This window comes from Dysgonomonas sp. GY75 (assembly GCF_015234155.1).
Lineage (GTDB): Bacteria > Bacteroidota > Bacteroidia > Bacteroidales > Dysgonomonadaceae > Dysgonomonas > Dysgonomonas gadei.
The window spans coordinates 108,188-569,560 of record NZ_JADCLQ010000003.1 but is presented as its reverse complement, the minus strand read 5'-3'; the positions used below and the strand labels follow the sequence as shown (position 1 = coordinate 569,560).

Here is a 461,373-nt window from a genome sequence, read left to right as displayed (position 1 = left end):
ATGAGAAAGGCAGTGTATGGATGTACACAAGTTCTATCGAAGCTGTGAATGCAATCCTGCATGGGCTGAAAGCTCATAAGGAAAAAGGCAAAGCAGAGCTTTATGACAAGCACTTTAGCCGTTACACAGCCCTGTTAGCCAAATTGTATGATAATATTGCATATTATAGGGGCACGTTTCGTCTTACATCGTATACTCAAACGAAAGATTGGTCCGTATATGGAGTAGATAGGGGAAATGCCAAAGGTACAGCATTGGTAGAAGGTATACATAATGTATATGACGACCAGCAATGGCTGATCAGAGAACTTATCGAAGCCTATAAACTGACAGGTAGCAATACCTATCTGACCGAAGCGGAATATCTGGCGGATTATGTGTTGGATGGATGGGATTGTGTACTCGATGCCAATGGAAAAGAATACGGAGGTATTCCATGGGGACCGGGCTATGTGACAAAGCATTCATGTAGCAACGGGCCTGTAGTAAGTCCACTGGTATGGTTACACGAACTGTATAAAGGTAAGAATGACGAAATTTCTTATAAATATATAGCAACTGATGGTAGCCGCAAAACCGCTACGCTAAAGAAAAGCGACTATTACCTAAAATTTGCAAAGGCTGTTTATGCTTGGCAAAAGACGAATTTGTTACGCGAGGATGGAGTATATCACGACATGATGGGAGGCTGTGATCCTGACTGCAATGTAGCGTATGAAACCGTTAACGGCGTAACATACCGCAAGCACACCAATCTGCGTGACCGTGTGGGTACTGCCTATTCTTACAATTGTGGCTCTATGCTTTCCGGTGCGGCTGACCTGTATCGTGCAACGGGAGAGAATACATATGTGGAAGATGCCAAAAAATTGTCGGATGCCAGTTTCAAATATTTTGCTAAACTGGGAGTAAACAAGCCCGGGTATTATACATATGATATAATAGGCTTCAACAACTGGTTTAACGGAGTGCTGATGCGCGCATATGTCGATGTATATCCTTCATACAATAATGCGTCTGCATATGTCGATAGTTTCCAGAAGAATCTTGATTACGGGTATGAAAACTTTTTCTACAGAGGATTTCTTCCTCCCAATTTATTAGTAGGTTGGAGTCGTGAAAATGGCAATAACAGAGTGGAAGGTATGTTCACTTTTGCCTTTGCTGCCGAATACGCTACTCTGGCGCGATACGAATTGGAAAAACAATAACTAACTTAAATTTATATCGTTATGATAAAAACACATTGTGCAAAAAAGATGCGATCCTTGCATTCTTGCATGTTAATGATGCTCTTTGTTGTTTTGATGCCTATGTCTTTATGGGCGCAAAACAAGACCATTACCGGAATAGTTGCGGACGAAACCAATGAACCGGTAGCCGGAGCAAGTGTCGTGATTAAAAATACCACTGTTGGTACTATTACAGATATCGACGGTAAATATACTATTCAGGCACCGGACAATGCTACCCTGGTATTTACATTTTTGGGATATAGTCCTAAAGAAGAAAAAGTAAGCGGACGCAGCCAGATCAATGTTTCACTGACTTTAGATGAGACTACGCTCGATGATGTGGTAGTTGTCGGATATGGTGTACAGAAAAAAGTAACACTAACCGGGGCTGTAGCCGGAGTTAAGGGATCGGAAATGATAAAGACCAAGAATGAGAATCCGCAGAATATGCTTACCGGTAAAATTGCAGGTGTGCGTGTATGGCAAAAAAGTGCAGAACCAGGTACATTTAATAATAATTTCGATATTCGTGGTTTGGGCGCTCCGTTGGTAGTTATCGATGGTATTCCCCGTACTACAGCCGATTTTCAACGTTTGAACGCAAATGATATCGATGATATTTCTGTATTGAAGGATGCATCAGCTGCCATATACGGTGTGCGAGCTGCTAACGGGGTTGTACTCGTAACTACTAAGAAAGGATCGAAAGACGGGAAAACCTCAGTTTCTTATAATGGTACATATACATTCCAGAAACCTTCGGGTATGCCTGTCCTTGCCGATCCGTATCAGACAATGACATTGTACAACGAACAGGCGATGAATAATATAAGTGGGGGAAGCATCATATATAAAGAATCTGATTTTGAAGCTTTCCGCAACGGTACCCGTCGCACTACAGATTGGACAAATCTGGTATTTTCAGATTATGCTCCGCAAACCCAGCATGATTTAAGTATTACGGGAGGAAACGATAAGACCCAGTATTACATAGGTATGGGATACTTCTATCAGGAAGGTTTTTTCAAATCGGGAGACCTTAATTATGATAAATATAATCTGCGTGCCAATATAACTACTAAAATTGTAAACGGATTAACATTTGATATTAATCTGAGCGGCGTAGCTGACGAGCGCAACAATCCGTACACAAGTGCGGTTGACATTATACGCACATATTGGAGACAAGGTGTATTATATCCCGCATATGCCGATCCGGATAATACAATGCTCAATTATCAGGGACTTGAATTACAGGAAAATGCAGTGGCTCAGATGAGTTCTGATGTATCCGGATACAGGAAATATCAGCAAAAATATTTTCAGTCATCGGCATCTCTTAATTACGATCTGGGTGTAATAACACCGGTATTAAAAGGTTTATCGGCAAAAGCTCTGGTTAGTTATGACTACCGCACCGATAATAATACAGCTTATCGTAAAGAGTATTATCAATATGCTTATAATGAACTGACCGATTCTTACGATCAGGCATTATTCAATACGAGTTCACCAAGCAGACTGCGCCGTGAAACATATAATAAACAGCAAATCCTGAGCCAGTTATTACTCAATTATAATCGTAGTTTCGGTGAGCATACTGTTAGTGGAGTTGTTGGTCTGGAAACTCAGAAGCGGACAGGAGATAACTTCTATGCACAGCGTGAGCTTGCTTTTTCTACAGATTATCTCTTTGCAGGTGTTGATGAAAATCAACTGGGAAGCATGAATATAGGAAATAATGACCTTTATGAAGAAGCTAACTCTGCAATGATAGGCAGGGTAAATTATGCTTATGCAAATCGTTACCTGCTTGAAACTCAATTCCGTTACGACGGATCATCAAAGTTTGCAAAAGGGCATCAGTGGGGTTTCTTCCCATCTGTATCGGCAGGTTGGCGTGTATCCGAAGAGCCTTTCTTTAAATCTGTTTCAGCCCTTTCTTTTGTCGACCAGCTAAAACTGCGTGCCAGCTATGGGGTATTGGGAGATGATTTGGCAAACGACTGGAATTATGAATGGGCAAACGGCTATAACTATCCAGCGACAAATTCAAACGGGGGAAGCGGATATTATAATCAATATGCACCGGGATTTATCTTCGGAGATAAGTATGTTTCTGCTGCTGCTACCAAGCCACTGCCTAACATTGCAATTTCGTGGTACGAATCACGTACGCTTGACCTTGGGGTAGATTTTGAGGGATGGAATGGATTGTTCGGTTTTTCTTTAGACTATTTTGATCGCCGTCGTACAGGTATGTTTGCCCGCCGCAAAGGAGACCTTCCTACTGTAGTAGGTGCTGAGGCTCCTAACGAAAATCTGGATAGCGACCGTCACTTCGGTATGGACCTTGAACTTACGCATCGTAATAAAATAAATGATTTTTCTTATAGGATAAAGGCAATCGGTACAATTACGCGTCAGAAACATATGGTTGCTTCGGAAAAAGGACCATGGGGCAACTCTTACGACAGATGGCGTAATGATAACCTTACCGACCGTTATCAAGGAGTACAATTCGGATATACTGGTGCCGGACGTTATCAAAGCTGGAAAGATATATGGTCGTACCCGATTTATAAAGACCGTGGAATTTTGCCGGGGGATTATAAATATGAAGACTGGAACGGCGACGGTGAAATTAACGGACAGGATATGCATCCTTATGCTTTTGACCAGACTCCATGGTTGAATTATAGTATAAATTTTGACTTCGCATATAAGAATTTCGACCTGAACATACTATTGCAAGGATCGGCTCTCGGCTCAATGAAATATGAAGAACCGTTATATGCAATTTGGGGAAGTAACGGTGGAGGTACGCTGGTACAATTCCTGGACCGCTGGCATCCGGTAGATCCTACAGCAGATCCTTACGATCCTGCTACAGAATGGGTGAGTGGTTATTATGGCTATACAGGACATTATCCTGATGCAAATTCATCTTTCAACCGTGTGAGTACGGCTTATCTCCGTCTCAAAAGTATAGAACTTGGCTATACACTGCCTCGGATAAAGGCCTTATCGTCTATGAACCTGCGTGTATTTGCCAATGCGTATAATATGTTTACTATAACAGGAGTGAAATTCGTGGATCCGGAACATCCGGATAGCGATAATGGAAGGTTATATCCACTTAATAAAACTTACACCATAGGTATGTCTCTTACATTCTAATAATTAGTGTCAGTTACGAAATAATAAATATGAAAAATATGAAAAAAATAATAATACTGTCCTTGCTAAGCATTTTTCTTTTCTCTGCTTGCAACGATCTGGATATTGCACCTAAGAATCTGATTACTGATGAGGATATTCTGACTAACGAGTCCGGTATGGAAATTTACATGGCAACAATGTACAGTAATATGCCATTTGAAGATTTCAAATATATGGGCGAATGGGGTGTCGAGTTTAACGCATGGTTGGGTTCGATGGGTATAGAAGGTACAGGGGAAGCTCTGAACCGTGATGGCATTTGTAAGACTTTTACAGGTGAGAGAACCGCATATTGGGGAAATGCCTTTTCACTGTTGCGTAAAGCAAACTATTTACTAGAAACGTTGCCGCAATACCAGGGTTCTTTTCAGGAACAAAGCTATAACCATTATTTAGGAGAAGCTTACTTCGTACGCGCTTTTGTATTTTATGCCATGGCCCGACGTTTTGGAGGAGTACCGTTGGTGACCAAAGTCATTCAATATCCTAACGATAAAGAAGCGCTGGAAGTACCGCGTGCCAGTGAAGAGGAAACATGGAATCAGGTACTTGCTGATTTTGATAAAGCAGCCAGTCTGTTGAGCCCGACCAGTCCTAAATCGGGTTATTCTAATAAATATGTAGCTTTGTCATTTAAAGCAGAAGCCATGTTATATGCCGGAAGTGTGGCTAAATATAATGAGACAGTGACAGGTCGCCTGACAGGATTGGGACAAAAGACAGGAATACGGGTAATTGGCTTTGGTGCAGAATCTTGGCAGGCTGCATCCAAGAAGTATTTCACCGAAGCATATAAAGCTGCGCGTGAAGTGATGGAAAGCGGGAAGTATTCACTCTATAAGAAAAAGTGGTCGGCAACAGACCGTGATGCACAATATCAGAATATGGTAGATATGTTCAGTGATTTGAGCAGTCCCGAGAATATTTATGTGAGGCAATATGTATATCCTACGCTGACACACGGCTATGATGCATATAGTGCACCATTTATTTTCCGCGCGCCGTTATCTTCAGGGACATGTCCTACCCTTGATTTTCTCGAACTTTTCGATGGTTTCGACCGCTATGCGGATGGAACCGTGAAAGTTACAAGCGGGATGTCGAATACCACAGGAGATTATTTGCTGTATGACAAGCCGATGGATTTCTTCAAGAACGCCGAACCGCGTTTACGCGCTTATGTGATTTTCCCCGGAGATATGTTTAAAGGTAAAGAGATTGAGATACGTGCCGGTGTATATACCGGATCAACACCAGTCAAGCCATTCTTTAAGGACTATTCCTATGCTAATGCCGAAACATATTACCAACATTTGGATGCTTATACCCAAAAACCAAAAACATTGTATCTGAGCCCGAAATCAGAAAATGTGGAAACAGTTGATTACAACGGACAAAAGATGAATGCGTCCGGAGCAAACGGTCCGTTCTATGATCAGGGAGAATCAGCAATGGCAGGATTTTATGGACGGAAATGGCTTAATTCAAATCCGGCATTTGTTGCGGCAGAAGGAAAATCTGAGCAGCCATTCATCCTGATGCGTTACGCTGATGTATTGCTTAATGCAGCAGAGGCAGCTGTAGAATTATCTTTGGCCGGAGTGGCTTCTCCTGATGGAGCCGACCTGTTGCAGGTAGCTACGGATGCAGTGAACGAAATCCGTGAACGTGCAGGGGCAACGCAACTTACAAGTAAAATTGCATCGACAGAAACAGGGCGTAATATTGTACGTAAAGAACGTCGTAAAGAGCTTGCTTTTGAACATAAGACAAAATGGGATTTGAGACGCTGGCGTGTTCAACATTATGACGGACGTGACGGATTCTGGGGTGAAGCACGTAATAAAGATGCATTTAGTAATAATTCGCGCTACCGTTTCCGCGGCTTATATCCGTTCTTTTCTACTACTACAGGAAAATATTTCTTCGATGCTCATTTCCAAATGGTAGGCCTCAAGACTTTTGAATATAATCCGATTGATTATTATTTTGAAATTCCCGGCGGTGAAGTATCTAAGAGCCTGGTAATCGACCAACAACCAAATAGATAATGAATAATAATAAAACACAGAATATGAAAAAAATAGTATTTTATTCTTTAATGTGTGCGTTGCTTTCTTTCAGCTCCTGCGATTTGTTTAAAGTAGATAACTATGAAGAACCGGAAGAAACATTGGAAGGAGCAGTAGTGGATGTCGCTACAGGAGAACCTGTACTCACAGATCAGGGAAGTGAAGGTATTCGAGTACGTCTGACAGAACTTAGCTGGGGCGAAAATGTTACACATAACCCAGATTTTTATTGTATGCCTGACGGTACATTCAAAAATACCAAGTTATTTAAAGGTAATTATAATATCCGTATCGATGGGCCATTCATTCCACTTGTTCGCGAAGCAGATGGTATGCTTCTTGCCGATGATACCCAAACAATGGATATTAAAGGGACGACTAAGGTTAAGTTCGAAGTACAACCTTTCCTTAAAGTGGAATGGATAGGAGAACCGACGGTTTCTAATGGTAAAGTGAAAGCCCAGGTGCGGGTTACACGTGCTGTGTCTGAAGATGATTTCCGCAATAAAATAGAGCCAATGGGCGGTTATAATAGTAGTTTTCTGAATATGACAGATATACAGTTGTTTGTCAGCTATTCATCTACAGTGGGTTACCGTGCCCGTGACGAAAGGTGGTCGAATGAGATTCAATATACAGGTTCGGCGTTCAACTCTTTGTTTGGACAAACAATCACCATCGAATCTAAAGGAACCATTCCTGCCGGACGTACGGTGTTTATCCGTGCTGCTGCGCGTATAAACTACGATACTCCGAAAGGTAGTGGTACCCGCAGGTGGAATTATAACGAGGCTATGGAAGTAATGGTTCCATAATATTGATAATAAAATAGTTTTTAAGGTTTAGAGCTATTACCTTGCTGTTTTAGCTTTAAACCTTAATTTTTATTTTAATGCTTTGTCATTAGTAAAAATGCAATTAAATTTAAGGAGAAAACCGGATCGGCAGTACATTAAGGACAAATTGTGTCTGTCATACCATGAATGAAGAAGAGTCTTTAATGTATAAAAGACATTCATCATCTGTGATATTTTTGTATTGATCCGGAACGACTAAGAATAAAATAGGATATAGTTATGAAAAAAAGTGTATTAATCTTATTCCTTTGCGGGCTTACTCTTCTGCCAAAAGCCCAGGTCAAAGACAATGTTAAAACTACATTCCAGACTTCACGTGAGTGGAGGCCGACAATAGATAACAGGGCAGATGCTGTTATGGTATATGGAGTAGGTGGAAATCCTTCCGACAAATCAAAAAGAATACCCTTCGAAGAACGTGTACAGTCTTGGCGCGACAGAGGCTATACAGTCCATTTCATGACAGGAATAGCATGGGGTGAATATCAGGAATACTTTACCGGTCAGTGGGATGGAAAAATGCATCTGGACGAAGGGCAAGTACAACAAAACGGTGATACAATATGGCACGGACATATGGTGCCTTATATTGTTCCCACTGAAAATTACCTGAAATACATAAAAGAAAAACATGTGAAACGGGTGATTGATGCCGGTATAGATGCCATCTTTATGGAAGAACCGGAGTTCTGGGCCCGTGCAGGTTATAGTGAGGCCTTTAAACGGGAATGGAAAAGTTACTATGGCTTTGACTGGAGGCCACAGCATGAGTCTCCCGAAAATACCTATTTGTCCAGTAAACTGAAATACCAACTATATTATAATGCTTTGAAAGAAGTATTTACATATGCCAAAGAATACGGTAAGAGCAAAGGAATGGATGTGAAGTGTTATGTGCCTACACATTCTCTTGTAAACTATTCGCAATGGATGATTGTTAGTCCCGAAGCCAGTTTAGCGTCTCTGTCGTGTGTCGATGGATATATAGCGCAGGTGTGGACAGGTACGTCGCGCGAACCAAACTACTATAATGGTAAGGCAAAAGAAAGGGTTTTCGAAACAGCTTTTCTGGAATATGGATCAATGGAATCCATGACAGCTCCCACAGGTCGTAAAATGTTTTTCCTGACCGATCCCATTGAAGACTGGCCAAGAGACTGGGCTGACTACAAAAAGAACTATCAGGCAACCTTTACGGCACAATTATTATATCCCAATATAGCCGATTATGAAATAATGCCCTGGCCCGAACGCATTTATGAAGGACTTTACAGGACCAGCCCGGATAGTGACAAGAGGGAAAAGATACCGAGACATTATTCTACCCAGATGCAGGTAATGATAAACTCTCTGAATCATATGCCTTTGTCAGACAATAAGGTAACGGGTTCAGCAGGGATAAGTGTGTTGATGGCTAATTCGCTCATGTTTCAACGGTTTCCTACACATGTAGGGTACGAAGATCCTCAATTGTCGAACTTCTACGGACAGGCTCTGCCTTTCCTGAAACGGGGAGTACCTGTAAAAACAGTTCATATTGAAAATTTAGGCTATAAAGAGGCTTTGGCCGATACCAAGGTATTACTTATGACTTATTCCAATATGAAACCATTGTCGCCGGAAGCTCATACGCACATCGCCCAATGGGTAAAAGATGGTGGTATACTGGTGTATAGCGGACTCGACAGTGATCCGTTCCAGACTGTACTGGAGTGGTGGAACACGGGCGGTAACAACTATGCAGCACCTTCCGACCATTTGTTTAAGCAGATGAACATTGCAGCATCCTCTAAAGAAGGAGAATATAGCTACGGGAAGGGTACTGTATATATTATCAGGACTGACCCGAAGAATTTTGTGCTGGAAAATGATAATGACAAGCAACTGATTGAAGTTGTGAGAAAAATGTATGAACAGAAGGCGAAAGCGGGTAAGTTGCTCTTCAAGAATAATTTTTATCTTCAAAGAGGAGTTTATGATCTGGTTGCTGTTCTGGACGAGAGTGTAGGTAATGAGTCATATCTGATAAAAGGTACCCTTATAGATCTCTTTGATCCTAAGTTACCGGTATACAAGTCTAAAATGATACAGCCCGGTGAACAGGCATTTTTCTTAAATGTAGACAGGGTTCCTGATAAACAAAAACCGCAGGTTCTTGCCGCGGCATCCCGGGTTTATGAAGAAAAAACGGAAAAGGATTCTTATTCGTTTGCAGCAAAGAGTCCGGTCAATACCACAAATATATCGAGGATTTTACTTCCGCGTAAACCGGTGAGTGTGCAGGTTGATGGTAAAGAAGAACTGGTTTCCGGATCTTGGGATCAGCAGTCCAAAACTTATTTGCTGGAATTTGAGAATAATCCCGAAGGTGTATCGGTAAATATAAAATGGTAACTTATATAGAATACACAGAGAAAATTAAATAAGGTACGTTACTCTATATGAAATAAGGAAAGATAGACAGAACAAATAATAGTGAGCAGAATATATTTTACTTTGTCGTCCGTGAGCTAAGGAGGCAGACTGAAGTATGTTCTGCTCTATGTTTTTATACGGAATAGGGTCATATTTCATACTCACCGGAGATTTGAAGAAATATAACTATAGCTCGATCCAATGCACCAAAAGAGAAAATATAATAGTAAACCAGATTAATAAAAGGAATAGTTCTACTGATAAGACACGAAAATTAGCAGTTGTAATTGTTGGTCTAATTTGCATATATTGACTAAGTTTAGTTAAAACCTGACACTTCTTACAGAATTTTCATTGTTTTCATCTCTCAATTTTTACACTAATTAACTATGTGTGATTAAAAGGTAACAAAGGTAACAGTCTTTACAGTAAACAGTAATACAATTTTCTCAACTTAGTACTTATTACTCAAAACTCATTACTTGTTAAAAGGTAACAAACGTAACACGGAAAACAATTAAGAATTAAGAATGAATAATTAATAATTAGCTTGCTGAGTAGAGCGAAGACTCTCACCAGTGAACAGTCGTCAGTTAGCAACTTGTATCTCGTGTCTTGTTTACTCGTATCTCATATAACTTTCAACTTAGTACCTAAAACTTACTACTTATCCCAATACTTCAAAGAACTACAAGCTAACAGCTAAAGGCTATCCGCTATATATAGATAAATTTTTTCAGAAAATAAATTACAATAAGTTTAAATTCTTATTTTTGCATGCAAACAATTTCAGATTTAGAATATTATAGAAGAAGCGACAGTTAAGAGAAACGGTAAGCCGTAACAAAATATTCTGGATGAGATTGTAGAACCTGATTGCTAATGGTCCAATTTTTTTTGGTGTTGTTCACCTTTGCCTATGTATTTGCGGCAAAAAGATTGTTTGTTTAACAGAGAATACATGATATTCTGTAGATATTTACTCACCATATCTTTATTCCTATTTGTTGTTTCCAACGATTGTTACCAATAGCAAGATATATACGAGTTCAACAGACTCGAAGTTGAATGTAAGAACTATTTTCATTTTTAATGAGAGACCCTATTGATAATTTTGTAGATGATTCTTCCTTATGGAAAAGCTTTCTGGCCGGAAATGATATCGCATTTACGCATATTTATAAAAAATATGTCCAGACTTTGTTTCACTATGGTATGCAATTTTCATCAGATAGGGAGCTTGTAAAAGATTGCATTCAGGATATCTTCATTAGTTTGTATGATAATAAAGAAAAGATAGGTTTTACCGATAACATAAAATTTTATCTTTTCAGAATTTTGAAAAACCATCTGATAAATACTCTAAAACGTCATCAAACTCATATAGCGTTTATTGATTCTCAGGAAAAGCAGGTAGAAACCTATACGGAAGACACAGCCGAGACATTGTTGATAGATATGGAAGTGGATATGTCTGTTAAAGCAACTGTAGACAACGTGATGTCCCTGCTCACCACCAGGCAGAGGGAGATTATATATTATCGTTTTGTAGAGAACATGAGTATTGATGAAATCAGTATTCTTACGGAAATGAATTATCAGTCTGTAGCGAATGTTATACAACGGTCATTAAAAAAAATAAGAAGTTTTTATAAAAAATCAGAATAAAACTGAGTATAAAAAGAAGGTACGTTTGTTTATTTACTAAATGAACGAAAAAAGTATGCCTGAGAATACTCAAAAATCAGATTATTTAAACTATTCATTTGAAGATTTCCTTCAAGACGATTTCTTTATTTCTTCAGTCAAAGAACCATCCGAAGAATCTGAAATTTTTTGGACTGATTTTCAAAACAGGAAGCCTGATAATATTCAAGAGTATATACAGGCAAAACAATATCTCCAGTCTATAGCTGTTCAGGCCGACCCTCTGTCTGATGATGAGATATCGCATATGTGGAACAATATTTCTTCACATAGAGAGGAGAATAAGAAACATAAGAGAGGAAAGTTGCTGTTTATTACCATCGGAGTGGCAGCAAGCATAGCTGTACTTGCTATCTCATTCCCTTTTCTTTCGATTATATTTTCCGATAAAAATACATCAGATATAGTTGCTTACGCGGATAAAAATAAAGTGGAAGTACCCGATAATTCCGAAATACAACTCGTTATATCCGATAATAAGACTATACTTTTTGAAGAAAAAGAAGCGACGATCACTTACGAACAAAATGAGATAAAAACAGAAAAAGGAGTTCTGGAAAAAGAAGAGTCTGTAACTATACATCAATTGATTATACCAAAAGGCAAACGCTCCGTACTTACCTTGTCCGATGGCTCTAAGCTATGGGCTAATGCCGGTTCGAGGGTTGTTTATCCAAGCGAATTCGGTAAAGATAAAAGAGAGATATATGTCGATGGCGAGATATTTGTAGAAGTTGCTAAGGATGCGAGTAAGCCTTTTTTTGTCAGGACAAAAGATATGAGTGTGCAGGCCCTGGGTACAAGTTTCAATGTAATGGCTTATGAGTCTGATGCGTTGAAAAGGGTTGTTTTAGTTTCAGGTATAGTAAAAGTAGAAACTAAGGAATCGAAAGGTGCGATATTGAATCCCAATACAATGTTCCAGTTTCAGGGAGGCGATGAGAAAATAATTCCAGTCGAAGCGGATACGTATATCTCATGGATAAAAGGACTTTATTTGTTCCGGAATGAGAGATTGGGAGTCGTATTCGAACGGTTGTCCCGATATTATGGAATGCAAATAGAATGCAGTCCGGAAGCTGCGATGATAAGATGTTCCGGGAAACTCGATTTGAAAGATAACATCGAGGAAATAATGAAAGGATTGTCTTTCGACGGGAAAATCATTTATTCGAAGGAAGGAAATGTATATAAAATAAATAAAAACCAGTGAAAAAGTACCATTTAAAATAAATATTAACCTTAAATCAGTAAAACGCCTATGTAAAGAAACTTACAAAAAAATTGGATGGTAGTACCAGTACCATCCAATAGAATTTAAACTGTTAAAACTGTACGAAGTCTAACCTTTAAATCATAACAAATGTATGATAAAAAAACGTTTTTTTAGCATAAAAGATGCTAATATTAGAAAAACATTGCGGATTATGAGACTGATTATATGTTTCCTGCTACTAGGAATAAATCTGTCATATGCCGTGGAAAGTTATTCTCAGACAACAAGAATCTCCGTTAATTTAAAGAATACACCCCTAAAAGAAATTTTCTCGGAAATAGAAAAGAACACTGAATATGTTTTTTTCTACTATGATGAATCTGTGGATTTGAATAAAAGTATGACCATAGACATGAAAGGTCAGACTATCGACAAAGTATTGAAAGAGCTTTTTAAATCCACTGATTATATTTACACAGTATCCGACAGGCAGGTATTTGTGTCCAGAAAGCCGGCATCTGCTACCACCCAGCAAAATCAGAATAAAATTACTATCAGGGGGAATGTAACGGATATGAAAGGTGAGCCTTTGATCGGGGTTTCTATCATTGTCAAGAGTAATCCAAGTACAGGCACAGTAACAGATACCGACGGAAATTATTCGATAAATGTACCCGATAAATATACCGTGCTACAATACAAATACATAGGCTTTCTACCTAAAGACGAAACCGTAGGTGAGCGCAAAATAATAAATGTAATAATGCAGGAAGATGTCGGGCAGCTGGACGAGGTCGTAGTTGTCGGGTACAGTACGCAGAAAAAAGAATCTGTAGTAGGTTCCATCTCTACTATCGAGCCCGGAAAACTAGCCGCCGGAACCACCCGCTCGATGAGTAATAACCTTGCAGGACAATTGGCCGGGGTTATTGGCGTGCAACGCTCGGGAGAGCCCGGTTATGACAATTCCAACTTCTGGATACGTGGTATCAGTACATTCCAGGGCAATCGTACACCATTAGTGCTTATCGATGGTATTGAACGTTCATTGAATAATATCGACCCTGAAGAGATCGAATCTTTTTCTGTGTTGAAAGATGCGTCTGCCAGTGCCGTATATGGGGTGAGAGGCGCAAATGGAGTAATACTTATCAATACAAAGCGCGGGCGTGTGGGTAAGCCAACTGTTTCTTTCAAGATGGAGCAGGCAATCACACAACCGACTAAGATTCCTGAATTTGTCGGTGCCGCCGATTACCTCGAAGTAATGAACAGTATACGTCATGAGAGTGGGAAAGAGCCGATGTATAGCCAGCAGCATATCGATAATATAAGGAATGGGGTAGACCCTGATCTATATCCGAGTGTGGACTGGATGGATGCGATACTTAGAGACTATGGCACTAATACCAGAGCTTCTATCGATATTAACGGGGGATCGGAGGTATTACGCTATTCTTTTGTCGGAGCCTTTTATCACGAAGGGGGAATTCTTGAAAGAGATAAAAATCAGGGATGGAATTCTTCTCTCAGGCTGAACAGGTATAACATGCGCTCTAATGTGGATATAAACCTGACACCTACTACTTTGGTAAGGTTCAATATCGGAGGTTATATGCAGGAACGTACATCTCCGCCGCAGAGTATTGATAACCTTTTTGCAATGGCTTATCAGACACCTCCATACCAGCATCCTACGCGCTATTCCACAGGTGAGATTCCGCAAGTACCACAACGGGTAAATCCCTGGGCATTACTTACACAAACCGGCTATGAGCGGATTGTACAGAGTAAGATTGAATCTCTGTTTGTTGTGGAACAGGATTTGAAAATGTTCCTTCCCGGATTGAAAATCAAAGGAACATTCTCCTTTGATAATTATTCCGACAATAGTGTGAAAAGAGGTAAGAGTCCCGATTATTATAATCCTGCTACAGGGAGAGACCCCGAAACAGGCCAATTGGAGCTTGTTGTATCTTCATACGGGCAGGAATTCCTGGATCATTCTGTAGGAGCTAATTTTGGTAATAAAAATACCTATCTGGAAGGTACGCTTACATATGACAATACATTCGGCGACCATACCGTAAATGCTTTATTCCTCTATAATCAACGAAACTACGATGACGGAGGCAAATTACCGTTCCGTTTTCAGGGAATAGCGGGTCGCTTGTCGTACACGATGAAAGGAAGGTATATAGGTGAGTTTAATTTTGGTTATAATGGTTCCGAAAACTTTGCTAAAGGCAAGCGTTATGGTTTCTTCCCTTCGGTTGCTGCCGGATGGATTTTATCGGAAGAACCCTTTATGCAAGGAGTAAGAAATACCCTGTCTAAAGTAAAATTCAGAGGATCGTGGGGGCTTGTAGGAAATGACCGTTTTAAGATAGGTGATACAGAATACCGATTCCCGTATATTTCTACCATAAACAATACAGATGGTTATGTATGGGGGTATAACAGGGATGAATTCGGGAGAGCCGGACGCTGGGAAGGAAATATTGCGAATACAGGCTTGAAGTGGGAAACTGTAGCCAAGACAAACCTGGGTTTAGAACTAGGCCTGTTCAATGCAATCGAATTACAGGTGGATTACTTTATGGAAAAACGAAGGGATATTTTCATGCGTCGTACCACGATGCCTGCTTCTGCCGGATTTGTCGATATGCCTTTTGCCAACTTCGGTAAAGTAGACAATAAAGGTGTGGATATGGTGCTGGATGTCAATAAACAAATCAATAAAGATTGGTTTGTATCGGCAAGAGGTACATTCACATATGCAAAAAATAAGATTATAGAACAGGATGAATCATTAGGAATAATCGGTACAAACCGTTCGTCTACAGGGCTTCCGGTAGGACAGATATTCGGATTGGTAGCCGAAAGGTTATTCACTGATGATGATTTTGCGGATGTGGAAAACGGTATTCTCAAAGACGATATACCGACGCCAACTTTCACTTCGTCCGTTCGTCCGGGAGATATCAAATATGTTGATGTTAACGGCGATAACAGAATCGATGCCTTGGACAGGACAAATCTCGGTGGAACTGTCGATCCTCAGATTGTATACGGATTTGGAGCTAACCTCAGATATAAAAATATCGATTTCGGCTTTTTCTTCCAAGGGAATGGGCATACTTACCGTATGATTGGACGTGAAGCATATTTTATTCCCGGATCTGGTCTGGGTGGAGTAGGTAACTTCTTTACAAATGTCGGAGACAGGTGGACTATCGAAAATCCAAGACAGGATGTTTTCTACCCGAGACTTTATGAGGGGCTGAACGAAAACAACTATCAAGAGTCTACATGGTGGATGAAGAATATGAAAATGCTGCGCCTGAAAAATATCGAACTCGGCTATAATTTCCCTGTAAAGATGGTTCGTAAATTCGGATCATCTGGAGCAAGGATATTCTGTCGAGGGACTAATATACTGACTATGTCCGACTTTAAGTTATGGGATCCTGAAATCGATTCTGACAGGGGGAGTAAATACCCGCTGGTGAAATCATATTCTATCGGTCTAAATATCAGTTTCTGAAACATCAAAATCGAAAATTATGAAAAAAACAATATATAGATTTCTTTATCTTTCGCTTATCCTCCTTTTAGCAGGAGGTATGAGCTCCTGCTCAGACTTTTTGGATAAAGAGCCTGACGACCAGTTGACTCTGGATATGATATTCAAAGACAAGACCAGAACAGAAGACTGGCTGGCCGGGGTATATTCCAATATCCCTGATACATACTGGACATATGCCAGAGGAATGGATCCTTTGGGAGACGACCTGGCTCCATCTACGGGATGGCTTCAGTTTGGATGGAATATTATCGGGAAGCAACAGGGAAACTGGAATCCTACTTCTGACTGGGTGCCGAATTACTTCAATCAGCTTCCGAAAAGAATCCGTGCCGCTTATATTTTTATCGATAATGTAAGGGCTAATGAAGCTCAGTTGGTAACTGAACAGGAAGTACAATATATGAAAGCTGAAGCACGCTTCCTCATAGCATATTATTATTATCTGTTGTTGAATTATTATGGAGCTATACCTTTGCAACTAGGCCTGGTGGATGTAAATGCACCTGCTTCGGAACTGATGATACCTCAGAAGCCTTTCGATGAAGTAGTTGACTGGATAGATCAGGAACTGGTTGCGGTGTCAAAAATTTTGCCACCATACTACAATGAATCAAAAAAATACGGAAGGGTCACATCTATTGCATGTCTGGCGGTAAGAGCGCGGATGCTGTTATTTGCAGCAAGTCCTTTAGTAAATGGAAACTCCGACTATGCCAATTATACAAACAGTGAAGGCACTCCTATATTTAATTCTACCCCTGATGCTTCTAAATGGGCAAAAGCGGTAAAAGCAAACATGGATCTGATAGAACTGGCAGAGAAAAACGGACATGCTCTGTATTACGAATATCTGAATAATGGCGAAATCGATCCATTCCTTTCGTATCAAAATATGTTGTTCCGCAAATTCAACGAAGGTAATAAAGAGATCTTATTTGCCAGAAATCCAGCGGAAACATGGGAATATGACAGGCACGCACAGCCTCGTGGAACCGGTGGTAATGGCGGAATGGGTGTAACTCAGTCTTTGGTCGATGCTTTCTTTATGAAAAATGGTTTACCGGCTATAACTGGATACAATGCAAACGGATCTCCAATTATAAATACGGCATCGGGTTATACTGAAACAGGCTTTTCAACGGCAGAAGAAAAACGGAATACAAAATGGATCGAAGTAAAAGGAAATCGTGATTCGGATTCTAATCCAGTTACTCTTGCTGACACTTATAATATGTATTGTAACCGTGAGCCACGGTTCTATATATCGGTGCTTTATAATGAATGTTGGTTCAGACGAGAGAACAGGACTACCCGTTTTTATAGCGGGGCATGGGATGGCGGACCTACGCACGATGCACCTCAGAACGGATACCTTGTAAGAAAGAAAGTACATCCTGACCACGACCCGCGTAATAATGTGAATCCATACCGTCCGGGTATTTTATTCAGGTTGGGAGAATTTTATCTTAATTATGCAGAGGCATTAAATGAATCAGAACCGTCTAAGACTACGGAAATCTTATTTTACCTGAATAAGATAAGAGAAAGGGCAGGTATACCAATGTATGGTGCTGGTGAAGGACAAATTGCAGTGCCAAGCGGACAGGATGCAATGCGTGAAGCTATTCGCCGCGAGCGCAGGGTAGAGCTCAATTGCGAAAATGGAACCAGATGGGATGATATCAGGAGATGGAAACTAGGGGAGAAGTTACTAAATGGTGATTTCTGGGGAATGAATTTCTCCGGTACGGACAAGAGTGACGATAAGAATAACGATAAAGCTTTCTTTGTAAGAAAAGTCTATCAGAAGCGTGTGTTTACCAAGAAAAATTATTGGGTTCCGATACCACAAGACCAGATAGACAAGAATCCGAATCTGCGTCAATTACCATTTTGGGAAACATCAGAATAATTCTAACCCGTGAAAATGATATAACTATGCAAAAGCAATTATTATATATATCGATAATATTTTTAGCTGTACTTTGTTTTGCAGCTTGTAGTGATGATGATAAGGACAATAATGGGGATGCTTTATCGCTGAAGGCATCAAGTGAGTCTATCGTATTAGACGAAGCCAAGGGCAATGATGTGGTAGTTTCCTTTACATGGAATAAGGGAAAAGATCAGGGGCCGGAGAATACATTGGTATATTTTTTCAGGCTTGATATTTGGGGTGCCGATTTCAAAACTTCCACCGATCCGGTAGAATTTGCTCCGGATGAAGAGTTTAAGGTTGAATATACCAATAAAGAACTGAATGATTTGATTCTGAATAAATGGGGGCAAATACCGGGCTCTGATGTGAAGATACAAGCCAGAGTAGTTGCAAAGGTTATTGGGCCTAAGTTTGTATATCCTGAAATCTCTATCATTACTCTCGAAGTAAAGAGCTATGTGCCAACGCCTGAGACCTTGTTTCTTACAGGGAATGCCTCTCCTGCAGGGACAGACCTCACAAAGGCTGTTAAAATGACAGAGGTCGAAGCCGGTAATATTTATCAATGGCAGGGCGTTCTGAAACCGGGAAATTTTAAATTCATAAGCATATTGGGTGAATCTTTACCTTCACTGAATAAAGGTGCAGGAGATAATGTATTGGTCAACAGAGCTCTGGATAGCGAACCTGACAATATGTTTGAAATCAGTATTGAGAGCATCTATAATATAGAGGTGAGAAAGGATAATATGACGCTGAAATGTGAAATAAATGTTCCATATCCGAATCTCTATCTTGTAGGTAATGCCGGTACCGGATGGGGAATTCCGCAGGACCTCCATAAGTTTATGATGAAAGCTGATAATCATAATTTATTCGAACTGGATATAAATCTTAATCCTGTTGAATTTAAGATACTTAGTGCTGAAAATTATGACGATTACACCCTCAGGCCGATGATAGCAAGTGCTCCTGTCACCGATGACAGGATGCAGGCTAATAAAGGAGGGGAAGACATTAAATGGGTAATAAAAGAGGGAGAAAGCGGACATTATAAAATAACACTGGATGTATATAAAATGAAGATAAAGTTCGAAAAACAATAGTTAATCCATTTTTCTGATCATACATTACAGAAATGCCGACAGACCGTATTATATATAATGATAATATGGTCTGTCTTTTTTTATTATTTGTAAAAAGTTTTGATTTAGAGCTGCTCTGACCTTTTATTTTTCATATAAGATGCCCAAACTTTCATCTGTTGCATCTTTTCTAAATGTTATATCTATAAATATGAAAGATGTATCGATAGTTTATATCTGTATATGAAAAGGGAAAAGGTGAAGGATAAATAGAATCGCAAAGATTTGGCTAATTAAAAAAAAGAAACTACTTTTGAATCCGAAAAGAAGAGCAGGTTGTCAGAGGACACTTATGGAATAATTTTAGACGTAAAAAGTGCTGACCGATGGTTAGTCTTTATATTTATTTTTGAAAAAATGTATTCTCAAAGATACAGTGAATAAAAGTCTAAAGTTCTGTCTTTCGCTCGAATGTGACAAAGGTCACATTTTTTGTTTAAAGTAATTATACACACGTGGTGGAATTGGTAGACATGCTACTTTGAGGGGGTAGTGTCCGCAAGGACGTGTGAGTTCGAATCTCATCGTGTGTACGTGTAAGGGTTGGCTATAACGGCCAGCCTTTTTTTGTTTAATTTCTGCTATTTCGCTTTTCTGGTAAAAAAAAATGTCAATTATTTTGAAATAAGAATCAAAGCTTTGATTTATTCTGAAAAAATGTATTAATTTTGCATCACCAATTGCGAAAGTAGCTCAGTTGGTAGAGCACAACCTTCCCAAGGTTGGGGTCGCGGGTTCGAGCCCCGTTTTTCGCTCGAATAAATGCGCATGTGGCGTAATTGGTAGCCGCGCTGTCTTCAGGTGGCAGTGACCTACGGTCGTGGGGGTTCGAGTCCCTTCATGCGCACGAATCAATTTTAAAACCCTCTGATTTTCAGTAGATTTTCGGAGGGTTTTTGTTTTGATAGGAACGTTTGTCTTATTCCTCATTATTCATCAATACATTACTAGCCTCAAAATTTGATAAAGTAATCTCTTGTTTCAAAAATAGAGTCTCTTGCAGTTGTTTGTGCAAATAAACTTTTATCTTATTATTTTGTATACTATTTTTCGATAGAGTATATGTAATGTATTTATATCGTTTAAATCTAGTGTTTTATGTGTTGTTGTATGAAGTTGAGATAAATATCACTTTCATATGCAGCTTTCCATAAATAAATCTCATCATATAATATATAAAGCAATATTAACCCTAGACTTTTTTATTATGAGAAAACCTAATTTGTATTTTAAGTTATGCCTTGTTTTTGTATTTCTATTCATGGTTGCATGTTCTGATGAAAATAGTATGCATAATTTTCCAGGAGGAACTTCGGCCAGATTGTTACCTGTTAAAGTCTCAGGAGAAAAGAATGGAGGACAGACTATATTGATTTATGATAATTATAATCGTCTTGTAAACTGTAGTTATTATCTGAAGTCGGGAGGAGGATTGTCCAAATATAGCGAACTTAAAATAGAATACGATACAGATGGTTGTATTAAAAAAGCCGTTGAGCAGATTTCAGTAGGAGAAGATAATGCCTATTTGTTTACCTACGAGGGAGCTAAGATCATAATACAAGATAAATATTATACACGGTATATTGATGCCGACGCACAGGGCAGAATATTGGAAATGAAACAATTTTATAACAATGACCGGAACACATCGGTTGTATATAATTATAGTTACGACCAAAAAGGTAATATAGCAAAGTATGATTTGAACAATAATTATTATTCTTATGTATATGATAATTATAACGGTATATATAGTTATGTAAATACACCTCAATGGTTTTTAGTAATCATGCTGGATAAATCCAATTTTGTTTATAATAATTGTACCGAAATATATACATATTCTTTAGATGAAAACGGTAAGGAGTTCGCTCCTGTAACTTTTAAGATAACCCTCATTTACAACGATAATGGCTATCCGGTTAAATATCATATTCCTAATATGACATTTTGTGGAACACCTCCTTTGCCTGAGAGTGACTTTAAGATAGAATATCAGGAGGCTAAAAATATTAAATAGAATATTACTAATTATAATTTGTTATTTATTATATAAGGACAACCTTGGTTGTCCTTATATTTGTTATTGATAATATCTGTATCCGATATTGATAAGCTGTGTGTAAAGAGTAAAAAGATACATTAATTTACTTCAAACTCCCGACCATATCTTCCGGGCGAACCCATTTGTCGAACTCTTCGGCGGTAAGGAATCCCGATTTAATTGCTTCTTCTCTTAATGTTGTTCCGTTTTTATGTGCAGCTTTTGCTATAGCAGCAGCTTTTTCATAACCAATATGAGTATTAAGTGCGGTCACAAGCATAAGAGAATTATTCACCAATTCCTTTATCCGTTTGAGGTTAGGCTCTATGCCTGCAACGCAGTGGTCATTAAACGATTTGCTCGCATCGCCTAATAGCTGTGCTGATTGCAGGATATTAGCCGCGATAACGGGCTTGAAAACATTGAGCTCATAGTTACCCTGTGAGCCTGCTAGCGAAATTGTTGTATTATTTCCCATAACCTGCACGCAAACCATTGTGATGGCTTCGTTTTGAGTAGGATTTATCTTTCCCGGCATAATTGACGATCCTGGTTCATTTTCGGGTAATATCAATTCTCCAATCCCTGAACGTGGACCTGAACCCAGTAACCGGATATCCTGTGCTATTTTGAATAGTGCCACTGCCATTTGATTCAAAGCCCCATGTGTGCCGACAATGGCATCGTGTGAGGCAAGTGCTTCAAACTTATTAGGCGCGGTAACAAAAGGCAGACCTGTAAATTTAGCAATGTATTCGGCTACCTTCACATCATATCCGTCAGGTGTATTCAGGCCTGTTCCCACAGCTGTACCCCCCAGTGCTAGTTGAGATAAATGCTTCAATGTTGCTTTAGTAGCCTCGATGGCATATTGTAATTGGACTGCATAACCGGAAAACTCCTGGCCTAAGGTTAGTGGTGTTGCATCTTGCAGATGTGTCCGGCCTATTTTGACTATATCTTTAAAGTCATAGGCCTTACTGCTTAAGCTCTCTTGTAGTGCACGGACTTTAGGAATCGTTTGTTCTACTATTTTTTTATATGCGGCAATATGTAATGCGGTAGGGAAAGTATCATTTGAAGACTGTGATTTATTTACGTCATCATTCGGATGGATAGGGCTTTTCTCTCCAAGCTTACCCCCGCTTAATACCAATGCCCGGTTGGATATAACTTCGTTTACATTCATGTTTGATTGTGTACCCGATCCGGTTTGCCATATTACGAGCGGAAACTGGTCGTCGAGTTTACCTCCCAATATTTCATCACATACCTTGGCTATCAGGTCCCTTTTCGATGCCTCCAATACTCCCAGATCGGTATTGGCATATGCCGCTGCCTTTTTCAGATACGCAAATGCATAAATAATCTCTTTAGGCATAGATGCTTCCGGCCCTATTTTGAAGTTGTTTCTTGAGCGTTCTGTCTGCGCTCCCCAGTATTTGTCAGCAGGGACTTTTACTTCCCCCATTGTATCTTTTTCTATGCGATATTCCATTTTGTATATTTAATTTATTGGTATGAAGTTCGGAATAATTATGATAAAAGTCAAAATCTATTGTACTAAATTTAGATACAAAGGATTATCGTGAGGTAGAGATAATAGGTATGATAGCTTTATATGACTATAATTGTGGTAATACCACCCAATATTGCAATTACTCCCAGAATATTCTGATATTGGAAAAACTTTTTATCTGAATCAGCATACTTTCTTATTTTTAGATATCTGTAAATAAACAATAAACCAATCAGTATTTCTATTACACTACCGCAAATGAGAAAGAACCAATAGACCGCATTATCCTGAATAACACTGTATCGTATTGTACTTAATATTACGATGCCTGCAACACCCCAAATGATAATTAGCGGTGCAATACAGGCGAACCGTAAAGCCGTTTTTTTTATAATAGGGTACTGATTGAATAATAAAGATATTAATCCGAAGATTATCAAAATAATAGCATATATCATGTTGGATTTATTTAAAGTGAACTCAAATATATCTATACTTTTTCTGATTATCTATATTTATCTATGAAGAAAGGTGTTGTATCAAAATAATCTATCTGTTATAGACGGTTTTTAACAGGATATCGATAAAATATTTCACTATATAATTCTTCGTCACATTCCTTCTTTAATTCATACTTTTTTAATTAAAAGATACGGACTCAATCAATAATTGAAGAAATATGCTTGAGTTCTTTTTAACGAAACTATGTAACCCGAAGTAAAAAGTGTTATTTTGGCATTTTTTTATTCAATTTAGTTTGTTTATTCATTAATACTTTTTTCCTTTGTTTATGATTTAATATACTATCTGTTATTTATAGAATTAGTAATGCAAAACACAGTAAAAATTAAGGACGTAAAGGACATAGTCATACGTTTTTCAGGTGATTCGGGGGATGGCATGCAGTTAACCGGAACCATCTTCTCAAACCTTTCAGCAATCTTTGGGAATCAAATCTCCACCTTCCCTGATTATCCGGCAGAAATCAGAGCTCCTCAAGGTACTCTTTCCGGTGTTTCCGGATTTCAGGTACATTTAGGAAACCAGATTTACAATTCCGGAGATAAGGCGGATGTATTAGTAGCGATGAATCCGGCAGCATTGAAAGTAAATGCCAATTTTCTGAAAAAAGATTCTGTTATTGTTATCGATACGGACTCTTTCTCGAAAAGAGATATGGAGAAGGCACTGTTTTCCACAGAAGATCCTTTTGTAGAGCTGGGACTTACCACTCAACAAATAATCTCAGTTCCTATTACTTCATTGACTAAAAGTAGTTTGGAAGGAATGGAAATGGATATGAAATCGCGTATCCGTAGTAAAAATATGTTTGCTCTGGGTTTGGTTTGCTGGTTATTTAACCGGCCTCTCGATGTTGCTAACCATATGCTATCAGCTAAATTCGCCAAGAAACCCGTATTGGTGGAAGCGAATCTGAAAGTATTGGCCGATGGTTTTAATTATGGACAGAATACCGACACTACCATATCATCATATCGTGTAGAAACTGTAAATGTGGATAAAGGTTATTATCTGGATGTAAATGGTAATACAGCTACTGCTTACGGGCTGATTGCCGCTTCAGAAAATTCAGGCAAGCCACTTTTCTTAGGTTCATATCCGATTACACCTGCCACCGACATATTGCATGAACTCGTTAAATTTAAACAGTTAGGTGTAAAGGCCATTCAGGTCGAAGATGAAATAGCAGGAGTGTGTACAGCTATCGGTGCCAGTTTTGCAGGAAGCCTTGCCGCTACCTCAACTTCCGGGCCTGGTCTGGCTCTGAAGGGAGAAGCTATAGGCCTTGCCGTAATGGCAGAATTACCCCTTGTTGTTGTGGATGTTCAGCGCGGAGGGCCGTCGACAGGTCTGCCGACCAAGACAGAGCAAACCGATCTTCGGCAGGCTTTGTACGGACGTAATGGCGAAAGCCCAATTGTCGTAATGGCGGCTGCGAGTCCCACAGACTGTTTTGATATGGCATACTGGGCATCTAAAGTTGCACTAGAACATATAACTCCGGTTATATTACTTACCGACGGTTATATTGCGAACGGTTCTTCGGCATGGCGTATACCTGATTTGGATAAATATCCGTCTATAGTGCCGCACGATGTAAGCCAATATAAAGGAAACGAATGGCGCAGCGCATTGCGTGATGATGAAACGATGGTACGTTATTGGGCCGAGGCAGGTCTCGAAGGCTATACGCACCGTATAGGAGGACTCGAAAAAGATTATACCACGGGAGCTATATCTACAGATGCGGCTAATCACCAGAAAATGGTGAATGTGCGTCAGGCTAAAGTTGATAAGATTGCTGATTTTATCCCGCAGTTGGAATTGGTAGGAGGAGAAGATGCCGACTTGCTCGTTGTGGGCTGGGGCGGTACATATGGACACCTGCGTGAAGCTGTGGAAAAAATGGATGATGCCGGACAGAAAGTAGCTTTGGCTCATTTCCGTTTTATTAGCCCGTTGCCAAAAAATACAGCGGCAGTACTGAAGAAATTTAAGAAGATTATAGTCGCAGAACAAAATAATGGCCAGTTTGCCGGCTATCTGCAGGAAAAAATAGAGGGATTACAAATATCCCGTTACAATAAGGTTGAAGGGCAGCCTTTTGCTGTATCCGACCTGATAGAAGCATTCACCAAGAAATTAGGAGAGTAAAACTATGGATGTAAATGTAAAGATGGCCTCATCTCATCAGGCCAAAGATTATAAAAGCGATCAGTATGTACGCTGGTGTCCGGGATGTGGAGACCACGCTCTTCTCAACTGTTTATATAAAGCAATGGCCGAACTGGATATACTGCCGCATATGACGGCTGTGGTATCTGGTATCGGTTGTTCTTCGCGTCTGCCTTATTATATGAATACATATGGTTTCCATACTATTCATGGTCGTGGGGCTGCTGTGGCTACAGGAGTGAAGACTGCAAAACCTGAATTATCGGTATGGTTGGCTACAGGTGACGGCGATTGTCTGGCGATCGGTGGTAACCACTTTATTCATGCGGTTCGCCGTAATGTGGATATAAATATCCTCTTACTGAACAATAAAATATACGGGTTAACGAAAGGGCAATTTTCCCCGACATCCGACAGGGGATTTGTTTCAAAGTCTTCTCCGTATGGTACAGTCGAAGATCCGTTCCATCCTGTTGAACTGGCTTTAGGCGCTCGCGGGACCTTCTTTGCCCGTTGTATCGACGTCGATCTGGCAAATACTACCGAGATCTTGACGCATGCGGCACGGCATAAAGGTACGTCTGTTGTGGAAATCCTCCAGAATTGTGTGATATTTAATGATGCTATCCACGACAATATTGTAGATAAAGCATGGAGAGCCGAGCGTACGATATTACTTAAGCATGGAGAAAAAATGCTGTTCGGAGCGAATAAAGACAAAGGTCTAGTTATGGACGGATGGCAGATTAAAGATGTGATTATCGGACAAAACGGATTTACAATAGATGATGTCCTTGTTCACGACGCTACTATGCAGGATGATACTTTGCATATGAAGTTAGGACTGATGTCTCCTGAAAACGGCCTGCCTTTGGCTCTAGGTGTTATCCGCGATGTGGAAGGGCCTACATATGATCAGGGTGTGGCAGATCAGATTAAAGATGTGCAGGCGAAGAACCCTGTGCGCAAGTTAAGGGATTACCTGATGACCAAGGATGTGTGGGAGGTGAAATAAGTCTGAGATTATTCGAAAATAAATTAAAAGCCCGGAGTATTTTCTCCGGGCTTTTTATATTGACGAAAAAAAACTGTGAGTAAATAAAGTATAAAAAAAATATCAGTAGGATTTTTCCTACTGATATTCCTAAATTTCAAAAATCTGTTATACTTATTTGATCAACATATTTTTCACATCAGAGTTGGTAAGGAATTTTGCAAACTCGATGTCGTTAAGAACTTCAGAAGTTGAAAATCCTTTGTCTAATGCAGAACGTAAGTTGCCAACAACACCCGATGTATTATTCGTTCTGGCAGCTACTATAGCTGACAGATAATATGTTGTAGCATCTTTCTTAGCTACGGCATCCAATGTTTGTTGAGCTTTGTTATAGTTTTTGGTCAATACCTGAGCCAGAGCGGCATTGTTTGTCTTAGCATCGCCAAATGACTGTACAGCTCTGTTGTAATCACCTTTCTGTAAATATAATAAACCAAGAGCTTCACCCAGAGTATTAGCGCCGGAAGCGCTACCCAACAGTTGCTCAGCTTTAGCTGTATTGCCGTCAGCAAGAGAAAGCAAAGCCTGATTCATATTAGCCTCAGGAGCTTTTGCTGATACTTGAGCCGCTTTGTTGAATGCCTGCACAGCTTTACTGTCCTGACCGGTTGTATAGTAATAAGCACCTAAGTTATTCCATCCACGGTAGTCGTTAGGGAATTTTTGAGTGACATAAGTATATATTTTCTCTTTAGAAGTTCCATCCAGATTAGCAGCATAAAGAAGCTCTTCCACAGTAAGGCTGGTAAGGTCCGAATTAGCAGCGTTCTTCAATTCTTCGTCAGTCTTACCGATAACTTCAATATTGGCAATCAGACGTGAACGACGAAGTTTAGGAAGGATTGTTTCAGCTAATCCTGAATATACAGCAGAGATATTTTTGATTTCTTTTTCTCTTGTTTCAGTATCAGGATACATAGAAAGAACTCTCAACACGATATCTTTATCCTGAAGACTTGAAGCCTGAACCAATTTTTGGAAACCTTCCCAGTCCTGAGCGGTATATTTTGCATTGATTTCAGTATCGATGTCTTTTTTCTTAAATTCTTTTGATAGATAATCTGTTGTGTTTTTCTCGCGTTTCTCAGCTAGTTTTTCGTTCAACTCATACCCTCCGTCAGGTGATGCATAGGCAGATATTTCTACATTTACATTCTTACGGTCATTAGAGTCAGCCTCTTTTACCAAGTCTTTCCATGCGGCAAGATTTGTAGAATTCAATTCGCTTGAACGCAATTCAGCTTGTTGTATAAGGAACATGATATCTGCATCATACGCCTCTTTGATAATACGCTGGAAAGCATCAGGAGCTACAGCCGGAGTAGTTGTTGCAGCACTGGCAAGAGCCTGAGTAGAAACTACGCCATCAGCAATTTTTACGTCAGGGAAGCCTGCTACAGTTTTGCCGTTTCTGGTGAAATCGAATCTTAAGAATAATTCTGATTTCTTCATTGCAGGTGTGTAGTCAAATTCTGATCGTAGTGTTATAGCGCTACCGCTTTCGAAATTAACAACAGTACCGTTTCCTGCGACCTTTTCGCCTTGATAAGTGTAAGAAGTGCCCAGAGCTTCACCTCCGCTGTATTTCAATACAGGGGTAACAACTACAGAAGTACTTTTTTCGAACCATTTGGCAGGAAAACGACCGTTTATTGTCACCGGTACTTTTGTGCCCACTAATTCGAGAGGAGAAGGGTTAGTTGTGAATAAAGAATTTGCTAACGGGGTCATCGTTTTTTTGCTACAAGATGTTCCTAATATAGCAACCAGAGCAATTAATGAAAATAATAGCTTTAATTTCTGCCTTTTCATAGCTGTTTAAAAATTATTGATTTATTATATAATATATAGACATTTCTTACCTGATACAAAACTACCTCTTTTCTTCTTGAATAGAAAATGTCTATATGCTATTTATAGATATAAAGAGGAGTTTTAATATTTTTTAATCTTTGATCATTTTGATGCTTGTAACAGCCGGTCCGTAAATGCTATTTTCACGGAATGCGGCATACACTTTTTCGTTCAGGTCTACATTTACAGAAGCGTAATCTCTGCTATCCACCCATACCCGGATCGTAACGTCTATCGTTCCATTATTTAGCATTGTAACTCCAATAAACGGAGCAGGAGTATTCTTAACCAAAGGGTTATTTTTGATAACAGACTGGAGGATAGATTTTACCTCATCTACATCTGCTCCATAGCCCAGAGTAAACGTAATATCTATACGCCGTTCTTTTTGAGTCGAGTAGTTGGTTATAGTTCCTGTGGACAAAGGGCCATTGGGTATGTAAATAGTGCGGTTATCCCCGGTCAGAAGTATCGTGTAGAGAATGCCTATGGCTTGTACCGCACCGTCCATCCCTTGGGCAACAATTCGGTCTCCCAGTTTGAAGGGCTTGTTTATCAGAAGCATGACTCCTCCTGCAAAGTTAGACAGGTTGTCTTTCATGGCCATACCCACAGCTAAACCTACTGCGGCAAGAATAGCAGCAAAGGATGTCATCGAAAGCCCCAGTATATTTACTATCAACAAGAACAGGATAAGTTGTAGTGTAATATTAGCAAGACTGTCGAGGAAGCTTTTTACAGTGGCTTCAATCTGACGCCTTTCCAGAAAACGGTCAATGAATTTTCTCAGCCATTTAATCACCCATCGTCCGATGATAAACACAATTGCAGCGGCAATAAGTTTCAAGCCTAAAGTTACGGCATGATCGAAGATTTTGTCTAGGAAATTGTCTATCGCAGATACCGATAATTCTGTTTTTTGGAGCGTATCTCCGGGAATAATGTCTAGTAGCATGTCTCTTTTATTTTTGGTTCAAAATTAATTATTATTGGATGAATGAGCAGCTTTTTTGAGCGATTATTTTAACTGTATAAGGAGGTAAATTGTTATTTTATTTTATTGTGTATGTGAATCGGCATTTGAATACGATTATTGTCGTATAAAATTGTTCGTTTTTTTCAGCTACACGCGACCGAAGATTGTTGGTGTTTCTTTTGCCTGAAGCCACAAAAGAAACCAAAAATACTTTGACGCCCGCTTGAAAGGCTGGCGCATATTTGATTGAAGGGCTTTGTCCTACTATGGCGTCAGCCCCTGCGCATTAGTGACGCAGGCGGGGCACCCAATCCGTAAAGCGGAGGTGTAGAGCAAAATACGGTAGCTGCTATACTGGGCTGATAATCCGGTTAAAGATGATTCTGTATTATTTTGCTCCACCGAAGCTACGGTGTTGGGTCGCCGAGGAACGGAGCGCTAGCCTTTTGGTTCGTTTTGGGCAATGCCAAAATGAACATTCAGACGGAACGAAGTGTAGTCAAAAAAACGAACACAAGCAATCTCTGATTGCGCGTAGTAGATAAGAATTGAACAATAATCGTATTCAAATACTGACCGGCATTATTTTCAAAAATATGCGATATTTCTGAAAAAACGTATCTTTGCACTCTTGATTTTAACAGAACGAATAAGTGGAGGATATACATATACTTGATTTAAAAGAATTCCTGGATAAAAAGGTTGTGCAATACAATACTCCGGAATTTATAGCTAACGATCCTATTTGCATTCCTCATAGTTTTACATCAAAACAAGATAGGGAGATTATGGGATTTTTTGCATCCATATTTGCCTGGGGGCAACGCAAGACAATTATTAATAAATGCAGGGAACTCGTCCAACGAATGGATAACAGCCCCTATGAGTTTATTATGCAACATAAAGACTCCGATCTGAAAAAAGTATTGGAGTTTAAGCACCGCACATTCAATGATACTGACTTATTATATTGTATTCATTTTATGAAGCGGCACTATGCTGAATATAATAGCTTTGAGGACGCATTCTTTCCGGACGGGAATATGACCGTTGAAGGCGCACTCAACCATTTCGAATCCTATTTTTTCTCTCATCCCGATGCCCCTCAGCGTACACGTAAGCACATACCTTCACCTGCCCGTCGGTCGGCATGTAAGCGTCTCAATATGTATCTGCGCTGGATGGTGCGTAGCGATAATAATGGAGTAGACTTCGGGTTATGGAAAAAAGTTAAGCCCAAAGATTTGATTTGTCCGCTCGATCTGCATGTGGAACGTACAGCCCGCAAGCTCGGTTTGCTGCATCGCGATAAGCCGGATTGGCAGGCAGCATTGGAGCTGACCGGTAATCTCAGATTGCTGGACGCTGCCGATCCCGTGAAATATGATTTTGCCCTTTTTGGTATTTCCATTGAGGAAAAATGTATTATCGACAGAATATAACAAATGCACATAATTTACGTTTTATATATGGTGGGTTATTTTTTTCGTATATTTGCAACGTGTAAGTTTGCATAGAAAGAAAGGAAATGGGAAAGTTATACATCATACCTACGCCCGTAGGAAACCTGGAGGATATGACGTTCAGAGCCGTGCGACTACTGAAGGACGCTGCGCTTATACTGGCTGAAGATACACGTACTACAGGTATCCTCTTAAAGCATTTCGATATACAGAACAAGATGCAATCTTATCATAAATTCAACGAACATAAAGCAGTATCACATATCGTAGACAGACTCAATGCAGGAGAAGATATTGCATTGGTATCCGATGCAGGTACACCCGGTATATCCGATCCGGGTTTTCTGGTTGTGAGAGAATGTGTGAAAGCCGGCATAGATGTGGAATGTTTGCCGGGTGCTACAGCTTTTGTTCCTGCACTGGTATCGTCGGGTATCCCGTGCGACAGATTTTGTTTCGAGGGATTTCTGCCTCAGAAAAAAGGCCGTATGACCCGATTAAAAATTCTGGCAGAAGAAACCCGTACTATTGTATTTTACGAGTCTCCCCACAGAGTATTAAAAACGCTGACCCAATTGGCGGAATATATGGGGGAGGACAGGTATGCCGCTACTTGCCGTGAGATATCGAAAGTATATGAGCAGACATGCCGGGGAACATTGACAGAATTAATATCTCACTTTTCGGTGAACGAACCACGTGGTGAGTTTGTTATAGTCCTGTCCGGTAAAAATTGAACGTTTTAATTAGCGAGGGCAAAACAAAGTTTATTTTTTGTTATGCTTAGTCACAAAAAACGCCTGATGAAATCGAATGAATAAATTAGATAATAAAACTAACAAGTTAAATATTTGTATATGAAAAAATTATTAGTAGGATGCTTTTGCTTATTAGCTTTAGCTTCATGTAACGTAAAAAATTCGGATGAATATAAGGCTTTACAAGCCCAACGGGACTCCTTGTTGCAGGTTAGTGCTCAGGGAAACACTGAACTGGCTGAAATGAACAGCCTGATAAACGATGTAGAGGAAAATTTCAGACAGATAAGGGAAGCCGAGAAATATCTGACTATAGAATCCAAATCGAAAGGTGAAATGTCGAATGACACTAAAACCCGTGTCAGAGACAATTTTGAAATGATAAATGAAATTCTGAAAAAGAATAAAGCGGATATAGATAAGTTGAATCAACGTCTGAAAGGTAATTCGGGACAGATGTCAGGTCTGAAATCAACTATCGAACGTCTGAATGCGGAGTTGACCGAAAGAGCAAATACAATATCTGAGTTGCAGTCGTCTCTTGCTACACGCGATGCTCAGATTGCGTCATTGCAGACAGATGTGAAGTCGTTGACTGAAAATGTGGATAACTTATCTACTCAGACAGCTGAACAGGCATCTAAAATCAAGGAACAAGATAAGGAGCTGAATACTGCTTATTATATGTTCGGTACTTCAAAAGAACTGAAAGAGGCTAAAGTTGTAACAGGAGGCTTCCTTGCATCAAACAAAATCCTGAACGAAGGTATTGAAAAAAGCAAGTTTATAAAGGTTGATATACGTGATACTAAAAGTATACCTGTATATGACAAGAAAGCTAAACTTTTGTCAGACCATCCGAAAGACAGCTATACACTGGATAAAGATGCAAGCGGTAAAGTGGTTATAAAAGTAACTGACTATAAGAGATTCTGGAGCCTGACTAAATTCTTGGTTGTTGAGGTAGGTTAATATCAGAATTCAATAAATAAACATTGAGTCGGTACTTTAGTTAGTATCGGCTTTTTGTTTTTTAGGGGGATATATTTATCTATATAATTAGAGCCGATAGCCGTTAGCTTATAGTTCTTTGAAAGAATTAATTAGAAAATTAACATGTTAGCAAATGAGAAAAAAGTGTAACTTTTGTTATCTTTTAACAAGTAATGAGTTTTGGGTAATAAGTACTAAGTTGAGGAAATTGTATTACTGTTTACTGTAAAGACTGTTACCTTTGTTACCTTTTAATTATACATAGTTAATTAGTGTGAAAATCGCGAAATAAAAACAATGAAAATTCTGTAAGAAGTGTCAGGTTTTAACTAAACGTAGTTAATAAACGTAAATAAGGTGATAAGTGATGAGTTAGACTTTGCATCTTTGCGAGAGAAACTTTTTAGGAAGAGATGCTTCGTTCCGCTCAACATGACAGAATATGAAGGTTCTCAAAAAGCTAACGGCTAAAAGCTATCAGCTAATAGCTAAAAAACTGTTACTTATGTTACTTTTTAACTATATATAGTTAAAGAAGGTGAAAAATATGAGTGTGATAAATAATGAAATTCTTCATTTTTCATTTTTAATTCTTAATTGCTTTTTGTGTTACCTTTGCTTTATGAAAACGATTCTCACAACTTTTAACGCTAAGTATATCCATACTTCATTAGCTCTTCGTTGGCTTTATGTAGCTAATAAAGACCGCTTTGATATTTCATTCAAAGAATATACCATTAAAGAGCAAGTGGGAAAGGTTGCGAGAGAACTATTAGATAGCGACAGTGATGTGATAGGTATAAGTGTATATATTTGGAATGTGGAGCAGACGAGAGAATTGATTTCGTTATTGAAAGCAGAAAAGCCGGAGCTAATTATTATTCTGGGAGGGCCGGAAGTGATGTACGAACCGGACTTTTTCCTTCACAACTGGAATATCGACTATGTGATAGGAGGTGAGGGAGAATTTGTTCTGGGTGAATTATTAACTGCTATCGAGGCGGGGGATGCAGATGAAATAAAGGGGGTGTCATCACGTGGCCATATCAGCAAAGTAATTGTGCAGGCCGATCTGGAAAAACTTGCGTCTTTGCCTTCGCCATACATGCTGGAAGAAGACAGGGAAGATATGAAAAACAGGATGGTGTATTTCGAAACATCGCGTGGATGCCCTTATCAGTGCCAGTATTGCCTATCGTCGCTTGAAAAAGGTGTACGCTATTATCCTAAAGAATATATATTGGAGAATCTGGGGTATATGATAGATAACGGCGCTAAACAAATCAAGTTTCTCGACCGTACTTTCAATCTGAATAAGGAACATACACATACTGTGTTCGATTTTCTGATTAAGAATTATCGTCCGAAACTTAGTTGCCAGTTTGAGGTATATGCCGATTTACTAAAAGATGAAACGATTGATTATCTGAATACTAATCTGTCAAAAAAATTCTTCCGTTTCGAAATCGGTATTCAGTCCACATATGAGCCTACGAATATTGCTGTAAGGCGCAGACAGGACTTTCCCCTATTGGCACGTAATGTAAAGAAAATAATGGATGGAGGTAAAATAGATCTGCATCTCGACCTGATAGCCGGACTGCCTTATGAAACATTGGAGCGTTTTATAAAGTCGTTCAATGATGTATTTTCATTGGGGGCGAAGGAGGTACAACTCGGCTTTCTGAAAATGCTGCGGGGAACAAATCTGAGAAAGCAGGCTGCTCAATATGGCTATAAGTATGATGAGCAGGCTCCTTACGAAATAGAGTGCAACGCGGATATCTCCAGCCAGGAACTGGATCGTATACATGAAGCGGAGCACGCCTTGGAGAAGTTCTGGAATAGCGGAAGGTTTCCCCGTACGATGAATGAGTTGTTCGGGATTTATTATCAGGGTCGTTACTTTGAATTATTCGACGAAATAGGACAATATTACAAGGCGCAGAATCTTCCCCATCGTGGCTATCAGTTGGAGGAATTGTTCCGTTATCTGCACAATTTTTTGTTATCGAAAGATATCGACTTGTTTGAATGTTTGCGGACAGATTACTACAATAATTTCACCCGCAGGCCTCAGGGCTTTTGGGCGGATGTGATGGATAAGAAGCAGCGGAAGCAATTGTTGTATCAGATAGGGCAGGATAGGGGATTCCTGTCGAAGTACAGGCTGAACCGTAAGGTTATAGAAAAGCAGACGGCGGTTGACTATGTATCCGGTAATGAGTACAGGCTTACTGTATTTATTGATGATAAGCGTTTGTCGATACCTTATTGTGTGCAAGCCGAGTAATAAAAAAGTAACCCCTCCGGGAAATTGAATTATGTTTGTAATGAGTATGTTTATAGCGTTTTATATATGGTGGCGGTATTTGAACTAAAAGATAAGATGTAACTGAGGCTGTTTATCAAATATTTACTAATTTGGTAGATAATTAGATCAGGTAGTTGCATTAACTATTAAGAATAAAGCACTTTATATACATATTAATCTTATTATTTATGACTGGATGCACAAGTGTACCCTCAGAAAAAGAGAATGTTAACGATGTAATTATAGCTTTGGAAAAACATGCTTTAGAACTGTGGAATAATGGAGACCCTGATGGGTTTATTGAGTTATCTTCTGATGATGTAGTTTATTTCGACCCTGCTTTTACAAATAAATTTGAGGGCAAGAAGGCTCTCGAAGAATATTATAATACCATCAGGGGAAAAATTAAAATAGACGTGTATGAAATGATCGATCCGACTGTACAGGTATCGGTAGATACTGCCGTCTTGACATATGATTATGAAGCGCATAGAGATGGTCAGGTATTCAGGATGCATTGCACGGAAGTCTATAAGTCAGATTCGTCTGATCAGTGGAAAATTATACATACTCATTGGTCTTTTGCTCAGCCCTTGTAAGTAGCGGATCAGCCCTCTTTCAATATCCTGTAATATGCAGGCCAATTATTATAGAGTGCCTCCATCGAAGGCAATACAATGTCAGCTCCTGCGTCAGCCAATACTTTGTCGGGCATTGGGCCAGTATTGACGGCAATCGTGAAAATTCCCGCAGCTACAGCAGCTTCTACGCCGCGGGGTGCATTTTCAATGACTACGGCCTGGTTCGGATTTAGTGCGCCGCCTTTTTTCAATCCCATCAGGTAGGGTTCAGGGTGCGGCTTACCGTGCTTAACGTCGAAGGCAGTAACCATCTTGTCTTTAGCAAATAGTCCGGGAAAGTTGTGTTCCAGTTTATTGATAAGCGTAGGCTGTCCCGATCCGGTGACAAGGACAGGTGTAAGTCCCTCTTCATTTACTTCCTTTACAAAGTCGTAGGCAAAAGGAATTAGCGCCCCGTCATTGTATTTAGTGAAGAGTTCAGTTTTACGTTTATATATGGTCTCTGTTTCTTGTTTGGTAGCGTCTCTTCCTTTTTCCCTGTTCATCAGGTGATTGATGGTTTTGCTGCCTACCATGCCTTCATACAGGTAAAACTCTTCGGGAGTACTGAGGATATCGAATTCGTCCATGGTCTCCTTCCACGATTTGGCATGCCATTTCATGGAGTCGTAAAGAACGCCGTCCATGTCGAATAGAACGGCTTTAAAATCGAAACGCGTATAATTATGTTTGTTGAGATAGTCTTTAAATGGAGTAATCATTATGAAATATAGAATTAATTATCTATACAAAGATAAGACAATATTTTTGATAGTACCGTAATGTATAAATGTCACAAAATATCAAAAAAGGAATCTTTTTATTTGTATTTCCGAAAAAATGGAATAACTTTGTCAATCGAAAAATGAAACTTATGTCGATGCATAGTAATATTATTATTAGTTCACTCATTATCCTCTGGAGAAATTTAGGGTGAGCATTGCTATGTAGAAAATAATATAAAGAAAAAACAGGGCCTTTCTCACTCTTCAGTAGATGAGAAAGGCTTTTTTTATGTAAAACAAACAGTATACTAAATCAATTAGAAAAGTTATGGACAAGTTATTTATTTTTGATACCACATTGAGAGATGGAGAGCAAGTACCGGGTTGCCAGTTGAATACTATCGAGAAAATCGAAGTAGCCAGAGCCCTCGAATCGCTCGGTGTTGATGTTATCGAAGCTGGATTTCCCGTATCCAGCCCAGGTGATTTCAATTCGGTAGTGGAAATATCTAAAGCCGTAACCTGGCCTACTATATGTGCTCTGACACGTGCCGTGGAAAAGGATATTGAAGTAGCAGCCGAAGCATTGAAGTATGCTAAGAAAAAACGAATACATACAGGTATCGGTACATCAGAATACCATATTAAATATAAATTTAATTCTACTCAGGATGAGATACTTCAACGTGCAGCGGCATGTGTGAAATATGCAAAACGTTTTGTAGAAGACGTGGAGTTTTATGCTGAAGATGCGGGACGTACCGATAATGCTTATTTGGCAAGAGTAGTGCAGGCGGTGGTGAATGCAGGAGCTACAGTTGTCAATATACCAGATACAACGGGTTACTGTCTGCCTACTGAATATGGGGCAAAAATCAAATACCTGATAGATCATGTGGATATGAAAAATGCAATCCTGTCTACACATTGCCATCAGGATTTAGGCATGGCTACTGCCAATTCCATCATGGGGGTGCTTAATGGAGCGCGTCAGGTAGAGGTGACAATCAATGGTATCGGAGAACGTGCCGGAAATACTTCACTTGAAGAAGTAGTGATGGCTATCAGAAGCCATAAGGAATTGAATATTGAGACGAATATCAATACTCAGAAGATATACCCTATAAGCCGTCTTGTTTCCAATCTGATGAATATGCCGGTACAGCCTAATAAGGCTATCGTGGGCAGAAATGCTTTCGCCCATTCATCGGGTATACATCAGGATGGAGTATTGAAAAATCTCTCTACATATGAAATTATTGATCCTAAAGATGTAGGTATCGATGATAATGCGATCGTACTTACTGCCCGCAGCGGACGTGCAGCATTGAAAAATAGACTGAATTTGCTGGGTATAGAAGTCGATGACGATCAATTGGCAGAAATGTATCAACGCTTTTTGGACTTAGCTGACCGGAAAAAAGATATAACAGATGAAGACGTACTGATCTTGGCAGGGAAAGAAACGGATAAAATGCGACGCATCAAACTGGATTACCTGCAAGTATTATCTGGTCTTGGAGTGCGTAACGTAGCCAATGTAGGTTTGGATATCGCAGGAGAAAAATTTGAAGCATCTGCTTCAGGTAACGGGCCTGTAGATGCAGCGATCAAGGCTATTAAGCAAATAATCCGCCGTCAGACTGTAATTGAGGAATTCCTTATACAGGCCATAAACCGTGGAAGTGATGATATCGGTAAAGTACATATGCAGGTGGAACACGAAGGTGTGAACTATTATGGTTTCTCGGCAAATACTGATATTGTGGCAGCTTCGGCAGAAGCCTTTATCAATGCTGTAAATAAATTTGTAAAATAAGCAATGCAGGTAGAGACCAAGAAATACCAATATATAGACAGCCTGAGGGGGATAGCCATATTATTGGTTATACTTGTGCATGTACAGTTTATAGAAGGTATTACTCCGTCTATCTCTTATTTTTCACCGATGGCTTTCCAGTTTATGGCGAACGGACATCTGGGGGTAAATTTGTTTTTTGTCGTAAGCGCATTCACATTGATGATGTCTCATCAGAGACGGCAATATGAAGAACATACAAACCGGAATTTTTTCATACGCAGATTCTTTCGTATAGCTCCCATGTATTATTTGGCGATAGTCTATTTTACTTTTGCGTATTTTATAGGTTTTGATTTTGCAAATATAGATTGGGGCGATATACCCAAAAAAGAATTGATACTAAACCTGTTGTTTATAAATGGCTTTTTTCCGGAATATATTCATCACTATGTACCGGGAGGATGGTCGATAACTGTGGAATTTACTTTTTATGCAATATTTCCATTTTTGTTTGCCAAACTCAAGAACATTAATCAGTTTGTAATATTCACATTGGTAACTTTGTTGATTTCTACGATTGCAAACTTTTTATTACGAGGTACGAGTGCAGATATAAATAATTTTCTGGGGTATTATATTATAGCGCAATTACCTGTATTCTCATTAGGAATGTTGGCATACCAGCTGATTGCAGATAAGGAAGCGATAATGAAAATAAAGCTATCGTCTTTATCTTTACTGGCTGTAACAATATTGATATATTGCTATACGTCCATATCTTATGATTTTTTGTATAGCATTGTGTTCTTTCTATTACTGATTATATTATCTGTAAAGGCGTATAAATTATTTTCGAATAAGATACTGGCGAGTATAGGGAAAGTGAGTTTTAGTCTTTATTTGGTGCATTTTGCTATGATGACAGTCTTTAATATGTTTGGCTGTTTCAAATGGGTGGAAGGAAGAATAACAGATAGCTTATCAGCTTGTCTTTATTTTATTTTAGGCTATATATGCCTGTTTGCTGTGAGTTTTATAATATCCAATATTACATATAGATTAATCGAAGTTCCGGGGCAAAATCTGGGACGAAAACTAATTAAAAAATTAGATCAACAAAAATAGAATTTTAAGCATGAAAACTTTATTCGACAAAATCTGGGATGCGCATGTCGTATCTTCTGTAGAAAACGGGCCAACACAGCTGTATATCGACCGTCACTTCTGTCACGAAGTGACAAGTCCTCAAGCTTTCAATGGATTGCGTGCGAGAGGATTATCTGTGTTTCGTCCTGACAAAACAACTATAACAGCCGACCATAATACGCCGACTATCGATCAGGATAAGCCTGTAAAAGATCCTATATCTAAGAATCAGCTGGATACACTTTCTAAAAATGCAAAGGAATTCGGTATAGATATGTACTACCCTTTGGGACACCAGAAAAATGGTGTTGTACACATTATTGGTCCTGAAAACGGATTTACTCAACCGGGTATGACCATAGTTTGCGGAGATAGCCATACATCTACTCACGGCGCTTTCGGTGCTATCGCTTTCGGTATAGGAACCAGTGAAGTGGAAATGGTATTGGCCTCACAATGCGTATTGCAATCGCGCCCTAAAACAATGCGTATCACGTTCAACGGTAAACTTGGAGAAGGTGTTACTGCAAAAGACTTAGCTCTTTATATGATTTCGAAACTTACAACTGGTGGCGCCACCGGATATTTTGTAGAATATGCAGGAGAGGCCATTCGTAATATGTCGATGGAAGAGCGTATGACGCTGTGTAACCTGAGTATAGAAATGGGGGCGCGTGGCGGACTTGTTGCTCCGGATGAAACTACATTTGCCTATGTGGAAGGCCGTGAATTTGCTCCTAAGGGCGAAGAATGGAACAAAGCACTTGCTTATTGGAAAACATTGAAGACCGATGAAGGTGCAAAATTTGATAAAGAACTGACTTACGATGCTGCCGATATCAAACCGATGATTACATATGGCACAAATCCGGGTATGGGTATGGGAATAAATGAAACAATCCCTACATTGGATGATATAGATGAAGCAGGTCGTATATCTTTCCAGAAATCGATGGATTATATGGGATTCAAACCGGGAGAGAAGGTTGAAGGTAAAACTATTGATTATGTATTTCTCGGTAGTTGTACAAATGGACGTATCGAAGACTTCCGTGCATTTGCCAACTTTGTAAAAGGTAAGAAAAAAGCAGATAATGTTATCGCATGGCTTGTTCCGGGTAGTCATAAAGTTGCCGATCAGATTAAAGCTGAAGGATTGGATACGATACTTACAGATGCTGGTTTCCAACTTCGTCAACCGGGTTGCTCTGCATGTCTTGCTATGAATGATGATAAAGTTCCGGCGGGTAAATATGCAGTATCTACATCGAACCGTAACTTTGAGGGTCGTCAGGGACCGGGTGCGCGTACTATTTTGGCAGGGCCACTCGTAGCTGCAGCAGCGGCTATTACCGGTAAAATTACTGATCCACGTTCAATCTGATTTTACGCTTTTTTGTCATACTGAGAGTAACGAAGCATTTCTTGTTTATAAAAAGAGATTCTTCACTTCGTTCAGAATGACAAGGAGGAAAAAGCTTTATATAACATTCACTTGAATAAAAAGAAAAATGGAAAAATTTCAAACACTTACATCAACATACGTTCCACTACCGATCGAAAATGTGGACACAGACCAGATTATACCTGCACGCTTCCTGAAAGCGACAGACAAGGAGGGATTTGGTAATAACCTGTTTGCAGACTGGCGTTATAACAAAGACGGAAGTCCGAAAGCTGATTTTGTTCTAAACAATCCTACTTATAGCGGACAAATCCTTGTTGCCGGAAAGAATTTTGGTAGTGGATCCAGCCGTGAACATGCGGCATGGGCAGTAGCAGGATATGGTTTCAGAGCGGTAGTATCGAGCTTCTTTGCCGATATTTTCAGAAATAATTCATTGAATAACGGTGTGCTTCCGGTAGTGGTTACACCTGAGTTTCTGGCAGAAATATTCGCAAGTGTAAGTGCAGACCCGAAAGCCACTTTGACGATTGATCTGGAAAATCAAACAATAACAAATAATGCAACCGGAAAATTGGAGAGTTTTGAGATCAATCCTTACAAAAAGGAATGTTTGCTCAAAGGGCTGGATGATATAGACTATTTGCTCTCTAAAAAAGAGATGACTGAGGAATATGAGGTCAATTCGAAAATTTGAAAATTAGCAAATTAGCATATGCCTTTATTTGCTAATTTGCTAATTTGCTAATTCGCAAATTAATTATGATAGAAATAATGGATACTACCCTGAGAGACGGGGAACAGACGTCTACCGTCTCGTTTTCGGCTCAGGAAAAGATGAGTATAGCACATTTGCTTCTTGTCGATCTGGGGGTTAATCGTATTGAAGTGGCCTCAGCACGGGTTTCGAATGGAGAATTTGAAACAGTGAAGAAGATTGCTTCATGGGCAAGAGCAACCGGGCATATAGATAAAATTGAAATATTAGGTTTTATAGATAAAGGTGCATCTCTCAACTGGATAAAAGACACGGGCTGCCGTACTATAAATCTTTTGACAAAGGGGTCGTACAAGCATGTAACCGAGCAATTGAGAAAAACTCCGGAACAACATCTGGAAGATATCAGATACGAAGTCGAGCTTGCTGAGAAGATGGGTATAACCGTTAATGTTTATCTGGAAGACTGGTCGAACGGGATAATGAATTCCGAAGATTACGTATATTTTATGATGGACGGAATGAAAGATTTACCGATCAGGCGTTTTATGCTACCCGATACCTTAGGTGTTCTTAATCCGCATAGCGTATGGCGTTGTTGCCGCCGGATGATAAACCGTTATCCGAATCTGCATTTCGATTTTCATGCTCATAATGACTATGATTTAGCTGTAGCTAATACAATGGTGGCGGCCGAGGTAGGAGTAAAAGGAGTGCATGTGACGATGAACGGATTGGGTGAACGTGCCGGAAATGCATCTTTATCCAGTGTGATCGCTGTATTCCATGACCAGTTGAAATTGGAAACTTCTATAAAAGAGGATAAGCTGAATAAGGTAAGCCGTGTAGTGGAAAGTTATTCAGGAATAAATATCGCTGCCAATCAGCCGATTGTAGGCGACAATGTGTTCACACAGTGTGCCGGAATACACGCTGATGGCGATAATAAGAATAACCTTTATTATAATGATCTGTTCCCGGAACGTTTCGGTCGTGTACGGGAATATGCATTAGGTAAATTGTCAGGAAAATCCAATATTCGTAAAAATATCGAGGCTCTCGGTATAGAACTCGATGAGGAGGATATGATGAAGGTTACCAACCGTGTTATCGAACTGGGGGATAAGAAAGAGATCATTACTCAGGACGACCTCCCATATATTATTTCCGATGTATTGAAAAATAATGAGAAAGAAAAACGGATAAAAATACTTTCCTTTGCATTTCTTCTCACCAAAGGTTTGCGTCCTACGGCTACAGTGCGTATAGAAATCGACGGACAGGAGCATGAATGGACTGCACCCGGAGACGGTCAGTATCATGCGTTCTCAAAGGCCTTGTGGAAGATATATTCACGCCTGAATAAGCCTACTCCTACGCTGACTAACTATGCAGTATATATTCCGCCGGGTGGACGTACCGATGCATTGGTGCAAACAGTAATTACCTGGGAATTTAATGGAAAGAGCTTTAAGACCAGGGGGCTCGATGCCGACCAGACCGAGGCGGCAGTTAAGGCTACCGAGAAGATGCTGAATATGATAGAGGAGATGTAAAGAAAGTCTATTGTAGCAGATATCTTTGAATAAAATAAGGATTGAATTATTAAGATGTTGAACAGGATAAAAGGTAAATTGAATAATCAATTGATAGGGGCTTTTGCTTATCTCCTATCTGTCCATATCCTGTTTCTTATTATTTTCAGTTTGTTCAGGTTTCTCTCTTTTTTGCAGGATAAGGTATATTTGGAAAGTGTCGATGACTCTTTGAGGACAACATATACTGTGGCTATATTTACTAAAGGGCTACGTTTCGATAATGTGATAACGTGCTACATAATGGTTGTGCCTTTAATTATACTTTCCGTACTCGCATTATTCAATAAATTTAATAAAAGTGTACTCAGGGTCGCAAATGTATACTTTATTATTTTCGGAATTATTGTCTTTGCCATTTCTGCCGCAGATATTCCATATCTTCAATATTTTAACAAGCATATTGGATTTTCTGTTTTTAATTGGCTGGGATATTCGGTCGAAACTTATGGAATGATTGTAGAAGATAATTCTTTATTCGCTTATTTATTGATTTATCTGTTTGTAGTTGGACTCTTTACCTTTTTTGTTGTTAAGATAGGACAATGTATGCTGAGACGGTTTAGAACGAATATGGATAAACGGGAATTTAAGATTTGGATACCTATTCTATTTTGCATTTTATCAGTTTGTCTTCTTGGCGCAAGGGGATTAATACATAAACGATTGGTTTTGGCCGATTCATACTTTTGCAATCAGCTTATGCTTTGTCAGATGGTTGTAAATCCTGTATTTTATTTATTGAATACTCCGGTGTCAGCACAGTCGATGAGCCTGGAGGATGAATATGTTTCTTTAGAGTTGATAAATGAAGAGTTGGGATTTAAAGCTGTTGACAAAAACTATTATAAGAAGGATATTATGACTTGCGATACAGTAACACATCCCAATGTTGTGATAGTATTAGTCGAATCATTTTCGTCTGATTATCTGAATGATTCTGTTGGAGGTAAACTTTTAATGCCGTATCTGAATGATCTTAAAGATAAATCCTATTATTTCGAAAATATTTATTCTCAGGGGACTCATACCAATCAGGGTATAATTTCTACATTGTACGGATTCCCTGCTATATTTGATGTTGTGATGTCTATGAAAGCACCTATCGAACTAAATCATGTAAGTTACGACGATGAAAGGTATAAGAATACGAGAAGAGCAGTTCCGGTTTATCACGGTTTACCAAATGACTTGAAGAAGTCTGGTTATAAAAATCTGTTTTTTGTAACAAATAGTCTGGCTTTTGATAATCTGGATTATTTTCTTCCTTTAAATGGATTCGATGAATGTTTTGGTGTGAAAGATTATCCGCCATTGGCACAAGTAGGTATATGGGGAGTTTCTGATAAATACCTGTTTGATTATTCGTTGTCTAAAATGGATTCTGTGTATAAAGAAGGAATACCTTTTTATGCTAATGTGTTGACTATAAGTAATCATCCTCCTTACGCATTGCCGGAAGAATTTCTGAAAAATGAGGCGTCAGAAGATGAGGCCGCCATGGCTTATACAGATTATTGTATAGAATGGTTTATTACAGAGGCTTCGGATAAAGATTGGTATGATAATACTATCTTTGTATTTCTGGGTGACCATGGACGCGTGAGAGAGCCGGAATATGATATACCGTTATCATTAATTCATATCCCATTGATTATTTACTCACCGCTATTTGAAAACGAGGCGAAAATTGTGTCGGATTTGGGAGGACAAATTGATGTTTATGCCACTCTGATGGGATTAATGCATAAAGAACCGGCATATAATACCTTCGGAATTGATCTCTTAAAAGACAAACGCCCTTATATATACTTTACGTCGGATGATAAACTGGGCTGTTTGGGGAATGATTATTATTATATAAATGATTTATCTTCGGACAGGGAGTTATTATATGAACTTTCAGATAAATCCATAAGCAATAAAATAGAACATAATAAAGCTCTTGCCGACAGTATGAAAAGATACTCGGGTTCGATGATAGAAGGAGCAAAGCATATATTTAAAAATTACCTAAAGTAAAACATATGAAAACGAGTATGAATTGTAAAATTGGCAGAGCCAATAACAATGCACAAAAGACAATGATAATTTTGTCATGCGAGTTTCCATACATCCTTAAAAACAAAATTATCGTATGAAATTAAACATTGCAGTACTTCCCGGCGACGGGATCGGACCCGAAATTATCGGGCAGGCTTTGAGAGTGACAGAAGCCATTTGTGAAAAATTCGGACATGAGCTTAGTTATGAATATGGCGTTGTTGGAGCAACTGCTATTGACCAGGTTGGCAACCCTTATCCGGATGGAACACATGAGTTGTGTATGTCGTCCGATGCTGTACTCTTCGGAGCTATAGGCGACCCTAAATATGACAATAACCCTTCAGCTAAAGTACGTCCCGAACAAGGCTTACTGGCTATGCGCAAGAAACTGGGATTATATGCAAATATTCGTCCTGTATCTACTTTTCCTTCTTTGATACACAAATCCCCATTACGTGCCGACCTGGTAGACGGAGCCGATTTTATGTGTATCCGTGAACTTACAGGAGGTCTTTATTTTGGTCGTCCGCAAGGCCGTAGCGAGGATGGGGATACTGCATACGATACTTGTGTATATACACGCGAGGAAGTAGAACGCATACTGCACCTTTCTTACAAATACGCTCGTATGCGCCGCAAGAAAGTGACTGTAGTAGACAAGGCGAATGTACTTTGTACTTCCCGCTTGTGGAGACAGGTTGCGCAGGAAATAGAAAAGCAATATCCGGATGTGGAAACCGAGTATATGTTTGTAGACAATGCAGCTATGCAGATAATTCAATGGCCAAAACGCTTCGATGTACTTGTAACCGAAAACCTTTTCGGGGATATCCTTACCGATGAGGCTTCTGTTATTACAGGCTCGTTGGGGATGTTGCCATCGGCTTCTATCGGTATTCATACATCTGTATTCGAGCCTATACATGGGTCGTATCCGCAGGCAGCAGGTAAAAATATCGCCAATCCATTGGCTACAATATTATCGGCAGCGCTGATGTTTGAATATGCTTTCGATTTGCATGAAGAAGGCGCACTTATCCGTCAGGCTGTGGCTGCTTCGATGGATGCGGGTGTTGTTACTGAGGATATAGCTTCTAAAGACGGAGTAAAACATTCTACATCAGAAGTTGGTGACTGGATTGTAGATTATGTGAAGAAGTAAATCCTATATCAGGTTATATGAAGAAGGCACCGGGATACCGATGCCTTCTTTGTTATGTTATGCTTTACGACACAGAGGCACAGGTTTAAGCCATGTCAGAATTCTCCATATCCATTCTACCGGACCATAGTAGAAACGTTTTATCCACCAGTTGCTATAAAATATCTGGAATGCACAGACAGCTAATCCGGCAAGAGCGCATTGAAGGAAACTGCATGATACAGCCATATTCAGTCCGAAACCGTAGAATATGAAGACTCCCATGAGTGATTGCATCATATAATTGGTAACGCTCATACGTCCGACAGGCGCTAATCTTTCCAGTGCATTTTTACCCGCAACAGTCTTATAATAGAGCAAAGTAAAGCCACAGATATAAATTGTCATCATACCCAGGTTGGCATAGGTTGTGAACAACCCCTTTCCTACGGATAACGCATAATCCTTGACTCCAAAAAATGGAAGAAGTAATACAATAGCATAAAAGAACGCAAACCACAGAAGGGCATACGGCAATACCTTCTTGCTATACTTCATCATCTTTTCTTCACTTTTATGTATTCCGTAACGCCCAATCAACATGCCGACAATAAATAGCCCTGCAAGTTGCAGATAACGGTACACATCTATAAACCACATCATTTTTGCTGTTTGTCCTTCCACAGCGTTGAACCGTATCATATCCCAGAACGAGCCATTGATAAACATGTCTGCGCTTTTTTCGAATAGTTCGTTCATGCGGATATTGAATGCATCGGGGGTATTGGGTACATTGTTACTCATCAGGGAAACGAATTGTATAACCTGCGGTATCTGCAAAAATAAAAGGATAGCGATGCCCGCCAGCCATTTTGTTGGTACTTTGTATAGAGGGATGAGTATTAGCCCTAAAGTGGCATATATGATGAAAAATTCGCCCATATATATCAACCCGTTGATATATCCCAGTGCAAATAGTATCAGTAGTCGCCATACAAATCTTAGCCGGAAGTCATTGCCTTTCTCTGCCTGAGAATCCATTTGCATAAAGAAGCTCAAACCGAACAAAAGGGAAAATATAGCATAAGATTTTCCCTGAAACAAAAAGTGGATGATGTCGTCTACAGCTGTATCTATCCATTGCCAGAATGGAGAATCAAGTACAGATGTATATGTGAGGTCGAAATGCTCCATACTGTGCAGTAGCATTATGCCCATCAGGGCGAAACCTCTCAAGGCGTCAATGGAACTGATACGCTTCTTAGGTGTGATCGCAATGTCTTGTTTCATGGTATACTAGTTTATGTTGCAAATATAGAGTTAGAGTATTTCAATACCCTGTATATTTTGAGCATAAAAGGCAAAAATTCGGTCATTCTTACTTTAGAGTACATTCTGTAAGTATCCTAAAAGCAGGAATACAGCTAAATGCGAACCTAAAAAAGGACGATTCTTAACTGAATAAATATTTATTAGTCTAACTTATTTTTTATACTTTTGGGATTCAATGATTGAAAAATGAAATTTGATAAAATATACAATAACCTCCTTGTCTGGAAAGCCAAGAATGTCAAGGAAAAACAATTGGTCATTTTCGTAAGTTTCCTTATTGGGATATTTACGGCATTGGCGGCATATATACTGAAAAGCCTCATACACCTGATACAACATGTTCTTACATCTCAATTTGTGACTGAAGGAGCTAATTATATATATCTGATAACTCCTGCTGTAGGTATCCTCATCGCCGGCTTATTTGTGAAATACGTTGTACGGGATGATATCAGCCACGGGGTAACAAAAATATTGTATGCTATCTCGCAACGCAAAAGTTTTATCAAACTTCATAATGTTTATACTTCCATTATAGCCAGTTCCATTACTATCGGATTCGGAGGGTCGGTAGGAGCGGAGGCACCTATTGTGCTTACCGGGTCAGCTATCGGGTCCAATCTCGGGCGGTTGTTTAAGGTAGAACAAAGATACCTGATGCTACTTATCGGTTGTGGTGCGGCAGGTGCCATTGCGGGTATTTTCAAGGCTCCTATTGCCGGACTGGTATTTGTGGTGGAAGTACTATTGCTCGACCTTACTACTTTTACCGTATTGCCGCTTCTGGTAACGTCTGTGACTGCTGCTACACTATCATATCTGACAATGGGAACCAAGGCTATGTTCAGCTATGCGCATACCGATGTGTTTATTCTGGAACGTATACCCATGGTTATCCTGCTTGGTATATTCTGTGGTGTGGTATCACTCTATTTTACCCGTGCGATGAACTGGATAGAAGATATATTCCGGAAACTTAGCTATTGGCAAAAATACGGACTCGGTGCAACTGTGCTGAGTATACTTATATTCCTTATGCCTCCGCTTTATGGAGAAGGTTATGATACGATAAATGCATTGATCAGTGGCAACAGGGAATATGGAGCATTACTCGACAACAGTTTGTTCTTCCAGTTTAAAGATTTTCGCTGGACAATAATTCTTTTTCTAGGTGGGGTCTTATTAATGAAAGTGTTTGCTTCCAGCTCTACAAACGGTGCCGGAGGTACGGGGGGGATATTTGCTCCGTCGCTGTTTCTCGGTTGTATCGCCGGATTTATATTTGCGTACGCAGCGAATCATTCTGAGTTTAGCCAATATCTGCCCTTATTACCGGAAGAAAATTTTGCTCTGATGGGGATGGCTGGAGTAATGGCCGGAGTGATGCATGCGCCATTGACAGGAACATTTTTGATTGCAGAATTGACAGGTGGATATGAGCTGCTCTTACCTCTAATGATAGTCTCAATCTGTTCTTATGCTTTTATCAAGATATTTGAACCACACAGTATTTATTCGATGCGTCTGGCCAAAAAGGGAGAATTACTCACCCACCATAAAGATAAAGCCGTATTGACTCTGATGAATATCAATCGCCTGATAGAAACTAACTTTCAAACTGTACACCCGGATATGACATTGGGTGAGATGGTAAAAGTGATATCCAGTTCGTCACGTAATGTATTTCCTGTGGTGGACGACAGAAACCGTTTTTTAGGGATTGTACTGATAGACAATATAAGGAACATAATGTTCCGTCCCGAATTATATAACCGCTTCAAAATTTCGCGTGTTATGACTTCTCCTCCTGCTATTATTGTAGTAGGTATGACAATGGAACGTATAATGAAGCTATTTGATGAAACTAAGGCGTGGAACCTGCCTGTGGTAGATGAAAATGATGTCTATCTCGGATTTATTTCCAAATCGAATATACTGGACGTTTACAGGGAGGTGCTGGTAGATAACTTTGCTGAAGATTAAGAACCTGTTTCAATTTTACCAAAATATTTTATTATAGTTCTTTTTTGTTCATTTTACTTGCTTTTTAATCAAAATTATGAAAAGATAAAAAATATGTGTTCCATACTTTTTTATCTTTGCGAAATAATAAACCAATTAACAGTAAGTATTTATGAAAATCTTTATCGGTATATTATCTGCTGTTATAATTCTTACGGGAGCCACCCTTACCGTATTGGCCCTGTGGGATATCCAGCCTATTTCGCTAAGTATAATTCTACGTTCGGGGGCAACTATTGCTATTGTGTGTGTTACTTTTTTTGTACTATGGCTTATACGTGTCCTGTTTTTCAAGAAAGATTTATTTAACAGTAATAAAGGGAAATAAGATTGCGAACCCATCTATCACTTTGGATGGTAGAAGTGGATTGATAAGTTATGCCCAATAATATATCATAAAAATCCTATCTGTTATTTTAAATCCTGTCCGGTAAATCAAGGATAAAAGAATATAATATTATTCCCGCTAAGATACTAAGCGTAAAGGTTAACTTTGTGTTTCCGTGCCTTTGCGGGAGATTTGTTTTTTAGCTACTTTTGTTGAGAAGAAATCAAAATCACAAATGAATAAAAAAGACTTACGAATCGTTTTCATGGGTACTCCCGATTTTGCTGTGGAAAGCCTGCGGGTTCTTGTCGAAAACGGATATAATGTAGTGGGTGTAATCACTATGCCCGATAAGCCCGGAGGACGGGGACACAAGATACAATATTCGGCGGTAAAGAGATATGCCCTTGAGCATGATTTGCCTTTACTTCAACCCGAAAAGCTGAAAGATGAAGTTTTTCTGAACGATCTGAAGGCTTGGAATGCCGATCTGCAAATTGTGGTGGCTTTCCGTATGCTTCCCGAAGTGGTCTGGGATATGCCGCGTATGGGTACTTTCAACTTGCATGGTTCGCTACTTCCGCAATACCGGGGTGCTGCACCTATCAACTGGGCGATTATCAACGGCGAAAAGGAAACCGGAGTAACTACCTTCTTTCTCACACACGAAATAGATACAGGTAAGATAATCCTTAGCCAAAAGCTGAAAATAGGGGAGGAGGATAATGCAGGTAAAATCCATGATGAGTTGATGCAGATTGGAGCACAACTGGTTCGCCGTACTGTAGACCTGATATTGGAAGATAAAGTAGATGCAGTGGCACAAGAGCAGTTATTTGTAGACGAAAAGGAACTTAAAGCAGCCCCGAAGATATTCAAAGAAACTTGCCGGATAGACTGGAATAAACCTGTGAATGAAATATATAACCTTATACGCGGATTGTCGCCTTATCCTGCCGCATGGACGGAGTTGCACGAGGAAGGAAAAGAAGTGCAGGCGGTAAAAATATATGCAGCGGACAAGATATATAAGGGGAAGGCCCATCCAATAGGCTATATCCATATAGATATGATAGAGAATGAAGATATTGATTTCGAAAAAGGATATATGTATGTAGGTTGTGTCGATGGCTATATCAAAATCAAAGAATTACAGTGGCCGGGAAGGAAAGCAATGACAACTGACGAATTTTTAAGAGGATATAAAGATAAATTGGGGAAAAGTCCTCGTTTTGTATAATATCTTTATCTATACTGAGAGTTGAAAATAGAGAAGTGAAGAATGGGAAAGTTTTGAACTCTTGAAATATTCGTAATTAGGGATAAGCTAATTGATAACTGAAAAATGTGTAACTTTTGTTACCTTTTAACAATATAAAAACAATGCAGAAAGTTATAAAATCAAACAACCTCAATAAAGATTTATCACATATCCTTAGCCAACTGGCTTTTGATAAGTTGTTTATCCTGACAGACGAAAACACGGAAAGGTTATGCTATCCGCTGGTGAAGGATAATGAGCAGATGACACGGGCAGGTAAGATAATAATAAAGGCAGGAGACAATAATAAGAATATAGAGTCCCTGTCGTCGATATGGAAATATCTTTCAGAGAACGGAGCAACACGTCATTCCCTGCTTATCAATCTGGGAGGAGGTATGCTCACCGACATAGGCGGATTTGCAGCGGCAAGTTTCAAACGCGGCATAAAGTGCATTAATATACCTACCACCTTGCTCGGAGCTGTGGATGCAGCAGTAGGAGGAAAGACCGGAATCAACTTCAATGGGTTGAAAAACGAAATAGGAGCTTTTGCTCCCGCCGAGACGGTTTTAATCGACTCTGTGTTTTTCCGTAGCCTCGACCATCAGAATTTCTTGTCGGGCTATGCCGAAATGGTTAAACACGGGCTTATTGACAGTGATAAGGAATGGAAAGCGACTTTGTCTTTCGATACCGAAGAAATAGATTATGAAAAACTGAAACAGTTGGTTGTTGATTCGGTTGCAGTAAAGGAACGTATTGTTGAAGTAGACCCTTTCGAAAAAGGCATCCGTAAGGCGCTGAATCTGGGGCATACCATCGGCCATGCATTTGAGAGTCTTTCTTATGAAATCGGCAGGCCTGTGCAGCACGGCTACGCTGTCGCGTGGGGTATTGTCTGTGAATTATATTTATCGCAGAAACAGTGTGGTTTTCCTAAAGATAAGTTGTATAAGACCGTCTATTTTATAAAGGATAACTATGAGGGGTTCTTTTTCGACTGTGATCATTACGAGCAATTATACGAATATATGAAGCATGACAAGAAGAACGAATCGGATACTGTGAATTTCACCTTCCTGTCGGATGTGGGTAAAATAGAAATCAACCGGACCGCAACTAAAGAAGATATATTCGATTCGATTGATTTCTTAAGGGAAAGCGTGGGGCTTTGATTATCAAAGGATGACAGGTAATACTTCGATCCAGTAATCATCCGGGTCGTTGATGAAGTACAGCCCCATATTATGATTTTCGTAGCAGACGCATCCCATTTCGCGATGGAATTCCCGCACCTGGTCGTAATCTCCTTCTACACGAATGCATAGGTGACTTTCGTTGTCTCCCAGTTCGTATGGTTGAGGATGGTCTCTAAGCCATGTCAGTTCGAGCGAGAACGAGTTGAAGTTGTCGCCCAGATATACAAGTATGAATGAACCGTCACCGGCCTCCTTACGTTTTATTTCCTTTAGTCCGAGAGCTTTATGGTAAAAAGCTATACTCTTGTCGAGGTCGGTTACATTGATGTTGAAATGGTCAAATCTTCCTTTTATTTCCATAATGGTCTTGTTTTGATGATGAACTACAAAAATAAGCAATAGATAGAATTTAATGACATATTATCGGATTATAACTTATTTTTGCTGTTTCTTGCCCAAATAATAGACAGGTATGCGACCTTAGCTCTATTAGTTATACTTTTTATGGATAATTCCTATCCTTGTTTACATTTGATGCTTTAGCTTATTTCTTGCTGCACTCTCTAAGGCTTGCTCTCACTTTTAGTATTGCCTAAAAGTAAGCAAAAAGCTATCGCCTCATATCTTTATAGACAAGGTACCTGTCAGAAGGGCTAGAGTAAAAGGTGAAAACATATTCGATCATATAAACCCTTGTCCCTTGCCCTTGTAGGGAAGATACAAAGAGGGTACTAGTTCGTAAATTAAACTAATAGCTAACAGCGTTTTTCACTATAGATAAATGAGTTGGAGTTGGAAACCGATAACAATAAAGATTAAGATATATGGATTTACTTAATAGCAGTAATCAAAATTGTGAAAATCAGAAAAGAATGTATCTTTGTTAACAATAATAATTAACCCATCACAAAACCATGGAAGCAGAAATGTTGTTGAGAGATCCGGATATTTTCCCGTCCGAAAAAGTGCTGCAGAACGCGTTGGGAGAAAGTGTGCACAATGTGCTGGCTTCTTTTCTTGAAACGATTACAAATGAAGAATATGCGCTGTCTATTGAATGGCGGTACTATAATGATGGGAAAGCATGGCTAGGCAAAGTGCTTTATAAGAAGAAAACGGTACTGTGGCTTTCGGTCTGGGATGGACTATTCAAAACATCTTTCTTTTTTACGGAGAAGCACCTCGAAAAGATTGCCGCTCTGGACATCGCCAAGACTATTAAAGATGAATTTGCAGGGGCTAAACCGGTAGGTCGCCTGCTCCCAATGATTTTTGATGTAAGTAATCAGGAACAAGTAAAAGATCTGCTAACAGTCGTTCGTTTTAAAAAGAGCTTGGTCTGATCTCGTATCAAAACACTTCTCACTTTTCACTTTTAGTTTTTAACTTTATCTTACCTGATTGCATTTCAAGAACTCCCCTATCCGTCATAAAACGGATGGCTCCGGTTACATCCTGCAACCGGTAATCAGGCAATGCATCTGTTACATCATCTACGGATCGCTCCCCGTCCTTGAGCAACGCTTTTATATCCAATGATATCTTATTGAACTTTGCATTCGTCATTCCCGAATCGTTCTTTGCCAGGCAAACATCACATTGCCCGCAATCACTGATATCTTTCTCATTGAAGTAAGACAACAAAATACGGCTGCGACACATCTCTTCCTGCTCTGCATAGTGGCTCATAGCCAGTATCCGCTTTTCGAAACGATCCTTACGGTCTTCGTTTACAAGACGTGGTATAATAAGGTATTTCTTATCCACCCGCTGACGGGTGTATGCTATCAGAGGCGTCTTTTTATGCGGGATATAATCGATGACATTGCGCTTATCCAGCATTTTCAGCATTTCATAGACAGCTTTCCGGCTTTTGTCTGTCTTCAGGCCTATTTCGGCCTCGTTAATGGTTACATAATTGGTAAATAAGCCTGTGTAAAGGCGGAGGATAGTATTTATGAGTTGCTCATATTCCCGCTCGAAATCGTAATGATACAGATCATCCCTGTAAACTGTAAACATCAGCCGCGAACGGTTATCTATCTCGTCGGTATACTCGATATAGCCTGCCAGATCCAATATCCTGAGTGCATTATGAGTAGGCAGAAGAGGATATTTGTAAGTAGCGCAGAACTGCTGTATATTAAAATCATATACCATACCCACCCCGAAGCCTTCAGCCACCTGAAAAAAGTAAGCGAGCGAATCATATACCTGAGAGATAAATTCCCGTTCGGGAAACTCATCCCTTATACGCTTTTTCAATTTAACACTATCATTCTTATGGTATAAGATGACTGCAAAAGCCTTTTCCCCGTCGCGTCCCGCACGCCCTGCTTCCTGAAAGTATTCTTCCACCGAATTGGGCAGGTCGGTATGCACTACCAGCCGCACATCCGGCTTATCTATTCCCATACCGAATGCATTGGTACAAACAATAATGCGCTTTTCGTTATTCTTCCAGCAGCCCTGCTTCCGTGATTTATCCTCACTGCTCAGTCCGGCATGATAAAAATCGGCGGAAAAACCTTGTTGTATAAGAAAATCCGACATTTCCTTCGTCTTCTGACGGCTGCGCACATAGATGATAGTGGAACCCTTTATTTTCTCAAGCAAGTGGACAAGTTCCTCCGGCTTATTTTCCGTATTACGCACTATATAGGCCAGATTCTTACGCTCAAAGCTTTTCCTGAAGACATTCTTTGCACGGAAGTGCAATTGTTCCTGGATATCATCTATCACCTCCGGGGTAGCTGTCGCGGTGAGAGCCAGAACAGGCACATCGGACAGATGTTCGCGAATAGATGCTATCTTGAGATAGGACGGACGGAAATCATAGCCCCACTGGGATATGCAATGCGATTCGTCAACAACCAGCAGACAAACATTCATATCGCGAAGTTTACTCAGGAATAGTTGAGTAGCCAGTCGTTCGGGTGATACATAGAGGAATTTATAATCACCGAAGATGGCGTTTTCAAGCGTAGTGATAATCTCCTGCCGGGTCATCCCCGAATATACGGCCAATGATTTTATATTCCTCTGACGCAGGTTATCCACCTGATCTTTCATCAGAGCGATAAGCGGAGTGACAACAAGACAAAGACCTTCCATTGCCATCGCAGGCACCTGAAAGGTCAGTGATTTTCCTCCGCCTGTGGGCATCAGCCCCAGCGTATCTTTTCCCTGGCTGACGGAATGAATAATATCTTCCTGTAAAGGGCGAAACTCGCCGTAACCCCAATACTGTTTGAGTATTTTGTGATAGATATCCATTCTCAATTAGCAAATTAGCAGATTAGCAAATTCGGAAATGAATTGATATTTGCTAATTTGCTAATTTTCAAATTTACTAATTAATTTTTCATCGGACGTACTTCTATCTTAATATCGGTACCATCCAAGGCTTTACCTATTTTCTCCTGATCGAATTCCGACATATGATACGGATAGAGCACTTTCGGCATCACCTTTTTAGCTGCATCCACAAACATGTCGTCTGTCATTGTATATGGCAGGTTCTTAGGCATGAAAGCAATATCGATGGTACCTTTCAGTTTATCCATCTCCGGAATATTTTCGGTATCCCCGGCAACATATACTTTTTTATCGCCAAATGTAAAAATATAACCATTGCCCCGTCCTTTAGGATGGTATGCTTCTCCGTCAGGTTTCTTATTTACAGCATTATAAGCCGGAACGACATCGATCATTATTCCGCTCCATTCGGTCTTATCACCATTATTTACCACATTGCCATATCCGAGTATACCGTTGCATACCTTCGATACTATATAGTGCGTATCAGCCTTTTTAACTGCGTTGATGGCCGCTGTATCGAGATGATCGCCATGCTCGTGCGTCAGGATAATCAGATCGGCCTTAGGTAATCTGGAATAATCTGCAACTTGAGAATAAGGGTCTACCTGAATAACTTTTCCTACAAATTCAAACATAACCGAGCCATGACCTACCAGTGTTACTTTCAGCGGGCCTTTGCTCGTTTCGTAGCTGTCAGCTTTTATATATTCCGCCTGTTCCATACTCAATGTATCCGTGGCTTTATCTCCGGCATTTGACGTAGTGGCCTTGTTACCGCAGGCAACGAAGGAAAATAAAGCGATTGTTAATGATAATACTAAAGATTTCTTCATATTCTTGTCATTTAGTGTGAATCCGAAAGCTGTCCTGTATCTATATCCTTGACATAGAGCTGAATATTCGTCTTGCCGTTGTGCGTATTTTCCTCCAGTGTATAGCAGATATCAAATGGCCTGCCATTTTTTACCATCTCACTATTGGCACTTTGCCGGAAAGCGATGCCATTCACCGGAATTGTAGTCGTTTTATCTATCATTTCCAGTTTCAGGTGTACATTATCTTTTCCCACGGGTTTACTTGTACCATAATCCTGTACATCCCATGTGACGAATATAGGGTTCAGGTTTTCCGGTCCAAAAGGCGCAAAACCGGCCAGGTCACTTATAAATTTCGGCGTAATCTCTTTAAATGAAAGTTCCGCATCTATACAAATCTGGGGACGCATCATTTCAGGCGCTATCATTTCAAGCGATAAAGCCTCAAAACGGCGCTGGAATTCAGCCAGATTCTCTTCTTTCAGCGATAAACCCGCGGCATAAGTATGTCCTCCGAAATTTTCCAGGATATCTTTACAGGCTTCTATGGCCTTGTATACATCGAAGCCCATTACCGAACGGGCAGACCCGGTGATCAGTCCCTGGGATTTGGTCAGCACCACCGCAGGGCGCAAATACTTCTCGGTAAGGCGCGACGCTACAATACCGATAACGCCTTTATGCCAAGTTTCATCATAGATCACCAGACTTTTCTTTTTCGACATATCTACCGTTCCGTCAATAAACTGTATCGCTTCGTCTGTTATCCGCTTATCCAGCTCGCGACGGTCGTCGTTATAATGGTCTATATTGGCGCTCTTCTCCCGTGCATCTTCTATCGTATTGGCCAGCAGCAAGTCTACGGCCTCTTTACCTTTCATCATCCGCCCCGAAGCATTGATACGGGGTCCTATCTTGAAAATAATATCATTCACGGTAATACCCTTGTAGGTAAGCCCGCAAATTTCGATTATTCCTTTCAAACCCAGGCTGGGGTTGGAATTAATCTGCTTTAAACCGAAATATGTCAACACCCGGTTTTCACCTGTGATGGGAACAATATCCGAAGCTACACTGACTGCAACTAAGTCGAGCAAATCTGTCAGCTCCGAAAAATCTATCTTATTATTCTGAGCGAGTGCCTGCACCAACTTAAAACCTACCCCGCATCCTGAAAGATGCTCGTATGGATATGTCGAGTCTATACGTTTGGCGTCAATAACAGCAACCGCGTCGGGAAGTATCTCGTCGGGCATATGGTGATCACCGATTATAAAATCAATCCCTTTGCTTTTGGCATAGGCGACTTTCTCAATGGCTTTAATGCCGCAATCAAGAGCGATAATAAGTTTTACACCCGTCTCTTCGGCGTAATCTATCCCTTGTTCCGATATTCCGTACCCTTCATCGTAGCGGTCGGGGATATAATAATCAAGGTTAGTTGTGAATTTCCGCAGAAATTTATACACAAGCGCGACGGCGGTTGTTCCGTCCACATCATAGTCACCGTATATCAATATACGCTGCTTTTGTCCCAACGCTTTCTCAATTCTCTTGATAGCTTTGTCCATATCGGGCAAAAGGAAAGGATCGTGTAAATCTTTCAGATTTGGATGAAAGAATTTATATGCATCTTCGGAAGATGATATTCCTCTCTGTATCAAGAGCTGACAAAGAACAGGGCTAATGCCTAATTTCTTAGCAAGATCATCTCTCTGCTCTTTTTGCTGGGTTGTTAGGGCTTCGTAATTCCATTTGTAAATCATTTTATATCGTTTTTTCTTTCTTCTGTCTCAGTGAGGCTAATTAACATATCTCAAACATGCGCAAATGTTAATATGCTCTGAATATCAGCCTCGTATAGCGCCATTACAAGCAGTAAGGGTAGTTTGCTATCAATTTGTAAAGATAATATATATATGTGAAAACGCTGTTAGTGATTCTTATTTTTATTTTTTATTTTATTATAATAATCTATAATGAGGATATGTTTATAGTCCGGTTCTATTACTTTTATAATAGATTTTTGATAAATAAAAAAGTCCTGTTTCCAGGACCTTAATGTGTATTGTGACCAACAAGTAGATTAATTTGTTCAGAATTCAATATCCTCGCCCCGTTGTTGCCACTGGACAGCCTTACTTCCCTTTGCTGCAGCGTAAGGGGCAAAAGCTGAGGCCTTGTCATACGCTTCGCCGAAATGCATAGGAGCTATACTGTTTATTTGTATTGCATCTATAAATTGTTCAGCTCCCTTCATATAGTCTTTACCCAAGCGTGGGTCGATAGGGAACATCGCTATATCAATATGCTTTACATTGGCGGCAAGCAGGTTCAGTTCATCTTGATAGAAGGCTTCGGCCTCCCGTATTTCGTCTTCAGTGGACTCTTCATTCCAGTGCCAGTTGTTAAGGTCTCCGGCATGGAATATGGTCTTGTCCTTAATATGAATAAGATACGACACACCTAAGTCGGTAGAGCCGAATGCACGGATAATGACATTCTGGTCTTTATACACTTCCAGTTTGTCAAGGTATATGGCGTCATCTTCTTTGGCCATTTGATTGTCCAGGATGTCTTTCGAGAAGATGTATGTGATATCCTTCTTTATAGCTTTCCATTTCAGTATGTCGGGGTTGAAATGGTCGGCATGCGAATGAGTGGATAGCACATAGAGCTTTCCTTTATTTTTCAGGAACTTTTTATGTACGATGCCTTCACGGAGATTGTCTTCAGAGTCTTTATAATAGTCTATAATGATCGTAAAGTCTTTTTCCTCAATAGCATATCCGCTATGGTAAATGTATGTAAGTTTCATTTTCTTTCTAATATATAATTGGTGCCTGCTGTTTTAACAATATACTCGTCATTTAGTTCTAACAGCCAACTTGAAGTTTTGATAAGGTTATCTTCTACCTGCATATTTCCGGCGGGGACGGTTGCTTGTCTCCAGTTATTAGCTAAGAGGCATGCACCCTTGGTAACGGTTAGTTTACCCCATTTGTCTATAAGCCTGAAGCCATCCGAATATACAGTACCCTGTTCGCCCAATGATAATACATTGTTTGGATTGAAGCCTATATTGGGTTGTGATAGTGGAAGTATAAGAATAGGTCTTTGAGTGAACATCTCCATATACAGAGATAGTAATTGGTCTTTTTCTTCTTTTCGCTTTACCTCAAATTCAAGAATGGCTTCATAGTCATACTCTTTCCTGATCTTTTCCTGTGTATTATTTATATCATCAGGAAGTTCTGTCTGATAAGCGGTTTGAAGTAACTTACCTAAGTCGCCATTGTATTTAATGCTTTTCCTCCATTCCATATTGGTCTTATCAAGCAGGTAACCGTAAATAAGACCTGAGGGATAGGCAAATGACCGAACATATGAAGGATTGTTCGAAATCCTTTCTTTCGAGAGCAGAACCTGCTGCTTCAGTGCATCCTCAGATGGAGCACACAGCGTGTGGGCTGTATACTCAGACAGCCCTTCATGCAATTCGAACAAGTTTTCATTGACGGCAGAGTTATCATACAGGGAACGGCGATATGCTCTGAATATAAGTGCATCGTTTATGTATCTCCTGCAAAGAGCGGTGTCATTGCCTTTAATGGCTTTTTCCAGTGCATTCCATTCCAACTTGAAGTATATCCTTGCCTGCATATCATCTGCATGGCTATTGTTGTAGCCTACGCCTTCCGGCAGGGATAGACCTAATTCCGGTTGACGGTAATGGAACATTTCGTGAATAATCAGTACCTTCCTGCTATATTCTTCATCGGTAAGAGGATATATAACCATTGTGAACTCTTTTCCGCCGAAGAGTGTCGTTGAATTGGCAATAATCTTATTTGCCGGGAATTTCCCCCTGTATATTTCTTCATCTTTCCGTAATAAGCCTTCGTTATCCATTTCATTCGATACTAACTCCAGTGTCTGAGGATTTATAAACAGGGTGGGAGCATAGATTGGTATCCCCCATAATTTGCTACTGTCTCTGTCAGAGATGGCTTTCGCTTCTTTATAATATTGGCTTGCTTTGTCTCCCGGAATACTGTTTTGACTGATAATCAAACTAATGTTAATAAGGTTCAATAGCACAATTGTTGCTATAAGTTTCATAGAGATTCAATTTAATAAAGGTAGATAATAAACTTTACTAACTCAAATGTAAGGTATATGAAACCGGATACAAAGAGAGATAACGCTGCGTAACACTTTGTAACACAATATGCTTATTTCTTATTCAACTTGCTATGTTTTATTCCGTAAGCAAAGTAGATAACAAAACCGATCAACATCCATATTATTAACCTTAACCATGTGTCTAAAGGCAAAGCGACCATTTGAGACAGGCAAATCAAAGCGCCCAGTATTGGAACTAAGGGTACCCATGGTGTTTTGAACGGGCGGTTAACATCAGGGCGGGTCTTGCGTAGTATCACAATAGAAATACATACAAGTGTAAATGCCATCAACGTTCCGATAGAGACAAGTTCTCCTAGTATATTGATAGGCAATAACCCTGCAATAAGACCTACAGCTATACTTGTTACAATGGTCGAATTATGAGGTGTATTGAATCTTGTATGTACTTTAGAGAAGAACTTCGGTAGTAGTCCGTCCCTCGATATTGTATAAAAGATACGCGATTGGGCCAGCATCATTACTAATATTACCGAACTTAAGCCGGCAATTGCTCCTATTTTGATAGGCATTCGTAACCAATGTAATCCTTCTCCTCCTTTATCTATTGCCAATGCAATAGGGGCGGGAACACTTAGCTCGGAATAATGTGTTATTCCTGTTAAAACGGCCGTTACCGCAATATACAGGATTGTACAAACAAGGAGGGAGATAAGTATACCTTTCGGCATATCCTTTTGTGGATCTTTTGCTTCCTGTGCTGTCGTAGATACGGCATCGAATCCGATATATGCAAAAAATATGACGGCTGCTCCGCGAAAAATACCGCTCCAGCCGAAATGTCCAAATTCACCTGTGTTTTGAGGAATGTATGGTGACCAGTTGCTTGTGTCTATATATGATAATCCGAAGCCGATGAAAAGTAGGATGACAACTACCTTTACCACAACTATGATATTATTTAATGTTGCCGATTGGCTTATACCTCTTATGAGTAATACCGACATAATGGCAACGATAAACATTGCAGGGAAGTTAATTATACTACCCGTTGTAAACCATCCATCGGCACTGGTGTGGTCGAAAGGCGCCATGCGCAGATTCTGGGGTATGTGTATCCCGAAGTCGTCAAGGAAACTTACAAAATATCCCGACCAGCCCACGGCCACAGTCCCAGCGGTGAACAGATATTCCAGAATCAAGTCCCAACCTATAAACCATGCGAAAAACTCGCCCAATGTAGAATAACTGTATGAATATGCGCTGCCGGCAACAGGAATCATAGAGGCGAATTCAGCATAGCAGAGTCCGGCCATAGCACAACCCAAAGCAGAAATAATAAAAGATATGGTAAGAGCAGGCCCTGCATAATTAGCGGCAGCTGTTCCCGTGAGAACAAAAATACCTGTACCTATAATTGCTCCTATACCTAATGCTACAAGGTGTCCGGTGGTCAGGGTTCTTTTCAACCCACCTTTCTCTTGAAGAGAATCCTGTAATAAGGTTGTTATATCTTTTTTTCGGAATAACTGATGTTTCATAGTTTTCATTATATATTTTATTTTCAAAAATAATACTTTTTGAAATATAAATCATTTATATAGTATCAAAATGATTTTATATGTTTTGTATTGTTGATAAAAATATTTTTTTTTAATCTTTTAAAGATATATTGTTTTGGAATATACCGGGTTTGTAGAATGTAAAATATGTTGTAAAACATATTCTGATTCAAGGTTATTTGTTTATATGGTTAATTTGTTTTTATTCAGATTTTTATGTGAGTTTTAGTAGGGTGTATGTTCGCACACATATTTTGAAGTTAGGTTATATATTAGTTATTTTGTTAAAGTTTTATCAAAGAACCTATTTAATTTAAGAAATTCGATATCTCATTCACCCGGATAATGTTCATTCTATTCACACAGAAATAAATATAAGAGATATGGAGCAGTTAAGCTATATCTCAGGATAACAGGTGTATATGTCCAGATAACAGATGATGCGATTTTAACTCTAATTTAAACTCAAAATACTAAATCATGGTAACACGCAGAAATTTTTTGAAAAGAGCCGCAGTAGCCTCAGCCGGGCTGGCTGTCGGTGGCATTGGTACAATGAATGCCGAGAGCTACAACCGGATTGTAGGGGCAAACAGGAAGGTTAATATCGCCTATATTGGTATTGGTAACAGGGGCGAACAGATTATTGGGGATTTTGAAAAAACGGGACTTGTCAATGTTGTTGCTCTTTGTGATGTGGATATGGGAGCAAAACAAACACAGAAAGTAATCGCTAAATATCCGAAGGCCAAACAATTTAAGGATTTCAGGGTAATGTTCGATAAAATAGGCAACGAGTTTGAAGCTGTTGCTATAGCTATACCCGATTTTGCACATTTTCCGGTAACGATGATGGCTATGGCGCATGGAAAGCATGTATATGTGGAAAAACCTATGGCACGCACATTCCTTGAGGCCGAACTGATGATGCAGGCAGCCCGTAAATACCCGAATGTAGTGACACAAGTGGGTAATCAGGGGCATTCCGAAGCTAATTATTTCCAGTTCAAAGCCTGGCAGGATGCAGGGATTATCAAAGATGTAACCTCCGTAGTTGCCCATATGAATAATCCTCGCAGATGGCATGGATGGGATGTAAATATATATAAGTATCCCGAAGCACAACCTATACCCAGTACATTGGACTGGATGACATGGCATTGTGCTGTTCCATATCATGAATACAGTGATAAATATCATAACGGAGAGTGGCGTTCATGGTACGATTTCGGGATGGGGGCACTGGGAGACTGGGGCGCACACATTCTCGATACGGTACATGAGTTTCTCGATTTAGGTTTACCTTACGAGATCAATCCAATAAAACTGACAGGACATAATGACTATTTCTTCCCTACAGACTCTACGATTCAGTTTAAATTTGGTCCGAGAGGAGAAATGCCGCCTTGCGACATTATGTGGTATGATGGAGTAAATAATCTTCCTCCAATACCGGAGGGATACGGAGAGTCGGCTCTAGATCCTAATATTCCGGCTTCCGGAGCAGGTGAAATCAAGAAAACAACGATTAATCCGGGTAAGATTATTTACAGTAAGGAATTAACCTTTAAAGGAGCATCTCACGGTAGTACGCTTTCTATTATTCCTGAGTCCAAGGCTAAGGATATGGCATCGAAACTTCCGGAAGTTCCAAAAAGCCCTTCAAATCATTTTGCTAACTTCTTGCTGGCTTGTACTGGAGTTGAGAAGACCCGTTCTCCTTTCGAGATACACGGCCCTCTCAGTCAGGTATTCTCTCTAGGTGTGATGGCACAGCGTTTAAATACAAAGTTCCATTTCGACAGCCGTACCAAGCAGATAACAAATAATGCTTTCGCTAACGCGATGCTTACCGGTATTCCTCCACGTAAGGGTTGGGAAGATTTTTATAAAATATAAATTATGAATTATAAGTTATGGGTTTCAGAAAATAGACTTATTTGAGCTCATAACTTGTTGATTATATTAAATTAAGATGAACAAAAATATATTATTAGCCATTTTCCTTTTGTTTACAGCAGCAATATCCGCACAGGAGAAATGGGAACCATTATTTAATGGGAAGAATCTGAAAGGCTGGAAAAAGCTCAACGGGAAAGCTGAATATAAAGTTGTGGATGGTACTATTGTCGGTATCTCGAAGATGAATACCCCCAATACTTTTTTAGCTACAGAGAAGAACTATGGAGATTTTATCCTTGAGTTTGACTTCAAAGTAGATGACGGATTAAACTCCGGCGTGCAATTTCGTAGCCTGAGCCTTAAAGATTATCAGAATGGACGGGTACATGGCTACCAATTCGAAATAGATCCTGCCGCGCGTGCGTGGACAGGAGGTATTTATGATGAAGCGCGTCGCAACTGGCTTTATCCTATGACTGTAAACCCGCCGGCGCGGACAGCCTTTAAGAACGGTCAATGGAATAAAGCGAGAATAGAGGCTATCGGCAGTTCTATCCGCACATGGGTAAACGGTATTGCTTGCGCTAATATCTGGGACGATATGACGCTTGAGGGATTCATAGCATTACAGGTTCATGCTATAGGAGATAAAGCTCAGGAAGGAAAAACCGTGAGTTGGAAAGATATCCGCATTTGTACTACGGATGTAGAAAAATACAAGACTTCGGATGCTAATGATGCCCCTCAGGTCAATTGTATCGTAAATACAATTTCGCCTAAAGAAGCAAAAGAGGGCTGGGCTCTCTTATGGGACGGAAAAACCACGAACGGCTGGCGTGGAGCTAAAATCAGTAATTTCCCGGAAAAAGGCTGGGTTGTTGATAATGGTATATTGAAAGTATTGAAAAGTGGAGGTGGAGAATCCACTAATGGTGGAGATATCGTTACCACACGTAAATATAAAAACTTTATACTAAGTGTTGATTTTAAAATTACAGAAGGTGCTAATAGCGGTATTAAATACTTTGTGAATCCGGATCTGAATAAAGGTGAGGGATCTGCTATCGGTTGCGAATTTCAGATTCTAGATGATGACAAGCATCCTGATGCTAAATTGGGTGTAAGAGGAAACCGCAAACTGGGTTCTCTTTACGACCTCATTCCGGCGCCGGAGAATAAGCCTTTCAATAAGAAGGAATTCAATACAGCCGTTGTTGTGGTAAAGGGTAATAAAGTGGAGCACTGGCTGAATGGCGTGAAGATACTGGAGTATGAGCGTAATAACGATATGTGGAAGGCTTTGGTTAATTACAGTAAATACCGTGATTGGCCAAACTTTGGAAATACTGCCGAAGGTAACATTCTTTTACAGGATCATGGTGATGAAGTGTGGTTCAAGAATGTGAAGATCAAAGAATTGAAGTAATTTTGTTTTGAATAATAGAAAAGCCCGGATAGATTATATGTCTGGGCTTTTTGATTTATGTGTAATTACTTTATATTGCTTGCTTTTAATCCTTTAATGACAGCCGAAGTAAAGCCCGCGTGCTCCATTTCGTTCAATCCTTTTATTGTGATTCCTCCGGCTGTAGTAACTTTGTCTATCTCCGCTTCGGGATGATTCCCATTAGCTTCTAGCAAGTCGATTGCCCCACGAAGTGTTTGCAAAACGGCATCTTTGGCCTGATCCGGATATACCCCCATTTCAATACCTCCTTCCATAGCTGCCCTGATATACCTGAATGCAAAGGCTATACCACACGATGTAAGCGAAGTTATAGCCGGAATAAGTTTCTCTTCCACAAATTCAACTTTACCAAGTTGAGAAAAGATGCGGAACACTTGTTCGCGTTGTTCCTTATCCGCATTCTGTGATGCAATATATGTCATGCTTTGGCGCACGGCTATAGCGGTGTTAGGTACAACACGGAATACAGGTTGACGCGGACTGGTCCATTCCTGTAGTTGAGCCAATGTAACAACAGCCGCAACAGATACGATTAACTGCTTAGGATTTTCCAATAAGGCCTTATGTGTTTTCAGTACTTCTTCTACCATCCACGGCTTAACAGCAATAATAAGAATATCTGCCGTAAGCAGTGAGGAGTAATCAGCTACTACAACATTTATATCTTCACTTACCTCCCTCAGCCGGGGTACATTCTTCCCTTTATGGTCGATAACGGTTATATCTTGAGGCTGTAGGCCTCCACTTACTGCTAAGCCACAGGCTATGGCTCCTCCCATGTTTCCGGCTCCGAGAATAGTTATTTTCATATGATCATTCTGTTTTAAAGGATGTATGGAAATTTGCATGACAAAACAATCCTGTATTTTGGTGAATTACAATCCATGCTCATTTTCATATTAATCACTGTTTTGATAAAAACAAAGGTAGCAAAATTTACATTTTTCCGAGTACTTTCTCCAAATACGCTTTCAATATATTTGCATGATTATAGACCGGCTCTCGGGACGCGTATAACAGCGTAACAATATTGTGCGATTCTATTTTTTTAATAAAATCCTTTACTTCATCCGCCCGATCCAATTCTTTTTGGTACATAGTCACAAAATCATCCCACCTGTTTTTTATATCTTCATGAAACCATTTACGTAAATTAGGAGACGGGGTAATATCTTTTGCCCATAAGTCGTATTTCAGATGATCTTTTCTCATACCTCTGGGCCACAGGCGATCAACCAGTACACGGAAACCATCATCATTTTCAGGATCTTCGTAAACTCTTTTCAATTTTATTTCTATCATATGCTGTGAAGTTCTAATATTATAACCTATTAATTTTAGAACAATAGAATATCTTTTTTGTTTGATAAGGATCATCCAGATGCAATCCTAGTACTTAATTTATCTCAAAAAATTTCTTTTTTTTCTAATAAATAAACAGATGGTAGATAATTATTACATTTTACTTACTTTTGTGCAAACTTTAGTTTATGATAGAACGGCTTTTCAAGAAAAAAGATATATCGGCAATACTTAGTGAACCTACAGAAACTAAGGGAGGGCTAAAAAGAAGCCTTTCGGCAACAAATCTCGTAACTCTGGGGATTGGTGCAATAGTAGGAACCGGGATTTTCGTTATCACCGGACAAGCTGCAGCCATGTACGCCGGACCTGCATTGACGATCTCATTTGTTATTTCGGCCCTCGGTTGCATTATGGCAGGCCTGTGTTATGCGGAATTTGCCGCCATGATACCCGTATCGGGCGGAGTATATTCATACAGCTATACGACAATGGGTGAAATTTTGGCCTGGTTTGTAGGCTGGATATTGATTCTTGAGTATCTTTTCGCCTGCTCAAGTGTCGCTGTAGGATGGTCGGGCTATATGCTAAGTTTACTCGACGGATGGGGTATCGATTTCCCTGACCAGATCGCCGGTGCCACATTCGACCATCTGAAAGACGGGAGCTGGGTATGGACAGGGCGTATCATCAATTTTCCTGCGGCATTTATCGTAGCCATAGTATCCGCTTTTCTGATCGGAGGTATCAAACAGTCAGCATTCGTTAATAACATCATCGTTGTTATCAAAGTTAGCGTAATCCTTCTGTTTATCGGGTTTGGCCTTTCGTATATAGACACAAGCAACTGGACACCATATATACCTGAAAATACGGGAGATTATGGAAATTTCGGATGGACGGGTATTCTCAGGGGTGCAGCAGTGGTGTTCTATGCATATCTGGGATTCGATGCTCTGTCTACCGCCGCAGGAGAGGCAAAAAATCCTCAGAAGGATATGCCAAAGGGCATCTTGTTCTCACTACTTATATGCGCGTTACTATACATAGCCGTAACTACAGTGTTGACAGGAATAGTCAATTATAAAGACTTGAATGTAGACGCACCAATAGCACTTGCTATAGACCGTACCGGCGAAAGCTTAGCCTGGTTAAGCCCCCTTATCAAACTCGGAGCGATCGCAGGGCTTAGTTCGGTAATCCTGGTTATGATGCTAGGACAATCGCGGATATACTATTCTATTTCTAAAGACGGGCTGTTGCCGAAGGTGTTTTCGAAAGTAAACGATAAACATGGAGTTCCTCATAATGCAACTATTTTTGCCAGTATCGTTACAGCGTTGATAGCCGGACTCTTTCCACTCCATGTTCTCAGTGAGCTTGTATCCATAGGTACCCTGATGGCCTTTACTATTGTCTGTATTTCTATTGTTATACTGCGTAAAACGCAACCCGACCTCAAGCGTCCGTTCAAAACGCCTCTTGTGCCATTCATTCCTTTGGCCGGAGCTGCGATCTGTATTGTACAAATGCTGTCTCTGCCATGGAGTACCTGGGAACGGCTTATCGGCTGGACCGTGATAGGGTTTGTCATTTATTTTACATATGGGATAAAGCATAGTAAACTGAATGGTATTAATAAGAAATAATTAATTGTTCAACTACATTAGGCGTTTTTCGTGACTCGGCATAACCAAAATAAATTTTGCTTCTGCTCTCGCTACTTAAAACGTCCGTTTTTTATTGACTACACTTCGTTTCGTCTGAATGTTCATTTTGGCATTGCCCAAAACGAACCAAAAGGCTAGCGCTTCGTTCCTCGGCGACCCAACACCGCAGCTTCGGTGGAGCAAAATAATACAGAATCATCTTTAGCCGGATTATCAGCCCAGTATAGCAGCTACCGTATTTTGCTCTACACCTCCACTTTACGGATTGGGTGCCCGCTTGCGTCACTAATGCGCAGGGGCGGACGCCATAGTGAGGACAAAGCCCTTAAATCAAATATGCGTCGGCCTTGTCGTGCGTCTAAGCATTTTTGATTACTTCTTTTGCTTAGAAAAAAAGTAATACAAGTAATCTTTGATTGCGCATAGCTGAAAAAAACGAACATTAAAACATAACTACAGATTTGAATTTATAACTGATTTCTGTAACTTTCCTTGCTTCTTAACGATATATGGTTAAGAAATATGAAGTGCTCTATTTAATATTTATTTATATTTTCACCGTTGTTTAATTCGTTTTTTGTTAAACGAATACACAATTATATTATCTTTGCACTATTATCATTCATATTAGAATATGGACATTTTCATATCAATTTTAATTACTCTTTTATTCGTATTTCTTAATGGTTTTTTTGTTGCGGCAGAATTCGCAATAGTAAAAGTTCGGTCTTCCCAACTTGAATTGAAAGCTCAGGCAGGCAGTCGTGCCGCCGCCCTTTCAAAAAAAATAGTCACACATCTCGATTCCTATCTGGCTGCTACCCAGTTTGGTATTACCATTGCCAGCCTTGCTTTAGGTTGGATCGGTGAGCCTGTGGTATCCAAGATAATCAAAGAAATAATCGGACTGTTCAATATTGAACTTGCCCCGTCTGTACTCTCTACAGTATCGCTGATTACCGCGTTCATTATAATCACTATATTGCATATCGTACTAGGAGAATTAGCTCCTAAATCATTAGCTATCCAGCGTTCGGAACAGACAACACTTGCCGTCGCGTATCCTCTGCATGGTTTCTATTGGATTTGCCGTCCGTTTATTTGGTTACTGAATGGTATTGCCAATCTTGTACTCAAGATGGTTGGACTGCATACTGTTTCGGAACAAGAAGTATATAGCAGCGACGAGTTGCGATATCTGGTAGATCAGGCAAAGGAAAGCGGGAAGGTAGACAGTACCGAATTTGATATTATCCAGAACGCATTTGACTTCTCGGAACGTACGGCGCGCCAGATAATGGTTCCGCGTACGCAGGTGGTATCTATAGACGTGAACGATTACGATGAAAAGACATTGGAATTTGTAATAGAGGAAGGATATTCCCGTATCCCGTGTTACGAGGATAATATAGACAATACCATTGGGGTAGTCCATCTGAAAGATATATTGAAAAAGATGCGCATTAGTAGCGGAAATGTGAATATCCGTTCTATTATAAGGCCGGTTTCATTTACACCCGAGACAAAACGTATTGGTCAGCTATTGAAAGAGTTTCAGGTAAAACATCAGCAAATAGCGATGGTGCTGAACGAATATGGCGGAGTAGAGGGCGTTATCACTATGGAGGATATACTCGAAGAACTTGTCGGGGAAATACAGGATGAGTATGATAATGAAATCCCGTTTGTAGAGCAAACAGGGGAAAATACATATTCGGTAATAGCCACGGCTGCCATATCCGATATTAATGATGAACTTCCGCATCCGATAGATAAAGATAAGCAATACGATACACTTGCCGGATATCTTATTGATAAATTTGGGCGTATTCCTAATACACATGATAAGCTGGAAGCAGAAGATTACCAGTTTACGGTAATAAAGAAAAATAAAACATCGATTGTTGTGGTTCAGCTAAAAGACTTGGTAGCAGAAGAGGAAGCAGATGATGCTGAACAATCAAAGACCACTCAAATCTGATCAGAACGGAATAATGGATTTTAAACTTCAATATACTGACGGGCAAACCAAAGCCAGAGCAGGACTTATAACAACCGATCACGGACAGATAGAGACACCTATTTTTATGCCGGTGGGTACTCAGGGGGCGGTGAAAGCCGTACATATGACCGAATTGAAAAATGATATCGAAGCGCAGATAATTCTGGGGAATACGTATCATCTGTATCTGCGTCCGGGATTGGAAATACTTAAACAGGCAGGTGGTTTGCATAAGTTTAACAGCTGGGACAAACCTATACTGACCGACAGCGGAGGGTTTCAGGTATTCTCTTTAGCCGAAAACCGGAAACTGACAGAAGAAGGCGCCATATTCCGGTCTCATATCGATGGTTCGAAACATTTTTTTACACCCGAATCCGTTATGGATATTCAGAGAGTAATAGGGGCGGACATTATTATGGCTTTCGATGAATGTACGCCGGGAGATGCCGATTATGCATATGCAAAAAAGTCTCTTGACTTGACAGAACGGTGGCTCGACCGCTGCTTTACCCGGTTTAACGGCACTGAATGTGAATACGGGTATAAGCAGGCCTTATTTCCTATTGTGCAGGGATGTGTCTATCCTGACTTACGCCGAAGAGCCGCAGAAAATGTAGCCTCGAAAGGTGCGGACGGGAATGCGATCGGAGGATTGGCTGTGGGCGAACCTACCGAAAAAATGTACGAGATGATTGAGGTGGTAAACGAAATACTTCCGGCCGGTAAACCCCGTTATCTGATGGGAGTGGGTACTCCGGCAAATATACTGGAAGCCATTGAGCGGGGTGTGGATATGTTCGATTGTATTATGCCTACCCGTAATGGTCGCAACGGGCAACTGTTTACCCGTAACGGTATAATGAATATGCGTAACAAGAAGTGGGCAAACGATTTTTCTCCGATCGAAGAAAATGGAGCGTCATTTGTTGATACTTTATATACAAAAGCATATCTTCGTCATCTGTTTATTACCAATGAAATATTGGGATTACAGATAGCTTCTATACATAATCTGGCTTTTTATCTGCAACTGGTCAAAGATGCACGTGAGCATATTATTGCAGGAGATTTCTCCGGTTGGAAGAGAGAAATGGTAGAGAATGTTTCAAGAAGGATATAAATAATTAATTAAGAATTAAGAATTAAGAATTAAGAATTAAGAATTAAGAATTAAGGATAACTTGTCTACTTGTAACCGCCCATAGGGCAAAGTGATTGAAAATGAAAATACTTTCGATACTCGACAGATATATTATTAAGAAGTTTCTGGGGACTTATATATTCTCCATTATTCTTATTATATCTATTGCTGTCGTATTCGATATAAATGAAAAGCTGGATAAGTTTCTGGATAAAAAGGCTCCGCTGACAGCGATAATATTTGATTATTACGTCAACTTTGTGCCCTATTATACAAACCTGTTTAGTGCTTTGTTTGTATTTATAGCCGTTATATTTTTTACATCGAAACTGGCAGATAATTCTGAGATTATCGCCATGTTATCGAATGGGATGAGCTTTAAACGGCTGATGAAGCCATATATGATATCGGCGGGAATAATTGCGGTCTTTTCATTTGTTCTCAGTAGTTTTATAATCCCTCCTGCCAATGTGACCCGTATCAAGTTTCAGAACAAGTATGTCAGGGACAAGAGCGTGGAATATGCTTCAGGTATTCAGCTTCAAGTGGATAAAGGTGTTATTTTATATATAGAGCGATTCGATAATAAGACGAAGGAAGGATATAACCTGTCTCTCGATAAAATTGAAGATAAGGAACTTAAATCGCGTTTGACAGCTCAACGTATAAAATACGACAGTGCATATCACTGGGAACTGTATAACTATAAGATACGTGAATTGCAGGGAATGAGAGAGGTTATCAGCAACGGAGATAAAATAGATACGACATTGAATGTTGTGCCCAGCGATTTCCTCATATCTGTAAACGATTTTGAGCAAATGACCACCCCTGTATTATATAAATATATACAGAGGCAAAGAGATAAAGGTATTGCAACTGTGGGCGATGTGAGTATTACTCAATTCGAGATTGAATTTCACAAACGCTTCGCTTCTGTATTCTCTGCGTTTATCCTCACTATTATAGGAGCTTCTTTGTCGGCCCGTAAAGTAAAAGGTGGTATGGGGCTGAATATAGGTATAGGATTAGGACTTAGTGTATCATACATTATGTTCCAAACGGTTAGTTCCTCATTTGCTGTATCGGGGACTATGCCGGCATGGCTTGCTGTGTGGATTCCGAATCTGGTATTTATGGCAATAGCCGCGTATCTATACTCCAGGGCTCCGAATTAAGAGTTAAAATTTATACATATGAGTACTGTAAATTATGACCTTAGTAAGATTAAGGCATTTATATTTGATGTAGACGGGGTTTTGTCCCCCGATTCTATTCCTTTGTCTTCTGAGGGAGAGCCGATGCGTATGGTGAATATAAAAGACGGGTATGCTATAAACCTTGCTGTTAAACATGGATATGGTGTAGCAATCATTACAGGAGGCGATACGGAGGCTGTAAGACTGCGTTTCTCTCGCTTGGGGATAAAAGATATCTATATGAAGTCGAAGATTAAAATACACGACTTTAACGACTATATTCAGAGGACAGGATATAAGCCGGAAGAGATTATGTATGCCGGTGACGATATACCTGATTATCATGTAATGCAATCGGTAGGATTGCCTGTTGCCCCAGCTGATGCAGCACATGAAATAAGAAACATAGCCCGGTATATTTCACATTGCAAAGGTGGGCATGGAGTCGCCCGTGATATAATAGAGCAGGTAATGAAAGTACATGGTAAATGGATGAGTGAGGAAGCTTTCGGCTGGTAGTAGTATATTTACCGATTAGCTCATTCTGTGAATATTTTCGCTTATCAGCTTATATATTTCCTTTATCTTCTCGTCTTCTATCATTTCCATATGCTTGTCAATGATGTTCTTGTCGTAACGGATGGCGGGGCCGGTTTGTGCTTCACCGGGAGTTAATGAATGTACCTTCGATGCGGTTTCATCTATAAGAGGTAAGGCTACCTCAAAGGGAAGATTCGCTTTCTTCAGGAATAGTTCGGACAGAGCGTACATATGATTGGTGAAGTTGCACGCAAATACCCCGGTCAGGTGTATATATTTCCTGTCTTTGGAGGATAGTTCAGATACTTTACCCGATAGTTGGCTGGCGATAGCGTGTAATATATTCAGACTTTTTGTATCGGATGCTTCTACAAAAACAGGAATATCAGCCCATTCTATAATTCTGTCTTTACTGAATGTCTGAAATGGATAGATTACTCCATAGCTACCTGCGTATTTACTGAATATATCTAAAGGTACGCTTCCCGCGGTATGAATCCATATGCCATCGTTTTTGGGTAATTGAGAAGCTATACTGTCCAGTACAGAATCTTTTACCGAAAAGATATACAAATCGGCATCATTGATTACCGAAGCGATGTCTGTAGTAGGGACAGCATGTACCTGTTCAGCTAAGACGGATGCAGCCTCCAAAGTACGACTGTATATCTGTATGATATCAAAGGATCTTCTATACAGTTCCCTAGCCAGATGGGTAGCCACATTTCCGGCACCTATGAATACAATTCTCATCAGTTTTTCTTTGCGGTCAGTACCATTGCTACACCTGCTATAATCAGGCCTAATGGGACTATCAGATTGGAATAATTACTCAGCCAGCCGAAGAACAAGTCGGCATTAAGTATGATGCCTATTCCCAGAAATATCCAGCCAAGCATCTTTTTTGGTTGTGTAATAAGAAAGACGATTCCTCCTATAAGGAAGAATACACCGACGCTGATAAGTTTTTGTCCGTAAGGTATCTGCCTGAGAAACCCTAGCTTGTCTAATAAGAATAATACACCGAAGATAAGGATGGTTATTCCGTAAGATAGACGGTCGTTGGATGCTTTATTCGAACTTGTTGCCATAATTTTATTCGGTTAATTGGTCTATATTAAATTTACCGATATGTATCTTCTCCCACTGCAGCTTCTCTTCATCGAAAGGCGGACGTTCCTGAGCTTTGTGTCCTATTGCTATTACAGATAAGACCTGGAGTTGCATCGGGATGTCGAATAGTTCCCTGATATATTCATCAGATGGAGTATCACTCATCGTATATCGTTCGCGTACCTGTACCCAGCAGCTGCCCAGGCCTAAGTCTTCAGCTTGTAACTGTACCATGATGGATGCTATAGAAGAGTCTTCTATCCATACATCGCTGGTCAGAGGGTCGGCTAGTACGACAATGGCCAAAGCACATCCGGCAATTAATCTGCTACTCGATTTTTTGCAATACGACAGCTTATCCAGCATTTCCTTATCTTCTATCAAAAGGAATTGCCACGGATTGGCACTTTTAGAAGAAGGAGACATCAATGCAGCCTTCATTATCGTTTCCACCTGTTCCGGGCTAAGCGGCTCATCCGTAAATTTACGAGTGCTGCGCCGGCTTATTATTAATTGTTGAAAATCAGTCATAAGAGAATATGTATTTAGCGTCTGGTAAGATGTTCTATCTCATCACCGAGTTCTTCTACACTTTTAACTCCTTCCGTACTATTGCTACGGAGTAATATATTCAGTGTCTGCATGATTAACTTTATGTCGAGAGCCAGAGAATAACCATTGATATACAATAAGTCATATTTTAATTTGTCTCTTACGGAAGTATTATATTTTCCCTGAACCTGAGCCAACCCTGTCAGTCCGGCCTTTACTCTGTGGCGGAGCTTATATTCAGGCATTTCTTCACAAAACTGTTCAACGAAAAACGGACGTTCGGGACGTGGGCCAACAATACTCATATCCCCGATAAGGATGTTAAATATCTGAGGAATTTCGTCCAGGCGTGTCGCTCTCAGTATATGACCCAGTCTGGTAATGCGTTTATCTACTTCCTGAGCTAATACAGGACCGGAAATGGCTTCGGCATTCTCAACCATTGTCCTGAATTTGTATATTTTGAATACCTTATTGTCACGGGTAATCCTTTCCTGTACATAAAAAGCCGTACCTCCTCCTATTTTCAGAGCCAGATAAACAAATACAAACGGGATGAAGAATATAACGAGTGCCATACTTCCTAAAAGAACATCGATGATCCTTTTAGTTGTTTCACTTCCTTGCGAAAGACCGAATTCTCTGACATCTAATACAGGAGAATCGTCTATTTGAAGGAAATTGGCGTTAAATTGGAGAATCTCCAGATTTTTTGGCTGATAGAGAACCGTATGGTTATTTTCAACACAGTAAAGTATTATTTCCTGCTTCAATGATTCTTCTACGTCTTCTGTAATGAATGTAATATCACATTCGTCAATCAGTTCATACACTTTAGGATATGCCGGCGAACAGACATGCTTGATCTGAGACCACATTCCTCTCGATTCCAGTAGTTTATAGGCGAGTGCCTGAGACTTTTCATAACCAATGACGAGTACCGATTTTCCCTTGTTTACCCGGAAATACATACGGCTGGCAAATAGATGCCAGAAGGTTATGACTACAAGCTGAAAGATGGTACCAGCCAAAAGTATACTTCGGGGAAATGCAAATTCCCGGATAAAGAAGCTGATAGCCATTGTTGTAAATAAAAGCGATCCTACTGCCAATACAACAGTGTAGCCAACTCCAAAAAGAGTAAAGTCTTTTGGCTTGTCAAGTTCGAATATGTGGCTTAGAATAAGATAGCTAATGATAATGAAAGGTATACTCGCCTTAAAAGCATTGTAGTTGAGCGTAAAATTATCCAAAGCATCTTTGAACAGATAAAAGGCTAAGATGTATGAGCCGTAAATCACAGCCAAATCTATCAGGGGGATTATAATCCTATATCCCCTATACCCGAATATCTTTTCTAAGATCTTATTCATTCAATGTATTTTAATAATCTTAAGAACAAACAGGGTTATTACCGCTTATTTCTTTTTCGCTTTTCCTTTGGTCTTGGCAGATTTTTCTTCAGTAGAGTTTACGATCTTCATTGATGCTTCAAAGTTCAGGCTCTCAGGTGCTGTACCTTTCGGTATCTTGAAATTGCTTTTCTTATATGCTATATAAGGGCCATAACGACCATTCAGTATTTGCAGGTCGGTATCTTCTGTAAAGGTCTTAATAACCTTTTCTGCATCCTTTTTCCGTTTGTCGGTAATCAGGGGAATTGCCATATCAATATCTACTTCGAAAGGATCATAACCTTTAGGCAGCGATATAAACTTGCCATCATGCTTGATATATGGGCCGAACCGGCCTGTACCGACACTAACGTCTTTACCTTCGAATTCACCTATTGAACGGGGAAGTTCGAATAATCTCAAGGCTTCTTCGAGCGTAATAGAGGCTATCGACTGAGTCTTTTGCAATCCTGCAAAAAGAGGTTTGTCTGTGTCTTCCTGCACACCGATCTGTGCCATAGGCCCAAACCGGCCTATCTTTACAGAAACCTGACGGCCCGATTTAGGATCGATACCCAGTATGCGCTCTCCAATTTTATGATCGGTTTGCATATTGGTTGCCGATTCTACGACCGGATGAAATACCTTGTAGAACTTATCTATCAGCTTAGTCCAGTTTTCTTCTCCTTCAGCCACCTGGTCAAACTCTTTTTCCACATTGGCAGTAAAATTATAATCCAGTATGTCAGGAAAGTATTCTGTAAGGAAGTCATTGACAACCATACCTGTATCGGTTGGAATCAACTTTCCTTTGTCTGTTCCTGTTATTTCGATTTTTTGGGAATCTGCTATTTTGTCTTTTTTCAGTGTCAATATGTTGTATTGACGTTCGGTACCTTCTATATTTGATTTTTCTACATATTCACGGTTCTGGATTGTCGAGATAGTCGGCGCATATGTAGATGGGCGTCCGATACCAAGTTCTTCCAATTTACGAACCAATGAGGCCTCGCTGTAACGGCTGGGACGCTGTGTGAAACGTTCTGTGGCAATACTCTCCTTCATATCCATTGCTTCCTGAGGTTTTACAGGAGGCAACAGGCTACTTTCGCTATCAATATTTTCATCATCTGTTCCCTCAAGGTATACATGCAGGAATCCGTCGAATTTGATGACTTCGCCGACAGCCGTGAATTTAAGCTCTTTATTATTGGATATGCCTATTGTAATAGTTGTTTTCTCCAATTCTGCATCTGCCATCTGGGATGCGATAGTCCGTTTCCAAATGAGGTCGTATAGTTTCTTTTCCTGTGCTGTGCCGGATACTGTATGTTCCGACATATATGTCGGGCGAATGGCCTCGTGGGCCTCTTGGGCTCCTTTACTCTTAGTAGAGAACTGACGTACTTTGGAATACTGTTTTCCGTAAACGGATTCTATTTCGTTTTTTGTTGTATTTATAGCCAGCCCTGATAGGTTTACCGAGTCGGTACGCATATAGGTGATCTTTCCAGATTCGTATAGCTTCTGTGCAACCATCATCGTTAGTGATACCGGAAAACCCAGTTTGCGGGATGCTTCCTGCTGCAAAGTTGATGTAGTAAACGGTGCTGCCGGTGATTTCTTCATCGGCTTTGTTTCCACGTCTTCTACTTTAAAGCTGGCTTCTTTTAATTTCTCAAGAAAGTCAAGCGCTTCTTTTTTTGTTTTCAGCCGTTTGCTTAATTCTGTCTTTATTTCTGTATCAACCCCGTTTTCTTTTTTTACGAAAACAGCCGTAACACGATAAGATGCTTCACTTTGGAAAGCCTGTATCTCACGTTCCCGTTCTACGATAAGTCTTACAGCGACAGATTGTACCCGTCCTGCCGATAAAGCAGGTTTTACTTTGCGCCAGAGTACAGGGGACAATTCGAAACCTACAATGCGGTCGAGCACCCGGCGCGCTTGTTGCGCGTCTACAAGATTTATATCTATCTGTCGGGGATTTTCTATGGCATGTAGGATTGCATCCTTGGTTATTTCGTGGAATGCGATTCTTTTTGTTTTCTTTTCATCAAGCTTCAATGTTTTGAACAAATGCCAGGATATAGCTTCTCCTTCCCGGTCTTCATCGGAAGCCAGCCATACTATATCGGCTTCTTTGGCAGCCTTTTTTAGTTCATCTACCACCTTCTTCTTGTCACCCGGAACTTCGTATAGAGGTGTATAGCCGTTCTCCAAGTCTATCCCCAAGTCTTTCTTCTTCAGGTCTCTGATATGTCCATAACTGGACATAACTTTAAAATCTTTGCCCAGAAACTTTTCTATGGTTTTGGCTTTAGCAGGAGACTCAACAATTACTAAATTTTTTTGCATATATTAAGGCTTATCTTGTATTATCAGGATGAATTAAATTATACCTATTCAGAAAGTTATTTTTTCTAATTGAACCGCAAAAGTAATGATTTTGTTTTAAAAAGCAGAATAAAAAATTTTGAACGCTGATAAAGGTCTGAATATTTAAGTTGTGAAGGCTTATTTTAACTAAAAGATAACAATCTCTAACTATTCCTGTTTTCTTATCCTGTAACAGCTATTCTCTATTTTTAGTATATAGATAATTCTTTTTAAGAAAAATGCTCCGGGAATAAATTCCATAGAGCATTTTTTTTTAGTCAATTAAATATAAGCGGTTTAGCTTCGGCCGTAAAATCAGAAAATCCGGTTTCTTCAAGTTTATAGCCGGATAATATTTCTCTCACTATAGGGATGAAGGCTTCATAATCGTATATAATGAAATCAATATATGAAAAATGAAAACCTGTAGCACCTCCCAGACTATTGGCTAAACCATAAGGATTAGTAGCAGCAGTGATTTTATCTTCTATCTCACCTCTGAAATTAACAACATTTTCCCGGGGGATGTTAATGTTCTCGAAGAAAAGGAAACCGAAGACAACCCCGTTTTCTTTAGCTTCATCAGATCGTTTGTTTTCTCCGTTGTAATAATCATTTAATAACGGAGTGCATGAGGTATAACCCGAGAATACATCCTCACGCAACTTCCAGTTCTCATTTTCGGTAGGCTCCATCCTGTAACCGCTGTATATTTCACAAGGATTATCGAATTTTGGCCAGCCATGATCTTTAATAGCTTTATCTATGAATGGTTTGAGATCAGATATTGTCGATGATCTTTTATTTTGTTTTTCTTCCACAAAGTCAATATACCCGATGTACTCCATTGTGTACAATTCTCCAATAAATTGATCGAGGTAGATGAAGAACATTGAATAGCGTTTGTTCTCATCCAATGCCATCAACTTGGGACTATACAATTCTATGTTTACCTTGCTTTTGTCATTATCCATTTCAGGGTAGATGATTATATCGCTTTCTCCAATTCTGATGTCGAACATATCTATTATTGCCCCCGGTTTGCCATGAGCTGGTTTTGTTGAATAAAAGTTCCAATGTTTCAGCAAATGCTGTGGTGCATATTGGAGCCAGTAATGCAACAGCATTAGCCGGGTACGATCTCCTTCAGGCGTTAAAATGAGTTCATACTTGCCTTCATTGTTTACTCCCATTTCGAAATAAACTTTATTAAAAGCAATTTGTAAAATACTATCCACAAAATTGAGAAGAATCTCTCCCTCAACTTTATTATCCATCATTTCCCTAATTTGGTATTCTTCTTCTGAAAAGGATTTCCAGAATTTAGTTACCCTGTTTTTAAAAGAATCTTGCATATTTGTGTCTATATAATGTTCTGAACCAATGGTCAAAGATAGGGATTATAATTGAATGTTAAAATATTTGTTAATTTTTTTTATTTGTAATACAGATAACACTTGGTAACACTAAATAGCATAAAGGAAGCATTGAGTATATACACTTGCCTTTACATTTGTATCATCAGAAGTTAAAATGAGTATATGAAACAATTATTGTGGGTTTTGCTGTTCTTTATCTCTTCATTGGGATTTTCTCAAAGTTATTCATTGAGGGGTGTTGTGATGAATGAATCCAATCTGCCGGTGGAGGCTGTAGTTTGTGTTTTGCAAAAAGCAGACGATAGCCTTTTGTTAAAAACGGTGATTTCCAATCCTCTTGGTGAATTTGAATTTAATGGCATACCGGGAGGGGATTATATTTTAGTTTTACAACATATGGCCTATAAAAAAGAAAGCCATTCTGTCTCTGTAAATAACAGTGTCGAGTTAGCTCCTTTTGTTTTACTGTCTTTAAGTAAGCTCCTGAATGAAGTGGTTGTAAGTGGAGAGCGTCCTGTGGTAAAAGCTATAGATGGTAAACTGGTATATGATATACCTCAACTGGTAAAGGATAAAGCAGTATCGAATGCCTTTGAAACTTTGCAGAATGTACCCAGTGTCACCGGAGTGGGAGATGAGTTGCAATTGATTGGAAGTTCCGGATATACGATACTTATAAACGGGCAGCAGACGAGTATGAGTAAAGATCAAATCGTAAATTTACTGAAGTCTATTCCTTCATCGCGGGTGTCTGATATAGAAATTATGTATAGTGCTCCGCCTCAGTATAATATAAGGGGAGCGGCTATAAATATAATACTAAAAGGCCAGACTGCCGGAACACCAACGATACAGGGTGAGGGAAATGCAGAATACAAACAGGCTTTTTATGCAGGATATGGATTAAGGGGAAATCTGTTGTTTACAAAACCTTCCTTGAATGCGGATCTGACTATTGGGGTAGGGCAGTCGAAGGGTTGGGGGCTGAATGACATGTATGCAATGCATCACTTTGACGGTCATACTTATGATATTACACAACAAAACAGGTTTCAATCCGATAGAAAAGCTTTGAACCTGAGGTTGGGATTGGGGTATACATTTACCAATAAAGACAAATTTAGGCTTGTTTATACTACAGCTATAGATGATACGGATTCTAAGCCGGCGGCTAAAACAGTCTTTCTGAAAGATAAGAACCCTTTTTCTGATATTACTTCCCTGAGTAACAAGGATGGGAACAGCTACCTTCATAATATGAAAATAGAGTATAACTCACACAAAAACCTGAATATGGGAGTTGATTATACAATCTATCGGGACCCTGCAACTGAAAAGTATTCGGACTATTCCAACGGAGATGTTTTGCAGACAGTGTTTAAGACGAAGACCAACCAAAAGGTGGATAAAGTAGTTGCCTTTATCAATCATAGTATAAGTCTAAAGAATGAATGGAGACTGGATTACGGAGGAAATACCTCTTCGTCGAAGAATAACAATCTGTATGACTATTACCGGAACCCGGAAGGGCAGGCTGTAGATTCTATAAACAATAGTATGCAGAAAGAATATTCGGCATCTGTTTTTGCCGGATTCTCAAAGTCCTTCGGGGATAAACTTTCGGCTCAGGCTTCTTTGTCTGCAAACTATTTCAGGGCTACAATTGATATTATGGGAGAAAAGAAAACTCTTTGGAACGATTTTCAGCCCTTTGTCAATGCAAATTTGACCTATACATATAACCCTCGGCGGATTTTGCAGCTATCATTCTCTTCTGATATTAGCTACCCTCCCTATTGGGCATTAAGTAATGATGTGGTCAGGATAAATGCTTATTCGATGGTGCAAGGTAATCCTGAACTTAAGTTTTCTAGGAATTACAAGACTCAGCTCAACTTTATAATGAATCAGAAATATATGATAGGCGGGTATTACGAATATAAGCCCGACCGTTATATTCAGTTGCCATACCAATCGCAGGAAGCTCTTCAGAACGTTTTCCAAATGGTAAATTTGAATTATGAAAAGCAGTTCGGTGTATTCTTTGTCGTACCTCTAAAGATTGATAAAATTTGGGATACAAGAGCGACTGTCAATCTTATCAGACAGGAAGAAAAAGATGATGATTTTTACAATGTGCCATACACCCGGTCAAAGAACTCATTTGTGGTACAGTTGAGAAATACGATTAATATCTCATCCAGGCCTGATGTAAAACTGGATGTGTCGGGCTTTTATATGCACGGGGCATTGCAGGGCATATACGATATAGGGCGGATGTGGAACGTTGCTTCCGGTGCCAAATGGACATTCCTTGATAGTAGGGCCGAATTGATGTTCCGTGTAGAAGATGTATTCAAAAGCGGTAAGCAGACTACAAAGATCGATTGTATGAATCAATACAGTACGATGAATATAAAGCCCAATGCCCCGGTTTTTAAGCTATCCTTTACTTATCGTTTTGGAAATTACAAGAAACCGAAGGTAGAGGATCTAGATACGTCCCGGTTTGGACGATAACAACTCTATTCAATATATTACACACTACATTTCATGGCTCTCTGATGAGGATTCCTCGGAGAGTCTTTGTTTTGCCTAAAAGATCATTTTATATCCTATTCCCCTGATGTTAATAATCTGAATGTGGGCATCTAACGATAATTTCTTTCGCAGCTTCACGATGAATACATGCAGACTGCGTGTATTGAAAAAACTGTCATCGCCCCACAATTCCAGTAATACGGCTTTATTTTCCACTATATTGTTCTGATTTGCACATAAGCGTTCCAGTATGGATGCTTCACGATGCGATAATACTTCTACCTTTTGCGGATGGAAAAGCCTTTGCTGTACAGGGTCGAATGTATATTCTCCAATCTGGTATATCTTTTCTTTTCGCACTTCGTTTTGTACACGGTTGAGTAAGGATTTTATGCGAACAATCAGTTCTTCCATGCCGAATGGCTTTTTCAGATAATCGTTGCCGCCAATTTCAAAACCCTGTACTACATCGTCTGTTTTCGATTTGGCACTAAGAAACAGGAGCGGAATATGCTTGTCGGTCTGACGAATCAGTTGAGTCATACTGAACCCATCTAATTTTGGCATCATTATATCGGCTACAATAATATCGGGATGTAATTTATGAAACATTTCCAGCCCTTCATTTCCGTTTGCCGCGCAATCGACCGTAAACTCCCTTTTTTCGAGGGCATCTTTTATAATCATGGCCAGAGCCGGTTCATCTTCGACTAGCAATACCTTTATCTTCATATGATCGTAATTTTAAAACAGGTACCTTTCCCTTCCTCACTTTCTACGCTTATCTCCCAGCAATGCTTTTCCACAATCGTTTTCACATAGGACAAGCCCAGTCCATATCCTTTCACATTATGTATGTTTCCGGTAGAAACCCGGTAGAACTTGTCGAAAATCTTATCTAAAGCATTACCGGGAATTCCGATCCCGTTATCAGTAACCGAAATGATTGTTTTATTATCTTTCCTGTACGCGGATAATTTTATATGTACACTTTTATCCGAGTATTTGATGGCATTTTCTATCAGGTTACTTATAATGTTGCCAAAGTGCAGCCTGTCTGCTACTATGATAAGATATTCGGGGTTTACATCAATGTCGATAAAAACCGGCTTTGTGTTATTGAGGTAGAATTTATTCTTTTGATTTTCAAATTCTTCAGTCAGGGAGATATTCTCAGTCGATAATTTCAGGTTTTTCCTTTCTTCGACCGACATGGTAAGAATTTGTTCCACAAGGCTATTCAGGTACATCAATTGCTCCCGGGATATTGTCAGGTATTCGTCCCGTTTTTTTGGGTCATCCGCCATCCCGAAGTTTTGCAATGAGTCTACAGCCGCATAAGTTATGGCTATAGGTGTTTTAAGCTCATGTGTCATATTATTAATAAAGTCACTCTTTATTTCGTCTATTGTTTTTTGCCTCAGTATTATTTTCAATAAATAAATGTAAGACACAATTAATAAAGCAATCATTAGTATGGATACACAGATCAGTCCGATCATATCTCTGAATATATACCATTGAGGCTCTTTCATATATACGATATATGCTTCCTTATTATCATCGCTGAATGTAAATACATATTTCTTATACTTACTCTTATCTATATCTTTTGCATATGGCGATAGGGTGCTGTCATTTATATTAGTAGTATATTCAAGATAATAAGGTATATGGATTTCCAACTGATTGAGTTCAGTTCGTAGAAGGCTGTCGTATCTGGCTATATCTATGGATTTTAAGGAGTCTATAGTTAAATGAAATCCTTGCTGGATAGATACATTCATTTTTTTTGCATCGCTCCATATTACGGTTCCGTCTTTTTTGCTGCTGTTAATTCTGACTACTACATCTGGCATTTTTTCCTGTTTTCTGGCCATAATCCCATTCAGATTTTGTCTGGGTATAGAGTCCCCGTCGTTTTGCAGGTCGTTGATCCTTATAGCTATTTCTTTAAAGTCCGCATTGTTCATTGCATTCTTTATGGCTGCTTCCATTTTCCTGTATTGTTCGTTATGAAAATTAACAAGCCAGTATACCTGATATCCGCAAACCAATATGAGCAGGCCGAGGATGACGATAGCTGTGAATTTGAACCGGAATTTCATGTTATGGAATAATTCTTTTATAACAAAAATAGTGAATCAACGGCTAACATAAAATAGCGATAACACTATATAACATTGCATGGACGTTTCAGGCATTGTTAAAAGTTGACAAACCTGACACTTTTACACAATTTTTTATTGTCACTTTTTCTTCTAAAAACTCCGTGCTACTCCTTCTACTCCGTGGTTAAAAATAAAAAAGTAACAAAGGTTACACATATTTCAGCTATTAGCTGACAGCCGTTAGTTTTGGTTATCGCACAAGTGACTTTACAGTAAACAGAAATACGGTTTTTGTCTCCGTCTATTTACGCTTCGCTACAATTCAACTTAGTACTTAAAACTCATAATTCATCAACTTATTTATATTTATTAACTGTATTTGGTTAAAATCTGACATATCTGACAGTTTTTTCATTGTTTTTACCTTGATAATTTTGCATTTGTTAACTATGTGTGGTTGAAAAGTAACAGAAGTAACGGATTTTATGGCTTTTGTAGGGGCGAATAAACATTCGCCCACAATGACTAACGGGCGAAAGATGTTTCGCCCCTACGGTTTTCCCAAAAGGTAACACATGTTTCAGTAAATAGTATTTTCACGTTCGTGCGAAGATGCAGAGGCTAACCCATAACTTATACTCATCACTTACTTATCCCAATCTTTCAAAGAACTATAAGCTAACAGCAAAAGGCTACCAGCTATCCATATAGATAAACTTTCTGCATAAAAACATATATTTCGTGTGGGTGCTTTAGTTACACATAATTTATAATTTATAACTCATAACTTTTTATTATCTTTGCCCTCAATTTTTTTAATGCATGTTTTATACACACTATGAGTAAGCAGTTTTCAGAATACAATCGGTTTAACTTGTCTGATATCAATAAAGAGATATTAGAAAAGTGGGATAAGGAGAACATATTCCAACAAAGTCTGGATGTACGCACTGGAGCCCCATCGTTTGTTTTTTACGAAGGACCTCCGTCGGCAAACGGAATGCCCGGTATTCACCATGTAATGGCACGTGCAGTAAAAGATATCTTCTGCAGGTATAAGACAATGAAAGGTTTTCTGGTCAACCGCAAGGCCGGATGGGATACTCATGGACTACCGGTGGAACTTTCTGTTGAGAAAAAATTAGGTATAACCAAAGAAGATATCGGTAAAAAAATATCGGTAGAAGAATATAACAACGCTTGCCGCAAGGAAGTAATGAAATATACCGGAGAATGGGAAAACCTGACCCGCATCATGGGGTACTGGGTAGACATGAACGATCCTTATGTAACGTACGATAGCCGTTATATAGAAACGCTTTGGTACTTGCTGAACGAATTATATAAGAAAGGATACCTTTATAAAGGATATACTATACAGCCTTATTCTCCTGCCGCAGGTACAGGACTCAGCACACACGAATTGAACCAGCCCGGAGCATATCGTGATGTAAAAGATACCACTTGTGTAGCTCAGTTTAAGATCAAATCGCCTAAAGCAGAGATGTCTCAGTTTGGCGATGCTTATTTCCTTGCATGGACCACTACTCCGTGGACATTGCCTTCGAATACAGCTTTGGCTGTAGGAGCGGATATCACATATGTTGCCGTTCAGAGCTACAACCCGTATACAGGAAATAAAATGACTGCTGTACTTGCAAAATGGCTTATGTTCAGCATGTTCAATGAAAAGGCAAAAGATGTAGCACTGGAAGATTATAAGCAGGGAGATAAACTGATACCGTATAAAGTAGTAGGAGAGTGGAAAGGTTCTGATCTTGTGGGTATGGAGTATGAGCAACTGATACCGTGGATGAACCCGGGTGAGGGTGCATTCCGTGTACTGGGAGGAGACTTCGTAACTACCGATGATGGTACGGGTATCGTGCATATAGCGCCTACTTTTGGAGCGGACGACGCCAAGGTTGCCAAAGAAAATGGAGTGCCGGCTTTGTTGCTTTTGGATAAAGATGGTAATCAACGTCCGATGGTAGACCTTACCGGTAAATACTTCCGCCTCGAAGACATCGATCCGGAATATTTGAAAACAAATGTAAATGTAGATTTATATAAGGAATACGCAGGCCGTTATGTGAAAAATGAATATGACGATACATTGCCTGCCGATGCCAATACACTCGATATAGACCTTAGCGTAATGCTCAAGTTGGCTAATCAGGCCTTTAAGATAGAGCGTCAGGTGCATAATTATCCGCACTGCTGGCGTACGGACAAACCTGTGTTGTACTATCCGCTCGATAGCTGGTTTATACGCACAACAGCCAGTCGCGAACGCTTAATGGAGCTGAACGAAACTATCAATTGGAAGCCTCAGTCTACAGGTACAGGCCGCTTTGGTAAATGGCTGGAGAATCTTCAGGACTGGAACCTCAGCCGTAGCCGCTATTGGGGCACACCATTGCCTATATGGAGGACTGAGGACGGCAAAGAGGAAAAATGTATAGGTTCCATAAAGGAACTCTATGCAGAAATGCAAAAGGCTGTCGACGCAGGATTTATGAAAGAAATACCTTGGAAAGGTTTTGAAATAGGAAATCTGGATAAGGCTAACTATGAGAAAATAGACCTGCACCGCCCATATGTGGATAATATAGTATTGGTCTCGGAGTCGGGCAAACCGATGAAACGTGAGGCTGACCTTATAGACGTATGGTTCGATTCCGGTGCTATGCCGTTTGCACAGGTGTTTTATCCGAATATAAGCGAGGAGGAGTTCTCAAAAGTTTATCCTGCCGACTTTATAGCAGAAGGAGTTGACCAGACCCGTGGATGGTTTTTCACACTGCATGCCATATCTACGATGGTGAAGGATAGTATATCTTTCAAGAATGTCGTATCCAATGGTCTTGTACTGGATAAGAACGGCAATAAAATGTCTAAAAGCCGTGGAAACGGAGTAGATCCATTTTCTACGATCGAAAAATATGGCTCTGATCCGTTGCGCTGGTATATGATCACCAACGCTTCGCCTTGGGATAACCTGAAATTCGATATTGAAGGCGTAGAAGAGGTTCGCCGAAAATTTTTCGGAACATTATACAATACTTATTCGTTCTTTGCATTATATGCCAACGTAGATGGTTTCACTTTTAGCGAAAAGTTGATACCTGTAAGCGAAAGACCGGAAATAGACCGCTGGATAATATCTCTGCTGAATACACTTGTAAAAGATGTGGATGAGTATTACGAAACGTATGAGCCTACAAAGGCCGGACGTGCTATCTCTGATTTTGTGAACGACAATCTGAGTAACTGGTATGTCCGTCTGAACAGAAAACGTTTCTGGGGTGGAGAAATGACAAAAGATAAATTGTCTGCTTATCAGACATTATATACATGTCTTGAAACAGTTGCAAAACTGATGGCTCCTATCTCTCCGTTTTACTCCGATAAGTTGTTCTATGATCTGGTTTCAGTGACAGAAAAAGAAAAAGCACCATCGGTACATCTGTCTGATTATCCGGCTTATGATGCTTCTGTTGTGGATAAAACGCTGGAAGAACGTATGCAGATTGCACAAGATATATCATCGGCAGTCTTGGCGCTTCGCCGCAAAGAGAGTGTGAAAGTACGCCAGCCGCTTATGCAGATAATGATACCTATCCTCAACGATAAGCAGGAACAGGATATAGAAGCCGTACGCGACCTGATATTGAATGAGGTGAATGTGAAAGAGCTTAAATATGTCGGTGGTTCGGAAGGTATCTTTGTGAAGAAAGTAAAACCGGATTTCAAGAAGCTGGGACCTCGTTATGGTAAGATAATGAAGCAACTGGCTGTTGAAGTGCAGAATATGCCGCAAGATGCAATTGCCGCCTTCGAAAAAGACGGTAGCTATACTTTCGATGTGGAAGGACAGGCAGCTACAATAGAACTGGCTGATGCAGAAATAATATCGGAAGATATACCCGGCTGGTTGGTCGCTAATGCAGGCAAGCTGACAGTAGCATTGGATGTAACCATAACCGAAGATTTGCGAAAGGAAGGTATTGCCCGCGAATTGGTGAACCGTATACAAAATATCCGTAAATCGAGCGGTTTTGATATAACAGACCGGATAAATATAAAAATATCTGATCAGGAGCAGATAAGAAGTACAGTATCAGAATATAAGACATATATAGCATCACAGGTGCTAGCGGATAATATAGAGCTTGGAAATGTAGAAAACGGTCAGGAAATAGACATGGATGATTATATTTTGCAGGTGTCTGTAGATAAAGTCAGATAAAAGGATTATCTTTAATAAAATTAAAACAGGATGTTTAACTTTTAAAACGTAAAGTTATGGCAGAAAAAACAAGATACACAGACGAGGAATTGAACGAATTCCGTGATATTATCCTCGAAAAGCTAAATAAGGCTAAGAAAGAATACGAAGAATTGAGAGCGGCTATAACAAATGCCGATGGCAATGATGTTACCGATACTTCCCCTACATTTAAAGTATTGGAAGAAGGAGCGTCAACTCTATCGAAAGAAGAAGCCGGCCGTTTGGCTCAACGCCAGATGAAGTTTATACAAAACCTCCAATCGGCACTTATCCGTATCGAAAATAAGACATACGGTATTTGTCGGGAAACAGGTAAGTTGATACCAAAAGAACGTTTACGTGCTGTTCCTCACGCTACTTTAAGCATCGAGGCTAAGAATAGCGGAGTAAAATAATAAGGAAGAAACAGTAGATGAAAAGGAAGAAAAAATAGATGTAATGATATTTCTGTTTTTTCTTCGTTTTCTTTACGGAACTAGTATATCAATTGTATGGATAATAAAAATCGGGGGCTGATCGCAATATTAGTTATTGCATTAATTATAATTATAGACCAGGCATCCAAAATCTGGGTAAAAACTCATATGTCTCTTTACGAGTCTATTGAGATTACCAGTTGGTTCAAGATTTATTTTGTGGAAAATCCCGGTATGGCTTTTGGCTGGAAACTGGGAGGTAAATTGTTCCTCTCGTTATTCCGTATTGTGGCCATTTTCTTTATAGGCTATTATCTATACAGATTAGTAAAACAGGGTTATAAGAGCGGTTACATAGCATGTATTGCGCTTATCCTGGCAGGAGCATTCGGTAATATTATCGACAGTGTATTCTATGGGGAGATATTTTCCGCCAGTTATCAGGGGCATGTAGCATCGTTCGTTTCGTTGGGAGAAGGCTATTCGAGCTGGCTTCACGGCAATGTCGTGGATATGCTTTACTTCCCGCTTATAAATGGAACATTCCCGTCATGGTTCCCTGTATGGGGTGGTGAGGATTTTATCTTTTTCAGCCCTATATTTAATATTGCAGATTCTGCTATTACGGTCGGTATTTTTATACTTCTTATTTTCTATCGCAAGACATTATCGGTATCTTTGGAGAAAAAAGATAAAGCCTGATTATGCAACAACGTACAGTCATTTATTTCATTCTGGCTATAGTGGTACTTCTCAGCTCGTGCGGGAGGAGGCCTCGTTATGTCATGCATGAGGATAAAATGACAGATGTTCTTTATGATATACAACTGGCTCAGGCCATATATCGGAGCGGTTCGGATTTCAGCAATGATGAGAAGAAAGATGCTTTATTGAACGGAATACTTCAAAAACATAATATTACACAGGCAGAGCTCGATTCCTCTTTGCTATGGTATTCGGATAATATAGAAATATATAATACGATTAACGACTCAGTTGCTTCGCGTTTGAGGGCGGCAAGCAATGTAATGACATCGGCCCGGTCGAATGCTTTGGGCCGTAGTTATTCTAACTATCTGGTACCTCCTCTTTCTTATCTGAATGAGCAAACGCCTACAATGTCATTCGATATAGATTCGAATAAGATAAAAACAATTGATTTGCCTAAGTTCTCTTTAAGATTTGATGTGCAGGGTGTGAGTTCATTGCAAAGTGCAGAAGCAGCCGTTTTCTTTACATATAAAGATACGTTGGTGAAAACAATCATACCTATAGCAGAGAACAGACGTTATATATTTGCTAAACCGCAATTGGCTGATAGCCTGTTGAAAAATATATCCGGTTATGTACATGTGAAGAATAAGATAAAAGGTATATCGTCCGATGTTATATTATACAACATTTCATATATAGATTCAATAGCTGATATTAAGCCTGCATCGGAAGAAACATCGAATACCACTCCTTTAGCCCAGCCTGTGGATAAGCCGGAAATCACTACGGCTACAGATACTCAAATAAAACCTGACCTATCGAATGATAAAATGGTGACACCGCCGCCTGTAACCAATTCTCGGAATAATGACAGGAAAATAGATAATTTACCTGTTGTATCGAGAGATAAGGTGAACCGAACTCCGTCAGTAAATAGAGGAAGAGACCTCAACTCTTCGAAAAAAGAAGAGAGAATTAAATGAAACGTTATTTTTCCCACTACACATTCATCTATCCGGATATTTATCTTCGAAATCATATTGTAGAGGTCAGTGACGATATGAAGCAGATCAGCTTTTTTCCTTTCGACAGGGAAATAGAAAGAACTGAATTTTACTCAGGATTACTCATTTTTATTCCGGAAAATACCTCTTATAGAACAGATAGCATTATCTCAGACGCAAAATCTGTTATAATAACTGCTGTAAACTATTCGGGCAAAACTAATACCCATTCGGATGCACCCTATAACTTATACCACGAAGAAGATGTGTGATGGTTTTTAGGAGAGACTGAGTCTTACATGACCGGGAAAATATTCGTATTATTTACTACCTTTACAGTTCAATTCAAATAACATTTAATGAAAAGGATTTTATACTTCATGCCTATTCTGTCATTGGAACAGAATGCCGGAAACATGACACGGATTTTATCTATGCTAAAATACTTCAAGCACCGTGGTATGAAAGTCGATTATTGCGGTTTGAAAGGATTTGTTCCGTGGGAAGATCCCGATGACAAGAAAATAATGCAGAAAGGCTTGGTTGAACGAGTTTTTATATTGAATAGAAAGCCATTACGCAAGCATTTTGTGCGTAGAATTTTGTACAAAATACCTAATTATTTAGCCAATAAGTTTCATGGAATAGATAATGTTGCATTGAGAAATTTTTCTTCACATTACTTGTGTAAACAGTTCAACAAAATATTGAAAGAGAATAAGTATGATTATATATTGATAAATTATTCGTGGTGGGCGGAATTTATCAGGCAGAAGGATTTATTGAAAGGTGCATATACTATCGTAGATACCCATGATTTGGTGGCAATGCAGGAATATAACATACAGAAAAAAAGGCTTGGCCGTATTTTTGAAGAAGAAATGAAGCGGTTGAATAGGTTCGATGAGGTTTGGTCCGTGTCCGTAGATGAATTATATGTATATAATCATCTTCTGAACAATAAAGTCCGACTAGTACCCAACATGCCCTTATCTAATATCGATACATTTGATCTAACTAAGGGAATGGAAAAGAATAATGATATTATCTATGTAGCCAGCGATAACGATTGGAATAAGATGTCGGTTAAATGGTTTTTGTCTGAAGTATATCCCCTATTGCCCAAAAGTTTGAAAATATCTATAATAGGTAAAATAAACGATCTTATACCCGAAAACTATCCGAATATAACCAAAATACCATTTGTAGAGAATCTGGCCGAGGCTTATGCCAATTCGAAAATCGCTATCTGTCCCATGCTTGGAGGTACAGGCATAAAGCTAAAAGTAATAGAAGCCATGTCATTTGCCTTGCCCGTCGTATGTACTTTGAGGGGAATAGACGGTTTACCAAACAAGATAAACAATGGGTGCCTGGTGAGTGATGATGCAAATCAGTTTGCATCGAACATAGTTGAGTTATTAGAAAATCACGAATTGTACGATAAAAAGAGCGAACAGGGATACGATTTATATAAGGCTTATTTCAATCCCGAAGTTCGTTATAAACAATTGGATGAAATATTCGGGATAAATATTAACTAATTGAAAAAGTAGTATATGAAACTTCGGATTAACATTGTTATTCCTTATTTTGGATCGCGTGCGGGTGGTGGCTTGAAAGTGATGTATGAATATGCTAAACGACTATCTGTCCGTGGACATGATATTGTTATATATAATAGTATAAAAACAAACTATGGGAAAGACTATGATAAATCAAGATTTTCATTAAAATATAAGTGTTTTGTAAAAAGCCTGAAAGGCCGGGAGCGTCCCAGATGGTTCGATTTGCCGGATAATATAGAATGTAAGATGATCCCTTATGTCTCTGATGATTATATCCGTGATGCAGATATTTGTATTTCTACTTGGTGGGCAACAGCGCATCATATATCTGAATTGAATCAGTCTAAAGGGGTTAAATTTAATTTTATTCAGGGATATGAAACAATAATGACTTCCGAACCAGAAGATTTTGTTCATGATTCATACAAATTGCCGTTGATTCAAATTGTTATTTCACCATATTTGTTTGATATTGTCTCTCCTTATGCCAAATATCAGGTTGAGATCATTCCTAACGCCTTAGACCTGAGTATCTACGAATTAACCAATCCTATTGAAAACAGGAATAGTAAAACTATTATAATGAGATATCTAAGCCTGAAGTATAAGGCGTGCCAATATGGGGTGGCTGCATTCGTAGAGCTGAATAAAAAGTATCCGGATTTGAAAGTTATCATGTTCAGCTCTGAAAAGAAGCCGGAGTATATCCCCGATTGGGTGACATATTATTATGATAGAAAAGATATTATCCCTTTATATAATGAAGCTGCCATATATGTAGCGACAAGTATAACCGAAGGATGGCATTTGCCTCCTATGGAGGCAATGGCATGTGGCTGCGCATGCGTATGTACTGATATTCCGGCTCATCTTACATATATGGTTGACGGTGAAAATGCATTGTTGGTAAAACCCGAAGATGTAGATGCCCTTGTGGATAAAATAAGCTATTTGATAGATAATCCAAAGGAGAGAATTCAATTGGCAAAGCGAGCATACCAATCGATTAAAAAATATGATTGGGAGTGTTCTGTAGATCAAATGGAAGCCCTTTTTATAAATACGATGAACCTCAAATAAAATATTAATGGAGGGTGGTAAACCTATAGTCAGCGTCATCATTCCGGGATATAATCATGGAAAATATATCCGGCAACGGATAGAAAGTGTCCTGAATCAGACTTACCGGGATTTTGAACTGATTATACTCGATGATTGTTCTACCGACAATAGTCGTAGTATCATTGATGAGTATATAGCTAACGATAAGGTATCTCATACTGTATATAATAAGATAAACACAGGCTCTACCTTTGCTCAATGGCAGAAAGGTTTCTCTTTGGCTCGTGGGAAATATATCTGGATAGCGGAAAGTGATGATTATTCCGAACTTACCTTTTTGGAGAAGATGGTTCCTTTATTGGAGTCTAACTCTGATTGTAATGTTGCTTTTTGTTGCTCCTATGCAGTGGATGAGAACGGCAATATATTATCTGACGATTGGGACAGGAATAAAGAAGAAAGATATACTGTAAATAAATTTGAAGGAAGAGCCTTCGTTGAAGGGCGGATGCTATTTAATAACAGTATTTACAATGCCAGTATGACACTTTTCAGAAAGTCTGTCTTGGATAAGATTGGAAATCAGTATGCAGAGTACAGGTATTGTGGCGACTGGTTTTTCTGGAATCGTGTATGTCTTCAAGGTGAAGTAATCAGGTACTGTGATAAACTTAATTATTTCAGACAACACTCTAATAAGGCCACACCGAGAGCCAAATCGGAGGGATTGATTTTTACTGAAGGCAAATATATTGTTGAAGATCTCTCACATAATTTACACCTAAGCCCTCTGCAAAGTTCTATCATCAAAGGGCGGTTTTTAAAACGCATTATCGCATCGAAGGACTTTAAAACAGTAGAAGTAAAAAAAGCAGTGGTGAAAGAAGTTGAAAACTATCTCAATTGTGGAAGATTTTCTATTTTTCTTTACGGACTGGATAAGTTATTAAATTTTTCATCATTGAATATAAGAAGAAACAGGTATCTATGAAGAATAATAAACCAAAAGTATCTCTTATAATTGCCACATATAATTGGCCTGATGCCTTAGATCTGTGTTTGTCCAGTATTGCTTCGCAGACCATTTTACCGGATGAAGTAGTAATTGCTGATGATGGTTCTAAAGAAGATACAGCAACTTATATACAAGTGAAAAGGAATAATTTCCCTTGTCCTGTTGTTCATGTCTGGCACGAAGATATCGGTTTCAGGCTTACTGTTATACGGAATAAGGCAATTGTAAAAGCAACAGGAGATTATATTATTCAGATTGATGGCGATGTGATATTGAATAAGCATTTTATCGAAGATCACCTGACAATGGCACAGGAAAGATGCTTTGCCACAGGTAGCCGCATTATGATGACGCGGGAATTAAGTGTGGATTTGTTGCACGGGAAATCTGTTGCGATCAGTCCTTTTACCAAAGGTCTGAGAAATAGACTAAATGCCTGCCGGTCTTCTCTGTTGGCAAACTATTTCCGTTTCAGATATAAAAAAGACAGTCCTCATTATATGAAAGGATGTAATATGGCATTCTGGAAGAAAGATCTACTGGCTGTGAATGGTTATAATGAAGATATGACAGGATGGGGGTATGAAGATAATGAAATCGCTGCCCGGCTTATAAATTCCGGAATAAGGAAACAGTACCTCAAATTTTACGGAATTGTTTATCATATCTATCATCCTCTTAGCAGTCATGACCGGGAAACGATAAACGCCGATATTTTCAGGGATGCTGTGAAAGAAGGAAGTACTTATTGTAAAAACGGATTGGACAAGTATATTTTAATTAAGAATTAAGAATGAATAATTAAGCAAGCGACTTATAATCCTTCATTAATTCCTCTGATTGCTTTCGAGAATTTGTCGAGTATGCTATTCCATTCGTAGTTAGCCTCTACATATGAAATACCATTGTTAGCCATTATTTCTTTTTCCTTATCTGTCAGATTTAATAATCTATCCAGTGCCGTGGCAAATTCTTCTTTGTTATAATAGACATAACCGGCATGACTGAGTTCGATATGTTTTTTTAGTACATCACAATCACCGTTAGCTAATACGGGTTTACCCATAATCATAGCTTCCAGAGTCACCATGGAAAGGCTTTCATACGGAGATGGGATAATAAGTCCCGTACTGTTTTTCAGATAGGATGATTTCTCCTGCTCGCTGATGAAACCTGTATATATGATATCTTCTGATGTCTCTATCTCGTCCATAAAGTTTTTACCAATAAGAATGAGCCTTACATCATTACTATACTTCTGTTTGAAATGGTTGAAATATTCTATTAGTGTTTTACATCCCTTGGTCTCATGTATTCGTCCGATATATACAAAATAAGGATAATCGCTGCCAGGTTGTTCTTCGCGAGTTAAGGATCCAGGCTCGGGCTTATCCCGTCCTACACCTGCAATATCTGATTTTATTTTCTTTGCAAGAGGATGTGCGGCTTCTACCCAATCTTTTTCTGATACGGAATTGTACATAATGAACGCCGGAGAGGAGAATGTTTTGTCAAAGCCTCTTAAATGGAGATAGGTATCATCATGTGCGATCGGAATAAGAATACTCTTTTTCGTGACGTTTCCGATTCCGGCATAGGTCGTATATTGGTAATAGAGGAAAAAGATGAAAACATCGTACCTATCTTTATTTTCCGCTATATAATCTACTAAGACCGGGCTGTAAGCCCCTTGTAGTCCGACCCAATTATCAAATATCTTATCAATATCCTTATCTCTGTACTTGATCTTCTTTATAGTGAGTTTGAGAAAATTGGACAATGTGAATCTGGCTTTTTTGTAGATACTGTTTTTATCCAGATAACGAAGCCATTTATTTTCATTCGTTCTGTCTCTCGGTTCAGATTCAAACCTTGAAATTTTTGTTCCATTGATTATATCCTCACCTTTAGGGTAATAGGTGTTGTTTCTTCGGCTGTCATCGTTTTCGCAGGATGTGAGTACCGTTACGTCAAATCTCTCATTCAAGTGCTCTGCGAGATAGCGGGCATGTAATTCGGCTCCACCATTTATTTCTTTACCGTACCGGGAGATTACAATAGCAACTTTTAACTTTCTTGTTTCCATTCCGGTTATCTGCTTTATTAAATCTGGGTGTATAGACTTTGGTAAACCTTCATCAATGCGGTAGTACAATTCTTATCAGAGAATCTTTTCACATATTCCAATCCATCTGTTACCATTTGTTTACATGCATCCTCATCATTGAGTAATCTTTTGATCTGATATGCAAGCTCATTCTCATTACAAGGATCTACATATACCGAATGTGGGCCACCGGACTCTTCAAGGCATGAGCCGGTCGCTCCAATTACAGGTACACCTGAACTTTGAGCTTCTATAATTGGTATTCCAAATCCTTCGTATAAAGACGGATATATAAATATACGGGCAGATTGCAATATTGCCGGCAGGTCAGTCAATGGTACATTGCTGATAAGGTGTACACGGTCCGATACCCCATGCTCCGCCGCATAGTTTAATACGGTTTGAGCGTATTCTTTTTGCTTACCTATAGCTATAAAATGAATATCGGGTATCTCTTTCAGCGCCTTTACTATCAGCAGGATATTTTTGCGTTCCTCTATACTGCCGATGGACAGAAGAAACTCAGGGGGAAGATTATATTTAACTTTTACCTCTTTTTTCTTCATATCATCTGCCTGTTCTCTGAAGACAGGGAAGCAACCCTGATAAACTACTTCTATTTTTGAAGGCTCTATATCATAGAATTTGATAATATCTCTTTTAGTGCATTCGCTGACAGCTATGACCTTATCTGCCACCTTACATGCATATTTAGCTTTGACATTGTAAATTGTCCTGTCGACCAAAGAATAGAATTCGGGGTATCTCAGAAATATAAGATCATGTATTGTAACAATGCTTTTTACTCCGGTTCTGTTTATTCTGAACGGCAACTCATTACTTAGGCCATGATATATATCAATATGTTCTCTCTTAATATCTTTAACAATTCCCATCGTACGCCAGAATGGTTTATGGGTATGTTTTAATGAATAAACAGTTTCATCTTGATGTGTATCATTAATCTTACTCTCATCATGGAGTTTGGGGATGAAAAGTTTATAAATATTGTTGGGGTAATATTCCATCAGATTGGAGATTACAAATCTGCTGTAATTCCCTAATCCGGTAAAATTAGAAACTGCTCGTTTGGCATCAAATCCAATTCTCATAATATCAGGCATTTATTATTAACCAAGGTATGGTATTGTCTCGGGATGCTGTCTGGTATAGGTATCCCAAAATTTTTTACGATATTCAAATGTTTTCCTTAAGCAGGTTGCTTCATCAAAGTTCCGGGCTTTGGCGTATTCTTTTACTATGAAGCTTATCATTTCATCACTTCCCCATAGGCGTCTGAAATTAAAGCAGGCGGTATCGAGATTTATTGGTTTATCAAATTTCATTCTGTTCAGGTCCACTAAATAGAAAGTATAGGCATTTCCATCTCTTTTATAGAGGATATTTCCGGAAGAATAATCTAAATGTAATACCTGCTTTTCATGTAAACGGGCTGTATATAAAGCAAATTGAGTCAATAATTCTTCTCTTCCTTTTATTTGTCCATGTTGCAATTCACGCATCATTCCATCAAACTCTTCGTGTACTGATATATATAAACTGTATTTTAGCAGATTATATTGTTTGAGTTCCATATAAGATATCGGGTCGGGTGTGTGAAAACCTCTTTTTTTTAGCATAAATGCGTATAAGTATGAGCGCTTTGCCTTCGATTGCCTGATAGTCGAATATGCTATCTGATTTATAAACAACGGCTTTTTGAAAGACTTTACATTCAGTTTCACCCCTTCTACATCAAAGGTCTTGATTATATTACGACCCGAATAAATAACTTCTCCGGATTGCAGGAATGCAAGAGGAAGGCCTTCTATGAAGTCTTCTAATTGCCTGTACTCTGCATTTATAACCATTTTTATTTTTGTCATATCTTTTAAATAAAAGAAAGTGAGGTTGCATATCCGTTTATTCTTAAAATTCCGATGTGAAATGGAATTTGATGTCCTTAAAGTCTTGCTGAGCCATCATTAGCACATAGTTAGAGTCGGCCAGGAATACGTCCCGTCCTTCTTTATCTACAGCCATGTATTGCGCTTTGCGTTTTTTAAAATCATCTAATTGCTGCTTGTTTTCACTTTCTATCCAACATGCTTTATATAAATTGAGGGATTCCCAGCGACACTGGGCTCCGTATTCATGCAACAGGCGGTATTGAATAACTTCAAACTGAAGTTGCCCTACTGTACCTATAATCTTACGCCCGTTAAACTGGTTAGTAAATAACTGGGCAACACCTTCGTCCATTAACTGGTCTATACCTTTTTGCAATTGTTTCGACTTCATTGGATCGGCATTCTCAATGTACTTAAACATTTCAGGGGAGAAGCTTGGCAATCCTTTGAAATGCAGGTCTTCGCCTGAGGTGAGAGTGTCGCCGATTTTGAAATTACCGGTATCGGGAAGTCCTATAATATCACCTGCATATGCTTCGTCTACAGTTTCTTTTTTCTGAGCCATGAAGGCGGTAGGAGAGGAGAATTTCAGTTGCCTGTTCAGCCGGATATGCTTATAGTTTACATTCCGTTCAAATTTGCCGGAGCAGATTTTTACGAATGCAATACACGACCGGTGATTAGGGTCCATGTTTGCATGTATCTTAAATATGAATCCGCTGAAAGAATTCTCTTCGGGGTTTACTTCACGCTCAATGGCTTCTACCGGGCGTGGAGACGGTGCTATTTTTACAAAGCAATCCAGTAATTCTTTTACTCCGAAATTATTCAAAGCCGAACCAAAGAATACGGGAGCTATCTGACCTTTCAGGTATGTATTTATATCCAGCTCCGGGTATACCCCGTCTATTAGTTCTATATCTTCTCTCAGCTTAGCGGCAAGCGGGCCTCCGATATGCTTTTCCAGATCAGGGCTGTTTATGTCTTTGAACCCGATCGATTCGGTCACTGTTTGCTTGCTGGGTGTATACAGGTCTAATTTTTCCTGATAGATATTGTAAACACCTTTGAATCGTTGCCCACTGTCTATTGGCCAGCTTAGGGGGCGTACTCCGATTTTTAGTTCCTCTTCCAGCTCATCGAGCAGTTCGAAAGGGTCGCGTCCTTCGCGGTCCATCTTGTTTACAAATATCATCACCGGAGTATGGCGCATCCGGCAGACTTCCATCAGCTTGCGGGTCTGTGCTTCCACACCTTTGGCGGAGTCTACTACAATAATAACACTGTCAACCGCAGTGAGTGTACGATAAGTATCTTCTGCAAAATCCTGGTGGCCGGGAGTATCCAGGATGTTTATTTTATAACCGTCGTATTCGAATCCCATAACGGATGTAGCAACAGAAATACCACGCTGTTTCTCTATTTCCATCCAGTCCGAAGTGGCGGTTTTCTTTATTTTGTTTGATTTTACAGCACCCGCTACATGGATGGCACCCCCGAATAATAATAATTTTTCGGTAAGGGTAGTCTTTCCTGCATCGGGGTGACTGATAATAGCAAATGTTCGTCTTTTATGAATTTCTTTTTCCAGTTCGCTCATCGATTACTTTACTTAATAATATCAAGGTCTCAGATCTGTTTGCTGCCACTAAAACATAATAACGAATATACGGTATGTTTTATTTATGCAATAAATATTTTCTTCTGACTTATAAGGTGCAAAAGTAATAAAAAAAGCGAAGACAATGGTCTGTTATCTTCGCTTTGGAGTTATTTATTTAGCAATAATTTCAGCTGTGTTATTTCCGGCCGGACATATAGCCTCCAAGCCCGGTTGTATGTTCTAATTGGAGATAAACTTAAATTCGGGGCTTATCTGATATTTTGTTATTGCAGTATCGGCCGTGCCTCCCGAATCGCTGTTAATCTCATCATAGGTGTAATTAATGGTTTGAACGATTATCTCATTCGATTTTATTTTAGACGATACTTCACTGTAATATTCGACCATATCTTCATAGGCGACTATCAGATTGTCTATCATATTGCCGTTTTTGTCATAACTAAGGAGGTATTCTGTGATTTCACCGTCCGTCACTACTTGTATGGTAAGGATTTTTCCGTTTTTATTCTCCAGTAGAATTTGTCCGAGACAGAGGTCGCTGAGCTCGTATCCTTCCAATCCCTTTACTTTTTCAAGTTGCAGGCTGGAGTATTGTTCTGGTGTAAGCCTTTGTATCTTGGTTAAATCGATAGTACTGGAACTGCTGTTTAAAGAGATATCGGCCAAATCGACCTTTAGTGGGTTAAGTTGTGTTTCGTATAAGTTTATTTGCTTTTTCTGACAAGAAACAGATATAACCGTAAATATAAGTCCAAAAAGATAAATCTTTTTCATTTTGGTTATGGTAGATGTGTAATGTGAATTATTATCCTATATAGATAACAATTCTTTGATGCAAATGTTTAAACTCTTTTCCCATTCGGGAATCGTAATCTTGAATGTGGTTTTAATCTTCGTTTTATCCAGTACACTGTATTTTGGCCTTGTCGCTTTAGTCGGGTATTGATCTGTGGTAATTGGATTTACCGTGCAGTTTATTATTCCGGCATGTTTGTGTATGGCTAATGTAAAATCATACCAGGTAGTAATACCCTCATTGGAGTAGTGATAGATACCGGGCGTGAAGCTATTGGCCTCGCTATAGTCCAGTATTTTTATGATTGCATTGGCCAGATCGGCAGCATTCGTTGGTGTTCCGGTTTGGTCGGCAACTACATTGAGTGTATCCCGTTCTTTTCCGTATTTCATCATCGTTTTTACAAAGTTGTTTCCAAATATGGAATACAACCATGCTGTACGGATGATAATACTGTCAGGGCATGCTTTTATCAGGGCTGCTTCTCCTTCTTGTTTCGATTTTCCGTATACCGATTGCGGATTCACTTCATCCGTTTCTGTATAAGGTCTTGAAGTAGTACCGTCGTATACATAATCGGTAGATATGTGGATTATTTTAGAGCCGTTATTTGTGGCGGCGGCTCCCAGATTCGCTACTGCATCCCGATTGATCCTATAACATAATGCAACGTCGTCTTCGGCTTTATCTACAGCTGTGTAGGCCGCACAATTGACGATATACTTTATATTGTTTTCTCTAATAAAGTCTTCAATGGCTTGCTGGTCAGTAATGTCTAGTTCTGCGACATCTGTAAAAAAGAATTGGAAATTGTTTTCATGGAAAGAGGCTATGCGCCTGATTTCATTTCCTAATTGTCCGTTCGCTCCTGTTATAAGGATATTTTTCTGCACCAATTCAAACATGAAAATGTTCTTCGCAGTTTCATCCTGGTCATCAGCTTGCTTATTTCCTGAAAAGAATGCCATACTTTATCTCAATTATGAGTTATAAGTGAAAAGTGAAGAACTAAAAATGGATTGAAAATCAACGGAGACGGAAGTGTAAAATATGCTCTGTTTTTCGTTTTTCATTCTTCACTTTTCACTTTTTGTGCGCTTATTGTTTGCCGCTGGTTGCTACATCCGAAGCGATTTTCTTCACTAGTCCTTGCAGTACATTGCCCGGTCCTAGTTCGATAAATTCTGTTGCTCCGTCGGCTACCATATGCTCTACAGACTGAGTCCATTTTACAGGAGCAGTAAGTTGGGCTATAAGATTTGCTTTGATTGTAGCCGGATCAGTTTCACCTGTGGTAGATACATTCTGATATACCGGACATGATGGTTTGCTTATTGTAGTAGTATCGATAGCTTCCGACAATTCTACTTTAGCCGGTTCCATTAGCGGAGAATGGAATGCTCCACCTACTTTTAGCTTCAATGCACGTTTCGCACCTGCCGCAAGCAATAATTCGCATGCTTTTTCTATACCTGCATTTGAGCCGGATATAACGATTTGTCCCGGGCAGTTATAGTTTGCCGGTACCACTACCTCATCGGTAATGGATGCACATATTTCTTCAACTTTAGCATCGGGTAATCCCAATACGGCAGCCATTGTTGAAGGGTTCAGCTCACATGCTTTCTGCATAGCAAGCGCACGTTTATATACGAGTTTCAACCCATCTTCAAATGATAATGCGTTCGCAGAAACCAATGCGGAGAATTCGCCTAAGGAGTGCCCTGCAACCATATCGGGTGCAAAATCAGCCCCCATTGTTTTAGCTAATATTACAGAATGAAGGAAGATGGCCGGCTGGGTCACTTTTGTCTGACGAAGATCTTCGTCTGTGCCTGCAAACATCAGATCTGTGATACGGAATCCCAGTATTTCGTTTGCTTTTTCAAACATTTCTTTAGCAACTGGAGATGTTTCGTACAAATCTTTACCCATTCCTACAAATTGAGCTCCTTGCCCCGGAAATACAAATGCTTTCATTTTCAATATTTAATAGTTAGAATAAGCGGTTAAATTTCAGCCTGCAAAATTAGTAAAAAATAGAATATGATTTGGTAAAATAGATTAAAATAAAAAAGTACGGGATTAAACTATCCCATTACAATGATTTAATTTTATTATTATTTAATACACATTAAAGCTATTAAAAAATTATAAAACACTTACCTTTGCCTCATATATACATTTTATTACTAAATGAGAAATACTTCAAGAAGAGATATTCCGCTGCAAGAACTGAAAGCGTCGCAACCATGCGAATTGCTGGAGTTTCTGATAGACCAGCAAGTCCGTAAGAGTCGTAATGCTATAAAATCACTGCTGGCACACAAGCAAATAAAGGTAAATGGCAAACTTGTCACCCAATTCGACCATGAACTTAAGGCCGGAGATAAAGTTTCAGTAATGAAGTTTGATCAATCGCGAAAAGAAAAGAAGCTGAAAGGCCTGAAAATTGTATTTGAAGATGATGAGATCATCGTTATAGATAAAGAAGCAGGATTTCTGTCCGTATCCACTGATAAAGAGAAATTACGTACCGTTTACGGGGCACTGAACGAATATGTGAAGAAAAAAAGCAGGAATAAGACCGACAGGGTATTTGTCCTTCATCGACTCGATAGGGAGGCTTCGGGGTTGATGGTGTTTGCCAGAAACGCCGAGCTACAAGAGATATTTCAAAAAAACTGGAATAACCTTGTAAAGGAATATATTTATACTGCGGTTGTAGACGGAAGGCCGGAACAGGAAGAAGGTACAGTTATTTCGTGGCTTACCGAAAATAAGAATTATGTAATGATGTCGTCTCCCTACGATAATGGCGGATTGAAATCGGTTACACATTATAAAGTAATCAAGTCGACAGGACGCTATTCGCTACTTGACTTCGATCTCGAAACCAAACGCAAAAACCAATTGCGTATCCAGATGCAGACAATCGGTCATTCTGTCGTGGGAGATAAAAAATATGGTGCATCGAATAATCCGATTAAACGTATTGCCCTTCATGTACGCGAACTGGTGCTGAAGCATCCGGTTACAGGAGAGGTCTTGGAATTTAAAAGCCCGGTACCAAAAGCAATGCTGCAATTGGTGACTGTTCAGCCAAAGAGAGAGTCATCTGCCGAATCTGATACTAAAGAACAATAAGTTTTGAATTCTTCTAACCTTAAAGTGGATAACTGAAAGGATTTATATGGTGTATTTTTAATTGTAACATGCTTTGACTGTTTTACTTGTTGAAGCAATAAACAGGTCTGCGACCTTAAAAGTTTTATGAATATAGATATTAAAGAAATAGGTCAACGTCTCAAAGGTTTGCGTGAGGCTTTGGATATGACACAGGAGCAATTTGCCGCTTCTTGTAATATTCCTTTAGAAGAGTATGTCAAATACGAGTCGGGTGAAAAAGACTTAACCATCAGTGTGCTGAAAGGTATCGCGTCTGCCCATAATGTAGATGTGTCGGTGTTGATGTTTGCCGACGAACCCCGGATGAGTAGCTATTTTCTTACACGTAAGGGAAAAGGGCTGGCAGTGAATAGGGTGGAGGCTTATAACTACCAGACACTGGCCGGAGGATTTAATAACCGAAAAGCTGAAGTTTTTGAAGTAACAGTAGAGCCTAAAGCTGATGACGTAGAAATTCATCATAGCATACATACCGGACAAGAATTTAATATGGTGCTGGAAGGCCGTATGCTTTTGCAGATAAATGGAAAAGACCTGATAATGGAAGAAGGGGACAGTATTTATTTCGACTCCAGCCTGCCACACGGGATGAAAGCTCTTGATGGAAAGAAAGTCAGATTTATAGTTGTTGTTCTATAGATATCTTTATATACATAACCTAATATAACTAACACGCTCATGTTAGAACGATTTTTAAAACAAACTCATTTTGCTTCAACTCAGGATTTTGCAGAGAATTACCATGTTCAGATACCTGAGAATTTCAATTTCGGATATGATGTCGTTGATGAGTGGGCAAAGATAGATCCCACCAAAAGGGCTATCTGCTGGGTGAATGACCAGGGGGAGCATATAGATTTTACATTTGCGGATATAAAAAAACAAAGTGATTGTGCCGCGTCCTATTTTCAATCGCTGGGTATTGGCAAAGGAGATATGGTAATGCTCGTGTTGAAACGTCGTTACGAATTCTGGTTTGCTGTTATTGCCCTTCACAAAATAGGAGCAGTAGCTATTCCGGCTACGCATCTGCTGACGAAAAAGGATTTTGTCTACCGTAATAATGCCGCCGATATAAAGGCGATCATAGCAGTGGATGATGATGTGGTTGTTCAGCATGTAAATGATGCAATGGCTAATTCTCCGACAGTAAAATTCCGGATTGCCTGCGGTGAAAACATACCGGCCGGCTGGCTGGATTTTCATAAGGGCTTAAGAGATGCAACGCCATTTGTAAGACCTGAGTATGTGAATGCGAATGAAGATATCTCTTTATTATATTTTACTTCGGGTACGACCGGTGAACCGAAAATGGTAATCCATAACTTTATATATCCGCTCGGGCATATTGTGACAGCGAAATATTGGCATAATCTGAACGAGAATAGTCTGCATCTTACGGTAGCCGATACCGGTTGGGCTAAGGCTGTTTGGGGAAAATTGTACGGACAGTGGATTGCAGGTGCCGCCGTGATGGTATATGACCATGAGAAGTTTACCCCGCAGGCCATGCTACATATAATACAGGATTATAAAGTGACTTCGTTTTGCGCTCCGCCTACCGTTTTCAGATTTATGATAAGGGAAGATTTGTCTCATTTCGACCTGTCTTCACTTCGGTATGCCACTACTGCAGGAGAAGCATTAAACCCTTCGGTATACAATGCATTCCTCGAAGGTGCAGGTATTAAAATGATGGAAGCGTTCGGACAGACGGAAACTACCCCTACCATAATCACTTTCCCGTGGATGGAGCCGAAGCCCGGCGCGATGGGAGTGCCCAATCCGGCTTACGATATGGATCTGATCGCGGCAGACGGACGTTCCGTTGAAGATGGTGAAGTAGGAGAGGTGGTGATTAAAACCGATAGATGGAGGCCTTTGGGCTTGTTTATGGGGTATTATCGTGACGAAGCTCTTACCAGGCAGGTGTATTATGATGATGTTTACCATACAGGTGATATGGCCTGGCGTGACGAAGATGGATATTACTGGTTTGTAGGTCGTAGCGACGATGTTATCAAAAGCTCTGGTTATCGCATAGGACCGTTCGAAGTAGAGAGCGCTTTGATGACGCATCCTGCTGTTGTAGAGTGCGCCATTACGGGTGTGCCGGACGAAGTCAGAGGACAGGTAGTAAAAGCTACTATTGTGCTGGCACAGGATTATAAAGATAAAGCGGATGATCATCTAAAGCATGAGATTCAGAACCATGTAAAACAGGTTACTGCTCCATATAAATATCCCCGCATTATCGAATTTGTTGACGAATTGCCGAAAACGATCAGCGGAAAGATAAAAAGAGCAGAGATAAGGAAACAATGATTAATTAGCATATTAGCTAATTCGGAAATTAGCAAATACCGTAAATGATTAAATATTTATGTATTGAATATGCTAATATGCTAATTGTCAAATTTGCTAATTTCTTTATATTTTATTATGATATGTAAAGAATAAAAGATTATATTTGCACGCCTAAAAGTGTGTATATGTCTAAGCTTGGCCTCATTTCGAAGGAAGGGGACTCTGGATATATGCGTATTTTATTTAGTTTGAATGAAATAGAAATAATATAAGTAAATAACAAAAAGTAAAATCTAAAATGCAAAACAAAGGATTTGTAATCACATTTTCCATTCTGCTTACGTTGGTATGCTTATTTTACCTGTCTTTTACATTCGTAACCAAAAGTTATGATAATAAGGCAGATGAATTTGCTACAGCCTACGCAGTCGCGAATGCTAAAGGTGATCAACTACTGCAAGACGAGTTGTACAACAAACAATACACTCACTATCTTGATTCAATGTCTACAGAAAGAGTTTGGTTAACCTTTGGTACCGACGATATGGGTTATACCCTTAAACAATGTCGCGAAAAAGAAATCGGGCTGGGACTTGACCTGAAAGGTGGTATGAGTGTTATCGTAGAAGTAGATGCAGCAGCTGTACTCCGTTCACTGGGTGACCCTGAGAACGAAGCGTTTAATACTGCTTTGACAGAAGCTTCTGCTGAAAATAAAAAAGGTAGCAACCGTGACTATATCACTCTCTTTGTAGATAAGTTTAAAGCAGCGAATGGCAATGATAAACTAGCCGGCGTATTTAGTACTAAACTTAGAGATCAGGTAGGACCTCAAGACAAGGATGATAAAGTTATTTCTGCACTGAGAACAGAACTTCAGAGTGTAGCCGATAACTCGTTCAACGTACTTCGTACACGTATCGACCGTTTCGGGGTTGTTGCTCCTAATATTCAGAAGCTAGACAATCGTGCAGAACGTATTATGATAGAGCTTCCGGGTATCAAGGAACCGGATCGTGTAAGAAAACTATTGCAGGGTAGTGCAAATCTTGAATTTTGGAAAACATATAATCTGAACGAAATACAGGGATATATAAGCGCCCTGACAGAACGTTCGAGAGAAGCTTTAGCCGCTCAGAATGTAACAGATACAACTGCTGTAAGCGATTCTTTGAAAGTTCAGGAAGTTGGAAATTTAGGATTCACCAAACCATTTATTGAGAATTTTATCAGTGGTGGTATGGGAGCTATTGTCGGTATTGTTCATAAAAACGATACGGCAGCGGTCAATGCAATCCTTAGAAGATTCCAGGACGCATATCCTCCTGACCTAAGATTTGCATGGGGATTCAAGGCCGAAGATATAAGAGAAACTCAGATTACATTATACGCTTTGCGTGGCGACGGTCTTAAAAAAGGCCCGGCATTGGACGGGGATGTGGTTATTTCTGCAAAGGCTGACCAGTCTCAACATGGTGCAACTTGGGAAGTAAGTATGCAGATGAACTCTGTAGGTACACAACGTTGGGCTACTATTACCGGAGCAGAAAAAGGCAGGAGTATTGCTATCGTACTCGACGGTTCTGTATATTCAGCGCCTAATGTAAATGACAAGATTGAAGGTGGACAGTCTCAAATCACAGGTAACTTTACACCGGAAGATGCAAAAGACTTAGAGAATGTGCTGAAATCGGGTAAGATGAAAGCCGGAGTACACATTGTGCAGGAAGATATTGTAGGTCCTTCGTTGGGTCAGGAAGCTATTAAAGCCGGAGTTATATCTTTTGTACTTGCATTGGTGCTTCTTATGGCATACATCTGCTTGGTTTACGGTTTTATTCCGGGCTTGATTGCCAATTCGGCTGTTCTTGTCAACCTGTTCTTTACGATTGGTATATTGGCGGCCTTTGGGGCGGTAATGACCCTGCCGGGTATAACGGGACTTGTGCTCTCGCTGGCTCTTGCGGTCGATGCTAATGTATTGGTTTATGAACGAACAAAAGAAGAATTAAGAGCCGGAAAGAATACGAAAGTAGCCGTAGTAGATGGTTATAAACATGCATTCTCTGCTATTTTCGACGGACACGCATCACAGGTAATTACTGCTATTATATTAGCGTATTTCGGTACAGGTCCGATACAGGGTTTTGCAACTACATTGATTATCGGTATCGTTGCATCATTCATTACCAATGTATTCCTTACACGTATATTCTATGAATATATGCTAGATAAGGGTCATTTCAGAAACCAGACATTCACCACTGCTATTTCACGAAAATTGTTTGTTGACACAAAAATCAATTTCTTGGGGATGACTAAGAAAATCGTGATCTTATCAGCTGTATTATTAGTAGCAGGTGTAGGCTCTCTATTCATTAACGGTTTGAATGGCGGTATTGACTTTACAGGAGGACGTAACTATCTGGTTCGTTTCGATAAAAATGTAAATGCCGATGCTATCGAAAAAGTGCTGGTTCCCGAATTTGAAGGTTCTACTGTACTTGTACTTACCAGTGGTTCTGCAAGTCAGTCATCTACTACAAGCCAGGTTCGTATTACTACAAACTATAAGATTGAAGAAGCTACAGATGAGGTTGAAGATGAAATAAGGGCAAAAATGACCCATGCTCTTACAGCAGCCGGATTCCTTACCGATGGAAAAACTATAGATGACTTTGTTCAAAGTTCTCAGCGTGTAGGTCCTAGTGTGGCTGACGACCTGAAAACAGCGGCTACCATAGCAGTATTGATTGCGGTAGTCTGTATGGCTCTGTATATCTTATTGCGTTTCCGTGACATTGCCTTCTCTTTGGGTACGCTGATAGCTGTGGCGCATGATGCCGTGATGGTTATCTTCCTTTACTCATTGCTGTATAAGATAATGCCATTTTCAATGGAGATAGACCAGTCGTTTATTGCAGCTGTATTGACAGTGGTAGGTTACTCTATCAATGACAAGGTTGTGATCTTTGACCGTATCCGCGAAATCAGAAATATGTATCCGAAACGTAATATCACCGAAACTATTAATGAAGCGCTGAACTCTACATTAGGACGTACATTGAATACCTCAATAAGTACGATGCTAGTTGTGTTCTGTATCTTCCTTTTAGGTGGTGATACTATCCGTAGCTTTACATTTGCTATATTTATCGGTATTGTGATCGGTACTTATTCTTCTGTATTCGTAGCAACTCCTATTGCTTGGGGTATATTCAAGAAAGAAGGAAAGAAGAAAGAAGCTCAGCTAAAAGAAGCTAAATAAAACGTAGAACATTTCTAAATATATGAGAAGAGGTTAGTCTAATTGGCTAACCTCTTCTTTTATTATGAGACATCTTAAAGTTTATCTATGTGTATAGCTGATGGCCTTTAGTAGTTAGCTTATAGTTCTTTGAAAGATTGAATACAATCCCTGATGTCTGAAAGGGAAAAGGAGTAAGAATGGTGCAAAATAAAAAGCAGAAAAGGTTGTTACCTTTGTTACCTTTTGAAAGTAGTAAGTATTGAGTAATAAGTTGAAAGTTATATGAGATACGAGTAGACAAGACACGAGATACAAGTTGTTAACTGATAGCTGTTGACTGTTAACTGATATTTCTGTTACTTTTGTTACTTTTTCTCTTTTGTGCTTAACTAGTATAGGTATTCAAAAAAAAGTAACAGTTACGATAATATAGATAACTGTTACTTTTGTTACTTTATATAATAGAAGATTTATCAGAATGGCACGAAATCATTTCCTGCACCTTGCATTGGCTGAAAGTCCTGACCGGAACTTGGAGCCGAAGCGTCGGTGTTGATTTTAGAAGAGAAATTCTGTCCTGCACCAAAGTTATAGTCATCGTCGACATTCTGGAAGCGCGCAAATTCACTTTTGAAGCGTAGCAGTACATCACCGGTTGCACCATTACGGTGTTTGGCAATGATAATTTCGGCCAAACCAATCAATGAGTTTCCTTTGTCGTCCTCCAGTATCTTATAATATTCGGGACGGTGGATGAAGCAAACCATATCGGCATCCTGCTCGATGGCTCCCGATTCACGGAGGTCGGACAATTGAGGACGCTTTCCTTCTGCACCTGCACGGCCTTCTACACCACGGTTGAGCTGCGACAGGGCAATGATGGGGATGTTTAGTTCTTTAGCCAGTCCTTTCAATGAACGGGAAATCATACTCACCTCCTGCTCACGGCTGCCATAGTTCATCCCGCTGGCATTCATCAACTGAAGGTAGTCGATGATGATCATCTTAATACCGTGTTCGCGAACCAGACGGCGGGCTTTTGTCCTTAATTCAAATACGGATAAGCTGGGGGTGTCATCAATGTATAAAGGAGCATCATATAGTTCTTTTATCTTAAAGTCGAGTTGCTCCCATTCGTAAGGCAATAGTTGGCCGTTCTTTATCTTCTCACCTGGAATTTCGCAGGTGTTTACGATCAGACGGTTAACCAACTGTACATTTGACATTTCAAGAGAGAACAAAGCCACAGGATAGCCATAGCTTACCGCCATGTTTTTTGCCATAGACAGCACGAATGCAGTTTTACCCATCGCGGGACGGGCGGCTATGATAACAAGGTCGGAATTCTGCCATCCCGATGTTATTTTATCCAGAGGCGTAAATCCGGTCTGCAGGCCACTAAGTCCCTCGGGACGGTTAGCCGCTATTTCAAGCAGGTTTAAAGCCTCTTTTATTACGGGATTGATCTGGGTTACGTCTTTCTTTACATTGCCCTGAGATATTTCGAAAAGCTTGCTTTCGGCTTCCTGCATCAGGTCGTCTACATCGGATGTTTCATCGAAAGCTTTATTGGTGATCGTGGATGAAAAGGAAATAAGCTCTCTTGCCAGATATTTTTGGGCAATGATGCGCGCATGGAACTCGATGTGTGCTGCCGATGCTACTTTCTCGGTCAGTTGGGCTATATAGACCGGTCCGCCAACCGTTTCCAGTTCACCGTCTTTTTTTAGTTGTTCCACAACCGTGAGCATATCGATAGGTGCCTGACGGACAGCCAAGTCAACTATTGCTCTGTATATTATCTGATGAATGGTGTCGTAGAAGCTATCCGGCTTTAAGATATCACTAACAAGTGAATATGCGTCTTTCTCAAGCATTAATGCTCCGAGTATGGCTTCTTCCAGTTCCCTTGCCTGAGGCTGTACTTTACCTATGTCGGGTAATAAATTCGTTTCTTTTGGTTTTCGTCTCCCCTGATTCTTATTATTCGCGTCAGCCATTTTAGTTTTACCTCTTCAATTTTTTATTCAAAGATAACAGAAATAACGTTCAAAGACGAGTTAAGTTTTGAACATGGTGTTAATAAGTACGGGGATTTAAGAGATAATTATTATCTGTTCGCTTTTTTAAGTCATTGATGCTGTTGATAATTGTCAGAAAACGGTATTGTTATTCGTATTTAAGGATTATATTTGGCCTCCTTTAATATTATCAGGGCATCCGTATCTATAATGTTTTGCAGAGAAGCGCCTTTCTTTTTTGCATACTGCTCTACTATTTGCCAACCTATCCATGTCCCGATTCTTCCGGGGGAATCTTTTGATACAATTGCTGTAAATGCGCCATCGTTTATAAAACGGGTGATAATCATATGATCGGTAGAATAGAGGTAGTTCTGTTTTACAATACTCTGCCATGTCGATTTTTCATTCTGTTTGCACCAGTCCGTCTGGGCTTTGGTATATCCTATGATCTCTTCCGCATTCTTTTCAGGGAGCAACAGGGATAGTGCATATAGTATTTTTCCCTCATCTACCATCGCGAATAAGAGAGTCTGGTCTTCAACATCCGATTTTACAACATCGCTCATCAGCCATGCTTTCAGATAGTCCCTGACTAAATATTCCGGTTGCATTTGTTGGCGTTCGAATGGTTGGAAAAATTCCTTATATGCAGTGTAATTATATCCAAGATATTTATCTATAGATATAGAGATAAGATTATTTATAATGATGGTATTTTCTCTGAAACCCGATACATGCATGGCAAATGCAGGTAATTTCTTCTCCGGCAGATTTTGTGATACGAGCGAAGATATATTGGATAATTCTTTTTCGTATGCAGAGATATTATCGAAAGTAGTTAATGCATCTTTGTATATTTGCATCAGCGCAGGATGGGAAAAGTAATCCCTGAGGGCAGGGAAGAAAGTAGCAGGATCACTATTGTCCATGGCTATACGTCCGAAGGCAGGAAGCAGGAGTGGATATTTTTCTTTCAATCCGGATTCTTTTACGGCGTCAGGTTGCTGAAGATAATTGTATACATCTTTGTCGAAACGTATGATGGTTACTTTTTCCTGTTGCGATAGCCCACTGTTTTTCTTTGTTGTGCCTGAGCATCCAATGAAAGACAGGATGATAAAAGTCAGCAGATATACTATATTTTTCATTTGTTTCCTTTTATGAATTCTTCTTTGCGAAGGTAATTTATATTTCTTAATTTTGTACCACTTTTACAAACCATATAATTAAAAAACGCACAATATTATGCTTTATTTTAAAGAAAATATTCCCAATAAGGATAGTAAACTGATATATATTTATAAGGATATAACAGTAATTCAGATGCAGAAAGAAGTAGAAATGCTAATGTTATCATTAGGGTATAAACATCTGGGACAGGGATTATTCGAAAAGGGAAACCGGATGATGCGTTTGTTGTTCGGTGCATTTTGTAAATACTTTAAATTCAGAGTGCATATAGAGGATTATAACAATGGTGAAGTGAAAGTGACAGTGTCGAAAGATACGACAGGATTGTCGGGAGGCGCGATTGGGGTGAATCAGGTGAAAAACGAATTTTACAATTTATCCCGGGCATTCCAAACAATATAATAGAAACGATGTTATAAGTCATTGGATTTATAATATATAAAATACAATATTTGAATGATAACCATACTAGGCATAGAGTCGTCTTGTGATGATACTGCGGCAGCAGTTATCAGGGACGGTGTACTTCTATCGAATATAATTTCCAGCCAGAAAGTGCATGAGAGCTACGGAGGTGTAGTTCCCGAACTGGCATCACGCGCTCACCAGCAGAATATAATACCTGTGGTCGATCAGGCATTGAAAAAGGCGGGAGTAACCAAAGATGAACTGACTGCGATTGCGTTCACACGAGGTCCGGGACTGATGGGTTCCTTGCTCGTAGGTACTTCTTTTGCTAAAGGATTATCTTCCGCGTTGAATATTCCGATGATAGATGTAAATCATTTACATGCTCATGTATTGGCTCATTTCATAAAAGAAGATAAAGACGATAATAATCAGCCTCAATATCCTTTCTTATGCCTGTTGGTGTCGGGTGGAAATTCCCAGATTATACTGGTCAGGTCGTACAAGGAAATGGAGATCATCGGTCAAACAATAGATGACGCAGCGGGTGAAGCTTTCGACAAATGTGCCAAAGTAATGGGACTGGGATATCCCGGAGGGCCTGTTGTAGACCGTTTGGCTAAAGAGGGTGATGCAAATAAATTTAAATTCAACAAGCCTCACATATCGGGTTATGATTATAGTTTCAGTGGTCTGAAAACTTCTTTCCTGTATCTGCTACGCGATGAACTGAAAAAGGATACTGATTTTATAGAAAAGAATAAAGCTGATCTTTGTGCTTCCCTCCAAAAAACGATCATTGATGTATTGATGGAGCAATTGCGTAAGGCGGCCAAAGATCTGGGGATCAAAGAAGTTGCTGTAGCCGGTGGTGTATCGGCTAATTCGGGGCTTCGGACTGCGTTTGAAGATCATGCAAAGCGTTTCGGGTGGAAAATACATATACCTCCGTTTGGTTACACGACAGATAATGCAGCCATGATAGCTATGACAGGCTATTTCAAATATGAAGATAAAGATTTTTGCCCGATGGAAGCCGCTCCGTTTTCAAGGGTGGTGATGTGATTTAATTTAATGTGACAATGAGATAATGTGCCAATATGCCAATGTTCTAAGTGGAGAATTATGAATTTTCGCTATTAGCTTTTGACGCGTTACGTCATCGGTACATATATTTAAACTTATAATTCGACTATGTCCATATACTTAAGCATTATCCTACTTGTAGTTGTCCTCGATTTTGTCTGGACGCAATACCTGGCGTATCGTAACCGTAAGCGAATGAGCCCTGATATACCTCCATTGCTGGAAGGGATTTACGATAAAGACGAATATGCCAGACAGCAAGCCTATCAAAAGATAAACAGCCGTTTTGGCTTGTATACAAGCCTTTTCTCTTTTATAGTAATGTTACTGATCTTGTCTTTGGGTATTTTCGGCTGGCTCGACGGGTTACTGAGACAATTTATAAATAATGAAGTTGTTCTTACTCTGGCTTTCTTTGGTATAGTATATATCGTGAATGATATTATTACTCTACCTTTCAGCTATTATGCCACCTTTGTGATTGAAGAACGTTTCGGGTTCAATAAATCTACTAAAGCTATTTTCTGGCTCGACCAGCTGAAAGGTTTACTGCTCACAGCTGTTCTGGGTGGTATTATCCTTGCTCTTCTGGTATGGTTTTATGAAACTCTGGGTACATACGCGTGGCTATACGCATGGGGTGCAGTGACCGTATTCTCTTTATTTATGACCTTGTTTTATTCCAATATTATAGTGCCTTTATTCAATAAGCAGACTCCGTTGGAAGATGGGGAGCTTAGGAATGCAATCGAGGCTTTTTCGCAGGAGGCAGGTTTTTCCATAAAGAATATATATGTGATGGATGCATCGAAACGTTCCAGTAAGGCAAATGCATATTTTACCGGCTTTGGCGCTAAGAAACGTATCGTATTGTTCGATACTTTGATTAACGATCTTAGGACGAGTGAAACAGTCGCTGTGCTGGCACACGAAATAGGTCATTATAAAAAGAGGCACACATTGCAGGGTATGTTCATATCCATCTTTTATACAGGAATTATTCTGTTCCTGTTATCATGGTTTTTGGATAATGAAGCCATTGCTGTGGCATTGGGAGGGAAAGAGGCTTCCTTTCATTTGGGCCTGATTGCTTTCTCTGTTCTATTCACACCGGTTTCTATGATTATAGGTCTGTTTTCGAGTATGCACAGCCGTAAGAATGAATATCAGGCAGACGCTTATGCTGCCGGTTTTGGCTTGGCAGATTCATTGATAAGCGGATTGAAGAAGTTATCGGTAAAGTTTCTGAGTAATCTGAACCCTGACCCGCTGTATGTATTTTTCTATTATTCACATCCGACATTGCTGCAACGGATGGGGGCATTGATGGAAATTGATAATAAAAAGTAGATTTTTATAAAGTGTCGTTAAACCTTTCAGATTTATTATATTCATATATAAACAGGGCTGAAAAGCAGCTATTCATAATCTAAAAAATAATGCCTATGAAACGCTTTTATATAATTATCATTTCGTGCCTGATATTACTGCCTGTAAATATATATGCCCAGGGTGGAAAGAAAGAAAAGGTTAGTAAAGATATTTTCGGTAATACCATTATCGAAGATGAAGACGGAAATAAAACAACAATAAAGAAAGATATTTTCGGCAATACTGTGATAGAAGATAATAAGGGCAATAAGAAAACAATACGAAAAGATATTTTCGGTGATACGATAATCGAGGACAATAAAGGAAACAGAACGACTATCAGAAAAGACATCTTTGGCGATAAAGTAATAGAAGATAACAAGGGGAATAAGAAAACAGTACGAAAAGATATTTTCGATGATACTGTAATAGAAGATAATAAAGGCAACAGGACGACTATCCGGAAAGATATCTTTGGCGATAAGGTAATAGAGAATAATAAGGGTTATAGAAAAACGATAAAGAAAGATATCTTTGATAATACAATAATAGAAGACAACAAAGGAAACAAAACGAAAATAGGAAAAGATATCTTCGATAACACGATTGTTGAAACAAACGGGAGAAAAGTAAAAATAGGCCGTGATATATTTGGTTATCTTCAATATGAGGAAAACAATAGAAGGAAAGCATATCTGAAAAAAGATATTTTCGATGCCTGGATTTTCACGGATGATAATAACAATGAAATAAAGTATTCCATAGAATTTTGGAAAGATATTCAGCGTGATTTCAGAGGTGATGAAGAAGAGACCTTTTTCTGGCTGATGGATATGTGCCATGGATTGACGGACTACAAAGAAGAATATAAAGTTGATATTTTCGGACATCTTCAATTCAGCAACAACAAGAATGAACGGGCGTCACTGTCTAAAAATATTTTTGATGAGATGGTTTATGAAGATAGTAAAGGGAATAAAATGATATATCCGCAGAATTTTTGGAATAAGATGCGCAAACATAGTTCGGATAAAAAAATATTTATGGATCATATACAACGCTATCTGTTCGAATAGGGAAATTTATTTATGGAATTTCAGTATTTTCATACTCTATCTAATATCAGAACGAAAAACACGATTGAGTATGAGAATGTATTTTACTTTTCCCCTGTTTATGTCTTTTTGTTTGTGCATATATTCCCAACAGAAGAAAGAAGTCAGACCATTTCACGTGAAAAATGATACACTCATAGAGAATCGGTTACTTTTGGATTCGAAGCAATTAAACGAAATAAATATTGAGGAATTCACGGAACCACCAATCTTTATAAGTACAGAAATACTCCCCCAATTTGTAGGCGGAGATAGTGTTATGGAGGTATTCTTTAATAAGAATATCCGGTATCCCCGTACAGTAACCAAAGGGGAAGTGCAGGGTTTTGTTATTGCAAGGTTTGTTGTATTAAAAGATGGCAAAATTGATCCACAAAATATAAAAATAGTAACATCTCTTTCGTATGATTGCGACAGTGAGGTCGTGCGGCTACTACACAAGATGCCTCGTTGGATACCTGGAAGACAAGGAGGATTTCCAGTCCCTTTTTATCAGACTATAGGCGTTTATCTGGGAAAGAAAAAACTTAAGACAGTAAGACGTTTGTTGCCAGGCGAAAGTAATATGGATGAATGCAAATGGAACAGTTATCACGAAATTATAGAAAAACGATATTAATAATGGCCAAAACCTTTATACCATGCTGAAAAAACTACATCTTACCTGTTTTGCTTTTGTTTTATTATTTCCTCTTTTTGCTCAGGAATCGCAAACTATTCATGTGATGGTGGCTTTGTGCGATAATAAATATCAGGGTATAGTGAAAGTACCTAAAGGAATAGGCAATGGGCAAGATCCGAATTCGAATCTGTACTGGGGATGCGGATATGATATTCGTACTTATTTCAGAAAAAGCTCTGACTGGAAGGAAGTAAGGCGGTTAAAGGTCGATAATATCCGCCTCGAACGTATTGTCTTCAAACATAAAACGAAAGATTACTACCTTGTAGCGGATGCTTACGACGGACAATACATAAAAAACTGTACAGAAGATTTCCTCAACTCATGTTCAGGAAGTAGGAAGGATACCGTAATGGTCGGGAAAACGGTTGTCGGCCTCAATGGGAATGCTAAATTACTCGCTTATATAGGGCATAACGGGTTAATGGATTTTTCGTTGGCAAATACTTATAGCAATGTAGATGGTAAAACGCGTGATGCGATAATCCTTGCTTGCTATAGTAAACGGTATTTTACGCCGTATCTGCGTTCAGCTAAAGCTAATCCGTTGCTTTGGTCTACACATCTGATGAGTCCCGAAGCATACACTTTACATGATGCAATCGCTACATACATCGCAGGAGGTACAAATGCTGCTGTGCGGGAAAGTGCAGCTGTCGCTTATAATAAATATCAGAAATGCGGGATAAAAGGTGCCAGGGGATTGCTGACTACCGGATTCTGAATTATGTGAATCAGTATTTAAAAACTTTATCTATGTATATAGCTGATAGTCTTTAGCTGTTAGCAGATGGTTCTTTGAAGTATTGATTAGCAGGTTTGAGAATTAGCATATTAGCAAATGGTTGAAAAGGTGTTACGTTTGTTACTTTTTTGAGTGGACAATGGATAATGGACAGTTGACAATTGAAAGTGAATGATTACAAGTGAGACACAAGTAGACAAGATACAAGCTGCTAACTGATGACTGTTCATTGTTCACTGATAACTGAACTGGTATATGTGTTACCTTTGTTACTTTTTGGGAAAACTGTAGGGGCGAAACATCTTTCGCCCGTTAGTCATTGTGGGCGAATAAACATTCGCCCCTACAAAAGCCATAAAAACCGTTACTTCTGTTACTTTTCAACCATATATAGTTAACGAATGCAAAATTATCAAGGTGAAAACAATGGAAAAACTGTCAGATGTGTCAGATTTTAACCAAACATAGTTAATAAACGTAAATAAGGTGATAAATTATGAGTTTTAAGTACTAAGTTGAATTGTAGCGAAGCGTAAATCGGCGGAGTCAAGAACCGTATTTCTGTTTACTGTGAAGTCACTTGTGCGATGGCCAAAGCTAACGGCTGACAGCTATCAGCTAATAGCTGAAATATGTGTTACTTTTGTTACCTTTTTTCACCTTAGCGTCTCTGTGTGAGCATACTGTTTACTGAAACGTTGCTGATTTTCAGGTTTGCCCTAATTCTTAATTCTTTATTATTCGTTCTTCATTAATTCCTGTTACCTTTGTTACTTTTTAACAGTAAATTAAAAGCAAAACTTATATTTGTAATAACTGATAGAATAGAAATGAAAGCAGCAATAATTACAATCGGCGATGAAATCCTCATCGGGCAGATTGTCGACACTAATTCGGCGTGGATAGCGCAGAAACTTACACTCGCAGGATTTGAGGTAGAAGAAATGCAATCGATAGGAGACGATGCACAACAGATAAAGGTTACCATAGAAGAGGTATTTTCCCGTGTAGATGTTATTCTTATGACCGGTGGACTGGGCCCGACGAAAGATGATATAACCAAGAAAACACTTTGCGACTATTTTGGTACGACGATGATTTTTGATGACTCTGTTCTCGAAAATATACAGAATGTAATATCCAGTTTTACGACTTTGAATGAACTGACCCGTAATCAGGCCTATGTGCCAAAAGACTGTACAGTGATACAGAACAGGGTAGGGACGGCTCCGATTACGTGGTTCGATTATATAGGCAAAGTGCTTGTGTCTATGCCGGGAGTTCCTCACGAAATGCGGTATGTGATGGAAAATGAGATCATTCCCCGTCTACAAGCTAAATATGACCCGGATGCATATCTCAAGCGTGTATTCATTGTAAAGGGATATACCGAATCGGCATTAGCGATGTATATTGCCGACTTTGAAGATAATTTGCCGGAGGGTTTCGGATTGGCATATCTGCCATCTCCCGGATTGATGAAGCTGCGCCTGTTTGTTCGGGGGGAACATCGTTTGGAGGAATTGAATGAGCAGGTAAAAAAACTTCAGGATATATTAGGAAGTGCTATTTTGGCAGAGAAAGATATTACGGTAGAGAAGCTGCTGGGAGAGCGCCTTTTCGAAAAGGGTTTGAGCCTGGGTACAGCCGAAAGTTGTACGGGAGGTAATATTGCCCATACCATTACTTCTATTCCGGGTTCGTCCCGTTATTTTAAAGGTTCTGTCATATCATATGCCAATGAAGAAAAAGTGAACATATTGCACGTATTACAGGATTCATTGGATCGCTTTGGCGCCGTGAGTGAGGCCGTGGCTGTGGAAATGGCCAAAGGAGCACAGGAGATATTGAATGTGGACTGCTCTATCTCGACTACCGGTATTGCCGGCCCGGATGGAGGTACGGAAGAGAAGCCGGTGGGCACAGTCTGGGTTTGTACTACTTATAAGGATAGATGCGTAGCCCGGAAATATCAATTGGGACGATTCCGTGAAGCAAATATTGTACGTGCGACTAACATAGGGATGTTGCAGTTATTGGAAATGTTGGAATGACAGCAAATTAATAAGTTTTGCGTTATTTTTCAATAAAAGTATTGGTTTTAGCTTTTGTTTAATAAATTTATGAAGCTATATAGTGTTATTAATTTATATCCATGTTATATTTATAAAATAATACACATACTCACAAACAATAATATGTACTGTCTATGAAACTTAACGACGAATCTGACAATAAGCCTGTAATAACCACACGCTATGTCCTGGATGCCAATTCTTTGATTACATATGTAGTATATGATGAAGATGGTGACTGGCAGTTTTTTAGTGATGAAGATATTACGGAAAGTGATGCTTGCGTGGTTTCTGTAAAGCAAATATTGGAGCTGGATGATAGTCTTAACGAACTGGACCTTAAACCGGGACAGGCAGCCGAAAGAAGCGATGCCGATGCACCATGGCAAACAATCAAGCAGAAAAGTAGCCGGAATAATTCATTTGCAGAAGATGATGAAAATTAGCTGTTTTAGGCAGTATCTATTCTATCCGGCAGTTGTTGATGATTCATTGTTGATGCTGGAAGCTTCTTGAGGATAAAAAGCGCAGCCTCCGCACGACATCCCGTCTGTGGAGGCTACTTTGTAAACACAATCAATATTAAGTTTAGCCCTAATATTATTCTCTTGTGAAGAACCCTTATTTTTTAGTGCCTGACATGATGCCGGCATCAGTATCGTCGTTATTCAGGCGTTTGTTTGCAGCCTTGTACTGACGTCCGAAGTTCAGGTTGAGCGTGAAGTTTACCATTACTATCTGTCCCAGGTTGTCAGTGTATACGTTTGAGACATTCGGTGCAAGCCGGGAATAATTTTTGCTCCCTTGTGTATAGTCTTTGGTAAACGGATTGAACATACCTGCCGACAGGCTCCATTTTTCGGCATTATATCCAACCATGAGAACATGAAATTTCTCCCCTATATCCTGCGTTTCTCCCCAGTAATTGTTCCATCGGGTCATCAGTTCAAAATTGAGCATCCACCGTTTATAATTAGCGGTTAGAGATGTGCGCATCCGCCAGTTAGTATATGTATGGGTGTAATCGTTTCCAAGACTGATATAACGGTTCAGGCCGGGTGATACACTGAATGTGATATAGTCTTTCCAAGGCTTTAACTTGAATGTGGTTTCTATATTTATGCGATGGAAGCCTTTATGGTTCACATTTGAGCGGACAAACTTACCATCTTCGAATGTTATCTGTTCCATGATCGGCTTGTGATCGTAGCTGTATCTCATATAAAACTCGGCTCCGAATATGCCTTTATTGAATCCGGCGTTTAATGTATTGGAATAGAACCACACGGTTTGCAGATTAGGATTCCCTCTGCGGATTTGTAATGAGTCTATTTCCTGCTCTACATTATTCAGGTCGGACAAAGACGGGGAATATCCCGATATATACCCGTTGTAGCGTATATAGGTATTATCGTTTATGTTGTATGCTATGCGTAAAGTAGGACGGAATATATACTTCTCGTTTTTGCCATCACCCTGACTGTTGTATGTCCGCATCACTCCCAGTCCCAATGTATAGTTGAATTTATTCTTTCTCCACTGGAGCTCACCATAGCCATACGTTTCAGCAAAGTTGAGACCTATGTTTGTCGATACATTCCCTTCGTATACATTGCTGGTATAGCTTTGGGTATGCTTGATTCCTCCTGATAATTTTCCTGTATTCAGCTTCTTCTCATAAATACCTTCCATAATGAATGAGTATTTATCTCCGGTTACTGATGAGAATATGTCTGTAGTCAGTTCCTCATTCCTGCGTTCTTCGTACAGTCGTGTCGATTTGGAGTCTATATATGTACCTACGGCATTGAATATAATCAGCTGGTCATTCTTCAGGTTACGCTGATAATATAAGTCTAAAGACGGTGTGTTGTTATTCCATGTCGAGTGATCCAATATCGATAGCGGCGTATTGTTATCAGATGAGTGTATGATGCTTTCTCTGTCCGAAAACTGATTCGGGGTTTTCTGATAGTTGTATCTTAAAGTTGCATTAAACAAGTACTTGTCCGGCTCATTAAGATTATAGTTCAGAGCCATATTCAAACGGTCATCTTTAAATTTGGTAGGTTGTCCCTCTTCTATCCGTTGCAGTGTTTTATCGGGCAGTACAAACGTTTCCTGATTCTCCCGGGTCCAGTCTATACCTCGGCGCGACCAGTATGCATTAACACCGAACTCCGATTTCTTATTGTTCACTTTTGCCGAAGCGAAGTTCTCACCCCATCCCATAATGGAGGGCGGAACATTTGCGAGGTTTGCAGATACACTTCCACCCGATTCCCTGTGGCGGGTAATATAATCGATTACGGCTGCCGCATTGTTATATCTCATTCCCGGATCGTCATGATACTCGATGCGGATAATATCTGCGGGCTGAAGCGCAACCACTTCGGCAATAGTAACCTCAACGCCATTGATTCGTAGTTGAACAGCGTCTCCTCCGGGTACGGTTACTGTATTATTTATCGGGTTGATGATGATACGTGATAGTTGCAGGTTACGGAGAAGAGTGACACCACTGTTGGATGCCCTTATCTGAGCATCGGAAGGAATGATGATTTTCCTGTCAGCCTTTTGAATAACGGCATTTGCGGTAACAGTCACATCTTTAAGTGCTATATCCGAAGCCTCCAATGGAATGCTGCCTATATCTGTATTTTTATTAACGTCGTTAACGGGGATATATGCCTTCTGATAGCCGACAAATGCCGCGGATAGTATATAATTTCCGGTTGGTATATTATTGAAGGCAAAAAGTCCTTTTGTATCAGATGATGCTCCGGCTACAAACGTTGAATCCTGATTGAGCAAGGCGATATTTACAAACTCCAGAGCGTCATGTGTATCAGTATCCACTATCGTACCCGATATTTTGATTTGTGCTGTTGATATGGATGTTATGATAGCAAAAAGAGTGAGCAGGGTTAATAAACGTTTCATAATATCATTGTTTTTACTTATTTTACTAATATTGATTTTGTTTATTGATATGACGGATACGGATGGGAAAAGGTTACAGATAAAAATGAATTAATCCGAAATTAATTTGTAAGGTTTTATATATGAAATGTTTATGTGTTCGTTAAAAATAGGAAGGATACCAACATGTTTAAATAAGTCTGTTAAAAATCCGGATTAAGAGGGAAATCTTCATACCTTTGTGTTCTGATTTTAGATATATAAATGAATACGGAAATCTCTCCTAAGAAGAATACTTTAGCTAAAGAAGAAAGATTGTGCAGTACAAAATCCATAGACAAGCTTTTTTCTTCGGGAGAGTCGTTTGTTGCTTATCCTTTGCGGATAGTGTATCTGATAGAAGATGAAACGGAAAGTGAAAAACAAATCGCTTCTATTCTGGTCAGTGTATCAAAGAAGAAATTTAAAAGAGCTGTAAAACGGAATCGGGTAAAACGTTTGGTGAAAGAGGCTTTCAGATTGAATAAAGGAGTATATCAGGATTTATTACGCTCCGGAGATAAGCGGATCGACATTGCCTTTCTATATCTTAAAAATGAACTGCCTGTGTATGCTGAAATAGAGAAAGCGATATTGAAGACAATAACTGTATTATCTGAAAGGTTGAAAGGAGGTAAACAATGAAGAAAATATTATCATGGATTCTCCTGCTTCCGGTCTATTTCTACAAATACAGCATATCCCCGATGCTTCCGCCGTCGTGCCGTTATACGCCTACCTGCTCCGAATATGCTATACAGGCAATAAAAAAATACGGGCCGTTCAAAGGATTTTGGCTGGCTGTAAAGCGAATTGCGCGATGTAATCCCTGGGGTGGTCATGGTTATGATCCAGTACCCTAAACAATACCCCTATTATAAATCTTATAATAGGGGCTTTACTCCTTTACTAGAATAAGAGTTTATAGATTTATAGATTCTTTTTCCCTGATTTTGGCTATTTCTTTATCTGCTTTTTCCTGAGCTTTCAGTTTTGCTTTTTCGGCTTTCAGCCTTGCTTTCGCAATTGCTTTTTCTCCCTTCACCCTTGCTTTCCCTTCACCTTTTAACCTGTTTATCTCAGCATCCTCTTTTGCCTTTTTTGCGGAACTTTCTATATCTTTTTCTACCTGTTTTTTTGCATCTTCTATTTCTTTAAGCATTTCTATTTCAGCATCCACTGCTTCTTTTGCAGCTTTGGCTTTAATATTCTCTATCAGGGCCACTGTATTTTGATTGGTTACAATCTCTTGACTATATGCCGGTGTGGCGATAGTCATTGCTGTTAATGAAAACAGGCTTATAAATAACTTTTTCATAGCTTTGCGTATTCATGTTTTGGTTTGTTTGTATAATAAGCATTTTATGTAAAATGTTTACGAATATAAGACGATTTATAATCAAAAAAGCTGCATCATTTATTTAAATTTATCAATTATTGTTCTGATTCTTCGTATGGTCTGTAATTTTGATAAGATTACTTTACCCTTACCCAGTTTTGTGTACGTCCGAAAGCCGAAATACCTACATAGCCACGAACTTTTAGTTTATCATTTCCATCAAGAGAGACAATACATTTATAAAGCTTTCCATTCGACGGGTCAAGGATTTTGCCATCACTGTATTCCTTTCCGTCTTTCGATAAACCTTTCAGTATTTCCAAACCTAAAACGGGCTTATCTTTATCGGCCCCGGAGCAGTTTGTACATTTGATATTCTTCTTTGCAGGGTTAAGTATTTCAATTACTTTACCGTATATTTTACCGTCCCGCTCAGTTATTTCAACGATTGATTTTGCTTCTTTGGTTTCGTCATCGAACGTTTTCCATTTGCCTGTAACACTTTGTGCGTTGGCTGATAGTATAGAGATAAATAGCCCGGCTAATAATATAAATTTCAATTTCATCTTTTTATTTATTTAAAGTTGTTATTCGGTCACGAAAGTAATGAAAATAATAGAAATAGTTTCTTTTGAAACTATTAAAATTCAAATTCTTTATAGAAAATAATAATCGAAAATTTATTATTGTTGATAACCAGTTGTTTATAGCTTTTTCAATTCTTCTAAAGAGATTTCAGTAAAATCAGAGATAATCTTTATCGTATTATGTAATAATGTCTCTTTAGGCAGAGAGCCTTTCAGGGCTAGTACTTTCATGCCATTCAGATGAGCTGTCTCTATAGCACTTAATGAACTTTCAAATACGAAACAATCTTTTGGCTCAAAACCTAATTCCTTTGCGGCCAACTCAAAGCCGGATATTGAAGACTTGAATTTGGATAGATTTTCGATAGATACGATTGTATCCATTGTACTATTCAGATCAGTTTGCTTAAATACATTATCTAATTTAGTCTGGCTGGAGTTTGTTACCAGTCCTATTTTAATACCATTCTTTTTCAGGTCTTCAATGAAGTGTTTGAGACCTTTTATCTCGTGAATTCTTAAATTGGCTTCGTGTGCTTTCAGTTCATTTACCAACTTGTGCTTCTCTTCTTCGGAAAGGTGAGAGAAGTATTTAGAAAGAATATCATGCAGGCTTTTCTCATTTACTGCTTGTTCCATATTTGCCGTTTCCGAGCCGTATTTATCGGCGATGTATTTCCATATGATTTTATTTTGGGATTCGCTGTCTATCAGTACTCCATCAAGTCCGAATAATACACAAAATTGATCTTTCATTTTATTATGATTTATGGGTAAATACTATTATAATAGAACAGATTACTGATTCAGTAAGTTTATTGACCGATTTAATATTTTCAGATCATTGATTTGAAACCTATTGATGGATATAAGAAAAATCCTGCGAATCTCACGACTCACAGGATCTATTTTTACACAAACTTTACAAAACTACACTTCCAACCGATCCGGTTGGATATATCGGGATGTTTTCTCAATTATCTTATTAATTTATTCACATAATAATCTTTTATAATTCCTGCCTGCCTGCCCGGTATGCGGAAGGAGTCATTCCGGTATGCTGTTTGAAGAATCTGCCCAGCGAAGCCTGATTGGAAAATCTGGTTTCGGATGCTATCTGCTGGATATTTAGTGATGAATTTTTTAAATATGACTTTATATCCAATACCACGTATTCCGAGATCCAATCTTTGGCCGGTCTGCCACTTACATCTTTTATTACCGATGTCAGATATTTGGGTGTAATACAAAGCTTTTCGGCATAGAATGCTACATCTTTATATTCTTTATAATGTTTCATTACCAGCATGAAATAGTCGTACGCCAGTTCTTCTTTTCTGGCATCCATCTTTGAAGTACCCGACAGTAAATCTGTCTTGTAATTATTGTATAAGTCGAGATAAAGCAGCCTCAACAGGCTAATTATGTATTCTCTACGAAATAGAAAATCTTTTGACTCGGCTCTTTTATAGAGTACATTGAAAAACTCCATAAACTTATCTATTTCTGCTCCCTTTAGTTCATAATGAAGTTTATTTCTCATATAAATGAAAAATAGGGGAGAGAAGCGGCAGATTCCACTTAATGTGTCATTGAAAAGCGCCTGTGAAATAATGAAATAATTTACTGTAAAATCTTTACTTATTTCATTGATAGACACTAACTGGCAAGGTAAGAGTATAACAAGCTCATTCTCTGCCAGACGGTGCTTCTTTGTGTATACAGTAATCTCCACGCTTCCTTTAGTACAAAAAGCAACAATTCCAAACTGAATGGAAGATTGATAAGAAGTGACAGGCATATGCCCGGCATCTCTGAATATTTTAAAATCTGCTTCTAAAGACGGAATATTCTCTATTACATCCTTCATTGTCTATGTCTATTGTCTTTTCTGCGTGCAAATATATAATATCATTTTTTATATTACCGGATTTGTGGATATTTGGTGTAATATTGCAGAAATCTGGTATTATAATGAGTAAACGCAAATGAAAGCCAACTTGTTTAGAGGAAGATGAAAGGATGGTGTTTTTGCCTTTAATTATATGTGAATAAGAGAGTTCTCTTTCTTTGTTAGAAGGGTATTTAGGTTAGTGGTTCACAATAGGTTTTGTTTACTACAAATATGATATTTTTTTTAATTTAATACAAGAAGTTATGAACAAAAAACTCCCGCTCGAATATGAGCAGGAGTTTTTAATACTATCTTTTCCAACTGAACTTACTCAGCCAGCAATATCTTCATTATCTGCACAGCAGCCTTGGTTACCGAAGTACCAGGACCGAAAATGGCAGCAACACCCGATTTGTATAGGAAGTCATAATCCTGTGCAGGAATCACACCACCTGCAATAACGATGATATCCTCACGGCCAAGTTTTTTCAGCTCAGCTATAACCTGAGGCACAAGTGTTTTGTGACCGGCAGCAAGAGAAGAAACACCAAGTACGTTCACGTCGTTTTCCACAGCTTGACGGGCAGCTTCTTCCGGAGTCTGGAACAATGGTCCCATATCCACATCGAATCCGCAGTCGGCGTAACCTGTTGCTACAACTTTAGCACCACGGTCGTGTCCGTCCTGTCCCATCTTGGCAACCATAATACGAGGTTGACGACCTTCTTTCTTGGAAAACTCTTCCACGAGTTTCTGAGCTTCATGGAATGTGGGGTCTTTTTTACTTTCTGATGAATACACGCCTGAAATTGTTCTGATTATTGCTTTATAGCGACCTACCACTTCTTCACAAGCATCGGATATTTCTCCCAATGTTGCACGAAGACGAGCAGCTTCAACTGCAAGTTCCAATAGGTTGCCTTTCTTTGTTTTTACACATTCAGTAATTGCAGCAAGAGCTTTCTTAACCGCTTCATTGTCGCGTTTCGCTTTCAGATCGTTCAATCGCTCGATTTGCTGACGGCGAACCTCTGTGTTGTCCACATCGAGAATATCGATTGGGTCTTCTTTCTCCAAACGGTATTTATTGATACCGATGATAGTCTGGCTACCTGAGTCGATTCTTGCTTGTGTACGGGCAGCAGCTTCTTCGATACGCATTTTAGGAAGGCCTGTTTCGATAGCTTTAGCCATACCGCCAAGTTTTTGTACTTCCTGAATCAGATCCCAAGCTTTGTGTACAAGTTCGTTAGTAAGTGTTTCCACATAATAAGAACCAGCCCAAGGGTCGATTTCTTTAGTGATATATGTTTCTTCCTGAATATATATCTGAGTATTACGCGCGATACGTGCAGAGAAGTCAGTTGGTAATGCAATGGCTTCATCCAGCGCATTGGTATGTAATGACTGAGTGTGACCAAGAGCAGAAGCCATAGCCTCGATACATGTACGGCCTACGTTGTTGAAAGGGTCTTGTTCTGTCAGCGACCATCCCGATGTTTGGGAGTGGGTACGAAGTGCTAGTGATTTCGGGTTCTTAGCGCCGAAGCTTTTTACTATTTTAGCCCACAACAGACGTCCGGCACGCATCTTAGCTATTTCCATGAAGTGATTCATTCCTATAGCCCAGAAGAACGACAAGCGTGGTGCAAATGCATCTACATCAATGCCCGCTTCGATACCTGCTTTCAGGTATTCCATACCGTCGGCCAAAGTGTAAGCCAACTCGATATCCGCTGTTGCTCCGGCTTCCTGCATGTGGTAACCCGAGATGGAGATTGAGTTGAACTTAGGCATCTTCTGTGATGTATATTCGAAGATATCAGCAATGATCTTCATTGAGAATTCAGGTGGATAGATATATGTATTACGCACCATAAATTCTTTTAGGATATCATTCTGGATTGTTCCGGCCATTTCTTCCAGTTTAGCGCCTTGTTCAAGACCTGCATTGATGTAGAACGCAAGTACAGGAAGCACGGCACCGTTCATTGTCATAGAAACGGACATTTGGTTCAAAGGAATACCGTCGAACAATACTTTCATATCTTCTACCGAGCAGATGGATACTCCTGCTTTACCTACGTCACCGACTACACGCGAATGGTCGGCATCGTATCCACGGTGAGTGGCAAGGTCAAAGGCTACAGACAGACCTTTCTGGCCTGATGCAAGGTTACGACGGTAAAATGCATTCGATTCGGCAGCAGTAGAGAATCCTGCATATTGGCGAATTGTCCACGGACGCATAGCGTACATACCGGAGTATGGTCCGCGTAGGAACGGAGGAAGTCCCGAAGCATAGTTCAGATGCTCCATGCCTTCAAGGTCTTCTTTTGTATAAACAGGCTTAACCGGGATCAACTCAGGAGTCATCCAGTTAGCTTCTATACCATTATCAGCAGCCCATTTTGCAGCATCTGTAGCTGCAAAACCTGCTTTGTTAATGTTTATATCTTTAAAATTTGGTTTCATTTTTTTTAATTTTAGCTACTTACTTAATTGATTCCCAGTTTAGCATTGAACATTTTTAATGTTTCAAGGACGTTGCTCTTCACATTAACGAAGTGCTCGATTCCCAGAGCTTTCAGTTCATCCATGCAAGCAGGAGCTCCTGCTACAACGAAATGTTCTTTTCCTGCAACTAGCTTATAAGCCTCGGGTGCAAGTGTTGCATATTCATCATCACTGGAGCAAAGAACGATAATATCGGCTTTCTTTTCGCGTGCAGCTTTCACTCCGGCTTCAACAGTTTCGAAACCTAAGTTGTCAATTACCTTATAACCTGCACAAGCGAAGAAGTTACTAGAGAACTGAGCACGTGCAAGGCGCATACCCAGATTACCAATAGTAAGCATAAACACAGTCGGCGCACCATGTTTTTCGGTAGCTAAACGCATACTTTCAAAAGCAGTTGCCAGACGGTCGGAAGGCAATGCCAGATATGGAGCGTCTTTAGAGCATCCGCAATCGTGGCTTTCTTTTTCCACAATTTTGCTTTCTGCTTTTTCAGTGAAGTTAGGAAACTGGTTGGTACCCAATAGTACTTCACGGCGGGTAGCCAGACCTTTGAAGCGTGCATCGGCCGATGCTTTCACTGTAGTCTGTACCGTTCCGGCCTTCAATGCTTCATAGAATCCTTTTTCGTCTGTTTCAAGGAACAGTTTCCATGCCTGTTCAGCGATAGATTTAGTAAGGTTTTCTATATAATATGAACCTGAAGAAGGATCGGTGATTTTATCGAAGTGACATTCTTCTTTCAACAATAACTGCTGATTCCGAGCAATTCTTTCCGAGAAATCATCCGATGTTTTATATGTTTCATCGAATGGGCGTACTGTAAGTGAATTAACCCCTGCAATAGTAGCAGACATAGCTTCTGTTTGTGTACGAAGCAGGTTTACGTGCGCATCGTATACTGTCTTATTGAAAGTAGATGTTTGTGCATGTGCATATATTTTTGCAGCACAGCGACAAGTACCATCTTCTGCTTTGTTAGGGCAATCATGGTTGCATATAGGTTTGTAAGCATCAACTATTTCGGCCCACAACCAACGTGCAGCACGGAATTTTGCTATTTCCATGAAATAGTTTCCTCCGATACCGAAGTTGAATTTGATATTCTTAGCTACTAATGTAGCATCCAGACCAGCCTCAACAAGAGCGCTTAAGATTTGATTTCCATTAGCCAGTGCATATCCGAGTTCCTGATAGATATATGCACCACCATCATTTGTGGCATGTGCATTTACAGCCAGTACGCGGAAACGAGGTAGTGATGCAGCAGTTTTTACTATTTCAGCAGCTTTTTCTATCCAACCTTCTGCATCACGACCTTTCTTCAAAAGAGGTTTGAACGGATCGTAATTTATCGAACCTAAACATTTCAGCAGGTCTGCGCCCGATTCTTTGTAGTATTCTACAAGAATTTTAGTCAATTCGAGCGACTTGCGGTAGCATGTACTGAAATTAAGTTCTACAGCTTCCGGCAAGATGTCTTTCAAAAGAGTCTTGATGTTTTCAGCACTTACATCATCTCCATCGATAGAGAAGCCTAGTGATGTAATACCTTTGTTTAATACGTCAAGAGCTTTCGCATTGGCAGCCTTGAAGTCATTAACGCAGATATCCTGACGTGTATACCAGTCATTGTCTTTCTTGGTGCCACGTACATATGGAAACTCACCCGGAAGAGAATCGGCTGTTGCCAGGCCTTCTGTATTCTCACTTCTGTAGAAAGGGTTTACGTTAAACCCTTCATTTGTTCTCCAAACAAGTTTTTTCTCAAAGTCGGCCCCTTTCAGGTCAGCCGTAATCTTAGCCATCCATTCTTCGGTAGATACCGGTGGAAAGTCTGAGAAAAGCTTTTCTTTTTGATTAGCCATGATTAATTTTTATTGTTTAATGTATATAGGTTTTATTGTAATCGTGTTGATTCTTAGTTGATTATATATTGCTTGTCTATGTTCGCATAAATAATATTTATATGTGCTTACATTCAAATAGTTATACTTTTTAAAAATGCAGTACAAAAGTAAAGTATTTTGTTTGGTTAGTAAAGTTTTAAAGGCTAAAAAATCTAAGGGACAATGTATAAATTGGTGTAATTGGTTAAAAGAGGTGTTAAAGTGTCAATGGACAGTCAAATCAGGCTCGTTTCAGGGTGCAATAAATGAGCAAGTTAATAAAGATGTAGAGAATATTATTATAGGATAATCGAAGAAATGTGATATAATAGATTATTGTCCAGGAAGAAATATAAACTTTTTCTGATTTAAATATTTTGGACTATATATATATGTCATAAAAAGTATTATTTGTGGAGCTATGGATATTTAGTGTTGTCTTATTTTGGTTGTCGGTGAATATTGTGTCATATTTTGTATATTCAACTAGGGTTTGTGATGTTTGTGTTGCCAATAATATTTCGTATATGACACAAATGTATACATTAGTTTTGCTATAGAGCACATATCTTTGCTAAGAGATAAATAAGAAAAATAGACAAATTCATTTTACGACCCTTTGGGTATGTTCAGACTTCATTTAGCACACATTAATTTAATAAATAAACTGAGTTTATTTAGCGTTTTTTCTTCTAATAATTTGGGAGTTACCCTTATTTTATTAGAGAGAGAGAGAGAGAGAGAGAGAGAGAGAGAGAGAGAGAGAGAGAGAGAGAGATGAAATACTTATATTTTTAAACTTCCTCAACTCGTTTTATATTACTTACCAATTATTACAATCTGGCCGGTATTATATGTCTTTTTATGTACATATAGCCCGTCTTAATATAACCAACAAAATTTATATTTACAAATCCATCCTACATTTAATGACAAGTTTTTATTTTTCAAAAATATATCAATTAATCCGGTGTGGAAAGAGATTTTTTGTAGATGCATTTTATTGCATCTACTATCAATGGTCTATGTCTTTAAATATATTGTCTTCGCTGCATTCCATGTTGCTTGTGAAAGTAGCTGATGCAAGGTCTTTACCACTTGATATTCTTACTGCACCGGGTTTTTCATTAGCAAATATTTACATGAAATAAATCAGATTCTACATAGTAAACATAACACAAAATGAAACAAATAACTATTTTTATGAAGAAAGGTACAACTTTAAACAGACTACTATTACTTTGTCTAGTAATATGTTTTTGCCAAATTACACAAGCTCAAGTTACAATTGGTTCAAACGAAACACCTAATGTAGATGCTTTATTGGATCTTACAGAAACTGGCGCGGGAACATCAACTAAAGGGCTACTCTTGCCTCGTGTATCGCTTTCCTCAACAGCCTTGGCCAGCCCATTATCTGCGCATGTGGCTGGGATGACTGTTTATAATACTGCTACAGCAGGTGATGTGACTCCCGGTCATTATTATAATGACGGGAATAAATGGGTAAAACTATTTCCCGAAGTATCATCTGTAACACCTAAGTTTTTTTATATGCCATCTATTGTATTGCCTACTGATACGGCTGATCCCTCTTATAATACGGGGACACAGGAATTCACAATTGATTTATATGCTCTTTACGGAGAGCAATTTGGATTGACTAATTCAGCCTCCTCTGTTAAAGGTGCGGGAGCAACGACTTTGCCGGTATTGACAAGTGGTGCTTTGGAGTATTTCATTACCTATTATGATAATACGGTTTTTCAGAATATTACTTTGAGTAGTACCGGAGTTTTGAAATATAAACTGTTCGCACAATTTACTTATTCCGAAAAAACGTTTATGAATATTGTCTTTAAGGTTAAATGACAATTGTTTATAAAAAAATAAAGATTAGTAAATTATGAAAATATTTTATATAGTGATATTTTGCCTATGCACAATTTCTGCATATTCGCAAACAACTCTGGCTAAGAATGCTAAGCAGGAAACAAACGGAAGCTATTCTTTCCGTAGTGCAGTAATAAGTGTTCGCAACCACGAGACAAAAGCAGAGGTATTTACCCATGCTTTTAATGATACCGTTTCCCTAAGGGAAATGAAAGGATTGCCATTTCCTGTTCATCCGGTATTTTTGTCGGCATATATACAATCGGGGCAATTGACTGCTTGCACTTTATGGAACAATCTCAAAGAATATAATGTAGTAGATGAGGGCAGATTACTATTGCCAGCCAAAGAATCTGACGGAGACGTAAATGCGAAGCCTGAGGAAGATATATTCTCGATGCCATATTCTTTGTCTCCCCAGTACACCTTGACTATAGAAGGTAATACTGCTACATTTATTTTCCCTGAAATATATGGTAACAGTCAATATAATTTCACACTGGAGGGTACATTCACTATTATTTTAGTTAGAGACGAACCTTATAAAGACACATTATGACGAAACAAACTATTTATATATTCTCCTGTTTGTGTATAAGTTTACTCTTATCTCTACAAATCGGAGCACAGACTTGTAGTACTAATTTCACAGTGAGCACTCAGATCAAGAATTCCACATGTCTCTCCAATGGAGAAATTACGGTAACATTAGGGGGAGATCTTACTAATATATTTAATGTACAATACGGGCTCAGCTCCGAAGGAGGATTCTCTATCAATCCTCAAAGTGACAATGTATTAAGGAATATACCTCCCGGGACATATGAATTGACAGTACGCGCTTTCTGTACAGTGGACAGCGAATACAGTACCGTGAAGAGTATTTCCAATCTGGTTGTCGGAGGTACTTATAAGGTGCCGGAAGTATCACTGAACTCTGATGTTTCCCGAAAATCATATCAAGAATGTAATACCGGTATTATAGCCCTGAATGTTACCAATGGTAGCGGGACTTTTACATTTACTATTACTTCTGCGCCGGCAGGTGTAACAACGCCTTTGGTCGTTACTCCAACAAAGAGTGGAAATGTTTACACTTTTCCTAATCAGAATTACCCGGCAGGGGATTATACCGTACAGGTAAGTGACGGATGTTATACATCGGTTAGGGATTTTACACTGGGAGCTATTTCCGGATTTCCTACTTTTACTTATGAGAATTATCAAGGCTTTCGTCCCGATCTGGATAATACACAAGGTTCATGTGGTTATGTAAAATGGACTGGAAGTTCGTCCGATATTTCTACCAATCCGGATTATAAAAGATATTACAACGATGGGATGTATGAAATAGGAGCTGCTCCTGCTGGGCAGACACCAACTTATTGGTCAGACTGGAATAGTACTGCTACAGGTGGTATATTGTTGAACATAGCTCCGTATAATATAGCTAATTTTTACACATCAAACAGTATAGCAATATATACCCGGCTGAAAGTCTGCAATACGGTTTACAGGAGTTTTACCGCTAATATAAAAGTCCCCATTTTTAATAATAGTATGGGAGATAGAAATTGTGATAATTACACCTATAATATAAAACCATGGACAGATTATGACGGGTTGCTATGTTATCCTTTGACTATTACTGTGGAAAAGACAGCAAGTCCAGGGGGAGTCGTATATAGTAAATCTGGTTGGTTGTATGGTGTAAATCAGACTGATAGGGTTACTCTGGATTACGATACTCAATATAAAATAACGATAAAGGATCAAAACGAAAGAGAAATTACTTCTACAATAAACTTCAACCGTAATATTACCTTCACCACCAATAGGCTTAATTGCGACAGTTATCAACTGGCTTATTATCTACCAAGCGGAACTCATAAATGTATACCTGTCGAGGTGACTATTACCGACCCTAATAATACTGTAGTGTGTACGCAAACTCTTAATAATACTACAACTACTTATTCCTGTCCTTTGGAATACGGTAAGACATATACATTCACTGCAGTATATGCCGATGGTTTCACTTATACGACAACCCGTAATGTAGCATCCACATTACCGACAACCTATACCTTGACCACATCTAGCTCGTATGACGATAAATGTTCCGTTGATAGAGGCGGCCTATATATATCGGCAAATGCGAGTTGGCCAATAGGAACAACTTTGACTGTAACGGGACCGGCAGGATATGTTTCCCAAACGGTAACCACTACATCAACCTCTTCCTCTTATTATTTGGGTACAACAAGTTTACCTCCGGGTCTCTATACGCTTACAGCTAATCACGGTTGTGGAAACCCTGTTATTGCGACCCTCAATAACCCGGGTATATATAGCTACAAAGATCTTGGCTATAATGAGCAATTGACTTGTTCCGGAATGAAGATAACCCCGACCGGCAGTATAACATATAAAGGCAATCCAACGACTACATATTACCGCTTGACCAGTGGCCCTACGGGATATGATAAAACAGTAATTGCTCCGGGAGGATCTTTCACTTTATCCGGGCCGGGAACGTATATATTAGGTATATTGACGGATAATAGTTCTACTGCCTGTGTTATTGGTAGTACTACAATTGTTTATACTGCTCCGCCTTTAGACCTCGATCCTAACGCTACTTCAGCATATGTCTGCGTAGGAGGTACAACCGGCAATATTTCGGTAAAAGCTATGAACGGAGTTGCTCCTTATACATATCAGTTGTGGAATGCGGATAATACTGTAAAAATACCGGGTGTCACAGATATTACGACCAGTGGTATTGCCCATTTTACCTATGGGCTTGCCGATGAAACTTATACTGTTCGTATCAGCGACCAGTGTGGAAACGCATTTAAGCAGGAGATAACTATATCTAATCTTGAGACGGCAAAAATAGTATATGCGAGTACTAACCCTGTTTGTACAGGTGGCACGATACAACTTAAATGTATCACTTTGGGAAATACGGATTATACATGGACAGGACCCGCCGGGTTTACATCCGATGTGCAAAATCCGGTTATAAACAATGTTCAGACTACTATGACGGGCTGGTACAAAGTATCGGTTACACCGGAGTATTGCGGTATAGAGAAACTCGACAGTGTATACGTGACAGTAACTCCACCTTTGGTGCCGACTCCGAATACAGAAAACCAGACGGTAGAGGTATGTGTACGTGAACAAACAACCTTAACTGCTGATGTGACAGGTGGGGATGGTTTTTATACTTACCAATGGCAGTCGAGTACCAACGGTACATCATGGTCTAATATCGCGGGGGCGACGAGTCCTTCTTATGTGCCTACTGTTCAGATAAAATCGGGGACATATTATTATAGGCGGGTGACTTCAGATACTACCTGCGGCACAACCTACAATCTGGTGACCTTAAATGTGAAGGCCTGTTATATTCTCGTGAATCCGAATATCAGGGCAAAGGCCGCGAAAAAGTAATGAATATACATCTATGATAAAGAGGAAAGAGGAGTGCTTTTGTAAAAGCACTCCTCTTTTTTTATTTTTTATTTATTGACAGGGTACAACGTACTATTAATAATAATTTTCAGGATATACAGCACTAAGTTCAATATATATAGATCCGTTTCTGTCACTGATGTGAACCTTATTTTCCCTGGATAGCCATCCGATAGCAAGGAGTATCAACGAATCTTTGTAATGAGTATAATCTCCGATTTGCCTTACAGAAAGGCTACCTTTTGTGCACAGGAGACGCCAGATGTTGCCGGCGTTTGCTCCAATAGCATTATCCGTCATAGCTATAAATTTTTAAATGATTAAAAAAATCGAAAAAACTCTATATTGAAATAGAGGATTGAGTAGTATTCCGGACAACAATCCGTCACAGGGCCTTTTATACAAATTTAAGAACTTGTCCACTACCGGTCAATCGGTTATGGACACGCACATTTCCTTCTATCGCTAAAGTTAAGAACAATTTTCAATAATTCAAATAAACATAATTGAATTTTATAGATAATTTATTGAATTTTATATCATTCCATGTTTTTTAGCACAGTGAATAGCGATAAACGTAACTATTTTATCATATATCGTGATTAAACTCTAAAAACTTTATCTATAAGTAAAAATCAATTTTGCTTATATGAAAACGAGCATGAATCACAATTCACCAAAGTACATGATAATTCTGCCATGCGAGTTTCCATACATCCATTAAAAATAAAATTACCCGTATGAAAACTACTTCCGTATTTAAGCGTAACCTACAAGGAATAAACGAAAGGAACCGCTATATCGTAAACAAAGGCTCTACCCGTTCGTCGAAGACTTACAGTATCCTGCAATTGCTGCATGCCATTGCTTCACATTCCGAAGCGCCGAGGATTATCTCGGTGGTTTCCGAATCTATGCCCCATCTGAAAAGAGGGTGTATCCGTGATTTCATGGATATGCTTCAGCGGGAAAGTATGTGGGAACAGAAAAACTGGAATGCCACTGATAAGATTTACAAGGTGAGTAATTCCATTATCGAATTCTTCTCGGCTGATAATCCCGGAAAAGTACATGGCCCTTCGCGCGATATATTATATATAAATGAGTGTATCAATATCGATTATGAGGTGTACCGCCAACTGGCGATCCGCACGACCGAATATATAATTCTCGACTGCAACCCCTGTTTCGAGTTCTGGCTCGATGAAAAAGTGCTGGTCATGCCCGAAGCCAAACTGATACATTCTACTTACCGCGATAATGAATTTCTCTCATGTGCGCAGGTCAGGGAAATAGAATCGAACCGTGGCGACGAAGACTGGTGGCAGGTTTATGGAGAGGGGCTGACAGGTGCAAGGCAGGGCATGATTGTCCGCAACTGGGACATTGTGCAGTCTATGCCCGAGGTGTATAAAAAGCGTTGGCTAGGTGTCGATTTCGGTTTCACCAATGATCCTACGGCGATAGTGGATATACGCCTTGCGAACGGAGAACTCTGGATAGATGAACTGTTGTATGCCAAAGGCTACGACAACCTGATGATTGCCGAACATCTGAGTGTGTCGGGTATCCCGCGCGATACACCCGTTATTGCCGATAGCGCCGAGCCTAAAAGCATCAGGGAGATAAGTGCGAAAGGCTGGAAAGTGGAAGCGGCGCAAAAGGGTAAAGACAGTATTAATTCAGGTATTTCTGTCCTGAACAGGTACAGGAAGCATGTATCTGCCCGAAGTGCGAATATCATTAACGAATACCGCAACTATTGCTGGAAAACGGACGAATTCGGTAATGTAACCAATGCACCTGTCGATAAGTACAACCATTCTATCGATGCTCAGCGTTATGTATGCCTGAATAAGCTATTGGAGAAGAATGGCGGATTGAATTATTCGGTGATAAGGGGGAAATAATTAGCAGATTAGCAAATTCGGAAATTAGCAAATAAATTAATAATTCAATTAGCAGATTCGAAAATTAGCAAATTCAATAAAGAATATCCATTTACTAATCTGCTAATATTCAAATTAAAGAAAAATGGCAAGTTTAGAACTCTACATCAACAATCAATTATGTGAGATAGAAAGTCCGGAGAATTTTTCGGTCTATCTCAAGCGTCAATTACTGAATCCGGCGGAACTGAGCACAAAAGACGCACAACGCTCATACGACATCAGCCTGCCCGCCACGGCAACCAACAACGCCATCTTCGGCTATACGAACACGGAGGAGGTGAGAGGCAAATTCTCGCAATTGTATGATGCGCAGTTGCTGGTGAACGGAATAAAGATTTTCGATGGGAAATTTAAAATCAGTGAGATCGGGAAAGATTATTACAAGGGTAATCTGGGGGTTCCGGCGGCGAAGACGGTGAAGGATATTTTCGGGGAGATGAAGATGAATCAGGCGGGGAAGTGGCCGCTGAAATTTGAGAAAATAGAAGATGTCACAATATATAATGAAGGGAAGCATGAACAGAAAACAGGCGAAGATGATGAAATATCGCCATGCATTTTTCCGCTTGCCCTGTATAAACTAATGACGAAAGAAAGTTTGAATAATACCTATTCGGCTAAAAATGTTTATGACAGGAGTGTAAGGTTTGCGCTGGAGGATTTTCCGCCCTCTGTCAATTGCATTCATATGCTGAAAAAAATATTCAAACAGGCAGAGTATAATCTCACAGGCAATGCGCTGCATGACGAAAGGCTGAGAAACCTTTATATGAGTTACAAGAACCCCAACGACTACGAAATGCAGTGGGGGACGGGTACAACGAGCATTAGTGGCACATGGAGTAATTATGTGAAAGAAATACGTTCGATAGAATCCAATTATTATATGACATCCATTTGGGATGAATCGCCGATGTCGATTACCACAAATTTGTTTGATTCAAGGAATATCAGTAATCTTACGATTGTCGATCCCTCCGGAAATATAACTCACAACACTAATCGCAACAGAATACATAATATAAATTTCAGAGTACCCTATACCGGATTTTATAAAGTAAGATTTAAAGCTGTATATACAGGAAAGGATGAAATGGCCGAAAATATGGATCTGGCTGTTTCTCCCGGGGGCCTTGATGATTTCTTTGCCGAATGTAAAGTCCTGCGACACTCGTTGGGGGATACGGATGTGTTTGAAAACCTGTATTTTGATAATCATTATTATAAGAATAATATAAAACAGGATTTGGACGGAATAGGAAATCAATACCCGAAAGCCCATGCGGTGAACTTTATAGACCCAAAGCAAAACAAAAATTTCGTTTGCGGATTTTCATGGGGCGGAGATGTGGAAGGAAAAGACGATCAAGGCATATACGATTATAAAAGCATGAAGAATCCGATGATAAAAGACAAGTTCTATCATAACCCGATGGCTATGAGTGGAGGAATATCTTGGAGTATTAGAGAACCAGATTCAGAATCTTTCAGGGCTTATTCTGCTGTAAGGAGTGAGGGATATGTTTTTGAAGATGATAAGCCTTCCGGCAAATATAAAATAGAACTGAGTAGCCTGAATGATATTACCCCATGGACAGCCCGGACAAGTAATACCAATGCGGAAGGGGAGATACATCAGGTGATATGGCTTCAAAAAAACGAATACCTTTCGGTTGTTTCTACCGCAACATTCTGGGAAAAAGCTAACGTATGGCCTAACCACCAGATTTATTTTGAGCTATCATTAGAGCCTTTTAGCCAGGATTTTAACTGGATGAACATGGATAATGATGGTTCAAGTACTAAACCTATGAACTGGAATGAAGATGGTACATACAAAAAGGGGGAGATAGACCTTTTTAAATTCCTGCCTGACAATATAAAAGTAAACGACTGGATTGATAATTTCTGTAAGGCTTTTAACCTGAAACTGGCAAATACGGGAATAGACAGCTTTGAATTGAGCATTAAAAATAAGGACATGGTTACAACAGCTTCGAGTGTTATCGACCTTGATAAGGGAGCAAGCGTGCAGCAGCGCAGGAATGAGTCGCTGAAACTGCCGTCGCTCTATGATATCGGCTTTACCGTAAACACAGAAGAGGAAGGCTATTACGATCTGAAGAAAAAGTCAGAAGGTAATACAAATGGGAATGATGATTCCGAGATAATATACAGAGGGAAGTACTATACGGAGAGCACTGAAACCAATGTACTGACACAGACCTCCAATTTTTCGTACTGCTGGTATAAAGAGATACTGGATTTCGCTAAGGAACCTTTGTTTAAAATACCTGTAATTATGAATCACGAAGCATGGGAGAATGATCTCGATTATGAGGATACGATGGACGACCGGTATTATGACCTGCCGCAGCGCTTTTGGTACAAAACCGGATTGTTCGATGCAGAAATTAACAAAAGACCGGTACGACTAGCTAAGGTATCGAATGAATATAATGGAGAAACCAAGCTAACACTTGATTATAAGGATGACCCTAATTCGTTACTGAATAACTACTTCCTGTTGCTGTTGAATGTAGATAATACATACACGGTAGTCAATTGCTATCTGACACCAGAGGAGTATAGTAGGTTGGATATATCACTGGTGAAATTTAATGGTAATCACTACAATATAGCTGAAATAGATGGTTATGACCCTATGAGGCGAAGTAAAGGTGTACTTAAATTAATAAAGAGAATGATATAGGTAAAAAGGGAGAAAAATCTCCCTTTTTCTAGTCATCTATTTTTGTATAGCTTACCCATTCTTTATATGTGCCCACAGGAAGAGTATATAATTTGTTGTTCTCGATTTCCCATTTATAGACTTCATTTGGAGAATATCGAAATGCAGTATTATTTATTTGATAATTATCTTTAAATACAGATTCTATCTTATATTCTCCATTTGAATAAAAAGTCACGTAATAGTCTTTAAAATCTTTTGACAAATACATTCCTATTGAGGGATCATCATCCCGTTGCCATACACCCTGTATCGGATTATATCCTTCCGGCTTATAATTCTTGTCATTGGGGTCATTCCAGTTACCGTTCCATACAAACTCTTCTTCTTTCGGGTCGTCATCATCCCCGCCACATGCAGTAAAGCCCACACACAATGTGCAAATAAATATGAAATACAGGAATTTTTTCATCGCTTTTTAAGTTATAGTTTTGTTAAAAACAAAGATAGGGGAAATAATTAAGAATTAACAATTAAAATTAAGAATTAGGGGATATGAAAGTTTTGTTTTATCTATACATTAGTGAGAATACAGATTTCTTTGAAAAGGGTAGAGGATATAAGAAATATAAAAAATGACAGATGGAAAAAATGTGTAAAAAGTGTCAACTTTGTCAGGTTTTAGTAAATAATCTTTACGAAGCAGCGCAGATCGAACTACCCACTTGTATAATATTGAATAGGGCAAACGCATCAAAATTCATAAAGCTGTTTTCAAGCTCCTGTAGGGGCGTATTGCATATGCCCGGTTGTGATATTTTGTTATGCGGGCGTATGCAATACGCCCCTACAGGCCTTCGATAGAAGTTGAATAATTTGATGCGTTTGCCCTGAATATTGAAAGGATGCACCTGATTACTAAACGAAAATTTGTAACTTGCATCTCTAAATTTCTAATCAATACATAAGTATGGGACTATTTGATTTCTTCAAAAAGAAAAAGCAAGTGATAGAAGTGACAGATGAAGATCGCAGACAGTTTGCTGAGGATATGCAGGCAAATGCAAATGCTCTGGTGGACCAATTTAAGAATGTCGCTCAGCTCGATTTTAGCGTGGATAGCCTTCAGTTACTCGATGAGATAATGGAAGAGAACACGCCGTTTTATAAACAGGGTAATGATGAGACAAAGCGAATAATGATAATAAAGATAGGCGCGTATATATTTGAAGTTGCCCGCCAGAATTTCGGAGGTCAGTATTTTTGGTACAATAAACTGGATCAGCCCGTATTAGTTACCGGACAGCCCGAATTTGAAATGTCATTGCTTGCATATGAGAAAGTGAAGGGTCGTTTCGAGAATGGCAGTGAAGATAATATTCCGTTTTTCTTTGCCGGATATGTTGAGGGAGTGAAGAATAGAGAGAACGCTATGATAGTATAGGGTTTTAACTAGTGTATAAATATAGCTCTTATTTGCAGGTTATGAGTGTTTTAACTTAAGATAAAAATACAAATATCTACTTAGATTTACTATGAAAATCCTCTTAAAAAGAAACTGAAGTTATCTTGTTTTTCTTCTGTTTTTTCTCACTTTAGATAAAAATATTTGATTTTCGAAATTATTTTGTTGTTTGTTAGTGTGTTATGTTGATCCCTGATACTCGGGGGGCGTTGATATTATGCTAATTTAAATCTTTATATTTTTTCGATTATCAAAACTTATCTTGATCTGTTTATCTAAAAACGATAAATTAACACTTTCAAATTTTTAATATTTCAAGATTCGAAATGAATAATGGTTTCATCTGTTAAATAAGAAACAACCGAATCTTAAAATACTCACAAATAGAACTATTTTTCCCATCGGGTTATGCTACTTTTACCTATGTAAAATGAATGATGTTCATAACAGGTTGAAAGAACGGTCTGAATATCAGGTTCATTTTATTTAGGACAAATATGCAGGTTTCGATGAGTATATTTGTTTGATGGAGTTTAAATGCCCAATATAAGAATAGTTTTATAAGTTATTTAATAGCACTAGTTTAAATTTTTTTTAATAGTTAAGGAAGAACCGCAAGTTTTGTGTAGTTTGTGAAGTGTGAAGCCATGTGAGCTGTGAAGTTCGCATGGTTTTGTTTGGTATCAAACTTCGTAGATTAATCAGTCGTTTTGCAATATTATTTTTTTATGTTGGGTAAAAGTACTTACGTCGGGAGGAATACTATATGCAGTAAGATCGATGAATAGTGAATCTTTACCTATCAGAGGAATGTCACAGTTGTCGATAGTGGCATACTCTTTCATTACCATTTCCATATCCTTATTGTAGAATGCTGTAACCGAATTGAAAAGGCTGTCGCTATCGATGGCAACCTTTACCTGAAAGGCAAAAGTATACTCATCCTCATCAAAATAATAGACAAATGTGGTATCGCTGGTTGCATTATTCCGTGTATAAGTTTCCGATACTTTCATCAGACCTTTAGTCTTATCCTGATACAACTGGTAATAGCAATTTATATCCTGATTTTGGTTCAGTACGGCCACGGAGTGAGAAGCGCATATGCCATTTGCTATATTACTGTCTATTGTTTGTTTTTGGTTTCTTAAGCGAAAAGCTATATCTGGTTCGGGTAACAAGCAAGAAGAAAAGGTGCTTGTTATAAAAACAGCCATTAGAAAAAGGAAATCAGTATCTCTCATTCGTGTAAGTTTTTCTTGTATGTGTTTGCTGCAAAGATATAATTCTTTTTACAAATAAAGAAGTAATTCCCGGGCTCAATGAGTTATATTTGTAGTTTCCTTATCATGTTATTAACAGAGTTAATCATATAGTTTATGTATTTCAGTAAAACAAAAGAAATAGTCGCCATACACGACCTTTCGGGCATAGGGAGGGTATCACTCACCGTAGTAATTCCTATACTTACATCTATGGGATTTCATGTCAGTCCCTTGCCTACAGCAATTCTTTCAAGCCATACACAGTATCCTCATTTTTCGTTTCTCGACCTGACGGACGAGATGCGTAAAATTATAGCCGAATGGAAGAAACTGAATGCAGGATTTGATACATTCTATTCCGGTTATCTGGGTTCTCCCGAACAGGTGCAGATAGTCAAAGACTTTATACAGGAGTTTCGCAAAGATAATAACCTTGTTGTTGTAGATCCTGTTTTGGGTGATAATGGTAGATTATATGCGGGCTTTGATATCACTATTGTAGAGGAGATGAGGAGATTGATAACCGTGGCCGATATAATAACACCTAATCTGACCGAACTCTTTTATCTGCTGGATATACCTTACGAAAAAGAATATACCGATGAGAAATTAAAGCAATACCTATTGGCTCTCTCCGATAAAGGCCCTTCCATAGTTATCATTACCAGTGTACCTGTCGCAAATGATCCGCATCAGACATCCGTATATGCATATAACCGCAATGGAGGCCGTTTCTGGAAAGTGACCTGTCCATATTTGCCGGCACATTATCCCGGTGTGGGTGATACATTCACCAGTGTTATCACCGGAGCGATGATGCAAGGCGACAGCCTGCCGATGGCTTTGGATAGGGCTACTCAGTTCTGTTATCAGGGTATACGGGCTACATTCGGCTATGAATACGATTCGCGTGAGGGCATCTTGCTCGAAAAGGTTTTGCATAACCTGCACATTCCGATTCAGGTAAGTACATATGAATTAATATAATATTTGTAATAAATGGAATCATTACGTAAATTCTGGCTGCGCTTTTTCAGCTATAATTGGAAATTTGGTCTTGTCCTGATTTTACTATTTGGTATTCCCCGTTTTATATTAGTGCTTCAGGCAAATGTATCGGGAGGATACAGCACTGTCTTTATTATTTTTATGCTGATGTGGTTTACACTATTTATATTCCTTACAAAGCAGGGAAGAAAAGGGATGGGAATGAAGCGTCCGAACCATTATCTGCGTTTACTGTATTCGTTTCTACTGGGAGTACTTTCCTGTGCCGTTATATTTGGTGTATTTCTCCTTATATTTGAAAAAACGGATGAGAATGCATTCGTATATATTTCAAAGGCCGGAGCAATGCCTGCCGATATTCCGCCTTCCGACAAATTGATTTACTTCATTATAGCTGCTATCCCCAGTATGATATTCAGCCCTATCGGCGAGGAATTTCTTTACAGGGGAGTTATTCACGGGAGTTTTGTGAGTAAATTTGGCGAAATCAAGGCTTCGGTATTCGATAGTCTGGCTTTTGCCTTTACCCACCTCGCACATTTCGGTATTATTTATATTGCCGGAAGCTGGAGCTTTCTGCCAGTCCCGGCATTACTATGGATTGTAGGTATGTTTTTCGTCAGCCAGATCTTTTTTCGTTGTAAGCTGATGTGCGATTCTATTTTCGGAGCTGTCTTTTCACATGCTGGCTTCAATTTTGCTATGATGTATTTTACTTTCTATCACCTTTTATAATTTATTTCCTGCCTGTCCTGCATATACAGTCTGTCAAATGGTCGTTGATATAGCCTACGGCTTGCAGATGTGCGTAGCAAATCGTTGTACCGAAAAACTTAAATCCCCGTTTTTTCATATCCTTGCTGATAGCATCCGACAACGGTGTTGACGCAGGTACCTCAGCTAATGTTTTCCAATGATTGATAATTGGTTTACCTTCAGGTAGGAACGATTTCATATAGTTACAGAAACTACCGAATTCCTTTTGTACATCAAGGAAAAGTCGGGCATTGGATATTGTAGCTTTTACTTTCAGCTTGTTACGGACAATACCCTCATCATTTATCAGCCGTTCCACATCTTTGTCTGTAAACTTCGCAACCTTTTCAGCATCGAATCCGGCAAAGGCCTTTTTGTAACCTTCCCGTTTCCGGAGAATGGTTATCCAGCTTAGTCCGGCTTGAGCGCTTTCGAGAACAAGGAATTCAAACATCGTTTTATCATCAGTCACCTCCGTACCCCATTCGTCGTCGTGGTACTTTATATATAAAGGATCATTTCCTACCCACCCGCAGCGGATTACTTGTGTATTGCTAATCATAGAATTTATTGTTTTATTGTATATCTTTTAGTTGCAATTTCATCATAATATCTGTCTGTTCGTCATCGCCTAGTCTGAAAATATGTTTATCAAACTCGACAAAACCATTCTTCTTATAAAAACTTATTGCTCTCGGATTTTCTTCCCAAACACCTAGCCATACTGAGTCGAGACCTGTTTCCTGCGCTCTTTGTATAGCTTTCTGATAGAGCAATTGTCCCACACCTTTTCCATGAAATTCTTTCAATACATAAATTCGCTCTATTTCAAGTGATTTAATATCATTGAGTTCTGTCTGAGATTGCCCTGAATTTAGCTTCAGGTAGCCGATTATCTCTCCTCCGGATATAGCAAAATAAAACTCCGAATTTTTGTTATTTAGCTCAATGGACAGTATTTCAGCTGAGAGTTTATCAGTCAGATATTTGGCCATATTTTCTTCAGTATTTACTTTCGAAAATGTTTCATAAAAAGTTTGTTTGCTGATTTTTTGTATTTGATCAATTTCGTCGAATACCACTCTTCTTATCTCTATTTCTTTCATTATACTAAATACACTATTATAGTCTAAAAATACAATATTAATTATGATTCCAAGCTGATTTGAAAATTAAAATCTTTAACTTTATAGTGAAATAGTAAAAAAAAGAATGATCGTAACACAAAAAAAGAATGTTCCGCAAAAGGCATTAGTAAACAAATATCTGCCGGTCAATTACACAGACATTTTTGAATGCACGATAAAGAATGCTTCTAGGATCACCGCTGATAATATTCAGGTTGCCTTCTGGACTGTAAATCCTAAATGGCTCGAAAATCTTTTCCGTATCCGTAACACTTTGGTTAAGCCATTCGGCCTCAAAGGGGATGAAAACAGGAATACAGAAGAAATTGAACGTTGTATACGTGAAGGCGGTAACTATGGTCTTATGTCTGTTCCTGACAAATCAGAAAATGAAACGGTGCTCTACCTCAGCGACAAGCATTTGTCAGCGCATCTGTCTGTCTATATAGAGTATGAGGCAAATAAACAAATTATAAGTGTAATCACACTGGTTAAGTTTCACAACTGGCTTGGATATACTTATTTTTATGCTATTTGCCCTTTCCATCATATTGTAGTAAGGAAAATGCTGAAGCATGCCGTCAAAACCTGTATAAGGAAGGATATAAAATAAAACGGGCTGCAATACATTTTGTACTGCAGCCTATCACCGGAAGGTTTACCGTTTAGCTATCAGAAAAAGTCTACCCGTCCAGTTTCCATATGGTATACTCCTCCTACAATTTTTATATCTCCCTTTTCTTCCATTTCTTTCAGTATAGGACTTTTTACCCGAATTTCTTCTATTGTCAATTTTACATTGTCGTCGCAAACTTTTTGTACGAATTCAGGATTATTGGAAGTCTTATCTCCCTCAAAATCTTTAGATGCCAAAGTTACAGCAGGGCGTATTTTAGAAAGTAATGTTGTGATATTTCCAAGTTTTATATCATCTATAGCTGATTTTACAGCTCCGCAATGCTCGTGTCCCAGTACCACTACCAGTTTCGAACCCGAAACTTTACATGCAAATTCCAGACTTCCCAATATATCGGGATTTACCACATTTCCTGCCACACGTGCTACAAATATATCTCCTATTCCCCTGTGAAATACATCCTCGACAGGAATGCGCGAGTCGAGACAAGATACTATTACAGCTTTAGGATATTGCCCTAATGCAGCTTCTCTGACACGCTCCGAATTGTTACGCACGGTAAGGTTATCTTCTGTAAATTCCTTATTTCCCTGTTTTAGAATTTCTAATACAGTGTCCGGTGTCAGTTGTGCCTGTTCTTCGGCTGTCAGAACCGGGTTGCTCAAAATTTCTTCTTCCGGGATCTTTATATCTGTATCCTGAACTTCTGAATTGTTATTTACTTTGACAGGTTTTTGGCAAGATGTAAAGATTCCAAAGACGCCAGCTAGTGAAAAGAATAGTATACTATTCAAAACAAAATTTTTCATGATTATACTTAATGAATGTGTTATTAAATATCGAACTCTTAGTATTATATAGCCTTTTGTTGATGTGTTTGCAATTAATAGTTTTTTTAGTCTTGTATAATTTACATAATTAGCCAAAGCCAAATGGAACAATATATTTTATATATAACAATGCTGTTTTGGAATTGTTCTTTAATAAATCAGATCATATCAGGTTAATCTTTTTTATTACTCATGATAATCAAAATAATTATATTTTTGTAGTCAGATCAATATTATTGAAAAATGTCAGCTACCGATTATGTTTCCCCTTTTTCTAAACCGTTGTATGTAATGTTGAAGCCGGTCGGAGCAGTCTGCAATCTCCGGTGTAAATACTGTTATTATCTCGAAAAGAAGGGTTTGTATCCTGATGCGAAAAATTATATAATGAGTGATGATTTGCTGGAATCTTTTATCGAACAATATCTCAATGCACAGACTATGCAGGAAGTCATGTTTACATGGCATGGGGGTGAGACTTTGATGCGTAATAAAAGTTTTTACCAAAAGGCACTTGAATTACAGCGAAAATATGGAAGGGGACGACAAATAGCAAACAGTATACAGACTAATGGAACTCTACTGACCGATGATTGGTGTAAGTTTTTCAAAGACAATAATTTTTTAGTTGGTATATCTGTAGATGGACCTCAGCATTGTCATGATGTGTATCGTAGAACGAGGGACGACCGTCCTTCTTTTCATCAGGTGATGAAAGGGCTGGCATTATTGAAAAAGCATGATGTAGAATTTAATATAATGGGTGTAGTGAATGACTACAATGTAAATTTCCCACTCGAATTCTATAATTTTTTCAAGAGTATCGATTGCCGTTATATCCAGTTCTCTGCAATAGTAGAGAGGGTAGACGGAGGCTTAGCTCCGTGGAATGTTCCATCAGAGAAATGGGGCGATTTTCTGATTGCTATTTTCGATGAATGGGTAAAACAAGACGTTGGTACGTTTTTCATTCAGTATTTCGACTCTGCACTGGCTAATTGGATGGGAGTTCCGCCCGGAATTTGCATACAGGCCAGGACCTGTGGACATGCAGGAGTTATGGAGTTTAACGGAGATGTGTATAGTTGCGATCATTTTGTATATCCGGAATATAAACTGGGTAATATTAATAGCAGAACGCTGACCGAAATGATGTATTCCGACAAGCAACTGAAATTTGGCAATGATAAATATAATAAACTACCTTCTCAGTGTAAAAATTGCAGGTATCTTTTTGCCTGTAATGGCGAATGTCCTAAAAACCGGATAATTAAAACAGATTCAGGAGAAGATGGATTGAATTATTTATGTAAAGGATATTATAAGTTCTTCGATCATGTAGCGCCTTATATGGATTTTATGAAAAACGAACTGGATAATCAACGCTCGCCGATGAATGTGATGGCCGCTGTCAAAAACGGGTATTTCATATAAACAGAAACGGGACCATCTAAATGAAAGATCCCGTCCTTATACATCGTCGATAAATCAATCAAATTCCGTCTTTAATTGCTCCACCCACTCTTTAACTCTTTTGTCTGTCTTACTGTGTTGATTTTCGAAATCGATAGCCAGTCCTGTAAACTTTCCATCGCGCACGGCACGTGAATGTTCGAATGTATAGCCCTCTGTGGAAGTAAGTCCTACAAGGGTGGCTCCGATAGCCTCGAATGTTTCAGCAAGGATACCTATTCCGTCCACGAAGTTTTCAGGGTATTTTACCTGATCGCCCAATCCGAAGATAGCGATCTTTTTCCCTTTCATCTTCAATGATTCCAGTTCGGGTTTCACTTCGTCCCAGTAAGTAGGCAGTTCTCCATCGAACCATGTGGAAACACCGATGATAATATTGTTATAGCTTTCAAAATCTTTTGTCCATGCATCTTCTACGGGAATAATATCAATTTTGTCCTCACCGAATGCAGCTTTTACTTTTTTAGCTATTGCTGCGGTTTTGGTTGTGCTTGTTCCGTAAAACAATCCAATCTTTTTCATTGTATGTCGTGTTTTGATTTTAATATTCTAATAACTTCTTAGCAGCCTCATATATACGGTCTTCTCCTGGCAGCACAGCCTTTTCCAGTATAGGGTTGAAACCTACCGGAGTAAAGGTGGAACCTACCCGCTGTACAGGAGCATCCAGATAGCGGAACATTTCAGTTCCTATCATAGCTGCTATTTCTGCCCCAAAACCGGAAAAAACTTTATCTTCATGTACAACTAGTACCTTGCTGGTCTTCTTCACCGATTCGAAAATGGCTTCTTTGTCGAGAGGTATGAGCGAACGGATATCGATTACCTCCACATCCCAGCCGTCTTCTTTGGCAAGGCGTTCTGCAGTGTTCAGGCAGAAGAGCGTTGTATTACCGTAAGTAATAATACTAAGATCCTTACCCGGACGGCGGATACGAGCCTTACCGAAAGGTACTTCAAAGTCGTCAGGGATGACTGTCGAGGCTTCTACTGAATTGTATAATGCTTTCGGTTCAAGGAACACTGTAAATCCTTCGGAACGCATACTGGTACGCAATAGTCCTGCCGCATCATCGGCAAACGACGGATATACGATACGTGCACCCGGGAGTGTTGTTAATGTTCCTTCCAGATTCTGCGAGTGGTACATACCTCCACCGATAAATCCACCTGAGGCCAGCCTCAAAGTGATATTCGGCGAAAATTTACCATTGCTTCGCCAGTAGTCGTGCGTACATTCCACATACTGTTCCATTGCCGGCCAAAAGTAGTCTGCAAATTCGGCACCTTCTATTACTACTCTTATTTTTTTGTCGAAACGGCTCATACCGTTTGCTGTAGCCACAATGTAGTCCTCGGCAATCGGAGCATTAAATACACGTTCTTCGCCAAATTCCTGTTGCATACCTTTCGATACGTTAAACACACCTCCTTTATCTTTATTGGCAACATCCTGTCCCCATAGGAAAGTATCCGGGTTGTGGCGGAATTCGGCTTTTAATGTTTCGTTCAATGCGGTAACTAGGTTTTTCTTTTCTCCTTCTTCATTGTGTGTACCGTCAATATATTTCTGTGGCTGATATGGTTCGGGCGTTACAAAATCGAATATAGATGCGGGATCAGGGTCCGGTGCTGCCAGAGCCTTTTTATTAGCGGCGCTCAATTCTTTCTTCGCATTTGCTTCTATTTCTTTCAGTTCCTCTTCAGTGAGGCGTTTGTAGCGCAACAGCATGCGGCGAAACTTCATCAGAGGGTCGGCTTCTTTTACATATTTCAACTCGTTTTCGTCACGGTAAAGTGTATGTTTATCCGAGTTGGAGTGCGAGCCGATACGTACGCAATTGGCATGTACTATTACCGGAGTGCGGTTTGCAATAGCAAATTCGCGGGCTTCGATCATAGCATTCATCGAATCAAAAACATCCTTACCGTTACAATATATGATTCGCAGGTTTTTGATTCCTTTAAAGTTTTCAGAAGCCTTACGATTGGCGGTCTGGTCTTTTTTAGGAACAGATATACCGTAACCATTATCCTGTACAACAAGGATAAAAGGCAGCCGTTCTTTCGATGCCCCGTTAATTGCTTCGTATACATAACCTTCGGATGTGGATGAATCTCCATGCGAAGCTATCGCCACTCCTTTATGATTATAGTAAACCATGGCACGGGCAGTACCTACAGCCTGGGAATCATGGTTGGCAGTCGCTGAGGAGACATTCTGTATCCCCCATTCAGGTTTAGCGAAGTGGTTCGACATATGGCGCCCGCCACTGGCAGGGTCTGTCGCTTTCGATATACCGTTCAGTATCAGCTCTTCGGCAGTCAGACCTGCTGACAATACGGTGAGCATATCCCTGTAATAAGGAAACATAAAATCTTCGCCTCTCTTGAAAACTTGTCCCATTGCAAGCTGTATGCCGTCATGTCCCGCATAAGGCGCATGATACGACCATCCCAGTGATTGCAAGAGATAAGCCGGAGCTTTCTCGTCGATAGCGCGCCCTAATGTCATCAGGTGATACCATTTTTTGAGCGTTTCTTTGTCTGTGGTTTTTATATCGTATTTTTTCATTCTTTTTTAGTTTAAAAGTTTCTAGTTTACTAGTCTACTAGGTTTAGAATTTATGTACTAGTATGCTACTAACTAGTAAACTAGTACACTTCTTCCTAGTACACTCACTACCCCCAATTTTCCAGATACTCTGCTATACGGTAGAGGAAGTTACCTCCCAGCATGCCGTCTATCACACGGTGATCGTACGACAATGACAGATACATCTTGTGTCGGATAGCGATCACATCTCCCTCAGGAGTTTCTACTATAGATGGTTTCTTTTCTATAATGCCTACACCCAGAATTGCAACTTCCGGTTGATTGATGATCGGAGTACCGAACAAGCTCTTGAAAGAACCGAAATTGGTTATTGTAAATGTACCGCCTTGTATTTCGTCCGGCATCAGTTTATTTGCACGGGCTTTGTTTGCCAATGAGTTTACCGATGCGGCAATTCCACTGATGCTTAGTTTGTCGGCATCTTTTACTACAGGTACAATCAGGTTACCATTGTTCAGCGATACCGCAACACCTACATTGATACGTTTTTTCTCAATAATATTATATCCGTCTACCGATGAATTTACACGAGGAAAATCTTTCAAAGCCTTAGCCGTTGCCTCTACGATTGGAGACATATAAGTAAGGCTGATACCTTCGCGTTTTTTGAATGCGTCTTTGTTTTCTTCGCGCCATTTCACCAATTTGGTAACATCTACTTCGATTACGTTGGTTACGTGCGGAGAAATCTTCTTGGATGAAGTCATCCGGTCGGCAATGATCTTGCGTATAGGATCCATTGCAATTACTGTATCGCCATCGGCTACAGCCACAGGAACGGCAGACTTCGGTGCATCATTGGTTTGTGAATGTGAAGCCGTTGCAGCTGCAGGTTTTTCTGCTGCTGCGGATTTTGGTTTTGCATCCGAAGCTGAGATTCCTTTTTTCTTGTTGTCTATATATTTTTCTATATCGCGTTTACTTAAACGGCCTTCGTATCCGGAGCCCGGAATAGCGTCGAGTTCGTCTTTGTCAATCTTGGCATCGCGGGCTTTTCCGAGAACAACAGGCGAATACCATCTGTCACCACTGTTTTTTGTAGCGGGTGCGCTTACTGTCGGTTCGGCGGGTGCAGCGGCCGGAGCGGCTTTTTCTTCTGCTTTTGCCGGAGTTGCAGGTTCTTCTTTCTTTTCAGCAGCCGGAGCAGCATCTTTACTCTCGCCGTCTTCATCTTCGAGTTGTACGACCGCAACCACTGTACCTACGGCAACAGTATCGCCTTCCTGAAACAATATTTCAAGTATCTTACCTGCAACAGGCGACGGTATTTCGGCACTTACCTTTGCTGTATTCACTTCGAACAATACATCATCTTCGTTGATAGTGTCGCCTACTTTTACCGACCACGAGATGATTGTCCCTTCTGTAATACTTTCGCCCAGTTTGGGCATTTTTATTTCAAATTTTGACATGGTTAATTATATATTTTGGTTTATTCTTATACATGTAAATAATTATTGCTGACAGGCCTGTTGCCATGAAAGTTCCACTCTTCGGTAGTATATTTCAATGCCGATAGTGTTTCTACAGCAGAAATATCTTCTTTCGAAAATTTATACATTTTGTTTTCCTTGTCCTTATTGAGGAAATAATCGAGAATGTATTTCTTGAAGAACTTTATATCCAAAGGCTTATCCAGGTGTTGCAGAATATTGGTAACAGGGCTTTTTACCGATTTTACATAAATACGGTTGTCTGTCTTGTTTTCCAGTTGCTTGGGGTCGCTCTCCAATGTGGAGACAAGGCTGCTGAGGTCAGACGAAAAAAGCAGGGTAGCATGATACATTACCCTGTCTTTGTGTACACATTGCGCACTTCCCGATATCTTCAGCCCGTCAATATTTATCGCCCTGCGTTCGTCCGATTGGGCATGTATCCCGATTTCGGAGAGTAGGGCGATAATCTGTTTTGTGAACTTGTCGAAGTTTACATTGTTATTTTTCTCAATGAATGTGAGGTTGAGGTTACCGAGGTCGTGAAATACTGTGCCCCCGCCCGAAAAGCGCCTGACGACTTTTATCCGGTTACGTTTGACGAAGTCGACATTTATCTCGGCCAGCACATTCTGATATTTGCCAACAATGACCGACGGTTCGTTTTGCCATAACATGAAAATATCATCACTGAAGTTTTTCAGAAGATATTCTTCGCTTGCCAGGTTGAAATAAGCGTCGGTATGTGTATTGTTGATACAAAGCATAATTATTCGTTTTATTTAAAGATTCGGAATCTATTTTTCTTTTTAATCTTGAAATCTGAGATTTTGAAATCTTGAAATTATAATTCATGAGAATAACGTTTCATGTATAATTTCGCTCACGGTAGGGTGAGGATATACATGTTTGCGGAATTCTTCCACTGTGTCGCCGTTTTCAATTGCTATTCCTGCAATAACAATGAGTTCCGATGCCGGATTACCGAGCATATGACAACCGATGATGCGGTCGTCGTCATCCACTATTATCTTACATAGCCCGTTTCCCACCTCATTTTCGGCTACGAAACGGCCCGAATAGGCCATTGGCAGTTTCAGTACACGGAATGATTCGCCGTTTGCATTCAGTTCTTCTTCTGTTTTACCTACACCCGCTAGTTCAGGGTTGGTATAAACCACTCCGGGGATGGCTTTGTAGCTCATCTTATCATCTTCGCCTACAATATGGCTTATAGCAACCTCGCCTTCACGAATCGCTGTGTGAGCCAGTAATGAGAATCCGGTAACATCACCTGCGGCATATACACGAGGATTGCTGGTCTGCATGTACTCATTCACTTTAATGCCGTTTTTCAGCATTTCAATATTCAGATTCTCGAGTCCGAAGCCTTTTACTATCGGCCTGCGGCCTACGCTTACGAGTATGCGGTCGGCTTCGATGGTTTCTGATTTGCCGTCTTTTTCTACTACAACACCTTTTTTGGTTACTTCCACTACTTTTGTGTTCAGGCGGAAAGTAACCCCTTTCTTTGTGTAGTCGGTACGTAGCATGGCAGAGGTTTCTTTATCCATTGCACCGAGTATTTCGGGCATCATTTCTATTACATTTACTTTCACTCCCATACTGTTAAAGAATGAAGCAAATTCGATACCGATAACACCGCCGCCGATAATGGCCAGGGATTTAGGTAATTCTTTCGATTCCAAAGCCTCTTTTGATGTCCAGTAATCTACTTCCGACAGTCCTTTGATAGGCGGGATAATAGTTTCGGAGCCGGTACACAATAATATATATTTTACGGAGTAAGTACTATCACCGCTTTTAATGTGAAACAACCCGTTATCTTCATTCACAATGTTGGCTGCACTCTGCACGACAGTTACCCCGTTGAAATTCAGTTTGGCACTTACACCGGCAGTCAGTTTTTTTACAACCTTGTCTTTTCGGGATATAATTTTAGACAGGTCGAAGGTCGGTTCGCCTTCTACAGAGATACCATATTTTGACGCACTTTTTATATTATCCAGTGTTTTAGCTGAATAGAGTAATGTCTTGGTCGGGATACACCCTTCGTTCAGACAAACACCCCCGATTGCGTTTTTCTCGAAGAGTATTGTTCTCAAACCGTTCAGGGCAGCCTTTTCAGCAGCATTGTATCCTGCCGGGCCACCTCCGATAATTGCTATATCATGTTCCATAGTTGTTATTATTTAATATCTTATTTAGTGCTTGATTAACAATGCTGTTTAACATTTTGTTTTATAGAAATTGATTATATCTATTAGATAGATTCTATCTATAATGCAAACTCAATGTTACAAATTCATGCATGTGAAACGATTGTAGCTTTGCATGAAAAAAAATATAAGTCTGTAAATGTGTTGTACAACATATTTTGAAGTGAAAAAGTCAACTGAATATAGCTGTATGATGCCCTATTTAGTGTACTTTTGTAAATTAGATTTTAATCAACGTTATGTTTTAAATGGAATTTAATCAAGATTTCGATTATAGTATTTTTGATTCCCTGATTGAAAAAAATGTATCCTTTGCCGTATACAGGCAGGCAAGGCAACAAGATATACATCTGGTATTACAAACATCACAGGCTGCTTTATGTTTAGATTCTTTGTCCGATCTGAATGGAAAGACAGGTTTTGTTATCGCTCCTTTTCGTATCTCGGAAGATACTCCTCTTATTGTCATTCACCCTGATATCTGTCTGAAAGGAGAAGCGGTAGTATTCAGCTATTTATCAGATTATCATTCTGAAGGGATTTTATCGGCGATTAATATTCATAATCAGACCTCCGTTAATTCGTTCACCCAATATAGCTCTGACTATACTACTTTCTATTCAGCGTTGTCTGAAAATAAATTGCAAAAACTGGTGCTTTCCCGCACATTAGATGTGGAACGGAAAAATAGTTTTTCGGCAGGTAGGGCTTTCCATGAGGCATGTGGGAAATATCATTCCAACTTTGTATTTCTCTGTAATACTCCCCAAACCGGGTCCTGGATGGGTATTTCTCCCGAATTACTAGTGTCGGAGCAGGATGGAGTATATAAAACTGTAGCGCTGGCAGGTACAAAAAAAGTATCGTCCGAAGAGTGGGATGATAAAAACCGGAAGGAGCAGCAGATTGTTGTTGATTATATGCAGCAGCAGCTTGATCAACTGTGTGGAAATGTAATCCAAAGCGGCCCATTTACTGCACAGGCAGGAAATATAGAGCATCTGAAAACCAAATTCTCGTTTAAACTGAAAGATGGATACAAGATAGGGGATCTGCTTGCCTTGTTGCATCCTAGTCCTGCGGTATGCGGGTTTCCGAAAGAATCGGCTTTCGATTTTATTCTTAAGAATGAATCGTATGACCGTCGTTATTATTCGGGGTTTGTAGGTCCATTGGATATTGATGGTAGCAGCCGCTTATATGTAAACCTGAGATGTATGCAGATGGGAGATGATTTGCTTCGGCTTTATGCCGGAGGAGGTATGCTTCTTTCTTCCGAACTGAAATCGGAATGGGAAGAAACAGAAAATAAATTGCAAACGATATTGTCGGTAATTTAAAAGTGAAAAATGAAGAACGAAGAATTAAAAGTATTTTTCACTTTTCACTTTTCGTTTTTCACTTACAAATTGTAACTAAAATGTTCTCAGTAAAGAAAAATGTATTACAAACGGTAGCGATACTCAAGGCTTACGGGATACGGCATGTGGTAATGTCTCCCGGTTCACGCAATGCACCATTGATGCAGACATTTTCGCAGGATTCGTCTTTCGATTGTCATGTAATCGTGGACGAGCGCAATGCGGCATTCTATGCATTGGGTATTATCCAGTGTACGCGTAAGCCTGTCGTAATCTGTTGTACATCGGGTACCGCCTTGCTCAATTATGCCCCGGCTGTAGCAGAGGCATACTACCAGCAATTACCACTGATAGTGGTTTCGGCAGACCGTTCGCAGGAGTGGATAGGACAAATGGATGGGCAGACATTGCCGCAGGCGGGAGCTTTCGGTTCATTGGTAAAGAAATCTGTGAATCTGCCGGAAATAGAAACAGAACAGGATACATGGTTTTGCAACCGCCTTATAAATGAGACTTTGATTGCATGTGTGGCTGATGCTCCGGGTCCTGCACATATCAATGTACCTATATCGGAACCGTTATTTGATTATTCGGTGGAGGAACTTCCCGGAGTGAGAAGAATAAATTTTGCCTCTACAGAAAAATCGATTGATATAACACCTTTCTCAGATAAATGGAATCATCTGCCTAAACGTATGATTATAGCTGGGCAATTGCCAAAATCACCCGGATTAATAGAGGTTTTGGAGAAATTAGTAAAACGGAATGACTGCATCGTTTTGGTAGAGCACCTGTCCAATTGTATTTCTCCATCGTTTATATCCAATTTCGATGCTTTATTATATGCTATCCCCGAAGAAAAGAAGACTGATTTTGTTCCCGATTTGGTTATTACCGTCGGCGGGCATATCGTTTCAAAGCGATTGAAGCAGTTTCTAAGAGGAAATAAGCCTGTAAATCACTGGCATATTACACCGTCGGGCGAAGTGGTAGATCTTTTCCAATCCCTCACAGATTTGGTTGAGACTGATAACGAGAAATTTCTCAATGCTTTGTATAATGCCATTTCAGCAGATGAACAAAGGCCATATTCCGGCTTATGGAAAGAGGCTTCGGAGAAGATAACGGAACCGTCTTCTGAAACACCTTTTTCTGATATCCGGGCCACGGGTGATTTTCTGAAATGCTTACCTGAGAATTCTGTTTTGCATTTGGCAAATAGCTCTGCGGTGCGCAATGCACAGCTTTACTCATTGGATAAATCGGTAAATGTATTTTGTAATCGTGGGACTAATGGTATAGAAAGTTCATTGCCTTCGGCTATTGGTTTTGCATCCGTTTACGAGGGCATAACCTATTTGGTTATTGGTGATCTGAGTTTCTTTTACGGACTGAATTCACTGTGGAATATTTCACATATAAAGAATCTCCGGATACTGCTCGTCAATAATGGTGGCGGCGGTATTTTCCACCTGCTACCGGGATTGAATAAGGCTCCATCGCTGAAGCAATATGTTGCTGCAACGCATAATACCGGAGCTGGGGAATGGGTGCGTGCTTCGGGCATGCAATATCTTTCGGCTACCAGCGGGGAAGAACTGAGTAAGGCTTTCGAAACATTTATGAATGAGACGATCCAGGAGTCTATGGTGCTTGAAGTAATTACTGATATGGAAATAAGCAAAGCAGTTTTTAAGGACTATTATCATAAACTAAAATAATGAGCTGATATGCCAATGTGAAAATGTGTCGATGATTAGTTTGGTAATATTGGCAAATTGGCATATTAATTAATTGGCAAATTAATAAACTAAAATATTATGGCAACAAGAGAATGGCAAACCATTAAAGGATATGAAGAAATCCTGTTCGATTATTTCGAAGGGATAGGTCGTATAACAATCAACCGTCCGCGTTACCGCAACGCATTTACTCCTACCACGACTATGGAGATCAGTGATGCGCTTCGTATATGTCACGAAAATCAGGATATCTATGTCGTAGTGCTTACAGGCGCGGGAGATAAAGCCTTCTGTGCTGGAGGAGACCAGAATGTAAAAGGTAAAGGCGGATATATAGGTAAAGATGGTGTCCCACGCTTGCAGGTGCTTGAAGTGCAGAAACAAATACGCTCAATGCCTAAGCCTGTTATTGCTATGGTAAACGGTTATGCTATTGGTGGTGGACATGTACTGCATGTTGTTTGCGACCTGTCTATTGCTTCGGAAAATGCAATATTCGGACAGACTGGTCCTCGTGTGGGCAGTTTTGATGCCGGATTCGGCTCATCATATCTGGCGCGTATAGTAGGACAAAAAAAGGCTCGTGAAATATGGTTTCTTTGTCGTCAGTATTCAGCGCAGGAAGCTTTGGATATGGGCCTGGTAAATACTGTTGTGCCTTTCGATCAGCTGGAAGACGAAACTGTGAAATGGGCACACGAAATGATGCAGCACAGCCCTATGGCGCTGCGTATGATAAAAATGGGACTCAATGCCGAACTTGACGGGCAATCCGGTATTCAGGAACTGGCCGGAAATGCGACTTTACTTTATTATCTGACAGATGAGGCGCAGGAAGGAAAGCATGCATTCCTCGAAAAGCGTAAGCCGGACTTTAAGAAGTTTCCTAAGTTTCCGTAAGGCCCCTTAAATCCCCCGAAGGGGACTTTAGGCAAAGCCTCGAAAAGATAAAAGATGATTACTAATATATACTTTCTTTGAATTACTCCCCTTTGGGGAGGCTAGGAGGGGCCGATATGCTTAAAACCCGGATCATACCCCATACTCTCCATTTCAAGCGTCCTGCAGGAACATCGCGTGGAGTTTATCACGACCATAAGATATGGTATGTGATAGTGACTGATATATCCGATTCCGAACGATGGGGGATGGGCGAGTGTGCCCCGCTTTTTGATCTTAGCTGCGACTATGACGAAAATTATGAGGATAGGCTATCTTACTTTTGTCAAAAACTGGAGCAGGACGGAAAACTGGATATAGAAGCATTGCGTCCGTATCCATCCGTTCTCTTTGGTCTGGAGACGGCAATGAGACAGTTGGAGCAAGGTAGTTTCCGTTTATGGGATACTCCGTTTGCCCGGGGAGAGAAAGGGATTCCTATCAACGGGCTTATCTGGATGGGCGATTATGATTACATGCTCGAACAGATCGAATCTAAGCTGAATCAGGGTTTTCGCTGTGTGAAACTTAAGATAGGAGCCATTAATTTTGAACAGGAATTAGACCTGCTTCGATATATCCGAAAACATTACGGTGCTGATAAAATAACCTTGCGAGTGGATGCAAATGGGGCATTTTCGCCGAACGATGCACTGGAAAAATTGAAGCGACTGGCCGAACTGAATTTGCATTCTATCGAACAACCTATTCGCGCCGGGCAATGGGACGATATGTCCGGACTAACAGAAATAACGCCTTTGCCGATAGCACTCGACGAAGAGCTGATCGGAGTTAATCATCCTGAAGAAAAGAAACGCTTGCTGGAAACTATAAAACCACAATACATTATTCTGAAACCGACCTTACATGGAGGAATCATCGGTGCAACGGAATGGATAGAATTGGCCCGGTCAATGGATATCGGCTGGTGGATAACTTCTGCTTTGGAATCGAATATCGGGCTGAACGCGATAGCTCAATGGTGTTCTACTTACAATAATCCGCTTCCTCAAGGGCTTGGCACGGGAGGCTTATATACGAACAATATAGAGATGCCATTGTTTATACAAGATGATTGTCTTTGGATAGTCAACAGTGAATACTTTCCAGTGAACAGTTCGTTTCTTAATTTGTAACTTAAAAATGTATCAGCTTTATATAAAAAGGCAAATAATAACAATAGACGGCGGGTCTTATACTCCTGATATTTTCCGGAGCAAAGGAATACCGGCCTTTGCCCTCAAGTCGGATTTTCATTACAGTCTTTATTTATTTCTGAAGGAGTGGTTTTCCCGTTCACCGTTGATCAGGGTGCAAACATCAGGTTCAACAGGTGTACCCAAAGAAATGATGGTGGAAAAAGAGCGGATGATGCGCAGTGCGGAACTTACCTGTTCTTTCCTCGGATTAAAAGAAGGGAACAAAGCCCTGCTGTGTATGTCACTGGATTATATTGCAGGTAAAATGATGGTGGTACGTGCGTTGATCGCAGGCATGGATTTGTATCCTGTTACTCCTTCGGGCAATCCGTTGAAAGATACAAAAGTAACATTCGATTTTGCAGCGATGATTCCTATGCAGGTGTATAATAGCTTGCAATCTGAAAAAGAACAGAAGAAACTGGAAAAAATAAAAAATCTTATAATAGGAGGAGGAGCGGTTGACTTCCGTCTGGAAGAAAAACTGAATTTTTTTCCTAATAACATATATTCTACATATGGAATGACCGAGACCCTTTCACACATTGCTTTGCGCAGGCTGAACGGAGAGAGTGTTTCCGGATCATATATCCCGTTTCCATCGGTTGCACTATCATTGTCGGATGATAATACATTGATAATAGATGCGCCGTTGGTAACAAGTGAAAAACTTTATACAAACGATATTGCGGAGATAGATAAAGACGGAAGTTTCCGTATCACAGGACGCAAAGATAATGTAATTAACAGCGGAGGAATAAAGATTCAGATAGAAGAAGTTGAAAAGATATTGAAGCCTCTTATCAATAGTTCTTTTGCCGTTACATCTCTTCCCGATCCTAAATTTGGAGAAGCACTGATTCTTGCTGTGGAAAAAGATGTTGATCCGGAGATATTGAAAGATATCCAGCCTACATATTACATTCCTAAAAAGATTATTAAGGTGGATAAAATTCCTTTAACAGAGACGGGTAAGATAAACCGTATGGAATTGAAGAAGTTGGTAAGTGAACTTTAATGAGATATTTTATCATCTTGTTCAAACTCTTTTCATATAATTAGTAAAATAATATCCTTAAATCATTTAAAATTGCAAATTGTCATTTCGGCTTTTCGCTAAAAATCTTTATCTTCGGTGCATATATCTAATGCACATGAACATTATACTATTACAAACCGACATACAGTGGCAAAAGCCAAATGAAAACAGGACGCACGCAGAGACGATAATGGACACGTTACCACAAGCAGATTTGGTTATCTTACCTGAAATGTTTACCTCCGGTTTTTGTATGGCCCCCGCAGAAGTTGCTGAGAAGGCTGGCTCCCCGACTCTTCATTGGATGCAAACAATCGCTATGAAAAAGAAGGCGGCGATTGCAGGAAGTGTCTCTGTAGAAGAAGACGGCAAATATTACAACCGTTTCTATTTCGTAAAACCCGATGGCAGTTATGCCGCCTATAATAAGAAGCATCTGTTTACATTCTCAGGTGAAGACAAAGAATACGCAGCGGGAAACGAGAGGGTGATAGTGGAATATAAGGGTGTAAGAATATTGCTGCAAATCTGTTATGATCTGCGCTTTCCTGTATTTTCCAGAAACAGGGGAGATTATGATATGATTATCTACGTTGCCAATTGGCCTACTGTCCGTATCGATGCATGGAATACACTGCTCAAAGCACGGGCTATCGAGAATCTTTGCTATGTGGCCGGAGTAAACAGGGTAGGAGATGACCTTGGAAATAGCTATATCGGAGGTACAGTATTGCTCGATTATATGGGCAAATCGATCGTATCGGCAGAAGACGGGCAAGAAGATGCAGTTTGCGGGAAGATAGATATGCAGATGTTAAAAGACTTTCGTGAAAAATTTCCGGCGCTTAACGATGCCGATAAATACAGAATAATCAATTAAATGAGAGAAAAACTATTAATGCTGGGTGACCAGGCTATTGCCCTGGGTGCTATCCATGCAGGCATTACGGGAGTTTATGCTTATCCCGGAACGCCTTCTACAGAAATTACGGAATACATTCAGGATTCACCATTAGCAAAGGAGCGGAATATTCACAGTCAATGGTGTACCAATGAAAAAACTGCTGTGGAAACGGCTCTAGGCGTGTCCTATATTGGAAAGCGGGCATTGGTATGTATGAAGCATGTAGGACTGAATGTTGCAGCCGATGCTTTTATTAATTCGGCAATGACAGGAACGAACGGCGGGCTGGTAGTCTTAGTGGCCGACGACCCCTCGATGCATTCTTCACAGAATGAGCAGGACTCACGTTTCTATGGTAAGTTTGCGTTTACGCCTATATTCGAACCATCGTCGCAACAGGAGGCATATGATATGGTTCGTTATGCTTTCGATATTTCGGAAAAATACGAATTGCCTGTATTGATGAGGCTGACTACCCGTATGGCACATTCGCGTGCTGTGGTTGAAATATCAGAAATCAGAGAGCAGAACGAAATAAATTTTCCCGAAGATAAATCCCGTTGGGTGCTACTTCCTGTAAATGCAAGAAGAAGATATAACGAACTTTTGGCTGCACAACCCGAATTGGAGAAGATTTCGACCGAATCCCCTTATAATCTTTATAAGAAGGGTAGCAGGCAAGGTATCATTGCTTGCGGAATAGGGTATAACTACTTGATGGAGAGTTTTCCGGACGGATGTGACCGCACTGTGTTAAAAATATCACAGTATCCTTTGCCGAAAGAGCTTATACGGGAAGTGCTGAATGAATGCGATGAGGTCTTGATTCTCGAAGACGGACAACCTTTTGTAGAGGAACAGCTTCGCGGATTGCTGGATGAAACAGGAAAGGTTAAAGGACGCCTGACAGGAGAGTTGCCACGGGTAGGAGAACTAACTCCCGATAATGTTCGTTCTGCATTAGGTTTTGCTGCTAAAGTGTATCAGGGGGCAAGTGAAAATGTTGTACCCCGTCCGCCGGCACTTTGTACAGGTTGTGGACATAGGGACGTGTATGACGCATTGAATGAAGTGCTTCGTGAATATGAAAATGCGAAAGTGTTTAGTGATATAGGTTGTTATACGCTTGGAGCATTGCCACCTTTCCGGGCCATAGATACCTGTGTGGATATGGGTGCGTCCATAACGATGGCTAAAGGTGCTGCTGATGGAGGTTTGTTCCCATCGATAGCGGTTATTGGCGATTCCACTTTCACTCATTCAGGAATTACCGGATTGTTAGATGCAGTAAATTCGAATGCCAGTGTGACCATTGTTATTTCAGATAATTTGACTACGGCTATGACCGGAGGGCAGGATTCGGCAGGATACGAAAAATTGGAAGATATATGCTTTGGTGTGGGGGTGGAAAAAGAACACCTGCGCATTGTGATTCCGTTACCGAAGAATATAGAGGAGATAAAGAATATTATTCGTGAAGAAATTGAATATAATGGTGTTTCAGTTATTATTCCCCGCAGAGAATGTATACAGACACTGAAAAAACATACAAAGAAAAAATAATATGAAACTCGATATAATACTTTCAGGTGTAGGCGGGCAAGGGATACTTTCCATTGCTGCCATTATTGGAGAAGCATCGCTTCGCGAGGGATTACATATCAAACAGGCTGAAGTACATGGAATGAGCCAACGGGGAGGGGATGTACAATCTAATCTTCGCATATCGTCAAATCCAATACATTCCGACCTGATTGCAAAAGGAACTGCCGATGCCATTATATCATTGGAACCGATGGAGGCTTTACGTTATATTCCATACTTATCGGAAGAGGGCTGGGTGGTGACAAATATTTCTCCTTATGTCAATATTCCCAATTATCCCGGGTTGGATACGATCCTCAAAGAATTATCATCATTGCCTAATGTCATACTTCTGGATGTGGATGCTATTGCTAAAGATGCTAAAGTGGCCAGGGCTGCCAATATGGTGTTGCTTGGGGCCGCATCCGTAATATTGGGTATAGAAGCGTCAAAACTGGAAGAAGCTATTGCGCAGGTATTCGGTCGCAAAGGCGAGTCTGTAGTGGAGATGAATATAAAAGCTTTCAGAGAAGGACAAAGTGCAGGCAGAAAACAAGTGAAATAATAAGAAGAATGATTCTTGTTTGTCATGCTTGAGGAACGAAATATCCGGGAGTATTGCAGGCTAAATGTATAAAGACTATATTTTTGAGGTAAAAGTTTATCTATGTAGATAGCTGTTAGCCGGTAGTTCTTTGAATAGTTTTAAGTAATAAGTAACACGAATGAAGAAAGCGTAAATAGTGTTACTTCTGTTACCTTTTAACTATGTATAGTTAATAAAAGTGAAATTTTAAGATGAGGATAGTGAAAAAAGTGTCAGATATGTCAGATTTTAACAAGCAGTTTATAATATGCAAAACAGAGTATTTAGTCAGGAACTCATAAATCAGGTTGTCGACGAACTGAAAATAACAAATCTCGAGAAAGCTACCATCGGTGAAGTGTTACTTTTGGCATCGCGACTTGAACAGGTTACAGGCATCCCTTTTATCCGTATGGATCAGGGTGTACCCGGTCTTAAGCCTTGCCAGATAGGTATAGATGCGGAAAAGAAAGCGTTAGATGAGGGTGTGGCTTCGATGTATCCTGCTGCCGCAGGTGTTCCTGTGTTGAAGGAAGAAGCATCCCGTTTTGTTAAAGCGTTTCTCGATGTTGATATATCATCCGGCTCATGCATACCGGTTACAGGTTCTGTTGCAGGCTCTTTCAGCTCATTTATAGTTTGTAATCAACGGGATAAAGAAAAAGATACTGTATTGTTTATCGATCCCGGATTCCCCATACAGAAATCTCAATTGAAGATACTTGATATTCCATATATCGAATTTGATGTTTACAATCACAGAGGTGCAGGATTGAAAGCTAAACTTGAAGGGTTATTGGAAAGAGGAAATATATCATCTGTTGTTTATTCCAACCCCAATAATCCGGCATGGATTTGCCTTACGGGAGATGAATTGCAGATAATAGGAGAATTGGCTACAAAATATGATGCGGTCGTTATTGAAGATTTAGCCTATTTCGCTATGGATTTTCGTACCGATTTCGGTAAGCCTTTCCAACCGCCTTTTGTTCCTACTGTAGCAAGATATACAGACAATTATATTTTGATGCTTTCGTCATCTAAGATATTCAGTTATGCGGGACAACGTGCCGCGGTGCTTTGTATTTCGGACCCATTATTTTTTCGTAAATTTGAATCATTGGCAGAGAAGTATTCCGGCTCAGGTATTTTCGGTTCTACATTTATAGGGGAAATATTGTATATGATTACCTCCGGCATAACCCATTCTACACAGTATGGTTACGCAGCAATGCTAAAGGCTGCATCGGATGGTGAATTAGACTTTGTAAAAGAGACAAGCGAATATGGCAGGCGTGCCTGCCGGATGAAGGAGTTATTCAATAAGTACGGATTTCATGTGGTATATGACAAGGATATAGACAGGGATATTTCCGATGGCTTCTTTTTCACAATCGGTTACAATGATATGTCTTGCGCCGAACTGATGCGGGAGTTGTTATATTATGGAATAAGTTCTATCGCTTTGTCTACTACAGGAAGCGAGCAACAAGGTATCAGAGCATGCTGTTCGCGTATGAGTGAAGATCTATATACTGTATTAGATGAACGATTAAGATTTTTCAAATTAGACCATTGATAACATAAACGACTAAAAAAACTAATATATTATGATTTGGAACGAACCGAAAGAGTGCATGAGCCTCGAGGATAAACGAAACCTGCAAGGTGAGCGTCTGCGTAAGCTGGTGGAGAAGGTATATCACAGTACTCCTTTCTATAGACAGAAAATGCAGGAGATGGATATTACACCCGGCGACATTCGTTCGGTGGAGGATATCGTAAAACTACCTTTTACCACAAAACAGGATTTGCGTGACAATTATCCTTACGGTTTGTTTGCAGTGCCTATGTCACAGATTGTGAGACTGCACGCCTCATCGGGAACAACTGGCACACCCACTGTAGTAGGTTATACCCGTCGCGATTTATCCATATGGTCTGAGATGACCGCCCGCTGTCTGAGTGCTTTCGGTACCGATCAGAACGATATTTTTTCGGTAGGCTATGGTTACGGACTCTTTACCGGAGGACTAGGTTTACACTATGGAGTGGAACACTTGGGGGCAACGGTTATTCCCATGTCTACAGGAAATACAGCTAAACATATTCAGCTTGCACGCGATTTTGGAGCTACGGCTCTTGCCTGTACTCCGTCTTATGCCCTTTATTTGGCAGAGTCGATAGCGAAGACAGGCATTCCCCGTGAGGAATTCAGGTTGCGAACTGCCATTCTGGGTGCGGAACCATGGACAGAGAATATGCGCAAAGAGATAGAAGCAAAGCTGGGCGTAGATGCCTACAACATATATGGGTTGAGTGAGATAATGGGGCCGGGCGTGTCGCACGAGTGTCGGTACAAAGACGGTTCGCATATTATAGATGACCATTTTTTACCGGAAATTGTATCACCTGACACATTAGAGCAATTGCCATATGGAGAACAGGGAGAATTGGTGTTTACCACTCTTACAAAGGAGGGTTTACCTTTATTGCGTTACCGTACCAAAGACCTTTGTTCATTGACGGAAGAACCTTGTAAATGTGGACGTACCAGTGTGCGCATGAGCCGTATAGTAGGGCGTAGCGACGATATGCTGATTATCCGCGGAGTGAATGTGTTTCCATCGCAGATAGAAAGTGTAATACTGGAAATGGAAGAATTTGAACCGCACTATCTGCTGATAGTAGACCGCGTAAACAATCTGGATATACTGGAGGTACAGGTTGAAGTCCGGGACGGATATTTTTCGGATGAAATCTCAAAGATTATGGCATTGAAAAAGAAGATAGCTCATCGCCTGCAAAGCGTACTGGGAATCAGTGCCGATATAAAACTGGTTGAGCCTTACAGTATCAAACGAAGTGAGGGTAAGGCGCAGCGTGTAATTGATAAACGTATCTTTAATTGATTAGCTTATGACAATAAAACAACTATCTATTTTTGTAGAAAATAAGACCGGACGACTAAATGAGGTAGCACATATACTGGGTAGGAATGGAGTGAATATGAAAGCGTTCAGCCTTGCTGAAAGTGCCGACTTCGGGATTTTACGTCTGATAGTATCCGATGTGGATTTGGCTGTAAGAGTACTAAAAGAGGCTCATTTAGGAGTAAGTGTAAATGATGTGCTTTGTCTGTCGTGTCCCAATACACCGGGTTCATTAGCTGCCATATTGGAATATTTGGCTAAGGAAGATGTATTTATTGAATATATGTATGCCTTTTCGAATGGTGAGAGGGCCAATGTGGTTATAAGGCCAACAGATATAAAAAAATGCGTCGAGATATTGACTGTAAATAATTGCGAATTATTAAACCAGGATAGGATAAAAGGATGCTGATATCCTTTCCCTAATAAAGCGACCTTTGGTTCGATTCTGTGCCAAAGGTCGTTTATCATCAAACTAGTATAAGACAGAAGCTCCTAATATGCTGATATCCTCCTTTTTTGATATTCTGATTTCTACCTTTTTTACAGTTTCAGGGTAAGGAAACGTATTTAATGTTTCTATCATTGCAGGGGCAAAGAATTTATAAGCATTGGATATGCTGCCACCCATAATTATAACAGAGGGATCGTATGCAAAAAGGATCACTTTCATCAGGTTACCAATGTGGTGTCCGGCTTCTTTCCATATCATTAAGGCTTCGTCATCTCCTTCAGATGCTTTATCAAAAGCCTCTTTTCCGGTAATTCCGTGCTCCCTCACAAAGTATGAACTGCTGCAATAGGACTCATAATCGTACTCAAGATAAGGCAGGCACCCGATTTCTCCGGCACCGGTATTATCTCCGTTATATAATTTACCATCGATAATTATTCCCGCGCCTACTCCTGTGCCTAAAGCAACCGCGACAAGATTGTTGAATCCGTTACCTTCTCCGAAGTAATATTCACCGAGAGCAAAACAATTGCAATCGTTATTTACAAAAACCGGGATTTTGAATTCTTCTTCCAGGATATCTTTCAGGTGTACTTCTTTCCACGAAGGTATATTCGCCACATTGTAGACGATACCTCTTTCGGCATCGACTACCGATGGAACACCTATACCGATGCTTTCTACATCCTGATTTATTAATTGGTGTATCATTCCTTTTAGTTGACCGATAACAGCCTCTTCCGGTTTGTTAGCCTTGCATGGTTCGGTTACCCTGCTGATTATTTTACCGTTCGATACAATGCCCATCCGGACATTTGTGCCTCCTAAATCTATACCTATTTTCATAGAGTCTGCTTATCTTCTTTTATACTTACTTTCTTACTCTTATCTTTTCCCCAGTATAATGTCAGTTCGAAAGGAACGTTCGTCTCTATTGTTACTGATGGCGTATCTTCCTGCGAATTGCGTTTGTTTACTTTCAGGGTAACAAGCCCGTCGGGGCCGAAAGGATAACGTTCTATTCCGTGTGCTTCTGTCTGGGTGATATCCCATATAAGCGAACGATTGGCATAGTCGGAACGTATGCCCAGAATATATTCGATAAATATGGCAATAGGGGGCAAACCCGCCCAGCCCACAAAATCTTTACGGGCCATAAATCCGGGCTCGGCAGCCTCCGGAGCATAATATTCCCAGAATGTGCCGGTGTTTTTATATACTTCGAATACATTATTATAATGGTTTTTCGCTATTTCTTTAGCCTGTCCGGTATATCCTTTTTTATCAAGTCCGGTAATAACCATATAATTTGTTCCCGGCCATACGCCTCCTTGCCAGTAGCGTCCTTTAGGATTGTATTTCGGGTTGTCAGCCGAAAGGGACGGTACTCTGTGCGGGCGGTTGAATGTTTTAGTATTTTCCAGTTCAGTAACCATTCTATCCAGTTGTGTTTTATCCAGAACATCGGTATGTAAAGCCCAGAATGCACCGATTCCCTTAGTCGTATTCAAACTGCCGTCTGCGTACTGGTCATATAAATAGCCGGTTTTTTCGTCCCACAGATTGTCGTGAACGTACTTTGTGAGTACTTTTATCTCATCTTCAAATTCTTCAATCTCTTGCCAGCGTTCGAGATAGAATCCTATTTCGAGCAGGATATTTGCCATCAGTATTTGTTGCAGGCATGCATCCAGCCATACCATATGTCCGTGACTGTATATCATACTGTATTGTGGCTGTACACGTGGCATATTGTCCATGCCGGTACCCCAGCCGCTCGACCAATATGTACCGTTAGGCCATGTGCGGTTTAGTTTCAGCCATTTATAGTAGGCGCAAAGAGCCGGGAAAATTTTGTTGAGGCGTTCATTATCCCCGTATTGCTTGTAATACAAAATCTCGCTCCACGGAAGCAGGTTCGGACCTGTACTTACTGGATCGTATCGTTCGAAGCAGTCGGCTCCATCTGCTTTTATTTCACGGCAGATAAATCCGTCGGGGTGCTGTTTGGCGTAAAAATTATCCAATGTGTGTTGGAACGGGAAGAAGCGGTATCCATAGCGGGCAAACATCATCATAAAGGATGAATCCCACATGAAAATATTTCCGTTATACGCGGTATCCAGATAACTGGATACAAAACCGGAACCTTTCTGTGGCTGACGGATATTACTGATAGCTATCTGCCAGGCTTTCCAATACATCTCCAATTCTTTTTCATGGCCTGTCCAGATAGGGTTGGGTAATATGTTCTTAGCCTCTTCAAAACTTTTAGGGGCAATTTCCTCCGGCTTGGCTATGCGGTACTCATTTTCTGTGACCAAGGCCTCTTTCACATAAGTATTCTTATATGGCAGGTTATACTTCTGCGGGGTTTCGCCTGTTTCCTGTGAATAGATGTGAAAAGTCCCGAATAACAGGCTTGAAGCAATAATTGAAATACTTAATATCTTTTTTCTCATATTCTAATTTATTCAGCAATAAATAATATATTATCGGGGAGTATGTCTTCTCTGATATTGCGGCTCGAATACCCGACCTCAAGCATCTCACCCATATAATCTTCGAAATAAAGTACAGTCAGTTCATGGAATCCTTTATCAAGAGCGACTTTCCCATCTGCCCGCCTCATGCTGTGGGAACCGTCATTGTCAACGACCAATTGCCCATCTATAAGCAGCTTTGATCCGTCATCGGAATAGGTATAGAAACGGTAGACACTTTTTTCCGATATTTTGATCCATGTTTTGAAAACAAATGCCATAGAATCCTGTGCAGTTGCCGGATCAATAGATATGTTTTTCAATATTCCATTCCTAACGGGCTTTGCCTGTGCTATCTCGCCCGTATTTTTGAATCGTTTTCCTTCATAATAAGAGTACGATACTCCCTGTTGTTTTACTTTAATGCTCTTAGCGGTGAGGTAAACCATAGATTCTTCATCAACAGAAGATAAACCCGACGGGTAATAATATTTAAATTCTGTCCCCTTTCTGGTTCTTATCCATGTATCGAACTGGGACTTTCCTTCATACATGAGTATAATACGTGAGCCCCGTTCTAATTTTCCGTATGCGTCTACTCCCGAAGTACGGCCGAATGCCAGGGCAATTCCCTGATCAATGCCTATATAATCATTATCATGGTCATGCCCCACAAATACTCCCATCACATCTTTTTTCTCTATCATGGAGCACAACATACCGGAATTGATTTCGGGTGATGCTATCCCTTCCTCTTTGTTTCCGATTGTATTTTCGTTGCCGACAATATTGTTGAATTCAAGAATGGGAATATGGAAGAAGGCTAATGCAGGTAGCGGAGTATTATTATTGCGGACGGTAAATTTATCACTGGTATTACGGTACCACTCTATCTGATCGAAATGTATCCAGTCATAATGCCCGTATTTATGTGCCGATGGTTTATTATTTGTATCGATACAATATAGTAGAGCTGCCGTTCTTGCTTCTTTAGAGCTGTTTACTGATAATGCATAATTTCCGCAGCCTGTTATTTGAGGCCCTTTTTCTCCTACAAAATAAGGCAGATTTTCTATAATATCGAAGATTTCATTACGGGAGACACCGGTTTCGGCATCATGATTTCCCAGGGTTACAGCCCACGGAATCTGTGCTTCTTCGAATATTTTGGCTATTGCCAGCCATCCTTCCCGAGCCGGTGCATCGGTAACGACATCACCCGTAAGCATGACTAAATCCGGCTTTTCTGTAGCTAATACATGTTTGATTACATCAATAGTTTTAACGCAATTAGGTGATTTATTACTCCAATGAATATCTGTGAATTGGGCAATTTTAAATTGTCCATTATCCCTGAATTGTAGCTGTATATTTTTTTGGGGTACGGCTTTAAGTGTGCCAAAACAGGATAAAGCAGCTATTATAAAGAATAGGTATTTCTTCATAGAAAGTATTTTTTAGAATTTATAATAGCTTTTTTACAAGCCTAATAAGGTTTTTATCTTATGGAATATCTGTGTGTTTTTATATACACCTCCGAATTTATCAGCACCCGGACCGTATGCATATACCGGCAGCATGATAGGAGTGTGGTCGTCTGTCATATACCGGGCGGTTATATGCCCTTTATCGAGTTCTCCGTCTACGAGGGTCAATCCTCCGGTTTCGTGGTCGCCAGTTATAATAATAAGAGTTTGCCCGTTACTGTCCGCAAATTTCAGGGCTTCGGCGACAGCCATATCAAAACTAAGTGTTTCCAATATCGAACCCGGCAGAGAATTTGCGTGACCTGCATAATCAATCTTTGCTCCTTCCACCATAAGAAAAAATCCTTTATCACTAGCTCCTGATAATTTCTTTATAGCTTCTTTTGTAGCATGAGCAAGCAGAGTAAGAGTTTCTTCTGTCGCGGCTTTTTCCATCCGTTCGTCTATGCATACGACTTTATCATTGGCTGTATTTATTTCATCAATGGATGTTGTCACCCGATATTTACCTTTTAGTTCTTCAGCCAGATTCCGTCCGTCTTTTCTTTTTGTAAATACCTCCATTCCACTACCATTCAGTAAAGTGAGTTTTCCATCCAGTAGCCAGTTTGTAATTTCGTCAGAATTATCACGTTCTACAGAATGCCCGTAGAAGGCCGCAGGAGTGGCATCGGCAACATTGCCGAGTGTAACCACACCACATGCATATCCTTCGGGGAAAAGAACATCAGTCATGGATGGATAAGGGGTACCGTCGTCTGCTGTACTGATGTGCCGGTTGCTATTTGACTGGCCTGTGGCAAGTGCACTGCCTGCCGCAGCGGAGTCTGTTGTATATGCATCTTTCGAACTGGTTTTCTGAAGACCTATATGTTTAAGCAAAAGCATGGAAAGTCCACGGTTTACCGTTTCGGCAGCACATACCTGTGACAGCCCCATGCCATCGCCAATAAGCATGATTACATTCTTGATCGGTTTATCAGCCCCGTCGTTCAGATAAGAAGGCTGATAAATATCGACGCCTTTGGTCAATTGCAGCCTTTTATTATTGAAACCCTGAAATCCAACAGTTGTTTTATCCAATCTTTTGGCACGGGCTACATCATCGGATACTTCCGCACTATTTCCCGCGATGTGATAATTCTTGTTGTCGAAGTGATAAAAGTAATCGGTACATGCTTCTACCCGGTCGGTATTAATATAGTCTACACCTATATTGTGAAATGTATTCCAAGCTGTAACTCCGTCCGGTGTTCCCCAAAAACGAATAGGTTTATCCAGTGCATGAACAGCTTCTATCGCCTTTGTCACCTTGTTATATTCATCTCTGATCATAGTTCCCTTTCCATTCCACTGCGAATAATCTTTGAATGGAAGGCTTATCATGGCTATGCGTTTCAGTTGCCCGGAAGTATAGTCAAGTCCATTTCCGTCGAAAGATATAAAAGAAGGATATTTGGTAAAATCAGCCGGGGCTGGTCGGTCGCCCGATATGACTACACGTACGGCATAAGGATTTGCAGCCGGATCAAATACTTCAGGGTAGGCCTTCAATTTTTTTACGAGTATATCCAAAGTCGGATTTGCTGGTGTTTTCAGATCGATAAGTAATATGAAAGTCTTATCCGAATTTTTCCATGCCTTCCCGTTATTTTTCTTATACAGGGCTACGATCGGCTTAATATACGATTCGTCCAGGGTAGGAGCTATGGCCAGATCCTCTTTATTGTGGGCTACCAGCAACTCATCCTTTCTGTTCGTAGCATATATATCTGCCTCTATAGATGCTACTTGCTGGGCATAAGCCTGATAAAAAGGCACTCGTTGTTCATAATCGTTATGTGAGTGAATCAGTATTTGTTGTTGAGCAAATGTAATAGACGGACATACGATTAGCAATCCTGCAATTAAAAATAGTCGTAATGCAGAAAAACTTCTGTTCAAAATGTAAGTCATAAAATTTTGATTATAACAAGTTTATTCAATTTCTATCTGTGCTGTTATGGCAGAATGGTCGGAAATGAATTTACTATCCAACTCTTCGGGTATAACAGTGTGTTTTAATACTTTGGTATCTGGTTTTACGAAAATATAATCTATAAACTCGCGTTTTTCGAGAGGTACTTGTCCGAAACCGTGAAATGTCCAGTTCGTTCCACTTTTTACAACGGCTATATCTTTGGTATGCATCAGATAGTTCGGATTTGCCGGATCTGTAACATGCTTGATAACATCTGAATCAGGGGTTGCATTAAAATCTCCCGTCAATATTACAGGCAGACCTTTACTTAACTCTCCTATACGTTGAAGGAGTAAAGTCACACCTTCCTGCCGGGCCATTTTTCCTACATGGTCAAGGTGAGTGTTAATAAAGAATATTTGTTTTTTACTGCTGATTTCTTCCAATACAATCCATGTGGCAACGCGTTCACATGCCCCATCCCATCCTTTAGAACCGATAACTTCAGGTGTTTCACTTAGCCAGAAATGTCCGGATTTAATTTCTTTAAATCTATCTTTTTTGTACAGTATGGCACAATATTCACCTTTTTCTATCCCATCTATACGGCCAATCCCGATAGCATTGTATTCAGGCAGAGAGGCTTTCAGATCGTTCAATTGATTGACCAATACTTCCTGTGCACCAACGATATCTGCATTCTGGGCTTTGATGGTTTGTGCTGCAATATCTTTTCTGTATTGCCAACTGTTGAGGCTATCGCCCGGATTATCGTAACGAATATTGAAGCTCATTACATTCAAATCAAGCGGTTTACTTCTTGTACAGGATACTAATAATGATACTACAGCAAATAAATAGAATAATCTTTTCATGTCAGTAAGGTTTATTATTTTATAAATAGATTCGATTCCGGGATATTTTCAAATTCTGAAGCGTTCGTCTTTTTCCAGCCCCAGCTCAGGTGTTCACCTTCATAGTCCTCAAAATACAATAGTTTATACGAATGATAACCTTTTTTCAGAGCAATACGTCCTGTGGCTGTTATGGCAGCGTGTGACCCGTCGTTATCAACAATTTTAAGATTGTCGATGTACAAGACACTGCCATCATCGGACTTGGTCATAAATTCATATATACCATCTTCTCCTACAAAGATAATACCACTAAATATAAAAGCAAAATGATCAGCTAGTTTTGCTCCATTAATTGTTGGTTCGGGTAGAATACCTTTGTCGGCTGGGTTAGAACTCTCTATCTGATTTACCGAATTATAATACCCTTCATAGTAACTGTAATTTGTACCTCTTTCCTTACCTTGTGCTATGACAGGTTCTCTGAAGACTGCCTTTTTAGCCTCAATTGTAAATGTTTTGCTTGGAATATAGCCGTCTTTAAATGCTTTTGCTTTTATGATTGTCGATCCGGATATTTTTATTGGTATGGAATATACAGTAGATGATTTGTCCGGTTCTTTTCCATCGAGTGTATAGTAAACTTTTGCATCCATAGTTGTAGTGGCCAGATCTACATCAATGTTATTAACGAATAAATCAAGGTCTTTGGTAGTAAAAGGAATGGAAACAGTTTTGTCTGTCGTCATGGAATATGGATAAGCAGATTCGGCAACACCTCTGTTCAGATTCGGTACAGAAGACAGGTTAAAAATCAAATCGCCTCCTTCCATCAAATCCTTATAAGTAATATAGTTAGAAAGTATTTCCCTATTGTTTAAAGTAATCTTATCTATATAGAGATTTTTTTCCGGTTGATTAGCTCTGATTGTCAATGTTTTTCCATTAGCCAGCTTTATACAGGCTTCATCAAACAGCGGTGTTGTCAACGAGAATTCATTTGCTCCCGGACATACAGGATAAATGCCAAGGCTACTCAGTATATACCATGCCGACATTTGGCCGCAATCTTCGTTCCCGCTGATACCCTCCGGCGTTGGCTGATACATTTCGGATAAGATGCGACGGGTCATAGACTGTGTCTTCCATGGCTGGCTTACATAATTGTATAGATAAGCCATATGATGGCTGGGTTCATTACCATGGGCATATTGTCCGATAAGGCCTGTTATATCCGACATGTGTCCATCCACTTTCGATTCGGTGATAAATAAACTGTCCAATTGTGATACAAAACAGTTTCGGCCGCCAAATAATTGAATGAGTCCGTTTATATCGTGTGGTACAAAAAAACGATATTGCCATGCTGTGGCTTCTGTATATGCTCTTCCGGGCTCGAAAGCATTAAAAGGATAGTCCCAGTTTCCATCCATACGTTTTCCCCGGAAAAATTTTGAATGCCCGTCAAATACATGAATATAAGACAATGCCCGTTCGCTGTACTTCTCAAAATCTTCGGTTTTACCCAGTTCTTTCGCCATCTGGGCTATACACCAGTCGTCGTAGGCGTATTCGAGCAAGCAGGATACTGATTCTCTTTTAATGTTGGAGGGTATAAACCCGTATTTAATGTAATAGTCAGAGCCTTTTTTATTATTATCAGAAGAAATTTTCATGGCTTCATACGCTTTGTCTATATCGAAGCCCCTTATCCCTTTCATATATGCATCTGCAATCACGGATACTGAATGGTAACCGATCATGGTTTCGGTTTCCCCTGCCGATAATGGCCAGATGGGTAATTCTCCTGATATATCATACATTTTCAGATATGAATTGATTATATCATTTACCAGAGTTGTGTCGGTAAGTGTGATAAGAGGATTCCATGCTCGGAATGTATCCCATATAGAAAATGTTGAATAATATTTGCGCCCCGCCGGTATTGTATCTGTTGCCATATCGTGCCGGCGAAATTGTCCGTTTACATCATTCATAATGTTGGGGACAACTTTCGTATGGTACATCGCGGTATAGAAGTTCTTAAGATCATGTTCATTGCCTCCTTTTACTGTAATATCAGAGAGAGCTTTACCCCAGAGATTACGGGCCTGTTTGTGTATTGAGTCGAAATCAAATCCTGTTACATCATGATCCAGGTTCAGCCGTGCATTCTCTTCGCTTACAACTGAAAAGGCAACTTTTGCAACAACAGGTTTTCCTGTAGATACTCCGAATTTCAGTACAGCTTGTTGATTATTATTTTTTGCCGTATCGCCGTCTTTCAGAATCTTACCGTCATTGATAAAATCGACTGACTGAAAGTCTTTGGAAAACTGTGCAACGAAAAATACATACTGATTTGTTACCCATCCTTGTGTACGGCGCATTCCTGTTATCTCATTACTTGCAGTTTGCTTTATAATGAGAGAGTCTATTGTTTCTTCGGCTAACAGGTGGGCCATGTCTATGATAATTGTTTCATTTTTGCCTTTGGCGAATGTATAGCGGTGTACCCCTGTATATGTAGTAGCTGTCATTTCAGCCTTGATGCCTTCTTGGTTAAAGTCCACGGAATAATATCCGGGAGATGCTTTTTCGTTTGTATGTGAAAAAGCCAACGGTTCGAAAATATAACCTTTTTGAACCTGTATTATATCTCTGGTTGTAGGATGAAAAAGTATGTCACCCAGATCGGCACAACCTGTACCGCTAAGATGTGTATGCGAAAACCCGATAATGGTGGAATCACTATAGTGGTAACCTGAACATGCGTCCCAGTCTCCGGTTCGGGTATCCGGGCTTAATTGTACCGCTCCATATGGTACAGTGGCTCCGGGATAGGTATGTCCGTGAAATCCCGTTCCTATAAAAGGATCAACATAATCGACCGGGCTTTTCAGGATAGGAGAGCAAGCTGTTAATAATCCGATAATAGATAGAAAGAATAATTGTTTTTTCATATAGGATATTGCATTAACTGCAAATTTTAATAATAATGGGCATTAAGCAAGTAATGCCCATTATCTCATAGTTGATTACTTTAGTGTCAGTGCCTTGTATTTAATCCATCGGATTTTGTTTTAACTTCCCGTTGGCTTTTACCACTTCGTCCGGATTGTATGGGAATACAATATCGGTAGAAGGATTGAACGTTCTAGCGCTCCATACTTCTATGACTGTATACGGAGAATCAGGTTTGCTTCTATCGGCATGTTTCCGTCCTCGTTTTGGCGCATTTAGCTTGTCCCATTCCTTCCAACGTTTCAGGTCCATAAAGCGGTCTGTAAATTCTCCTGCCAGTTCACAGCGGCGCTCATGCTTCAGGTCGGCTAATGTGGCATCTGTATATACGTCTCCCAGGCCAGCTCGCCTTGTCAACCTGTTTAATTCTTTGGCCGCATCAGTACCTTTACCCTGCATGATCAAGGCTTCGGCTTTGAATAATACCATTTCGGCATGTCGTATGATAGGGAGATCCAGATCAGTAGTTGGACGGTCGCCGTTAGTGGATACAGTAGATGCTTCACCCGAACCTTTACTGTTTACTGCCCCGTATGAAAAAGGCTCCATATATTTAGCCAGCATAAAGCCACATTCGAGATCTGCTGTGGAATAAAATTTTCTTTTTTCACCGAAAAGGGTAAATTCGTCATTGTATTCCAGTATTGTAACACCTCTTCTCTTATCGTTAGGTGCAAATTCTTCATACAGGCCAAGTGTCGGTTTGAAATAACCCCAGCCGTTGTAACGTCCCCAGGCCTTGTTCTCAAGCACTACACCCGGAAATATAGAGCCTGCATAATTGTACCCTGATGAATTTACAGACCAGATATATTCAGAAGACCAGTTATTCGCTATTTTAAATACGTCCCCATAATTACCTAACAACGCTCTCTTTCCTTCTGTTTCTATTTTATCAACCAACGGCGGTATCAAAGCCCATTTCGATTCATCGTACTGTGCCCAGTATGCATATGTCTTAACCATAAGCGCCCAAGCCGCTGCTTTATGTGCACGACCTTTGTCGGTGTCATTATATGTTTCGAAGAAAGGAAGTAGTCCGGCAGCACTTTCCAGGTCTTTGACAATGAGGTCATAGTTTTCCATTACAGTTGCCCGTTGAACAGGAATAGAGTAGATAAATTCCTCATAAGTTTTGTAAGAAGTATCCTCATATTTGTCGAACGGCACACCCTGATCGGCACGTCCGTGGCGGTATGCAATATAGAAATGACAGAATGCCCGCATAAAATATGCCTCACCTAACCTAATCTTTTCAACATCTGTCAGGTTATCTTTTCGTACCAGATTGAATACAACCCAGTTGGCACGGGAAAGATACTGTGTAAATGTTTCCCAGTTTTCTCTCAGTGAGGATTCACGTCCGGTAAAGGTAAAGTTGGCCAGATTATTCTGGTCGGTACCTCTATTTCTACCGTAAATCATATCATCACCACCTCCGGCTTGCTCCCAAAACAGGTTGCGTCCGAACGTTTCTTCGCGGTTTAGTATCCAGTAACATGCATCGATTGCATTCGTTGCATCTTTCTCATTTTTGAAAAAGTTACCCACACTTGGTTCTCTTTCTGCTGTGACATCCAGGAAGTCGCTACAAGAGAGAAATCCTACCGATAAAAATAGTATTATTAAAGATTTATAGAATTTCATATATTCAAATTTTTAGGATGTTAATAAGTTAATTTTACACCTACGGAGAATACACGGGGAACAGGATATTTACCTCCGTCCAGACCTTTTCCTCCTACTTCCGGATTCGTACCCGAATAGTTAGTGAATGTATGTATATTGTCTACACTGGCAGATACTGAAAGTGAACTTTTTCTTTCATCAAGCCGTGGAGAAATACTGCGGAATATTTTGTCGAAATTATAAGATACCGTAATGTTTTTTATCCGCATGTAAGATGCATCCTCAATATAGAAATCCGAGATGTTAGAGAAGTTACCATTGTCGTCAGATGATGTTAATCTTGGAACTTCATTGCTGTTAGGCCATGCTTTTAATATATCGGTAGATCTGTTGAAGTTTACCATCGATTCGTTGAGTGTAACATATTTCATGGCATTGAAAGCTTTCAAACCACCTACTCCTTGCAGCATAATGCTGGCACTAAGATTTTTCCACGTAAGTCCGGCTGTGAGGGCATATGTAATTTTAGGTGTATAGCTGCCAACATACTCTCTGTCATCATCATTGATAACTCCATCGCCATTTGTGTCTACAAATTTTATATCTCCTGCTTTAGCCTTAGCTTGCATGCGTTTTCCATCTTTGTTGACATAGGCTTCTGCTTCTGCGTCCGATTGGAACAGGCCATCTGTTTTATATACCCAGAATGAGTAAAGAGGGTCGTTCTCCCGTGTGCGGAACGGATTCAGGCCGCGGAATTCATCATCTTCTATCCATACCGGTTTTTTACCCGTTTGCGGATCTGCCGGGCCTATATCCGATACCCAGTTTTTCAATGTTGCAAAATTGGCATTGATGTAATAATTTACATCGCCTACCTTGTCATTCCATCCTGCGGAAAATTCCCAGCCTCTGTTTTTTACTTCTCCCTGATTGATGTACATCGGTTCAGGTCCGATATATGAAGGCCATCCTGTATCTTGTCGTTTTATTAGATCTTTAGTTGTTTTATTGAAGAAGTCGACAGACAGGTTAAGCCTGTTTTTCAATAATTCCAGATCGATACCGAAGTCTAACTGCTCCGAAGTTTCCCATGTCAGATATCTGTTGAAGGCTTCTCCGTTGTATACCATAGATGGAACCAGCGGAGTGTTGGAGCCTACTTGTCCGCCCACATCATTAGAACTTTCAACTACAAATGTAGGGTCGCCATAGTGGAAGGGTACGGAACCGATATTGCCGATACGTCCCCAACTTGCACGTAATTTTATCAGGTTGAAGATGTCCGATTTAGGCATATATGGTTCGGAGGTTAGTTTCCATGCAGCTGTAACAGCGGGGAAATCTCCATGTTTTTTGTCTTTAGGCAGACGTCCGGCGTTGTCGCGACGTAGAGATGCCGTTGCAAAATAGCGGTCGTTGAAACTGTAAGATGCACGTCCTACAACAGAAACATTGTTGTCAGGTTCGGTATATGCATCACCTATAAATACTTTCTGGCTGTCGCCCCAGTTCAAATACTGGAATGCTGTAGTTTCATTATTGAAACCTTGCGCACTCACATTAAAGTCTCTGCGGCGTTGCTGGTTAGCAGTGGTAGAAAGCATGGCTCCGATATTATGTCCGCCCACGGATTTGCTGTAATTCAATGTATTTTCTACTTCCCATCTGTAATAACGATAGGTTTCATAATCCAGACGATTGGTCATATTCGGTTTACCAGGCTCTGGTCTCATCGGATTGAAATTTTTATAGAAATAATTGGTGAGGCGATAAGTCAGGCGTCCGGTATACTTTAGTCCGGGAATGAAGATATCGTCTATATCAAGGAAGGTCGATGAGGATATTGTAGTCGGTCTGCTGTAAGTATTGTTCGATTCCAAGGTACGCAGAGGGTTAACAACATCTCCGTGAATATCAGCGAAGTTACTTCCATATTGGTCAATATATGCCGGATCTTTAGGTGCTGTGCCTCCAAATGTTCCGTCTGAATAATATGCTTCGGCATTGCGGGGCATCATCAGTGCCGAGAGAATAACACCTGTGTATCCGCTATCGGTATTGGTTCCCCTGCTTCTTAGATTTTCCCAATAAAAGTCTTCTCTTATCTTAATTTTGTTACTGATTTTGAAGAACGCATTATAACGCATTGTAATATTCTTGTTATATGTATTCAGCAACACTCCCTGATCATCGTTATATTGCAATGATAATCTGTTAGCAAAATCCTCTGTACCACCGCTTATAACGAAGCTGTGTCTTTGAGATAGCGAATTTCTGAATATTTCATCTATCCAATCGGTGCGGGTTTGGGCTATATATGGGTTTTTTACAGGATCCCATCCGTCCGGCAGACTGTTTCCTGTTGCTGCCAGGGCTTGTTTTCGCACTTCTCTCTGTTGCTCGATGGTCAGAGATTGAGGTAAGTTGGTAGCCTGACTGACACTGTATGTGCCTTCATAAGATATTCTGGGTCTTCCGGCTACAGCTTGCTTGGTTGTAACGAGGATAACCCCTGCCGAACCGGAATAGGCACCATAAATAGCAGCTGATGCTGCATCTTTCAATACTACCATCGATTCTATATCGTTAAAGTTTACCGGCGCTCCCGGAACGCCATCTACTACCCATAGCGGGGATTCCCCCGACCGCGATCCTTTACCACGGATAACAACACTTGACGCCACAGTAGGGTCACCTCCGTTCTTGGACACGGTAACACCCGGAATTTGACCTTGTAGTAAATCCTCGGCTTTTGATACAGGACGGTTCTTAAGCTGGTCTATGTTTTCCAGCGTACCTATAGATGCGGACAGGTCAGCTTTACGTGCAGCCATACCGAAGCCTAGTATAACTACTTCGTCCAACACCTTGGTGTCTTCTTTTAATACGATATTCACAGAAGTCTGATTGGTGATCCGGATTGTCTGTGTTACAAAACCGACATACCTTATTTCTATAGTTGCGTTTTCCGGTACATTGATGCTGAACTTACCCTCCAGGTCTGTCGTAGTACCATTTGTGGTTCCTTTAACCAATATGCTCACTCCGGGTAATTCGAGACCAGCTTCGTCTTTAATAACACCGGTCAGCCTTTTGGTATTGCCATCTTGTTGGGCTGTGTTTGAGAATTGTGCTGTTAAGCTTTTGTCAGACAATACAATTTGCTTGTTGTCTTTTATGTGATAAGTGATATTTGTATTTGAAAAAAGCTTGTCTAATGTATTTTCTATAGAAGAATTAGAAACTTGTATATTTACATTATTATTCAACTCGGATAATTCGTTGTTGTAAAAGAAGCTATATCCTTCGGCTTTCTCTATTTGCTGGATAACCTGCCGGATTTTCTGGTTCTTGACATTTAAAGTGATTTGAGCGGAAATTGTTCCGCTGAAAAATAGCATTAAATAAATTAAGGTAATGCGAAGTGCAAATTTTTTGAATCTTTTCATGTGTTTTTGTGTTTGAAATCTGCATAATGTATAAACTTCAGGCATTCAAATCTGGCCACAATATACCTTCCTGATTTCTGTTCCTGATATCAGATTTAAGGTGTAAGGGTTGTGTTTTGAATGTGTTTTGGTGTCCGGATTTATTCCGAACGTTTCTTTCTAGGTTTTTTTCATAATCAATTAAATTTAAAGTTTCTCGACTTTTTTACTCTCGCTTATTTCCACTGTATTGTTGTATATCTTGTATTGTATCGGAGCAGTCAGGCTTATTATTTCAAAGACATTCCCCAGGCTGTTATTCTTTATTACTCCGGAGAATCTGTAATGTTTAGCAGATTCTGATGTAAATACAATATCAATGTTATATATACGGGATAATATCGTACCAATTTCTTCCAGCGACTCACCATAGAATGCCAATTCATTATTTCTCCATATTGCTACATTTGCAACATCATATGTATCAGTCATAGTGAATGCCTTGTTTTCCTTATTATAAGTCAGGCGTTCATTCGGGTTGAGGAGCATATCTTTTTTTTTGTCACTAACTTTTAGCTTACCCTCCACTAGCGTTACAGTAACCGTTTTATCTGTTTGGTATGATTTTATATTAAAGCTTGTACCCAATGCTTCTACATCTATATTGTTGGCTGTAACTATGAATCTTTTTTCCTTATCTTTAGCTACTTCGAAATACGCCTCGCCTTCTAAAATGATTCTCCTGTCGTTGGTATTATATGCATTATCATATTTGATTCTGGAATCAGAGTTCAGCCAAACTGATGTTCCATCAGGCAATAGCAAATTTGCTTTTTGTCCTTTATCTACCGATACTATAAACTCTTTCATAGAGTATAAACTCATACGGGTTATATAGTACGAGCCTAGTCCAACAATTACCAATAAACAAGCTATAGCGGCATAGCGTTTTAAGAGAAGCCATTTGTTTCTCTTGTGAGGTTTGGTGGATGAAGGCGGAAGTTGAGATTCATTAATTCTCGTTTGTATTTCTTCAAACATTCGTATCTGAATATCTTCGTCCAGATCATCTGAAATATTTTCCCATTGTTTTAAATAGGTTGAAAATATCTCATCTTTTGCTTCCGGCGATTTGAACCATGCCAGCAAAACCTGTTCTTCTTCAATCGAGGTTTTACCCCTCATAAAAGAATCTAATAATTCTATGTAAGTTCTTTTTTCCATCTATTCAATTTTATATATCTGTATCCGTCCCCAATCCCTTACAGGTGGAATAAAAAATACTTTGTTTTAACATTAATTAAATGTTTTGGGCTAAAAATAATAATGCAAGAAGGGTGAATTGTCCTTTCATCTTTTCTTTGAGAAACAGTAATGAGCGGTAGATTTGGGTTTCTACCGTTTTCTCGGAAATAGCTAATTTCGATGCTATTTCTTTATTCGTCAATCCATCTTTGCGGCTAAGAATGAAGATTTCTTTGCGGGAAGGGGGGAGTTGGTCTATAATGTTATTTATATATGATTCGAAAAAGGCCGCATCGAGTTTCTCTTCAGTTTCATGGTCTGTATCATTCTTGTTTGTTTGAGATACTGCCAGGAACTTACTCATTTGTAATAAACGTTCGGTTTCTTTATAAACCAGATTGCGGGCTATTGTATACAGATATGAAACAAAGCCTTTATCAGGATCTATTTCTTTGTGCAACTCCCATATTTTCAGGAAGCACGTTTGAGTTATGTCTTCCGCAAGGGATTTGTCATATAGGATTGAGTATACGAAATTGTATATTTTAGGATTATATTTCCAATATAACAGTTCAAAAGCTGCCTTTTGTCCATCTTTCAATCGAAGGAGTATTGTTTTATCTATATCGTTTTTAGGACTACTCATTGGCCTCTTGATAATATAATGCAATGTTAGTAATTTTTAAGATACGAGCATTAAATTTGAATAAAAAAGGTTTTTCTGATTTTATATTTTAAGATATAGATGGACTGTATGTGCCTTGTATACTTGATTTTAGGATGGTTTGTGATAATTTGTCAATTTTACACTTAGTTTTAACTAAATTGTTCTTGTTTATGTTACAAATGCTGTTTATTTTTGTGTCGAATATACATTGGATTTTCATAAAATAATATAGAAAGCCCTTTTACATCTTTCCAACGTGGAATAATGACAGTGAAGACAAGATTTTAGACAAACTATTTGTAAGTACATGGAAATGTCCGGCGATTATCTTGCCGGACATATGTTTTACAGTGAGAATGATATTTTTGATGTTGAATTATACAATGTGTGAAGCCCTGGGTGGCCCGTTATTAGCCGATAGGTTCTCATCGCCTATTTTCTCAAACAAGCTGATGAAGTGTGGAGACAATATATAATATTGAGCTATTAACAGTTGATGTGTATCTGTATGAAACCACTACCATGGGCTTCGTCACATTGTTTTATTTTTTTTGGTAATATTCTTCTTTAGAAGGTATTTGTTAGATTTATTTATAAAAAGATTAAATTTTGTAAAGATGGATTTATTCAGTTGTTTATTAAAGAGGTCACACTTATCAATATCTTTAAAAAGCCGAATATATCTAAGGTCTACTAATGTTAATAATTATAATTTATATTTCTTCTTGCGTCTTTAATGCCAAACAAAATAAGTAATTATTTTTGATTTGGCAAAGAATGCTCTCGAATAATCGCATCTATTGCGTTTAAAAGATTCTATATTTATCTTATAGGAGTGCTGATTCCGATAATTTACTTCCGTTTATTATCTTTTAACATTAGAAATGATACTTTTGATTTTGTAATATTTAATTTTGCACAATATAATTGTGTGATGTATATGTCAGAGGATTTGAAATTAAATAATCAGTTATGTTTTCCAATATACGCTTTATCCAGGCAGATAACAGCGCTCTATCGTCCTTATCTGGAAGAATTAGGACTTACTTATCCTCAATACCTTGTATTAATGGTGTTGTGGGAGCGGGGTTCGGCAACCGTAAAGCAATTGGGTGAACTTTTGTGGCTCGATAGTGGTACGCTTACACCACTGCTGAAGCGCATGGAAGCAAATAAGCTTCTTCACAGAGAACGTTCGACAGAAGATGAGAGGATCGTAGATATAATAATCACCGATAAGGGGAAAGAGTTAGAGAAACGCGCCGAGTTGATTCCTCCTGCAATGAAAAAACAATTAAAACTCACTGACGAGCAGCTTGTTCAGCTTCGGACTCAGTTGAATAAGATTTTATTGATAACGTGTAGTGAAAAATAAGTAGTATTTTTAACATAATAACAACAATGAGTTTATTAGATACATTTAAATGGCGTTATGCCACAAAGAAGTTTGATCCTACTAAGAAGGTAGATCAGAAACTTGTGAACGAAATCGTCGAAGCTGCCTGGCTCGCACCCACATCTTCAGGTTTGCAGCCTTTCCAGGTAATAGAGATAACCAATCAGGAACTGAAAGAGAAAATAGTCCCTATTGCATATAACCAGCAACAGGTTGCCGACGCTTCTCATGTACTAGTTTTTGCAGCTTGGGATAATTACACATCTCAGCGTATAGATAATATATATAAACATACCACAGAGGGGAGAGGGCAAGAACCTGGTCGTTATAACGATTACACGGACAGACTGAAGAAAGCATATCTGAATCGTCCGTCTGAAGTAAACTTCGAGCATGCAGCCCGCCAATCTTATATAGCTTTTGGCTTTGCTATTGCAATGGCCGCAGAGTTGAATGTAGATTCAACTCCTATGGAGGGATTTGATAATGATGCATTGGATAACCTTCTTGGACTGAAAGAGTTGGGGCTCAGGAGTGTAACGGTGCTGCCGTTAGGTTATCGTGACGAAGCAAATGACTGGTTGGTGAGCATGAAGAAGGTGCGTCATCCGAAAAATGAATTTCTTATTGAACTAAAATAACAACTTTGAGGTTTATATTATAGTAACACCTCGGAGATCAGAATACTAACTTATATAAATAAAAAAAATTATGGCAACAGTTACATTTAAAAATGACATCACAGTAAATACCAGCGGGCAGTTACCAACAGTAGGTTCAGCTGCTCCGGAATTTGCACTTGTAAAGAACGACCTTTCAGAAGTGTCGTTGAAAGACCTTAAAGGTAAAACAGTAATACTAAATATCTTCCCAAGTCTTGATACAGGTACATGCGCTGCATCGGTTCGCAGATTCAATAAAGAAGCGGCTGCGCTTCCTAATACTGTAATTCTTGCGGTTTCGGCTGACCTTCCGTTTGCTGCAGGTCGTTTTTGTTCAGCAGAAGGTATTGACAATGTTGTTCCGGCTTCTGTTTTCAGAAATGCGTCTTTTGCAAAAGATTATGGCGTGTTGATGCTTGATGGTCCGTTGAAAGGCTTGTTGGCCAGATCGGTTGTTGTCATCGATGCTAATGGCAAAGTTGTATATACGGAACTGGTTCCTGAAATAACAAACGAACCGAATTATCAACCGGCTTTAGCTGCTGCTAAATAATAATTAAAACCTGATAATATGACAGGGCTTTTATCATGACGATAAAAGCCCTGTTCTGTTAATTTTCAGGATGAATACTAAGAATTAGATTGTATCTATATAATGAGGATTAAAATAAGACTATCTTTGTCTTCAGAATATAGGTTTGTAGCCTTAAAAACAGATTGAAGTGAAGAGATTATTTCGCATAATATATAGTAAGCAGTTTGTGATCGGTGTTGGTATTATAGGTTTTGCCTTGCTTTTAAACCGTTATTCCCTTTTGTTTGACTTTTTCTTTGGGCTGCTTTTATCGGCAGGAACAATGCTTGTATTGGCCGGATTGTTATCAAAATTCCGGGTGATGGATAAATTAAGAGTAATTAAAGGGAAGTATCTGAGCCGGTTTGCCCGATAAATTATGAAAAAACCCCCGAAATATAACGGAGGTTTCTGAATATTAGCCAAAGTTTGTTTAGAGTCAGAAAATCTGATTATTAATCAGGACTTTACAAGTCTATTGTTGATAGTTTGAGGCACAAGATATAAAACTTTCTTAATATCTGCAATATAATAAGATAATTTATACATTTTTAAGTGGTTAGGCGCGAAGGTTCTTTTTGGATAGAGTTAATATATTTCAAATAGTCGTGTCCTGGCCAATAAACAGGCGCCTATCACCCCTGCCTTATCCTTCAATTTTGATATTGCAATCGTCGAATCTTTATTTACCAAATTAAGTGAATATTTGCGGATCGCTGTTTTTACGGGTTGCATAATATAGTCCTCGGTCATAGATACTGTTCCCCCTATAATGACCATTTCGGGATTAAAGACATTGATAAGCCCGGCAATCTGTTCCCCGAGTTTTTGTCCGATCTCTTCCACCAAATCTATGCAAAGCACGTCTTCTTTATTAACGGCGGCGATAATTTCATCTAGTGTCACAGGTTCATCTTTCAATATTTTTTTCGATAATAAAGAGGAGGCACCATCATGAACCAGTTCGAAAAGACGCCGGTGCATCGCCAGTCCAGAGGCTTCGGTTTCCAGGCAACCTTTTTTTCCACAATGGCACAATATCTCATTATCATATATTTTCATGTGACCAAACTCTCCTGCAAATCCCGATTTTCCGGTGTACACTTTTCCGTCTATAATGATTCCTATGGCCAGTCCCCAGCTTATATTTACGAATATGATATTCTTTTCACTGTTTACACAGCCCGACAAATATTCCCCATAGGTCATGGCCCGGGTATCATTGTCGATAGTAACCTTGTAGCCGTTCAGTTTTTCACTGAGAATCTCAGCCAATGGCCGTTCTTCAAAATAGAAAATGCTGTAGCTGTATCCCGATTCAGGATTTACCCTCCCTGATATATTCACATTTACATTTAGTATTTTATTCTTATCTACAGTCTGCTTATCTATGAATGCAAGGATCAATTCGCACAATTTGTTCATTGCCTCTGGAGTATTCTGCATCTGGTAAGGGATGCCCATTGTCAGGTCTACCATGTCCCCCTTGAAATTAATCAGCCCTATATTTATAGCAGACTGTTTCATATCGACGCCTATGAAATAACCGGATTCCGGATTTAGACCGTATAGATTAGGGTATCGCCCCCCTGTGGTTTCCAGTTTGCCATAATCGTTTATATATCCGTCTTCACACATCTCACTGATAAACTTAGTCACAGTAGGTATGCTTAAATCCAGTTCTTTCGATAGCTCGGTAATGGTCGAACTTCCGTTTTGGATATAATAATTAATAATATTCTTCTTGATCAAAGCACTTTTTGTGCCCCGCTCAATTTCCTGAAGCAGCTGTATATTCATGTTTCCTGATTTATTGATATTCCCCGTTCAAATGTTAATACAAATATAAATAAAAAATATTATTAAATATCCTCAATCTCCTGTTTGTTATTAAAAAGGTATATGGGTTTAGTAAATATTTATGCGTTTAAATTTTCTATTAGTAAATCAAAAGGTCTTTTGTCGTATATAGTAGTCGTTTTGATATTATTCCTCCAGCTGAAATAATGTTTACGTTCATTAACTATATATAGTTAAAAAGTAACAAAGGTAACACATGTTTCAGCTTTTAGCTGATAGCTTATGTACAAAACCTGACAAACCTGACGACTTTTCACACAATTTTTATTGTCACTTTTTCTTCTAAAAACTCCGTACTCCTCCCTTTACTCCGTGTTTAAAAATAAAAGGTAACAACCTACGGCCTAGAGCAAACGCACGAAATCGAGGATTTTAGCTATTGATCTCATTTACATTTATTAACTGTATATGGTTAAAACCTGACACTTCTGACAACTTTTTTACTATTTTTATCCTGTCATTTTTTTATTTCATTAACTATATATAGTTAAAAGGTAACAAAGGTAACACGGAAAGTAATTAATAATGAAGAATGAAAAATTAATAATTAGCTTGTCAGTCATCAGTGAACAACTTGTATCTCATATAACTTTCAACTTAGTACTTAGTACTTACTACTTATACCAATACTTCAAAGAGCTATCAGCCAACAGCTAATGGCTATCAGCTAAAAAATGTATAGATAAACTTTCGGCATAAAAACACATATTTCGTTTGCCCTGCTAACGGTCAGGAGCGGAGCGTATGTAAAAGTAACACCTTTTCCACTACTTTTTATCTGTCTTTTATTCTTCATGTAAATCCCCTCTAAAGAACGATTTAAGGGGCTGCCAATATTTGAAAGAACTCTTCTTTATTATGCTTGCTGCGATAATCATTGTATAGATAAAATAAATAATAATGCGAATCAGTAGTTGGATTTTAATGTTCAATTTTTTTCAGCTCCACTTCATTACGCTTAAATGTTCATTTTGGCATTGCCCAAAACGAACCAAAAGGCTAGCGCTTCTGTTGAGTCGCCTACGCTCCTCGATTTTCAATTCCTCGGCGACCCAAAACCGTTTCGTCGGCTGAATCAAACAAACGGGCTATCGCCCCGTTTGATTCTACGCCGTCTGCAACGGATTGGGTACCCCGCCTGCGTCACTAATGCGCAAGGGCTGACGCACGCGGAGCTAAAGCCTGAAAAGACACAGTCCTGTCGCCGCATCGCGATAACGGCCTCATTCCGCAGGCGGGGTACCCAATCCATAAAGCGGAGGTGTAGGGCAAAATAGGGTAGCTGCTATACACGGCTGATAATCCGGTAAAAGATGACTCCGTATTATTTTGCCCCACCGGAGCTGCGGTTTTGGGTCGCCGGAGGGATGCAGTCTTGATTTTTTGTTTCGTTTTGCATCAAGGCAAAATGAAAAACAAGCCGATAGGCGCGTTAGATAAAATAGAACAATATTATTCTACAATAATTACTTTAACTACTGATTGGCATTAATAATATATGTGGATTAATGATTGAGATCCTTTAATCAAATTCTACCCTTATTTGTATAATTCATTAAAAGTTTCGATATATTGTTAAATATATTTCGAACTATTTTTTTTAATGTATCGAATAATCTATATTAATGAATATTTTTTTAATGATATGCTCTTGTATTTAATTATAATGTTAAAAATGATCGTATATAATTAATTATTTTATTAAATGCTTTGCTTATAAAAAATATTTTATCATATTTGTCGTAGAAATGAATACTTGACGTAACTCCTTAATAAGCCTGACGCTCTGATACCCGAATTATATGTTTGATAATTAATGTATTATTATCGAAAGAGAAGCTTGATTGTTTTATTTTATTATCATAATATAGCATATAAGCGGAATAAATTGTAATTGTAAGCAAATAATAACCAATACTATATGGAAACAAATAATCGCAGAGATTTCCTCAAAAAAGCGGCAATAGCCGGAGTTTCAGCTGTAGCAATACCTGCTGTGGCGGCCTGCGGAGGAAAAACTTCGGATAACAGTAAAACCTTAAAAGCGGACGAGTCTATCCAGAGTAGTCTGATAGTACCAAAAGCAAACGGACTCCATATTTCGGGTACGTTTCTGGATGAAATATCACATGATATACCCCATCAGAACTGGGGCGAAAAAGAGTGGGATCTCGATTTTCGTCATATGAAGAATATTGGGATCGATACAGTCATAATGATCCGTTCCGGATACCGCAAGTTTATTACATATCCTTCCCAATATTTATTGAAAAAAGGTTGTTACATGCCTTCGGTCGATTTGGTTGATATGTACTTGCGCCTTGCACAGAAATATAACATGAAGTTTTATTTCGGGCTTTATGATTCGGGTGAATATTGGGATACTGGCGATCTGTCTTCCGAAATAGAGCATAATAAATATGTTATAGATGAAGTATGGAAAAAATACGGTGAAAAATATAAAAGTTTCGGCGGATGGTATATTAGTGGAGAGATCAGCAGAAAAACCAAAGGAGCAATAAATGCTTTTTATTCGATGGGGAAACAATGTAAAGATGTATCGAACGGGCTACCTACATTTATATCACCATGGATTGATGGCAAAAAGGCTGTAATGGCGGCATCGAGCCAGCTGTCGAAAACTGAATCGGTTTCAGTTCAGGAACACGAAAAAGAATGGGGCGAAATATTTGATGGCATAAAAGGAGCGGTAGATGCATGTGCCTTTCAGGATGGGCACATAGATTATGACGAACTGGACGCTTTCTTCGAAGTGAATAAAAAACTAGCAGATAAATATGGCCTTCAATGCTGGACAAATGCAGAGACTTTCGATCGTGACATGCCTATAAAGTTTCTTCCTATCAAGTTTGATAAATTGCGGATGAAGCTCGAAGCCGCTAAGCGGGCGGGATACGATAAGGCCATAACATTTGAATTTTCACACTTTATGAGCCCTCAGTCGGCCTATTTACAAGCAGGGCATTTATACGACAGATATAAAGAATATTTCGAAATAAAATAAAAGTACATATATGAATTCTTCTATAAATATAAGATATATAAGCTTTTTGTCTGTTGTTGCAGCTTTAGGTGGATTTCTTTTCGGATATGATACTGCTGTGATTTCGGGAACTATAGCACAGGTTTCAGCTCAATTCTCACTCGACGCCTTGTCTCAGGGATGGTATGTGGGATGTGCCCTTATAGGTTCCATATTCGGCGTTATGTGTGCCGGAGTGCTTAGCGATAATTTTGGACGGAAAAAGACATTACTGGTAGCAGCCATACTCTTCTCTATATCTGCTGTCGGTTGTGCTATATCCTCTGATTTCAATCACTTGGTGATAGCACGCGTTGTCGGAGGTATTGGTATCGGTGTGGTCTCTATAATATCGCCGCTTTATATTTCAGAGATATCAGTTGCCGAATACCGTGGACGTTTGGTATCTCTTTACCAGCTTGCTGTTACAGTAGGCTTTCTGGGAGCTTACCTTGTAAATTATGCTTTGTTGAATTATTCTGCAAACGGCGCGGAACAATTGTCGAATCCTACATTATATCATATTTTCCATAGCGAAGTATGGCGGAGTATGCTGGGAATGGCAGTGATACCGGCCTTGCTGTTCTTTGTTGTTATATTCTTCATACCCGAAAGCCCCAGATGGCTGATATTGAAAAATCGTGATGTAAGAGCCGAATCCATACTCAAACATATATATGGTTCGGTAGAGTCAGCTGCATATGAGATGAACGAAACTAAAAGAGTAATAGGAAGTGAAACCAGGTCAAACTGGCGTATCCTGCTAAAACCGGGTATAACGAAAGCTGTTATTATCGGGGTGGCAATTGCTATGCTGGGGCAGTTTATGGGAGTGAATGCCGTACTTTATTACGGGCCGTCCATTTTCGAAAGCAGTGGTCTGTCGGGCGACGATTCACTTTTCTATCAGGTGATTGTGGGCTTGGTAAATATGCTGACCACCATTCTGGCAATTTTTATTATCGATAAGATAGGACGAAAGAAACTTGTATACTATGGCGTTTCGGGTATGATAGTTTCACTCCTTCTCATTGCATTCTATTTTGTTAAAGGAAATGATTTAGGTATACCTAATGTGTTATTACTCATATTCTTTCTTGCCTACATCTTTTTCTGTGCGGTATCTATCTGTGCCGTTATATGGGTTTTGTTGTCGGAGATGTATCCGATCAAAGTGCGTGGGCTGGCTATGTCTATTGCCGGATTCTCCCTTTGGATAGGAACATACCTGATCGGACAGCTTACCCCATGGTTGTTACAGAACCTGCGGCCCGAAGGCACGTTTATTCTCTTTGCGGTTATGTGTATCCCGTATATACTTATTGTGTGGAAATTAGTCCCTGAAACAACAGGTAAATCGTTAGAAGAAATAGAAAAATTCTGGGAAACATAAATCAGAAAAGTACTATATAAAAATACAATCTTATGGATTTTAAAAAATTAGAGAAGCAGTACAAATCGGAGCTGCTAGACAATGTATTGCCTTTTTGGCTCAAAAACTCTCAGGATAAAGAGTATGGCGGATATTTTTCTTGCCTCGACAGGGATGGGACAGTATTCGATACTGATAAGTTTATTTGGCTGCAAGGGCGCGAGGTATGGATGTTCTCCATGTTGTACAATAATGTGGAAAAACGCCAGGATTGGTTGGATTGTGCCGTTCAGGGCGGGGAGTTCCTCAAGAAGTACGGACACGATGGTAATTACAACTGGTATTTCTCTCTCGACCGGGAGGGTAACCCTTTGATAGAGCCTTACAATATATTTTCATATACGTTTGCCACGATGGCGTTCGGGCAATTGAACAAGGCTACAGGCAATGAGGAATATGCAGAAATAGCACGTAAGACTTTCGATATTATTTTATCAAAAGTGGATAATCCGAAAGGAAAGTGGAATAAGGCATATCCGGGAACACGGAACCTGAAAAATTTCGCGCTGCCGATGATCCTTTGCAATCTGGCTTTGGAGATAGAGCATCTGTTGCCGGAAGCGTTCCTGAATAAAGTGATGGATGACTGCATCCATGAAGTGATGGAAGTATTTCTACGGGCCGAATTAGGAGGATTGATAGTAGAGAACGTGACTGTGAATGGTGAATTGTCAGATACCTTCGACGGTCGCCTGATGAATCCCGGACATGCAATAGAAGCTATGTGGTTTATCATGGACCTGGGACATCGTCTCAACAGACCCGAATTAATAAACAAGGCTGTAGAGACAACTTTGAAAATGATTGATTACGGCTGGGATAAGGAATACGGAGGCATTTTCTATTATATGGACCGTTTGGGACGCCCGCCGCAACAATTGGAATGGGATCAGAAACTATGGTGGGTGCATATCGAAACGCTGATAGCATTAATAAAAGGATATTACCTGACAGGAAATCAGGAATGCGCGGAATGGTTTGAATCAATACATAATTATACATGGCAACACTTTAAAGATAACGAATACCCCGAATGGTACGGATACCTTAACAGGCAAGGTGACGTCTTATTGAGCCTTAAAGGAGGAAAATGGAAAGGATGTTTCCACATTCCTCGCGGACTATATCAGATATATAAGACAATATCTGAAAACCAGAATGATCTATGACTATTATAATTATTAAATTCAATGAAAAAACAAAAGAAATTGCTAACATTTTAACATCGACACTATGAAGATTAATTACGATGAAAAAAGAAAGCGCAGATATCCTAAATTTATATGGATATTATTATGTGCTTTTATGTGTCTGTCCAATGCTTATTCCCAAAAAACAATAACAGGGAAAGTTACTGACTCTCATCAGGAAGCGTTGGCTGGTGTTTCTGTCGTGTTGAAAGGCGCGACAGTGGGTACGTTTACGGATATAGACGGTGCGTATAAAATCACGGTGCCTTCCGGTGATGCGTCGCTTGAGTTCTCGTTTCTGGGTTTTAAGCCTCAAACTGTGATAGTAGGAAACCGCTCTGAGATAAATATCACATTGGTCGAAAATCTGAAGGAACTCGACGAAGTGGTGGTTGTGGGATACGGTGTCCAAAAACGCGCGCACCTGACAGGCTCTGTTTCGCAGATTACATCTGAGGATATAGTAAAAGCACCAATGCAGAATGTCTCGAATATGCTTACCGGTAAACTGCCCGGATTGACTAGCCTTCAGCGGTCGGGCAAACCCGGCGATGACGGGGCAACGTTCTATGTACGCGGATTGAATTCGTTTGCCGGCGGTAATGGCCCGATGATAGTTGTTGACGGAGTACCCCGTACAATAGATAATCTGAATCCGAATGATATCGAAAGCGTATCCGTGCTAAAAGATGCGGCGGCATCCGTGTATGGTATTCAGGGTGCAAATGGGGTTATCCTGATTACTACGAAATCGGGAAGCGAAGGTCCTGCCAAAATCTTTTATGATGGTTCTATGACATGGACGGCAAATACGGCGATGCCCGAGTACCTGAACGCGAGGGACTATATGTACTGGCATAACAAAGCCCGCCAGATGGATGGGCTTGATCCTCTGTGGACGGCCGGTATTCAGAATAAAGTGATGAGCGATGACCCGAACAGTATATTTGGTCAGACCGACTGGCTGGATAAAATCTTCAGAACCGGAATAACCCAGCAACATAATATCTCAGCTTCGGGCGCCACCGAAAGAGTAAAATATTATGCGAGCATAGGTTTCATGAATCAGGAAGGAACATTGATTAATACAGATTTAAAGCGTTATAATGTACGCACTAACCTTGATATTCAGGTAGCTAAAAATTTGAAATTCAGCATAGGACTGTCAGGGGACCGTAGGGATCGGCATTGGCCGGGTACGGCTATTGGTAACCAAACCGAATTCAGCCCGATCAGGCAGGCTATAGCAGCCATACCTATCTTCAAGTCCGAATATGACGGTATGAATGTGGCATGGAATAACGGGACGTACAACAATAACGGTTATGCCGCCCTGACAGAATCGGGTTGGAAGAATAATACCCAATGGCAGCTCAACTCCAATTATAAGCTGGAATACGACCTTTCCGGTCTGACGGATGTATTGAAGGGATTGAAAGCATCAGTATTCGCCGCTTATAATTACAGCAATACAACCGATGATAATTACGACCGTTACTATGAGGTATACTCCATTAACGGAAATTTTGATCAGGGAGTTTCCGGAGCCAGTGGATACACAAAAGGTAATTCATATTCCAAATCAGCGTCGTGGGGCGATACATGGATGTTGCGCCCGCAATTTGATTATTCCCGCGAATTTGGTAAACATTCTATAAGCGCTACGCTGTTATTCGAAACTAAAAAGAGTTATTCGAATACGATGACCGGAGCGGCCCGGGGATTTTACAGTGACGTAGCTGTCGATATAAGCATGGGATTACTCTCCCTTCCAAAAGGTTGGCAGGCAGTGACGGGATCTCATAAGTATTCTGATGGAACGGCCTCTTACGTGGGACGGCTCAACTATGTGTTCGATAAAAAATATTTGGCGGAAGTAGTGGTTCGTCGTGATGGATCATATGTATTCGCGCCTGAGAACCGTTGGGGTACTTTTCCTATGGCTTCGGCGGGTTGGGTGGTTTCGGAAGAAGAGTTTTTCTCTAATGCATTCCCCAATGTTGACTTTTTCAAAATCAGGGCCAGCGTCGGAACTGCGGGTAATATGTACTGAAGATAATCAATCCGGACGATCATCCTCTCTACCGCAGTCAGCTGGGACAATCCATGAATGCAAGATATGGCTTTAAGGCTCTCGGATTGTTTCAGAGTCAGGAAGAAATAGACAACTATCCGATAGCGCCGTCAGGAAACCTGCGTCCGGGGGATATAAAATATGAAGATGTGAATGGAGACGGGATTATCAGTTCAATGTATGATTATGTAAAAATCGGATACGGAGATGTTCCCGAAATTACTTTCTCGCTTGATATGAACCTGTCATACAAAAACTTTTATGCCACATTATTATGGCAGGGTGTTACGAATACCGACTATACACTGTCCGGTACATATGATACGGGAGTACTCTCGTCCACGAATTATACAGCTTCGTTCGCCGAGAACGGCAATTCGCCTTATTACCGTATCGAAGGAGCATGGACGCCTGAAAATCCGAATGCCAAATATCCGAGATTGACTACCGTAAATAGCGGCAACAATGCATGGCATTCCACATGGTGGCTTGTAAACGGTGAGTACCTGCGCCTGAAAAACGCGAATATCGGATATAATGTTCCTTCTAAAGTATTGAAAAGCACTCCGTTTAGCTCGGTGAATATCTATCTGGCAGGGACCAACCTGCTTACGTTCAGTCATTTCAAATATGTTGATCCCGAAAGCCCGTCGGTAAGTAACGGATATTATCCGCAACAAAAAACCTATAGTTTGGGACTTAAAGTAACATTCTAATAATGTGAAGAGGAAAAAAAAATGAAAAAGAGAACAATTATAAAATTATTAAGTGCCGTCGCCTTAACTCTGTGTATGCCTTCCTGCCATGACGCTTTGGATTTGGAGAATACGGGGGTATTGTCGAGCGATGCAGTCTGGGGTTCGTCAGATGCGGCCGACTTGTATATCACAGCATCTTATAAAACCTTTACTGATATTTCGCAGGTGAGCAACAGTCGCAGTGTATTCTATGACAGCTATTCCGATCTGATGAAATCCACATCATGGGATTTGTATAACCATTCATATAATAAGGTTTTATTGCAAGCCAGCTCGTTTTCAACCGGTAGTGCGGGTGCATTTGATTGTTGGGGGTTATATAATGACCGTATTCGCCGTGCCAATGTATTGTTGGACGAAATGAGGCGTTACGACGCTGACAACAGGTTTGGAGAAGACTGGTGTAATGTACGCCGCGCGGAGGTACGACTTTGCCGTGCTTTCACATATTATCGCTTGATCCGTGTCTATGGAGGAGTGGTGCTTCGCACGGATGTTTCCGGTATAAACGGCGGCGTAGACGATGGTGCCTATCAGGAAGATGTGCATAGGGCCCGCCTTACTGAAGCCGAAAGTTGGGACTTTGTAATAAGTGAATTGCAATGGGCTGCCGAACGCTTGCCTGATTCATGGCCTGCCGAATGGGAAGGGCGTGCAACAAAGAAAACCGCTTACGGATTCCTTTCAAGAATGGCTTTATATGCAGGTAAATGGCAGATAGCCGTAGACGCCGCTGAAAAAGTGAAGGAGTTAGGTGGAGATCTCGCTCCTGACTATTCGAAAGTGTTTCAGGTGGATGGGAAACAGGATAACTCGAAGGAAATCTTATTCGCATTATATTACAAGCCAAGTGCCTCGGACACAGATCCCGGTGTGCCTCACAGTTTCGACCAGTACAACCGTCCTTTCGGCGACAGGGCCGTTTATAAAACGGACGCTATATATGCAGAACATGTACCGACGGCTGAACTGGCGGATATGTATGAGTTCAGCGACGGAACCGATTTCAGCTGGAGTACTTATACTCTTAATCATACAGATCCTTATACAGATAGGGAACCCCGTTTTCATGCTACTATATTGTTTAACGGCGCTGAATGGGAAGGCCGCCAGATACAGACATGGGAAGGTGGAGCCGATGAATTTAAAGATTTCACCATGTCCGCGAGTACCGGCGGACATACTTGCACTGGCTATTATCTGCGTAAATATTTACAGGAGAATTACACCCGCTTTGTAGAGCAGGGAAGCTACCAGTACGATGCGGTACTCCGTTATGCCGAGGTATTGCTTAATAAAGCTGAGGCGTATGCTGAACTGGATTATATCCGTTACAAGACTCAGGCTTTAGGCGCACTGAATGAAGTACGGGCCAGAGTAGGATTACCTGCGAAAGATGCCGCGACCAAAGAAGCGTTTATGACACTGTTGCGTAAAGAACGCTGCGTGGAGTTGGCTGGCGAAGGTTTCCGCTATTGGGATTTGCGTCGTTGGAAACTGGCTGAAAACGTTATTAATGGACAAAATGCGCATGGAGTGAAAGTAACAAATGATAATGGATCTTACACTTATGCCAGAGTAAATTGTGATGCGGGAGCTCCTCGTATATTCCTCGAAAAATATTACTATTTTTCACTGCCTACGGCAGAACTTGCCAACAATAACAAGTTAGGTGACAATAATCCATATTGGTAAACTATAAAAAATATCGGAAATGAAGAAAATAACTAAAATAGGAGCACTGGCTCTGAGCATCTTATTGACAGTCTTGTTATGGAGGTGTACCGATGCCGATGAAGATCATGTGCATAATACTAATACAATCTCGCAAATGATTTGTAAAGCGCAGCATGGTGCCAGCGAATTTCGTGGAGAGATTATGGAGTATGACAAAAATGGCAACCTTGTAAGCGGTGATTTCACACAGGAAGAAGTTGAGGGCGGTTATGGACTGGTTTTATTTGCAATATCCCAATCACTTGAAAATGACGTGGATCTGACGAATATCTATTTAACGGCAACAGTGACGTATGATGAATTTATCACGCCATCTTTGTCCGGGAGACATGACATTACGGGTGAAGGTATTATAATTACCGTGAAGTCGGGAATAGGAACCACACGCCAATACCGTGTAAGAGGTTATTATGAATAACTTTTATTATTTATATAAAAATTATTTCGTTATGAAAAACTTAATCTTTAATATATATTCAATGTTAGCTCTTTGCTGCATCGTTTCGTTTGGTGCCTGTAAAGACGATGACCTGAACAGCGAAGCGGAAATAACCCTGTCTTTTTCGGTTGAGGGGACAGTTGGGGATAAACCTGCTGTTTTTAGGGGAGTGATAAATGGCGACAATACAGTCACTATTAAGGTTTCTCCTTATATCGACGCGGAAGAAGCGCTAAAATCGGCTGTACCTACTTTCTATCTGTCGAAGGGGGCGACAGTGACACCTGATCCGGATATTCCTCAAAACTTTGCACAGGCCGGTGGTGTGAAATATACCGTTACCTCGGAAGATGGAAAAAATAAGCGTGATTACACCGTGGGGTGGGGTATTTCCGATCAGTTACCATATGGAGAAGGATTCAGTTACGCTGAGATAGGAACAGCAAAAAAATTCGATCAGATGGGCTATCCCGGTCAGCAAGGTAACTTTGATCTACCTGATTCGAAGCAGTATGGCGACCTGAATATGTACCATGCCTATTGCGGTAATTATATTGTAATGCTTTCACGTGCATACATCGACGCCAACCCTGCTTCTCCGTATTGTATCAAAGTGGTGGATAAAAACACGCTGAACGATGCCGGTTCATTTAATTTGGGTTCCATCTCTGTAGCTAATCTGAAGATGATTACATCCGACTATAAAGGTAGGCTTGTAGGGGCTGTAGTTACCGGAAACGAAACCGAAATATTCTACTGGGTTCAGCCAACAGACGCTCCTAAATCGGTGGGTAAAATAGCCGTGAATATGGCTTCGTCTACTGATGGGTCGGCTAATTTCCAGGTAGCAGGCGATATTACAGGTAATGCTTGGATTACGGCTTTAGCCCCTCGTGGACCAAAAGGCGAACATTACCGCGTCAAGGTTACGGGAGGACAACTCGCGTCGAGCTATTCCACAATAGAAACCGGCTTTTCAAGTGGAGACAGTGCCGGATTCCAGATGATTTCCCCGCTTGACGACTCCGACTCTCCAAGCTATGTAGTGGGTGACACCGAAGGCACAGCGGGTGCAGCCAATTCGATTCATTGTTATATTAATACGTTTTCCGGGTTGACCACTTCGACTATGCCTCCGCTTTGGCAGAATACGCTCCAGGCATGGTGGGTAGGAACCGGATTCGCCACAGCCCGTACAGGTGGCCGTGCTCCGGTGGTATGTGGAATGGTTGTCAATGGGAAAAGTTATGTGGTGGTAACCAGTGGAACAGCATGGTGGCACGCGGCCGCAGTGTTGACATCCGATTTGCAAACACTGGCCCATCAAAATCTTAATATCGCCGAAAGTGTAAACCGTAACTGGAGCTATGGTTCATATGTGGACTGGTACTGGAGCGAGGAAAACAATGAAGCTTATCTGGCTGTCTGGTTTGGCCGGCTCGGATTGTACACTTATAAATTGACTTGTTTCGAATAATTACCCGATTATAGGGAAGCCTCTTTCAAAAAACAGGGGCTTTCCTTTTTCATCCGGAAACACCGGATATTTATTGTTAATTAATATGAGAAATATTCTAATCTTATTTTTTATAGTGTTTGTATGCACTGCTTGTTCCAACAAGGAGAAAGAGACCGATACCGGAAAACCTAAAATACTCTGGCTCGACGCAGAGGCCAATTTCAAACGTTTTTCGGATCAGGATAGCATACGTTTCTATTTAGATCTTGCCAAAAATACAGGGTTTAATGGGATTGTGGTGGATGTGCGCCCGATGGAGGGAGATGTATTATACAAAAGTAAAATATTGAAGCCTTTGACGACGTTCGGAGACGGTTATGTGTACGAACGAAACTGGGATTACCTGCAATTCTTTATAGACGAGGCCCGTAAGCGAAATATGAAAGTAACTGTTTCGGCCGGGATACTTCCAGCCGGACTGGTCAGGCAAAAAACGGGAACAGCCTATGAAGATACTTCGTGGGACGATAAAGTTTGTATAGCTTATACACCCGACGGATTGAAAAGTATGAAAGAAACCAGCGAATATGCTGTTTTCCTGAATCCCGCATTAACGTCTGTGCAAACACTTGTTTCGGAATATGTCTCAGAAATCGTATCTAATTACGACTTTGACGCTTTTACTTTGGATTATTGCCGTTTTTGCAATGCCAATTACGATTTCTCGGATTCGACACGTGTGGCGTTTGAAAAATTCATTGGGAAAAAAGTGGAACGTTTTCCCGAAGATATTTTCACTTATAATGACAAGGCTGAACGTGTCCCGGGTAAATATTACAAGCAGTGGTGGGAATTCCGCTCCACTACTATCACAAACCTTATTAGTAGTATCCGTAAAACAATCAAAGGCAAGAAACCCGATATGAAATTGAACTACTGGGCAGCTTCGTGGATACATTCCATTTATGGAAACGGACAAAACTGGGGCAGCAAGAAGCATTACGACCCATCAGAAATGTTTCCTGAATGGGCTTTGGAGACCTATAAAAATACGGGTTTTGCCGATCAGCTGGATGTATTCATGCTGGGTTCATACCTGTACGATGTATATGGGCTGGATAATAACGAATCGATAGAATATGCGATAGACCGCGCGTATAAACTTATTGGAGATGACTGTGAAATATACGGGACAGTCTATGGTGAGAATAATATAAAAAATATGGAAGACGCTGTTTACGTGTGTCTCACTCAGAGTGCCGGCCTGATGGTATTTGATATTGTACAGGTGATAAAATATAATATGTGGGACGATATCAAGCGAGGTATCGGACGCGCAGAGGGAAATAATAACTAAGAAGAAAAAACAATGTATCCTAAAATTTATTTACGCATGATAAGATATGTATTATTACTGCTGGCAGTTCTATGTTCAGTGATAAGTTGTTCCGGCGATGATGGCGGTAATGGTGATAATAATAAACCCGAGATTCCTATAGACGTGGATAAACCGCCTATGGCTGATAAACCGATACAGATGTGGATCGATGCTCATGCGAATTTCAGCCGTTTTTCGACTAAAGAAGCTATTAAATCATCTTTGGAAAAAATGAAAGCGACAGGCTTCAATGAAATCTATGTGGATGTGAAGCCGGGAATTGGCTATGCCTTATACGATAGTGATATTCTGCCCCAACTAACCAAATGGGATACTGAAACGGTGACACGCGATTGGGATTATCTTGGATATTGGATTGAAGAAGCCGAACGCCAGGATATTAAAGTCATCGCAAGTATATCCGCTCTTGGATTCGGTTACACGAGAAAAAAAGAGGGGCTGATCTATGATAACCATACATGGGATGGCAAAACACAAATGAGAATGAATAACAACAATCCGAACGATTTAGTGGATATACGCAATGAGGAGAATGTCGATGCCGCGATGCTAAATCCATGCTTGCCTGAAGTACAATCATTCGTCGTTTCCATTATAGAAGAAATAGCTACAAAATACCCTAAGCTAAAAGGAATATGTCTGGATTATTGCCGTTGGTGGTATGATAATTACGGATTCAGCGACGCTACTATCTCGGCTTTTCAGGCATATAGCGGGGAAACAGTGACCGACAAAAACAATATACTTACGGCTACCGGGGCGCCGGGGCCTCAATATCAGAAGTGGATTGAATTCCGTTCGATGACGATAACGAATCTGATAACGAATATCCGTTCGAAAGTAAAATCCGTTAATCCGAAGATGGAGCTTCATTTGTGGGCGTCTGCCGATTGGGGTTCCCGATATGGTGTAGGGCAGAACTGGGCCAGCAAAAATTACAAACTGGATGGTTGGCAGTTTACAAGTAATTATAGCAAAACAGGTTTTGCCGACCAGTTGGATGTGTTTTCGTTAGGTGCGTATGCCGATGCCATTTGGAAATCTGAGGCCCCTAATTCTGTTTGGTCTGTGGAAAATTTTGTGACTACGTACGACAAATTTACAATGGGTGATTGTAAAGTAAATGGTTCGATAAATACCCCTGCATATGGAAGCAATGCTTCCAAAGTTTCGGATGCTGTATATCTATGCCTCAAAAACACAGACGGGCTGATGGTGTTTGAGATATCGCATGTTATTAATTTCAATCAATGGAACGCGATAAAAGACGGGATAAATCGCGTATATAAATAATAAACAGAAATAAAAACAATATGAACAAAGCAATAGCTTCCATTATACTTTTTTGTTTTTCTATAGGTCTTATATATGGGAAAGACTATATCGTATCTTCTCCTGACCATAAAATACAAGTAAAGGTTTCTGATGGAAAAGAACTTAGCTGGAGTGTGAATTTCAATAACGAAACGATACTGAAGCCGAGCAGAATAGCGATGACGGTTAAAGAAAGCAACGAGGTGTTCGGGATAAATGTTTCGGCGCAAAAAGTAAACAGGCGGTCTGTCGATGAGGCTTTTGAAGTTGTAGTTCCCACTAAATTCCGGAAAATGCAGGACAACTTCAATGAAATGACCCTGACCTTCAAAGGTGGTTATGCCGTAACGTTCCGTGTCTATAATAATGGTGCGGCCTACAGATTTGAAACGTCTGTGTCATCACAGAAAATACATATAGAGAACGAAACTGTAGAATTTAATCTGGGAGGTAATTACAGTACCTATTGGCCGAAAGAGAGCAGCCCGAACTTTATCACACACTGCGAAGGTCATTTCGATTATATATCCGTTTCGGATATTCCGAATCAGAAATATGCTTATCTTCCGATTTATTTATCTTCAGCATCAGGCACAAAGATGGTTATAATGGAAGCCGATTTGTTCGACTATCCGAATCTGTTTTTATCAGGAACAGCCACGCAAAAATTAAATGGAGTATTTCCTCCTGTCATTTTAGAAAAAAAAATAAAAGAAGGATCGGACCGTAATGAAGAGATTGTTCTCAATGCCGATTATATTGCAAAAACAGGAGGAAAGAGAAATTTTCCATGGAGATTGCTGATAATCGGCCCTGACGACAAATCCTTGTTGGAAAATAATCTGGTATATCAGTTATCCACTCCGGGCGTAGCCGGAGATAAGAGTTGGATAAAACCCGGTCGCATCTCCTGGGATTGGTGGAGTACACTGAATATATATGACGTAGATTTTGAGGCGGGAGTCAACACCCGGACGTATAAATATTTTATAGATTTTGCCGCAAAATACGGATTGGAATATATATTATTGGATGAGGGCTGGTCTGCTGGGACATGGAATATCCGCGAGCCAAATAAGGATGTCGATGTGCAGGAATTGGTCAGGTACGGAAAGACAAAAAATGTAGGGCTTGTATTATGGGCTTTATGGAATCCACTGCATGAAGATTTAGAAGGAATCCTCGACTTATATAAGCAGTGGGGGATAAAAGGTGTGAAAATTGATTTTATGCAGCGCAACGATCAGGAAATGGTAAATTTCTATGAAAATGTGGGAAAAGCGGCGTTCGATAGGCAATTGCTGGTTGATTTTCATGGTTCGTTCAAACCCTCGGGATTGCATCGCAAGTATCCGAATGTAATGACCTATGAAGGAGTTTACGGGCTGGAGCATAACAAGTCTTCGCATGATATTTCTCCCAACCACGATCTGATATTGCCTTTCACCCGTATGGTAGCAGGTCCGATGGATTATACGCCGGGGGCGACCGTTAATACGACGGAAAACGACTTCCATATGAATTTTATTCATCCGATGAGCCAGGGAACACGAGCGCATCAGGGAGCCTTATTCATTGCGTTTGAGAGTCCCCTACAGATGTTCGCGGACAGTCCGTCCAACTATTATAAGACATCTGATTTTACCTCTTTCATTGCACAGATTCCGACTGTATGGGACGAAACCAGAGCAATCGAAGCCGAAGCGGGAAAGTATCTCACTATCGCCCGCCGCAGCGGAAGTAAATGGTTTATCGCTTCACTTACCAATTGGGATCAGCGCGAACTCAGTGTTAATCTTAATTTTATAGGGGAGGGTAAATATAAAGCGGAAATACTGAGAGACGGAGTAAATGCAAACAGATACGGTTCCGATTTCAAAATAGAAACCAAACACGTTTCCGGAGGCCAGACTTTAGATATAAATATGGCTAAAGGCGGCGGATGGGCTGCTATACTTACGCCTGTGGAATAAATATTTAAGTTTTGTTTATGGCCTGCCGCTTTTATCTGTGCAGGCCATAGAACCTTTGAAAAGATAAAGTACGGATATGTTGAAAAGAAAACTAATTTATATCTTAATCATATTAACCGCCTTGCCTGTAACCAATGGTAAAGCGCAAGCCGATTTGCGGACACGAGAATTTTACGGCAGAGTCAGCGAAAAGGGTAAAGGTATCGCCGGAGTCCCTGTTACTGACGGTATTAATATCGTGATTACAAATGAGAAGGGGGAATATAAATTATTGAGTAACGGAACTTCCGAATACATATATATCACAGTACCATCGGGATATAAAATTCCGATTGAAAATAAAGTGCCTTGCTTTTTCAAAAAAATAGAAAAGAGTGACAAAAAGAAGCAAAAAATAGATTTTGAATTACAGAAATCCAGTGTTGATGATAATAAACACACTTTTATAGTGTGGGCGGACCCTCAGGTAAACTTCATGGACGAATTGTCTTTCGTGGAAAGAGCTGCTTCAGATGTATCGGAACTAATAAGAGATGATTATTCCGACAGGCCTGTTTATGGCATAATATGTGGAGACATTATCCACGATACAGGCAAAGAGCCAAGACTTTATGAACCGATGAAAGATATTGTCAGGCAAATGAATATCCCTTTCTTCTTTGCCGTGGGAAACCATGATATAAATCTCGATGTAAGATCGGATAATTATGCGAAAGAATTATATAAAAAGCATTTTGGTCCAACGTATTATTCGTTCAACAGAGGCAAAATCCATTATGTGGTCTTGGACGATGTTTTTTATGCCGGAAATAGTTTTTACTATATCGGATATCTTCCTGAGAAACAACTCAACTGGCTGGAACAGGACTTGGCATTTGTGCCTGAAGGGTCTACAGTTGTTGTCTCCATGCATATACCCTCTTATTCGGTGGAAGCCCGTAGAGGCGAATATAGTAAAGAACCTCCGACCAAAGTCTTGCAGAACCGCCAATCCCTATATAAAATACTTAAGCCATACAATGCCCATATATTTTCGGGGCATGAACACCAAAACGAAAATTATATCCTTGCCGGTAATATCTTCGAACATAATCATGCAGCGATTTGCGGTCTTTTCTGGCAGGCGCCGTGGTGCCATGATGGAACAGCTTCGGGATACGGAGTCTATGAATTTGACGGAGATAATGTGAAATGGTACTTTAAGACAATCGGGAAAAATCGGAATTACCAGTTCAATTTATATCCACTGGGAGCTAGTCCGGAAAAACCGGATGCGATAACAGCAAATGTTTGGAATTATGATCCTTCATGGAAAATATATTGGTATGAGGATAATGTGAGGATGGGCGAAATGGAACGGTTTACCGGATACGACCCTAATATTCGCGACTATGTAAAAGATAACGGGAAGAATTTCAGATATAACTGGATCTCTGTTAAGCAGACAGATCATTTGTTTTTTGCTATCCCTAAGGATAAGGAGGCCAGAATAAAGGTAGAGGTTATCGACCGTTTTGGAAACTCTTATATTGAAGAACTTAAATAATAAACAAATATGCCGGCCTGCAAATTTTTTTATCTGGTAGTTATATTTATTTCATCGGTAAATATAAATGCTCAGGTAGATTTACGAAATATAGAATTGTCAGGGAAAGTCCTTGATAGTAAGGGATCTGCCATTTCTGGGGTTGCCGTGACCGATGGCTATAATATTGTTACCACTGATAATAGGGGTGAATATAAGTTGTTGAGCAATGCCACTGCCGACTTTGTGTATATATCTGTACCACCGGGCTATATTATTCCGGTGAAGGATAATGCCCCTCACTATTTCCAGCGGATAACCGACAAATCCGGATTGAAACAAAAATTTAATTTTATACTGGAAAAATCCGAACAAAATGAAGATAAGCATGTCCTGATTGCCTGTGCCGACCCTCAGGTCGGATTCGATGAGGAAATACCCATGCTGGGAGGAGCGTTAAAAGATATGGAATTGCTGGTTAACCAATATTATAAGCATCTGCCCGTGCATGGTATGATTTGCGGTGATATAATAGCGGAGATAAGCAGGGAGCCAAAGTTTTTGGAACCGATAAAACAGATGTTTGCCAAAACAAATATCCCATTCTTCTATGCTGCCGGGAACCATGATATGGATGTGGACGGAAGATCGAACCATTATTCGAAGGAAACTTTCAAAAAAGCGCTAGGGCCGGCATACTATTCATTCAACAGAGGTAAAGTTCACTATATTGTCCTTGATGATGTATTCTTTACGGCCCGGGGATATTCCTCCATCGGCTATCTTGATGAAAAGCAGTTATGCTGGCTCGAACAGGATTTGGCTCTTATTCCCGAAGGTTCCACTGTAGTTGTTGCCTTCCATATACCAACTTATTCACCCGAAGCCCGGAAAGGAGAATATGTAAAGGAAGAAATGAACAAAGTGCTTCAAAACAGGAATAGCCTTTACAAAATGCTAAAACCATACAACGCTTTAATTCTTTCGGGGCATGAACATTATAACGAAAATTATCAGTTGGCAGATAATCTCTTCGAGCATGTTCATGCTGCCCTCTGTGGTATTTTCTGGCAAGCTCCCTATAATAGTGACGGTACCCCTTTAGGATATGCTGTTTATGAGTTTGACGGAAACCGTGTGAAATGGTATTATAAACCGATAGGAAAAGATAAGGATTATCAGTTTGATTCATATCTGCCGGGAGCCGATAAACATAAACCAGACGCCATTATAGCAAACGTATGGAATTATGATCCTCAATGGAAAGTATATTGGTACGAAAACGGAGCTAAAATGGGCGAGATGAAGCAGTACAGGGGCTGGGATCCCGGCGTTGTGGATTATGTAGAGAAAAACCGGGAAAACTTCCGGTATAAATATATCGGGGCGGGACCGACAGAACATTTATTCTATGCCGAACCGATAGATAAAAACGCTGAGATAAAAATAGAGGTGATAGACCGGTTTGATAATGTATATACCGGAATACCGAAGAAAATAAAATAATAAAGAAGAATATTAAGTGTAAATCATAAAATATTAATTATGAAATATTTTGTATATATAATCTTGTACTTGGTTGCAGTAAATACTTTTGCACAGCAAAAGCCTGATTTCAGAAATGATTATTATGACAACAAGCGGGCACAACAGGAAAGCATCCCAAAAGTAAACGGAGCAATTGTAATGCTTGGAAACAGCCTTACCGAGCGAGGTTTGTGGTGGGAATATTTTCCCGGAAAGAAGATATTGAACAGAGGAATCGGTGGCGATATTTTATGCGGTATGATTGACCGGTTACCCGATATATTAAAAAACAAGCCCTCTAAAATGTTTATTACAGCCGGAATTAATGATATTCTGTTTCATAATATAACGAAAGAGGAATTTGAAATCCGGTACGATACAATTATAAATTTAATATCGAGGGAGCAACCCCGTTGCCGTATATATCTTGAAAGCTTATTGCCAGTCAACGATATTGTAAATCCCGGTAGTGTATTCTTAAAAGATAAGAACGGTACAATAAAAGAATTTAATGAACTTATTAAAGAAATAGCAAAAAAGCACCGGCTAAAATACATTGATATTCATTCAGGTTTATTAGACGACGGACATCTCAATGCCGGCTACACTGCTGATGGCATTCATCTGAATGAAAAAGGATACTTGATTTGGGCTACATTGCTAAAACCATACATCAATGAATAAAACATCACTTATTTTATTTTTTACCCTGATATTTTCAGTTTCCCTGATATCGTGTAAAAATATACAAAGCACGAAGGAAATCACTACTGATGTTCTGGTTATCGGTGGTACCACCAGTGGCACGTCTGCAGGGATATCTTCTGCCAGAGAAGGTGTTAAAACACTTATAGTAGAAGAAAGCCCGTGGCTCGGGGGTATGTTTACAGCTCAGGGTGTTGGAGCCTGCGACGGGAACCACAATTTACACTCGGGTATATGGAATGAGTTCAGGGAAAAACTTCGCAACAGATATGGAGGTATTGGCGGTGTATGGACAGGCTGGGTGAGCAGTACGTTATTCGAGCCCCATGTAGGTGACAGTATTTTCAAATCGATGGCTGTGGCCGAAAAAGATTTGACGGTACTTCATGGTTATTTTCTTGATGATATACTGAAAGAAGGGAATACGGTCACTGGCGCTGTTTTCTGCAACGATAAGAACGAGAAATTAATTGTTCATGCTAAAATCACAGTAGATGCCACTGATATCGGCGAAAGCCTGAAAATGGCAAAAGCCGGTTACAGGTTGGGAATGGATTCAAAGAATGAAACCGGAGAAAAGGGCGCTCCTGAACAATCAAACGGTATCGTACAGGATCTGACCTGGGTTGCCATACTGAAAGATTACGGAGAAGGAGCAGATAAAACAATCCCTAAGCCTCAGGGTTATAATCCGGAAATTTTTCATGGTTGCTGCAAAGAAACTGTCGATTCGATACAAATCGACTGCCGGCGGATGCTCGATTATGGAAAAATGCCGAATAACAAGTATATGATCAACTGGCCTAAATCCGGTAACGATATTTATCTTAACGTAATAGAACTGCCTCGCAAAGAACAGGAAAAAGAACTCCAAAAAGCGAAAGAACATACGCTCTGTTTTATATATTATATACAGAATGAGTTAGGGTTCAAACATCTGGGATTAGCAGATGATGAATTTGACACACCGGACAAATTAGCATATAAACCATATCATAGGGAAGGGCGCAGACTTAAAGGATTGTCTTTCCTGACTTTCAACCATGTTGAAAATCCATACGGCCAAAAGGAGTTTTTATACAGGACAGGCATATCGGTAGGTGATTATCCGGTCGATCATCATCATGGGAAAAATCCAGAGGCTCCTAAAATAGGCTTTGATCCCGTTCCGTCTTTTAATGTTCCGCTGGGGTCTCTTATTCCTGAAACTGTAGACGGCCTGATAGTGTCGGATAAAGCTATTTCAGTATCGAATCTCATCAATGGGTCTACCCGCCTGCAACCTGTAGTTCTGCTTACCGGGCAGGCTGCCGGAATTCTGGCGGCATTATCAGTAAAAGAGGATAAACAGCCACGCGGGGTATCAGTAAGGGATGTTCAATCTGTCTTGCTGGAGAGAAAGGCATACATTATGCCTTTATACGACATTCTGCCGTCCGACCCCGACTTTGAAGTGATACAGAAAGTCAGCGCGACCGGGATATTAAAAACAACAGGTGAGCCATTTGGTTGGGCAAACCGTACATGGTTCTATCCGGATACAACAATCACAGTTGCTGAATTTACAAAAGGGCTCAATTCTTTCGATCCTGAATCGGAAATTATAGATGATAATAAACTGCTTACCGAAGATGCAGCCGTTAAATATATTTACCGGATTACGGGACAAAGCAAAACCGATGGGAAAGTATATTCGACCAAACCGGTTACAAAACGCGGACTGGCGGTGATACTGGACAGGTTGCTCAATCCTTTCAGTAAAGAAATCGGATTTGACGGACACTATCAATAAAAATATGTGGAAAGAAGTTGAAACAGGTATGCATAACGGTGGCATAATAAAATAAATTCCTGAAGGATGGATGACAGGTCATGTGCACTGGATGCACTTAGAGGATACGTCATTGTGACAATGGTTTTGTCGGGAGCCGTAGTCTACGGCGTCCTGCCCGGATGGATGTATCATGCACAGGTACCTCCTCCCACCCATGTTTTTAACCCCGCAGCACCGGGAATAACATGGGTCGATTTAGTCTTCCCCTTTTTCTTGTTTGCTATGGGTTCAGCATTTCCTTTTTCTATCAGGAAGAGACTGGAGAGAGGGGAGTCTAAATTGAAGCTTATTTACGATGCACTGAAAAGAAGTATCCAATTGACATTCTTTGCCATCTTTATCCGGCATTTCTATCCTTATGTATTGAGTAATCCGGAGGATGCAAGGGCTTGGGGGCTGTCCCTGCTGTGTTTCGTTCTTCTGTTCCCTATGTTTATGCGGATACCGTTAAAGATGCCCGCTTGGGCGCATACGGCAATCAAACTGTCAGCTTATGGCATTGCCCTTGTATTATTGTTGACGGTAGATTATGCCGATGGGCGCAAGTTTGACCCGCATTTTAGCAATATCATCATTCTTATTCTGGCCAATATGGCTTTATTCGGTTCGCTGATCTACATTTTTACGATAAAAAGTAAAGTGTGGCGCATAGCTGTATTGCCTTTCATAATGGCTGTTTTTCTGGGAAAGGATGCGGAAGGTAGTTTTGTCAGCGAGATATATAATTTTACACCTCTGGCATGGATGTACAAATTCGAATATCTGAAATATCTGTTCATCGTATTGCCGGGCAGTATTGCCGGAGAATATCTGATGGAGTGGATGAATGCAAGAAAGCGGATAGAGCAGAAGCCGGATGTAAAGGAACAGAATGTATCGTATCAGATTTTGTTTATTTCTGTAATACTTATTATAGTCAATCTGTGTTGTTTATATAATCGTTGGCTATTGGTAAACCTATTCATAAATGCCGCGCTGATTGCTTATGGCTATTTCATTCTGAGAAAAAACGCGACAGTGAATGAGCAGCTATGGAAGAACCTGTTTACGACAGGCAGTTATCTCGTACTGTTAGGACTGTTTTTCGAAGCCTATCAGGATGGGATAAAGAAAGATCCTTCTACATACAGCTACTATTTCCTTACTTCGGGGCTGGCCTTTATGGCGATGATAGCATTCCATGTTATCTGTGATTATTGTAAATGCCGTCATAGTACAAGTTTTCTCGTCATGTCGGGGCAGAATCCGATGATAGCCTATGTGGCTACAGGCTTGTTCACTGTGCCATTGCTGAGCCTGACTAGTATATATTCCGTCTTCGATTTTTTTCAGCACAATGCGTGGTTGGGATTCTTGCAAGGGGTAATACTGACAGCTATAGCGGTGTTGGTGACGATGTTCTTTACTAAGATAAAATGGTTTTGGCGGACGTAGTTTTACCGTATTTTATATAAAGATTATCCCTGTTTATCATCAGATGTTTATTTCTGTAGATAAACAGGGATATCTATTTTTTCAATTTACCGTGTTTATTTAGATGTTTTTATCTCGATAGATACGTCCTCAAATCCATCTGACTTAGCCTTCAATATTATCTTTCCACTATTCTTGTTTGATTGGACAACAACGAGTGCTTTGCCGTTGAATAATTTACGCGAAGGCTTTTTTAGAGAATTAGAATTTGTTGGGTCTCCATTATCCGTTCCGGCTATAAATCCATTGCCCTCAATGCTGAAGTCTATCAGGTTATCAGCTACAGGTATTGCATTCCCCTCTGCATCCAGAACTTCGACTGTTACAAATGACAGGTCTTTGCCATCGGCCTTAATTGTTTGCCTGTCGGCAGTGAGTCTGATGCTGACTGCTTCTCCTGTTGTTTTGACTTCTTTTGTCATAACTTCTCTGCCATTTTTATAGGAGATGGCTTTGAGTGTGCCCTTTTTGTATGGTACTCGCCAGAACACATGAAATTGGTCGTCCGTTTTTGACTTTTTGCCCAATGATTTACCATTCAGGAACAGTTCTACTTCATCTGCATTGTTGTAGTATGCCCATACATCTATATCCTGTCCTTCCTGCCAGTTCCAGTGCGGAAATATATGCAACACATCCTTATCTGTCCACTCGCTCTGGTACATATAGTATATATCCTTCGGGAAACCCGCCAGATCCATAATGCCGAAATAAGAGCTCCGGGAGGGCCACCAGAAAGGAGTCGGTTCGCCCAGATAATCGAATCCTGTCCATAAATATACACCCGATATATGATCATACTTTTTCACCAGCCGCCATGTGTCTTCGTGTGTTGTACCCCATGGTACATGGCAATTGTCGTATGACGAGCAGTGGTGTACCGGCCTGTCGAATGGCTTATCCCATCGTTCGGGCCAAATGCTCATGCTGTCGGATGGCATTTGATAGTAACCGCGTGACATCAGTGCCGAAGTTGATTCTGTAATAATTAAACTTTGGTTAGGAAACTTCTCATGAAAATCAGTCCAATTGTATTCATGGTAATTGAATCCGATTATATCCATTGCCCCTGAACGAAAAATATGGTTCGACGGTTCAGTTTCATTGTTACCGGTAATTATCGGTCGGGTAGGGTCAATTTTCCTTACTATATCGGCTAACTTAACAGTTAATAATGAGTTTATATGTAATTCTTTCGGCTTTACATTTTTCTTGTCTAATGTGTTTGCGAAGTTTAGTACCATATTTGCTTGCTGCAGATCCAATGTATCCGCATCGATATGGGACCATTGCTCCAGCACCTCGTTACCTATACACCACATGAATATAGAAGGGTGATTTCTATCTCGAAGAATAAGATCGGTCAAATCTTTTTCATGCCATTCGGGAAAGTATTGAGAATAATCGTAGGGCGATTTTTTCTTTCGCCACATATCAAACGTTTCGTCCATTACAATAAATCCCATTTTGTCGCATAGGTCAAGTAACTCGGGGGCGGGGGGATTGTGCGCGGTACGAATACCATTACACCCCATTTCTTTCAGCATCTCCAGTTGCCGTTCTATCGCACGAGTATTTACTGCCGCTCCCAGACAGCCAAGATCGTGATGATTACATACACCTTTTATCTTAACCGACTTTCCATTCAGAAAGAAGCCTTTCTCCGCGTCGAATGAAAAATAGCGTATTCCTAGAGGAGTTTCGTATTCATCTACAATTTTGTCATTTTGTTTTATCTGTGTGATGATTTTATATAAATATGGATTTTCTACAGACCAGAGCACAGGTTTCTCAATGCTAATGGACTGTTCTATTTCACCATTGGCCTGTGCATCTATTTTCAGCTTCCCATTTGTTTGGGTAATTTCTCTTCCTTTGGCATCAACCAGTATAGAATAGATATCTGCATTTTGTGATGTTGGCTCTGTGTTGCGGATATTGGAGATAATTTTTATTTCAGCTTTTTGCTCAGAAACTACAGGTGTTGTAACATAAGTACCCCAATGATCAACATGTACAGGATTAACTGTTACCAGCCATACATTACGGTATATGCCCGAACCCGAATACCAACGTGAGTTAGGCTGTTGGGAATTATCTACCCGCACGGCAATCACATTCTTTTCTTCGGGTTTGATGTATGGAGTGAGGTCGTAACGGAACGATATATATCCATTAGGCCGTTCACCTAGAAAGTGGCCGTTTATCCATACTTTGCTGTTCCAGTAGATACCGTCGAAGTCGATATAAAAGTTCTTGTCTTCTTTTGATTTACCGACAGTAAATTCTTTTCTGTACCATCCTATACCTCCGGGCAAAGCGCCGCCACCGGGAGTTGCCGGGTTGTCCGAAGAAAAATCAGCTTCTATACTCCAGTCGTGAGGGAGATTTAATGTTCTCCACTTTGAGTCGTCATATTGGATATTGTATGCCAGGGAATCGTCTCCCATACAGAACTTCCAGTTGTCTGTAAAATCGGCGGTATCCCTCACTTTATCCTGTGTAGTACATGAAAGTAAGATTGTACTTATAAGAAGGAGTATGTAATATCTTTTCATAATGCGTATAATTCAATCCCGACAATCGGGAGTAGAGAGAATAAAGGCCGGACCATATTCCGGCCTTTACCTTTTTTGAACTCTGTGAATTCAAAAAAGCCCTAAAAACCTTTGCCCTAAAAACCTAAAATGTATTTAATTTCCTGCATCTATAATAGCACTGATAGCATCGGCATGCACTTGTTCCCCGGTAGCCCTGTCGAAGAGGCCTGAAGCTTTATCTCCGGTTACACCATTGTCCCAATAAACTGGTACCATTCCGTTTTTTAGTGCTGCTTTTGTTATATAATTCAAATAATAATTGCGTGCTTTTATGTGATTGGCATAATCTGCTGCCGGAAGAGATGTTCTTAGCGAAGCTGCATATTCACCTAATATTACAGGAAAGCCTTTGTCTACGAAATTTGTTTTCATTCTGGCAAACTGAGTATCGGCCCAGTCTTCCTGTCCCCATGAAGCTGTACCTGCACCAGTGAAATCTTTTCCCCACAAGAATACTGAATTATTTTCTTGCAGACAGAATTCGTAAGGGTCGTAGTAATGTACCTCAGCCATCATACGGTTTGCTGTGGCATCTGTCGACATTTTCAGGGAACTTACAGCCAGGTCTATATTTGTGTTGTATGCCTGTACAATCAGATTGCGCCAGGCATTTCGTCCGCCTGTGGCACGTACTGCATCTATAAAGGATTGATTATAAGAAAGCTGTACTTCAATATTTTCGGCAGTAGGGGTGCCGTAGTCTTTATGTACTTCATTGGTGCCTGCAAACAATAAGTGTTCGTCATAGTCGCGGAAATAGATTGCTATTTGTTTCCATAATGCTTTCTGTTTCTTGTTCACTTCCTCCTGTTTGTCGTATGTCGGATTTTCTTCGAGCCATCCGCCGTCCCAGTGTATATTGATGATGGCGTACATATCGTTGTCCACGCAGTAGTCTACCACTTCCTTAACACGTGCCAGCCACGACTCTTTTATTTTATATGTAGTTTGGTCTTCGATGTAAGCGTTCCATGCACACGGTATACGCACGGTATTGAATCCTGCGGCTTTAACACCGTCTATCAGTTTTTTCGATGTTTTGGCATTTCCCCAAGTTGTTTCTCCGGCAGAAGTACCGTCTGTTGCCTCAAGAGAGTTTCCCAGATTCCATCCTATTTTCATTTTTGTAGCCAATGCGGGAGCATCGCTGTCCATACCTGTTTTATCGGGGTCGATATAATCCGGTATTACAGGATCAGGTGTTTTTGCAGCCTGTGTTAGTGTAATGGTGATGTTTTCCGCACCTGTGGCAGATAGGGTAAATGTAGCGGAACGAGATTCCTCTAAATCATTCGGGTCTGCCGTTATTGTCACTGAGGCGTTCCCTTTGGCCGTTTGAATCGAAGGTTTTACCCACGAATCGGAGGGGAAATCTATCCGCCAGGTTGTATTCGATGTTATCTCCATTTTGGAAGTGCCACCATCAGCCTCGAAAGGAAAGGTGGTAGGTGTTGCCGAAATGGAAGCCTCTATGGATGGCTCCGTTATCGGATCATCATCGTCGCCGCAGGCCCAGAAGGGTAGCAGCAAGCATAGTAGGGTTAATGTATATTTGTATATTCTCATGTTGTCAGAAATTTCGTTTTTATATTTACAAGAAAAGGGAAACTTACCCGGAATACCTAAAACAAATATCCCGGGATAGCCTGTCTAATTATTTAAGAATATAGTGATAAGCAGTATACTCATTTTCTTTTGAAACTACTCCAAGCCAGAAGCCATCAGTGTCTACATTGGCAAAGCCTCCCTTTACCCATTTGATTGTTGGGCCGGATATTGCCATCCAAGCACCTGATCCTACAAATTTGAGTAAATCTGCATCAGGGATCGTTAATGTCATATTTTCGGCATCTAACGTACAAGGTGAAGTAGAGGTTATTCCATCTTGAAATCTAGTATATGTAACACTACCATCAGCATTTGAAGTGAATGTTATGGTTGCAGTCTCAAGTGAGGCTATAGTCGGTTCATCCCAGAACCAACCTTCGTATTCACCAGGCTTAGTCCAGCCTACTCCTTCAAAATTTGTCCAGTCTACCGGCCAGTTTGTATCTATTTTGAATGTTTTTGAACCTGTGCCACATAATGCTTTTTTCATGGCCTTGTTCACATCCACTTCGTTGCCAGTATCACCTACGATAAAGTGATATACCATATACTGAGGTTCACTGGTATCCCTGTTTCCAAACCAGATACCGCTTACACTACCCATCACATCATGTTCTATTTTCACTATCTTCCATTGGTTGGCAGCAGTAGTGGAGATATTCACCCAGCCTGCAACAGGGAAATTTGGTATTGCATCTTTGAAGGTAATGGTATTTGTACTTTGCTTGTTGGTATATGTACCTTCTGTTTCTGTACCATCATTTTCTCTGATTGTTACCTTTCCGTCTTTTGTAAATGTGATGGCACATCCGGCAATGTTAGCCGCCGCAGCAGCATTATAGCCTGTCCAGTCCGGATAATCTTCGATGCTGTTCCAATCGTTCATCAGGTTACCGTTAAGGTCAGACCAGTTGAAAGGTGTGTTTGTATCCACAACCCATGTTTTAGAAGATGTAACAGATAGTATTTCCGATTGGTCGCCAAAATTGAAATTAGGATCAGGAACATCTTCCGGAACATAATTATCGGCATATGTTTTGGATACATAGTTGAAAATATAATACCACGGACCCTCAGAGTTTGTACGCATAATAGCCAGTCTCATCTGGTTTTCATTCAGGCGAAGTATCTTAATGTTTGAAGTCCAGTTAGATGCATTATCGATGAATGATGCCACGCGGATGACTGATGCATTAGATGTTGTCAGGGTATGGGTAGATGCATTCAGGAAGTAGGTGCCACTTTCGTTTCCACCCGATTCGTTAGGTTTCACTGTAGTGAGGTATGGCCCGCCTTTGAGACTGAAAGTCATTGTTGCGGCTAAATCTTCAGCCGTTTGTCCCACATCGCCCGGTTCCCAGTTTGGAGTGAAGTTTTCATATTCCTGAGTAGCAGATGGATCGGCATATCCCATAGGGCCCGAAGCTAAACCATATTTCCCTGTATCCAGTATCCATGTTTTCTCATTATCCACACCTCCGCAAAGTGCTGTCCACAATGGGTCGTCCACATAACTGAGGTTGGTGGTCGTAATAGTAATATTCATAGCGTCAGCCTCTACGATACCTCCACCACTCAGTACTCCATATTGAAATGTGTATGTTCCCGGAAAAGCAATGTATAGGGTATCCTTCACCCGTATCGACTGTCCGTATGGGGTAGCCCATGTCGGGGTAAATCCCGGATTAAGGCTTTCCATGATAATCATATTCGGATCTTCGGGATTTTGTAGGATTGAGTATTTCAGCTCATCCTTCGAGATGCTTGCACCCATCTCGTATTTGTCGGGCGAGCAGTATGCAAATAAGAATACCAGTCCCAACAATGTATATAATAGTTTCAGATTATTTTTCATAATATACTTATTATTTTTTATGTATTAACAAGGTAATGAATAGGTCTGTGACCTTATTACCATCCTGCATTTTGTACCAGTACACCATTCGACAGGTCTATTTCACTCTGTGGTATTTGTTGTAATCCCTTAGTGGTTCTGATTTTATCGGCAGCGATACTCTTGGTCGTCTTTACTCCTCCGTTTTGTACTTCGGTTGTAGTTGCTATTGCTTGGGCAGCTACGTCAATGCCTTGACGAAGTAGGTCCCAGTAACGGATACCTTCGCCCACAAATTCCAGACGGCGTTGTTCCAGTATATTTGCTTTTGTTGCATATACCTGTGTAAAAGAATCGCCAAATGCACGCTCCATAATCATATCCATATAATTCTGGGCATTCGGACTGCCTAGTTCGGCTGCCATAAGGAGCACATCGGCATAACGGATGGATACATAGTCCTGATACTGCCCTAGCATGTTATTAACAGCACCATTTATGATAGAAGCATCTTGCAGTTCTCCTTTATCATTGTACATCGACATCGGCATATATTTCTTTATATAGTAGCCGGTGTATTCACGTTGATCTTGTATTTGTTTTGCTGAAAGTTTCAGTCCTTCGTCTTTGATAGAAGCTATCGAACCCGCCTGACGTGTATCGCCCGATTTGAATGCACTCCAGAGTTTTGGGTCTACAGGGCATGCGCCCCAGCCTTGTGCATAAGGATAGACGTCGAATGAGCGGATTCCGGTCATTATCATCCAGTGGTTACCATCGGTATTGCCATTATAGTCGCTTGTCCATGTATATTTGATAGCAAAAACAGTTTCTTTGTTATCTTCTCCTACATAATTGACTTTACCATTTACGTTATCTTCTTCTTCATTTTTCACAACTGAAGATACCGGCCACAAATTGGCAAAGTTTTCAACCAATCCATAATTTCCGTTTGCAATAACATCTTCAAGATATCCAAGTACAGTCGATTGTTGAACACCAGCCAAATCTGTTTTTCCATAATAGCCTGTATAATACAGGAATACTCTTGCCATCAACGCTTCGGCAGCATATTTGGTTACACGCCCTCCATTGGTGGCAACATCAGATGCACTCCACGGTTTTGCAGGCATATTTTCGCAGGCATACGTCAGGTCTTCCGCTATCAGTTGGTACACATCATCGGCAGCAGCCTGCGGTATGTTGTCGGTAGTAGGTGTTGTGAGTAAAGGAATATTCCCCCAAAGGCGCACCATATCGAAATAAAGATATGCGCGGATGAAACGGGCTTCGGACATATATGTCTTTCTCAATGTTTCGTTGCTGCCCCATTCTATCTGATCTTCTTTGCTGATGAGCATATTGCATCTCAACATGGCGGCGTAGTATGCTTTCCAGTTGGCATCGAATACTTGGGCTGTAGATGGCGAACGAGACTTGTCGAATTCGTCCAGCATCTGGTATTTCAAATCATCAGAAGAGCCTGTCCCACCGAATGCATTGTCAGAAAACACTTCTGAAGCAACAGGGAAGCTGACCCCGTCGGCCCATACAGTTTGCAATCCATCATAACAGCCAACTAAGGCTTTCCATGCGTCATCGGTTGTTTTGTAGAAGTTTTCCTCTGTCTGTTTGTTCGGTTCTACATCGAGGAAGCCATCGCCACAAGCATTAAATAGAATGGCGATTCCGGCTAATAAATATATTTTTACTTTTTTCATTGTTTTCCGGTTTTAGAATTTAATATTAACACCAAACAAATAGGTACGGGGACGAGGGTAATATCCAAGGTCGATACCCGATGAGAAGCTGTCTACGCCATATCCAATTTCCGGATCCATGCCATCATAATGGGTAAATGTATACAAGTTTTGTATTTGTCCGTAGAGCCTCAGGGAACTGATATATTTCGATTTTATCAGTTTGGCAAAATCATATCCTAATGTAATATTGCTTATTCTAAGGAAACTGCCGTCGTGTACATACAGGTCGGAGAAATTCGACCAGTTCTTCCCATCTTCTGTTACGCGAGGCATTGAGTTGGATGTACCTTCACCATGCCAGCGGTCGAATACAGATGTTGTATAGTTAGAGAAACGATTTGCTATATTCCTGTATGATTGTACGATATCGTTTCCTGCCATTCCACTTGCATTAAGGGCGAAATCGAAATTCTTATAGGCAAGATTGATATTGAACCCGAATGTAAAATCAGGATTCGGATCTCCTACATTTCCTTTATCGTTGGTGTCGATAACGCCGTCACCGTTAACATCGACATACTTTACGTCTCCGGGCTGAGCATCGGGTTGAAGAACTTTACCGTTCGACTTATAGTTTTGTACGTCGGCTTCATTTTGGAAAATTCCGGCTGTTTTGTATCCCCAGAAGAATCCGATCGGCTCACCGTTTTGTGCGCGATAGAATTCGGTAGCATTGTCATAAAGCATATTTGTAAGGCCATTAATAATTCCACCTTCGGTAGGAATCTGGCCTACAGTATTTTTGTTATAAGCACCATTGGCTCCGATTGTATATTCCAATCCACCGATGTTGTCGCTGAATGATACACCCAATTCCACACCTTTGTTGGTAACATCTCCTCCGTTTATATACTTAGAGCTTACACCTGCGGTTGCTAATACAGGAACGCTGATGATCCAGTCTTTGGTCTTTTTATTGTACCAGTCGAAGTTTACATTCATTTTCCCGCTAATAAAACGTGCATCGAATCCGACATTGAATTGCTCTGAAGTTTCCCAACTCAGATCAGGATTGGAGAGATTGTCAGGATTAGCACCCGGGGTAAGTACCCCCTCAGTATTACCGAAAATATAGTTTACATTCTGCTGATTGATCATAGCCAGATATTGGAATGCTGAAACATTCTGATTACCTACCTGTCCCCAGCTGGCTCTTAGTTTAAAATAGTCCATCCAGTTTTTGGCTGGTTCCATGAATGACTCATTACTCATAATCCAGCCTGTGGAGATAGACGGAAAGTATCCGAAACGATTGCCACTGGCAAAGTTTGATGAACCATCGGCGCGGAATGTGGCGTTTATCAGATAAGTCTCTTTATAGTTGTAATTCAAACGTCCAAAATATGAAAGTTTTTTGATGTCAGCATCTTTGTTACCTCCAAGGCTCAACAGATTGCTTAATGTATTGGTTGCATTTGACAAATAGGCATGGTTCAGACTGTTGAAGATCAGGTCCACATTGCTGCCGTTTAGCCATGTACCCGAATATTGACTCATCGATGAACCTAACATGGCTCCAAAGTCATGGTCTTCATTCAGTTTGAAATGATAGCTTAATAAGTTATCCCAATTGTAAGTCCGGCCTTTATTCATAGATTGAGTGGCTACTGTGTGATCGTTGAAAGCATATAAAGACAGTCTGTAAATGGGTTTGTATGAATTGCTTTCGGAAGCAAAATAGTCGATACCCAATGTTGTCCTGAATTTCAGATTTTTGATAGGTTCCAGTTCAAGGTATACATCCCCTACGAGTTTCTGAGTATTGCTTTTGTTTTGGTTGTTGTATACCATCTGTGCATAAGGATTAGCTTCACCATTATACCAGTCGGAATTACTGTTGTTCCAGAAATTTCCGTCTTCGTCATACATTGGTACGAACGGGCTGGTATTGAAGGCTGCTCTTAGTGTATTGTTGTATTGGTTACCTACCTGTATACCATTTTTCTTGCTGTAAGAGAAAGTGAGATGCTGACCAAGCCTTACTTTATTGTCATATAGATTGTGTTCTGTATTGACGCGAAAGTTATAACGTTCATAGTTAGACAGGTCTTTTCCACCTACTATACCTTCCTGTCCGGTATAAGACAGTGACATCGACCAGACAGATGCAGCAGAACCGCCTGATGCTCCAAGTGAATAATTTTGGGTGATGGCATCATCTACCAACATTTCATCTATCCAGTTGGTACCTGTTCCCATATTGGCTATTTCATCATTGGTAAAATATGCGCTTTTACCTGAGTTTATAGCCGCTTCATTCATAATAGTTGCATACTGTTGAGAGTTGAGTAGCTTCGCTTTTCTGGCAGCTTGCTGAACACCATAATATGCATCGAAAGTGATTTGTGCTTTTGCTCCGGTTTTACCGGTCTTGGTTGTTATCAGTACAACACCGTTTGCAGCCTGTGAACCATAGATAGCAGCCGAAGCGGCATCTTTAAGTACATCGATAGACTCTATGTCGCTGTTGTTCAGGTAAGTAATGTCGTTAGTCAATATCCCGTCAACAACAAATAGCGGTGATGCATCGGCAACAGTTCCCAATCCGCGGATACGTACTTTCAGGCTTTCACCGGGTTGTCCCGATGTGGAGGTGATCTGTACACCCGGGGTTTTTCCCTGTAACGCCTGAAGTGCATTTGTCGTATTCATTTTTGCCAGTTCATCGCCTTTTACCTGTATGGTGGCTCCGGTGTTCAATTTCTTTTTCTGTACACCATAGCCGATGGCCACCACTTCGTTCAGTAAGTTGATTTCTTCTTCCAGTTCGATATTAAATACTGTTTCAGTACCAACTGTGACTGTTTTGGGTTTGAACCCGATGAAAGATATTTCAATCTTCGCGTTATCTTTAACGGTAAGGGAAAACTTACCATCCAAATCGGTCATTGTACCGTTTGTAGTCCCTGCCTCGATTACCGAAGCCCCGGCAAGGGGTTCGCCAAGAGATGTGACCGTTCCGGTTATTTCATGCGCCGATTGAGCATAAATTCCGGTTACTGAGAATAAGCTGATAATTAGTATCAGGCATATTCTCTGCAAGTTAAGGAGACTTGCGTTTTTAGGAGAGGTTGTCATTCTTAGATTCATTGTATTAGTGGTTTAGTAAACATTGAATATTGTTTTGTTTCTCATATCAGAATATTTATTGTGCCATTTTTATTTCATTTGCTTTTCCTGTATATTTCACTTCCGAAACAGATTTTTTACCATCTTTAGTAATCCATTCCACACGGAATATCCTTTCCTTAGGCATACCTTCATATTCACCTTTTGTATCACCTATAGAAAGTGTTTTGGACGCTTCGTCGTATGTGAATTTGATGGTCGAGTATGCGTCTTTTTCATAGTTATAATTTACGCCTTCATCTTCATATAAAGTAAATTCACCGTTTGCTCCCGTATAAACTTTCAGGGTAAGATCTTTCTGTATTTCCTTGGTGGTTTGTATATCTTTACCCATCGGTAGAATAGCCCCTTCTTTTATATATAGAGGGATGCGTTCGTATGGAGCGGAAACATTCAGGGTTTGTCCTCCTGCGATATACTTGTTTGATTCGAAGTCGTACCAATTAGTATTAGCCGGAAAGTATGCATTACGTGATGTCGCTTTATATGTATATACCGGACATACCATTATATCGGGTCCAAACATATACTGGTCGCTTATATTATGGGTCTTAATATCTTTGCCAAAATCCATAACCAAAGCCCGCATGATTGTGTAGTCGTTGAAGTATGTCATTCCCGCCAATGAATAGATATATGGCATCATTTGATAACGGAGTTTAGTATAGTAAACCATACTCTTGTATGCAGGATGGCTTTCCGGTGCGAGGTTGTATATTTCGCGGGTAGGGAACTGTCCATGGCTGCGGAACAACGGGCAGAATGCACCGAACTGGAACCAACGGGTATTCAGTTCTCTCCATTCTTTGAGGTCTTCGGAACCTTCTTTTGCCACTTCGTAACGTTTCTCAACACAGAATCCGCCTATATCCATTGTCCAGTACGGGATACCCGACATGGCAAAATTAAGTCCTGCTGATATCTGAGCTTTCATATCTTCCCAGCGTGTACCTATGTCGCCGCTCCATGTTGCAGTAGAATAACGTTGTGTGCCTGCAAATCCTGAACGGGTAAGAAGGAATACACGGTCGTTCGGTTTTACTGAACGCTGACCGTCGTATATGGCCATTGCATTTGCCAGTGCGTATGCATTGAAATATTCAGTCGATGAGCCCAATGCAGTAGGTGTCATCAGGTCTTTACGGTATTGCATGCTTGCATTGGACAGAATATCCGGTTCGGAAGCATCCATCCACCAGGCATCGATACCTTTCGAATATAGTTTCTCGTTCATCTGATCCCAGAACATTTTACGTGCACCTTCGCTATAGGCATCATAAAATCCGGCAATATAACCTGAGCCTATCCAGTCGCGGATACTGTCTTTTACTGCACGGTTAAACATCCATCCTTTTTCGTCGAAAGCCTTATAATTATCTGTCGTATAATAGAACTTAGGCCATACCGATATCATAATGCGTGCATCCATAGCATGTACGCTGTCTATCATGCCTTTAGGGTCAGGGAAGCGTTCCGGATCAAAATCGTGGCTACCCCATGCATCTTGCGGCCAGTAAGACCAGTCCAATACAATATTATCCAGTGGTATGTTTCTTTTGCGGTATTCGTTTATAGCAGTCAGTAACTCGTCTGAAGTTTTATAACGTTCGCGGCTCTGCCAGAATCCCATCGCCCACTTAGGCATCACCTGCGACTTGCCTGTAATGGTGCGGTATCCTTTTATAACATCATCAGCATCGTTTCCGCGGATGAAATAATAATCTATCTGATCGCCCATTTCCGACCATAGGGATAATTTGCTCTGTTCTTCCTCCGGTCTTGGGCTTAATGCTTTCAGTCCTATATACGATATACCGCCATCAGGTTTCCAGTCCAGTTTCAATTTGCGTTTTTCACCTGCTTTCATATCCACTGTGAATTTGTAACTATTAGGATTCCATGCTGTACGCCACCTTTCGGGTACGATTACTTCATCGTCCATATATATAGTGGTATAACCTGCATAATAGAGTATAAAATGGTATTTGCCTGCTTCTTTGGCTTCTATTTCGCCTTCCCATGTGATACGGGAGTTATAGAAAGGGAAGTCCTGAGGGAATTTCTTCACTGTTTCCAGATTTTCATAATCTATTTGCGATTCGCTCCTTTCAGTAAATACTTGTTTGGTATCCCCGTTTACCATATATGTGGCTGTAAGCCCGCCTTCTTTCCCTGTTTTATCATATAACTTAAACTGGTCTAAATCTGCATAGTCGCGTGGGTCGCCAAACTTGGTAAGAGAATAATTATCCCACAGTATACCGTAATTTTTGCTTGATAAAACAAAAGGCACCGACACCTTTGTATTATATTGGAAAAGAACTTCATTCTTTCCTTTATAATTGTATTCATCAGCCTGATGTTGTCCAAGTCCGTAGAATGCTTCATCGGCAGGCGATTCAAATATCTGCTGCATGGTATAGGCTTTTTTACCTTCCATTTCTATACCGGAGAATATTTTACCTCCACCTTTATTCTCAGAAAGGATTAAATTGCCATTTATGTCGGAGAATGATACTTCACCTGTCGCCAGTGATACGGACGCAATGGTAGTTGCCGTTTTCAAGATGACATTTCCATCCTGTTCCGAAACATCCCAACCTTCGGTTTTTGTTTTATCATAGATTGTAATAAGGCTCTTATTTTCCGGGAAATTATTAGCCGGTGTTGCCGATACCCGAATGATATCATCATTGATAATTTGTAACCTGACATGTTTTGTAGAGTTAGTGTTTTCCGTCTTTAATGTTACTATTACCCCATCGCTTGTTTTCTTGTAAGGTCCGCTCTGGCAGCTGGTGAGTAAAAACACTGACAAAAGGCTCGCAAGTACGAGTTGAATTTTTTTCATGGTAATTATTTTATGTTTAGATTTCTTGTAAACAAAGTTAGGATAAGTGTCTAAAACCGATTTTCTTAAGTGTTCTTAAAGAAAGTGTCTAAAAAGATATGTAGGGGGTTAAATGTTTCCAAAGTGGTATTTAAATGGTAACACAGTACATTGTGTCATATAATTTTATATAAATTTGTAAGAGAAGAACCTACCTGATCTTAATTATTCATGAAGAAATCTATATTATTTTCTATACTTATTTGTTTTATATCTGTATATACTATCTACGCTCAACAATTCGAGTTTTCGCACCTCAACAATACAAATGGCTTATCAAATAACCAGGTCGAATCTTTATTCAGGGATAGCCGCGGATTTATGTGGTTTGGCACCAATATGGGGCTGAACAGGTATGATGGTGTAAATTTTAAAGTATATACAAATATTAAAAATGATGCGAATACCCCGTTATACGATAGGATTATAGATATACAGGAAGATATCGACGGCAATCTGTGGCTTAAAGAAAGTACCTATATCGTTTATAATTGGAAAACAGAATCGTTTATCAATAATGTTGATTCTTTATTACATAGAATGGGGCTGGAGGCGGGGCCTTCTATAATTGAAATAGACGATAAGAAAGATTTTTATATTGTTTATCCTGATAGAGGAATTTTCAAATATGATATTGCTACGCAGGAGGTGACGGCTTTTCCGCAATCATCAGATATTAATGCTCTGGATCAATCGGGAATAGCAGACATTAAAATTAAAGGAAGTTACATCTGGGTACTCCACAGTAACGGGCTTGTAGAACGACTGAATATACAAACAGGTAAAGTGGATATTCGTAATACATTCTTCAAAGAGAATTATCAGAACTCTACAATACTGAAATCCATCTATATAGATTCTGACAACGATCTGTGGATATATCCCAGTATAGATGACAGGGGTGTAGCTTATTTCAGCCTGAAAGAAAAGCAATGGACACTGCTTGATACAAAAAGTAAGGTCGCCCTATCGAGCAGTTTTATCAGATGTGTAGGACAGGATGCCGGCGGTTCTATATGGATAGGTACGGATCATGGAGGGGTTAATATTTATGATAAGAAGAAAAAGGATATAACAGTAGTAAAGAATGATATATACAATAACAACTCCATAAGCCAGAATTCCATAATAAGCATTTTTTGTGAAGCAGATGGTACTGTGTGGGTGGGGACGTACAAAAACGGAATATCATACTATCATCCTAACTTATTCAAATTTAAGAAGTCTCCTTTGTTCTATACTTTTAACAAGAATGCCGAAACCTTCGATTGCAACAGCCTGTATAAGAATAAAAATGGGGATTTATGGATAGGTACAAACGGTCGGGGACTTGTAAAATACAACGATGAGACAGGAACTATACAAACATTTCGCTATAATCCCAATGATGCCGGTAGCATATCGTCTGATATAATTACTTCGGTATTCGAAGATCATGCTCAGATTCTTTGGATAGGTACATTTCTCGGAGGATTGAACGCCTATAACGGTAGAGAATTTAAGAGATACCAGGTGGACGAAGATAATCCTAATTCATTGTCCAGTAAAAGTGTATTTGGGTTAGCCGAAGATGATGAAAATAATCTATGGATAGCCACTTTAGGTGGTGGAACTGATAAACTTGACGCTGATCGCCTTACTTTCACGCATCATAATTTAAGGAACAGTAAGATGCTTTCAGACTATGTTCTGTCCATGTTTACTGATCCCTTGAAGAATATTTATCTGAGTACTGACAGAGGGCTTAATTTTATCGACAAAGATAAGAAAGAGATTACCGCATATTTTCCTGAAAGCAAGCTGTTGGACTCCCTGACCAATATTACAATCAATTATCAGTTTGTCGATTCAAAAGGTTTGGTTTGGATAGCTACCGATAAAGGTATTAATATTTATGACCCCCACAGGCATCAATTCTATTATATAATGGCGAGTGACGGTTTGCCTAGTGATGAAGTGGTATCGCTTATAGAGGACAATGACGGAAATGTCTGGGCTGGTACACGCAATGGATTAGCATGTATATATCGTGATTTTTCTGGTCAGAGATTCAAGTCTACAATTACTTATTTTGATGTGAAGGATGGCTTGCCTAGTTCTGTTTGTAATCGTAATGCCATATTTAAGGACAAAGACGGTATCATATATATAGGGAGTACCAATGGTTATGTCGCTTTTAACCCCAGGGAAATCGTTTTTAACAAGAATGTACCTAAAGCCCGCTTTACGGATTTATTGATTACCAATCAGGTGATAAGGCCCAATGTAAAATATGCCGGACGGGTGATTATTGAAAAGTCGATCACTGATATTAATGAGATAACCCTGCACTACGGTGAAACGAATTTTACAATCCTGTTTTCAGCGCTTAATTTTATTCATCCCGAAAAAAATAAATATAAATACATGCTCGAGGGGCTTGATAATAAGTGGACAGAAATAACAAACGGTATAGGAGCAGCCTCATATTCCAACCTGAATGCAGGGACTTATAAACTTATAGTATACGCGAGCAATGATGACAATGTATGGTCTGCAGAACCCATTGTATTGAAGATAGAGGTACAGCCTCCATTCTGGCTGTCGTGGTGGGCGTATATCATATACATTATTGCGGCAGCAGCTATAATTCGCTTTTTCCTTAAATATAAGCTGAATAAGCAGAGGGAAGAGTATGAGCAGGCACAGAAGATTCTAGAAGCCAATAAAATACATGAGGTGGATGAACTTAAATTCAAATTCTTTACCAATATAAGCCATGAGTTTAAAACCCCGTTGACACTCATTCTCACCCCACTGGAGAAACTGATGAAATCTCCTGCATCGGATGAGCAAAAAGCCACAATGAACATTATGCACAAAAATGCACAGAATTTACTGGAAATGGTAAATGAAATTCTCGATTTCAGAAAGTTCGACCTGAATAAAATGAACCTCAATATATCGCGTGGTAATATTATTGAATTCACAAAAGATATTTGCCAGTCTTTTTCTTCCCTTGCAGCAGAGAAGTCTATAAAATTGACTTTCACAACTTATTTGCAGGAATTACAAATGGAATTTGACAAAGAAAAGATGAATAAGATAATTACTAACCTCATTTCCAATGCTTTTAAATATACAGAAGAAGGACATATAGATGTCAGTATAGGCGTATCCGAATTGATGCAAAGTAATGAATCCTCTACTGCAAAACAGTTGACAATAAGGGTTTCAGATACAGGGGTTGGAATGGAATCGGAATACCTTGATAAAATATTCGACCGTTTTTTCAGAATTGAAAAAGCCGATAAAAATACCCCGTCGGGAACAGGTGTCGGTCTACATCTGGTGAGTGAATATGTGAAATTGCACGGAGGAGAAATAGAAGTGGAAAGTACAGTGGATAAAGGCTCTGTTTTTACAGTCTTGTTGCCTATCAACAATTCTACTTATAAAGAACTGAGCAGTCAGGATGTTATACATTCGGGCGATTCCGGAGATGCGGAGAAAGGTAAAAATGAAACTAAATCTGTTCAGAGGGCGAATTTACCATTATTGCTGATTGTAGATGATAATGAAGATTTTTGTGAGTTTATAACCAGTTTGTTCATAGATAATTACAATATAGTTACGGCCAATGATGGTGAAGAAGGCCTGCGTATCGTACTCGATCAGCTCCCCGAGATTATACTATGCGATGTAATGATGCCGAAGATGGATGGTTACGAATTTTGCAGGCAGGTAAAGGGGGATATACGCACATCCCATATTCCTATTATATTGCTTACGGCCAAGTCGTCGGAAGAGAATCGTTATTCGGGTATAGAAGCCGGAGCTGACGACTATATCGCCAAGCCTTTCAATATAGATATGCTGACACTGAAAATAGCCAAGATAATAGAGAAGCAAAAGAAGTTGCAAAGTAGTTTCAGGAAAAAAATCGATGTGGCGCCGAGTGATATTGAGATAACCTCAATGGATGAGAAATTCGTACAAAAGGCGATAGCCATAGTGGAACAGAATATAGGGAATGCCGATTTCCTGGTCGAGGATTTGTGTAAGGAGATGGGTATGAGCCGTGTGTATTTCTATAAGAAGACTCTTGCTCTGACAGACAAAACCCCATCCGAATTTATTCGTTTCATCCGCTTGAAACGGGCGGCCGATTTGCTCGAAAAGAGCCAGATGTTTGTGAATGAGATTGCTTTCCAGGTGGGATTCAATGATCCGAAGTATTTCCGTAAATATTTTAAGGAGGAGTTTGGAGTAACACCTAATGAGTATAAGAAGAATGAATCTAAGTGATTTTGATAACCTTGTAAACATTTCACCCCCTTTTAGGAGACATTTTGCCCCCTTCGGGGAATGAAGGTATTCCTATAATAGAAACATTGGGAATGGGATAAGATACAATAAAACAATACATTTGTGATATTGTAAAAACACTGATCCCATGAAAAAAGTATTATTGGCTTTAGCCTGTATTTTCTGTTCCTGCATCACACTTCTTTCGCAAAATAGATGGCAATATTATTTCAACGAGCCGGCTTCTGCATGGGAGGAGTCTATTCCGTTGGGTAATGGGCGTATAGGGATGATGCCTTGGGGAGGAGTGCACAGGGAACGTATCGTATTGAATGAGATATCTCTTTGGGCCGGAAATAAACAGGATGCCGATAATCCGGATGCTTATAAACATCTGGGTGAAATAAGAAAACTCCTTTTCGAAAAGAAAAACCGTGAGGCGCAGGAGTTAATGTACAAAACCTTTACATGTAAAGGTGAAGGAGGGAGTGGCGCAGATTATGGTAAATTTGAAAATTTTGGTAATCTCTATATAGATATTACTTATCCGGATGCATCTGCGGCAGTTTCGGATTACAGACGGACGCTGGATATGAATAATGCCTTATCGGATGTTACTTATACAAAAGGGGGGATTAAATATACAAGGGAATATTTTACCTCCTTTACGGATGATATTGGAATAGCCAGATATACTGCCGACAAATCAAAAGCTCTGAATATGTGTATATCTCTCGACCGTGACGAAAATTATGAGACATATGCGAGTGGTCCGGTTCTTTACATATTTGGCCAATTGCCGGCAGGCGAAGGCAAAGAGGGTATGAAATATCTGGGAATGGTAAAAGCAGAGCATAAGGGAGGGCAACTCTTTACCAATGCCAGGGATATAGAAATTAAAAATGCAGATGAGGTAACTCTTTTCATTTCTCTGGCAACCAACTACAATGGAGTGCAATACGAAAAGTTGGCAGCAGGTCTATTAAATAAACTGAAAGGAGATTATAAAATCCGGAAACAAAAGCACATTGAGAAATATCAAAACCTGTTTAACCGTGTAGACCTTACATTAGGCAAAAATAAAAATTCAGATTTACCTATAAACAAGAGATTAGAGGCTTTTGTAAACGACCGCAGCGATTACGATTTGGCGGCCTTGTATATGCAATACGGACGCTATCTGCTTATCTCATCTACACGTGAAGGAGGATTGCCTCCAAATCTGCAGGGACTATGGGCACCGCAAATACATACACCCTGGAATGGAGATTATCATCTGAATATAAATCTGCAAATGAATCTTTGGCCTGCCGAAGTTTGTAATCTCTCCGAATTACATCTTCCCACAATCGAATATGCAAAATCATTAACAGAACCCGGGCATAAAACGGCGAAAGTATATTATAACAGCGATGGATGGGTAACTCATATACTGGGTAATGTCTGGGGCTTCACTTCTCCGGGAGAGAGTCCGTCCTGGGGGGCGACCAATACTTCGGGTGCCTGGATGTGCCAGCATTTGTGGGAGCATTATCTCTATTCGCAGGATGTGGAATATCTGAAATCTGTATATCCTACAATGAAAGGCGCGGCTCTATTTTTCGAAAATATGTTGGTTGAAGACCCGAATAACGGCCATCTGGTAACAGCACCTACCACTTCTCCTGAAAATACTTATATAACAGAATCAGGTGATGTCTTAAGCGTTTGTGCAGGTTCTACAATGGATAATCAGATTGTGCGGGAATTGTTTACGAATGTATCCGAAGCCGCGAAAATTCTGAATACAGACGAGCAATGGATAAGAACCATAGAAACCAAAAAACAAAGACTGGCGCCTACCACTATTGGTAAATACGGGCAGATAATGGAGTGGCTCGAGGACTATGAAGAGGCTGAAATACATCACCGCCATGTATCGCAACTCTATGGCTTGCATCCCGGTTATGAACTGACATACGAAAAAACACCGGAATTGATGGAAGCCGCTAAAAAAACACTTGAACGCCGTGGGGACGAGTCTACCGGCTGGTCGATGGCATGGAAAATAAACTTCTGGGCGCGGCTCAAAGATGGTGATCGAACTTATAAGCTGATTGGTGATCTGCTGAAACCCGCGGGTAAAGGGCATGGTACATATCCAAACCTTTTCAGTGCACATCCGCCAATGCAGATAGATGGCAATTTTGGAGGTTGCGCGGGTATAGCCGAGATGCTGGTACAGAGCCATGCCGGATATATTGAGCTGTTGCCTTCCGTTCCGGATGCCTGGAAAGACGGTAGTGTGAAAGGTTTGAAAGTGAGAGGGGGAGGGGAAGTTTCTTTTGCATGGAAAAATGGAAAAGTTACGGATGTTGATTTCATTGCCTGGACAGCAAATACATTTGTTTTTAAACTTGCTGATGATAAAATGGGTATATCAGGAACAAAGAATTATAAAACAGAGAACGGAAAATTATTTCTTAATCTGAAAAAAGGGGAAATAGTCAGAATATCGAAATTTCCATAATGAATGAGAATCAGCAGCTAAAAAGACTGTGATTTTTCTATATAATTTTATCTATACAAGGCAGATAGCAAGCGAGTTATCGGCCTGAAAGGTTACAAAAAAGAAAACTACAGAAAGGTGTTACTTTTGTTACCTTTTAACAAGTTGTTGGTTTTTAGTAGTAAGTAGTAAAAGTTGAATTAAGTAATGATTAAAAAATAATATGGTCTATTTGTTCATATAAAGGAAAACTCCGTGTTACTCCTTTTACTCTGTGGTTTAAATATTTCAAGATATGCTTGCATATCAAATAAAAAACTAAAAACTCCAAGTTATTTTTTTATTGTTACTAATATTAATTGGAAACTGTGTTACATGTGTTACCTTTTACAAGTAATAAGTATTAAATATAAAGAGGTATCCATTGTTAACTGTTAACTGAAAAGGTTGTAACCTTTGTAACTTTTTGCATTTTATACAGGATAGTCACCCGTATAGTAGCTAGTGGGAGGTACAAGGACATACCTGACAAGAACGGAAAAGGTAACAAGTGGAAAAAATTGTAAAATGTGTAACTTTTGTAACTTTTTGAAGAAAGTTATGAGTAAACAAGATACAAGATACGAGTTGTTAACTGATGACTACTAATTGTAAAGCCATATATGCGATAGCTAAAGCTAACGGCTATCAGCTAAAAGCTGAAATATGTGTAACCTTTGTTACCTTTTGGAAAAGCTACGACTAAACGAGGTATTATTATTGACTGTTATCTATTGACTGAAAACTGTTTTAATCAGTAACTGGCAGAATTAAAAAACATAATTTAATAAAAACATATTACATAACATGAAAAAAACATTTATTTGCGGTTTGTTCAGCCTTTTCTTAATGAATAACGTGCAGGCACAAACAAACGCTACTCCGGTTTATCTGGACGATAGTAAACCTATAGAGACTCGAATAGAGGATGCCTTATCACGCATGACTCTTGAAGAGAAGATTGCTTTTATCCATGCACAGTCTAAGTTCAGTACACCGGGTGTTCCCCGTCTGGGTATTCCCGAATTGTGGATGAGCGACGGCCCTCATGGCGTACGCATGGAAATAGATTGGGATACATGGGCACATGCCGGATGGACAAACGATTCGTGCACGGCCTTTCCTGCACTGACGTGTCTGGCCGCAACTTTCAATCCGGAATTGTCATCATTATACGGGAATGCTATAGGCGAAGAAGCCCGCTACAGAAAAAAAGATATACTATTGGGCCCGGGGGTAAATATTTACCGCACTCCGATGAATGGACGCAACTTCGAATACTTGGGTGAAGATCCCTATCTGGCATCTAAAATGGTGGTACCTTATATTAAAGGTGTGCAGCAGAATGGAGTGTCGGCATGTCTGAAACATTTTGCACTCAATAATCAGGAAGTATGGCGCAATGTTATTGATGTAGAAGTAAGTGACAGGGCATTGTATGAAATTTATTTGCCTGCATTTAAAGCCGGAGTGCAGGAAGGTGGAGTCTGGTCTGTAATGGGCTCGTACAACAAGTTTAGAGGACAGTATTGCAGTCACCACGAGATATTGATTAATAAGATACTAAAAGGAGAGTGGGGGTACGATGGCATTGTTGTTACAGACTGGGGTAGTGCCCATGATACTAAGGAAGCTGCTCTTTACGGACTGGATGTGGAAATGGGAACATGGACGAACGGCCTGACTTGGGGCGAGAGCTTCGCATACGATAATTATTATCTGGCCCAGCCTTATCTGAAGATGCTGAAAAACGGCGAATTGCCGATGTCTACTCTCGATGATAAAGTACGCCGTGTGCTTCGCCTGACATTCCGGACTAATATGGAAAGGAAACGTCCGTTTGGTAGCTTTGCCACAAAGGAACACGCCGATGTGAGCCGTAAAGTAGCCGAAGAAGGCATTGTTTTGATGAAAAACACCAATAACTTTTTCCCTATTGCAAAAGGCAGATATAATAAAATTGTGGTGATCGGCGAAAACGCTACACGTTCACTTACCGTGGGAGGTGGTTCGTCGGAACTGAAAGTGAAAAAAGAAGTTTCGCCGCTCGAAGGGTTGATAAATAAATATGGTGCAGATAAAGTATTCTATACAATGGGCTACGGTTCCGGCCCAACGGTATATGATAATTTTGTGCCGTCCCCATATAATGCCGATTCATTAAAGCGTGAGGCTCTGGCATTAGTTAAGGATGCTGATGTCGTTCTTTTCTTCGGCGGGCTGAACAAAAATTATCAGCAGGATTGTGAAGGGGCCGACCGCATCACTTATGATCTTCCTTTCGGACAAAATGAATTGATAGAAGACTTGCTGAAAGTAAATAAGAATACGGGTATCGTGATTGTTAGCGGTAATGCCGTGGCAATGCCATGGCTGGATAAAGTATCCGCATTGATGCAGTCTTGGTATCTTGGTTCAGAAGCGGGTAATGCGACAGCGAATATAATAGCAGGTGATATAAATCCGTCGGGTAAACTACCTTTCAGTATTCCAAGAAAATTGGAAGACAACGGAGCAATGTCATTCGGGACTATTTCTTATCCGGGCGACAGCGTCACACAGATATACAAAGAAGATATACTCGTAGGTTATCGCTGGCATGATACGAAGAAGATACCGGCATTATTCCCGTTTGGATACGGATTGTCATATACTACGTTCGAATATGGGAAAGTATCTGCCGACAAGAAAGAATATGAAAAAAATGATGTCATAAAAGTTTCTTTTACGCTGTCCAATAAAGGAAACTTAGCAGGTTCGGAATCAGTACAGATATATGCCTCGCAGGCAAAACCATCCTTGGAACGTCCTGCCAAAGAACTGAAAGCATTCAAAAAAGTATTTCTTAATGCAGGTGAAAGCAAAACCGTAGAATTATCCGTTCCTGTGAAAGATTTGGCTTTCTTCGATGATAAAGCTCACGGTTGGATCGTAGAATCGGATAAATTTACACTACATTGTGCAGCGTCGTCTGCCGATGTGAAAAGTTCGGTAACTGTTCAGGTAAAATAACAGGTAGAGGTTAATGATGCATTAAAATGTTCTATTTTTTTCTGCTCCACTTCGTTGTGCTTAAACGTTCATTTTGGCATTGCCCAAAACGAACCAAAAGGCTAGCGCTCCGCTCCTCGGCGACCCAAAACCGTTTCGTCGGCTGAATCAAACAAACGGGCTATCGCCCCGTTTGATTCTACGCCGTCTGCAACGGATTGGGTACCCCGCCTGCGTCACTAATGCGCAAGGGCTGACGCACGCGGAGCTAAAGCCTGAAAAGACACAGTCCTGTCGCCGCATCGCGATAACGGCCTCATTCCGCAGGCAGGGTACCCAATCCGTAAAGCGGAGGTGTAGGGCAAAATAGGGTAGCTGCTATACACGGCTGATAATCCAACTAAAAATGATTTCGTATTATTTTGCCCCACCGCAGCTGCGGTTTTGGGTCGCCGGAGGGATGCAGCCTTGATTTTTTGTTTCGTTTTGCATCAAGGCAAAATGAAAAACAAGCCGATAGGCGCGTTAGAAAAAATAGAACATATAAATAAGCCAATACATATTTTATAAAACTTAAATAATTGATGCCATGAAAAACATGTTGAAAATATTTTTTACTTTATGCTTGCTGACCGTCTGTTCTATGCAGGTATTCTCTCAGTCAGGTTATAAAAATCCTATCCTAAGGGGATTTAATCCCGATCCCAGTATTTGCCGGGTGAACGATGATTTTTATATGGTTACCTCTTCTTTCGAGTATTTCCCGGGTTTGCCCATTTATCATAGCAAAGACCTTGTTAACTGGCAGCAGATAGGGCATTGCCTTACCCGTGATTCGCAACTTCCGTTATATAAGGCACCAGCTTCGGGAGGGCTGTTTGCACCGTCTTTGCGTTATCACGATGGGCTGTTCTATGTAATATGCACAAACGTGTCGGGCGGAGGTAATTTCTTTTGTACGGCGACTGATCCTGCCGGCCCGTGGAGCGAGCCTACATGGGTAGATATAAAAAGTATCGACCCCGATATCTTTTGGGACGAAGATGGTAAAACTTATTTCGTCACACAAGGTGATGAAGGTATCAGAGTGACAGAAGTAGACCTGAAAACAGGAAAAGTGATCGGTTCCGAGCATCTTGTGTGGGGAGGTATCGGAGGACGTTTCCCAGAAGCTCCTCATATTTATAAGAAAGATGGGTTTTACTACCTGCTACTGGGCGAAGGCGGTACGGAATATATGCATAGTGCAACGATAGGACGCAGTAAAAATCTTCTTGGCCCTTACGAATCATGCCCACTAAATCCTATACTTACACATGCAAACAGGATAGGGCAGGGGAATCCGATACAGGGCGTAGGACATGCCGACCTGGTGCAAGCCAATGATGGCTCGTGGTGGATGGTATTCCTCGGATTCAGGGTTACGCAGGTATATTCCTATTATCATATACTCGGGCGGGAAACATTCCTTGCTCCTGTAGACTGGCCGAAAGGCGGGTGGCCACAGGTGAACGGGAATGGGACTGTTTCGCTGGGAATGAACGTACCTACATTGTCGTCGCATCCTTTCGAGAAAGCTCCGGTACGAACCAATTTTGATGAGGAAAAATTAGGCTTCGACTGGCAGTATCTACGCAATCCTATAAGGGAAAACTATTCTCTTACTGAAAGAAAAGGTCACTTAAGAGTCAGTGCATCACCATATACATTGAATGAAACCGAGGCTGTATCTTTCGTGGCGCGCAGGCAAACAGAACATGACTTCAGAGCAGAGACGCTTCTTGAATTTGAATCTTCTGCCGAAAATGAGGAAGCAGGAATCACACTTATCCAGAACAATACACACCATTACGATTTGTTCCTTAAAAAAGTAAAAGGACAGCATATCGTTCAATTGCGTGTACAGGTAGGTTCACTTTCTTATATAGCAGCCGAAAAAGTGCTTAAAGGCAATAAAGTGAGATTTAAAATTGAAGGTGCTCCGCAGCAATATTCATTCTTTTGTTCCGAAACAGAGAATGGAGATTATAATGAATTGGGAAAACTGGATACCCGCTATCTGAGCACCGAGGTTGCGGGAGGTTTCACCGGTGTAATGATAGGATTGTATGCTTCATCGAATGGTAAAGTCAGTAAGGCAAAAGTGTATTACGACTGGTTCGATTACCGGGTGAAAGAATAGACATATTCAAACGAAAAATAAAAGTGAGATTCTGTAATTGTTGAATCTCACCTTTATTTTTCAAAACAAACCGGCTGTTTTCTCTATCCACATATCAGCCATTCGTTTATGGGCGGCGGCAGTAGGATGTATACCGTCCCAAAGCCAATAAGTTGCCGGAACATTCGGATATCTGACTAATAAGTCGCCGTATAATTTATCGAACGGAACAAGGACTGCATTATAGTCCGATGCAATCTTTTCTATAATCTCGCTGCATTCACCAAGTAGTTGATGGCGTAAATTCCACGCCCCCTGTTTATTCAGATTATCAGTTTCATAAGCAAAAGGTGTACATAATACGATTTTAAGATTCGGATTCTTTTCTAAAGATAAATCCAGAAGGTTACGGTATTTCGTATCCCAACCAGCCAGATCGAAGTCTTTATTTGTCCCATTGCTTAGATATCGGGCTATGTCATTAGTACCGATAAGAATGGATAATATATCCGGATTTATTTCCAGAGCATCGTCTTTCCATCGTTTTTCGAGGTCATCTAATGAGTTTCCGCTAATTCCTCTGTTATAAAATACATATCCCTGTTCCGGAAATGTTCCCATAAAGTAAGCTGCACATAAATACATATAGCCACTGCCGAAAATATGGTTTTGATCCCAATGATTACGTTCAGATGAGGGCTTTGCATCACCTCCGCCCCAGTTGCCATCAGTGATGGAGTCACCTATATATAGGAATTTTTTGTCTTTCCTTGCTATATCTTGGGCAGGAGTAGCATTTATTACTGTAAGGATTATAAGAATGGAAAGTATAGTCTTTTTCATAGCTGAATTTTACGGGTCTTGTATATCTGTTTATTTACTATGTAAATATAGTGATTTGTATAAAAAAGTTTGATAGGGAATGTCTGAAATATACTATGAACTTTGTACAGATATTATTGAGATGGTAAATCAAAAGAGATTACTTTGTGGGTAATCTCTTTATAAATTAAATATTAGATAATGTAGGTATCCCTTTTCTGTTATATCTCAACTCTTTCTCTTTCTTTTTATCCAAATATTTTTTTATCCTTGCTTTTCTGATAAGAATATTGACAGAGATGGCTATCGCACAATATATCAGGAATGGAACAACAATAAAATATGGTATATAACTTGTATATTCTCCAAAGTCAAAATCGCCCACAGCCAGAATCAGTAAATAAGAAAAGAAAACGATGTATGAAATCCTGTGTATTACCTTGTATTTCTCATATTTTTGCATAATAATCAAATTTTAATCTGTTATAAACTATAAGAAATTAGATTCTTAAAATAATTAGCAGTGAAGTCTTTTCATACGCACCCTTTCTTCTAAAAATATTTATATAATCTGTTTGGATAAACATAGACCTTAAAAAGCAGATTTCCAAATATTTTACATAATCTTTACAATTTCTGGGACCTTTATTGGATATTTTGATATAAATTGCAACCTGTTTTCGTCCTATTTAAAACAACTTCTTCTCCAAGAAGTAAAAAAACGATGATAAAATTTGTATTTAAAAAAAAGTTTATAACTTTGTGTTCACTTTTTGATATGAAATTATGACAAATTGCTTTTTACATGTCCTCATTCTTGATATTCTCCTCGTCGGCCAGAATAAATGAGAAAGGTGTGTATATTAGCTTGATAATATAAGGAATAAATAAAATATAGCCTTTCTCATTCTTGGGAAAGGCTTTTTTATAATATTCCGGATAATAAATAAACTAAAAAACAACTATAAGCCTGTGGTGATGAGCTAACGGCTAAATTAAGAAAGTTATGGGATTTGAATTAAGAAGTTCGACAAGTACACAAGGTAGACGCATGGCAGGAGCCAGAGCTCTATGGCGGGCAAACGGTATGAAGGAAGAACAGATGGGAAAACCATTAATTGCCATCGTAAATTCATTTACGCAGTTTGTACCGGGACATGTTCATCTACATGAAATAGGACAAAAGGTTAAAGCTGAAATAGAAGCGTTAGGTTGTTTCGCTGCCGAATTTAATACTATTGCTATCGATGATGGTATTGCGATGGGACATGATGGCATGCTCTATTCCCTCCCTTCGCGCGATTTGATAGCTGATAGCGTAGAATATATGGTAAACGCACATAAGGCCGATGCAATGATTTGTATCAGCAACTGCGACAAGATTACCCCCGGAATGCTGATGGCGGCCATGAGACTGAATATTCCTGCAATTTTTGTTTCAGGCGGACCGATGGAAGCAGGAAAGATGGATGGCCAACAGCTCGACCTGATAGATGCCATGATAAAGTCTGCCGATGATTCAGTTTCCGATAGGGAAGTAAGTTTAATAGAAAAAGCTGCTTGCCCTACTTGTGGTTCTTGTTCGGGTATGTTTACGGCAAATTCGATGAACTGCCTGAACGAAGCTATCGGATTAGCACTGCCCGGCAATGGTACTATCGTAGCCACACATGCCAACCGCATGCAATTGTTCAAAAATGCGGCAAAACAAATCGTTACCAATGCCTATCGTTACTACAGAGATGGAGACGAGTCGGTTCTCCCTCGTAAAATTGCAACAAAAACAGCTTTCCTTAATGCTATGACACTCGACATAGCTATGGGAGGTTCTACAAATACTATTCTTCACCTTTTAGCTATTGCTCAGGAAGCCGAAGTGGATTTCACAATGGATGATATTGATAAATTGTCCCGTAAAACACCTTGCCTCTGCAAAGTTGCTCCCAATACACAGAAATATCATATACAGGACGTAAACCGTGCAGGAGGTATTTTGGGCATAATGAAAGAACTGGATAGAGCTAAGTTGATAGATAGTTCTGTTTCAAGGGCAGATGGACTTACACTTGCCCAAGCAATTAGTAAATATGATATTACAAAAAATACAATTATAACCAGAGAGGCGGAGCTTACATACAAATCGGCTCCCGGTAATCGCTTTAATCTTGTAATGGGGTCTCAGGATAATTATTTTCCTACACTCGATATAGACAGGGAAGCGGGATGTATTCGTAATGTAGAACATGCCTATACCAAAGACGGAGGTCTTGCTATACTGAAGGGGAATATTGCACAGAACGGATGTGTAGTGAAAACAGCGGGGGTGGATGAAAGCATTTTCAAATTTAAGGGGACTGCAAAAGTATTTCATTCGCAGGATGCGGCATGTGAAGGTATTCTGAAAGGTGAAGTTGTTGCCGGAGATGTAGTCATCATTACATATGAAGGACCGAAAGGTGGACCTGGTATGCAGGAAATGTTATACCCGACGTCCTATATTAAATCTAAGCATTTGGGTAAAGAATGTGCTTTGATTACAGATGGACGGTTCTCCGGAGGTACATCCGGCTTGTCTATTGGTCACGTTTCACCCGAAGCTGCATCAGGCGGAGCCATAGGGCTGGTTCGTAGTGGCGATATCATAGAAATAGATATTCCTAAACGTTCCATTAATGTGAAGCTTTCTGATGCAGAACTGGAAGTACGACGACAGGAAGAATTGGCAAAAGGAAAGGATGCTTTTAAGCCAAATCGCGAGCGTTATGTATCCAAAGCACTGAAAGCCTATGCGAGCATGGTAAGTTCGGCTGATTTGGGAGCAATAAGAATTATCGAATAAGAGATCCGTAATAAAATATAGGAATGAATATTGTTCTTTGTATCGATAATAATTATATTATGCCTTGTGGTATAACAATGATTTCTATATTGGAGAATAACGGAGATTTACCTGTTACTTTTTATATAATAGGTATGGATCTTAGTGAAAAATCCAAAGATGAATTGTCTTTAGTGCTTTTTCGGTATCCGAATTCCTCGCTTTTCTTCTATGATATAAAGACAGAATTCCTGGAATCATATAATTTTTCGTTGTATGGTTTCGACCATTTGAGTCTTGCTTCATATTCGAGGCTTTTTATCGCTGATATACTTCCCCGAGATATAAATAAAGTACTATACCTGGATAGTGATATTATCGTATCTCAAAGTTTATCCGCACTATGGAATACTGATATAGATAATTATGCTGTTGCCGGAGTTCCCGATATGTATTGCACGTTTTACGCCAATGTTTTTGAGGTCTTTGGATATAGCGATTCATTTAAGTATGTCAATGCAGGCGTACTGTTGATAAATCTGAAATATTGGAGGGAACAAAACCTGATGGAGCATTTTATCAATTTCTATAATGAGAATCATGAACGGTTGCTCTACCATGATCAGGATATTATCAATGGAACTTTGTATGACTCTAAACTGGCATTGCCTATAAAATACAATGCTTTGGATTTTTACTTTTTCCGTATGAGGCACGATTTTTATCAATATCAGAACGAGATTGATGAGGCGATGAAAGCTCCGGTGATCATTCATTATACATCTCCGGATAAACCATGGATAATGACATGTGAGCATCCTTTGAAAAAGGAGTTTCTGAAGTATAAGAAATTGTCTCCCTGGAGAAAAGTCCCATTAATATGGAACAATAATGAATCGCTATCAAAAAAAATAAAATGTTATAAGAGGGCAGTTTTGTATGCCTTAGGATTGAAAGAGCCGAAAAAGTATTTAAGGGTGGTGAGGAACACCAAAGATTATGGATATGAATTCAAATAACGGCTTATATAATTTTGGATTAATTCAGTAAATGATAGAGTATAATATATATGATTATGGATACAAAAATAACAGGAAGTGAAGCCCTTATCCGTTCTTTGATAAATGAAGGGGTAGATACTATATTCGGATATCCGGGAGGTGCTATTATGCCCGTATTCGATTGCTTATACGATTTCAAAAAAGAGATAAATCATATTCTTGTTCGTCACGAACAGGGGGCAACGCACGCGGCGCAAGGTTATGCACGCACTTCGGGCAAAGTTGGAGTGGCTCTTGTGACATCCGGGCCCGGAGCCACGAACGCAGTTACAGGTATAGCCGATGCTATGCTCGATAGTACGCCTATGGTTGTAATATCCGGTCAGGTTGTTTCTTCCCTTTTGGGTAGTGACGCTTTTCAGGAAGCAGATGTTGTGGGTATCACCCAGCCTATTTCGAAATGGTCGTATCAGATACGCCGCCCCGAAGATATAGCTTGGGCAGTTGCAAGAGCATTTTATATAGCTTCTACAGGTCGCCCGGGTCCGGTAGTACTCGATATTACCAAAGATGCTCAGGCTGGAAAAGTCGAAAATTATGCATATAATAAGGAAATCTTTATTCGTAGTTATCAGCCAAAACCCGATGTTAAAGATGCTGAAATAGAAGCTGCAGTACAAATAATAAACGAAGCAAAGAAGCCTTTGGCTTTGGTAGGTCAGGGTGTTATTTTGGGAAATGCAGAAAAAGAACTCCTTGCTTTTCTTGAAAAATCAGGTGTTCCTGCTGCATCCACAGTATTGGGACTTTCGGCCATACCATCCGATCATCCGCAACATGTAGGAATGTTGGGTATGCATGGTAATATAGGGCCTAATCGTAAGACGAATGAGTGTGATGTGCTGATTGCCATCGGTATGCGTTTCGACGACCGTGTAACCGGAGATTTGAAGACATATGCCAAACAGGCAAAGATTATACACTTCGATATAGATAAGGCAGAAATAAATAAGAATGTGACTGTAACTGCCCGTGTATTGGGTGATGTAAAAGACTCTCTGCCCAAAGTTACAGAGAAACTTAAAGGGAATCGATTTCCGGAATGGCTGGCTGAGTTCAGGGCTTGCGACGATGAGGAATATAACTTTGTTATCAAAGATGAACTACATCCCGAATCAGGAAAACTGAAAATGGGAGAAGTTATAAATAAAGTATCGGAGGCTACGAATAATGATGCGGTACTTGTTACAGATGTAGGCCAGCACCAGATGATGGGTGTTCGCTATTTCAAATACAATCGTAGCCGTAGCGTGGTTACTTCCGGCGGACTGGGTACAATGGGGTTTGGGCTTCCGGCAGCTATCGGAGCTAAATACGGTGCACCGGACCGTACGGTATGTTTGTTCGTGGGCGATGGAGGTATACAAATGACTATACAGGAGCTAGGCACTATCATGCAAACAGGCATCGACGTTAAAATCGTAATTTTGAATAATCACTTTTTGGGAATGGTACGCCAGTGGCAGGAACTTTTCTTTGACGAACGGTATTCCGAAACAGTAATGAAAAATCCTGATTTTGTAAAAATAGCTGAGGCATATAATATTCCGGCTAAAAAGGTGGATACAAGAGAAGAACTGGATAAAGCTATAGCGGACATGCTGAGCCACAAAGGTTCTTATTTGCTGGATGTACAGGTTGAGGCTAAGGGTATGGTATATCCGATGGTTCCGGCCGGCACATGTGTGACAAATATATTATTGGGAAATGAATAATCAATTAGCAAATTCGGATATTAGCAAATTCGAAAATGAATAAGAGATATAACATTTGCTAATATGCTAATACGCTAATTTTCAAATTAAAAATTATGCAAGATAAAACATTATATACAGTAACCATTTTTTCGGAAAATACAGTCGGGCTGCTCAGTCAGGTAACCAGCGTATTTACCCGTCGCCAGCTGAATATAGAAACTCTTTCTGTATCGCCGTCAGCATTGAAAGGAATACACAAGTTTACGATCACTGTTTTCTGCGATGAAGAGATGATAAAGAAAGTTGTTCTGCAAGTTGATAAACGTGTCGATGTTCTGAAATCGTATTATAATACCAATGACGAGCTGATACATCAGGAGATTGCCCTTTATAAACTTTCCACTCCCGATTTTTTGAAAATAGAGTCGGTAGAAGGTCTTATCAGGAGATACAATGCGCGTATCCTCGATATCAATGAAAATAGTGTGGTTTTGGAGAAAACCGGACATTATCAGGAAACGCAGGATCTGTTTGAGGAATTGAGTAAAACGATAGGGGTATTACAGTTTATCCGTTCAGGGCGAGTGGCGATCACCAAATCCAAAATAGAGCGGCTTAGTGATATGCTGGCCGAATTGGATAAAAAATACGAAGTGGATAAGTAATGAGTTGTTAACAGATTTGAGTATTTTTACAAATCGTTATTAACTTAATACTAACTCATATACTTATAACATGATGACTCCTATTGGCCGATACGAATTCGGAATTGATGCGTACTTAACAGATTTCAGAGGGAAAGCTACATTGCCGATGATCGGCGGATTTATGCTTCAAGCAGCCACAAAGCATGCAGAAGAACGTGGATTCGGCTATTCAGCAATGACATCCCAGCAACGGGTTTGGGTGCTTTCCCGTATAGCAATTGAAGTATTTGAATATCCGAAAAACGATACGGTAATGGTGCTCAAAACATGGGTGGCCAGTGTTAACAGACTATTTACCGAACGGCATTTCTCATTTGAGGATGAACAAGGAAGAGAGATCGGCTTTGCAAAATCGCTTTGGGCATCTATTGATCTGGAGACCCGCAAACCGACGAATGTTTTGGAATTGGATGGATTGTCCGATTATATCGCCGAAAAGGAAAATCCGATAGAGGGAATGACTAAAATACCGGCATTGAAAGATGATTATGAGGTTGCCACTGATTTTGTCGTTAAATATAGCGATGTCGATATAAACAAACATCTGAATAGCATGAAATATATTGAACACTTTGTAGATGTATTCGATATTGACATGTTCAGAGAGAACGAAATTCGCCGTATAGAGATAAACTATATTTCGGAAGGCCGTTATGGAACAAAGCTCGATATTCTTAAGCGAACTGAGAAAGATAATATATTTGTACTTGAAATGAAAGACGGAGATATGACGGTCTGTTCTACGAGAATCATTTGGGATTAATGACATAATAATTATAATAAATAACAAGTTCTTTAATTAATTAAACAAAAACAAAAATGGCAGAAATGAATTTTGGCGGCGTTGTAGAACAAGTAGCCACCCGCGATGAATTTCCATTGGAAAAAGCAAGAGAAGTATTGAAAAATGAAACCATCGCAGTTATCGGTTACGGTGTACAAGGTCCGGGACAAGCATTGAATCTTCGCGATAATGGATTCAATGTAATCATTGGTCAACGCAAAGGTGGTAAAACATGGGAAAAAGCTATCGCTGACGGTTGGGTTCCGGGCGAAACTTTGTTCGATATTGAAGAAGCTGCCGAAAAAGGTACAATTATTCAATATCTGTTGTCAGATGCTGCACAGATAGAAGTATGGCCTCGTCTGAAACCATATCTGACAGCCGGTAAGGCTTTGTATTTCTCTCACGGATTCGGTATCACATATAAAGAGCGCACAGGTATTATCCCTCCGGCCGATGTGGATGTTATTCTTGTTGCTCCTAAAGGTTCGGGAACAAGCCTTCGCCGTATGTTCCTTGAAGGTCGTGGTTTGAACTCAAGTTATGCTATCTTCCAGGATGCGACAGGCCGTGCTAAAGAACGTGTAATCGCTCTTGGTATTGGTGTTGGTTCAGGATATTTGTTTGAGACAGATTTCAAACGTGAAGTATATTCTGACCTCACAGGTGAGCGTGGAACATTGATGGGTGCTATCCAAGGTATTCTGCTTGCTCAATATGAAGTACTACGCGAAAACGGACACTCTCCGTCAGAAGCATTTAACGAAACTGTAGAAGAGCTAACTCAGTCTCTGATGCCTTTATTTGCAGAAAAAGGTATGGACTGGATGTATGCAAACTGTTCTACTACAGCTCAGCGTGGTGCACTAGACTGGATGGGACCATTCCACGATGCGTCAAAACCTGTCTTTGAAAAATTATACAAAGAAGTAGCTTGTGGAAATGAAGCTCAACGCTCAATTGATACTAATTCAAAACCTGATTACCGTGAAAAACTGGAAGAAGAATTGAAAGCTCTTCGCGAAAGTGAAATGTGGAGAACGGGAGCAGTTGTAAGAAAATTGAGACCGGAGAATAATTAAGATAAACTATTCTATAATAAAAGGCTGAATTTATTAAAATTCAGCCTTTTTCTTTTATAGATAGAGTTACAATTTAATTAGAGAACTGGTGTAATGGCACCTGACGATAATATTGCAGCGCTTTTTTCCTTATCACAACTTCTTTTGCAACAATATCTTTATTTATGTAATCAGTCCATAGGGTGCTGATTTCATCACTTTGGATATTTACAGTATAATTTCCGAAACTGTTTAAAGTGTCTACTATTTTTCTAAACCGTTTGCGTTGATCTGTACATTCTATGCTGAATGTTGCTTGCTGATTGTTTGTCGCAAAGAATAGTAAAGTATCTGTATTTTCTTTTCGGACGTATTTAAACATCACGATCTCATTCAAAAGAGTGGAATAGATTACTTTATCTTTATGAATGACAGACAGGCTTGCACTGGAAATGTTAACCGTAAATGTTTTAACGAAAGCTTTTTTCAATAAGAGGACAACCGATAATATCAAGACCGGAATCACAATTATGAGGAGCGAGTCAATTCCATTATCAATCAGAGTATTAGAAAAGTAGATAATGGCTGATAAAAAAACTGAAAGTATCAATAATATACTGATAGTTAAAGCTTTTATATTAAACGTTTTAAGTTTAAATGATTTCATTAAAGTGGTGTTGTATTCCATATGTTACTAAGGATATATTCCTATTCAACATTCTATATTGCACTGCCCCAATATATCACGACCTATATCCATATAGGTTTTCCAATACCATTTTCTAAAACTAGAAAATCCCTCTTTTACCCAAATCTTTCTGTGTTAAAATATAACCTGGGCTTATATTTATTTGTCTCTAAGTAATTCATTTTATTCAAAATAAAAAGATTGTAAGCATATACAATTTCTCTTAAAATGACTAAAAATCGTTTACAAAAGTATGAAAGTTATTTATAAAATAAAAATTTTTCTAATCAAAAAACCTTTATTTGTATCATATATAAAAAGAAAGCATGTATCCGAGCCGGATACATGCCTTCTACAATTTTAATTTATATGATTTGTTAAATCGCATTGATTTCTTTCAAAACAACATTTGTTTTGTGAACAGCGGCAGCTGAAGCTTCGAATTTTTCTTTTTCATCAGCAGTCAGTTTCAGGTCAATAATTTTCTCCCAACCGTTCTTTCCCAAAACTACCGGAACGCCTATACATATATCATTTTGACCATATTCACCTTCTAATGTAACACAACAAGGAATTACTTTCTTCTGGTCATGAATGATAGATTCCACAACATATGCTCCTGCTGCTCCCGGTGCATACCATGCAGAAGTACCCAGTAAGCCGGTTAATGTTGCACCACCGACCATTGTATCGGCAACTACTTTATCCAGAACTTCTTTTGATAGGAATTCTGAAACCGGAATGCCTTTGTATGTGGCCAGACGTGTAACAGGAATCATTGTAGTGTCACCATGTCCACCGATTACCATACCTTCCACTTCATTAGGATTACAACCCAAGGCTTCGCTCAGATAGAATTTGAAGCGGGAACTGTCTAGTGCTCCACCCATACCTATAACGCGGTTTTTAGGCAGGCCTGTAACTTTAGACGCCAAATATGTCATTGTATCCATTGGGTTGGATATGATGACAAGGATAGCATTAGGTGAATATTTAAGGATGTTTTCAGCAACACTTTTTACGATACCGGCATTTACTCCGATAAGCTCTTCTCTGGTCATACCCGGCTTGCGTGGTATACCCGAAGTTATAACTACAACATCGGAATTAGCTGTAGCAGCATAATCATTAGTTACGCCTTTGATACGTGTGTCAAAACCCAGAAGTTGGGCTGTCTGGTTCATATCTATTGCTTTACCTTCCGAAACGCCTTCTTTTACATCCAGCATTACTACTTCATCTGCCACTTCGTTAAATGCAAGTACATTTGCACATGTAGCACCCACATTTCCGGCACCTACAACTGTTACTTTAGACATAATATTTCTTTTATAATAAATTAATAAATTGATTCCAAGATTTCAAATAGTCAAGCATATCCTATATATTATAGGTCTCATGTCATAAAAGACTAACAAATGTACATGCTTATTCTGATATAAAGAAGATTTTGGTCGTCAAAAATATCAGGAATTATTAAAAAAAGCGAAAGCCTTTTATCCTTTTGCTCAATATGCTGAAAACATCTATATTTGTAGTCGCTTAATATTTTAACATAATTATGAGCACGGAACAAAAGAACAATTCTAAGATATTATTAATTGTAATAATCCTGCTACTTGTAGCAATGGGTATAGCCGGATATTATATATTCAGTCAGAAGACACAGATAAGTGAGTTGCAGGAGGAGAGTAGCTTAAATAAACAGCAACTGGAAGATGAATATGAGAATCTCACCATGCAGTATGAAGGCTTTAAGCTGAATATCAAAAACGATTCTTTGCTGCAAAAGCTGACCAATGAGCAGGCTAAGGTTCAGAGATTGCTGGAAGAGTTGAAAACTGTAAAAGCGGATAATAAGGCTGAAATATCAAGATTGAATAATGAATTGGCCAGTTTGCGCAAAATTCTGAAATCATATATCGTTCAGATCGACTCTTTGAATCAGGCTAACGAACGCTTAAGAAAAGAGAAAAGTGAAATAACCAACAAATATCAGGAAGCTACCCGTACATTGAATGAAGTGTCGCAACAAAAGCAAAATCTGACTGAAAAAGTTACTTTGGCGGCTAAGCTTGATGCTACGGGTATCAGTGTACTGGCTACTAATAGTAAAGGTAAAGTGCAGAAAAAGATTAATAAAGTAGAACAACTGATAATAAACTTTACTGTTACCAAGAATATAACCGCCGAACCAGGAGAACGGACAATTTACCTGCGGATAATGAAACCGGATAATGATGTTCTGACTAAAAGCCGTACTAATGTTTTTCCATACGAAAACAAGGATATTAATTACTCGATAAAGAAGATCATTGAATATGGTGGTGAAGAGGTTGGAGTAACCATGTATTGGAATGTCGAAGAATACCTGATGCCGGGTACCTATCGGGTTGATATATTTGCAGATGGAAGTCGTATCGGAATGAAATCCTTTACTTTGGAAGATTAATGAAAATTATAGAAGTATGGAAGGATCATCTTTTTATTATCCAGTCTCTTGCCGACAGGATATGGCCTCCTACATTCGCAAATATTCTCACATCTGACCAGATCAGATACATGATGGATATGATGTACAGTACATCAGCTCTGGAGGAACAAATAGAGGTGTTAGGGCATCATTATCTTTTGGCAGAAGAGAATGGAGAGTATTTAGGCTATGTTTCTTATGAGTTCGATTATAAGGATGCTGATATAACAAAGATTCATAAGATATATGTACTGCCGTCTTTGCAGGGAAAAGGGGTAGGCCGTCTCTTTATTGATGCTGTCGGGAGGATAGCAAAGGAATATGGCAATGCAGAATTGTCATTGAATGTAAACCGCTTTAATAAAGCCATTGATTTCTACAAACGTTTGGGCTTTGAAGTGATTAAAAGCGAAGATATAGACATTGGTAATGGTTTCCTTATGGAAGATTACGTGATGAATAAAAAGATCTGAGCAGAACAATTTTTCCTCTCTATCTGTTTTTAATTCAACAAATAATATATGCTTGCTGAAGTAAATGCTGGGTTTCTCTCGTCTGGCGGACTACATTGTATTCATATATTTTTTGAACTAATAAAGATCTCATAATAATCATTTTATATCAGTTATTTCATTTTTTTACGAAACCGGCGAATTATGTTTCGAACTATTTCGATAAAAAATATGCCGGGATATAATATTTGTTAATAATTATGCTATATTTGCCATGTTAACTTTAATAACAAGAGCGATAAAATCATAAAACAAAGTAAGTATATCAGCATATATAGTAGATACTATCTGTTTTATCATAATTTTGTTGCATTTGTTAACAATCTGATAATACCGAATATTAATCAAAAAATTAATACGCATGAAGAAACTTTTAGCCCTATCTCTCATTTTATTTCCGTTGAGCCTGATGGCTAGTGAAGCAGACTTAAAAGTCCCTGATTTAGGAAGTGGTTATAACCTCCTGCTTTGGGGCCTTTTAATTCTGTTACTCGGCATTGCATTTGGCTTGGTGCAGTATTTTAATATAAAGAAGCTACCTGCACATCAATCGATGCTCAATGTATCGAAGACTATTTTTGAAACTTGTAAAACCTACCTGTTGCAGCAGGGCAAGTTTCTCTTCTATCTGTTGCTGATTATCTCGGCAGTAATGCTTATCTACTTCGGGTTTTTGTCCAATCCGGAAATAGTAGCAAAAGGGGAAGTTGGCAGAGCTACATTCCTTGCTTTTGTCCTCTTTTGGACAATATTGGGTATTCTCGGCTCATATGGTGTGGCCTGGTATGGTATCCGTATCAATACACTGGCCAATTCACGAACAGCATTTGCCTCATTGCGCAAACGTCCGTGGGATGTAGTAAATATCCCGCTTAAAGCCGGAATGAGTGTCGGTGTGATGCTTATTACGGTAGAGCTCATAATGATGCTTGTTATCCTCTTATTTGTTCCCGGGGATATGGCCGGGGCTTGCTTACTCGGATTTGCGATTGGTGAATCCCTCGGCGCATCCGCACTACGCATAGCAGGAGGTATCTTTACCAAGATAGCCGATATCGGGGCCGATCTGATGAAGATCGTATTCAATATTAAGGAAGATGATCCCCGTAACCCCGGCGTAATAGCAGACTGTACGGGAGATAATGCCGGCGATAGTGTAGGACCTACAGCCGATGGTTTCGAAACATACGGTGTGACAGGAGTTGCTCTGATCTCATTTATCATACTGGCGGTATTGAATGTCGAATATCAGGCGGCCTTTATAGTTTGGATATTCGTTATGCGTCTGATGATGTTATTTACGTCCATCCTGTCTTACTATATCAATCAGGGGATTGCTACTGCTAAATATAAGAACTCAATCAAGTTCGACTTCGAAGTACCTCTTACCGCCCTTATATGGATTACATCTGTTGTGTCTATTGCGGCAACATATATTGCCAGCTACTTCTTACTGAAAGAAATGCCTGATGGCTTATGGTGGAAACTAGCTTCTATTATCAGTTGCGGTACATTTGCCGCTGCTGTGATCCCTGAACTTACAAAGGCTTTTACCAGTTCATCGTCCCGCCATGTAAAAGAGGTGGTTACCGCTTCACGCGAAGGAGGAGCTTCGCTGAATATCCTTTCGGGTATGGTAGCCGGTAATTTCAGCGCATTCTGGAAAGGGCTTACAATAGCATTGCTGATGGCTGTTGCTTACTTTATCTCTACTCAGGAACTGGGAAGTATAATGTCTCACCCTTCTATCTTTGCCTTCGGTCTGGTAGCTTTCGGCTTGCTGGGTATGGGGCCGGTTACTATTGCTGTAGACAGCTATGGGCCTGTAACGGACAACGCACAATCGGTATTCGAGCTCTCCCGTATAGAACACTTACCCAACATATCGGCAGAAGTGAAGAAAGACTTTGGTTTCGAACCTGATTTCGAGAAGGGGAAAGAGTACCTGGAAGAAAATGATTCGGCCGGTAATACATTTAAGGCTACCGCCAAACCCGTACTTATCGGTACGGCCGTGATCGGGGCTACCACAATGATATTCTCAATTATTCTGGTGCTGGAAAAACTCGGATTGCTGAACATCGACCTTATTGCCGCTCCTGTACTACTGGGTTTCATCTGCGGAGGTTCCGTTGTCTACTGGTTCTCTGGCGCTTCTATGCAGGCTGTTACTACGGGTGCATACCGTGCAGTAGAGTATATAAAGAAGCATATCAATCTTAATAAGGAAGAGGCTGATATAGAGGATTCTAAAGCGGTTGTGAAGATCTGTACCCAGTATGCTCAGGTGGGTATGTGGAATATTTTCCTTGCCTTGTTATTCATCACTATGGCCTTTGCCTTTATCGATCCTAACTTCTTTGTAGCATATCTCATATCCATTGCTGTATTCGGCTTATTCCAGGCCATCTATATGGCAAACGCAGGAGGAGCATGGGATAATGCCAAGAAAATAGTCGAAGTGGAATTGAAGGAGCGTAATACCGACTTGCATGCTGCCACAGTAGTTGGCGACACTGTCGGCGACCCGTATAAAGACACATCGTCGGTTTCGTTGAATCCTATCATAAAATTCTCAACATTATTTGGATTGCTGGCTGTAGAGATTGCGATTGAGATTCCCGACTATTGCAAATGGATTGGATTGGTATTCCTTGCCGTGGCGTTAGTCTTTATTTACCGTTCATTTTATTCAATGAGAATTGTAAAGCAATAAATATAAGTGATGGAGAATGAAGGATAAGGATTTACCCTTCATTCTCCATTGGTTATTTTCAGTGCTTATAGTCCTCAGATAATACCCTCACTTCTGCTATTTTGGTTGTCACACTATTTGTTGCAGCCACGATTTTTACTTCGAGTATTTCCTTTCTTTTTTCACTTTCGGGAACAGGATATGTAGAAGTAAAGAGGTTATCTCCTCCATCACCGTTCAGACTCAGCGAAGCCACTTTCCGACCATTTACAAAAACGTCAAAATTGCGATTTTGGTCACGGTCAAAATATTTCAGATACAGGTAATTGGCATTCTTGCCGGCATTCTTCAACTGATAGCTGAACCAACCCCTTGCTTCACGCCAGTGTATGTCCTCGATAAAGCCTGTATTCGATTTATCGGATTGTATAAAGTGATCCGATTCGGGTTGTTGTTCCCCGCAGACTACTTTATCGGCTGTAATCCCATCCAGTTTGATTCTTTCCTTTTCTTCGTTTTCTATTTTCTGCTGTATTTCTTTCACTCCTTCGGCTGTTGCCTGTGGCCAGTAGATGATATAGCGCGACTCATGCAGGCGGAAGAATGGTATAAGTTCCAGTCCTGCCGTATATTTTTCGGGATAGAGCCCCGATAGATGGAACGTCAGGCGCTTTCCCTGTACAGGTTTTACCAAAGAAGCTATTTTATCCGGATCGCTGACGATAATCGGCATATCTTTCATCGGTATTTGCCTGCCGTGAGCAATGTGTCCGCCCCGGCTGTCGTCGGCAAACAATCCCGTCATATCTTCGGTTCCCGTCTTTGCGGCAAGGGTAACAGGGCCGTAGAAAATAGAGTAATAGTTCGATTTATCAGGCAATTGCTCTACCGTTATTCGCATAGGCATTTCCATTACTACCTTATCACCCTTTTTCCATTTACGGTCGATAGATATATAGCTTGCCGGATCTTGCGATGCCGGATAATCTTTACCATTCACAGTCACTTTCACTGCACCCTTTTCTACCCATGCCGGATAGCGTAGCTTTAAGGTGAAAGCAGTTGTTTTTTCAGGATTGATGGTCAATTGGGTTTTAGCTTCGTCAGGAAATACATTTTCCTGCATCACTTCCATATTTTTTTCTTTCCAATTTAATCTCGAAGGAATAAATAGGTTCACATACAATTCATTATCTGTATGGGCATAGATCATCTCTCCGTATTTGGCATGGTTTTCTATCCCTGAACCTACACAGCACCAGAAACTTGTCTGCGGCTGGGAATATACACGGTAGTGCCCCGGACGCATCTGGGTAAAATAAACAAATCCTCCCTGTTCCGGATTCTGGGTAGAAAGGATATGATTGTATAAAGCCCTTTCGTAATAGTCCATATACTTCTCATCCTGCGACGTTCGATAAAGCATTTTCGACAGGCGCAACATATTGTATGTATTACATGTTTCAGGGCCTTCGATACTCTTTATCACTCTCGAAAAATCATTCGTCGGGTTGAAATGTTCTCCCACACTGTTGCCTCCGATACTTACCGAACGATGTTCCACAACCGTTTCCCAGAAGAAGCGTGAAGCTTCCGACCACGATTCGTTACCTTCCACATCGGCTATGCGTTTAAATCCAAGCACCTTTGGTATTTGTGTATTGGCATGCATCCCGGTCAGTTTATCTTCATGGTTGAGCAGGGGATTAAGCACCAATTGATGTGAAAACTGATGCGCCAGTTTCAGGTATTTCTTATCGCCTGTTATCGCGGCTACATCGGCGAATGTCTCATTCAGTCCGCCATGTTCACTGCGAAGCATATCCTGTATCTGTTCTTCCGATAGTTTCGACACCAGATTGATCGCCCAATCGGTCATTTTTATCAGCATCTCCTTTGCCATATCGTTATTTGCATAGAGGTAAGCATCACGCAGCCCGGCATAGGTCTTATGGATATTATATAATGGAACCCATTTGCCGTTAAGGTCAAAACCTCCGGCTCTGATATTTCCGTTCGCCACTTCTTCCCAGATAGCTTTTCCTCCCGGAACACCCCCTATATAACCGTTGCCGTTGGCATCCTGACAACGTTTCAGTTCACTAACCATATAGTCGAGACGCTCTTTTATCTGTTTGTCGCCTGTCGAAGCATACATCAGCGACAATGCCGAGAGGTAATGGCCTCCGATGTGCCCGTCGAGTCCGGTATTTTCCCAGTTGGTATAGCTCTCGGCTTTAGGTGTCAGTCCGGATTCACGCAGGAAGGGGGACAAGAGCCTATCGGCTTTCAGTTCCAGCAGGTATTGTTTATCCAGGTCTTCCGCGTGCTTAAACGGGCTATCCAGCAATCTTACGTCCTTCAAACTAAAAGTTTCTACTTTTGGTTTCAACTGGGCATTCATACACAATGTGCTGACAATAAGCCCGGTAATGATATAAATTCTTTTCATTTTATGTTTTAACTAAATATTCCAGGAAACCTGTATTGAATTAACCTTTATTTGCTATATATTGTTAAAAAGTAACAGAAGTAACAGATATTTTAGCTATTAGCTGATAGCTTTTAGCCGTTAGCGGCGCGAAGCGACAAAACTCGTAATCTGTAACTTGCAACTTATTATCTTGTTTTCATTTATTAACCATGTTTGGTTAAAATCTGACACATCTGACAGTTTTTCAGTATTTTTACCTTGTTGTTTTTGCATTCGTTAACCATATGTAGTTAAAAGGTAACAAAGGTTACACGGACAGCAATTAATAATTAAGAATGAACAATTAATAATTTGATTGTTATACTGAGTGGAGCGAAGTATCTCGTCAGTTAACGATTAACAACTTGTATCCTGTGTCTTGTCTACTCGTATCTCATATAACTTCCAACTTATTACTTAAAACTCATTACTTGTTAAAAGGTAACAAAGGTTACACTTTTTCATTCATTTGCTAATATGCTAATTTACAAATCTCCTAATTATTTTTTCAAAGAACTATAAGCTAACAGCCAAAGGCTAATAGCTCACTATATAGATAAATTTTTTAATTTGTCTTAAACCTTAGCACAGTGAAAGAATAAGCGGGTAATTTACAGTTATCGCCTGCATTGAAACTATCTGATACAGGTTTGGCCGATTTATCGTCAGGTGTGCCTGTCAGCAAAGTTCTTGAAGCCACCGGATTTGTAATATTGATACCTGTCAGATCTAATTTTGCATTTACTTCTACAGGCAGCATATTCACCAGTTTCACTATCACATCTCCGGTCTTGCTATCATGCACGATTGATTTTGCAATACGCTTTTGAACTGCATCCCGATTGTTTGAAAGCTCAATCTTACTTGTCAGGTATTCGTCTCCCGAATGCTGTCCGTACAGTTGCTGTACATAGTAGCCCACAGTCGGTTTTACTTCGGTATTGTTGAAATATATCAGGTCCGGATTCCATTGGGTATGTCCTTCTTTTGCCAGTAGTGGTGCATAGGAAGTCATTGTTACTATATCTCCGTTACGTTCCACATTGGCAAGATGAAGGGCTTCCGCCAAAGCTGTTTCTACATTATTCGGCCTGCCCGGAAGGTGTGCGGCATATTCTCCCAGATACACTTTTGACTTCGAACGGTCGTATTTGTCGTAAAAATCCTGATTGTGGATATACCATCCCGGTGAATTGTAATAATGCTCGTCCACCATCGGGATATGTAATTTATCGGCGATACCCCAGCCTTCCACATAGTCTGTCCCTTCATAGAAAGGCCCCACTGTGCCTATCACAGTTATTCCGGGATGTTTTTCTTTTACGGCATTGAATATCATAGTGAAACGTTCCTCGAAAATATCGGAGATAATGTCTTCGTTCCCTATTCCGATATATTTCAGGTTGAACGGTTTGGGATGCCCTGCCTCCGCACGTTTCTTACCCCATGTGGTGTTCACATCGCCATTCGCCCATTCTATAAGGTCTAGCACATCCTGTATATAATTTCCCATTTCGCTCATCGGTATTCCCCCTTGTTGTCCACCCAAAGAGCAACCGTGATGCGCCGAATTCTGGCACGGTACGCCTGCCGCAACTACGGGAACAGGCTCAGCACCTAAATCCTCACAGAATTGGAAGTATTCGAAATACCCCAATCCGGCTGTCTGATGATACCCCCACAGGTTTCGTTGAGGCTTGCGGCTTTCGAGTGTGCCTATTGTATTCTTCCAATGGTATATATTGCCCAGCCCGTCGCCATGTGCCACACAACCTCCCGGAAAGCGTACAAAACGAGGATTCATATCGGCGATAACCTGAGCGAGGTCTTCCCGCAGTCCGTTTTTGTGTCCTCTGAACGTTTTTTGAGGGAAAAGAGAAATCATATCCAGTTCCACCTTGCCGGTCATTTGCGGTACGACTTCCAGTTTTGCATCTGCTATGGTCTGGCTAACGGTTATTACGGCATCGTATTTTTTCCAATCGCTGGAGATAGCTTTTGTGGTAGCTTCTCCATAAACTTTTCCGTTCTTATCTGTCAGTCTTACAGTTAGTTTTCCTTTTTTTGCTTCCGGCGTGCGTGCAAATACCGAGAAATTATATTTCTCCCCGGCTTTTACAGCGATACCGTCAAATCCTTCATTTGCCAGTCCGGCTCCTATTTGGTTGACCTGAAGCACGGCATAATGCTTGTTATTGGGATGGATAGGAGATACGGAATCAATTGTAAATACAGCCTGATCGCCGGATACACTCCATGCTTTGTAGCTGTTCCAGTCTTTGTCACGTCCTTCCTTATCGCTCAGGGCATATTCGAAACCCCTGTTCTGAATAAGCTCCGCATAAAGGCCTCCGTCGGCAGCATAGTTTATATCTTCAAAGAACATTCCCAATAGCAGGTCGCTTATCTTTTTCGGCTTGGAAGCATCTACAGTGATGGTTGCATCCACAGATTTAAGTGAAGCGAAACGCTCTTTGTCGGTGCTTGAATTTTCGGCGTTCAATATACTTTTATAGGCGGCTAATTGCTGCGCTTTTATTAGTCCGTCAATCACTTTCCATGATACTTGGTGCAGTGTCCCTGTTTCAGTTTTTCCGGATATAATTGCAGTTTCGCGCAGATTGGCAATGCCCGCAACTTTTTTTGTAGAACCGTAATCTTTGAAGTCTTTCGTGGTAACGGCATAGGCTTGCTTGTCTGAGCTTAACCAAGTGACTGTATAAACCTTACTTGCATTGTCATAAGTGATTTCAGGCGCAAGGCAATTCCCGTTTTCCATGACCAGAGGGTAGGATTGCCGTCCCCAATATACAAGGTCGGGAGAAGAAACGCTGGCAAACGCCCCGTCTCTTTCGTTCATGCTCCATACGCAGTGCCACATGCCATCGGGAGACTGAATGAGGAATGGAGAGAACATCTTTTTCTCAGAGCCCCAGCGTGCGTAGTCACATTTTACATAACTGTGTTCGGGGCCTATCGAAAACCAGTTTTCCTTGTCTACACTCCATGCGAAGTGCAGGCCGTTGTGATTGGAATTCTTATCCGTAGCGTATGCGAACAGATAAGCCGATGTGGGTTCACTGGCAATTGTTTTAAATACAGGAATAAAGAGTAAAATAATTAAGAGGTAGATACTTGATTTTTTCATTCTAAAGTACGTTTATATTTGATTTGGATATATTGTAAAAAGTTATCACAAATATTTAATTGGCGTATTGTAGGGGCGAATAATCATTCGCCCGATGATTCGGCGGGCGAATGATTATTCGCCCCTACATCCGAATTTGAAAAACACGCCACTGATTTCTATTGATTACTTAATAAAAGAACAGATCCCAGATAGCCGGAACAGGCTCTTTGTCGGAAGTATTGAATACGATCCGGATAAATGAAACCTTTTTGTTAATATCTATATTTACCGGCGAACCTGATATTCCTTTCTCTGTATGGTCGGCGATGGTTTCCCATGTATTTCCGTCTACAGAACTTTCTACTTTTATGAAGTAAGTTTTCCAGGGATATTCGAAACGTATCTCCATTGTTTTGATGAAAGTATCTGGTTTAAAATCTGCTTTTATCCATGCATTCTCATCTGTTTCCGAAGCTTTCCACAAGGTGCTGAAATCGTTATCCGTCAAATTCTTTACAGCAGAGTATTCCTCTTTCTCCGAACTTGCAGATATTGATGCGGGTTGGATATAGGTAACTTCCTTCTGCGAAAGTTTAGGGAAAGACTGTACGCTGTATGGCGTGATATTCTTTATCTGTCCGTCCTGTCCGTCAAACTCAAGTTCGTTGATGCATATCTGACGGAAGGCTGTTCCCGTATTGAATGGTAGACTGTGGCGATGATATACGATATAATTCTTTCCTTCGAATGGCATGATGGTGTGATGTCCCGGGCCATATACCTTGAGGCTGTCCGCTGTTTTCAGAACAGGGCTGTTTTCAGCTTCGGTGAAAGGGCCAAGCGGTGTATCGCCCATTGCATACCTTACCTCATAAGTTTCGTCAATGGTTTTTCCTTCCGAATAAGTCAGATAATATTTCGAATCGTGCTTTATCATTAGCGGCCCTTCAAAATAATGGGAAAGGGTAACCTCTTTCGGTTCTGTTTTGAACGTATGCATATCATCATTCAATTCGGCTGCATAACAATGCCCGTTTGTCCAATCCCAGCCCGAACCCCAGTAAAGATAGGCTTTGCCGTCATCGTCTATGAAGGCTTCCGCATCTATTACATGATAGAAACGGGTGGTGTCGAAGGGCAGGATCGGTTGGTCTCCCATCATATTCTCCCACGGGCCTAGTGGATTTTTTGCCTTACCGCACCATACTTCCGAACCTACCGATACATACATGTAGAAAGTATCTCCTTTTTTTACGACTGATGGCGCCCATACATTGTTGTTATTCGATGTAGGGGAAGTGCACAGTGCTTTGGTAGGCCAGTTTAATTGATGAAATGTCCAATTCTGGAAATCATCCGATACCCAGCACGAGAGGAATTCCGCTCCCCAAGGGTCAGCCGTAGCATACATATAAAATTTGCCTTCATGTTGAACAATAGAAGGGTCGGCAAAATAGCCGGGGATAACCGGACTGCGAAGTTCCGTCGTTTCCCGGGGATCTGTCGATTTACTTCCTCCGCATGCTGTGAGCAAAGCGGTGAACAATAATGACAGGTAAATAAAATTTTTCTTCATGTAATGTTATATTTAAGGTCTCAGACCTATTTGTTGCTTTCGTGTCTGAAAAAGAGATAGTTCGTTATAAATGTACTTCTTTTTTTATTGAGCTTGTATTGCACCCAGAGGGTCAATACAAGCATTAAGTAGATAAAAAAACGTATGTTTAGAGTTTTATTGAAACTTCTTTTCCTTTATAGGTAACTACTTTATCTATCTTCAGGGAGTTTTCAACTCCGATCCCTTTCAACTGGTCGACAAGTACAATCCGGAATCTGCGATTTTTAAGCATACCCGTAAATTCGCCATTCCTGTTTTTAATGGTTAGAGTCCTGTTCTGGTCATTCCATTTAAATCTGATTGTCGAATAAATCCCTTTTTCGTAATTATAATTGTCATTTTCGTCTTCGTACAGAACAAATTCCCCATTTGCCCCTGTATAAATCCTTATTTCGAGGTTATCCCATTTCTTTTCGATGGCATATTGCACTTTCGGCCCCCAAGGAATAATCGATCCGGCTTTTATATACAAAGGGATAATATCTATCGGCACTTCTTTATTGATGGTCTGCCCTCCGTTTAATTTCTCGCCTGTCCAGAAATCGAACCAGTCCGTACCCTGAGGCAGATAGACAGCCTGAGTCTTTACTTTACTGAAGTTTTCCTGAGGATTCTTCCATTTGTTTTTTTCTTCTGCGGAAACATACATCGGGTCGGTAACAGGCGTAACAAGGAACGATTTTCCGAACATATACTGATTGCTTATATCGTGCACTTTTTTGTCTTCGTTGAAATCCATAAATAAGGCACGCAGGAATGAACCGGAGTTGCTGGTTACATCCCAGGCTGTTGAATACATGTAAGGAATCATGCTATAACGCAGATTGATATACTTTTCTTCCGAGTCATAAGCCCAATCACCTTTCTTCCCGAAGAAATATATTTCCTTTGATACACCACTACCGTGCGAACGTTGCATAGGTGTGAATGTACCGTACTGAAACCAACGTGTATATAATTCGTGGTATGCTTTGTTGCTTACTTCTCCTTCATATTCCCAGAGGAAGAAACCTCCTATATCTGTATTCCAGTACGGAATACCGCTAAGAGAGAAATTGAGTCCGGTAGGTATCTGTCTTTTCAGAACGTCCCATTTGGCAACTACATCTCCCGACCATGTGTTAGCTGCATATCGCTGTTGCCCCGCAAAAGCGCATCGGGTGAGCAAATAGACACGTTTGTCTGATGTGGTAGCCCTCTGATGTTCATACACACCCTTGTTCGATTCCAGAGGGAATGCATTGCGCACGCTGCGGAAAGTGCCTAGATGGGTAGGCACATCGAAGTCTGATTCTTTAACATCCAGATGGTCGGGTTCGGTAGAGTCGAGCCACCATGCATCTATTCCTTTCGAAAACAGGCCTTTGTTCATATAATCCCAATATATGTCGCGCGCTTCGGGATTGTAGGCGTCATATACTCTCACGCCCGAAGGCTTGTTGGGATCGGGTGGCCATGTATCTGCACTGGAAGCAGGCCACGTTTTGAAATTGAGTAGCATATTTTTCTCTTTCATCACCTTGAATGGCTTTGTATCGGGTCCGAATGAAGCCCAAACGGAAATCATGATATGCGCATTTTGTTTGTGTACATAGTCGATCATGCCTTGCGGGTCGGGAAATTCGGGATTGTCAAAGTTCATAGAATTCCAGTTGGTGTTAGGCCCCCAGTATTGCCAGTCCTGTATAATACCATCGAGTGGAATGCCCAGTTGCCTGTATTTGTCTACCACTTCCATAGTCTCTGTTTGGCTCTTATATCTCTCTCGTGATTGCCAGAATCCGAATGTCCACAACGGATACATTGGGGCCTGTCCTGTTAGGTCACGCATCTGGGCGATAACTCCGTCCCCGCTTTTACCATACATAAAATAGTAATCGGAGCATTCGCCTACTTCCGAGTCGAAAGACATCTCCTGCGGATTGTCGTTGAATGTAGTGGGAGAGTAGTTGTCCCAGAATATGCCATATCCCTTCACCGATTGCAGGAACGGAACACTCGCGTACAAGGCGCGCTGGCGCATAAATATTTTCTCTCCGCGCTGGTTCAGCTTATCGGTTTGTTGTTGGCCTAATCCGTAAATGGCTTCACCCTTCTCTAGTAGAAAGGCTTGGCGTACACTGAATGTTTTATTTCCGGCATCATTAAAATTGGAAAATTGTGTGCCATAGTCTTTTTCTGTAAAAAGAGGATTTCCACTTTTGTCGGAGTAAGCTACTTTCCCTGTATTCAGGTTGACGGTAACTTGCAACAATTCACTGTTTAGGGATACTATGCTCCCATTTTGGCTAATGTCTAATGCTGTCGTTTGCGGTGTCTTTATCACCGAAAGGCTTTCTTTTTTGAAACTCCTGCCTTCCGGAGATTTTACTACACGTACGATTGACGGACTGTAGAATTGTATTTCCACATCCATCGACTGTACATTTGTCTTTATTCCTTTGTCCGTCTTTTGGTACGTTTGAGCAAATAATTGCCCGGCTATAATAGATAAAATAAGTAATATAAATTTTTTTTTCATTTTAAAACAGCGTTTGTTTCAGTTTAAATAGTAGATATTCACTCCTTTAATGTTATGCGATAAACACACTTTTCATTTCCCCGTTGTATCGAAGAAATGACAGTTGCCTTTACCGGACTTCCGTTCACTTTCGAAAACATCATTTCGGCAAAACCTTCGGAACAAAAGCATAACGCAGGATATTTAATACCTTCACTTTTATTGATGAGAGGGCATACGCAGGCTGATTTGTTTTCATCGGCCAGTATGACTTTTCCGTTGTCTTCGTAACTAAATTTCCAGCCCCATTCTTTTTCTATAAATCGAATGAAATCATTCATCTTTCCTATATAAGAGGCTAGCGATATATCCATGTTCAAATTTTGATAATGGGCCAAAGATGCTGATTTTACTAATTTACAGATCTCTGTTTCAGGCAGATTATTATCCAGATTAGTTAGTATTTCCGATATCCACTTTTGAAACATAACAGCACTCCGGTCGTCGTCGGGCATTTCAGCATTGTTGCTGGTATTTACACCAGAGATAGTATTGAATCCGCATATACATGCGCTACTCAAACAAGCCTTTTTTATAAAATTTCGTCTGGATAAGGCCATGGTTCTACTATTTTATTTCAAGAACAACAATCGATTTGGCAGGCAGTTTTATATTCAGCTTGCCATTTTCTATTTTAGCACCGGTGAAGGTCTGAGGTTTTACCAAGTCAGGATTTTCGAAAGTATTGTGGTCTTCAATGTTTTTCGAGGTCAGAATTCGCCCTTTTACACTATTTATCTTCGTGTTTGAGAAATCTATATTTACATTCTGCTCAGCATTCAGGTCTATATTTGCCAGCGTAATATGCGTCAATCCGTCTTTCTGCGAAGCAGACGCATTAACTAAGGCTACATTGCGGCCTCTTATCTCTTTCGTTTCCGAGATAATATCCATCGGCAGATAAGTTGCATCCTGATGCACGCGGTACATATCGAAGACATGGTAGGTCGGTGTCAGTGTCATCTTATCGTCTTTGGTCAATATCATAGATTGAAGTACATTGACCACCTGTGCTATATTAGCCATCTGAATGCGGTCGCCATACTTGTTGAATACGTTCAATGACAGGGCGGCAACAAATGCATCGCGCATGGTATTCTGCTGATACAGGAATCCCGGATTAGTACCCGGTTCCACGTCCCACCATGTACCCCATTCGTCTACCATAAGGCCTACTTTTTTGTCCTTGTCGTATTTATCCATAATGGTCATATGCTTTTGAATTACTTCTTCTATTTCAAGGCATTTTCCCATTGTCCAATAATAGTCGTCTGGCGTGAATTCTGTTGCTGAACCTTTGCTGCCGCTCCATCCTGTAACCGTATAGTAATGAAGTGAAAGTCCGTGCATTTTCTTTCCGGCTTTTTTCATTAACACGTCAGTCCAGTCATAATCATAGTCGCTTGCTCCACTGGCTATTTTGAAGAGTTTATTTTCGTCAAAATTGCGGCAGTAAACGGCATAACGGCGATAGAGATCTGCATAATAGTCGGGCAGCATGTCGCCTCCGCAACCCCAGCTTTCGTTGCCAACTCCCAGATATTTTACTTTCCATGCCTTATCACGTCCGTTTTTGCGGCGCAGATTTGCCATTGGGCTATCACCGTCCGATGTCATGTATTCTACCCATTTGGCGAGTTCTTCTACAGTGCCGCTTCCTACATTTCCGCTAATATATGGCTCGCATTCAAGTAATTCGCAAAGATTGAGGAATTCGTGTGTGCCGAAGCTGTTGTCTTCTACTACTCCGCCCCAGTTGTTATTAACCATCTTCGGACGGTTTGCTTTCGGGCCTATCCCGTCCATCCAGTGATATTCATCGGCAAAGCATCCGCCCGGCCAGCGCAGATTGGGTATCTGAAGTTTTTTCAGAGCATTCAGCACATCGGTACGGTAACCTTTTGTATTGGGTATCTTTGAATCTTCTCCCACCCATAAGCCGCCATAGATACATGTACCGAGATGTTCGGCAAAATGTCCGTATATGTGCTTACTGATAGTTTGCTTACCTCTTTCGGGATAAATGCGGATAGATACGTCCTTTTGCTGTGAGAAAGCTGAAAAGGAACTAACTAAAACTAAAGCGGTAAGTAAAAGTCTTTTTTTCATTGGTTTTATGGTTATAGATTTAATAATTCTAAAGTAGCTATTATTTTACACCTCTTACAACCAGAGATTAGTCATAATGGATGAAAAATCGGTCAAATACATATTGTTCCGGAATTATTACCGGTAGTATATTTTAATACCACCGGTAATGAATTTTATTATTAATAACCCGTATTCTGTTTTAAGTTACTGTTAGTTAGTAATATGGAATTTGGTATTGGATATAGGTCCCGATTCTTATTTTTTGTCGCATCATGCGAAAACCACGATTTGGTAGAGAAAACACCGAATCTGATCAGGTCCTGACGGCGACGGCCTTCCTGCGCAAACTCCCAGCCTAATTCATCAAGGAAACGGCCATATTGAATATCGCTTCCACCTTCGCTGGTAGTACTGTATACATCGCGGCGGCCATAATCATAAACACTTCCCAGTTTCAATTCTGCATCTGTAACAGCAGCTTTTGCCGGATTGGTATTTCTAAATGCTCTTTCCCTGACTTCTGTAACAAGCGCTCCTGCTCCGGACTGATTTGATCTCATCAATGCTTCTGCTTTCATCATCAGGATATCTGCATACCGGAACTGCGGCCAATCATTACTCAAACGGTTGGTAGAACCTTCTGCATACTCGAATTTTCCCCATCTGAATCCATCGGCCATATCCGAGTTGTCGATGGAAGGAACAGATTTTACATAGATAACCTGTCCTCCGCCATCGCTACGCTCCAATGGTTGTGTACCTGTTAGTGATGTATATTGCGGACCTGAAATGTAATTTTCAGTCAATCTTATGTCATCAGGATCAAAAGAATCGATAAATTGAGGAGTGGCACAAACACCGCCCCAAGGCCTGGCCGTGAACCCATAAGTGGTTTGGTTTTCAGGGGCTAATGTATAGAGGTGAAAGTCAAAAGCATTCCAGTCTGTCACGTAAACTTCGTCGAAAGGAAGGCCGAATATGATTTCTTTAGAGTTTTCGTTTTTGGTTACGAATATATTCTTCTGCTCTCCTTCCAGTCCGTATTCATTTGATTCTTTTGCATAATCAATCACCTTATTGCATGCGTTGATACAGTTTTGCCATTCGGCTGTACCGCTCCATACTTCCGCATTCAGATACATCTTTGCCAATATGGTATAGCCAACCCATTTATTCATACGTCCGTAAAGAGCACCTCTGGGAGTTTCGGAAAGCAAATCGACGTTGTTCGTTATCTCATCTATAATAAAATTATATACCTGCAATCGTGTTGATTGCTGGGGGAGCGATACGTCTTTATAGTCGGTAACGATAGGAACGTTTCCAAACAAATCGACCAAGATATAATAATACGAAGCGCGCAGCACTTTAAGTTCGGCAATAAGCGCATCTTTTGTTTCTCCTGTTACAGAAATTGCTCCGTCATCGATCTGCGATAATAGACGGTTACAGGTATTGATGCCTGTATATGTACGCGACCATCCTTGAAGAGGGCCATCGTCTTCGGATGTCCAGGTGTGCTGATGCCATCTTTTGTAAATGTATCCGTCGACCCAACCAATACCGTCACGTCCCGGTAGAACATCCTGATCGGCACTCAGCTCCTGTGAACGGACAACTCCGTTCCATAATAGCATCGTTTCGCGCCACGATACGTAAGCAGCATTGACTAAGTAACCTATTTCTTCTTCTGATGTAGGTTTATATTCTTCTGATGGAATTGTTCCATAGCTATCACTTTTCAGGTCGGTACATGAAGTAATATTAAGCAATATAAAAATGGCACAAAGTCCGAATGATAATATTCTTGTTTTCATCTTATATTCAATTTATTAGTTAGAATTTAACACCTACACCAAGTGTGAATGAGCGAACTGTCGGATATCTGTCTCTACTGTCATATCCCGGAGTTAATCCATTGATCTCCAGTTCGGGATCGATGCCTTTATATCCTGTTATAGTGAGTGCGTTCAATACAGATCCGTAGACACGTAGCGACTTGATATATTTACCTATATTGTTGAAGGTATAGCCTAATGTAATATTATCTATTTTCCAGTAATCTCCATTTTCGATATAGTAGCTATTGAATTCCGGTTCAACGGATTTGCTCAGTTGAGTTTTGCCGAAAACTTTATCTGTTACAGATTTTAATCTGTTTTCCACTCTACTGTTTTTGGTGTTTTCATAGTTCATGCGAGCGGCATTTATTATCTGAAAACCAAAAGCACCACGCATCGTAATATTCAAGTCGAAGCTTTTGTAACGGAAACTATTGTTCCATCCACCATACCATGTAGGAACACCATTTCCTATCATATGCTTATCTTCCGGAGCATGCGTAAAATCATCATAAGGCACTCTGTTGCCATCTCTGTCCAGATAGATCCACTTGCCTTCATCATCTACATCTACTACTTTGAATCCATAAAAATTTCCTATTTTTTCCCCTACCTGTACCCGGTGTGATCCGGTCACTTGTCCGGAATATTCGGCAGTTCCTGTATCGAAATAGTCATATTCCGTTTTGAATACGCTACCCGAAAGGCTTTTCAATTTATTAGAGTTAGTAGAAAACGTTACTGTTGTATTCCATTCAAAATCCTTACTCATAAGAGGGATTCCCGATAAAAGAAGTTCCATACCTCTATTTTGCAGTTTACCTCCGTTAGCCCAGGTTTTCGGATATAAATTTGGTGGAGTAGGCACTGCGTATTCGAATAATAAACCATCCACTTCGCGGTTATAAACATCGATTGCTCCTGAGAAACGTCCTTTGAGAGCCGTGAAATCAATCCCTATATTGGTTTCTTTCTTCTCTTCCCATTTCAGATCAGGATTGGCATTCGATGCCGGAACAACAGTTTTCACCCATTTTCCGTTCACATATGCGTAGCCACCATATTTAACCATTGCTGTTCCCATGAATCCGTTACTAGGTTGAGATCCAGTAACACCATATCCTATACGAAGTTTTAGATCATCTAATATATTCTGGTCTTTCATAAAGGCTTCTTGTGTAATTCTCCATCCTAATGAAACGGAAGGAAATGCACCCCATTCATTATCTGTTCCCCATAACTGGCTAGCACCTTCGTAACGCAAGCTCGCCATGAGCAGGTATTTATCCATATAAGAATAAGTAGCACGACCAAAAAAACCGATGAGATTGCTTGTTTTTTTTGTAGACGAGGCATCTGCTAATCCGTTTTTAAGAGCAGATCCGGCTCCTATATTATGCCATCCGCCCATATAATCGTCCTGAAATCCATAATTGGAAAAATACATGTCTTCAAAATCGGTTTCATTGTAGCTATAACCACCTAATACGCTGAATTTGTGAACATTTATTTGTTTGTTATATTGAGCAGTCAGTTCAACTAGTTTCTCCATTTGAGTATAGGCTCCTACCGAAGACCAACCGGCAAGACCATCGCGAAGTGCTGAAATATGGTTTCTGGTCTCAGAATATCCATGGTTTCTGTTTTGGCGGTTATAAGACATAACGGCACTTAATGTCAAATCCTTGATAGGATTGTAAATAATACTTCCATTGAAGCGTATATCTGTATTTTTCACATTCCCATAGCACTCATACAGCCTTGCCAAAGGATTTTCATACTCGAATTTATTTACATTTTCATACCAGCTTCCATCAGCATTCCTTACGGGGTCTGTTGGGTTGTGAAGCGTTGCCTGGCGGTATGTATAGCCGTTCCAGCTTCCTGCATTATTGGTAGATGCAAATTGATTTTTCTTACCCAAGATTCCGAATCTTAATTGCAATTTGTCATCGAACATGCGGTGGGAAACCTGAATCCGTCCCTGAAAAGTTTCAGAATCCGACTTCTTCATAATACCTTCTTGCGAAGTATAGTTTATATTAGCAATATAGTTTGTGCTTGCAGTTCCACCCTGAAGGGAAAGGTTATGAACATGGGTTAGCGGAGTGCGTGTAATCTCATCGAGCCAATCGGTATCTCCGCCATGATCTTCAGTAGGATATAATTCGCGGAACTCGCTTGCGCTAAGCATATCCAGTTTATTGGCTATTTTGGATGTACTGATATAACCATTGTATTCTACTGTATTTATCTGTGCACCTTGTGCTCTTTTGGTCGTTATCAAAATTACCCCGTTTGTACCCCGTGTACCGTAAATAGCGGCAGCAGATCCGTCTTTCAACACATCAATAGACTCTACATCTTCCGGGGCAACAGTGCTAAGACTACCCGGTATACCATCGATCAGGATAAGTGGATTGGTGTTCGCTCCGCCGATAGAGTTGTTTCCGCGTAATTGTATCTGGGTACCACCTGTAGGGTCACCATTCGGATTGGAGATCGCTAATCCGGCCACTTTACCCTGAATCAGTTGCCCTACATCTTTCACCGCGCCTTTTGTAAAGTTTTCGGATTTTACACTGGCTACAGAACTTGTAATATCTCCTTTGCGCTGTGTACCGTAGCCGATAACCACAACTTCGTTGAGGTCGTTGAGGTTTTCGATCAATGTGAGATTGATCGCAGATTTACCTTTTACGGATACTTCTTGTGTTTCGTATCCGATATATGAAAATACAAGGATGTCATTTTCAGGTACCTCTAAGTGAAATTTACCATCTTCGTCCGTAATTGTTCCTTTGGTAGTCCCTTTTATTGTGACTGATACACCAATAAGGGGTTCATTGCTGATATCCAGTATTGTTCCTGATATTTTCCCTGTTTGTCGACTGGCTACTTGAACCGTTTGCTGTTGTATTGTACCCATGCTTACAGCAATGGTATTGTCGTTTTGTCTGAATACTAATCCGGTTTGTTTGGATATCTCATCTAAAACGCCGTTCAATGTACCGTTTTTAATATCTATAGATATGTTTTTTACTTTTTCCAGTACAGATTCTTCAAATATAAATTTAAGGCCGGTTTGACTGGTTATTGACGCGAAAATACTTTTGATAGGAGTATTTGCGTGTTTCAATGTGATTCTTTTATCCTGATATTTTTCATAAATAATATTATTCGCATACGCTGGACTAGAGAATAACGGAAACAGCATAATTGCTGATATTACAATTATTATCTGTTTTTTTGAAATTAAATTCATAATTTTGTGATGTTTAAGAGTTAACTTTTCTTTTAAACTAAACTTTTCCAGGTAATCATTTTTGGTAGACTTGATGTTCCCTAGGAGAAAGTGTGAGCAGTGATGTAATAGTTGCTGCTCATTCATTTTTTTTGAGGTATTTTTCATTCTTTCATAGGCTGTAATATATTTGTTAGAATTTATGGTGGTTATTAATAAAGAATTATATCATTTCCATTCTTTTTTTGTTTTAGTTTGGTTATAAAACAGATGGATTCCAATACTGATTGCAGGCTCTTATTATCGTGTTCACCAGTTATAGTATATTCCTCTCCGGGTCTTTCCAGTACAATATTTACTGCATACTTTCTGTTGAGTGTATTGATTACATCTTTGATAGGAGCTCTGTCAAAGTATAGGTATCCGTCTCTCCACGAAGAGGCATGCAATACATCTTTTTTGCTTTTCTGAAAATAATGGTTTTTCTTATTTATCCATAATTCTTCGCTTGGAGTCAATTGTATAGAGCTATTCTCATCAAAAATACTGACTGATACGATTCCTGTAGATACTGTAACGCCTATCCATTCGTCTTCATCGTAGCTTCTTACGTTGAAGGATGTCCCAAGAACTTTTATTGAAATCTGGCCTGTATTTATGATAAAAGGCCTCTCTTTATCCGGTGTAACTTTAAAAAAAGCTTCACCGGCTAGCTCCACAAGACGTTTCTCCTCCCCAAAAGTTTCGGGATATTTAAGAGTGCTGGCAGAATTAATGTATATATCAGACTCATCAGGTAATTTTATCTCTTTTTTTTCTCCGGCCGGTATGGAGATATTGCACATTTTGGTGTCTGCCTGTTCTCTGTCTTTATTTATAAAAAGGTACATTGAAACCGAAACTGCAATGATTGCCGCAAGTGACGCTGCATAGCGAATAGTTTGGCGCACTTTTACACTGGATCGGGAGGGAATGGGACTTTCAAGTTTTTTTGAGTTTGTAATAATATTCGATGCTTCGTTGTGCAGTTTTAATCTTTCCTGTATATCAGCTTCTTCATTTTGTTCCATACTCTTCTCCCATTCTTCGCTGAGTTTATTTTGAAATTCAGCTATTCCTTCCTCATGGGATATACTTTCCATTAAATCGATAAAGTCTTGTCTCGAAAACTTATTCGTCAGGTAGCGATCTATAATTTTTTCTGTATCCAGGCTTTTTTCGCGCATTTTTAATGGTATTTATATATGTAATACAATTAAGTTTCACACAACTGGGGGTGTAAACCGAAATTTTTTATAAAAACTTGTTTTTTATTTGTAAAGGAAAAAAAGAAATAAGGGAAGGCAGAAATTAATGTCTGTATGTGTTGATAGATATCCCTTAATACACTTCAGCGATTCTGAAATATGTTCTTGAACTGTATAAACCGAAATATTCAGTGTCGCAGCAATTTCTTTATGCGACATATGTTCTATTCTACTCAATACAAATACTTTTTTTCTGGCGGGTGGTAGCTTGTTTATTGCAGCTTTAAAAAGGTTTTTATATTCGGAATCTATAATCTCATTGTCGGTTGGTGTCTGTTCGAGCAGACTCTTACTCATGATAAGATTTATTACATTCTCCTCTGTATTATATTGCTTCAATGTGTTCAATATCCTGTTTTTTGTGATGGTGAAAAGATAGGAAGAGAAATTATAATTAGAGTCGATGAATAGACGGCTTTCCCACAAATGTGTAAATATATCTTGTATAGTATCTTCTGTAAGGTCTCTATCTTTCAAAAATTTTAGAGTAAACAGAAATAAGCGCTTTTTATAACGTGTATATAGTTCACAAAAAGCACTCTCGTCGCCTTTTGAAAGTAATTCCGCAAGATGTTTATCTGTCATTTCTTTATAAAGCATCTATATTAGATTCAAAGTTATATGACAAAAATATATATATTAAGTGTAAAATAAACATTTAATAGTATGTTCTAAAACATATCTGTGTACTGTCGTAAAATACTAAAGGCTACTCTAAAAAGAGTAGCCTTTATATATGAGCTGAGAATAAATACTTGCAAATTATTTTTTATAGTTGAGAATAGGGGATGGAGAATGTGTCACCATCAGCTATATTTCCTCTTTGAAGTCCTTTCTTCAACCAACGGGAACGCTGAGCAGAGGTTCCGTGATTGAAAGCGTCAGGTACGGTATAACCCTGCGATTGCATTTGCAGGCGGTCGTCTCCGATTTGGGACGCAGCGTTGAGGCCTTCTTCGATATCACCATCTTCTATCGAACTAAAGTTCTTATTATCATGATATGCCCACACTCCCGCATAGAAATCCGCTTGCAGTTCCAGCCTGACATTAAGTTGATTACTTTCTTTTTGGTTCATACGTTGTTGTTGCTGGTGTACTTTGTCAAGTGTTCCCAACAGATATTGTACATGATGTCCTACTTCATGCGCAATTACATATGCGTATGCAAAATCGCCTCCGGCATTCAGTTGATTCTGCATTTCATTGAAGAATGACAGGTCAATATAGACAGTCTGATCGGTCGGACAATAAAATGGACCGGTCGATGAAGACGCGTTTCCGCATCCCGAATTGGTAGCTCCGCTAAATAATACCATCTTTGGAGGTATGTATTTCATCCCGTTTTGAATAAAAACTTCTGTCCACACATCTTCTGTTCCTGCCAGAATTGTTTCTGCAAATGCGGCAGCTCGTTCTTCTTCCGCGGTTGGAGTATAATCTTGTCCTGCCGACATGTTTCCGGCTGCTTGTTGCGAAACAAAATTCATCGGGTTTCCGCCCAATAGCCATACTATTAACGCAACGACAATAGTACCCCCTATGCCCAGGGATATTTTGCCGGATGATCCTTTTCCTCGGCGATCATCTACATTGTCGCTTCTTCTTCTACCGTCAAGTTTCATGTTATTTATTGTAAAGTCAATGAATATCTTTTGATTTTAAACATCTGTCGACACTATTTGTTTTGTTTTTATAGAAAAAGAATAATCACTTAACAGAAAAACTGATGAGGGATTATTCTTAAAATTTGAAAGTTGTGTTATACCAAAATACTTTCTTATTTGTATTAACCAAAGAATATTTATTCTCCTATACCCCAGTTCATATTTGGAGTATTACCCATTTCAAGGACAAGACTGCCGCCTTTCAGTAACTCCGATGCAGGGAAATGGAATGTGTTCAACTCCTTGCCATTCAATGTTGCTTTCTGTACGTACATATTCTTTTTCGATGCATTCTTCGCTTCAATTGTGAATTTTTGTCCCCGTCCGTATTTTCCATCCAAATTGATCTCTACTTTTTCGAAGAGGGGACTGGCTATTTCATAGATAGGATTTACACGTGTTCCTCCATCGACCTGGAAAAGCCCGATAGTAGTCATTACAGCCCATGCGCTCATTTGCCCTTGGTCTTCATCTCCCAAGTATGCATTTGTCGGTTCATAACCGTAATAACGGTCGAGTATGGAGCGGCTCCACTTTTGAGTAAGCCATGGCTTCCCTGCCCAATTGAACAGGAATGCAAAATGCATCGATTGCTGATTGCCTTGTACGATAGGGTGATCCCAATATTGGTCGTTAGGGGCATTGTAGCGCCATGCTTCATCCTGATTGAAACCCCATTCGAGGCGGTCAAGGAAACGTTCTTTTCCTATTTTTTCTACCAACGCCGGAACATCCTGCGGAACGAAGAACGTTAGCTGCCAGGCATTTCCTTCTACATAGTGATGGTTGGCTCCGCTACGGAACGGATCGAAATTTTCCATCCATTTACCGGTACTGTCTTTCATATGGCAGTATCCTTCGTCGCTTATCACATTTTTCCACCAGTAGCCACGGTCATTGAAAGTATTATATACCTCTGTATTGCCCAAGGCTTTGGCAAATTGGCCTACAGTCCAGTCATCGTATGAATACTCCATCGTATTGGAGAAGCGTCCCAGATTCGACGGTACGTATTTATATTTCATATAATGGACAAGGTCACGGTTTCCGGCAAATCCTTTAAATACTTTCTGAGCCGGAGTAGTCTGCATCTTTATAGCTGCTTCCAGGGCCTTATCCGCATCGAAGTCACGGATTCCCATTTGGTAAGCTCCTACAATCAATGGAATCTCATGCTCGCCCACCATAACCGGTATATAGTTTAATCCGGCCGGGCCTTTGGCTAGCCATCCGTTAGCATCGTACATAGCCAATTGAGAATTAACCCATTTGTTGCTCCATTCGGGAGTGACAAGGTTCCAGAACTGGTTGAGGTTCCAGAATGTATTCCAAAATGCGTCGCAACCCAGCATAGCATTTTTAGACGGATCAGCTACTTTTTGTAGTTTCCCATCAGTAGATATCCATTCTCCGTTTATGTCGCTCCACGTATTGCGGCTACATGCACGGTACATATTATTATAGAAGCGCACTTTTTCCAGTTTGTCGTTGGTCGTGATTTGCACCCGGTTGAAGATATCATTCCATGTGTCTACCTGATTTTGACGGATTGCATCAAAATCCCATTCGAATTTAGAGCTAACTTCAGTTCTAAGGTTTTCGTCCGCATTAGCGATGCTAACGAATGAAATACCTGAACGCACCTGTACCACAGGGTGTTTTGTCTGGTCGAATTCGACAAACACGCCAGCATCCTTACATGCTCCGGTGATTAATTCATTTATGTTGTGCGATACACTTTTGTCAATCCAGCGCCCCATGTTTTTGATCGGTTGATCAAACTCTATAACGAAATGTACTGTATAGTCCTGGTCTGCATCGTAACTCCACACATTTGGCGAAAATTGATGACTTGAGCCTTCGATACGATAATCGTTGACTTTACGGAGTTTTATTTCTTTAAGCTGGAAATTCTGCTCTGTAGGCGGATGCATGTCTATCATAATCCGCGCTCCGTCACGGTCGGTTGGAAATGTAAAGCGTTCGAATCCGCAACGTGTAGTTGCTGTAACTTCCGCTTTAATATTATAATCTGTAAGGTCTACAGCATAGTAGCCTATATCGGCAACTTCGGTGCGTTTGTTTATGCGGGAACGGTAGCCCTCATCCGGCTTTTGTTCGTCTCCTATCTGGGTTTTCAGTTCTCCGTTTGCAGCCATCACGCCAAGTCCGCCCAATGTCCACTCGTGTATATGACTAAAGCAGCCCACACTCTCAAAAGAAGGCTGATAGCCTGCCTGCCAGCCATTATTTTGGTTATCAGGACTCATTTTTACCATACTGAACGGCATCCATGGGCCGGGTGCTATCATCCAGCGCGAATGGGCTGTACCTATGCGGGTATCTACATAGTTGGCAGGGGTTTGTAGTTTTTGTGGAGAACGTTCTATTGTGCCACGCTCTATTTCAACACCGTCTCTTAAGATACGGTAGTTACTTTTTCTTGCTTTTTTCACTTGAGGCATGGGTGCTTCCAGTTGATACCTTCCGGCTTCAATCACCTGGCTTAGGATTTCTTTTCCATCAAGCTGAACACTGATTTTAGATAAGCCATCGAGCCATTGAGTATCTACAATGAGCGGCTGATACCTGTTTTTTCCGGTATTCAGTTCATAAGCTGCCGGATATACATCCCGGATGAAGAACTTATCGGCGTTCGTAACTTTTACATTTTTTGGACCTTCAAGGTGCACCTCATCAAAGAGTATCCAGGAACCTTCTAATACTGTTATCGATACAAGGTTACCTCCTTTTTTGAGGGTGTTGGTATTAATAGGTATTTCGATTGTTTTCTTTGTTGCATTCTGTAACTTGCCTGTGATGGATAATGTATCCGTTATTGCTTCCTGAGTATGTGCTTTACGCTGTTTAGCAAGAGTATCTTTGTCTCCCAGCTGGAATTTTTCGTCTTGTGTGTTTATACTTACTTTAACCAGTGGTAGAAATGTTTTGGCATAGTCGAGGAGGTTGATAACAAGCTTCCATTCTCCGTTTGGCGGAATATTATCAAGGCCAAACAATATGTTCACCTGATGAGTACGCCAGCCGGAGGTTGGCCATGTGCCGCCCCATGTATCAGTAGGGCCGGGAAGTACATATGGAAAATCTCTTTTTATATCAGAATGGCCTACCAAATAGAATTTGTCTTCGTATCCGAAATCATTGGCTAGGAATTGTCTGAAATTGTCCGGCCCTAAGGCAAATTCAGCCGAAGAGCTATTTAAAGTCCCTATCGACCAAACTTTATTTTCCGGTATATGCTCCGCAAAGGTCATGATTGCGAACGTACACATCGCGATTGTCAATAAAATGCTTTTTTTCATATTAATATTATGTGTTTATTGGGTTAGATCTTTATCGGGTTGGCTTGTTAATAGCTTTTTGTTATATATGTTCATACATTATTGAGGTGTAAAGTAAATTAGTTTTTTCTAATATTCAAAATATTAAGCTCTCTTTTTACATCTTATATTCATGAACTCATTATTGTTTTACTCTTCTTCTTTATTTATGTTCATACATTTATGGGGTGCGGGTGAAGAGTTATAAATGTTATTTTGGATTTTTTTGTTTATGATCTTATTATTGATGTGTATAAACGGATAGTAATAAGATGGTGTTTAAGATTGCTGATCGAATAATTAAAGATCTTGATTTGTTCTTAAGGTCTGGTTGTGTTAGGGTTTGATTGGATTCTTTTGATCTTAGATGAAAAAAAATAAAGGATTGTAATTATTGAGGGTTGAGTTGTTTAAGTAGAATTATCATATTCTTCTTGGCTTTGCATATTATTGTATGAACAATTTATTATTATGTATTTACAGAATTTTAGTATTCAATTAATATTTAACATAGTTAATAATATTCATGTTTCCATTTATAATGTATTTATTATAAGTCGTTTGTGTGTAATATGTTATTTTGATAAATTCTATTTATTGAAAAAAATAATCAAAAATAATGCTTAAGATAAAAACATTTTATATATTAGCGACCTGAAAGTATGTTCATACATATAATAAAAGCTGAGCAAAAAGTAAAATAGGATATGCTAACTTGGGAAATAGGGGTGTTTTTCAATTTTGAAAACAATCTAAAATACTAGAAAATACTCATTTTATCATAATTCAAATCAAAGAGAAATTTCTTTTTTATAAAATGAGTTATCTATAACTAACGTGATTAACCATTAATACTAACAAATAATCTAAAAATATGAGGATGATAAGAAAAGGTTTCTTTTCCCTCCTGATCTTAGTGAATACTATTGGAATATATGCACAAAGCACCAAAGTATATACTCAGATTCCATCCGATCAGATTCAGGCAACTGCCAGCAGCGAATTGCAGGGCGCGACAGCTATAATGGCTGTTAATAGTGAAGGAATGGATGGAGATATGCATATAGCGCATAATCTTGGACACAAGATGTGGACATCACAGGCTTCTACAAAAAAGGTACGGGCGAATGAATTTACCAGAGAAGGTATTGTCTGGTTTATGTGCGAAATCGGCAGCAATTCAGCTCCCGCACATATTGATTTAATCAGAATATGGAATGACAACCAAAGCCAGCATACACGCCGCGGGTTGAGGAAAGTATATATAGAATACTCCATTGACGGGAAGACATGGAAACTCTTGAGAAACAATGGACTGGACTACCATGTTATAAATGAATCGAAAGGGCAGAATCCCGAGCCTGCAAATTTCACATTTGATACAGGAGGGATTAAGGCGAAATATATATGTTTTACAGCCGATGCTGATGGAAACGGTAATTATTATGACCCTAAAGATAAATATATCATAAGGGAAGCTGCTGATATGCAGCAGAATGTAAATTATTACGGACTGAGTGAGATAAGATTCTACAAGAAAGAAGACAGGCAGATTTCGAAACTTACTCCATTAAATAAAATGTCTTTCGTTGCTTCACAAGGATATTTGAAAACGGATAAGGGGCCGACCCGTGAATATACACTGAAATTTGATGCACCCCTGTTTTGTGGAGGTCAACTCGATTTCGATATAAACGGACGGAAATGGACGGAGAACATCAAGCCATCCGCAATAGGAATATCTGTAATGGAAGGGCGGTTTCCGGCAGGTTATATGGAAGAGAGCGCCGAAGTATCGGTGAAACTTCGTAGTAAACAAGGTAATTTATCTGATAGTTATACTGTTTTGGGGGCTCGTAGGTGGAACCTCTATTTCTTACCCCATTCACATTTGGACATAGGTTATACACATGCGCAGGATGATGTAATGAAACTGCAATGGCGCAATTTTGAGCGGGCGCTTGAACTGGCGGAACGTACGGCGAATAATCCCGAGGGCTCACGGTTCAAATGGAATTCGGAGGCCACATGGGCTTTGATGGGATATCTCGATCATTACAAAGGAACGGAGAAAGGCGATAAAATGATTCAGGCTATCAAAGACGGTATTATTGGTGTCGATGCATCTTTGGGCAGCATACTCACCGGAATTTGCAAGCAGGAGGAACTGACGCATATGTTCGATGATGCGCATCGTATTTCCGGGTTGACGGGAGTGGAGTTCAACACGGCTATGATGAGTGATGTTCCCGGGCAATCGTGGGGTATGGTTACGGCAATGGCTCAGAATGGTGTGAAATATTATTCATCAGGGCCCAACTATGTGCCTTTCTATGGGAAGGTTGGTAACGACAGGGCTGCACACCTGCATGTGAAGTGGGGCGATAAACCGTTTTACTGGCTGTCTCAGTCGGGTAAGGAAAAAGTATTGTTCTGGCAGACAGGTAGGGGATATTCATGGTTTCACGGCTGGTTGATAAACAGGCTTTCGGCCTGTGGTGTAACTCCTATATGGGAATACCTTACCGATTTGGAATCGAAGGAATATCCGTATGCTACTACTTATTTGCGCTATACGGTAAACGGAGATAACGGGCCGCCCGATCAGTGGATGCCGGATGTAATAAAGGAGTGGAATGAAAAATACGAATCACCCAAGTTCTATATAGGTACTACCAAAGAACTTTTCACAGAATTTGAAAAACAATATGGTGATGATATTCCGGTTTATGGCGGCGATATAACCCCTACGTGGGAAGACGGGGCTGCTTCTACTGCCCGCGAACTGGCTATGAATCGTGAAAGTTCGGAACGCCTGAACCAGACGGAAATACTATGGAGCATGCTTAATCCGGGGCAGTATCCTGCAAACGATTTTCTGCAAGCATGGAAGAATGTCGTCTTGTTTTCGGAGCATACCTGGGGGGCTTCGGCCAGTGGACCTGAACCTGAATCGGAGTTTACAAAGAAACTGTGGGCAGGAAAGAAATTATATGCGGATAATGCAGATATGCAGTCGAGGAGACTCTATACTGACGTTTTTTCAGAAATAAAAACAGCTAAAGGCGGCTATATACATATATTCAATACAAATCTGTGGAAAAGAACTGATGTAGTGACGATTGATAACGATAATGACCTGATCGGTAAAGTGTTGGAAAGCCCATCAGGAGAGATCATTCCTTTACAGAAATTGCATGACGGCAGGTGGATATTTATGGCAAAAGACATTCCGGCCCTTTCCTCCGTCGCTTATAAGATTACTGATGATAAGAGAAAGAAGTTGAATGTTTCTACAATGATAAATGATAATATACTGGATAACGGCATTATAAGAGTTGAAATAGATAAAATAAAAGGTACAATTTCTTCTTTCACAAAGACAGGTGAGGAATATAATTATGCATCCGAGGGCGGTTTGAATGATTATATCTATACAGAACGCTATGCTGAAAATCCGCAATGGGTGGAGAACATAAAACGTATTATTGTACTGGATGATGGCGAAGTTGCGGCGACCTTACGTGTAGAATCGGATGCGCCGGGCTGCCGCTCGCTATGGAGGGATATTATGGTTTATAAAGAGTTGGGACGCATTGATATCCTGAATACGATAGATAAAGAAAATATTTATAAGCCGGAAAACGTTCGCTTTATTTTCCCTTTCAATATAGACCATGCAGATATCAAAATGGATCTGGCGATGGGGGATATGCATCCCGAGCGGGACCAGTTGGCAGGAGTGAATAAAAATTATTATTCGATACAGAACGGTATCAGTGCAAGCAATCTTAGCCACGGCATCTACCTGACAACAATAGATGCTCCTTTCGTAGAACTGGGAGAGATGACCAGTGATGTATGGCGCAAAGAAGGGGGCGGGCTTGGCTGGTGGTCTTCGGCTTTGATTTCTCCGAAGATATATTCGTGGGTGATGAATAATTCATGGAGGACGAACTACAAGGCCTCTCAGGAAGGTATCGCGACATTCCGCTATTCACTGGAACTTTTCGATCCGTTCGATCAGCAACTGAAAAAGCAAGGTACGGAACAGGCGCAAAAAATGATTGCGGTTGTTTCTGATAAACCTGTCGGAATAGATAATCTTTTCAGGCTTAAAGGTAAGAATCAGATTTCAGTTTCTACAATAAAACCTTCGGATGATGGCAAAGGCTACATTATCCGTTTACTGAACCTCAATGACCAGAGTGTACATTCTTCGTTTATCTGGGGCAGTATGCAGGCAGATGAAGTATATTTCTGCGACCATAACCAGCAAAAAACGGGTGAGTTCGAAGATTCTTCTTTTTGGCTTAAACCTTATGAATGCATAACCTTGAAAGTTATCAGTAAAAAATAAACCGAAAAACAATTTTATAATATGATAAAACGAATTATTCCAATCACAGTACTTGCATTTTCTTGTATAATAGCATCTTGCGAGAAAAAGCCCCTCTTGTCGGATTATGTAGATCCGGGCATCGGGACTGCGCACTCACGCTGGTTCTTTTATACACCGGCAGCGGTTCCATTCGGTATGGCTAAACTTGCTCCGTCTACAGACGGACACTTGGGGAATACAGGGGGATGGCAGGCTGTCGGCTACGATGCGCGGCATACATCTATCGAGGGTTTTGCTAATTTCCATGAATTTCAGGTTGGCGGTGTAGTCATTGCACCTACAGTGGGTAAACTACAGACAGTTCCGGGAGCATTGGACAGCGTTCAGAACGGCTATCGTTCATCATTCGACAAAAAAGATGAATTCGCTTCTCCGGGATACTATTCCGTATTGCTCAAAGACTACAATGTGAAAGCTGAGCTGACGGCAACAAAGCGTGTAGGTTTTCACCGTTATACGTTCCCTGCATCAGAAGAAGCCAATCTGATATTCGATATCGGCAACCGTCAGGGCGAAAGCGGATATGTGAAAGAAGCTTCGGTGGCATATACCGACGACGGACGTATAGAAGGATGGGTTACAACTACGCCGGTATATGTGAATATATATCAAAAAGGAGCTACTGTGTCTATGTATTTCAGTGCCGAGTTGGATAAGAAACCGATTGCGTTCGGCTCGTTTGTGAAAGATACCGTATATCCCGATTCGAAGACTCAGACAGGTGTCGGAGCCGGACTTTATTTCAAATTCAAGACCAAAGAGCAGGAGGCTGTAAATGTAAAGATAGGATTGTCTTATACATCTGTTGAAAATGCACGCCTGAATATGGAAAACGAAGCTAAAAATTTGAGTTTCGACAAGGCTCATAAAAATGCGACGGACACATGGGAAGAATATCTTGGCCGCATAAAAGTGGAAGGCGGAGAATACAACGACCGTGTGAAATTTTATACAGGCTTGTATCATGCGCTGCTTGGTCGTGGATTGGCAAGTGATGTCAACGGAGCTTATCCGAAAAATGACGGTGGAGTAGGACATATAGCTCTGAATGGAAAAGGAAAACCAATTCATAATCATTATAATACGGATGCTATTTGGGGCGGGTTTTGGAATCTTACCCAATTGTGGGCAGTCGCCTATCCCGAATATTATTCGGACTGGATACAGAGCCAGCTCCTGGTCTACAAAGATGCCGGATGGTTAGGCGATGGTATCGCTAGCAGCAAGTATGTGTCGGGTGTGGGGACTAATTTTACCAGTCTTGCTATAGCGGCAGCATATAATTGTGGTATTCGCGACTTCGATGCGAATACTGCATACGAGGCTGCCTTGAAAAATGAGGTAGATGGAAAAGACCGTTTGGCAGGAGCCGGTAAGCTGGATGTAGAGCAGTTTGTAAACAGGGGATACTCGCCTTATACAACCGGCCTGTCTATGCGTACGACTCCCGAAGGTTCCGGTTTCGGAGCATCACATACAATGGAATATTCATTCAGTAGTTTTGCTGTGGCTCAGATGGCGAAGCATTTGAACAAGGAGGATGATTATAAACTTTTATCGAAGCTATCGAAGGGCTGGAAGACTCTCTTTGATCCTGAGACAAAACTGATACGTCCGCGTGACGACAAGGGCGAATTTATAAAAGACTTCGACCCTTTTGCCCCGTGGATAGGATTTCAGGAGGGTAATGCAATCCAGTACACATACTATGTACCTCATCAAATAGATGAACTTATAAGCCTGATAGGCGCAGATGATTTCAATGTGCGTCTCGACAGCACATTCCAGATTTCACAGAAGAATATATTTGGAGGTGGACAAACGATTGATGCATTTGCAGGTTTGCATACATACTATAATCATGGCAATCAGCCGAATCTGCATATCTCATGGTTGTTCAACTTTTCAGGGAAACCGTATCTGTCTCAAAAATGGGTGAGGGCTATCTGTAACGAATTCTACGGAGTAGAAGGCATACACGGCTATGGTTACGGGCAAGATGAAGATCAGGGGCAACTGGGCGCATGGTATGTGATGGCGGCAATAGGACTTTTCGATGTAAAAGGTTTGACCGAGATAGATCCTACATTCCAGATTGGCAGTCCGTTATTCGATAAGATCACAATAAGGCTCAACAAGGATTATTATCCGGGTAAGGAGTTTGTGATAGAAACACTGAATAATACCAAAGATAATATTTACATACGGTCTATAGATGTGAATGGAAAACCGCACAATACGGTTCAACTGCCTTTCTCGGATGTGATCAAAGGCGGCCGCATGTCTATCAGGCTATCAGATAAACCTAACACAGAACTAAATAAATGATTCTGAAATATTAACTAAAAACTCAATCTATGAAAATGAAAGATTCGTTTGATGCTGCTACCTAGCAATGTTTAAGTGAAAATGAAATTTAAACAAAGGTTACCAACCTGTTTATTATTTGAGTAAGTAAAATAACAAGGATAAATTATGATTCGAAAGTATATCATCAGATTCTATCTCTTACTTATTATTGATTTATCAAACACATTAAAAACTATGAAGTATGAAATTTAAAGTTAACTTCTTAAATCTATTTAGCCTGCTTAAAATTTGTATGTGTGCCATATTATTGCTGGCCTCTGCAAATCTTTATTCGCAGCAAAGCAAAACAGAGGTTTCAGGTGTTGTAAAAGATGCAATGAATGAGGCCATTATAGGAGCAAGCGTGGTAGAGAAAGGTACTACCAATGGCATAGCGACTGATGTAGACGGGAGTTTCTCGATAAAAGTAAACCCTAATTCTACATTGGTAATATCTTCTATCGGGTATGTAACGCAAGAAATAAAAGTAGGGAATCAAACCTCACTTAATGCCCTTAATATAGTATTGGTAGACGACAGCAAACTTATGGATGAAGTAGTGGTTGTGGGATATGGTGTACAAAAGAAAGCAACACTGACAGGTGCTGTTTCTGCCATTAAGAATGAAGAGATTATCACTACTAAAAATGAGAGTGTACAGAATATGCTTACCGGAAAAGTGGCAGGTTTGCGTGTCGTTCAAAACTCATCCGAACCCGGACAATTTAGCGGATCGATGGATATACGTGGTTTAGGTAGTCCGCTTATTGTTATAGATGGAGTGCCACGTGGTAATATGGCGCGTTTGGATGCAGAAGATATCGAGAGTATTTCGGTACTTAAAGACGCGTCGGCAGCTATCTATGGTGTCAACTCGGCAAATGGTGTCATTTTGGTTACCACCAAAAGAGGTGAGAAAGGAAAAGTTAGCCTTAGTTATTCGGGAAATGTATCCTGGCAGATGCCTACAAACTTCCCCGATCTGGCAAATGCTGTAGATTGGATGACCCTATTCAACGAACGTACGATGCACAATGTAGACGGCCCTAATCGTCCATATACAGATGAGCAGATCGAAGCTTACCGCAATGGCACAATGCAAAGTACCGATTGGAAAAAAGAGGTTCTTCGCAGCAGTGCACCCCAGACTATGCACACACTAAGCGCTACCGGGGGTACTGAGGCGTTGAGTTATTATGCGAGTATCGGTTACCAGACTCAGGAGAGTTTCTTGAAGACAAATGCTATTAACTATGAGAAATACACTATTCGTAGTAATATTTCTTCTCAGATAACTAAAAATCTCCGGTTCGATTTAAATCTGGCCGGATTACTCGACGAGCGGCAATCATCAGTGTATAGTTCCAATGATATTATACGAGGTATGTGGCTTATGCAACCGATGGATAAAGTTTACTATAACGAAACAGAAGGGCAATACTGGCAACCGACTAATGGCGGATTGCAAAATCCTGTCACTATGATGAACAAGGGGGTAACCGGTGCTAACTCATATAAAAGTAAATGGTTTCAATCGAATGCTTCATTGAGATATGATATGCCATTCGTTAAAGGCTTGTATGCGAAAGGCATGTATAGTTACGACTATACGTTGAACGACAATAAAGAGTTTATGAAAGCTTATAAACTTTACGACTCGGGTGGTGCAGCCAAAACATGGAATGGTCAGAGTGATGCCCCGAATAAGGTATCCCGGTATTTTTACGGAAAGGATGCAACCTTATGGAATATTCAGATTGGTTTCGACCGGCAATTCGGCAAACATAATGTGTCGGCAATGGCCCTCTATGAGAATACACATAAAGAAGGTGATAACTTTTATGGTAATAGACAGTTGTTATTGCCTTTAGATCAGTTGTTTACAGGTATAACAGATAAAATGCAGATCAATCAGTCTACTGCAGCATCTTCCCTTTACGATTATGCATATAATGCTTATGTAGGACGTGTTAAATATGATTTCGCAGGTAAATATCTGGCTGAGTTTACGTTAAGGCATGAGTCTTCATCAAGATTCCCGGATAATTCCCGTTGGGCAACAACGCCCGGAGTTATGGCGGCCTGGCGTGTATCGGAAGAGGGATTCTTTAAGAAATCACCACTTAAGTTCATAGATAATCTGAAACTACGCGGATCTTACGGGCGAATGCTTGATGATGCATCAACAAACGACTATAACTTCCTTACAGGATATTATTATCCGGCTTCGGGCGGTAATAGCACAGGACTGCCTTCAGGTTATATTTTTGATGGGTCATTCGTCAATAGTTCCAGCAATAAGGGGCTGGCAAATACAGCTATTACCTGGTATAAATCCGATATGCTGAACATAGGGTTGGATATGGATGCATGGAATGGATTTTTGGGTGTAACTGCCGAGTATTTTCAGAGAAAACGTACTGGCTTATTAGCGACTCGTGCGCAATCGATTCCGGGGATAGTAGGTGCTGCCCAACCACAGGAAAACCTTAATAGCGATTTGACCAGAGGTTTCGAACTGGAACTTAGTCATCGTAACAGAATAGGTGATTTTGATTATCAGGTGAAAGGTAATATGTCATTTACCCGTGTAAAAACAATATATTACGAACAATCGAAGAGAGGTAATTCATACCTGAACTGGAGGGAGAATAACAACGACCGCTATAATAATATATGGTGGGGATATGGAGGAGACGGACGCATAACCAACTGGGATCAGATATATCATAACCCTGTTTATATTGGACGAGGTAGCACTCTTGGAGATTATCAATATCAAGACTGGAACGGTGACGGACAGATAAATGATCTGGATGTGCATCCGCTTGCAATGAACGGTATGACACCGCTGATTTATTATGGAATCACTATATCTGCATCGTGGAAAGGAATAGACCTTACTATGCTATGGCAAGGCGGAGGTAAACGCTATGTTGCTCCAAGACAATTCTTATACCAGCCTTTGTGGGCAGATACGAATGCTCTTACACAATTCTTGGATCGCTGGCGTCCGTCGGACCCTACAGCAAGCCCTTACGATCCCGCGACAGAATGGATAAGCGGACATTATGCTTATACAGGAACCAGTGCCAATTATAATTCTGAATTTAATATTCAAAATGGCGCATACTTAAGACTCAAGAATATAGAATTGGGATATACGCTTCCTAAGAAATGGCTTTCGGTTTTGAATATACAGAATGTTAGGGTATATGTAAGTTCGTATAATTTGTTGACATTTACTAAATTAAAATATATGGATCCTGAATTTTTTACAAATCCTGACGATAGTAAAGGTGGATTAGGTGATTACGGATATAGTTACCCGCTCAATAAAACTGTTACAGTAGGAATGAATATAAAATTCTAAATATTAATATTATGAAACATATAAAATATATATTATTACTTTGTCTGGGTTTGTTCATGGCATGTACAGATTTGGATATTCCGCCAAAGAATATAATCGGTGACCCCGAAATATTCGGTACTACAGAAGGTACTATGAGTTATATAGCACGGATGTACAGCAGGCTCCCAATGGAAGATTTCCGCTACAATTATGAAAAAAGCGGCTTGTTCAATAATGCAGATACAAAATATAAGCAACAATCCGGTTTGACAGGAGAAGCCTTGGGTCGTGATACCAAAGGAGCTGAAGCTGAAAGTGCAAGTTATTGGGATGCAGCTTATTCTGCGATCCGCGATGCCAATTTATTTATAGAAACTCTTCCGAAATATGCATCGGCTCATAGTCAGGCCAACTATAATACTTATCTGGCAGAGGCTTACTTTATAAGGGCATTCCTTTACTATTCACTGGTTAAACGTTATGGTGGTGTGCCAAAGGTGGATTTCGTAATCGATTATCCGGCAAGTGTCGATGTCGAAGGTACGAAGCTTTTTCGCGATTCGGAAGAGGCTATATGGGATCTCATCGCTTCTGATTTGGATTATGCAATAACTAACCTGCCCAAAACGAATCAGAAAGGACGTGCAAACAGGTATGTTGCTGCTGCATTTAAGTCACGTACCATGCTTCATGCAGGATCGATCGCTAAGTACAATACAATCAGTGAGGAGTATAACGGAGTAAGGATATGCGGAATTCCGTCTACCCGTGCAAACGACTATTTCAAAGCGGCTTACGAAGCCAGTAAAATTTTAGATGAAACTACAGCATACGGCCTTTATGAAGCTGAATGGGCTGATGGGGATAAGACCGCTCAAACAACTAATTTTGTTAATATCTTCCTTAAGGATACGAAGGAGAATATATTTGTGAGGTATTTTAAGAATCCGGAGTCAGTGCATAATTTTGATGATTCGGCACAACCAATGCAGACATCTACAGGGGGTAATAACTCGGAAATCTGCCCGACTTTGGATTTTGTTGAAATGTTTGACGGTATAGATAAAGATTCTAATGGAAAATTTAAAAATCTGGATTCCAATGGAAAATATCTGTTGTATAATTCACCGCTCGATGCTTTTGCAAACAGTGAACCTCGTTTAAGAGCAACAGTAATACTTCCTATGGATCAGTTTAAGGGTAAAACTATAGACCTGCGCCGCGGAATATGGACAGGGACCGTGGGTACGGGTATTAGCCCGCTGATGCCTGAAGGAAGTGTCACCGATTATAATGTAGTATATGGAGAATCAAGTAATTTGAAACTTTCAAGCGATTTTTCTTTCAATAATCAGGCTGCTAATGCTATCTTATTGAAGGATGGTGTTAGTAAGATGAAAAGAGCCGGAGAAAGTGGTGTCGTTTCGGGATGGGATTTTGGAAATATCAGTGGCTTCTATCTTCGCAAATATTTGGACCCTAATCTGGCGGATAATAATGGTAATAAATCAAGTCAGAGTTGGATTGAAATCCGCTATGCAGAAGTATTGCTCAATCGTGCCGAAGCTGCAAATGAGCTATTCCTTGCTGGTGTAAGTACGGCGGCGACCGGTGAAAGCTATCGTGAAGAGGCGTTTCGTTGTATCAATCTTATAAGAAAGCGTGCAGGGGCTACATTATTGGCTAGCTCGGCTCCTTTGAGTGACATTAATGTGGTAAGGACAGAAAGAAGAAAAGAGCTTGCTTTCGAACATAAGACTTATTGGGATTTGAAACGTTGGAGAGTTATATATGATGAGCAAACCAATAGGCGTTACAGAGTTTTATATGCTTTTTATTCTACCGATGCAGAGAAGTATTTTCTGGATTCAAGATTTATGGAATCAAAAGCCGGAAATAATTATATTTTTAATTTTGACACCAAGAATTATTATCAGCAAATACCAACGAGTGAGATAACTAAGAATCCGAACTGTAAGCAAAATCCGGGGTATTAATAATAAAAATATTGATGATATGAGAAATACTATATTATATATTGCTTTGTCTCTATTGATGATCTTGGGAATGGCATCGTGTGCTGATGACAATTATCCCGAGCCTAAAGAGACATTCAGAGGTAAGTTTATTGAAAAAGGAACAAATAAGCCTTTCCAAACAGCTATTGGAAATACAGGTGTACGCATCCGTATGATGGAGTATAGCTGGAGTGATACGCCTCAACCATACGATTTTAATTGTAAGATGGATGGTACATTCAATAATACTAAGGTATTCAAAGGTGAATATGGGGTTATACCTTCAGGAGCTTTCGTTCCGTTAACTGAAGAAAAGATGACCATCAGCGGTACGGTGGAAAAAACGTATGAGGTAGAACCTATCCTCAAGATAGAATGGGTCGGAGAACCTGTGGTAAATGCGGATAGGACGGTCACATTTAATGTGAAAATAAGTCATGGTACAGATAATCCTACTTATAAAAAACCTTTAGTCGAAGGTTGGCTGTTTGTCAGTGAGACCGACTATGTGGGAGATTTCAGTTATAGTCCGAACTATTCTATAAACATCAAAGCCAACCAGATCGGATTGGGAGGTGTATTATTGGGTGACAATGGTTTTACTTTCACTATAAATACTTCGATGGCTTCTAAAAAGTTCCCTGATTATTCTCGGAAATATTTTTTCAGATTCGGAGCAAGAACCGAAGTTACGTTTGATGCGACAAATAGGTATAATTATACTGAGGTAAAGGAGGTTACTATTCCTGCTCTTTAGTACAATAACAATCATATGAGAAAAACGCAGTAAGATCTACTTACTGCGTTTTTTATTGGTAATGATACTATTCTGTAACTTTCAATTCTTTTCTTTTCTCTTCGAGAAGTATATGAAGCCGTTCTTTAACTTTTACATATTTCTTATCATTATTATAATATATGTTGTTGATTTCAGTCGGATCTTTTTTCAGGTCATATAATTCCCAACTATCAATATCCTTGTCGTTGATTTCCCCTTTGCCGTACCAATGTATAAGTTTATACCTTTTATCCCGTATTCCGTAATGCTTGCGTGCCATTCCCACAGCGGGATAATCATAGAATTGATAATAGAGATTATCTCTCCAGTTATCAGAAGTTCCGGTCAATAATGGTATCAGTGATTCTCCGGCCATATCACTGGGTTTATTAACTCCGGCGGCATCCAGAAGGGTTGGGGCATAATCTATATTTTGAACAAGTTCCGTACATTTTGCCCCTTTTTTTGCTCCCGGTAAAGCGATAATAAGTGGTGTCCTGAAAGCTTCCTCATACATGAAGCGCTTATCATAGAGTCCATGCTCTCCCAGATAGAAACCCTGATCGGAAGTATATACAATAATCGTGTTTTCCATAAGGTTGTTATTTTCAAGGTAGTCAAGTAATCTGCCCACCTGGACATCCACACTTTTTATTGTGCGGCAATAGTCTTTGATATATCGTTGGTATTTCCATTGGGTGAGTTTCTTTCCTTCCGGCCTGTTGGCAAGGAAGTCCTTATTTTTTTTATCATACGATTCATTCCATACTCTGAGTTGTTCAGGTGTTAATGTACTTATAGCCATATCAAAGCTCGCTTTAATATAATCCAGAGTCGGTTCGTTTTGCAGTTGGGATACTTTCAGATCGAAGGCATATCCAAGATGGTTGGCTACAGATAGTTCGTGTGTTTTCATCTGTTCGCCTCTTGTACTATAATCATCGAATAAAGTTGCCGGTTCGGGGAATTCAACGTCTTCATACAAATCGAGGTATTGAAGGTCGGGCATCCAGTTTCGATGAGGAGCTTTGTGATGGACCAATACACAGAACGGTTTGTCTTTGTCGCGGAATATAAGCCAGTTCAAGGCATGATCAGTTACAAGATCGGTTGCATAACCCTCTTCCTGTATATATTTTCCGTCCGATTCCGAAGTCCTGAACCTTGGATTGTAATATTCGCCCTGATCATCAAATATCTTATATGTATCAAATCCTTTGGGTTGAGCGCTCAGGTGCCATTTACCGAACAATGCTGTCTGATAGCCTGCATCCTGTAGATATTCTACAAAGAATTTTTTGTCAGGCTTTAATCCGTAACCAAGATGAGTTTGCCCATGTTGGTGGCTATACATTCCTGTCAGCAGTGTTGCCCTGCTGGGGGTAGAAATAGAATTTTCTACAAATGCATTACTAAAGAGCATTCCGTTTTGCGCTATCCGGTCCAGATTGGGGGTAGGAGCAAGTTTCGAAATAGGATGGCCATATGCGCTTAATGCCTGAAAGGCATGATCATCGGTCATGATGAACAAGATATTCATCGGTTTTTTAATGTCTTGGGCTATGATTCCATTACTGATGCATGCGGAGATGCCAAGGAAAGCGTATAAAGGTGAATTTTTCATGATATATTAAATAAAATCGGAGTATATCCTATATGTATATACATATGCAAATATATTAAATAAATATCTAATAGATGAAGAAAAATAAAAGAAACTGTATAGAAAAAGCCTTCTGAGGAGAAGGCTTTTATTTTGTATTGAAAAGGCTTTTATCTTTGAGCTTCCAGCGTATATGTGAAGCTGTCGGCCCTGTAATAGCCAATGTTGTATTCTATTGGCACATCGTTAATGTCATAGACAAAGCGTTTTCGGATTAGTATAGGGTCGTTGGGAGATATTTCCAGTTTATCGGCTATAAAATCTCCGGCTAGTCTGGCGCATATTTCTTCTTTCGATGTTTTAACCACTATATCATAATTATGTTCTAACAATTCATACAAAGGTATATTAAAGTTTTCTTCTCCCGTAAGAGGTATACTGGGATTAAAATAAGATATGAAATATACAAAGGGGTATTCTTCGCTTCCGCGAACCCGTTCAAGTTTCAGGCAACGTGTATCCACTTCTACATTAAAGAAATCAGCTACCTCCTTATATACTTTTTGTGTTCCGATAAAAAGCTCAAAGTTCTTAATCTTTATCCCCAGCATTTTCATCTCCTGCGAGAAGCTCAGCCAATTTTTTACGCCACCCACAAAGCCTTTACGGGCGACTTTGGTTCCATATCCTTTTCTGCGTACAAGAAGTCCTTCGAATACAAGTTTGTTAATCGCTTGTCTTAATGTATTCCGGGATATATTAAATTGTTTGGACAATTCAATCTCTTTGGGCAACAGCTTCCCGTTTTTATATTCTTCTTCGTCTATCAACCTCCGAAGAAATTCCTCTGCTTGTAGATGAAGAGGTTTTGAGCTTTCACGATTAACTTCTATTTTCATAGCTTATTGTTTATATGAATTGTTCAACTGTTTTACAAAATAACGTAAAAAAATATTGGTAAACAAAAAAAGATACATATATTTGCACAATGATATATATGTATGAACATATGTTGTTTTTTGAATAATGTTTAATAAATGATATACTATGAGGAAGTCCAATTATGACAGATATCCCGCAATGAAGATCAAAGGTGCTATAATAGAGGGATGGAGCGATATTTTACAGTCATTAAAAGGTACGTTGAGTACATGTTCTGTTATTGGTATAGATATGTATGTAGGTGTTCATGAAGATGAAGTAATATCACATATTAATAATATAGAACCTGACCTGATATTTAAGACAAGGGATTTGTTTAAACCGGAAAATGAAATTCGGAAAATGACAGAGCGGTTTATGACAGATGATGTCTTGTTCGGTTATGTGACTAACCTGTCGATGATAGACTATTTCGATACGGAGAAATTAGCAGAAGCTCGAAATCAGATTAAAAACAGCAAAAGTACTGCCATTGTCATCGGTAGTGGGGCATCACTTGTTGTACCCGATTCAGCCTGTATTGTATATATTGATATGGCGCGATGGGAGATTCAGCAGCGATTCCGTTCACGCAGTATCATGGCTCTGGGGCTGGACGACAGAAATGAAGCCATTTCTTTACAGCACAAGCGAGGATACTTTAACGATTGGAAAATATGTGATGCACATAAGAACACCTTATATGACAAGGTTTCGTATTGGATGGACACTCATGTGAAGGAACAACCAAAAATGATAGACAAGGAAACTTTCTTCAGTGGTATTGAAACAACGATAAAGAAGCCTTTCCGGGTAGTTCCGTTTTTTGATCCGGCGCCATGGGGCGGCCAGTGGATGAGAGAGACATTCGATTTGGATAAAGAGAATGTGAATTATGGGTGGTGTTTTGATTGCGTCCCTGAAGAAAATAGTCTATTCTTGAATGTCAATGGAAGTCTTTTTGAGATGCCCGCAGTAAATCTGGTGTTACTGAAAAGCCGAGAACTATTGGGAGGGCCTGTCGAATCCCGTTTTGGGAAGGAGTTTCCTATCCGCTTCGATTTTCTGGATACTGTACAGGGTGGAAGCCTGAGCCTTCAGGTGCATCCGACAACACAGTTTGTACACGAATCTTTTGGTATACATTATACACAGGACGAGAGTTACTATATGGTTGATGCCAAAGAGGATGCTGTTGTATATCTTGGATTGAAAACAGGTATAAACAAAGACGAAATGATTAGTGATCTGGAAAAGGCAGAAAGAGGTGAAATCGTATTCGACGCAGACAAGTACGCAAATAAGATTCCTGCCAAGAAACACGACCACTTCCTGATACCCGCTGGAACCGTACATTGTTCCGGACCACAGGGGGTTGTGCTCGAAATCAGTTCTACTCCCAATCTATTTACATTTAAACTCTGGGATTGGGAGCGATTGGGCCTTGATGGAAAACCTCGCCCTATAAATGTAGAAAGAGGTAAAAAAGTAATTGACTGGACAAGGGATACGGAATACACACATAAGAATCTGGTGAACGTATGTTCTACTGTATCTGAAGGCGATGGATGGCTGGAAGAAAAAACCGGATTGCACCCGAACGAATTTATTGAGACGAGAAGATTCCGTTTTTCGAAAAAGACATCTCATAAAACCAGCAATAGCGTAAATGTATTAAACCTTGTAGAAGGTGAGGAAGTTATAATAGAAGACCCTAAGGGACTGTTTGAACCTTTTGTTGTACATTATGCAGAGACATTTATAATACCGGCGGCTTTGGAAGAATATACAATTACCCCGACAGGAAAATCCGTGGGTCAGGAGTGTATTGTAATAAAAGCGTATGTACGGTTTTAATAATATCGAATCAATGTTATGACTGAAAATAAATCAAATAGCATCAAAATACTTATACCTATCCTATTCAGTTTCTTTGTAATGGGAATGGTGGATATAGTAGGCCTTTCTACGAATTATCTGAAAAAGGACTTTTCTCTCGATGAACTGACTTCCAGTATTATACCGATGATGGTATTTTTCTGGTTTGCGATATTTTCTATACCTACCGGATTATTGATGAACCGCATAGGACGGAAGAAAACCGTATTACTGGCTATCCTAATCGAATGTATTTCATTGATATTACCTTTTTTCTTCTACGATTTCTATGTGGTGATTTTCTCATTTGCCCTGTTAGGCATTGGAAATACTATATTGCAGGTTTCCCTTAATCCTTTGGTCGCAAGCATAGTACATGATAGTAACCTCGCCGGTACTCTGACTTTCGGGCAGTTCATCAAGGCTGTATCTTCTTTCGTAGGACCTATTATAGCCAGCATGGCTGTGAAGAACTACGGGGATTGGAAACTTATTCTGCTTGTGTTTGCTATTACATCTCTTATATCATTTGTCTGGTTATATTTGGTGCCCATCAAGAGGGAAGAAAACGTGGATACTAAGCAGGCTTCTTTTGGCAATACATTAGGATTACTGAAAGATAGCCTTATATTACAGATGTTTCTTGGTATTTTATTAATAGTGGGTATCGACGTCTGCATGAATGTAAATACACCCCAATTATTGGAGCAAAGATTAGGCTTTACTACTGACGATGCGACATTAGGTTCCAGCCTTTATTTCGGGGCAAGAACGTTTGGTGCTTTTTTAGGATCGATTCTTCTTCTGAAGATTAATCCATCGAAGTTTATGAAAATCAATATGCTGATTGCGGTTCCTGCTTTTCTTATGCTAATGTTTTTATCAGATAAATGGTTATTGTTTGCTGCCGTATTTATAATCGGTCTGACATGTGCTAATGTGTTTTCTATTATATTTTCTGTTGCTATGCAATACCGTCCGCAAAAAGCTAATGAAATATCATCATTGATGATAATGGGGGTTGCCGGAGGTGCTATAGTAACACCATTGGTAGGTATTGTGGCGAAACATTTCGGCCTCGGCATCAGTTTCGGCGTTTTATTGCTAAGTGCAGCTTATATCTATATATTATCACTTAAATTTGAGAAAAAATCATAGTTATGTATATTAACGATCAACGGATAGTATTGACACTCGATGCAGGAGGAACAAACTTTGTATTCTCAGCTGTTCAGGCATATAAAGAAGTTGGTGAGCATCTGGTTTTGCCTGCTGTTTCTGACGATTTGGATAAATGTTTGGAAGTGCTGGTGCATGGCTTTGAAACTATAAAGGCAGGACTGGAAGCCGAACCTGTGGCTATAAGTTTTGCATTTCCGGGGCCTGCCGACTATAAGAATGGAATAATAGGAGACTTACCCAACTTTAACGCTTTTCGCAATGGGGTCGCGTTAGGCCCGTATCTTCACAATAAATTTAAAATTCCGGTATATATCAACAACGATGGAAATTTGTTTGCGTATGGTGAAGCCTTGCACGGAGCATTACCGATGGTTAACTACTGGCTGGGGAATGCCGGGAATCCGAAACGTTATTCAAACTTATTAGGTGTAACATTAGGAACAGGTTTTGGCGCCGGAGTAGTTATAAATAAAGCGCTCCTTACCGGAGATAACGGGTGTGGCGGCGATGTCTGGATAATGAAAAACAAAAAATACCCGGAATATATCGTTGAAGAAAGTGTAAGCATACGCGCCGTCAAAAGGGTTTATCAGGAATTATCGGGGCAGGATAGTACGGGTCTTACACCTAAAGATATATATGACATAGCAGAAGGGAATATCTCTGGCGATCGCGAAGCGGCTATCAGAAGTTTCGAGGAGATGGGTGAAATGATAGGTGATGTGGTGACCTATGCCCTTACTATTGTAGATGGTATTCTTGTTATCGGGGGCGGACTTACAGGGGCTTCAAAATATATACTTAATGGTATAATGAAAGAATTGCAGGGAAATATAAGGATGTTTGGAGGAGCTTCTTTCTCAAAAACTCAGATGGATATATATAATCTGATGGATGAAGAGGACAGAAGTAAGTTTTTACAAAACGAAGATGTACAGGTAAAAGTTCCCGGAAGTAACGAACTGGTTCATTATAATAAATCGAAAAAAACAGGTATAGTTATATCACATATAGGTACCAGTGAAGCGGTTATGTATGGCGCTTATGCATATGCGTTGCAACAATTAGATAATTAATATTTAAGTAAAAAGAGATAGGTTTAGGTTTCCGTTTCCGTTTTTTTAAGTATACCATGATATGTTTATAGTCATGGTATATTTTATTTTGACAGTATGTGTTAAATTTTTATTAAGATTTACTACGGGTAGCTTATATGCAGTAGCGTCAGGATATATCAACCCGGGTTTCTTATATTCAGGTAATATTAGTTTATTTCTTTCATCGGATTAATTATTCATACCTTTGACTCCGTAAAAACAAGTGACGATAAATAATTTTACATCATAAGCAAACTAACACGGTATAATAAAGATGAATTATGAAGAGGAAGTTGTAGTCTGTGAATCCAGACTATTACAGGCAATGAGAGATTGCAACCTGCAAGTATTAGGCGAATTGTTACATGACGATTTATTGTTCAATGGCCCTACTGGCGAAATCATAACTAAAGCAATGGATTTAGCTGTTTACCAATCAGGAAATATGATTGTAGACGAAAATATTCCAAGTGGTCAAAAGATTCGTTTATTTGGTGATACCGCTATTGTGTCGGTGGTGATTAGTCTGAAAGGCGAGTTTATGAAACAGCCGGTATCCGGTAAGTTCAGCTATCTTCGTACATGGAAAAAAATAGATAGCCAATGGAAAATGATTGGTGGTGGTTGTACTCCTTCTCTCTAAATTTAACAGATAATTCTAAATTGTTCGTCGGGAAATAAAATTAATTCATCGATTTATCGTTGTGTATAGGTGATTGAAGAAGTAATTTTAACCTATGAGTAATTTAGGTACTAATATTAAACTAATTAACGTATGACATTACATTTTAACTCAATCCAAAGAGAGCGATTTGTTTTTTTCTTTGGACTGATTTTCTTCTTTTTATTTTCAAGTTCTATAAATGCCCAGACTTATAAAATAAAAGGAGTAGTTTACGATTCACAGACAAAAGAATCGTTGATCGGAGTTCCCATAATAGTGAAGAATAATCAGGGTAGGGGTGTTGCTTCCGACGAGAAAGGCGACTATGTATTGACGCTTCCCAAAGGTAACTATACTTTGCAGATAGAGTACATAGGTTACGAAAGAAAGGAAATTGAGATTTCCCTTACTAAAGACATACGTCAGGAGATAGAACTCAAGCAATCTGCTATCGGGTTGAAAGAGATAGTTGTTTCCGGAGAACGTGCCGACGCCAACGTTTCATCACCTCAGACAGGTGTGGAGCGGCTCGAAATAGAGAAAATAAATAAATTGCCTGTATTATTGGGGGAACGCGACATTATTAAAACGATCCAGCTTACACCCGGAGTGCAGGGAGCAGGAGAAGGAAGTTCCGGCTTTTATGTACGGGGAGGTAGCGCCGACCAGAATATGATACTGTTGGATAATGTACCTTTATATAATGCATCGCATTTGATGGGGTTCTTTTCTACCTTCAATTCAGATGTGCTTCGTGATATAACCTTATACAAAGGTTCTATGCCATCTCCTTATGGGGAACGTCTGGCTTCGGTACTCGATGTGCAGCAACGTAACGGGGACAATCAGGATTATCATGTATCAGGAGGTATCGGGCTTATTTCGTCCAAGCTGAATGTTGAAGGCCCCATCCAAAAAGGTAAGTCATCATTCCTCATTGGTGCCAGACGTACCTACGCCGATGCTATGGCCCGTTTGTCGGGTGCTAAAGACGCTCAGAATGCTTATCTCTATTTTTATGACCTGAATGCCAAAGTGCATTTTAGTTTATCGGACAAAGACCAGCTCACTTTTTCCGGGTATCTGGGGAGGGATAAAATGGTGTTGAAAGATGCTGCTGAAATCAATTGGGGCAATATGTTCGGTAATCTGAAATGGAACAGGGTTATCAATAACAAATGGAACTCCAGCACATCCGTGTTTTACAACCAGTATAACTACTATTTCGGAATGGAAATAGGAATGGATATGAATGGCAAAGCTAAGATAAAAGATTACGGAGTAAGGCAAGAGTTTATTTTTCAGCCAAATAAAAATAGCCTGTGGAAAATGGGGCTAAGTTCGACCTATCATGATATAGGCCCTGGCGATTATGAGATGAATGCCGAGCAAGATAATTCATTGAACCTGCTTCACCGTTATTCTTCCGAAAATGCAATATATGCATCTAATGAAATTAAATTGTCTGATAAACTCGAAGTTATATATGGCTTACGCTTGTCAGCATTCATGGCATTGGGTAAAGGTGAATTTTATAATCTGGACGAAGAGAATAATGTGACCGACAGTGTGTGGTATAAAGGAGGCAAAGTAGTGAAGACTTACGTGAATCTCGAACCTCGCTTATCAGCTGCCTATAAACTAAACAAAGTATCTTCTGTAAAGGCTGCTTATGCACGTACAGTGCAGAATATGCATTTGCTGACATATGCTGCACAGGGCACACCGTTCGACCGTTGGACATCGAGTTCGAATAATATTAAACCTCAGATTGCCGATCAGGTTTCTATTGGTTATTTCCGAAATTTTTCCAATAATATGTTTGAATTCAGCGTGGAGACCTATTATAAGGATATGCGGAATCAGATAGATTATAAGGATAATGCTAACTTTCAGACATACAATGCAGTGGAAACGGAGTTGCTATACGGAAAAGGCCGAGCCTATGGTCTCGAACTGATGTTTAAGAAAAGGTTGGGACGACTTACCGGATGGGTTGGTTATACGCTATCCAAATCGGAAAAAAAGATTGACGGAATAAATGATGGTGAATGGTATAATGCTTATCAGGACAGAACGCATGACCTCTCTATTGTGGGAGTTTATGAGTTGAACCGCAAGTGGACGTTGTCTGCCGCGTGGGTATATTATACAGGTAATGCTATTACTTACCCGAGCGGTAAATATCAGATAAACGGGAAAGATGTAATGTATTACGCCGAACGAAACGGTTACCGTATGCCGGATTATCACCGTCTGGATCTGGGCGCTACCTGCCTGTTGAAAAAGACTTCGAAATTCGAATCCGAGCTGGCGTTCAGCCTTTATAACGCTTATGGTAGAGAAAATGCTTATATGATTCGTTTCCGTACTAATAATGATGATACAAGCAAGACATCGGCTTATCAGTATTCATTATTCAGGTTCGTACCTTCAGTTACGTGGAATTTTAAGTTTTAACTCTAATTAATAAGATATTATGACCAATATATTAAAAATATGCAAGTTGATTGCTGTAACTGTATTATTTATCTTTACAGCCTATTCCTGCGAAAAAGAAATTGATGTAGATCTCCGTACGGTTCCTCCGCGTATAGTAATTGAAGGGATGGTTCCACAAAATACGTTGGCAATGGTACGTGTAAGTCAAACATTGGATTTTAGCGATAACAGTGGTTATCCGTTTCTGAAAGGCGCCATTGTCAAAATATCGGACGATGCCGGGAATTCCGAAATACTGGAGCAGGATAATACCGGATGGTATGTAGCTCAAGAACTGAAAGGAGAAGAGGGGCGGACATACAGCTTATCTGTAAACTATGAAGGTAAGGAATATACAGCTACATCGAGGATGCCGAAGCAGGTAAAAATCGATTCGCTTACGATAACTAAGATTTTAGCTATGGACTATGGCTTACCGGTGGTGCATTTCACAGACCCTGTTGGCAAAGAGAACGAGTATTACCGTTGCCTGGTTTACATAAATGGTAAACAGCGGGCTGATGTAGGGGAGATTGTGATAAACACTGAAAATTCCGATGGTAGTGATATGCACATGCCCCTAACAGTATTCTCTGCGAATGATGATGTTGATCCTATCCAGCAGAATGACGAGTTGTTGATTGAATTTCAGAGTGTAGATAAGCCATCTTATACATTCTTCGAAAATCTGAGTCAGGCTGAGAATTCTCTGAACAATCCTACAACAAATATTAAGGGAGGGGCTTTGGGTATCTTCAGCGCATACTCTTATGACCGGATGTCTATCATTGCGAAATGGGAAGAATAATAAATCAGACATGATCTGATAAGAGAACAGTTTAAAAAATAATTTATATATTGCCGGTGGTTTATTAGAGGATCACCGGCTTTATTAATTCAATAAAAATAGATATGAAAAGTAAATTTATATTACTCGGTACATTTATTACAATTACGCTATTTTCAGGTTGTAACGGATCGGATAATGGCACAATATCAAAGAAGGAAACGGTGCTTTCGGTTATACATGGAAGAAAGAGTGTCCGAAGCTTTATAAAGGACAGGCCAGTTTCTGATGAAGATGCTAAAACTCTGGTGAAAGCCGGAATGGCTGCCCCTTCGGGTAAAGATACCCGTCCGTGGGAGTTTATCATTATAAACAACAGGAATATTTTGGACAAGTTGGCCGAGGAGCTGCCTACAGCTAAAATGCTTTCTCAGGCTCCTATGGCTATTGTAGTTTGTGGCGATACGACAAAATCCTCTTACTGGTACCTGGATTGTTCTGCAGCTACTCAAAATATCTTATTAACGGCCGAAGCATTAGACTTAGGTGCAGTATGGACTGCTGCTTATCCTTATCCGGACCGCATGGGGACTGTAAGCAAAAATATAAGCTTGCCTTCTCATATATTACCATTAGTGGTCATCCCGGTAGGTTATCCGATGGGACCACAAAGCGTAAAGGACAAATATGACGAGAAAAAGGTACATATGGATAAATGGTAATTATACAAAAAACTCTCTAAGTATTTAACTTAGAGAGTTTTTATTTTTGGATTTTCTGTCGTCTTCAACAACCAGACCTAAATAGCAGCGTCAGCTTCTATCTTATCCAACTTAGGTTTTAATTTATATATATTTATCAGGCTTTTAGTTTCCATATCCCGTGGTGCTCTGTATATTTTAGAATTATCTAGTTCACAGGCTTTTAATAAGTATTCTACAGCCAGTTCTTTTTTATTCAATCGGTAACAAACGATAGCTAAAAGATAGTTTACATTGGCTGTCTGTTCCAACTGTACCAGCAGATTGTAGGCTCTGTCGTTATATCCCATGCTGGTAAAACACAATGCTGTATTGTAATCCGGATAGTTGGCTAATATTTCCAGAGCTTCCCAGTATTGACGGTTTTTCAATAAGCGTAACCCTTCATAATATTCGCTTCGGAATTCACTTTGTATAGAATCAGTTGTAACCATTCCCGGACGGCTCATATTGAAAGCCAGTTCTATTTTATGCAACTTTGGATAAATGGAATCGCGTATGATTCTATAATCCTCTTTATACAGTTTTTTGATTTCTTCTTCACAGGCATCCGGGAATGTCGCATTCGAAATCATATGCAATATTTCGCCTTTGTGTTCAATATCATCTCTTTTCTGGAGCAGTCTTACCAGCCCGTTCCAATCTTCACCAGTATATCGTATTTTGAATATATTCTCTACATCTATACCTCCTCCATACGTTTTGATAAGATGGTCTTTGATTGCTTCCACACGCTGTTTACTCAGGTATGCATTGTTGTCGAAAGATCCGTCAAGAGCGGTAGAGGCGGTCATTACCACACTATCCATGTCCAATCCTTTCTCCTTTGTGAAAACATTATAAGTACTCATAAGTGTATCGATTTGCATCCTGTTATTTTCATGACGTACATTGAATATAGCTTTGCCTGTTGCGAATTTTGGATAAATAGTCAAAAGACTATACATATTACGATACAATTTGGTCTTCTTTATCGTTAGTGTCGTATCTATTAGTTGGTCTATAGATGATATCAGGTATGTGAGTGTATCCATTCTCGGGAAAGTGTATCCGCTCTCGTCTATTGCCCTGGCATGCCCTTTCATTGTAATACGGATCTTTTTCAATCCGGCAGTGACAGGATATTCGTGATTGTAGAGATATATAAAATCTGAACCGGCATCAGCTATACTATCCAATTTGACATCCTTACGGATTTCATATGGTACCAGTTCTCTGAATTTATAGTTCTTGAGACTGTCTTTCATCTCGTTCTCTATAATTTTGTTATAGAAATAACGGTGCTTTGATATATCTACAGAATCTCTTTCGCTCACCGAATGACTTTTGATATCTTCCACTGTATGACCTTCAGCGTGCACTTCTTTAAATTTCCGGGGTACTGATTTTTCTTTGATTTTCCGCTTCAATCTGTATTGAGGCAATAATCCTGCCCGTTTTTCAAATTTTTTATTATAGCTTGCACTTATACCTGTCGTATCTTTATCGGTAGCCAGATTTTTTACTTTAAGGAATTCTGCTTCTCTCTGATATTTGTGCCATAGGGCAAGACGGTTAGCCTCTTGCTTGACATTGAATGTCATATAACGGCTTTCCAGCATCTTTTTCCATTTCTGATAATCCATCATGTCGTTCCATTCAGATTTATATAGACCGAGATAGAGGCTCTGGCGGTCATATATATCTTTGGCTATGCCTTGTTTGTCAAGAAATACACTGTCATAATCTTTTTTGTCGACTATAGATGCCAGGTATTCGTCATAGGCATCATAACCACTCTGTTGTTTATTATAAAAATCCTCTCCTTTTATTATTAAATCTTTTAATGGTACTACAGAATCGTTATGTAATAGTTGGGGACTGAGTGTTATGCTCCAGTTCGATGAAATTAATTCTTTAGGGACCCGCACCAGGAAATTTACCGATACGCGGCCATCCCGTTCAGGTGTGAAGCTGGAACGGGAAGTTACCACCACTTCATTTAATCGGTAAACTGTATTTGCATCTAACTTGTTGGTGGTGCTATACGTTGCTTCATTATTTGCACCATCTTCTTTATTTGTATAATTAACTACTTCGGAGAGCATCCCTCCCGAGGAGAAAGAGTCTCCTATTTCGTCCCCCGGCGGTAACTCCAACTTCACATTTTTATATTGCATGTAAAGTGCTTCTGTCATTATTTTATCCGAACGGCACGACATTACAGCCAGCGAAATAGAACTTACAGTCAATATGCTGTAAACTAAAGACTTTAGCGGTTTTATAACATTTGCCGCATTCCTCATTCTTTCAATATTACTCTCTGTCCTTTTACAATCTTCTCTTTTCATAAATCCTTTATATCAGAATAAATAAACCAAACTTATCGCAGCCTTATTCGGGGACAGAAAGAATCCTGACCCTTCGTCTATTTTCTCCCCGCATTTTATGCAAGGATATTTATCGTAATTCGAATATACTCCACCTATACCTAGTTCGAATTCCAGATTCCACTGCCTTCGTATGGGTTTTGAAAATCCGAATGATACACCTCCTCCGTAGCCCATTCCGTCGTAACGGTAATCACTGCCGAATAATCCACCGACATTGTATCTGCTGACAATAGCATTGAAGCCTATAAAATAACTATAACTGTAGGTTTCATTGAACCAGTAACGTGCACCTGGCAAAAATGTCAGATTCTTCATCTTTTTATTGTCCGGAAATGTCCAGGGATTATATTGCACATGTAGATGTAGAGTCCATTGGTTACTCACAACGGCCGAACCTTCAACATTCAGTGTCGTGGTAGCTAAACCCAGCATATCTGTTTTAACGGAATAAAATTGGGCACTTGCTTTGTTTATTGTGCCGAGTAGCAATATCGTCCCAAACAACACGATTTTTAAACTTCGTGTATTTAACAACCTCTTAATCATTTTTATCTCTTATATTTTTGGTTTTCCTTTTCCTTACGTTTTCGGATATTTACCTTTAGTTAATCAATTGTCCGCGATCTTCTGATACCATTTCAACTTCTGATATTCAGTATTTAGATACGGAAATTGTTCTTGTTCGATATATGTGGTTAATCCCGAGTGTTTTTTTATTTCAAAACCATTATATCCATCCATGAATAGAAGGGTCGCTGCTTTATAAATAATGCAGGAATTAATAGCCTCTGAAAGTTCCTGTTTTTGGATATCGGTTTGCAGATATGATGAAAAATAATCTTCGAAATCAAAGAAGAGGTGGTATGTATATCTGTCGAAATGCTGGATTGTGCCTATATCGACGGCTTTATCTGTATTGTAATTCTTTTTTACAATATTGCTTAAAGCATCCAACTCGGCTATTTTTATTATACTCAGTGTAGCAGAATTGAGAAATCCTGATTGCGAGTTGAAATAATTAAATGTCGATTGAGCAAATCCTTTCAGGTTGGCAGGAGATTCATACAGATAGCTTATGGCAGACTGTTTGTAGATCTCGGTAAAACCGGGGGAGACTATTTCGGCAGAAGAAACCAGTATATAATCTGTTTTATCTTTAAGCTCGTATGCTACTTCAATGCCAGCCATAAAGCAGGCCTCGAAGATTATAAAATCGAAGCAATTGTCAGGTATAGCATCGGCAAAATCGGTGATATCCATTTCCTGTTTATTATCGATTAATACTGATTTGGGATTTTTCAATGTCTCCTGAGGCAACCATCCCGAGGCATGAGAAAATAAAATGAGACCATATGATGGTGCCGGGTATATTGTTTTCACTTCATTAATAATACGGCTGAATACCTTGCTGTCTGCAGAGTTTTCTTCTTCATATGTGTGGATAATTTCTTTTATCGGATTCCCTTTATGGCATGTGCATATTTCTATCAATTGTGGAGACGAATCAGATGGATCACTGTAAATCAATAGTTTTCCCTCGTTATTTTTGTCCCAACCTAAACGGATAGCTTCTATCTTTTCATATACTTCGTCAGACAAACTATTATCTCCCCCCAGATAGACGAGTACTACCCTGTTCACAGGAGGTATATCCTCATCATATATACAGGATACGGATAGTATTGCTGTTAATATGATTATTGCTGATTTGAATATTTTACCGTCAATCGTCATTGATATTATTGTTTTAGAAGAGATTAATTTCCTTTTTTTAATAAATCCTGCGAATCTCCCGACTCACAGGATTTCAGACTTTACAAAACTACACATATCTTCAACTTCGGTGTTTCCAATATGTGGATGAAGACAAATTTTTATGAATCATAGTATTAGCGAAGGGCTTTCTTTTCATTGTTTATTGTTTTTATATCAGATTCTTTATGAAGCAGATCGGTTTTTTCTAATGTATCGAACCTGTCTACAACTAGTCCGTCAGAATCGATCAAATACATTATGGGAACTGCCGCTACTCCGTAATTCTTAAAATTCCCGCTACTGAATGATTGATAATCAAACAGTTTGTTTTTCCATGGCAATTTTTCAGCATATTTCGTATACAGTGTTTTGTCTGTGTCTGCCGATAAACTGATTACATCTATTCCTTTCTCAGATAATTCTTCATATCTGTCGGTTATATTAGACAATAATGATTTGCAGCCGGAGCAATTGCTATCATAGAAAATGATGAGTTTCTCCTTGTTCCCAACCCATTCCAGTCCTATAAGAGCGGGAGCTTTTGTGCCGGGGAGCATCATTGCGGTGAGTAGGCGCATGGCTATCTCGCTGTCGTCGTTCGCGCTTATATTTATTCCATTGGAATATGCTACGATACAAGCGGCTATTTTCTCTTGATCTATACCTGTTAAGACTTCGGCTGATTTGCGCACTAAAGGCTCGATAATTTCAGGGTTTTCTATCGCAACACGCTCCAGTATTCTCTTTGAAATATATGTAAATTCTTCGGTCGGAAACGCTTGAGCCGGATTTTTGCTGAACAGGCTAATCCAGTCTTCAATAAACTTATCCCATAACGGTGAATCATACAGTTCTGCGAAGTTTAATGTATCGCATACGTATGCTTTCATGTCTTCCTTTTCTGCATCCGTATTTGCAGATTTCAGGTGGTAGTATCTGTTCTCTATTTCAGTGTAATTCTCATATGACCGGGATTGGTTATGGGAACACGAGATAGCAGATAGTAACGCTATTATATGTATATATGTGAGGGAATTATGTATCATGTTTTTTGTTATCTTATTCTCCGGCTTTTTTCTGTATTAAATCACCTACAGGCAATTCATGCGTTACGTTATTGGTATCGGTATATTTAATGAAGAAACAAATTTTTCGGGTATTGGATTCGTCATTCGGGCGCACTATAATATTTGAGTAACCGGTACTTTCCGAACTGGCTGTAACAGCTGTGGAACTTATGGTTGCAGATGTACCGTCTTTATTGTCATATCTTGCAATTCCGGTCCATGCTACGTTAGTTACGGCTGTAATTCTTACTGTAGCACCGGTTGATGGTAAGTCTATATTAGCTGGTTCCATACTATATATGCCGATGTATGCCGGAACCGTTCTCTTGAATGTGAGTGTTCTCTCGATATCGTTTCCCGAATCACCGGTAAAGGTTGTCAAGAAGGACAGTGTCGTGGCAAACTTTGTACCTGCAACAGGAGTATGGTCTATTGATGGTGAGAAGTGGAATGTTATATCTGCCGGTTGGGCGGAAGTCCCTCCTATATTGAACGGCGCATCCAACGGATGTGATGCATTTAGGATTATATTAGAAAAGGCATTGTTATTTGTATCGTCCGATGCTGAATACTTCCAACGTGCATTTGTTCTGATGTTTACATTGTAAATCAGACTTTGGCTTGCTGCTCCGAAGTCTATAATATCTCCATCTGCGAGATCTTTGAATTCAAAAAGGGGATCGACACTATAATAGGTTATTCTTTTTACCAGGTTTCCGGCCAGAATATCCAGATATCCGATCTCCGCCTTATCCGCAGCTGAGGTATTTACAATCAGGCCTATCTGGGTAGAGCCTGTATTTCCTTGTATATTGGTTACTTTGAGCCAGTCCGGATTTGTTTTATTATTCGTGTCACTTATTTTTATTTTCCAGCCCTCTGGTTCATCGGTACTTATTACCAGTTTTGAGGCCTCTTCTGTTCCATTAAGATTTTTTCCTGAGTAGGACAAGAACTCCCCTATATCTACACCAAGCATATACCGTCCGTTAAAAACAATGTCTTTTATAAGTCCCTCATCATATATTATAGGGTTGATATCCAGATTGGAATGAACCATATATGATGCCAGTGCATCTTCAAGAGAGGGCAGCCCGGCACCTGTAACGCCGTTTATTTCTATTTCGTATCTGTAATTACGTAACAGGGGCATATAATCTCCCTTTTCGATTCCTGCATTAGCTTCAGGATATGTAAAGTCGACCCGGTAGAATGACGAGTTGCTTGCACCGTTATATTTCCCTTCGATAATCAGACATGTTGCATCTTTACGGTCGGTGTGATCATAGCCATTGCCATCGCTGGCGGCATTGGCCTCGAAAGTATATATTTCACCATTGAACAAGGTTAAACCGTCTGCTTCATATTTTATCGCACTTCCTATTCCTGGCTTACGTCCGGGAGAAGCCGGAAGGTTAGGTGTAGTTGCAGCAACAGATGAAAGTTCTCCCTGAGAGTTCCAGGTGGGGGCGATGCGTCCGTTGGTATTATAATTGCAAAGATAAATATTGGACAATTTGAATGTAGCAGGAGTCACAGATGCATTTATCTTTACATCTATACGTGCCAGCATCCTGACTAAAGATACATTTGTTATATGCATTCCTATTGTTATATTTATCTTGCCTGTTTCGGCTATCATTGGTATATTTCTATAAATTCCATCACCATCAGCCTCCCATTTATCTTCATTGGAATATTCCAGCAGAGACAATACTTCCTCTTTTGTAGACACTCCATTGATAAGGGTACTTAAAATATTATCTACTTGTGTCCGGGCATTGGCTACCAGTAATATATTACAATCAGCATCTTCCTCTATTACAGTATGAAATTTTGCTGTGCCATATGTATTTTTAATATTTGTCGCTTTTTTATGATAGATAAAAGTCTGCTCTCCCAAATTACTTACTTTAAAAATAAACAGGTCGACTTCATTCACTTCATTTTCTTTTGTTCCCTCCATGGAATATGTGGATGGGAGATTCAGACCCGGAATGTTTAATGTAAAATTTATGGCATGCTTTGACGTGTCATCCGGCTCAATATTAGTCTCTTCGTTGCGACAAGAAAAAATCAGGGGCAACGTAGAGATTAAGAGCAGATAGATTAGCTTGCTTTTATTCCTTATTTTATATGCTTTATTTTTCATTTTCTATGTGAATGTAAATCGTCATTATGATAGAATTGAATATTAATCTTTTACACAACGTACCGAGAGCCACTTGTTTTCGTCGGTGAGTATAGGACCATTCATGTTATTGGCGTTACCGGTATAGTAATAAGGATTGTTGTCAACCGAAGAACTCCACCAATATCCTTTAATATCCCAATCGTGCCATTCATTATTGGTATTTAAATAATAACCGGACATACTGTAGTTGTAATTGGGTCCGAACCAAAACTTACCCAAAGTGGAAGGCTCTGCTGTAATTACGCTGACGAGCGCACTAAACTCTGCTTGTGTTGGCAGATGCCATCCTTGTGGGCATGCGTTGTCTGCAAGAGTTGCTTGTTCCCAGGTATAGTAGTGTTGATAGTTTTCTATTCCCGGTACAACGCCTATAATTGTTCCTCCCTCTCCATATTTATCAGAAGCATAACCGGGTACATTCCCACTAAACAGTTTTTCTTCTCTCGAATTTTCGACCATCCAGCATTTCCCGTCATACAAATGGGTATAGTAGGCACTATTTTGGGTAATTTCCATCAATTCGGCTGTTCCGTTATCTCCACAGCCTTTCTGGGCCACTTTTACCACATAATTCATATTACCGGCAGTTACTGTTATTTGTGCCTGTCTCTTCGCCTGATAGTTGTCGTCATTAGTGGATATTTTCCATTTGTTGGCGCTTAACTGTGCAATTTCGAGCCATCCGGTCATGTTTTCATCAATGTATGTAATAGGGCTTATACTTATCCCTGACGGATGGGTAGTGCTTATTTCTATCTCCTGGTCTTCAATGTGATTTTTGAAATCAATAGAAGCTTTGTTTAGGATCAGATTATACTGGCCTTCGAATATTACATTTTGCTTAGCGAGATTCCATGGAGTGACTGTAGCGGTTATTTTTATTTCTCCATCAAAAGCGTTTTCCGGTGTTTCCGCGCCTTCGTCAGCTACAGATTGTATTTCGATATCATAAAGATGGTTTCGGAGAATATCCCCACTGAAATCTGTGCTGGATGTTTTCGGAATGTCTATGCGGTAATATGTTACCTTTGATGAATTAGCTGGATAATCATAATAGCCGCCAACAATGATAGCTGTAGCTTCACCCCGGCTTTCGGCTCCTTTAGCTTCGAATGTATATATACTTTGTGTAATTTGATGCGATGCGTCTGTACTATACAGGATATTATTCAACTTTGTAGTTATAGCATCTTCAGGTACATCGGCCATCGTTACTTTTGTTCCGTCCCAATAGTAATCTTTGTAAGCGATATATCCTCTATTTTTACGATTGAATATACATGCATTCACCAGTTGAAAATCAGTAATGCCGTCCTTTGCCCTTATATCCAGTCTGGCTAGCATTCTTGTTAGGTCGAAAGTGCCTAAAGTCGAGGTTGTGTTGCTGATAATAGTCGGGACTGTTTTACAATACATTGGAATATTACGTAATATACCAGAATTGTTATTGTTTGCATCCCATTCCGCATCGCTACCCGCTGTCAGGAGGGGAAGGACAGAATTTATATTGTCGTTCAATGCAATATTAACAGTGCTTAATTCATCAGATGCGTTAGCTAATATAACTAAAACCTGAGATTTATAATATTCAGCAAGAGTTACTTTGAATGTGCCCTCTCCGTCGTTCAGGGATATGTTCTCTCCTTTCGATTTGTATGCATACAGATAATTTCCACTACCATCGTTCATAAAAGCAAGGACATCGATCGTTGTTACGTCTTGTTCTTGTGCTTCCGTCATCGACTTGGTAGTTGAATATGCATTCTTGCGCATATCTCCGGGTAGTTTCAATGATAACGTAACAGTCTTCATATTTCCCTCATCTATAATGACATCAGATTTGTCATTGTCTTGACAGGAAAATCCCAGGATAAAGAGAATTAATATGATATAGGGTAATGTTTTTTTCATCATTAATCTGTTATATTAAATTTCTGGTTCAACGGGTACTTCTTCCCATTTAAGAAGTTCTATTGTTACATTTCCATTTTTGAACAGAATCAGTATTGGGATAGTCAGATCTTCTCCTTCCTGAACTGTAATGGAATTATCTTCCATGAATTTACTGAGTCCCACTGTACATAATATGTTGTTTCCGATAGTATTGTCCAAAAGTTCTATCGTTATAGGATTGTCATTTTCAAAGCGCAATGTGTTGCATCGTGCAATAGCCGTTTTTTCTGTACTATCTATATTTACATCAGGATAATAGGTCGTGCCTGTACCTGCCGTTTGCATATCAAAGTTGCAGGTGGGATCGAGATTGTTTATCCTTATTACCGGATATTGTGCAGGTAAGAGGTCTGTAGATAATGCTGCTAGACCTTTTACATATACATGTATTTTGATGTGTGAAGGTTTGAAATAAACAGTATGTTCAACTCTGTCTCTGGATGTGACCGTGAAATTATGTTTCCCGTAATATAATGAATCATGTGTCGGTATTTGCAGAGCTGTACCATAGTTGGGATGTGAAATTATCCCATCGTGTATGAATGAATTAGGATTGAAACAGGTAATACGCGTATCGTCAAAAGCATTGCCCCAACAAATAGCAGTGTATTCTCCTGTATTGAGCGTTAGATATGTTCCTTGAAACGAATTAAGATTTTCTTTGTCAATCTGTTGATTGAGAACGTGTGCCCCATCTTTATCAAAAATACCAACATTCACCCGATTAATACGATCCGGAAAACTGGGGTAATCGAAATGTAAAATAACATTATTCAGAGGAGGACAGTCGTCCATGTTGTCGCCTATACATCCGGATAAAAATATGGATATAATAAATACAGGCAGAGCTTTCAACAGTTTCATTTATTTTCTATTTAAATTCCTCGTTTTGAAAAATCCATGCAAGCGGGCAAAACCTGCCTGCATGAATTATAATTAAGTCTAGTGCGCCTATTATAGATTATAGAGCAGGTTCAACTTCTACACCTACCCATGCCTGTACCTGAACGGTCACAGTGACGTTTCTGGCTCCGGTTTCCGGTTTCGGACTTAAATCTTTTCCATCTATATCGATAGATGTGATTTTATATACTTTTCCGGCTTCCAGATGAGTCAGTTCAAGAGTAGTATTGCTATCTATCAGTTTTGTTATTGTCAGATAAGCAGGGGAGAACCCGAGATTGCCACTGGTTGTTGTTACATCTTCTAATTTTGCAACAATATGTGGTACAGATGTTTGAACTTCGGTGTCGATAGTAGTACCATTACCTGCAACAGGTGGCATAATGAAGTATGCCCATTTATGGAGAGGATTTACAGGCTTGAAAGAAGCATCTGCAGTTACGCTGGCGCTAGTCCATTCATCTTTGAAAGGTACAGGGTATGATCCGTCTGTAAATTCTATTGCGTCAGCCCCGTATTGAAGAATATCTGTTGCTAGAGCAGGAACATCAGCATAGTTTAAACTTACTTTTGTATAAGCATTATTAATATAGATACCTGTTAATTTGAAATCTACAAGAGGCAATTCTGCACCGGCCGTTTTAGCTTTTATTTCTCCAATCTCTATGCGGGAAATAGCTGCGCGTACAGGAACATTTACAGCTGCATCTCCAGTACCGGTTATAGTACCGGATCCTAACAGGTTGACTGCAGTTTTTGCATGAGTTTGTACACTATGCTCAAACATTACAGCTTCTAGCTGTGCTTTCGTAGTTATAGTGGTTGGCAATGCAGGAGAAGTTAAAGTGGTACTGTTACCAACTATGATAATTTCTGTAGCCGCCGCAGGAACATCTGTAAATTGCTTAACCGGAAATCCTGCTTCACTATCGTCCATAGAGCCTCTCTTCAGTATGTTTCCACTACCGATAAAGAATACTTCTGCATCATAAATATCCGGGGCTACATCAATAGCAGTTTCTTCTTCTGCATATGTTGTTGGCTTCACGATTTTAACTGTTACATTCTTCGGTTCTCCCGTGTCTACAGGGACAGTTTCCTCGCTACCACAACTCGCAAAGCCGAATAGGAGAGTAGCAGCTGTAATCATTACATACTTAAATTTCATTTTCAATTGTTTTTAATGAATAATAAATTAATTGTGTTATCAGAATCTTTTTAAATGACATCGAGTCTAATCATAGAATAATATATCTATGCTGATTATCCTTTTTGAGTGAGTGATTTTAGTTCAGGAGTATATTGTAATCAACATTCTTCTGCAATTCTAAAATACTCTTTGATCTAATTATAAATGCATTATGGGCTATGCAATTATATTTGTTGAATACTAACCTGGAAAATTTGTTATTGTAACACCATTTCTATTTGGGCTTCGTCCATCCAGTTTTCATAATTGATCTGCACAGAGTATGTACAACTGAACGATTTGTTTCCATTGATTGCCTTATATATGTTATAAACAGAACTTACTGTTTTTTTTCCGACCGAACGTACCATTTGTTTATAGCCTTTATGCCGGCTTTTTCCATTAATCAGAAAATAAGGGAGTTCTTTTTTATTTTCACCTACTGCCAGCAGAGGTGTTAATATTATATATGCATTCTCTGCTACATGAAAAGGTGGCATTTTTATTCGTAAGTCAATATGCAGATATTCTCCTTTTTTTATAAACTTATCTTTTTGGATAATCTGTGAAATCATAATTATTATTCTTTATAATTGCAGTTTGAATCTATATTAACAAATCTGGTAGTATAGGCATTGTTATGCTGTCTCTCATTCAACGATTACAAAAGTAGCAGGTCTTTTTGTCTGTCTTGTTATTTAAACTTACCTAGTATTACATAGAAATTACCTTTTTTGAAACTTATATTAATTTTACTTAATGTAGATTAAAATTTTAAAAAATACATTTTTGTTTCAATTTGTTACTTTATAGAATTGCTTATTGTTTATAATCGATCTAGATAAACTTATTAAGGATATAGAATGATTGTATAGCTTACTAATAGTCATTTTCGGACTGTATTTCAAATAAATAAAAAAACACAGAAACTCTTAGTCAGACACGAATTTGTTTCGAAATATACATTCGGTATTTTTTCGTTAATGAAAACTGGTGTCAAGTTTATATTAAAAAAATTAATATATTTGCGAACACTAATATAAAAAATATAGGAGCAGGCTTCTTCTATAAATAAAGAGGGGATAATATTTCGCAAATGTCATAAACTATATTATAAACTATATTGTATTGATAAAGCAGAGGGATCTTAACTGAATAAGCCGAGAATAAAATAATTTACCTGAAACGAAGTGTATATAAGGAGTGATGGAATTTACTATCTCTTAGATGGTTTATTTTTCTTATATATACATTTCCGATTGGGGATTTGTTAACACGTCAAAATAACATATATATTGATTATGGGTATCATTACGGACTTCCATGAGCATAGAACATGTGTCAATTATGAAGATGTTAACACTAACTCAAATAAAAAACCAATTATTGAAATTACTGAATTCTTGAAAGGGAAAATCAAGGAGAAGACTCTCTCCGAATCTAAAATCATGTTAGTTATGAAAGGCGAATTTCGTATATCGTATGAGAGGCATATCGATAAAAAAGTAAAAGAAGGAAAGATGCTCTTGCTTCCATCCAGCAGTAAATATATTGCAAGAGCTGAGGAAGATGCTTCTGTTTTTATTTTTAGACTTCGGGATAAAATTGATTTATGTGACCGTATAGGTTTAGAGCAATTATTTCATAAGTTTAAAGAACCGGAAAATGGTTTCAATCTTTTGGACATAAAGGAAGAAGTATCATATTTTCTAAAGGGTTTGGAGGCTTGTTTGTCAGATGGTTTACGTTGTCGTTATTATTTCGAATTGAAAATGAAGGAGTTTTTCTTTCTTATAAGGGCTTACTATACAACCGAAGAGTTGGCACGATTTTTCTACCCTTTATTGAGTAACGATACAAGTTTCTCCGAATTTGTATATAACAACTATAGTAAGGTGAAAACAGTACAGGAATTGGCTTCGTTGTCTAATTATAGTCATTCGGGTTTTATCAAGCGTTTTAAAAAGACATTTGGAGTACCTGCATATCAATGGATCAAACAGCAGAAAGCCAGTCGTATATTGCATGAGATTAACTGTACGGATAAAACGCTGAAAGAGATATGTGATGAACATGATTTTAGTTCATTATCGCAATTTAATGACTTTTGCAAATCTAATTTTGGATACCCTCCTAGTTATATAAGGAAGAATAAAGCATTCTGAAAAAATAGCCTGTAAATAAGCGTTAAAATAATAATGTCGGCGCAACTGAATTTTTCGGTTGCGCCATTTTTTTGTGCATTGTAAACGTATTATAAATCAAGTAGATTCCGAGAGTGTCAAATCCTTTAAAGAAAGAATAATATAAGATGTTTTTATAGGATCAAATTAAATTTATGTCAGAATTATGTAATAAGGGGTAAATATTAATAAGTATACAAAACGTTTATTAGCCTAAGTTTGCAAAGGTTTTTCCAGTTAGTGTTCATCTATCACTGTTTTGTGATACAAAAGTAAATTTTAGTTTTTAATTACAACAAATTACAAAAAAATTAATCACTTAAGATCAAATGTTGAAGCTACACCTCTTTAAATAAAAAGAGAAGCCAGACAGTTATAATAATAAAATATTACGAGGCCAATGTTAACGGTATTTTATTATTAATAACAGAATATAATTTAATTTATTTAACAAATGAAGAAAGTTTTTATTAGTTTAATTACTGCTACACTATTGTTCTCTGCATGTAGTAACGATGACGGGCAAAAGCCTGATGGAGACGAAAACAAAACGGGTTCACTATCTTTCAACCTTGCGTTTGAAGAAGCAGGTTCGGGTGTCAAAGCCACAGCTCTTTCTAAAGCTATACCAATCACAAGTTGGAGTAATATTGAGCGCGCACAGATGTTTTTATATGAACAAGGAACAGGTAAAGTTGTCTTTTCTTATGAAATACAACCATCTGATGGCAATACGACTTTTCCATGGTCCAATATTCCTGTAGGTGATTATGACCTGGCACTGGTTGCAAATATGAAAAATAGTACAAAAAACAATATCACTACTTATGTAGCCGGGGGTGCAACCAGTGAGGCAATTACAGATTTTAATGTAAGGGGAAGAATTTTAAATTCTCAGATCTTTATGGATCTTAAGAAAATTACTTTTCCTACAGGACATGTCTTTGAAACAGGAGATGAGGCTTATGCACCTGCTTCGGAAGTGTTTACCGCTTATGCAGAAGATGTTCATATCGTAGAAGGAACTCCTGCTAACCTGGGTACTTTAAAGCTCAAGCGTGATGTCTCTCTCATGCGTGTAAGGATTAATAAGAAAGCTGATTTCCTTAATGAGACAGGAAAAAAAGTGAACTTTGCCGATGCATCTAACTTTATTGTAGTCCATAGGTTACCTGTTGGTTTCGGGATCAAGACACCACATACATCACCTGTGTTTTTGGGTGGTATCTTAAATCAGAATTCCAACGAGAATAGGGTAATGATAGGTGCTACCGGTACTACTACATTCAATACCGCTAATCCTGGTGCAGATAAATATAAAAATCCTGAAATCATAGATGCTGACTTCACGCTGTGGCAGGATATAATTGTATTACCTAATGTTTTAACAACTGCCAGTATGGATATTAGCGCAGATGCACAGGATAGCAGGAAATACTATGTCGTAATCAGTGCTTTGGCTCCAGCCGGATATAAACTTGATGATGGAACAGAAATAACAACTCCAACACCTTTATATTGGTCAGGAACTATAAAAGGAGGATTTACTCCGAATGTAATCCGTGAAGTAAACCTTACTATCAGATCGCGCGGTTCGATCATAAATCCTCCCGGTCCGGAAGAAGAAGGTGATTTGATAATCACAGTTGAACCGCCTCAGGACTGGAATGATAATATACAAAGAACAGATCAGGAAGTTTAATTAAATACAGCATTCAGACACATCAATCTATTACTTGATCTTCTCCTTTAGGTGCAATGATCCGGAGTTAAATTCGGATTATTGCATGGGAAGGGGTTACCCAAACAGAAGCTTTTTCTTCACAAAGCAAAAGAACAAATGACAAATAGAATATATAGCGGTCTTCTTTATTTTATATTATCGGTATGCATCTGTTTTGCACCATCTTGCACATATGATTATTTCGAAGATGAATCGAACTATGTAATATATGTTCCTAAGGTTGACATGAATACGAGGACAGATACTTATAAAATAAATGATATCAGCATCTTTATATATAATAGCAATCTGGAAAAAGAGCGTTATTCATCCTACCCGTTCGAGGATAATGCCCGAACGAGAGTCGGTAATTTTAATTTTAAGCTTTTTCCCGGAGAGCATTCTGTATATTGTTTCACAAATATTTCCGGAGTCAATTTCTCGGAGATCGATGCCTTCAGTACAGCCCGCTTTGGGTTGAAACAAAATGAAGAAGGATATTATGAAGAGCCGTCAGTAATTTTTTTGGAAAGCATGAAACCCTTCATCCACTTTCCTGGACCTGTAGTGACAGATACTGCGTGGTTTGAAAAGAAATATGTAGGGCGTATATGTGTTGCTTTCAAAAATATGACCAACCTGAATTCTTCACTCACTTTTAGTAATATTAAGAAAGTTGAAATATTGGCAAAAGGAGTCGGAGTGACACAATACTTATCTCAAATAGAAATAACAGACCCACTTGATACAAGGTCTTCACGTAACAGTATCGATGACAAAATTTTACTTACCTCACAGTTATCCGAAAATCCATATCCGGATTTTGACTTTGGATTTGATAATTACTATTTTCCATCTCTAAGCCCGGTAGATGGTGTCACAGAGCCAATAAGCCTTCAGTTAAGCTTCCTGGACGAAAATAACGATATAATAAGTACACTTGCCATAGACCTGATTGACAGAGTTACAGGGGAAGCGACTATCCTTCATATGGATGAAACTATCCTTGTGACAGTAGATGGAAATAATATACAGATACTTCGTCTGGAGGATCCATCAGATTGGAACTCTGACATCGAATCGGGGGGCAACAATACTCCCGGAGGTGGAGGAACAGAGATATGATAAGACAAATAACTAATAAATAAACACGATTGAATAAATGAAACGTCCTTTGCGGTACATATTTAGCAGCTTACTTTTATTCATAGTATGTTGTCCCGGAGCCGACGCTCAGGCTATAAAAACAAACATACCACTGATTGCTACAGGAAATCCCAACATCGGTATTGAATGGTCGGTCGGAAAACAGCTTACTGTTAATGGCGATGTTCTTTGGGCGCCTTATCTGTTCAAAAAGAACGAAGAGGTATTCAGAACACTGATAGGAAGTGTCGATCTGCGATATTATATCAAGCCAAAATATTATTACACCAATGATCTTTGGGATGGATTGTACATCGGTCCTTATGCCATGGCCGGGAATTTTAATATTGGCCTCAAAAACAGCGATGATACTAAAACCAGTTATCGAAGAAAAGGATGGGGGATTTCCACGGGTGCTACCATTGGCTATAAATTTTATCTATCCAGCAGATTTCGCTTAGATATCAATGCCGGAGTCGGATATGCCCATTTACAATACGATAAATTCGAACTGGGAGGAGAATATGCCGATTTTCCTCTGGAAAGTAAAAAAACGAAGAGTTATTGGGGACCGACCAAGTTTGGAATTCACTTAGTGTATAATATATTCAGATAATATATAGCTAATGATAAACAGAAAAATAAGAATGCGATTTTTATCCCTATGCTGTTTGGTTGCATTATCGTTTAATGTATACCCTCAGGATGTGCGGCAGGATAAACAGGATAATAAAGCCCGTAAAATAGAGGTAAAGGCTGACCGCAAGTTTGTTGAACAGGATTTTGATAAAGCAATGAAACTTTACGAATCTGCATTAAAAGAAGTAAAGACTAATACTTATACAGCCGTCCTTCACCTGAAAACAGCAAGGCTTTATCTGACATTATTGGATTATGTGTCGGCAATACCTCATTACGATGCGGCAATATCATCAAACGAAAACCTATTTACATCTATAGATATCTGTAACTATTTGGATGCATTAAGGTATTCCGGTGAAAAATTGAAAGCAATCAGAATTGCAAGGGAATACGCCTATAGAGATGTATACAAAAAGGATCAACGCTATCTGAATATATTACATGCGTTAAATTATGAGGATGGTTTCTTGCCTGTAGGTACACCCGAGTTTAATATTCAAAAGCTCGATAAGTTTAACACTCCATATTCTGAATTCTGGGTAGGAAAAATGAGAAATGAATATTTCTATGCTACAAGTAGCAGCCGATTCCATGACCCGAACAAAAAGTTTTACCACAGAACCAGATATTACTCTTTGGATGAGAATTCCGAATATTCGATCAACTCATCCCAAAAAGGAAAATCGAAGCCATTACTGCATATGATTCCTGTCGATTTGCAAAATGGGCCGCTATCTTTTTCTGATGATATGTCAAAAATGATAGTAACGGAGGTTGCATATGATAAGGGTGAATCTATAGAGATGTCCTCCGGTGGTGTGAATACCTATAAAACAAAGTTACGTTATTCCGAATATAATAAGAATCGTAAAGGCTGGTCAGCATTCAGGGCCGCTTTCCCTCAGAAAGAAGGAGCTTCTTATGCGCATCCTTTTATATTCAACAGGAATCGTTCTGTCCTTTTCTCATCCGATATGGATGGTGGCTATGGTGGCTATGATATCTATATTGTTCATTGGGATGAGAAGCTACAAAGTTGGGGTGATCCTATTAATCTGGGTGAACAGGTAAATACAGAAGGTGATGAAATATCTCCTGCCATATTTAATGATATGCTGGTCTTCTCATCAAACGGACATGTTGGCTTTGGAGGCTATGATATATACGGTATAAGCTATGAAAATGGTAAGATCCTGGATGGAAGTCTTACCCATTTCGATTATCCGATAAATACTGTTCTCAACGACTTCAGCATGCTCCGAATAGACAAGGATAAAGGATATGTGGTATCAGACAGGCAGCGTTTCAACAAAGATGATATTTTTTATTTCGAACGGAATAAGAATTTTGGCAGGGAAAATCTTATATACGGAATGTCGGAAGTAGATGCAATAACAAATGGGGCTATAGTTTTAGTCAATAATGAAGGAAACTTTAATAGACCTCGCAGGGAGTCTGTGCCTGAATTCAGTCTTGAATCTGAGTCTTTACTGAGTGTGTATTTCGACTTCGACAAATCGGTTTTACTTCCTTCTGCAATTCAGGAATTAAAGATGTGGCTTGCAGAAACAGACCTCCATAATATAGAGTCTTTGATCATTGATGGATATGCAGACGAAATGGGGACAGAAGACTACAACTACGATTTATCGAGAAGAAGGGCTGAAGTTGTTGCCCAATGGCTGTCACAACAAGGTATTAAAGCACGTGCGAGGGTGACAGGTAAAGGTAAGATATTCGTCAACAGCGATTCGCCACTGGAGGTCCCATTCTATAATGATAACCGGAATACATCTATTTGGAACCATAAGATATGGATGAATAGAAAAGCCAGAAGAGTAGATATAAAAGCAGTAATTAAATAACATAACAAATATATACATGAAGTACAGAAGAAAAATATTGGAAAGTTTACTGATTTGTGCTCTATTGATTGGGTTTTCAGTACAAAAGGCTAATGCTCAGTATATGCCGGTAGTCTATGACAGGACGTATGATGGTGAAGGTATTCAGTACCAGCATATTTATCCGGCTTCGGATGGTCAGGTTGTATTGGTGGGATCTGTAGGTGAGAAGACCACAATAACATGGGTGAAACGTGAAGGAGATATTTATTTCTCTCATTCCTTACCATCAGGCTTCACATCAGTGAATAGCGTTTCTTATATAGACAAAAATAAAATATTAATTCTGGGACAGTCCAATTATCTTATTTTGAAAAAGAAAACAAATAAGGTATGTGGTCGTGCCATTATTGTAGATAACACAGGGAAAATTCTTACCGATGTGTATCTCGGGGAAGATGGTAGCGAATTATTCTGTGGAAAAGTATTAAAAGACGGAAATCTTGTACTCGGTGGCTATGAGCCGAAGACAGGGGATGTAAGAGCCGGATTGTTGGGAAAAGTAGATGCTACAGGGAAAGTCATATATAAATATCTTTCCAGCGAAAGCGGGACTTGTATCGGTTTCGATGTTTTAGGCAGTACTACAGAATATATACATGCCGCATTTACCGGAGAAGAGGGGACCACTGCTTCTGTAGTTCGTTTAGATAGTAAGGGCAAACCGTTTTTTGTAACAAATCTGCCCGATCAGGGTTTTCATATACACAAAATGATAACAGCGCCTGACGATCATATCTTCCTTATAGGGAGTAGTGCTTCTACAGGCGGTCGCGTTATAAAAATCAGAACTGAGGGAGATATTGTCTTTAACAAGGAAATTGTTCCTGCTTCGGAGTTTTCTACATTAGAGCATCTCTATTTGGCAAACAATGGAAACATACTGGTTGGAGGTAATGGCGGCGATAAATGTTATTACTCGCTTTTGCGTAACGATGGTACAGACCTCTTGAAGTATATCTTGAGAGGAAGTATATCAGGCATGGGTTTGAATCCTGTTTCAGGAGAATCTGTCGTAGTCGGTTTCGATGCAGACCGTGGTCGCGGAACAATTGTAGGATTGGCTAAAGACGGACGGCAGATATATCAGAAATCTACCGATGGAAATTTCGATAAAACCCAATTGACTCAGAATGGTATTTTCCTAGCTAGTACAGCAACGGGACGTATTTGCATGCTCTCCAACATGGGTGATATGCTCTTTGACCGGTATGCTATCGAAAATGAGAGGAATGTTTTTGAAGAAATCAACTTTACATCCAACGGAGACATATTGTTCAAAGGAAGAAGCAACAGGGTGGTTAAGCTCGGTCATGGTGTATATGTGTCTGATGTGAGAATTAATAAACCTGTCAATGGTTATACAACTGCATTGTTTACAGTAACACTTACTGGATATTCAACCACAGAGCAAGGTGTACCTGTGCCTGTAACCGTTGAATACGGAACTAAGGCAGGGACGGCAACAGAGACGGACAACTACTCCCCGATAAAAGGAAGCCTTTCTTTTGTTCCAGCCAATGACGGTGCTACACGCTATATGATAAAACAAGATGTGGAAGTGCCTATCAAGGCTAATAACCTAATGGAGGGACGCAAAGTGTTCGAAATGCATCTGGCTAATGTAAATCACAGTTACCTGGTGAAGCCTGTAGGTATTGGTACGATTGAGGATCAGGAAGTTTTGGTAAAATTGGTAAATACCGAAGATGGTGTAGAAGACCAGAAAGATGTTACATACGAACTGGGAATATTCAAGACAAATGGTGAGATGCTAGTGAATTCAACCGGATCAGACATTATTGTAGATGGTGTATATGGTAAAGGGACTGCTGACGCTTTGGATTTTGATATGGGAATAATACCGCGCGTAGTCATAAGCAAAGGCCAAAAAACAGGTGCGTTTAATGTGAAGACCCTGAATGATACACGCTATGAATTACCTAAGTCAGTGGTGGTGGATTTCAATAAAATACATGCTATAAACGATGCAAATATCAATTTTGAAAGTTCGCTGTTGAGTTGTGCCGGTAATATTATCGACCAACAGGCTATGATTGCTATTACTTCTTTGGGTGACCATGGAAGAATGAATAATATTGTCTCTGGCTTTTATCGCATATCATTGTTGAGAGCGTCTGACGGAGCATTACTGACAAATGCTACAGGAGGAGACGTAAATGTAACATGTTCGATTGGAGCTGAAACTACAGCCACAGAGGGGAAAGACTTTGTTCTGACTAACCTTCATGACCTCCGTATCTGGGGTGATGGCAATCGTAGTACCGTGAATCTGAATGGTATCGTTCTCTTCGATAAAGATAAGGCCGGGCCTAAAAAATTAGTTATGGAAATTAATTCTGTAACCACACCGGAGTATAGCCCACAAATATCCATTTCAACCGAAGGCAAATCAGCAAGCTTTGTAATTAATGATTAACAATTAAAAAGTATCTGTTTTGTTTTTATTTGCTGACCCTGTTTTTGAATAACTAATTTAAAGAATGAGAAATATGGAATATTTAAACGTCCCTTCTATTCTGTCTTTTAGACATTCTGTAATTAAAGAGTTTAAGGTATATGCTGGTTCCCGTAAAGGGGCAGTAGAGTTGGATTCTTCCGAATTTGACCCGATGGCCATTTGGAAACAATATATTGTACAGAAAAAAAGTATCTGTAAGGAATTAATGTTGGCGTTTATAGATGATACAACACTGGCTTTCTTTCCCGAAAAATATACTTATACCTACAGATTCGAAAACGGGGTTTTGCAAATATATAATACCATACATAATTCCTGGAACAATTTTGCTTATGGCGATAGGAATAAACTGGTGATAAAACAAGGTCTTACCGGTGTTGGAAAAGAATTGTCCTTTATGCAGCGCAGGGCAAAAAATAGGGACGAAACCTGTTTTGGTGCATTAAATTATGCAGGTGTAAATTCATTATCCTATCTAAAAGATAAAAAAGCAACTATAGCTTGGTGTAATGTACATTATACCTTTCAATAACATCCTGAAAATAATATGCTTGATTCCTGAATATTAAGGAATTAGGATCAGTATAATCGTAAGGATAAATGGTACAAGCAATGAAAAAAATGAATATAAAAGAACATATAAATATGACCATTATACTCCTGTGGATAATGGGATTTGTATGTTCCTGTTCCGCAGATAGTGTCTTTATTGATGAGGGTGGCAATACTGATGGTGAAAAGAAGATTTTTCTTTCCATGTTACTGAACCCGAATGAGGATACAAAAGAAAAGTCGGTAGGCAATATTGATGATTCTGATTTTGAAAGTCAGATTTACAGACTCGATGTTTTAATATTTAAATCAGCAGGAGAATATGAAGCTGGAAAAGTTGACGGACATGATTCTGTACCGCGTAAAATAATCAACGGAAATGAGTATCAAACCATAGATGAAATAAAAGGCATCAGCCTGACAGCCGGAAAACGGGATATATATGTTATAGCCAATGCCCCGGAAGGATATTTTGCCTCTGTCAAAAATATTACACAATTTCTACAAAAATATGAAAAACTGAATACGCAAGGTTTATTTCCTCATCCTGGGACGGTAAATCCCAATCCGGGTGATAATCCTCCAATAGGGGGGATTAATCCTTCAGATATGAAGACCAATCTGACCATGTGCCATTATGAGAAGAATGTAAGTTTTAAAAATACAGAAGAACAACATTACTTGGGATATACATCAAACAATGGCCGTCCCGGAGATGTTGCATCTGATTATGGGCATGCTTTGTTTGGAGCTGACCCGTTTGTATTGGAACGGCTGGTGGCAAGGGTGGCGATTCAAAAGATTGAATTTGACCTGGCAACTGATATAGAATTTGAAAAGAATTATCCTACAGGTAATTATACATATCATATCGATTCGGTATTTATGATGAATGTGAAAACTGCATCGTGGTTTCCTGCCGAATCAGGAAATGTGCTGTCCGGAAAATTTGGTCATGGATGTAATACCGGATACCAGTTTTTGAAAAGTCCGATGTTATTAAATAATCTTAACCCGGCAAGCGAATTGACAAACTATTTAACAGAGCCAATCTTCACACAAAAATATGATATAACATCTGACGTAACGGCCAATGATACCCCTTTATGGTATTATGTTTTCGAAAACGATGAAAGTACCCTTTATCCTACCTATTTTGTGATAGGTGTAAGATACAATTTTGAGAGTACAAAAGATGCAGGGGTTATTAAAACGGTCAAGTGCTATTATCCGGTAATAGTAAATGCTCCGGCACCGGGAAAAACAACACATGATTACATAAAACGCAATTACCAATATGGTATCAAAGCTACAATAAAAGGTTTGGGAACTGTATATGGAAATAATGCCAGCCTCTTAAAAAGTGCACAGAGTCCGAATATGGCGATCGAGATAGATGAAACAATAGGTAAGAATCTCTTTCCTTGGGAAGGAAATACTTATAAGTAAGAAAAAAGAAAAATTATGAGAATAAAAACTATTATATATACATCTTTACCTCGTTTTGTTTTCTTCTTGAAAACATGTATGACTTTATTCTTCTTAACCTTTATAGTATTGCTTTTAATGCTTCTTCTACAAGGTTGTACGGACAGTAATGTTATGCAAATTCCTCAGGGAGAGGACGGACAATCCAGCCTGTCCTTGCAAACAAAATCAGTACCTGCTGAATTAATTAATAATTCACATTTGTATGTATTTGATGAGGATAGGAAATTTGTCAAAGAACAATTTAATGTTGATAAATCAGGGGACAAACTTTCCACTACGATGGCAGTTGGGGAGTGGAATCTGGTACTCATCAGTTGCAATACAGATGTTTCAGGCCAATTGAATATTCCATACGGAGGCGATATTGATACTTCCCCGATGTGGGAGACCAAATTGATAGCTCCTGCGAATCAGTTCCTATCACAAACTCCGGCAGAATTAAGTTATGCGCCTATCTTCAATACAGAGATACAACAAGGCATACCAACTTATAAGAATGCTTCTCTAAACAGAAATGTGGCAAAAATACAGGTGATATTAGAAGAATATACCGGTTTTAGTAATATCGTAGCGGGAACTAATCCTCTTGCTTTTGTGGAATTACTGGATGTACCAACAACTTTGGCTTGGAGCGGAAAGTATCTTCCTACCAGAGATACTCCATACCAGTCTGATAAGCCAATAAGGGAATATTTCAATTTTAATAGTCAACTGAAAGCAGATACTGTCGATTTTATTGTACCGGCACATAGAGGTGATGACTCATTTGCTACTACACATAGCGATACTACACATCACAAACTACGCCTGCGTGCAAGTATGCCGTTAAATAATGCCAGTTATTATGGAAAAACTCCTATCGAAATACCTTTTGTCCCTAAAATCAACCGTATTGTTCAGGTAGTACTGAAATTCAGAGGCGAACCTGATACTGACCTCGATGTAAAGGTGACGGTGAAAGACTGGGAGGATTTCATAGATCAGGATATAACATTCGATTAACGAATAATGATGTAGCCCAAAGTGGGTTATTCGAAGTTTTGTAAAGTTTGTGTTAAGGTGAATCCTGTGAGTCGGGAGATTCGCAGGTTTCTTTTTAAAAAATTATCGAATTGCTTTTGGGTTCATTTTATATAAATTTTTATAAGAACTAGGTTCATTCAACAAAATAGAAAAACTATGATATTGAAAGTTACATATTTAAAAGCATCCTTGTTATTACTTTTCTTTTGTTTGTCGCTATTTTCTTTTGCACAGACGAAGGACGGTGACAAGAACTTGTTACAAGGAAAATGGGTTTTGGAAAATCTTTCTGTAGTAGAGATTAAAGATTCAGGATATACTAAGATAAACAAAAGTGGAGACGTTGATATTTTTTCAGAAATGGAAATAAAACAAGATACAATAATTATTGTACATAATGGAAAAATATTGAAAGGAGAATATAAATTCTATGATACTAATTTGAGTTTTGAAACCCTTCCTTTACCCTTCAATACAGGATGGTATTTATTTGAAAATAAATTACACTTACAACAGGATGTAATAGATCCCGATGGCAAATCACCCAAAAAGATTGTTTCATTTATTTTAAAACAAAATAACTTATAGTTATTAAGAATTTATATTGAAGCAATCATAGTATAGAGAATTTTAAAATTACACATTGTCTTTCTAATTATGAGATTAAATAAATCCCTCAAAATATGAATATTTCTACTATTTTATCTAATATAATTTCATGTGGTCGAATTATTGATGAACACAGACCTTCTCGGTTATTTCATTTCTTTACACAACGGGAGAGAAAAAAATTTATACGATTATTTCCTATTCTGTTTTTAGGTTTGATCGTTACCACTGCCCTTCATGCGCAGAGACCTGTAATAACACATAATATCAATACACAAGGTACTTTAACGATATCAAGTGCTCTTTTCGGCAATGATTATATTATTAAAGGGGAAGGTATAGGAAATGAAACGGCTAATAGGGTTATAATTGAAACGGGTTATATGGGAACTATTACCCTGGATAATGTGCATATAAGAGGTGCTAATAATTATGCTGCCATCAGAGTTAAAGGTCTAAATAACGGAGATGTACTAGACCCGAAAACGAAAGTGACAATTATTCTAAAAGGCAATAATCAACTTGAATCTGGAGGAACCAGTACATATGATCCAAAAACAACAAAACCTACAAGTCAATATTTTAGCAATGCAGCCGCGCTACAAGTAGATTTAGGTGCACAGATACATATCAAAGCTATCGATGAGACGGATAATGCATCCGGTGGACTTATAGCACGTAGTTATCACAATTCGGATGGTGGTGCCGGAATAGGTGGACCAAACTCTTATGCAGGTACTATTGGTGATGCAGGGATTCAAGGAACTGTTACATCATGGGGACCTAGTAACCAAACGGGAAGTAAGAGTGTGTCGGGTGGTAATATTCTAATATCCAGTGGGACAATATTTGCTCGTGGAGGAAGGTGTGGTGCCGGAATCGGGGGTGGATATATGACATTGTTTTCCGGAAATATTATAATTTTTGGCGGTGATGTTACTGCCTATGGTGGTGATCATAGCGCTGGAATTGGAACGGGCTGTCCCAATATGAGTGGTAATAATGGCTGGTATTCATATACTAGTAGTATTATAGCATTACTTCCGGCAAAAATTACAGCGACATCCGAGCAGAGTGGAAAACCTGGTCTGGCCGGAGCAAATAGTATTACCTATGTGGGTGATCCGCAAAGTCCGTTAGTAACAGTGAAGACTGTAGAAAATACGATGGATGCGGATATTTATGCTGATATCTCGGAAACTACTTCTGTTTCAAATATTTTCACGGCTCTTGGTATTACTGAGGATATGTGCGATCTTAAGAAAATAAAGTTCGGTAATACTGGTACAGCCGGACAAATAAATTTCCGGGCAACATTTGCACAAAATGTCACATTTTTTACTGACGCCAGGAGTACAATCTCTGCTACTCTCGATCGTCCTTTCAGACCGCAGACTACAACTGTAACTGCAGCAAAGACGATTACTCTTCCGCTGTTAAATACAAGTATGGCATTCGAAGCAACAGCTGCTATTCCTTTAGAACTGGGATATTCTTCTGTACAGGCATTGACAAATTCTTATAAATTAAAATTGACTTACACCGATTCAAAACCTATGACTGGTGTTGATTTTGACCTACAGGCCGGTGCAAGTTCCAATTTCTCAGATATAAAATATTATGGCCCGGATGGCGTTACGGAAATTAGTGAACCAAATACTTTGTCAAGTGGTCAGGTGTATTATATAAGCGTACCTATACAACAGGGTAAAGCGATTGGTATTTATAATGATGTACTTCGTATTAGTGGAATATGGGATGGTGCGGCGACCGGATATATTCGTCAGGTAATTACACAACGCGTTGTTTATAACGATACGAATACTAATACATATATCAAGGTATCGGCTTCTCAAAATAAATTTACAGTTGTACATCCGACAACAAATGAAGTTACATTAAATTTGAATATTAATCATTCGGGACTTACCGTTCCTTATGATGCGAATGATGTTACAGCTAAATACCTGATTACAACTGAGCCTGATTATGATGCAGCTTTGGCTGCGACTCCTCTTACCGGCTGGACTAATATGACCAGACCATCCGCTGAATCTACAAATACAGCTTCAACGGTGTCGTTTAGTGGCAAGGCTGTGGGTACGTATTATATACATTGGTATGTAGTATCTGGTGTTGTTTACGGACACAGTAAGACAGTAACGGATCCGCCGCTGACCAATGGAGGATACGGACCTTACAAGATTTTAAATGCAGTACAGGCAGGAAGTTTAACTGCCCAGCCATATGTGTGTTTTGGAAAGATCCCTGCACAGATAACAGGTACTACGCCTACAGGTGGTTCCGGAGACTTCGCTTATCAATGGCAAATAAGCACAAACAATTCAACATGGACGAATATATCAGGTACTAACACGATTAATTATACGCCTACAGCAGCATTGACGGTATCTCCAACCTATTTTCGCAGAGAGGTGAAAGATAATCAATTGGGGACTACTACAGCCACTGCATCTGTGAAAATAGAGGAACGGGCTGAATTAAAAGCCGGAACTGTTGGTACTACTCAGGCTATATGTTACAATACAGCACCCCTACAATTAACAGGTACCGTTAGTACCGGTGGCGATGGCAATTATACATATCAATGGCAATCGAGCGCAGATGGAATAAGTGGTTGGACGAATGTCGATGCTAATGGCACATCGGTGTCGTATTTACCACCCATATCAACAACTACTACACATTATAGACGTGAAACCAAAGATAATGCATCTTGTGGACCTGTATATAGTAATGTGGTAAAAATAACTGTATATGCTAAATTAGAAGCGGGAACGATATCAGGTAATCAGACTATTTGCTATAGCGCCTTACCTACACAGTTGACAGGAACTTCCGGTATCGGAGGTGATGGTAATTATAAATACCAATGGCAATCGAGTGCAAACGGAACAAGTGGTTGGACAAATATTGCTACTAATGGTACTTCTGCATCTTATTCGCCACCAGCGCTGACAGCCACAACTTATTATAGACGTGAAACAAAAGACAATGCGTCTTGCGGTACTGTATATACTGATATAATAAAGGTAGAGGTACACCCTCAGGTTGTAGCAGGAACAATAAAAGGCAACTCATTTGTATGTCAAAATATGGTTCCTCTTCCGATACAGGGAGATGTAAGTACTGGCGGCAGTAGCACAGCTAATTTGAAATACCAATGGCAGTCAAGCACGGATGGGACTATATGGACGAATATATCAGGAGCTATGGCTAAAGATTATACACCAGGTGTATTATCGTCAGATACTTACTTCAGGCGAGTAACTACTGATGATTTCTGTAATACATTTAAGCATAACAGTAATGCATTCCTTATAAAGGTTGTGGCTCAGCCAACAGCGCTTTACTGGAAACAGACAGCAGCAGATAGTAATTGGAATAACCCTGACAACTGGATAGATAAAGATGGTAACCAGCTGGGAATGGTACCATTGGCATGTACCGATGTTCAGATAACAGGTGGTTCTAATAATTACCCTTCATTGGACTTGATGAGTACACCCGTTGATTTATATGGAACTCCGCAATGTAAGAATATTACTTTCCAGTATGGATCCGAAGTTGCGTATCAATATAAATTAGCTTATGAGAAAGCCTTTGTTCAGTATAACTGGGGATATTACAGTAGCACAAGTGGGTTGGCTGAAGGTACTCAACCCGATATGAATGGTTCAGGATCCTCATGTTTGGTGAAAGAACGGGATACCTGGTATGCCTTAGCTGCTCCATTAAAGAATATGGCATCGGGAGACTTTTCATTTGGCGGTTTTCCGGTAACATGGCAGGGTGGTTTTAATATACAAGACCCTGTAACCGGGCAGTCTGTAGAGGTAGAAGCCGGAGACTTCAGTAAAGCATATGCGAGAAATGATATTAATCTGGCAGAAACTAACAATGCGGTTGCAATAAAAGTTCCTTCATACAAAGATCAAGTAGGCTATAATAATCATTGTCATATGGATGGCCTTGAAGGAGTACTGGAATTCCCATACTTTGAAAATGAAACGAAAGCGCCATTTTATCCAGCTCACACTTATGATAAATTTACCGGAGAAAGTAAGTTTTTCTATTTTGATACTAAAACACTTCAATTGATATATTCTCCGGTAGGACGAATGAAACGTGGATCGGAGGCTTATCGCTTTATATATGAAACATCTTCGAATGAGGTTAAGAACATTAATATAGGTGGAAATAGTGTACCAGGATATGCTCAGGAAATATCGAAACACATTGCCACATCACAGAAAGTTATGGTTGGAAATCCATTTATGGCATCTATAAATTCTAAGCGTTTCCTTGATGCCAATAATATAGATCCGATAGCACCGAAACTATTGGTTAGTGATGGATATTTTGTATTCAATAGTACATTGCAAATATGGGAGAACCGCCCGTTTTCGGCGACAAACAATATCAAACCTCAACAGGCATTTATTGTGACATTGGCCGAAGGGGTAAATAGCACGGAGTTATTGTATCCATTCGAAGGGACATATGCTCTGACCGGACCTGCTTTCAGAGGACTATCCCAAGTATTGCCGGAAGGAAGTTCTCTCTATCTGAAAACGAGTGACAATAATGATATGTCAGGAGACTATGCTATATTGAATGCATCCCGGATGGGGAATAATGAGAGTAATGTGAAGAAAATGATATATACAGAGGGACACATTGTACCCGAAACATTCTTCATCACCCCTGACGGTAACGATTATAATCTTGTTCAGGCAATTGAGGAAGGTGTCAAGGAAATAGGTATAGGTGTAAAATGCTCCGATACTCAAAAACCTCTGAAGTTTACATTCGAAAATGTATCTGAATTTTATTCGACTTATGGCGTGCGCCCTGTATTAGTGGATAAATTTATGTCTATAGAGCAGGATTTGACCGATAATGATACTTATCATTTTAATCAGCGAAAGACAACAGTAGAAAACAAATACATAGATGCAGACAGGTTTGTGTTACGTATGGCATCTCCTGGCGATATTGTCGGAAGTGTAAATGATGGCATTCATATAGTTTATCAAAATGGAGTTTTGGATGTAAAATCGGATAGAATAATTAAGACTGTTCATGTATATGATTTGTATGGAAGGCTGATACATTCAAATAGGCAGATAAACACAACAGTTTATACCAAATCTCTATCGTTAGCCCAAGGCTTATATATTGTAAAAGTGCGAACAGAAGATGGTAAAACTAAAGTGGAAAAAATAATGGCTTTGTAAGTAATAATTGATTAAAATAAGCGAACTCATGGATAACATGCAACAAATATTGATGAAAGAAAGTAAAAATGATTCTGATAATAACCAGATATACCTGTATAAAATTAATGATTATTGGTTTGCGTACGAATATTCGGCATTTTATCTATACTCTATTTGTTGTGTTGATGCCGTTTTTAAATACGTAGAGCCTGAAAATAAGAAAACAATATTAATATCTGTCTTAAAGAATGGATATGAAAAGGCCGGTAATCCTCAACTAAGGGTTATAGAAAGAACAGAACATCAAATGGTACTCAATTGCGGGATTAAATGCAAAGGTTTTCAACAATGGAAAGACGGGTGGATAACCTTATTTAAGGATCGGTATTTTGTTCAGATTATTCAGGAATTTTATCGCTCATTGTGTAAATTATGAACGAAGGAGCACGAAAGTAGTCATTTTTCGAGTTTTACTTATTTATTTAAAATATTACAAATTAAAATCATATAAAAATTGAATATGTTTAATAAGAAAAATAATATATCAGGTATTATATCAGCGACCTCTTTGGATAAGTCGCATAGCGTTCTATCCCAATCAACAATGTTTTCGGGAGAGATAAACTCAAAAGGAGATCTAAGGATTGATGGTAGTATCGAGGGTAATATTAATTGCGAAGGAAAAGTTATTATTGGTCCCGATGGAAGAGTCAATGGCAATATCAAAAGCAGCAGTATCGAACTGATGGGTAAGATTAACGGCGATGTTATTGCTTATGATATTGTCCGGCTTAAATCATCATCTTATTTCAAAGGAGAGATAACTGCTTTAAACTTAGAGATCGAGGCAGGCGCAAATTTCTTCGGTACCTGTAAGATGGTAACAGAACAAGATACAATTGAAAGAGCAACTTTTGTACCGGAAGCCTTAGCTATAGAATAACTGTTTTGTAAAATATAATTGAAATTTCGCACGACGTATTCGAAGTACATTAGAAGCCGCCTGATATAATTTATATCAGGCGGCTTTTACCATAAAAGTATCGATTTCAATCCTCTATTTCAACATTAAGCATACAATCATTAATAATAGGTATGGTTAATTTCAATTTTCATTATTTTTAGGGATTGTACAAGCTATACCTTACCCGTACATTTGTAATCGTAAAATTGGCACTATTATACTGAATTTTATGAAAAAACAATAATCCCGGATATTATTTAAAATATCTAATATAATTCTATAAACATATGTTAAAGTATATATTTATAGTGACTGCACTCTTTGCAGCCACCTTGAATACTATTGCGCAAAAAACGACAAAAGAAAAAGTTTCAGGAATAGTAAAAACTACTGATGGACAGCCGGCTGAGTGCATCTCAGTCTCTTTGAAAAATACAACTTATGGTTGTATAACAGATGAAAATGGTCGCTTCCAATTTGATGCTCCTGCCGGGGAATACACGCTGGTCGTATATTCTATTGCAGCTCACCGTAAAGAAACACCTGTTGTTATTAAAACTGGCGTTTCAAACTTCTTTCCAGACCTTACTATTATAGAAAATAAAAATCAGTTGGAAGAAGTGGTTGTAACCGGACAGTTTACCCCACAGTCGCTTCGCAATTCTCTTTACAAAGTAAGAGTAATTAATAATCAGGCCATCCAGCAAAAAGCAGCAACTGATATGCAATCGTTGTTGAATACTGAAATCGGGGTACGGATTACCAATGATATAGCTTTGGGAGAAAATAAATTTGAACTGATGGGAATGGGGGGCAATAATATAAAAATTCTCGTAGATGGAGTTCCTCTTGTAGATAGGGGTGCTACTAAGCAAAGCCTTAGCCAGATAGATATAAATACGATCGAACAGATAGAGATTATAGAAGGCCCTATGTCTGTCATATATGGTACCGATGCCTTGGCTGGAGTGGTAAATGTGATAACTAAAAAGGCAAGAGTAGTACCCGAAAAGAATACCTATTCCGTATCAGCACGCGTGCAGGAAGAGACAATAGGAGATGAGTATGAAGCATTTTCGGGAGAAGGTATCCACAACGAAAGCCTGAATCTGAACTGGGGATCAAAAACAGGCATCTACCTCGATGGTGCATACTCGCGTAACGTCACAGGAGGATGGAGAGGCGACGAAGTGGCACGAGCCAGAACATGGGCACCCAAGGATCAGTTCTACTACGACGGAACTGCCGGATATAAGAAAAAAAACTTGAATGTATGGTATCGCCTTAGTTATCTCGATGAGACGACATTTAAACCGGAAAATCCCAAAACAGAAACTTCAAACGAAATTGTAGACGTAGATTACCTTGTTGATAGATATACCCACAACATGCAAGCTGATTGGAAAATAAGCAATAGGCTGGGTGTCAACGTCGTTTCTTCCTATCAGGATTATAAACGTCGTACACGTACAATTGTTTCTGATTTGGAAAGCGGTGAGAGATGGTTATCGACAGATGAATCGGCTCAGGATGTATCAAAGTTCCAGGGGGCGTTTATGCGTGCCACAGCTACATGGAAAGCAACATCAGCTATAGATTTACAGCCGGGAGTCGAATATAATTGGGACAAAGGCTCGGGAGGGCGTATATTGGGAAAACCAGATATTTCTACCTTTGCCGCTTTTCTGTCAGCTGAATGGCGTGCCACAGAATGGTTCAGCATTCGTCCCGGAGTGCGTTCCATTATAGTTGCCGATTACGATGCTCCGGTGGCCATTCCGTCGGTAAGTACAAAGTTTTCGCTAAATCCGGATATGGATCTGCGCCTGTCGTATGCATACGGCTTCAGAGCGCCTACATTACAGGAGTTGTACTTCTCTTTTCACAATGCCAATCACGACATAGAGGGCAATCCGGATCTGAAAGCCGAATACTCCAACAATTTCACAGGCTCTTATACATGGCGTATATTTCACAACGAAAATATAAGGCTTACTTCTACACTATCAGCTTTCTATAACGATTTCCAAGACCGTATAGAGACAGCTTATGAATCGGAGAATTCGACCAAAACCACATATAAAAATATATCTAAGTATAAAACAACCGGCGGAACGTTAGAGAATGCACTGATATGGAAAAACCTACAGGCAAATATCGGCTTCTCTCTGGTTGGGCGCTACAACAATCTGCAAGACAACGAAGATGTAGCAGCCGAAAATAAAGATATGCCCGATTTTCGTTTCTCTCCCGAACTGAGTGCGAGTATCACTTATCATATAACAAAGAGTAAAACTAACCTTAATCTGTTTTACAAATTTACAGGTAGCCGAGACGAATATCAGTACGATAGCACGACCAAAGAATTGTATCTCGGAGGCGTAGGAAGTTTCAATTGGGCTGATTTTACAATTAGCCAGCGCGCAGGTAAATATCTGAATATAAATGCCGGAATTAAAAATATATTTGATATAACAACCGTAAGAAATACAACCGGAGGTAGTGGACACGACGTCAGTGGCCCTTCCACACTGAAGGGATGTGGACGTTCCTATTTTATCGGTTTAAGTTTCCTTTTTAACAAATAATTAATCAATAAATAGACAAAATGAAAAAATTACTGTATTTATTTCTTTTTACGGCCTTGATAGGCTTCAACTCATGTAGTGATAGTGAAGACGATGTGAAATTGCCAGATATTACTGTCAATTTTACATCTGCTGAATTGGGACTCGATGAAGATAACGAATCTATAGATATTACTATAAACCTGAGCCGTAAGGCCGAATCAGCAATTGATGTCACTCTGGGAGTTACAGCTACTGGAGCAGTCTATGGTACACAGTTTACAACTGGTCCTGCCGTTACAAATAACCAACTTGTAGTGAATATCCCTGCAGGAAGTACATCAGCTTCATTTAAAGTATCCAAAGTTAGCGAAGCTTTATTTGATGGTACGGAAACCTTGACTTTTACCATATCCTCGATATCCATAAATAATGGAATTGTTATTGGCGATAAAAAAGAAGCCACCCTTAAATTCGGTGCAATAGTATCGGAAGGTCAAAAGCTGATTCTTGAAGGAAAAGTAGGTGATGTAGCTTACGCTAATTCTGTGTATGTAGATTTGAGTAGTAATACACAGACTCCTGTGGACCGTAAGAGCTGGAATTTAGGCTTCTACGGTGGCAGTGATTTTAAAGTTGTATTGAATGGAGCCTATGCGACTACGGCTACAGCTTCGACTAAGACGGATATTACGGCCGTAACTCTTGCCGATGCAGAAGCTGCAAAAGATATAGCTGCAAGTCCTATGACTGTAGAAGGGTTATCTACAGAAGTAATAGACAGTTTTGACGGCGATCTTTCAAAAACCGTATTTGCTACAATATCTGCTACAGATAGTGAAAACAAGGTTTATTTTGTTGCATCGGAAGGAAATAAATCGAGCCGAGATCAATGGTATAAAGTGAAAGTCAGCCGTAATGGAGAAGGTTATAAAGTACAATATGCCAAAGTTAGTGAAACCACAATCAAGACTGTCGAAATAGCTAAAGATGCCGCCTATAATTTCACATTCTTGTCTCTGGAGACAGGAACAACGGTTAATGTAGAACCGGAAGCTAAGAAATGGGATATCGTATGGGGGTATAATATCGGTTCTACGATGGGCATGCCTTACTTTATGCAGGATTTAGTGCTTATTAATAATGTTGCCGGAACGGAAGCTATACAAGTAATGGTTTCGGATATTGCATATGAAGATTTCAATGAGTCTAAAATTGCAAGTCTCACATTCTCGAAAGTTCGTAACGTAATTGGTAGCAATTGGCGCGTAACATCTAATATGGGTGGATCTACAGCTCCTCTTGGCATACAGTTTGACCGCTACTATGTGATAAAAGATGCTAACGGATTCTATTATAAACTGCGCTTCCTGACAATGGGCTTGGCTAATGATAAGGGGGACAGAGGACGTCCGCAGATAGAATATGCATTAATTAAATAAAAATATATTCAGATAGAATAAATACAAGTATGGCAGACCGATTTATCGGTTTGCCAACTTGCGTTAAAATATCTGACTAATAAATTAAGTAACTGTTACGAAGTATGTCTAAGTCAAAACTTATAATTATAATATGCGCTGTATTGCTAATTATTGCCGGATGGATAGTTTGGGGTAAGCTTGTTTCCACCACCAAGATCGGTCTTGTCAATTTTCAGCAGTTTCAGGTCACCAGCCTTATAAAATCAAACACAGATGATTTTATAAGTTTTGAAGAGGTATCTCTTGATGATCTCGACAAACTGAAAAAGTATGATTTCGTCCTGGGATTCGGTATGGGAATGAATATTTCGGCAGAGCAACGTGCCGAAATACAAAATGCAGCCGATAATGGAGTTCCTATTTATATATACGCTGCTACCAATCCCGACAATAATATATGCAATCTCGATAGTATACAGAAAGAGAGCGTTTCTTCATATATCAGCAATGGAAATAGAAAGAATTATCAGAATCTGGCAAGGTATATCCGTCAGCATATCGATAAAAAGTCATTCTTTGTTACTCCAGCCGATTCGGTAGTCGAAAGTGCATCCGATGTGCTTTATCATTTAGATGAGAATGTATCGTTCAATACGGTGGGTGAATATGAAAAATATATCAAAGAACATAACTTCTATAAAGAAGGCGGGGCTAAGATTGCCATAGTAGGCGGACTTAACGATCCTTTTAGTGGAAACAGGGCAAATATAGACAGCATGATCGTTTCGTTCCAAAATGCAGGGATGAACGTTTACCCTGTTTCTTCAGCCATGAAGCGTATCGATTTTCTGAAACAAATACAACCCGATGCGGTAGTATATTATGCACATGGCCGTTTGGCTATGGGGCAGGCAGATGCTGCTGTGGAGTGGCTCAAAGAAAGGAATATACCTATATTCTCACCTCTTACTATCTTGCAAACGAAAGAAGATTGGATGAAAGACCCGATGGGAATGTTTGGCGGATTCATGTCTCAGAGCGTAGTCATGCCCGAATTGGACGGAGCCATCTATCCGTATGTTGTCAATGCTCAGGAAGTTGATAAAGACGGCTTATATCTATTCAAGGCTATACCCGACAGGTTGAAGAATCTGACACAGATTGTCAATAATTTCATCAACCTGAAGAGAAAAAGTAATACAGATAAGAAAGTTGCTATCTATTACTTCAAAGGAGCAGGACAGGAAACGTTGACAGCTCAGGGATTGGAAACAGTTCCATCACTCTACAACTTGCTGAAGCGACTAAAGGCTGAAGGCTATAAAGTAGACAATCTGCCTGCAACGGAGCCGGAGTTCGAAAAGCTGCTCATGGCTCAGGGTGCAATCCTAAGCACCTATGCCGAAGGGGCATTCGACAATTATCTGAAAAACGGAAAACCGGCATTGGTCGAAAAATCGGAATATGAATCTTGGATACATCAATCGCTTTCGGACGAACTCTATGCCGATGTCGTAAATACATACGGAGAAGCTCCCGGAGCATATATGAGTGTTCACAAGGATAACAAATATTATCTGGCAGTTGCCCGTATCCAACTCGGAAATATAGCACTCCTGCCTCAGCCTATGGCTGCACTGGGGGGTGATGCCTTTGCCATTGTCCACGGAGCTAAATCAGCACCTCCGCACACATACATCGGAGCATATCTGTGGTCGCAGTATGCGTTCAAAGCCGATGCTATGCTGCATTTCGGCACACATGGCAGTTTGGAATTTACACCTCAAAAGCAAGTAGCGTTGAGCAGCAACGACTGGCCTGACCGTCTGGTAGGGACTATCCCGCACTTCTACTATTATACCATTGGCAATATCGGAGAAAGTATGATGGCCAAACGCCGTTCGTATGCTACCACGCTATCGTACCTGACACCGCCGTTTATGGAGAGCAATACCCGTTCGCAGTTCAAATCTTTACAGGATAAAATCCGAGATTATTACAAGATCGATGAGGCTCATCAGTCAAAAGCTTCGCTAGCCGTGAAGAAAATTGCCGTGCAGATGGGATTACACCGCGAATTGCGATTAGACAGTGTTCTTACCTCTCCCTACACTACGGCAGATATAGAACGCATCGAAAATTTCTCGGAAGAGATTGCCAACGAGAAGATGACAGGCCAATTGTACACCACAGGAATACCTTACGATGCTGAAAAGATAAAATCGTCTGTATTGGCTATGAGTGCCGACCCTATTGCATACAGTTTGGCAGCACTCGACAAACAGCGAGGTAAAGTAACCGAACAGCAATTGAAAAATAAAGTTGTATTCACTCAGCGTTATTTAGAACCTGCCAAAATATTGGTAAATCAGGTATTGAATGGCAAAACAGTAGACAGCACATTCGTTTGCCAAGTGGCGGGTATTCAGACAAAAGATCTCAGCGAAGCAAAAAAAATGCTGACACCGCCACGGCGCGGTATGATGGCAATGGCAGCATCTTCTGGTGCAAATGCAAAACCTGCTGCCAAATCGGGTGGGGGGCATCCTTCGTGGATACCCAAAATAGGAGAAAGACCAGAGGAAACGAAAAACAAAAAAGAGGAAACTCCTAAACCCGCAGAAAAGCCTAAGAAGCCCGAATATACAAAAGAGCAAAAGGACCGTGCCCGTGCTATTACAGAAGTAGAACGCACGATCAATAATATTGTCAACTATAAGAATGCATTGGTACAGAGTCCCGAATTGGAACTAAAATCTATCCTAAATGCACTATCGGGTGGCTATATCGCTCCATCATCGGGTGGCGATGCAGTGGCAAATCCGAATGCTGTGCCTACAGGGCGCAATCTGTATTCTATAAATGCAGAGGCTACACCATCGGAAGTGGCTTGGGACAAAGGAATCGCCCTTGTAAATGCAACACTGGATCAGTATAAGACACAGCATGGAGAATATCCGAAGAAAGTGAGCTATACATTCTGGAGCAGTGAGTTTATCGAAAGCGAAGGAACTACTATTGCGCAGGCTCTTTACATGCTCGGTATAGAGCCGGTGCGTGATGCTTTTGGCAGGGTATCGGACATTCAATTGATTTCGTCCGAGACTTTGGGACGTCCTCGTATCGATGTTGTAGTGCAGACATCGGGTCAGTTCCGCGATCTGGCTGCATCCCGCCTGTCTCTGATTACGCGTGCTGTGGAAATGGCAGCTTCGGCCAAGGATGATAAGAATGGCAACTATGTATCTACCAGTACAACCGAGATCGAGCGTCAGCTTGTAGAGCAGGGCATACCGCCAAAGAATGCGCGTGAAATGTCTACCCAGCGTGTGTTTGGAGGTATCAACGGTATGTATGGTACAGGCATTCAGGGCATGGTTACCAGTGGCGACAAATGGGAGAGCGAGAAAGAAATAGCCGATACCTACATCAATAATATGGGTGCAGTGTACGGAAGCGATAAAGAGTGGGGCGAATACAAAGCGGGACTTCTTCGTGCAGTGCTTCACAATACGGATGTTGTAGTACAGCCTCGTCAAAGCAATACATGGGGAGCATTGAGCCTTGACCATGTATATGAATTTATGGGAGGGATGAATCTGGCTGTTCGTGAAGTAACGGGCAAAGACCCGGATGCTTACTTTGCCGATTATCGCAACCGCAACAATGCCAAGATGCAAGAACTGAAAGAAGCTATCGGCGTAGAGTCTCGCTCTACGGTTTTCAATCCGGCTTACATCAAGGAAGTAATGAAAGGTAAGGCATCGAGTGCCGCACAAATAACTGAAGTAGTGACCAATACCTATGCATGGAATGTAATGAAGCCCGACGTTATCGACAACGAGATGTGGGACGAACTGTATGATGTATATGTAAAGGATTCTCACAATCTGGGTGTTCAGGGTTTCTTCAAACAAGAAAATCCGGCTGCTATGCAGGAGATTACCGCCGTAATGTTGGAAACCGCCCGTAAGGGTATGTGGAAAGCATCGGAACAGCAACTGGCAGATGTGGCCAAACTACATACCGACTTGGTAAATGAATTCGGCGCAACAGGATCAGGCTTTTCGGGTTCGAATGCGAAGTTACAGGATTTCATCGCACAGAAATCTACCCCTGAGAATGCGGCAGGCTATAAGCAACAGCTTCAGAAGATGAAGACCGCAGATGCGTCATCCGACATTAACAAGAGTGGAACTGTGCTGAAAAAAGACTCGATGAGCCAGTCTGACAATGGCGAAGAAAACTCATTGAACGGTATCATTGTTGTTGCAGTCGTTCTGCTTGCATTCCTTGCACTATTGTTCGTACTGCGCAAAAAACGTAAGAGTAATAACTAAATATAGAGGTCGGAGACGTTGTCTGTACGATTTCTCCGACCTATTATTTTATGGAATTAATTATACAGATATTAATGCTTTTTATTGTTATAAATTGCATTGTAAAACTAAGTTTCTGGAAGCCTTGGCAGGCAGCTATATTCGGTCTGATTTGTGCTGTTTTCGTCCTGTGGACGTGTCAGTATGCCACCATGCAGTCGAAGACCCAATTGGCTGACTACCTCAAAAACATAAAGGTGATGCAGGATGCTGCCGTACTCATTACCATTGAGTCGGCTATTTGCTTTGCTTTCTGCTTTGCCGCCTTACGGGATATGTTCGGGAAGAAGGTGAAACGGTGGATACAACCTCTCTATTGGTATCCTAGTTTACTTATATTCCCCGTACTATTCTATCTCCTCACTCAACTGATATTCAGTTTTCCGGGAACGGATTTCGATGCCATATCCTACATCTTGGCTGCGGCCGCTCTCCTTATTTTACCCGCATTGAGCTATCTGGTCAGGTATATTTATCATGAAAAGGAACTAAGACTGGAGGTGTATTTCCTTGTCAGCCTTTTTGTCTGCATTATAGGTCTGATAACTACCGTGAATGGCAATGTGACTTATGCCGCAGTAGAAGAACAACTGAATATTAAGGCCTTATTGCTGTCTTTGGGATTGTTTAGTACAGCCTTTGTGCTGGGCTTTTTCTGGAATAAGGTAAAATGGATTATCCGACAAAAGAAAGAATCAAAGAACAAATTATCACAACCAACTAAATAAGAATTATTAATGGAAGTAATTTCAAAAGTATTATTCTGGGTAGCCAATAGTTTACTTATACCCGACATTATTATCCTGTTATTTCTTTTTGCACGTTCACTACTGCTAATTGGTAGTTTCTACAATCAGTTTATGGTAAAAAGGAAAAATGATAAAGAACTGAACGATAAGATTAAAAATCTAAGCATAACAAACATAGATACGCTGAAAAGCTCTTTGCCCGAAAAAGACAACTCTTTGTTTGTCAGATATCTTCGCGATTTGCTTACCACTCCCGCCAGCGATGCCTATTCAGATTATCTGATCTCTAACTTTGAGAATGAAGCGGAGAAAGATGCATCTCTATCGAAACTTCTTGCCAAGATGGGGCCCGTACTTGGTCTTATCGGTACGTTGATAGCCATGAGTCCGGCTTTGGTAGGGTTGTCTACGGGAGATATATCGGGTATGGCTTACAATATGCAGGTCGTATTTGCGACTACGGTTGTGGGGCTTGTGGTGAGCGCAGTAGGTCTGGTTACGCTTCAGTTCAAGCAACGCTGGTATGCCAAGGATGTGAATAATCTCGATTATGTGTCGAGGATATTAACCGAAAAAGAAGAGCAGGTATGAGACGGAGGCAAAGAAGAATCAGCAAGTTTTCGAAAGAAGAGGACACCGATCCGCTAAGTGTGATAGTTAATCTTTTCGATGTGGCAATGGTTTTTGCTGTGGCTCTGATGGTGGCCATGGTGATGCATATGAATATGACAGAGGTTTTTACACAAGAGGACTATACGATTGTGAAAAATCCGGGTAAAGATAACATGGAGATCATTACCAAAGAGGAGAATAAGATAAACAAATATACCCCTTCTCAGGATCAGTCTTCTCCGCAGCAAAAAGGTAAGAAGGTGGGTATAGCCTACGAATTGGAGAATGGGGAAATAATCTATGTGCCCGAATGATATAGATAAAGAGTACGCTCTTCATTAAATACTATTAATCGACAAGGAACTACAGGCTGTATAGCTTGTAGTTCTTTTTTTACCAATCAAATACCAATTGACAGGCTGCTATAGAGTAGCCTGCTTTGTTTTATAAAGCAGGCTAAGAGTGATTTTATAATGGCAATCCTCTGCTAAATTGCGAAATACTTTGATATACTTAATACTACAGTTCGTATACAAAAAGCCTTCTTTCGTCTACTATTCAGATTCCAGTCTGCATCAAACCCTACTTTCGTATCAGAATCAAAAACAAAACCATTATGAATAAGAAAGAAACAATAATGAAAGTATCAGAGGTGTCCGGAGTTAACTTAACCAATTGCAAAAAGGTATTGGATGCTTTTGAGATGATCTTCAGCAATGAACTATCTCAGTCAGGCGGGGCAATGAGTGCTTTTGACAAGATATACAAGGTGATGAGTTTCATCAAAAATAAAAAAGATAACTAATAATAACTATATAAAACTAACAGCTATGCATCTCAAATTAAAATCAATTATTACTATACTTATTTGTTTATTGTATCCGGTTGGCTTCTCAGCCCAGACTAATGGATTGCGAACTCAGACAATACGTGGTATTGTAACAGACAGGGCATCGGGTGCCCCTCTGTCTTATGTTTCCATCGGACTTCTTGACAAACCTGAAATTGGCGTTACAGCAGATGAAGATGGTAAGTTTGTCCTGAATAATGTACCTGTGGGCAGGCATACGGTACAAGCTACATTTGTAGGGTATGAGCCGAGTGTTTATCGTGAAATATTGATTACTTCGGCAAAGGAGGTTTATCTGGAGATACAAATGAAAGAGAATATAAAGGAACTGGATGAAGTTATGATTTATTCCCGCACCAATAAAACACTACCGCTTAACGAAATGGCGACTACAGGAGCCCGGATGCTTAGCGTAGAAGAAGCAAGCCGTTATGCCGGAGGAATGGATGATCCTGCTCGTCTGGTGGGGGCTTTTGCCGGAGTGTCGCCTAGTGTATCGAATAATGGTATATCCATTCATGGGAATGCCCCGCATCTTTTGCAATGGCGTTTGGAAGATGTCGAGATCCCTAATCCAAATCATTTCGCAGATATTTCCACATTAGGAGGAGGTATATTATCCTCCTTGAGCAGTAATGTATTGGGTAACTCGGATTTCTTCACTGGTGCTTTTCCTTCCGAATATAGTAATGCCGTGTCGGGAGTATTTGATATGAAATTGAGAAACGGAAATAACCAGAAATATGAAAATACATTCCAGCTCGGGATATTGGGGATCGATTTTGCTTCTGAAGGTCCATTAAGTAAGAAGCACAATGCATCATATATTTTCAATTATCGCTATTCAACAACATCTCTTTTGAATTTAGGTGGAGATTTGGATTATCAGGATTTGAACTTTAAAGTAAATCTTCCAACAAAAAAAGTAGGTATATTTTCCGTCTGGGGAACAGGCTTGGTAGATAAAATCGTAACTGATTTTGAGGAAGATCCTAATAAATGGGAAAAAAATGATGATGCAAAAAAATCTACAGCGAAACAAAATATGGTGTCTGTCGGTATAAGCCACCGTTATTTCTTTGACAATAATACTCGGTGGAAAACAACTATAGCGGCCACTTACTTTAACCATGATGCATGGGAGGATATTTTCGATACAGGAATGAATCATACTCCATATATGAAAATGGAAAGAAGCAATACTAACCTTGTTTTCACGACATCATTTAACCGCAAGTTTAATAAAAAATTTACTAATAAAACTGGATTTACATTCACCAAAATGTACTATGATATGAGTATGGACTTATCCCCTTTCATAGACCGCCCTATGGAGAATATTACAAAAGGAGAGGGCAATACCGAACTTATATCCGGATACAATAGCTCATCGCTGGCATTAAATGATAAGATTTCACTAAATTTTGGAGTGGATGCTCAGATACTCACTTTAAACAATAGCTGGACTATAGAGCCTCGTATGGGAATGAAATGGCAGACAGACTCAAAATCGTCTTTCGCTTTAGCCTATGGATTACATAGCCGTATGGAGAAGATGGATGTCTATTTTGCGAAAACAAATAAGACAGGCGATAAATTGGTAAATAAAAATCTGGATTTTACAAAATCCCACCATATCATGTTTACCTATAATTATAAAATATCTAATGATATGAACCTAAGAATAGAGCCTTATTTTCAACACCTGTATAATGTCCCGGTTATGGCCGACAGTTCATATTCTGTACTGAACAGAAATGAGTTTTATGTGAAGAATGCATTGGTAAATAAAGGTAAGGGGCGTAATGTCGGTGTAGATATTACATTGGAAAAGTACCTTACGAACGGGTTATACTACATGATCACAGGTTCGGCCTTTAATTCTAAATATTGCGGTGGAGACGGAGTTTGGCATAATACGAAGTTTAACAGAGGTTTTATACTAAATACACTGATCGGTAAAGAATGGATGCTGGGAAGCAATAAACAAAACATACTAAGTGCTAATCTCAAATTTACACTTCAAGGTGGAGACCGTTATTCTCCTATTGATGAAGAAGCTACAATGAATCATCCGGATAGGGAAGTGCAATATGATGAAAATAAGGCCTTTTCTAAGCAATATTCTCCTATGTTTATTGCTAATGCGACAATCAGTTATAAGATAAACAAGAAAAAAGTATCGCACGAATTTGCCATAAAAACGATAAATCTGACCGGAGCAAAAGAATACTACGGATATGAATATAATTACAAGACAGATGTAATAGAGAAAAAAAGTGGTTCTACATCAATACCGAATGTAAGTTATAAAATAAATTTTTAACTTCTACTTTTAATAATATGAGTGCCTGATTTTTTTTAACTTAGCAGTATGAACGATCTTTTTTTTAATATGATGTTATATATAAATAGAAACAATTCTTCAGTTTTGTACAGATTTCTCATCGATCCTGTGTTTCGAATATGGAGGCACCTTATACTGATATTGAGTATCTCGATTATATCAATCAACCAGGCATTTAGTGTATTCGATTACGGTATTGTTAAAAGCAGATCAGGTATATTTTTTCTTTGTATCATTTACATGATATCTTATTGTACAGTGGGATACTTCAATCTATTTGTTTTAATTCCGAAATATTTTTTAAAGAAAAAATATATTTTGTTCTTGGCCTTTATGTTATTATCAATGACATTGTTGTTGTTGGTTCAGTATAGTTTTGAATATCTCGCTTTATTATTCTTACAAACGGCTCCGGCACCGACCTCAATCTTCAACCCTGAGAATACTATGTTAATAGATATATCGTCTGCATTTATAACTATTACATTGTGTATTGCGGGTGCGTCTGTCAGCGTGTTAATTAAGCATTGGGTGATAGATAATCAACGTATTTCCCGTCTCGAAAAAGAACATATACAGTCAGAATTGGAACAACTGAAAGATCAGATAACACCTGATTTTTTATTTAAAATACTCAATCGTACAAGTGTTTTAGTAAAATCCGAACCGAAGAAAGCTAATGAAATGCTGATGAAATTGAGTATGATACTCCGTTATCAATTATACGACTGTGGCAGAGATAAGGTTTTATTGAATTCGGAAATAAATTTTATTCAGAATTATTTGAATTTACGACACTTGTTTTGTGATGACTTCATGTTCGAAGTTGTAATAGAAGGAAATGTTAACAGGACATTCCTTCCCCCACTTTTATTTATACCTTTTGTTCAAAATAGTATTAGTCATATATCAAAAGGGGAAGGGGGAAATTATCTATTGAAGGTTCGTTTTGAAGCAATTAGTAATACCATCAACTTTTGGTGTAACAGTACTAATGAAGTATCAGTAAATAGTCCTGATTTGTTAAATATCAAACGACGTCTCAATCTCTTATTCCCCGACAAATATTCTTTAAATATTGTCAACTCCGGAAATGAAAGTAACATGATAAAATTAGAATTGAACTTAGAATAAATGAATAAATTAAAAATAGCGGATGACATAATTCCTGCGCTTCTGGTAGATTCTCGTTTCAGAATTTGCAGGCATATATTACTATTCATTATCATATCGGTAATTACACTCAACTTTATTTGGTATATACCTGAAAAATATACAGTTAATTTCAGTATGCTTTATGGCTGGATAATCTACATGCTGGTATTTGTCGGCGCGATATATGCTAACTTATATATTTTTGTTCCTTATTTGCTCTTGAAAAACAGGCTCCTGTTATATCTGCTTTCGCTGATATTTATGGTATTCCTTACTTTATTTTGCATATTATTTGTACAGCAATATTTTTTCAAAATAAATAACATGGTGGAAACGGAAAAACAAGTGCTTTCCATTGATATACTTAACATTTCATCAGCAATAGTAGCTTTCAGTCTGTTATTTATGGGGACGACAGCATTTTTTCTCCTGAAAAATTGGATAACTTATAACCAACATATAGATGAACTGGAATCTGCAACACTCAATTCTGAACTGAAAATACTCAAGAGTCAAATCAATCCGCATTTTTTGTTTAATATGCTCAATAATGCCAATATTATGGTGGATGAAGATCCCGATACGGCATCGGAAATACTGACCAAACTGGAAGATATGTTACGTTACCAGATAGATGACAGTTCGAAAGATAAAGTATCTCTGAGTGCCGATATACAATTTCTTACACGATTTCTGGATTTGGAAAAGACACGCCGCGATTACTTTGGTTATACAATATCGGAAGAAGGGAATATAGGTGCAATAGAAGTTCCCCCATTGTTATTCATCCCGTTTGTGGAAAATGCAGTGAAGCATAATTCGGATAGCGACAACGCTTCCTACGTGCATTTACACTTCAATGTAGATCATGGCTGTTTATATTTCATTTGTGAAAATTCAAAACCGAAGAAACCGGAGGAAAGGGCAGTCGGAGGATTGGGACTGATAAATATTCGCCGTCGCCTCGACCTTTTGTATGGTAAAAATTATGCATTGGAAATAAACATTACAGACTCAACATATACTGTAAACCTTCAACTGAATTTATTATAAATACTAAAATTACACGGAATATGAAATGTATTATAGTCGATGATGAGCCGATAGCTCGCAAAGGAATCAAAAATCTGGTAGATCAGGTTCCGCAACTGGAACTCCTGGATAGTTTCAATAGTGCTGAGGCTGCCTCTCTATTTTTGTTGAACAATCCGGTTGACCTGATTTTTCTTGATATACATATGTCCGGAATTACCGGAATAGAGTTTGCGAAAAATGTAAATAAAAATACATTGATTATTTTCACAACAGCCTATTCGGAATATGCATTGGATAGTTATGAGGTGGAAGCCATCGATTACCTGGTGAAACCAATCGAAGGTGAAAGGTTCAGGAAAGCAGTTGATAAGGCTATCGCATATCACACACTGTTAGTTTCGGAAGAAAAGAAGAGTGTGGAAAATGTAGAGGATGAATATATATTTGTGAAATCGGACAGGAAGTATTTTAAGGTAAATCTATCGGATATTCTTTTTATAGAAGGATTGAAGGACTATGTAATTATCCAGCTTGACGGACAACGTATAATAACGAAACTTAACCTGAAGACTATGCATGACCTATTGCCTAAAACAATATTTCTGAGAGTGAACAGATCGTATATTGTAAATATCAATAAAATTGATTCTTTTGATAATAACGATGTTTTCATTAAAACATATGAAATTGCAATTGGGAATACTTACAGAGAATCTTTTTTTAACGATTTTATATCAAAAAAGAGTAAGTGAAATTCCGTCAGAAGAATATTCAATGTAATAACTATTAATTAGTATAATATTTAGATCGGAGTTAACTTGTTGTTAAATAGATGTTAGTACTGAAATTTACTCATAATAAATACTCATACTATTTAGGTATTAAATGCACTATAAATACCTATTTGTGGTGATTGTGAGGAGAGAGGCTGTATATTACTTTTACGCGTTCGAAAATGAAAGATAAATTCTTTCAGAAATGATATTCGCACATAAATTAAAACAGACTCTAACAACAACAATGAGTAATAAACTATCCGGAGCTAACTTTTTATGCTCCTTGCTTTTATTGTTTTTTATAAGCAATACATTAAATATATCGGCCCAACAATCAAAAAGTGGAACTATCACCGGACGTGTAACAGATTCACAGAAAAAAGCTGTTTATTCGATAGCTATATCGGTAGAAGGAACCACAATTGGTGAATATACAGATGAAAAAGGAGATTTCAAGCTGGTCAATGTTCCATCAGGAAATCGAATTATTGTAGTATCGGGAGTGGGGACAAAGACGATCAGAGTAAATGTATTGGTTGAGCCGGGTAAAACTACCCGTGTCCCTGATATTGAAATAGACAATTCCGTAGAATTACATGAAGTAGCTGTAGAAGGGAAAACCGAAGCCCGCCAGAAGCAGGAGCAGGCCTATGCTATAACTGTGGTCGACCTTAAAAAGTCATACAATACTGTAGCCCCTCTGAGTAAGATGCTGAGCAATATCTCAAGTGTCCGTATCCGGGAAGACGGAGGAGTAGGGTCTAACTACAACTTCAGTCTCAATGGCTTTTCAGGAAATCAGGTGAAATTCTTTCTGGATGGGATTCCGATGGATAACTTCGGCTCTTCGTTCAATCTGAGTAATATCTCTGTGAATATGGCAGAACGTATCGAAGTTTATAAAGGTGTCCTGCCTGTAAGCCTAGGCGCCGATGCCTTGGGCGGAGCGGTGAATATTATCAGTCGCAAAGATGCCAACTATCTGGACGCATCATACTCTATCGGGTCATTCAATACGCACCGGATATCCCTGAATGGAGCATATACTGACCTGAAAACAGGCTATACCGTCCGCGCCAATACATTCTTCAATTACTCGGATAACGACTATAAGGTATTCGCTCCTATTAAGGATTTGAATAACGGAAAAACAATCGAAGAACGATGGGTGAAACGTTTCCATGACGATTATCAGTCGATGGGGATAAAATTTGAAACAGGGATAACCAATAAATCATATGCTGATTATTTATTAGCCGGAGTAATACTTTCCAAGAACGATAAAGATGTACAAACCGGTGCTGTGATAGATGCTGTATACGGTGGCGTAAAATCCAAAAGTGAGTCGATGATACCGTCTATCCGCTACAAAAAGGATGATCTGTTTGTTGAAGGCTTATCCGCTTCATTCTATGGAGCATACAGTATGGTCAACTCATTCAGCACAGATACTCTGGCGCGTAACTATAATTGGCTGGGCGAATGGGAGCCTTCCGATACAAAGGGCGAACGGGGAACTAATTCCTATACCGATTCCAAAATAAGGAATAGGGAGTGGGTCGCCAATGCCAATATCAGCTATATGATAGATAATCATCAGTCTGTTACACTCAATCATGTGTTTTCATCTTTAAACCGGAAAATTCATGATAAGGTCGATCCTGACAATGAATCGAACAAGATACCTCAAAAGTTGACGAAGAATATAACAGGTCTGGGCTGGCAGGTAAAATATGACAGATGGAATGCCAATGTCTTCACTAAATTATACACTACAAGCAGTTCTACCTATAAGATAATAAACCAGTATAAAGAAGATGAAAGGCTTGATAAGGTAGATGATGATAAAACAAATGTTGGATACGGTGCTGCATTTACTTATTTTATTTTACCCAAATTACAGGCTAAACTTTCTTATGAAAAGGCCTACCGCTTGCCGGAAAGCACCGAAATGTTCGGTGACGGACTTAATCAGTTGCGTAATCCCGATCTGAAACCGGAGAGTAGTAATAATGCGAATCTTGGTTTTATATTCGAACAGAATTTAAAAGAACATACTATCTTCCTCGAAGGTAACTTTATATACAGGGATACGAAAGACTTTATATTAAAGGACCTGACAGAAGCCTCGGCTGTTACCGGTTATAAAAATATGGGGAAAGTTCTTACCAAAGGTGTAGAGGGCGGAATAAAGTATCAATGGAAAAACCGCCTTCATGCGGGAGCTAATCTGACTTATCAGGACATAAAGGATAATCAGAAGTATGAAGAGAATACAGGCACTTATGTAGGAAACGGAAAATCCGAGAATCTCAATTATAAGCGTCGCCTGCCTAATATCCCGTACTTTTTCGGTCATGGAGATATAGGCGTGCAGTTTCAGAATATAGGGCTAAAAGATTCAGAATTGTCTTTAGACTATTCGATCAATTATATGTGGAAGTATTATCTGTCTTTTCCCGGTCTTGGGGCAAAGTCGACCAAAGATGTAATTCCCGAACAGACTTCGCATGATATCTCCCTGGGCTACACGATGCAGAACGGGCGTTATAGCGTTATGCTGGAATGTACGAATTTCACGGATGAAAAATTATATGATAACTACAGATTACAGAAGCCGGGTAGGGCATTTAATCTGAAATTCCGTTATTTCCTGAAATAAACTAAACTATACAATCAGATCTACTTAATGAAAACGAGCATGAAATATATAAATAAAATTACAGCATATATAATTATAGGATGCATCGTCTTATTTGCTTCGGCATGCGACGGTGATGAATTTGGAACTGAAGAAATACCTTTTGCGCCTTATGTCCTCAGTTTGGGTATTACATCCGGTGGTACAACTGCCTATTATCTCGTTACAGCGGAAGACCTGATGTCGGGGAATATCAATGCCGTAGGGAAAGGGATAGAGCAAAGCGGATTCCATGATTATGAGCAAGGCAATCAAACTATTTTTTGTATAGGCGGTCTTGGAGTTACTAATACTACCGGAGTAGTAAGGGGAGGGGATGGTTACTTATTTGAAAAAGGTGAATTCACCTTCAATCAGTCCCTTAGTGCTTTTACACAGATTGACAATAATAGTATGATGGGAGTAGAGATTCCCGGTAATGCCGAGGAGGGAAGCAATATAACATTTTATAATGTTGATATTAACAGTGTTGCTATTTCCAGTCGTAAGACTGCTTCGATAGCGCCTATTTCCCAATTCGAATGGCCGAGTATTACAGGCTTGTGTATGAGCGGTAATAAGATTTACATGACTTACTTCCATATGAATCCGAAGACGTATGAAACCAAATATACCGATACTACTTATGTCGCTGTATATTCTTACCCCGAAATGACATTGGATAAAGTAATGAAGGATACGCGTACGGGGCCGGCCGGATCGTGGTATGCGCATAACGGTATATTCAAGGTAGAATCGGGTGATATGTACATCATGTCTAATTCTGCCATTGCCAACGGATATTCACAGAGCACGAAGAAAGCCGGATTCTTGCGTATACCGGAAGGTACGACAGAATTCGATGATTATTTCTTTGATTTCGAGACTAAGTCGGGAGGCTTGAAACCTGCTCATGTAAAGTATATTGGTGACGGTCTGGTATTCGCCGAGGTTAGTACCATTAATCCCCAGACAGCAAATGACAGATGGGGAGATAAATCACTGGCATGCTATATAATAGATCTGAACAACCAGTCATTTAAAAAAATACCGGAGATTCCTGTACATGACGGGGATGGAGGACGCCGCTTTTCTGTCTTGGTTGACGGTGGATACGTTTATTTCCCCGTAAAGGTGAAGGATGAAGGCGTCTATATTTATCGTATCGATCCTAAAGTGGCAACAGCGGAGCGGGGAGCTAAAGTTTCTACTAATTTTGTCGGTGGCTTTTTCAAACTTAATTGAAATATTGTTTGATCTTTCTGATCCGATGAACCTGAGATATCGGTGAATAAATCAGGTTTATGTTGTTAAATCGATTATTAGTCTTACCTTTGTGGCGCAAAACAATTTGTGTCGGTTCTATCCTGTGATTATTTCCCCCACGATTTTGCACATTAATAAATTAAAGATGACTGCTAAGAGAGCAGACTGAATATTAGATGACATTTCAAGAATTAAATATCATAGAGCCGATATTAAGGGCTCTGCAAGAAAAAGGATATACAAATCCTACACCTATACAAGAAGATGCAATCCCCGTAGTTCTCAAAAATCAAGATATGCTTGGCCTGGCGCAGACCGGAACAGGTAAAACGGCAGCATTCTCAATTCCGATTATACAACATTTATATCAGAATAAAATAAGCGGAAGGAAAAGAGAAATAAGGGCGTTGATTATCACCCCCACCCGTGAACTTGCAATTCAGATTAACGATTGCATCAGGGAATATACCCTGTACACAGGATTACGCCATTGTGTGATATTCGGAGGTGTGAAGCAAAAGGCCCAGACAGATGAGCTGCATAAAGGCATCGACATCCTCGTTGCTACGCCCGGACGGTTACTGGACTTAATGAATCAGGGCTTTGTAAGCCTGAATGCTATAACTCACTTTGTACTCGATGAAGCAGACCGGATGCTGGATATGGGCTTTATACATGATATAAAGCGTTTATTGCCCAAACTGCCAAAGGATAAGCAGACTCTGTTCTTCTCGGCTACAATGCCTCCGGCTATAGCTGCACTTTCACGTTCTATATTAAGGAATCCTGTCAGGGTGGAAGTCGCTCCCGTTTCGTCCGTGGTGGATGTGATCGAGCAAAGTGTTTACTTTGTAGAAAAACAGGATAAGAAAGATTTGCTTATCAACTTACTGAAAAAAGATAAGAAACAATCGGTTCTGGTATTTTCCCGTACAAAGCATGGAGCCGATAAGATAGCACGTCTGCTATGTAAAGCGGGAATTGGTAGTGAAGCCATTCATGGGAACAAATCGCAGAATGCCCGTCAAAGAGCATTAGCTAATTTCAAATCGCATAAGACCCGCGTACTTATTGCTACTGATATTGCTGCCCGCGGAATAGATGTCAATCAGTTGGAACTGGTTATCAATTATGATTTGCCTGATGTCCCTGAAACCTATGTGCACCGTATAGGACGTACAGGAAGGGCGGGTCATAGTGGTACGGCTCTTACATTCTGTGCTGAGGATGAACGTCCGATGCTTAAAGATATTCAAAAGCTGACAGGTAAAGTATTGCCTATAGCTATTTAAAATGTATTTCCGGACAGGAGTCCGTAGATAAAACTAAAGATCAGGACTGGCTACTTAGATGTAACCGGTCTTTTTTTCTCCATTAGTTTATTCAGGAATGATACGGTTTGTTCCTGTGTCGGCAGGTTGTATAATGCTGCATTGGAACTCTGGCCAACTTTAATTGTTATCGCATCTTGTGGTAATGCCAGAAACATTTCTTCATCGGTGGTATCATCTCCTATAGCCATTATGAAGTCGTAGCTTCCTTTTTCTATCAATCTCTTGGCTTCTGAACCTTTGCTGATATCGCCGGATTTTACTTCTACTATCTTATTGCCTTTCATTATCTGCAAATTGTGACGGGCACAAGGGTTTAATAACGCATTGATAAGTTGCGTAACACGCAGGTCTGCAAGCCAGATGTCTACATTGCGGTAGTGCCACACCAGTGCCGTATCTTTTACTTCCATTTTCGAACGCGGAGTTCTTTTTACAGTTTGTTTGATTATGTTTGGTATCTCCTCATCCCATTCTACTTTCTGGGCGGTTTGATACCATATCCCTTCTTCCCGGTAAAAGGCGCCATGTTCGGCTGCCAGTCCTATTGGCAGATGCCCAAGCCATTTATCGAGAGTTTGCTTGTCGCGTCCGCTACTTATGACTAGATGATTTCCCGCATAGGTGCTTAACTCTTCCAGTATTTTGAGCAGGTCGGGTGTCGGATATGCTTGCATCGGCTCTTTTCTGAATGGCGACAACGTTCCGTCATAGTCGAGTATAATCAGCCTGTTTTGAGCTTTATCATATGCTTGTTTAATAATATCAAAGTTCGTTTTTTCAACTATCTTTTGTTGCAGTGCATCATTTTTAGATTTTATGTCGGTCAGTTCTTCTATGAAATCCTTAGCCCATTGATTGACTGTTTGGGTAGATATGATTTCCTGCATAGATGCTATCGTTTCTAACTGTTCATTAACAGGCATCTCCAACGCCTGTGCTATTGCATTCTCTATCTCTTTGGTATCTGTAGGGTTCACTATAATGGCATCAGATAATTCTATAGAAGCGCCTGCCATTTCACTCAGAATAAGAACGCCCGGCTCATTTCTTTTGGTCGCCAGATATTCTTTGGCAACAAGATTCATACCGTCCCGTAGCGGGGTTACCAGAGCTATATCTGCTATATGGTAAAGGGCAGCCAGTTCCTCGAAATTGAATGCCCGGTAAAAATAATAAACAGGAGTCCAGTCGATCGTTGAATGTTTTCCATTGATTGCTCCCACTTTCATATCTATATCCTTCTTTAGTTCGGCATAAATATCCACATTGTCGCGGGAAGGGGCTACAATCATTACCAATGAAACTTTACCTGCATATTCAGGATGATTGTCCAGAAACTCTTCAAAGCTTTTGAGCCGGATCATAATTCCCTTACTGTAGTCTAATCTGTCTACAGATAAGATTAGCTTACCTGTGCCGAAGCTGGCTCTCAGCTCTTCTGCATTTTTGTTTATATCGGGATCTAATAAAGCATTGTGAAATATATCATAGTTGATGCCCATAGGGAAGGCATCTACATCGACTACACGCCTGTCCATTTGTATTTCATCCAGGTTACAATCCAGTTTCAATACCCTGTAAATAGCACTTATGAAGTGGCGCATATAGCTGTGAGTATGAAACGCCACTAAATCTGCGCCCAGTAGTCCGTTCAGTATTTCAGCTCTTTCGGGCAAACCACGAAACAGTTCGTAAGAAGGGAAAGGAATATGATGGAAATACCCGATGCTGATATCGGATACTTTATCCCGTATCATTTTGGGCAATAACATCAACTGATAATCCTGTATCCATACAATATCTCCCGGTTCTATAATATTCAGAGCCGCTTCACAAAATAAATTATTTACCTCTTTATAAGTCTCCCAGTATTTGTTTTCATAATGCATATAGTTGGAGAAATAATGGCAGAGCGGCCAAAGTACACTATTGCTGTATCCCTCGTAGTAGTTTTCTATTTGCTCCGGGGATAAATACACCGGATGGAAGTTTTGCCCTTCGAGCTGGTTATCTATAATTTCTTTTTCTTTACAATCCTCGAGGTACATTCCCGGCCAGCCGATCCAGTGTTTTTCCATCTTCATTTCCAAAGAATCGAGGCCTGTAGACAATCCTCCCGGACTGGATATTACTTTATATATGTTATTTTTTTCAACTATTTTGAGTGGTAACCTGTTAGATATAATAATAAGTTTCATCTTTTTGATTTTTAATAATTAAAAGTTGACGGAGTATCCGGAGATATTCCTGACAATGCATTTCTTCCGGGACAAGGGAAGAAATAAATGATAGCAAAAATGTGAATTAATACTAATTAGAACAGAAAAATAACGTATTTGGTTCAAACAAAGGCTATATTGTAACATAAAGAACGGCATAAAGACTGAACAAAAAAAATAAAACATGAATAATCTGAATTACGGAGTTATAGGGAATTGTAAATCGGCGGCATTAGTATCTGAAAATGGAAGCATAGATTGGTTCTGTGTACCTAATTTTGATTCACCATCGGTATTTTCTAAAATTCTGGATGAAAAATCGGGAGGAAGTTTAGCTTTCATAGTATCAGAAGATTATAAATGTTCTCAGCAATATCTGAGAGGGACTAATATTCTTTGTACAAGATTCGTCTCGGAAGAAGGAAGTTTCGAAGTACTTGATTTTATGCCCAGATATAGGACTATGCAAATGGATTACTTTTTTCCTGCTGAGGTTTACCGTTATATCCGCTTAATTGGAGGCAAGCCGCGTTTCCGAGTCAAATATGAACCTGTAATGAATTATGCAAAAGAAACAGCCGTTCATCGTAAATTTGAGGATTGCATAAAAACATCTTCATGCGAGAATGTAAAGGATAATATGTATCTGTATTCGAGTATTGATTTTGATACGATACTTAATGAAGAAGAAATGATACTCGAAAAAGAGGAGTTTCTGATGTTATCATACAGTCAAAAACTTGTCTCCATAGATATCGACCGGGTTTATCTCGAATACCAGCGGACCAAAGTCTACTGGCTCAACTGGAATAGCCGGTCCCGTAAATTTGTTCAGTACAATGATGTTATATCCCGTAGTTTATTGATATTGAAATTGATGTCTACTCAGGATTCAGGGGCGGTAATCGCCGCTCTGACGACCAGTATGCCCGAAACGATTGGTGAGGTGCGCAACTGGGACTATCGCTTTTGTTGGATAAGGGATGCTTCCATGTCGATAGAAACCTTGCTGAAAATGGGACATCAGGCTTCCGCAAAGCGATTTATGGGATTCATAAAAAGAATATTGAAATCCAAATCTGATTCTTTCCAGATTATGTACGCGATAGATGGCAACCGCATTCTCCGGGAAGAAATACTGGAGCATTTGTCAGGATATGAGAATTCTCAGCCTGTAAGGATAGGAAATGCGGCTTATAATCAGCGGCAAAACGATTCGTTAGGATATCTTATGGATGTTATCTACAACTATTATATCCATTTTCCGGGTACTTTGGACGAAATTGAGGAGATGTGGGAAGTCGTGAAAACTATCGTTAAAACGGTAACTGTAGAATGGCGGAATACCGACCAGAGTATCTGGGAATTCCGGAATACGGAAAAGCATTTCGTGTTTTCGAAAGTAATGTGCTGGGTAGCACTGGATAGGGCTGTTAGTATTGCCACTTTCCTGAATATGCCTGAGTATGAGATGGAATGGAAAGAGCAGGCTGAGCTTATAAAAAACGATGTTTTAACAAATGGATGGAATGAAGATATACAGAGTTTTACGCAGGCTTACGATAATTGTGATGTAGATTCTTCTCTTTTGCTAATGGAACAGTACGGATTTATTGAACCGGATAATGAGAAATTTATCAAAACCGTGAAGAAAATAAAAGAAGAGCTTTTTCACAACGGGTTGATGTACCGTTATAAGAATAAGGATGATTTTGGTTTACCGTCTTCTTCTTTCACTATTTGTACATTCTGGCTGATACGTGCATTGTATGTTACAGGAGAGAAAGATGAAGCGTTGAAGATATTCAATGAATTACTTACATATTCAAATCACTTGGGTTTATTCAGTGAAGATTTGGATTTTGATACGAAGAGGCAGTTGGGTAATTTTCCACAGGCTTATTCGCATCTGGCATTAATAAACACGGCATTGTTGTTCTCAGATGAGCGTCCATTCTCTAAATTTGTCAGGGCGTGATTTATAATAATTGTATAAGAGATAATTTCGTACGCGATAAGATCAGGTCAATGTTCTTGCTGTTATTATATACGCTATTTTCTTTGTTATATATGTTATTGCCACATTTATCCCTTTAATTTAATTTTTCGTTTTTGGTATCACTATAATTTGGTATTAAATGGTATATATATAATTATATATGGTGATTGTATGGAATGTGTCATTATCGTAGGTTTGTGTCAATTTTATTTCACAAATTGACATTTTAAATTAAGCGATGAAAACTTTGCGATTTTGTTTCATGGTTATGCTATTTATAACCAGTATATCTATACATGCCCAGAATATCCGTTCTACTGTATCGGGCACAGTTGTATCTCCTGATAAGATACCCTTGGAGAATGTATCCGTTTCGATTGAAGGTACTCATTATGGGGCTTTAAGTGATGAGAATGGAAAATTCCGTTTCAGCGGGTCAATAGGCCAATATATGCTTGTTGTATCTTCATTGGATCATAAGTCGTATAAATCGGCCGTAAACCTAAAACGGGGAGAAAATACGTTCAATATTGTATTGACCGAAAAGGCGCATGAATTAACCGAAGTAGTTGTTGAAGCTGCGGTGAACAGATTCTCGAACAAGGAATCTGAATACATAGCCAGACTCCCGCTCAAAAATCTGGAAAATCCGCAGGTATATTCTGTAATTGGTAAGGACCTGATAAAAGAGCAGATAATTGTCAATTTTGATGATGCTCTTAAAAATAGCTCGGGAATTGATAAGCTCTGGTCCTCTACAGGACGCGGTGGCGATGGCGCTGCCTATTTCTCGTTAAGGGGATTTGCTGTTCAGCCCACAATGGTAAATGGTCTGGGCGGACAAACAAACGGAGGGTTGGACCCTGCCAATATAGAACGTATAGAAGTCTTGAAAGGGCCTTCGGGTACACTGTTTGGCAGTAGCTTGGTTTCTTTTGGCGGATTAATAAATATTGTAACCAAAAAGCCATTTGAGAATTTTGCCGGTGATATATCATATACTATGGGCAGCTACGGGCTAAGCCGGATAGCAGCCGATATAAATACACCGATAGACAAGGACAAGAAATTGTTGTTAAGGACAAATGCGGCCTATCAGACAGAAAATAGTTTTCAGGATGCCGGTTTTAAAAAGTCTGTATTTCTTGCTCCGTCTTTGCTGTATAAAGCAAGCGATAGATTGTCATTCACCGTCAATACTGAATTTTATACTTCGGAAAGTACAAATCCATTAATGGTATTCCTAAACAGAAGCCGGGAATTGGAATATAAGACACCTGATGAATTGGGGATGGATTATAAACGTTCATTTACAAGTAATGACATAACAATAAAAACACCTACCACTAAGTTGTTTGGTATGATGGAATATAAATTATCTGATAAATGGACGTCGCAAACATCTGTTTCATACAGCAACCGTCAGTCGAAAGGTTTATACTCGTATGTGATGTTTCTCCAACCTCTTAGAGACGATACATTGAGCAGGTATGTCGGTTCGCAGAATACAACAGGAACAACAGTCGATATCCAGCAAAATTTTATAGGAGACTTCAAAATAGGAAATATGAGAAACCGCCTGGTGGTTGGATTCGATTATTTCAACAGTAAATCGAAGGGTAGTAGCAACTATATATTGTTTGATAAAATAAGTAGTACCGGAGCCGATCCAAACTATACAAATCTGAGTGAGGCTGCTGTAAATGCCAAGCTATCAGGGAGCACCCCATCCAAATCAAATTCGAACGCAAATACATATAGCGTGTATTTCTCTGATGTATTGAATGTTACCGACCGGCTTCTATTGATGGCGAGTTTACGGCTCGATTATTTTGACGACAAAGGTTATTATGATGTTAGTAGCGGGGAAACATCAGGCGATTACAATCAGACAGCTTTCTCGCCTAAGTTTGGGGCCGTTTATCAGATATTACCGGAAAAACTTTCTATTTTTGCCAACTATATGAATGGTTTTGAAAATGTGGGTTCTTCGGTTCAGCCGGACGGTTCAGTCCGTACGTTCAAACCAAAACAGGCAAACCAAATAGAGGGAGGTATTAAAATATCATTGTTTGATGGAAAACTGGTAGGTACAGCGAGTTATTATGATATATATGTGACTAATGTAACTCGTCCTGACCCCGATCAAGTCGGTTTTACAATTCAGAACGGAGATGTTTATAGCCGTGGTGTGGAATTTGATCTTACAGTTAATCCCATAGCTGGTCTTAGTATTATCGCCGGATACAGTTACAACGAAAGCGTAAACAAAAAGACAAGTCCATCTGTTGATGGTCGCAGGGAGATAAGCGCAGGCCCCAGAAACTTAGTAAACGGATGGGTAAGTTACACAATACAGAATGGTGTTGCCAAAGGTCTTGGATTCGGATTCGGTGGTAATTATGCAAGTGAGAATGCAATAACTAATACTGCAGAAACAGGCCGATTCGTTATCCCTGCATATAGGATATTGAATGCCACCGCTTTTTATTCTACAGGTGCATTCCGTTTTGGTTTGAAGGTGGATAACCTGACCGATAAAAAATATTGGAAGGGCTGGAGCACTGTTGAACCTCAAAAATTAAGACAGGTAATCGGAAATATTTCATTTCACTTTTAATGAACACAAAACAAAAGAAAAGCTTTTCATTCCGTAAGGTGTGCCATTGGGCGCACCTTTGGCTTGGTTTAATATCAGGGATTATTGTTTTTATTATAGCTATCACCGGTTGCATTTATACTTTTCAGGAAGAACTTCGTGGCATATTTCAGCCACAGCAATCTGTAGTAAAGGAAGATAAGCCGTTTTTGTCACCCCATCAGCTCAAAGAGAAGGCAGAGCCATATGTTTTCAAAATCCCCGGAGATAGTCTTAATACAATCTACGGAGTAAGTTACAATAAAGGAGACAAGCCCGTTACAGTGGCATATAACCATAGCGAAAAAGGATATACCCTTCTGCTGTTAAACCCTTATTCGGGTGAATATATTGGAGAACAAACTTATAGTGGCGACTTTTTCGGTTTTATTCTTTCCGGTCACCGCAATCTTTGGCTACCTTATGCAATAGGGCATCAGATAGTGGGCTGGGCAGTTGTTGTATTTGCAATAGTGACAATAACCGGAATTGTGCTGTGGATTCCCCGCAAATGGAAGAAAAAGGCTGTAAAGGCGGGATTGGCTATAAAGCGGAAAAGCAGATCATTTATGTTATTCTACGAATTACATAAAGTATTGGGGTTTTATACGGTTCTGTTCGCTCTTATTTTCGCTCTAACAGGGCTGACATGGAGTTTCAAATGGTATTCAAATGCATATTATAATGTAATCTCCGGAGGAGAAGAACTCAAAGAGTGGACTCCGGCTTTGTCCGATACTACTTTAGTATCCTCATTTTCAAATCCGGACGAAGTATTATGGGAACGTGTTAAGCAGGAATACAAAATAGGGGAGCAAGGTATATTTATATTTGATTTTCCTATCGGGGAAACGGGTGCTTACCGCATTTGTTTCAATTCGGCTGATAATAATGAGACGTATTACAAACGACATTTCCGCTTTTTTGACCGTAACTCATTGCAGGAACTCGAAGGTGGCGGTATATATGGCATAAGTTATGAGGAGTCTTCCAATGCGGATAAGTTTTACCGTATGACTTATGATATCCATGTCGGGGCAATCGGCGGTCTACCGGGCAAAATAATTATGTTTCTGGCAAGTTTTATCATAGCCAGTTTACCTGTAACCGGTTTTATAATATGGCTAAAGAAAAAGAAGTCGAAAGCGGAAAAATAAAACGGAATAACCAGCATTAAATAAACAAGGGCTGTCTCAAAAGTAAGGCAGCCTTTGTTTCTGTGATTTTAGATAAATTCTATATTAGTTGTGCAAATAAATAATTTAATTAAAATATTCTATTCTTTTATTTTTTACAATGATTAAACTTATATTGAAAATGGTTATTTGTTTTTGCTAACGTTTTATCTATAAAGTAAGCTATTAGCCATTAGCTTTTAGCTGTCAGCAGATAGTTCTTTGAAAAATGAGATGAGGATTTAAAGATTCAAGGTTTAATAATTTGAAAATTGAAAATGTGTAACTTTTGTTACCTTTTAACTATATATCATAAATAAAGGTTAATTAAATGTCACTGGTGATAAGTATATTGTTAATATTAGAAAGATGTAAGATATGAAGATGTTACTTTTTGATTCTGCCGGCCAGATATAATAATGCATAACAAAGCTACTACCATATTGAGAAAGAAAAGGAATTCGCCTTTACGACTAAATTTTTCGTCTTGATACAAAACGGAAAACTACCAATGTTTTAACATCTTACTTTTATACTGAAAAAACAACATAGATCGTGAAACATTACTTATGGAGCAGAACAAATCTTTTTCCACATCCTTGCAGAGAATTACAGTCATAGATGCTTTAAGGGGCTTTGCCCTATTGGGAGTCATACTCACCCATATGTGGCAACATTATGGTATTTTTTCATTTTCCGGTATGGACCTAGGTGAACCTTTGTTTCCTAAATTAGATGAGTCGCTCCGGTGGCTACTGCAAAATGCGATAATGGGAAGGTTTATAAATATCTTCGCATTCCTGTTCGGTCTAAGCTTTTTCATTCAGATGGACAGAGCTTCTAAAAAAGGGATTGATTTCCGGAAACGTTTCTTGTGGCGCATGGTTATACTTTTTATTATCGGAATCATCGGAAACTGTTTTTATACTGGAGATATTTTATCCATTTACGCTGTATTCGGAGTATTAATGGTTTTTCTTTATAAGTGTAAGAATTGGGTATTAATTGCTATCATTACCCTTTTGCTGATAGGCCTTCCCCGTATTTTAACAACGAGTTATAATCAAATGGTAAAAGTAGAGCAAACAACAAATTCGGGCAGTGCCCAAACTTCGGAAAACCGCCCTGCTGTACGTCCGCAAGCTTCAAATACGGAGAAACCTTCTTTTCTTAATTCAGCAAAGAATAACCTGACAAGAGGGCTGGAGGGAAAATTAAATTATCAATTTGGCTTATTTGGCCGTGGATATATTACACTGGCATTATTTATCCTAGGATTGATTATTGGTCGTATGCGCTTCTTTGAACAGGTTGAGATACAGAAGAAAAGGAACTTCATCCTTTTTGCAGGATTTGTTCTTGCCGTTATTGTTGTAAACTGGATTGTTGGATTATTTCCACCACAAGATATAAGGATGCTTATGAGGTCGGGTGCTGATATATCACCTGCTTTATTAGCTGTAATGGCTTTAGAAAATATTAGTACAGTATTATTCTCCGGGGCTTTGGTCATGGGATTTATAATACTTTACCAGATTAAAGGTATTGGAAAATGCCTGAGTGTGATGACTCCATATGGTCGTATGGGACTCACTAATTATGAGATGCAAAGTGTTATCGGTTGTCTTATATTCTCTATGTGGGCATTGGGTTCTATTTTTGGCAGCTGGGGAATTACAGAGTTATTTGCTTTAGGATTGGCTATATATGCAATGCAAGTCATATTTAGCAAATATTGGCTGAAGCACTTCTTGTATGGACCTCTTGAATGGCTCTGGCGTTCGGCTACTTATCTGAAACTGCAACCATTCAGAAGGAAATAAATAAAATTATTTCGGTAGAATTTAAACAGTTACTCAAATAACATCAGTATTTTTATAATCCGGATATCATTTAATAAAATGAATATTTTAAATAAATATACAACTTTTAAACTGCTACTGATTACATTGATCAGTGCAGTTTTTATTGTCTATCCCAATATAGCTTGTCTACCGTGGGAATTGGGTTTTATAAAGGGAATTGATAGGACTTATCATCTGCTTTACTTTGCTGTCCGCTATGTCTTTTTCTGTATATTAATTTTTGCGTTGCTCAAGGCTAATGTACAGGTGTTTAATACACAGTCGTTTAGGAGACGATTTTGGAATAATTTTATTGTCAGTTTGGCCGCTTATATTACTTTTATCGGGACTACTTTGCTGGTTTATCCCAAAGGAACTCATTTTGGGAGCATATTAGTGTTTCAATTTTTTGTGGTATGCTTTCTAGTCACTTTTACCGGGCATACCTATTTGCTCTATTCTGTTCAGAGGAAAAAGGAGCAAGAGATAGAACAACTTAAAATGGAAAACTTGCAGAGCCGTTACGATGCATTGATGAACCAGATAAATCCACATTTTTTCTTCAATTCGTTGAACGGACTGACTGCTCTGATAAGAAAAAAGAATGATGAAAATACATTGACCTACGTAAACAAAATGTCGGATGTATTCAGGTATATATTGCAAAGTGATAAAAAAGGTCTGGTTACACTTGAAGAAGAATTAGAGTTTGTAGATGCATTCTTTTATATGATGGAGGTGCGTTTTGCCAATAAACTGGAATTCAAAGTCTGTGTAGATAAGGAAAAATTATCTTGTAAATTACCCGTTTTGTCAATTCTTCCTTTGATTGAAAATGTAGTGGTTCACAACAGGATTGACAGCGAGCATAAAATGGTGGTTACAATCCGCCTGAATGAACAAGATGAACTGGTTGTCACCAATCCTATATATCCGAAACTATCACCTCCTGAAACAAACGGAACAGGACTTAAAAATCTCGAAAACCGTTTCTTATTACTCATGAATAAGCAAATCAGGATAGTAGATAAGGATGACCTGTATTATGTCTATTTACCATTAATCATATAGTCATTATGAAAGTACTGATTGTTGAAGACGAAACGGCAGCTTACGAAAATCTTGTTGACATACTCAATGAGATAGATCCTGCAATAGAAATTGTAGGGAATACGGAGAGTATCAGTCAAACTGTAAAATGGTTAAATTCCAATCCTACGCCCGACCTCATACTCATGGATATTCACTTATCGGACGGTTCGGCTTTTTCCATCTTTGATGCTATGGAAGTAGAAACTCCGATTGTTTTTACTACTGCCTATGATGAATATGCTATCGAAGCATTCAAGGTAAACAGCGTCGATTATTTGCTTAAACCAATTAAACCGGAAGAACTAAAACGTTCGTTACAGAAACTGAGTAAATGGACACGTAATGATATTACCGCATATCTGTCGAAATTGATGCAGCTTGCACCCCAACCACGGTATAAGGATAAACTGTTGATACCGGTAAATGACAAACTGCTCCCCATCGATTTACATGATGTGGCCTGTTTTTATACAACGGATAAAACGACTCGGATATACCTTAAAAATGGTAATTCGTATCTATATACCAAAACGTTGGAACAGATATATTCATCGTTGAACCCGACAGATTTTACGAGGGCTAATAAGCAATTTATTATTGCGCGCAACAGTGTACAGAATATTACAGTCTGGTTTGATAATCGCCTGCTGATCACTCTGGATATAGAAGTCCCCGAACGTATTTATATCAGTAAGAATAAAGCCTCGGAATTTAAAGTCTGGCTAGTAAATGAATAGATTTTAATTGATATTACATAGAGTAGAGCAAACTGATGCCAAAAATATGCAGTGGAAATAGACAGAGTAGTATTGATGTCTGCTCACTTTTCGTTTTCATTATGTAATATCAATTCAGCCTGAGTACTAGATTGACTCAGGCTGCTTTCTGATAACTTTATTCTTCCAGATTTACTATTATTCGCTTTTATAAATATTTTTTTCGCATTCGTCAAACGTAGAGAATTATTTGAGAAAAAAAATAGATATTTGTATTAATATTCATTGATTTAAATCTAAACAAATAGAATTGAGAATTCCATATAAATATGAAGAAGAAAATCAAAGGCTCTTTCTTACTATCTATTCTTACTTTTTTTGCCATGCCATTTTTTGCACAAAATAATAATTTTGAAAATGCTGTACGGGAATCAGTGCGTCATCAAATGGAAATATATCCCCAATCGACACTGAAAGATCTTTACAAACATTTCTTTCAGGACAGATATGGGCCGGGTCATATCATAGATGATACAACTGCTGCCGGAAGATACCTTCAACATGAACTGGATTCTTATACAACAATTGCGGGAGAAATAGCGGAACCGACAGGCTGGCAGCATAATTTTTATCGGGTAAACCTATCCGTTATCAAGGATAAGCTCATTCCGTACGACGTATTTCTTAGTGCTTTTGTGAGAAGTGTGAATGGGATAACATCCATTCCTATCGAGGACTGGAAACAGGAGTGGGGCGAGATTGAAAAAATCATAAAATCGATGGGACTTTCACTTCCCGATTATGAAAAAGACAATGAAGAGATAGATGTAAAACTGGAGAAAGGCAATTATGTGGGGCATCATAGCGATATATTCAATAAGGCATACTCGCCGCATTACCGCATTGTCAGCCACAAAATTTTTGAAGAAGAACTACTGCCATTATTAGAAAAACAAAAAGGAAATCAATAGAGAATAATGAAAAGAATACGAACCCTAATTATTTGCGGCATACTGTTGTCAACTATGGCTCAGGCTCAAAACCAACAAGTAACGGATACTGCATCAACAAGGAAATACGCCCTGAATGAAGTAGTGGTAACAGGTTCGCGTGTACCTGTTCAACGCAACATAATTCCAGTACCCATAAGTATCGTAGACCGTAAAACAATAGAACAGAGTGAAGAGACTAACCTCCTTCCGGTTTTGATGAAATATGTTCCCAGCCTGTTCGTAACATCACGCGGGATAGCAGGGTACGGAGTGTCTACCGGTGCGGCAGGTGGTATCAGTCTGCGTGGTTTCGGCGGAGGAGCCGGGCGCGTGCTTATCCTGATAGACGGGCATCCCCAATATGCTACTATTTACGGACATCCTGTGGCTGATGCTTATATTGCATCAGATGCACAACGTGTGGAAGTTTCACGCGGTGCGGCATCTATTCTTTATGGATCTAATGCTATGGGAGGAGCTATTAACATCATAACCCGTAAGGCAACAGAAGATGGCAACAGGCTTTCTGCAAGATCGATGGGAGGCTCTTACGGTACACAACGCTATTCCATTACAGATAGTTACCGTAGTGGACGGTTTACTGGTGTGGTAAGCGGTAATTACGAACGTACCGACGGGCATCGTATTAATTCCGATTTCGAATCTTTCAGTGGATTTACCAAACTGGGATATGAACTTACAGAGGAGTGGAAAGTTACAGGTAATGTAAATATAGCGAAGTCTAAATCCCAAAATCCCGGAACAGAAAGCATGCCTATGCTGGACGGAACAGCCGATGTATTGCGTGGTATGTCGGGCCTGTCTGTTGAAAATAATTATGGTAAAACAAGTGGAGCTGTAAATCTGTATTATAGCTGGGGCGACCATGAAATAAACGATGGGTATTTTGCAGGAGGAACACCTCGTCCATTTCTTTTCAATTCGACAGACTATATGGGAGGCGCGAATATTTACCAGTCGGCAAGCCTGTTCAAAGGAAATACAATAACAGGAGGATTCGATGCAAAGATATATGGAGGAAACGCTTACCGCGATCCTGAAACAGAAGTATATGCCGACCATATTAAACTCCACGAAGTAGCCGGCTACCTCTTTGCTCAACAAGAAGTGGATATATTTATGCTGAATATTGGAATTCGCTTGGAGAACCATAAGTTATATGGTACTGAATGGATACCACAAGCCGGTTTTTCAGTAAAGGCAGCTGAAAATACACACCTGAAATTCTCTGCGTCCAAAGGCTTTCGCACACCTAATTTGCGCGAATTGTACATGTATGCTTCTGCCAATGAAGATTTATTGCCTGAACGTAGCTGGAGCTACGATCTTTCCATTACACAAGGCTTGTTTGACAATCGTATGTCAACAGAGTTGACTTTTTTCTACACTGAAGGGGATAACATCGTGGAGACTATTCAAGTAGATGGCCGACCACAAAATCGGAATGTGGGTGAGTTTGCCAACAAAGGGATAGAATTCAGCCTCAATTATCAACTGCTGAAAAACCTCAGAATGCATACCAATTACAGTTATCTCCATATGAATACGCCTATAACAGGTGCCCCGAGACATAAGCTATACGCAGGTATGTCATACGATCCGGGTAAATTTTCATTCAGTGCAGGTGCACAACTTATAGATAAACTGTATCTTTCTACCGGAAGCAATGCTCAAATGAGCAATTATACATTAGTAGATGCCCGTGCATCCTATCGCGCAATGAAATGGCTGGAAGTTTTTGCTAAGGGAGATAACTTATTAGCAAGAAAGTACGAGACAATGCTTGGTTTTCCTATGCCACGTGCTACATTTATGGGTGGCGTAAATTTAAATTTTTAACACAATAAAAAACAGAAGCAATGAAAAAGACACATTTTACTTTGTTTGTTCTATTCGCATTCTGTATCGTTTCTGTATACGGATGTTCCTCAAACAACAAAGAAAAGAAAAGCCAATCCGAAGAAGCAACAGAAGAAAACAGCTTACCTAAAGTTTATTTTACGAAAGAAATTACACCTGAAAGCCTTATGCGTGTTTATAAGGCTTTGGGGCGCGAAGCAAAGGGGAATAATGTAGCCATAAAAGTCAGCACGGGAGAACCCGGAGGAAAGAACTTCCTTAAGCCAACCTTGATTAAGGATTTGGTACAGTCTGTGAATGGTACTATCATCGAATGTAATACTGCCTATGGCGGAAACCGATCCAGTACAGAACTTCACCTGAAAGCTGCGCGCGATCACGGTTTTATGGATATTGCAAAAGTAGATATAATGGATGCTGACGGAGAAGTGGACTTGCCTGTAACAGGAGGCTCACATATTACCCGGGACATTGTAGGTAAGAACTTTCTGAATTATGACTTTACTGTTATACTCTCGCATTTCAAAGGCCATGCAATGGCCGGCTTTGGGGGAGCTATCAAGAATATGTCCATCGGTATTGCTTCTGCTAACGGTAAACGCCTGATTCACTCAGGGGGAGCTAGTACTACCGATTGGGGAAGTCCTACGCAGGAAGAATTTCTGGAAACAATGTCGGAAGCAGCTAAAGCTGTTGCTGACCATGCCGCAGGAAAGATCATTTATATAAGCGTAATGAATAATTTATCAGTCGATTGTGACTGTGATTCAAATCCCGCTAACCCCGAAATGGGAGATGTTGGCATTTTGGCTTCACTAGATCCTGTTGCATTGGATAAAGCCTGTGTAGATCAGGTGTATGCCTCTACCGACCATGGTAAAATCCATCTGGTAGAACGCATGGAGTCGAAGAATGGAGCGCATGCTTTGGTACATGCAGAGAAAATCGGTATGGGCAGCCAGAAATATGAGCTGGTAAATCTTGATTGATAAATTACTTTTTCGTAATAAATTGTAGCTAAACTATAGAGAAGAGTGTGTTCAGTAAATCCTATGGGTATGTAAAGCCTGTAGGATTTATTTTATTGTAATATATCATAGGCCGTATATTGGTTTTCCGGCATCATTATTTAATGTTTTACCAGACAAGCTTTCCATAAGCACCAATATTTCTCTTTTACTATAAAAGGAATTAACAGACTATTTATCTACTTTTGCATCCCGTAGAAAAGTTGAAAAAATGAGCACAAAACTAAAAGGTACTATATACGGCGTTATCGCTGCTGTAAGCTATGGGACAAATCCTCTTGGCGCCTTGTACCTGTATAAGGAAGGACTAAATGTAAATTCTGTATTATTTTACAGGTTTTCTCTGGCTGCTATAATACTTGCCGGAATAATGCTTGTACAAAAGAAATCATTTGCTGTAACTAAAAAGGAATTAGGCATATTGGGCGTTTTAGGCATATTATTTGCCACTTCTGCTTTGTCCTTATTCACCAGTTTTCACTATATGGATGCCGGCGTAGCGTCTACGATTCTTTTTGTTTATCCTGTGATGGTGGCTGTTATAATGGCTCTATTCTTTAAAGAGAAACTATCGATGGTAACCATATTGTCTATTTCATTGGCTCTCGGAGGAATAGCACTGCTTTATAAGGGAGAGGGTGGGAGTACACTAAGCTCAATAGGGGTATTATTGGTAATGTTGTCATCCCTGACATATGCGGTTTACATAATAGTTGTGAACAAATCAACTTTAATGATGTCGTCCGTAAAACTTACATTTTATGTTTTGGTTTTTTGTATGCTGGTAATTGTAGTACATTCATTCTTCGAGACAAATAACCATTTGCAACTACTTACAACGCCTACTATGTGGATGTGGGCTGCCATGTTGGCATTGGTTCCCACTGTTATATCTTTGATTACGATGGTTAAGGCTGTGCATGCTATTGGTTCTACGCCGACTGCTATAATGGGCGCATTGGAACCGCTTACGGCCGTGATTATCGGTATAGCGATTTTTGGAGAGGTCCTTACGATAAGGTTAGCTACAGGTATTGTTTTGATTTTATCGGCTGTTATCATTATTATAGCCGGGAAATCCATTACACCTCTTAAACTTCATACAGCCGTAAATAATGTAGGGCGGGTTCTGAAAAAGTATTTCAGATGGAAATAAAATATTCTCGGTAGGCTCTTATAACTGTAGGTGGGGAAATATTGATTGCTAATATTCAAAGTTTAACTTTTGGCTTGTACATATCTAGTTGCATCAAGTTACATTCTCTTTTCATGCGTATGGAATATTCCAGTCTTCCCATTTCCGGGCTAATATTATTTGAGCCAAAAGTAAATTTAATTCCGGCTCTTTTTGCTTTCATTATGATTGCTTTGTTGGGAATGCTGTATAGTTCATTTATTTCTAAAGCCATACCACTTTTAACGAGCGCATCGATGACTTTATCTATTCTGTCTTCAGTCCAGAATGCATCGTAACGGTCATTCATTTGTTCAGGAAGGAAGAACGGGTTAACGTATACATCAGCCGGCTCTTGCAAAACCGAACATATCCGGTCAACAATCATGTCCATGTATTGTTGTTCATCATTGATCACAACTTCTTCATTTACCCATAAGTGTACCCGTTGCCCTCTCAGGTCATTAAAGGTCAAAGCATCCGTAAACACAAAGTCAAACCCGTGCCGGGCTTTTTCAGAGAAAGTTGTTGCCCATTCCCGGCCTTCGCCTTGCATGGCAAGTATGAAGGGTTGGGTACGCATTGTGTCCAGAAAGTTAAATACTTCTATGTCGTTTGTAACCGGAAATCCAATTCCACAGTTAGGAGCAACGGCATAGTTAATACCTGTTTTCCGTGATTGTTTTGCGGCTGCTTCCTTCGTAAATCCTCCTTTTAAATGTACATGATAATCGAGAACCGGAAAGTCTTCCTGATGGAGATGAAGTATATCATCGTTTTGTTCGTCTTTAGCAATGGCAAGTTGTGCCGGAATATTTATGTCTTTTCTGTCGAGTGCTTCGATCGAGATATTTTTAAACTCTATAGCTCCGGCCCCTTTGCTTGCTACCGAAATTGTACCACTCGAGAGAATGCATTTTTCATTTGGTGATATACGTAAGGGATGTGCGGGTTCTATATATTCTACAACAGGCTCTCCATTCACTTTCACTGCTATGGATTGACCTTCTACCCGGATATTCATAGTAAACCACTGGTTGTCCTTTACCAGACTTTTGGTGAGGTTGCGCACAGATAAGAGGCTGCCTGTCATTCTCCACCATATCGGATCTGTAGCGTCGTTGTTAATCGCTATCCGGTAGCCTTTACCGGAATCATCAGTATGAAAACAGATAAAGCCTTTGCCATTTTGAGTGGTTCGTAATACCAACTTTAAATCGAAATCTTTATATTCACCGTTTTTCAGGGTGGCACGGGAGTTTGGCCCTGAGAGTATTAGCGTGCTGTCATTTATAGAGACATTACCGGCAGTCTGCCAATCTTTATTTTCATTACCATTAAATAATATCCTGCTTTTAGAATCGGTGCAGGAGCTTAACCAAATGGAACTTAAAACGAGTAGTAATATTATTGTCCGACTCATATGTCAAAGGCTTGTTTCAATTTTTATACAGATAGAAAACCTAATTATTTACTATAGCTGGCTTTCACAAATTGGGCATTTAAAAGATAATCCAGACTGGTTTTTATACTTTCCTCAATAGTCGTACTATATTTCTCTACTTCGACGATGATATGCTTTACACCGGCTGTTTCGGCATTCTTAAAGATGGCGTCAAATCCGACCATCCCGCTTTGTCCGATCTCACGATGGTCTTTTATATGCAGCACAGAGAATCTGCCCGGATATTTGTTAAAATAATCGACCGGACTATTTTTGCCTATTACGACCCAATATACGTCCATTTCGATAAATACAAATTCAGGATTTGTATTTTCAATCATAAAGTCCATCATCACTACTTTGTCTTCTACTTTCTGAAATTCATGAGCATGGTTATGATATCCGTATTTCAGTCCGTTAGCTTTACATCTTTTACCTATTTCGTTGTAATAATCACAATACGTTTTTAAGTCTTTAACTGTCTTCGGTACCTCCAACCAGGGGGTAACAATATAAGTCATTCCGGCATCTTTATGTGCTTTAATTGCTGTATCCCACCATTTTAAAGATTCTGTAAAGTCACCGGAAGCCAGTTCTTCGGGTGCCAGCGGTTTAGTGCAATGCGAAGACAGGACTTTCAGTCCCGCTGTTTCTACGTCTTTTCTGAATTCCTGTGGTGTGCGGTTATAGAATTTACCATCATTATATCCGGCTGCTTCCACTGCGGTATATCCCATTTGTGCCAGTTCTTTCAGTATTGCTGTATAATCGGTATCATACTTGCCTGTTTGATTTACATAACTGCCAATTCTATCCCTGACTGAATATAACTGTATGGCTATATCCTTTTTTGCATTTTCTTTGTTCTGTGCCAGAATCGTTTGTGGTAATATTATTAATGAAGCTAATACCAACAGTAAGTAGAAGTTATTTTTCATGATATTTATTTCTGGATTGTAAATACTAAAACATACTCCATAGGAGAATCCTTAAACTCCCCTATGGAGTTGATAACCAAACTCTAAAAACTATTAATCTAAAACCTTTATACGTATATTACGGAACCATACATCATCTCCATGATCCTGAAGTCCGATATATCCTTCCCGGTCTGGCCCTCCCACATTATTTAATAATTCGAAAGCCAGCGGCCATTTTTCCTCACTGAATTTGCTTGCTTGCAGCATATCTGTCCATTGTGGAGTCCAAAGATGATATTCAACCACGTTTTCTCCGTTCTGCCCATGTACCACAGTTCCTTTAGAGACAATTATCTTAGCCTGGTTCCACTCTCCGAAAGGCTTCGCGTTTTGTGGTTTAGCCGGAATCATATCATATAATGACATCGATTTGCGGTTGTTATCTTTACCCAATTTTGCATCAGGGTGATTTTCGTTATCTAAAACCTGTGCTTCGGGAGAAGAAATATAAATAGGCTCCATTCTCATCTCTCCTGTTTTGGGATCTTTGGATTCTATTTCTTGTGCCAAAATAAATATACCGGAATTACTTCCCTTGGCCACTTTATATTCCAGTTCGAGTTCGAAATTTTTGAACTTATGTGCAAAGATCAGGTCGCCTCCGTCTCCGTCTTGCGCTTCTCCACCACCCGAACCATTGAATTTAATAGCTCCATTATCTACTGTCCATTTTCCCGGAACATTATCTTTGCCGTATCCACGCCAGCCTTTCATGTCTGTTCCGTCAAACAGGATAATGTAGCCATCTTTGTCTGTTTTGAATTCGGATAAGTTAACTTGCGGCTTATCAAGTGCTCTATATTCAGGCAACTTGCTTTCTGCTGTTTTATTTTCGTCCATATTAGTATTGCTGCTTTCAGACTTTTTGGAACTACCGCCACATGCTGCCATAAAGCCTGATAACAGGATGCAACTGATTGTATATAAAGATTTATTCATCACTCTATTTTTTATATTATTATATGGTTTATCTTGGCATTTCAGGGAGTTTCCACCCTTCACGGTAAGTATGTTTGATCAACTCCTGCGCATAAGCCTGCACATTTACCGGGTCAGTCCATGTCTTATCGAATGTCGGATGCCCGTCTTTAATCTGGAAACCGTCTTTGATAACCGTGCGGATGGTTGCGTTCGGATCGATATTGGTAAATTTCATATTTGGTCCGTCCCAATGCAATTCCTGATTAAGGGATTGTAATCTCACAGCAAGCACGCCCATAACCACCATTTCGTTAAACGGTCCGGCTTCGCTGAAAGGTGATGCAGTCTCAATACGGTTCGAAGCATCTTCTTTACATGCACGTACCCAATCCATTTCGTGGGAAGTTGTCACTTCTCTTAATACTTTAGGTGCGCTCGGGGTTCTGCCTGAAAGCAACCATGGGCGTACACCATAGCAACCGCAGATGAGAGTGTCTTTTGTTCCATGAAATATCACGCCGCCTCCTTCATCATTCAAATCTTTATTGGCAGGGAATCCTTCAGGCAGCCTTGGTCTCAATCCTCCGTCGTACCAGATTACTTTAACCTCAGGCATTGCTACTTTAGGCATATTTTCCCTGGCCGGGAATGTTAGTTCTACAGTTTGGGCGGTAGGAGCGCTGTCGGTCAGAAGAAGGGTTGAACTTGCCTGTGCCTTGGTCGGGTAACTTAACTTTAAGCCCTTAAAAACAGGATGTAGGATATGGCAGGCCATATCTCCCAACGCGCCAGTTCCGAAATCCCACCAGCCGCGCCAGTTCCACGGTGTATAAATGGAGTTATACTCACGATATTTTGCAGGTCCGAGGAATAGATCCCAGTTGAGGGTATTCGGAGCTTTTTCTCCTTTTTCAGGACGGTTAAGTCCTTGTGGCCAGATAGGACGGTCGGTAAAGGCTTCCACTTTTGTTATTTCGCCTATCTCACCGTTCCATATCCATTCGCACATCTTGCGCACGCCTTCACCGGATGAGCCCTGATTACCCATTTGTGTCGCAACCTTATACTTTTCTGCCAGTTTTGTCAGCAGGCGTGATTCATAGACAGTATGGGTCAATGGTTTTTCTACATACACGTGTTTTCCCATTGTCATAGCTTCGGCCGCTACAATAGCATGTGTATGGTCTGCCGTTGCAATCATTACCCCGTCGGCCTCTTTTCCCAGTTCCTCAAACATTTTACGATAATCGTAATATTTCTTTGCGTTGGGGTATTCTTTAAATACATTTGCGCTATATTTCCAGTCCACATCACATAGTCCTATGATATTCTGAGAATTCATACTCCTTAAGACGTGTGCCCCACGACCGCCTACACCCACACCTATGATGTTAAGCTTATCACTAGGGGCAACATGTCCGAATGATTTTCCCAGAACGGTATTGGGTACTACTGCTAGTCCGGCTAATGCTGTAGCTCCTGTTTTCAGGAACTTTCTTCTTGAAAAGTCTGACATAATTTAAAAATTGTATTTATTAGTAACTGAAATATTATATTTGTTGTAACAGGCCATACCCGTTTTTCATTGTTTTTCTTCTTTGCAGTATTTTTTCCAGAGTCTGTATTTCTCCTATAGCCGGCAGGTCCTTACTCTTGGCATCTTCCAGAAATTCCCATGCATATTCTGAAGATATGGCCGAGTCTCGCAATGTTGGCAAGTTGGGGTGTCTGACGCCCGATTCTATAGAATCGGCAAACAGGTTACATAATACGTCAATGTTTTTGCCTCCGAATGGCCTTTCTTCCCGTATAGTCTGGGTTACTCCGTGTAGTTCGACCACAGCTGTTTTAAAGTCGTGCGTCATACGGGCAATACCTTCAGTCCCAATCATATCTATATATGAGTTGTGTGTTTGCTTGGCCGATAATTGTCCATATACGTGTCCTTGTGTAATATCGAAGACAACACCATTCTCAAATGTGCCGTGACATTGTAGCCACCACGGGTCTTTATAATTCCACATCCGTACAGCCTGCGCATTCCATGTTCTGAAATTGCAGTCGGTGTACCAGCGTGCGATATCGACATAATGCATTCCGCAATCGTGAAATGAAGGGCCTTCGTATTCATGCCCTTCTCCGGGAGCGAGTCCCGGTGTAAGGTGGCATATACGTATGATGGCCAGTTCGCCGATTTCACCTTTTTGTATAAAATCTTTGATTAATTTATGATACCATGAATTGCGCAGATATAGATTTACGGTAGAGAACAAATCTGTGCTTTCTGCAACACTCACAGCGTTCCATTCCCTTGTAATAGTATCTGCTATCGGTTTTTCGGAGATGACGTGTTTTCCGCTTTGAATAGCTCTCTCTATCTGTTCCTTTCTTGAGTTTGCCAGGGCAAACAGGCCAACAACCTGTACTGTGGGGTCATCAAATATTTTCTGTTCGTTTTCTATAATTTCAGATTCCGGAGAAAGTTTTCTGGCCAGCTCCCGTGAACTTGGACTTACATCACATATATAAGCCACGTTCCACCGCCCACTCTTCTGCATTTCCTGAAGATAAAACCTTCCCATTCTGCCAAACCCTATGAGTCCGACTTTAATTTTAGTATTCATGCTATTAACGATAAAAGATCATTTGTTAATTTATAGAGGAAAAGCGTCAGATAAAAAGCTTCAATTGCCTTTCATGGTAAAAAATACTTCGGGTTTTCCTCTTTATTACAAAACTAACTGGAAATGATGTAGGTCGATTTTTCTAAGTAGTATTTTGTAGAAGTAGTTTGTGTATATGTTGTTGATATATAGATTGTAAGTCTTTTTCTGAAGTTGAAAAATGTAGATCGGTTAGAATAAATTTATTCTGTTCTTTTGCTTATTGTTCCTATTTTCATAACCATTTCTTCAAACTCATCACGATTGGACGCGGCTTTGTTTCTCATCTTTGTCCGGTAGTTGTAAATTGTACTCATAGAGCAGCGTAAAAAACTTGCGATCTTAGTACTGTCTGTTATGCCTAGCCGCAAGAGGGCATAAATCCGTAATTCCTTATTTAGCAGGTCTTCCGTTTTGAGTGTAACCTGCTCTTCTTTTGCCAGAAGGGAATTAAAATCGGATACAAATGTGGGGTACAGACTTAAAAAGGTATTGTCAAAATGTGCATATAAGTCATCCAGTTCTTTATCAACTACTGTGGTCGATTTCAATTTTTTAATCAGCTCTTCATAGTGCCTGTTTATGCCCAACTTGTAAAGGGTCTTACGATAATCCTCCATTTTGTCGATGTAAGTCGAGCAAAGATCCAGAAATTGAGCAATATATTGTTCCTTGATCTGGTTCGATTCCCATAGCTGTTCATTCCTTTCGTTCAGCAGATTATTGGTACCGTTAATCTCTTCATTCAGAGTAATCAGCTTTTTATTGGTTGCGGACAGTTCTTCTTTAATCCGGGATAATTTTTTCATCTGCTTATAGATATATATCACCAGTAAAATGAGAAATAGAGACAACAGGCTGATCAATATTAGATAAGTTTTTAATTTACTGTTTGTCTTTGTCTCTTTTGCCTGATACGAAGCATTGATAATCGAATAGAACTTTGACATTTCTGCAGTACGGAACTGAACTCCCGAGAAAACAGCATCTTCGATGGCAGATTGTGTATACTTGAATGCTTTTGATATATCGTCACTATTATAATATATAACCGCCAGGCGTTGAAAAGAGGCATTTTCCTTAATGGAGTTTTTTATATCAGCTATGGCTGACATAGTATAATATTTTTTTTCCAGTTCGGTATTGCCCTTCATACCGTTTATTGATCCTAGATAATGAGTAATTAAAGCATATTCAGGCGTGTCGATATCTTCTGTGTTGAGCAGATCGTTCAGTAGCTCGGATGCTTTTTCCGTATTTCGCAAAGTGATATATCTGTGGGCAATATTAATCTTATATAAAAAAGAAGATTGATCCAAGACACCTAGCAATGAGTCTCTGTACATTTCCACCTGATGATAGTATTTACTCTGGTTACTTGTAGCTCCGTAGTGTTCGTAAAACCGGGAATATGTTTCATAATATTCGGCCAACAGATCTTTTGGAAGTTTGCTCGAATCCAGGCTTGTCAGTATTTTCTCCGATTCGAGTAATCTTCCGGCATAGGAATAAACCTTGGCAAGATTAATGTTTGAATTGTATTTCAGATTTTGATTATTCAGAGATTCTGCGATCTGTACATTTCTTTCAGCATAATGTATTGCCGAATCCAGTTTAAATTTCTTGTATTCGTTGTATAGCCTGAGGTTTATTTCATATTCATATTCTGAGGAAGAAGGTTTCTTTTCCAACAGCTTTTTCAGGTTACTGATTCCTTTTTCTTTCTGTTCTGTAAATTGTTCTTTATTATCAATTATGTGATCCAGATAATCAGACATGGATTTCAAATCATCTTTTCCATATAATGAAATAGAAAAAATGAAAAGAATAAGAGGTATAATATAATACTTTTGACGTATACTTCTTTTGTTTCTCATGGTTCTTTATAACCTTGTCTTGGGGCACATCTGTTTGATGAAATACAAATGTATCTGATTATATTCAGATGCGAAATGATACAGGTCAAATTTTGTATAAAATTCACAACTTAAGCATATCTTCGATTATAAAGAATCCCCTCTATATGCTAAGCTATTATCTCAACAATATTGCCTTCAGGGTCTGATATTACACTCTCATAGTAACCGTCGCCTGATGTTCTGGGCTCGCCTTCTATTATATATCCATCTTTACGGAGGAGTTCCGTCAGTTCATTCACAGCTTCTTTGCTACCTACTGTAACGGCAAAATGTGTATTTCCCATAATCAATCCTCTGTTTCCGGGATTACTTGAAATATCGGGACGGTTCATCAATTCTATCCGGCATCCTCCATCATTAAATTTTATAAAATATGAGGTGAAATTTTTTTTCGGATTAAAATATTTTTCATTGGATGTTGTGTCAAAGTATTTAAGATAAAATTTGCGCATTCGTTCAATATCTTCGACCCATATAGCTAAATGTTCTATTCTCATAATATATTTACTGATGATTATTGTTGCCCAAAGATACATGCTGAATTGATTTTATGAAATGACGAGCGTCAATTTCGTAAAATGTACGGGGAATGGTTATCTTTAAGGCGCTTAATTGAAGTGAATATGATAGGTGTGGCAGAGAAGCTCGCTAAGGGCTATGACATGGTTTTATCGCATGAGGCTGTGAGGGAGTTGGACTCAATACTTATTCGGAAAACATATCCGAAAGAAACAGTTGTATTAAACCTCCATGAGGTCTGTACAGATATGTATATTGTTGAGATAGGTATGGTCAGGCAGTTCTATTATAAAGACGGACGGGATATATCCGAACATTTCTCTTGCGAGGGGGATGTGGTATTCTGTATAGAAAGTTTGTTTTTGAAAGAGCCGACTACTTTATTGATGGAAACAATAGAGCCTTCTGTTATCTATCACTTGAATTATAGTCAGTTTCAGCAATTGTGTGATCGTTATACTGATATCAACAGATTGTACAGACGGATCGTAGAACAAGATCTGATAGTATCGCAGCGTAAGGCTGATTCATGGAGGTTTGAGAGTGCACGGGAGCGGTATGAGCGTTTTTGTCTCGAATATCCGGAAGCTGCCCGCAGGGCTTCTGTTGCGCATATTGCTACTTATCTACTGATGACTCCGGAGACATTGAGCCGGGTACGTTCCGGAATCTTATAAGTTCCTGATGTCTGTTAAGATACAATATAGGATGTATTGTTGCATTCATAATATAAAACAATCCTGCCCTTAACAGGCAGGATTGTTCATCTAAAACTGAAATTAAAGTTATCCTTGTTATATCTGAGATTATCTTACAACAGAAGATAATACTTGTTTCATAAAGTTTTTATCAGCAGAATCGAAGCGTATATTTGACTTTATCTGGAAATTATTCTTTGGATTCACCAGTTTTATTATCATATGGTTCCAACCTTTGTCAAGCATAATGTTAGGAATTTTACTCTCTTCTTTTCCTGTAATTTCCATAGAAGCTATCTGGTTATTATTCAGGTAAACCGTAATACCTCCCTCTCCTCCTACATACATATCCAGACTTGGCATATTCGGTTCAGCCAGCAGATTGCTTAAAGAACGCGGACTATATATCCAGAAGCTCATATATGCCACAGGTACTCTGTCCCTTTCGGGTTTGGCTAAAGTGAAGATTCCATCATTATCACTGGTGGCAACTTTCCAACTCTCATTATCGGATACAGTATTTAACTGTGGAACAACAGACGATTCGCCATGTATAAAATCGGTAGATAATAGCTTCTCGGTGCTTTGGGTATTTTTGCTTAAAGGGCCTAACAACAGTGCACGGTACAATCCGGCATCACTGCTGAGGGCTTGCATATTTTTTATATTGTCATTTGATATAGTAGCCCCCAGATTAGACAATATTTTTGTCAATAGAGAGGTGGTTTCCATTGAAATTTCGCTCAGGTCTAATGAGGATATGATAATTTCAGAGTTTCCTGATTCTATAGAAGCAATTACGATATCAGAACCTTTAGCTTCACGTTCGCTACGAAAAACATTTCCTGTCTTAGATGTTTCCGCCTGATAATTCCAACGCTGCCAATCTGTATTACAAGCTCTCAGGATAATATTTGCTTTCATAGCAAAATCACCCGACAAGCCATAATGCATAGCTGTTTTTCCTCGTGGGATCAGTTCAGAGAAATAAAAATCGGAATGATTTAATCCTTGCAGGAGCAAAGGAGTCCCTTCTTTCAGGAAAGATGTAGCCTGCCTGTCTTCTAAGGACACAGGATATGGTGCAAATTTATTAATAAAGTCTATTGATTGCCTGTTAATACCCATTACAAATATTTTTGCTCCGGCTTCTATTGCTTTCTGTATTTTAGGTAACAGGTTATCCGTTAAATTATTGCCGTCGACTATAACAAGGCTCTTATTGGTCACTTTACCCTCTGTAAGGATTTTCAACCCCATGTTTTCTAAATCTTCTTTTAGTTTAGAACTTTGAGAAGCATACACTATAATTGCATCTGCTGGATTTACTGTATTCTCAACCTCTGCTGTATCTTTTATTTTGTCATTATATGGAAGTATAGGCGTAGCGTTTGCATTCCGTACAGCTTCGAATAGAGGCCATGTACGGTATAGTGGTAGTGAGGCGTCGTAACCCGGATTCAGTGTTGTTGTATATGGCCCTAACCTTTCAGGCTGCATGCCATATGCACCTTCTTCGAATCCAAAGAAAATTCCATCTTCGGATACAGGTGGGCGTTTTGTATTTTTTAGCCCTAGTTCGAGTGGTTGCAAAGCGTACCAGGCCATATTGAATATAGAGCTGTACGACGCATTCAACTCCCGCTGCGTTTTTATTAACCCATAACTCTCAATAGCAACGGCTTCCATCCGCCCCTGCATACTTTCATATGCTCTGTTTCCATTATATTCAGAGGCTTGTTTGGGTGTTCCATAATATGCCATACTTTGTTCTCCTATGCCCCAGGGTTTACCTTCCGATGACCATTTTCTCATGCCATCCATGCCTCCATAATGTCCTATGACTGTAGGTAGATGTGTCGGGCGGTCGGTTTCTCCATCACCGGAAATCCAGGGGCGGGTAGGGTCTGCTTCCTTTGTAATTTCAACCCATCTGTTTATTTCATCCAGTTGCTTCTGAATAAGCGCCTCTGGAGCTTTAAAAACGTGCATAGCTACAGGTACCGTTTCATTGCAAACACTCCAACCAAATACTGATGCATGGTTTTTATCCCGCTTTATCAGACGGCGGATATGCTCGGCACAACTTTCCCAATAGTTATCACTATCAATTTTAGGACCGCCATCGCTTGACCAAATGCCGGTTTCATCAAGTACGCATATTCCCATTTCGTCGGCAACATCCAGATAAAAGCGTGGAAAAGGCTGAGCATGAAACCGTACCGCATTTGCATTGGCATCTTTTAGCATGCTGAACCATGCCCATGCATAACGGCGGGTCATTTGAGGCACACCCATAAAGTGCCATGAGTCGCCTCTTAATGAGACAGGCTTTCCATTGAGCAGAAGACGGTCGCCGGATATGGTAAACTGCCGCCATCCGAATCTGTCTTGCTTTATGTCGATTGTTTTATTATTTTCTTTCAGGCTTATTACAGCTCCATACAGATTTGGTGTATCAGGTGTCCAATAATCCAATTCATTAGAAACGGCTCTTTGTATGGTAATTTTAGTTACGGTATTTGCGCCTAATGTCACTTTCTTCTCTTCAGGAAAAACGAGAGATGCTTTTGTGGCAAGCTCGCTCTTTTCTTCAGGGCTTTCATTTATTGAACGGCCGGCCAGATTATACCATTTTTTTATCTCTGTATTCAGGCTTATTGTTTTCTTTTGGGCAGAGGTATTATTTATTTCGAGTTCTATTTTTAAATTCTTGTTCTGCACATCGGGCTGAATAAAAATATCTTGTATATATACAGGATTATATGCAAATAAGTATACATCTTGCCAGATCCCGGCCATTTCTATACCCCACATTGAACCTCCTACATATGTCCGGCGTCCGTATTTACCCGGTTCATCGAACAGACTGCCTTTAGCAACACCGACCATTATTTCATTTTCCTGTCCGGCTTTGATATAGGGGGTGATATCTGCTTCGAAGGGCAGGAACAGCTCGAAGTTATCCGCCACCTTTTGCCCATTCACATATACTTCGCTTTTTCCCATTACTCCTTCAAAATGAAGTATTATCTGTTTTCCATTCCAGTCGGACGGTATAGATATATTTTTCTTCATCCAGCCTATTTTGGCTTTTTCCCACTCTTTAGGATAGCTGGGATAGGCTATAAAATCACCACCTCGTCCGTCAGTAAAATTATTTACATTCCAAGGTGATGGTATTTTTATAGGAACACTCTCTTTTTTTAATGTGGACGGCACCCGGAAATCTGAGGCTTTTGCATCATAAACGGGCATAAAGTCCCATTTTCCGTTTAAACATAATTCCTGGCGATAAGGCCTCTCTTCATCATTTACTAACCCTTTTACCGGATTAAATGGAAATTTATAATCTATCGGGGACTGTGCCTGTACTTTATTTGTACATATCATACACAGAAGGATAGCTGCTATAAACTTTAAATAATTTTTTTTCATGAAACTGGTATTTATATAATAATTTAAGACATACAGATTCTGCAATCGGGAAAAGGCCGGGCTTTTCCGGTAGGACTATGCAAATAAAGACGAAACAGATTAACGGTCTGATTAACTTTTAGGTAAAAAAAAGATTAAAATGTGAGGTCTTATATATTATATATAAAAATGATGAAATAAAAGAGGCTTGTTTTTCACAAGCCCCTGAATAAATTATATTTTATCAGAATAGAAAACTAATTTTAAAACTTCTTCTCTATCACATCTGTCAGAGAATATTTGTATTGTACACCCAGCAGGTTAAAATATTCTTTGCAGAAATTATCGTAAATACTTTTGGCTATTCCTTTTTTTCCCGAGTTAAACAGAATCGAGCATTTCAGATATAGAGCTTCCTCATTTATAAAATCATGCAAAAGAATTGTGTCAGCGATATTAAGCTTCATATTATCATCCGGTTGATACTTTCCACTTTGTAATATATCAGTCAAAACATCTATCGTCAGATTAGAAAAATCACTTTTAAAATTATCTGTCCAGTCTGTTTCAGTATTAGGTAATAATACACCTCTCAACAGTAATTCAAGAAGGCGGTTTATCGAATCCCGGTCATCGAATTGGCTTTCTTTTATTGTAGAAAACAACTGCATCGCCTCAAAATAGTCGCAAGTGATACTTTTGCCAAATTTAACAGACCAAAAGCCATTCTGGCTTCCGATTTCAACGCCTCCCACACTTTCGAATATAGATCTGAGTTTACTAAAATATACATTCCTGTTTTTCTTTGCGGAAACTTCATCCTTATCGAACCACAAGAGCTGTATTATTTTCTTTCCGGATATCCCTCTTGCGTCTTTCTGTGTATATAATATGAGTAAAACAAGCAAATATTTCAGAGTTGGGGTAAACATTCCTGTGATATCATTTCCTTTATTGTCTTTTACTGTAAACCCTCCGATAAGACAGACCGATTGTTTTTCAAAATTGTAATGATTTTGTTTTTGGATAACAAGCTCATCCGGAATTCTTTCTACGTCCGATCTTTTCTCTTGTACATTGTCGGTGGTAGTAAATCTCTTATATATGGTGTTTTCTTGTTTTTTGCTTCTTATTTTTACTAACAGGGCAAATACGGCACAGATTATAGCAACGGATAGTATCGAAATAACAATAGGCAATAGATAATCGTCCTCACTATCGGATTGTTTAACAACCGCCTGCTGTAGATCGGCTATATAAACCGGCGGAAAATCGAGGGAGTAAATAGAAAGTAAGGATTCTGTATCAGAGACCTTTCTGTAAAAAAGAGCAAATAGTTTTTGTTGAGAGGCTGAATAATACAAATTCGTGTATAAGAAAAAGGCTTCGAGATCTTCATGAATAGGGTAGGATATCTGTTCGAATCCTTTTTTATCAGCACTGATTTTAAACAGAGTTCCTCCGTCTTTTGTGGTAAACAGATAAAAACAGTCTCTATCCTTATCATAAACCATGTTTTCCCCAGGCATGAAATCTCCGTCTATATTTTCCTCTTCCCACAACTTATTAGCTTGCCCCATAATGAGATTGACAGAATAGAAGTCATAATAATTGCGGGGAGATAGTTCCTGTCTCCCGGATTTACTGCCACGTCCGCCGAATATATACATCTGATTATCTACAATTGCTGAAGAGGCAGAGAATCTGGGTGAAATTTCAGATAGTTGAAACTTTTTCATACTTCCCCCATCTGTATTCATTTTTACTAAGTCGTGGTTATATTTATAAAATCCATAGCCGCCAAAAGAATAAAGAGTAGATTCATTAGCCAGATAAACCGCAGTATTATTCATATACCCCGGCTCTTTTACTGGTTTTGAGGGATAACTCCAGCTATTCGTTTCGAAAGAGAACGTAGATGTTATATCTTCATCTAAATTATATGTCACTATATTATTTCTAATGGTATCGAAGTAAATCATATTTGCCACATTGGCAACCATATATCCACTTTTGGACATAATTTCCGTTTCTCCTCCGGATTTTGAGTCGAAGACAGATATATTTTTAGAATCCGGCGATACGATATAAAACAGATGATCTTGATCGAATGTAAACTGGGAATTATCTTTAATTTTTTTCGAATATATTTTTTTCCATGACGAATAATCATCTATAATCCATTTTGGATTAGTTGCGATAGCCGGAACTTGTGATATTGAATCGAGTGATATATTCTGATTATGTTCTTTGAGTTTCCAATAGCGGGTCAGAGCCCCATTATGGAATATTTTAATATCCCTGATATTAACAGAAGCAATGTCGGTAATTCCGTAATTTTCGACAGGACATATCCCGTAAGAAATATAGACATCAGAAGAGGATGATAGATCGTAAGGTTTAGTCAATGTCGCCAAGCCATATGATAATGTGATTTCCTTGTGTTCTCTCGATAAAGTGATACTGACGGGAACCCATTGTTCACGGATAATTTCTTGAGATACAGTACAAGCTACTTCATTAATTGCTAGAAGAGGATATCGTTTATCATCATCGCTCACTGTGATCATCAGGTCTATATTCTCCTTTTTATCCGTGATAATACGAAACACTATACCAAATAAATATTCAGGACGAATATACATCTCAAATGACATCGTAAACTCTTTTCCCAGTTTCAAGGAAGAGCCATTCTCCAGAATAAATGCGGTTTTTTGAGAATCACTTTCCGGATGGGATTTTATAAACAGCCCGTAGTCTAATTTATTTAATTTATCTTGTGCATGTGCAGAACAAAGGCTCAATAGGAATAATAAAATCAGGTAACTTACTTTATTCATCGATTAGGTGTCTTTTCTGTATGACTAAGGAAAACTATAGTATATTGTAAAATTAGAATAATTCTTCATGTTTGCCAAAAAATAAAAAAACTAAATATAAATACACCAGCTATAAGGGTAATCCTCTATAATATTTACCTTTTTTTTATCTGTTTGTTAATTATTTTACCAACTGATGATGCTTTATTTTCCATCAGATTCCTTTAATTGATGTGTAAATTATTACTAAAATCAGAATAGTGTTCCTGATTTAACAGGAAACACACACTTCATAATAATTTTTCAGTAACCTGGCTTTCCTGTATTTGAAAATCTCTTTGATAAAAGACATGTAGTCTTAATCTTTTAACATTTTGAAGAAATTATAAATAGTGAAAAACAGTTTTTATTAGTCAACTTACCAGCCTTTATATGATTTTATCATAATTTTTATCCGGGTGTTGTCTTTTTTTTTATGACCTTATTAATATGCTGCGGCTATGTTTGCACTATGAAAAACCTGGAACTAAAGATATAATACTTGTATACTGATTGAAATTATTAATCATTTATTTAAACTTAAGTCTAACTATGAGAAAAAAGAAGATTCCTTTGATTTCGAGAATGTTTATGTTCTTGCTCATAATTCTATTGAGCTCATGTGAAGAACGTTCTTTCCCTGTATCTCCTATCGATGACCCTTATCCGTACATACCGCCAAGTGATGTGGGTATGTTAACGACGGAGTCCGGAGATGGTAGCATAAAACTAATCTGGAGTGACCCGCCTGAAGATAATGTGTCGCATATAGAAATTACAAATCTGAATGACAATACATCCAAAGTGGTCTCTAAAGGGGATAAAGCAGTGGAATTTACCGGACTGGAGAACTTCGAAAAGTACTCGTTCGAAGTTAAGGCTAAAAACTCAGAAAACCTGTATTCAGTAGGAGTGGTCATGTCTGCTTATCCATTTAGACAGGACAATGTAGCACCCGGCAATGTAAAGGATATTATTAGCTTTAAGGGAACAACCATAAAGGATGCTATACTTACATTTACCCTTTCCGGAGACGTTGACTATTCTCATGCTGTCGCATACATTAATGGAAGTGATGAAGGTGTTGCTTCGGCACTTCGCGGAAAGGTCATCAGATTGAGAACTGAGGACGAAGCAGGTATTAAATCTGTTTTAATTAAGTCTTTCGACTTTTCAGGCAATCAATCTGCAGGTATCACAGTCTTATCGTCCGATATCCCATTAGCGAATGTTGCCGGAGGTGATGAAGAAACTTCGGTAAGAGTTAAATGGACTCTGCATCCTGGTGTAGACTTTGTAGAAGGTTATCGTGTTGCATGGGGCGACAATTTTGCGAACACCAGAACTTTAGAAAAGACTGCGACAGATTATTCTTTCCCGTTGGATGAACTACAAAGCAATATTCAGGTGAATGTCTCCATGCTCGATGAAAATAACGCTGTATTAAGCACATATCCTCTTATTATAGATGGTAAGAGTATTCCTGGTACAGTAAGGGCAGATGCCGCAATTGCCTATAATGGATTGCAGATACGCGGCGATGGTGGCTTTGGTAATGTAGACAATAATTCGTGGGCAGAATACGAATTGAATGTAAAAGAAGACGGAGAATATCGCTTCAGTCCATATACCGGGGGGCCATCAGCGACTAAGGTGACAATATATATTGATGGAACGGAAACAGCGGTTGTAAATACTACACCTTCCGGTAATTGGGATGGCTTCATCAAGCAAACTCCATCTGCCAGTTTCCATCTTACAGCCGGTAAGCATAGAGTGAAAATGGTATTCGGAGATGGTCAGAATATTCTTAAATATTACTTCAGTCAGGAATAATAAATCTAATAACAATGAGAAAAACAAAGAAAAAATATAGCAGGTTGTTGATGCTTGCCTTGATGATGATACCAATTTTCATACAAGCTCAGACAATAGATATAAAAGGCACGGTTGTAGATGAAACCGGAATTGGACTTACCGGGGCAACAATTATAGTACAAGGCAAAACCGGAGGAGTTTCGGCTGACGTAGACGGAAATTTTACAATAAAAGCTGCAATCGGTGAAAAATTGCAAATCTCTTTCATCGGCTATGCTACAAAAGTTGTTGATGTCAAGGATAACAAATTTCTTACTATTGCAATGGAACCCGATTCAAAGGCGCTCGAAGAAGTTGTGGTTGTAGGATATGGTCAACAGAAGAAAGCCTCGGTAGTAGGAGCTATATCAGTAGTGTCTACTAAAGAACTGAAGCAGAGCCCTACGGCGAATGTGACAAACGCTCTGGCAGGAAAACTGCCCGGACTGGTAACGGTGCAAACAACAGGTGAACCGGGTGCCGATAATTCCGACCTCTACATTCGTGGTATCAGTACATTTACGGGAAGTCAAAAACCTCTGATACTTGTTGATGGTATCGAACGAGACTTTAAATATATGAGTGTACAGGAAATAGAGTCGATCTCTATACTGAAAGATGCGTCAGCCACGGCAGTCTATGGAGTACGTGGAGCGAATGGTGTTGTTTTGGTAACTACAAAGCGTGGGCAGGAAGGAAAGCCTCATGTCACGCTGAATGCCGATTTTGGTTTTCAAAGTCCGACACGGATGTTCGACATGGTAAATTCGTATGAAATGGCTGTCCTGTCTAATGAATATCATGTCAATAATGGTAATAATCCTATATTTTCTCAGGAAGAATTAAACGCTTACCGTTATGGAACTGATCCGTATCATTATCCGAATATAAACTGGGCTGATGAATTAATAAAAAATACAGCGCCGCAACAACAATACAATCTTACAATATCGGGCGGAAATCAAACTGCGAAATATTTTGTAATGGTAGGTATGTTAAACCAGCGAGGGCTATATAAGTTCGAAAATTATAATGCTGATTTTAATACGAATATCAGCTATCAAAAATATAATTTCCGGACAAATGCCGACTTTAAAATTAGTCCTTTTCTATCTGCAAAGGTTAACCTTGCAGGAGTGCTGGGTATGAAGCACCAGCCGAAAGAATCTGCAGAAACCGTGTTCGACAGAATCAGGGTGGCTAATCCGAACAGGGCTCCTATCAAAAATCCTGATGGGACATGGTCGACTCGCGAAAAAACCAGTTTCAATCCTGTGGCTGAAATTCTGGATGGAGGTTACTCTGATCAGAAAGAAACAGCGATTACTGCAACTGTTGGTATGAAGGCTGATTTCTCGAAAATATTGAAAGGCTTATCTGCAAATATTGATTTTTCATTCGACTTTAATAATACATTCGAGCAAAGAAGAACCAGGAGCAATGACTTCTTCCAGTTCAATGAAGACGGCACATATACAAGATTATATGAAGGATCGAAACTCGGTTATGGCTGGGGGCTCAATGTTTACGAAACACGATACAATTTCGAACCGTCTATCTCTTATGCAAACACATTTAATGATATTCACGAAATTACCGGGCTGTTATTATACAACCAGTCAGAGAGGCTTATAAAAGATGATAATTCGCTCAAGCGGCTGCCATATCGCCGGATGGGTATTGTTGGGCGTGTTACATATGGCTTTAAAAGTAAATATTTTGCAGAATTTAATGCCGGCTATAATGGATCGGAAAACTTTGCTCCGGGCAACCGTTTCGGATTCTTTCCTGCTGGTTCTGTAGGATATCTTATATCTCAGGAAGACTTTTGGAAATCTGATATTGTTAGTTATCTCAAATTCCGTTTATCGTGTGGATTGGTAGGGAATGATGCCATTGGCGATGTAGACCGCTTCCTGTATATGAGTTTATATAAGGATGCGGAAGGTCCTCAGTTTGGTTATCCGAATGCAGCCGGAACCTCAGGTTTGGCTGAGCTGAGAATGGGAAATGAGAATCTGACTTGGGAAAAATCGACAAAGTACAACTTTGGTATCGATGCCAAGTTCTTCAAAGATCAGCTTTCACTTACGGTAGATGCTTTTTATGAATACAGACGGGATATATTGACGTCATTAAGTACGATCCCGACTATATATGGTTTCTCATCTATTGTTACAAATGACGGAGAGGTGAGTAATCGCGGATTTGAAATCGACGGTATGTGGCGCGGACGTATCGGTAAAGACTTTTACTATAATGTGGGAGGGAATATGTCATTTGCCCGCAACAAAATAGAAAAAATACCGGAATCGCCGCAGAAATACGATTATAAGTACTCGCAGGGTAACCGTATCGGGCAGCCATATGGACGGATTTCTCTCGGACTGTTCCAATCGGAAGAAGAGATTCTAAGACATGCCGACCAACAAAATCCGGTCAGCCCCGGTGATATAAAGTATCTGGATATAAACGGTGATGGTATCATAGATGATAATGACCAGTATCCGATTGGTCATCCGCAGGTACCTGAAATATTTTTCGGGGGAACACTTGGCTTCTCATGGAAAGGCTTTGATCTCGCTGCTTTATTCCAAGGCGCAGCAAATTCGTCATACAATTTCCTTACAGGCCAGAATATGCCATTCTGGAACGAAAACAATACGCCTCTGGCTGTATGGATGGACAGATGGACTCCCGAAAACAGGGATGCGAAATATCCCCGTATGGCAGAGAGCAGTAACAATCGCCATACATCGTCTTTCTGGCAAATAGATAATAAGTATTTGCGCCTGAAGAGTTTGGAAGTAGGCTATACGATTCCTGAAAGGTTAACAAGGAAAGTGGGAATAGATGTATTCAGGGTATATGCCAACGGAGTGAATCTGCTGACATGGGATAATATAAAGGTCTATGACCCTGAAAACTATGTAAAAGGTAGTGGACGCGCTTATCCGATGATGAGGGTTGTAAATTTTGGATTCAATCTTTCTTTCTAATAACTATAAAAGCAAAAATAATGAAATTCAGATATTTAATAATAGCAATTGGATTCTTCTGCACAATAAGTTGCAGTGACTTCCTTGACAAGCAAGCCAGTGAGGATATCACGGAAATGGATGCCTATAAGGATTTGGCTAATGCCAGGAAAGTATTGAATAACCTTTACTACGAGTCAACAACAGCCCTATATAATCCCGTATCGCGCAGATTCGGGTACGATCTGGCCACAGATGACGGAGTGCAGGGATATGCCCCTTTATGGTCTAAATCATACAACCAGGGTACCATCACAGCCGATGATAATCCGAATGGAGATGACAGGGATGAGGGTACTCCTCCATCCACCAACTTTTGGAACAATTCATACAAGAAAATAAGGAAAGCGAATATCTTTATAAATAAGATAAATAGTGTTCCCGGCGATGAAAAGATAAAAAGGCGTTATCTGGCTGAGGCCCGGTTTTTAAGAGCATTCTTCTATGCTCATCTGATTCGCAATTATGGTGGTGTTGTAAAATTAGATTATGTATTGGAAGATTATCAGGAAGCTCTGAATATGTCGCGTATTACATTCAAAGAGTCAGTAGACTGGGTAGTACAGGAATTAAACGAGATAGCACCTGATATACCTACATCCAATGAAATTCTTTCCACAGAATTCGGGCGTATAACCAGAGGCGGAGTTTATGCATTAAAAGCCCGTCTGCTACTCTATGCTGCCAGTCCTCTTTTTAATACATCTACTCCTGTAATGCCGGAATATACAGATATTCAATACTACGGTAATTATGACAAAGAGCGTTGGTTGGCTGCTGCAAATGCAGCACAGCAGGTAATAGATCAGGGTTATGCCCTGTATAGGGGAGTACCGAACGAAAACGGACAGTATCCGACTAATTATACAGAACTGTTTATGAGTATATTCTGGACTGTCAACAGTGAATATGTGTGGGGATTTTATCCGAAGCAGGATAACGGATTTGTTGATGCGTCACATAATCGGAGCTGTGGAGGCTGGAACTGGACTAATCCTACGTTGGAACTGGCTGAAAGTTTTGAAATGCTAAATGGAAAATTACCGAATGAATCGGAAAGCGGATATGAGTTCAATAACCCCGGAAAAGACAGGGACCCGCGCTTCAAAGCATCTATTCAGTATCCGAATGCCGAATATAAGACTTACAGTTTTAAACCATGGATAGGAGGGAGTGCATCACATCTGGAAAGCCAGCGTACAGGAATGTGCCGTCAGAAATGGATCGATGGCTCTACATATCCGGGCGACCCCAATAATCCGAACAGTGGATTTATCTATCCGTATGTGCCTTACTTCCGTTTTGCTGAGATCTTATTGATTCACGCTGAAGCATTGAATGAATATTATAATTCGCCTAACGATGCTGTATATAATGATATAAATCTTATAAGAAGGCGTGTAGGCATGCCGGATTTACCCAAAGGTCTGACTCAGGCTCAGATGAGGGAACGTATCATGCGCGAACGTCGTGTCGAACTGGCGTTTGAAGACCATCGCTTCTTCGATTTACGCAGATGGGGCACGGCATACGATAAGCTGAATGGAGCGGTGCATGGCTACGACGTAACTAAAGGACAGAATGACGGATTCTACAATAAAGTACAAATCGGGGATAAGCGGGTCTTTATGAAAAAGCATTACCTGTCGCCTATTTCGACTTTCGACTTATTGTTGAATCCTAATTTACAACAGAATCCCGGCTATTAATAAAAAACAGAGATAACATGAAAAAATTAATATATACCATATTCATCCTGGCAGGATGCATCCTGCTTAACAATTGTTCTACACCGGATGACGATGTTGATGCTGACCTGGCTTTGAATCAAGCTGATAAAATAACAAGATTCAGAGTTTATAAAAATATTAATGAGTTTTATGATGCGACTATATCGCATGATGACACCACCATCGTATTGTCTCTCCCTGCTAATATGGGGCTTGATAAATTACAACCTGAAGTAATCGTCTCTGAAAATGCTAAAGTATCTCCTTCATCGGGAGCTATACAGAGTTTTATCACACCTCCGGTTATTTATAAAGTTGTAGCACAAGATGGAACTCATATCAGGGAATATAAAGTTACAGTAAACAACAATCTTAATTAATTGCTATGAAAAAATTATTGACCATATTATTGTCACTTCTTGTATTAGCTGGTTGTAGCGACGAAGATTACCCGCTGCTGGAACCATATATATATTTTGCTGACAATGTAGATTATTATGTAGTAGATCCGGATGTGGAAGTGGCCTATACGATAACCGGAAGTTTCAGTGCCGAAGGTATGATCCAGTCTGTATCAATAGATGGGGTTCAGTACACTGAAGAAGAAATAGGAGCGGAGCTCACTTCTACTTCAATATCCCATACTGTCGATCTCACCGGATTTACAGAATCCAGAACCATCCGGTTTACACTGACTGACAAAAGAGGGAAAACAACAACTCAGGATTTTCATTTTATCAAGGCTCAACCGGTTGAAACTTTTGTTGTTGAACTTGGCGCTCAGAACAATAGTGTACAGGGATTCTTTTTGTCACTGACTGATTATAAGACATATTCGGTAACAGATTTTCTGAATACTCAGAAAGACGTAGAAGGTATCTGCTTCGGATATAATAAAGACAAGAAAGAACCATTGTTATTGTCTCCTACAGGACTGCAAATAGCTAATGTGTTGCAAGATAAAGGAAACAAGATGGTAAGTATAGGTTCTGTACCTAAAGTCGACGGCGCGGCCTTCACCAAGATGGAGAATGATGCCATTATGAAAAATCTGGTTGGCGCCTCTTTTCGTACATTCGAATATACGACCGCCCGCAACGAAACCTCGTATTTGTTTAAAACAGAATCGGGACGATGGGGTATGCTATATGTACAGGAGATGTTGTCGGGACTTGCAGGCAACATGAAAGTGATAGTTAAAATAGAGAAAGTGGGTAATTAAATACATATCAGGAAAACAGGCTGGTACTTCGAATCTATCATACAGTATCAGCCTGTTATTTACATTTTATTTGCCTGATCTATATATCAGTAATTCTTCCTGTTAATAAATTAATTCGGAATCTGTACTTATGAAAAATTGGTTATCATTTATATCAAAATTTAAACGAGGGTTCTTCACGCTATCTATATTTCTTGTATCTGGATTTTTTATATCTCTCTACGGACAATCCTGGAAGCTGATAGAATCCGCTAAGTTTCCCAGGCAGGAAACATTCGTTGCAACACTTTCTGTCCTCGATCATGGGGCTAAAGGAGATGGGGTAACAGATAATACACAAACATTCCAGCGATTGCTGGATCAACTTGCCACATACAATGGCGGAACCCTTTACGTGCCTGAGGGGAAATATGTAATAAAAGGCGCTCTTAATGTTCCCAAAGGAATAACCATTCGTGGAGATTGGAAAAAACCGCAAAAAAACCAGCCAATCGAGGGTACTATTATTATGGCTTACGCTGGCAAAGGAGACGCAAGCAGTGCGCCTCTCTTCACACTGGAACCCGGTGCCGGAATAATGGATCTGGCCATTTGGCATCCCGAACAAACCCCAGATAATATCCAACAGTACCCGGCATCTGTAATGTTCGGAAAAACAGGCTACTGGGGTAATGACTATTGCAATGCAAAAAATATAACGTTCGTAAACTCATATATTGGATTAATGCTGTCCAGAGTAAACGGTGGTGGTTGTCCGATAATGAATCATCTATACGGAACACCACTTTCCGTAGGAGTGGAAATAGATAATATTGCCGATGTAGGACGAATTGAGAATGTTAATTTTTCTCCCGAATATTGGGCATCGTCCGGCCTGCCTAATGCTCCAGCCTCGGGAGGCTCATATAAAAACTGGATATATAATAACGGTACAGGTATCGTTATGAGGCGTAACGACTGGTCTTATACCTGCTATGTCGATATTGAAGGTTATAACAAAGGGATGCTGTCTGCTCATTCATTAGTGGCAGGTCAGGAAACATCCGTCCCCAACGGACATAACTATGCAATGACTTTTACGCGTTGCAAAACAGGAGTATATAGTGCCGATGTTAACGATGTGGGAGTTATGTATTCTAATATAAAGATGACGGATTGTGAAAACGGATTTGTGATAGGTCCGAATACAAGTGGAACGGTTCAGATTCAGGCATCTGAAATCAGTGCGACAGCCGAAGCTGTAAAAATAGATAAGTCGTCTAGTGTAAAAACTCTCGTAAATCAATGTGTTATAAATAAGGGAGTTGTTAACGCAGCCGGAGGTATATTAGTCGCAAATGATTGCGATTTTAAAAATCAGCAGCCTCAGATAGCATTAGGCATCGGGGCGCGTTCTGTTCTAACAGGAAACCGTTTTACTCAGGAGGTTAAAATTGATGATAAATCGATAATGAAATCAGTTATCGACCATAGCCCCCTATCCATCAAAAAGGTTCAGGATTTCACCAGAGTGGAAGAAAAAGCGAGGAAGCCTTTCCGCAGTGTGATGTATCTGGCCACTGTAGCGCCATATAATGCGAATGGCAACGGAGTGAAAGATAATACAACAGCCATACAATCGGCATTAGATAAAGCTGCTGATGATGGAGGTGGTGTAGTCTTCCTACCTCCGGGCAACTACAAAGTTACCGGAAATTTATCTGTGCCGACGGGAGTAGAGTTAAAGGGCGCAGTCGATTTAAGTTCGGCTCCTTTAGGTAAAGGTACAATCATTGAGGTGTATACAGGCAAAGGAAATCCGAATGGCCAGCCCTTTATGAAACTTGCGAAAAACAGCGGTATACGCGGGATTGTATTCAACTATCCGGAGCAGAGAGCAGCATATCTGCCCAATATGTTCGCATATCCTTATACTGTACAGGTTACAGGGGCGGATGCTTACATTATAAATGTGGGAATGCGTGCTGTAGATAAATTCGCTGATTTATTTACCTACAAATGTGACAATCACTTTGTAGATTATGTAATGGGACATGTATTTAATGGAGGAATTAAAGTAGGCACCGGTTCTGAAAACGGAGTGATACAGAATGTACATGTCAATATCGGTTGCTATGCAACAGGTGGCGAATCGAAATGGGGAAGCTGGCCTAATTCACCGATACCCGGGATAGAAGAAAGTCTTGTGCAGGCTTCATATAAATACGGATTGGAAAAACTTGATTTTATCGAATTGGGAGCATGCAAAAATCAACGTTTATATAATAATTTTATCTATGGAGCTCACAAAGGGCTTATACTAGGTGACAATAGTGGCAATGGCCCCGAAGGTATCTCGATGGGTACCGGAATAGACGGGACAACAAGCGCTGTTTGTATTGAAAAGATAGGTACAGGAGGATTCGATTTTATAAATACACAACTGGTTGCTATTGGCGACAATAACACATGGTATATAGAGACCGGAGCAGGATTTACAGGAAGCACTACATTCTTTAATTCCGATTACTGGGGTAATCCTAGCAGAGGAATGCAACTAAGAAATGGAACAATTGAACTGCAGTCTGCCAATTTTCATCATCCGGGACAGAGTGGGTTGGCAACACTGAATCATCCTGCTAAGTTAAGTTTTGTAGCTTCTACTGTCGCCCCTACGGACGCAATTCTGACAGATCCGGCAGAAGCTCAGTTATCAGTTCAGTCATCCGTATTAAATCCATCCGGCATCAATCCCGAGAAATGTGCACTGTGGAAAAACAATCTGGATTATGCTATCAGATATACAACCGAATATGTATACGATAGGACAGGGTGGACAGCAACTGCATCTCATAACAACAACAAAGCATACATGGCTATTGACAACAAATCCGAAACCAGATGGGATACAGGCGCGTCACAGGTCTCCGGACAATGGTTTATTGTTGATATGAAGAAAGTACAAAAGCTAGATGCTATCATTTTGGATGTGGCCGCAAGTGCAGGCGATTCACCTGTTTCTTATAAGATGTATCTCTCCGATGATGGTCAGACATGGACTAGTGCTGTGGCTTCCGGTAAGGGTACCAGAGATGTTTCTTTCATCTATCTGGATGAAACAGCAAGAGCAAGATATATAAAAATAGAGCAGACGGGACAGGCTGGGAATTACTGGTCGATACATGAGCTTTATGTTTACAACACCGATTTGAAAAAACAAGAAATACCATTAGACAGGACTGGTTGGATAGCTTCGGCTTCTAAAAATAATGACGGTGCGCAGAGGACTCTCGACGACGACCTTTCTACACGATGGGATACTGAAGCCGTACAGGAATCGGGTGAGTGGTTTCAGGTGGATATGTTGCAACCACAAAAGTTTAACAAAATCCATCTCGATTATACAGAAAGTCCGAATGATGGACCTGATAAATATGAAATCTATGTATCTGATGACGGAGAATTGTGGGGAGAACCCATCGCTTCCGGTGGCGGAACTAAAAGTACATTGAAAATTGAACTGGATGATCAGGAGGCGAGATATATACGCATTTTGCAAACAGGAACAAACGAAGGGGGGGATTGGTCGATACACGAATTCTGGGCTTATAATAATGAAAAGGAAATTGGAACTGTCAAATTTGAGATTATACCGACTCCGTCGAATGCCACAGTTCATATAAATGGGATAGAGCAAAGTTTTGCAATTATAGAAAAGGGCGAAGATGTGACTTATAAAGTATCGGCAGAAGGATATGTTACAGTGGAAGATACCCGTTCGAATCTTCAATCCGATACCCGTATCGAAGTAAAGCTCGAAGCTATATCTGTACCAAAAGTCAGATTCGAAATAGTGTCTACTCCTTCGAGTGCTATAGTAATAATCAATGGAATCGAGCAGAGAATTGTAGAAATTGAAAAAGGGAAAAGCGTTATTTATAAGGTTAGTGCAGAGGGATATCTAGACGCAGAGGGAACTGTGTCTGATATTCAATCGGATACTCGCCTAGAAGTTAATCTCGATCCAATTCCTGTAATCAGATTCGAAATTATACCTACTCCTTCGGATGCTACTGTAATAATAAACGGTTCGGAACAAAAAACTATAGAAATTCAAAAAGGACAGGATGTAACTTATAAAGTTTCGGCAGAAGGATATATTCCTGAAGAGAAAACGGTGACTAACATTCAATCAGATAAACAGCTAATAGTTAATCTGAATCCTATAGTTTCAGATCCGGACAAAGAAATAAGTTTTTCATATGACGGACATCACATAAAGGTAAGAGGTACAACAGGTGAATTCAGGCTAAGAGTTTACTCTGTATCCGGTAAATGCCTTATTGACAATACAACAAAAGGAGATGTGCCTTTCATCTGTCCTGCAAGCGGAGTGTATATTTTGAGACTGGATTATGAGGGCAGTAAATATGAAAAGAAAGTATTCCTCAACAAGTAGTCGAAGTAGTAGTTTTTAACTTATAATAAAAAAGCAGAATAATGTTTAGAAAGTTTTTAGTATGTGCATTGCTCACATTGCTGTTGGTTTCCCTGTCAGCCGGTTTAAAAGCCCAACAGAAAGATGTATATCTGGATGAAAAAGCGCCGACACACGACCGTATAATGGATTTGTTGTCGAGACTTACCATAGAAGAAAAAATAAGTCTTCTCAGGGCAACCTCTCCGGGAATTCCCCGTTTGCAAATACCAAAGTATTATCATGGAAATGAATCATTACATGGCGTTGTCCGTCCTGGTCGTTTTACGGTTTTCCCACAGGCAATAGGTTTGGCTAGTATGTGGAATCCCGAATTGCATTACAAAATAGCAACAGCCATATCCGATGAAGCCCGTGGACGGTGGAATGAACTGGAACAGGGCAAGTTGCAGACTCAGCGTTTTACCGATCTGCTTACATTCTGGTCGCCTACTGTGAATATGGCTCGTGATCCGCGATGGGGACGTACGCCTGAGACTTATGGGGAAGACCCTTATTTGTCGGGTGTATTGGGTACTGCATTTGTAAAAGGATTGCAGGGCGATGATCCCCGCTATCTTAAAATCGTTTCCACTCCGAAGCATTTCGCTGCTAATAATGAGGAACACAACCGATTTGTATGTAATCCGCAAATATCGGAAAGGCAACTGCGCGAATATTATTTCCCCGCCTTCGAAATGTGTGTGAAAGATGGTAAATCTGCATCTATCATGTCGGCATATAATGCAATAAATAATGTTCCATGTACGGCCAATCCGTGGCTGTTGACAAAGGTTCTGCGCCACGACTGGGGCTTTAACGGATATGTGGTTTCCGATTGCGGAGGACCTAGTTTATTGGTGTCGGCAATGAAATATGTAAAAACAAAGGAAGCCGCCGCTACTTTGTCTATTAAGGCTGGGCTTGACCTCGAATGCGGTGATGATGTTTATATGCAGCCACTGCTGAATGCATACAATCAGTATATGGTCAGTCGGGCAGATATAGACACGGCCGCATACCGGGTACTGAGGGCAAGGATGCATCTGGGTTTGTTCGATGATCCTGATCTTAATCCTTATAACAAGATATCCCCATCCGTTGTTGGTTCGGCTGAACATAAACAACTGGCTCTTGAAGCGGCTCGCCAGAGTATCGTTTTATTAAAAAATAACAACCGGACTTTACCTTTGAATCCTAAAAAAGTAAAGTCTATAGCAGTAGTCGGCATTAACGCAGGGAATTCCGAATTTGGGGATTATAGCGGTATTCCGGCTAATGCTCCGGTTTCTATTTTACAGGGAATCAAAGATAAAGTAGGGGACAATGCGAAAATCCTATATGCACCGTGGAAATCAGCGATGGACGGTAAAGAGATGATTTCAGCCCCTTATTTCCCCGGAGGTCTGAAAACGGAATATTTCAGTAATATGGAACTTTCGGGTACGCCAAAAACACGCACCGAAGAATGGGTAAACTTCGAACCAGCCAATCAGGCGCCGGACCCGTTTATCCCTCCGTTCCCAACTTCGATCCGATGGTCGGGTAAATTACGTCCTGAGGTGTCCGGAGATTATACAATCTATTATACAGCTGACGATGGCAGTCGACTGTTTATCAATGGAGAGAAATTAATCGATGCATGGGTTGAGCGTAGTATCGCTACTGATTCAGTGTCTTTATATCTTGAAGGAGGTAAAGAATATGATATCAGGGCCGAATATTTCAATAACCGCGACAATGCTGTAGCCAGGCTATATTGGAAAGTGCCGGATGTAGGTTCAAAACAACGTCTGGATATGTACGGTGAGGCCGGAAAGGCCGTCAGGGAGTGTGAGCAGGTAATAGCTGTTTTAGGGATAAATAAAACCATTGAGCGTGAAGGACAGGACAGGTATGACATTCATTTGCCTGCCGATCAGGAGGAATTTATCCGGGAAATATATAAAGTCAATCCTAATATTGTGGTAGTATTGGTTGCAGGAAGTTCTTTAGCTATTAATTGGATGGATGAACATGTCCCTGCCATCGTGAACGCATGGTATCCGGGAGAACAAGGTGGAACAGCCGTTGCAGAAGTGTTGTTCGGTGAGTATAATCCGGGAGGACGTTTGCCTGTTACATATTATAACAGCCTTGAAGAAATCCCATCTTTTGACGATTATGACATTACCAAAGGACGTACATATCAATACTTTAAAGGGAAGCCGCTTTATCCGTTCGGCTATGGACTGAGTTATACTACATTCGCTTACAAAAACTTACAGATAAATGACAACGGAAATAATATCAAAGTCTCCTTCGAACTGAAAAATACCGGGCGTATGGACGGTGATGAGGTTTCTCAGGTATATGTGAAAATACCTTCTTCGGGAATCTTTATGCCTATAAAAGAACTGAAAGGATTTCAACGCAGCACCCTCAAAAAAGGTGCGACGAAAAACGTAGAGATAAATATAAGGAAAGACCTGTTGAGGTATTGGGACGATGCAACGGAAGCATTTGTTACCCCTAAAGGTAACTACGAATTTATGATTGGAACCTCGTCACAGGATATACAATTGACAAAGAGTTTTACTTTGAACTAAAAACTATTAAATGAGAAATATTGCAATCAAAATCCTGATTTTAATATACTTATTTATTTCAGTTACAGGGTTTTCACAGAACAAAGAATATAATCCGATAGAAACAGCAGTACCCTCATTAACCATTGCGCCCGATGCACGTTCGGGCGGGATGGGTGATGTTGGAGCAGCAACAACGCCCGACGCTTATTCTCAATACTGGAATCCGGCAAAATATGCTTTTGCAACCAGTAAAGCCTCTTTAGCCCTGTCATATACTCCATGGATGCGGAGTGTGGTGAATGGAATATCTCTACTCAATGCTGTAGGTTATTACAAACCGGGAACAGAAAACAATCAGGCATTGAGTGCATCTCTACGATATTTTTCGATAGGAGATGTGTATCTGGCCGATGCACAAGGCGAGTTTATAAGCACTGTTGCTCCATCGGAACTGGCTGTGGATATCGGTTATTCACGGAAATTGACAGAGACTTTTTCCGGCTCTGTAGTTATCCGTTATCTACGTGCCAACTATTCCGGCATAGAGGACGAAGATTCTTCTGACGGTACATTTGCCGCTGATGTTGCCGGCTATAATGAATCCTATATCAATATAGGAAAGTCGGAAAGCCTTTTGGGACTTGGGTTTAATATATCCAATATAGGAGGAAAGATATCTAACGGTGGACATAACAGAGAAAGTTTTATTCCTGCGAATTTTAGAGTGGGCACATCATTAATGTACCCTTTGGATGAAAAGAATTCATTAACCATTGCCGCCGATCTGAATAAACTGTTAGTACCTACTCCTCCTGTTCTAAAAGATGATGAATCGATAGAAAATTATAGAGAAAGAGTACTCGAATATGAAAAGATGAGTTCCTTCAAAGGGATATTCAAGTCTTTTGGAGATGCTCCCGGTGGATTTTCGGAAGAGATGAAAGAAATAACCTGGGCGTTGGGGCTTGAGTATGATTATGATAGTAAATTCAGGCTGAGGACAGGTTATGCGAATGAGAATGTACTGAAAGGGAACCGCAAGTATCTGACATTTGGTACAGGTCTTAAAATAAATGCATTCCAGCTAGATGCAGCTTATATACTGGCAACCAATAACTCAAATCCTCTGGACCAGACATTACGTTTCTCTCTGGCGTTCGATTTTGAGGCTATTATGAAATTACTGAATAAATAGTTTACAGATTGGCCGAAAACTTTATCTATAGTATGTAGCCGGTAGCCTTTGGCCGTTAGCTAATGTTCTTTGAAAGATTGATTCGTAAATTTGTAGATTAGCATATTAGCAAATGGGTGAAATAGTGTAACCTTTGTAACCTTTTTGGAGAAAGATATGAGATACGAGGTGTTAACTACTCTCTATCGAGATGCTTCGCTTCTCTGAGCAAGCTAATTATTAATTTTTCATTCTTAATTATTAATTGTTTTCTGTGTTACTTTTGTTACCTTTTCTTCTAATATACCTGCTAATACTCATCATTAATTGAATTTTTATATATCTGTTAACCTTACATCGGACTATTTATTAATGGCATACTGTTTTCTTTGTGCTATATGAAAAATACACAAGAATAAAATATCATAAAAAACTAAGAGTATAATGAAAAAAAAGACGAAAGCATTTATTTGCCTGCTATGTGTCCTGTTTTTCTCCACTATAGCGGTGGCACAGAATAATATTGCGGGAATTTCTACATCAGTCAATGAAAAAACGGTCAATGCCGTAGCTGACAACAACCTGAAAACGAATTGGAAACTGGCCTCGAAAGACTTACAAAAAGCGGAATGGCTGATGTTTTCGTTACAAAAAGCGGGAGATGTTAATGCAATCACCATAGACTGTGAGGGAATAACACCTCAGGAATTGCAAAAACTTCTATCGGTGTATATTACATACGATCCTATGAATCTGGGGGTTCCTGTTAGTTACACTGTATCGGCCAAGGGTAAGGCATCTGTACTGTCATTTACACCAAAGTATGGGGCGCATGTCCGTTTTGTATTTAAGGAAGGGGTACTGAAGAAAGACTTACTGATAAAAGAAGTCTCGGTATCTATCCTCGATAAAAAAGCGGAAATAGCAAACGTACCATTAAAGGAGAGGGCTTATATGAATCCTAATCTGCCTCTGGAATCCCGTGTAGAAGATCTGCTGTCTGTGATGACTGTAGAAGATAAAATGGAACTACTTCGCGAAGGTTGGGGAATACCGGGTATACCACATTTAGGAGTTCCTGCTATACATAAAGTGGAAGCGATACATGGCTTTTCTTATGGCAGCGGTGCAACTATATTTCCTCAGTCAATAGGTATGGGCGCTACATGGAATAAAAGGTTGATAGAAGCTGCTGCTATGGCTATCGGAGACGAAACCGTAAGTGCCAATGCCGTACAAGCATGGTCACCCGTATTGGATGTTGCACAAGATGCCCGGTGGGGGAGATGTGAAGAGACTTACGGGGAAGACCCGGTATTGGTAACGGAAATAGGAGGTGCATGGATAAAAGGATACCAGTCGAAAGGCTTAATGACCACTCCAAAGCATTTCGCAGCCCACGGAGCACCTTTAGGAGGGAGAGATTCCCATGATATAGGACTTTCCGAGCGGGAGATGCGCGAAATTCATCTGGTACCTTTCAGAGATATCTATAAAAAATATAAGTATCAATCGATAATGATGTCTTATTCGGATTTTCTGGGAGTTCCTGTTGCAAAGAGTAAAGAACTCCTGAAAGGAATTCTGCGCGATGAATGGGGCTTTGACGGGTTCATTGTCAGTGACTGCGGAGCCATAGGGAACCTGACTGCCCGCAAGCATTATACAGCAGTAGACAAGGTAGAAGCAGCCAAACAGGCTCTTGCTGCAGGCATTGCCACCAATTGCGGAGATACCTACAACGATCCTGATGTAATAGCGGCAGCTAAAAGAGGAGAGTTGAATATGGACGATTTGGAATACACCTGTAAAACATTGCTGCGCACATTATTCAGAAACGGATTGTTTGAGAATAACCCTTGTAAACCTCTCGACTGGAATAAAATATATTCCGGATGGAACTCACCGGAGCATCAGGCTTTAGCCCGCAAAACGGCTCAGGAATCTATTGTCTTGCTCGAAAACAAAGGGAATATCCTGCCATTATCAAAGTCGCTTAAGACCATTGCAGTGATTGGTCCGGGAGCAGATAACCTGCAACCGGGAGACTACACTTCCAAGCCTCAGCCGGGACAGCTAAAATCTGTGCTTACAGGGATTAAAGCAGCTGTGAATAGCAGTACAAAAGTATTATATGAAGAAGGATGCCGTTTTATCGGCACAGAAGGAGCTGATATAGCAAAGGCTGTGAAAGCAGCAGAAAGTGCCGATGTGGCAGTACTTGTACTGGGTGACTGTTCTATAAGCGAAGCCCTGAAAGGGATAACCAATACTTCGGGAGAAAACCACGATCTCGCTACATTGATATTACCGGGAGAACAGCAGAAATTGCTGGAAGCTGTATGTAAAACAGGAAAGCCGGTTGTGCTGATATTACAGGCCGGACGTCCTTACAACCTGTCTTATGCTGCTGAAAACTGCCAGGCAGTGCTTGTAAACTGGCTGCCGGGTCAGGAAGGTGGTTATGCAACCGCAGATGTGCTTTTCGGAGATTATAATCCTGCCGGACGCTTGCCAATGACATTCCCAAAGGATGTGGCACAATTGCCATTGTATTACAATTTCAAGACATCAGGACGCGTCTATGACTATGTAGATATGCCGTATTATCCTTTATATCAATTCGGTTATGGATTGAGTTATACTTCATTTAGCTATTCGGATCTGAATATATCATTGGAAAAGACCGGGAATGTATCGGTGAATGCGACTGTGACAAATACAGGAAAGGTAGCCGGGGATGAGGTTGTACAGCTATATATAACTGATATGTATGCCAGTGTGAAAACCCGTGTGATGGAATTGAAGGACTTTGACAAGGTTTATCTGAATCCGGGAGAGTCGAAGAAAGTGTCCTTTGTTCTTACCCCTTACCAGTTGTCCTTGCTTAATGATGAGATGGACAGGGTGGTAGAAAAAGGTTTATTTAAGATAATGGTCGGAGGCAAAAGCCCTTCTTACGTTGCAAAAGATCGTATAAAAGACAGTGTCGGTTTCATCGAAGCTAAGGATGGAATCAACGGGGAGATAGACTATCCTCTGAACTTTAATGCAGATTTTGCTATAACAGTCGTAAGTGTTGAAGACCAGCCGGGAAAAGACGCAAAAGTGGCAAATGTACTGGTTACAAATACAGGAAACCTGACCGATACAGGAAAGCTGATGATGTATCTCGACGGCAAGAAAATAGGGGATACACGCCATTATGATTTGGAACCCGGTGAAGAAAAGCAATTCCAAATTGAAGTATCACAGAGCAACTTTAAGACATTACAATTCACATCGAAATATAAAAGCGTAACTTATACAAGTAAATGATATGAAAATAAAGAACTACAAGCTTACCCTTGTAGTTCTTTATTATACTTCATCAGGGATAAATATGTATTACTGCACCTCCGTCAGAGGCTAAAGGCAGTTCGATGGTATCTCCTTTTTTTACTTGCTTAATCTGCTTTTTCAAATGATTTGGATTTATACTTACATCTTCGGCATCAGTATATATTTCTGCGGTAAAGTCACCTTCACCAAGGAAATCCAGAGTAATAGTCAGGGTACGGGCTTTACTATTATTCAGGGAGCCAATATACCAATCAGTATTGTTCCTTCTTGCTATGGTAACATATTCATTTACTTTGGCGTCAGGGACTTTGGTTTCATCCCATACTGTGGGTAATTTTCGCAAGAAATCGAATCCCGGTTGCCCTTCATAAGAAGGAGGCGTGTCGCATATCATTCCCAGATAACTTTCCAGTACCACATACATAGCCAACATATGACAACGGGTGCTGGTCACTAATGGATTTGTATATTGTATCTTGAACTTGGCTTTCGGCACAGCTCTGAAACCGCCCAGATGATAATCGGTAGCACCGGCCAGCAGACGAGTAAATGGCATCGAGATATCGTGGTCAGCGTTGATAATCGTATCCCATTTATATACTTCATAATTGAGCGTACCCTCCCTTGTGAATTCGTTCGGATAAGTACGGTGTAAGCCCGATGGCTTGCTAGAGCCGTGGAACTGTATAAATAGCTTATATTTGGCTGCGGTGGCTAATATCTCTTCCTGAATACGGATCATTTCCTGATCGTCACGATCCATAAAATCAACCATCATACCTTTTACACCCCATTCGTTAAACTGCCTGAAGGCTGCATCCAACTTTGCATATAAAGGCTTCCAGTTTACCCAGACATGAATATTGATTCCTTTACTTCCTGCATAATCGCATATTTTCTTCATATCTATCGGCTTGATAGTCTTTGTAACATCTGCATTAGGGCCCGGAGTACTGAAATCGTATCCGTCATCTACATACCATGACTGCTCCGCGTAACCATAAACTGAATGGTAATCAAGTCCGTTTCGGGCAGCAAAGTCAATGTAATACTTATTCGTCTCGAAATTATTACCCGGCAGGAAGGTTGTATCCGGAACAACATTTCCGTTCCACCAGGTAAACGTAGTCTTACCGGGCTTTATCCATGAGGTATCTTCTATCTTACACGGCTCATTGAGGTTTGTAAGTATATTGGATTCTATAAGAGCTCCCACCCGGTCACTTATAGACATTACACGCCATGGAGTATGATGAGGCAAATTGACCTTCACCTTTATTTTATCCTGCCCGGGAAGAGGGGATAGCTTGCCTACAAACATACCATCTTCTTTCACCAGATACATTCCGGCATAGTTTACGATAGCTGCTTCGGTGATTGCCATAAAGATATTGTCCGGATATTCCAGCATGATGGGCATATCCATTAATCTGTTTTCTTCTATGTCGTTATAATCCAAATGTGTATATAATCCTTCATGCGAACTTGTATATGATGGCAGGAACAAGGTTAATGCCTTCGGGTCTTCTGCGAGATTGAAAGTTGTCTTCTCGTCATACATCACATAAGAATCCCAATTGGATTGTTTAGGAAATTCATAGCGGAAAGCTATGCCATCATTAAAGGCCCTTACTACTAAGTTTATTTTTCTGTTAGGTGCATTTTTCTCTTCGAGGGGGATTAAAACCTCTTTGTAATGACTATGGATCGTTTTGGTCTTACCTACAATTAATTCATATGTTTCATCACCGGTTCTGAACATGGGTTTATTCATCTTCAGATCCTCTCCGAATTTCCCGTTCTCAAAATCCAGCGAAAGGGGGGAATCCTTTATTAATGTTTGTTTTTTGAACGTCACTTTGTAGGATGGACTTATGTTATCCAGTTTGAAAGAGAATGTCAGGCGCCCGTCAGGAGAAGTGAGGGATACGTTCTTTTGAGCAAATAGCGATGGTAACATCACTATCAGAAAAAAGGCTATTCCAATGTATGAGTTTTTCATTTATATAAGTTTTAATTAATATCTCTATTCATAAGAATCGAAGGTTTACCAATAAATACATTAAGGTCTTCTGCTGCAGGATGCCCACCGTAAGGCATGTAATAATGCAAAGGCTTATCAGGCTCCCATGCATTACGCCAGAAAAGAACCCATGCAACTTTATGCTGTGTTATGATAGGATAAACAATATTAGTGAAATAAGTAGAATCCGGTATGCTTTCCATTCCGGTTTCCCCGATAACAGGAACTTTGTTCGTTTTGCTGGCATAGTCCGTCACAATCTTTAGATTGCGGCTCATAGCATCTTTGTATCTCTCTATATCTTCTGGCGATTTACCGTTCACATAGCTGTCATAGCCTACTATATCCACATATTCGTCTCCAGGATAGCGTTCCAGATAGGCTTCCTCGCTTTCCGTTTCGGATGGCGAATAGGCATACAGCAAGTTATGGACATTTTTCTTGTCACGCAGGTATTCGACAGTCATTATCCATAATTTCTTGTATTCATCCGGTGTACATTGTTTGCTTCCCCACCAGAACCAAGCTCCGGTATGCTCATGATACATACGGAATATCACCGGAATATAATTGCTGTCCTTATCCTTCAAATCCAAGAAGAAATCGGCGACACGGTCGAGCCATACAAGATATTTCTCATGGTTAGAACCATTCGGCAGAATAGTTCTAACGACAGAATCCTGCGCGCAATCCCATGCTGTATTTCCCGTTACTATATTGTCCCCGTGCCAACTGACAGTGGTAATGCCCCCTCTGTCATAAGTTTCTTTTATATAACGCTTCATATCCGAGAAGTAAATAGAATCGAGATTAAACTCCGCTCCTGTTTCCACATGCCCCAGTTCCCATCCTATCACGGCGGGATAGTCCCCGGTAACATCTTTCACGTCAGACCTGCCGGCTTCTTTGTACCATGCATGCCCATAGGCCAGATCATCCTGATGGCCCACCATAATACCTTTGTCCATCAGTGAGAACAATCTGTTATACAATACGACTGTCTCTTTCGTCGCATTCTTGTCTATAGGTAAAATTTTGTTCTCCACTTCTTCTTTTTGTTTACAAGAAAGCAATATTAGAGTAAGAAGCGTAAATACTAGTAAATGTTTCATTATATTTTTTTTACGAATGTTTCTATTTTATGTCTTTTATTACCAATAGGTATTTTATTAAAAAGTAACAGAAGTAACAGAAAAAACAATTAATAATTAAGAATGAAAAATTAATAATTTGATTATTATGCTGAGTCGAGCAAAGCATCTCGTCAGTAAACGATTAACAACTTGTATCTCATATAACTTTCAACTTATTACTTAAAACTTACTACTTGTTAAAAGGTAACAAAGGTTACACCTTTTCACGTATTTTCTTCTGTAACTGTATTCTTGATAACACGCTGGTTATACGCATTGTATAGATAAAATTATAAGTATAAAGTTACATCTGCTCCGGAGAAATATTCAATAATATGTTTTTACAATATAACTGTCTTTTGTTGTTATATACCAAAGGAACAAATAGAACTGCGACCTTAATCAATTCCAAAATGTTCTAACATTTCCATGCACATACGTCCATTGTGATAAGGGCATTTCCAGAATCCGGCTTTGTCATCTTTTCTGTTGATACTTCCGTCCGGCAGGCGGCTCCAGTACCATTCACCGTTTTCGTTGTCGACCATCCGGCTTTGAATATACGACCATACTTGCGATGCCCGTTCTTTATATATAGCATTCTTGGAATTTCTGTATGCGTACATATATCCCACTACAGCTTCGGCCTGCACCCACCAGTGGCGTTCCGTATCCATATGCCCGTTCTTATATTCGTATATCATACTGCCATCGACCCCGATACCTCCGGAAGCAGCATCGGCTATCTTCAAGGACAGATCTTTTATCTCAGCGATAAGCGCTTTGTCTCCCAATACTTCTGCCGCCTCGAAAAGCAGCCACGATGCTTCAATATCATGGCCATAAGATACGGCAGTAGACTTTATATTCCAATCTTCGTCGAAGAAAAGATTCAGGTGATTAGTATTGCTATCCAGAATCTTATCCGTGAAAACATCTATCAATTGCCTCTGTGCCGATTCCAACTGCGGGTCTTTCCATATACGGCAAAGATTTGTATATGGTTCCAGTATATGAAGGTGAGTATTCATCGTTTTCACCTCATTATCGTCTTTATCGCTAAGGCGCATATCTTCTATCGGTTGCCAGTCGCGGGTAAATGCCTCAGGATAACCGCCTGTAACCTTATCCCTGTATTTTTCAATCAGGTAAAAGAAATCCTTAGCCAGTTCCAATGCCTTTTGCTCACCTGTGGCACGAAAATATTCTGAAAAGCCATAAAGCATAAAGCCCTGTACATAAGTCTGCTTCTTCGTGTTTACAGGATTACCTTTATAATCGAGTTCCCAGAAAGCTCCGCCGTATTCCTTATCGATAAAGTATGCAACGATATAATCGAAGGCACGCTGTGCCGTTTTCTGATATTCTTCATCCTTGAGGATACGGTATGCGGAAGAAAAAGTCCATAAGATGCGGGCATTCAATATCGCCCCCTTATTAGCCCGGGGATTCAGTATATTATTACCGTCTATCTGTCCGTAGAAGCCGCCATTATGGTCGTCCTGCATTTTATTTATCCAGAATGGCAGGATGTTCCCAGTTAATTCTTTCCTGAATCCGTTCATTTATTTTCCCTCTTTAAATTCAAATCCGATGTTATTTCTACCAGTTTCTTTTCCGTCAGAGGATAGAAATAAATAAATACGACCGATAATATGGTACCCACTGCAGGAAGGAAACTCAGGAACATTTTTATCACATTGATCGTTTCAGGATTCTGCGCCTCATTCGCCTGAAATCCGAAGTAACCGAGCAGCCAGCCTGTCAGGGCGCTACCGATTGCCCAACCGAATTTCTGGCTCATCGACGACGAGCTGAATATCAGTCCTGTCGCCCTGTTGCCGGTCTTCAACTCCGAGTAGTCGGCACAGTCGGCATACATCGACCATAGCAGCGGGAAAATGCTTCCTGCACAAATACTTATCAATGCCTGTAAGATAAAAATCAAGGTGAGGCTGTCCTTATCCATCCAGTAAAAAACGATACTCAGTACACTAGCTATTGCCATCGCACCCATATAGGTATATCTCTTGCCTATACGGTTGCTGACCGGAGCAGCCAGTATGACGCCCACTATATTGGCAGCCTGCCCCAATGCAAGGTATAACCCGCTAAGGACGAACGGTATACTGAACACATTGATTGTACCGAAACCATCCTCCACGATATAATATTTAAAGTAATAGACAGTAGCTCCGTCGCGTATCGAATTGAATACCAATGCTGCGACACCTGCTCCCAACAGAATCCACCAGGGCTTATTCTTTATCAGATCGCGCAAATCGTCAAGCAAGGGTGTTTTCTCCTGCTTTATCGGTTTCACACGTTCTTTTGTGAATGAAAAGCACATAAAGAAAAGTATAGCGCACATCACAGCAATCACTATCACTGCCATAAACCAGCCGCGCTGCTGATCTTCGACGGCATTGCTGCCATTGCTGAAATAATTGACTAACGGCATAAACAGCAGGAATGTTACAAAACTGCCTATATATGCAAAGGTCATACGGGAGGTAGACAATACATTCCTGTCTTTCTGGTTAGGGCTCATCACACCCAATAACGAGGCATAGGGCACATTGATAGCCGAATATACCATCATCATCAGGGAGTAGGTTACATAGGCATATATGACCTTACCCGTATAATCCAGACCGGGGGTAAAAAAAGTAAATACCCCGATAACGGCAAAGGGTATTGCCAGAAACAACAGATAAGGACGGAATTTACCCCACCGTGTATCCGTGCGGTCGGCAACCATACCTACAATCGGGTCGAAGAGCGAATCCCAGATACGGGTAATCAGGAACATAGAACCCACCACAGCCGCAGGCAGCCCGAACACATCGGTATAGAAAATCATCAGGTAGGAACCGAACAGTTTCCAGAACATGGACGATGCCGCATCCCCGAATCCATAACCTATTTTCTCTTTTAATGTAATTTTTACAGAATCCATTATGAAAATCTTCTATTTAGCTTCAAAAAATATTCATTGATGTATTTAAATGTTGGATTAATTTCGACTACGCGCAATTAAAAATTGCTTGTGTTCCTTTTGGCCAAATCCCCAAAAGGAACCAAAAACGCTTTAACGCCCCGCTTCAAAGGCCGACCCGTAACGGACAAAAAGACGAAACGGAAAAACTCGCTGGGAAGATTGTATAACCCGAATTAGTGGATAAGCTCAAACACGTTTCCGTTTTTTCGTCTTTTCAACCTACGGGTACCCCGTCCATGAAGCTAACGGCGCGGGCTGACGCATATTTTATTCTTGAAAGGGCTTTGCCTTACTACGGCGTCAGCCTCTGCGCATTCGTGACGCAGGCGGGCACCTGTCCGGTGCAGCCGACTAAGAAAGGGACGGGGCGATAGCCCGTTTGTCCCTTTCAGCCGGCAAGCTGTTGACAGGTCGCCGAGGAACGGAGCGCTAGCCTTTTGGTTCGTTTTGGGCAATGCCAAAATGAACGTTCTGACGAAACAAAGTGAAGTCGAAATTAATCCAACATTAAAATATACCATTAGTATTTATTAATTACTTTATTTTTGAACAGCTAAGCTATTTGTATTTTTAGTTAACTCGAAATTGTTTTCTATAAGCTTTGTTAATGTCTGCACAGAAGTCGCAGAACGGTATCCGTCCGGAGCCGTGTTCAAACAGTAGTCTAATAAACGGTCGACAGAAGAGACAGCAACATGCATGCGTGTATCGCAAGAAGCATAATAAAGGAATACAGTACCATCGTCATCCGCAATCCATCCGTTGGTAAACAGCACATTGGATACGTCGCCAATCCTTTCTTCCCCGACCGGGGCCATCAGATGTCCCGCAGGTTCGGCAATCAGTTTGTCGGGCTGTTCGAGGTCGGTAAGATACAGATAAAGGACATACCTCAATCCGGCAGCGCACATACGCACACCATGCGCAAAATGCAGCCAGCCCTTCGCCGTCTTTATAGGATGAGGACCTTCGCCGTTCTTCAGCTCCTTGATCGTATGGTAATAACGGTAATTGATAATTTTCTCTTCCTTTATCTCCGCTCTTGTGATATCATCGACCAAAGCCCAGCCTATACCGCCTCCGCTGCCGGCATCTATAAATCCGTCCTGAGGACGGGTATAGAGCGCATATTTTCCATTTACGAATTCGGGGTGCAGTACCACATTCCGTTGCTGGCTTTTCGATTTCAGATCCGGCAACCGTTCCCAGCTTTTTAAATCTTTTGTACGGGATATACCCGCAGCAGCCACGGCAGACGACAAGTCTCCCGCCGGAGCATTCGGGTCTTTGCGCTCGGTACAGAATATGCCGTAGACCCATCCGTCTTCATGTGCCGTAAGGCGCATATCGTAGACGTTTACATCGGGATTATCGGTTTCAGGCATATTTATCGGATAATCCCAAAAACGGAAGTTATCGACCCCGTTAGGACTTTCCGCTATGGCGAAAAAGGATTTACGGTCGTTGCCTTCCACCCGCACCGCCATTAGGTATTTCCCATTCCATTTTATAGCTCCGGCATTGAATGTACCTTCTATGCCGAAACGCTCCATAAAGTAGGGATTCGTCCCGGGCGACAAATCGTATCGCCAGAATACCGGGGCATGTGCGGCCGTCAGCACAGGATATTTATACCTTTCGAATATTCCGTTGCCGGGGAATACCGGTTCATTCTTACGCGTAACTAATTCTTCATATTCTTTAGTTACAGCCTCCAGACGTTTTTTAAAAAGCTCGTTCATTTCTTTTATTTTTTTAATATATATCATCAATTGAAATCTTCCCTATCGCATTTATTTCAGGGCTATTCCAATTTTATAAGTTTCTTATCCATATATTGCGGTATGCAACCGCATCGCCGTGATTTTGCAGCATCAGCGGCAATCTTCCATGTGCATTGTATTTCGGAAAACCGATATATTCGGTCGTACCTTTCAGCACATAGTTATTCTGAATTAATACACCGTTCAGCATCACAGTTATTATTGCAGGACTCTCCAATTTTCCGTCCGTCCCGAATACCGGAGCCTTCCAGAAAATATCATACACCTGCCACTGCCCGGCCTTGGTATAAGCATCCGCCAAAGGCGCCCGCTGTTTGTATATGCTGCCGACCATACCGTTCACATAGGTAGGATTGTTGTCCCCGTCCAGTACCTGCACTTCGTAAATACTTTGGAGAAAGACACCGCTGTTTCCTCTGCCTTGCCCGCCACCCTTAGCAGGAGTCGGAGATTTGAATTCTATATGTAATTGACAATCGCCAAAATATTCTTTTGTGTAAATATCGCCTGCGCCTTGTGTTACTGTCATACCACCGTCCACTACTGCCCATTTTGCCGCGCTACCGTCCGCAGATACCCATTTCGACAAATCCTTACCGTCGAACAACACAATTGCGTCCGAAGGCGGTTGCCCTATATTGGCTGCCGGAACTATCTTAGGCGGTTGCGGATAATACCATTCTGTACTTTCAGGCTTCATCTGCTGCGCAGATACAGCAATAGTAACTGTGGATACGAAAACTAATAATGCAGTTCTTTTCATTGAAGATATTTTTATTAATTATTTATTAGCTGATTACTTTAAAGATGGCATTTCGTCTCTGATTATTACCTTATCGTTATTAAAGACCTTCTTTATAAATTCCTCTCCGTTCTGTTCATCGAGGCGTGTCATAGGTCCGTTCCACGGCATAAACCACGACCACGCATCGCCGTATTCGAACATTTTATCTATGTCGGGTATGGAACCGCATTCGCTAAGAGCGATTATCTTGCGGCCACCATATAATTCTTTTACCTTATCAAAGGCGATATATTGGGAGCCGTGCTGCCTCTCGCCCGGATAAATATCCATGCCTACGATGTCAACATATTCATCGCCGGGATACCATTCGCCTGCTTCGCCTGCGGCATCGCTTGTCCACACCCATATCAGGTTATTCAGCCTATGGTGGTTTGTAAGCCTGTTATACATCAATATCCATAAGGCTTTGCAAGGCTCTGATCCTTTTGCCCCCCACCAGAACCACTTTCCGGCTGCTTCGTGCAAAGGACGCCAGAGTACAGGTATATTCGACTCTTTCAGTTGTTTCAGATAATCCGCAATAATATCTATATCGGCTATCATTGCTTTATATTCCGGCGAATCCGTATCATTGATTTTAGATATGTCGAATGTTGTACTTTCGGTATAGAACTGGTCTGTTAGTTTCAATGGGTCGCGCCAATGCCACATGATGGAGACAATACCGTTGTTTTGCCACCACATTTTGGAATTATTTACTATGGCCTTGTAATTCACAAAACCCCATGTACGGTTATAGTCTATAAAATCGAAGCACGCGAGAGCAGGCCATTTACCTGTTTTCTCATGCATCCAGTTTGCTTCTTCCAGTCCTGTGCTGTAATTGGCCATAGCTCCGGATATTGTTTTCTTTCCGAAATTATCTTTCAGGAAATTGTACAGTTTTACTGCCTGTGCCGAAGCACCGGGTGTCACAAGAGATGGTGATACGTTGAAAGAGATATCCTCCTGCGCTTTATTTACTTCTATGTAATCGAAAAACATCCAGCCCCAGCCTTTTTTTATGAGGACTATATTCTCCCCCTTATCTAGTATGAGACCGTTTACCGGGAGAGTTTCCCAGTTTTGTGCAGGATCGAATATCAGGCTCGACTGTTGTATGTTATTTATGAATAGCAGATTTTCTTTTTTCTGCCCGTTTGTAGAATATCGTATATCCAACTTGTATTTCCCTTTTTCGGGAACATTGATCCTGAAAGAAATATCACCGCCGTTTTGGTTCACATAGCCTGTTCCTGAAAATCCGGGTATGTTTTTTTCAACAACGGCATCGCCCACCAGTATTGCATTTTCTGCTTCGTAACGGATGGACGCTACAACCGGAGAAGGATAACCGGTTTCTTTACCTCCCTCTTTTTCCGTACCCCCCGAACAAGAGGCAAAAACAGAATAACAAAACAAATTGAGTAAGCAGATAATAATTCCTTTCTTCATTTATTTATATGTTAATCGATGAAGCTATTATCAGGCCGCAATGGCATATAACATTGCGGCCTGTATTACTTTACTATTCCTATTCTTTAGGAGTTATCCTGAAATTATCAAAGGAAATATCAATAGTCTCGGACTCTCCACCCGCAATATTGATCTGGAATCCAACATGGCCGTTTTCGTGAGGAAGATTCGTTTCTTTCATCCCGTTCATGACCACCTCCAAAGGAACTGTAATTGTTTTCCATTTTCCATTGGTATTGAACTCCACGATTTTCCCCGGCTCCCAATAATATCCGGTCTGGAATATCAATCCTATACCTTTGGTTTTGAGAGGAATTAATGTCAGTACTTCAAATTTGTAGTCATACTTTTCCGGATTATCGAAACAATCTGTCCCATCGAATACAGGATACCATGATGCAATGAAATCAAACCATTCCCATGGGCCTAAAGTCCTGTTGATGCGGGTATATAAGCCGCTACATGGCTTCGGATCATCAGGTCTGGAACCATCTGTAAACCAGTTTTGCCCTGTCCATCCCTGATAGTGGTCGATGTCCTGGAACAGGCCGCGATTGTCCATATAACGGCCCGGCGCATACATATCGGCAAGCGGGCCGACCACATGTATCCTATCGCCCTGTGTTGCACCCTGCGGCACAATCACAGCTACATATTCCGCGGTGGTTGTATCTATCTTGGCCTCGATGTCTCCAAAATAAACCTTTCCTTTTCCATCAACAATTTCGTACAAGTCGAAATTAGCGCCGTTCACATTTACGGTATCTCCCACTGCTGCATATTCGTTGTCCAGTCCCGAAAGGGTCAAAGGCGGAACATTGACTGTCAAAGGAACACTTACGGAGCCTAACTTAGTTGTGACTTTTATCTTATTATCAGCTTCCATTGGCAAAATCCTGGGAACAGGCAATGTAAGGCGTGTCCTGACTGCATATATAGTAGACAGGTCGACCTCGACATCGTTAATAAAGATGGAGGTAACATCCGTCAGGTTATTACCGTGTAGCGTAATCATCTCGGCCAGCGAACTTTCGGTTATTGTCGTCGCCGTATCTTTTGCAGTAGTTATACGGCTCACAGAAGGTGGGCCATATGATGCAAGCTGGTCGTCATATCCATCGTTGTACGTTACCACATCGCTGCATGCGGTTGCCAGAAAGACAAGCCCTGCAAATATTATCGAATATGTTATATTTATTATTTTCATATCTGTATGTATTTTTCGTTCTTGAAAATATTAACTCCAGCCCGGATTGTTTTCTTTGATTTCTTTATTAGAGTCCATTTCGGAAGCCGGGATAGGGAGTAACTCATGCCTTGACGACCGTACTTTATATATACCCGATTCGTCTGTACCTCCTATATTGTTCATCACATCCACATAGATACCCCAGCGAATCAAATCCCAGCGCCTGTCGCCTTCTAAAGCGAACTCCATTGCACGCTCTTCCAATACGGCCGAACGAAAATCCACAATCGAACCTATATTTCCTGTCCCTGTCAATTTCTTCTCAGTAGCATTGCTCCTGCGCCTGACTTTATTCAAGGCTTCCAATGCCGCATCATTCGGCACTCCGTTTGTTTCGGCTTCGGCTTCTGCGTATATGAGTACCACATCGGCAAAACGAAGGAATGGCCAGTGCGCGTCACTTCTTTCAATTGTTTTATCCGTTCTGTCATCGTATTTGGTCAAAAAGGCAAGGAATGCGGCATCTTTGTTACATGTATATCTCAATCCGTCGTTATATGGCGCCTGAGGTGGTATTTCATTACCGTGTTCATCTGTATATCCTAATGCTTTATTTCTGTATTCTTCCGTATCGGGATAGAACGATCCTATATTCCATACAACATCGAAGTTTCTTGCCCAGCGGTGCATTACACCTTTCTCGGCTCTGTAATCTTTGCTTTCGAATAGTTTATACCAATGATCGCGCATGCCGTACCATAGCCCGTTGAAGATATTTCCATTGCTGTCGTATATTCCGGCATAACCCACCGTATAAGCCATACCGAATTTAGGGTCTCCCGAAATAGACTGCAACATCCAGATATGTTCGGTCTTATTCCATGATTCTTTTTTCCACAGATTATCATAGGGCAGTAGGTCATATGTCCCGTACACTCCGTCCATCACCTGTTTAGCCTTATCACGCGCCAGCCCGTAATATTCCTTGTAATCGAAAGCGGCATATCCGGCAAGTTGCTTTTTTGCGAATCTTTTTGCCACCGGATTGGTATATACTTTTGTATCACCATTCATTACATAAGGGGTTCCTCCTTTTACAATAATCTCGTTTCCGGCCGGCATCGCACCCGATGCCATCGTAGCATATATCTTTGCCAGCAGGGAAGCCGCTGCGCCCGCTGAGGCACGGCCTTCAACAAATCCCGCATCCGTATTCTTATACATCATCGTTTCGGCATCTTTAAGCAATTCTATGATGTAGGCATAGACGTCTTCGATAGAAGAACGGGGGATATTTACTTCTCCGGTAGCATTTATCGATTCTTTGCGGATCGGAACCTCTCCGAAAGCCCGTACCAGAAGGAAGTAAGAATATGCCTTCAGAAAACGAAGTTCGCCTATAGCATTTTCTTTATACCTGGGGGTAACGTTGCTCATCTTATTTATATTTTCTATCGCATAGTTAGCCCTGTGAATAATGACGTATGGTTTCTCCCACATATTTTTGGTTTCATCGATAGACTGGAAATTTCCTGCCCCGAAACTTTTGAATGCCCAGTCGGGACCGCTGATATAATCACAATCGAAATCAAACGCAGTAGGGAAGATACTCCATCTGAACATATCATCTATAAGCAGATTGTATGTACCCATCACCCATTGAGTAGCGCCATCGTCCGAATCGGCAATATCGTTGGGTTGAACAAAATCGAATTTTTTCTCTTCCAGCATATCGTTACAGGACGGTATGGTCACTATAAGCAGTGCCCCCAGAAGAATTAACCGCACTGTATTGTAGATTTTATTTTTCATGATTCAAATAATTAAAATTATGTATTTAAAAACCGACTTTCAGCCCCAGCGAGAATGTCCTGCTCGAAGGATATGAGTTCAAATCCACACCACGTCTCGACATATCTCCGCCGAATGCATTCACATCGGGATCGAACCATTTATAGCCCGTAATAGTGAATAAATTGGTTGCACTGGCATACACCTGAACATCTCCTATAGCTTTGAATTTAGGATTGAAGGTATATCCTATATTCAGGTTTTTCAGCCTGAGATACGACCCGTCTTCCACATATCTGTCTGAGATTTTCCATTCGCGGGTATATCCGCCCGATATCGCTTTCGGCCATTCTGCGTTATCCCGGTTGTCCGGAGTCCATCGTCTTTCGTACGCCCAACGTGGGATATTGGCGATATTTGTCATTGTTATATCCATCAGATTGGCATTATACACATCATTCCCGACAGATCCCTGGAAGAAGAAACTTAAAGAAAATCCTTTCCAACGGAGATTATTTGTTATACCATATACGAAATCAGGGTTTGCGTCGCCAATGATGGTTCTGTCTCCGTGAGCCGTTATAGCTCCGTCGCCATCGAGGTCGCGGTATTTAATTTCACCTACCATACTCTTCACTACAGCATCAGCTGCGTTGGCATAAATGGGATTGGCACGCACCTCGGCTTCATTGTCATATAACCCATCCTCTACATAACCATACATGGCACCGATAGGAACGCCGTTACGCTGAATAAATACATTACTTGCGGCATACCAGAGAGGATCAGCAAACTGATCGCCTGCCAGTCCGCCGATTTCATTCTTATTGAAAGAAATGTTAGCATCGATATCCCAGCTGAAATCTTTGGTCGTTACAGCATAGAATTTACCTGTCAGTTCGAGTCCGTTATTCTTTACCCAGCCTGCATTAGACCACATATTCCTGAATCCTGAATTGGAAGGTATCGATACATTCTGTAAAAGATCTTTTGTCTTTTTATAATAATAGTCTGCTGTAAGGTTTATTCTTCCTTTAAGGAAAGATATATCGAGACCGGCATTATACTGGTCTGTAGTCTCCCATTTCAGGTTAGGATTGAGGGCTCCGTTGTACACGTCTTCAGAGAAACCACTAACCTGAGAACTGCCTATCGGATAATTATTTGTACCCAGTCTGGCTAAAGTCTGATAAGAATTGATCCCCTGATTTCCTGTTTGTCCGTAGCTCAACCTCAATTTAAGGTTATCAAATATATTCAGGTCTTTGATGAACTTCTCTTCAGAGATCCGCCAAGCCAGAGCTCCGGAAGCAAAATTGGCAAATTTATTTCCTTCTATAAACCTGCTCGAACCATCGCGACGGTAAGATGCGGTAACTATATACTTATCATTATAGATATAGTTTGCACGGCCCAGCAAGGATACCATTCTCGACATTCCCCTGCCCGATGAAGGAGTTTCTATAGTCAATGCAGACCCGATGTTATACGGTCCTGTTATATCCGTAGGCAGATTGTATCCGCTTACCGACTTATTACCCCAGTTTGCTTCTTCGAAAGTGAAACCGGCCACCACATTCAGGGCATGTACCTTATTAAAGGTCTTTTCGAAAGTCATAATTGACTCTGCCGTAGTTCCTTGCCACCAGTTGTCACTTTGCCCTATTCTTCCGTTTGTCGGCGGATAACCTTCCTGTGTCAGGCGGCTGTAGAATGTGTAACGGTTGTTTGCCGAATAGCTTAAACCCAGATTCTGACGGAATTTTAAGTAATCGGTAAATTTCACTTCTATATAAGATGAGCTGAATACATTGTTGGATCTCAGCTGGTCTGTAGTATTACGTACATATACATAAGGATTGGCAGCCAACCAGTTCAGTTCGTTCGATTCCTGACGGCCTACCAGAGGATCGTATGTAGGAGGAAAGACCAGTGCCGAACGAACCACAGAAGATTCGGATGAGTTTGTCTTTGCGAAATCCGTTATCGAATTCGTATAACTCAGGTTTGTACCCACCTCGAGCCAGCTTCTCAGCTTACGTCCCAGATTCGTACGCAACGAATAACGCTTATAAGCCGAATTCACAATAATACCCGTCTGATCCATAAAGTTACCGGAAAATGAATGCCATCCTTTATCGCTCGCACCGGAAACACTGATGTTATATTCCTGGCTATATGCAGTCTGGAAGATGCCGTCCTGCCAGTCGGTACTCATCACCGAAGTTGTATTTCCATACTGATCTGTACGCATACCCAGATTCTGGAAATCTTCCGGCCCGGGAAGGTATTTACCCGTATCGGTCAATATATTATTATTGGCATCATATCTGTACGACCATGCTCCCGGATATGGCAGCATAAAATAAGAAACACCATCGTAGAGTTTACGGTTGGTCACACCTTCATTCACATAACGAGCATAAGTCACCGGGTCGAGTACATCCATCTTCTTACTGCGATTGGACATACTGAAATTGGCCGTGAATTCTATTTTTTCAGAACCTAGTTGTCCTTTTTTTGTAGTAATCAATACAACCCCGTTTGCCCCGCGGGAACCATATATAGCTGTCGCCGACGCATCTTTCAATACTTCGATAGACTCTATGTCATGCGGGTTGATATTTGCCAATGCATTGGCTGTCTGGTTATTCCCGTTCTGCAAACCATTTGTCGGCATAGAGGCAACGTCGTATGGAACACCATCGACAATATACAACGGCTGCGAATTGGTCTTAAATGAGTTTGCTCCACGAACCAGGATACTGATTCCTGCTCCCGGAGCGCCATCGTTCTGTATAACACTGACCCCCGCCATCTTTCCTTGCAGCGCCTGATTGATACTGCTCATAGGATTTCCTTTCAGCAGATCATCGGCTTTCACCTGACCTACAGCCCCGGAAAGGTCTCTTTTCTTTACAGTACCGTACCCGATGACTACAACCTCGTCCAGGTTTATATTTTCATCTTCCATGGCAATGTTGATACTCTTTTCCGATTCCACTTTTACTTCCTGGCGTTTCATTCCAATGAGTGAAAATGTGAGAATATCACCTTTGTTAGCCTTGATTGAATAAAGGCCGTCGGCATCAGTCATTGTTGCCACTCTGTCTTGTGTGTGAACAGCAACTCCCGGCAATGGAGAACCATCTTTTGCATCCGTTACCAGGCCGGAAATCTGATATGCCTGTGCGAACGCCGCATACGGGATTATGCAAAGAAAAAATAATAGATAAAGTATTCTTTTCATAATTTAAGGTTTAGATTAAGAATATAGTTAGTAATTATTATTGGAATAATATTTTCCGCAAGAAACTTACATTACAAAAGTATCTATGTGATGCATAAAAAACAAATACTTTATTATCATATAATAATACTTTTTTTGCCAAAAAAAGATTGATTCGGAAAGTTGTTATTTTGCTATTGGATGTAATTGCCTTACTGTCAATGTTTGTTGTTTTATTATTTGTAATATCAATTTAACATTATTGGTATTATTTTTCATTTAAAAGGATAAAAAAGTATTACAACGAGATAAATAAATACTTGTCTCTTCAAGGGGATCTATTGTATTTTTGTAATATCATTTCTAATATTATCTAATACCCTCTAAAAATGAAATTTTCTTTATTATTTATTGTCTCCATATTTATATTATATGGATGTAAAGGGCAAACATCGGATAGCCGTTTTATTACCATAGCCGAAAATGGCCAGTTTCTAAAAAACGGGGAGCCTTATTACTATATAGGTACTAATTTCTGGTATGGAGCTATTCTTTCTTCCGAAGGTGAAGGCGGAAATAGGGTGAGGCTCGAAAAAGAACTGGACTCGCTTTCGGCTATTGGAGTTGACAACCTGCGTATACTTGTAGGTGCCGACGGGATAAATGGAATAAAGGCAAAGGTGGAACCTACTTTGCAAACTTCGCCGGGTGTTTATAACGATACCATACTGGCAGGGTTAGATTTTCTGCTGGCAGAGATGGGCAAAAGGAATATGTCGGCCGTTCTTTTCCTGAACAATTCGTGGGAGTGGTCGGGAGGATACAGCCAATATCTTGAATGGGCGGGGAAAGGCAAAGCACCCATTCCCGCAGTAGATGGCTGGAATGCTTTTTCTGAATATGTAAAGCAATATCAAAAGTGTGATTCATGCAAGACTTTATTTGCCAACCATGTCGAATATATTGTTACACGTACAAACCGCTACACTAATAAACGATATATAGATGATCCGGTGATAATGTCGTGGCAGATAGGTAATGAACCTCGTGCGTTTGCCGAAGAGAACAAGGTCTCTTTTGCTTTATGGATAAGTGATGTTGCCCGCCAGATAAAAAAACTCGATCCTAATCATCTGGTATCGGTAGGAAGCGAGGGGTATCAGGGCTGTGAAGGTGACATCCAGCTATGGGAACTGATACATTCGTACAAAGAGATCGATTATACGACTATTCATATCTGGCCTTACAATTGGGGATGGGCAAAGAAGGATGACCTGAAAGGTACATTGGAATATTCGAAAGAGCAAACAGGCATATATATTAAGAAGCACCTCAGCATCTCGTCCAAATATAAAAAGCCTATGGTTATAGAAGAATTCGGGTATCCCCGTGATGATTTTGAATTTGCAATAGCTTCTCCTGTAATTAATAGGAATGAATATTATACTTATGTATTCGATTTGGTCAAAGATAATTATAATAATAAAGGAATGCTGGCCGGTGCCAATTTCTGGGCGTGGGGCGGATTTGCCAGGCAAAATAAACAGCATATATTCTGGGAAAAAGGGGATGACTATATGGGCGATCCGGCTCAGGAAGAGCAAGGGTTATATTCGGTATTCCATTCTGATAATACAATAGATATAATTTTCGGATTTAATAAGGAAATGCAGAGTAAAAAATAAAACAAATAAAACTGTATATTATGTATAAACGAGTATTACTACAACTTATATTAATCAATTTATGGCTCGCCTCCAGTGCTGCGATTTACAATGTAAAAGATTTCGGCGCGTTGAATGATGGGAAAACACTTACTACTATTTATATACAAAAAGCTATAGACCAGTGTAGTTATGAAGGTGGAGGAGTAGTATATGTGCCAAAAGGAAACTACCTTGTAGGTACAATCAATTTAAAATCGGATGTAGAATTCAGATTCGAAACCGGAGCCACATTAGTTGCTACTACAGACCTGTCACAATATCAGAAAGATAACAATGGCCTGGCAGGTGTATTTTATACAGAGAATGCAAAAAACGTATCTATCACAGGAAACGGAAAGATATTCGGACAGGGAATGGAATTTATGTATGCAGATAGCGCAAAAGTTATCAGTGGGGATGTCCTTAATTATGTGCGTCAGAAAAATGATTTCCGGAAAGTGTCTGCAGGGCTTGGAGACGGTCCGGTATATCCTAAAGACAGGTTTCAGCAAATGATAATATTCAGCAACTGTTATAATGTTACATTATCGGACTTCGAATGTGTCGACGCACCTTACTGGACATTCCTTATCGTGCATTGCGACAGGGTAAAAGTAAGCGGTTTGTCGATTAATAATAACCTGCTGATTCCCAATAGCGACGGGCTGGACATTATATCCAGCAGCAATGTGAATGTTTCGGACTGCATTATCACCTGTGGCGATGATGCCATCGTGTTAGCGGGTTATGCACACCACTTTGGTGATCCGGGATTTAAAGATATACGCAAACCATCGAAAAATATTAATATATCCAATTGTGTACTTCAATCACGTTCGAGTGGAATAAGAATCGGTGGATGGGATCAAAACCATATGTCTAATTATAATTTCAATAATATAACAATCTTTGATTCCAATTGCGGAATCAATATTACAGTGCGGGATTCAGGTTCGGTACAGAATATGAACTTTTCCAATATAAATATAGAGACAAGGCTGCATACAGGTGACTGGTGGGGACAGGGTGAACCTATCAAAATATCGGCGATGAGAGGCGTGCCGGATAATCCTGTCGGGATCGTTAAGAATATAAACTTTTCCAATATTACATGTGTAGCAGAGAATTCAATATTAATGTATGCTTCGGATGAGACTAAACTGGAGAATATAACATTCAATAATTTCGATTTTATTCTAAGGAAAAGTGCATTGGAAAAGACCAGCGGCGGGAATTTCGATCTCAGGCCAAATACTGTATCGGGAAAAGAGATATACAAGTCCAATATCCCCGTTATTTACATAGAAAATGCTCAAAATGTATATTTTAATCAAGGGAATATAGGTTGGGATGCTACAGACGCATCTTATTATACACATGCGATTGAAGCTATAAAGGTAAATAACATGAAGTTGAATAATATGACAGCCGTTTCGTCTCCTTCCAATCCGAAGCTACCGGCTATTTCATTAACAAATTGTACACAAGTATCTAACAATATATTGAAAAGAAAATAACATATTCAAATAAATAAGAACTATGACTAACAAGATATTTTTTATTATTTTATTTTTCAGTTTTTGTATAACATCAAACGCCAAGATTTATAATATAATTGATTATGGTGCAAAAAATGATGGAGTAACACTAACTACCGCCCAGGTACAAGAAGCTATAAATGAATGTCACAAAGAGGGTGGGGGAATAGTACATGTACCGTCCGGGACTTATCTTGTGGGGACTATCAATTTAAAATCAAATGTGGAATTTAACTTCGAAACCGGAGCCATATTGAAGGCGACAACCGATCTTACGCAGTATCAAAGGCATAACAGGGAATTGGCCGGGATATTTTATACCGAGAAATCCGAAAATGTATCTATCACCGGAAATGGCAGGATATTCGGGCGAGGCATGGAATTCATGTATGAAGGCAAGGCAAAAACAATAGGTGACGATCAAAAAGTATTTACTCGCCAGAAAGAGAATTTCAGAAAGGTTTTTAGCGGTCTGGGCGATGGGCCATTGTATCCAAAAGACAGATTTCATCAAATGGTTATATTTAGCGAATGCACAAATGTGACACTTTCCGACTTTGAATGTATCGACGCGCCTTATTGGACAATATTGATTGTGCATTGCGACAGGGTTAAAATTACCGGACTGAGTATAGATAATAATTTATTGATTCCCAATGGCGACGGAATCGATATTATTTCTTGCAGTAATGTAAATATGTCCAATTGTATTATTACCTGTGGTGATGATGCTATTGTTGTAGCCGGATATGCTAATCATCACGGTGATCCCGGATTCAAGGATATAATGAAACCGTCGAAAAATGTTAATGTGTCGAACTGTGTCTTACAATCCCGTTCCAGCGGGATACGCATTGGGGGACATGATCAGAATCATATGTCAAACTATAATTTCGACAATATCGTCATATATGATTCGAATCGCGGTATAAATATTTCTGTAAGTGATACCGGATCGGTACAGAATATGAACTTTTCCAATATACATATAGAGACAAGGCTGCATACAGGTGACTGGTGGGGACAGGGGGAACCTATAAATATAACTGCTATGATGCTGATACCGGAAAAGCCAAATATCGGAATTATCAAAAACCTCAATTTTACAAATATCACTTGTGTAGGTGAAAACTCAATTGTAATGATTGCATCGGATGATACACGAATACAAAATGTGACATTCAATAACTTCGACTTTGTATTGAGAAAAAGTGCCTTGGAAGAAGTAGCCGGGGGAAACTTTGATTTAAGGCTGAATGCAAACAGGGAAAAAGAACTTTATCAGTCAGATGTACCTGTGATATATCTTGAGAATGTAGAGAATATATATTTCAACCAGGGGAATATAGGCTGGGATAAGGTAGAGAAGCATCATTACACATATGCTATCGAGGCAAATAAAGTGAAAAATATGAATCTGAATAATATGACCGCTGCACCTTCTCCATCCAATCCTAAATTGCCTGCTGTGTCTTTAAAAAACTGTGAAAGAATAACAAATAATATACTCAAATAGGTTAGGTTTGCATTTATATGCCCAGTAATGTTTATAAAGGAAGAAGCATGAATCTTAGATACAGGTTCATGCTTCTTTTTATATTTTTCTTATACCTATAAGAAAAACCTCGATTCCTTATAGTTTTCTCTGAATTCGCGCGGAGTACAACCTTTTTTCTTTTTAAAAATCCGGTTAAAATTGGAAAGATTATTAAATCCGCAAACCATACATATCTCCATAATACTATAGGTTGTATCCACTAACAGGCGTGTGGCATGTCCCAGACGTATGTCATTTAACGAATCGATAAAATTTCGTCCTGTCCTTTTCTTTATAAAACGGCTGAATGCTACCTCCGTCATACCTACAAGGTCAGCTACGTCGGCCAGTCTTATTTCTTTATTGTAATTCTCCAGCATGAAGTTGTATGCCCGTTCTATCCTCCGGCTATCGTAACTTTGTTCGTGAGATTTAAACGAACGGCTCGAAAGTTCACGCATGGGGGAAAGTGAGAGATCATATAATATACCAAACAATTTTAAGACCGAATGCGCACCTTGGGCCTCCGATGCGAGAGAATATAACCGTTCTCTCATTGAGGTAATGGTTTCCTGAGAAAAAACCACACCAAACTGCGCTTTTTCGAACATTTCCTTTACCGTGCGGAACTGGTTTTTTTGCAATAAATGCTCGTTCAATAAATCTCCGTGAAATTGTATGGTAATCTCTTTTATTTCTTCCGATTCGCACTTATTGTTTAACCATGCATGTTCGAGGTTGGGGCCGGTTATGAGAGCTAGTTCCAGATTTTCTATATCTTCCATGCTATCACCAACGACACGTTTGGCACCGGCACCGTTTTCGATGAAATTCAATTCATATTCGGCATGTATATGTACCGGATATGTAAACTCTTTCTTTGTTCGCGTAAAAATCATGAAGCAATCTCTTTCCGAAAGAGGTGTCACTTCTCTGAGTACAGATTCCATAGGTATATAGTTTGATAGCAAATATAAGAATTTTATGGTGTAAACAGAAGAAGGTATAAGCTTTAACATGACGTATAATTATGGTGTCGTTTTTAGCATAAAATAACAATTGATTTAACTATGCAGGGAGATAAAGTCTGAAAGATATTTCAAATATTGTATATCTTGCCAAGAATAAAAGTGAGATTGATCAACATTTGTCAATAGTCTAGCCTGAGTATGTCTAATGCTCGTTTTTGAACCGTTTGATTGAAAAAAAAGATTAATAATTGATTCTAATTATTTAGTAATGTCAAAAAAAGTAAAAATATAATATGTGCGGCTCGTTATTTGCATTGTCTGTCTCTTGGATTCATTTACTGACATTATTAATGGCTTGAATGTCATAAATGAAATATATAATATGCTAAATGCTATAAAAGAAAATTATACTTTGATAATAATCACAAAATGTACGCTTCGAAAGTATCTGTATCTATAATTTTGCGACAAAATTAATATTGCTATATTATAATGACTTTACAGGGTTTAAGGATTGTGTAAATGGGGGTGTTGTTAAGTAAATAGTCTTTTCTATAGTTTATTTATAAACAGATTAAAAGGAAATTAAATCATGAATGTAGGAATAAATTCGATGAAAGAGACAAGTGCGCATGACAGATTAATCAGGACGATACGGACTGCAATTACAGAAAAAGAGAATTTAACAAAATCAGAAAAAGAAAAAGTCGCTTCCGTATTAGGTGACATCTTATGTTTGGGGAAAGAATCAGTTTATAGAAGACTCCGGGGAGAAGTAAGATTTTCGTTCGAAGAAGTAGCTCAGATATCGCAGGCATTAGGCTTTTCTGTCGATAATATCATAGGTTCGCAAGTGGATAAGAAGGCTATATTTGAGTTGAATCTGGTAGATATGACTCATATAAATATAAATTATGCCAAGAGAATAGAGGAATATGTAGCATTAGCTTCCAAATTTGGAGCATTAGAAAACTCAACATTCAAATGTGCATTTAACAGTTTGCCTTTTATATTTTTTCTTCACTACGATAGTTTGGCTAAATTTCGCCTGTTTAAATGGTCTTATCAGATTATGAGGGTTCAGTCATTGCCATATAAGGATTTTATGATAGAAAAAGAATTGACTAATGCTCACCGTGCATTTGTATCCGAAATACGGAAAGTGAAAAATTCTCAAATAATAATTAATCACGATATGTTTGCCTCAGTGATAAGGGAGGTGAAATATTTCTATGATTTGAATCTCCTTGATGCGGAAGATGTGGAACTTATCAGAGCTGAACTAAATGAAGTGATATCAGAAATAGAAAATATATCGATTTCGGGGATTTATAATAATACCGATTCTAATATTGCAGTATATTTATGTAATATAGATATTGATGCAACTTATTTGCTCCTGGAGAGCAATAATACTTCTCGTTCGCATATTGCATTATATGGTATAGGTGGGATCAATTCTCTTGATCCAAGTATCTGTAAAAGTCATGCATTGTGGATTGAATCTCTGAAGCGATATTCTACACTTATAACATTCGGCGGGGAGATTCAAAGACATAAGTTTTTTCAGGAACAACGAAAATTGATAAACTCAAAATTATCTACGACTTGAATTGTTTATGCCCAATTATTTTAATATCACAATTACAAAAATGCAAAATAATGGAATATTTGAAAGGTGAATGCAATATCTGCCCGAAAACTCTTCTTGGATATTAAAATAGAAAATAAAAAAGAGCCCATTGCTCATATTTTGTACCTTTTATGAATAGGGTATTGTCTATTTTTGTACATATAAGTAAAAGAAGAATAGAATAAAAGTTTATAAGGAGGAAAATAGCTAATTTATAATTAGCTACTGTGTAGTTTTGTAAAGTTTGTGTTAAGGTGAAATCCGTGGGTCGGGATGGTTCGCGGATTTTCAATTGTATAAATTAAAAAATAAGAATATTTATAGCAAGAGAAAAGCCTTTGATCACATATCCTTCTACATTTTCCGGCTTTTATGAATCTGAAATTTATTTGACAAGGTTTTACCTGAAGATACCAAAATATTTGAAATGAAAAATAACTAAAAATATACTTTTTTAAAGTAATAAATAAAGATCTGTCAACCCATCGGGGTATGCCCATCATTGATTATCCGGGTATTTGAGATATACACCTATTATATAGTTTATGACGTGGAGAATTTAATGGTCGTGATGACCATAAGATTTGTTTTTATGTATATACATTCGTATATACTTATTGTCTTCCAAAACCTGTGAGTCGGGATGATTCGTAGGTTTTTTTATTCTTCATTTGTTGATTCGCATATTATAAGAAAGATAAATACCCGGTATATATATTTTCAGGAAATCCGTTTTGCAATTTTTCTCTTATCTCACCAGTAAATCGCAATATGACTTTACATTTGATTATCCGGTCTTTTTTTAAGTATCAATCATATATATGATATCTATAATCGATAAATGTGTTCTATAAGTGTTTGATTTATAATATACTAAAAGAGTTTGAATAGCTAGTCTCTGTTTCTGCATTATTCATTTGTTAAATTCATTATTGTATGTTTTATGTAAGTTAAAAAACATATAACGGGAATGTGTGGAAGTGAAATTGTGTCAATAATGATTATTCTGTGCCAGGATGGAAAAAGAGAAAATCGCAACCTTAAAATACTATAAAAATGTACCATAAATAAGGTCATATAGATAGATATTTGTAGAAAGAAATATAGCATGGATACATTGCCTTAATGATTGATTATAAATATATAACAAAAGAATGATGTGACGATTTCTTTAATTATATAATGTATATGATTTGTTAAGAAATAGATATTGTCAATATTAAGCGTACGAAGATTTTTTCTAAAAGTTGCATATAATAATGTAACTATAAGTTGATATGCATTATTCCGGATTACTCCTGCTGTATATTTCTTTAGTGAAGGACAAAAAATAATATAAACGTAGTGTCATAACATAAATATATAAATAAGAATGTAGAGCTTCTTTCATAGGGTAAGAAGTAATAACCTGATAATTATTATATAATATAAGAAAATGAATAATAGTCAAACATTAAGAAAAATCTGTCTGGTTGTTTTGATTTTTACGAGCTTTTATTCTGTAAGCAGATCACAGGAAGTAGGCGTAAAAACCAATCTGGCTTATTGGGGCACTACTACTCCCAACTTAGGCCTGGAGTTTGGGTTGGGTAAGAAAAGTACACTGGAAATTGCCGGGGGATTAAACGTCTTTGAGTTTTCTGATAACAAGAGTTTTAAGCACTGGCTTATCCAACCCGAATATCGGTGGTGGTTTTGTGAGACCTTTAATGGTCACTTTTTGGGGCTGCATGCACATGGTGCGCAATTCAATGCCGGAGGATTGGATATCCCTGTCGGCCGTCTGGATGTCTTTAAGGATAAACGTTACGAAGGATACCTTTATGGCGGGGGCATAAGCTATGGTTACCAGTGGGTCTTGTCTAACCGGTGGAATTTCGAATTCAATATAGGTGCGGGATATGCCCGCATTCATTACGACGAGTATCCATGTACAAATTGTGGAACCAAATTAGATGAAGGCAATTACAATTATTGGGGTATAACCAAAGTGGGCCTTTCTTTTATTTATTTCTTAAAATAGGAAGCAATGAAGAAGAAAATTATATTAAAGTCATCCCTGTATATATTATTAACAATATTCTTTACACCTGCTTATTCGCAGGTCCGGACCGAAAAAATACAAGTATCGGCAGAACGTTTTGCCAGGCAGGGTAATCAGGTTCTGGTCTCTATGGATATAGTTATTCCTGAAGAGATGGATGTTAAGAGAAATGACATGGTTATCCTTACACCTGTTCTCAAGTCCAATGAAAATAATATGGATTATCTTAATCTTCCGCCTGTAGCTGTAACAGGAGGTTTGCGAAATAAAATTATAAACCGTAAAAATAAACTTGGGGGTGATCTGCCTTTCGAAACACAACCGGAAACGATTCTTAAGAGAAAGAATAAAACGGAACAATCAGTCAGTTACAGTGTAGACGTTCCTTACAAATCCTGGATGGACGATGCATCTTTGGTGATTGAAAAGAATGTGTCGGGATGTGCAAACTGTTCCGAACCTGCAGGTGATCAGCTGATCGCGCATAATATATTGCCTAAGAAAGATCCGGAATTGTATAAACTTACATTCATTGTGCCTGAAGTAGAGCCTGTTAAAGCTCGCAGCGATCGTCATACGGCGACCTTTAATTATATCGTCGACCGGTACGAACTATTACGTGACTACAAGAATAACTCACGGGAATTTGCTCAGGTGGATAGTGTGATCGGTGAAATAAGGGACAACAAAGACTTGGAGATTACAGAGTTTAGTGTAGCCGGATATGCTTCGCCGGAAGGGGGATTTGAGCATAACCGGAAACTGGCGGAAAACCGGGCTAACTCATTTGCTGATTATTTGGTTACTAAGTTTGGCGTACCACGTAATAAGTTTACAGTTGATGGGATGGGAGAGGACTGGCCCGGATTGCGGAAAGCTGTAGCATTATCCTCATTGGCAGATAGACAAGCTGTATTGGATATTATTGATAAAGTTTCAAATCCGGATGCACGCGACGGGGAACTTTTAAAGCTTTCGGGTGGTGATACTTACCGTACATTGCTCAACAACTATTATCCGGCATTGCGCCGTACCGAATATTCTATCGCATATGTAGTACGTGCATTTAATGTAGAGGAAGCCAGACAGGTAATCAAAAAGAACCCTAAGCTGCTTAGTCTGAACGAAATGTATCTTGTGGCAGAGAGCTATCCGTCCGATAGCAAAGAATTCAGAGAAGTATTTGATATAGCTGTCAGGCTATATCCTGACAGTGAAATAGCCATTATGAATTCGGCTGCGGCAGATATTGAAAGTAAAAATCTGGATGCAGCTATCGAACGATTGAAAAAAATAGAAGACAAACCTCAATCCTGGAATAATCTTGGAGTTGCATATATACTCAAAGGTGACTCAGAGAAAGCTGTAGATTATTTTAGAAAATCAGCAGACTACAAGGACCCGAATGGAAAAGCAAATTTAGAAATAATAGAGAAATCAATTGACACAAAATAGAAAGTGCATAATAAATCTTATGAGAATAATTCTTTAAAAATGAATAGAAAATGACGATTAGTAAATTATTTATGATTGGTGCTGTAGCCCTGACTCTGGGATTTACAGCATGTAGCAGTGACGATGACATTACATCATCGACCGGGGAAAAGGAAGCGAACACAAACGTGAGTGTTACATTAAGTATGTCTTTGAGCGGAAACCAGAATTCAACTAAAGCTGCTGGTTTACCGGAAGATTATAATTATCTTGATGAATGGGCGGGAAAAGATAAAATTGAGAAAATAGCAATTTATCTTGTAGATGGAACTACAGTGACAATGAAGCCTTTCGCAGTAGGTACTGATTATTTATTGACAAAGAATGGAAATCAGGTTGTTTTAACACCACAGACATCCGCAGCTATTAAAACATCGGCAGGTATTAAAAAAGTTTATGTACTGGTGAACGGAACATCGGATGTTGAGGCTGCTTTGGCTGCGACTCCTGCCGATGCATTCGAAAACGCTTATAAAACACTGGCCTTAACTCTTGCCAACTCAGGTACAGACCTTGCCGTAAGTACATCAGCTGAAAAACTGGCTAAGAAAAACGGTATTGTTGATGAAACGATTGTAATGACTAATACTGCCGAAATTACAATTAATGTTGCGCCTAATATAACTGAAGTTCAGACAATCTCAGGAGGCCAGAACCGTGCAAGTGTGAATGTGGAAAGAGCTGTTGCCCGTGTAATGGTAACCACTGAAAATGATACTTATGATATAAAATCGGGAGCAACTACTTTGGGGACTGTTTCTGATATAACATGGGTACTGGCTCAGGGAGAGAACTCTTTATTCGTTCAGCGCAAAGCAGATTTCGCTACACCTAATTTCGGATGGTCGCCTGCTACAGATGCAGCATATATAAGTGATGCAGGTAGTAAATATGATTACTCAGGCTTGTTCGAAGCATATGATCCTGCAACTCAGTTTGGAGGAACGGCAGTACCGACAATGGCTGATTATAATACCGATCCTAAAGGAACTGTAACTGCTGATCTGGATGCTCAACTTTCAGGTAAGTTCATATTACCGAATACACATACTATTGGTGTTGCGGAAGCATCAAACTACAAGAAAGGAAATACTGCTTATGTCCTTGTAAGGGCTAAATTTACACCTGGTGTGTTTATCGATGGAGGTTCGTATACTGCTGGGGATGACTTCTATGTAGGTGCAAACGGAAGATTCTACATATCTTCGGATAATGCTGTTGATCCGGCCAAAGGCGGCGTTGTAGGACAGACAGTAGCTAAATATGTCGGTGGCAAAATACTATACTATGCATGGGTGAACCCGGATAATGTTCCAAACTGGTATAATTCACCGGTAGTAAGAAACAATGTTTACCATGTTCATATTACAGGCTTTAAAAATCTTGGAACTAATTGGAATCCGCTTTATCCCGAAGATCCGAACAGTCCTACTCCATCAAATCCCGATCCAAAACCAAACGTACCAGGGGTAACCGAACCGGAAAATCCGATTGATCCGACTGATCCGTTGACTTCTCCCGAAACATGGATGAGTGTCGATGTTACTGTTCTTCCTTGGACTCTACATTCTTACAAAGTAGATCTGGGTATCTGACTATTATAGAATATCTGATATGTAAAATACAGCCGGAGGACGTATTTAGGCTTCCTCCGGTTATTAAAACAAACATCAATTAATTAAAAATGAAACGGATGAAGAATTTGCGAATCAGGATTATGATGACATTGTTCGCGCTGGGAACAGTTTTATGGAGTTGCGATTCCCTTATCTACAATGATCTGGCGGATTGCCCCCAGGGTGTTTATGTAAAATTCTATTCCATGACTCCATGTGCGACAGACTCTGCTTTCATTGGTAATGTTTCATCGCTTACAGTGTTTGCATTCGATGAAGAAGGAATATTGGTGACTTCAGTAAACCAGCAAAATGTCACTCTCGACCGTGATTTTGAAGTTCTTATGCCGGTTTCCAATGGTAATTATTCATTCATAGCGTGGGCTGGTGTCAATGAAAAATTCAACAGGAGCGCTTTTACTCAAAAGGTAACAACCAAGAAGGATGTGATGTTAGCTATCAACTCCACAAATAGTATAGCGGCCCGTTTAGCGACTACAGAACGTATCTGGCATGGAGAAAGTCCGATTGTTTTTCTTCCTGATCCTGAAGAATACGGTTCTTTATATAAGCACACGGCTGTTAATCTGCATGAACTGACCAACAGGGTAAATATTATTGTAGAGTTCGATGAGGCTACAATGAAGGGTTACGATCCGCAAAAGCTGCATGTAGCCGTTTCTTCGGCTAACGGAATAGTACGCATAGATGGTACGATGCCTCTTAATACTCCGGTATTAACATATCCTGCAGTTGAAACTAAATTCGCCGATAATTCGGCAACATGGAATTATTCCATGCTCGGGCTTGTTACCGGATACAATAACAAACTTAAAATAACTTATACAGGTAACGATAAAGAAGAACTTGTTTTTGACGGAGACCTCATTGCCAGTATTTTGTTGAGAACTGTAGAGGGTGGAATTAACCTGAATTGTGAGAATGATTTCACTGTCAAATTCGTGATAAAAGATTATTGTTCAGAATGCTGGACACATTTTAGCTGTGCTATTTATGTAAATAACTGGCTTGTACATAGCTATAAAACAGAATTGTAAATCTAAGCTGTCGGGCTTAAATAATCGATATGATTATGAGATTGAATTTATTATATGTAGCACTTATTGGAATGCTGGTTTCTTTTTCAGCATGCGAATCACAGATCTACGATAATCATCAGGATATAGATAATGAGACGGGTAAAGAACCTCAGGTTTTCCTGTCGATAACTAAAGCACAGGCTGCAGGGTTGGAATCTTTTAATGCTGATGTTGTGGACTATGAGGACCGTGTGCATGATCTTGCCATGCTGGCTTTCGATTCATCAACCGGAGTAAAAGTCTGTGAATTCTTTGATGAAGAGATACCGTTTACTGATAAGGAAAAAACTTTTACGGTTCAGATGACGGCGGGGCAGCGTGATTTTTACTTTGTGGCCAATATGCCAATGGATGACCTGAAAGGCATCACTACCAAATCGGCTATGGACGCTTATATGAATGCCTTTAGCGAATTGGATGCCGATTTATACCTGAACGCACAGGAATCGAAAGGCTTTCCTATGTCGAGAGTATATCTGAACCAGGCTATTACAGAGGGAGGTAATATTTATTCTCCAAAACCTTTCTATCCTGATGGGGAAGAAAGGGTAAAACTTATCCGTGTAGTTGCAAAGCTGGAAGTACAGATCGAAGGCTCTGAAATCAGTTCCGGCGTAAAAAATATATATTACAAAAATGCAAACAGGAAATTTAGCCTTATATCACCGGCGACTCCTGTTACTCCTGTTTATTATGAAGATAAACCTTTGAAAAAAGTAGGAAATAGATATATCTATTATATGCCTGAAGCTTTGATGACGGCTCCCGATTGGTCGGTCCTGGCCGATCACAAACCGATTAATTACTTTTTGATTGAGACTCTCGATGGTGCTTTCTATGAAATACCGATCATAACGGATAGCCGTACGATAACCGACACAGATTATTTATCTTTTGCTACCGGGCAGCAGACTGATAAGCCGGATTACAATATTTACCGTAACCGCCATTATTCCTATATTATCAGCAAACTGCGTGCCATAGAAATCATCTATAGCCTCGATCCGTGGCAGGTTAAACAAAGCTCGGCCTATATGGGATACGGATATAATGTTACTGTGGATGAGGATGGAAAGGTCACAATCGGTAATACGGTAGAAGCATGTACCCCTCATGCAGTCAGATTAAAAACCATAACTCCTTTTAAGTTTTCTGATGGTACGGACGAAAAAGACTTTGATAGCCTGGACACTGTAGCATCAGCCGATTATCAGTTGGGGACTATACCTGCCGCAGGCCAGTCGTATCTGGAGGTATGGTATAATGATAATCTTGTTAAAACCTTTATCAAATAAGAGAAAAGAAGTATGAAAAGAATAGTATATATATCATTGCTTTTAAGTATGTTCTTTGTTGCCTGCTCCAATGAGGAAACTACAGATACTGCCTTAGAGAATAATAAGATTGAGTTATCTTTCAGCATAGATAATTACGTCACAAAACAGACAAAGGCGGCTGATGCGGGAACTGTGGAAGAACAACGTATAGATGATTTATACTTGTTCCTCTTTCCTACGACAGGTTCACAAACCTTGAAAAAGTATTATGTCAATACTGCAACTTTTACCGGAGGCTCATGGAACAGTAGCAATAGTAAGGTCTCATTAAACCTGACTCAGGCCGAAGCCGGTAACAGGCAGGTTTATATTATAGCGAACTGTTCTTCAATCAAGACGGGTCTTGATGCTGTGGCCTCATTAACAGGGCTGCAATCAGTTCTGAACGAAACGTCCCAACCTTGGTCGGATAATATAACTACACCTATATTAATGTCGGGGAGTAAAACTCACGATTTTAATTCTAATTTCCAACTGAATAATGTACCGCTAATCCGTGCCGTAGCTAAGGTGCAGCTTAATGTCAAACTATCGGCGGAGCATCAAAGCAGCCCTCTGTTCAACACTATAGCGCAGTATAATTATAAATTTATTGACTTTGACAAGAATACATATGCGTTGAAGCGAGCATCTAAACCGGATAATTTAGTAAGTTCTTCTGATTGGGTGGCATGGCAGGCTGGCGGAACTGTATCATCATACAATCTGGAGAACGGGAAGGTTACGGAGTTGATCGTTACCACTTATATCAATGAGCGTGATAATGCAGGAAGTGCGATAGAAATAAGTATTCCTTATCAGGGCTCAGGTCCATTACCTCCGCCTGAATTCGGAAATGAAACCTATAAGTTGTTATTGCCTGCGAAAATAGAGCGCAACCATTGGTATATATACGGTATGGAAATCTGAGAATAATATCTGAGTAATAGTTTAAATCTTGATATAACAGGCTTTGGCCGGTCATGTTTCAAGTACAAAAAATATCAACAATATGAATTATATTAGCAATCGCTTTTTGTTTTTTATTCTGCTGTTTATAAGTCTCTTGCCATTGGTCGGAATATATGCGGACGGATCAAAGGATCTATATCCAAGCGGCACAACAGGCAATAGGGCATATTTAAGATCCAATACAGGAGTTACTGAAAACTGGCCTTTTCCTAACAGGGGAACACATTTTGTATATGCAGAGGTTGGAGAAACCATTACTTTAGCATCGAGTGCTCAGTCCGGTACCACTAAACGTATTAGATTATACGCACCTAATGGTAATGAGGTTACATTAACTGTTGCTAATAACCAGGGAAATATAGCTGATAGAAATGCCGAATTAGCCGGGCCGCGCAGAGTGGGGCAGGCTGCCGGTGATAACAGGTATTTACCTATCTATTATACTGTGCCGGCAGGAGCAGCAGGTATTTACAAAGTTGAATTTGATGGAACAGGAAACAATAGTGGAAGTGTAACAGGAGCGGCTACCAGCTTATCTCAACCGTCCAATTCAAGTTATGTGGCAGGATGGGATGTATCTGTGATTAACACTACTAATACAGACTTCATAAAAGGGCGGGTGTATACCAATGTACTGAATATGTCGGTAGCATCATCTACTACAACAGGGTTCTACGGACTAGTATATGTACTGACTAAAGATGGCTACACCTACCGGGTAAATAATAATGGGAATAATGGTATTTATTTCACTTTCTTTGTTAATAACAATGGTTTCGTAAATGCGACAACAAAAGTTCCCATATATAAAAGTCTGAATACTACTACAGGTATTGGAAATCAGGTTCACGACCCGAATCTGGCAGATACAGATGTTAGTATTACACATAAATTATTCTATACTCAGCCTAGCGCCGACCTGCCTTTAGATGTAGAAGTCAGTGGAGCTGTCCCGGGAGGGAAAACCTGGCTGAAAAATACGATTGTAGTGCCTAAAGTTGAAGAGGTTAAGGTTCTGGGGACAGATAATACAGAGGGACAGATATCGTCGAAGGGCGGATATATAAGATTTAAGACCGAATCTCAGGGAACGTTTACGATAAAGATAGAAAGTACAGGCACTCCCGCCTTTACTACCCGGCATATGTATGGGGCAGCCAAAATAGGTGAAAATAGTGTATATTGGGATGGAAAAGACGGGGATAATATTCCTATTCCGGCAGGGCATGTACCTGCAAAAATAACAGTGCAATTGCAAGGTGCAGAGGTGCATTTTCCCTTCTTCGATATGGAGATGAATCTGAGAGGAACAATCATCGAATTATTAGATCACAATAATTTAAATAATGTATTATCCGATATTGTTTATTGGGACGATTCGAATATAACAATTAACAGTAATAATAATAGCGGTAGCAGTTCCAGTCCGGTAAATAACAGCCATCTGCCACCTACTAACAGTAGTGGTATCTCCAGTAACAGTAATGGACATAAATGGGCAGTAGGGATTTCGAATGCATCCTATGGGTTTGGAAACGAGAAGTCTATAGATACATGGACATTTATAAAAGGAGAGGAGAAAACGATAGAAACGGCCGTTACTATAAAAGAAGCCGATCTTCAGGTGTCATCTGTTACCGTTGATAAAAGCTCTGTCCGGCTGGAAGAGGAAGATATAAACGGAGATTATAATCCGACAATATTATCCTACACTGTAAAGGTTAAGAATAATGGTCCCAGTGATGTCGTAGGCGCGCCTTTTACATTTACTCTTCCAAAAGGATTTGATGGCACGGGTTATACAGCTGTTTTCAATGGCAATGGTTGTGGAACGGAATCGTTAGCTATAGTTTACGATGCAGTTAAACGCCAGTATTCATCCTCGCTTAATTTGCCCGATGGCTGTGAAATAACATATACATTCCAAGCTAAAGTTACACTCGATGCAGATCCGGGGAATAATAATGCGGTGGCAACCATTCTGCGTCCGAATGATGTTACAGACCCCGATGCTACTAATACGAGCGATCCTGCCAATCCGGTTGCTCCGGCAAATGCTGAAAATCCATATGATCTTACTCTGTGGTATGTACTCCCTACTGACCCATATTTTGAATGTGCAAATAATGGAAAGGGTGGAAATTGTAACAATATCAAAGGGGTGATGGTAAATCTGATACGTGAGACTGATCTGGCTATTGAAAAAACGGTAAATGAATCTAATCCGGAGGTCAGCGATTTTGTCACTTTTACTCTGAAAATTACAAATCATGGACCACACAGTGCATCTAATATAATAATAGAAGATATTCTCCCCAATGGCTATACTCTCGGCTCTATAAATAATGGGGGAACAAGTGCCGGAAATACTATAACATGGAATATTACATCTTTGGCTAAAGAAGCAAATATCTCTGTCAGCTTTACTGCAAAAGTAAATGCTTCCGGAAGCTATTTAAATACGGCCTCTGTCTCTGGTGACGGAGTAGATCCCGAACCGGATAATAACACCGATACGGAAACAGTTGTCCCATGCCGGGAAGAAAACATATTTTTTGAAGATTTCGGGGTGAGTGCATTTCCGGAAGCATCAAATAATTTTGGACGTCTTACTTCGCCTTATATGCCATCCAACAGTTTTAAGTTTGGTACACCATATCCTCTTTCAGAAGAATATGATAAATATGCGATTGATAATAATCATTATGCAATAGTAGCCCCCGGATATATAAAAATGGGACATAAGTCTAATGATTATTACTTTTGGACACCGCCTTACAATGAGTCCAATACTGTGCAAGATCGTTCGGGCACAGAAGATGGCGCTGTTATGGTTGTAAATGCCGGACAAGTTCTCAATTCATTCTACAAAAGGCCTCAATTATTACAGGTCGGTGCTTCATACAGGGCTTCACTCTGGTTGTATCTGGTAAATGGGCCTTCACAAGTTGCCATTGACATCTTGAATCCGAAAACGAATGAAGTATTGGCTACAATAGAATCTCATGTAATGAATGATTGGGATACTAGTGTTAAAAATAAATGGACATATCTGGAACTATATTTTTCAGTGCCAGTGCCGGATGATGAGGAAAATTGTAAAGTAGATAATATTATTATTTCTTTCAGGAATAATCTGGCAGAGAATAATGGAAATGATTACTATATCGATGATATAAGCCTCGATAAAGTATGTTCTGTTCCCAATGGCACAATTATAATAAGATGCCCTGATCCTAATTATAAGAGAAATTATTGGCACGGAACGGTTAGCAATGAATGGGCTGATACTGATAACTGGACAGCAGAGTTTGTGCCTGCAACAGGAGAAGATATTGAGTTTGCAACAGACATCAATAATGGTTCTTCAGGAAATGGAAATGGTCTTGGAACTTCAGTCCGTGATTTACATCTTGATACCGATCGTGTGATCGGAGACCTGATTAATAATTCGGATATGGATTTACTGGTAACCACCGAAAACCAGCTTACGATCAACGGTGTTGTAAGAGATGATAATCCGGCCAAAGGGACTATTGTAGTGAAGGCATCAACTGATAAGCCGACAGGGACATTGTTCTTTGCTGATCCTGATAATAACCGCAATGTAAATGCTACGGTAGAATTTTATAACAAAGCGTATGAATGCTCAACCTGTGGATTCTATAAAAATCAATGGCAATATTTTGGAATTCCGGTTCAGGCATCCGATTTTCCATATCTTACTCCTAAGGTAGAAACAATAAACCAATGGGTAGAACCATTCAGTGGCAATAAATGGCAACCCGCGCCATATACGCCGGATACAGGATTGAAAGCATTCAAAGGTTACGAAATGACTAATAGCAGTAATACTTTGCCGACTCATATTTACAGTTTCCCCGGAATCCTAAATGTAGGGAATGCAGTTGTTCCGCTTACCAGAACATCTAATGTCAACTATTCGGGAATGAACCTTGTCGGCAATTCATTTACTGCTGCTATACCAATTACTACCACTGCTATCGAACTTGGTAGTGTGGAGTTGACCGAAAATACAGTTTATTTGTTCAATATGGGAACTCGCGACCAATGGCGGAAGCTGAATGGCGGAACAGTCAGCGGTGTTGCCGGAGGACAATATCAGGCCGTACCGTTTAATCTGGCAGGACAAGTTGGAATACCGGACAGGATATTGTCTATGCATACATTCATGTTGGATGTAAAAACTCCCGGTAGTATAACATTGAAGTATGGCGAACTGATAAAGAATGAGTTGAATACATCGACTACAAAACCGTGGAAATCGGCCTATACTGAAAGTCGTACGCCACAATACCCTTATATTGTTATGGATGTCGTGAGCAATACATCAGCCGATCGTGTATGGTTATTTGAAAATTCAAATACAACTAAGGGCTTTGATAACGGATGGGATGCATACAAACTTCAGGAAGAAGGACTGACTCAGGTATATGTATCGGATGAAACGGAGTCTAAGTATCAGATAGCTACCGTACCTGAATTTACAGGAACTACTTTTGGTGTGAATACAATCAAAGATGAGAAATTTTCGATAACGCTTTCCGTAACCTCTGATGTAGAAATGCGCAAGTTATATTTGCACGATATACATACAGGCCGTAGTTATCCGATCGGAAATAATGTGGAATACACTTTTTCAGGAACAAATACCATAACTAATGGTAGATTCAAAATCACAGAAAGTTCGTCTCCGTTAACCGGAACCGGACAAGAATCTTCTCTTGTGAATGTTTATGTCAGAAATAACCAGGTCGTGGTCGATAATCAGTCTGAAAAGAATTGTGTTGCTACAGTTTATGATATTTTAGGCCGGTTACTTGACGAGAAGAAGGTTTTCAGTAATTCCAGCGGATATTTTGTAGGGAGTCAACTGATAAACAAAGGTATATATATCGTAAAAATAGTAAGTGAAGATAAATCTATCAACAAATCTGAACGGGTATTGTTAAAATAAATTATTCAGATTCAATGTGTAAAGTAAAACACGACCATTCATCGTTAGTCGTGGTGTAGTTTTGTAAAGATTTTTATAAAACCCATGAGTCGGGAGGATTCGTGGGTTTAGTTTTTACATAGTATTGAAAAAGTTATCCTCTTGCTAACTGGAGACACGGCTGGTTAAATTCCAAGTGTCACATATGGGAAAATAATATTTACTACTTTTTTGATAATCAATATAGAAAATCAAAAAACAAATAGGAATGCGAGATTGATTCTATTTATATCAATAATTATCTTATATAAATAATTATCTTTGCTGACAATAGAGTATAACCACTTAGTTCATTTAATATCCACTCATTTCCATGTGATGGAAATCAAAACCGGAAATAATCAATGAGTTCAAATCAGGAAAATGCTTCCCGATGGTTGGGTAAGAAGATTGCCGAAGCAAAAAGTGCGTATATTTCAGCTTCGGTACTTACTGTTTTAAGCGCGGGATGTTTTGTTGTTTTTTGCTGGTACTTGTCAGAATTTGCAGCGTCGTGGCTCAATGACGGACTGCTTTTGCCCAACGCATTGTTGTATGCATCCCTATTCCTCTTGGGTCGATATATTTTTGCCCATTTTGCATCGCTGTTCAATTACAAAGCAGGAAATATTATTGTTTCTAAAATCAAAAAGAAGCTATATCCTATATTGTTAAATAACAATAAGTTTGATTCTATATCGAGTACGCTGTTCGTTACAAGGATAAGCGACGATCTGAAACCATTTTACGCTTTTTTCATTCCATATCTGATGGCTTCGCTCATAGTGAGCGGAATACTCTTGGTTATTTGCTTTTGGATGGAAAAGTGGGTTGGTACTGCACTCTTGGTTTCGTTGGTAATCATTCCTATACAGATGATTATCATAGGTGTGGGTGCAGAAGCTCTTCATAAAAAACACATCAATCTTTTCATTAAATATTCAGCTGTCTTTTACAATCGCCTTCAGACTATTGCGGAAATTGTTAATTTAGATAATTTCAAACCGCAATACCTCTTTCTATCGAAAAAAAGTAAGGAATTAAACAAAGCGACTACCAACGTGATGCGTGTTGCTATCCTTTCGTCGGCTGTGTTGGAGCTTTTTGTTACCATCTGTATTGCTGTTATTGCTATTTATTTAGGAATGAGCTTGCTTGGGATTATGGCAGGTCCCAATTACGGGAAAGGTTATGATTTTCGTACTGCATTGTTCCTGCTTACTCTTTCGCCTTATTTTTTCTTTTATCTGAGAAAATTCGTCAGTGCATATCACGACAGGAACAAAGCCCTGGCTTCGGCAAAGCTACTGTTGCCTATCCTAAACGAGGATATTGATACACCTTTAACAGAAATAAATGAAGAGCTTGATACTTTTGATATCAGTGGCCTTAGCTTTGCTTATCCCGATTCGCCGGTAAAAGTTCTTCATGATATCAATTTGAAATTACCTGCAAAAGGATTGGTATTGGTAAAAGGTATTTCAGGATCAGGTAAATCTACCCTGCTGAAGATTTGTGCAGGAAGCCTGTCTTCTAAGGATGGACTGGTTTCCGTAAACGGGAAAGACAATAGGTGGTCACAGCAATGGTTGAAAGCAAATACGTCATATATGAACCAATTTCCTTTTATTTTCGACGGAACACTTCGATACAATGTTTTTCTCGAGAAAGAGGTTAATAAATATAACCAATACCCAGAGTTCTTAGATAAAATTTTGACTAAAAAGGAAGAGGGTTGGCAAACCGTACTGAGCCATAACGGAAAACAACTTTCGGGTGGTGAAAAGCAATTAGTTACGCTTGCCCGGATGATGTTGCACCCGAGGCCGATAGCCATTCTCGATGAACCTACGGCTAACCTCGACACTGGTACTGTTGAAATCATTCTTCCGCAAATAATGAAATTGGCAGAAGATAGGCTGGTTATAGTGGCATCACACGAAAAGATGTTCGAGACTTTTGCCAATACAATTGTAAACTTAAATTGGGGGGAACAGATGAGCCATGAATAAATTTATCATAAAATATATATTACAGCCTTTGGCAGGCAGATGGTTGAGAGGTTTTCTTCTGTTATTGCTTTGGACAGTGGCATTTATAGCTCTTCCTGCTATTTCGGGTTGGTTTCTGGCAATATGTAGTGTTGTATTCATTACAGCAAGTACTACGTTCTCTTATCTGGTCCCGTCTGCTATTATACGTTTAATGGCCCTTATACGCACAGTGCTGAGGTATTTTGAGCGGTTGGAAAACCATAAAACCACATTGGATGCCCAGCAAAGCCTGCAATTGAAAATATTCCGGTCCGTAGCTAAATTTCCTTATTTCAAAAAGCAATTCAATAATAACTCGACTCTACTCGAAAACAGTACGCATGGTGTAGATCAAATATTGAATCACATTCTTTTGTGGATATTACCATTCTCTGCCCTGATTCTTTCGCTGAGTATCTACTTCTTTTTCCTTATTGTATTCTCACAGGTGGTAGCTATCGAATTTTTGATTTCATCTGCCATTCTTTTGTTTATTATACCCCAATTAATTTTCCGAAAAAACAGAAAACTATACGGAGAATTGAAAGTGCATCGGGAGGAGAATAATCAGTCCCTTATCCAAAGTTTCAGAGGCCGGATAGAAATTTCGAAATATGAACTGGAGGGGAAAGCCATAGAGCAGTATGAACAAAGATTGCTACGACTCGAACAATTGGAAGACCAACTGCAGACCAATTCATTTTGGTTGCAGTTGATAGCCGGTCTTGGGTTTAGCTATATTGCCACATTTTTGCTTTGGAGCTCACGCGATTATGGTATAGATGCTCCAATGGCAATTGGAATTTTCTTCGGTATTATGGCGCAGGCCGAATTGGCTGAAATGCTTTTCTCCGGAAAATCGGAAAAAAGTTCGGTCGCACACCAGATTAGAGATATTGACTCGATTATCACGCAAGGGGAACAGCCTGTTGCAACAGTGGAAGTTAATTCCATACTCGAAAATTTAAGTTTAGAGAACCTAAGTGCAAAAATACCTGAAACATCTATACATACAACAGATGTGTCGCTAGAGATAAAAAGAGGGGAGTGGATTGCTCTTTTCGGAGAAACCGGAAAAGGAAAGACTACCTTGTTGAATAGCCTCTTCTATCCTGAATACCGCCGCAGTGGCTTATTGAGATGGAATAGCGATGGCGAATTATCTCATTTACCTGTACCGGAATGTATTTACGTTACCCAGAAAGCTTATTTATTAACCGGTACCTTGCGCGAAAATTTTGAAGGATATTCTGATGAAGCTATCGAGCAAGTGCTGGATACGGTAGATTTGGCAAGCTGGCGTTTGTCGCTTCCTGATGGCCTGGGGAGCTGGTTAGGTGAAAATGGTGAAACTTTAAGTGGCGGGCAACGGAAAAAGTTGTTGCTGGCACAGGCCCTGCTGAAAACACCTCAACTGTTGGTGGTAGATGAACCCACGGCCGGCATCAGTTCAGAAAATGCAATTGCCATCTTTCGAAATATCAAAGACCAATATCCTGATATTACTATTTTGATGGCTACCCACCTGCAGGATTTTGAATGTGTGGTAGATAAAATTGTAAGGATCTGACAGAATATTCTATAAAATAGAGAAGAACCTAAAACAAAGATAGCTTCGTTTTAGGTTCTTCAATGATATCTTTTACTGTTCTATAGTTACATTATATGTGATTCCTTTTTGAGTCTCAAACGTATTCAGATAATATTGTCCGTCAAAAGTTTGTTTCGATACAGCCCCGTTAATTTTTACCGGGACAGAGGTTCTGAGAGTACATTTTTTTCCCAGTTTGGATTTGATCATAGCATTATCTAACACGTTATTTTTCCACTCGATGCCGATTTCAAACCCACCTCTGGCCATAATACCTTTTATTTCCCCCTCCGTCCATACATCAGGAAGTGCAGGCAACAGATGTATTTCATTCAAATGGCTTTGCAGCAACATTTCAATAAATCCGGCGGTGGCACCAAAGTTTCCGTCTATCTGAAATGGCGGATGCGCATCGAAGAAGTTCGGATAAGTCCCTCCTGTGCTGCTACCGCCTTCCTCTACATATTTCATAATTTCCCTTATCATTTTATAGGCATGATTACCATCTAATAATCTGGCGGCAAAGTTGATTTTCCATCCTTTACTCCAACCGGTTCCCTCATCGCCTCTTATTTCGAATGTCCGCTGGCAGGCAGCCGCTAAATCGGGAGTGATAAGTGGTGATATCTGACGTCCGGGATGTAATCCGAACAGATGTGAAATATGCCTGTGATGGGGATCCTGGTCTTTGTAATCTTTACTCCATTCCTGCAATTGCCCTTGAGAACCTATCTTATAAGGTAAGAGCTTATCCCGTTTTTTTATGAGTTGTTCCCTAAACTTTTTATCAAAGTTCAGTTCTTGCGAGGCCTCAATCAGATTAGTAAACAGATCCCGTATAATCGCTATATCCATAGTCGCCGCTTCAGTAACAGAATAGCGCTTACCATCAGCTGTAACGAAAGCTGCTTCGGGTGATGTGGAAGGAGATGTAATCAGATAGCCGTCTTTTTCTATCAGCCAGTCGAAACAGAATAGAGCAGCCTCTTTCATTACAGGATATGCAATATCTTTGAGGAATCCTTTATCCCCCGTAAACTGATAATGTTCCCAAAGATGCTGACACAGCCAGTTTCCACCCATATACCAGTTAGCCCAATTGGGATCTCCATCCCCTCTGTCGCCCACTGCATTACTAAGCCCCCATATATCGGTATTATGGTGGGCGACCCACCCTTTCGCCCTATAGTACTCCTGTGCGGTAATTGTTCCTGTTTTGGAAAGATTCTGTATAAATTGCAGTAATGGTTGATGCATTTCGGAAAGATTGGCAATTTCGGCAGGCCAATAATTCATTTGAGTGTTTATGTTGATCGTATAATTGGAACTCCATGGCGGGCGGAATTCCTTATTCCAGAGCCCTTGTAGATTAGCCGCAGAGCCGCCCGGCCGTGAAGCCGAGATCAGCAAATAACGTCCGTAATGGAAGAAAAGGGATTCTAATTCAGGATCATAATTACCATACGAATATAGTTTTAGGCGCATACCCGAAGGTAGTTTACGATTTACATCCCTTGTTATGGTCGTATTCGGCAAACTAAACGAAACCCGGTTGAAATATTTCTGATAATCATTGATATGAGTAGTTTTCAGGTCGTCATATCCTTTATCCTGTACGTGTGCGATATATGATTCGGATATGCGTTTTTCATCTTTTCCTTCACTATCGGGGCATTTGTCAAATCCATTAAAACTTGTTGCGGCTGATAATAAAAGAGTAACAGATGTGGCATTTTTTATATATATCCCATTGTTGTCAGATATGATTGCCCCGTCTTTAGATCTGGCTTGTACAACAGTCTGGAATCTCATGCCATTGCAGCCCTCTGCATCTGTTTGCTCTATCGGATTCCTTCCGGGCTTATTATAATAATTGGGATCTACCCGGGCCGGCGCCTTCCCTCTGAGAACAATCCGGTTCTTCCCGTCGGCAGACAGCGTACCGGACAACTGGCTGTTGAGCGACACTTCCAAGTTGATCATCCCGGGCATACTTGCCGTTATATGCATCACTAAAACACTGTCGGGAGCAGAAGTAAATATCTCACGGATATATTTTACCCCATTTATTTCGAACTCAGTAGTTGCTATAGCATTTTCCAGGTCCAATGTACGCCGGTAATTCTTGAGTCGCCTGTTATCCGCATAAGTTTGTTTTATATGAAGGTCTCCTAAAGGCAGAAAACTCTCACCATAATAACCCTGCATTTTTTTGCATAATTCGGTAGCCAGTTTATAATCTTCTTTGGCTAAAGCCTCTCTGATGGGCTGCAAGTATTTGTATGCTTCGGGATTTACATTTTTCTTTTGTGGCCCGCCGGACCATAAGGAGCCTTCGTTCAGTTGAATAAGCTCATTGTCAACACCACCAAAGATCATTCCCCCGATAAAACCGTTACCTACAGGAAGGGCTTCAGTCCACTTACCGGCAGGCTTCTCATACCAGAGTTGAAGTTTATTCTGGGCACATACACCTGTAAAAATAAGGAAATAAAGAATAATAAAACAGAATCTACTTTTCATTAAATATTAAATTGTAATTATTAAAAACGACGGGTTATTTTTTGCATAATTAGAAGATTTATTGGCAATAGAAATATTTTTTTATGGCGAAGTTTCGATAAAACTTTCCATCTCTAAGTAAAATTAATTCTTTTCCGGCATCAGACAATACGTAAGTAGCGAAACTTAATGTTTTTCTTTCCTTTTTTGCTATCTGCAATTTTTTATATAAATCTGTCATCGTTTTTTGTTGGTGCAGGTCTTATATATTAGTTAATATTAGTTGCCTACCCGGATTGTAAAAATATTTGATAAACGGAAGGCTCTGTATCAGAGTTCCTGAAAAATGGAATCCGCTGGTTATCACAACCCACAGGATTCCATAAGCACAAATTCTACAAAACTACGCAATAGGTCTCCACGACCTAAACTTATATAAACTTGATAGTATGCCTGCTTGTTATTCCTCTACGACACAACGAACACTAAAACCCAGCTGGCGGAAAAGGATTGTATTTGGTATTACCAGACCATATGCAAAATTCATGGCATATGAACTTGTGCTGTTAGCAGATGAAGACCAGTACATTCCATTTTCTCCGACTTTTGTCAATTTAGTTTCTTCCCGGAAGCCGGAAGCCGGAAAAAATGGGGATCCTATGTCAGACTTATTATATCCCCGGTTAAATATCTGGATGCCATAAGGTTCGATCGGAACGTACGGAATAAATGTTCCGGTAACTGTATAACTAGCCTCAGTGTTAAATTCGTTGGAAGTAGGCATGCGCCATTTTTTACTTGGAGGAGCCCAGCCTTTATCTGTCATATATTTGCAAATGTCGCCAACACCAGTTGCTTCATTGGTTATTTCATAAAGGTATGCGCGGTCAAACTGCGTTTTCCCTACAGGAGGGTTGCTGCTTACACTGGCGGTTGCATAAGGGATGGCAGACCATGCAAAATTTAATGTCGTTCCGCCTATAGTGGGATATATTGTGTTTGCTAAAGGATTGATATCTACAGGAGACATTCCATATAAGCTGCCTGCCTGAAAATACACTCCCTGATAGGTTCTGTGAGTAGTAACCCCTACATCGTCAAAGGTCAAATGTCCTGAAGCGAAATCGTAATAAATATTGCTTCCGGCCCAGCCCTGATGAGCTTTAGGATAATATTCATTGATTATATTCAATACAAGGGTTACATCATTGAATTTCTTCGGAGAGTCGGGACTTTCAAAAACAACACTTATCTGTCCCGCCATACTTACAACATTACTCACAACTCTGAAATTAACCGGAGTGCCTGTTCCCGTATTGGTACTACCGACAGTTCCTATTCTTAGATTATCTGATGCCTGCAGGTTCAAAAGCGAGCCGCTCCCTGTTGTTATATTCTCTGTGATGGATTTGATTCGCCAGTTGGTATTACTTCTCACATTAAAGGTATACGTGTTTCCGTTGGTCCAGTACGAAGAGTTGACATTGCTGAATACAAGGTTATATGCTGATTGTCGCAAGAAGAGGCTCTCAGTTATATTATTGGTCCCGTTGGATACCGTAAAGTCCATTTTTGATACTTTTACCAGAAACGGATCTGTTAAAAGTTCGGCATCTGTAATAGCGGTGGGCTGCACTGTAAATAATTTTTCGCCCGAAGGATCGCTTATGGACGACTGTAGACCGAAGGAAGGTAAACCGGAAGACCCGTCTAAAGATAGCCCTGCGTTACCTATGACATAGTTAGTTGCGATAACAGAAGACGTTGCAGGACTCCATTTCATTTTGAATTGCTGGGTTGAAGGTAATGCATTTATTGGTGCAGCAAATATCAATTCATTAATACTCTTGGTCCCGGCTACATTCTTTATGCTCAAAGCAAGTGCTGCATTGATATTTTGTGTCACCTTGACTATATAAGTAAGGCGTCCGGCTTTCAGATGTATAAAACCAATACGCACTATACCGCTTATATTTTCAGTCAGGCTAAGTTTTACATTAGTAGTAACGCCGGAGGCTCCTGATGAAATCACGCTTCCTGATGTTGATAACAATCCCAGCCAGCTAATGTTATTCCCTCCGGTATCTACTATTTTATCAACATTCCAGCCGGAAGGGTTATCTGTGCTCACAGCGAGACTGTTGCCTTCGCTGGTAGCTATATGGATATCGCGAGGTAATATAAATTCTCCTTGTGATACTCCCAGCATATACTGTCCGTCAAAGACTACATCGGATAGTTGAGCGTCATTCCATTCAATAACTTCCGCTTTTATATTCACAGGACGGGAATTGAAGGCATCTGTCGGAGTCGGCAATCCGGAGCCGCTTATTTCAGAAATATTTACTTTATAGTGATGATTTCGTAATAATGCCAGGTAGGTAGTATTGCCTGAAGACGTCTGGGTAAAATCGATCCGGTAATATGTCGGTTGGCTATCGCCTGTGTAAGTTCCACCAATAACCAGACAGGTATTGCTTTGTAATGAGGATGAACTTCCGGCTGACGCCTCGAAGGTGTAGATCTCTCTTGAACTCGAAACACCCGGTGTTGTGATGGCAGCCCCGTCATATACCAGCGGATTTTGTGCCGGATTAACCGGTTTCTGTGCTGAGGCCGGGACTGATGCTGCTGTTACTTTATTTTGCAATGCACTCCAGTTTGATGCAGTTGGAGCAATCCTGCCTTTGTTATTATAGTTATAGAGACGTATGCTTTCCAGAGTAAATTTGCTTGTGGCATCGGTATGAGTAAGTGCTACATCTATCTTAGAGACCATACGGATCAGATTTACCGGATTACTGGCAGGAGTGCTGTTATTGACCGTGAGCGATGTTATTTCCCCCCACATCGGTATGGGGATGTATCCTGTAGATGCAGGATTGGCATTCCATTTTCCTGAGTTTGCCAGCAACAATTTTTCCAAGACTGAAGATTTTGCCTCTCCATCACTGATACTACCTAAAGCATTAGCAAGGCTTTGGCGGGCATTAGCCAGAATCACTATGTTATAAGTACCTTCCGGAATTTTTACAGTGAAGGTCTTAACCTTACTGTCTGTAGGGTTTGTATTTATAACATTGCTATACAAGGGTTGGTAAGTATATTTACCATCTGTGTCGAACAACAAAATTTCTATACTCTGCACATTATCTTCATCTTCTTCGTCCATAGAGGACTTAAGTCCGGATGAACCCGGAACTATGACGGAGAACAGTATTTCCATATCATTAATATTTCCAACCGGTACATCTTCCGTATCGCGGCAAGCGGAGCAGAAGAGGATTAGAAATATAGCCCAAACGGGTATAGTCCGGTATATAATTGATTTGATGGTTACTCTCATATTTTATTGCTTAATAATGCATTGTATAATTCTTTTTATTTCTGTTTATTCAGATTACTGCTATTGCTCGGCAACACACCGTACAGAAAAGCCTCCGGCGCGATAGGTCGGGTATTGTACTGCCACAGTGTTATTGGTGAAACTGAGATAATTTGCACTTGTACCTGAATTTGTAGCCGTCCAATATATTCCGGTACTGCCAACATTAGTCAGATTTCCATTCGAATCTACGCGATAACCTGCTGCGGGATACCATCCACCATAACCTGTCCAGGTCATTCCATTGCTGCCCCATACGGCCCCATTTTGTCCCATTGTAAAGTTAGCAAGGAGCCATATTCCCTGCTGAGGTACACGCCAGCCGGTGGGACATGGATCATAAACCGTTTTGGACGCAGGACCCCAGAGGGCATCGCTCCTGACTCCACTATTGCTGTACCAGTCGCGGGGATCTGTAGCCAGATAATAGAATGTGAAGGGATTAGCTATAGCATTGCCAAGATTATTTGCTACAGATACTTGTGCTCTGGTAACAGATATTGTTCCTGAGGCAGTGTATAATGTAGGTTCATCGGTTCCTGTCAACGTAGATGAACTCGGGAACGGGTCTTTGCGTCCCCATTGGTATAGCAAGCCTTTTGTTGCCGCCGCACTTGGTGTGTTGCCTATGGCTCCGAGGTTACGGTCCATAAATTTACCTGTACCTAAAGCTACCGGTGTATAGTCGGTCACCCATATATGCCAGGACCAGAGGGTTGTATTAGATGCGTTCTTGATCTCTACAACAGCATTTCCTGAAGCGCTTCCCTGTTTAACAAGAAGATAAGCAGATGATCCCGTTCCAATAATATGAATCTGGCTTATATTTGAATTGGATGCTACCCTGTTTGCATTGTCTGTCCAGAGGAGTCTGGCCGTGAAATTCTCCGATGCACCCAATTGAGTCCCTATCCCGGAGTCGTTTGCCCGGCTGACAGGGATAAGTATTCCTGTTCCTCCCGGATTGACAATATATGAGTTCGATTTAGGTTGGATGACACCGGCATAGCATGGCAATGTAATATCTGTATCGGCAAAACGACCTTGGGGGCTTTTGATCGTAAATACAATGTCTCTGTAGTAAAGCGCCGGATTGGCGGCATCGTTGATTATGTTGAAATATACTCTGGTACCGCTTGTATTGGCTCCTCCGGAAGTGGTCACTAAGGATTGTACCACATTATCCAGGTTACTTTTGACCTCAACGGTGAAGTTTGTATTGGATTTGACTGTGAAATATTTCTGAGTTCCATCCATCAGGTAATATGCGTCTTTTTGCGTAGAGATATTATATCTGACTTGCCTGAGGAAAATACTTGTGGTTAAGAAGGTATATGGGTCGCCTATCCTGAAATCGACGACAGAGACCTTCTCCATGAAAGGATTTACTGCAATCTCAGCCGCTGTAATAGCTGTAGGGCGTACAGTAAACGTTTTCTCTCCCGAAGGATCATTCAGAAGAGCGAGTATACCTGATCCCGGCTGGTCTGAAGATCCGTCGAACGAAAAGCCGATATTATAAATGTCGCTACGGGTTGCTGTGACACTTAATGTGACCGGGTTCCATTTGAGTTTGAATTGTTGTGCAGCAGGCTGAACATCGGCAGATGATGCGAAAACCAACTCGGATATCGCTTTGCCTGACAGGTCGGTCACCTTTAAATTCAGGTTGATTTCAGTTTTTTGCAGAACTTGTACCGTATGGGTAAGGCGTCCTGCGCTAAGATGAATATATGCTGTACGGTCTGATCCGCTGGTGTTTTCGGACATATTTAGCTTTAGGTCTGTAACGCTACCTGAAACTCCTGTGGATACGGCAGCTCCCAGAGTGGATACGACGCTGAGCCAGGTTACATTGTTACCGGAGACATCCGTTATTTTGTCTATCTTCCATCCGGAAGGATAATCGGTTGTTACACAAAACGCATTATCAGAGCTGGAGGTTGTATGAGCATCGCGCGTAAATGTGATTGAACTCTGCGATACTCCCAGCATATATTGTCCGTCGAAGACGATATCACCGATCTTTACATTATCCCACATGATCACATTTGCTTCTATATTTACCGGGCGGGAACTGAATGCATCGGCAGGTGTGGGTAATCCACGGCCGTTGACTTTTGTTATGTTTACTTTGTAATAATGGTTTCTGAGGAGGGGCAGGTAAGTGGTAACCGATGATGACGTGCGGGCGAAATCTACACGGTAGTATGTTGGTTGGCTGTCTCCCGTATATGTACCGCCTATCACCAAGCATGTGGCATTTTGCATCGATGACGGATCAGCCTTTGCAGCCTCGAATGTATATATTTCTCCTGATGATGCCGTATGTGCTGTAGTAATAGCCGTACCGTCATATAATAACGGGCCTGGAGTGAGAATAGAACCGGTAGGTATACTGACTCCGGTGACAATACTTTGTGACTGGTCCCAATTACCTGAAAGTGGTGCTATATATCCTTTATTATTATAATTATATAGGCGTATGCTTTCTAAGGTGAAATTAGCCGAGGCATCTGTATTGGTTAGTGCCACATCAATTTTAGATACCATACGAACCAGATTTACATATGTACTGGACGGTAATGATGCATTTACGGAAATAGAAGGTATTTCGCCAAACATTGGAATAGGTATATATCCTGCGGACACCGGATCGGCATTCCATTTATTGCTATTGGTGATAACCAGCTTTTCGAGTACCGATGCTTTGGAATCTCCGTCATGGATACTGCTCACGATTCCTGATACCGCTTGTCGCGCGTTAGCGAGTATTACCATATTGTATGTGCCTTCGGGAACCTTTATGGTGAAGGTCTTGATATTGCTGTTGTCAGGATCGGTATTGATTACATTGCTGTACACCGGTTGATAAGTATATTCCCCATTGTCATCGAACAATAGTACTTCGATGCTCCTGACTTCATTCTCATTACTTTCTGGCAGAGTCTTGGTTTTAGGGGCTGATGCTCCCGGAACTTTTACGGAAAAGGTTACTTCTTTTGTTGCTGAACCGGGAGATGGTACTTCGTCATTATCCTGACAGGAATTTAATAGTACTCCCGATAAAATGCATAAAGTAATGATGATTTTTTGTCCGGTATGCATATTTATGATTCTCATACTCTATTTTGTTTCTGTGTTTCGCGCTGTGATATATACAGACCGGAAAGGAACCGGGCGATTCACCAGCCTGATATGTTTATAATTCCGGGTCTACCGGTATTTGTCCCCATTCGGGAATACTTATTTCTACAGAGGCTTCTTTATATTCAACCAGTATAGGTACTACAGCCTTCTCTATACCTTCTACTGTTATATTATTCTCTTTCATAAAATCTTTGAGATTGATTACTGTAAGAGTGCTGCCGTCGGAACTTTTCTTAATCTTTATTTCTATCGGATTGTCATCTTGGAAACGAAGTGTGTAAAATGTTATAGCAGCGACTTTTTCTCCTGATATGTATTCAAATGCGGATATATCAAGATAATGGACAGCATTGCCGAAAGTCTGCATCTCGAAATTGTATCCACTGGTAACTCCGGTCATCTCTACTATCGGTGCAAGCAGTTGCCCCTGAGGACCTTTGTCTGAAAGCCCTTTTACATAGACCTGTATTTTTATGAATGCATTATGAAAATCGAGTATCCGTTCTATCACTGTTTCGGATACTGTCGTGACTTTTAATGACGGGGACAATACGGTATGATCCAATGCATAATATAATGTGTCGCCATTCGTTGCAGCAATTCCGCTTCTGAGGGCAGTATGAGTTACAAAAGCATCTTTCATCATGCTATTTGTACTTAACGGACTGAAAAATGTTTTTCCGGAAGCATTTCCCCAGCAGACGATCCGGTAACTACCCGGATCAAGATCCATCATGATTCCGGCAAAAGAAGTTAATGCAGCCAGGTCTGCACTTTGGGTCATTACATATTGTCCGTCTTCCTTGAAAACAAATACGTCCACCCTTTTTATTTTTTCGATAAAAAGTTCTTCGGGTCCATCGCTTACATAACGAAACTTCAGTATAAAATTTTTATCGATACCGACCGGGCATTCACTTGAACTGTCATCAATACACCTGCTGAATATCAGGATGGTAAACAATACGAAAAACAAATGGAACAATCTCATATATTAAGCCTTTAGATTCTTACTAAACCGCATCTCTCTGTGATATGACTGGTCTTACAGCCGTTCTCTATATCCGGCGGATTTGTATAATGACCCTTCGGGGAAAGTATAGTCGGCTTTCCCCGAAGAATGCTGTATACATTAAAGTTCAGGCGTTACACCTACTACTGTCCAGGCAACCAGATTAACTGTTACTTCTATATCGATCAGGCTTAAATTTGGTATCGGAGACAGGTCGGTCTCATTGAATGTCAATGCTCCTGCTGCTATCTTGTATATTTTACCCGATTCAATACTTGTTAGAGAAGCTCCTCCGGAAACAGCTTTAAATCCTTTGACCGTGACAAACTGCGGAGCAGTATATGTAGAACCATCATTTGTTACGATATCACTCAGGCGTATGATTATACGGGGAACTGTACTACCGGTGGATGAGGCAAATAAATTATAGGCCCATACTGTACCCGTACCTGCAGGCTTAGCTACTTTTGTAGAGGCAGAGAGTGCCGGATCATAGAAATCATAGATGGCAGGTTTCAGCCCGGCCGGATATTCACTGGTTTCATCATTAAATGCTGCCGCCACAGCTCCGTTTTCCACGAAATCGGTACTGGTCACACTTCCTTTTACTAAAGCCTGTGAAAAATAATTATCGATGAAAATACCATCTACTTTAAAATCAGTAATAACACCACTGGAAGTAATATCCGTTAGTTCGATACGTGCCACGGTAGGTTTAAGATCAACCTCACAGGTATAGGCAGTAGCAGGTGATACAGGATCGACTAGTGGGCCGCTTCCGTAAAGGTTTGCGTCTTCAATATCATTCTGGGATTCCACTTGCAATACAACTTCCTGTACTGTGGAAATGTTGCCCGAAGTAGGAAGACCGGACGTATTACCTACAACATAGACCATCTCTGTATTTCCGGGCAGGTTGGTTATCGATGCTCCGTTATGAGCTTCTGTCATATTAATATTCGTAGCACTTGTAGTAGAAGAGGTTATCGTGTAATGCTTTAATATGGCGCCTGATGCATTTACGAAATATAAATCTCCCGACTGTAGGACTACATCGGTTCCATTACTCACCGGACTACTTACCGAATGAGGTGTGACGGCGCTCTTGCCAAGTTTCAGGAATACACTTTTTGGTTTTGCATTATCTACGGGTTCTGTATCTTCCCCGTTGGAGCAACCGCTAAAGCCCAGTAATAGTACCATGGCTAATAATGCTAGATAGCTGAATTTTTTTTTCATACGCTGTTGGTTTTTAAAATTGATTCAATGTGATTGATTTGACTTATAAATGAATTATTTGCTTTTATATATGTCAGTAAAGCTTATTTATTTTTTACGCTGCAACTCCTTTTTATTATATACAGCCTGTTCATTACCTGAGGTAATGGCTTTGTCGAAACAACGGAGTGCTTCTTCCCGATTACCTTCCAACATATAGATTATGCCCATATTATTGTATAGCAGATCACTTGGGGCAGCCTGCTCTAAAAGGCGTCGCGCAGTATCTAAGTCTCCGTTTTTAATCGAGACTGCGGCAGCATTGTTGATCGCTACTGTATCTTTGGGATAGTAAAAAGGAATAGTCTTTGTGAGCAATCGATTATATTCGGTGCTGTTCTCTCCATAGCTCATGGCCAGATCGTAAAGCTCCCGATGGGATAAGCTTTCAGGATTACTTTTTTCTAATGTTTTGATTTCATCCCCACTATAATCCTTGATAGAATAGCAGATTTGATATTCTACACGCCTTAACATGGGAAATAACTCTTTTAGTATTATATGATATGGCTTTCCATTGTCTAGTTGTTTCAATGCAGCCTCGCGTTCATCATCTCTTGCTATGGATATAATATTTTGGATATCTTCATTGCTAATCAATTCTTTAGATTCGATAAGTGTAGTCAGGCCAGGCCAGTCTTCCGGGGTTGCATCTGTTTTTAATAAATTATCCGGGATATTAAACATTGACCTGATGTGATTTTTCAGAGCCAATGCTCTTTTCATGGCTAAAGTTTCATTTACTCCATATCTTCCTTCAGGAGAAGCATATCCGTGTATGTATATTGATTCCAGAGAAATATTTTTATTATTAACTATATCCCTCAATATTCTTTCCATTTCGGATATCCCTGTCTGGTTGTCTCTGTATGCCGGGAGTATGCCTGAATGTCCTGTCTTAAAAAATACAGAACTACTTTTTTGCACACAATGAAGTTTATTTTCTTTTTTAGGGATGATAAAGCTGACTTGGGGCGAAAAAGTATATGTCTCCTGATTTGCCGGAATAACAGGACTTACGGTCATATCAGATGTAAGTGTATGTTTACCCCTATAGTGTAGAGTTTCTAACTTTACAAGCATACGGGCAGAATCGACTTTTTGCAGATAGGGTATTTGTACATTAAAGTAAAGCGCTGGATCATTTTGTAGTTCAGGATTAATAATGCAGGACGATAATTCTCTTTTATAGTTGTTCGCCCATCGCCGTAGTACCTGCTGTTTATTCTTTCCGGCAATGATTACCGGTTGTAGAGGGTAGTGGTTGCCCTTCATCATTAGTATGGGACTAAGATATATGGCTTGGCCGTTGGTAACGGGGTTCCCGTTCGTGTTTATCCGGTAGCTCACCTGTAAACTATCGTTTATCTCTTTTATTTTAATATCTTCCACATGTGTATTTTGCCCAATGTTATATAATGGCGTAAATTGTAAAA

General features: G+C 39.7%; 308 protein-coding genes, 3 tRNA genes and 1 pseudogene (2 of these 312 only partly in view). 190 read left to right on the top strand and 122 right to left on the bottom strand.

Going from position 1 to position 461,373, the window contains the following annotated elements:
- From IR083_RS03300 to IR083_RS03235, 14 genes are all read left to right on the top strand, one after another.
- Positions 1-1,211, top strand: partial view of a glycoside hydrolase family 76 protein gene (locus IR083_RS03300; RefSeq protein WP_006797622.1) — the 3' portion only. The gene continues 259 nt to the left of window position 1, outside the view; only the last 1,211 of its 1,470 coding nucleotides appear in the window; its start codon lies beyond the left edge, outside the window; it ends in the stop codon at positions 1,209-1,211.
- A 21-nt stretch (positions 1,212-1,232) separates the two neighbouring features.
- A complete protein-coding gene (locus IR083_RS03295) occupies positions 1,233-4,415 on the top strand; it encodes a SusC/RagA family TonB-linked outer membrane protein (protein WP_194223210.1) in 3,183 nt (1,060 codons plus the stop codon).
- 38 nt (positions 4,416-4,453) lie between these two features.
- On the top strand, positions 4,454-6,508 hold the full coding sequence (locus tag IR083_RS03290) for a RagB/SusD family nutrient uptake outer membrane protein (RefSeq protein WP_194223209.1): 2,055 nt from the start codon (positions 4,454-4,456) through the stop codon (positions 6,506-6,508).
- Between the two features lie 23 nt (positions 6,509-6,531).
- Positions 6,532-7,344, top strand: coding sequence for a DUF3823 domain-containing protein (locus IR083_RS03285; protein WP_194223208.1), 813 nt, complete (start codon positions 6,532-6,534; stop codon positions 7,342-7,344).
- A gap of 261 nt (positions 7,345-7,605) precedes the next feature.
- The gene (locus tag IR083_RS03280) at positions 7,606-9,780 is read left to right on the top strand and encodes a hypothetical protein (protein WP_194223207.1); all 2,175 of its coding nucleotides are present in this window, start codon (positions 7,606-7,608) and stop codon (positions 9,778-9,780) included.
- Positions 9,781-10,893: 1,113 nt separating this feature from the next.
- The gene (locus tag IR083_RS03275; RefSeq protein ID WP_006797627.1) at positions 10,894-11,469 is read left to right on the top strand and encodes an RNA polymerase sigma factor; all 576 of its coding nucleotides are present in this window, start codon (positions 10,894-10,896) and stop codon (positions 11,467-11,469) included.
- 40 nt (positions 11,470-11,509) lie between these two features.
- Positions 11,510-12,721, top strand: a complete 1,212-nt coding sequence (locus IR083_RS03270) for a FecR family protein (RefSeq protein ID WP_194223206.1) — start codon at positions 11,510-11,512, stop codon at positions 12,719-12,721.
- 154 nt (positions 12,722-12,875) lie between these two features.
- The gene (locus IR083_RS03265) at positions 12,876-16,271 is read left to right on the top strand and encodes a TonB-dependent receptor (protein WP_194223205.1); all 3,396 of its coding nucleotides are present in this window, start codon (positions 12,876-12,878) and stop codon (positions 16,269-16,271) included.
- Between the two features lie 19 nt (positions 16,272-16,290).
- Complete coding sequence (locus IR083_RS03260; RefSeq protein ID WP_194223204.1) at positions 16,291-18,225, top strand: RagB/SusD family nutrient uptake outer membrane protein; 1,935 nt, start codon at positions 16,291-16,293, stop codon at positions 18,223-18,225.
- Between the two features lie 26 nt (positions 18,226-18,251).
- Positions 18,252-19,358 carry a SusE domain-containing protein gene (locus IR083_RS03255; RefSeq protein WP_194223203.1) on the top strand — a complete coding sequence of 369 codons (1,107 nt, stop codon included), beginning with the start codon at positions 18,252-18,254 and terminating at the stop codon, positions 19,356-19,358.
- A 488-nt stretch (positions 19,359-19,846) separates the two neighbouring features.
- Positions 19,847-19,930 (top strand) — tRNA-Leu (locus tag IR083_RS03250).
- 149 nt (positions 19,931-20,079) lie between these two features.
- Positions 20,080-20,152 (top strand) — tRNA-Gly (locus IR083_RS03245).
- 9 nt (positions 20,153-20,161) lie between these two features.
- Positions 20,162-20,244 (top strand) — tRNA-Leu (locus IR083_RS03240).
- A gap of 441 nt (positions 20,245-20,685) precedes the next feature.
- Positions 20,686-21,420, top strand: a complete 735-nt coding sequence (locus IR083_RS03235; RefSeq protein WP_242052338.1) for a hypothetical protein — start codon at positions 20,686-20,688, stop codon at positions 21,418-21,420.
- 127 nt (positions 21,421-21,547) lie between these two features.
- Here the strand turns inward: IR083_RS03235 and fumC are convergent, their stop codons facing one another.
- Together fumC and IR083_RS03225 are read right to left on the bottom strand one after the other, a co-directional pair.
- A complete protein-coding gene (fumC, locus tag IR083_RS03230; protein WP_006797633.1) occupies positions 21,548-22,942 on the bottom strand; it encodes a class II fumarate hydratase in 1,395 nt (464 codons plus the stop codon).
- A gap of 119 nt (positions 22,943-23,061) precedes the next feature.
- Positions 23,062-23,421 (bottom strand): hypothetical protein, encoded by a 360-nt coding sequence (locus IR083_RS03225; RefSeq protein WP_006797634.1) that lies wholly within the window; start codon positions 23,419-23,421, stop codon positions 23,062-23,064.
- 370 nt (positions 23,422-23,791) lie between these two features.
- Between IR083_RS03225 and IR083_RS03220 the strand changes: the two genes are divergently transcribed.
- The gene (locus tag IR083_RS03220) at positions 23,792-25,639 is read left to right on the top strand and encodes a 2-oxoacid:acceptor oxidoreductase subunit alpha (protein WP_006797635.1); all 1,848 of its coding nucleotides are present in this window, start codon (positions 23,792-23,794) and stop codon (positions 25,637-25,639) included.
- 4 nt (positions 25,640-25,643) lie between these two features.
- A complete protein-coding gene (locus tag IR083_RS03215; protein WP_006797636.1) occupies positions 25,644-26,675 on the top strand; it encodes a 2-oxoacid:ferredoxin oxidoreductase subunit beta in 1,032 nt (343 codons plus the stop codon).
- 153 nt (positions 26,676-26,828) lie between these two features.
- Here IR083_RS03215 and IR083_RS03210 read toward each other — a convergent pair whose 3' ends face one another.
- Entirely contained in the window at positions 26,829-28,529 is a 1,701-nt protein-coding gene (locus IR083_RS03210; protein WP_006797637.1) for a tetratricopeptide repeat protein, read from the bottom strand.
- 133 nt (positions 28,530-28,662) lie between these two features.
- Positions 28,663-29,526, bottom strand: a complete 864-nt coding sequence (locus IR083_RS03205) for a mechanosensitive ion channel family protein (protein ID WP_194223201.1) — start codon at positions 29,524-29,526, stop codon at positions 28,663-28,665.
- A gap of 674 nt (positions 29,527-30,200) precedes the next feature.
- Here IR083_RS03205 and IR083_RS03200 point away from each other — a divergent pair.
- The 5 genes from IR083_RS03200 (at position 30,201) to IR083_RS03180 (ending at position 35,674) form a co-directional block, all read left to right on the top strand.
- Positions 30,201-30,989 carry a TIGR02757 family protein gene (locus tag IR083_RS03200; RefSeq protein ID WP_194223200.1) on the top strand — a complete coding sequence of 263 codons (789 nt, stop codon included), beginning with the start codon at positions 30,201-30,203 and terminating at the stop codon, positions 30,987-30,989.
- Positions 30,990-31,075: 86 nt separating this feature from the next.
- Positions 31,076-31,747: a 16S rRNA (cytidine(1402)-2'-O)-methyltransferase gene (gene rsmI, locus IR083_RS03195; protein WP_006797644.1), complete on the top strand. Its 672-nt coding sequence runs from the start codon at positions 31,076-31,078 to the stop codon at positions 31,745-31,747.
- Positions 31,748-31,867: 120 nt separating this feature from the next.
- On the top strand, positions 31,868-32,740 hold the full coding sequence (locus IR083_RS03190; protein ID WP_006797645.1) for a hypothetical protein: 873 nt from the start codon (positions 31,868-31,870) through the stop codon (positions 32,738-32,740).
- A gap of 643 nt (positions 32,741-33,383) precedes the next feature.
- Complete coding sequence (locus IR083_RS03185; protein WP_194223199.1) at positions 33,384-35,054, top strand: B12-binding domain-containing radical SAM protein; 1,671 nt, start codon at positions 33,384-33,386, stop codon at positions 35,052-35,054.
- A 209-nt stretch (positions 35,055-35,263) separates the two neighbouring features.
- On the top strand, positions 35,264-35,674 hold the full coding sequence (locus IR083_RS03180) for a YybH family protein (protein ID WP_194223198.1): 411 nt from the start codon (positions 35,264-35,266) through the stop codon (positions 35,672-35,674).
- Positions 35,675-35,682: 8 nt separating this feature from the next.
- On the opposite strand, the gene IR083_RS03175 is transcribed toward IR083_RS03180, so the two are convergent.
- A complete protein-coding gene (locus tag IR083_RS03175) occupies positions 35,683-36,417 on the bottom strand; it encodes an HAD-IA family hydrolase (protein ID WP_006797649.1) in 735 nt (244 codons plus the stop codon).
- Between the two features lie 331 nt (positions 36,418-36,748).
- Between IR083_RS03175 and IR083_RS03170 the strand changes: the two genes are divergently transcribed.
- The 7 genes from IR083_RS03170 (at position 36,749) to leuB (ending at position 46,293) form a co-directional block, all read left to right on the top strand.
- Entirely contained in the window at positions 36,749-38,239 is a 1,491-nt protein-coding gene (locus IR083_RS03170; protein WP_006797650.1) for a 2-isopropylmalate synthase, read from the top strand.
- A 3-nt stretch (positions 38,240-38,242) separates the two neighbouring features.
- Entirely contained in the window at positions 38,243-39,346 is a 1,104-nt protein-coding gene (locus IR083_RS03165; RefSeq protein ID WP_194223197.1) for an acyltransferase family protein, read from the top strand.
- A 10-nt stretch (positions 39,347-39,356) separates the two neighbouring features.
- Complete coding sequence (gene leuC, locus IR083_RS03160; protein ID WP_006797652.1) at positions 39,357-40,751, top strand: 3-isopropylmalate dehydratase large subunit; 1,395 nt, start codon at positions 39,357-39,359, stop codon at positions 40,749-40,751.
- A 127-nt stretch (positions 40,752-40,878) separates the two neighbouring features.
- Positions 40,879-41,469 carry a 3-isopropylmalate dehydratase small subunit gene (gene leuD, locus IR083_RS03155; RefSeq protein ID WP_194223196.1) on the top strand — a complete coding sequence of 197 codons (591 nt, stop codon included), beginning with the start codon at positions 40,879-40,881 and terminating at the stop codon, positions 41,467-41,469.
- A gap of 65 nt (positions 41,470-41,534) precedes the next feature.
- A complete protein-coding gene (locus tag IR083_RS03150; protein WP_044215292.1) occupies positions 41,535-43,046 on the top strand; it encodes an alpha-isopropylmalate synthase regulatory domain-containing protein in 1,512 nt (503 codons plus the stop codon).
- A gap of 54 nt (positions 43,047-43,100) precedes the next feature.
- The gene (locus IR083_RS03145; protein WP_194223195.1) at positions 43,101-45,107 is read left to right on the top strand and encodes an LTA synthase family protein; all 2,007 of its coding nucleotides are present in this window, start codon (positions 43,101-43,103) and stop codon (positions 45,105-45,107) included.
- A gap of 115 nt (positions 45,108-45,222) precedes the next feature.
- On the top strand, positions 45,223-46,293 hold the full coding sequence (gene leuB, locus IR083_RS03140) for a 3-isopropylmalate dehydrogenase (protein WP_006797656.1): 1,071 nt from the start codon (positions 45,223-45,225) through the stop codon (positions 46,291-46,293).
- A 57-nt stretch (positions 46,294-46,350) separates the two neighbouring features.
- Here the strand turns inward: leuB and IR083_RS03135 are convergent, their stop codons facing one another.
- Positions 46,351-47,562, bottom strand: coding sequence for a DUF418 domain-containing protein (locus IR083_RS03135; protein ID WP_194223194.1), 1,212 nt, complete (start codon positions 47,560-47,562; stop codon positions 46,351-46,353).
- A 228-nt stretch (positions 47,563-47,790) separates the two neighbouring features.
- On the opposite strand from IR083_RS03135, the gene IR083_RS03130 reads away from it, so the two are divergent.
- The 4 genes from IR083_RS03130 to aroB all read left to right on the top strand — a co-directional run bounded on the left by IR083_RS03130 (position 47,791) and on the right by aroB (position 52,393).
- Positions 47,791-49,587 (top strand): chloride channel protein, encoded by a 1,797-nt coding sequence (locus IR083_RS03130; protein ID WP_006797658.1) that lies wholly within the window; start codon positions 47,791-47,793, stop codon positions 49,585-49,587.
- A 151-nt stretch (positions 49,588-49,738) separates the two neighbouring features.
- On the top strand, positions 49,739-49,954 hold the full coding sequence (locus IR083_RS03125) for a hypothetical protein (protein ID WP_006797659.1): 216 nt from the start codon (positions 49,739-49,741) through the stop codon (positions 49,952-49,954).
- Between the two features lie 235 nt (positions 49,955-50,189).
- On the top strand, positions 50,190-51,194 hold the full coding sequence (gene fmt, locus IR083_RS03120; protein ID WP_194223193.1) for a methionyl-tRNA formyltransferase: 1,005 nt from the start codon (positions 50,190-50,192) through the stop codon (positions 51,192-51,194).
- A gap of 143 nt (positions 51,195-51,337) precedes the next feature.
- Entirely contained in the window at positions 51,338-52,393 is a 1,056-nt protein-coding gene (gene aroB, locus IR083_RS03115; protein WP_194223192.1) for a 3-dehydroquinate synthase, read from the top strand.
- Between the two features lie 3 nt (positions 52,394-52,396).
- Here the strand turns inward: aroB and IR083_RS03110 are convergent, their stop codons facing one another.
- Positions 52,397-52,777, bottom strand: coding sequence for a VOC family protein (locus tag IR083_RS03110; RefSeq protein WP_044215294.1), 381 nt, complete (start codon positions 52,775-52,777; stop codon positions 52,397-52,399).
- A gap of 554 nt (positions 52,778-53,331) precedes the next feature.
- On the opposite strand from IR083_RS03110, the gene IR083_RS03105 reads away from it, so the two are divergent.
- Positions 53,332-53,760, top strand: a complete 429-nt coding sequence (locus IR083_RS03105) for a DUF3788 family protein (RefSeq protein WP_006797663.1) — start codon at positions 53,332-53,334, stop codon at positions 53,758-53,760.
- A 19-nt stretch (positions 53,761-53,779) separates the two neighbouring features.
- On the opposite strand, the gene IR083_RS03100 is transcribed toward IR083_RS03105, so the two are convergent.
- From IR083_RS03100 to IR083_RS03075, 6 genes are all read right to left on the bottom strand, one after another.
- Positions 53,780-55,693 carry an ATP-dependent DNA helicase RecQ gene (locus IR083_RS03100; protein ID WP_194223191.1) on the bottom strand — a complete coding sequence of 638 codons (1,914 nt, stop codon included), beginning with the start codon at positions 55,691-55,693 and terminating at the stop codon, positions 53,780-53,782.
- An 80-nt stretch (positions 55,694-55,773) separates the two neighbouring features.
- On the bottom strand, positions 55,774-56,571 hold the full coding sequence (locus IR083_RS03095) for an MBL fold metallo-hydrolase (protein WP_194223190.1): 798 nt from the start codon (positions 56,569-56,571) through the stop codon (positions 55,774-55,776).
- Positions 56,572-56,582: 11 nt separating this feature from the next.
- Positions 56,583-58,319, bottom strand: coding sequence for a single-stranded-DNA-specific exonuclease RecJ (recJ, locus tag IR083_RS03090; protein WP_006797666.1), 1,737 nt, complete (start codon positions 58,317-58,319; stop codon positions 56,583-56,585).
- A 329-nt stretch (positions 58,320-58,648) separates the two neighbouring features.
- Positions 58,649-59,371, bottom strand: a complete 723-nt coding sequence (locus tag IR083_RS03085; RefSeq protein WP_194223189.1) for an MBL fold metallo-hydrolase — start codon at positions 59,369-59,371, stop codon at positions 58,649-58,651.
- Entirely contained in the window at positions 59,368-60,675 is a 1,308-nt protein-coding gene (locus tag IR083_RS03080; protein ID WP_194223188.1) for a hypothetical protein, read from the bottom strand. The genes IR083_RS03085 and IR083_RS03080 overlap by 4 nt, the downstream gene beginning before the upstream one ends.
- A 113-nt stretch (positions 60,676-60,788) precedes the next feature.
- Positions 60,789-62,240 (bottom strand): amino acid permease, encoded by a 1,452-nt coding sequence (locus IR083_RS03075; RefSeq protein WP_044215384.1) that lies wholly within the window; start codon positions 62,238-62,240, stop codon positions 60,789-60,791.
- 501 nt (positions 62,241-62,741) lie between these two features.
- Here IR083_RS03075 and IR083_RS03070 point away from each other — a divergent pair.
- Both IR083_RS03070 and IR083_RS03065 read left to right on the top strand, forming a co-directional pair.
- Positions 62,742-64,160, top strand: coding sequence for a Gfo/Idh/MocA family oxidoreductase (locus tag IR083_RS03070; protein ID WP_006797670.1), 1,419 nt, complete (start codon positions 62,742-62,744; stop codon positions 64,158-64,160).
- A gap of 76 nt (positions 64,161-64,236) precedes the next feature.
- Complete coding sequence (locus tag IR083_RS03065) at positions 64,237-65,589, top strand: DUF1080 domain-containing protein (RefSeq protein ID WP_194223187.1); 1,353 nt, start codon at positions 64,237-64,239, stop codon at positions 65,587-65,589.
- 65 nt (positions 65,590-65,654) lie between these two features.
- Here the strand turns inward: IR083_RS03065 and proC are convergent, their stop codons facing one another.
- Positions 65,655-66,440 (bottom strand): pyrroline-5-carboxylate reductase, encoded by a 786-nt coding sequence (gene proC, locus IR083_RS03060; protein ID WP_006797672.1) that lies wholly within the window; start codon positions 66,438-66,440, stop codon positions 65,655-65,657.
- Between the two features lie 127 nt (positions 66,441-66,567).
- Positions 66,568-66,933 (bottom strand): DUF488 domain-containing protein, encoded by a 366-nt coding sequence (locus tag IR083_RS03055; RefSeq protein ID WP_194223186.1) that lies wholly within the window; start codon positions 66,931-66,933, stop codon positions 66,568-66,570.
- Positions 66,934-67,121: 188 nt separating this feature from the next.
- Here IR083_RS03055 and IR083_RS03050 point away from each other — a divergent pair, with 188 nt between their 5' ends.
- From IR083_RS03050 to IR083_RS03030, 5 genes are all read left to right on the top strand, one after another.
- Positions 67,122-68,582, top strand: a complete 1,461-nt coding sequence (locus IR083_RS03050; RefSeq protein ID WP_006797674.1) for an amino acid permease — start codon at positions 67,122-67,124, stop codon at positions 68,580-68,582.
- A 655-nt stretch (positions 68,583-69,237) separates the two neighbouring features.
- On the top strand, positions 69,238-70,584 hold the full coding sequence (locus IR083_RS03045; protein WP_006797675.1) for a hemolysin family protein: 1,347 nt from the start codon (positions 69,238-69,240) through the stop codon (positions 70,582-70,584).
- Between the two features lie 13 nt (positions 70,585-70,597).
- Positions 70,598-71,728 carry a tRNA guanosine(34) transglycosylase Tgt gene (tgt, locus tag IR083_RS03040; RefSeq protein ID WP_044215385.1) on the top strand — a complete coding sequence of 377 codons (1,131 nt, stop codon included), beginning with the start codon at positions 70,598-70,600 and terminating at the stop codon, positions 71,726-71,728.
- A 101-nt stretch (positions 71,729-71,829) separates the two neighbouring features.
- Positions 71,830-72,927 (top strand): LptF/LptG family permease, encoded by a 1,098-nt coding sequence (locus IR083_RS03035; RefSeq protein WP_006797677.1) that lies wholly within the window; start codon positions 71,830-71,832, stop codon positions 72,925-72,927.
- 18 nt (positions 72,928-72,945) lie between these two features.
- The gene (locus tag IR083_RS03030) at positions 72,946-73,467 is read left to right on the top strand and encodes a KdsC family phosphatase (RefSeq protein WP_006797678.1); all 522 of its coding nucleotides are present in this window, start codon (positions 72,946-72,948) and stop codon (positions 73,465-73,467) included.
- 15 nt (positions 73,468-73,482) lie between these two features.
- On the opposite strand, the gene IR083_RS03025 is transcribed toward IR083_RS03030, so the two are convergent.
- From IR083_RS03025 to IR083_RS03000, 6 genes are all read right to left on the bottom strand, one after another.
- Positions 73,483-74,241 (bottom strand): Rossmann-like and DUF2520 domain-containing protein, encoded by a 759-nt coding sequence (locus tag IR083_RS03025; RefSeq protein WP_006797679.1) that lies wholly within the window; start codon positions 74,239-74,241, stop codon positions 73,483-73,485.
- Positions 74,241-74,579 carry a LiaF transmembrane domain-containing protein gene (locus tag IR083_RS03020; RefSeq protein WP_006797680.1) on the bottom strand — a complete coding sequence of 113 codons (339 nt, stop codon included), beginning with the start codon at positions 74,577-74,579 and terminating at the stop codon, positions 74,241-74,243. The genes IR083_RS03025 and IR083_RS03020 overlap by 1 nt, the downstream gene beginning before the upstream one ends.
- Positions 74,580-74,583: 4 nt before the next feature.
- Positions 74,584-75,132: a nitroreductase family protein gene (locus tag IR083_RS03015; protein WP_194223185.1), complete on the bottom strand. Its 549-nt coding sequence runs from the start codon at positions 75,130-75,132 to the stop codon at positions 74,584-74,586.
- Positions 75,133-75,146: 14 nt separating this feature from the next.
- Positions 75,147-76,526 carry a sugar transferase gene (locus tag IR083_RS03010; RefSeq protein WP_006797682.1) on the bottom strand — a complete coding sequence of 460 codons (1,380 nt, stop codon included), beginning with the start codon at positions 76,524-76,526 and terminating at the stop codon, positions 75,147-75,149.
- A 45-nt stretch (positions 76,527-76,571) separates the two neighbouring features.
- Positions 76,572-78,905: a type I DNA topoisomerase gene (topA, locus tag IR083_RS03005; protein ID WP_194223184.1), complete on the bottom strand. Its 2,334-nt coding sequence runs from the start codon at positions 78,903-78,905 to the stop codon at positions 76,572-76,574.
- A gap of 299 nt (positions 78,906-79,204) precedes the next feature.
- Positions 79,205-80,281, bottom strand: coding sequence for a hypothetical protein (locus tag IR083_RS03000; RefSeq protein WP_194223183.1), 1,077 nt, complete (start codon positions 80,279-80,281; stop codon positions 79,205-79,207).
- 186 nt (positions 80,282-80,467) lie between these two features.
- Between IR083_RS03000 and IR083_RS02995 the strand changes: the two genes are divergently transcribed.
- Entirely contained in the window at positions 80,468-82,825 is a 2,358-nt protein-coding gene (locus IR083_RS02995; protein WP_194223182.1) for an outer membrane beta-barrel family protein, read from the top strand.
- A 75-nt stretch (positions 82,826-82,900) separates the two neighbouring features.
- On the opposite strand, the gene IR083_RS02990 is transcribed toward IR083_RS02995, so the two are convergent.
- Together IR083_RS02990 and IR083_RS02985 are read right to left on the bottom strand one after the other, a co-directional pair.
- Positions 82,901-83,578 (bottom strand): response regulator transcription factor, encoded by a 678-nt coding sequence (locus IR083_RS02990; protein ID WP_194223181.1) that lies wholly within the window; start codon positions 83,576-83,578, stop codon positions 82,901-82,903.
- Positions 83,575-84,954, bottom strand: a complete 1,380-nt coding sequence (locus IR083_RS02985; RefSeq protein ID WP_194223180.1) for a sensor histidine kinase — start codon at positions 84,952-84,954, stop codon at positions 83,575-83,577. The genes IR083_RS02990 and IR083_RS02985 overlap by 4 nt, the downstream gene beginning before the upstream one ends.
- 841 nt (positions 84,955-85,795) lie before the next feature.
- Here IR083_RS02985 and ileS point away from each other — a divergent pair.
- The 9 genes from ileS to IR083_RS02940 all read left to right on the top strand — a co-directional run bounded on the left by ileS (position 85,796) and on the right by IR083_RS02940 (position 95,821).
- The gene (gene ileS / locus IR083_RS02980) at positions 85,796-89,209 is read left to right on the top strand and encodes an isoleucine--tRNA ligase (RefSeq protein ID WP_194223179.1); all 3,414 of its coding nucleotides are present in this window, start codon (positions 85,796-85,798) and stop codon (positions 89,207-89,209) included.
- Between the two features lie 56 nt (positions 89,210-89,265).
- Positions 89,266-89,646, top strand: coding sequence for a TraR/DksA family transcriptional regulator (locus tag IR083_RS02975; RefSeq protein ID WP_006797689.1), 381 nt, complete (start codon positions 89,266-89,268; stop codon positions 89,644-89,646).
- Positions 89,647-89,742: 96 nt separating this feature from the next.
- Positions 89,743-90,369 carry a lipoprotein signal peptidase gene (locus IR083_RS02970; protein WP_194223178.1) on the top strand — a complete coding sequence of 209 codons (627 nt, stop codon included), beginning with the start codon at positions 89,743-89,745 and terminating at the stop codon, positions 90,367-90,369.
- Positions 90,370-90,371: 2 nt separating this feature from the next.
- Positions 90,372-91,364, top strand: coding sequence for a DUF4296 domain-containing protein (locus IR083_RS02965; protein ID WP_194223177.1), 993 nt, complete (start codon positions 90,372-90,374; stop codon positions 91,362-91,364).
- On the top strand, positions 91,361-91,657 hold the full coding sequence (locus tag IR083_RS02960) for a hypothetical protein (RefSeq protein ID WP_194223176.1): 297 nt from the start codon (positions 91,361-91,363) through the stop codon (positions 91,655-91,657). The genes IR083_RS02965 and IR083_RS02960 overlap by 4 nt, the downstream gene beginning before the upstream one ends.
- Positions 91,658-91,744: 87 nt before the next feature.
- The gene (locus tag IR083_RS02955; protein ID WP_194223175.1) at positions 91,745-92,929 is read left to right on the top strand and encodes a glycosyltransferase; all 1,185 of its coding nucleotides are present in this window, start codon (positions 91,745-91,747) and stop codon (positions 92,927-92,929) included.
- Positions 92,930-92,944: 15 nt separating this feature from the next.
- Positions 92,945-94,033: a glycosyltransferase family 4 protein gene (locus IR083_RS02950; RefSeq protein ID WP_194223174.1), complete on the top strand. Its 1,089-nt coding sequence runs from the start codon at positions 92,945-92,947 to the stop codon at positions 94,031-94,033.
- A 7-nt stretch (positions 94,034-94,040) separates the two neighbouring features.
- Complete coding sequence (locus IR083_RS02945) at positions 94,041-95,006, top strand: glycosyltransferase family 2 protein (RefSeq protein WP_194223173.1); 966 nt, start codon at positions 94,041-94,043, stop codon at positions 95,004-95,006.
- A complete protein-coding gene (locus IR083_RS02940) occupies positions 95,003-95,821 on the top strand; it encodes a glycosyltransferase family 2 protein (protein WP_194223172.1) in 819 nt (272 codons plus the stop codon). The genes IR083_RS02945 and IR083_RS02940 overlap by 4 nt, the downstream gene beginning before the upstream one ends.
- Before the next feature lie 23 nt (positions 95,822-95,844).
- Here IR083_RS02940 and IR083_RS02935 read toward each other — a convergent pair whose 3' ends face one another.
- From IR083_RS02935 to fabD, 7 genes are all read right to left on the bottom strand, one after another.
- The gene (locus tag IR083_RS02935) at positions 95,845-97,116 is read right to left on the bottom strand and encodes a glycosyltransferase family 4 protein (protein ID WP_194223171.1); all 1,272 of its coding nucleotides are present in this window, start codon (positions 97,114-97,116) and stop codon (positions 95,845-95,847) included.
- A 17-nt stretch (positions 97,117-97,133) separates the two neighbouring features.
- The gene (locus IR083_RS02930) at positions 97,134-98,249 is read right to left on the bottom strand and encodes a glycosyltransferase family 4 protein (RefSeq protein ID WP_006797700.1); all 1,116 of its coding nucleotides are present in this window, start codon (positions 98,247-98,249) and stop codon (positions 97,134-97,136) included.
- A gap of 18 nt (positions 98,250-98,267) precedes the next feature.
- Positions 98,268-99,023: a lipopolysaccharide kinase InaA family protein gene (locus tag IR083_RS02925; protein WP_044215298.1), complete on the bottom strand. Its 756-nt coding sequence runs from the start codon at positions 99,021-99,023 to the stop codon at positions 98,268-98,270.
- 43 nt (positions 99,024-99,066) lie between these two features.
- Positions 99,067-100,647 (bottom strand): peptide chain release factor 3, encoded by a 1,581-nt coding sequence (locus IR083_RS02920; protein WP_006797702.1) that lies wholly within the window; start codon positions 100,645-100,647, stop codon positions 99,067-99,069.
- A gap of 243 nt (positions 100,648-100,890) precedes the next feature.
- The gene (locus IR083_RS02915; protein ID WP_006797703.1) at positions 100,891-101,445 is read right to left on the bottom strand and encodes a hypothetical protein; all 555 of its coding nucleotides are present in this window, start codon (positions 101,443-101,445) and stop codon (positions 100,891-100,893) included.
- A 36-nt stretch (positions 101,446-101,481) separates the two neighbouring features.
- Positions 101,482-102,372 (bottom strand): dTDP-4-dehydrorhamnose reductase, encoded by an 891-nt coding sequence (rfbD, locus tag IR083_RS02910; RefSeq protein ID WP_194223257.1) that lies wholly within the window; start codon positions 102,370-102,372, stop codon positions 101,482-101,484.
- A 193-nt stretch (positions 102,373-102,565) separates the two neighbouring features.
- Positions 102,566-103,447, bottom strand: a complete 882-nt coding sequence (gene fabD / locus IR083_RS02905; RefSeq protein WP_006797705.1) for an ACP S-malonyltransferase — start codon at positions 103,445-103,447, stop codon at positions 102,566-102,568.
- A 216-nt stretch (positions 103,448-103,663) separates the two neighbouring features.
- Between fabD and IR083_RS02900 the strand changes: the two genes are divergently transcribed.
- The 4 genes from IR083_RS02900 (at position 103,664) to secDF (ending at position 110,231) form a co-directional block, all read left to right on the top strand.
- Entirely contained in the window at positions 103,664-104,614 is a 951-nt protein-coding gene (locus IR083_RS02900) for an RluA family pseudouridine synthase (protein WP_006797706.1), read from the top strand.
- Between the two features lie 126 nt (positions 104,615-104,740).
- The gene (locus IR083_RS02895; protein WP_194223170.1) at positions 104,741-105,295 is read left to right on the top strand and encodes a helix-turn-helix domain-containing protein; all 555 of its coding nucleotides are present in this window, start codon (positions 104,741-104,743) and stop codon (positions 105,293-105,295) included.
- Between the two features lie 39 nt (positions 105,296-105,334).
- Positions 105,335-106,981 (top strand): AMP-binding protein, encoded by a 1,647-nt coding sequence (locus tag IR083_RS02890; RefSeq protein WP_194223169.1) that lies wholly within the window; start codon positions 105,335-105,337, stop codon positions 106,979-106,981.
- A gap of 280 nt (positions 106,982-107,261) precedes the next feature.
- The gene (secDF, locus tag IR083_RS02885) at positions 107,262-110,231 is read left to right on the top strand and encodes a protein translocase subunit SecDF (protein ID WP_006797709.1); all 2,970 of its coding nucleotides are present in this window, start codon (positions 107,262-107,264) and stop codon (positions 110,229-110,231) included.
- 455 nt (positions 110,232-110,686) lie between these two features.
- Here the strand turns inward: secDF and dnaB are convergent, their stop codons facing one another.
- Both dnaB and IR083_RS02875 read right to left on the bottom strand, forming a co-directional pair.
- Positions 110,687-112,213: a replicative DNA helicase gene (gene dnaB / locus IR083_RS02880; RefSeq protein ID WP_194223168.1), complete on the bottom strand. Its 1,527-nt coding sequence runs from the start codon at positions 112,211-112,213 to the stop codon at positions 110,687-110,689.
- A 179-nt stretch (positions 112,214-112,392) separates the two neighbouring features.
- Entirely contained in the window at positions 112,393-113,385 is a 993-nt protein-coding gene (locus IR083_RS02875) for a hypothetical protein (RefSeq protein WP_194223167.1), read from the bottom strand.
- A gap of 97 nt (positions 113,386-113,482) precedes the next feature.
- On the opposite strand from IR083_RS02875, the gene IR083_RS02870 reads away from it, so the two are divergent.
- The 8 genes and pseudogenes from IR083_RS02870 to IR083_RS02835 all read left to right on the top strand — a co-directional run bounded on the left by IR083_RS02870 (position 113,483) and on the right by IR083_RS02835 (position 121,356).
- A complete protein-coding gene (locus IR083_RS02870; protein WP_194223166.1) occupies positions 113,483-113,830 on the top strand; it encodes a hypothetical protein in 348 nt (115 codons plus the stop codon).
- Positions 113,831-113,884: 54 nt separating this feature from the next.
- A complete protein-coding gene (gene tsaD / locus IR083_RS02865; RefSeq protein ID WP_006797713.1) occupies positions 113,885-114,901 on the top strand; it encodes a tRNA (adenosine(37)-N6)-threonylcarbamoyltransferase complex transferase subunit TsaD in 1,017 nt (338 codons plus the stop codon).
- A gap of 129 nt (positions 114,902-115,030) precedes the next feature.
- Complete coding sequence (locus IR083_RS02860; RefSeq protein WP_194223165.1) at positions 115,031-116,272, top strand: M48 family metallopeptidase; 1,242 nt, start codon at positions 115,031-115,033, stop codon at positions 116,270-116,272.
- Between the two features lie 89 nt (positions 116,273-116,361).
- A pseudogene (locus tag IR083_RS02855) lies at positions 116,362-116,907 on the top strand (hypothetical protein); the annotation flags it as partial.
- 532 nt (positions 116,908-117,439) lie between these two features.
- Positions 117,440-118,027: an energy transducer TonB gene (locus IR083_RS02850; RefSeq protein ID WP_006797716.1), complete on the top strand. Its 588-nt coding sequence runs from the start codon at positions 117,440-117,442 to the stop codon at positions 118,025-118,027.
- A gap of 22 nt (positions 118,028-118,049) precedes the next feature.
- On the top strand, positions 118,050-118,814 hold the full coding sequence (locus IR083_RS02845; RefSeq protein WP_194223164.1) for a hypothetical protein: 765 nt from the start codon (positions 118,050-118,052) through the stop codon (positions 118,812-118,814).
- An 851-nt stretch (positions 118,815-119,665) separates the two neighbouring features.
- Positions 119,666-120,889 (top strand): CinA family nicotinamide mononucleotide deamidase-related protein, encoded by a 1,224-nt coding sequence (locus IR083_RS02840; protein ID WP_194223163.1) that lies wholly within the window; start codon positions 119,666-119,668, stop codon positions 120,887-120,889.
- Between the two features lie 155 nt (positions 120,890-121,044).
- Positions 121,045-121,356, top strand: coding sequence for a hypothetical protein (locus IR083_RS02835; protein ID WP_006797719.1), 312 nt, complete (start codon positions 121,045-121,047; stop codon positions 121,354-121,356).
- 175 nt (positions 121,357-121,531) lie between these two features.
- Here the strand turns inward: IR083_RS02835 and IR083_RS02830 are convergent, their stop codons facing one another.
- Entirely contained in the window at positions 121,532-123,853 is a 2,322-nt protein-coding gene (locus IR083_RS02830) for a TonB-dependent receptor (protein ID WP_194223162.1), read from the bottom strand.
- A gap of 243 nt (positions 123,854-124,096) precedes the next feature.
- Between IR083_RS02830 and rnpA the strand changes: the two genes are divergently transcribed.
- Together rnpA and yidD are read left to right on the top strand one after the other, a co-directional pair.
- The gene (gene rnpA / locus IR083_RS02825; RefSeq protein ID WP_006797722.1) at positions 124,097-124,516 is read left to right on the top strand and encodes a ribonuclease P protein component; all 420 of its coding nucleotides are present in this window, start codon (positions 124,097-124,099) and stop codon (positions 124,514-124,516) included.
- Positions 124,513-124,734, top strand: coding sequence for a membrane protein insertion efficiency factor YidD (yidD, locus tag IR083_RS02820; RefSeq protein ID WP_194223161.1), 222 nt, complete (start codon positions 124,513-124,515; stop codon positions 124,732-124,734). Before rnpA ends, yidD begins: the two co-directional genes overlap by 4 nt.
- A 59-nt stretch (positions 124,735-124,793) precedes the next feature.
- On the opposite strand, the gene IR083_RS02815 is transcribed toward yidD, so the two are convergent.
- The 6 genes from IR083_RS02815 to mutA all read right to left on the bottom strand — a co-directional run bounded on the left by IR083_RS02815 (position 124,794) and on the right by mutA (position 132,076).
- A complete protein-coding gene (locus IR083_RS02815; protein WP_194223160.1) occupies positions 124,794-125,189 on the bottom strand; it encodes a hypothetical protein in 396 nt (131 codons plus the stop codon).
- A 158-nt stretch (positions 125,190-125,347) separates the two neighbouring features.
- Complete coding sequence (locus IR083_RS02810; protein ID WP_006797724.1) at positions 125,348-125,776, bottom strand: DUF2147 domain-containing protein; 429 nt, start codon at positions 125,774-125,776, stop codon at positions 125,348-125,350.
- A 138-nt stretch (positions 125,777-125,914) separates the two neighbouring features.
- Positions 125,915-126,553, bottom strand: a complete 639-nt coding sequence (locus IR083_RS02805; RefSeq protein WP_194223159.1) for an HAD family hydrolase — start codon at positions 126,551-126,553, stop codon at positions 125,915-125,917.
- A gap of 253 nt (positions 126,554-126,806) precedes the next feature.
- Positions 126,807-127,667, bottom strand: coding sequence for a helix-turn-helix domain-containing protein (locus tag IR083_RS02800; protein WP_194223158.1), 861 nt, complete (start codon positions 127,665-127,667; stop codon positions 126,807-126,809).
- A gap of 351 nt (positions 127,668-128,018) precedes the next feature.
- Positions 128,019-130,166 carry a methylmalonyl-CoA mutase gene (gene scpA, locus IR083_RS02795; protein WP_194223157.1) on the bottom strand — a complete coding sequence of 716 codons (2,148 nt, stop codon included), beginning with the start codon at positions 130,164-130,166 and terminating at the stop codon, positions 128,019-128,021.
- Between the two features lie 23 nt (positions 130,167-130,189).
- Positions 130,190-132,076 carry a methylmalonyl-CoA mutase small subunit gene (mutA, locus tag IR083_RS02790; RefSeq protein ID WP_194223156.1) on the bottom strand — a complete coding sequence of 629 codons (1,887 nt, stop codon included), beginning with the start codon at positions 132,074-132,076 and terminating at the stop codon, positions 130,190-130,192.
- Positions 132,077-133,279: 1,203 nt separating this feature from the next.
- Here mutA and IR083_RS02785 point away from each other — a divergent pair.
- The 3 genes from IR083_RS02785 to IR083_RS02775 are packed head-to-tail and all read left to right on the top strand — an operon-like array spanning position 133,280 to position 137,452.
- The gene (locus IR083_RS02785) at positions 133,280-133,969 is read left to right on the top strand and encodes a hypothetical protein (RefSeq protein WP_006797731.1); all 690 of its coding nucleotides are present in this window, start codon (positions 133,280-133,282) and stop codon (positions 133,967-133,969) included.
- A gap of 34 nt (positions 133,970-134,003) precedes the next feature.
- Positions 134,004-134,549, top strand: a complete 546-nt coding sequence (locus IR083_RS02780; RefSeq protein WP_194223155.1) for a hypothetical protein — start codon at positions 134,004-134,006, stop codon at positions 134,547-134,549.
- A complete protein-coding gene (locus tag IR083_RS02775; protein ID WP_194223154.1) occupies positions 134,546-137,452 on the top strand; it encodes a hypothetical protein in 2,907 nt (968 codons plus the stop codon). The genes IR083_RS02780 and IR083_RS02775 overlap by 4 nt, the downstream gene beginning before the upstream one ends.
- 96 nt (positions 137,453-137,548) lie before the next feature.
- Here the strand turns inward: IR083_RS02775 and IR083_RS02770 are convergent, their stop codons facing one another.
- Entirely contained in the window at positions 137,549-137,773 is a 225-nt protein-coding gene (locus tag IR083_RS02770; RefSeq protein WP_006797734.1) for a winged helix-turn-helix domain-containing protein, read from the bottom strand.
- Positions 137,774-138,213: 440 nt separating this feature from the next.
- Between IR083_RS02770 and IR083_RS02765 the strand changes: the two genes are divergently transcribed.
- Positions 138,214-139,383 (top strand): PBSX family phage terminase large subunit, encoded by a 1,170-nt coding sequence (locus tag IR083_RS02765; RefSeq protein ID WP_194223153.1) that lies wholly within the window; start codon positions 138,214-138,216, stop codon positions 139,381-139,383.
- A gap of 124 nt (positions 139,384-139,507) precedes the next feature.
- Positions 139,508-142,138: a hypothetical protein gene (locus IR083_RS02760; RefSeq protein WP_194223152.1), complete on the top strand. Its 2,631-nt coding sequence runs from the start codon at positions 139,508-139,510 to the stop codon at positions 142,136-142,138.
- 28 nt (positions 142,139-142,166) lie between these two features.
- Here IR083_RS02760 and IR083_RS02755 read toward each other — a convergent pair whose 3' ends face one another.
- On the bottom strand, positions 142,167-142,589 hold the full coding sequence (locus IR083_RS02755; RefSeq protein ID WP_194223151.1) for a hypothetical protein: 423 nt from the start codon (positions 142,587-142,589) through the stop codon (positions 142,167-142,169).
- A gap of 498 nt (positions 142,590-143,087) precedes the next feature.
- On the opposite strand from IR083_RS02755, the gene IR083_RS02750 reads away from it, so the two are divergent.
- Positions 143,088-143,561 carry a hypothetical protein gene (locus IR083_RS02750; protein WP_194223150.1) on the top strand — a complete coding sequence of 158 codons (474 nt, stop codon included), beginning with the start codon at positions 143,088-143,090 and terminating at the stop codon, positions 143,559-143,561.
- Between the two features lie 722 nt (positions 143,562-144,283).
- Here IR083_RS02750 and IR083_RS02745 read toward each other — a convergent pair.
- Entirely contained in the window at positions 144,284-144,826 is a 543-nt protein-coding gene (locus IR083_RS02745) for a hypothetical protein (protein WP_194223149.1), read from the bottom strand.
- Positions 144,827-144,961: 135 nt separating this feature from the next.
- Here IR083_RS02745 and IR083_RS02740 point away from each other — a divergent pair, with 135 nt between their 5' ends.
- On the top strand, positions 144,962-145,834 hold the full coding sequence (locus tag IR083_RS02740) for a pyridoxamine kinase (RefSeq protein ID WP_006797742.1): 873 nt from the start codon (positions 144,962-144,964) through the stop codon (positions 145,832-145,834).
- Positions 145,835-145,846: 12 nt separating this feature from the next.
- Positions 145,847-146,590, top strand: a complete 744-nt coding sequence (locus IR083_RS02735) for a CPBP family intramembrane glutamic endopeptidase (RefSeq protein ID WP_194223148.1) — start codon at positions 145,847-145,849, stop codon at positions 146,588-146,590.
- A gap of 1 nt (position 146,591) precedes the next feature.
- Here the strand turns inward: IR083_RS02735 and IR083_RS02730 are convergent, their stop codons facing one another.
- Both IR083_RS02730 and IR083_RS02725 read right to left on the bottom strand, forming a co-directional pair.
- Positions 146,592-147,173 carry a DNA-3-methyladenine glycosylase I gene (locus IR083_RS02730; protein WP_194223147.1) on the bottom strand — a complete coding sequence of 194 codons (582 nt, stop codon included), beginning with the start codon at positions 147,171-147,173 and terminating at the stop codon, positions 146,592-146,594.
- Positions 147,174-147,186: 13 nt separating this feature from the next.
- On the bottom strand, positions 147,187-147,717 hold the full coding sequence (locus IR083_RS02725) for a GNAT family N-acetyltransferase (RefSeq protein ID WP_194223146.1): 531 nt from the start codon (positions 147,715-147,717) through the stop codon (positions 147,187-147,189).
- Between the two features lie 106 nt (positions 147,718-147,823).
- On the opposite strand from IR083_RS02725, the gene IR083_RS02720 reads away from it, so the two are divergent.
- Positions 147,824-148,351 carry a DUF2867 domain-containing protein gene (locus IR083_RS02720; RefSeq protein ID WP_006797745.1) on the top strand — a complete coding sequence of 176 codons (528 nt, stop codon included), beginning with the start codon at positions 147,824-147,826 and terminating at the stop codon, positions 148,349-148,351.
- A gap of 59 nt (positions 148,352-148,410) precedes the next feature.
- On the opposite strand, the gene IR083_RS02715 is transcribed toward IR083_RS02720, so the two are convergent.
- Positions 148,411-149,184 (bottom strand): carbonic anhydrase family protein, encoded by a 774-nt coding sequence (locus IR083_RS02715; protein ID WP_148401816.1) that lies wholly within the window; start codon positions 149,182-149,184, stop codon positions 148,411-148,413.
- A 264-nt stretch (positions 149,185-149,448) separates the two neighbouring features.
- Here IR083_RS02715 and IR083_RS02710 point away from each other — a divergent pair, with 264 nt between their 5' ends.
- Positions 149,449-150,639: an anaerobic sulfatase-maturation protein gene (locus IR083_RS02710; protein ID WP_194223145.1), complete on the top strand. Its 1,191-nt coding sequence runs from the start codon at positions 149,449-149,451 to the stop codon at positions 150,637-150,639.
- Positions 150,640-150,693: 54 nt separating this feature from the next.
- Here IR083_RS02710 and IR083_RS02705 read toward each other — a convergent pair whose 3' ends face one another.
- The 5 genes from IR083_RS02705 to lpdA all read right to left on the bottom strand — a co-directional run bounded on the left by IR083_RS02705 (position 150,694) and on the right by lpdA (position 156,929).
- Complete coding sequence (locus tag IR083_RS02705) at positions 150,694-151,200, bottom strand: flavodoxin (RefSeq protein ID WP_006797748.1); 507 nt, start codon at positions 151,198-151,200, stop codon at positions 150,694-150,696.
- A 19-nt stretch (positions 151,201-151,219) separates the two neighbouring features.
- On the bottom strand, positions 151,220-153,253 hold the full coding sequence (locus tag IR083_RS02700) for a thiamine pyrophosphate-dependent enzyme (protein ID WP_194223144.1): 2,034 nt from the start codon (positions 153,251-153,253) through the stop codon (positions 151,220-151,222).
- 107 nt (positions 153,254-153,360) lie between these two features.
- A complete protein-coding gene (locus tag IR083_RS02695) occupies positions 153,361-154,707 on the bottom strand; it encodes a dihydrolipoamide acetyltransferase family protein (protein ID WP_194223143.1) in 1,347 nt (448 codons plus the stop codon).
- A gap of 26 nt (positions 154,708-154,733) precedes the next feature.
- A complete protein-coding gene (locus IR083_RS02690; protein ID WP_194223142.1) occupies positions 154,734-155,495 on the bottom strand; it encodes a biotin/lipoate A/B protein ligase family protein in 762 nt (253 codons plus the stop codon).
- A gap of 84 nt (positions 155,496-155,579) precedes the next feature.
- Positions 155,580-156,929 (bottom strand): dihydrolipoyl dehydrogenase, encoded by a 1,350-nt coding sequence (lpdA, locus tag IR083_RS02685; protein ID WP_194223141.1) that lies wholly within the window; start codon positions 156,927-156,929, stop codon positions 155,580-155,582.
- A gap of 287 nt (positions 156,930-157,216) precedes the next feature.
- Here lpdA and IR083_RS02680 point away from each other — a divergent pair, with 287 nt between their 5' ends.
- The 11 genes from IR083_RS02680 (at position 157,217) to IR083_RS02630 (ending at position 169,667) form a co-directional block, all read left to right on the top strand.
- Complete coding sequence (locus IR083_RS02680; RefSeq protein WP_194223140.1) at positions 157,217-158,308, top strand: isochorismate synthase; 1,092 nt, start codon at positions 157,217-157,219, stop codon at positions 158,306-158,308.
- An 80-nt stretch (positions 158,309-158,388) separates the two neighbouring features.
- Positions 158,389-160,050, top strand: a complete 1,662-nt coding sequence (gene menD / locus IR083_RS02675; protein WP_194223139.1) for a 2-succinyl-5-enolpyruvyl-6-hydroxy-3-cyclohexene-1-carboxylic-acid synthase — start codon at positions 158,389-158,391, stop codon at positions 160,048-160,050.
- A 99-nt stretch (positions 160,051-160,149) separates the two neighbouring features.
- Positions 160,150-160,971 carry a 1,4-dihydroxy-2-naphthoyl-CoA synthase gene (gene menB / locus IR083_RS02670; RefSeq protein ID WP_194223138.1) on the top strand — a complete coding sequence of 274 codons (822 nt, stop codon included), beginning with the start codon at positions 160,150-160,152 and terminating at the stop codon, positions 160,969-160,971.
- A 116-nt stretch (positions 160,972-161,087) separates the two neighbouring features.
- Positions 161,088-162,146 carry an o-succinylbenzoate synthase gene (locus tag IR083_RS02665; protein ID WP_194223137.1) on the top strand — a complete coding sequence of 353 codons (1,059 nt, stop codon included), beginning with the start codon at positions 161,088-161,090 and terminating at the stop codon, positions 162,144-162,146.
- 7 nt (positions 162,147-162,153) lie between these two features.
- Positions 162,154-163,227 carry an AMP-binding protein gene (locus tag IR083_RS02660; protein WP_194223136.1) on the top strand — a complete coding sequence of 358 codons (1,074 nt, stop codon included), beginning with the start codon at positions 162,154-162,156 and terminating at the stop codon, positions 163,225-163,227.
- A 136-nt stretch (positions 163,228-163,363) separates the two neighbouring features.
- Positions 163,364-164,128 carry an amidohydrolase gene (locus IR083_RS02655; protein ID WP_194223135.1) on the top strand — a complete coding sequence of 255 codons (765 nt, stop codon included), beginning with the start codon at positions 163,364-163,366 and terminating at the stop codon, positions 164,126-164,128.
- Positions 164,129-165,715: a thiamine pyrophosphate-dependent enzyme gene (locus IR083_RS02650; protein ID WP_194223134.1), complete on the top strand. Its 1,587-nt coding sequence runs from the start codon at positions 164,129-164,131 to the stop codon at positions 165,713-165,715.
- Position 165,716: 1 nt separating this feature from the next.
- Positions 165,717-166,301, top strand: a complete 585-nt coding sequence (locus IR083_RS02645; RefSeq protein ID WP_194223133.1) for an indolepyruvate oxidoreductase subunit beta — start codon at positions 165,717-165,719, stop codon at positions 166,299-166,301.
- A gap of 289 nt (positions 166,302-166,590) precedes the next feature.
- Complete coding sequence (locus tag IR083_RS02640; protein WP_194223132.1) at positions 166,591-167,901, top strand: aminotransferase class I/II-fold pyridoxal phosphate-dependent enzyme; 1,311 nt, start codon at positions 166,591-166,593, stop codon at positions 167,899-167,901.
- A gap of 31 nt (positions 167,902-167,932) precedes the next feature.
- A complete protein-coding gene (locus IR083_RS02635) occupies positions 167,933-169,234 on the top strand; it encodes a phenylacetate--CoA ligase family protein (protein WP_194223131.1) in 1,302 nt (433 codons plus the stop codon).
- A gap of 7 nt (positions 169,235-169,241) precedes the next feature.
- Positions 169,242-169,667 carry a hypothetical protein gene (locus tag IR083_RS02630; protein WP_006797764.1) on the top strand — a complete coding sequence of 142 codons (426 nt, stop codon included), beginning with the start codon at positions 169,242-169,244 and terminating at the stop codon, positions 169,665-169,667.
- 63 nt (positions 169,668-169,730) lie between these two features.
- Here the strand turns inward: IR083_RS02630 and IR083_RS02625 are convergent, their stop codons facing one another.
- The 10 genes from IR083_RS02625 to IR083_RS02580 all read right to left on the bottom strand — a co-directional run bounded on the left by IR083_RS02625 (position 169,731) and on the right by IR083_RS02580 (position 186,468).
- Positions 169,731-170,555 (bottom strand): ROK family protein, encoded by an 825-nt coding sequence (locus tag IR083_RS02625; RefSeq protein ID WP_194223130.1) that lies wholly within the window; start codon positions 170,553-170,555, stop codon positions 169,731-169,733.
- Positions 170,552-172,171: an MGH1-like glycoside hydrolase domain-containing protein gene (locus IR083_RS02620; RefSeq protein ID WP_194223129.1), complete on the bottom strand. Its 1,620-nt coding sequence runs from the start codon at positions 172,169-172,171 to the stop codon at positions 170,552-170,554. The genes IR083_RS02625 and IR083_RS02620 overlap by 4 nt, the downstream gene beginning before the upstream one ends.
- An 8-nt stretch (positions 172,172-172,179) precedes the next feature.
- Entirely contained in the window at positions 172,180-173,637 is a 1,458-nt protein-coding gene (locus tag IR083_RS02615; protein WP_194223128.1) for a metallophosphoesterase, read from the bottom strand.
- 33 nt (positions 173,638-173,670) lie between these two features.
- The gene (locus tag IR083_RS02610; RefSeq protein ID WP_194223127.1) at positions 173,671-175,635 is read right to left on the bottom strand and encodes an alkaline phosphatase; all 1,965 of its coding nucleotides are present in this window, start codon (positions 175,633-175,635) and stop codon (positions 173,671-173,673) included.
- Between the two features lie 21 nt (positions 175,636-175,656).
- Positions 175,657-176,514 carry an endonuclease/exonuclease/phosphatase family protein gene (locus IR083_RS02605; RefSeq protein ID WP_006797769.1) on the bottom strand — a complete coding sequence of 286 codons (858 nt, stop codon included), beginning with the start codon at positions 176,512-176,514 and terminating at the stop codon, positions 175,657-175,659.
- A 14-nt stretch (positions 176,515-176,528) separates the two neighbouring features.
- Positions 176,529-179,456 carry a GH92 family glycosyl hydrolase gene (locus tag IR083_RS02600; RefSeq protein WP_194223126.1) on the bottom strand — a complete coding sequence of 976 codons (2,928 nt, stop codon included), beginning with the start codon at positions 179,454-179,456 and terminating at the stop codon, positions 176,529-176,531.
- 100 nt (positions 179,457-179,556) lie between these two features.
- Positions 179,557-181,164 (bottom strand): RagB/SusD family nutrient uptake outer membrane protein, encoded by a 1,608-nt coding sequence (locus tag IR083_RS02595; RefSeq protein WP_006797772.1) that lies wholly within the window; start codon positions 181,162-181,164, stop codon positions 179,557-179,559.
- A gap of 20 nt (positions 181,165-181,184) precedes the next feature.
- Entirely contained in the window at positions 181,185-184,598 is a 3,414-nt protein-coding gene (locus IR083_RS02590; RefSeq protein ID WP_242052336.1) for a TonB-dependent receptor, read from the bottom strand.
- 186 nt (positions 184,599-184,784) lie between these two features.
- Positions 184,785-185,801 carry a FecR family protein gene (locus IR083_RS02585; protein ID WP_194223125.1) on the bottom strand — a complete coding sequence of 339 codons (1,017 nt, stop codon included), beginning with the start codon at positions 185,799-185,801 and terminating at the stop codon, positions 184,785-184,787.
- Positions 185,802-185,877: 76 nt separating this feature from the next.
- Entirely contained in the window at positions 185,878-186,468 is a 591-nt protein-coding gene (locus tag IR083_RS02580) for an RNA polymerase sigma factor (protein ID WP_194223124.1), read from the bottom strand.
- A 961-nt stretch (positions 186,469-187,429) separates the two neighbouring features.
- Here IR083_RS02580 and IR083_RS02575 point away from each other — a divergent pair.
- From IR083_RS02575 to IR083_RS02560, 4 genes are all read left to right on the top strand, one after another.
- Positions 187,430-187,864 carry a MarR family winged helix-turn-helix transcriptional regulator gene (locus IR083_RS02575; RefSeq protein ID WP_044215314.1) on the top strand — a complete coding sequence of 145 codons (435 nt, stop codon included), beginning with the start codon at positions 187,430-187,432 and terminating at the stop codon, positions 187,862-187,864.
- A gap of 26 nt (positions 187,865-187,890) precedes the next feature.
- The gene (locus IR083_RS02570) at positions 187,891-188,526 is read left to right on the top strand and encodes an NAD(P)H-dependent oxidoreductase (RefSeq protein ID WP_006797778.1); all 636 of its coding nucleotides are present in this window, start codon (positions 187,891-187,893) and stop codon (positions 188,524-188,526) included.
- Between the two features lie 70 nt (positions 188,527-188,596).
- Positions 188,597-189,100: a thiol peroxidase gene (gene tpx, locus IR083_RS02565; RefSeq protein ID WP_006797779.1), complete on the top strand. Its 504-nt coding sequence runs from the start codon at positions 188,597-188,599 to the stop codon at positions 189,098-189,100.
- A 169-nt stretch (positions 189,101-189,269) separates the two neighbouring features.
- Complete coding sequence (locus IR083_RS02560; protein WP_044215315.1) at positions 189,270-189,497, top strand: hypothetical protein; 228 nt, start codon at positions 189,270-189,272, stop codon at positions 189,495-189,497.
- Between the two features lie 212 nt (positions 189,498-189,709).
- Here IR083_RS02560 and IR083_RS02555 read toward each other — a convergent pair whose 3' ends face one another.
- The gene (locus IR083_RS02555; RefSeq protein WP_006797780.1) at positions 189,710-190,921 is read right to left on the bottom strand and encodes an ROK family transcriptional regulator; all 1,212 of its coding nucleotides are present in this window, start codon (positions 190,919-190,921) and stop codon (positions 189,710-189,712) included.
- Between the two features lie 1,981 nt (positions 190,922-192,902).
- Between IR083_RS02555 and IR083_RS02550 the strand changes: the two genes are divergently transcribed.
- From IR083_RS02550 to IR083_RS02480, 16 genes are all read left to right on the top strand, one after another.
- Positions 192,903-194,006, top strand: coding sequence for a DUF4434 domain-containing protein (locus IR083_RS02550; protein ID WP_006797782.1), 1,104 nt, complete (start codon positions 192,903-192,905; stop codon positions 194,004-194,006).
- Positions 194,007-194,016: 10 nt separating this feature from the next.
- Entirely contained in the window at positions 194,017-195,417 is a 1,401-nt protein-coding gene (locus tag IR083_RS02545) for a sugar porter family MFS transporter (protein ID WP_194223123.1), read from the top strand.
- Between the two features lie 32 nt (positions 195,418-195,449).
- Positions 195,450-196,625, top strand: coding sequence for an AGE family epimerase/isomerase (locus tag IR083_RS02540; RefSeq protein ID WP_194223122.1), 1,176 nt, complete (start codon positions 195,450-195,452; stop codon positions 196,623-196,625).
- 64 nt (positions 196,626-196,689) lie between these two features.
- Entirely contained in the window at positions 196,690-198,699 is a 2,010-nt protein-coding gene (locus tag IR083_RS02535) for a SusC/RagA family TonB-linked outer membrane protein (RefSeq protein ID WP_242052335.1), read from the top strand.
- Positions 198,700-198,752: 53 nt separating this feature from the next.
- Positions 198,753-199,436 carry a hypothetical protein gene (locus tag IR083_RS24540; protein ID WP_242052334.1) on the top strand — a complete coding sequence of 228 codons (684 nt, stop codon included), beginning with the start codon at positions 198,753-198,755 and terminating at the stop codon, positions 199,434-199,436.
- 21 nt (positions 199,437-199,457) lie between these two features.
- Entirely contained in the window at positions 199,458-201,173 is a 1,716-nt protein-coding gene (locus IR083_RS02530; protein ID WP_194223121.1) for a RagB/SusD family nutrient uptake outer membrane protein, read from the top strand.
- 19 nt (positions 201,174-201,192) lie between these two features.
- Positions 201,193-201,633, top strand: coding sequence for a hypothetical protein (locus IR083_RS02525; RefSeq protein ID WP_194223120.1), 441 nt, complete (start codon positions 201,193-201,195; stop codon positions 201,631-201,633).
- A 31-nt stretch (positions 201,634-201,664) separates the two neighbouring features.
- Positions 201,665-203,131: a DUF5018 domain-containing protein gene (locus IR083_RS02520; protein ID WP_194223119.1), complete on the top strand. Its 1,467-nt coding sequence runs from the start codon at positions 201,665-201,667 to the stop codon at positions 203,129-203,131.
- 85 nt (positions 203,132-203,216) lie between these two features.
- Entirely contained in the window at positions 203,217-204,470 is a 1,254-nt protein-coding gene (locus IR083_RS02515) for a family 10 glycosylhydrolase (RefSeq protein WP_194223118.1), read from the top strand.
- Positions 204,471-204,506: 36 nt separating this feature from the next.
- Positions 204,507-205,805 (top strand): alpha amylase family protein, encoded by a 1,299-nt coding sequence (locus tag IR083_RS02510; protein WP_194223117.1) that lies wholly within the window; start codon positions 204,507-204,509, stop codon positions 205,803-205,805.
- A 20-nt stretch (positions 205,806-205,825) separates the two neighbouring features.
- A complete protein-coding gene (locus tag IR083_RS02505) occupies positions 205,826-207,799 on the top strand; it encodes a glycoside hydrolase family 97 protein (RefSeq protein ID WP_194223116.1) in 1,974 nt (657 codons plus the stop codon).
- Positions 207,800-207,875: 76 nt separating this feature from the next.
- Positions 207,876-209,345, top strand: a complete 1,470-nt coding sequence (locus IR083_RS02500) for a calcineurin-like phosphoesterase C-terminal domain-containing protein (RefSeq protein ID WP_006797792.1) — start codon at positions 207,876-207,878, stop codon at positions 209,343-209,345.
- Between the two features lie 9 nt (positions 209,346-209,354).
- A complete protein-coding gene (locus tag IR083_RS02495; RefSeq protein WP_194223115.1) occupies positions 209,355-210,830 on the top strand; it encodes a calcineurin-like phosphoesterase C-terminal domain-containing protein in 1,476 nt (491 codons plus the stop codon).
- Positions 210,831-210,869: 39 nt separating this feature from the next.
- A complete protein-coding gene (locus tag IR083_RS02490; protein ID WP_006797794.1) occupies positions 210,870-211,535 on the top strand; it encodes a GDSL-type esterase/lipase family protein in 666 nt (221 codons plus the stop codon).
- Positions 211,528-213,348, top strand: coding sequence for an FAD-dependent oxidoreductase (locus IR083_RS02485; protein WP_194223114.1), 1,821 nt, complete (start codon positions 211,528-211,530; stop codon positions 213,346-213,348). Before IR083_RS02490 ends, IR083_RS02485 begins: the two co-directional genes overlap by 8 nt.
- Before the next feature lie 66 nt (positions 213,349-213,414).
- Complete coding sequence (locus IR083_RS02480) at positions 213,415-214,824, top strand: DUF5009 domain-containing protein (RefSeq protein ID WP_194223113.1); 1,410 nt, start codon at positions 213,415-213,417, stop codon at positions 214,822-214,824.
- A gap of 95 nt (positions 214,825-214,919) precedes the next feature.
- On the opposite strand, the gene IR083_RS02475 is transcribed toward IR083_RS02480, so the two are convergent.
- The 6 genes from IR083_RS02475 to IR083_RS02450 form a co-directional block, all read right to left on the bottom strand.
- Entirely contained in the window at positions 214,920-217,421 is a 2,502-nt protein-coding gene (locus IR083_RS02475; protein WP_194223112.1) for a glycoside hydrolase family 2 TIM barrel-domain containing protein, read from the bottom strand.
- A gap of 135 nt (positions 217,422-217,556) precedes the next feature.
- Complete coding sequence (locus IR083_RS02470) at positions 217,557-219,029, bottom strand: cellulase family glycosylhydrolase (protein WP_194223111.1); 1,473 nt, start codon at positions 219,027-219,029, stop codon at positions 217,557-217,559.
- A gap of 88 nt (positions 219,030-219,117) precedes the next feature.
- The gene (locus IR083_RS02465; RefSeq protein ID WP_194223110.1) at positions 219,118-220,926 is read right to left on the bottom strand and encodes a hypothetical protein; all 1,809 of its coding nucleotides are present in this window, start codon (positions 220,924-220,926) and stop codon (positions 219,118-219,120) included.
- A 56-nt stretch (positions 220,927-220,982) separates the two neighbouring features.
- A complete protein-coding gene (locus IR083_RS02460; protein WP_194223109.1) occupies positions 220,983-222,626 on the bottom strand; it encodes a RagB/SusD family nutrient uptake outer membrane protein in 1,644 nt (547 codons plus the stop codon).
- Between the two features lie 12 nt (positions 222,627-222,638).
- Complete coding sequence (locus IR083_RS02455; RefSeq protein WP_194223108.1) at positions 222,639-225,758, bottom strand: SusC/RagA family TonB-linked outer membrane protein; 3,120 nt, start codon at positions 225,756-225,758, stop codon at positions 222,639-222,641.
- Positions 225,759-225,813: 55 nt separating this feature from the next.
- Positions 225,814-228,648 (bottom strand): TIM-barrel domain-containing protein, encoded by a 2,835-nt coding sequence (locus IR083_RS02450; RefSeq protein WP_006797802.1) that lies wholly within the window; start codon positions 228,646-228,648, stop codon positions 225,814-225,816.
- A gap of 210 nt (positions 228,649-228,858) precedes the next feature.
- On the opposite strand from IR083_RS02450, the gene IR083_RS02445 reads away from it, so the two are divergent.
- From IR083_RS02445 to IR083_RS02430, 4 genes are all read left to right on the top strand, one after another.
- Complete coding sequence (locus IR083_RS02445) at positions 228,859-232,974, top strand: two-component regulator propeller domain-containing protein (protein WP_006797803.1); 4,116 nt, start codon at positions 228,859-228,861, stop codon at positions 232,972-232,974.
- 148 nt (positions 232,975-233,122) lie between these two features.
- On the top strand, positions 233,123-235,483 hold the full coding sequence (locus IR083_RS02440; protein ID WP_194223107.1) for a glycosyl hydrolase family 95 catalytic domain-containing protein: 2,361 nt from the start codon (positions 233,123-233,125) through the stop codon (positions 235,481-235,483).
- An 825-nt stretch (positions 235,484-236,308) separates the two neighbouring features.
- Complete coding sequence (locus IR083_RS02435; RefSeq protein ID WP_194223106.1) at positions 236,309-238,513, top strand: beta-glucosidase family protein; 2,205 nt, start codon at positions 236,309-236,311, stop codon at positions 238,511-238,513.
- A gap of 568 nt (positions 238,514-239,081) precedes the next feature.
- Complete coding sequence (locus IR083_RS02430; RefSeq protein ID WP_194223105.1) at positions 239,082-240,674, top strand: glycoside hydrolase family 43 protein; 1,593 nt, start codon at positions 239,082-239,084, stop codon at positions 240,672-240,674.
- 60 nt (positions 240,675-240,734) lie between these two features.
- Here the strand turns inward: IR083_RS02430 and IR083_RS02425 are convergent, their stop codons facing one another.
- Together IR083_RS02425 and IR083_RS02420 are read right to left on the bottom strand one after the other, a co-directional pair.
- A complete protein-coding gene (locus IR083_RS02425) occupies positions 240,735-241,496 on the bottom strand; it encodes an SGNH/GDSL hydrolase family protein (protein ID WP_006797808.1) in 762 nt (253 codons plus the stop codon).
- A gap of 166 nt (positions 241,497-241,662) precedes the next feature.
- Positions 241,663-241,938, bottom strand: coding sequence for a hypothetical protein (locus IR083_RS02420; protein WP_006797809.1), 276 nt, complete (start codon positions 241,936-241,938; stop codon positions 241,663-241,665).
- 543 nt (positions 241,939-242,481) lie between these two features.
- On the opposite strand from IR083_RS02420, the gene ilvD reads away from it, so the two are divergent.
- The 6 genes from ilvD (at position 242,482) to ilvC (ending at position 249,624) form a co-directional block, all read left to right on the top strand.
- Positions 242,482-244,314: a dihydroxy-acid dehydratase gene (ilvD, locus tag IR083_RS02415; protein ID WP_194223104.1), complete on the top strand. Its 1,833-nt coding sequence runs from the start codon at positions 242,482-242,484 to the stop codon at positions 244,312-244,314.
- Positions 244,315-244,337: 23 nt separating this feature from the next.
- Entirely contained in the window at positions 244,338-245,312 is a 975-nt protein-coding gene (locus tag IR083_RS02410; protein WP_194223103.1) for a glycosyltransferase family 8 protein, read from the top strand.
- A 50-nt stretch (positions 245,313-245,362) separates the two neighbouring features.
- Positions 245,363-247,069 (top strand): biosynthetic-type acetolactate synthase large subunit, encoded by a 1,707-nt coding sequence (ilvB, locus tag IR083_RS02405; protein ID WP_395858083.1) that lies wholly within the window; start codon positions 245,363-245,365, stop codon positions 247,067-247,069.
- A 95-nt stretch (positions 247,070-247,164) separates the two neighbouring features.
- The gene (ilvN, locus tag IR083_RS02400; protein WP_006797813.1) at positions 247,165-247,716 is read left to right on the top strand and encodes an acetolactate synthase small subunit; all 552 of its coding nucleotides are present in this window, start codon (positions 247,165-247,167) and stop codon (positions 247,714-247,716) included.
- Between the two features lie 70 nt (positions 247,717-247,786).
- On the top strand, positions 247,787-248,521 hold the full coding sequence (locus IR083_RS02395) for an acyl-[acyl-carrier-protein] thioesterase (protein ID WP_242052332.1): 735 nt from the start codon (positions 247,787-247,789) through the stop codon (positions 248,519-248,521).
- Positions 248,522-248,577: 56 nt separating this feature from the next.
- On the top strand, positions 248,578-249,624 hold the full coding sequence (ilvC, locus tag IR083_RS02390; RefSeq protein WP_006797815.1) for a ketol-acid reductoisomerase: 1,047 nt from the start codon (positions 248,578-248,580) through the stop codon (positions 249,622-249,624).
- A 73-nt stretch (positions 249,625-249,697) separates the two neighbouring features.
- Here ilvC and IR083_RS02385 read toward each other — a convergent pair whose 3' ends face one another.
- The gene (locus IR083_RS02385; RefSeq protein WP_044215319.1) at positions 249,698-250,270 is read right to left on the bottom strand and encodes a hypothetical protein; all 573 of its coding nucleotides are present in this window, start codon (positions 250,268-250,270) and stop codon (positions 249,698-249,700) included.
- A 398-nt stretch (positions 250,271-250,668) separates the two neighbouring features.
- A complete protein-coding gene (gene mdh, locus IR083_RS02380) occupies positions 250,669-251,610 on the bottom strand; it encodes a malate dehydrogenase (protein WP_006797817.1) in 942 nt (313 codons plus the stop codon).
- 242 nt (positions 251,611-251,852) lie between these two features.
- Between mdh and IR083_RS02375 the strand changes: the two genes are divergently transcribed.
- The 3 genes from IR083_RS02375 (at position 251,853) to IR083_RS02365 (ending at position 255,992) form a co-directional block, all read left to right on the top strand.
- Entirely contained in the window at positions 251,853-252,743 is an 891-nt protein-coding gene (locus IR083_RS02375) for a hypothetical protein (RefSeq protein WP_006797818.1), read from the top strand.
- Entirely contained in the window at positions 252,743-253,237 is a 495-nt protein-coding gene (locus IR083_RS02370; protein WP_006797819.1) for a GNAT family N-acetyltransferase, read from the top strand. Before IR083_RS02375 ends, IR083_RS02370 begins: the two co-directional genes overlap by 1 nt.
- 400 nt (positions 253,238-253,637) lie before the next feature.
- Complete coding sequence (locus IR083_RS02365) at positions 253,638-255,992, top strand: sodium-translocating pyrophosphatase (RefSeq protein WP_194223102.1); 2,355 nt, start codon at positions 253,638-253,640, stop codon at positions 255,990-255,992.
- A 58-nt stretch (positions 255,993-256,050) separates the two neighbouring features.
- Here the strand turns inward: IR083_RS02365 and IR083_RS02360 are convergent, their stop codons facing one another.
- From IR083_RS02360 to IR083_RS02305, 12 genes are all read right to left on the bottom strand, one after another.
- Positions 256,051-258,423: a glycoside hydrolase family 127 protein gene (locus tag IR083_RS02360; protein ID WP_194223101.1), complete on the bottom strand. Its 2,373-nt coding sequence runs from the start codon at positions 258,421-258,423 to the stop codon at positions 256,051-256,053.
- Positions 258,424-259,009: 586 nt separating this feature from the next.
- Complete coding sequence (locus IR083_RS02355) at positions 259,010-261,592, bottom strand: alpha-L-arabinofuranosidase C-terminal domain-containing protein (RefSeq protein WP_194223100.1); 2,583 nt, start codon at positions 261,590-261,592, stop codon at positions 259,010-259,012.
- 169 nt (positions 261,593-261,761) lie between these two features.
- On the bottom strand, positions 261,762-263,150 hold the full coding sequence (locus IR083_RS02350) for a family 43 glycosylhydrolase (RefSeq protein WP_194223099.1): 1,389 nt from the start codon (positions 263,148-263,150) through the stop codon (positions 261,762-261,764).
- A 148-nt stretch (positions 263,151-263,298) separates the two neighbouring features.
- Positions 263,299-265,713 (bottom strand): TIM-barrel domain-containing protein, encoded by a 2,415-nt coding sequence (locus tag IR083_RS02345; RefSeq protein ID WP_194223098.1) that lies wholly within the window; start codon positions 265,711-265,713, stop codon positions 263,299-263,301.
- 38 nt (positions 265,714-265,751) lie between these two features.
- Positions 265,752-266,312, bottom strand: a complete 561-nt coding sequence (locus IR083_RS02340; RefSeq protein ID WP_006797827.1) for a hypothetical protein — start codon at positions 266,310-266,312, stop codon at positions 265,752-265,754.
- Positions 266,313-266,319: 7 nt separating this feature from the next.
- Complete coding sequence (locus IR083_RS02335; RefSeq protein ID WP_006797828.1) at positions 266,320-267,861, bottom strand: alpha-N-arabinofuranosidase; 1,542 nt, start codon at positions 267,859-267,861, stop codon at positions 266,320-266,322.
- A gap of 161 nt (positions 267,862-268,022) precedes the next feature.
- Positions 268,023-269,660: a RagB/SusD family nutrient uptake outer membrane protein gene (locus IR083_RS02330; protein WP_006797829.1), complete on the bottom strand. Its 1,638-nt coding sequence runs from the start codon at positions 269,658-269,660 to the stop codon at positions 268,023-268,025.
- A gap of 19 nt (positions 269,661-269,679) precedes the next feature.
- Positions 269,680-272,949 carry a TonB-dependent receptor gene (locus IR083_RS02325; RefSeq protein WP_006797831.1) on the bottom strand — a complete coding sequence of 1,090 codons (3,270 nt, stop codon included), beginning with the start codon at positions 272,947-272,949 and terminating at the stop codon, positions 269,680-269,682.
- Positions 272,950-273,140: 191 nt separating this feature from the next.
- A complete protein-coding gene (locus IR083_RS02320; RefSeq protein WP_006797832.1) occupies positions 273,141-274,154 on the bottom strand; it encodes a FecR family protein in 1,014 nt (337 codons plus the stop codon).
- A gap of 84 nt (positions 274,155-274,238) precedes the next feature.
- Positions 274,239-274,820: an RNA polymerase sigma-70 factor gene (locus tag IR083_RS02315; protein ID WP_006797834.1), complete on the bottom strand. Its 582-nt coding sequence runs from the start codon at positions 274,818-274,820 to the stop codon at positions 274,239-274,241.
- A gap of 184 nt (positions 274,821-275,004) precedes the next feature.
- Positions 275,005-275,859, bottom strand: coding sequence for a neutral zinc metallopeptidase (locus IR083_RS02310; protein WP_006797835.1), 855 nt, complete (start codon positions 275,857-275,859; stop codon positions 275,005-275,007).
- Positions 275,860-276,038: 179 nt separating this feature from the next.
- The gene (locus IR083_RS02305; RefSeq protein ID WP_194223097.1) at positions 276,039-279,224 is read right to left on the bottom strand and encodes a GH92 family glycosyl hydrolase; all 3,186 of its coding nucleotides are present in this window, start codon (positions 279,222-279,224) and stop codon (positions 276,039-276,041) included.
- 898 nt (positions 279,225-280,122) lie between these two features.
- On the opposite strand from IR083_RS02305, the gene IR083_RS02300 reads away from it, so the two are divergent.
- From IR083_RS02300 to IR083_RS02280, 5 genes are all read left to right on the top strand, one after another.
- Entirely contained in the window at positions 280,123-283,602 is a 3,480-nt protein-coding gene (locus tag IR083_RS02300) for a glycosyl hydrolase-related protein (RefSeq protein ID WP_194223096.1), read from the top strand.
- 21 nt (positions 283,603-283,623) lie between these two features.
- Positions 283,624-285,972 (top strand): GH92 family glycosyl hydrolase, encoded by a 2,349-nt coding sequence (locus IR083_RS02295; protein ID WP_194223095.1) that lies wholly within the window; start codon positions 283,624-283,626, stop codon positions 285,970-285,972.
- A gap of 223 nt (positions 285,973-286,195) precedes the next feature.
- A complete protein-coding gene (locus tag IR083_RS02290; RefSeq protein WP_194223094.1) occupies positions 286,196-289,366 on the top strand; it encodes a SusC/RagA family TonB-linked outer membrane protein in 3,171 nt (1,056 codons plus the stop codon).
- Positions 289,367-289,377: 11 nt separating this feature from the next.
- Entirely contained in the window at positions 289,378-291,345 is a 1,968-nt protein-coding gene (locus tag IR083_RS02285) for a RagB/SusD family nutrient uptake outer membrane protein (protein ID WP_194223093.1), read from the top strand.
- A gap of 19 nt (positions 291,346-291,364) precedes the next feature.
- Entirely contained in the window at positions 291,365-292,123 is a 759-nt protein-coding gene (locus tag IR083_RS02280; protein ID WP_194223092.1) for a DUF3823 domain-containing protein, read from the top strand.
- A gap of 67 nt (positions 292,124-292,190) precedes the next feature.
- On the opposite strand, the gene IR083_RS02275 is transcribed toward IR083_RS02280, so the two are convergent.
- Both IR083_RS02275 and IR083_RS02270 read right to left on the bottom strand, forming a co-directional pair.
- Complete coding sequence (locus tag IR083_RS02275) at positions 292,191-293,768, bottom strand: sulfatase (RefSeq protein ID WP_194223091.1); 1,578 nt, start codon at positions 293,766-293,768, stop codon at positions 292,191-292,193.
- A 149-nt stretch (positions 293,769-293,917) separates the two neighbouring features.
- Positions 293,918-294,646, bottom strand: a complete 729-nt coding sequence (locus tag IR083_RS02270; protein WP_006797843.1) for a GntR family transcriptional regulator — start codon at positions 294,644-294,646, stop codon at positions 293,918-293,920.
- Positions 294,647-294,794: 148 nt separating this feature from the next.
- Between IR083_RS02270 and IR083_RS02265 the strand changes: the two genes are divergently transcribed.
- The 7 genes from IR083_RS02265 (at position 294,795) to IR083_RS02235 (ending at position 303,479) form a co-directional block, all read left to right on the top strand.
- Entirely contained in the window at positions 294,795-296,525 is a 1,731-nt protein-coding gene (locus IR083_RS02265) for a class I mannose-6-phosphate isomerase (RefSeq protein ID WP_194223090.1), read from the top strand.
- Between the two features lie 18 nt (positions 296,526-296,543).
- Positions 296,544-297,704 carry an MFS transporter gene (locus IR083_RS02260; protein WP_194223089.1) on the top strand — a complete coding sequence of 387 codons (1,161 nt, stop codon included), beginning with the start codon at positions 296,544-296,546 and terminating at the stop codon, positions 297,702-297,704.
- Between the two features lie 2 nt (positions 297,705-297,706).
- A complete protein-coding gene (locus IR083_RS02255; protein ID WP_194223088.1) occupies positions 297,707-298,804 on the top strand; it encodes an ROK family protein in 1,098 nt (365 codons plus the stop codon).
- Between the two features lie 295 nt (positions 298,805-299,099).
- Entirely contained in the window at positions 299,100-299,468 is a 369-nt protein-coding gene (locus tag IR083_RS02250; RefSeq protein ID WP_194223087.1) for a nuclear transport factor 2 family protein, read from the top strand.
- A 132-nt stretch (positions 299,469-299,600) separates the two neighbouring features.
- Complete coding sequence (locus IR083_RS02245) at positions 299,601-301,949, top strand: TonB-dependent receptor (protein WP_194223086.1); 2,349 nt, start codon at positions 299,601-299,603, stop codon at positions 301,947-301,949.
- A 19-nt stretch (positions 301,950-301,968) separates the two neighbouring features.
- Positions 301,969-302,778, top strand: a complete 810-nt coding sequence (locus IR083_RS02240) for a DUF4249 domain-containing protein (protein WP_194223085.1) — start codon at positions 301,969-301,971, stop codon at positions 302,776-302,778.
- Between the two features lie 104 nt (positions 302,779-302,882).
- A complete protein-coding gene (locus tag IR083_RS02235) occupies positions 302,883-303,479 on the top strand; it encodes a nitroreductase family protein (RefSeq protein WP_194223084.1) in 597 nt (198 codons plus the stop codon).
- A 77-nt stretch (positions 303,480-303,556) separates the two neighbouring features.
- Here IR083_RS02235 and IR083_RS02230 read toward each other — a convergent pair whose 3' ends face one another.
- The 9 genes from IR083_RS02230 to IR083_RS02190 all read right to left on the bottom strand — a co-directional run bounded on the left by IR083_RS02230 (position 303,557) and on the right by IR083_RS02190 (position 315,526).
- Positions 303,557-305,848 carry a hypothetical protein gene (locus IR083_RS02230; RefSeq protein WP_194223083.1) on the bottom strand — a complete coding sequence of 764 codons (2,292 nt, stop codon included), beginning with the start codon at positions 305,846-305,848 and terminating at the stop codon, positions 303,557-303,559.
- Between the two features lie 12 nt (positions 305,849-305,860).
- Positions 305,861-306,436 carry a DUF3575 domain-containing protein gene (locus IR083_RS02225; RefSeq protein WP_194223082.1) on the bottom strand — a complete coding sequence of 192 codons (576 nt, stop codon included), beginning with the start codon at positions 306,434-306,436 and terminating at the stop codon, positions 305,861-305,863.
- A gap of 63 nt (positions 306,437-306,499) precedes the next feature.
- Entirely contained in the window at positions 306,500-307,624 is a 1,125-nt protein-coding gene (locus IR083_RS02220) for a clostripain-related cysteine peptidase (RefSeq protein WP_194223081.1), read from the bottom strand.
- Positions 307,625-307,779: 155 nt separating this feature from the next.
- Entirely contained in the window at positions 307,780-308,691 is a 912-nt protein-coding gene (locus tag IR083_RS02215; RefSeq protein ID WP_194223080.1) for a peroxiredoxin family protein, read from the bottom strand.
- A 13-nt stretch (positions 308,692-308,704) separates the two neighbouring features.
- On the bottom strand, positions 308,705-310,864 hold the full coding sequence (locus tag IR083_RS02210) for a hypothetical protein (RefSeq protein WP_194223079.1): 2,160 nt from the start codon (positions 310,862-310,864) through the stop codon (positions 308,705-308,707).
- A 42-nt stretch (positions 310,865-310,906) separates the two neighbouring features.
- On the bottom strand, positions 310,907-312,820 hold the full coding sequence (locus IR083_RS02205) for an FISUMP domain-containing protein (protein ID WP_194223078.1): 1,914 nt from the start codon (positions 312,818-312,820) through the stop codon (positions 310,907-310,909).
- Positions 312,821-312,832: 12 nt separating this feature from the next.
- On the bottom strand, positions 312,833-313,723 hold the full coding sequence (locus IR083_RS02200) for a FimB/Mfa2 family fimbrial subunit (RefSeq protein ID WP_194223077.1): 891 nt from the start codon (positions 313,721-313,723) through the stop codon (positions 312,833-312,835).
- A gap of 97 nt (positions 313,724-313,820) precedes the next feature.
- Positions 313,821-314,930 carry a hypothetical protein gene (locus tag IR083_RS02195; protein ID WP_194223076.1) on the bottom strand — a complete coding sequence of 370 codons (1,110 nt, stop codon included), beginning with the start codon at positions 314,928-314,930 and terminating at the stop codon, positions 313,821-313,823.
- Positions 314,931-315,169: 239 nt separating this feature from the next.
- A complete protein-coding gene (locus IR083_RS02190) occupies positions 315,170-315,526 on the bottom strand; it encodes a DUF3868 domain-containing protein (protein ID WP_006797859.1) in 357 nt (118 codons plus the stop codon).
- A gap of 882 nt (positions 315,527-316,408) precedes the next feature.
- On the opposite strand from IR083_RS02190, the gene IR083_RS02185 reads away from it, so the two are divergent.
- From IR083_RS02185 to IR083_RS02055, 27 genes are all read left to right on the top strand, one after another.
- The gene (locus IR083_RS02185; RefSeq protein ID WP_157256586.1) at positions 316,409-317,116 is read left to right on the top strand and encodes a helix-turn-helix domain-containing protein; all 708 of its coding nucleotides are present in this window, start codon (positions 316,409-316,411) and stop codon (positions 317,114-317,116) included.
- Positions 317,117-317,588: 472 nt separating this feature from the next.
- Positions 317,589-318,836, top strand: a complete 1,248-nt coding sequence (locus tag IR083_RS02180; RefSeq protein WP_006797861.1) for a FimB/Mfa2 family fimbrial subunit — start codon at positions 317,589-317,591, stop codon at positions 318,834-318,836.
- 138 nt (positions 318,837-318,974) lie between these two features.
- Positions 318,975-319,982: a hypothetical protein gene (locus IR083_RS02175; RefSeq protein ID WP_006797862.1), complete on the top strand. Its 1,008-nt coding sequence runs from the start codon at positions 318,975-318,977 to the stop codon at positions 319,980-319,982.
- 37 nt (positions 319,983-320,019) lie between these two features.
- Complete coding sequence (locus IR083_RS02170) at positions 320,020-320,619, top strand: DUF3575 domain-containing protein (protein ID WP_006797863.1); 600 nt, start codon at positions 320,020-320,022, stop codon at positions 320,617-320,619.
- Between the two features lie 31 nt (positions 320,620-320,650).
- The gene (locus IR083_RS02165; RefSeq protein ID WP_006797864.1) at positions 320,651-322,510 is read left to right on the top strand and encodes an OmpA family protein; all 1,860 of its coding nucleotides are present in this window, start codon (positions 320,651-320,653) and stop codon (positions 322,508-322,510) included.
- Between the two features lie 16 nt (positions 322,511-322,526).
- Complete coding sequence (locus IR083_RS02160; RefSeq protein WP_006797865.1) at positions 322,527-324,989, top strand: Calx-beta domain-containing protein; 2,463 nt, start codon at positions 322,527-322,529, stop codon at positions 324,987-324,989.
- A gap of 73 nt (positions 324,990-325,062) precedes the next feature.
- Positions 325,063-325,563: a hypothetical protein gene (locus IR083_RS02155; RefSeq protein WP_194223075.1), complete on the top strand. Its 501-nt coding sequence runs from the start codon at positions 325,063-325,065 to the stop codon at positions 325,561-325,563.
- An 80-nt stretch (positions 325,564-325,643) separates the two neighbouring features.
- The gene (locus IR083_RS02150; protein ID WP_194223074.1) at positions 325,644-327,032 is read left to right on the top strand and encodes a fimbrial protein; all 1,389 of its coding nucleotides are present in this window, start codon (positions 325,644-325,646) and stop codon (positions 327,030-327,032) included.
- Between the two features lie 15 nt (positions 327,033-327,047).
- The gene (locus IR083_RS02145) at positions 327,048-328,076 is read left to right on the top strand and encodes a FimB/Mfa2 family fimbrial subunit (RefSeq protein WP_006797868.1); all 1,029 of its coding nucleotides are present in this window, start codon (positions 327,048-327,050) and stop codon (positions 328,074-328,076) included.
- Between the two features lie 177 nt (positions 328,077-328,253).
- Positions 328,254-328,685, top strand: coding sequence for a hypothetical protein (locus IR083_RS02140; protein WP_194223073.1), 432 nt, complete (start codon positions 328,254-328,256; stop codon positions 328,683-328,685).
- A 404-nt stretch (positions 328,686-329,089) separates the two neighbouring features.
- On the top strand, positions 329,090-333,967 hold the full coding sequence (locus IR083_RS02135; RefSeq protein WP_194223072.1) for a T9SS sorting signal type C domain-containing protein: 4,878 nt from the start codon (positions 329,090-329,092) through the stop codon (positions 333,965-333,967).
- A 28-nt stretch (positions 333,968-333,995) separates the two neighbouring features.
- A complete protein-coding gene (locus IR083_RS02130) occupies positions 333,996-334,385 on the top strand; it encodes a hypothetical protein (protein WP_006797870.1) in 390 nt (129 codons plus the stop codon).
- Positions 334,386-334,469: 84 nt separating this feature from the next.
- Complete coding sequence (locus tag IR083_RS02125) at positions 334,470-334,892, top strand: polymer-forming cytoskeletal protein (protein ID WP_006797871.1); 423 nt, start codon at positions 334,470-334,472, stop codon at positions 334,890-334,892.
- Between the two features lie 308 nt (positions 334,893-335,200).
- Positions 335,201-337,501: a TonB-dependent receptor gene (locus tag IR083_RS02120; RefSeq protein WP_006797872.1), complete on the top strand. Its 2,301-nt coding sequence runs from the start codon at positions 335,201-335,203 to the stop codon at positions 337,499-337,501.
- 20 nt (positions 337,502-337,521) lie between these two features.
- A complete protein-coding gene (locus IR083_RS02115; RefSeq protein WP_006797873.1) occupies positions 337,522-338,922 on the top strand; it encodes an HmuY family protein in 1,401 nt (466 codons plus the stop codon).
- 104 nt (positions 338,923-339,026) lie between these two features.
- Positions 339,027-343,244, top strand: a complete 4,218-nt coding sequence (locus tag IR083_RS02110; RefSeq protein ID WP_194223071.1) for a cobaltochelatase subunit CobN — start codon at positions 339,027-339,029, stop codon at positions 343,242-343,244.
- 50 nt (positions 343,245-343,294) lie between these two features.
- Positions 343,295-344,011: a hypothetical protein gene (locus IR083_RS02105; RefSeq protein ID WP_044215328.1), complete on the top strand. Its 717-nt coding sequence runs from the start codon at positions 343,295-343,297 to the stop codon at positions 344,009-344,011.
- Positions 344,012-344,020: 9 nt separating this feature from the next.
- A complete protein-coding gene (locus tag IR083_RS02100; RefSeq protein ID WP_006797876.1) occupies positions 344,021-344,623 on the top strand; it encodes a MotA/TolQ/ExbB proton channel family protein in 603 nt (200 codons plus the stop codon).
- The gene (locus IR083_RS02095) at positions 344,620-344,958 is read left to right on the top strand and encodes a DUF2149 domain-containing protein (RefSeq protein ID WP_194223070.1); all 339 of its coding nucleotides are present in this window, start codon (positions 344,620-344,622) and stop codon (positions 344,956-344,958) included. Before IR083_RS02100 ends, IR083_RS02095 begins: the two co-directional genes overlap by 4 nt.
- A gap of 302 nt (positions 344,959-345,260) precedes the next feature.
- Entirely contained in the window at positions 345,261-345,449 is a 189-nt protein-coding gene (locus tag IR083_RS02090) for a hypothetical protein (protein ID WP_006797878.1), read from the top strand.
- A gap of 25 nt (positions 345,450-345,474) precedes the next feature.
- Entirely contained in the window at positions 345,475-347,820 is a 2,346-nt protein-coding gene (locus IR083_RS02085) for a TonB-dependent receptor (RefSeq protein ID WP_194223069.1), read from the top strand.
- A 468-nt stretch (positions 347,821-348,288) separates the two neighbouring features.
- On the top strand, positions 348,289-348,975 hold the full coding sequence (locus IR083_RS02080; protein WP_194223068.1) for a sensor histidine kinase: 687 nt from the start codon (positions 348,289-348,291) through the stop codon (positions 348,973-348,975).
- Positions 348,976-350,049, top strand: a complete 1,074-nt coding sequence (locus tag IR083_RS02075; protein ID WP_006797881.1) for a sensor histidine kinase — start codon at positions 348,976-348,978, stop codon at positions 350,047-350,049.
- A 20-nt stretch (positions 350,050-350,069) separates the two neighbouring features.
- Positions 350,070-350,783, top strand: coding sequence for a LytR/AlgR family response regulator transcription factor (locus IR083_RS02070; protein WP_194223067.1), 714 nt, complete (start codon positions 350,070-350,072; stop codon positions 350,781-350,783).
- A 268-nt stretch (positions 350,784-351,051) separates the two neighbouring features.
- Entirely contained in the window at positions 351,052-353,469 is a 2,418-nt protein-coding gene (locus tag IR083_RS02065) for a TonB-dependent receptor domain-containing protein (RefSeq protein WP_194223066.1), read from the top strand.
- Positions 353,470-353,508: 39 nt separating this feature from the next.
- Positions 353,509-354,732, top strand: a complete 1,224-nt coding sequence (locus tag IR083_RS02060) for a DUF4374 domain-containing protein (RefSeq protein WP_194223065.1) — start codon at positions 353,509-353,511, stop codon at positions 354,730-354,732.
- A 197-nt stretch (positions 354,733-354,929) separates the two neighbouring features.
- Positions 354,930-356,045 carry a DEAD/DEAH box helicase gene (locus IR083_RS02055; RefSeq protein WP_194223064.1) on the top strand — a complete coding sequence of 372 codons (1,116 nt, stop codon included), beginning with the start codon at positions 354,930-354,932 and terminating at the stop codon, positions 356,043-356,045.
- Positions 356,046-356,095: 50 nt separating this feature from the next.
- On the opposite strand, the gene IR083_RS02050 is transcribed toward IR083_RS02055, so the two are convergent.
- Positions 356,096-358,285 (bottom strand): bifunctional alpha,alpha-trehalose-phosphate synthase (UDP-forming)/trehalose-phosphatase, encoded by a 2,190-nt coding sequence (locus IR083_RS02050; RefSeq protein WP_194223063.1) that lies wholly within the window; start codon positions 358,283-358,285, stop codon positions 356,096-356,098.
- Between the two features lie 205 nt (positions 358,286-358,490).
- Between IR083_RS02050 and IR083_RS02045 the strand changes: the two genes are divergently transcribed.
- From IR083_RS02045 to IR083_RS02000, 10 genes are all read left to right on the top strand, one after another.
- On the top strand, positions 358,491-360,284 hold the full coding sequence (locus IR083_RS02045; RefSeq protein ID WP_194223062.1) for a glycoside hydrolase family 15 protein: 1,794 nt from the start codon (positions 358,491-358,493) through the stop codon (positions 360,282-360,284).
- A 259-nt stretch (positions 360,285-360,543) separates the two neighbouring features.
- Positions 360,544-362,925 (top strand): TonB-dependent receptor, encoded by a 2,382-nt coding sequence (locus tag IR083_RS02040; protein ID WP_194223061.1) that lies wholly within the window; start codon positions 360,544-360,546, stop codon positions 362,923-362,925.
- Positions 362,925-364,100: a PepSY-associated TM helix domain-containing protein gene (locus IR083_RS02035; protein ID WP_194223060.1), complete on the top strand. Its 1,176-nt coding sequence runs from the start codon at positions 362,925-362,927 to the stop codon at positions 364,098-364,100. Before IR083_RS02040 ends, IR083_RS02035 begins: the two co-directional genes overlap by 1 nt.
- A gap of 587 nt (positions 364,101-364,687) precedes the next feature.
- Positions 364,688-365,941 (top strand): DUF418 domain-containing protein, encoded by a 1,254-nt coding sequence (locus tag IR083_RS02030; protein ID WP_006797890.1) that lies wholly within the window; start codon positions 364,688-364,690, stop codon positions 365,939-365,941.
- A 78-nt stretch (positions 365,942-366,019) separates the two neighbouring features.
- Entirely contained in the window at positions 366,020-367,033 is a 1,014-nt protein-coding gene (locus tag IR083_RS02025) for a sensor histidine kinase (protein WP_194223059.1), read from the top strand.
- A 5-nt stretch (positions 367,034-367,038) separates the two neighbouring features.
- Positions 367,039-367,791 carry a LytR/AlgR family response regulator transcription factor gene (locus IR083_RS02020; protein WP_006797892.1) on the top strand — a complete coding sequence of 251 codons (753 nt, stop codon included), beginning with the start codon at positions 367,039-367,041 and terminating at the stop codon, positions 367,789-367,791.
- Between the two features lie 308 nt (positions 367,792-368,099).
- Complete coding sequence (locus IR083_RS02015; protein WP_194223058.1) at positions 368,100-368,741, top strand: hypothetical protein; 642 nt, start codon at positions 368,100-368,102, stop codon at positions 368,739-368,741.
- Positions 368,742-368,747: 6 nt separating this feature from the next.
- Positions 368,748-370,622 carry a TonB-dependent receptor gene (locus tag IR083_RS02010; RefSeq protein WP_194223057.1) on the top strand — a complete coding sequence of 625 codons (1,875 nt, stop codon included), beginning with the start codon at positions 368,748-368,750 and terminating at the stop codon, positions 370,620-370,622.
- 20 nt (positions 370,623-370,642) lie between these two features.
- Positions 370,643-371,632, top strand: a complete 990-nt coding sequence (locus IR083_RS02005) for a DUF362 domain-containing protein (protein ID WP_194223056.1) — start codon at positions 370,643-370,645, stop codon at positions 371,630-371,632.
- Between the two features lie 250 nt (positions 371,633-371,882).
- On the top strand, positions 371,883-372,827 hold the full coding sequence (locus tag IR083_RS02000; protein ID WP_194223055.1) for a DMT family transporter: 945 nt from the start codon (positions 371,883-371,885) through the stop codon (positions 372,825-372,827).
- A gap of 55 nt (positions 372,828-372,882) precedes the next feature.
- Here the strand turns inward: IR083_RS02000 and IR083_RS01995 are convergent, their stop codons facing one another.
- The 7 genes from IR083_RS01995 to IR083_RS01965 form a co-directional block, all read right to left on the bottom strand.
- Positions 372,883-374,268, bottom strand: coding sequence for a DUF1080 domain-containing protein (locus IR083_RS01995; protein ID WP_194223054.1), 1,386 nt, complete (start codon positions 374,266-374,268; stop codon positions 372,883-372,885).
- A 44-nt stretch (positions 374,269-374,312) separates the two neighbouring features.
- Positions 374,313-375,227: a sugar phosphate isomerase/epimerase family protein gene (locus IR083_RS01990; RefSeq protein ID WP_194223053.1), complete on the bottom strand. Its 915-nt coding sequence runs from the start codon at positions 375,225-375,227 to the stop codon at positions 374,313-374,315.
- 93 nt (positions 375,228-375,320) lie between these two features.
- Positions 375,321-376,208 (bottom strand): DUF1080 domain-containing protein, encoded by an 888-nt coding sequence (locus IR083_RS01985; protein WP_194223052.1) that lies wholly within the window; start codon positions 376,206-376,208, stop codon positions 375,321-375,323.
- Positions 376,209-376,236: 28 nt separating this feature from the next.
- A complete protein-coding gene (locus IR083_RS01980) occupies positions 376,237-377,706 on the bottom strand; it encodes a Gfo/Idh/MocA family protein (RefSeq protein WP_194223051.1) in 1,470 nt (489 codons plus the stop codon).
- A 34-nt stretch (positions 377,707-377,740) separates the two neighbouring features.
- The gene (locus tag IR083_RS01975; RefSeq protein WP_194223050.1) at positions 377,741-378,814 is read right to left on the bottom strand and encodes a Gfo/Idh/MocA family protein; all 1,074 of its coding nucleotides are present in this window, start codon (positions 378,812-378,814) and stop codon (positions 377,741-377,743) included.
- Positions 378,815-379,056: 242 nt separating this feature from the next.
- Positions 379,057-380,730, bottom strand: coding sequence for a DUF6377 domain-containing protein (locus tag IR083_RS01970; RefSeq protein WP_194223049.1), 1,674 nt, complete (start codon positions 380,728-380,730; stop codon positions 379,057-379,059).
- A gap of 149 nt (positions 380,731-380,879) precedes the next feature.
- Entirely contained in the window at positions 380,880-381,269 is a 390-nt protein-coding gene (locus IR083_RS01965; protein ID WP_044215403.1) for a VOC family protein, read from the bottom strand.
- A 126-nt stretch (positions 381,270-381,395) separates the two neighbouring features.
- Between IR083_RS01965 and IR083_RS01960 the strand changes: the two genes are divergently transcribed.
- A complete protein-coding gene (locus IR083_RS01960) occupies positions 381,396-381,968 on the top strand; it encodes a Crp/Fnr family transcriptional regulator (protein WP_194223048.1) in 573 nt (190 codons plus the stop codon).
- A gap of 129 nt (positions 381,969-382,097) precedes the next feature.
- Here IR083_RS01960 and IR083_RS01955 read toward each other — a convergent pair whose 3' ends face one another.
- Both IR083_RS01955 and IR083_RS01950 read right to left on the bottom strand, forming a co-directional pair.
- Positions 382,098-385,427 (bottom strand): glycoside hydrolase family 2 protein, encoded by a 3,330-nt coding sequence (locus IR083_RS01955; RefSeq protein ID WP_194223047.1) that lies wholly within the window; start codon positions 385,425-385,427, stop codon positions 382,098-382,100.
- Positions 385,428-385,669: 242 nt separating this feature from the next.
- The gene (locus IR083_RS01950) at positions 385,670-388,246 is read right to left on the bottom strand and encodes a hypothetical protein (RefSeq protein WP_194223046.1); all 2,577 of its coding nucleotides are present in this window, start codon (positions 388,244-388,246) and stop codon (positions 385,670-385,672) included.
- Between the two features lie 570 nt (positions 388,247-388,816).
- Here IR083_RS01950 and IR083_RS01945 point away from each other — a divergent pair.
- From IR083_RS01945 to IR083_RS01905, 9 genes are all read left to right on the top strand, one after another.
- Entirely contained in the window at positions 388,817-390,100 is a 1,284-nt protein-coding gene (locus IR083_RS01945; RefSeq protein ID WP_194223045.1) for a carbohydrate-binding protein, read from the top strand.
- A 14-nt stretch (positions 390,101-390,114) separates the two neighbouring features.
- A complete protein-coding gene (locus tag IR083_RS01940; RefSeq protein WP_194223044.1) occupies positions 390,115-393,120 on the top strand; it encodes a SusC/RagA family TonB-linked outer membrane protein in 3,006 nt (1,001 codons plus the stop codon).
- 20 nt (positions 393,121-393,140) lie between these two features.
- Positions 393,141-394,868: a RagB/SusD family nutrient uptake outer membrane protein gene (locus IR083_RS01935; protein WP_194223043.1), complete on the top strand. Its 1,728-nt coding sequence runs from the start codon at positions 393,141-393,143 to the stop codon at positions 394,866-394,868.
- 17 nt (positions 394,869-394,885) lie between these two features.
- Entirely contained in the window at positions 394,886-395,269 is a 384-nt protein-coding gene (locus IR083_RS01930) for a hypothetical protein (RefSeq protein WP_194223042.1), read from the top strand.
- Between the two features lie 5 nt (positions 395,270-395,274).
- Positions 395,275-396,111: a lipoprotein gene (locus IR083_RS01925; RefSeq protein WP_194223041.1), complete on the top strand. Its 837-nt coding sequence runs from the start codon at positions 395,275-395,277 to the stop codon at positions 396,109-396,111.
- A gap of 130 nt (positions 396,112-396,241) precedes the next feature.
- Positions 396,242-400,549: a discoidin domain-containing protein gene (locus IR083_RS01920; RefSeq protein WP_194223040.1), complete on the top strand. Its 4,308-nt coding sequence runs from the start codon at positions 396,242-396,244 to the stop codon at positions 400,547-400,549.
- Between the two features lie 41 nt (positions 400,550-400,590).
- The gene (locus IR083_RS01915) at positions 400,591-403,155 is read left to right on the top strand and encodes a glycoside hydrolase family 3 C-terminal domain-containing protein (RefSeq protein WP_194223039.1); all 2,565 of its coding nucleotides are present in this window, start codon (positions 400,591-400,593) and stop codon (positions 403,153-403,155) included.
- A gap of 10 nt (positions 403,156-403,165) precedes the next feature.
- The gene (porV, locus tag IR083_RS01910; RefSeq protein ID WP_194223038.1) at positions 403,166-404,332 is read left to right on the top strand and encodes a type IX secretion system outer membrane channel protein PorV; all 1,167 of its coding nucleotides are present in this window, start codon (positions 403,166-403,168) and stop codon (positions 404,330-404,332) included.
- A 423-nt stretch (positions 404,333-404,755) separates the two neighbouring features.
- A complete protein-coding gene (locus tag IR083_RS01905; RefSeq protein ID WP_194223037.1) occupies positions 404,756-407,629 on the top strand; it encodes a glycoside hydrolase family 3 C-terminal domain-containing protein in 2,874 nt (957 codons plus the stop codon).
- A gap of 52 nt (positions 407,630-407,681) precedes the next feature.
- Here the strand turns inward: IR083_RS01905 and IR083_RS01900 are convergent, their stop codons facing one another.
- From IR083_RS01900 to IR083_RS01850, 11 genes are all read right to left on the bottom strand, one after another.
- Positions 407,682-409,655 (bottom strand): glycoside hydrolase family 97 protein, encoded by a 1,974-nt coding sequence (locus IR083_RS01900; RefSeq protein WP_194223036.1) that lies wholly within the window; start codon positions 409,653-409,655, stop codon positions 407,682-407,684.
- A gap of 11 nt (positions 409,656-409,666) precedes the next feature.
- Entirely contained in the window at positions 409,667-410,788 is a 1,122-nt protein-coding gene (locus IR083_RS01895) for a glycoside hydrolase family 26 protein (protein WP_194223035.1), read from the bottom strand.
- 419 nt (positions 410,789-411,207) lie between these two features.
- A complete protein-coding gene (locus IR083_RS01890) occupies positions 411,208-412,374 on the bottom strand; it encodes an AGE family epimerase/isomerase (RefSeq protein ID WP_194223034.1) in 1,167 nt (388 codons plus the stop codon).
- A complete protein-coding gene (locus IR083_RS01885) occupies positions 412,371-413,768 on the bottom strand; it encodes an MFS transporter (RefSeq protein ID WP_194223033.1) in 1,398 nt (465 codons plus the stop codon). Before IR083_RS01885 ends, IR083_RS01890 begins: the two co-directional genes overlap by 4 nt.
- 284 nt (positions 413,769-414,052) lie before the next feature.
- Positions 414,053-414,331, bottom strand: coding sequence for a hypothetical protein (locus IR083_RS01880; protein WP_194223032.1), 279 nt, complete (start codon positions 414,329-414,331; stop codon positions 414,053-414,055).
- A gap of 18 nt (positions 414,332-414,349) precedes the next feature.
- On the bottom strand, positions 414,350-415,552 hold the full coding sequence (locus IR083_RS01875; RefSeq protein ID WP_194223031.1) for a glycosidase: 1,203 nt from the start codon (positions 415,550-415,552) through the stop codon (positions 414,350-414,352).
- A gap of 73 nt (positions 415,553-415,625) precedes the next feature.
- Positions 415,626-416,357, bottom strand: a complete 732-nt coding sequence (locus tag IR083_RS01870; RefSeq protein WP_006797922.1) for a DUF1080 domain-containing protein — start codon at positions 416,355-416,357, stop codon at positions 415,626-415,628.
- A 33-nt stretch (positions 416,358-416,390) separates the two neighbouring features.
- Positions 416,391-417,833 carry a glycosyl hydrolase gene (locus tag IR083_RS01865; RefSeq protein WP_194223030.1) on the bottom strand — a complete coding sequence of 481 codons (1,443 nt, stop codon included), beginning with the start codon at positions 417,831-417,833 and terminating at the stop codon, positions 416,391-416,393.
- Between the two features lie 79 nt (positions 417,834-417,912).
- Positions 417,913-419,061 carry a glycan-binding surface protein gene (locus tag IR083_RS01860; RefSeq protein ID WP_194223029.1) on the bottom strand — a complete coding sequence of 383 codons (1,149 nt, stop codon included), beginning with the start codon at positions 419,059-419,061 and terminating at the stop codon, positions 417,913-417,915.
- 30 nt (positions 419,062-419,091) lie between these two features.
- Positions 419,092-420,855, bottom strand: a complete 1,764-nt coding sequence (locus tag IR083_RS01855; protein ID WP_194223028.1) for a RagB/SusD family nutrient uptake outer membrane protein — start codon at positions 420,853-420,855, stop codon at positions 419,092-419,094.
- 25 nt (positions 420,856-420,880) lie between these two features.
- Complete coding sequence (locus tag IR083_RS01850; RefSeq protein ID WP_194223027.1) at positions 420,881-424,084, bottom strand: SusC/RagA family TonB-linked outer membrane protein; 3,204 nt, start codon at positions 424,082-424,084, stop codon at positions 420,881-420,883.
- 368 nt (positions 424,085-424,452) lie between these two features.
- Between IR083_RS01850 and IR083_RS01845 the strand changes: the two genes are divergently transcribed.
- Genes IR083_RS01845 through IR083_RS01835 form a run of 3 tightly spaced genes read left to right on the top strand, consistent with a single transcriptional unit; the run spans position 424,453 to position 428,823 of the window.
- Positions 424,453-425,748, top strand: coding sequence for a glycoside hydrolase 5 family protein (locus IR083_RS01845; protein ID WP_194223026.1), 1,296 nt, complete (start codon positions 424,453-424,455; stop codon positions 425,746-425,748).
- Positions 425,749-425,768: 20 nt separating this feature from the next.
- A complete protein-coding gene (locus IR083_RS01840; RefSeq protein ID WP_194223025.1) occupies positions 425,769-427,286 on the top strand; it encodes a glycoside hydrolase family 28 protein in 1,518 nt (505 codons plus the stop codon).
- A gap of 22 nt (positions 427,287-427,308) precedes the next feature.
- Complete coding sequence (locus IR083_RS01835; RefSeq protein ID WP_194223024.1) at positions 427,309-428,823, top strand: glycoside hydrolase family 28 protein; 1,515 nt, start codon at positions 427,309-427,311, stop codon at positions 428,821-428,823.
- A gap of 95 nt (positions 428,824-428,918) precedes the next feature.
- Here IR083_RS01835 and IR083_RS01830 read toward each other — a convergent pair whose 3' ends face one another.
- Positions 428,919-429,794, bottom strand: a complete 876-nt coding sequence (locus IR083_RS01830; RefSeq protein WP_194223023.1) for an AraC family transcriptional regulator — start codon at positions 429,792-429,794, stop codon at positions 428,919-428,921.
- A 613-nt stretch (positions 429,795-430,407) separates the two neighbouring features.
- On the opposite strand from IR083_RS01830, the gene IR083_RS01825 reads away from it, so the two are divergent.
- The 10 genes from IR083_RS01825 (at position 430,408) to IR083_RS01780 (ending at position 448,589) form a co-directional block, all read left to right on the top strand.
- Entirely contained in the window at positions 430,408-431,427 is a 1,020-nt protein-coding gene (locus IR083_RS01825; RefSeq protein WP_006797931.1) for a helix-turn-helix domain-containing protein, read from the top strand.
- A 1,456-nt stretch (positions 431,428-432,883) separates the two neighbouring features.
- Entirely contained in the window at positions 432,884-433,471 is a 588-nt protein-coding gene (locus IR083_RS01820; protein ID WP_006797933.1) for a DUF3575 domain-containing protein, read from the top strand.
- Positions 433,472-433,477: 6 nt separating this feature from the next.
- Positions 433,478-434,947 carry a DUF3868 domain-containing protein gene (locus tag IR083_RS01815; RefSeq protein WP_194223022.1) on the top strand — a complete coding sequence of 490 codons (1,470 nt, stop codon included), beginning with the start codon at positions 433,478-433,480 and terminating at the stop codon, positions 434,945-434,947.
- 50 nt (positions 434,948-434,997) lie between these two features.
- Positions 434,998-436,581 carry an Mfa1 family fimbria major subunit gene (locus tag IR083_RS01810; RefSeq protein ID WP_194223021.1) on the top strand — a complete coding sequence of 528 codons (1,584 nt, stop codon included), beginning with the start codon at positions 434,998-435,000 and terminating at the stop codon, positions 436,579-436,581.
- A 98-nt stretch (positions 436,582-436,679) separates the two neighbouring features.
- Entirely contained in the window at positions 436,680-437,660 is a 981-nt protein-coding gene (locus tag IR083_RS01805) for a FimB/Mfa2 family fimbrial subunit (protein ID WP_194223020.1), read from the top strand.
- A gap of 35 nt (positions 437,661-437,695) precedes the next feature.
- Positions 437,696-438,997 carry a FimB/Mfa2 family fimbrial subunit gene (locus IR083_RS01800; RefSeq protein ID WP_242052331.1) on the top strand — a complete coding sequence of 434 codons (1,302 nt, stop codon included), beginning with the start codon at positions 437,696-437,698 and terminating at the stop codon, positions 438,995-438,997.
- Positions 438,998-439,009: 12 nt separating this feature from the next.
- Positions 439,010-439,948, top strand: a complete 939-nt coding sequence (locus IR083_RS01795) for a fimbrial protein (RefSeq protein ID WP_194223018.1) — start codon at positions 439,010-439,012, stop codon at positions 439,946-439,948.
- A gap of 82 nt (positions 439,949-440,030) precedes the next feature.
- Positions 440,031-444,968: a T9SS type A sorting domain-containing protein gene (locus IR083_RS01790; protein ID WP_194223017.1), complete on the top strand. Its 4,938-nt coding sequence runs from the start codon at positions 440,031-440,033 to the stop codon at positions 444,966-444,968.
- A gap of 383 nt (positions 444,969-445,351) precedes the next feature.
- Positions 445,352-446,998: an ATP-binding cassette domain-containing protein gene (locus IR083_RS01785; RefSeq protein ID WP_194223016.1), complete on the top strand. Its 1,647-nt coding sequence runs from the start codon at positions 445,352-445,354 to the stop codon at positions 446,996-446,998.
- Positions 446,991-448,589 carry an ATP-binding cassette domain-containing protein gene (locus IR083_RS01780; protein WP_194223015.1) on the top strand — a complete coding sequence of 533 codons (1,599 nt, stop codon included), beginning with the start codon at positions 446,991-446,993 and terminating at the stop codon, positions 448,587-448,589. Before IR083_RS01785 ends, IR083_RS01780 begins: the two co-directional genes overlap by 8 nt.
- Positions 448,590-448,661: 72 nt before the next feature.
- Here the strand turns inward: IR083_RS01780 and IR083_RS01775 are convergent, their stop codons facing one another.
- From IR083_RS01775 to IR083_RS01750, 6 genes are all read right to left on the bottom strand, one after another.
- On the bottom strand, positions 448,662-451,133 hold the full coding sequence (locus IR083_RS01775) for a glycosyl hydrolase family 95 catalytic domain-containing protein (protein ID WP_194223014.1): 2,472 nt from the start codon (positions 451,131-451,133) through the stop codon (positions 448,662-448,664).
- A 439-nt stretch (positions 451,134-451,572) separates the two neighbouring features.
- Complete coding sequence (locus IR083_RS01770) at positions 451,573-454,458, bottom strand: fimbrial protein (RefSeq protein ID WP_194223013.1); 2,886 nt, start codon at positions 454,456-454,458, stop codon at positions 451,573-451,575.
- Positions 454,459-454,518: 60 nt separating this feature from the next.
- Complete coding sequence (locus IR083_RS01765; RefSeq protein ID WP_194223012.1) at positions 454,519-457,620, bottom strand: fimbrial protein; 3,102 nt, start codon at positions 457,618-457,620, stop codon at positions 454,519-454,521.
- A gap of 79 nt (positions 457,621-457,699) precedes the next feature.
- Positions 457,700-458,638 (bottom strand): FimB/Mfa2 family fimbrial subunit, encoded by a 939-nt coding sequence (locus tag IR083_RS01760; RefSeq protein ID WP_194223011.1) that lies wholly within the window; start codon positions 458,636-458,638, stop codon positions 457,700-457,702.
- A 141-nt stretch (positions 458,639-458,779) separates the two neighbouring features.
- The gene (locus tag IR083_RS01755; protein ID WP_006797947.1) at positions 458,780-459,898 is read right to left on the bottom strand and encodes a hypothetical protein; all 1,119 of its coding nucleotides are present in this window, start codon (positions 459,896-459,898) and stop codon (positions 458,780-458,782) included.
- A gap of 87 nt (positions 459,899-459,985) precedes the next feature.
- Positions 459,986-461,373, bottom strand: partial view of a DUF3868 domain-containing protein gene (locus tag IR083_RS01750; protein WP_194223010.1) — the 3' portion only. Its footprint extends 40 nt past the window's final position; 1,388 of the gene's 1,428 nt are visible here — the last part of the coding sequence; its start codon lies off the right edge, out of view; the stop codon is at positions 459,986-459,988.

What these genes read in the sequence shown, in the direction of transcription:
- IR083_RS02355 (WP_194223100.1), bottom strand. Translation starts at nt 261,592, where the DNA reads ATGAAAAAATCAAGTATCTACCTCTTAATTATTTTACTCTTTATTCCT.
- IR083_RS02570 (WP_006797778.1), top strand. Translation starts at nt 187,891, where the DNA reads ATGAGTTTATTAGATACATTTAAATGGCGTTATGCCACAAAGAAGTTT.
- IR083_RS02765 (WP_194223153.1), top strand. Translation starts at nt 138,214, where the DNA reads ATGAAAACTACTTCCGTATTTAAGCGTAACCTACAAGGAATAAACGAA.
- IR083_RS01915 (WP_194223039.1), top strand. Translation starts at nt 400,591, where the DNA reads ATGTTTAGAAAGTTTTTAGTATGTGCATTGCTCACATTGCTGTTGGTT.
- IR083_RS02145 (WP_006797868.1), top strand. Translation starts at nt 327,048, where the DNA reads ATGAGAATAAAAACTATTATATATACATCTTTACCTCGTTTTGTTTTC.
- IR083_RS01995 (WP_194223054.1), bottom strand. Translation starts at nt 374,268, where the DNA reads ATGAGTCGGACAATAATATTACTACTCGTTTTAAGTTCCATTTGGTTA.
- IR083_RS02930 (WP_006797700.1), bottom strand. Translation starts at nt 98,249, where the DNA reads ATGAGAATTGGATTTGATGCCAAACGAGCAGTTTCTAATTTTACCGGA.
- IR083_RS02785 (WP_006797731.1), top strand. Translation starts at nt 133,280, where the DNA reads ATGAAACAAATAACTATTTTTATGAAGAAAGGTACAACTTTAAACAGA.
- IR083_RS02750 (WP_194223150.1), top strand. Translation starts at nt 143,088, where the DNA reads ATGGGACTATTTGATTTCTTCAAAAAGAAAAAGCAAGTGATAGAAGTG.
- IR083_RS02200 (WP_194223077.1), bottom strand. Translation starts at nt 313,723, where the DNA reads ATGAAACTGTTGAAAGCTCTGCCTGTATTTATTATATCCATATTTTTA.
- IR083_RS02420 (WP_006797809.1), bottom strand. Translation starts at nt 241,938, where the DNA reads ATGCAAAAATATGAGAAATACAAGGTAATACACAGGATTTCATACATC.
- IR083_RS02430 (WP_194223105.1), top strand. Translation starts at nt 239,082, where the DNA reads ATGAAAAACATGTTGAAAATATTTTTTACTTTATGCTTGCTGACCGTC.
- ilvN (WP_006797813.1), top strand. Translation starts at nt 247,165, where the DNA reads ATGCAAGATAAAACATTATATACAGTAACCATTTTTTCGGAAAATACA.
- fumC (WP_006797633.1), bottom strand. Translation starts at nt 22,942, where the DNA reads ATGGAATATCGCATAGAAAAAGATACAATGGGGGAAGTAAAAGTCCCT.
- IR083_RS02425 (WP_006797808.1), bottom strand. Translation starts at nt 241,496, where the DNA reads ATGAAAAAGACTATACTTTCCATTCTTATAATCCTTACAGTAATAAAT.
- IR083_RS02770 (WP_006797734.1), bottom strand. Translation starts at nt 137,773, where the DNA reads ATGACGGATAATGCTATTGGAGCAAACGCCGGCAACATCTGGCGTCTC.
- IR083_RS02020 (WP_006797892.1), top strand. Translation starts at nt 367,039, where the DNA reads ATGAAAGTACTGATTGTTGAAGACGAAACGGCAGCTTACGAAAATCTT.
- IR083_RS02945 (WP_194223173.1), top strand. Translation starts at nt 94,041, where the DNA reads ATGGAGGGTGGTAAACCTATAGTCAGCGTCATCATTCCGGGATATAAT.
- IR083_RS03145 (WP_194223195.1), top strand. Translation starts at nt 43,101, where the DNA reads ATGTTGAACAGGATAAAAGGTAAATTGAATAATCAATTGATAGGGGCT.
- menD (WP_194223139.1), top strand. Translation starts at nt 158,389, where the DNA reads ATGTTCTCAGTAAAGAAAAATGTATTACAAACGGTAGCGATACTCAAG.
- lpdA (WP_194223141.1), bottom strand. Translation starts at nt 156,929, where the DNA reads ATGGAACATGATATAGCAATTATCGGAGGTGGCCCGGCAGGATACAAT.
- IR083_RS02845 (WP_194223164.1), top strand. Translation starts at nt 118,050, where the DNA reads ATGCTGAAAAAACTACATCTTACCTGTTTTGCTTTTGTTTTATTATTT.
- IR083_RS02985 (WP_194223180.1), bottom strand. Translation starts at nt 84,954, where the DNA reads ATGAAATTCCGGTTCAAATTCACAGCTATCGTCATCCTCGGCCTGCTC.
- IR083_RS03285 (WP_194223208.1), top strand. Translation starts at nt 6,532, where the DNA reads ATGAAAAAAATAGTATTTTATTCTTTAATGTGTGCGTTGCTTTCTTTC.
- IR083_RS02840 (WP_194223163.1), top strand. Translation starts at nt 119,666, where the DNA reads ATGAAAGCAGCAATAATTACAATCGGCGATGAAATCCTCATCGGGCAG.
- IR083_RS02520 (WP_194223119.1), top strand. Translation starts at nt 201,665, where the DNA reads ATGAAAAACTTAATCTTTAATATATATTCAATGTTAGCTCTTTGCTGC.
- topA (WP_194223184.1), bottom strand. Translation starts at nt 78,905, where the DNA reads ATGCAAAAAAATTTAGTAATTGTTGAGTCTCCTGCTAAAGCCAAAACC.
- IR083_RS01905 (WP_194223037.1), top strand. Translation starts at nt 404,756, where the DNA reads ATGAAAAAAAAGACGAAAGCATTTATTTGCCTGCTATGTGTCCTGTTT.
- IR083_RS02950 (WP_194223174.1), top strand. Translation starts at nt 92,945, where the DNA reads ATGAAACTTCGGATTAACATTGTTATTCCTTATTTTGGATCGCGTGCG.
- IR083_RS02125 (WP_006797871.1), top strand. Translation starts at nt 334,470, where the DNA reads ATGTTTAATAAGAAAAATAATATATCAGGTATTATATCAGCGACCTCT.
- ilvC (WP_006797815.1), top strand. Translation starts at nt 248,578, where the DNA reads ATGGCAGAAATGAATTTTGGCGGCGTTGTAGAACAAGTAGCCACCCGC.
- IR083_RS02090 (WP_006797878.1), top strand. Translation starts at nt 345,261, where the DNA reads ATGAATAAGAAAGAAACAATAATGAAAGTATCAGAGGTGTCCGGAGTT.
- IR083_RS02110 (WP_194223071.1), top strand. Translation starts at nt 339,027, where the DNA reads ATGTCTAAGTCAAAACTTATAATTATAATATGCGCTGTATTGCTAATT.
- IR083_RS02250 (WP_194223087.1), top strand. Translation starts at nt 299,100, where the DNA reads ATGAATTATGAAGAGGAAGTTGTAGTCTGTGAATCCAGACTATTACAG.
- IR083_RS01935 (WP_194223043.1), top strand. Translation starts at nt 393,141, where the DNA reads ATGAAATTCAGATATTTAATAATAGCAATTGGATTCTTCTGCACAATA.
- IR083_RS02190 (WP_006797859.1), bottom strand. Translation starts at nt 315,526, where the DNA reads ATGATTTCACAGATTATCCAAAAAGATAAGTTTATAAAAAAAGGAGAA.
- IR083_RS02555 (WP_006797780.1), bottom strand. Translation starts at nt 190,921, where the DNA reads ATGAATATACAGCTGCTTCAGGAAATTGAGCGGGGCACAAAAAGTGCT.
- IR083_RS02740 (WP_006797742.1), top strand. Translation starts at nt 144,962, where the DNA reads ATGTATTTCAGTAAAACAAAAGAAATAGTCGCCATACACGACCTTTCG.
- IR083_RS02185 (WP_157256586.1), top strand. Translation starts at nt 316,409, where the DNA reads ATGAAAGGCGAATTTCGTATATCGTATGAGAGGCATATCGATAAAAAA.
- IR083_RS01985 (WP_194223052.1), bottom strand. Translation starts at nt 376,208, where the DNA reads ATGAATAAATCTTTATATACAATCAGTTGCATCCTGTTATCAGGCTTT.
- IR083_RS02000 (WP_194223055.1), top strand. Translation starts at nt 371,883, where the DNA reads ATGAGCACAAAACTAAAAGGTACTATATACGGCGTTATCGCTGCTGTA.
- ilvD (WP_194223104.1), top strand. Translation starts at nt 242,482, where the DNA reads ATGGGATTTGAATTAAGAAGTTCGACAAGTACACAAGGTAGACGCATG.
- IR083_RS02005 (WP_194223056.1), top strand. Translation starts at nt 370,643, where the DNA reads ATGAAAAAGACACATTTTACTTTGTTTGTTCTATTCGCATTCTGTATC.
- IR083_RS02170 (WP_006797863.1), top strand. Translation starts at nt 320,020, where the DNA reads ATGAAACGTCCTTTGCGGTACATATTTAGCAGCTTACTTTTATTCATA.
- IR083_RS01955 (WP_194223047.1), bottom strand. Translation starts at nt 385,427, where the DNA reads ATGAAAAAAAATTATTTAAAGTTTATAGCAGCTATCCTTCTGTGTATG.
- IR083_RS02080 (WP_194223068.1), top strand. Translation starts at nt 348,289, where the DNA reads ATGTTAATAGATATATCGTCTGCATTTATAACTATTACATTGTGTATT.
- IR083_RS02045 (WP_194223062.1), top strand. Translation starts at nt 358,491, where the DNA reads ATGAATAATCTGAATTACGGAGTTATAGGGAATTGTAAATCGGCGGCA.
- IR083_RS02285 (WP_194223093.1), top strand. Translation starts at nt 289,378, where the DNA reads ATGAAACATATAAAATATATATTATTACTTTGTCTGGGTTTGTTCATG.
- IR083_RS02660 (WP_194223136.1), top strand. Translation starts at nt 162,154, where the DNA reads ATGTATCAGCTTTATATAAAAAGGCAAATAATAACAATAGACGGCGGG.
- IR083_RS02180 (WP_006797861.1), top strand. Translation starts at nt 317,589, where the DNA reads ATGAAGAAAGTTTTTATTAGTTTAATTACTGCTACACTATTGTTCTCT.
- IR083_RS02220 (WP_194223081.1), bottom strand. Translation starts at nt 307,624, where the DNA reads ATGACGATTGACGGTAAAATATTCAAATCAGCAATAATCATATTAACA.
- IR083_RS03100 (WP_194223191.1), bottom strand. Translation starts at nt 55,693, where the DNA reads ATGGATATCTATCACAAAATACTCAAACAGTATTGGGGTTACGGCGAG.
- IR083_RS24540 (WP_242052334.1), top strand. Translation starts at nt 198,753, where the DNA reads ATGAATGCAAGATATGGCTTTAAGGCTCTCGGATTGTTTCAGAGTCAG.
- menB (WP_194223138.1), top strand. Translation starts at nt 160,150, where the DNA reads ATGGCAACAAGAGAATGGCAAACCATTAAAGGATATGAAGAAATCCTG.
- IR083_RS01890 (WP_194223034.1), bottom strand. Translation starts at nt 412,374, where the DNA reads ATGAACGGATTCAGGAAAGAATTAACTGGGAACATCCTGCCATTCTGG.
- IR083_RS02895 (WP_194223170.1), top strand. Translation starts at nt 104,741, where the DNA reads ATGAATATAGATATTAAAGAAATAGGTCAACGTCTCAAAGGTTTGCGT.
- IR083_RS02245 (WP_194223086.1), top strand. Translation starts at nt 299,601, where the DNA reads ATGACATTACATTTTAACTCAATCCAAAGAGAGCGATTTGTTTTTTTC.
- IR083_RS02050 (WP_194223063.1), bottom strand. Translation starts at nt 358,285, where the DNA reads ATGAAACTTATTATTATATCTAACAGGTTACCACTCAAAATAGTTGAA.
- IR083_RS02160 (WP_006797865.1), top strand. Translation starts at nt 322,527, where the DNA reads ATGAAGTACAGAAGAAAAATATTGGAAAGTTTACTGATTTGTGCTCTA.
- IR083_RS02015 (WP_194223058.1), top strand. Translation starts at nt 368,100, where the DNA reads ATGAAGAAGAAAATCAAAGGCTCTTTCTTACTATCTATTCTTACTTTT.
- proC (WP_006797672.1), bottom strand. Translation starts at nt 66,440, where the DNA reads ATGAAAATAACTATTCTCGGAGCCGGAAACATGGGAGGAGCCATAGCC.
- IR083_RS02590 (WP_242052336.1), bottom strand. Translation starts at nt 184,598, where the DNA reads ATGAAAAGATTCAAAAAATTTGCACTTCGCATTACCTTAATTTATTTA.
- IR083_RS01760 (WP_194223011.1), bottom strand. Translation starts at nt 458,638, where the DNA reads ATGAGATTGTTCCATTTGTTTTTCGTATTGTTTACCATCCTGATATTC.
- IR083_RS02470 (WP_194223111.1), bottom strand. Translation starts at nt 219,029, where the DNA reads ATGAGAATATACAAATATACATTAACCCTACTATGCTTGCTGCTACCC.
- IR083_RS03220 (WP_006797635.1), top strand. Translation starts at nt 23,792, where the DNA reads ATGCAAAACACAGTAAAAATTAAGGACGTAAAGGACATAGTCATACGT.
- IR083_RS01900 (WP_194223036.1), bottom strand. Translation starts at nt 409,655, where the DNA reads ATGAAAAACTCATACATTGGAATAGCCTTTTTTCTGATAGTGATGTTA.
- IR083_RS02550 (WP_006797782.1), top strand. Translation starts at nt 192,903, where the DNA reads ATGGAAACAAATAATCGCAGAGATTTCCTCAAAAAAGCGGCAATAGCC.
- IR083_RS02455 (WP_194223108.1), bottom strand. Translation starts at nt 225,758, where the DNA reads ATGAATCTAAGAATGACAACCTCTCCTAAAAACGCAAGTCTCCTTAAC.
- IR083_RS02230 (WP_194223083.1), bottom strand. Translation starts at nt 305,848, where the DNA reads ATGAAAAGAGAAGATTGTAAAAGGACAGAGAGTAATATTGAAAGAATG.
- recJ (WP_006797666.1), bottom strand. Translation starts at nt 58,319, where the DNA reads ATGATTTACAAATGGAATTACGAAGCCCTAACAACCCAGCAAAAAGAG.
- IR083_RS02960 (WP_194223176.1), top strand. Translation starts at nt 91,361, where the DNA reads ATGAAACGTTATTTTTCCCACTACACATTCATCTATCCGGATATTTAT.
- IR083_RS02105 (WP_044215328.1), top strand. Translation starts at nt 343,295, where the DNA reads ATGGAATTAATTATACAGATATTAATGCTTTTTATTGTTATAAATTGC.
- IR083_RS02580 (WP_194223124.1), bottom strand. Translation starts at nt 186,468, where the DNA reads ATGAGTAGTCCTAAAAACGATATAGATAAAACAATACTCCTTCGATTG.
- IR083_RS02720 (WP_006797745.1), top strand. Translation starts at nt 147,824, where the DNA reads ATGATCGTAACACAAAAAAAGAATGTTCCGCAAAAGGCATTAGTAAAC.
- IR083_RS02325 (WP_006797831.1), bottom strand. Translation starts at nt 272,949, where the DNA reads ATGAATTTAATTTCAAAAAAACAGATAATAATTGTAATATCAGCAATT.
- IR083_RS03215 (WP_006797636.1), top strand. Translation starts at nt 25,644, where the DNA reads ATGGATGTAAATGTAAAGATGGCCTCATCTCATCAGGCCAAAGATTAT.
- secDF (WP_006797709.1), top strand. Translation starts at nt 107,262, where the DNA reads ATGCAAAACAAAGGATTTGTAATCACATTTTCCATTCTGCTTACGTTG.
- IR083_RS02800 (WP_194223158.1), bottom strand. Translation starts at nt 127,667, where the DNA reads ATGAAGGATGTAATAGAGAATATTCCGTCTTTAGAAGCAGATTTTAAA.
- IR083_RS02480 (WP_194223113.1), top strand. Translation starts at nt 213,415, where the DNA reads ATGGATGACAGGTCATGTGCACTGGATGCACTTAGAGGATACGTCATT.
- IR083_RS01855 (WP_194223028.1), bottom strand. Translation starts at nt 420,855, where the DNA reads ATGAAAAATAAAATCTACAATACAGTGCGGTTAATTCTTCTGGGGGCA.
- IR083_RS03020 (WP_006797680.1), bottom strand. Translation starts at nt 74,579, where the DNA reads ATGGCAACAAGTTCGAATAAAGCATCCAACGACCGTCTATCTTACGGA.
- tpx (WP_006797779.1), top strand. Translation starts at nt 188,597, where the DNA reads ATGGCAACAGTTACATTTAAAAATGACATCACAGTAAATACCAGCGGG.
- IR083_RS02860 (WP_194223165.1), top strand. Translation starts at nt 115,031, where the DNA reads ATGTCCATATACTTAAGCATTATCCTACTTGTAGTTGTCCTCGATTTT.
- IR083_RS01840 (WP_194223025.1), top strand. Translation starts at nt 425,769, where the DNA reads ATGTATAAACGAGTATTACTACAACTTATATTAATCAATTTATGGCTC.
- IR083_RS02815 (WP_194223160.1), bottom strand. Translation starts at nt 125,189, where the DNA reads ATGAAAAAGTTATTTATAAGCCTGTTTTCATTAACAGCAATGACTATC.
- IR083_RS02070 (WP_194223067.1), top strand. Translation starts at nt 350,070, where the DNA reads ATGAAATGTATTATAGTCGATGATGAGCCGATAGCTCGCAAAGGAATC.
- IR083_RS02665 (WP_194223137.1), top strand. Translation starts at nt 161,088, where the DNA reads ATGCTTAAAACCCGGATCATACCCCATACTCTCCATTTCAAGCGTCCT.
- IR083_RS02850 (WP_006797716.1), top strand. Translation starts at nt 117,440, where the DNA reads ATGAGAATGTATTTTACTTTTCCCCTGTTTATGTCTTTTTGTTTGTGC.
- IR083_RS03210 (WP_006797637.1), bottom strand. Translation starts at nt 28,529, where the DNA reads ATGAAAAGGCAGAAATTAAAGCTATTATTTTCATTAATTGCTCTGGTT.
- IR083_RS03035 (WP_006797677.1), top strand. Translation starts at nt 71,830, where the DNA reads ATGAAAATACTTTCGATACTCGACAGATATATTATTAAGAAGTTTCTG.
- IR083_RS03265 (WP_194223205.1), top strand. Translation starts at nt 12,876, where the DNA reads ATGATAAAAAAACGTTTTTTTAGCATAAAAGATGCTAATATTAGAAAA.
- rnpA (WP_006797722.1), top strand. Translation starts at nt 124,097, where the DNA reads ATGAATACGGAAATCTCTCCTAAGAAGAATACTTTAGCTAAAGAAGAA.
- IR083_RS01795 (WP_194223018.1), top strand. Translation starts at nt 439,010, where the DNA reads ATGAAAAGAATAGTATATATATCATTGCTTTTAAGTATGTTCTTTGTT.
- IR083_RS01790 (WP_194223017.1), top strand. Translation starts at nt 440,031, where the DNA reads ATGAATTATATTAGCAATCGCTTTTTGTTTTTTATTCTGCTGTTTATA.
- IR083_RS01770 (WP_194223013.1), bottom strand. Translation starts at nt 454,458, where the DNA reads ATGAGAGTAACCATCAAATCAATTATATACCGGACTATACCCGTTTGG.
- IR083_RS02940 (WP_194223172.1), top strand. Translation starts at nt 95,003, where the DNA reads ATGAAGAATAATAAACCAAAAGTATCTCTTATAATTGCCACATATAAT.
- IR083_RS02065 (WP_194223066.1), top strand. Translation starts at nt 351,052, where the DNA reads ATGAGTAATAAACTATCCGGAGCTAACTTTTTATGCTCCTTGCTTTTA.
- IR083_RS02515 (WP_194223118.1), top strand. Translation starts at nt 203,217, where the DNA reads ATGAGAAATATTCTAATCTTATTTTTTATAGTGTTTGTATGCACTGCT.
- IR083_RS02805 (WP_194223159.1), bottom strand. Translation starts at nt 126,553, where the DNA reads ATGAAAGATCAATTTTGTGTATTATTCGGACTTGATGGAGTACTGATA.
- porV (WP_194223038.1), top strand. Translation starts at nt 403,166, where the DNA reads ATGAGAAATATTGCAATCAAAATCCTGATTTTAATATACTTATTTATT.
- IR083_RS02915 (WP_006797703.1), bottom strand. Translation starts at nt 101,445, where the DNA reads ATGAAAAAGATTTATCTTTTTGGACTTATATTTACGGTTATATCTGTT.
- IR083_RS03075 (WP_044215384.1), bottom strand. Translation starts at nt 62,240, where the DNA reads ATGAAACATCAGTTATTCCGAAAAAAAGATATAACAACCTTATTACAG.
- leuC (WP_006797652.1), top strand. Translation starts at nt 39,357, where the DNA reads ATGAAAACTTTATTCGACAAAATCTGGGATGCGCATGTCGTATCTTCT.
- IR083_RS02635 (WP_194223131.1), top strand. Translation starts at nt 167,933, where the DNA reads ATGATTTGGAACGAACCGAAAGAGTGCATGAGCCTCGAGGATAAACGA.
- IR083_RS03205 (WP_194223201.1), bottom strand. Translation starts at nt 29,526, where the DNA reads ATGCTACTAGACATTATTCCCGGAGATACGCTCCAAAAAACAGAATTA.
- IR083_RS02830 (WP_194223162.1), bottom strand. Translation starts at nt 123,853, where the DNA reads ATGAAACGTTTATTAACCCTGCTCACTCTTTTTGCTATCATAACATCC.
- IR083_RS03095 (WP_194223190.1), bottom strand. Translation starts at nt 56,571, where the DNA reads ATGAAGAAATCTTTAGTATTATCATTAACAATCGCTTTATTTTCCTTC.
- IR083_RS02175 (WP_006797862.1), top strand. Translation starts at nt 318,975, where the DNA reads ATGACAAATAGAATATATAGCGGTCTTCTTTATTTTATATTATCGGTA.
- IR083_RS02035 (WP_194223060.1), top strand. Translation starts at nt 362,925, where the DNA reads ATGAACACAAAACAAAAGAAAAGCTTTTCATTCCGTAAGGTGTGCCAT.
- IR083_RS01880 (WP_194223032.1), bottom strand. Translation starts at nt 414,331, where the DNA reads ATGGTATATTTTAATGTTGGATTAATTTCGACTTCACTTTGTTTCGTC.
- IR083_RS03110 (WP_044215294.1), bottom strand. Translation starts at nt 52,777, where the DNA reads ATGGAAATAAAAGGAAGATTTGACCATTTCAACATCAATGTAACCGAC.
- IR083_RS01860 (WP_194223029.1), bottom strand. Translation starts at nt 419,061, where the DNA reads ATGAAAATAATAAATATAACATATTCGATAATATTTGCAGGGCTTGTC.
- IR083_RS03070 (WP_006797670.1), top strand. Translation starts at nt 62,742, where the DNA reads ATGGTAACACGCAGAAATTTTTTGAAAAGAGCCGCAGTAGCCTCAGCC.
- IR083_RS02540 (WP_194223122.1), top strand. Translation starts at nt 195,450, where the DNA reads ATGGATTTTAAAAAATTAGAGAAGCAGTACAAATCGGAGCTGCTAGAC.
- IR083_RS03010 (WP_006797682.1), bottom strand. Translation starts at nt 76,526, where the DNA reads ATGAATAAGATCTTAGAAAAGATATTCGGGTATAGGGGATATAGGATT.
- IR083_RS02700 (WP_194223144.1), bottom strand. Translation starts at nt 153,253, where the DNA reads ATGAAAAAATACGATATAAAAACCACAGACAAAGAAACGCTCAAAAAA.
- tgt (WP_044215385.1), top strand. Translation starts at nt 70,598, where the DNA reads ATGGATTTTAAACTTCAATATACTGACGGGCAAACCAAAGCCAGAGCA.
- IR083_RS02505 (WP_194223116.1), top strand. Translation starts at nt 205,826, where the DNA reads ATGAACAAAGCAATAGCTTCCATTATACTTTTTTGTTTTTCTATAGGT.
- IR083_RS02150 (WP_194223074.1), top strand. Translation starts at nt 325,644, where the DNA reads ATGAAAAAAATGAATATAAAAGAACATATAAATATGACCATTATACTC.
- IR083_RS02965 (WP_194223177.1), top strand. Translation starts at nt 90,372, where the DNA reads ATGCAACAACGTACAGTCATTTATTTCATTCTGGCTATAGTGGTACTT.
- IR083_RS02995 (WP_194223182.1), top strand. Translation starts at nt 80,468, where the DNA reads ATGAAACAATTATTGTGGGTTTTGCTGTTCTTTATCTCTTCATTGGGA.
- IR083_RS02600 (WP_194223126.1), bottom strand. Translation starts at nt 179,456, where the DNA reads ATGAAAAAACAATTATTCTTTCTATCTATTATCGGATTATTAACAGCT.
- IR083_RS02350 (WP_194223099.1), bottom strand. Translation starts at nt 263,150, where the DNA reads ATGAAGAAAAATTTTATTTACCTGTCATTATTGTTCACCGCTTTGCTC.
- IR083_RS01810 (WP_194223021.1), top strand. Translation starts at nt 434,998, where the DNA reads ATGACGATTAGTAAATTATTTATGATTGGTGCTGTAGCCCTGACTCTG.
- IR083_RS03135 (WP_194223194.1), bottom strand. Translation starts at nt 47,562, where the DNA reads ATGAAACAAGACATTGCGATCACACCTAAGAAGCGTATCAGTTCCATT.
- IR083_RS02460 (WP_194223109.1), bottom strand. Translation starts at nt 222,626, where the DNA reads ATGAAAAAAGTAAAAATATATTTATTAGCCGGAATCGCCATTCTATTT.
- IR083_RS03030 (WP_006797678.1), top strand. Translation starts at nt 72,946, where the DNA reads ATGAGTACTGTAAATTATGACCTTAGTAAGATTAAGGCATTTATATTT.
- IR083_RS02775 (WP_194223154.1), top strand. Translation starts at nt 134,546, where the DNA reads ATGACGAAACAAACTATTTATATATTCTCCTGTTTGTGTATAAGTTTA.
- IR083_RS02870 (WP_194223166.1), top strand. Translation starts at nt 113,483, where the DNA reads ATGCTTTATTTTAAAGAAAATATTCCCAATAAGGATAGTAAACTGATA.
- IR083_RS02195 (WP_194223076.1), bottom strand. Translation starts at nt 314,930, where the DNA reads ATGAAATTTAAGTATGTAATGATTACAGCTGCTACTCTCCTATTCGGC.
- IR083_RS02975 (WP_006797689.1), top strand. Translation starts at nt 89,266, where the DNA reads ATGGCAGAAAAAACAAGATACACAGACGAGGAATTGAACGAATTCCGT.
- IR083_RS01970 (WP_194223049.1), bottom strand. Translation starts at nt 380,730, where the DNA reads ATGAGAAACAAAAGAAGTATACGTCAAAAGTATTATATTATACCTCTT.
- IR083_RS02240 (WP_194223085.1), top strand. Translation starts at nt 301,969, where the DNA reads ATGACCAATATATTAAAAATATGCAAGTTGATTGCTGTAACTGTATTA.
- IR083_RS02435 (WP_194223106.1), top strand. Translation starts at nt 236,309, where the DNA reads ATGAAAAAAACATTTATTTGCGGTTTGTTCAGCCTTTTCTTAATGAAT.
- rsmI (WP_006797644.1), top strand. Translation starts at nt 31,076, where the DNA reads ATGGGAAAGTTATACATCATACCTACGCCCGTAGGAAACCTGGAGGAT.
- IR083_RS02500 (WP_006797792.1), top strand. Translation starts at nt 207,876, where the DNA reads ATGTTGAAAAGAAAACTAATTTATATCTTAATCATATTAACCGCCTTG.
- IR083_RS02305 (WP_194223097.1), bottom strand. Translation starts at nt 279,224, where the DNA reads ATGAAAAAAAGCATTTTATTGACAATCGCGATGTGTACGTTCGCAATC.
- IR083_RS03025 (WP_006797679.1), bottom strand. Translation starts at nt 74,241, where the DNA reads ATGAGAATTGTATTCATAGGTGCCGGAAATGTGGCTACCCATCTGGCT.
- IR083_RS02375 (WP_006797818.1), top strand. Translation starts at nt 251,853, where the DNA reads ATGAGCACGGAACAAAAGAACAATTCTAAGATATTATTAATTGTAATA.
- IR083_RS02330 (WP_006797829.1), bottom strand. Translation starts at nt 269,660, where the DNA reads ATGAAAACAAGAATATTATCATTCGGACTTTGTGCCATTTTTATATTG.
- IR083_RS01960 (WP_194223048.1), top strand. Translation starts at nt 381,396, where the DNA reads ATGATAGGTGTGGCAGAGAAGCTCGCTAAGGGCTATGACATGGTTTTA.
- IR083_RS02900 (WP_006797706.1), top strand. Translation starts at nt 103,664, where the DNA reads ATGAGAAATACTTCAAGAAGAGATATTCCGCTGCAAGAACTGAAAGCG.
- IR083_RS02280 (WP_194223092.1), top strand. Translation starts at nt 291,365, where the DNA reads ATGAGAAATACTATATTATATATTGCTTTGTCTCTATTGATGATCTTG.
- IR083_RS02655 (WP_194223135.1), top strand. Translation starts at nt 163,364, where the DNA reads ATGAACATTATACTATTACAAACCGACATACAGTGGCAAAAGCCAAAT.
- IR083_RS02215 (WP_194223080.1), bottom strand. Translation starts at nt 308,691, where the DNA reads ATGATACATAATTCCCTCACATATATACATATAATAGCGTTACTATCT.
- IR083_RS03055 (WP_194223186.1), bottom strand. Translation starts at nt 66,933, where the DNA reads ATGATAGAAATAAAATTGAAAAGAGTTTACGAAGATCCTGAAAATGAT.
- ilvB (WP_395858083.1), top strand. Translation starts at nt 245,363, where the DNA reads ATGATTATGGATACAAAAATAACAGGAAGTGAAGCCCTTATCCGTTCT.
- IR083_RS02645 (WP_194223133.1), top strand. Translation starts at nt 165,717, where the DNA reads ATGAAACTCGATATAATACTTTCAGGTGTAGGCGGGCAAGGGATACTT.
- IR083_RS02025 (WP_194223059.1), top strand. Translation starts at nt 366,020, where the DNA reads ATGAATATTTTAAATAAATATACAACTTTTAAACTGCTACTGATTACA.
- mutA (WP_194223156.1), bottom strand. Translation starts at nt 132,076, where the DNA reads ATGGCTAATCAAAAAGAAAAGCTTTTCTCAGACTTTCCACCGGTATCT.
- IR083_RS02100 (WP_006797876.1), top strand. Translation starts at nt 344,021, where the DNA reads ATGGAAGTAATTTCAAAAGTATTATTCTGGGTAGCCAATAGTTTACTT.
- IR083_RS02275 (WP_194223091.1), bottom strand. Translation starts at nt 293,768, where the DNA reads ATGAAAAATTCACCTTTATACGCTTTCCTTGGCATCTCCGCATGCATC.
- IR083_RS02265 (WP_194223090.1), top strand. Translation starts at nt 294,795, where the DNA reads ATGAGGAAGTCCAATTATGACAGATATCCCGCAATGAAGATCAAAGGT.
- IR083_RS01845 (WP_194223026.1), top strand. Translation starts at nt 424,453, where the DNA reads ATGAAATTTTCTTTATTATTTATTGTCTCCATATTTATATTATATGGA.
- IR083_RS02650 (WP_194223134.1), top strand. Translation starts at nt 164,129, where the DNA reads ATGAGAGAAAAACTATTAATGCTGGGTGACCAGGCTATTGCCCTGGGT.
- IR083_RS02475 (WP_194223112.1), bottom strand. Translation starts at nt 217,421, where the DNA reads ATGAAAAGATATTACATACTCCTTCTTATAAGTACAATCTTACTTTCA.
- IR083_RS02060 (WP_194223065.1), top strand. Translation starts at nt 353,509, where the DNA reads ATGAAATATATAAATAAAATTACAGCATATATAATTATAGGATGCATC.
- IR083_RS03130 (WP_006797658.1), top strand. Translation starts at nt 47,791, where the DNA reads ATGAAATTTGATAAAATATACAATAACCTCCTTGTCTGGAAAGCCAAG.
- IR083_RS02370 (WP_006797819.1), top strand. Translation starts at nt 252,743, where the DNA reads ATGAAAATTATAGAAGTATGGAAGGATCATCTTTTTATTATCCAGTCT.
- IR083_RS02535 (WP_242052335.1), top strand. Translation starts at nt 196,690, where the DNA reads ATGAAGATTAATTACGATGAAAAAAGAAAGCGCAGATATCCTAAATTT.
- IR083_RS02075 (WP_006797881.1), top strand. Translation starts at nt 348,976, where the DNA reads ATGAATAAATTAAAAATAGCGGATGACATAATTCCTGCGCTTCTGGTA.
- IR083_RS03280 (WP_194223207.1), top strand. Translation starts at nt 7,606, where the DNA reads ATGAAAAAAAGTGTATTAATCTTATTCCTTTGCGGGCTTACTCTTCTG.
- IR083_RS02745 (WP_194223149.1), bottom strand. Translation starts at nt 144,826, where the DNA reads ATGAGAGATACTGATTTCCTTTTTCTAATGGCTGTTTTTATAACAAGC.
- IR083_RS02165 (WP_006797864.1), top strand. Translation starts at nt 320,651, where the DNA reads ATGCGATTTTTATCCCTATGCTGTTTGGTTGCATTATCGTTTAATGTA.
- IR083_RS02530 (WP_194223121.1), top strand. Translation starts at nt 199,458, where the DNA reads ATGAAAAAGAGAACAATTATAAAATTATTAAGTGCCGTCGCCTTAACT.
- IR083_RS01780 (WP_194223015.1), top strand. Translation starts at nt 446,991, where the DNA reads ATGAATAAATTTATCATAAAATATATATTACAGCCTTTGGCAGGCAGA.
- IR083_RS02690 (WP_194223142.1), bottom strand. Translation starts at nt 155,495, where the DNA reads ATGCTTTGTATCAACAATACACATACCGACGCTTATTTCAACCTGGCA.
- rfbD (WP_194223257.1), bottom strand. Translation starts at nt 102,372, where the DNA reads ATGTTTGAATTGGTGCAGAAAAATATCCTTATAACAGGAGCGAACGGA.
- IR083_RS02235 (WP_194223084.1), top strand. Translation starts at nt 302,883, where the DNA reads ATGAAAAGTAAATTTATATTACTCGGTACATTTATTACAATTACGCTA.
- IR083_RS02410 (WP_194223103.1), top strand. Translation starts at nt 244,338, where the DNA reads ATGAATATTGTTCTTTGTATCGATAATAATTATATTATGCCTTGTGGT.
- IR083_RS02450 (WP_006797802.1), bottom strand. Translation starts at nt 228,648, where the DNA reads ATGAAAAAAATTCAACTCGTACTTGCGAGCCTTTTGTCAGTGTTTTTA.
- IR083_RS03180 (WP_194223198.1), top strand. Translation starts at nt 35,264, where the DNA reads ATGACTGGATGCACAAGTGTACCCTCAGAAAAAGAGAATGTTAACGAT.
- IR083_RS01920 (WP_194223040.1), top strand. Translation starts at nt 396,242, where the DNA reads ATGAAAAATTGGTTATCATTTATATCAAAATTTAAACGAGGGTTCTTC.
- IR083_RS02990 (WP_194223181.1), bottom strand. Translation starts at nt 83,578, where the DNA reads ATGAAGATAAAGGTATTGCTAGTCGAAGATGAACCGGCTCTGGCCATG.
- IR083_RS01990 (WP_194223053.1), bottom strand. Translation starts at nt 375,227, where the DNA reads ATGAAAAATAACTTCTACTTACTGTTGGTATTAGCTTCATTAATAATA.
- IR083_RS03255 (WP_194223203.1), top strand. Translation starts at nt 18,252, where the DNA reads ATGCAAAAGCAATTATTATATATATCGATAATATTTTTAGCTGTACTT.
- IR083_RS02760 (WP_194223152.1), top strand. Translation starts at nt 139,508, where the DNA reads ATGGCAAGTTTAGAACTCTACATCAACAATCAATTATGTGAGATAGAA.
- IR083_RS03290 (WP_194223209.1), top strand. Translation starts at nt 4,454, where the DNA reads ATGAAAAAAATAATAATACTGTCCTTGCTAAGCATTTTTCTTTTCTCT.
- scpA (WP_194223157.1), bottom strand. Translation starts at nt 130,166, where the DNA reads ATGAAACCAAATTTTAAAGATATAAACATTAACAAAGCAGGTTTTGCA.
- IR083_RS03045 (WP_006797675.1), top strand. Translation starts at nt 69,238, where the DNA reads ATGGACATTTTCATATCAATTTTAATTACTCTTTTATTCGTATTTCTT.
- IR083_RS02595 (WP_006797772.1), bottom strand. Translation starts at nt 181,164, where the DNA reads ATGAAATTCTATAAATCTTTAATAATACTATTTTTATCGGTAGGATTT.
- IR083_RS01930 (WP_194223042.1), top strand. Translation starts at nt 394,886, where the DNA reads ATGAAAAAATTAATATATACCATATTCATCCTGGCAGGATGCATCCTG.
- IR083_RS01785 (WP_194223016.1), top strand. Translation starts at nt 445,352, where the DNA reads ATGAGTTCAAATCAGGAAAATGCTTCCCGATGGTTGGGTAAGAAGATT.
- IR083_RS02095 (WP_194223070.1), top strand. Translation starts at nt 344,620, where the DNA reads ATGAGACGGAGGCAAAGAAGAATCAGCAAGTTTTCGAAAGAAGAGGAC.
- IR083_RS02315 (WP_006797834.1), bottom strand. Translation starts at nt 274,820, where the DNA reads ATGACAGATAAACATCTTGCGGAATTACTTTCAAAAGGCGACGAGAGT.
- IR083_RS02320 (WP_006797832.1), bottom strand. Translation starts at nt 274,154, where the DNA reads ATGCGCGAAAAAAGCCTGGATACAGAAAAAATTATAGATCGCTACCTG.
- ileS (WP_194223179.1), top strand. Translation starts at nt 85,796, where the DNA reads ATGAGTAAGCAGTTTTCAGAATACAATCGGTTTAACTTGTCTGATATC.
- IR083_RS02205 (WP_194223078.1), bottom strand. Translation starts at nt 312,820, where the DNA reads ATGATGAAAAAAACATTACCCTATATCATATTAATTCTCTTTATCCTG.
- dnaB (WP_194223168.1), bottom strand. Translation starts at nt 112,213, where the DNA reads ATGGCTGACGCGAATAATAAGAATCAGGGGAGACGAAAACCAAAAGAA.
- IR083_RS01865 (WP_194223030.1), bottom strand. Translation starts at nt 417,833, where the DNA reads ATGAAGAAAGGAATTATTATCTGCTTACTCAATTTGTTTTGTTATTCT.
- IR083_RS03125 (WP_006797659.1), top strand. Translation starts at nt 49,739, where the DNA reads ATGAAAATCTTTATCGGTATATTATCTGCTGTTATAATTCTTACGGGA.
- IR083_RS01800 (WP_242052331.1), top strand. Translation starts at nt 437,696, where the DNA reads ATGAGATTGAATTTATTATATGTAGCACTTATTGGAATGCTGGTTTCT.
- tsaD (WP_006797713.1), top strand. Translation starts at nt 113,885, where the DNA reads ATGATAACCATACTAGGCATAGAGTCGTCTTGTGATGATACTGCGGCA.
- IR083_RS02335 (WP_006797828.1), bottom strand. Translation starts at nt 267,861, where the DNA reads ATGAAAAAAAGACTTTTACTTACCGCTTTAGTTTTAGTTAGTTCCTTT.
- IR083_RS03175 (WP_006797649.1), bottom strand. Translation starts at nt 36,417, where the DNA reads ATGATTACTCCATTTAAAGACTATCTCAACAAACATAATTATACGCGT.
- IR083_RS03165 (WP_194223197.1), top strand. Translation starts at nt 38,243, where the DNA reads ATGCAGGTAGAGACCAAGAAATACCAATATATAGACAGCCTGAGGGGG.
- IR083_RS01850 (WP_194223027.1), bottom strand. Translation starts at nt 424,084, where the DNA reads ATGAAAAGAATACTTTATCTATTATTTTTTCTTTGCATAATCCCGTAT.
- IR083_RS01925 (WP_194223041.1), top strand. Translation starts at nt 395,275, where the DNA reads ATGAAAAAATTATTGACCATATTATTGTCACTTCTTGTATTAGCTGGT.
- aroB (WP_194223192.1), top strand. Translation starts at nt 51,338, where the DNA reads ATGCAGAAAGTTATAAAATCAAACAACCTCAATAAAGATTTATCACAT.
- IR083_RS02445 (WP_006797803.1), top strand. Translation starts at nt 228,859, where the DNA reads ATGAAGAAATCTATATTATTTTCTATACTTATTTGTTTTATATCTGTA.
- IR083_RS03050 (WP_006797674.1), top strand. Translation starts at nt 67,122, where the DNA reads ATGATAGAACGGCTTTTCAAGAAAAAAGATATATCGGCAATACTTAGT.
- IR083_RS02715 (WP_148401816.1), bottom strand. Translation starts at nt 149,184, where the DNA reads ATGAAAAATTTTGTTTTGAATAGTATACTATTCTTTTCACTAGCTGGC.
- IR083_RS01965 (WP_044215403.1), bottom strand. Translation starts at nt 381,269, where the DNA reads ATGAGAATAGAACATTTAGCTATATGGGTCGAAGATATTGAACGAATG.
- IR083_RS02465 (WP_194223110.1), bottom strand. Translation starts at nt 220,926, where the DNA reads ATGAAAAATAATCTGAAACTATTATATACATTGTTGGGACTGGTATTC.
- IR083_RS02135 (WP_194223072.1), top strand. Translation starts at nt 329,090, where the DNA reads ATGGGAACTATTACCCTGGATAATGTGCATATAAGAGGTGCTAATAAT.
- IR083_RS02225 (WP_194223082.1), bottom strand. Translation starts at nt 306,436, where the DNA reads ATGATTAAGAGGTTGTTAAATACACGAAGTTTAAAAATCGTGTTGTTT.
- IR083_RS03085 (WP_194223189.1), bottom strand. Translation starts at nt 59,371, where the DNA reads ATGAAACTTACATACATTTACCATAGCGGATATGCTATTGAGGAAAAA.
- IR083_RS03260 (WP_194223204.1), top strand. Translation starts at nt 16,291, where the DNA reads ATGAAAAAAACAATATATAGATTTCTTTATCTTTCGCTTATCCTCCTT.
- IR083_RS02010 (WP_194223057.1), top strand. Translation starts at nt 368,748, where the DNA reads ATGAAAAGAATACGAACCCTAATTATTTGCGGCATACTGTTGTCAACT.
- IR083_RS02755 (WP_194223151.1), bottom strand. Translation starts at nt 142,589, where the DNA reads ATGAAAAAATTCCTGTATTTCATATTTATTTGCACATTGTGTGTGGGC.
- IR083_RS02040 (WP_194223061.1), top strand. Translation starts at nt 360,544, where the DNA reads ATGAAAACTTTGCGATTTTGTTTCATGGTTATGCTATTTATAACCAGT.
- fmt (WP_194223193.1), top strand. Translation starts at nt 50,190, where the DNA reads ATGAATAAAAAAGACTTACGAATCGTTTTCATGGGTACTCCCGATTTT.
- IR083_RS02260 (WP_194223089.1), top strand. Translation starts at nt 296,544, where the DNA reads ATGACTGAAAATAAATCAAATAGCATCAAAATACTTATACCTATCCTA.
- mdh (WP_006797817.1), bottom strand. Translation starts at nt 251,610, where the DNA reads ATGTCTAAAGTAACAGTTGTAGGTGCCGGAAATGTGGGTGCTACATGT.
- IR083_RS01945 (WP_194223045.1), top strand. Translation starts at nt 388,817, where the DNA reads ATGAGAAAAAAGAAGATTCCTTTGATTTCGAGAATGTTTATGTTCTTG.
- IR083_RS02925 (WP_044215298.1), bottom strand. Translation starts at nt 99,023, where the DNA reads ATGACAAAAATAAAAATGGTTATAAATGCAGAGTACAGGCAATTAGAA.
- IR083_RS02970 (WP_194223178.1), top strand. Translation starts at nt 89,743, where the DNA reads ATGGATAATAAAAATCGGGGGCTGATCGCAATATTAGTTATTGCATTA.
- IR083_RS02875 (WP_194223167.1), bottom strand. Translation starts at nt 113,385, where the DNA reads ATGAAAAATATAGTATATCTGCTGACTTTTATCATCCTGTCTTTCATT.
- IR083_RS01885 (WP_194223033.1), bottom strand. Translation starts at nt 413,768, where the DNA reads ATGGATTCTGTAAAAATTACATTAAAAGAGAAAATAGGTTATGGATTC.
- IR083_RS02295 (WP_194223095.1), top strand. Translation starts at nt 283,624, where the DNA reads ATGATAAAACGAATTATTCCAATCACAGTACTTGCATTTTCTTGTATA.
- fabD (WP_006797705.1), bottom strand. Translation starts at nt 103,447, where the DNA reads ATGAAAGCATTTGTATTTCCGGGGCAAGGAGCTCAATTTGTAGGAATG.
- IR083_RS02525 (WP_194223120.1), top strand. Translation starts at nt 201,193, where the DNA reads ATGAAGAAAATAACTAAAATAGGAGCACTGGCTCTGAGCATCTTATTG.
- IR083_RS02085 (WP_194223069.1), top strand. Translation starts at nt 345,475, where the DNA reads ATGCATCTCAAATTAAAATCAATTATTACTATACTTATTTGTTTATTG.
- IR083_RS02485 (WP_194223114.1), top strand. Translation starts at nt 211,528, where the DNA reads ATGAATAAAACATCACTTATTTTATTTTTTACCCTGATATTTTCAGTT.
- IR083_RS02890 (WP_194223169.1), top strand. Translation starts at nt 105,335, where the DNA reads ATGTTAGAACGATTTTTAAAACAAACTCATTTTGCTTCAACTCAGGAT.
- IR083_RS01775 (WP_194223014.1), bottom strand. Translation starts at nt 451,133, where the DNA reads ATGAAAAGTAGATTCTGTTTTATTATTCTTTATTTCCTTATTTTTACA.
- leuD (WP_194223196.1), top strand. Translation starts at nt 40,879, where the DNA reads ATGGAAAAATTTCAAACACTTACATCAACATACGTTCCACTACCGATC.
- IR083_RS01870 (WP_006797922.1), bottom strand. Translation starts at nt 416,357, where the DNA reads ATGAAAAGAACTGCATTATTAGTTTTCGTATCCACAGTTACTATTGCT.
- IR083_RS02730 (WP_194223147.1), bottom strand. Translation starts at nt 147,173, where the DNA reads ATGATTAGCAATACACAAGTAATCCGCTGCGGGTGGGTAGGAAATGAT.
- IR083_RS01895 (WP_194223035.1), bottom strand. Translation starts at nt 410,788, where the DNA reads ATGAAACATTTACTAGTATTTACGCTTCTTACTCTAATATTGCTTTCT.
- IR083_RS03000 (WP_194223183.1), bottom strand. Translation starts at nt 80,281, where the DNA reads ATGCAAGATTCTTTTAAAAACAGGGTAACTAAATTCTGGAAATCCTTT.
- IR083_RS02210 (WP_194223079.1), bottom strand. Translation starts at nt 310,864, where the DNA reads ATGAAAAATAAAGCATATAAAATAAGGAATAAAAGCAAGCTAATCTAT.
- IR083_RS01755 (WP_006797947.1), bottom strand. Translation starts at nt 459,898, where the DNA reads ATGAAAAAAAAATTCAGCTATCTAGCATTATTAGCCATGGTACTATTA.
- IR083_RS02835 (WP_006797719.1), top strand. Translation starts at nt 121,045, where the DNA reads ATGAAACTTAACGACGAATCTGACAATAAGCCTGTAATAACCACACGC.
- IR083_RS02395 (WP_242052332.1), top strand. Translation starts at nt 247,787, where the DNA reads ATGATGACTCCTATTGGCCGATACGAATTCGGAATTGATGCGTACTTA.
- IR083_RS03065 (WP_194223187.1), top strand. Translation starts at nt 64,237, where the DNA reads ATGAACAAAAATATATTATTAGCCATTTTCCTTTTGTTTACAGCAGCA.
- leuB (WP_006797656.1), top strand. Translation starts at nt 45,223, where the DNA reads ATGAAATTAAACATTGCAGTACTTCCCGGCGACGGGATCGGACCCGAA.
- IR083_RS02620 (WP_194223129.1), bottom strand. Translation starts at nt 172,171, where the DNA reads ATGAGAAAAAAGATATTAAGTATTTCAATTATTGCTTCAAGCCTGTTA.
- IR083_RS03295 (WP_194223210.1), top strand. Translation starts at nt 1,233, where the DNA reads ATGATAAAAACACATTGTGCAAAAAAGATGCGATCCTTGCATTCTTGC.
- IR083_RS02680 (WP_194223140.1), top strand. Translation starts at nt 157,217, where the DNA reads ATGGAATTTAATCAAGATTTCGATTATAGTATTTTTGATTCCCTGATT.
- IR083_RS02810 (WP_006797724.1), bottom strand. Translation starts at nt 125,776, where the DNA reads ATGAAATTGAAATTTATATTATTAGCCGGGCTATTTATCTCTATACTA.
- IR083_RS01950 (WP_194223046.1), bottom strand. Translation starts at nt 388,246, where the DNA reads ATGAATAAAGTAAGTTACCTGATTTTATTATTCCTATTGAGCCTTTGT.
- IR083_RS03080 (WP_194223188.1), bottom strand. Translation starts at nt 60,675, where the DNA reads ATGAAACTTATAGCAACAATTGTGCTATTGAACCTTATTAACATTAGT.
- IR083_RS02955 (WP_194223175.1), top strand. Translation starts at nt 91,745, where the DNA reads ATGAAAAGGATTTTATACTTCATGCCTATTCTGTCATTGGAACAGAAT.
- IR083_RS03105 (WP_006797663.1), top strand. Translation starts at nt 53,332, where the DNA reads ATGGAAGCAGAAATGTTGTTGAGAGATCCGGATATTTTCCCGTCCGAA.
- IR083_RS02610 (WP_194223127.1), bottom strand. Translation starts at nt 175,635, where the DNA reads ATGACTTACATTTTGAACAGAAGTTTTTCTGCATTACGACTATTTTTA.
- IR083_RS02055 (WP_194223064.1), top strand. Translation starts at nt 354,930, where the DNA reads ATGACATTTCAAGAATTAAATATCATAGAGCCGATATTAAGGGCTCTG.
- IR083_RS02615 (WP_194223128.1), bottom strand. Translation starts at nt 173,637, where the DNA reads ATGAAGAAATACCTATTCTTTATAATAGCTGCTTTATCCTGTTTTGGC.
- IR083_RS01820 (WP_006797933.1), top strand. Translation starts at nt 432,884, where the DNA reads ATGAATAATAGTCAAACATTAAGAAAAATCTGTCTGGTTGTTTTGATT.
- IR083_RS03150 (WP_044215292.1), top strand. Translation starts at nt 41,535, where the DNA reads ATGATAGAAATAATGGATACTACCCTGAGAGACGGGGAACAGACGTCT.
- IR083_RS02340 (WP_006797827.1), bottom strand. Translation starts at nt 266,312, where the DNA reads ATGGCCTTATCCAGACGAAATTTTATAAAAAAGGCTTGTTTGAGTAGC.
- IR083_RS02310 (WP_006797835.1), bottom strand. Translation starts at nt 275,859, where the DNA reads ATGAAACTTGACGGTAGAAGAAGAAGCGACAATGTAGATGATCGCCGA.
- IR083_RS02360 (WP_194223101.1), bottom strand. Translation starts at nt 258,423, where the DNA reads ATGAAAAGAATTTATATCATTACCGGGCTTATTGTCAGCACATTGTGT.
- IR083_RS02575 (WP_044215314.1), top strand. Translation starts at nt 187,430, where the DNA reads ATGTCAGAGGATTTGAAATTAAATAATCAGTTATGTTTTCCAATATAC.
- IR083_RS02725 (WP_194223146.1), bottom strand. Translation starts at nt 147,717, where the DNA reads ATGAAAGAAATAGAGATAAGAAGAGTGGTATTCGACGAAATTGATCAA.
- IR083_RS02585 (WP_194223125.1), bottom strand. Translation starts at nt 185,801, where the DNA reads ATGGAAAAAAGAACTTACATAGAATTATTAGATTCTTTTATGAGGGGT.
- IR083_RS01940 (WP_194223044.1), top strand. Translation starts at nt 390,115, where the DNA reads ATGAGAAAAACAAAGAAAAAATATAGCAGGTTGTTGATGCTTGCCTTG.
- IR083_RS02605 (WP_006797769.1), bottom strand. Translation starts at nt 176,514, where the DNA reads ATGAAAAGATTATTCTATTTATTTGCTGTAGTATCATTATTAGTATCC.
- IR083_RS01975 (WP_194223050.1), bottom strand. Translation starts at nt 378,814, where the DNA reads ATGAATACTAAAATTAAAGTCGGACTCATAGGGTTTGGCAGAATGGGA.
- IR083_RS01765 (WP_194223012.1), bottom strand. Translation starts at nt 457,620, where the DNA reads ATGAGAATCATAAATATGCATACCGGACAAAAAATCATCATTACTTTA.
- IR083_RS03225 (WP_006797634.1), bottom strand. Translation starts at nt 23,421, where the DNA reads ATGATATATGCTATTATTTTGATAATCTTCGGATTAATATCTTTATTA.
- IR083_RS02385 (WP_044215319.1), bottom strand. Translation starts at nt 250,270, where the DNA reads ATGAAATCATTTAAACTTAAAACGTTTAATATAAAAGCTTTAACTATC.
- IR083_RS01875 (WP_194223031.1), bottom strand. Translation starts at nt 415,552, where the DNA reads ATGAACGAGCTTTTTAAAAAACGTCTGGAGGCTGTAACTAAAGAATAT.
- IR083_RS02300 (WP_194223096.1), top strand. Translation starts at nt 280,123, where the DNA reads ATGATAAGAAAAGGTTTCTTTTCCCTCCTGATCTTAGTGAATACTATT.
- IR083_RS02115 (WP_006797873.1), top strand. Translation starts at nt 337,522, where the DNA reads ATGAAAAAATTACTGTATTTATTTCTTTTTACGGCCTTGATAGGCTTC.
- IR083_RS03275 (WP_006797627.1), top strand. Translation starts at nt 10,894, where the DNA reads ATGAGAGACCCTATTGATAATTTTGTAGATGATTCTTCCTTATGGAAA.
- IR083_RS02140 (WP_194223073.1), top strand. Translation starts at nt 328,254, where the DNA reads ATGATATTGAAAGTTACATATTTAAAAGCATCCTTGTTATTACTTTTC.
- IR083_RS02935 (WP_194223171.1), bottom strand. Translation starts at nt 97,116, where the DNA reads ATGGAAACAAGAAAGTTAAAAGTTGCTATTGTAATCTCCCGGTACGGT.
- IR083_RS02255 (WP_194223088.1), top strand. Translation starts at nt 297,707, where the DNA reads ATGTATATTAACGATCAACGGATAGTATTGACACTCGATGCAGGAGGA.
- IR083_RS02920 (WP_006797702.1), bottom strand. Translation starts at nt 100,647, where the DNA reads ATGAGCGAACTGGAAAAAGAAATTCATAAAAGACGAACATTTGCTATT.
- IR083_RS02705 (WP_006797748.1), bottom strand. Translation starts at nt 151,200, where the DNA reads ATGAAAAAGATTGGATTGTTTTACGGAACAAGCACAACCAAAACCGCA.
- IR083_RS02510 (WP_194223117.1), top strand. Translation starts at nt 204,507, where the DNA reads ATGATAAGATATGTATTATTACTGCTGGCAGTTCTATGTTCAGTGATA.
- IR083_RS01835 (WP_194223024.1), top strand. Translation starts at nt 427,309, where the DNA reads ATGACTAACAAGATATTTTTTATTATTTTATTTTTCAGTTTTTGTATA.
- IR083_RS01825 (WP_006797931.1), top strand. Translation starts at nt 430,408, where the DNA reads ATGAATGTAGGAATAAATTCGATGAAAGAGACAAGTGCGCATGACAGA.
- IR083_RS03190 (WP_006797645.1), top strand. Translation starts at nt 31,868, where the DNA reads ATGAAAAAATTATTAGTAGGATGCTTTTGCTTATTAGCTTTAGCTTCA.
- IR083_RS02030 (WP_006797890.1), top strand. Translation starts at nt 364,688, where the DNA reads ATGGAGCAGAACAAATCTTTTTCCACATCCTTGCAGAGAATTACAGTC.
- yidD (WP_194223161.1), top strand. Translation starts at nt 124,513, where the DNA reads ATGAAGAAAATATTATCATGGATTCTCCTGCTTCCGGTCTATTTCTAC.
- IR083_RS03015 (WP_194223185.1), bottom strand. Translation starts at nt 75,132, where the DNA reads ATGACTGATTTTCAACAATTAATAATAAGCCGGCGCAGCACTCGTAAA.
- IR083_RS02640 (WP_194223132.1), top strand. Translation starts at nt 166,591, where the DNA reads ATGCAAAACAGAGTATTTAGTCAGGAACTCATAAATCAGGTTGTCGAC.
- IR083_RS02625 (WP_194223130.1), bottom strand. Translation starts at nt 170,555, where the DNA reads ATGAAAATAGGTATAGATTTAGGAGGCACAAATGTCCGGATGGGCATT.
- IR083_RS02270 (WP_006797843.1), bottom strand. Translation starts at nt 294,646, where the DNA reads ATGAAAATAGAAGTTAATCGTGAAAGCTCAAAACCTCTTCATCTACAA.
- IR083_RS02440 (WP_194223107.1), top strand. Translation starts at nt 233,123, where the DNA reads ATGAAAAAAGTATTATTGGCTTTAGCCTGTATTTTCTGTTCCTGCATC.
- IR083_RS02290 (WP_194223094.1), top strand. Translation starts at nt 286,196, where the DNA reads ATGAAATTTAAAGTTAACTTCTTAAATCTATTTAGCCTGCTTAAAATT.
- IR083_RS01815 (WP_194223022.1), top strand. Translation starts at nt 433,478, where the DNA reads ATGAAGAAGAAAATTATATTAAAGTCATCCCTGTATATATTATTAACA.
- IR083_RS02120 (WP_006797872.1), top strand. Translation starts at nt 335,201, where the DNA reads ATGTTAAAGTATATATTTATAGTGACTGCACTCTTTGCAGCCACCTTG.
- IR083_RS02630 (WP_006797764.1), top strand. Translation starts at nt 169,242, where the DNA reads ATGACAATAAAACAACTATCTATTTTTGTAGAAAATAAGACCGGACGA.
- IR083_RS01830 (WP_194223023.1), bottom strand. Translation starts at nt 429,794, where the DNA reads ATGGAATCTGTACTCAGAGAAGTGACACCTCTTTCGGAAAGAGATTGC.
- IR083_RS03170 (WP_006797650.1), top strand. Translation starts at nt 36,749, where the DNA reads ATGGACAAGTTATTTATTTTTGATACCACATTGAGAGATGGAGAGCAA.
- IR083_RS02545 (WP_194223123.1), top strand. Translation starts at nt 194,017, where the DNA reads ATGAATTCTTCTATAAATATAAGATATATAAGCTTTTTGTCTGTTGTT.
- IR083_RS02695 (WP_194223143.1), bottom strand. Translation starts at nt 154,707, where the DNA reads ATGTCAAAATTTGAAATAAAAATGCCCAAACTGGGCGAAAGTATTACA.
- IR083_RS03270 (WP_194223206.1), top strand. Translation starts at nt 11,510, where the DNA reads ATGAACGAAAAAAGTATGCCTGAGAATACTCAAAAATCAGATTATTTA.
- IR083_RS02780 (WP_194223155.1), top strand. Translation starts at nt 134,004, where the DNA reads ATGAAAATATTTTATATAGTGATATTTTGCCTATGCACAATTTCTGCA.
- IR083_RS02495 (WP_194223115.1), top strand. Translation starts at nt 209,355, where the DNA reads ATGCCGGCCTGCAAATTTTTTTATCTGGTAGTTATATTTATTTCATCG.
- IR083_RS03235 (WP_242052338.1), top strand. Translation starts at nt 20,686, where the DNA reads ATGCATAATTTTCCAGGAGGAACTTCGGCCAGATTGTTACCTGTTAAA.
- IR083_RS02345 (WP_194223098.1), bottom strand. Translation starts at nt 265,713, where the DNA reads ATGAAAAAAAAATTTATATTACTTATTTTATCTATTATAGCCGGGCAA.
- IR083_RS02710 (WP_194223145.1), top strand. Translation starts at nt 149,449, where the DNA reads ATGTCAGCTACCGATTATGTTTCCCCTTTTTCTAAACCGTTGTATGTA.
- IR083_RS01805 (WP_194223020.1), top strand. Translation starts at nt 436,680, where the DNA reads ATGAAGAATTTGCGAATCAGGATTATGATGACATTGTTCGCGCTGGGA.
- IR083_RS03185 (WP_194223199.1), top strand. Translation starts at nt 33,384, where the DNA reads ATGAAAACGATTCTCACAACTTTTAACGCTAAGTATATCCATACTTCA.
- IR083_RS02365 (WP_194223102.1), top strand. Translation starts at nt 253,638, where the DNA reads ATGAAGAAACTTTTAGCCCTATCTCTCATTTTATTTCCGTTGAGCCTG.
- IR083_RS02130 (WP_006797870.1), top strand. Translation starts at nt 333,996, where the DNA reads ATGGATAACATGCAACAAATATTGATGAAAGAAAGTAAAAATGATTCT.
- IR083_RS01980 (WP_194223051.1), bottom strand. Translation starts at nt 377,706, where the DNA reads ATGTCAGACTTTTCAAGAAGAAAGTTCCTGAAAACAGGAGCTACAGCA.
- IR083_RS02155 (WP_194223075.1), top strand. Translation starts at nt 325,063, where the DNA reads ATGGAATATTTAAACGTCCCTTCTATTCTGTCTTTTAGACATTCTGTA.
- IR083_RS02490 (WP_006797794.1), top strand. Translation starts at nt 210,870, where the DNA reads ATGAAATATTTTGTATATATAATCTTGTACTTGGTTGCAGTAAATACT.
- IR083_RS02735 (WP_194223148.1), top strand. Translation starts at nt 145,847, where the DNA reads ATGGAATCATTACGTAAATTCTGGCTGCGCTTTTTCAGCTATAATTGG.